Origin of the sequence: Halomonas sp. 3H, assembly GCF_024206005.1 — a bacterium.
GTDB lineage: Bacteria > Pseudomonadota > Gammaproteobacteria > Pseudomonadales > Halomonadaceae > Halomonas > Halomonas campaniensis.
In genome coordinates, this window is the sequence record NZ_CP100360.1 from 2,808,539 (window position 1) to 3,265,382 (window position 456,844).

Annotated in this window: 389 protein-coding genes, 2 tRNA genes and 2 riboswitches (2 of these 393 cut by a window edge); of the genes, 163 read left to right on the top strand and 228 right to left on the bottom strand. The window is 68.9% G+C overall.

Annotated features, from left to right (window positions below; all coding sequences use genetic code 11):
• A protein-coding gene (locus NFC98_RS13075; RefSeq protein WP_254275369.1) for an NAD(P)H-hydrate dehydratase crosses the window boundary here: on the bottom strand, positions 1–161 show its 5' portion. It extends 1,369 nt beyond the left edge of the window; only the first 161 of its 1,530 coding nucleotides appear in the window; its start codon is at positions 159–161; its stop codon lies off the left edge, out of view.
• A gap of 112 nt (positions 162–273) precedes the next feature.
• Between NFC98_RS13075 and queG the strand changes: the two genes are divergently transcribed.
• Complete coding sequence (queG, locus tag NFC98_RS13080) at positions 274–1,377, top strand: tRNA epoxyqueuosine(34) reductase QueG (RefSeq protein ID WP_254275370.1); 1,104 nt, start codon at positions 274–276, stop codon at positions 1,375–1,377.
• A gap of 180 nt (positions 1,378–1,557) precedes the next feature.
• Here queG and orn read toward each other — a convergent pair whose 3' ends face one another.
• Entirely contained in the window at positions 1,558–2,151 is a 594-nt protein-coding gene (orn, locus tag NFC98_RS13085; protein WP_254275371.1) for an oligoribonuclease, read from the bottom strand.
• 90 nt (positions 2,152–2,241) lie between these two features.
• Here orn and rsgA point away from each other — a divergent pair, with 90 nt between their 5' ends.
• The 3 genes from rsgA to asd are packed head-to-tail and all read left to right on the top strand — an operon-like array spanning position 2,242 to position 4,975.
• Positions 2,242–3,273, top strand: a complete 1,032-nt coding sequence (gene rsgA, locus NFC98_RS13090; RefSeq protein WP_254275372.1) for a small ribosomal subunit biogenesis GTPase RsgA — start codon at positions 2,242–2,244, stop codon at positions 3,271–3,273.
• 10 nt (positions 3,274–3,283) lie between these two features.
• Complete coding sequence (locus tag NFC98_RS13095; protein WP_254275373.1) at positions 3,284–4,114, top strand: sulfurtransferase; 831 nt, start codon at positions 3,284–3,286, stop codon at positions 4,112–4,114.
• Positions 4,115–4,141: 27 nt separating this feature from the next.
• A complete protein-coding gene (gene asd, locus NFC98_RS13100) occupies positions 4,142–4,975 on the top strand; it encodes an archaetidylserine decarboxylase (protein WP_254275374.1) in 834 nt (277 codons plus the stop codon).
• On the opposite strand, the gene epmA is transcribed toward asd, so the two are convergent.
• Both epmA and efp read right to left on the bottom strand, forming a co-directional pair.
• Complete coding sequence (gene epmA, locus NFC98_RS13105; RefSeq protein ID WP_254275375.1) at positions 4,972–5,961, bottom strand: EF-P lysine aminoacylase EpmA; 990 nt, start codon at positions 5,959–5,961, stop codon at positions 4,972–4,974. The genes asd and epmA overlap by 4 nt on opposite strands.
• Positions 5,962–6,138: 177 nt before the next feature.
• A complete protein-coding gene (efp, locus tag NFC98_RS13110) occupies positions 6,139–6,705 on the bottom strand; it encodes an elongation factor P (protein ID WP_183331641.1) in 567 nt (188 codons plus the stop codon).
• Positions 6,706–6,825: 120 nt separating this feature from the next.
• On the opposite strand from efp, the gene epmB reads away from it, so the two are divergent.
• Positions 6,826–7,860, top strand: a complete 1,035-nt coding sequence (gene epmB, locus NFC98_RS13115; protein WP_254275376.1) for an EF-P beta-lysylation protein EpmB — start codon at positions 6,826–6,828, stop codon at positions 7,858–7,860.
• 225 nt (positions 7,861–8,085) lie between these two features.
• Here the strand turns inward: epmB and leuA are convergent, their stop codons facing one another.
• The 7 genes from leuA to pgi (NFC98_RS13150) all read right to left on the bottom strand — a co-directional run bounded on the left by leuA (position 8,086) and on the right by pgi (NFC98_RS13150) (position 18,983).
• Positions 8,086–9,792 carry a 2-isopropylmalate synthase gene (leuA, locus tag NFC98_RS13120; RefSeq protein WP_254275377.1) on the bottom strand — a complete coding sequence of 569 codons (1,707 nt, stop codon included), beginning with the start codon at positions 9,790–9,792 and terminating at the stop codon, positions 8,086–8,088.
• 348 nt (positions 9,793–10,140) lie between these two features.
• Positions 10,141–10,971: an ion transporter gene (locus tag NFC98_RS13125; protein ID WP_254275378.1), complete on the bottom strand. Its 831-nt coding sequence runs from the start codon at positions 10,969–10,971 to the stop codon at positions 10,141–10,143.
• Positions 10,968–12,197, bottom strand: a complete 1,230-nt coding sequence (serB, locus tag NFC98_RS13130; protein WP_254275379.1) for a phosphoserine phosphatase SerB — start codon at positions 12,195–12,197, stop codon at positions 10,968–10,970. The genes NFC98_RS13125 and serB overlap by 4 nt, the downstream gene beginning before the upstream one ends.
• A complete protein-coding gene (gene parC / locus NFC98_RS13135; protein WP_254275380.1) occupies positions 12,194–14,449 on the bottom strand; it encodes a DNA topoisomerase IV subunit A in 2,256 nt (751 codons plus the stop codon). The genes serB and parC overlap by 4 nt, the downstream gene beginning before the upstream one ends.
• Before the next feature lie 273 nt (positions 14,450–14,722).
• Positions 14,723–16,603, bottom strand: a complete 1,881-nt coding sequence (gene parE / locus NFC98_RS13140) for a DNA topoisomerase IV subunit B (protein WP_254275381.1) — start codon at positions 16,601–16,603, stop codon at positions 14,723–14,725.
• A gap of 42 nt (positions 16,604–16,645) precedes the next feature.
• Positions 16,646–17,281 (bottom strand): YqiA/YcfP family alpha/beta fold hydrolase, encoded by a 636-nt coding sequence (locus NFC98_RS13145; RefSeq protein WP_254275382.1) that lies wholly within the window; start codon positions 17,279–17,281, stop codon positions 16,646–16,648.
• A 31-nt stretch (positions 17,282–17,312) separates the two neighbouring features.
• On the bottom strand, positions 17,313–18,983 hold the full coding sequence (gene pgi, locus NFC98_RS13150; RefSeq protein ID WP_254275383.1) for a glucose-6-phosphate isomerase: 1,671 nt from the start codon (positions 18,981–18,983) through the stop codon (positions 17,313–17,315).
• An 85-nt stretch (positions 18,984–19,068) separates the two neighbouring features.
• On the opposite strand from pgi (NFC98_RS13150), the gene cmoA reads away from it, so the two are divergent.
• Both cmoA and cmoB read left to right on the top strand, forming a co-directional pair.
• Positions 19,069–19,839 carry a carboxy-S-adenosyl-L-methionine synthase CmoA gene (cmoA, locus tag NFC98_RS13155; protein WP_254275384.1) on the top strand — a complete coding sequence of 257 codons (771 nt, stop codon included), beginning with the start codon at positions 19,069–19,071 and terminating at the stop codon, positions 19,837–19,839.
• 1 nt (position 19,840) lies between these two features.
• On the top strand, positions 19,841–20,833 hold the full coding sequence (cmoB, locus tag NFC98_RS13160) for a tRNA 5-methoxyuridine(34)/uridine 5-oxyacetic acid(34) synthase CmoB (protein WP_254275385.1): 993 nt from the start codon (positions 19,841–19,843) through the stop codon (positions 20,831–20,833).
• On the opposite strand, the gene NFC98_RS13165 is transcribed toward cmoB, so the two are convergent.
• The 7 genes from NFC98_RS13165 to NFC98_RS13195 all read right to left on the bottom strand — a co-directional run bounded on the left by NFC98_RS13165 (position 20,830) and on the right by NFC98_RS13195 (position 26,943).
• A complete protein-coding gene (locus NFC98_RS13165; protein WP_254275386.1) occupies positions 20,830–21,504 on the bottom strand; it encodes a zinc metallopeptidase in 675 nt (224 codons plus the stop codon). The genes cmoB and NFC98_RS13165 overlap by 4 nt on opposite strands.
• A 244-nt stretch (positions 21,505–21,748) precedes the next feature.
• Positions 21,749–23,200, bottom strand: a complete 1,452-nt coding sequence (cysN, locus tag NFC98_RS13170) for a sulfate adenylyltransferase subunit CysN (protein WP_254275387.1) — start codon at positions 23,198–23,200, stop codon at positions 21,749–21,751.
• The gene (gene cysD, locus NFC98_RS13175; protein WP_254275388.1) at positions 23,200–24,171 is read right to left on the bottom strand and encodes a sulfate adenylyltransferase subunit CysD; all 972 of its coding nucleotides are present in this window, start codon (positions 24,169–24,171) and stop codon (positions 23,200–23,202) included. The genes cysN and cysD overlap by 1 nt, the downstream gene beginning before the upstream one ends.
• Positions 24,172–24,304: 133 nt before the next feature.
• Positions 24,305–25,042 carry a phosphodiesterase gene (locus NFC98_RS13180; RefSeq protein WP_254275389.1) on the bottom strand — a complete coding sequence of 246 codons (738 nt, stop codon included), beginning with the start codon at positions 25,040–25,042 and terminating at the stop codon, positions 24,305–24,307.
• 93 nt (positions 25,043–25,135) lie between these two features.
• Entirely contained in the window at positions 25,136–25,582 is a 447-nt protein-coding gene (locus tag NFC98_RS13185; protein ID WP_254275390.1) for a DUF1249 domain-containing protein, read from the bottom strand.
• Between the two features lies 1 nt (position 25,583).
• A complete protein-coding gene (locus NFC98_RS13190) occupies positions 25,584–26,225 on the bottom strand; it encodes an NUDIX domain-containing protein (RefSeq protein WP_254275391.1) in 642 nt (213 codons plus the stop codon).
• 70 nt (positions 26,226–26,295) lie between these two features.
• On the bottom strand, positions 26,296–26,943 hold the full coding sequence (locus NFC98_RS13195; protein WP_254275392.1) for a hypothetical protein: 648 nt from the start codon (positions 26,941–26,943) through the stop codon (positions 26,296–26,298).
• 159 nt (positions 26,944–27,102) lie between these two features.
• On the opposite strand from NFC98_RS13195, the gene greB reads away from it, so the two are divergent.
• Positions 27,103–27,642 carry a transcription elongation factor GreB gene (greB, locus tag NFC98_RS13200; RefSeq protein ID WP_254275393.1) on the top strand — a complete coding sequence of 180 codons (540 nt, stop codon included), beginning with the start codon at positions 27,103–27,105 and terminating at the stop codon, positions 27,640–27,642.
• Positions 27,643–27,655: 13 nt separating this feature from the next.
• Here greB and NFC98_RS13205 read toward each other — a convergent pair whose 3' ends face one another.
• From NFC98_RS13205 to NFC98_RS13225, 5 genes are read right to left on the bottom strand one after another with little or no spacing between them, the layout of a single operon-like run.
• Positions 27,656–28,660, bottom strand: a complete 1,005-nt coding sequence (locus NFC98_RS13205; protein WP_254275394.1) for a class I SAM-dependent methyltransferase — start codon at positions 28,658–28,660, stop codon at positions 27,656–27,658.
• Positions 28,657–29,499: a methyltransferase domain-containing protein gene (locus NFC98_RS13210; protein ID WP_254275395.1), complete on the bottom strand. Its 843-nt coding sequence runs from the start codon at positions 29,497–29,499 to the stop codon at positions 28,657–28,659. The genes NFC98_RS13205 and NFC98_RS13210 overlap by 4 nt, the downstream gene beginning before the upstream one ends.
• Before the next feature lie 30 nt (positions 29,500–29,529).
• The gene (locus NFC98_RS13215; protein WP_254275396.1) at positions 29,530–31,032 is read right to left on the bottom strand and encodes an amidase; all 1,503 of its coding nucleotides are present in this window, start codon (positions 31,030–31,032) and stop codon (positions 29,530–29,532) included.
• 48 nt (positions 31,033–31,080) lie between these two features.
• Positions 31,081–34,218, bottom strand: coding sequence for an efflux RND transporter permease subunit (locus NFC98_RS13220; protein WP_254275397.1), 3,138 nt, complete (start codon positions 34,216–34,218; stop codon positions 31,081–31,083).
• Positions 34,215–35,468: an efflux RND transporter periplasmic adaptor subunit gene (locus NFC98_RS13225; protein ID WP_254275398.1), complete on the bottom strand. Its 1,254-nt coding sequence runs from the start codon at positions 35,466–35,468 to the stop codon at positions 34,215–34,217. The genes NFC98_RS13220 and NFC98_RS13225 overlap by 4 nt, the downstream gene beginning before the upstream one ends.
• Positions 35,469–35,627: 159 nt before the next feature.
• Here NFC98_RS13225 and NFC98_RS13230 point away from each other — a divergent pair.
• A tRNA-Arg gene (locus tag NFC98_RS13230) sits at positions 35,628–35,704 on the top strand.
• 534 nt (positions 35,705–36,238) lie between these two features.
• Here NFC98_RS13230 and NFC98_RS13235 read toward each other — a convergent pair.
• The 5 genes from NFC98_RS13235 to istA form a co-directional block, all read right to left on the bottom strand.
• Entirely contained in the window at positions 36,239–36,403 is a 165-nt protein-coding gene (locus NFC98_RS13235; protein WP_254275399.1) for a hypothetical protein, read from the bottom strand.
• 279 nt (positions 36,404–36,682) lie between these two features.
• Positions 36,683–38,323: a reverse transcriptase domain-containing protein gene (locus NFC98_RS13240; protein WP_254275400.1), complete on the bottom strand. Its 1,641-nt coding sequence runs from the start codon at positions 38,321–38,323 to the stop codon at positions 36,683–36,685.
• 643 nt (positions 38,324–38,966) lie between these two features.
• Positions 38,967–39,356, bottom strand: a complete 390-nt coding sequence (locus NFC98_RS13245) for a helix-turn-helix transcriptional regulator (RefSeq protein WP_254275401.1) — start codon at positions 39,354–39,356, stop codon at positions 38,967–38,969.
• 1,292 nt (positions 39,357–40,648) lie between these two features.
• Positions 40,649–41,455: an IS21-like element helper ATPase IstB gene (gene istB, locus NFC98_RS13250; protein ID WP_254275402.1), complete on the bottom strand. Its 807-nt coding sequence runs from the start codon at positions 41,453–41,455 to the stop codon at positions 40,649–40,651.
• On the bottom strand, positions 41,452–42,633 hold the full coding sequence (gene istA, locus NFC98_RS13255) for an IS21 family transposase (protein WP_254275403.1): 1,182 nt from the start codon (positions 42,631–42,633) through the stop codon (positions 41,452–41,454). The genes istB and istA overlap by 4 nt, the downstream gene beginning before the upstream one ends.
• A gap of 558 nt (positions 42,634–43,191) precedes the next feature.
• On the opposite strand from istA, the gene NFC98_RS13260 reads away from it, so the two are divergent.
• The 5 genes from NFC98_RS13260 to NFC98_RS13280 all read left to right on the top strand — a co-directional run bounded on the left by NFC98_RS13260 (position 43,192) and on the right by NFC98_RS13280 (position 47,552).
• Complete coding sequence (locus NFC98_RS13260) at positions 43,192–43,443, top strand: type II toxin-antitoxin system Phd/YefM family antitoxin (RefSeq protein WP_254275404.1); 252 nt, start codon at positions 43,192–43,194, stop codon at positions 43,441–43,443.
• A 1,134-nt stretch (positions 43,444–44,577) separates the two neighbouring features.
• Entirely contained in the window at positions 44,578–44,946 is a 369-nt protein-coding gene (locus NFC98_RS13265; RefSeq protein ID WP_254275405.1) for a transposase, read from the top strand.
• Positions 44,943–45,278 (top strand): IS66 family insertion sequence element accessory protein TnpB, encoded by a 336-nt coding sequence (tnpB, locus tag NFC98_RS13270; protein ID WP_254275406.1) that lies wholly within the window; start codon positions 44,943–44,945, stop codon positions 45,276–45,278. Before NFC98_RS13265 ends, tnpB begins: the two co-directional genes overlap by 4 nt.
• An 80-nt stretch (positions 45,279–45,358) precedes the next feature.
• The gene (locus NFC98_RS13275; protein ID WP_254275407.1) at positions 45,359–46,888 is read left to right on the top strand and encodes an IS66 family transposase; all 1,530 of its coding nucleotides are present in this window, start codon (positions 45,359–45,361) and stop codon (positions 46,886–46,888) included.
• A gap of 523 nt (positions 46,889–47,411) precedes the next feature.
• A complete protein-coding gene (locus NFC98_RS13280; RefSeq protein ID WP_254275408.1) occupies positions 47,412–47,552 on the top strand; it encodes a hypothetical protein in 141 nt (46 codons plus the stop codon).
• Between the two features lie 18 nt (positions 47,553–47,570).
• On the opposite strand, the gene NFC98_RS13285 is transcribed toward NFC98_RS13280, so the two are convergent.
• A complete protein-coding gene (locus tag NFC98_RS13285) occupies positions 47,571–48,173 on the bottom strand; it encodes a recombinase family protein (RefSeq protein ID WP_254275409.1) in 603 nt (200 codons plus the stop codon).
• Between the two features lie 287 nt (positions 48,174–48,460).
• Between NFC98_RS13285 and NFC98_RS13290 the strand changes: the two genes are divergently transcribed.
• The 3 genes from NFC98_RS13290 (at position 48,461) to NFC98_RS13300 (ending at position 53,218) form a co-directional block, all read left to right on the top strand.
• Complete coding sequence (locus tag NFC98_RS13290; protein ID WP_254275410.1) at positions 48,461–50,560, top strand: hypothetical protein; 2,100 nt, start codon at positions 48,461–48,463, stop codon at positions 50,558–50,560.
• 637 nt (positions 50,561–51,197) lie between these two features.
• Entirely contained in the window at positions 51,198–52,067 is an 870-nt protein-coding gene (locus NFC98_RS13295) for a hypothetical protein (protein WP_254275411.1), read from the top strand.
• Between the two features lie 413 nt (positions 52,068–52,480).
• Positions 52,481–53,218 carry a hypothetical protein gene (locus tag NFC98_RS13300; RefSeq protein WP_254275412.1) on the top strand — a complete coding sequence of 246 codons (738 nt, stop codon included), beginning with the start codon at positions 52,481–52,483 and terminating at the stop codon, positions 53,216–53,218.
• 71 nt (positions 53,219–53,289) lie between these two features.
• On the opposite strand, the gene NFC98_RS13305 is transcribed toward NFC98_RS13300, so the two are convergent.
• The 4 genes from NFC98_RS13305 to NFC98_RS13320 all read right to left on the bottom strand — a co-directional run bounded on the left by NFC98_RS13305 (position 53,290) and on the right by NFC98_RS13320 (position 57,274).
• Positions 53,290–54,142, bottom strand: a protein-coding gene (locus NFC98_RS13305) for an IS5 family transposase (protein WP_254275413.1) whose coding sequence is annotated in 2 segments (ribosomal slippage) — positions 53,290–53,785 and positions 53,784–54,142 — 855 coding nt in all. Because the reading frame shifts where the segments join, the coding sequence is not laid out codon by codon here.
• A 203-nt stretch (positions 54,143–54,345) separates the two neighbouring features.
• On the bottom strand, positions 54,346–54,990 hold the full coding sequence (locus tag NFC98_RS13310; RefSeq protein ID WP_254275414.1) for a hypothetical protein: 645 nt from the start codon (positions 54,988–54,990) through the stop codon (positions 54,346–54,348).
• A 154-nt stretch (positions 54,991–55,144) separates the two neighbouring features.
• A complete protein-coding gene (locus tag NFC98_RS13315; RefSeq protein ID WP_254275415.1) occupies positions 55,145–55,846 on the bottom strand; it encodes a type IIL restriction-modification enzyme MmeI in 702 nt (233 codons plus the stop codon).
• Positions 55,847–55,933: 87 nt separating this feature from the next.
• The gene (locus NFC98_RS13320; RefSeq protein WP_302055064.1) at positions 55,934–57,274 is read right to left on the bottom strand and encodes a site-specific integrase; all 1,341 of its coding nucleotides are present in this window, start codon (positions 57,272–57,274) and stop codon (positions 55,934–55,936) included.
• Positions 57,275–57,395: 121 nt separating this feature from the next.
• Between NFC98_RS13320 and NFC98_RS13325 the strand changes: the two genes are divergently transcribed.
• Positions 57,396–57,472 (top strand) — tRNA-Arg (locus tag NFC98_RS13325).
• Between the two features lie 553 nt (positions 57,473–58,025).
• A complete protein-coding gene (locus tag NFC98_RS13330; RefSeq protein ID WP_254275417.1) occupies positions 58,026–66,755 on the top strand; it encodes a glucoamylase family protein in 8,730 nt (2,909 codons plus the stop codon).
• A gap of 32 nt (positions 66,756–66,787) precedes the next feature.
• Here the strand turns inward: NFC98_RS13330 and NFC98_RS13335 are convergent, their stop codons facing one another.
• The 8 genes from NFC98_RS13335 to NFC98_RS13370 form a co-directional block, all read right to left on the bottom strand.
• Positions 66,788–68,770 carry a diguanylate cyclase gene (locus NFC98_RS13335; RefSeq protein WP_254275418.1) on the bottom strand — a complete coding sequence of 661 codons (1,983 nt, stop codon included), beginning with the start codon at positions 68,768–68,770 and terminating at the stop codon, positions 66,788–66,790.
• A gap of 90 nt (positions 68,771–68,860) precedes the next feature.
• On the bottom strand, positions 68,861–69,595 hold the full coding sequence (locus NFC98_RS13340; protein WP_254275419.1) for a helix-turn-helix domain-containing protein: 735 nt from the start codon (positions 69,593–69,595) through the stop codon (positions 68,861–68,863).
• A 240-nt stretch (positions 69,596–69,835) separates the two neighbouring features.
• Positions 69,836–70,891: a porin gene (locus tag NFC98_RS13345; protein WP_254275420.1), complete on the bottom strand. Its 1,056-nt coding sequence runs from the start codon at positions 70,889–70,891 to the stop codon at positions 69,836–69,838.
• Positions 70,892–71,309: 418 nt separating this feature from the next.
• Positions 71,310–72,488 carry a ProQ/FINO family protein gene (locus tag NFC98_RS13350; protein WP_254275421.1) on the bottom strand — a complete coding sequence of 393 codons (1,179 nt, stop codon included), beginning with the start codon at positions 72,486–72,488 and terminating at the stop codon, positions 71,310–71,312.
• A 78-nt stretch (positions 72,489–72,566) separates the two neighbouring features.
• Complete coding sequence (locus tag NFC98_RS13355; protein ID WP_254275422.1) at positions 72,567–73,133, bottom strand: dihydrofolate reductase; 567 nt, start codon at positions 73,131–73,133, stop codon at positions 72,567–72,569.
• Between the two features lie 13 nt (positions 73,134–73,146).
• The gene (locus tag NFC98_RS13360) at positions 73,147–73,920 is read right to left on the bottom strand and encodes a thymidylate synthase (RefSeq protein WP_254277846.1); all 774 of its coding nucleotides are present in this window, start codon (positions 73,918–73,920) and stop codon (positions 73,147–73,149) included.
• A 104-nt stretch (positions 73,921–74,024) separates the two neighbouring features.
• On the bottom strand, positions 74,025–74,813 hold the full coding sequence (gene lgt / locus NFC98_RS13365; protein ID WP_254275423.1) for a prolipoprotein diacylglyceryl transferase: 789 nt from the start codon (positions 74,811–74,813) through the stop codon (positions 74,025–74,027).
• Positions 74,814–74,862: 49 nt separating this feature from the next.
• On the bottom strand, positions 74,863–75,903 hold the full coding sequence (locus NFC98_RS13370) for a response regulator (protein WP_254275424.1): 1,041 nt from the start codon (positions 75,901–75,903) through the stop codon (positions 74,863–74,865).
• Positions 75,904–76,005: 102 nt separating this feature from the next.
• On the opposite strand from NFC98_RS13370, the gene NFC98_RS13375 reads away from it, so the two are divergent.
• On the top strand, positions 76,006–76,788 hold the full coding sequence (locus tag NFC98_RS13375) for an NRDE family protein (RefSeq protein ID WP_254275425.1): 783 nt from the start codon (positions 76,006–76,008) through the stop codon (positions 76,786–76,788).
• 141 nt (positions 76,789–76,929) lie between these two features.
• On the opposite strand, the gene ptsP (NFC98_RS13380) is transcribed toward NFC98_RS13375, so the two are convergent.
• Positions 76,930–79,188 carry a phosphoenolpyruvate--protein phosphotransferase gene (gene ptsP / locus NFC98_RS13380; RefSeq protein WP_254275426.1) on the bottom strand — a complete coding sequence of 753 codons (2,259 nt, stop codon included), beginning with the start codon at positions 79,186–79,188 and terminating at the stop codon, positions 76,930–76,932.
• 124 nt (positions 79,189–79,312) lie between these two features.
• Positions 79,313–79,804: an RNA pyrophosphohydrolase gene (locus NFC98_RS13385; RefSeq protein ID WP_183333950.1), complete on the bottom strand. Its 492-nt coding sequence runs from the start codon at positions 79,802–79,804 to the stop codon at positions 79,313–79,315.
• 205 nt (positions 79,805–80,009) lie between these two features.
• Between NFC98_RS13385 and NFC98_RS13390 the strand changes: the two genes are divergently transcribed.
• A complete protein-coding gene (locus tag NFC98_RS13390; protein WP_254275427.1) occupies positions 80,010–80,666 on the top strand; it encodes an HAD family phosphatase in 657 nt (218 codons plus the stop codon).
• A 222-nt stretch (positions 80,667–80,888) separates the two neighbouring features.
• Here NFC98_RS13390 and NFC98_RS13395 read toward each other — a convergent pair whose 3' ends face one another.
• Positions 80,889–81,866: a malate dehydrogenase gene (locus NFC98_RS13395; RefSeq protein ID WP_254275428.1), complete on the bottom strand. Its 978-nt coding sequence runs from the start codon at positions 81,864–81,866 to the stop codon at positions 80,889–80,891.
• Positions 81,867–82,055: 189 nt separating this feature from the next.
• Here NFC98_RS13395 and NFC98_RS13400 point away from each other — a divergent pair, with 189 nt between their 5' ends.
• Both NFC98_RS13400 and NFC98_RS13405 read left to right on the top strand, forming a co-directional pair.
• Positions 82,056–83,207, top strand: coding sequence for an efflux RND transporter periplasmic adaptor subunit (locus tag NFC98_RS13400; RefSeq protein WP_254275429.1), 1,152 nt, complete (start codon positions 82,056–82,058; stop codon positions 83,205–83,207).
• Between the two features lies 1 nt (position 83,208).
• Entirely contained in the window at positions 83,209–86,283 is a 3,075-nt protein-coding gene (locus tag NFC98_RS13405) for an efflux RND transporter permease subunit (RefSeq protein WP_254275430.1), read from the top strand.
• A 135-nt stretch (positions 86,284–86,418) separates the two neighbouring features.
• Here NFC98_RS13405 and rsd read toward each other — a convergent pair whose 3' ends face one another.
• The 9 genes from rsd to yrfG form a co-directional block, all read right to left on the bottom strand.
• On the bottom strand, positions 86,419–86,925 hold the full coding sequence (gene rsd, locus NFC98_RS13410; RefSeq protein WP_183333939.1) for a sigma D regulator: 507 nt from the start codon (positions 86,923–86,925) through the stop codon (positions 86,419–86,421).
• 107 nt (positions 86,926–87,032) lie between these two features.
• Positions 87,033–87,551 (bottom strand): disulfide bond formation protein B, encoded by a 519-nt coding sequence (locus NFC98_RS13415; protein ID WP_302055066.1) that lies wholly within the window; start codon positions 87,549–87,551, stop codon positions 87,033–87,035.
• On the bottom strand, positions 87,548–89,158 hold the full coding sequence (gene gshA / locus NFC98_RS13420; protein WP_254275431.1) for a glutamate--cysteine ligase: 1,611 nt from the start codon (positions 89,156–89,158) through the stop codon (positions 87,548–87,550). Before gshA ends, NFC98_RS13415 begins: the two co-directional genes overlap by 4 nt.
• Positions 89,159–89,288: 130 nt before the next feature.
• Entirely contained in the window at positions 89,289–91,691 is a 2,403-nt protein-coding gene (locus NFC98_RS13425; RefSeq protein ID WP_254275432.1) for a Tex family protein, read from the bottom strand.
• A 102-nt stretch (positions 91,692–91,793) separates the two neighbouring features.
• Positions 91,794–92,291 (bottom strand): peptide-methionine (R)-S-oxide reductase MsrB, encoded by a 498-nt coding sequence (msrB, locus tag NFC98_RS13430; RefSeq protein WP_254275433.1) that lies wholly within the window; start codon positions 92,289–92,291, stop codon positions 91,794–91,796.
• A gap of 101 nt (positions 92,292–92,392) precedes the next feature.
• Positions 92,393–93,949: a phosphoenolpyruvate carboxykinase gene (locus NFC98_RS13435; protein ID WP_254275434.1), complete on the bottom strand. Its 1,557-nt coding sequence runs from the start codon at positions 93,947–93,949 to the stop codon at positions 92,393–92,395.
• Between the two features lie 282 nt (positions 93,950–94,231).
• The gene (hslO, locus tag NFC98_RS13440; protein WP_254275435.1) at positions 94,232–95,107 is read right to left on the bottom strand and encodes an Hsp33 family molecular chaperone HslO; all 876 of its coding nucleotides are present in this window, start codon (positions 95,105–95,107) and stop codon (positions 94,232–94,234) included.
• Positions 95,108–95,119: 12 nt separating this feature from the next.
• Positions 95,120–95,506: a ribosome-associated heat shock protein Hsp15 gene (hslR, locus tag NFC98_RS13445; protein ID WP_254275436.1), complete on the bottom strand. Its 387-nt coding sequence runs from the start codon at positions 95,504–95,506 to the stop codon at positions 95,120–95,122.
• Positions 95,499–96,203 carry a GMP/IMP nucleotidase gene (gene yrfG, locus NFC98_RS13450; protein WP_183333924.1) on the bottom strand — a complete coding sequence of 235 codons (705 nt, stop codon included), beginning with the start codon at positions 96,201–96,203 and terminating at the stop codon, positions 95,499–95,501. Before yrfG ends, hslR begins: the two co-directional genes overlap by 8 nt.
• Before the next feature lie 101 nt (positions 96,204–96,304).
• Here yrfG and nudE point away from each other — a divergent pair, with 101 nt between their 5' ends.
• Positions 96,305–96,886: an ADP compounds hydrolase NudE gene (gene nudE, locus NFC98_RS13455; RefSeq protein WP_254275437.1), complete on the top strand. Its 582-nt coding sequence runs from the start codon at positions 96,305–96,307 to the stop codon at positions 96,884–96,886.
• A 3-nt stretch (positions 96,887–96,889) separates the two neighbouring features.
• Here nudE and NFC98_RS13460 read toward each other — a convergent pair whose 3' ends face one another.
• From NFC98_RS13460 to NFC98_RS13515, 12 genes are all read right to left on the bottom strand, one after another.
• Positions 96,890–97,969 carry an oxidoreductase gene (locus NFC98_RS13460; protein ID WP_254275438.1) on the bottom strand — a complete coding sequence of 360 codons (1,080 nt, stop codon included), beginning with the start codon at positions 97,967–97,969 and terminating at the stop codon, positions 96,890–96,892.
• Between the two features lie 57 nt (positions 97,970–98,026).
• A complete protein-coding gene (gene ilvD, locus NFC98_RS13465; protein ID WP_254275439.1) occupies positions 98,027–99,871 on the bottom strand; it encodes a dihydroxy-acid dehydratase in 1,845 nt (614 codons plus the stop codon).
• Between the two features lie 366 nt (positions 99,872–100,237).
• A complete protein-coding gene (lon, locus tag NFC98_RS13470; protein ID WP_254275440.1) occupies positions 100,238–102,697 on the bottom strand; it encodes an endopeptidase La in 2,460 nt (819 codons plus the stop codon).
• A gap of 139 nt (positions 102,698–102,836) precedes the next feature.
• Complete coding sequence (locus NFC98_RS13475) at positions 102,837–104,072, bottom strand: DUF945 family protein (RefSeq protein WP_254275441.1); 1,236 nt, start codon at positions 104,070–104,072, stop codon at positions 102,837–102,839.
• Positions 104,073–104,130: 58 nt separating this feature from the next.
• On the bottom strand, positions 104,131–104,604 hold the full coding sequence (locus tag NFC98_RS13480; protein ID WP_254275442.1) for a phosphatidylglycerophosphatase A: 474 nt from the start codon (positions 104,602–104,604) through the stop codon (positions 104,131–104,133).
• Positions 104,601–105,575: a thiamine-phosphate kinase gene (thiL, locus tag NFC98_RS13485; protein ID WP_254275443.1), complete on the bottom strand. Its 975-nt coding sequence runs from the start codon at positions 105,573–105,575 to the stop codon at positions 104,601–104,603. The genes NFC98_RS13480 and thiL overlap by 4 nt, the downstream gene beginning before the upstream one ends.
• Before the next feature lie 13 nt (positions 105,576–105,588).
• Positions 105,589–106,092, bottom strand: a complete 504-nt coding sequence (gene nusB / locus NFC98_RS13490; protein ID WP_183333908.1) for a transcription antitermination factor NusB — start codon at positions 106,090–106,092, stop codon at positions 105,589–105,591.
• Positions 106,089–106,583 carry a 6,7-dimethyl-8-ribityllumazine synthase gene (ribE, locus tag NFC98_RS13495; protein WP_254275444.1) on the bottom strand — a complete coding sequence of 165 codons (495 nt, stop codon included), beginning with the start codon at positions 106,581–106,583 and terminating at the stop codon, positions 106,089–106,091. Before ribE ends, nusB begins: the two co-directional genes overlap by 4 nt.
• A 67-nt stretch (positions 106,584–106,650) precedes the next feature.
• Complete coding sequence (ribBA, locus tag NFC98_RS13500; RefSeq protein WP_183333904.1) at positions 106,651–107,829, bottom strand: bifunctional 3,4-dihydroxy-2-butanone-4-phosphate synthase/GTP cyclohydrolase II; 1,179 nt, start codon at positions 107,827–107,829, stop codon at positions 106,651–106,653.
• 246 nt (positions 107,830–108,075) lie between these two features.
• On the bottom strand, positions 108,076–109,272 hold the full coding sequence (gene ribD, locus NFC98_RS13505) for a bifunctional diaminohydroxyphosphoribosylaminopyrimidine deaminase/5-amino-6-(5-phosphoribosylamino)uracil reductase RibD (protein ID WP_254275445.1): 1,197 nt from the start codon (positions 109,270–109,272) through the stop codon (positions 108,076–108,078).
• Between the two features lie 25 nt (positions 109,273–109,297).
• A complete protein-coding gene (nrdR, locus tag NFC98_RS13510) occupies positions 109,298–109,780 on the bottom strand; it encodes a transcriptional regulator NrdR (protein WP_183333900.1) in 483 nt (160 codons plus the stop codon).
• Positions 109,781–109,853: 73 nt separating this feature from the next.
• Positions 109,854–110,360: a copper chaperone PCu(A)C gene (locus NFC98_RS13515; protein WP_254275446.1), complete on the bottom strand. Its 507-nt coding sequence runs from the start codon at positions 110,358–110,360 to the stop codon at positions 109,854–109,856.
• Between the two features lie 216 nt (positions 110,361–110,576).
• Here NFC98_RS13515 and NFC98_RS13520 point away from each other — a divergent pair, with 216 nt between their 5' ends.
• Together NFC98_RS13520 and dsbG are read left to right on the top strand one after the other, a co-directional pair.
• Positions 110,577–111,398 carry a TlpA disulfide reductase family protein gene (locus tag NFC98_RS13520; protein WP_254275447.1) on the top strand — a complete coding sequence of 274 codons (822 nt, stop codon included), beginning with the start codon at positions 110,577–110,579 and terminating at the stop codon, positions 111,396–111,398.
• Positions 111,399–111,502: 104 nt separating this feature from the next.
• Complete coding sequence (gene dsbG / locus NFC98_RS13525; protein ID WP_254277848.1) at positions 111,503–112,216, top strand: thiol:disulfide interchange protein DsbG; 714 nt, start codon at positions 111,503–111,505, stop codon at positions 112,214–112,216.
• 229 nt (positions 112,217–112,445) lie between these two features.
• Here dsbG and NFC98_RS13530 read toward each other — a convergent pair whose 3' ends face one another.
• The 15 genes from NFC98_RS13530 to NFC98_RS13600 all read right to left on the bottom strand — a co-directional run bounded on the left by NFC98_RS13530 (position 112,446) and on the right by NFC98_RS13600 (position 125,729).
• On the bottom strand, positions 112,446–113,492 hold the full coding sequence (locus NFC98_RS13530) for a c-type cytochrome (RefSeq protein ID WP_254275448.1): 1,047 nt from the start codon (positions 113,490–113,492) through the stop codon (positions 112,446–112,448).
• A gap of 13 nt (positions 113,493–113,505) precedes the next feature.
• Positions 113,506–114,177, bottom strand: a complete 672-nt coding sequence (locus NFC98_RS13535; RefSeq protein WP_254275449.1) for a cytochrome c — start codon at positions 114,175–114,177, stop codon at positions 113,506–113,508.
• A gap of 57 nt (positions 114,178–114,234) precedes the next feature.
• Positions 114,235–115,554 carry an ATP-binding protein gene (locus NFC98_RS13540; protein ID WP_254275450.1) on the bottom strand — a complete coding sequence of 440 codons (1,320 nt, stop codon included), beginning with the start codon at positions 115,552–115,554 and terminating at the stop codon, positions 114,235–114,237.
• Complete coding sequence (locus tag NFC98_RS13545) at positions 115,551–116,249, bottom strand: response regulator transcription factor (protein WP_254275451.1); 699 nt, start codon at positions 116,247–116,249, stop codon at positions 115,551–115,553. Before NFC98_RS13545 ends, NFC98_RS13540 begins: the two co-directional genes overlap by 4 nt.
• Before the next feature lie 178 nt (positions 116,250–116,427).
• The gene (locus tag NFC98_RS13550) at positions 116,428–116,856 is read right to left on the bottom strand and encodes a DUF6691 family protein (RefSeq protein ID WP_254275452.1); all 429 of its coding nucleotides are present in this window, start codon (positions 116,854–116,856) and stop codon (positions 116,428–116,430) included.
• The gene (locus NFC98_RS13555) at positions 116,853–117,326 is read right to left on the bottom strand and encodes a YeeE/YedE family protein (protein WP_254275453.1); all 474 of its coding nucleotides are present in this window, start codon (positions 117,324–117,326) and stop codon (positions 116,853–116,855) included. Before NFC98_RS13555 ends, NFC98_RS13550 begins: the two co-directional genes overlap by 4 nt.
• A 56-nt stretch (positions 117,327–117,382) precedes the next feature.
• Positions 117,383–119,152: a SulP family inorganic anion transporter gene (locus NFC98_RS13560; protein ID WP_254275454.1), complete on the bottom strand. Its 1,770-nt coding sequence runs from the start codon at positions 119,150–119,152 to the stop codon at positions 117,383–117,385.
• A 3-nt stretch (positions 119,153–119,155) separates the two neighbouring features.
• Entirely contained in the window at positions 119,156–119,590 is a 435-nt protein-coding gene (locus NFC98_RS13565) for a TIGR01244 family sulfur transferase (RefSeq protein WP_254275455.1), read from the bottom strand.
• Between the two features lie 24 nt (positions 119,591–119,614).
• Complete coding sequence (locus tag NFC98_RS13570) at positions 119,615–120,496, bottom strand: MBL fold metallo-hydrolase (protein WP_254275456.1); 882 nt, start codon at positions 120,494–120,496, stop codon at positions 119,615–119,617.
• Between the two features lie 155 nt (positions 120,497–120,651).
• Positions 120,652–121,563 (bottom strand): MBL fold metallo-hydrolase, encoded by a 912-nt coding sequence (locus tag NFC98_RS13575; protein ID WP_254275457.1) that lies wholly within the window; start codon positions 121,561–121,563, stop codon positions 120,652–120,654.
• A gap of 197 nt (positions 121,564–121,760) precedes the next feature.
• On the bottom strand, positions 121,761–121,952 hold the full coding sequence (locus NFC98_RS13580) for a DUF2892 domain-containing protein (protein ID WP_183329637.1): 192 nt from the start codon (positions 121,950–121,952) through the stop codon (positions 121,761–121,763).
• A gap of 26 nt (positions 121,953–121,978) precedes the next feature.
• Positions 121,979–122,440, bottom strand: coding sequence for a hypothetical protein (locus tag NFC98_RS13585; protein ID WP_254275458.1), 462 nt, complete (start codon positions 122,438–122,440; stop codon positions 121,979–121,981).
• A gap of 67 nt (positions 122,441–122,507) precedes the next feature.
• Positions 122,508–123,098: a rhodanese-like domain-containing protein gene (locus NFC98_RS13590; RefSeq protein WP_254275459.1), complete on the bottom strand. Its 591-nt coding sequence runs from the start codon at positions 123,096–123,098 to the stop codon at positions 122,508–122,510.
• Between the two features lie 154 nt (positions 123,099–123,252).
• Complete coding sequence (locus NFC98_RS13595) at positions 123,253–124,227, bottom strand: arsenic resistance protein (RefSeq protein ID WP_254275460.1); 975 nt, start codon at positions 124,225–124,227, stop codon at positions 123,253–123,255.
• A gap of 89 nt (positions 124,228–124,316) precedes the next feature.
• Complete coding sequence (locus NFC98_RS13600) at positions 124,317–125,729, bottom strand: MBL fold metallo-hydrolase RNA specificity domain-containing protein (protein ID WP_254275461.1); 1,413 nt, start codon at positions 125,727–125,729, stop codon at positions 124,317–124,319.
• 271 nt (positions 125,730–126,000) lie between these two features.
• Positions 126,001–126,083: riboswitch (cyclic di-GMP riboswitch) on the top strand.
• A gap of 111 nt (positions 126,084–126,194) precedes the next feature.
• Here NFC98_RS13600 and NFC98_RS13605 point away from each other — a divergent pair.
• A complete protein-coding gene (locus NFC98_RS13605; RefSeq protein WP_254275462.1) occupies positions 126,195–127,133 on the top strand; it encodes a hypothetical protein in 939 nt (312 codons plus the stop codon).
• 318 nt (positions 127,134–127,451) lie between these two features.
• A complete protein-coding gene (locus NFC98_RS13610) occupies positions 127,452–131,885 on the top strand; it encodes an Ig-like domain-containing protein (protein WP_254275463.1) in 4,434 nt (1,477 codons plus the stop codon).
• 27 nt (positions 131,886–131,912) lie between these two features.
• On the opposite strand, the gene NFC98_RS13615 is transcribed toward NFC98_RS13610, so the two are convergent.
• From NFC98_RS13615 to NFC98_RS13645, 7 genes are all read right to left on the bottom strand, one after another.
• Positions 131,913–133,310, bottom strand: a complete 1,398-nt coding sequence (locus tag NFC98_RS13615; RefSeq protein WP_254275464.1) for an HlyD family type I secretion periplasmic adaptor subunit — start codon at positions 133,308–133,310, stop codon at positions 131,913–131,915.
• Positions 133,307–135,091 (bottom strand): type I secretion system permease/ATPase, encoded by a 1,785-nt coding sequence (locus NFC98_RS13620; RefSeq protein ID WP_254275465.1) that lies wholly within the window; start codon positions 135,089–135,091, stop codon positions 133,307–133,309. Before NFC98_RS13620 ends, NFC98_RS13615 begins: the two co-directional genes overlap by 4 nt.
• A gap of 196 nt (positions 135,092–135,287) precedes the next feature.
• Positions 135,288–136,553, bottom strand: coding sequence for a serine hydroxymethyltransferase (gene glyA, locus NFC98_RS13625; RefSeq protein WP_254275466.1), 1,266 nt, complete (start codon positions 136,551–136,553; stop codon positions 135,288–135,290).
• 128 nt (positions 136,554–136,681) lie between these two features.
• A complete protein-coding gene (locus NFC98_RS13630; RefSeq protein WP_254275467.1) occupies positions 136,682–138,082 on the bottom strand; it encodes a hypothetical protein in 1,401 nt (466 codons plus the stop codon).
• A gap of 54 nt (positions 138,083–138,136) precedes the next feature.
• The gene (locus NFC98_RS13635; RefSeq protein ID WP_254275468.1) at positions 138,137–139,564 is read right to left on the bottom strand and encodes a polyphosphate kinase; all 1,428 of its coding nucleotides are present in this window, start codon (positions 139,562–139,564) and stop codon (positions 138,137–138,139) included.
• A gap of 9 nt (positions 139,565–139,573) precedes the next feature.
• Entirely contained in the window at positions 139,574–142,156 is a 2,583-nt protein-coding gene (locus NFC98_RS13640) for an ABC transporter permease (protein ID WP_254275469.1), read from the bottom strand.
• Entirely contained in the window at positions 142,153–142,869 is a 717-nt protein-coding gene (locus tag NFC98_RS13645) for an ABC transporter ATP-binding protein (protein WP_254275470.1), read from the bottom strand. Before NFC98_RS13645 ends, NFC98_RS13640 begins: the two co-directional genes overlap by 4 nt.
• A 1-nt stretch (position 142,870) precedes the next feature.
• Here NFC98_RS13645 and NFC98_RS13650 point away from each other — a divergent pair, with 1 nt between their 5' ends.
• A complete protein-coding gene (locus NFC98_RS13650) occupies positions 142,871–143,554 on the top strand; it encodes an arylesterase (protein ID WP_254277849.1) in 684 nt (227 codons plus the stop codon).
• Positions 143,555–143,584: 30 nt separating this feature from the next.
• Here NFC98_RS13650 and NFC98_RS13655 read toward each other — a convergent pair whose 3' ends face one another.
• Positions 143,585–144,469, bottom strand: coding sequence for a DMT family transporter (locus NFC98_RS13655; protein ID WP_254275471.1), 885 nt, complete (start codon positions 144,467–144,469; stop codon positions 143,585–143,587).
• A 106-nt stretch (positions 144,470–144,575) separates the two neighbouring features.
• Here NFC98_RS13655 and NFC98_RS13660 point away from each other — a divergent pair, with 106 nt between their 5' ends.
• The 5 genes from NFC98_RS13660 (at position 144,576) to NFC98_RS13680 (ending at position 150,175) form a co-directional block, all read left to right on the top strand.
• Positions 144,576–145,889, top strand: coding sequence for an MFS transporter (locus NFC98_RS13660; protein WP_254275472.1), 1,314 nt, complete (start codon positions 144,576–144,578; stop codon positions 145,887–145,889).
• A 130-nt stretch (positions 145,890–146,019) separates the two neighbouring features.
• Positions 146,020–146,454, top strand: coding sequence for a PAS domain S-box protein (locus NFC98_RS13665; RefSeq protein WP_254275473.1), 435 nt, complete (start codon positions 146,020–146,022; stop codon positions 146,452–146,454).
• A gap of 211 nt (positions 146,455–146,665) precedes the next feature.
• Positions 146,666–146,869 (top strand): PA3496 family putative envelope integrity protein, encoded by a 204-nt coding sequence (locus NFC98_RS13670; RefSeq protein ID WP_254275474.1) that lies wholly within the window; start codon positions 146,666–146,668, stop codon positions 146,867–146,869.
• 170 nt (positions 146,870–147,039) lie between these two features.
• Positions 147,040–148,701, top strand: coding sequence for an energy-dependent translational throttle protein EttA (ettA, locus tag NFC98_RS13675; RefSeq protein ID WP_254275475.1), 1,662 nt, complete (start codon positions 147,040–147,042; stop codon positions 148,699–148,701).
• A gap of 118 nt (positions 148,702–148,819) precedes the next feature.
• On the top strand, positions 148,820–150,175 hold the full coding sequence (locus NFC98_RS13680) for a DUF2254 domain-containing protein (protein WP_254275476.1): 1,356 nt from the start codon (positions 148,820–148,822) through the stop codon (positions 150,173–150,175).
• A 13-nt stretch (positions 150,176–150,188) separates the two neighbouring features.
• On the opposite strand, the gene NFC98_RS13685 is transcribed toward NFC98_RS13680, so the two are convergent.
• From NFC98_RS13685 to NFC98_RS13750, 14 genes are all read right to left on the bottom strand, one after another.
• Positions 150,189–150,344, bottom strand: a complete 156-nt coding sequence (locus NFC98_RS13685) for a DUF1328 domain-containing protein (protein WP_183329618.1) — start codon at positions 150,342–150,344, stop codon at positions 150,189–150,191.
• Positions 150,345–150,487: 143 nt separating this feature from the next.
• Positions 150,488–151,405 (bottom strand): LpxL/LpxP family Kdo(2)-lipid IV(A) lauroyl/palmitoleoyl acyltransferase, encoded by a 918-nt coding sequence (gene lpxL, locus NFC98_RS13690; RefSeq protein ID WP_254275477.1) that lies wholly within the window; start codon positions 151,403–151,405, stop codon positions 150,488–150,490.
• Positions 151,406–151,425: 20 nt separating this feature from the next.
• On the bottom strand, positions 151,426–152,529 hold the full coding sequence (alr, locus tag NFC98_RS13695) for an alanine racemase (RefSeq protein WP_254275478.1): 1,104 nt from the start codon (positions 152,527–152,529) through the stop codon (positions 151,426–151,428).
• 133 nt (positions 152,530–152,662) lie between these two features.
• A complete protein-coding gene (locus NFC98_RS13700) occupies positions 152,663–154,096 on the bottom strand; it encodes a TolC family outer membrane protein (protein ID WP_254275479.1) in 1,434 nt (477 codons plus the stop codon).
• Positions 154,097–154,177: 81 nt separating this feature from the next.
• Positions 154,178–155,179 (bottom strand): RNA polymerase sigma factor RpoS, encoded by a 1,002-nt coding sequence (rpoS, locus tag NFC98_RS13705; RefSeq protein WP_254275480.1) that lies wholly within the window; start codon positions 155,177–155,179, stop codon positions 154,178–154,180.
• Positions 155,180–155,305: 126 nt separating this feature from the next.
• Positions 155,306–156,484: a peptidoglycan DD-metalloendopeptidase family protein gene (locus NFC98_RS13710; protein ID WP_254275481.1), complete on the bottom strand. Its 1,179-nt coding sequence runs from the start codon at positions 156,482–156,484 to the stop codon at positions 155,306–155,308.
• Entirely contained in the window at positions 156,477–157,481 is a 1,005-nt protein-coding gene (locus NFC98_RS13715) for a DUF368 domain-containing protein (RefSeq protein WP_254277850.1), read from the bottom strand. Before NFC98_RS13715 ends, NFC98_RS13710 begins: the two co-directional genes overlap by 8 nt.
• A 10-nt stretch (positions 157,482–157,491) precedes the next feature.
• Entirely contained in the window at positions 157,492–158,172 is a 681-nt protein-coding gene (locus NFC98_RS13720; protein ID WP_254275482.1) for a protein-L-isoaspartate(D-aspartate) O-methyltransferase, read from the bottom strand.
• Positions 158,159–158,905: a 5'/3'-nucleotidase SurE gene (gene surE, locus NFC98_RS13725; RefSeq protein WP_254275483.1), complete on the bottom strand. Its 747-nt coding sequence runs from the start codon at positions 158,903–158,905 to the stop codon at positions 158,159–158,161. The genes NFC98_RS13720 and surE overlap by 14 nt, the downstream gene beginning before the upstream one ends.
• A gap of 28 nt (positions 158,906–158,933) precedes the next feature.
• A complete protein-coding gene (gene truD / locus NFC98_RS13730) occupies positions 158,934–159,998 on the bottom strand; it encodes a tRNA pseudouridine(13) synthase TruD (RefSeq protein WP_254275484.1) in 1,065 nt (354 codons plus the stop codon).
• Positions 159,991–160,482, bottom strand: a complete 492-nt coding sequence (ispF, locus tag NFC98_RS13735; RefSeq protein ID WP_302055067.1) for a 2-C-methyl-D-erythritol 2,4-cyclodiphosphate synthase — start codon at positions 160,480–160,482, stop codon at positions 159,991–159,993. The genes truD and ispF overlap by 8 nt, the downstream gene beginning before the upstream one ends.
• Positions 160,482–161,231 (bottom strand): 2-C-methyl-D-erythritol 4-phosphate cytidylyltransferase, encoded by a 750-nt coding sequence (gene ispD, locus NFC98_RS13740; protein WP_254275486.1) that lies wholly within the window; start codon positions 161,229–161,231, stop codon positions 160,482–160,484. Before ispD ends, ispF begins: the two co-directional genes overlap by 1 nt.
• A complete protein-coding gene (gene ftsB / locus NFC98_RS13745; protein ID WP_254275487.1) occupies positions 161,228–161,566 on the bottom strand; it encodes a cell division protein FtsB in 339 nt (112 codons plus the stop codon). Before ftsB ends, ispD begins: the two co-directional genes overlap by 4 nt.
• 84 nt (positions 161,567–161,650) lie before the next feature.
• The gene (locus NFC98_RS13750; protein WP_254275488.1) at positions 161,651–162,790 is read right to left on the bottom strand and encodes a GNAT family N-acetyltransferase; all 1,140 of its coding nucleotides are present in this window, start codon (positions 162,788–162,790) and stop codon (positions 161,651–161,653) included.
• 329 nt (positions 162,791–163,119) lie between these two features.
• Between NFC98_RS13750 and NFC98_RS13755 the strand changes: the two genes are divergently transcribed.
• The 6 genes from NFC98_RS13755 (at position 163,120) to NFC98_RS13780 (ending at position 170,543) form a co-directional block, all read left to right on the top strand.
• Complete coding sequence (locus NFC98_RS13755) at positions 163,120–164,517, top strand: coniferyl aldehyde dehydrogenase (RefSeq protein ID WP_254275489.1); 1,398 nt, start codon at positions 163,120–163,122, stop codon at positions 164,515–164,517.
• A gap of 133 nt (positions 164,518–164,650) precedes the next feature.
• Positions 164,651–166,537, top strand: a complete 1,887-nt coding sequence (gene edd, locus NFC98_RS13760; RefSeq protein ID WP_254275490.1) for a phosphogluconate dehydratase — start codon at positions 164,651–164,653, stop codon at positions 166,535–166,537.
• A 232-nt stretch (positions 166,538–166,769) separates the two neighbouring features.
• Positions 166,770–167,735: a glucokinase gene (glk, locus tag NFC98_RS13765; RefSeq protein ID WP_254275491.1), complete on the top strand. Its 966-nt coding sequence runs from the start codon at positions 166,770–166,772 to the stop codon at positions 167,733–167,735.
• Between the two features lie 21 nt (positions 167,736–167,756).
• Positions 167,757–168,644, top strand: coding sequence for a D-hexose-6-phosphate mutarotase (locus NFC98_RS13770; protein WP_254277851.1), 888 nt, complete (start codon positions 167,757–167,759; stop codon positions 168,642–168,644).
• Entirely contained in the window at positions 168,641–169,531 is an 891-nt protein-coding gene (locus NFC98_RS13775) for an aldo/keto reductase (RefSeq protein WP_254275492.1), read from the top strand. Before NFC98_RS13770 ends, NFC98_RS13775 begins: the two co-directional genes overlap by 4 nt.
• Positions 169,532–169,574: 43 nt before the next feature.
• Complete coding sequence (locus NFC98_RS13780) at positions 169,575–170,543, top strand: carbohydrate kinase (protein ID WP_254275493.1); 969 nt, start codon at positions 169,575–169,577, stop codon at positions 170,541–170,543.
• Positions 170,544–170,550: 7 nt separating this feature from the next.
• Here the strand turns inward: NFC98_RS13780 and cra are convergent, their stop codons facing one another.
• Positions 170,551–171,552, bottom strand: a complete 1,002-nt coding sequence (gene cra / locus NFC98_RS13785; protein WP_254275494.1) for a catabolite repressor/activator — start codon at positions 171,550–171,552, stop codon at positions 170,551–170,553.
• A gap of 190 nt (positions 171,553–171,742) precedes the next feature.
• Between cra and ptsP (NFC98_RS13790) the strand changes: the two genes are divergently transcribed.
• From ptsP (NFC98_RS13790) to pgi (NFC98_RS13805), 4 genes are all read left to right on the top strand, one after another.
• On the top strand, positions 171,743–174,655 hold the full coding sequence (gene ptsP, locus NFC98_RS13790; protein ID WP_254275495.1) for a phosphoenolpyruvate--protein phosphotransferase: 2,913 nt from the start codon (positions 171,743–171,745) through the stop codon (positions 174,653–174,655).
• Positions 174,655–175,629 (top strand): 1-phosphofructokinase, encoded by a 975-nt coding sequence (gene pfkB / locus NFC98_RS13795; RefSeq protein ID WP_254275496.1) that lies wholly within the window; start codon positions 174,655–174,657, stop codon positions 175,627–175,629. Before ptsP (NFC98_RS13790) ends, pfkB begins: the two co-directional genes overlap by 1 nt.
• Positions 175,626–177,377, top strand: coding sequence for a PTS fructose-like transporter subunit IIB (locus NFC98_RS13800; protein ID WP_254275497.1), 1,752 nt, complete (start codon positions 175,626–175,628; stop codon positions 177,375–177,377). The genes pfkB and NFC98_RS13800 overlap by 4 nt, the downstream gene beginning before the upstream one ends.
• A 156-nt stretch (positions 177,378–177,533) precedes the next feature.
• Positions 177,534–179,198 (top strand): glucose-6-phosphate isomerase, encoded by a 1,665-nt coding sequence (gene pgi, locus NFC98_RS13805; protein ID WP_254275498.1) that lies wholly within the window; start codon positions 177,534–177,536, stop codon positions 179,196–179,198.
• Between the two features lie 153 nt (positions 179,199–179,351).
• Here pgi (NFC98_RS13805) and NFC98_RS13810 read toward each other — a convergent pair whose 3' ends face one another.
• The 3 genes from NFC98_RS13810 to zwf are packed head-to-tail and all read right to left on the bottom strand — an operon-like array spanning position 179,352 to position 182,209.
• On the bottom strand, positions 179,352–180,014 hold the full coding sequence (locus NFC98_RS13810; protein ID WP_254275499.1) for a bifunctional 4-hydroxy-2-oxoglutarate aldolase/2-dehydro-3-deoxy-phosphogluconate aldolase: 663 nt from the start codon (positions 180,012–180,014) through the stop codon (positions 179,352–179,354).
• 18 nt (positions 180,015–180,032) lie between these two features.
• Positions 180,033–180,701 (bottom strand): 6-phosphogluconolactonase, encoded by a 669-nt coding sequence (pgl, locus tag NFC98_RS13815; RefSeq protein WP_254275500.1) that lies wholly within the window; start codon positions 180,699–180,701, stop codon positions 180,033–180,035.
• Positions 180,702–180,712: 11 nt separating this feature from the next.
• The gene (gene zwf / locus NFC98_RS13820; RefSeq protein WP_254275501.1) at positions 180,713–182,209 is read right to left on the bottom strand and encodes a glucose-6-phosphate dehydrogenase; all 1,497 of its coding nucleotides are present in this window, start codon (positions 182,207–182,209) and stop codon (positions 180,713–180,715) included.
• A gap of 228 nt (positions 182,210–182,437) precedes the next feature.
• On the opposite strand from zwf, the gene NFC98_RS13825 reads away from it, so the two are divergent.
• The 4 genes from NFC98_RS13825 (at position 182,438) to NFC98_RS13840 (ending at position 186,550) form a co-directional block, all read left to right on the top strand.
• Positions 182,438–183,307, top strand: coding sequence for a MurR/RpiR family transcriptional regulator (locus NFC98_RS13825; protein ID WP_254275502.1), 870 nt, complete (start codon positions 182,438–182,440; stop codon positions 183,305–183,307).
• 70 nt (positions 183,308–183,377) lie between these two features.
• Complete coding sequence (locus NFC98_RS13830; RefSeq protein ID WP_254275503.1) at positions 183,378–184,232, top strand: putative selenate ABC transporter substrate-binding protein; 855 nt, start codon at positions 183,378–183,380, stop codon at positions 184,230–184,232.
• A gap of 12 nt (positions 184,233–184,244) precedes the next feature.
• Positions 184,245–185,027 (top strand): ATP-binding cassette domain-containing protein, encoded by a 783-nt coding sequence (locus NFC98_RS13835; RefSeq protein ID WP_254275504.1) that lies wholly within the window; start codon positions 184,245–184,247, stop codon positions 185,025–185,027.
• Positions 185,024–186,550, top strand: a complete 1,527-nt coding sequence (locus tag NFC98_RS13840) for an ABC transporter permease (protein ID WP_254275505.1) — start codon at positions 185,024–185,026, stop codon at positions 186,548–186,550. The genes NFC98_RS13835 and NFC98_RS13840 overlap by 4 nt, the downstream gene beginning before the upstream one ends.
• Positions 186,551–186,557: 7 nt before the next feature.
• Here NFC98_RS13840 and NFC98_RS13845 read toward each other — a convergent pair whose 3' ends face one another.
• Positions 186,558–186,929 (bottom strand): RidA family protein, encoded by a 372-nt coding sequence (locus NFC98_RS13845; protein ID WP_183329586.1) that lies wholly within the window; start codon positions 186,927–186,929, stop codon positions 186,558–186,560.
• A gap of 88 nt (positions 186,930–187,017) precedes the next feature.
• On the opposite strand from NFC98_RS13845, the gene NFC98_RS13850 reads away from it, so the two are divergent.
• Positions 187,018–187,458, top strand: a complete 441-nt coding sequence (locus NFC98_RS13850) for a hypothetical protein (RefSeq protein WP_254275506.1) — start codon at positions 187,018–187,020, stop codon at positions 187,456–187,458.
• Between the two features lie 13 nt (positions 187,459–187,471).
• On the opposite strand, the gene ugpC is transcribed toward NFC98_RS13850, so the two are convergent.
• The 4 genes from ugpC to NFC98_RS13870 form a co-directional block, all read right to left on the bottom strand.
• Positions 187,472–188,587, bottom strand: coding sequence for a sn-glycerol-3-phosphate ABC transporter ATP-binding protein UgpC (gene ugpC, locus NFC98_RS13855; protein ID WP_254275507.1), 1,116 nt, complete (start codon positions 188,585–188,587; stop codon positions 187,472–187,474).
• On the bottom strand, positions 188,575–190,245 hold the full coding sequence (locus tag NFC98_RS13860) for an alpha-amylase family glycosyl hydrolase (protein ID WP_254275508.1): 1,671 nt from the start codon (positions 190,243–190,245) through the stop codon (positions 188,575–188,577). The genes ugpC and NFC98_RS13860 overlap by 13 nt, the downstream gene beginning before the upstream one ends.
• Before the next feature lie 135 nt (positions 190,246–190,380).
• Positions 190,381–193,068: an HTH-type transcriptional regulator MalT gene (gene malT, locus NFC98_RS13865; protein WP_254275509.1), complete on the bottom strand. Its 2,688-nt coding sequence runs from the start codon at positions 193,066–193,068 to the stop codon at positions 190,381–190,383.
• A 104-nt stretch (positions 193,069–193,172) separates the two neighbouring features.
• Positions 193,173–194,657, bottom strand: a complete 1,485-nt coding sequence (locus NFC98_RS13870; RefSeq protein WP_254275510.1) for a carbohydrate porin — start codon at positions 194,655–194,657, stop codon at positions 193,173–193,175.
• Between the two features lie 414 nt (positions 194,658–195,071).
• Here NFC98_RS13870 and NFC98_RS13875 point away from each other — a divergent pair, with 414 nt between their 5' ends.
• The 9 genes from NFC98_RS13875 to malG all read left to right on the top strand — a co-directional run bounded on the left by NFC98_RS13875 (position 195,072) and on the right by malG (position 206,116).
• Positions 195,072–196,373 carry an ABC transporter substrate-binding protein gene (locus NFC98_RS13875; protein ID WP_254275511.1) on the top strand — a complete coding sequence of 434 codons (1,302 nt, stop codon included), beginning with the start codon at positions 195,072–195,074 and terminating at the stop codon, positions 196,371–196,373.
• 14 nt (positions 196,374–196,387) lie between these two features.
• On the top strand, positions 196,388–197,368 hold the full coding sequence (locus NFC98_RS13880; protein WP_254275512.1) for a carbohydrate ABC transporter permease: 981 nt from the start codon (positions 196,388–196,390) through the stop codon (positions 197,366–197,368).
• On the top strand, positions 197,365–198,207 hold the full coding sequence (locus NFC98_RS13885) for a carbohydrate ABC transporter permease (RefSeq protein ID WP_254275513.1): 843 nt from the start codon (positions 197,365–197,367) through the stop codon (positions 198,205–198,207). The genes NFC98_RS13880 and NFC98_RS13885 overlap by 4 nt, the downstream gene beginning before the upstream one ends.
• A 27-nt stretch (positions 198,208–198,234) precedes the next feature.
• Positions 198,235–199,857, top strand: a complete 1,623-nt coding sequence (locus tag NFC98_RS13890) for an alpha-glucosidase family protein (RefSeq protein ID WP_254275514.1) — start codon at positions 198,235–198,237, stop codon at positions 199,855–199,857.
• A 77-nt stretch (positions 199,858–199,934) separates the two neighbouring features.
• Complete coding sequence (locus tag NFC98_RS13895; RefSeq protein ID WP_254275515.1) at positions 199,935–201,041, top strand: ABC transporter ATP-binding protein; 1,107 nt, start codon at positions 199,935–199,937, stop codon at positions 201,039–201,041.
• Positions 201,042–201,128: 87 nt separating this feature from the next.
• A complete protein-coding gene (locus NFC98_RS13900; RefSeq protein WP_254275516.1) occupies positions 201,129–202,181 on the top strand; it encodes a LacI family DNA-binding transcriptional regulator in 1,053 nt (350 codons plus the stop codon).
• A 183-nt stretch (positions 202,182–202,364) separates the two neighbouring features.
• Positions 202,365–203,555, top strand: a complete 1,191-nt coding sequence (malE, locus tag NFC98_RS13905; protein ID WP_254275517.1) for a maltose/maltodextrin ABC transporter substrate-binding protein MalE — start codon at positions 202,365–202,367, stop codon at positions 203,553–203,555.
• A gap of 59 nt (positions 203,556–203,614) precedes the next feature.
• Positions 203,615–205,210, top strand: coding sequence for a maltose ABC transporter permease MalF (gene malF / locus NFC98_RS13910; protein ID WP_254275518.1), 1,596 nt, complete (start codon positions 203,615–203,617; stop codon positions 205,208–205,210).
• A 15-nt stretch (positions 205,211–205,225) separates the two neighbouring features.
• Positions 205,226–206,116, top strand: a complete 891-nt coding sequence (malG, locus tag NFC98_RS13915) for a maltose ABC transporter permease MalG (protein WP_023006208.1) — start codon at positions 205,226–205,228, stop codon at positions 206,114–206,116.
• Between the two features lie 136 nt (positions 206,117–206,252).
• On the opposite strand, the gene NFC98_RS13920 is transcribed toward malG, so the two are convergent.
• From NFC98_RS13920 to NFC98_RS13950, 7 genes are all read right to left on the bottom strand, one after another.
• The gene (locus NFC98_RS13920) at positions 206,253–207,107 is read right to left on the bottom strand and encodes a universal stress protein (RefSeq protein ID WP_254275519.1); all 855 of its coding nucleotides are present in this window, start codon (positions 207,105–207,107) and stop codon (positions 206,253–206,255) included.
• A 145-nt stretch (positions 207,108–207,252) separates the two neighbouring features.
• Positions 207,253–207,600, bottom strand: coding sequence for a putative quinol monooxygenase (locus tag NFC98_RS13925; protein ID WP_254275520.1), 348 nt, complete (start codon positions 207,598–207,600; stop codon positions 207,253–207,255).
• Between the two features lie 107 nt (positions 207,601–207,707).
• Entirely contained in the window at positions 207,708–208,562 is an 855-nt protein-coding gene (locus NFC98_RS13930) for a universal stress protein (protein WP_254275521.1), read from the bottom strand.
• Between the two features lies 1 nt (position 208,563).
• Positions 208,564–210,054 carry a SulP family inorganic anion transporter gene (locus tag NFC98_RS13935; protein ID WP_254275522.1) on the bottom strand — a complete coding sequence of 497 codons (1,491 nt, stop codon included), beginning with the start codon at positions 210,052–210,054 and terminating at the stop codon, positions 208,564–208,566.
• 435 nt (positions 210,055–210,489) lie between these two features.
• Positions 210,490–211,296 carry a slipin family protein gene (locus tag NFC98_RS13940; RefSeq protein ID WP_254275523.1) on the bottom strand — a complete coding sequence of 269 codons (807 nt, stop codon included), beginning with the start codon at positions 211,294–211,296 and terminating at the stop codon, positions 210,490–210,492.
• A gap of 77 nt (positions 211,297–211,373) precedes the next feature.
• Entirely contained in the window at positions 211,374–212,924 is a 1,551-nt protein-coding gene (locus NFC98_RS13945; RefSeq protein ID WP_254275524.1) for a nodulation protein NfeD, read from the bottom strand.
• Between the two features lie 230 nt (positions 212,925–213,154).
• A complete protein-coding gene (locus tag NFC98_RS13950; protein ID WP_254275525.1) occupies positions 213,155–213,808 on the bottom strand; it encodes a cytochrome-c peroxidase in 654 nt (217 codons plus the stop codon).
• 250 nt (positions 213,809–214,058) lie between these two features.
• Between NFC98_RS13950 and NFC98_RS13955 the strand changes: the two genes are divergently transcribed.
• The 8 genes from NFC98_RS13955 to NFC98_RS13990 all read left to right on the top strand — a co-directional run bounded on the left by NFC98_RS13955 (position 214,059) and on the right by NFC98_RS13990 (position 221,026).
• Positions 214,059–215,138 carry an aminoglycoside phosphotransferase family protein gene (locus NFC98_RS13955; RefSeq protein WP_254275526.1) on the top strand — a complete coding sequence of 360 codons (1,080 nt, stop codon included), beginning with the start codon at positions 214,059–214,061 and terminating at the stop codon, positions 215,136–215,138.
• Positions 215,139–215,164: 26 nt separating this feature from the next.
• The gene (locus tag NFC98_RS13960; protein WP_254275527.1) at positions 215,165–216,433 is read left to right on the top strand and encodes an ABC transporter substrate-binding protein; all 1,269 of its coding nucleotides are present in this window, start codon (positions 215,165–215,167) and stop codon (positions 216,431–216,433) included.
• 15 nt (positions 216,434–216,448) lie between these two features.
• On the top strand, positions 216,449–218,143 hold the full coding sequence (locus NFC98_RS13965) for an ABC transporter permease (RefSeq protein WP_254275528.1): 1,695 nt from the start codon (positions 216,449–216,451) through the stop codon (positions 218,141–218,143).
• Positions 218,140–218,769, top strand: a complete 630-nt coding sequence (locus NFC98_RS13970) for an ATP-binding cassette domain-containing protein (protein WP_254275529.1) — start codon at positions 218,140–218,142, stop codon at positions 218,767–218,769. The genes NFC98_RS13965 and NFC98_RS13970 overlap by 4 nt, the downstream gene beginning before the upstream one ends.
• Positions 218,766–219,479 carry a TIGR04283 family arsenosugar biosynthesis glycosyltransferase gene (locus NFC98_RS13975; RefSeq protein WP_254275530.1) on the top strand — a complete coding sequence of 238 codons (714 nt, stop codon included), beginning with the start codon at positions 218,766–218,768 and terminating at the stop codon, positions 219,477–219,479. The genes NFC98_RS13970 and NFC98_RS13975 overlap by 4 nt, the downstream gene beginning before the upstream one ends.
• Complete coding sequence (locus tag NFC98_RS13980; protein WP_254275531.1) at positions 219,469–220,089, top strand: TIGR04282 family arsenosugar biosynthesis glycosyltransferase; 621 nt, start codon at positions 219,469–219,471, stop codon at positions 220,087–220,089. Before NFC98_RS13975 ends, NFC98_RS13980 begins: the two co-directional genes overlap by 11 nt.
• Positions 220,090–220,184: 95 nt before the next feature.
• A complete protein-coding gene (locus tag NFC98_RS13985) occupies positions 220,185–220,799 on the top strand; it encodes a sigma-70 family RNA polymerase sigma factor (RefSeq protein ID WP_254275532.1) in 615 nt (204 codons plus the stop codon).
• Positions 220,796–221,026 carry a zf-HC2 domain-containing protein gene (locus NFC98_RS13990; RefSeq protein ID WP_254275533.1) on the top strand — a complete coding sequence of 77 codons (231 nt, stop codon included), beginning with the start codon at positions 220,796–220,798 and terminating at the stop codon, positions 221,024–221,026. The genes NFC98_RS13985 and NFC98_RS13990 overlap by 4 nt, the downstream gene beginning before the upstream one ends.
• Before the next feature lie 11 nt (positions 221,027–221,037).
• Here the strand turns inward: NFC98_RS13990 and NFC98_RS13995 are convergent, their stop codons facing one another.
• The 4 genes from NFC98_RS13995 to NFC98_RS14010 form a co-directional block, all read right to left on the bottom strand.
• Positions 221,038–221,493 carry a DUF302 domain-containing protein gene (locus NFC98_RS13995; protein ID WP_254275534.1) on the bottom strand — a complete coding sequence of 152 codons (456 nt, stop codon included), beginning with the start codon at positions 221,491–221,493 and terminating at the stop codon, positions 221,038–221,040.
• A 41-nt stretch (positions 221,494–221,534) separates the two neighbouring features.
• On the bottom strand, positions 221,535–222,041 hold the full coding sequence (locus tag NFC98_RS14000) for a DinB family protein (protein WP_254275535.1): 507 nt from the start codon (positions 222,039–222,041) through the stop codon (positions 221,535–221,537).
• Between the two features lie 166 nt (positions 222,042–222,207).
• Positions 222,208–222,525, bottom strand: a complete 318-nt coding sequence (locus NFC98_RS14005; RefSeq protein WP_254275536.1) for a hypothetical protein — start codon at positions 222,523–222,525, stop codon at positions 222,208–222,210.
• A 177-nt stretch (positions 222,526–222,702) separates the two neighbouring features.
• Entirely contained in the window at positions 222,703–225,069 is a 2,367-nt protein-coding gene (locus tag NFC98_RS14010; protein WP_254275537.1) for a hypothetical protein, read from the bottom strand.
• A gap of 155 nt (positions 225,070–225,224) precedes the next feature.
• On the opposite strand from NFC98_RS14010, the gene NFC98_RS14015 reads away from it, so the two are divergent.
• The 3 genes from NFC98_RS14015 (at position 225,225) to NFC98_RS14025 (ending at position 227,592) form a co-directional block, all read left to right on the top strand.
• Positions 225,225–225,815: a TetR/AcrR family transcriptional regulator gene (locus NFC98_RS14015; RefSeq protein ID WP_254275538.1), complete on the top strand. Its 591-nt coding sequence runs from the start codon at positions 225,225–225,227 to the stop codon at positions 225,813–225,815.
• Between the two features lie 103 nt (positions 225,816–225,918).
• Positions 225,919–226,488 carry a carboxymuconolactone decarboxylase family protein gene (locus NFC98_RS14020; protein ID WP_254275539.1) on the top strand — a complete coding sequence of 190 codons (570 nt, stop codon included), beginning with the start codon at positions 225,919–225,921 and terminating at the stop codon, positions 226,486–226,488.
• A 147-nt stretch (positions 226,489–226,635) separates the two neighbouring features.
• Entirely contained in the window at positions 226,636–227,592 is a 957-nt protein-coding gene (locus NFC98_RS14025; RefSeq protein WP_254275540.1) for a sulfurtransferase, read from the top strand.
• 81 nt (positions 227,593–227,673) lie between these two features.
• On the opposite strand, the gene NFC98_RS14030 is transcribed toward NFC98_RS14025, so the two are convergent.
• From NFC98_RS14030 to doeA, 10 genes are all read right to left on the bottom strand, one after another.
• Positions 227,674–228,357 (bottom strand): haloacid dehalogenase type II, encoded by a 684-nt coding sequence (locus NFC98_RS14030; protein ID WP_254275541.1) that lies wholly within the window; start codon positions 228,355–228,357, stop codon positions 227,674–227,676.
• A gap of 188 nt (positions 228,358–228,545) precedes the next feature.
• A complete protein-coding gene (locus NFC98_RS14035; protein WP_254275542.1) occupies positions 228,546–229,964 on the bottom strand; it encodes an aminotransferase in 1,419 nt (472 codons plus the stop codon).
• Positions 229,965–230,034: 70 nt separating this feature from the next.
• A complete protein-coding gene (locus NFC98_RS14040) occupies positions 230,035–231,534 on the bottom strand; it encodes an NAD-dependent succinate-semialdehyde dehydrogenase (RefSeq protein ID WP_254275543.1) in 1,500 nt (499 codons plus the stop codon).
• Positions 231,535–231,768: 234 nt separating this feature from the next.
• A complete protein-coding gene (locus NFC98_RS14045) occupies positions 231,769–234,552 on the bottom strand; it encodes an aminotransferase class I/II-fold pyridoxal phosphate-dependent enzyme (protein ID WP_254275544.1) in 2,784 nt (927 codons plus the stop codon).
• A 58-nt stretch (positions 234,553–234,610) separates the two neighbouring features.
• Complete coding sequence (locus NFC98_RS14050) at positions 234,611–235,612, bottom strand: C45 family autoproteolytic acyltransferase/hydolase (RefSeq protein WP_254275545.1); 1,002 nt, start codon at positions 235,610–235,612, stop codon at positions 234,611–234,613.
• Between the two features lie 47 nt (positions 235,613–235,659).
• On the bottom strand, positions 235,660–237,132 hold the full coding sequence (locus NFC98_RS14055; RefSeq protein WP_254275546.1) for a biotin carboxylase: 1,473 nt from the start codon (positions 237,130–237,132) through the stop codon (positions 235,660–235,662).
• A gap of 185 nt (positions 237,133–237,317) precedes the next feature.
• A complete protein-coding gene (locus NFC98_RS14060) occupies positions 237,318–238,187 on the bottom strand; it encodes a carbon-nitrogen hydrolase family protein (RefSeq protein ID WP_254275547.1) in 870 nt (289 codons plus the stop codon).
• 199 nt (positions 238,188–238,386) lie between these two features.
• Positions 238,387–238,863 carry an Lrp/AsnC family transcriptional regulator gene (locus tag NFC98_RS14065; protein ID WP_254277852.1) on the bottom strand — a complete coding sequence of 159 codons (477 nt, stop codon included), beginning with the start codon at positions 238,861–238,863 and terminating at the stop codon, positions 238,387–238,389.
• Positions 238,864–238,879: 16 nt separating this feature from the next.
• Positions 238,880–239,893, bottom strand: coding sequence for a N(2)-acetyl-L-2,4-diaminobutanoate deacetylase DoeB (doeB, locus tag NFC98_RS14070; protein ID WP_254275548.1), 1,014 nt, complete (start codon positions 239,891–239,893; stop codon positions 238,880–238,882).
• Positions 239,894–240,093: 200 nt separating this feature from the next.
• Positions 240,094–241,293: an ectoine hydrolase DoeA gene (gene doeA / locus NFC98_RS14075; protein WP_254275549.1), complete on the bottom strand. Its 1,200-nt coding sequence runs from the start codon at positions 241,291–241,293 to the stop codon at positions 240,094–240,096.
• A gap of 260 nt (positions 241,294–241,553) precedes the next feature.
• Here doeA and NFC98_RS14080 point away from each other — a divergent pair, with 260 nt between their 5' ends.
• The 10 genes from NFC98_RS14080 to NFC98_RS14125 all read left to right on the top strand — a co-directional run bounded on the left by NFC98_RS14080 (position 241,554) and on the right by NFC98_RS14125 (position 253,798).
• Entirely contained in the window at positions 241,554–242,489 is a 936-nt protein-coding gene (locus tag NFC98_RS14080) for a glyoxylate/hydroxypyruvate reductase A (protein WP_254275550.1), read from the top strand.
• Positions 242,490–242,567: 78 nt separating this feature from the next.
• Positions 242,568–243,134: an isochorismatase family protein gene (locus NFC98_RS14085; RefSeq protein WP_254275551.1), complete on the top strand. Its 567-nt coding sequence runs from the start codon at positions 242,568–242,570 to the stop codon at positions 243,132–243,134.
• A complete protein-coding gene (locus tag NFC98_RS14090) occupies positions 243,131–244,477 on the top strand; it encodes a nicotinate phosphoribosyltransferase (RefSeq protein ID WP_254275552.1) in 1,347 nt (448 codons plus the stop codon). Before NFC98_RS14085 ends, NFC98_RS14090 begins: the two co-directional genes overlap by 4 nt.
• 166 nt (positions 244,478–244,643) lie before the next feature.
• Positions 244,644–245,354, top strand: coding sequence for a hypothetical protein (locus NFC98_RS14095; protein ID WP_254275553.1), 711 nt, complete (start codon positions 244,644–244,646; stop codon positions 245,352–245,354).
• Positions 245,355–245,473: 119 nt separating this feature from the next.
• On the top strand, positions 245,474–246,400 hold the full coding sequence (locus NFC98_RS14100) for a lysine exporter LysO family protein (protein WP_254275554.1): 927 nt from the start codon (positions 245,474–245,476) through the stop codon (positions 246,398–246,400).
• Positions 246,401–246,505: 105 nt separating this feature from the next.
• Complete coding sequence (locus NFC98_RS14105; protein ID WP_254275555.1) at positions 246,506–247,768, top strand: efflux RND transporter periplasmic adaptor subunit; 1,263 nt, start codon at positions 246,506–246,508, stop codon at positions 247,766–247,768.
• Positions 247,765–250,866, top strand: a complete 3,102-nt coding sequence (locus tag NFC98_RS14110) for an efflux RND transporter permease subunit (RefSeq protein ID WP_254275556.1) — start codon at positions 247,765–247,767, stop codon at positions 250,864–250,866. Before NFC98_RS14105 ends, NFC98_RS14110 begins: the two co-directional genes overlap by 4 nt.
• Complete coding sequence (locus NFC98_RS14115; protein WP_254275557.1) at positions 250,863–252,299, top strand: ATP-binding protein; 1,437 nt, start codon at positions 250,863–250,865, stop codon at positions 252,297–252,299. The genes NFC98_RS14110 and NFC98_RS14115 overlap by 4 nt, the downstream gene beginning before the upstream one ends.
• Complete coding sequence (locus tag NFC98_RS14120; protein ID WP_254275558.1) at positions 252,296–253,015, top strand: response regulator; 720 nt, start codon at positions 252,296–252,298, stop codon at positions 253,013–253,015. Before NFC98_RS14115 ends, NFC98_RS14120 begins: the two co-directional genes overlap by 4 nt.
• A 90-nt stretch (positions 253,016–253,105) precedes the next feature.
• Positions 253,106–253,798: a hypothetical protein gene (locus tag NFC98_RS14125; protein WP_254275559.1), complete on the top strand. Its 693-nt coding sequence runs from the start codon at positions 253,106–253,108 to the stop codon at positions 253,796–253,798.
• Positions 253,799–253,905: 107 nt separating this feature from the next.
• On the opposite strand, the gene NFC98_RS14130 is transcribed toward NFC98_RS14125, so the two are convergent.
• From NFC98_RS14130 to NFC98_RS14140, 3 genes are all read right to left on the bottom strand, one after another.
• Positions 253,906–255,225 carry a TRAP transporter large permease subunit gene (locus NFC98_RS14130; protein WP_254275560.1) on the bottom strand — a complete coding sequence of 440 codons (1,320 nt, stop codon included), beginning with the start codon at positions 255,223–255,225 and terminating at the stop codon, positions 253,906–253,908.
• Positions 255,222–255,818: a TRAP transporter small permease subunit gene (locus NFC98_RS14135; protein WP_254275561.1), complete on the bottom strand. Its 597-nt coding sequence runs from the start codon at positions 255,816–255,818 to the stop codon at positions 255,222–255,224. The genes NFC98_RS14130 and NFC98_RS14135 overlap by 4 nt, the downstream gene beginning before the upstream one ends.
• Before the next feature lie 110 nt (positions 255,819–255,928).
• Positions 255,929–257,131: a TRAP transporter substrate-binding protein gene (locus NFC98_RS14140; protein WP_254275562.1), complete on the bottom strand. Its 1,203-nt coding sequence runs from the start codon at positions 257,129–257,131 to the stop codon at positions 255,929–255,931.
• 393 nt (positions 257,132–257,524) lie between these two features.
• On the opposite strand from NFC98_RS14140, the gene betT reads away from it, so the two are divergent.
• Positions 257,525–259,573, top strand: coding sequence for a choline BCCT transporter BetT (gene betT, locus NFC98_RS14145; RefSeq protein ID WP_254275563.1), 2,049 nt, complete (start codon positions 257,525–257,527; stop codon positions 259,571–259,573).
• A gap of 100 nt (positions 259,574–259,673) precedes the next feature.
• Here betT and NFC98_RS14150 read toward each other — a convergent pair whose 3' ends face one another.
• Together NFC98_RS14150 and NFC98_RS14155 are read right to left on the bottom strand one after the other, a co-directional pair.
• Positions 259,674–260,153 (bottom strand): cupin domain-containing protein, encoded by a 480-nt coding sequence (locus tag NFC98_RS14150; protein WP_254275564.1) that lies wholly within the window; start codon positions 260,151–260,153, stop codon positions 259,674–259,676.
• A 47-nt stretch (positions 260,154–260,200) separates the two neighbouring features.
• A complete protein-coding gene (locus NFC98_RS14155; RefSeq protein ID WP_254275565.1) occupies positions 260,201–260,995 on the bottom strand; it encodes a methyltransferase domain-containing protein in 795 nt (264 codons plus the stop codon).
• Between the two features lie 200 nt (positions 260,996–261,195).
• On the opposite strand from NFC98_RS14155, the gene NFC98_RS14160 reads away from it, so the two are divergent.
• The 3 genes from NFC98_RS14160 to NFC98_RS14170 are packed head-to-tail and all read left to right on the top strand — an operon-like array spanning position 261,196 to position 263,403.
• Positions 261,196–261,897: an RNA polymerase sigma factor gene (locus tag NFC98_RS14160; RefSeq protein ID WP_254275566.1), complete on the top strand. Its 702-nt coding sequence runs from the start codon at positions 261,196–261,198 to the stop codon at positions 261,895–261,897.
• Entirely contained in the window at positions 261,894–262,157 is a 264-nt protein-coding gene (locus NFC98_RS14165) for an anti-sigma factor (RefSeq protein WP_254275567.1), read from the top strand. The genes NFC98_RS14160 and NFC98_RS14165 overlap by 4 nt, the downstream gene beginning before the upstream one ends.
• Positions 262,158–262,176: 19 nt before the next feature.
• Complete coding sequence (locus NFC98_RS14170; protein WP_254275568.1) at positions 262,177–263,403, top strand: MerC family mercury resistance protein; 1,227 nt, start codon at positions 262,177–262,179, stop codon at positions 263,401–263,403.
• A 31-nt stretch (positions 263,404–263,434) separates the two neighbouring features.
• Here the strand turns inward: NFC98_RS14170 and NFC98_RS14175 are convergent, their stop codons facing one another.
• Together NFC98_RS14175 and NFC98_RS14180 are read right to left on the bottom strand one after the other, a co-directional pair.
• On the bottom strand, positions 263,435–264,058 hold the full coding sequence (locus NFC98_RS14175) for a bifunctional 2-polyprenyl-6-hydroxyphenol methylase/3-demethylubiquinol 3-O-methyltransferase UbiG (RefSeq protein ID WP_254275569.1): 624 nt from the start codon (positions 264,056–264,058) through the stop codon (positions 263,435–263,437).
• 122 nt (positions 264,059–264,180) lie between these two features.
• Entirely contained in the window at positions 264,181–265,701 is a 1,521-nt protein-coding gene (locus NFC98_RS14180) for an aldehyde dehydrogenase family protein (protein WP_254275570.1), read from the bottom strand.
• Positions 265,702–265,839: 138 nt separating this feature from the next.
• Here NFC98_RS14180 and NFC98_RS14185 point away from each other — a divergent pair, with 138 nt between their 5' ends.
• The gene (locus tag NFC98_RS14185; protein ID WP_254275571.1) at positions 265,840–266,505 is read left to right on the top strand and encodes a response regulator transcription factor; all 666 of its coding nucleotides are present in this window, start codon (positions 265,840–265,842) and stop codon (positions 266,503–266,505) included.
• Here the strand turns inward: NFC98_RS14185 and NFC98_RS14190 are convergent.
• The 11 genes from NFC98_RS14190 to NFC98_RS14240 form a co-directional block, all read right to left on the bottom strand.
• On the bottom strand, positions 266,496–267,860 hold the full coding sequence (locus NFC98_RS14190; protein ID WP_254275572.1) for a hybrid sensor histidine kinase/response regulator: 1,365 nt from the start codon (positions 267,858–267,860) through the stop codon (positions 266,496–266,498). The two genes, NFC98_RS14185 and NFC98_RS14190, sit on opposite strands and share 10 nt — an antisense overlap.
• Positions 267,838–269,028, bottom strand: coding sequence for a nitric oxide-sensing protein NosP (nosP, locus tag NFC98_RS14195; RefSeq protein WP_254275573.1), 1,191 nt, complete (start codon positions 269,026–269,028; stop codon positions 267,838–267,840). The genes NFC98_RS14190 and nosP overlap by 23 nt, the downstream gene beginning before the upstream one ends.
• A gap of 85 nt (positions 269,029–269,113) precedes the next feature.
• On the bottom strand, positions 269,114–271,297 hold the full coding sequence (locus NFC98_RS14200; protein ID WP_254275574.1) for an ATP-binding protein: 2,184 nt from the start codon (positions 271,295–271,297) through the stop codon (positions 269,114–269,116).
• Between the two features lie 25 nt (positions 271,298–271,322).
• A complete protein-coding gene (locus tag NFC98_RS14205) occupies positions 271,323–271,832 on the bottom strand; it encodes a molybdopterin-dependent oxidoreductase (RefSeq protein ID WP_254275575.1) in 510 nt (169 codons plus the stop codon).
• 90 nt (positions 271,833–271,922) lie between these two features.
• Complete coding sequence (locus NFC98_RS14210) at positions 271,923–272,405, bottom strand: hypothetical protein (RefSeq protein WP_254275576.1); 483 nt, start codon at positions 272,403–272,405, stop codon at positions 271,923–271,925.
• Between the two features lie 144 nt (positions 272,406–272,549).
• A complete protein-coding gene (locus tag NFC98_RS14215; RefSeq protein ID WP_254275577.1) occupies positions 272,550–273,377 on the bottom strand; it encodes a DUF2189 domain-containing protein in 828 nt (275 codons plus the stop codon).
• 274 nt (positions 273,378–273,651) lie between these two features.
• Positions 273,652–274,080 (bottom strand): universal stress protein, encoded by a 429-nt coding sequence (locus NFC98_RS14220; RefSeq protein WP_183329506.1) that lies wholly within the window; start codon positions 274,078–274,080, stop codon positions 273,652–273,654.
• A 13-nt stretch (positions 274,081–274,093) separates the two neighbouring features.
• Positions 274,094–276,691, bottom strand: coding sequence for a TRAP transporter permease (locus NFC98_RS14225; RefSeq protein ID WP_254275578.1), 2,598 nt, complete (start codon positions 276,689–276,691; stop codon positions 274,094–274,096).
• A 145-nt stretch (positions 276,692–276,836) separates the two neighbouring features.
• On the bottom strand, positions 276,837–277,817 hold the full coding sequence (locus NFC98_RS14230) for a TAXI family TRAP transporter solute-binding subunit (protein WP_254275579.1): 981 nt from the start codon (positions 277,815–277,817) through the stop codon (positions 276,837–276,839).
• 281 nt (positions 277,818–278,098) lie between these two features.
• Positions 278,099–279,487: a KamA family radical SAM protein gene (locus NFC98_RS14235; protein WP_254275580.1), complete on the bottom strand. Its 1,389-nt coding sequence runs from the start codon at positions 279,485–279,487 to the stop codon at positions 278,099–278,101.
• Positions 279,488–279,661: 174 nt separating this feature from the next.
• Entirely contained in the window at positions 279,662–279,898 is a 237-nt protein-coding gene (locus tag NFC98_RS14240; protein ID WP_254275581.1) for a DUF2798 domain-containing protein, read from the bottom strand.
• 156 nt (positions 279,899–280,054) lie between these two features.
• On the opposite strand from NFC98_RS14240, the gene NFC98_RS14245 reads away from it, so the two are divergent.
• On the top strand, positions 280,055–280,591 hold the full coding sequence (locus NFC98_RS14245; RefSeq protein WP_254275582.1) for a macro domain-containing protein: 537 nt from the start codon (positions 280,055–280,057) through the stop codon (positions 280,589–280,591).
• Between the two features lie 100 nt (positions 280,592–280,691).
• Here the strand turns inward: NFC98_RS14245 and NFC98_RS14250 are convergent, their stop codons facing one another.
• The 17 genes from NFC98_RS14250 to puuE form a co-directional block, all read right to left on the bottom strand.
• Positions 280,692–281,999, bottom strand: coding sequence for a TRAP transporter large permease (locus tag NFC98_RS14250; RefSeq protein WP_254275583.1), 1,308 nt, complete (start codon positions 281,997–281,999; stop codon positions 280,692–280,694).
• Positions 281,989–282,468, bottom strand: coding sequence for a TRAP transporter small permease (locus tag NFC98_RS14255; RefSeq protein ID WP_254275584.1), 480 nt, complete (start codon positions 282,466–282,468; stop codon positions 281,989–281,991). Before NFC98_RS14255 ends, NFC98_RS14250 begins: the two co-directional genes overlap by 11 nt.
• A gap of 64 nt (positions 282,469–282,532) precedes the next feature.
• Positions 282,533–283,543 (bottom strand): DctP family TRAP transporter solute-binding subunit, encoded by a 1,011-nt coding sequence (locus NFC98_RS14260; RefSeq protein WP_254275585.1) that lies wholly within the window; start codon positions 283,541–283,543, stop codon positions 282,533–282,535.
• Between the two features lie 121 nt (positions 283,544–283,664).
• Complete coding sequence (locus NFC98_RS14265; RefSeq protein WP_254275586.1) at positions 283,665–284,237, bottom strand: DUF192 domain-containing protein; 573 nt, start codon at positions 284,235–284,237, stop codon at positions 283,665–283,667.
• Positions 284,234–285,379 (bottom strand): ABC transporter ATP-binding protein, encoded by a 1,146-nt coding sequence (locus NFC98_RS17985; protein ID WP_302055071.1) that lies wholly within the window; start codon positions 285,377–285,379, stop codon positions 284,234–284,236. Before NFC98_RS17985 ends, NFC98_RS14265 begins: the two co-directional genes overlap by 4 nt.
• Positions 285,372–286,040 carry a molybdate ABC transporter permease subunit gene (modB, locus tag NFC98_RS14275; RefSeq protein WP_254275587.1) on the bottom strand — a complete coding sequence of 223 codons (669 nt, stop codon included), beginning with the start codon at positions 286,038–286,040 and terminating at the stop codon, positions 285,372–285,374. Before modB ends, NFC98_RS17985 begins: the two co-directional genes overlap by 8 nt.
• A complete protein-coding gene (gene modA / locus NFC98_RS14280) occupies positions 286,040–286,867 on the bottom strand; it encodes a molybdate ABC transporter substrate-binding protein (protein ID WP_254275588.1) in 828 nt (275 codons plus the stop codon). Before modA ends, modB begins: the two co-directional genes overlap by 1 nt.
• A gap of 107 nt (positions 286,868–286,974) precedes the next feature.
• Positions 286,975–287,709, bottom strand: coding sequence for a GntR family transcriptional regulator (locus NFC98_RS14285; protein WP_254275589.1), 735 nt, complete (start codon positions 287,707–287,709; stop codon positions 286,975–286,977).
• A gap of 82 nt (positions 287,710–287,791) precedes the next feature.
• Positions 287,792–289,048: an amino acid deaminase gene (locus tag NFC98_RS14290; protein WP_254275590.1), complete on the bottom strand. Its 1,257-nt coding sequence runs from the start codon at positions 289,046–289,048 to the stop codon at positions 287,792–287,794.
• 9 nt (positions 289,049–289,057) lie between these two features.
• On the bottom strand, positions 289,058–290,542 hold the full coding sequence (gene pyk, locus NFC98_RS14295; RefSeq protein WP_254275591.1) for a pyruvate kinase: 1,485 nt from the start codon (positions 290,540–290,542) through the stop codon (positions 289,058–289,060).
• Positions 290,539–291,879 (bottom strand): glycerate kinase, encoded by a 1,341-nt coding sequence (locus NFC98_RS14300; RefSeq protein WP_254275592.1) that lies wholly within the window; start codon positions 291,877–291,879, stop codon positions 290,539–290,541. The genes pyk and NFC98_RS14300 overlap by 4 nt, the downstream gene beginning before the upstream one ends.
• 208 nt (positions 291,880–292,087) lie before the next feature.
• Complete coding sequence (locus NFC98_RS14305; protein WP_254275593.1) at positions 292,088–292,975, bottom strand: 2-hydroxy-3-oxopropionate reductase; 888 nt, start codon at positions 292,973–292,975, stop codon at positions 292,088–292,090.
• A 48-nt stretch (positions 292,976–293,023) separates the two neighbouring features.
• Complete coding sequence (hyi, locus tag NFC98_RS14310) at positions 293,024–293,803, bottom strand: hydroxypyruvate isomerase (protein ID WP_254275594.1); 780 nt, start codon at positions 293,801–293,803, stop codon at positions 293,024–293,026.
• 159 nt (positions 293,804–293,962) lie between these two features.
• Complete coding sequence (gcl, locus tag NFC98_RS14315; protein ID WP_254275595.1) at positions 293,963–295,738, bottom strand: glyoxylate carboligase; 1,776 nt, start codon at positions 295,736–295,738, stop codon at positions 293,963–293,965.
• 179 nt (positions 295,739–295,917) lie between these two features.
• Positions 295,918–296,403, bottom strand: a complete 486-nt coding sequence (locus tag NFC98_RS14320) for an ureidoglycolate lyase (protein ID WP_254275596.1) — start codon at positions 296,401–296,403, stop codon at positions 295,918–295,920.
• Positions 296,404–296,561: 158 nt separating this feature from the next.
• Positions 296,562–297,395, bottom strand: coding sequence for a bifunctional allantoicase/(S)-ureidoglycine aminohydrolase (locus tag NFC98_RS14325; RefSeq protein ID WP_254275597.1), 834 nt, complete (start codon positions 297,393–297,395; stop codon positions 296,562–296,564).
• A gap of 170 nt (positions 297,396–297,565) precedes the next feature.
• On the bottom strand, positions 297,566–298,504 hold the full coding sequence (gene puuE / locus NFC98_RS14330) for an allantoinase PuuE (RefSeq protein WP_254275598.1): 939 nt from the start codon (positions 298,502–298,504) through the stop codon (positions 297,566–297,568).
• Positions 298,505–298,872: 368 nt separating this feature from the next.
• Between puuE and NFC98_RS14335 the strand changes: the two genes are divergently transcribed.
• The 3 genes from NFC98_RS14335 to NFC98_RS14345 all read left to right on the top strand — a co-directional run bounded on the left by NFC98_RS14335 (position 298,873) and on the right by NFC98_RS14345 (position 302,635).
• On the top strand, positions 298,873–299,619 hold the full coding sequence (locus NFC98_RS14335; RefSeq protein WP_254275599.1) for an aspartate/glutamate racemase family protein: 747 nt from the start codon (positions 298,873–298,875) through the stop codon (positions 299,617–299,619).
• Between the two features lie 111 nt (positions 299,620–299,730).
• Positions 299,731–301,107: an NCS1 family transporter gene (locus NFC98_RS14340; RefSeq protein ID WP_254275600.1), complete on the top strand. Its 1,377-nt coding sequence runs from the start codon at positions 299,731–299,733 to the stop codon at positions 301,105–301,107.
• A gap of 70 nt (positions 301,108–301,177) precedes the next feature.
• A complete protein-coding gene (locus NFC98_RS14345) occupies positions 301,178–302,635 on the top strand; it encodes an NCS1 family nucleobase:cation symporter-1 (protein WP_254275601.1) in 1,458 nt (485 codons plus the stop codon).
• A 79-nt stretch (positions 302,636–302,714) separates the two neighbouring features.
• On the opposite strand, the gene NFC98_RS14350 is transcribed toward NFC98_RS14345, so the two are convergent.
• The 3 genes from NFC98_RS14350 to uraH all read right to left on the bottom strand — a co-directional run bounded on the left by NFC98_RS14350 (position 302,715) and on the right by uraH (position 305,231).
• The gene (locus tag NFC98_RS14350) at positions 302,715–303,449 is read right to left on the bottom strand and encodes a GntR family transcriptional regulator (protein ID WP_254275602.1); all 735 of its coding nucleotides are present in this window, start codon (positions 303,447–303,449) and stop codon (positions 302,715–302,717) included.
• A 134-nt stretch (positions 303,450–303,583) separates the two neighbouring features.
• Positions 303,584–304,783 carry a urate hydroxylase PuuD gene (locus tag NFC98_RS14355; RefSeq protein ID WP_254275603.1) on the bottom strand — a complete coding sequence of 400 codons (1,200 nt, stop codon included), beginning with the start codon at positions 304,781–304,783 and terminating at the stop codon, positions 303,584–303,586.
• A gap of 94 nt (positions 304,784–304,877) precedes the next feature.
• On the bottom strand, positions 304,878–305,231 hold the full coding sequence (uraH, locus tag NFC98_RS14360; protein ID WP_254275604.1) for a hydroxyisourate hydrolase: 354 nt from the start codon (positions 305,229–305,231) through the stop codon (positions 304,878–304,880).
• Between the two features lie 153 nt (positions 305,232–305,384).
• Here uraH and uraD point away from each other — a divergent pair, with 153 nt between their 5' ends.
• The 3 genes from uraD to NFC98_RS14375 all read left to right on the top strand — a co-directional run bounded on the left by uraD (position 305,385) and on the right by NFC98_RS14375 (position 308,314).
• Positions 305,385–305,912, top strand: coding sequence for a 2-oxo-4-hydroxy-4-carboxy-5-ureidoimidazoline decarboxylase (gene uraD / locus NFC98_RS14365; protein WP_254275605.1), 528 nt, complete (start codon positions 305,385–305,387; stop codon positions 305,910–305,912).
• 266 nt (positions 305,913–306,178) lie between these two features.
• A complete protein-coding gene (locus tag NFC98_RS14370) occupies positions 306,179–307,567 on the top strand; it encodes a uracil-xanthine permease family protein (protein ID WP_254275606.1) in 1,389 nt (462 codons plus the stop codon).
• Between the two features lie 126 nt (positions 307,568–307,693).
• Positions 307,694–308,314, top strand: a complete 621-nt coding sequence (locus NFC98_RS14375) for a phosphoribosyltransferase (protein ID WP_254275607.1) — start codon at positions 307,694–307,696, stop codon at positions 308,312–308,314.
• A gap of 94 nt (positions 308,315–308,408) precedes the next feature.
• On the opposite strand, the gene NFC98_RS14380 is transcribed toward NFC98_RS14375, so the two are convergent.
• Positions 308,409–308,768, bottom strand: a complete 360-nt coding sequence (locus NFC98_RS14380) for a phasin family protein (protein ID WP_254275608.1) — start codon at positions 308,766–308,768, stop codon at positions 308,409–308,411.
• A gap of 204 nt (positions 308,769–308,972) precedes the next feature.
• On the bottom strand, positions 308,973–309,680 hold the full coding sequence (locus NFC98_RS14385; protein WP_254275609.1) for a glutathione S-transferase family protein: 708 nt from the start codon (positions 309,678–309,680) through the stop codon (positions 308,973–308,975).
• Between the two features lie 366 nt (positions 309,681–310,046).
• Here NFC98_RS14385 and NFC98_RS14390 point away from each other — a divergent pair, with 366 nt between their 5' ends.
• From NFC98_RS14390 to NFC98_RS14410, 5 genes are all read left to right on the top strand, one after another.
• Positions 310,047–311,747, top strand: a complete 1,701-nt coding sequence (locus tag NFC98_RS14390; RefSeq protein ID WP_254275610.1) for an L-lactate permease — start codon at positions 310,047–310,049, stop codon at positions 311,745–311,747.
• Between the two features lie 176 nt (positions 311,748–311,923).
• Positions 311,924–313,429, top strand: coding sequence for a glycolate oxidase subunit GlcD (gene glcD / locus NFC98_RS14395; RefSeq protein WP_254275611.1), 1,506 nt, complete (start codon positions 311,924–311,926; stop codon positions 313,427–313,429).
• Between the two features lie 14 nt (positions 313,430–313,443).
• On the top strand, positions 313,444–314,559 hold the full coding sequence (gene glcE / locus NFC98_RS14400; protein ID WP_254275612.1) for a glycolate oxidase subunit GlcE: 1,116 nt from the start codon (positions 313,444–313,446) through the stop codon (positions 314,557–314,559).
• A gap of 19 nt (positions 314,560–314,578) precedes the next feature.
• On the top strand, positions 314,579–315,811 hold the full coding sequence (gene glcF, locus NFC98_RS14405) for a glycolate oxidase subunit GlcF (protein WP_254275613.1): 1,233 nt from the start codon (positions 314,579–314,581) through the stop codon (positions 315,809–315,811).
• 290 nt (positions 315,812–316,101) lie between these two features.
• Positions 316,102–316,503: a heme-binding protein gene (locus tag NFC98_RS14410; RefSeq protein ID WP_254275614.1), complete on the top strand. Its 402-nt coding sequence runs from the start codon at positions 316,102–316,104 to the stop codon at positions 316,501–316,503.
• A gap of 99 nt (positions 316,504–316,602) precedes the next feature.
• Here NFC98_RS14410 and NFC98_RS14415 read toward each other — a convergent pair whose 3' ends face one another.
• From NFC98_RS14415 to NFC98_RS14455, 9 genes are all read right to left on the bottom strand, one after another.
• Positions 316,603–317,127: a gamma carbonic anhydrase family protein gene (locus NFC98_RS14415; protein ID WP_254275615.1), complete on the bottom strand. Its 525-nt coding sequence runs from the start codon at positions 317,125–317,127 to the stop codon at positions 316,603–316,605.
• 90 nt (positions 317,128–317,217) lie between these two features.
• Complete coding sequence (locus NFC98_RS14420) at positions 317,218–320,214, bottom strand: FAD-binding and (Fe-S)-binding domain-containing protein (protein WP_254275616.1); 2,997 nt, start codon at positions 320,212–320,214, stop codon at positions 317,218–317,220.
• Positions 320,215–320,250: 36 nt separating this feature from the next.
• Positions 320,251–321,456, bottom strand: coding sequence for an alanine--glyoxylate aminotransferase family protein (locus NFC98_RS14425; RefSeq protein ID WP_254275617.1), 1,206 nt, complete (start codon positions 321,454–321,456; stop codon positions 320,251–320,253).
• A gap of 40 nt (positions 321,457–321,496) precedes the next feature.
• Positions 321,497–322,684 carry a CaiB/BaiF CoA-transferase family protein gene (locus tag NFC98_RS14430; protein WP_254275618.1) on the bottom strand — a complete coding sequence of 396 codons (1,188 nt, stop codon included), beginning with the start codon at positions 322,682–322,684 and terminating at the stop codon, positions 321,497–321,499.
• Positions 322,685–322,734: 50 nt separating this feature from the next.
• Positions 322,735–323,520, bottom strand: coding sequence for an enoyl-CoA hydratase/isomerase family protein (locus NFC98_RS14435; protein WP_254275619.1), 786 nt, complete (start codon positions 323,518–323,520; stop codon positions 322,735–322,737).
• Positions 323,521–323,641: 121 nt separating this feature from the next.
• Positions 323,642–324,925, bottom strand: a complete 1,284-nt coding sequence (locus NFC98_RS14440; RefSeq protein ID WP_254275620.1) for a TRAP transporter large permease — start codon at positions 324,923–324,925, stop codon at positions 323,642–323,644.
• On the bottom strand, positions 324,922–325,509 hold the full coding sequence (locus tag NFC98_RS14445) for a TRAP transporter small permease (protein ID WP_183332161.1): 588 nt from the start codon (positions 325,507–325,509) through the stop codon (positions 324,922–324,924). Before NFC98_RS14445 ends, NFC98_RS14440 begins: the two co-directional genes overlap by 4 nt.
• Before the next feature lie 87 nt (positions 325,510–325,596).
• A complete protein-coding gene (locus NFC98_RS14450; protein WP_254275621.1) occupies positions 325,597–326,571 on the bottom strand; it encodes a TRAP transporter substrate-binding protein in 975 nt (324 codons plus the stop codon).
• Between the two features lie 220 nt (positions 326,572–326,791).
• Positions 326,792–327,253: a heme-binding protein gene (locus NFC98_RS14455; protein ID WP_254275622.1), complete on the bottom strand. Its 462-nt coding sequence runs from the start codon at positions 327,251–327,253 to the stop codon at positions 326,792–326,794.
• Positions 327,254–327,428: 175 nt separating this feature from the next.
• Between NFC98_RS14455 and NFC98_RS14460 the strand changes: the two genes are divergently transcribed.
• Positions 327,429–328,097, top strand: coding sequence for a GntR family transcriptional regulator (locus tag NFC98_RS14460; protein WP_254275623.1), 669 nt, complete (start codon positions 327,429–327,431; stop codon positions 328,095–328,097).
• A 93-nt stretch (positions 328,098–328,190) separates the two neighbouring features.
• A complete protein-coding gene (locus NFC98_RS14465; RefSeq protein ID WP_254275624.1) occupies positions 328,191–329,108 on the top strand; it encodes a DMT family transporter in 918 nt (305 codons plus the stop codon).
• On the opposite strand, the gene NFC98_RS14470 is transcribed toward NFC98_RS14465, so the two are convergent.
• Positions 329,090–330,319 carry a nucleoside recognition domain-containing protein gene (locus NFC98_RS14470; protein ID WP_254275625.1) on the bottom strand — a complete coding sequence of 410 codons (1,230 nt, stop codon included), beginning with the start codon at positions 330,317–330,319 and terminating at the stop codon, positions 329,090–329,092. The genes NFC98_RS14465 and NFC98_RS14470 overlap by 19 nt on opposite strands.
• Positions 330,320–330,447: 128 nt before the next feature.
• Between NFC98_RS14470 and NFC98_RS14475 the strand changes: the two genes are divergently transcribed.
• From NFC98_RS14475 to ltaE, 3 genes are read left to right on the top strand one after another with little or no spacing between them, the layout of a single operon-like run.
• On the top strand, positions 330,448–332,019 hold the full coding sequence (locus tag NFC98_RS14475) for a bifunctional GNAT family N-acetyltransferase/carbon-nitrogen hydrolase family protein (RefSeq protein ID WP_254275626.1): 1,572 nt from the start codon (positions 330,448–330,450) through the stop codon (positions 332,017–332,019).
• Positions 332,020–332,038: 19 nt separating this feature from the next.
• Positions 332,039–332,878, top strand: coding sequence for a zinc-dependent peptidase (locus NFC98_RS14480; protein WP_254275627.1), 840 nt, complete (start codon positions 332,039–332,041; stop codon positions 332,876–332,878).
• 33 nt (positions 332,879–332,911) lie between these two features.
• Complete coding sequence (gene ltaE / locus NFC98_RS14485) at positions 332,912–333,919, top strand: low-specificity L-threonine aldolase (RefSeq protein WP_254275628.1); 1,008 nt, start codon at positions 332,912–332,914, stop codon at positions 333,917–333,919.
• Here the strand turns inward: ltaE and NFC98_RS14490 are convergent.
• Positions 333,909–334,826 carry a LysR family transcriptional regulator gene (locus tag NFC98_RS14490; RefSeq protein WP_254275629.1) on the bottom strand — a complete coding sequence of 306 codons (918 nt, stop codon included), beginning with the start codon at positions 334,824–334,826 and terminating at the stop codon, positions 333,909–333,911. The genes ltaE and NFC98_RS14490 overlap by 11 nt on opposite strands.
• A 116-nt stretch (positions 334,827–334,942) precedes the next feature.
• Between NFC98_RS14490 and NFC98_RS14495 the strand changes: the two genes are divergently transcribed.
• Complete coding sequence (locus NFC98_RS14495; protein ID WP_254275630.1) at positions 334,943–336,016, top strand: tartrate dehydrogenase; 1,074 nt, start codon at positions 334,943–334,945, stop codon at positions 336,014–336,016.
• An 81-nt stretch (positions 336,017–336,097) separates the two neighbouring features.
• On the opposite strand, the gene NFC98_RS14500 is transcribed toward NFC98_RS14495, so the two are convergent.
• Positions 336,098–336,730 (bottom strand): cytochrome b/b6 domain-containing protein, encoded by a 633-nt coding sequence (locus NFC98_RS14500; RefSeq protein ID WP_254275631.1) that lies wholly within the window; start codon positions 336,728–336,730, stop codon positions 336,098–336,100.
• Between the two features lies 1 nt (position 336,731).
• On the bottom strand, positions 336,732–338,285 hold the full coding sequence (locus tag NFC98_RS14505) for a tetrathionate reductase family octaheme c-type cytochrome (protein ID WP_254275632.1): 1,554 nt from the start codon (positions 338,283–338,285) through the stop codon (positions 336,732–336,734).
• A 280-nt stretch (positions 338,286–338,565) separates the two neighbouring features.
• On the opposite strand from NFC98_RS14505, the gene NFC98_RS14510 reads away from it, so the two are divergent.
• Positions 338,566–339,960, top strand: a complete 1,395-nt coding sequence (locus tag NFC98_RS14510; RefSeq protein WP_254275633.1) for an NAD(P)/FAD-dependent oxidoreductase — start codon at positions 338,566–338,568, stop codon at positions 339,958–339,960.
• A gap of 12 nt (positions 339,961–339,972) precedes the next feature.
• Complete coding sequence (locus tag NFC98_RS14515; protein WP_254275634.1) at positions 339,973–340,332, top strand: hypothetical protein; 360 nt, start codon at positions 339,973–339,975, stop codon at positions 340,330–340,332.
• 45 nt (positions 340,333–340,377) lie between these two features.
• On the opposite strand, the gene NFC98_RS14520 is transcribed toward NFC98_RS14515, so the two are convergent.
• Positions 340,378–341,235, bottom strand: a complete 858-nt coding sequence (locus NFC98_RS14520) for a class I SAM-dependent methyltransferase (protein ID WP_254275635.1) — start codon at positions 341,233–341,235, stop codon at positions 340,378–340,380.
• Positions 341,236–341,376: 141 nt separating this feature from the next.
• Between NFC98_RS14520 and NFC98_RS14525 the strand changes: the two genes are divergently transcribed.
• The 11 genes from NFC98_RS14525 (at position 341,377) to NFC98_RS14575 (ending at position 352,866) form a co-directional block, all read left to right on the top strand.
• On the top strand, positions 341,377–341,925 hold the full coding sequence (locus tag NFC98_RS14525) for a lipocalin family protein (protein WP_254277853.1): 549 nt from the start codon (positions 341,377–341,379) through the stop codon (positions 341,923–341,925).
• Positions 341,926–342,093: 168 nt separating this feature from the next.
• Positions 342,094–342,903, top strand: coding sequence for a DUF1338 domain-containing protein (locus tag NFC98_RS14530; protein ID WP_254275636.1), 810 nt, complete (start codon positions 342,094–342,096; stop codon positions 342,901–342,903).
• A gap of 8 nt (positions 342,904–342,911) precedes the next feature.
• Entirely contained in the window at positions 342,912–343,910 is a 999-nt protein-coding gene (locus tag NFC98_RS14535; protein ID WP_254275637.1) for a succinylglutamate desuccinylase, read from the top strand.
• A 216-nt stretch (positions 343,911–344,126) separates the two neighbouring features.
• Complete coding sequence (locus tag NFC98_RS14540; RefSeq protein WP_183332201.1) at positions 344,127–344,897, top strand: ABC transporter ATP-binding protein; 771 nt, start codon at positions 344,127–344,129, stop codon at positions 344,895–344,897.
• Between the two features lie 52 nt (positions 344,898–344,949).
• The gene (locus NFC98_RS14545) at positions 344,950–345,651 is read left to right on the top strand and encodes an ABC transporter permease (protein ID WP_254275638.1); all 702 of its coding nucleotides are present in this window, start codon (positions 344,950–344,952) and stop codon (positions 345,649–345,651) included.
• Between the two features lies 1 nt (position 345,652).
• Complete coding sequence (locus NFC98_RS14550) at positions 345,653–346,378, top strand: ABC transporter permease (protein ID WP_254275639.1); 726 nt, start codon at positions 345,653–345,655, stop codon at positions 346,376–346,378.
• A 134-nt stretch (positions 346,379–346,512) separates the two neighbouring features.
• Positions 346,513–347,280, top strand: coding sequence for a transporter substrate-binding domain-containing protein (locus NFC98_RS14555; RefSeq protein ID WP_254275640.1), 768 nt, complete (start codon positions 346,513–346,515; stop codon positions 347,278–347,280).
• Positions 347,281–347,648: 368 nt separating this feature from the next.
• The gene (locus NFC98_RS14560; protein ID WP_254275641.1) at positions 347,649–348,434 is read left to right on the top strand and encodes a transporter substrate-binding domain-containing protein; all 786 of its coding nucleotides are present in this window, start codon (positions 347,649–347,651) and stop codon (positions 348,432–348,434) included.
• 77 nt (positions 348,435–348,511) lie between these two features.
• Positions 348,512–349,660, top strand: coding sequence for a beta-aspartyl-peptidase (gene iadA, locus NFC98_RS14565; protein ID WP_254275642.1), 1,149 nt, complete (start codon positions 348,512–348,514; stop codon positions 349,658–349,660).
• Between the two features lie 80 nt (positions 349,661–349,740).
• Positions 349,741–351,957 carry a cation-translocating P-type ATPase gene (locus tag NFC98_RS14570; RefSeq protein WP_254275643.1) on the top strand — a complete coding sequence of 739 codons (2,217 nt, stop codon included), beginning with the start codon at positions 349,741–349,743 and terminating at the stop codon, positions 351,955–351,957.
• A 102-nt stretch (positions 351,958–352,059) separates the two neighbouring features.
• Positions 352,060–352,866, top strand: coding sequence for a TraX family protein (locus NFC98_RS14575; RefSeq protein WP_254275644.1), 807 nt, complete (start codon positions 352,060–352,062; stop codon positions 352,864–352,866).
• A gap of 7 nt (positions 352,867–352,873) precedes the next feature.
• On the opposite strand, the gene NFC98_RS14580 is transcribed toward NFC98_RS14575, so the two are convergent.
• Together NFC98_RS14580 and NFC98_RS14585 are read right to left on the bottom strand one after the other, a co-directional pair.
• A complete protein-coding gene (locus NFC98_RS14580; RefSeq protein ID WP_254275645.1) occupies positions 352,874–353,710 on the bottom strand; it encodes a cytochrome b5-like heme/steroid binding domain-containing protein in 837 nt (278 codons plus the stop codon).
• On the bottom strand, positions 353,707–354,999 hold the full coding sequence (locus NFC98_RS14585) for a ferric reductase-like transmembrane domain-containing protein (protein ID WP_254275646.1): 1,293 nt from the start codon (positions 354,997–354,999) through the stop codon (positions 353,707–353,709). Before NFC98_RS14585 ends, NFC98_RS14580 begins: the two co-directional genes overlap by 4 nt.
• Before the next feature lie 170 nt (positions 355,000–355,169).
• On the opposite strand from NFC98_RS14585, the gene NFC98_RS14590 reads away from it, so the two are divergent.
• Positions 355,170–356,564 (top strand): ethylbenzene dehydrogenase-related protein, encoded by a 1,395-nt coding sequence (locus NFC98_RS14590; protein ID WP_254275647.1) that lies wholly within the window; start codon positions 355,170–355,172, stop codon positions 356,562–356,564.
• Positions 356,561–357,112 (top strand): DUF2231 domain-containing protein, encoded by a 552-nt coding sequence (locus NFC98_RS14595; RefSeq protein ID WP_254275648.1) that lies wholly within the window; start codon positions 356,561–356,563, stop codon positions 357,110–357,112. The genes NFC98_RS14590 and NFC98_RS14595 overlap by 4 nt, the downstream gene beginning before the upstream one ends.
• An 81-nt stretch (positions 357,113–357,193) precedes the next feature.
• On the opposite strand, the gene NFC98_RS14600 is transcribed toward NFC98_RS14595, so the two are convergent.
• The 8 genes from NFC98_RS14600 to NFC98_RS14635 all read right to left on the bottom strand — a co-directional run bounded on the left by NFC98_RS14600 (position 357,194) and on the right by NFC98_RS14635 (position 366,532).
• Positions 357,194–358,318, bottom strand: coding sequence for a 5-(carboxyamino)imidazole ribonucleotide synthase (locus NFC98_RS14600; RefSeq protein ID WP_254275649.1), 1,125 nt, complete (start codon positions 358,316–358,318; stop codon positions 357,194–357,196).
• A gap of 22 nt (positions 358,319–358,340) precedes the next feature.
• The gene (gene purE, locus NFC98_RS14605) at positions 358,341–358,847 is read right to left on the bottom strand and encodes a 5-(carboxyamino)imidazole ribonucleotide mutase (protein ID WP_254275650.1); all 507 of its coding nucleotides are present in this window, start codon (positions 358,845–358,847) and stop codon (positions 358,341–358,343) included.
• Between the two features lie 137 nt (positions 358,848–358,984).
• Positions 358,985–361,009 (bottom strand): TRAP transporter permease, encoded by a 2,025-nt coding sequence (locus NFC98_RS14610; protein ID WP_254275651.1) that lies wholly within the window; start codon positions 361,007–361,009, stop codon positions 358,985–358,987.
• Between the two features lie 10 nt (positions 361,010–361,019).
• The gene (locus NFC98_RS14615; protein ID WP_254275652.1) at positions 361,020–361,577 is read right to left on the bottom strand and encodes a DUF1850 domain-containing protein; all 558 of its coding nucleotides are present in this window, start codon (positions 361,575–361,577) and stop codon (positions 361,020–361,022) included.
• On the bottom strand, positions 361,546–362,505 hold the full coding sequence (locus NFC98_RS14620) for a TAXI family TRAP transporter solute-binding subunit (RefSeq protein ID WP_254275653.1): 960 nt from the start codon (positions 362,503–362,505) through the stop codon (positions 361,546–361,548). The genes NFC98_RS14615 and NFC98_RS14620 overlap by 32 nt, the downstream gene beginning before the upstream one ends.
• A 163-nt stretch (positions 362,506–362,668) precedes the next feature.
• A complete protein-coding gene (gene lhgO / locus NFC98_RS14625; RefSeq protein WP_254275654.1) occupies positions 362,669–363,865 on the bottom strand; it encodes an L-2-hydroxyglutarate oxidase in 1,197 nt (398 codons plus the stop codon).
• A gap of 85 nt (positions 363,866–363,950) precedes the next feature.
• Entirely contained in the window at positions 363,951–364,931 is a 981-nt protein-coding gene (glaH, locus tag NFC98_RS14630; protein ID WP_254275655.1) for a glutarate dioxygenase GlaH, read from the bottom strand.
• A gap of 161 nt (positions 364,932–365,092) precedes the next feature.
• Entirely contained in the window at positions 365,093–366,532 is a 1,440-nt protein-coding gene (locus tag NFC98_RS14635) for an APC family permease (protein ID WP_254275656.1), read from the bottom strand.
• Between the two features lie 406 nt (positions 366,533–366,938).
• Between NFC98_RS14635 and NFC98_RS17990 the strand changes: the two genes are divergently transcribed.
• The 4 genes from NFC98_RS17990 (at position 366,939) to NFC98_RS14655 (ending at position 372,596) form a co-directional block, all read left to right on the top strand.
• On the top strand, positions 366,939–367,217 hold the full coding sequence (locus tag NFC98_RS17990; protein WP_086508322.1) for an XRE family transcriptional regulator: 279 nt from the start codon (positions 366,939–366,941) through the stop codon (positions 367,215–367,217).
• A gap of 319 nt (positions 367,218–367,536) precedes the next feature.
• Positions 367,537–368,316 carry a sulfate reduction electron transfer complex DsrMKJOP subunit DsrO gene (gene dsrO, locus NFC98_RS14645; protein WP_254275657.1) on the top strand — a complete coding sequence of 260 codons (780 nt, stop codon included), beginning with the start codon at positions 367,537–367,539 and terminating at the stop codon, positions 368,314–368,316.
• The gene (gene nrfD / locus NFC98_RS14650) at positions 368,297–369,493 is read left to right on the top strand and encodes an NrfD/PsrC family molybdoenzyme membrane anchor subunit (RefSeq protein WP_254275658.1); all 1,197 of its coding nucleotides are present in this window, start codon (positions 368,297–368,299) and stop codon (positions 369,491–369,493) included. Before dsrO ends, nrfD begins: the two co-directional genes overlap by 20 nt.
• Positions 369,486–372,596, top strand: a complete 3,111-nt coding sequence (locus NFC98_RS14655; RefSeq protein WP_254275659.1) for a molybdopterin dinucleotide binding domain-containing protein — start codon at positions 369,486–369,488, stop codon at positions 372,594–372,596. Before nrfD ends, NFC98_RS14655 begins: the two co-directional genes overlap by 8 nt.
• A gap of 98 nt (positions 372,597–372,694) precedes the next feature.
• Here NFC98_RS14655 and ilvD (NFC98_RS14660) read toward each other — a convergent pair whose 3' ends face one another.
• On the bottom strand, positions 372,695–374,383 hold the full coding sequence (gene ilvD, locus NFC98_RS14660; RefSeq protein WP_254275660.1) for a dihydroxy-acid dehydratase: 1,689 nt from the start codon (positions 374,381–374,383) through the stop codon (positions 372,695–372,697).
• A 181-nt stretch (positions 374,384–374,564) separates the two neighbouring features.
• Between ilvD (NFC98_RS14660) and NFC98_RS14665 the strand changes: the two genes are divergently transcribed.
• The 3 genes from NFC98_RS14665 to NFC98_RS14675 all read left to right on the top strand — a co-directional run bounded on the left by NFC98_RS14665 (position 374,565) and on the right by NFC98_RS14675 (position 375,737).
• A complete protein-coding gene (locus NFC98_RS14665) occupies positions 374,565–374,927 on the top strand; it encodes a DUF5362 family protein (RefSeq protein ID WP_169959183.1) in 363 nt (120 codons plus the stop codon).
• 115 nt (positions 374,928–375,042) lie between these two features.
• Positions 375,043–375,330 carry a type II toxin-antitoxin system HigB family toxin gene (locus tag NFC98_RS14670; protein WP_253445154.1) on the top strand — a complete coding sequence of 96 codons (288 nt, stop codon included), beginning with the start codon at positions 375,043–375,045 and terminating at the stop codon, positions 375,328–375,330.
• 2 nt (positions 375,331–375,332) lie between these two features.
• The gene (locus tag NFC98_RS14675; protein ID WP_169959185.1) at positions 375,333–375,737 is read left to right on the top strand and encodes a type II toxin-antitoxin system HigA family antitoxin; all 405 of its coding nucleotides are present in this window, start codon (positions 375,333–375,335) and stop codon (positions 375,735–375,737) included.
• Positions 375,738–375,806: 69 nt separating this feature from the next.
• Here the strand turns inward: NFC98_RS14675 and NFC98_RS14680 are convergent, their stop codons facing one another.
• The gene (locus NFC98_RS14680) at positions 375,807–376,502 is read right to left on the bottom strand and encodes a TenA family protein (RefSeq protein WP_254275661.1); all 696 of its coding nucleotides are present in this window, start codon (positions 376,500–376,502) and stop codon (positions 375,807–375,809) included.
• Complete coding sequence (locus tag NFC98_RS14685; protein ID WP_254275662.1) at positions 376,499–377,905, bottom strand: sodium:solute symporter; 1,407 nt, start codon at positions 377,903–377,905, stop codon at positions 376,499–376,501. The genes NFC98_RS14680 and NFC98_RS14685 overlap by 4 nt, the downstream gene beginning before the upstream one ends.
• A riboswitch (TPP riboswitch) is annotated at positions 377,895–378,005 on the bottom strand. It overlaps the preceding gene by 11 nt.
• Positions 378,006–378,123: 118 nt before the next feature.
• Here NFC98_RS14685 and NFC98_RS14690 point away from each other — a divergent pair.
• Positions 378,124–378,801 (top strand): hypothetical protein, encoded by a 678-nt coding sequence (locus tag NFC98_RS14690; protein ID WP_254275663.1) that lies wholly within the window; start codon positions 378,124–378,126, stop codon positions 378,799–378,801.
• Positions 378,802–378,810: 9 nt separating this feature from the next.
• Here NFC98_RS14690 and NFC98_RS14695 read toward each other — a convergent pair whose 3' ends face one another.
• From NFC98_RS14695 to NFC98_RS14710, 4 genes are all read right to left on the bottom strand, one after another.
• Entirely contained in the window at positions 378,811–379,401 is a 591-nt protein-coding gene (locus NFC98_RS14695; protein WP_254275664.1) for a peroxidase-related enzyme, read from the bottom strand.
• 100 nt (positions 379,402–379,501) lie between these two features.
• Positions 379,502–382,618 (bottom strand): DUF3427 domain-containing protein, encoded by a 3,117-nt coding sequence (locus NFC98_RS14700; protein WP_254275665.1) that lies wholly within the window; start codon positions 382,616–382,618, stop codon positions 379,502–379,504.
• Positions 382,619–382,731: 113 nt separating this feature from the next.
• Positions 382,732–384,579 carry a diguanylate cyclase gene (locus NFC98_RS14705; protein ID WP_254275666.1) on the bottom strand — a complete coding sequence of 616 codons (1,848 nt, stop codon included), beginning with the start codon at positions 384,577–384,579 and terminating at the stop codon, positions 382,732–382,734.
• A 132-nt stretch (positions 384,580–384,711) separates the two neighbouring features.
• Entirely contained in the window at positions 384,712–386,211 is a 1,500-nt protein-coding gene (locus NFC98_RS14710) for a CoA-acylating methylmalonate-semialdehyde dehydrogenase (RefSeq protein WP_254275667.1), read from the bottom strand.
• A 221-nt stretch (positions 386,212–386,432) separates the two neighbouring features.
• Between NFC98_RS14710 and NFC98_RS14715 the strand changes: the two genes are divergently transcribed.
• Positions 386,433–387,374: a LysR family transcriptional regulator gene (locus NFC98_RS14715; protein ID WP_254275668.1), complete on the top strand. Its 942-nt coding sequence runs from the start codon at positions 386,433–386,435 to the stop codon at positions 387,372–387,374.
• Between the two features lie 11 nt (positions 387,375–387,385).
• Here the strand turns inward: NFC98_RS14715 and NFC98_RS14720 are convergent, their stop codons facing one another.
• From NFC98_RS14720 to NFC98_RS14745, 6 genes are read right to left on the bottom strand one after another with little or no spacing between them, the layout of a single operon-like run.
• Positions 387,386–388,789 (bottom strand): FAD-dependent oxidoreductase, encoded by a 1,404-nt coding sequence (locus NFC98_RS14720; protein WP_254275669.1) that lies wholly within the window; start codon positions 388,787–388,789, stop codon positions 387,386–387,388.
• Positions 388,789–389,739 (bottom strand): polysaccharide deacetylase family protein, encoded by a 951-nt coding sequence (locus tag NFC98_RS14725; RefSeq protein ID WP_254275670.1) that lies wholly within the window; start codon positions 389,737–389,739, stop codon positions 388,789–388,791. Before NFC98_RS14725 ends, NFC98_RS14720 begins: the two co-directional genes overlap by 1 nt.
• Before the next feature lie 3 nt (positions 389,740–389,742).
• Positions 389,743–390,693 carry a polysaccharide deacetylase family protein gene (locus NFC98_RS14730; protein WP_254275671.1) on the bottom strand — a complete coding sequence of 317 codons (951 nt, stop codon included), beginning with the start codon at positions 390,691–390,693 and terminating at the stop codon, positions 389,743–389,745.
• A 52-nt stretch (positions 390,694–390,745) separates the two neighbouring features.
• Complete coding sequence (locus NFC98_RS14735) at positions 390,746–391,420, bottom strand: isochorismatase family protein (RefSeq protein WP_254275672.1); 675 nt, start codon at positions 391,418–391,420, stop codon at positions 390,746–390,748.
• A gap of 49 nt (positions 391,421–391,469) precedes the next feature.
• Positions 391,470–392,345, bottom strand: a complete 876-nt coding sequence (locus tag NFC98_RS14740) for an oxaloacetate decarboxylase (RefSeq protein WP_254275673.1) — start codon at positions 392,343–392,345, stop codon at positions 391,470–391,472.
• A gap of 48 nt (positions 392,346–392,393) precedes the next feature.
• Positions 392,394–392,960, bottom strand: coding sequence for a tautomerase family protein (locus NFC98_RS14745; protein ID WP_254275674.1), 567 nt, complete (start codon positions 392,958–392,960; stop codon positions 392,394–392,396).
• A 139-nt stretch (positions 392,961–393,099) separates the two neighbouring features.
• On the opposite strand from NFC98_RS14745, the gene NFC98_RS14750 reads away from it, so the two are divergent.
• The 7 genes from NFC98_RS14750 (at position 393,100) to katG (ending at position 401,537) form a co-directional block, all read left to right on the top strand.
• Complete coding sequence (locus tag NFC98_RS14750) at positions 393,100–393,927, top strand: GntR family transcriptional regulator (RefSeq protein WP_254275675.1); 828 nt, start codon at positions 393,100–393,102, stop codon at positions 393,925–393,927.
• Positions 393,928–394,050: 123 nt separating this feature from the next.
• Positions 394,051–395,448, top strand: a complete 1,398-nt coding sequence (gene leuC, locus NFC98_RS14755; RefSeq protein WP_254275676.1) for a 3-isopropylmalate dehydratase large subunit — start codon at positions 394,051–394,053, stop codon at positions 395,446–395,448.
• 11 nt (positions 395,449–395,459) lie between these two features.
• Positions 395,460–396,098, top strand: coding sequence for a 3-isopropylmalate dehydratase small subunit (gene leuD / locus NFC98_RS14760; RefSeq protein WP_254275677.1), 639 nt, complete (start codon positions 395,460–395,462; stop codon positions 396,096–396,098).
• Between the two features lie 72 nt (positions 396,099–396,170).
• On the top strand, positions 396,171–397,172 hold the full coding sequence (dctP, locus tag NFC98_RS14765) for a TRAP transporter substrate-binding protein DctP (RefSeq protein WP_254275678.1): 1,002 nt from the start codon (positions 396,171–396,173) through the stop codon (positions 397,170–397,172).
• Between the two features lie 79 nt (positions 397,173–397,251).
• Positions 397,252–397,758 carry a TRAP transporter small permease gene (locus tag NFC98_RS14770; RefSeq protein WP_254275679.1) on the top strand — a complete coding sequence of 169 codons (507 nt, stop codon included), beginning with the start codon at positions 397,252–397,254 and terminating at the stop codon, positions 397,756–397,758.
• On the top strand, positions 397,758–399,071 hold the full coding sequence (locus NFC98_RS14775) for a TRAP transporter large permease (protein ID WP_254275680.1): 1,314 nt from the start codon (positions 397,758–397,760) through the stop codon (positions 399,069–399,071). Before NFC98_RS14770 ends, NFC98_RS14775 begins: the two co-directional genes overlap by 1 nt.
• 297 nt (positions 399,072–399,368) lie before the next feature.
• Positions 399,369–401,537: a catalase/peroxidase HPI gene (gene katG / locus NFC98_RS14780; RefSeq protein WP_254275681.1), complete on the top strand. Its 2,169-nt coding sequence runs from the start codon at positions 399,369–399,371 to the stop codon at positions 401,535–401,537.
• A 100-nt stretch (positions 401,538–401,637) separates the two neighbouring features.
• On the opposite strand, the gene NFC98_RS14785 is transcribed toward katG, so the two are convergent.
• A complete protein-coding gene (locus NFC98_RS14785) occupies positions 401,638–403,125 on the bottom strand; it encodes a YdiU family protein (protein WP_254275682.1) in 1,488 nt (495 codons plus the stop codon).
• A 117-nt stretch (positions 403,126–403,242) separates the two neighbouring features.
• Positions 403,243–404,112 carry a LysR substrate-binding domain-containing protein gene (locus tag NFC98_RS14790; protein WP_254275683.1) on the bottom strand — a complete coding sequence of 290 codons (870 nt, stop codon included), beginning with the start codon at positions 404,110–404,112 and terminating at the stop codon, positions 403,243–403,245.
• 113 nt (positions 404,113–404,225) lie between these two features.
• Here NFC98_RS14790 and NFC98_RS14795 point away from each other — a divergent pair, with 113 nt between their 5' ends.
• Complete coding sequence (locus tag NFC98_RS14795; RefSeq protein ID WP_254275684.1) at positions 404,226–405,110, top strand: DMT family transporter; 885 nt, start codon at positions 404,226–404,228, stop codon at positions 405,108–405,110.
• A gap of 7 nt (positions 405,111–405,117) precedes the next feature.
• Here NFC98_RS14795 and NFC98_RS14800 read toward each other — a convergent pair whose 3' ends face one another.
• The 4 genes from NFC98_RS14800 to NFC98_RS14815 all read right to left on the bottom strand — a co-directional run bounded on the left by NFC98_RS14800 (position 405,118) and on the right by NFC98_RS14815 (position 408,761).
• Positions 405,118–406,383 (bottom strand): TRAP transporter large permease, encoded by a 1,266-nt coding sequence (locus tag NFC98_RS14800; RefSeq protein ID WP_254275685.1) that lies wholly within the window; start codon positions 406,381–406,383, stop codon positions 405,118–405,120.
• Positions 406,380–406,946 (bottom strand): TRAP transporter small permease, encoded by a 567-nt coding sequence (locus NFC98_RS14805; RefSeq protein ID WP_254277854.1) that lies wholly within the window; start codon positions 406,944–406,946, stop codon positions 406,380–406,382. Before NFC98_RS14805 ends, NFC98_RS14800 begins: the two co-directional genes overlap by 4 nt.
• A gap of 15 nt (positions 406,947–406,961) precedes the next feature.
• Positions 406,962–407,945: a TRAP transporter substrate-binding protein gene (locus tag NFC98_RS14810; RefSeq protein ID WP_254275686.1), complete on the bottom strand. Its 984-nt coding sequence runs from the start codon at positions 407,943–407,945 to the stop codon at positions 406,962–406,964.
• A gap of 132 nt (positions 407,946–408,077) precedes the next feature.
• Complete coding sequence (locus NFC98_RS14815) at positions 408,078–408,761, bottom strand: GntR family transcriptional regulator (RefSeq protein WP_254275687.1); 684 nt, start codon at positions 408,759–408,761, stop codon at positions 408,078–408,080.
• Between the two features lie 159 nt (positions 408,762–408,920).
• On the opposite strand from NFC98_RS14815, the gene dctP (NFC98_RS14820) reads away from it, so the two are divergent.
• The 6 genes from dctP (NFC98_RS14820) to NFC98_RS14845 all read left to right on the top strand — a co-directional run bounded on the left by dctP (NFC98_RS14820) (position 408,921) and on the right by NFC98_RS14845 (position 415,370).
• Entirely contained in the window at positions 408,921–409,928 is a 1,008-nt protein-coding gene (dctP, locus tag NFC98_RS14820; protein ID WP_254275688.1) for a TRAP transporter substrate-binding protein DctP, read from the top strand.
• Positions 409,929–409,999: 71 nt separating this feature from the next.
• Positions 410,000–410,521 carry a TRAP transporter small permease subunit gene (locus NFC98_RS14825; RefSeq protein WP_254275689.1) on the top strand — a complete coding sequence of 174 codons (522 nt, stop codon included), beginning with the start codon at positions 410,000–410,002 and terminating at the stop codon, positions 410,519–410,521.
• 2 nt (positions 410,522–410,523) lie between these two features.
• Entirely contained in the window at positions 410,524–411,858 is a 1,335-nt protein-coding gene (locus NFC98_RS14830; protein ID WP_183332286.1) for a TRAP transporter large permease, read from the top strand.
• A gap of 13 nt (positions 411,859–411,871) precedes the next feature.
• Positions 411,872–413,239: a malonyl-CoA decarboxylase gene (locus NFC98_RS14835; RefSeq protein WP_254275690.1), complete on the top strand. Its 1,368-nt coding sequence runs from the start codon at positions 411,872–411,874 to the stop codon at positions 413,237–413,239.
• Complete coding sequence (locus tag NFC98_RS14840) at positions 413,236–414,753, top strand: malonyl-CoA synthase (protein WP_254275691.1); 1,518 nt, start codon at positions 413,236–413,238, stop codon at positions 414,751–414,753. The genes NFC98_RS14835 and NFC98_RS14840 overlap by 4 nt, the downstream gene beginning before the upstream one ends.
• Positions 414,754–414,773: 20 nt before the next feature.
• Entirely contained in the window at positions 414,774–415,370 is a 597-nt protein-coding gene (locus NFC98_RS14845) for a 2-hydroxychromene-2-carboxylate isomerase (protein ID WP_254275692.1), read from the top strand.
• 24 nt (positions 415,371–415,394) lie between these two features.
• Here NFC98_RS14845 and NFC98_RS14850 read toward each other — a convergent pair whose 3' ends face one another.
• Together NFC98_RS14850 and NFC98_RS14855 are read right to left on the bottom strand one after the other, a co-directional pair.
• The gene (locus tag NFC98_RS14850) at positions 415,395–417,377 is read right to left on the bottom strand and encodes an aconitate hydratase (RefSeq protein ID WP_254275693.1); all 1,983 of its coding nucleotides are present in this window, start codon (positions 417,375–417,377) and stop codon (positions 415,395–415,397) included.
• A gap of 61 nt (positions 417,378–417,438) precedes the next feature.
• Positions 417,439–418,128: a GntR family transcriptional regulator gene (locus NFC98_RS14855; protein ID WP_254275694.1), complete on the bottom strand. Its 690-nt coding sequence runs from the start codon at positions 418,126–418,128 to the stop codon at positions 417,439–417,441.
• A gap of 209 nt (positions 418,129–418,337) precedes the next feature.
• Between NFC98_RS14855 and NFC98_RS14860 the strand changes: the two genes are divergently transcribed.
• The 7 genes from NFC98_RS14860 to NFC98_RS14890 all read left to right on the top strand — a co-directional run bounded on the left by NFC98_RS14860 (position 418,338) and on the right by NFC98_RS14890 (position 425,747).
• A complete protein-coding gene (locus tag NFC98_RS14860; protein WP_254275695.1) occupies positions 418,338–419,093 on the top strand; it encodes a haloacid dehalogenase type II in 756 nt (251 codons plus the stop codon).
• A 15-nt stretch (positions 419,094–419,108) separates the two neighbouring features.
• Positions 419,109–420,008, top strand: a complete 900-nt coding sequence (locus NFC98_RS14865; protein WP_254275696.1) for a LysR family transcriptional regulator — start codon at positions 419,109–419,111, stop codon at positions 420,006–420,008.
• 290 nt (positions 420,009–420,298) lie between these two features.
• The gene (locus NFC98_RS14870; protein WP_254275697.1) at positions 420,299–421,291 is read left to right on the top strand and encodes a TAXI family TRAP transporter solute-binding subunit; all 993 of its coding nucleotides are present in this window, start codon (positions 420,299–420,301) and stop codon (positions 421,289–421,291) included.
• Between the two features lie 99 nt (positions 421,292–421,390).
• A complete protein-coding gene (locus NFC98_RS14875) occupies positions 421,391–423,349 on the top strand; it encodes a TRAP transporter fused permease subunit (protein ID WP_254275698.1) in 1,959 nt (652 codons plus the stop codon).
• Positions 423,346–424,293, top strand: coding sequence for a D-2-hydroxyacid dehydrogenase family protein (locus tag NFC98_RS14880; RefSeq protein ID WP_254275699.1), 948 nt, complete (start codon positions 423,346–423,348; stop codon positions 424,291–424,293). The genes NFC98_RS14875 and NFC98_RS14880 overlap by 4 nt, the downstream gene beginning before the upstream one ends.
• Before the next feature lie 29 nt (positions 424,294–424,322).
• A complete protein-coding gene (locus tag NFC98_RS14885) occupies positions 424,323–424,724 on the top strand; it encodes a carboxymuconolactone decarboxylase family protein (RefSeq protein ID WP_254275700.1) in 402 nt (133 codons plus the stop codon).
• Positions 424,725–424,769: 45 nt separating this feature from the next.
• Complete coding sequence (locus tag NFC98_RS14890; RefSeq protein WP_254275701.1) at positions 424,770–425,747, top strand: TAXI family TRAP transporter solute-binding subunit; 978 nt, start codon at positions 424,770–424,772, stop codon at positions 425,745–425,747.
• Between the two features lie 185 nt (positions 425,748–425,932).
• Here the strand turns inward: NFC98_RS14890 and NFC98_RS14895 are convergent, their stop codons facing one another.
• Positions 425,933–426,586: a flavin reductase family protein gene (locus NFC98_RS14895; RefSeq protein WP_254275702.1), complete on the bottom strand. Its 654-nt coding sequence runs from the start codon at positions 426,584–426,586 to the stop codon at positions 425,933–425,935.
• A gap of 112 nt (positions 426,587–426,698) precedes the next feature.
• Here NFC98_RS14895 and recC point away from each other — a divergent pair, with 112 nt between their 5' ends.
• From recC to NFC98_RS14915, 4 genes are all read left to right on the top strand, one after another.
• Positions 426,699–430,367, top strand: a complete 3,669-nt coding sequence (recC, locus tag NFC98_RS14900; protein WP_254275703.1) for an exodeoxyribonuclease V subunit gamma — start codon at positions 426,699–426,701, stop codon at positions 430,365–430,367.
• Positions 430,364–434,281: an exodeoxyribonuclease V subunit beta gene (gene recB / locus NFC98_RS14905; RefSeq protein ID WP_254275704.1), complete on the top strand. Its 3,918-nt coding sequence runs from the start codon at positions 430,364–430,366 to the stop codon at positions 434,279–434,281. The genes recC and recB overlap by 4 nt, the downstream gene beginning before the upstream one ends.
• A gap of 17 nt (positions 434,282–434,298) precedes the next feature.
• A complete protein-coding gene (gene recD / locus NFC98_RS14910; RefSeq protein ID WP_254275705.1) occupies positions 434,299–436,599 on the top strand; it encodes an exodeoxyribonuclease V subunit alpha in 2,301 nt (766 codons plus the stop codon).
• 143 nt (positions 436,600–436,742) lie between these two features.
• A complete protein-coding gene (locus NFC98_RS14915; RefSeq protein ID WP_254275706.1) occupies positions 436,743–437,948 on the top strand; it encodes a diguanylate cyclase in 1,206 nt (401 codons plus the stop codon).
• A gap of 246 nt (positions 437,949–438,194) precedes the next feature.
• On the opposite strand, the gene NFC98_RS14920 is transcribed toward NFC98_RS14915, so the two are convergent.
• From NFC98_RS14920 to NFC98_RS14930, 3 genes are all read right to left on the bottom strand, one after another.
• Positions 438,195–439,430 (bottom strand): hypothetical protein, encoded by a 1,236-nt coding sequence (locus NFC98_RS14920; protein WP_254275707.1) that lies wholly within the window; start codon positions 439,428–439,430, stop codon positions 438,195–438,197.
• A gap of 59 nt (positions 439,431–439,489) precedes the next feature.
• The gene (locus NFC98_RS14925) at positions 439,490–439,804 is read right to left on the bottom strand and encodes a DUF427 domain-containing protein (RefSeq protein WP_254275708.1); all 315 of its coding nucleotides are present in this window, start codon (positions 439,802–439,804) and stop codon (positions 439,490–439,492) included.
• Positions 439,805–439,931: 127 nt separating this feature from the next.
• Positions 439,932–441,221, bottom strand: coding sequence for an MFS transporter (locus tag NFC98_RS14930; protein ID WP_254275709.1), 1,290 nt, complete (start codon positions 441,219–441,221; stop codon positions 439,932–439,934).
• Between the two features lie 273 nt (positions 441,222–441,494).
• Here NFC98_RS14930 and NFC98_RS14935 point away from each other — a divergent pair, with 273 nt between their 5' ends.
• From NFC98_RS14935 to NFC98_RS14950, 4 genes are all read left to right on the top strand, one after another.
• Complete coding sequence (locus NFC98_RS14935; RefSeq protein ID WP_254275710.1) at positions 441,495–441,830, top strand: antibiotic biosynthesis monooxygenase; 336 nt, start codon at positions 441,495–441,497, stop codon at positions 441,828–441,830.
• Entirely contained in the window at positions 441,827–442,114 is a 288-nt protein-coding gene (locus NFC98_RS14940) for a coiled coil domain-containing protein (RefSeq protein WP_254275711.1), read from the top strand. Before NFC98_RS14935 ends, NFC98_RS14940 begins: the two co-directional genes overlap by 4 nt.
• 8 nt (positions 442,115–442,122) lie before the next feature.
• Positions 442,123–442,770, top strand: coding sequence for a 5'-methylthioadenosine/S-adenosylhomocysteine nucleosidase (locus tag NFC98_RS14945; RefSeq protein ID WP_254275712.1), 648 nt, complete (start codon positions 442,123–442,125; stop codon positions 442,768–442,770).
• Between the two features lie 113 nt (positions 442,771–442,883).
• Complete coding sequence (locus NFC98_RS14950; RefSeq protein WP_254275713.1) at positions 442,884–443,738, top strand: sirohydrochlorin chelatase; 855 nt, start codon at positions 442,884–442,886, stop codon at positions 443,736–443,738.
• Between the two features lie 46 nt (positions 443,739–443,784).
• Here NFC98_RS14950 and NFC98_RS14955 read toward each other — a convergent pair whose 3' ends face one another.
• Positions 443,785–444,129, bottom strand: a complete 345-nt coding sequence (locus NFC98_RS14955) for a hypothetical protein (protein WP_254275714.1) — start codon at positions 444,127–444,129, stop codon at positions 443,785–443,787.
• A gap of 145 nt (positions 444,130–444,274) precedes the next feature.
• Between NFC98_RS14955 and NFC98_RS14960 the strand changes: the two genes are divergently transcribed.
• On the top strand, positions 444,275–445,168 hold the full coding sequence (locus tag NFC98_RS14960; RefSeq protein WP_254275715.1) for a dihydrodipicolinate synthase family protein: 894 nt from the start codon (positions 444,275–444,277) through the stop codon (positions 445,166–445,168).
• A 31-nt stretch (positions 445,169–445,199) separates the two neighbouring features.
• Here NFC98_RS14960 and NFC98_RS14965 read toward each other — a convergent pair whose 3' ends face one another.
• The 5 genes from NFC98_RS14965 to NFC98_RS14985 all read right to left on the bottom strand — a co-directional run bounded on the left by NFC98_RS14965 (position 445,200) and on the right by NFC98_RS14985 (position 450,492).
• A complete protein-coding gene (locus NFC98_RS14965; protein ID WP_254275716.1) occupies positions 445,200–447,404 on the bottom strand; it encodes an OmpA family protein in 2,205 nt (734 codons plus the stop codon).
• A 389-nt stretch (positions 447,405–447,793) separates the two neighbouring features.
• Positions 447,794–448,249, bottom strand: a complete 456-nt coding sequence (locus NFC98_RS14970; protein ID WP_254277855.1) for a metallophosphoesterase — start codon at positions 448,247–448,249, stop codon at positions 447,794–447,796.
• Positions 448,250–448,295: 46 nt separating this feature from the next.
• A complete protein-coding gene (locus NFC98_RS14975; RefSeq protein WP_254275717.1) occupies positions 448,296–448,871 on the bottom strand; it encodes a nucleoside deaminase in 576 nt (191 codons plus the stop codon).
• 10 nt (positions 448,872–448,881) lie between these two features.
• Positions 448,882–449,613 (bottom strand): oxygen-insensitive NADPH nitroreductase, encoded by a 732-nt coding sequence (nfsA, locus tag NFC98_RS14980; RefSeq protein WP_254275718.1) that lies wholly within the window; start codon positions 449,611–449,613, stop codon positions 448,882–448,884.
• Between the two features lie 114 nt (positions 449,614–449,727).
• Positions 449,728–450,492 (bottom strand): trans-aconitate 2-methyltransferase, encoded by a 765-nt coding sequence (locus NFC98_RS14985; protein ID WP_254275719.1) that lies wholly within the window; start codon positions 450,490–450,492, stop codon positions 449,728–449,730.
• A gap of 122 nt (positions 450,493–450,614) precedes the next feature.
• Here NFC98_RS14985 and NFC98_RS14990 point away from each other — a divergent pair, with 122 nt between their 5' ends.
• The 6 genes from NFC98_RS14990 to NFC98_RS15015 all read left to right on the top strand — a co-directional run bounded on the left by NFC98_RS14990 (position 450,615) and on the right by NFC98_RS15015 (position 454,342).
• Positions 450,615–451,385: a DUF1499 domain-containing protein gene (locus tag NFC98_RS14990; RefSeq protein WP_254275720.1), complete on the top strand. Its 771-nt coding sequence runs from the start codon at positions 450,615–450,617 to the stop codon at positions 451,383–451,385.
• A 163-nt stretch (positions 451,386–451,548) separates the two neighbouring features.
• Positions 451,549–452,352: an EAL domain-containing protein gene (locus tag NFC98_RS14995; RefSeq protein WP_254275721.1), complete on the top strand. Its 804-nt coding sequence runs from the start codon at positions 451,549–451,551 to the stop codon at positions 452,350–452,352.
• A complete protein-coding gene (locus NFC98_RS15000) occupies positions 452,343–453,227 on the top strand; it encodes a sensor domain-containing diguanylate cyclase (RefSeq protein WP_254275722.1) in 885 nt (294 codons plus the stop codon). The genes NFC98_RS14995 and NFC98_RS15000 overlap by 10 nt, the downstream gene beginning before the upstream one ends.
• A gap of 283 nt (positions 453,228–453,510) precedes the next feature.
• Positions 453,511–453,717 (top strand): cold-shock protein, encoded by a 207-nt coding sequence (locus tag NFC98_RS15005; protein WP_183333694.1) that lies wholly within the window; start codon positions 453,511–453,513, stop codon positions 453,715–453,717.
• A 179-nt stretch (positions 453,718–453,896) separates the two neighbouring features.
• Positions 453,897–454,112 carry a DUF3820 family protein gene (locus NFC98_RS15010; protein WP_254275723.1) on the top strand — a complete coding sequence of 72 codons (216 nt, stop codon included), beginning with the start codon at positions 453,897–453,899 and terminating at the stop codon, positions 454,110–454,112.
• Positions 454,113–454,126: 14 nt separating this feature from the next.
• Positions 454,127–454,342 carry a DUF1289 domain-containing protein gene (locus NFC98_RS15015; RefSeq protein WP_254275724.1) on the top strand — a complete coding sequence of 72 codons (216 nt, stop codon included), beginning with the start codon at positions 454,127–454,129 and terminating at the stop codon, positions 454,340–454,342.
• Here the strand turns inward: NFC98_RS15015 and NFC98_RS15020 are convergent.
• Positions 454,333–455,664 carry an acyltransferase gene (locus NFC98_RS15020; protein WP_254275725.1) on the bottom strand — a complete coding sequence of 444 codons (1,332 nt, stop codon included), beginning with the start codon at positions 455,662–455,664 and terminating at the stop codon, positions 454,333–454,335. The genes NFC98_RS15015 and NFC98_RS15020 overlap by 10 nt on opposite strands.
• Before the next feature lie 197 nt (positions 455,665–455,861).
• Here NFC98_RS15020 and NFC98_RS15025 point away from each other — a divergent pair, with 197 nt between their 5' ends.
• Positions 455,862–456,844 carry the 5' portion of a radical SAM protein gene (locus tag NFC98_RS15025; protein WP_254275726.1) on the top strand. Its footprint extends 469 nt past the window's final position, so the window shows 983 of its 1,452 coding nt (coding positions 1–983); the start codon lies at positions 455,862–455,864; the stop codon falls past the right edge of the window.

Consider the following 456,844-nt stretch of genomic DNA (forward strand, 5'->3'; position numbering starts at 1 on the left):
TCGGGCCAGCGCGCACGCAGCACCTGCCAGGCGGCGGCGCTGGCGCGCTGCATCAGCGCGAACCCCTCGATACCGGCGGCGATGGTGCGCCGGTCGAGCTCGCGCACCTGGTCGGCGCGGTAGAGCGGATGCAGCGACGAGGCGGATCGAGTGTCGGCCATGCGGTGTCTCCCTGGGCCCGATGCTTTACCATGGCGGTAGTTAAAGAACAGTGTAAAGCCTCCGCGGCCGGCGCCAAGTGATGCCGGCCCCCTGCACGGTGTTTCCGCGATCATGAGCTCCTCGTCTGCCCACGACGACGCCACCGACCTGCGCCCCCTGGCCGACCGCATCAAGGCCTGGGGGCGCGAGCTCGGCTTCCAGCAGGTCGGCATCACCGACATCGACCTGGCCGAGGACGAGGCCCGCCTGGCGCGCTGGCTGGCGGCCGGCCATCACGGCGAGATGGGCTTCATGGCCAAGCACGGCACCCGGCGCACCCGCCCCGCCGAGCTGGTCCCGGGGACCCTGCGGGTGATCAGCGTGCGCCTGGACTACCTGCCCGCCGAGGTGGAGACCGCCAAGGTGCTGGGCCAGCCGGAGACCGCCTACGTCTCGCGCTATGCCACCGGCCGCGACTACCACAAGCTGATGCGCAAGCGCCTGGCCACGCTCGCCCAGCGGATCGAGGCCGAGGCGGGCCCCTTCGGCTACCGCGCCTTCGTGGACTCGGCGCCGGTGATGGAACGGGCGCTGGCGCGCAAGGCGGGGCTCGGCTGGTTCGGCAAGAACGCCATGCTGCTGAACCCGAAGGCGGGCTCGCTGTTCTTCCTGGGCGAGCTCTACACCGACCTGCCGCTGCCGGTGGACGCGCCCTTCGAGGGCGAGCACTGCGGCAGCTGCAGCGCCTGCCGCACGGCCTGCCCCACCGGCGCCATCGTCGAGGACCGGGTGGTGGACGCCCGGGCCTGCATCTCCTACCTCACCATCGAGCTTCACGGCGCCATTCCCGAGCGCTTTCGTGCGGCCATGGGCAACCGGGTGTTCGGCTGCGACGACTGCCAGCTGGTCTGCCCCTTCACGCGCTTCACCCGCGTCACCCGGGAGGCCGACTTCGCCCCCCGCCATGACCTGGACCGCGCCAGCCTGGTGACGCTCTTCGCCTGGAGCGAGGCGGAGTTCCTGGAGAAGACCGCCGGCAGCCCGCTGCGCCGCATCGGCTACGAGCGCTGGCTGCGCAACCTCGCCGTGGGGCTCGGCAACGCCCCCTGGAGCGAGGTCGTGGAGGCCGCCCTGTGGGCGCGGCTGCCCTACCCCTCCGAGCTGGTGCGCGAGCACGTGCGCTGGGCACTGGCCCGCCAGCGGGAGAAGCGCCAGGCGCTGATCGTCAGCGGCTAGCGCCGAGCGCCGAGCGCCGAGCGCCGAGCGCCGAGCAGGATGCAACCACCGCTGGTGCTGGTACCAACGCCCCCCGAAGTTTGGCTCCGGCGGTTTTTTTCGTTTTCTTCCTCGCCACCTGCCGCCCGTCAGTGAGCTGCTGGGCGCTAGGCGCTTGTAGCTGGGCGCTGCCCGAAGGGCCTACTCCTCCTCGTCGCTCTCGGCGTCAGCCAGGCGCAGGAAGGTGGTGCGGTAGTGGGCGAGCTCGGCGATGGACTCCTTGATGTCATCCATGGCCAGGTGCACGTTGCGCTTCTGGAAGCCCGCCATGGCGCCGGGGTTCCAGCGCTTCGCCAGCTCCTTGAGGGTGGAGACGTCCAGGTTGCGGTAGTGGAAGAAGGCCAGCAGCTCGGGCATCTCGCGCTCCAGGAAGCGGCGGTCCTGGTGGACGCTGTTGCCACACATGGGCGAGGTGCCAGGCGCCACGTGCTCGCGCAGGAACTCGAGGGTCTGCCGCTCGGCCTCGGCAGTATCGATGGTGCTCGCCTTCACGCGGGCCGTCAGGCCCGACTCGCCGTGGGTCTTCGTGCACCAGGCATCCATGCCGTCGAGCAGGCTGTCTGGCTGCTTCACGGCGATCATCGGGCCCTCGGCCACGACGTTGAGCTCGGCATCGGTGACCAGGGTGGCCACCTCGATGATGCGTTCACGGTCGGGGTCGAGACCGGTCATCTCCAGGTCGATCCATACCAGGCGGTGCTGGCGGGGGTCCTTGGCGTCGTTGCTGTGGCTCATGGGGAATCCTTGGGGGGCGCCGTGCGGTTCGCGACAGCGGGCGCCTTGGGTGAGTACAATGACCTCCATTGTAACGAGCTTCGGGCCTCCATGAGCAAACGCAAGCTGAGCCGCCAGCAGCGCTGGCGTATCGACAAGATCCAGGCCGAACGCGCCGCCCGCGCCGCGCGAAAGGACGAGCAGGACAGCGAGAAGCTGGCCGCCGGCGAGTATGGCCCCGAGCAGCCCGGCCGGGTGACCGCCCACTTCGGCCGCACCCTGGACGTGCGCCCCGAGGCGGGCAGCCAGGCGGTACGCTGCCACCTGCGGGCCAATCTGGAGGGGCTCGTCACCGGGGACCGGGTCATCTGGCGCGGCCGCCAGGATCCCGCGGGCCATATCGTGGAGGGCGTGGTGGTGGCCCGGGGCGAGCGTGACAGCGTGCTGGAGCGCCCCGACGCCCGCGGCCAGCTCAAGCCGGTGGCCGCCAATATCGACCAGATCCTGATCGTCTTCGCCGTGGAGCCGGCGCCCCACGCCAACCTGATCGACCGCTACCTGGTGGCCGCCGAGGCCACCGGCATCGCCCCGGTGCTGGTGCTCAACAAGATCGACCTGCTGCCCGAGACGGGCGGCGGGCTGCGCGACCTGCTGGCACGCTACGAGTCACTGGGCTACCCGGTGGTGTCGACCACCACCGAGCGCGAAGACGGCCTCTCGGCCCTGTATGCCCGCCTGGCCGGACGCACCTCGGTATTTGTCGGCCAGAGCGGCGTGGGCAAGTCCTCGCTGATCGACCGGCTGCTGCCCGACGAGGAACTTCGCATCGGTGCGCTGTCGAAGGATTCGCGCAAGGGAACCCACACCACCACCACGGCGCGCCTCTATGCCCTGCCCGCTGCGGGTGGCGAGCTGATCGACTCCCCGGGAATCCGCGAGTTCGGGCTGGTCCACCTCGACGAGCAGCAGGTCGCCGAGGGCTTCATCGAGTTTCGTGACCACCTCGGGCGCTGCCGTTTCCGCGACTGCCGCCATCGCCACGAGCCGGGCTGTGCGCTGCTCGAGGCGGTGGAGCGGGGCGAGATCCACCCCGAGCGCTTTGCCAGCTATCGCCGCATCGTCGACTCGCTAGCACAAGGATAGGAGAGCCTCCATGAGTTCCGAAGACAACCTGCTGCCCCTGATCGTCGAGCCCGACCGCCTCGCCGAGCACCTCGACGAGCCCTCGCTGCTGATCATCGACGTGCCGCTCCGGGCCGAGAGCTATGCCGAGGGGCACGTGCCCGGCGCCGTGTTCCTCGACAAGGGCCGGCTGATGCGCGGGGAAGGCGACGTGCCCTGCCGCGAGCCCACGGTGGCGCAGCTCTCGGCGCTGTTCAGCGAACTCGGCCTGACCCGGGACACCCACGTGGTGGCCTACGACGACGAGGGCGGCGGCTGGGCCGGCCGCCTGCTGTGGACCCTGGAGCTGATCGGCCATACCCGCTACTCCTACCTCAACGGCGGCATCCACGCCTGGCGCGAGGCCGGCCAGCCGGTCGCCACGGAGCCCACCGCTCCGCGACCCAGCGACTACGAGGCGGAGCTGCTCCACCCCGAGGTCCTCATCGACCGCACCGAACTCGTCGAGCGCCTGGGCGAGAAGGGCTTCGCGGTCTGGGACGCCCGCTCCCCCGCGGAGTACCGCGGCGAGAAGGGCGACAACCGGCGCCTGGGCCATATCCCCGGCGCGGTCAACATGGAGTGGACCGAGGCCATGGACCGCGAGCGCGCCCTGCGCCTGCGCGACTACGCCGAGTTGATCACCGAGCTCGAGGCGCTGGGGCTGACCCCCGACATGGAGGTCGTCACCCACTGCCAGAGCCACCACCGCAGCGGCTTCACCTGGCTGGTCGGCCGCGCGCTGGGCTTCGAGAAGATCCGTGGCTATGCCGGCTCCTGGAAGGAGTGGGGCAACCGCGATGACACCCCGATCGAGAAATAGCTCTCGAGTACAGAAACAGGAACGCCCTTGTCACTCTCCAGGCTCTTTGCCCTGATCCAGCACCCCCTGCCCCACCACCTGCTTTCGCGCCTGGTGGGGCGCCTCGCCGACTGTCGCCAGCCCTGGCTGAGGAACCGCCTGGTCGGGGCCTTCATCCGCCAGTTCAAGGTCGACATGAACGAGGCCGCCGAGCCCGACCCGACGGCCTACGCCACCTTCAACGACTTCTTCACCCGGGCGCTGAAGGACGGCGCACGCCCCATCGGCGAGGGGGTGGTGAGCCCCGCCGACGGGCGGCTGTCGCAGTTCGGTTCCATCGAGGCCGGCCAGCTGCTGCAGGCCAAGGGACACCACTTCTCGGCCATGGAGCTGCTCGGCGGCGACGGCGAGGCGGCACGGCGCTACCTGGGCGGCAGCTTCGCCACGGTCTACCTCTCCCCGAGCGACTACCATCGGGTTCACATGCCGGTGAGCGGCACCCTGACGGAGATGGTCTATGTGCCCGGCCGGCTCTTCTCGGTGAACGCCGCGACCACCGAGCATGTGCCGAACCTCTTCGCCCGCAACGAGCGCCTGGTGTGCCACTTCGACACCGAGCACGGCCCCATGGCGATGGTGCTGGTGGGGGCGATGATCGTCGCCGCCATCGAGACGGTGTGGGCCGGCCAGGTCACCCCGCTCTCCGGCGAGGTGCAGCGCACCCGCTTCGACACGCCGGTGCGGCTCGAGAAGGGCGCGGAGATGGGACGCTTCAAGCTCGGCTCCACGGTGGTGATGGCCTTCGCCGAGCCGGTGGCCTTCGCCGACGCCCTCGCGCCCGCCGCCAAGGTGCAGATGGGGCAGTCGCTGGGGGCGTTCTAACAGCGCGGGGTGGCGAAGGCCATCACCTCCGCCACGCTCGACTTGCCCAGCGCCAGCTGGATCAGCCGGTCGATGCCCAGCGCCACCCCGCTCCCCTCGGGCATGCCATGCTCAAGTGCCGCCAGCAGGCGCGAGTCCACGTCCACCTCAGGCAGTCCCGCCGCCCGCCGGGCGGCGTTGTCCTCGGCAAAGCGCGCCGCCTGCTCGGCGACATCGGTCAGCTCGTCGTAGCCGTTGGCGAGCTCAAGCCCCTCGAGATAGAGCTCGAAGCGCGACGCCACCCACGCGCCGTCCTCCGGGTCGCGATGGCGCCGGGCCAGGGCCGCCTGGCTCGCCGGGTAGTCCACCACCACGTCGATGCCCTCGCGGCCCAGCTGCGGCTCGATCACCAGACTCAGCAGCAGGTCGAGGCAGTCGTCGCGAGGGGCATCGGCCATGGCCAGCCCGCCCTGCTCCTCGGCCAGGCGGCGCAGGTCGGCCAGCGGCGCGGTGAAGGGGTCGACGGCCAGGGCCTCCCGGAACAGCTCACGGTAGCGGCGGCAGCGCAGCGGCCCGGCCTCATCCCCCAGTTCCCGGCCCAGCACCCGGCGCACCAGCGCGGTTGTCTCCTCGATCAGGCCGTCGAGGGGGAGTCCGGGGCGGTACCACTCCAGCATGGTGAACTCGAGGTTGTGGCGCCGCCCCACCTCGCCGTCGCGAAAGCAGCGCGCCAGCTGGAAGATGGGCCCGGCGCCTGCCGCCAGCAGCCGCTTCATGGCAAACTCCGGCGAGGTCTGCAGCCAGAGCCGCTCGGGGCCCGCCGGCGTGGTCGCCCGGGCCGAGAGCGACGCCAGATGCGGGTCGGTGCTGCCGCCGTGGCCCAGTACCGGGCTCTCGACCTCCAGCACCCCGCGTTCGGCGAAGAAGGCCCGCACCTCGGCGATCAGCCGCGCGCGGTCGCGCAGGGTCTCGATGGAGGCAGTGGGCTGCCAGTCGGGCACCGACATGGGAATTTCCCGGAACAGGGAGAAGGAGCCTGCTGTAGGAGGGCAACTCGTTGCGCGACTGGCGCCGTCAGCCGCCCAAGGTGTCGGCAGCCTTGGGTGGCTGCCGCAGGGAGGCCTTCGGCCTCCGTTCGCCCAGCGGAGCTGGCCTCCTACAGATTCAGGAACAAAGCGGGAAAATCAAGCGCGAGAGACGTATTCGCCGCTGCGCGTATCGACCTTGAGCACTTCGCCCTGGTTGATGAACAGCGGCACGCGAACCACGGCGCCGGAGGAGAGGGTCGCCGGCTTGGAGCCGCCCTGGGCGGTATCTCCCTTGAGGCCCGGGTCGGTCTCGACCACCTCCAGCTCGATGAAGTTGGGCGGGGTCACGCTGATGGCGTTGTCGTTCCACAGGGTCACGGTGTAGACCACCTGCTCCTTGAGCCACTTCTCGGTGTCACCCAGGGCCTTCTTCTCCACCGGATACTGCTCGAAGGAGCCGTCGGTCTTCATGAAGTACCACATCTCGCCGTCGTTGTAGAGGTACTCCATGTCCAGGTCCATCACGTCGGCGCCTTCCAGGCTTTCCCCCGACTTGAAGGTGCGCTCCCAGACGCGACCGGTCATCAGGTTACGCAGCTTGACGCGGTTGAAGGCCTGGCCCTTGCCCGGCTTCACGAACTCGTTCTCGACGATCGAGCAGGGATCGCCGTCCAGCATCACCTTCAGACCGCCCTTGAATTCGTTGGTAGAATAGTTCGCCATGATCTCTCACCCATATCGTAGCGCGCCACCGGCAACGGCCGATGGCGCACCCATGCAAACGAAGTTCGACGAGGCCCTCCTGCCGGGAGCCGGCCTCGCCCGTGTTGACTGGTGTGCCGCATGATAACCCGAAGCCCCACCCTTTTGCAGCGTCACGACGAGACCGCACCGCTGCCCGTGCCGCCCGCCTGGCAGGCGCAGCTGGCGGGGGCCATCCGCGATCCGGCCGAGCTGTGTCGGCGCCTGGGGCTCGACGCGCACTGGCACCCCGGTGCCGAGGCGGGCCATGCCCTCTTCGAGGTCCGGGTGCCAGAGGCCTTCCTGGCCCGCATGCGCCCGGGTGACCCGACCGACCCGCTGCTGCGCCAGGTGCTGCCGCTGGGCGAGGAAGCCGTGCCGGCCCCCGGTTTCGTGGCCGACCCCCTGCAGGAGGCCGCGCATACCCCGGCTCGCGGGCTGATCCAAAAGTACGCCGGCCGGGTGCTGCTGATCGCCAGCCCCGCCTGCGCGGTCAACTGCCGCTACTGCTTCCGCCGCCACTTCCCCTACGGCGACAACGCGCCGTCCCGGGCCCAGTGGGAGGCCACGCTGGACACCCTGCGCGACGACCCGACGATCCGCGAGGCGATCCTCTCCGGCGGCGACCCGCTGGCCGCCAGCGACCGGCAGCTGGCCTGGCTGGTCAATCGCCTCGAGGCGATCCCGCATCTGACCCGCCTGCGCCTGCATACCCGCCTGCCGGTGGTGATCCCGGACCGAGTCGACGATGCGCTGCTCGACTGGCTCGGCAAGACCCGCCTCCAGAAGGTGCTGGTACTGCATATCAACCACGCCAACGAGATCGACGACGCCGTGATCGACGCCTGCGCCCGGCTCAAGGCGGCAGGCGTGACCCTGCTCAACCAGAGCGTGCTGCTGCGCGGGATCAATGACTCGCGGGACGCCCTGGCCGCGCTCTCCGAACTGCTCTTCGAGGCCGGCGTGCTGCCCTACTACCTCCACGTGCTCGACCCGGTGGCCGGCGCGGCCCACTTCGACGTACCGGACGACCAGGCCCGCGAACTGGTCGCGGGCCTGCGGGACATGCTGCCGGGATTCCTGGTGCCGCGGCTGGTCAGGGAGATTCCCGGCGAGGGAAGCAAGACGCCGCTGTGACCGAAGGCCAGGCGGCGCTGTCGAGAAGCCCTCAGCAGGGGCGCTGTCGCGACCAAGCCGGGCAGCGGCGAGCGACAGGGATGTCGATCGAGGAGTGGCAAGAGGGACCTTGTAGGAGCCCGACTTGTCGGGCGATTGGCGCCGCAGGCGCCCGGCGGTGCTGCTGTCGCCGGGGAGGCCTTCGGCCTCCATCGCCCAATGAATTGGGCTCCTACAGGAGGCTTGTCACGCCAGCGACTCGGCGGTCACATTGGCCGCCGGCTCCTGAGTCGAGAGCTTGCGGTTGATGGCGCTCATCACCGCCTTCATGGAGGCGCTGGTGATGCTCTCGTCGGTGCCGACACCGAACACCGCCTCGCCGTCGATGCGCACCTCCACGTAGGCGATCGCCTCGGCATCGGAGCCCTGGCCCCGGGAGTGTTCGTGGTAGTCGATGATCTCCACGTCATGGCCGGCGGCGGCCAGCGCCTTGATGAAGGCCGCCAGCGGGCCGTTGCCCTGGCCCTTGAGGGTGCGGCGCTCGCCGCGCTCCTCGATGGTAGCCTCCAGGGTTACGGTGGGGCTGTCGGGCTCCGAGGAGAGGCGGTGGCTGACCAGGCCGAAGGGCGAGGTCTGCTCGAGGTACTCGTCGGCGAAGGCCTGGTAGATCATCTGCGAGGTGATCTCCTTGCCCGTGCGGTCGGCCACCTCCTGCACCACCTGGCTGAACTCGATGGAGAGGCGGCGCGGCAGCTCGATGCCGTGCTCCTGCTCGAGCAGGTAGGAGACCCCACCCTTGCCGGACTGGCTGTTGACGCGGATCACCGCCTCGTAGCTGCGGCCCACGTCCAGCGGGTCGATGGGCAGGTAGGGCACGTCCCACACGGCCTCCGGATGGGCGCGGCGCTCGGCCATGCCCTTCTTGATGGCATCCTGGTGGGAGCCGGAGAAGGCGGTGAACACCAGATCGCCCACGTAGGGGTGGCGCGGGTGCACCGGCAGCTGGTTGCAGTACTCCACCTCGCGCATGACCGGCGTGATGTTGGAGAAGTCGAGCCCCGGATGCACCCCCTGGGTGTACAGGTTCATCGCCAGGGTGACGAGGTCCACGTTACCGGTGCGCTCGCCGTTGCCGAACAGGGTGCCCTCGACGCGGTCGGCGCCGGCCATCAGGGTCAGCTCGGCGGCGGCCACGCCGGTGCCGCGGTCGTTGTGGGGATGCACGCTGACGATCAGCGCGTCGCGGTCCTTCACGTGGCGGCAGAACCACTCGATCTGGTCGGCGTAGTTGTTGGGGGTCGCCGCCTCCACGGTGGCCGGCAGGTTGACGATCATCTTCTTCTCGGCACTGGCGCCGAAGGTCTCCATCACCGCCTCGACGATCTCCCGGGCGAACTCCATCTCGGTGGTGGTGAAGAGCTCCGGGGAGTACTGGAAGGTCCAGTTCGTCTCCGGCGCCTCCTCCATGCGCTGCTTGATGCGCGCGGTGGCGTCCACGGCGATCTGGATGCACTCGGCCTTGTCGACCCCGAACACCACCCGGCGGAACATCGGGTCGGTGGCGTTGTAGACGTGGACGATGGCGTTCTTCGCCCCCTTGAGCGCCTCGAAGGTGCGGTCGATCAGGTGGTCGCGGGCCTGGGTCAGCACCTGGATGGTGACGTCAGCCGGGATCCTGTCGTTCTCGATCAGCGAGCGCACGAAGTCGAAGTCGGTCTGGGAGGCCGAGGGGAAGCCCACCTCGATCTCCTTGAAGCCGATCTTCACCAGCAGGTCGAAGAGGCGCTGCTTGCGCTCCTGGTCCATGGGGTCGATCAGCGACTGGTTGCCGTCACGCAGGTCGACGCTGGTCCAGATCGGCGGCTGCTCGATGCGACGGTTGGGCCACTGGCGATCGGGCAGGTCGACGGCAACGAAGGGGCGGTACTTGGCGGCGGGGTTGTCGAGCATCATGGCGGCGGTCTCCCTGGACTGGCGGTGCGGCACTCTGGCGAATACGGCTCAGAAACGGCAACGCCCCGACGGCCGGGGGCCGGTCGGGGCGTTGCGCGCGGTATCGGACACGACGAAACCACGAACACGACGGTGTTCGCTGCAGTTCGGCGCGGACTGGCATTCGATGGAACGACGGAAAGTGATGGCTGACATGGTACGACCTCGTTTCGACCGGGACCTTCTGGCGAAGGACGATGGCGATGCAGGCGGCATCGCCCACGCTCTCAGGAGCGGGCTAGTAGTCGTAGGTCGAGGTCGTACGCCGTCATGTTCATGGTCATAGAGAATCAAGGTTGGGCGGCTTTGTCAACTCCGGCGTTCGAGCATCCGCTCCATCCGCGAGAGCTGGTCGCGCAGTTCGCGCACGTCGTCGCGCAGGCCGTGCAGCTCCGCGGCCTCCCCCTCCCCGCTCTCCAGCTCGATGGCCAGGCTCTCCTTCTGCATCACGTCGAGCACGATGCCGATCATCATGTTGAGGAAGATGAAGGCGTTGAGGAAGATGAAGGTGAGGAAATAGATCCAGGCGTAGGGGTAGTGCTCCATGGTCGGGTAGAGCACCGCCGTGGCCCAGCTCTCGAAGGTCGCCACCTGGAACAGCGTCAGCATGGCCAGCGAGATATTCCCCCACAGCTTCTCGTCGACGCTGGCGAACAAGAAGCTGCCGATGGCGCCGTAGATGTAGAAGATGATGAACATCAGCAGGGCCACGTAGCCCATGCGCGGGATCGACTTGAACAGCGCGGCGATCAGCAGGCGCAGCTCAGGGATCATCGACACCAGGCGCAGCACCCGGAAGATGCGGAGCAGGCGCGCCAGCAGCACCATCTCCGAGTCGTCCATGGGGATCAGGCTGGCGGTGACGATCAGGAAGTCGAAGATGTTCCAGCCGCGGCGAAAGAAGTCCCGCAGGCGCCGCTCGGCGGCCATGCGGATCAGGATCTCCACCAGGAAGAACACCGTGACCGCCACGTCGAGCCACAGGATCCACTCCTGGAAGGGGCTCACCTCCTCCTCGTAGGTCTTGGCGCCGATCAGCAGCGCCGAGACCACGATGATGGTGATCACCGTCAGCTCGAAGGCCTTGTTGGAGCGCAGCCGCTCGAAGCGGTCGCGCCAGATCTCGAAGGTGTCGCTCACTCCCCCCGCTCCTCCAGGTCCACCTGGCGATAGCCGATCAGGTAGAGCACCGCATCGATGCCGAGCGTCGAGATGGAGTGGCTGGCCTGGGCGCGCACCAGCGGCTTGGCGCGGAAGGCGATGCCCAGCCCCGCCGCTGCCAGCATCTTGAGGTCATTGGCGCCGTCGCCCACGGCGATGGTCTGCTCCATGGCGAGTCCCTCCCGCTCGGCGATCTCGCGCAGCAGCGCCGCCTTGCGGTCGGCGTCGAGGATCGGCTCGAGCACCTCGCCGGTCACCTTGCCGTTCTCGATCACCAGCTCGTTGGCGTGGATCTCGTCGAAGCCGAGGGTCTGCTGCAGGTGGCGGGCGAAGTAGGTGAAGCCGCCGGAGAGGATGGCGGTGCGATAGCCCAGCCGCTTGAGCTGCCTCATCAGCCGCTCCACGCCGTCCATCAGCGGCAGTTCCCGGGCGATCTCGGCCAGCACCGACTCGTCGAGGCCGCGGAGCTTGGCCATGCGCTCGCGGAAGCTCTGCTGGAAGTCGAGCTCGCCGCGCATGGCCCGCTCGGTGACCTCGGCCACCTCGTCGTAGACGCCGTGGCGGCGGGCCAGCTCGTCGATCACCTCGGCCTGGATCAGGGTGGAGTCCATGTCGAAGCAGACCAGACGCCGGTGCCGGCGCCAGATGGAGTCCTCCTGGAGGGCGATGTCGACGCCGTGCATGGCCCCCAGCGCCAGGGCCTTCTCACGCAGGGCGTCGAGGTCGACCTCGTCGCCGCGCAGCCAGCACTCCACGCAGGCGCCCTGGATGCTCTGGTGGTCGCGGGGCACGCCGCCGTCCAGCGGCTCGCGGCCGGAGAGCCGGTGGATCAGCTCCACGGTCAGCCCGTGCTCGGCGGTGAGCGCCCCCACCTCGGCCAGGATACCGGCGGGCAGGTGCGGCGCCAGCAGCGTCAGGATCAGCCGCGGCCGGCTGGCCTGGCTGCTCCAGCGCTGGTAGTCCTCGGCGCTGACCTGGATCGCCTGGACGTCGAGGCCCAGCTCGTCGCCCACGGCGGCCAGCGCGGCCTCCAGGTCGCTGTCGTGGTCGAGCCCCACCAGGGCCTCGAGGGAGAGCATGTCGAAGGTCACGCTCTGGTTGATGTCCAGCAGGCGGGCACCGCTGCCGGCCAGCGCCTTGCCCAGGCCGGCCAGCTGGCCGGGTCGAGCCGCGCCGGTGGCGCGGATCAGGATGCGTCGTGTCATTCGGAAACCTCGAGTCGGTCGACCTTCTGCAGGCCGCGGGGCAGCTTGCTGCCGCGCCGGCCGCGCTCGCCACGATAATAATCCAGGTCGGCGGCCTTGAGGGTCAGGTGGCGCTTGCCGGCATGGATCACCAGGCTGGCGCCCGCCGGCAGCACCACCAGGTCGCGGACGAACTCCTCGCGCCGTGCCGCCCGGGCGCCGGGAATGTCGATCATCTTGTTGCCCTTGCCCTTGGCCATCTCGGGCAGCTGCTCGAGGGGGAAGAGCAGCAGGCGTCCCTCGTTGGAGACCGCCGCCACGCTGACGCCCTCGGGGGCGTCGGGGACCTGGCAGGGGGGCAGCACGTTGCACCCCTTGGGCACGCTGAGCACCGCCTTGCCGGACTTGTTCTTGCCGACCAGCTCCTCGAGCCGGGCGACGAAGCCGTAGCCGCCGTCGGAGGCGAGCAGGAAGCGCGACGCCGGTGGCGCCAGCATGACGCCGGCCATGTGGGCGCCAGCCACCACGTTGACGCGGCTGGTCACCGGCTCGCCCTGCCCTCGCGCGCTGGGCAGGTTGTGGGCCTGCAGGGTGTAGGCACGGCCGGTGTCGTCAAGCAGCACCAGGGGCTGGTTGGTCTTGCCCCGGGCGGCGAGATGGAACCGGTCGCCGGCCTTGTAGGAGAGCCCCGCCGGGTCGATCTCGTGCCCCTTGGCACTGCGGATCCAGCCCTTCTCGGAGAGCACCACGGTGACCGGGTCCGCCCCCACCAGCTCCACCTCGGAGAGCGCCCGGGCCTCCTCGCGCTCGACGATGGGCGAGCGGCGCGGATCGCCGTGGGCCTCGGCGGCGGCGCGCAGCTCCTCCTCGATCAGGTCGGTGAGCTTTGCCTCGTTGCCGAGCAGCTCCTGGAGCCGCTTGCGCTCGGCCTCGAGCTCCTCCTGCTCGCCGCGGATCTTCATCTCCTCGAGCCTGGCCAGGTGGCGCAGGCGCAGCTCGAGGATCGCCTCGGCCTGGCGGTCGGAGAGCCCGAAGGCCGCCATCAGGGCGGGCTTGGGCTCCTCCTCCTCGCGGATGATGCGGATCACCTCATCGATATTGAGGTAGGCGACCAGCAGGCCCTCGAGGAGATGCAGGCGGTCCTCGACCTTGCCCAGGCGGTGCTCCAGGCGCCGGCGCACGGTGCTGCGGCGGAAGCGCAGCCACTCGCCCAGCAGGTCGGGCAGCGGCATCACCCGCGGCCGGCCGTCCAGGCCGATCACGTTCATGTTGACGCGGATGTTCTTCTCGAGGTCGGTGGTAGCGAACAGGTGCGCCATCAGCGCCTCGATGTCGACGCGGTTGGAGCGCGGCTCGATCACCAGCCGGGTCGGCTCCTCGTGGGTCGACTCGTCGCGCAGGTCGGCCACCATGGGCAGCTTCTTGGCCTGCATCTGGGCGGCGATCTGCTCGAGGATCTTGGCGCCGCTGACCTGGTAGGGCAGCGCGGTGACCACGATGCTGCCCTCCTCCATCACGTAGCGGGCGCGCAGCTTCACCGAGCCGCGACCGCTCTCGTAGAGCTTCCGCAGGTCGGCGCGGGAGGTGATGATCTCGGCCTCGCTGGGAAAGTCCGGTGCCGGCAGGTGCTGGACCAGGTCGGCGGTGGTGGCCTCGGGGTGGCGCAGCAGGTGGCAGGTGGCCTCGACCACCTCGCCCACGTTGTGGGGCGGGATGTCGGTGGCCATGCCCACGGCGATGCCGGTGCCGCCGTTGAGCAGCACGTGGGGCAGCCGCGCCGGCAACACCACCGGCTCGTTCATGGTGCCGTCGAAGTTGGGGGTCCAGTCCACGGTGCCCTGGCCAAGCTCGGCGAGCAGCACCTCGGCGAACTTCGACAGTCGCGCCTCGGTGTAGCGCATGGCGGCGAAGGACTTGGGATCGTCGGGGCTGCCCCAGTTGCCCTGGCCGTCCACCAGCGGGTAGCGGTAGCTGAAGGGCTGGGCCATCAGCACCATGGCCTCGTAGCAGGCGCTGTCGCCGTGGGGGTGGAACTTGCCCAGCACGTCGCCCACGGTGCGCGCCGACTTCTTGTACTTGGCGTTGGCACCCAGCGCCAGCTCGCGCATGGCGTAGACGATGCGCCGCTGCACCGGCTTCATGCCGTCGCCGATATGGGGCAGCGCCCGGTCGAGGATGACGTACATCGAGTAGTCGAGGTACGCCTTCTCGGTGTATTCGCGCAGCGAGAGGCGCTCGACGTCGCCCTCCGCCACCTGGATATCCATGGTCATGGGGTTAGCGCCCTTCTACCATCGATGAAAGATTCGCGGGCGGTGCCCGCACGAAATGTTTTTAGCGCCGAGCGCCGAGCGCCGAGCGCCGAGCGCCGAGCGCCGAGCGCCGAGCGCCGAGCGCCGAGCGCCGAGCGCCGAGCGCCGAGCGCCGAGCGCCGAGCGCCGAGCGCCGAAGGATGATGCCGCCGGCTAAGTTGCCGTCAAGTTTCTTTCCTCGACATCCGCCGCCCGTCACTGCGCAGCTGGGCGCTTGTGGCGTGGCGCTCGGCGCTATACCTCTATATCAGCGAGGTTGCCGTAGTCCTCGAGCCAGCTCTTGCGGTCGCCGGCGCGCTTCTTGGCCAGCAGCATGTCCATCATCTCCATGGTGCCGTCGCCCACCTCGCGGGTGAGCTGCACCAGGCGGCGGGTCTCCACCGCCATGGTGGTCTCGCGCAGCTGCAGCGGGCTCATCTCGCCCAGGCCCTTGAAGCGCTGCACGTTCACGGTGCCGCGCTTGCCCTCGAGCCGGCGCAGGATCGCCGCCTTCTCGCTCTCGTCCAGGGCATAGAAGACCTCCTTGCCGAGATCGATGCGGTAGAGCGGCGGCATCGCCACGTAGACATGGCCGGCATCCACCAGCGCCGGGAAGTGGCGCACGAAGAGCGCGCAGAGCAGCGTGGCGATATGCAGGCCGTCGGAGTCGGCGTCGGCGAGGATGCAGATCTTGTGGTAACGCAGCTTGGAGAGGTCGTCGCTGCCCGGGTCCATGCCGACGGCCACGGCGATGTCGTGGACCTCCTGGGAGCCATAGATGTCGTGGGACTCCACCTCCCAGGTGTTGAGGATCTTGCCGCGCAGCGGCAGGATCGCCTGGCTCTCGCGGTTGCGCGCCTGCTTGGCGCTGCCGCCGGCGGAGTCGCCCTCCACCAGGAAGAGCTCGCTCGTCGCCGGGTCCTGGCCGGAGCAGTCGGCCAGCTTGCCGGGCAGCGCGGGGCCGGAGGTGACCTTCTTGCGGGCCACCTTCTTGGCGCTCTTCTGGCGGCGCTGGGCGGCGTTGATCACCAGTTCGGCAAGGGCCTCGGCCTGGTCCACGTGGTGGTTGAGCCACAGCGAGAAGGCGTCCTTGACCACCCCGGAGACGAAGCCCGCCACGGTGCGCGACGACAGACGCTCCTTGGTCTGGCCGGCGAACTGGGGGTCGAGCATCTTCACCGAGAGCACGTAGCTGACCCGCTCCCAGAGGTCCTCGGCGGTGAGCTTGACCCCTCGCGGCAGCAGGCTTCGGTATTCGCAGAACTCTCGCAGCGCCTCGAGCAGGCCAGCGCGCAGGCCGTTGACGTGGGTGCCGCCCTGGGGCGTGGGGATCAGGTTGACGTAGCTCTCCATTAGCGGCTCGCCGCCCTCGGGCAGCCACTGGATCGCCCAGTCACAGGCCTGCTCGTCGTCGGCGAAGTGGCCGACGAAGGGCGACGGGGGCAGCACCTCATAGCCATCGGTGGCCTGGGCCAGGTAGTCGCGCAGGCCATCCTCGTACTCCCAGGCGCTCTCGGCGCCATCGGGTTCGACCACCACCACCCTGAGGCCCGGACAGAGCACCGCCTTGGCCCGCAGCAGGTGCTTCAGCCGCGGCAGCGACAGCCGGGGGCTATCGAAGTAGCTCGCCTCGGGCCAGAAGCGCAGCACCGTGCCGGTGTTGCGCTTGCCCACGCTGCCGATCACCGAAAGCTGGGAGGCGGGCTCGCCGTGCTCGAAGGCGATGGCGTGGCGGCTGCCGTCGCGCAGCACCTCCACCTCGAGGCGCCGCGAGAGGGCATTGACCACCGAGACGCCGACGCCATGCAGCCCCCCCGAGAACTGGTAGCTGGCGTTGGAGAACTTGCCGCCGGCGTGGAGCCGGGTGAGGATCAGCTCCACCCCGGAGACGCCGTGCTCAGGATGGATGTCGATGGGCATGCCGCGGCCGTCGTCGGCCACCTCGATGCCGCCATCCTCGAACAGCCGCACGGTGATCTGGCTGGCATGGCCGGCCAGCGCCTCGTCGACGCTGTTGTCGACCACCTCCTGGACCAGGTGGTTGGGGCGGCTGGTGTCGGTGTACATGCCCGGGCGCTTGCGCACCGGCTCCAGGCCGGAAAGCACCTCGATCGAGCTGGCACTGTATTGCGTCATGTGTCGTCCGGTTCCTTGTGTTGGCTGGCCTGCCGGCGGCAGTCAGGGGCTTGCCGCCACCCCCGCGAGGCGGCCCGCGGCCAGCGCATGGCCGCCGTGGGCCAGGATCGCCGGCAGGTGGTCGGCCAGCACGTCGAAGGCGTGGTTGGCCCGCGGATGCAGGATCGTGCGCGCCCCGCGGTAGAGGGCAAAGGCATCGCCCGGGTCGAGCACCTCGTCGGCCGTCCCCAGCAGCAACAGGTAGCGCCACGGCGTCACCGTCGCCGGCGTCAGCGCCTCGAGCTCGGCCAGGTGCGCCTGCCCGACCGTGAAGCGCTCGCCGGTGTAGTCGTTGACGAAGGCCTCGTCGACCCAGTCGGTCACCAGCCGGGCCGGCGCCACTGCGGGATTGATCAGCGCCCCGCGCAGGCCGTACCTCTCGGCCAGGCAGGTGGCCAGGAAGCCGCCCATGGAGCTGCCCGTCACCAGTGGCTCGGGACCGAGCTCGGCCAGGCACGCCTCGGCCAGGGCCAGCGCTGCCCGCGGTTGGTGGGGCAGCTGTGGCGTCACGCAGGGCAGACCCAGCACCGCGCAGGCCCGACGCACCAGGGCCGCCTTGGGCGACCCCTCGCCGCTGTTGAAGCCGTGCAGATAGAGCACGCCGCTGGCCGGCCGTATCGCCGAGGCGGCGCTCAGCATACCGCAACCCCTGTATGCACAGCCAGTGACATCACAGTGCCCGTTCGGCGGACCAGACCGCCTCGATCAGCGCTCGTGTCGAGTCGTCCATGGCGTCGAGGCCCTCGTGGCTCTCGAGGATGCGCTGGGTCTCGCCGGCGATCTTCTTGCCCAGTTCCACGCCCCACTGGTCGAAGGGATTGATCTCCCAGATCGTCGCCTGGGCGAACACCTTGTGCTCGTAGAGGGCGATCAGCGCACCGAGGGTCGAGGGCGTCAGGCGGTCCAGCAGCAGGGTGCTGGAGGGCTGGTTACCCCGATAGCGCTTGTGGCCAGGCCGTGGCCCCTCGTCGTCGATGGCGTCGTCGCCGAGCATCAGCACCCGGGACTGAGCGAAGCAGTTGGCGAGCGTCAGGCGATGCTGGCCCATCAGGTGGTCGCGGGTGGCCTCGTCGGCCACGTCATCGTAGCGCACCAGGGGAGCGATGAAGTCGCACTCCACCGCCTGGGTGCCCTGGTGGAGCAGCTGGTAGAAGGCGTGCTGGGCGTTGGGACCCAGCTGGCCCCACAGCACCGGGCAGGTGGAGTAGCCCACCTCGCGGCCGTCATGGGTCACCGACTTGCCGTTAGACTCCATCTCGAGCTGCTCGAGGTAGGCGGCGAAATACTCCAGGCGGCCGTCGTAGGGCAGGATGGAGTGGGCACGGATATCCAGGAAGTTGACGTTCCAGATCCCCGCCAGCGCCAGCAGCACCGGCAGGTTGTCGGAAAGCGGCGCCTCGCGGAAGTGGCGGTCCATGGCATGGGCCCCGGCCAGCAGTGCGCGGAAGTGGTCCATGCCGACCACCAGGGCGATGGGCAGGCCGATACCGCCCCACAGCGAGTAGCGGCCGCCCACCCACTCCCAGAACTCGAGCTGGTGGGCAGGCGCGATGCCCCATTCGTCCATCTTCTCGGGGCTCGCCGAGACGCCGATGAAGTGCTGGCGCATCACCAGCTCGGCGTCGACCCCCTCCTCGCCTTCCAGGCGGGCCATCAGCCAGTCGCGGGCGGTGCGGGCGTTGGAGAGGGTGTCGATGGTGGTGAAGGACTTCGAGGAGAGCACGAACAGCGTGGTCTCGGGGTTGAGCCGCGCCAGGTAGTCGGCGAGCTGGGAGCCGTCCATGGTGGAGGCGAAGTGCACCTCGATGCGGTGCACGTCGTCCGGCCGATAGTCGGCCAGGGCATGGGTAACCATCAGCGGCCCGAGGTCCGAGCCGCCGACGCCCAGGTTGACCACGTGGCGGATCGCCCGGCCGGTGGCGCCGCGCCACTGGCCGGCATGGAAGCGTTCGACCATGGTGGCCATGTGGTCGAGGGTACGGTGAACGGCGGGCACCACGTCCTCGCCCTCCACCACCAGCGAGGCATCCGCCGGCAGGCGCAGCGCGGTATGCAGCGCCGGGCGGTCCTCGCTGCGATTGACCCGCTCGCCATCCAGCAGGGCCGTGATCGCCTCAGGCAGCCTCGCCTCCCGGGCCAGCGCCAGCAGCAGGTCCAGGGTCTCGGCGGACCAGCGCTGCTTGGAGAGGTCCAGGGTGAGCCCGGCGGCGTGGCGGGTGTAGGCGGCGTGGCGACCGGCCTCGCCGGCAAACAGCTCGCGCAGGTGGGTCTCGCGCATGTCCTGTGCATGAGACGCCAGGGCGCACCAGGCGTCGCGCTGATCGATCGGTGTGGTGGGCATGGTTTCCTCCTTGACATCCTGTCGTGCAGCCGGGGCGGTCGAAGCGTAGAATGTCGGCCTTTTCCGCATGATTCCGGCTTGGCCCATGAGTGACGCATCTTACCGTGACGCGATCTTTTCCACACCCCTCGACCGGGTCGCGCGCTTTTCGTTCGACGAGAGGGTCGTCGCCTGCTTTCCCGACATGATCCGCCGCTCGGTGCCGGGGTACGGCCAGATACTGGGCATGCTGGGGCTGATCGCCGCCCGCCACCTGCGCCATGGCGCCCGGGTCTATGACCTGGGCTGCTCGCTGGGCGCCGCCGGCCTGGCGCTGGCCGGGCAGCTCCCCCCCGCGGCCTTCCGCTACACCGGGGTGGACCTCTCCCCGGCCATGGTGGCCCGGGCCCGGGAGACCCTGGCCGCGGAGTGCCCCGACCACGCCATGGAGGTGATCGAGGGCGACATCCGCCGGCTGGACTACCGGCCCGCCGGCATGATCGTGCTCAACTTCACCCTGCAGTTCCTCGCGCCCGAGGATCGCGACGCCCTGATGGCCCGGCTCTACCAGGCCCTGGAGCCCGGCGGCGTGCTGGTGCTCTCCGAGAAGGTCGTGGCCGAGGACGAGCAGGAGAATGCCTGGCGGGTGGAGCGCTACCACGACTTCAAGCGGGCCAACGGCTACAGCGACCTGGAGATCAGCCAGAAGCGCACCGCGCTGGAGAACGTGCTGGTGCCGGACACCCTGGCGGCGCACCATGCGCGCCTCGAGCGGGCGGGGTTCTCCCGCTCCCACACCTGGTTCCAGTTCCTCAACTTCGCTTCGCTGGTCGCCTTCAAGGACGCGCCGGGGGCCCCGCGCGACGGGGAGGCGTGACATGCCGATCGTTCCCGAGCACCGCGACCTCTACCGGGCCCTGCTCGACCAGGGCCTCGACACCTGGCTGGCCCGGCTGCCCGACCAGCTGGCCCGCGGGCTGGACCGCCGGCGCCATGGCGACCTGCCCGCCTGGGAGAAGGCGGTGGCCAAGCTGCCGACGCTGCCGGAAGACCGCCAGGTGCGCCTGGACACCGACACCGTCGACGTGGCGGTCGCGCTCTCCGACAGCCAGCGCCGCCAGGCCGAGAACCTGCTGAGGAAGCTCTCCCCCTGGCGCAAGGGCCCCTACCGGCTTGGCGGCATCGCCATCGACACCGAGTGGCGCTCGGACTGGAAATGGCGGCGCGTCGCGCCCCACCTGGCGCCGCTGGCCGGAAGGAAGGTCCTCGATGTCGGCGGGGGCAGCGGCTATCACGGCTGGCGCATGGCCGGGGCCGGCGCGGCCTTCGTGCTGGTGATCGACCCCTCGCCGCGCTTCTTCTGGCAGTTCCAGGCGGTGCGCCACTTCGTGGGCGACGCCGACGGCCAGCGCACCCACTTCCTGCCGGTGGGCATCGAGGAGGTCCCCGAGGGGCTCGGCTTCTTCGACACGGTCTTCTCCATGGGCGTGCTCTACCACCGCCCCTCGCCGCTTGAGCACCTGTTGCAGCTCAAGGAGGCCCTTCGCCCCGGCGGCGAGCTGGTGCTGGAGACCCTGGTGGTGGAGGGCGACGAGACCACGGTGCTGCTGCCGGGAGAGCGCTACGCCGCCATGCCCAACGTCTACTTCCTGCCGTCGTCGGCGGCGCTGTGCCAGTGGCTGACGCGCTGCGGGTTCGAGAACGTGCGGGTGGTGGACGAGGCGGTCACGAAGACCGAGGAGCAGCGCGCCACCGAGTGGATGACCTTCCAGTCCCTGGCCGACTTCCTGGACCCCGAGGATCCGACCCGGACCCGCGAGGGCTACCCTGCCCCGCGCCGCGCGGTGGTGATGGCCAACCGGCCGCGCTAGCGTCTGAGGATCACCAGCCAGCGGCCCAGGTTGAGGATGCTGGCCAATGAGGCCGCCACATAGGTGAAGGCGCAGGCGGTGAGCACATGGCGGGCGCCGGGCATGTCGTAGGGCGGGATGTACTCCCTGAGCAGCGGCAGGGCGCGCTGGAAGCTGGCATCGAACTCCACCGGCAGGGTTACCAGGTGCACCAGCGCCGCGGTGCCGAAGCTGATCACCGCCGCGGCCACCACGATGGCCAGGCCGCCGGGCAGGCGGGTGAGCAGGAACAGCAACGGCGCGGCCATCATCAGCACCGCGCCGAGCTTCTCGGCCTTCTGAGCCACCGCCACCAGGCGGGAGCGGGCGATCAGCGGCGCATAGCCCTGGTGGTGCTGGATGGCGTGACCCACCTCGTGGGCCGCCACCGTCACCGCGGTGAGCGAGCGCCCGCCGTAGACCTCCGGCGAGAGCCGCACCCGGCGCGCCTCGGGGTCGTAGTGGTCCCCATGCTCGGTCGGCTCCACCTTGACCCCCTCGATGCCCAGCCGACGCAGCAGGTGGTCGGCCAGCTCCGCCCCGGTGCCGGGGTAGTCGTCGCGGCCGCGTGCGTGGCGCTTGAGCACCCACTGGGCCCAGAGGTTGGGCAGCAGGAAGATGGCCAGCAGCAGGGCAACGGCGAGAACGATCATCGAGGGGTGGCTCCGGGTCGGCTGTGAGGCGTTGGACACAGCCTACCAGAGCGGGTTTCATCGGGGGCCAGTGTCAAGCATCGCTCAAGGCTGTTCCGGCGACAGGTCTTCGAGGGGGCGCTGTGAACCCATCCCTGGGCGCTACCGATGCCATCCCTGGCATAGGACCCCCTTTCCGACCTGTCCCCGGCGCCTTTCGCTGGCGCGACATGGGCAACCGCGACTGCGTTGAGCCAGGGTATTGCTACTTCAGAAGCTCCCGCAGATCCTTCGCCTCCCAGTGGGGGAAATACCGGCGCACCAGGGCGTTAAGCTCCAGCTCGAAGCCGGCCCAGTCCACCTCGGTGGCGCTCGGCGACTCGCCCTCACCCTCGCTGTCCACCACGGCGCGGATCATGCCCGCCCCCACGGTGACGTTGGAGAGCCGGTCGATGACGATGAAGCTGCCGGTACCGGGGCTGGTGGCGTAGTCATCCAGCGGCACCTCGGCGGTGAGCGCCACCCGACAGCGGGCGATGGCATTGAGCTCGAGGCGCTCGGCCGGCAGGCGCTCCAGGGTGTTGACGTCCACCTGGTGGAGGATCTCCGCCACCTGCCCCGCCACCGAACGCCCGGCCAGGCGGATGTCCACCTGGCGACCCGGCGCCAGCGGCTGGTCATGCATCCACACGATGTCGGCCTCGAAGGCGCTGGACATCGCCACCTCGCCGTCCGCGGCGACGATCCAGTCGCCCCGGGAGATGTCGATCTCGTCCGCCAGGGTCACGGTGATCGCCTGGCCGGGGAAGGCCTCTTCCAGGTCGCCGTCGAAGGTGACGATGCGCTCCACCGTGGAGCGTCTGCCCGAGGGCAGCACCCTGATCGCCTGGCCCGGGCGCAGGATCCCCGCCTCCAGGGTGCCCGCATAGCCGCGGAAGTCCAGGTTGGGGCGGTTGACGACCTGAACCGGCAGGCGCAGGTCGGTCAGGTTGCGGTCGCGGCTGATCTCGACGCTCTCCAGCAGCTCCAGCAGGGTCGGCCCGGGCTTCCCGTCGACCCGATACCAGGGCATCGCCTCGCTGCGATTGACCACGTTGTCGCCCTTGAGCGCCGAGAGCGGCACGAAGCGGATGTCGCGGGCCGACAGCTGGTCGGCGATCGCGCGGTACTCGGCGACGATCTCGTCATAGCGCGCCTGGGCGTAGTCGACCAGGTCCATCTTGTTGATCGCCACCACCAGGTGCTGGATGCCCAGCAGGTCGGCGATGAAGCTGTGCCGACGGGTCTGGGTCTGCACCCCGTGGCGGGCATCGATCAGGATGATCGCCAGGCTCGCCGTGGAGGCCCCGGTGGCCATGTTGCGGGTGTACTGTTCGTGGCCCGGGGTGTCGGCGATGATGAACTTGCGCCGGTCGGTGGAGAAGAAGCGATAGGCCACGTCGATGGTGATGCCCTGCTCCCGCTCCGACTGCAGGCCGTCCACCAGCAGGGCCAGGTCGACCTCCTCGCCGGTGGTGCCACTCTTCTTCGAGTCCCGAGTGATCGCGGCGAGCTGGTCGTCGAAGATCATCTTGGAGTCGTGGAGCAGCCGGCCGATCAGCGTCGACTTGCCGTCATCCACGCTGCCGCAGGTGATGAAGCGCAGCAGGTCCTTGTTCTCGTGCTCGTGCAGGTACTGCTCGATATTGTCGGCAATCAGCGTCGATTGGTGTGCCATCAGAAGTACCCCTCGCGCTTCTTCTTCTCCATGGAGCCCGCCTGATCGTGGTCGATGGCGCGGCCGCTGCGCTCGCTGGTCCGCGTCAGCAGCATCTCCTGGATGATCTCCGGCAGGGTGGCGGCCGTGGACTCCACCGCGCCGGTAAGCGGGTAGCAGCCCAGGGTGCGGAAGCGCACCCACTTCTCCTCGGGCACCTCGCCCTCGGCCAGCGGCATCCGCTCGTCGTCGACCATGATGAGCATGCCGTCGCGCTCCACCACCGGGCGCGGGGCGCTGAAGTAGAGCGGCACGATGGGAATCTGCTCCAGGTGGATGTACTGCCAGATGTCCAGCTCGGTCCAGTTGGAGAGCGGGAAGGCACGGATCGACTCGCCCTTGTTGACCCGGGCGTTGTAGAGGTTCCACAGCTCGGGCCGCTGGTTCTTCGGGTCCCAGCGGTGGTGGCGGTCGCGGAAGGAGAAGACCCGCTCCTTGGCGCGGCTCGCCTCCTCGTCGCGGCGCGCCCCGCCGAAGGCGGCATCGAAGCCGTACTTGTCCAGGGCCTGCTTGAGCGCCGCGGTCTTCATCACGTCGGTGTAGCCGCTCGAGCCGTGGTCGAAGGGGTTGATGCCGGCGGCCCGCCCCTCCTCGTTGGTGTGCACCAGCAGTTCCATGCCCGCCTCGGCGGCCATGCGGTCGCGGAAGGCGATCATCTCGCGGAACTTCCAGGTGGTGTCCACGTGCAGCAGCGGGAACGGCGGCGGCCCGGGATAGAAGGCCTTGCGTGCCAGGTGCAGCATCACCGAGGAGTCCTTGCCGATGGAGTAGAGCATCACCGGATTGCGGAACTCCGCCGCCACCTCGCGCAGGATGTGGATCGACTCGGCCTCGAGCTGCTGCAGGTGGGTCAGCCGGCGGGGCGACAGCGCGGGAGGCGCGCCGGCGGCCCGGGGGGGCGACTCGGGGGTCGCGGCGTGAAGGGTGGTCATGGCCCGGTACCTCGCATGACGTTGGGCAGGAAAGGTCATGCGAGCAGGGTAACGCCGGGCCGTTAATAACCCAAAAGAATTAATGACTATCTTTTTATAGCCAAAAAAAACACCATCTCGAGGCGCCGCGGCCTCAGAGGTCCACCCGCTCCACCCAGGTCTCCAGGTCGTCGTCGCGCAGGTCGATGACCCGGTAGCCGGGACGCGAGGCCTCGTCGATGGCGAAGGTCTCGGCGCCGGGCAGGAACTGGTCGGTGGTGGAGGGGCAGGCATAGACCGCCACCTCGCCCGCCTCCAGGCGCTGGTGGCTGGCGAAGGCCTGGTGGACGTGGCCGCAGAGGATGGCACGCACCTGGCCGAAGGCGGCCAGGGTCTGCCAGAAGGCCTCGCGGTCCTCGAGGCCCAGGGCATCGATCCACGCCGACCCCACCGACAGCGGCGGATGGTGCATGACCAGCAGGGTCGGCCGGTCGTCCTCCTCGAGGCGCTCGGCCAGGGAGGCCAGCCCCTCGGGGCCCAGCGCGCCATGGGGCTGGCCGCTGACCCGGGTGTCGAGCATCAGGATCCGCCAGGCATCGAGGTCGAGCTCATCGAGCAGCTCGCGGCTCTCGGCCATCAGCGCGGGGTCGTCATGGTTGCCGGCCAGCCAGAACCAGGGTGCCGCGAGCCGCCCCAGGGTACCCACGGCCAGCTGGTAGGAGGCCGCCGTCTCGTCATTGCTGATGTCCCCGGTGACCAGCACCATGTCCGGGCGTTCGCGGTTGACCGCCTCGACCACGGCCTCGAGCTGGCGCAGCGGGAAGCCGGCCCGGGCGCGGGCGTCGGGGTCGGCATGCAGGTGGCAGTCGCTGATCTGGACCAGGCGTGACATCGGGACGGCATCTCCTCGGGGCGGCCGGTGGCGGGACACGGCGGCGATGGGGTCGGGCAGCGGTGGCGCGGGAACAAGGTCAGGGCATCGATTTCAGGGAAGTTCCGGCAGGTCCAGGGAGTGGCCGTGGGCCAGCCCGTGCTCCAGCCACTCGCCGAGGAAGCGGTTGAGCTGCAGCTTCTCGTCGGGCTGGTGCATGCGCGCATTGGGGTAGCGGTAGCGGCCGTGGAAATGGCGCTGGCGCTGGAAGTCGGTGACCTCGGCCATGCGCACGTCATGGTAGAGGTGCACCCGCATGCAGGGCGTGTCGATGAGCGAATCGAGCACGCCGCGCTGGGAGACGCGCACGATGCTGGTGTAGGGGGCTCGCTCGAGCACCTCGAGGCTGAGCACGCCGAGGCCGCGACCGTCATTGACCAGCTCCACCTCACGGCTCTCGCCGGCCTCCAGGTCACCCAGCAGGCGCACCAGCCGCAGGAAGTTGGCGGAACACTCCCCCTGCAGGGTCCTCAGGTCGGTCACATAGGCGCTTCTCGACACGCTACCTCCTCGCTCGCAATGATGCGCGTTCGTTCGCCAGCCAGTGGAAGGCGATCAGACACATGGCATTGTCGAGTCGCCCGGCCTGAAGGAGTTCCCAGGCCCTGACAAACGGTAGCACATGCACGCGGATGTCCTCGTGCTCCTCGTCGAGGCCGTGCACGCCGCCGAGGCCCGCGCTGTCGACCAGGCCGCAGAACAGGGTGACCCGCTCGTCGCAGGCCCCGGGACTGGGATAGTAGGCATGCAGCTCGATCAGCTCGTCGACCCGGGCGCCGGCCTCCTCCAGGGACTCGCGGCGTGCCACCTCGGCGGTGCTCTCGCCCCGCTCCACCAGTCCGGCCACCACCTCGAGCTTCCAGGGCGAGTCGGGATCCTCCAGGGCCCCGGCGCGAAACTGCTCGACCAGCACCACGGCATCGCGCTCCACGTCGTAGAGCAGCACGCCCACGGCATCGTGGCGGTGATGGACCTCGCGCACCATCGCATCGCTCCAGCCCCCCTCGAAGAGGCGGTGGCGCAGGTGCAGCGCCTCCAGGCGGAAGAAGCCCTGGTGCAGGCAGCGACGCTCCAGCAGCTCCACGTCGGCGACGGTGAAGGGCGCCGCCGCGGCGAGGTCTCGACCCTCCGGCGAATCACTCATGGCGCTCTCCGCTTACGCAAAGCGCTCATTATCATGACCGGAAGCGCCGATGCCAACCCGGCCGGGGTCCTCAGAGCCGCGCCAGCAGCGCCCGGGCCTCCTCGCGCAGCGCCTCGTCGGAGGCCTGACGCCCCTCGCGGGCCTGGCCCGCCACGGCAAGGCGGGCCTGCTCGCGGGCATCCTCGCGGCGCCCCTCCTCGGCGAGGAAGGCGGCATAGTAGAAGTTGACGTCGATGCCTTCGGGGCGGATCGACAGTGCCTGCTGGAACATCCGCTCGGCGGTGTCGCTGTCGCCGAAGCCCACCAGCCCGCCGGGCACCCGGTCATAGAGGGCACCCAGGGTCACGTAGGCGGAGCCGTCGGCGCCGCGGGGGTCGAGTTCCACGGCGCGCTCCAGGGCATCGCGGGCCGCCCGGGCGCTGGAGAGCGCCCCCAGGCCGCTGCGCTCCCGGGCGTGGGAGGCCTCGATGATGCCGTGCCAGACCCGCGGCAGCGCCTCGTCGGGATGCTCGGCCACCAGCCGCTCGGCCTGGCCGGCCAGCGACTTGAGGCCTTCGCGGCGCTCGCCCTCGGGCTGCTCGGTGATCAGGCGCTCCCAGTGATTCTTCATCCCTTCCACCCGGGCCTCCCAGGCGTGGGCGGCGGCCAGCGGCAGGGCGGCGAGGCCCAGGCTCAGACTCAAGCCCATGGCGATGTTCAGCAGGCGACGTCGAAACATGGCGAAACTCCTTTACGGGGTGTTGTGGTTGTCGGGGATCGCCCTGGCAATGTAACGAACGTTTGAATGATTCGCCAGTCGACCCGCTCTGCCTCGCCACTTGGCCGCTCCGACCCCATGGCGTATGGTCCCGCCATAGGCAAGATTGCGAGGAAGCACATGAAAGGCCGCAACATGACCCGCTGGCGCGACCCCGCCAAGGACCCGCGCCAGGAACCCAAGAGCCACCTGATCACCGCCGAGGGCGCCGAGCGTCTGCGCGGCATCCTCGACCACCTCTCGAGGGTCAAGCGTCCCGCCCTCTCGGCCAAGGTCGGCGAGGCGGCCGCGCTGGGCGACCGCTCCGAGAACGCCGATTACACCTACAACAAGAAGGAGCTCAACCGGGTGATCGCCCGGATCCGCTACCTGACCAAGCGCCTCGATGAGCTGACCGTGGTGGATCGCCTGCCGGCGGACACCGGCAAGGTCTACTTCGGGGCCTTCGTCACCCTGGAGGACGAGGAGGGCGAGGAGATGGCGATCCGCATCGTCGGCCACGACGAGATCGACCCCAGCCGGCGCTGGATCAGCGTCGACTCGCCGCTGGCCAAGGCCCTGCTCGGCAAGCCCCTGGACGAGGAGGTGACGGTGGCCGCCCCGGGGGGCGAGACCACCTACGTGATCACCGAGATCGCCTATCGCGATCCCGGCAAGTGAGCGCGTCGCCTGATCAGCCCTTGACCGCCCGGTAGACCCGGAAGCGACGGTCGTCGGCGAGGATCTCGAAGCCTCCGAAGGCGCGTTCGAGGAGATCCGGATAGGGCAGGAAGGCGTTGGCCACGAGGAGCAGCTGCCCACCGCAGCGCAGGTGCTCCGGCGCCTCATGGATCAGCCGCGCCGCCGGGCCGTAGTCGATGGCTCGCTCCTGGTGGAAGGGCGGGTTGCTGACGATGGCGTCGAAGGTGCGCCCCGCCAGCGCCGAGTAGACGTCGCTTTCCAGTGCCTCGCCGCCCAGGCCGTTGGCCGCCAGGGTCCGGCGCGTCGCCTCCACCGCGAAGGCGTTGACGTCCACCGCCGTGACCCGCGCCCCGCGACGCGCCAGCCAGGCCGCCAGGATCCCGTCTCCGCAGCCCATATCCAGGACATCGCCAGCCATATCGGGAAGCGTCTCCAGCAGCAGCCGGGTGCCGTCGTCGAGCTTGCCGTGGCCGAACACCCCGGGGTGGCTGGCAAGGGTCAGACGCTCGCTACCCACCTGGGCGTCGAAGGCGGTCCAGGCGTCGTCCGGGGCGAGCGCGACCCGTTCCAGGCGGGTCTCGTAGAGGGCGCAGCGCCGGGCGCTGTCGCGCTTGCGGCAGCCCAGCCCCAGGGCCGCCAGCACCTTGAGCACCCGCTTGATGCCCCCCTGATTCTCGCCCACCAGCTGCAGCGGCGTGCCCGGCGGCAGCACCGCGCAGAGCCACAGCAGCCACCACTCGCCCAGCGCATGGCTCTTGGGCCAGAACAGCACCGCCCCGGGCGGCGCGCCCTCACGACCTCCAGGCAGCGCCTCGAAGGGCGAGATCGCGGGCCGCCCGGCGGCCTGCCAGGCGGCGCGCACGGCAAGGTCGGCGCTGACCACCGTGCCCTGCCCCGCTTCCAGCCAGCCATCCCGGGGCGGGGCCACCCACCACCAGCCGCGGTAATCGGCGTCCTGCCGCTCCAGCAGCTGGCCGACCGGGGTCTCGGCACTCATGGTCGGGGCTCCCTGTCAGCGGATGGGGGGGACTCGGGGCGCACCAGGGTGTAGAGCAGGTAGCGCCCCAGCCGCCAGTGGGGATCGACGCGGCAGTAGCGCCGCTCGAGCGCCAGCAGCGCCTCGCGGTCGGCGTCGCTCTCGGCGGGCCGGCGCAGGTAGTCGTGGAAGATGCGGATGCCGGCCACGCCACGGACCTCCAGGCCGCACTCGGCGCTCCAGGCGGTGACCTGGGCATGGGTCAGCGGCGAGATCGGCGTCAGCCGCCGGCGCAGCCCCTTGCCCTCCAGACGGTCGGCCAGGGCCTTTTCCAGATTGCCCTTCACCACGTTGGAGAAGCGCAGCGCATCGCGGTTGAACACCATCAGCGAGAGCTGGCCCCCCGGCGCCAGCCGGCTGGCCAGGGTGGCCAGGGCCGCGCGGGGGTCGGCCAGCCACTCCAGCACCGCGTGGCAGGCGATCAGCGGCCAGGGCCCGGGCGCGACCTCGGGCAACGCCTGCAGCGGCGCCTGGAGGAAGGTCACCGGCTCGTCCGCCAGGGCGAGCCGGGCCCGGGCCAGCATCTCGGCGGAGGGCTCCACCAGCGTCACCGCATGGTCGCGGGCGGCGAACCAGGCCGCCAGCTGGCCGAGGCCGCCGCCCACGTCGAGCAGCGGCTGGCCGTGCAGGGCGAGCATCTCGGGCAGCAGCCGGTCGAGCAGCGCCAGGCGCAGCTCGCCGCGGCTGCCGCCGTAGAGGCTGGCGGCGAACTTGTCGGCCAGGCCGTCGAAGTGGCGGTCGCCCGCCGCGGAGAGGGGCGAGACGGCGTTCGGGCTGGCGGGATCGATGGGCAATGACATGGGCGGCATCCGGCGAAGTCGCCGGCCATTCTACCCGATCGGCCGCGGCAGGTGGCGACCCCAGCCGCTGTCGGCCTCGAGCTGGGCGGCCAGCGCCAGCAGTCGCCGCTCGTCCCCCATGGGGCCGACCACCTGCACGCCCACCGGCAGCCCCTCCGGGGTGACGTGCAGGGGCAGCGACATGGCCGGCTGGCCGGTGAGGTTTGCCAGCTGGGTGAAGGGGGTCATGCGCAGGGAGTCAGCGGCCAGGCGCTTGAGCAGGCCGGCCCTCATCGCCAGCCGGGAGGCGCCGGGGATGGCCAGCAGCGCCATCAGCCGCTCCCGGGCCGCCGACGGATAGAGCTCGCCGCGCCGCGGGGCCGGGGTGGCGGCCACCGGCATCAGCAGCAGGTCGTAGCGACGGTGGAAGTCGGCCATGGCCCGTGCCACGACATTCCAGTGGCGCTTGGCCAGCTCGTAGTCGCGGGCCGGCAGGCAGCGTCCCAGGCGGCCGATGGCGCGGGTGGCGGGCTCGATGTCGAGCCGCCCCACCGGCACGCCGGTCTGCTCGCCGATCCAGGCCAGGTCCGCCGCCAGGTGCCCCAGGTAGAGGGTCAGGTAGCTGTCGGCCAGGGCGCCGCCCTCCACCGGCGGGTCGGCCCACTCGACGTGGTGGCCCAGCCCCTCCAGGCGATGCGCGGCCTGCTCCACCGCCCGACGCACCTCGGGGTCCAGCCGGGTGCCCAGCGCCGCGCCCAGCGGCTCGCCCAGGGACATCGCCACCCGCAGCGGGGGTGGCGGACAGGCCAGCGCCGCCAGGAAGCCAGGCTCCCGGGGCAGCGGCCAGGGGCTGCCCGCGTCCATGCCGTTGATGGCGTCCAGCAGGGCCGCGCTGTCGCGCACGCTGCGGGTCAGGGCGTGCTCCACCACCGCGCCCTGCCACACCTCGCCGAACATGGGCCCCAGCGGCACGCGCCCACGGGAGGGCTTGAGGCCGAACAGGCCGCAGTGGCTGGCCGGGATGCGGATCGAGCCGCCGCCGTCGCCGGCCATGGCCAGGGGCACCAGGCCGGCGGCCACCGCGGCCGCGGCGCCCCCGCTGGAGCCCCCGGGGGAGCACTCGTGCCGCCAGGGGTTGACCGGGTGGGGAAAGGCGCGGGGCTCGGTGATCCCCATCAGCCCCAGCTCCGGGGTGGCGGTCTGGCCGAGGATGCCCAGGCCCGCCTGGCGCAGCCGCGTGACCAGGCTCGAGTCCTCCGGGGCCCGCCAGTCGGCCATGGCCGCGCTGCCGAAGGCCAGGGGCTCGCCGCCGATGGCCATCAGCAGGTCCTTGGTCAGGGTCGGCACCCCGGCGAAGGGGGCGGCCGGGTCGACGACACGCCCCTCGCCGCGGGCCTGCTCGAAGCGGGTCCGCACCACCGCGCCCAGCACGGGGTTGCCCACCTCGATCATCGCGCAGGCGGCGTCGAACACTTCCTCGCGGCTCACCTCACCCTCGCGGATCAGCGTCGCCAGCCCCAGGCCGTCATGGGCACGATAGTCGTGGATCTCCATGGGCGCTCTCCCTTGCCGTTGCCCTGTACTCATCGACGCGGATCAAGCCTAGCCCTCCGACTCCGCCGAGGCCAGCGCCCGCCGCCTCGCCAGTGCCTCGCGGGCGTGCTCCAGCCAGGAGAGCAGCGCCGGGGTGACCAGCAGCACCAGCAGCGTGGAGCCGCCCAGCCCGAAGGCGATGGAGGCCGCCATGGGGATCAGGAACTGGGCCTGCAGCGAGGTCTCGAAGAGCAGCGGCAAGAGCCCCCCGATGGTGGTCAGCGAGGTCAGCAGCACCGCCCTCACCCGCTGCACCACCGCCTCGTTGAGTGCCGCGTCGATGGCCAGGCCCCGGTCGCGCTGCTCGCGGTAGAAGCTGACCAGGATGATGGCGTTGTTGACCACGATGCCGGAGAGCCCGAACAGCCCGAACAGCGAGAGGATGGTCAGGTCGATGCCCAGCAGCCAGTGGCCCAGCAGCGCCCCCACCAGCGAGAAGGGGATGATCGCCATGACGATCAGCGGCAGGCTCCAGGAGGCGAACACCCAGGTCAGCACGCCATACATCAGCCCCAGCCCCACCAGCAGGCCCAGGCGCATGTCGGCCAGGGTCTCGCGCTGGTCGGCGGCGCGCCCCTCGAAGCTGTAGTGCAGGTGGTGATCCCGCGCCAGGGCCGGCAGCAGCTCCGCCGAGAGGCTCGCCAGCACCTGCTCCGCCGAGGTGGCACGGGTGTCGAGCTCGGCGGTAACCTCCACCGCCAGCTGGCCGTCGGCATGGCGCAGCGCCTCGAAGCCCTGGCGGTGGTCCAGGGCCATCACCTGGGCCAGCGGCACCTGGCGTCCGTCGGGCAGGCTCACCGCCAGGCTGGAGAGGGTTGAGAGCCGCTCGCGCTGCTCGCGGGGCAGCTGCACGCGCACCTCGATCTCGTCGGCCCCGGCCTGGTGGATCTGCACCACCTGGCCGTCGAAGGCGGTGCGCAGCTGGCTGCCCAGCTCGCCGGTGGTCAGCCCCAGCGCCTCGCCGAAGGCGTTGACCCGGTAGATCAGCTGCTCGCGTCCCCAGGGCATGTCGTCCTCGGTATCCAGCACCCCGGGCAGGCCGGCGAGCGCCTGGGAGAGGATGTCGGCCGCCCGACGCAGGTCGCCGGCGTCCTCGCCGGTCAAGCGGATGTTCACGTCCCGGCCCGGGGGCCCGGCGGCCCGCTCGTTGATGGTCAGGTTGTCGAGCCCCGCCGGCAGCACGATGCGCTCGCGCCAACCGCGGATGAACTCGGCGTTGCGCACCTCGCGATGGTCCGGGGAGACCAGCTCGATCATGATCGCCCCTACCTCGTCGGCGCTGCGCCCGGGGGAGCCACCCTCCAGGGTCGCGCCGAAGCGGGTGACGGCCACCTCCACCAGGTCGCCGCCCAGGGCCCGGTCGGTCTCCTCCAGGGTCTCGCCCAGGTGGTCGAGGAAGCGAGCCACCGTGGCGCGGTCGGTGCCCGCCACGAAGCTGGCGTTGGCATAGACCACGCTGGACTCCGGGGCGGGAAAGAAGTTGAAGCCGATCCGCCCGCCGGCCAGCAGGCCGGCGGTCACCAGGGTCACCGCCAGGGCGCCGGCCAGGGTGGCGCCGCGGTGGCGCAGGGTCAGCGCCGAGAAGCGCCGGAAGGGGCCCTGGCGAAAGGCGTCGAAGCGCGACTCGAAGCCCTGGCGCCAGCGGGCGATGCCGCGGGGCGGCCGCTGGCCGCCCGCCCCGGGCACGAAGGCGTTGCGCAGGTGGGCCGGCAGCACCACGAAGCACTCCAGCAGCGAGGCGATCAGCACGCAGATCATGATCACCGGGATGTCGCCAAGGATGTTGCCGATCACCCCGCCGACCATCAGCAGCGGCATGAAGGCGGCCACCGTGGTCAGCGAGGAGGCCACCACCGGCCACAGCATGCGCCGCGCCGCCCCCGCCGAGGCGTGCCGTGGCGCCTCGCCCATGCGGTGGTGGGCATCGGCGTCCTCGCCGACCACGATGGCGTCGTCGACGATCACCCCCAGCGCCATGATCAGCGCGAACAGCGACATCATGTTGATGGAGCCGCCGATGCCCCAGAACACGCCCAGCGCCGCCATGAAGGCGGTGGGGATGCCGATGGCCACCCACAGCGCCACCCGGGCCGGCAGGAAGAAGTAGAGCAGGATCACCACCAGCAGCAGGCCGCCCGCGCCGTTGGCGATCAGCAGGGAGATGCGGTCGTCGATCAGCTTCCAGGACTCGTCGTGGACCTCCAGCTCGACGCTGGCCGGCAGCGTCGGCCGGGTCCGGTCCAGCCAGTCGTCCAGCACCCGGGCCGCGGCCAGGGAGTTGCCGGACTCGGCGCGCTGCAGCAGCAGCTCCGCCGCCGGCCGCCCCCGGTAGGCCAGGGTGACCTGGCCCTCGCGGGGCTCCTGGCGGATCACCGCGATGTCCCCCAGGCGCAGCTGCACCCGGTCGCCGCTGAGCACGGCCAGGTCCTCGAAGGCCAGGGCATCCCGGCGCTGCTCCAGGGAGCGCAGCTCCCGGGCGCTGTCGCGCTGGCCCAGCAGGCCGGCGGGCAGGTCCCGGGACATGCCCTGCACCCGCCGGGCGATCTCCTCCAGCGACAGCGACAGGCCCTGCAGGCGCTCCGCCGGGATCTCGATGCTGATCTGCTGCTCGGGCAGGCCGTTGACCTCCACCCGGTCGATGCCGGCCAGCAGCAGCTCGTCCTCGAAGCGCTGGGCCAGCTGGCGCAGCTCCCGCTCGTCCAGCTCGCCGTGCACCAGCAGCCGCGCCACCGGTTCAAAGCGGGCCAGGCGCGAGACCTCCGGCGTCTCGGCATCCGCCGGCAGGTTGGTGAAGCCGTCGACCTGCTGGCGGACGTCGTCCAGCGCCAGCACCGGGTCGCTGCCCTCGATGAACTCCAGGGTGATGTTGGCGATCCCCTGGGCGGAGGTCGAGGTCATGCGCTTGAGCCCATCCAGGCTGCGCAGCCGCTGCTCCAGGGGGTTGGTGATGCCCTGCTCGATGTCCTCGGCAGAGGCCCCGCTCCACACCACCCGCACGCTGACCACGTCCAGCGCGAAGGTGGGAAAGAACTGGATGTTCATGCGCGCGATACCGAGCGCGCCGCCCATCAGCATCACCAGCATCACCAGGTTGGCCGCCACCTTGTGGTGGACGAAGAAGCCGATCAGCCCGCCCCGTCGACTCATGGAGAGGGCTCCTCGCCTATGGCGCCCGCGGCGTCGGCCACCTCCACGCGCAGACCCTGCATGGCGTTGGGCAGGTGGGTGGCGATCACCCGGTCGCCCGCCGCGAGCCCCTCGCCGCGGACCAGCAGCCAGCGCTGGCCGTCGGGCCCCCGGGTCTCGCCCAGGCGCTCCACCCGCGCTCGCTCGAGCCGGTCGTCGTCATCGATGCGATAGAGCAGGTCGCTGCCGTGCAGGGCGGCGAAGGGCACCGCCAGGGCATCCGCCACCGCCGGGCGCTCCAGCAGCACCGCCACCAGGGCCCCGGGACGCAGCCCGGCGGCGGGGCCGTCCAGGGCGAGGATCGCCTCGGTGCCGGCCGGGTCGCTCTCGCCGGCCAGCCGCGACAGCACGAAGCGCTGGCCGCCCTCCTCGGCCACCGCCAGCCGCGGCTCGCCACGCTCGAGGCTTTCGACCAGCTCGGCCTGGAAGCGGCTCGGCACCCGGGCCCTCAGCTCCAGCCCCTCGGCCGGATAGAGCGAGAGCAGCGGCGCCCGGGCCGCCACCTGGTCGCCCGGGGCCACCGCCACGTCGGTGACCACGCCGTCGAAAGGGGCCAGCACCCGGCCGCGCGCCGCGTCCCGCCGGGCGGTGGCCAGGGCCGCTCGGGCGCGGGCCAGGCGCGCCTCCAGGCTGGCCAGGCGCGAGGGGTGCTCGGCCACCGCGCTCTCGCGGGTGGTCACGCTGAGCCGAGCCCGGGCGACCGCGTCGCGGGCGGTGTCGAGGTCGGCCTGGGACGCCAGGTTGCGCTCCACCAGCGAGCGGTTGCGCTCCAGCTGGCGATTGGCGCTGGCCAGAAGCTCTCTCTCACGCTCGAAGGCAAGGCGATCATTCTCGTGGCGCAGGCGCTCGTTCTCCACCTGGGCCTCCAGGTCGGCCACCTCCGCCTCGGCCTGGCGCAGCGGCGGCAGCAGGTCGGCGTCGTCCAGGGCCACCAGCAGGTCGCCCTCGCTGACCCGCTGGCCGTCGCGCACCGGCCGCTCGGCGACCCGGGCGGCCAGCGACGCCACCAGGCTGACCCGCTCCGGCGCCACCACCTCGCCGAACAGCGGCAGCACCGGCACATGGTCGGCGAAGGCGACCGTGAGCGCCTCGACCCGCCAGCTGCGCTCCTGGGGCACCGCGGGCGGCGGCTCCGGCCGGGTCAGGCGCAGGGCCATGAAGCCGACGATGCCGAGGGCGAGGATCAGCAGGGGGAGCAGGCGCTTGAGCATGGAGAGGTCCGGGCCGGTGATTAGCGCGACCTACTATACGCTGGCTGCGGCCGCCGACGAACGGCCGGGACCAACGGTGCGGCAAGGTAACGCAGCGTGGCGCCTCTGTCCTCGGCGGTTTATCTCGACCCCGACTTTCCCTATAATGCGCTCCGCGTCGCCCCCTTAGCTCAGCTGGATAGAGCGTCCCCCTCCTAAGGGGAAGGTCTCAGGTTCGAATCCTGAAGGGGGCGCCAAATTTTTCAACACCTTAGTGTCGTCAGCCTGCTGCAAAAGCTCAGCAAAACCATCTTCGCCCCCTGCCCCGCCCCCTAGATTGAGTAGCGCTACCTAGCTAAGCGTTAGCTCTGCCGCATGCCCCGTTACGACCAACGTGACGACAGCACAAGCATCCCGCTACCTCGTTCCGGCCAAAATTTGCTGGCGTTGCCCAGCAGAAGAAGGTTGCCAGCAGGCGAGGCCATCCGTGACGACATCAGCTGGATACTCGGCCATGCCAATGAGCCGATGACGTCGCGGTATGGTCGAGGCCAGCACTTGGGCTTCCTACGGGATGTTGTCGAGGCAGTAGACTATCCCGAGGCCGATCTCGGATCGATCCGGTAGAAGGCATTCAGGGCAAAGTGGGGCGTCAGCTCAGTCAATACATGAGAAAGGACTTCGGCCGCCGGGGTAGTGTAGGACCGCTCCAGCGGCCGAAATAGGATGTCGTTTGCCGCAGGATGCAGCACCAAGCCCGCTCAGCGCAATTCATGCATCGGGGCAAGGGCTCAGTGGGTGTGATTTTTTCCGCGCTTCCGTTTCCCCTGCTCTCGCTCCCTCTCATGCAGCCCTTTCAGGATACCAGTTACAGCCCAAGTGGTGGCAGCGGCAACAATTAACAGAAGGGGTGCAGCGATGACCAGCATGCGCAGAATCTCTGAAATCGCGTTCATGGCTAACCTCCTTCTACCATCCTGGGATGCGCCGAGCCCTGGGGTATTTTCGTTTTTGGAGAATGGAACGTGCCAACAGCGATACCTGTGGGTAGTTGGCTTGGACTTGGCAGCAGCTCGGTAAGGTCGCCAGTTTGGGTCCCCTTTCGCTGTGGCGGCGAGACGTAGGGCTCGATGAGACTCCTGTCGTGGCCGGAAATTTTGCAGTGTTCTTTCGTGGCCTGCCAATTGCTGCTATTTCATACGTTACATCAGCAGATTCTATCTTGCGGTAAAAGCTTAAAGCTGCAAAAAATGCTTTGCACTAATGAAAGCATTCCTACCTGTTAAGCTAGATTCACGCGACACAAAGTCAACCGAAGATGTCCGCCCCTTAACAACCATACCAACTACCTGATTAAAATCGTTAACCACAGGACCGCCACTCAAGCCTGCGCCAATTTCAACATCGACCTCATAGTTATCTACAGTCGAGATATTCACATGTGATGTGACAGATGCTGTTAAGATGCTTACTGTTGTGTGACCAACCATGTGATCTGGAAAGCCCACCAAGGAAACTTGATACCCAGGAAACATTTCTTCCTTGTAGTATATGTCGAGACTTTGAAACATATCGCTGGGGCGGACAACAAAATCGAGCTCAACCACATCACGAATCCTGCATCGACCCACAACTTTCATCAAGTATTTAGTGCCAGGATCTCCGACTCTTGAGATATAGCAATTCGCGGGATCTCCAGCCTTGCTAAACGTATGAGAGCAGGTCAAAACCTTTTGACCTCTAACCATAAAAGCCGTCCCTTGAACAAACTCTTCGTTTTCACCAATATTAGGAATCCCCTCAAAATCGAGAACCCACACACATTGCTGAAGATATTTCTGCCTCGCCATTTTTTTGAACTTAATATCAGTATTCACCAAGCGATGACTTCTTGTAGGAAGCTTTCGCCCCAAGGGAAGACTGTTATATTTTTTAGCGAGCATTTGATAAACAGAAGAATCAATCCCCTTAACCATCCCTATAAAACCAACCCTACCCGCAACAACGTTCTCAAGCTTGGAAAACTGCTTGCCGGGGTTTTTTTCTAAAAAGACAACATTGGCTGCGTCAACATCAATGGAAAGAGAGTGAATCATAGCCTTTGTTGTTCTCACATAGCGGCGATCTACATTAATTTTCCGATTAACTTTCAAGCCAGTCACAACTTGTCTCGAGCGAGAGCTTTCGCCCCGAGTTTTCTTGTCATTCAGCGAGAAGCCACTTTTTTCAACAACTTCAACCAGCTCTCTTGATGGGTGATACACTCCATTGACTGAGTAACACACTCCCTCACAATTATAGTTACGGAACGAAAAACTAATATCGTCTGCATAGCGCGTATAAAATGCACGATTATTTTTAGCCAGCAATGATAACCGACGATCAAGTTGTCGACTTACCATATTTGAGATTACAGGGGAGGTAGGTGCCCCTTGGGGGATTGAGCCATGAAAACAACAAATAGTCGCAACGAGCTGAGCTGTCTTGGGGTTAAGGCTATACGGTGGTGAACACAGAAGCCCTTTAACACGACCAAAATTAATATGACCAAAGAAATCAGATAGATCGATATTAAAAACCAAAGCTTTCCCCACATGAGGGCGAGCATTGAATATAACACCTCGCCCCGTTACAAAGGCTGTTGCAGCCGAGTGCGGGACATATAAATCTTCAAGCAAAGGCTTAAGCCTGTTCTGCAAACACCTCAGCTTCTCGTCAGGTGATGAAATGGCTCGAAGGCCACCCATCTTCTTAGGAATGAAGAAAGTTTTGTATAGATTATCAGGCCTAATTCCATAGGCGGTATGGCAAAGATTGGGATAGGTAGTTCCTAGCAACTCAGCCAGCCGCCTAGGCGTAATGCTAGAATCCAACATTAAAGCCACCTTCGGGGTTTCACTTTACGCTATTCGACAAGACGCCGATAACACTGAAAGTAGCATTTTGGATTACGAGGTAGAGGCGCTGCAGGTTCGCGATCCTCATGCTAACATTGTTGTCAATCAGCGGCATTTGACTCCGCCAAGATTAACCCCCGAAGGTGGCATTCGCAAATTACCATCACAAAAAACAAAAATCAAGGCACTACTCGGAGGAAGGCAAAAACCAAATTATCGTTTAAGTAACGTTAAATTCAAAAACAACCCCTCCACTCCTTCATCATACCAGAAAGCTCCGTTCAGCCAAGGGAGCAGACCACCACAGCGTCTAAAACAAATTTGCCTTCGAAAGCAGGCGGCTTTAGGCAAAGCAGTGTGGCTAGCAGTGCTCAGCGCTCAATGCCGGCAAATACTTCGTATAAGGCGCCATAGGTCGAGAGTTATTCCGATGGGAGTTAATTTTCTGGAGCACAATCATGCATGCTGAAATATCTAACCATTAATATAAAACCCTCTTATATCCCCCTAACTCACCGGGCACAACAAGAGGGTATTCCCACTATCTCATACTGAGCATCCGTCGCGCCGAACACTATGACTAAATCAGCGCGCTGAAGCTATCTAAGGTTAAGTTCACGCATCATAAAGGCTTACCGCCTCTGCCGAATCTGACAATATACTCAAAGCCTTTTCGAATATCATCGCCGACCTCCGGATCAGCTTGATTGTTAGCATGTCGCCACACCTCAAGCATGCAGCGCTCATTGTTCGTAGTCATCGGCCCACAGCACTGCTCAATCATCCGCAGTGTCTCTGGCATATATTCACTCATGGCCAGCCGGAAAAGCCACGCTGAATCGACACGCAGGACCCTGGCAAAGGGCTCCACCTTATCCAAGGGCAGCTTCGTCTTTCCTCTGCGAATCATGGTGATGACATTCTGATTGTGATAGCCAGCTGCCTCAGCCAGATCTCTGTTCGCAACACCCAACTCCGCCTGACGCTCTACGATGAATTCTGAAACGCTCATTGCCACGACAATTCTCCTTTGTCATATCGAGACATAGGAATATTGACGCATACTCAACTGGCAGAGAATGACGGAGAGCTTCGGATTGTCACGCATCTCGCGTTCCAGATAACGAAGGTGGCAATAGTTTCGGAAAGACAGAAAACTACATGCAATAGTGTATGTAAGCGCCCTAAAGGAGCTACCTCTGGACGAGATGCGGTGCGTTGAGCCGAGGTGGAAGATGTGACGTTTCGGCTCCAGGTATAAGAACCAATTTGACGTTTCTGTAAGGGACCGTCAAACCCTCTGAAACCACCATCATACGGGGGTTTCTCTTTGATCAGCACCCCGTCAAACCCCGATTCCGAACGTCAACGTAACGTCACACTCAGAAGCGCTTTTCAAGGACGCTGGGAAGCGCTCCAGAAGCTCGTGTGAGACGTTTCCCACGCAGATGCACACACACGCTCCACTCGAACAGGGAAACGTCTCAGAGAGCGATTCTGACGTCCTCCCGACACAGCGACAACCCCAGGATCAGGAGAGCGGACAGGACGACCCCATCGACACGTCCCGAGAACGTGTCGACCAGAGGCGGTTTCCTCGACATGAGGCAGCCGGCCCGCCGCGCTCCGCTCCATCCGACCTCCTCTCCTCCAAGGCTCAAGCCCTATATCTCTGTAGTAACAAGACTATGATGTTCGGATGAGAGTGGTTATATAGAGGGAATGAGGCATTCAATACAAAAACTCTGCCTCACGCTGATCCTCGGATGAGGCACTGCCTCCGCCTGCTCAGCCACCTCCGCTACCCTGAGCCACCTCCGAGACCTCGGATACGACGGTCTATCCCCTCGCAGGCTCGGGAACGTCAGGCTCGTAGAGGCAGATCCTCTTTGAGCGAGCCCTGCCCGCTGCCATCGGCCCCTGCGATAGGTTGCTAGTGCAACGCTGCCGGAGAGCAGCCTGGTTCATGATCAGGCATGCATGCGGGATTTGCCTGACACCAGATAGCGATAAGGATTAATGGAAATAATTTCCATAAGCTAAGAGCTACGATTTCTGGATCAGGGGTTCTGAGGCTGGGCAGAAATGTGCCGATGGAACCAGCCAACACCAGCGATGCCTCGCCACCATGCACGACAGACCGACAACTATCATCACATAGCCCCTGACCAGCTGTGTGCCAGGCCATGGGCTATCGCGACACCGCACCGCCCATCCAATCAAGCCTTGAAGGTCAGTCCGCCTGATTTGTCAACGTCAGCGAAGGTTGTCCGGTTTTCATCAATTCAGATTGTCCGGTGATCATCAGTCTGCACTCATCGGAACAGGGTCAGGGGCGTGTGAGGTCTCGTCCTCCTTCGTCGTCGGTGTGGTCACCAATCCGGCTCGACGCTTGTCCTTCAGCCGGTAGCTCTCGCCTTTGATGTTCAGCGTGGTCGAGTGATGCAGCAGCCGATCCAGGATCGCCGTGGCAATGACCTGATCGCCGAAGATCTCACCCCAGTCCATGAACGACTTGTTCGAGGTGAGGATGGTGCTGGCCCGCTCGTAGCGCCGGTTGATCAAGCGGAAGAACAGGCTGGCCTCCTCGCGGGTCATCGGCAGGTAGCCCATCTCATCGAGTACCAGCACCTTGGGATAGGTCAGCTGCTGGAGTTGCCGGTCCAGACGATTCTCCTGGCGAGCGCGCATCAGCGTGCTGACCAGCCGATCCAGGGTCATGAACAGCACCCGGTGGCCGGCCTCGGCGGCTTTCACCGCCAAGGCGACGGCCAGATGTGTCTTCCCGACGCCGGGCGGGCCGAGCAGCACGACGTTTTCTCCGCGCTCGACGAAGCCCAGGCCGGCCAGCTCGCGCACGATCTTATGGTCGATGCTGGGCTGGAAGCTGAAGTCGAACTGCTCCAGGGTCTTGATCCACGGCAGCCGCGCCTGCTTCAGGCGCGACTCCAGCCCCTTCTGGTGGCGCCCGCCCCATTCCTGTAGCAGGGCCTGTTCGAGGAACTCGCGGTAGTTCAGATCCTGCTTGCTGGCGTGCTCGCAGAGGCTGTCGAGCGAGGCCTGGAGGTGGTCCATCTTCAGGCGGTTGAGTAGCTGTTCCAGGGCCATCACAGCACCTCCTCGTAGACCCGCAGGTCACGCTGCTGCACCGACAGGGTCTGCTGCCACAGGGCGGCATGGTGCTCCGGGACAGTCCGCCAGCCGGCCTGTGGCGCTTGCAGGCGGTGCTGCGCGATGGCGTCACCGGCCGGTGAATAGACGGTCAGCTCATCGTCCAGGCTCAGCCGAATCACCACCGCCTGGCCGCAGTAGCTTTCCGGAACGCTGTAGCGGTTGCCACGGACCTCGATGTAGCCGTCCCAGCCGACCTGGCGCAGGTCGTGGTAGCGAGTGTCGAAGTCCGTGGCTGGCAGTGGCCGGAGGGCCTTCGCCTCGGCGGAGAAGCGCTCGGCCGGGGCCTGGCGGAACTGCCTCAGCGGTCGCTGATCGGCCACCCGCTCCAGCCACAGCAGGAGCAGCTGGTTCAGGTGGGCAATGCTCTCGAATTGCCGATAGCGCTGGAAGAAGTGCTGCTTCACGTAGCCCACCATGCGCTCGGTCTTGCCCTTGGTGCGGGGGCGCTGCGGCCGGCAGGCCTTGGGCGCGAAGCCATAGTGGTTGGCCAGTTGCAGAAAGCCAGCATTGAAGATGACGCGGTGGTCGCGGTCATGCTTCAACACCGCCGCCTTCTGATTGTCGACCAGCACCGTGCGCGGTACGCCGCCGAAGTGGCGGAAGGCCTGCACCAGCGCCTCGTAGGTGTGCTCGGCGTCCTGGCTGGGGGCCGCCCAGGCATGGAAGCGCCGCGAATAGCCCAGCGTGTTGACGGCGATATTGACCTTGCAGCGCTGGCCGGCAACGACCGTTTCGATCTCGCCCCAGTCGTGCTGGAGCTGGAAGCCGGGCTGGGTCTCGAAGCGCACCGTCTGCTTGCTCGGCCGCAGCGCCCGCTTGGGCTGGATGTACATGCGCACGATGGTGACGCCGCCGGTGTAGCCCTGCTCGCGGATCAACTGGAAGATCACCTCGGCGTTCCAGACATTGTCGGCCAGAAGCTGATCGATGATCGGCTTGTAGGGATCCAGCTTGCTGCCGCGCGCCCTCGCCGGGCGCCCGGTGGGTGCCTCCTCGCGGGCCAGATGGCGGCGCACAGTGCGTTCGGAACAGCCGATCTGGTGTGCAATGTCCACGAGGTGGGCGCCTCGCTGGTGAAGTTGCCTTATCATGAGAAAGCCCTCTCGGCTCAGCATGGCGCGGCCCTTACAGGTTTGGTCACCAGCAAGGAAAGGTCATGCGGGTCGGGGGGACAATCTGTTTTGATGATTTACGGACTTATAGCTCCGGCGTCGACAGATTCCCATGGAATGCTGAATGAGTAGCGGCACATAGCCAAGAACAGAAGCAGTGGGAAAGGAGGCAGGGATACATCGGGCGCGGGGATTACCGCCATTGCCATTGTCGCCGATCAGCTACCGAACCTTGGTCGACCGCCAATTAGGGAAAGGCTCCGCCGGCATACCGACCCCAGGGGCCAAGGCTGTCATCAGCTGGGAGGCTCTTGCCACGACCTCAGCACAGCTCGATGCCCCAGAACTCTGCCTCAGCTCAATAGCGTCGTAGGTGTGTCTGGTGCCATGGTGTCTGACAAAGGAGTTAATCGATGCAGACGGTGATGACGACAGCCATCCCCATGATCACCACCGAAGTGCTCCTTCTACTGGATAGGCGTCCATACGAAAACCCGAAACGGGAGAGCGTAAACTTGGCTATATTGATCATGTGCCAACCAGCCGAAGCGGATCGCGCCCATGAAGATCGGAATTGAGGAAGCTGAGGTGCAGCTCGAAAAACTGATCGAGCGAGCGCACAGTGGCGAGCATATAATCATCACAGGGCACTCAGACGGGAATGTCGAGTTGATACCGGCTGGAGAATCGCCAAGGCGTGCTGTGACCAATACAGTCCTCCTGGGCTCCATGCGCGGTGAGATCGACTATGAAGAGGGCTGGGATGCTCCTTTGTCTGAGGTCGAAGCCAAGGAATTCTTCGGCAACGACTGATATCGCCAGAAAAAAGACACCCGGAGGTAGTGATCGTCAGTCCCGTCCATGACTGCCGATGCTATGCTCCGGGCGCTCCACACTGAAACGAAGGTGCTGCGGTTCGCGAGTTTCGGCCTCCCTACTAGGTTCGCTACCCTCGTCGCCAGTATAAGCAGTCTTCGGCAACTCCAGCGACGGTCAGATTTCAACCAACTGAGTCGATCCAGCACGCCGGACAAGTGCAGCCCTCCCTGGCTGCGTGACCCAGACGCATGGCGCGGACCCGTGGTCGCTTTCTGCTGGCGTCACTATCACAGTAGCCTCTGCCCTACTGTCCCCCACGGCGAGATCGCAGATCCTGCTGTAAGCGATATCCCACACGCCCTGGTCACCATCAGCCTACACCTCCATGGTGCTTGCCATGTCTGGTGTCGCTGTAGATAATCCACTGGACGTCCAGCCAGTATCGGACGACACGCAAGACCCTGCGGAGATATCGGTGCAAACTTACGTTCGGCCGCAGGGGTAAGTCGGTGAGGTTGCTGCTCAGGTCACGCGAGGGAGTGTCAGCGAAAGGCGCTCAAGCAGCCAGCAGCAACTCTGAATGTGCAGAACCAGGATCGTCAGGGAGGCCGACGAAAGGCGTCCAGTGCGACCGGCTGCATTGCCATCGACGACAGCTAGAAGAGATCCACGACAACAAGCTGTGCCTGACGAGGTTCTCCTGGTGGAACGGCCACCAGGGGTCGCTGAACGAGGCGTCGTGGTCGTAACAGGAGGTCGCCCGGATCTCACAGCCTTCTGTTACGGGGTTCAGCGCAGTGAGGAAGAGGCCCCATACGGATGGCGGTGTGAGAAACCGCGGGTAAGCATGGGTGGCTGGAGGGAGAGCCTTACCGAAGCGTCGACGTTCTCAGCGTCCCGCGACGGTAAGGAGTTTTCTACCCTCCCCACCGGATGCAGTCTCAAAAAACACCACAACCCCTTCTTGTTGAAGCAGAACAAGAAGGGGTTTCTCGTTGTAGGGAGAAGGAGACGCACTGCATTGGCTGGGATGGCGCGGGCGCGGTAACGGGCCGGTGAACACGCCTTCCGCGGAACCCTCTGGCCAGCGACATTAGGTGCCCACCTATTAATAAGTGGACACCTACCATGACTGACTTAAGCGTGCTGGAAGCCCCTCGGAAGCGTCGTCGTTTCACCGCCGCGTTCAAGGCCAGAATCGTCGAGGCCTGCCAGCAGCCCGGCGCCTCCGTGGCCGGGGTTGCCCTGGAGCACAGCCTTAATGCCAACCTGGTCCACAAGTGGATCCGCACCGCCCGTCAGCGGACTGCCGCGCCAGAAGCACCCGCGTTTGTGCCGGTGCCCATGTCCAGCACCTCATTACCGGTCGCTCGCCAGAATCAGGTGGCGGACCATATTCTCCTCACGATCCCGCACCCCAACGGCCCGCTGGTCATCGAGTGGCCTGCCTCGGAGGCCGACGCCTGCCGATCTCTGATCCGAGAGCTTCTCGCATGATCCGTATCGACGAGATCTGGCTGGCCACCGAGCCGCTGGACATGCGTGCCGGCCCGGATACCGCGCTGGCCCGAGTGGTCAAGGTGTTCGGCGCGGCACGTCCGCACTGTGCCTATCTCTTTGCCAACCGTCGCGGCAACCGTATGAAGGTGCTGGTGCACGACGGCCTGGGTGTCTGGCTATGTGCCCGGCGCTTGAACCAGGGCAAGTTCCACTGGGCCGGTAACTGGCATGGCGATCGCGTCGCGCTCTGCCCCGAGCAGGTGACGGCGCTGGTTCAAGGCCTGCCCTGGCAGCGTCTCGGCGCCGGCGGAGTGATCTCCATCGTGTGATCCGCGGCACAGACGTGGCGGCCCGGCTATTCGCGGATGCGCTAATCCCGCTGTCAGCGTCGGGCTGGCATACTTGTCGGATGACCACGTCGCCCGATCTGTCTCAGCTCTCTCCCGATCAGCTCCGCCACCTGGCGGCAACGCTGATGTCGCAGGTGGAAGAAAAAGATAAGGCGCTCCGGCACAGCGAGCAGGTCAACCAGAAGCTGACCTATGAACTGGCATTGCTCAAGCGCCACGCCTTCGGCAAGCGCAGCGAGCAGCTCAACGTCCTGCAGATCAGCCTGCTGGAGGAGGTGGTGGATGCCGACATCGCTGCCATCGAGACCGAGCTGGAAGACCTGAAGCTCGCCTCCACGCCGCCGGCGACCAAGAAGGCCCCCAAGCGCGCTCCCTTGCCCCCCGAACTGCCGCGCACCGAGATCCACCATGACCCGAAGAGCGAACATTGCGCCTGCGGCTGCCAGCTGCGGCGGATCGGCGAAGAGATCAGCGAGAAGCTCGACTACACGCCGGGCGTGTTCCACGTCGAGCGGCATATCCGTGGCAAGTGGGTCTGCGACCAGTGCGAGACGCTGACCCAGGCGCCGATGCCGGCGCAGATCATCGACAAGGGCATCCCCACCGCCGGCCTGCTGGCCCAGGTGCTGATCGCCAAATATGCCGATCACCTGCCGCTCTATCGTCAGGCACAGATCTTCGCCCGCGCCGGCGTGGCGCTTCCGCGCTCCACCCTGGCTGAATGGGTCGGCATCTGCGGCGTGCGGCTCCAGCCGCTGATCGATGCCTTGCGTGACCTGCTACTCAGTGAACCCGTGCTGCATGCCGACGAGACGCCGGTACCGATGTTGGCCCCGGGCAAGAAGAGAACCCACCGCGCCTACCTCTGGGCCTATGCCACCACGCCCTACGCCGGATTGAAGGCGGTGGTCTACGACTTCAGCGAAGGGCGCGGCGGCCAGCATGCCCGCGACTTCCTCGGCGACTGGCGGGGCAAGCTGGTGTGCGACGACTACAGTGGCTACAAGCAGAGTTTTGCCAACGGCGTCACCGAAATCGGCTGCATGGCCCACGCCCGGCGCAAGTTCGTCGATCTGCACGTGGCTGACAAGAGCCAGATCGCCGGTCAGGCCATCGAGCTGATCGGTCAGCTCTACCAAGTAGAGCGCGAGGCCCAGTCACTGAGCGCTGAAGAGCGCCAACGGCTGCGGGAGACACGAGCAAAGCCCATCGCCGACGCGCTGCACCGCTGGATGTTGGCTCACAGAGAGAAAGTGCCGAACGGTACAGCCACCGCCAAGGCGCTGGACTACAGCCTGAAGCGTTGGGCGGCGCTGACGCGCTACCTCGACGACGGCGGGTTGCCGATCGACAACAACCAAGTCGAGAACCTGATTCGCCCCTGGGCGCTCGGACGTTCCAACTGGCTGTTCGCTGGATCACTGCGCAGTGGCCAGCGTGCCGCCACCATCATGAGCCTGATCCAGTGTGCCAAGCTGAATGGCCATGAGCCCTACGCCTACCTGAAGGACGTGCTGGAACGGCTGCCGACTCAGAAGGCCAGCCAGCTCCACGAGCTCCTGCCCCATCACTGGCAACAATCCGCCTGATCATGCGCCGGCGGTGATGCCCGGTCGCTTACCGGGCGCGGGCACGGCGCAGACCATGACTCCCGAGAACACATCGTCGGAGAGCACCTGCCACACTTCGCCATTGTTGTATGCCCGGTGACCAGACAATCAGCGACAGCCTACGCCGAACACTGCTGTGAAATGCCCCAGGAAGCGCATCAGGACGTGAAGAGCCTCCTACCCCACCCAACCCCATGGACTGCTCACAAACCCCGCCACAGAGCCTTGTGGAGCGTTTACATGCCACTCAGCCCATTCGCTCAACCACCGTCAGCAGAGCTGTCGTGATACCGCTGGAATCCGCTTCCACGTCACCGTCGGGAATCGCTCCTCGCCGTGAGCATCCCACACGGGAAGCAAAGCCCTAGAAAATTGCCAGAGTGCTCTGGGCAGTGCTGCCTGTTCGGGGCATCTCCCAGAGCGTGACGCCTTATACTTACGCGATGGTGACAGGCCGCACCCGTCGATGCGACCATCCAGTTGATGAGCCAGAGGGCATTCGATGAACATCTTCTTCGGGTTTCTGCGGGTCTGCGAGGTGCTCAACTGGCTGATAGGCCGGATCGCCCTGCTCTTTCTGAAGATTCTGTTGCTCACTCCCGTCTGGATCATCGGATTTATTCTCTACCAGCTGCTCTTCTGACCGTTGATGGAGCACCAGTCACCCGGCTTGGCTGGCATCGGTCTTCAGCCACCCCTCCTCCCGCGCCCTTCGCCAAGCACGCTTCACAGATGGCACCGAGATCCTAAAATGCTGAGCGGTTCTGGTGATCGTCTCGTTGTTGGTCCAGCGCCACTCTGCGACGGCACGGTCATCGATGACCTTCTCACGCCCGAGCCGACGCCCTTCAGCCCTCGCCTTGAGGATGCCGGCCATCTGCCTGGCTTTGATGTTGCTGCGCTCCAGCTCGGCGATTGCCGCCAGCATCGTCAACATCGCCTTGCCTACCGGGGTCCCGAGTTCGAAGCCTTCCCTTATAGAAACGACGGCAACACCTTCGGCATGAAGCCGTTCGACAGTCTCAAGCACATCCACGGTGTCACGTCCCAAGCGATCAATCGCATTGACGACGAGCGTGTCACCTTCCCGGATGTAACTCATCAGACTTGAAAAGCCGCCTCGCCGGGCTGCCTTAGTTGCCCCTGATACCGCATCATCAGAGAACCAACGGTCAACCTTATACCTGGACTCGATAGCATGACGCTGAGCGCCGGTCTGCTGCTCTTCCGTGCTCACTCTGACATAACCGATGATCGCACCCATCATTACCCCCAATACTTATATGGTTCGAAACCTCGGATCGAAGTATGATCTTCGGATCAGTGACATTGTCACTCAACTGACCCTGGCGAGCAGCAGATATTCGTAGCGGATCACAGCGTGAACCCTTTGATCCGTGACACGTCACGCACTGTTATAAGCGACCAACTAACACTACTGACGCGTCACGCTACCAGCCGATTATTGACAACTCTTCGGCTTGCCAGATACAAGAATGAAAAAAGCCGGCTCGATGGAAGCCGGCAAGCACAGAGTGATGATATTTTAACATGAAAACAGCGTCCATCACGGCCTCTGGTCGCGGAAAAAATGCACCCAGCATCGTAAGTAACAGCTTACCTAAGAACCGCTCAAACGCAGAGCGCATGCGGGTTTGGCACCTTCAACACGCCCTCGGCCAACACCAGAGCCCAGTAGCTCTTTCTCTTCACTCTATACAGCTTAAGAGATGGAAGGAGAAGACACTGTGTCACCTGATCGGCGACCACTACCTCTCACCAGAACTGCGCTTCTACTATCAGGCACTGGAAGATCTGGTCAAGCAGACACCGGAGTGGGGTCTGGCATTCGTGACAGTCAACTTCTCCGACACGGTGACACAGGTTTTGGCACGGAAGGCGAAGCGCACGCCGGCGGGCGCGTATGCCGACACAGTCAACAAGCGACTCAGAAAAGCAGGAATCCGCTGTCAGTGGTTCACGGTTGTTGAAGACCAGAAGGGAAACCTGCACTCCCACAGTATCATCGGTTACCACAAGGATGACGAGCAGGCTATCCGATCCTGCTTCAGGCAGGACACGGACAACCTCACCTCTGGCATGCGCTTTCAGAAGACCTACAAGCTGCGCTCCAAGAAGAACACCAAGCGGACCGTGAAGAACCAGGGCTTCACACACCGTGACGGCCTCAGCGACTTCCGAATGGCCTTCGTCAACATCGGTGCTGCTGACTACATCTCCAAGTCATTGGAGAAAAAGAGCCCCTACATGGACAGCGGTAGCTGCCGAATCTATGTTCCCAACCAGCTTCGGACATCGGCCAAGAACCGCTACGAAGCAGCGAGAATCAAGCAGCAACACCTGTCATCCAGCAAGCGAGACCTGTCCAACCTGAGCTGCCATCAGGCCATAACGTATCTCAACTCTGGCTGGATACCACAGATCAGCTCCGAGGATGATCGCCTTCACGACCAGCAAGCCTCGGAAATCGACGAGATGCTGGGCTGGAACGACTTCCGAAATAATTCGCCTGCTTACGACTGGCAGTATGAGGAAGGTGAGACAGCGCTTGAAGCCTACCGTGAAGTGGAGCGCTTCATGACGACCAAGACATCAGAGAGAGACTACGAGCAGGCAGTGACCGCTGCCGAGGCTGCTCATGAGCAGTGCCTGAAGCCGAGTGAGCCCTCGGAAAGAGATTACGACGAGATTCTTGCAGAGGTAGCGCTGGCGGATCGGCAGCAGCGGAAGGCTCAGAACATGTGTGAACGCGACTACGACCAGCTCCTTGTGGAGGTCGCTCCCTTCCTTGATCACCAGCTCCTCTCCGAAGAGGCCAGTTCAGTTGAGCCACATGATGAGCTCGATGCGTTCATCCGCCAGGAAGGCCTGTCAGAGCTCGTTGAGCTGATCACCAAACACCGAGACACCTTCTCGGCTGATCGTCCCTACACGCCCTCCCTGGAGGCTTCTGAGGCACCAAACGATGCTGTCATGACCTCGGTGGTCACAGCTGCCGACTCAGCTCGAACAGTCGAGCCTCTCGACAAAGCGCTCGGCGACAGCGATGAACATTGGCCTTCACCCCTGACGCTGGACAGCACGCTCCAGAACGCTCTGAGACGCCCCTGTGAGCGTTTTGGAAGTCGAGGAATAGCGAGACAGTGCTCGGGCGCCAGAATGCCCCTAGGGCGCTCTCTGACGCGATATAGAGCGAGTCCTGAGCAGGTCGATACACCTCGGGATCACCGGTGTCTGGGCCCACCACAGAAGCTAAGTCAGCAGAGCTTGCCTGAGGGTAAGCCCAAATGTTGGCTTCTCACCTTTCGAAGAAACCCGGTGTGCCGTATTCGACATTCCGTATCACACGCTCAAAGCCCGTCCTTCGGACATCCAAGAATAGACGGGGGGCTTGCCCAAGTGACAATGCCGTTCGAAACTCCTGCACTACGTGTAGCGGGACGAACACATGAATACACCGGGGGCCATTGTCTCGCTTTTTATTTATATAGCCAACAGAGCTCGGTGGATCAAAGTCAGGAACCAGGTCACGACCACGGTGCAAGTATCTGGTCATGCCATGCTCATCTTTTCTCAGCACATCAGAAACGCGTTTCGACCATTTCTCATCCATCACCGAATTGGAAATGATCACCTTACACTCTTCATCTTTGAAGCGCTTAGGAGCAAGGCAATTTGCTGAAACGCTCAGCTCCATTCTTGTCTCATACAGCGGCGCATCTAGCGAAATCAGACATGCCGGGGACTCCGGCGTCACGTTGATGCCCGCTGACATTCGAACATCGAAAGACCTCACTTCCAGCACATACTCTTCCAAGACTGTCTTGAACCCGCGCTCCGCCTTACTGGTCTTTGGCATGCCAACCTCCTGCCAACTCATCTCTGAGCGCTCAGTATAAGCGTTAGCTATGCGGCAGCACCGGAAATCTGGCAGCTCGGGAAGGGTCAAATATCGTGGCCACATTGAAGGTCCACAGAGATCGACACCAAGATGATCGATTGGGCTCTCTGGTTGCGTGCGCTCTGATCGAGGCCCCCTCACCCATGCAAAAGTTGCCTGACGGGGGTTTCAAGCATTCGAGGCAAGCTGCGGGCTACCAACGCTGTTTCAGCCGCTCGAAACTGAATGTCACAAAGGTTTAGATTCACCTCAACCCCCTGGGCTAGGTTGAATTAGGCAAACCGTGTAGGATTCAGTGAGCAGGGCCAAGCAAAAACGTGGACATAACGCTGATGAACGCCCTGGGCAAAGCGCATGGGAGAGGACATGAAGGTCAATCTCAAGAAAGCCGTCGTAGGTATGTGCCTGATCGCGTCGGTGTCCATGCTGGATGGCGCTGTCGTCTCGACCAGCAGCACTGGCGTCCTCTCTCTTCAGCCCTGGCATATCGCTCATGCTTTCGATGAGGCTCGCTTCAAGGCCGAGCTGGCCAGGGTTCTCCAAAGTGAGCGGATCATAATCGATGCGCTCCAGCACTTTGATCTGCCGCCCTCTCACTATGATGTCTACCGAGACCACATGACGAAGATGTGGGGCAACGATGCGGTCGTCGATACATTCGTCAACGAGGTGACCGCCATCCTTCCAGCTCTGAACCCGGAGAACGCAGCACAGGCCCGTGAGTTCGGCATGAACTATTCCTCTGCTTGGTTCCAAGAGAAGGCCATGAAAGGCTTGAGGCGCCTGGAGAGCGACAAGATTCGCATCCACCTACGGGTCGCTCAAGGCCTATTCGAGAACAGCCCGCCGGAGCTATGCCGTGCAGCCATGTTTGACGAACTGACTGCCTCAGAGTCAAACCGTTTGGAAGTCGGCTATATGGTTACTCGCCCGCCCTCTGAGGTTCGAAGCTACCTAGGGGTGCTGCGTGAGGCGATGCTTGCCGAGCTCAATGACTACCCCACTATAAAGACGGTAGGGCTTTCTCAAAGACAGATTCTTGAACAGGTGTTTGGGCAGCGATTGGCTGATGCGTTGGACGCTCACCCCAATGGTGCAGAGTTGTGGGTGGGCTTAGATGACCTAAACGCTGTGTCAGATCAGGCTCTATGTGACCTGACAGCGATCACTATGCAAATCGCTGCTGATGAGACCGGCGAGGTGGGTGACTGGATGGTTCGCTATATGCTTCAGTAAGTTTATGCATTCAATCCATGTCAGGTCATTACCTTTCCATCTCTATTCGTTCTTTATCAACATGGGGAACACAGGCGAATTGAGTTCCTGAGCAGAGCTTAGGGGGCTGCTTGAAAGTGAACAATGGTTAAATTCACACACAATGGCCTTGCCAGCATGGACTCCATATACTCATTCTGGATGAGCTCGTCATACGCTGTCCGTTTTCTGATAACCCTGACTGAGGCAGAGGCAATCGTCCCTCCCGGGGCGTTTGACCACATTATAGGTCAAGGGTCATGATTACCGGAGCACTGCGGACACATTCGGGGCAGACATGGGCAGCAGAACCGTTGATTCTCCCTGGGCGCTTCAACGCTTCCCTAGAGCGAAAAGTAGTGCTAAGAAGAAATAAATCATAGGAGAATACGGCAATGTCAGAGAACAAACCCGGCAGCGGCTCTCAGCTTATTATTTTTTCTTCATCACTGGCAATTGGGTATGCCATATCCTTTATACCAACTTTTTTACTCATAGTATTATTGGGCAGCTTTGAAACTGCGAAATCGGCCGCATGGTATGTAAGCATCTTGCCTGCTTTAATTCTAGCAACTATTACAATTTCAATGTTTGAGGATGCTCAAAGGAAGACACAAGAAACAAATAAAAAACTGAACAGCGCGAGATTGGCCAACAACTTTTCACCTGCACATAAATTTGCATCTTACCCATGCTCCATTGAAATTGATGAAACCACAAAGAGAGTATTGCTTCAAAACAAGGAAGACATTACCATAATAGAGTTTAACAAGATAATTGATGTAGAACTTTTTGTCGACGACTCTTCAATAACATCACTGAAATCCACATCAGGCTTAAAGGGAGCAGTGGCAGGCGGATTACTGCTGGGAGGTGTTGGTGCGATTGTCGGTGCAATAGCGACAAAGAACACGAGCTCTCAAACCAATGACTACATTGAGAAGGTTTCACTTAAAGTATCAATGAAGAGCTTTTCCAAACCATTTCAGGAACTTATCTTACTTGATGGAAGACAGCTCAAGGACTCTAAGCAGGTTGAGGCCGCATTAAGCACGGCTAATGAGTGGGCTGCAGTATTAGCGCACTGCATAAGATACGAAGAAGATTTCACTGACCAGCCGATGGCAAACTAAATAGAGCACTTGTTTTTCTCAGAAAACTCAAATTATCTAATGCCACCTATGCTACGGTTGCATAGGTGACCCTAGGTTCTGTCTGGAAATTCGGCATGTAGACAGCGATCTATGCAGGCCAGGCATACCATCGCTTTGAAGCTGCTGGCCAACTTTTCATATCGCGTGCAGACCATCCGCAGCTCCTTGATCCAGCCGAAACAGCGCTCGATGATGTTTCGATCTCGATGGCGGGGCTTGTCAAAGCCCCTCGGGGCGCCCGGGCGCGGCTTTCGCTTCATCTTGCGCCGAGCAATGATCGGCTTCATGCGTTGCCGATCGCAGTAGCGGCGAAGCGGATCACGATCATAGTCCTTGTCTGCCAAGATGAAGCGGCAGCGCTTGCGGGCCCGACCCTTGGCCCCAGGCAGATGAACGTGCTCCATGGTGGAGATGAAGTGACGAGTATCCGAGTCTTGCTCGGGTGACAAGATGAACGTCAGCGACCAACCATTCCGGTCACAGACCATGTGGATCTTGGTGGTCAGACCGCCGCGGCTGCGGCCCAGGGCATGGTCTACGGGTTCTTGGTGCCCCCTTTTTGCCGCCTCCAGAGGCGGCCCGGGTGGCGCGGATCGACGCCGAATCGATCATCCAGGTGTCCAGGTCCATCAAGCCATCCTCTCTCAAGCGGAGCTGGAGACGAGCCAGGACAGCCTCGAAGGTTCCATCATCGGGCCACTGACGAAAACGATCATAAACCGTCTTCCAGGGGCCGTAGCGCGCGGGTAGATCTCGCCACTTGGCGCCCGAACAGAGAATCCAGAAGATGCCGTTCAATACCTGGCGGTCATCACGGCGGGGGCGCCCCGTCCTCTGCGGCGGAGACACGATGTCCTCGATGAGGGCCCAGCCGTTCTCGGAGATCTCATAGCGTCCTGCCATGGGTCACCTATGCTGCTGCGGCATAAGTGACATTAGCAAATTCGAGTTTTCGGAAAAAACCCAATGCAATAGCCCTGACCCTTGACACTGCTGGCACTTCATTTACTTATTCAACCAATTCCCCCTAAAATGATTATTTAACAAACCCTGGCTATCAGCCCTACACACAGGGACTCTGTTTTTATAGCTCAAGCTCCATAAAATCAACAATCATTTTTACTTGAACAGACTGCCAAGATGGCTTTTACCTTTTGATTGCCATAAGTGATGTTTCTAGACTTACATATTTGATCCCTACCATTATATACTCCTTCGCAATAATCCCAAGGCCCTTTCCATCTTGACTTTTCTGGCCTGGCTCTAAAGTGACATTCAATAACCTGGTGGTAAGGATTTAAATCCGCTTCCATAGGAGGATTCTTTACTGCAGGAAATTCCGAATTAGGAAATAGGGAAAGCGGACTATTTTCTATGAGAAACCCACTACCATGACAGTTATAACAAACACCCCCATCAACATGGCGATATTTTAATATCTCTCCCAAGCCCGCACACTTCCTACAAACACTGATAGCCCATAGCACATCTTGCTGAGAGATCCTAAAGAGCAGCCCGCTCTCTTCTTTAAAACGCTTTTCCTCCCTTTTTTCCCGGATTACACTCAAGGCAATATCTTCTATACAATCCCTTTCTTCCGATGGATGGCCGGCTGTTATTAAGTCCACCCCCTCCCAGAACTTGTTGTATGTGATTCTCTCATCTACTAATTCACCTGCTTTTTGGATAATAATAGAAGCCTCTTGGGCACTCACTCCATGCTCTTTAAATTTACTTTCGTATTCTATCAAAGCATCTATCCTCTAAAGCTTAACAAACCCCCAACTCGTCACCAGAATTACCCTGATCAAATTTTTTGCAAAAGACATTGCACCAAGCAGAAAGTAGTCGGTGATTTTCACCCCTTCCCGTAGGCTCACTATATTAATCACCTCGCAAACCACTTCATAAAAAATGCTTGGCATATAGCCACATACTACTTTTCACTAATCTTCCTGTAGTGTTGTCCATCCGATACTGCGCAATAGTCACGTCCACGATTCGACTCACAACCTCCCTCACCGTATGCAACTTGACGGCGAACCACTCGCGGGGCCAATAGGAGCCCCCATCACGGCTGTGCAGCGGCTCCGGCGTGCTGAACTCATCGACCTCTTTCAAACGGTCGAACAGCCGCCCCATTTTGGCCGCCGCCTTCAGGTCAGCAGACGCCTCCTCGAAGTGCTTGGTGCGCTCCAGGCCCGCCATCGGGGCGAAGAAAAGGTATTGGGTGGCCAGCTCACCGAACCCCACCTCCAGGTGCTCATCGGTCTTGGTGTCTAGCGCCGTAAGCTCGCGGAAATCCGTCACCACCAGGAAGCGGCACTTGTGACGGGCGGGCTCATCCTCGTCGGCCAGCACCTGAAACGCCTCGTAGATGCTCTCCCCCTGGCGCACCGGCATGAAGTAGAGCCAGTTCTTCAGCGCCACGTGCCCCTCGTCCTTGCGGCTGGCGACGTTGCGCTGCCCGCCGTTGCGGACTTGGGTGATGGTGGCCTTGGGGAAGCCGTAGGCGTCGAGAAAGGCGTAGATGAACTCACCGCTGTCGGCATCAGGCCGGGTCGCAGCGGTGAGGGTGTCCATGCAGTAGGACTGGTCGAAGGCCATGCGGTGCGTGCTCCCTGCGTGCTGGCTCTGGTGGAGCGCTGTGACTCGTTATTCTTAGAGCCTACTCAGCCGACCAGGGGATGTCACTCATGCAGACGTCGAGGGAGGGGCATTGAGACCCTCTTGGCAACCGGTAGCAACGAAGCTCCCCCAGCGGTCCCAAATGTCTACCTGTATTTTGTAGCGCTTGCCCTTGTTGTAAGTTCCTATCAGCTTAGGCGGCATATGGGCGAGCATTGCGTCGACAAGAATAGGATCAGCCAGAAAGGCCTCGGTCCACAGGGTCGCCACACTGCGTCGCAGATCATGCGTCGTGAAGTGCTCCAGGTGATGGAGCGGCGCGTCAGGGTCTTGCTCCTTACGCTCTCTGCCCTGCAAGCGAGCTACAGCCGTAGTGATACTGTCAGGATGAATAGGCCTACCTGCTTCACGGCTCGACTCGAAGATATACTCTGACGAAGACAGTTTCCGTTGTTGCTTCAGGATTTCTCGAGCCTCGTTCGAGAGGTGCACCCGGTGCGCTTGGCCGCCCTTCATACGTCCAGCAGGAATGGTCCAGGTGTCGTTGGCCACCTCTTCCCAACGCATGCCAGCCACCTCAGCACGTCGAGCACCAGTGAGGATCAGCATCTTGATCGCATTGGACACAGGTTTCGACATGGCACTTTTGGACCTTGGCAGCCCGTCAGTGGTCTCGCGTCCCCCATCAGCAACCTTCCATAGCTCTCGGAGCTCGGGCAGCGTCAGGTGGCGCTCTCGTGGGCGGCTCGGTCTTGCCCGGACTTTGGCAGGCTCGATTCCGACAACAGGGTTTTCGACAGTCTGTTCCCGACTCTCACAGTAATCGAACAGGTAACGCAGCAGAGTCAGGCACTGCCGCGCCTCCTCTCTTGCACTGAGAGCGGTTCGCTCAAGAACATCGATCAGGTCTCGACGAGTGATGTCACGAACATATGCTCCTCCCAGAGCTTCCTGGAGATGCACCCGCCAGCGACCTCTCTGCTTCGTCACTGTCCGAGGGGTCGGAACGCTGCCACGACGTCCCGATGAATTCGCGTAGAACTCGATCCAAAGCTCGAAAGCCTGGTCCATCGTCCAAGCAGAGATATTCCGGGCCTTCTCTGCCTTGCGGTGCTTGCGAGGATCAATTCCCTTCGCCACCAGCGTGGCAGCTTCGCCATGGGCATTGCGCGCAGCGCGGAGCCCCATTGCCGGGGACGAGCCCAAGGTCATCTCAAACTGCTTGCCACCGATGTTGAAGCGGTAGAGCCAGCTCTTGGTCTCTCGGTCGGCCCGCGCCTCTAGTGCCAAGCCACTGCCATGCTTCGACCGGACCAGGCACCTGGCCTTGCTCCTTCCTTCCGGAGGCCTGAACGCCGCGACCTCTGCAGGTGTGGTAATCGGTTTCGACCTCTGGCTCACAGCCATCTTTTCGCCCCCTAGTCCGCCCCCTAGATTTGGTAAGACTAGAGCAGATATCCACAACGAGCCAGATTCAGAGAAAAGTTTTTTACTCTATATTTCAATTGACTATAATGCGCTCCGCGTCGCCCCCTTAGCTCAGCTGGATAGAGCGTCCCCCTCCTAAGGGGAAGGTCTCAGGTTCGAATCCTGAAGGGGGCGCCAAAGGATTCAGCAGGTTAGCCCGGCCTCATCGTCCCGCACGTCCCCGGGACGGACCCCGCCCCCAGCAACGCCCCCATCAGGTCCCCGCGCAATCCCCGCGGTGCCTGTCCGCGCCTCGGCCCAGCCTAGGCAATCCCCGCGGTGCCTGTCCGCGCCTCGGCCCAGCCTAGACAGGCATGGTAATCGCCGCCGCCCGTCCAGCCCTCCCCGGCGAGCCGACCAGCCTCGGGTATGTCCGCTAGCGCACCGACGCCAAGCGCCTGTCCGCCTAGTATCCAATGGTCATCAGACCCACCGACATCGCTCTGGATTTCGGTCGCCGATGACGAATGGAGTTTCTATGAAAAATATCTTATGGGTCATCGGGGCCGTGGTGATCATGCTGGCCGTTCTGTCGGTCCTGGGCTGACCCAGGGCGCTCGCCTTGACTCTCTTCACCGCCTGCCGCCAGCGGCTCAATCACCTCGGACAATGGCGCCTCGCCAGACGCCCCTCGGCGTCCCACGGCGAGACCGCCGCTCCGCCCCGCGCGGAGTTGTTCAGTGCCGCCCAGATGGAAGCGCACGGCGAGTGGCTGGCCAAGAGCCATCAACTCGCCACCGGCTACGCGCCCGACCTGCTGCTGCCCCGCCTGCGCGACAACGAACAGGCCCTGGTCGGCAGCTGCAACCGGTTGACCACCGCCGTGGCCGAGGAGCAGCGCATTGCGCCAGCGGGCGAGGGGCTGCTGGACAACTTTCACCTGCTCGAGGAGCAGATGCTGACCGCCAAGCGGCACCTGCCGCCTGGCTACAGCAAGGCGCTTCCGAGGCTCCTGGCCGGCCCCTCCGCGGGGCGACCGCGGGTCTACGACATCGCCATGGAAGCCATCGCCCACAGCGACGGCCATCTGGCCTTCGACAGCCTGAGTCGCTTCGTGACCGCCTATCAGCGCCACATCACCCTGACGCTGGGCGAACTGTGGGCCATCCCCATCATGCTTCGCCTGGCGCTGATCGAGAACCTGCGCCAGGTGGCCGACCGTCTCGACGCAGTACTGAGCGAACGCCAACTGGCCGAGGCCTGGGCTGAGCGCATGGTCGCGACCGCCGAAGGCGACCCCCAGAACCTGATCCTGCAGGTCGCCGACATGGCCCGCTCGAAGCCGCTGATGAGCAGCGAATTCGTGGCCGTGCTGTCGCGACGCCTGAAGGGGCGCGGTCCTGCCCTCTCGCTGCCGCTCTCATGGGTCGAGCAGCGGCTCTCCGACTCGGGCGCCAGTATCGAGCAGCACATCCTGATCGCCAACCAGCAGCAGGCATCCGACCAGGTATCGGTGAGCAACAACATCGGCAGCCTCCGCACCATCGGCGCCATCGACTGGCAGGCGTTCGTGGAGTCGCAAAGCGCCGTCGAGCTCGCCTTGCAGGAGGACCCCGGCGGCATCTACCCGCGCATGGACTTTGCCACCCGCGACCGCTACCGCCATGTGGTGGAAGCCCTGGCCAGCCGATCACCGCTCAGCGAACGCGAGGTGGCGGTCCTCGCCGTGGAACTCGCCGGCTCGCCCCCGCGGGGACATGCCGACCCCGAGCGTGCTCGACACGTCGGCTACTACCTGATCGGCGACGGGCTGGCCGACCTGCGCCGGGAGGCCAGGGTCAGCTGCTCACCGCGGCAGCGCCTGGGCATCGTCCTGCGGCGGCGAGCCCTGCCCCTCTACCTGGGCGGTATCGCGGGCCTCACGCTGCTGATCGGCGCCACCCTGCTGATTGCCGCCGGGTCGCGACTCACTGACCCGGCGCCCCTGGGCTGGATGTTGAGCGTCGCGGTCCTGTCGCTGCTGGTCAGCAGCCAGACCGCGGTATCGCTGGTCAACCGGCTGGCGACACTCATGGTGACACCGCGCACGCTACCGCGCATGGAGGTCAAGGACGGCATCCCCGCGGCGTCTCGGACGCTGGTCGTCACGCCGACCCTGCTGACCGATCCCGCCGGCATCGACTCCCTGCTGGAATCCCTCGAGGTGCGCTTCCTGGCCAACCAGGATGCTCGCCTGCATAGTGCCCTGCTGACCGACTTCGGCGATGCCCAGCAGGCCACGCGACCCGATGACGATGCCCTGCTGGCGCGGGTGCACGACGGCATCACGCGGCTGAACGCAAGCTATGCGGAACACTGGCGCGACCTGGGCGGTGACGGCACGCCATTCTATCTCTTCCACCGTCCGCGCTGCTGGAACGCCCAGGAGCGCTGCTGGATGGGCCATGAGCGCAAGCGCGGCAAGCTCTCCGACCTCAACGCCCTGCTGCGTGGCAGGCCGGAGCCGCAGGGGCGACAGCGCTTCACGCGGGTCGTCGGGGATCTCTCGCCGCTGTCGGACGTCGTCTACGTGATCACGCTGGACAGCGACACCCAGCTCCCCCGCGATGCCGCTCGCCAGCTGGTCAGCGCCATGGCCCATCCGCTCAACCGCCCCCGCCATGCCCCCCTGACGGACCGGGTCATCGATGGCCACGGCATTCTTCAGCCCAGCGTCGCGGCCAGCCTGGAAGGCGCCAACCGCTCGCGCTATGCGCGGCTGTTCGGCGGGGAAGCGGGCATCGACCCGTACACGCGGGCCATCTCCGATCTCTATCAGGACCTGTTCGACGAGGGCTCCTATATCGGCAAGGGCATCTACGATATCGATGCCTTCGAGCGGGCGATCGGCACGCGCTTTCCCGAGAACCTCATCCTCAGCCATGACCTGCTGGAGGGCTGCCATGCCCGCTCCGGGCTGGTCAGCGATATCCTTCTCTATGAGGATCATCCCAGCCACTACCTGGACGACATCCAGCGCCGCCAGCGCTGGATACGCGGCGACTGGCAGCTCACCGGCTGGCTGGGCCGGCATCCCCCCACGGCCGACACCGCGCCGGGCAGCCGGGCCGGCAGCGCCCTGCCCCTGCTGTCCCGCTGGAAGCTGCTGGACAACCTGCGACGCAGCCTCTTCCCCGTCGCGCTGACGGCGCTGCTGCTGGTGGGATGGACCCGGCCCGAGACCGCCTGGGTCTGGACCCTCGGCGCCGTCGCGCTGCTGCTGATACCGATGGTCGGTGACGTCCTGCGCGAGCTGGCGAGCAAGCCCGACGAGCGCCCGCTGGGTCAGCACCTGGCCTGCACGTCACGCGACCTGGTCGGGCGCACGAGCCAGCTCGTCTTCCAGCTCAGCTGCCTGCCCTTCGAGGCCTACATCCATCTGGACGCCATCCTGCGCACCCTGTGGCGCCGGCATGTCAGCCACCGGCGCCTGCTGGAGTGGGTGCCGTCGAGCGCCTGCCGCACGGGCGCTCCACGCGACGACCTCGAGGGCCTGGGTGGCATGCTCGGGCAGATGTGGCCCGCCCCGGCCCTGGCCGGCGGCGTGGCCCTGGTGATGGCCCTGACCCAGCCCATGGCGCTGCTCGCGGCGGCCCCCTTGCTGGTGCTGTGGGGCGTCTCCCCGGGGCTGGCCTGGTGGCTGAGCCGTCCACAGCGGCCGCGTCCATCGCAGCTGAATGCCGAGCAGACCCGGTTTCTTCAGCGCCTGTCCCGACGCACCTGGGCGTACTTCGAAGCGACGATGACCGCAGAGGATCACTGGCTGCCCCCCGACAACGTCCAGGCGTACCGCCAGATCACCGTGGCCCATCGCACCTCGCCGACCAACATCGGGATGGCGCTGCTGGCCAACCTGGCAGCCCATGATTTCGGCTATCTCGGCGCCGCGGGCCTGATCACGCGCAGCGAACAGACCCTCGGTACGCTCGCCATCCTGCCTCGCTACCGCGGTCATTTCTTCAACTGGTACGACACCCAGACCCTGCAGCCGCTGCCCCCGCACTATGTCTCGAGTGTCGACAGCGGCAACCTGTCGGGCCACCTGCTGACCCTGAGCCGGGGCCTGCTCGAGGTGGCGGAGGCGCCGCTCCTGCCAGCGCGCTGCTGGCAAGGGCTGCGCGATACCCTGGCACTGATCGAGGAGTGTGGCGGGAGCGCCGCGAGGATGCCGCTGGAGGCATATCGGCAGGCGCTGGAGTCCCATGCCCCGACGCCTCAGGACAGCCTCGCGACCTGGCACCGGGCGCTGGCCCGGATGACCGAAGCCGGCGCCCGGCTGGTCGAGGCAACGCTGCCGCTCGCCACGGAGGCGGCACCCGGGGCCGGCACCACGCCCCAGTCGCCGCTGCTGGAGGAAGACGCCCACCAGTGGGCGCTCAGCCTGCATCGCCAGACCCAGGCCATGCTCGCCGAGCTCGAGGACCTGGTTCCCTGGCTGGGCCAGCCGGCACGACATGGCGATGCCGACCTCGGCAGGGCCCTGGAGACGCTGCCCCTGCCGACCCTTCGCGAACTCGCCTCCCTCGACAGCCTGCTCGACGAGGTCGCGGCAGCGCCAGCCCGACAGGCCATGGAGGATGACCCGGCGGCTCCGCTGAGCGAGGCGATCGAGCAGATCAAGGGGCGAGCCCAGCGGCGCATCGAGGCGCTCGAGGGACTCGCCGCCCGCTGCGTGGCGTTCGCCCGGGTCGAATATGGCTTCCTGTTCGACCCGACCAAGCACCTGCTCGCCATCGGCTACAACGTCACCGAGGAGCGCCTCGACAGCGGCTACTACGATCTGCTCGCCTCGGAGTCACGGCTCAGCAGCTTCGTGGGCATCGCCCTTGGCCAGCTGCCCAAGGAGAGCTGGTTCAGCCTCGGTCGGCTGCTGACCCGCGCCGGCGGCAAGCCGGTGCTGCTCTCCTGGAGCGGCTCGATGTTCGAATACCTGATGCCGATGCTGGTGATGCCGACCTACCCCAACACGCTGCTCGACCAGACCTGTCGCGCGGCCGTGGCCCGCCAGATCGACTATGGCAATCAGCGCGGCGTGCCCTGGGGGATTTCCGAGTCGGGCTACAACGCCGTGGATGCCCGGCTCAACTATCAGTATCGCGCCTTCGGCGCCCCGGGCCTGGGCCTGAAGCGCGGCCTGGCGGAGGACCTGGTCATCGCCCCCTACGCCTCGGCGATGGCGCTGATGGTGGCGCCGGTCGCGGCCTGCCACAACCTGCAGCGCCTGGCACGGGAGGGGGTCATGGGCAAGTTCGGGCTCTACGAGGCGGTCGACTACAGCCCCTCGCGCCAGCGCCGCGGCTCCCAAAGGACGCTGGTTCGCTCGTTCATGGCCCACCACCAGGGGATGAGCCTGCTGGCCCTGGCCTACCGGCTGCTGGAGCAGCCGATGCAGCGCCGCTTCAGCGCGGATCGGCGCTTCCAGGCCGTGCTGCTGCTGCTGCAGGAGCGAATCCCCCGGGCCAGCCCGCTGTTCACCCACGTGGCGCGCCTGGCCGAAGTGCATACGGAAAGCTACCGCAGCGACCCGCCGATCCGCCTCTTCGACAGCGCCGATACCGCCACCCCGGCGGTGCAGCTGCTCTCCAACGGCCGCTATCACGTCATGGTCACCAATGCCGGTGGCGGCTACAGCCGCTGGCGAGACCTCGCCGTGACCCGCTGGCGGGAGGACCCGACCCGCGACCACCACGGTACCTTCTGCTACCTGCGCGACCTCGAGAGCGGCCATGTCTGGTCCAACGCCCATCAGCCGATGGGCGACTCCGGCAGCCACTATCAGGCGATCTTTGCCGAGGGGCGCGCCGAATACCGTCGACGTGACCGCATCGGCAGCGGCGAGATGGAGACCTACACCGAGATCGCCGTCTCGCCCGAGGATGACATCGAGCTGCGCCGGATTCGCCTGACCAACCACACCGAGCAGCGTCGCGAGCTCGAGGTCACCAGCTATGCGGAGGTGGTCATCGCCCCCGCCGCCACGGATGCCCTGCACCCCGCCTTCAGCAACCTGTTCGTTCAGACCGAGATCCTCGCGCCCCACAGCGCGATCCTCTGCCACCGTCGCCCGCGAACCCCGGAGGAGAGTCCGGCATGGATGTTCCAGCTGCTGATCGTGCGTGACGCCGAAAGCCCGGGGGCCTCCTACGAAACGGATCGGCTGGGGTTCATCGGTCGCTGTCGGGACACCGCGGCCCCGCTGGCCATGGACCGCCCCGGGGAGCTCTCCGGCCAGGCCGGCGCGGTGCTCGACCCCATCGTTGCCATCCGCCGCGCCTTCGGCGTCGAGCCCCACCATGCCGTGACGCTGGACCTGGTGACCGGGATGGCGGCCTCGCGGGCCGACGCCGAGTGCCTGATCGCCAAGTACCAGGATCGCCACCTGGCCGACCGCGTCTTCGAGCTCACCTGGACCCACCGCCAGGTGGTCCTCGAGCAGCTCGATGCCAGCGAGGCCGACGCCCAGCTCCATGCGCGCCTGGCCAGTGCCGTCGTCTATGCGCACCCCGCCCTGCGCGCCGAACCCGCCATCATCGCCGCCAACCGCCGCGGGCAATCGGCGCTGTGGAGCTACGCCATCTCCGGGGACCTGCCCATCGTGCTGCTGCGGGTCGGCAGCAGCGCCAGCCTCGCGCTGGTCCGCCAGCTCGTCCAGGCCCATGCCCACTGGCGCCTGCAGGGCCTCGCCGTGGACCTGGTGATCTGGAACGAGGAGTACGCAGGCTACCGCCAGCAGCTCCAGGAACAGATCCTGGGGCTGATCGCCTCGGGCAGCGGCGCCAGCCATCTCGACCGACCCGGCGGCATCTTCGTGCGCCCGCTGGATCAGATCGCCGGCGAGGATCGCCTGCTGTTTCAGGCGGTGGCCCGCGCCATCATCCTCGACCGCCACGGCAGCCTGGAAGAGCAGCTCGACCAGCGCCAGCGCCAGGATGCCAGGCCGCCCCCGCTTCACGTGACGGACACCCGCCCGCCCGCGTCGAGTCGACCTCCGGTCGCCCCTGAAGGACTGATCCTGAACAACCCGCTGGGCGGATTTCGCGCCGACGGCGGGGAGTACGTCATCCGGGTCGGCCCCGGCCGCCGCACCCCCGCCCCCTGGGTCAACGTGATCGCCAACCCCGACTTCGGCTGCGTGATCTCGGAGAGCGGTGGCAGCTACACCTGGTGGCTCAACGCCCACGAGAACCGTCTGACGCCCTGGCACAACGACCCGGTCAGCGACCCCAGCGGCGAAGCGCTCTACCTGCGCGACGAGGAGAGCGGCCGGGTCTGGTCGCCCACCCCCCTCCCGGTGCGCAGCGACGCCCACTATCTGGTGCGCCACGGCTTCGGCTACAGCGTGTTCGAGTGCCAGCAGGAGGGCATCCAGTCGCAGCTGTGGGTCTACGTGGCGCTGGATGCCAGCATCAAGTTCTCGGTGCTCAAGGTGCACAACCTCTCGGGGCGGGTGCGCCAGCTCTCGGCGACCGGCTACGTCGAATGGGTGCTCGGCGACCTCCCGGCCAGGACGGCCATGCACGTGGCCACCGAGATCGCCCCCGCGAGTGGCGCCCTGCTGGCCCGCAACGTCTTCCATCGCGAACTCGGCGAACAGGTGGCCTTCTTCGATGTCGACGATCCCACGCGCACGCTGAGCGGCGACCGCCAGGAGTTCATCGGTCGCAACCGCAGCCTGCAGCAGCCCGCCGCCCTGCAGCGCAGCCATCTCTCCGGCACGGTCGGCGCCGGTCTCGACCCCTGCGCCGCGCTGCAGGTCAAGCTCACCCTGGCGCCAGACGAGCGCCGGACGGTGATCTTCCGGCTCGGGGTGGGTCGCGATCGTGCCCAGGCCGAGGCACTGATCCAGCGCTATCGGCTGGCAGGATCGGCCGACCAGGCCCTCGAGGCCGTCCAGGCCCACTGGCGGGAGACGCTTGGCGCGCTGCAGATCGAGACACCCGACCCGGCGCTGGACGTGATGGCCAACGGCTGGCTGCTCTACCAGACCCTGGCCTGCCGACTCTGGGCGCGCAGCGGCTACTACCAGTCCGGCGGCGCCTTCGGCTTTCGCGACCAGCTGCAGGACAGCATGGCCCTGGCGCATGCCGCCCCCGAGCGCCTGCGCGACCAGCTGCTGCTGTGCGCCAGTCGCCAGTTCCGCGAGGGGGACGTGCAGCACTGGTGGCACCCCCCCGAGGGTCGCGGCGTGCGGACCCGCTGCTCCGACGACTACCTGTGGCTGCCGCTGGCGCTCTGCCGCTACGTGCGCTTCACCGATGACATCGCCCTGCTCGACGCCCCCGTCCCCTTCCTCGAGGGGCGCGCCGTCGGCGAGGAGGACGAGGCCTACTACGACCTGCCGGGCCATGCCTTCGGCGACGCCAGCCTCTACCAGCATGCCCTGCTGGCGCTGCGCCACGGCCTGCGGTTCGGCGAACACGGCCTGCCACTGATGGGCTCGGGGGACTGGAACGACGGGATGAACCTGGTCGGCATCCAGGGCCGCGGCGAAAGCGTCTGGCTGGGGTTCTTCCTGTGCCGGGTCCTCGAGGAGTTCGCTCGGCTGGCCCGGCGCCACGGGGATCTCGACACGGCCGAGAGCTGCCGGACCACCCTGGGCACGCTGCGCGACAGCCTGGACCGCCACGGCTGGGACGGCGACTGGTATCGCCGCGCCTACTTCGATGATGGCACCCCGCTGGGCACGGCCACGGCCAGCGAATGCCGCATCGACTCGATCTCACAGAGCTGGGCGGTGCTCTCCGGTGCCGGCGAGCCAGCACGCGCCGAGCAGGCGATGGAGGCCGTCTTCACCCACCTGGTGCATCCCGAGCAGCGGCTGGTCCAGCTGCTCTCCCCGCCCTTCGACAAGGCGAGCCCGAGCCCCGGCTATATTCGTGGCTATGTGCCGGGCGTGCGGGAGAACGGCGGCCAGTACACCCATGCCGCGATCTGGGCGGCGATGGCCTATGCCCGCCTCGGCCAGCGCGAGCGCGCCTGGCAGCTGACGGACATGCTCAATCCCATCCAGCATTCGCGCTCGGCCTCCGGCATGGCGCGATACCGGCTGGAGCCCTACGTGATGGCGGCGGACATCTATGCCATGCCGCCCCACGTGGGGCGCGGCGGCTGGAGCTGGTACACCGGCGCGGCGGGATGGATGTATCGCCTGATCAGCGAGTCGCTGCTCGGGCTGCACCGGGCAGGCGACACCCTGACGCTGGCGCCCTGCCTGCCCGCGGACTGGCCCCATGTCCGCCTGCGGTACCGCTTCCACGGCACCACCTACGTCATCACGATCCGCCAGGCGGGTGCCGACAGGCATCACCCGCCGATCACCCGACTCGACGGGGTCCGGCTGCCCGGCCCGGTCATCACGCTATGCGACGATGTCCGGGAGCACCAGGTGGAGATTCACCTCGGCCAAGACCAGAACGCCGACGTCCACGGGCAGTGCCGCTGACACCGGGCGCCCGGCCCGCACGCTGCGGCCGTTCAGTCGCCCCCGAGGGACATCGCCTCGGGGGCCGCCCGGGCCATGACCACCCGGTTGCGGCCCTCCTGCTTGGCCCGATAGCTGGCGCGGTCGGCGCGCTCCATCAGCGCCCGGCCATCCTCGTCCGGCTCATGGAGCGCCACGCCCAGGCTCGCCGAGGTGGTGAAGGTGTGCCCGGCGTAGGCAAAACGCAGCTCGGCCAGGCGGGTGCGCAGGCGCTCGGCGACCTCCCGGACCACCGTCTCCCGGGTGGCACCCAGCAGGATCGCGAACTCGTCGCCGCCCAGGCGGGCCACTGCGTCCTCGTCGCGCACGGCCTCGCGCAGCAGGTCGCTGACCCGCTGCAGCATCTCGTCCCCCGCCGGGTGGCCGGCCGTGTCGTTGACGACCTTGAAGTGGTCGAGGTCGAGCAGGATCAGTGCCAGGGCGGCATCGTCGCGGCGCCGACCGGCCTCGCAGGCCACGGCCAGCCGGCGCTCGAAGCCGCGCCGATTCAGGCAGCCGGTGAGCGGGTCGTGCTCCGCCTCCCAGCGCTGGCGCCGCTCCCGCTCATGGCGTTCGGTGATGTCCTGCACCAGGCCGACGAAGCCCAGCGGCCGGCCGGCCAGGGTGACCCGGCTGGCGTGCACCTCGAGCCACAGCCACTCGCCCCGCGGGCCACGGAAGCGGTAGCGCTGCTTGAGTTCCGCCGCACCGGACAGCGCCCCGCGCCAGCCCTCGACGAAGTCACCGCGGTCGTCCGGATGGACCCGGCGCAGCCAGGCGGCCAGGCGATAGTCCGCCAGCGGCAGGCCCGAGAGCCGCTCCAGCGCCGGGTTGAAGTAGCTGACCTGGCCGCGGGTATCGGCCAGGAACATGCCCAGAGGCGACGACGCCAGCACCGCGCGCAGGAACGCCTCGCGCGCTTCCAGCGAGGTCAGCGCCTCCCGGCGGCGCCCCTCCAGGGTGTTGAAGGCATCGGCCACCTGCGCAAGCTCCACCATGCCGGTCTTGAGCTCGATGCGCGCCAGCTCGCCCCGGCCCACCCGGGCTATCAGCCGCTCCAGGCGATGCAGCGGGCGCAGCCCCAGCCCGAGCAGCCACCAGAGCAGCGGCAGCATCAGCGCCACGGTGCCGGCCCCCACCCAGCGCAGCTCGCGGGCATAGTGCTGAAGCGGCGCCTGGACCTGGGCGAGGGGCAGGAAGACCCCCACTACCCAGTCGGCCGACCACACCTGGCGAAAGGCCATCAAGCCGGGCTCGCCATCGAACAGGCGTCCCTCGCCGCTGCCCTCCCAGCCGAACAGCGCCAGGTCCAGCAGCGGCAGGGAGGCGGCATCGGGCGCCGGCTGCATCACCCGGGCCGGGTCGGGGTGGCTGATCACCCGGCCGTCGGCGGTGGCCAGCACCACGTGGCCCGCCTCGCCCAGGCGGCGCCCACGCAGGTTCAGGTAGGAGGCCCCGTCGCGCAGGCTGGTGTTGCCGCCGAGGATCCCTAGGAACTCGCCCTGCTCGTCCAGCAGCGGCTGGATCACCATCACCTGGTCGATGCCGGTCTCGCCGCCCCGGTAGGGCTCGCTGACGTGGGGGCGCCTAAAGGCCTGCACGTGGCGGAAGTAGTCGCGCTCTCCGATGGCGGGCCCGCCCCGGGGGAAGGGTGGCCAGTCGGCCACCGGCTGGCCCTCGGCGTCGAACACCATCAGCCGGTCGAACAGCGCCAGCAGCGGCTGCTGGGCGCGCAGCCGCGCCTCCAGGTCGGGGTCATCGATGGCCAGATCGTCGGCCAGACGTGCCAGCACCCGCTGGCGCTCGGCGATCTCCCGGGAGAGCTGGTCGGCAATCAGCTGCGCCTCGTACTCCAGGTGCAGCAGGTTCTCGCGCTTGGCGAGGCCGCCGCCGCTGAGATGGCCATAGCCCAACAGGGCCACCACCAGCACCAGCCAGCCCAGGCCGATGCCGACCAGCAGCCGCATGCGCAGCGAGAGGTTTATCCGATGGGGCAAGGGCAGGTTCCCCGTGGCGTTATCATGGCGTTCATCATGCCACGTGCAGGAAATGCCACCAATCACGAAGCATCGACGAACGGGCCCGTGCTAGCGAGGCCCGTTCTCGGCGATGGCCGTGAGTCCCTCAAGCGAGCGCAGGGTCACCTCCCTGCCGGCCATGGCCACCAGCCCCTGGCGCTGGAAGCGGCCCATCACCCGGCTGACCGTCTCCAGCGCCAGGCCAAGGTGGCTGCCGATATCCGCCCGGGACATGGCCAGGTGGAAGCGGTAGCGCGAGCAGCCGCGGGCGTGGAAGCGCTCCGAGAGGCCGAGCAGGAAGCCCGCCAGGCGCTGCTCGGCGGTGCGCCCGGAGAGCAGGCAGACCTGGCGCTGGTCGCCGCGCAGCTCGCGGCCCATGCAGCGATAGAGCGCGCCGCGCAGGGACGGCAGCCGCGTGGCCAGGCGCTCCAGGGGAGCGAAGGGCAGCTCGCAGACGAAGGTGCGCTCCAGGGCCAGCACCGTGGCCGGGCAGCGCGCCTCGCCGATGGCGTCGAGCCCCACCGTCTCGCTGGGCAGGTAGAAGTGCACCACCTGGTCGTAGCGGCCATCCACGTCGATCACCTGCTTGAGGCTGCCGGAGCGCACCACGAACAGGCTGGTGAAGGACTCTCCCTGGCGCACCAGCGCCTCGCCCCGCTTGAGCGGCCGGGGCCGGTCGATGATGGCGTCGAAGGCCTCGAGCTCCTCCAGCGGCAGGCTGCGAGTCAGGCAGGCCCCCTGGAGCGAACAGCCCTCGCACTGCAGTTCGGCCGGACCTGGCCGGCCCTGGCGTACGGTCGTCATGCTTCATCCTTGATGGCTGGCGAATGGGTCGTTGACCCAAGTCAGCTTAGCCCAGGATGCCAGGCAAGGGGGAGGACGGCGTTGGTGGCAGGCCCGCTGCTAACGGGAAACCGCAGCGAGAGCAGGAGAGGAGTCTCGGTCAATCGCCGCGGCCGTGGCCTACAAAGAAAGCCGGCCCCAGAGGGGCCGGCTTCTGTGTGCTGCTTGAACGTGTCGCTGCTTCGAAGGGCAAGATGCCGCTTAGAAGAAGTAGCGAGCGCCGGTCAGCCAGTACATGTCGTCGCCGTCGGCAGTCTCGATACCGGTGTCGCCGCCACCCAGGGTGACGTCAATGGACGGCTGATCAGCCTGCTGCAGCTCCAGGAAGACCTGGAAGGCGCTGGAGACGTTGTAGTAGCCACCCAGTGCCCAGGAGGTGCGGCTCTCGTCGTTGTCCGGGCTGACATCGTAGATGTCGGCGTTGAACGCCCACTGGTTGACGGAGTAGGAAGCACCCAGGCCCCAGATGTCGTAGCCGCCGCCTTCGACGTCGTTGTCGCTGCGAGTCTCGTAGCCCAGACGGCCGCTGAAGCCCGGGATGAACTCGTAGGAGACGGTGGCGCCGTAGAGGATCTCGTCGTTGCCGCCGCCCTCGACGACGTCGTCGACGACACCCAGCGCCAGGCGCAGGTTGTCGATCTCGTACTTCATGGCGCCCTGGGCCGCCACGGTGGAGCCTTCGCTCGGCTCGAGCTCACCGCGGGTGCTGTAGTGCTTGGCCTGCAGGCCGACCTGGAAGCCTTCCAGGTTCGGGGTCATGTAGGCCACGGAGTCGCCGCGGGACTGCTTCGGGTGACCAGCGAACTCCAGGCCGCGATCGATGTAGACATCGAACGGGATGGAGACGAACTGGTTGTAGAAGGAGTCGAAGTTACCGGCCTGAACGGTACCGAAGGTATCGCTGCGCAGGCCCAGGTAGCTCTGGCGGATCTCGGTGAAGCCGGAGTCGGTGTAACGCTCGTCACCGCGGAAACGCCACTCCAGGCGACCGAAGGCGGTCAGGTCGGAGGTGACCTGATGGCTCAGGTTCAGGCCCAGGCGAGAGTAGACGTCGACGAACTCTTCGCCGTTGTCGATCAGCTCGTCAGCATCGTTGTACTCGGGGCCGCCGCCGCGGATGCCCATGGCGATACGGCCGTAGATGTCCAGCTTGGTGCCGTCCTGATCGTAAACGGTAGCGGCCTGGGCGTTGGTGACGGCCATGCCGGAAGCGGCGATGGCACCAGCGATAGCAGTCGCTAACAGTGTCTTTTTCATTTTCAAGGTTCCTTTGACTAGCAGTCTGTTTCGATCGTGTCTGCAGGCCTGCCCGGTGGGGGCGCTGCAGCCGGCATGGCCGGGCATGCTCTTCTTTCCTGGCTGCCGGATTCCCTCGCGGGAAGAAATGGCAGCGGGTGCGGCATGACCTCGGCATCGCCTTGTTATAGTCCAATGCTCGCAAGAGGAACTCTATACCGGGAGTTGGGGGAACGCAACAAGAAAAAACACTGTTTTCCTTCGCCGTGCACCCTTCCCGTGGAACTTTCCCCTGCGTAAACGGTCGTGCGGTTCTCGCGAGCGGGCCGACCGTGCCGATCACCGGCGAACCCCGCGGGGACGCCGGCGGCCGGCGCCGAGCGGATTCATGATGCCCAGCTGATATGGCAAAGACAAGTCGCGGGTGCCAACGCGGGGATCAACGGCCGTTGTGCTTGGCCAGCAGGGCCGAGAGCTTCTCTTCCAGGGTGGCGGGTGCGGCAGGCGCCTCGGCCTGGGCGGGCTTGGCGGCCGGCGCCTTGTCGGCAACCGGCGCGGCGGGCTTGCGGCCGGCAGCGCGGGGCTTGGCTGCCTGCCCCACCCTGCCCGGCCCGGCGGCCTTGCCCCGGCGCTGCTGGCGGTCCGCCTGCAGGCGGTCGAGCTTCCTGCGGGCGTGCTCGGCGGCCTGGGCGTCCACCACGCCGGCCGGCTGGCCCGCCAGGTCGATGCGCTCGGCCCCCTCGCGCACCGCCTTGAGGTAGCGCGGCAGGTTGACGTAGCAGGCCAGGGCCCGGCGCACCAGCTTCTCGGGCCAGGGCTCGCGGGCGGCCAGCGCCTCGTGGATGCCCACCTGCAGCGGCCGGGTGTGCCCCTTGAAAAAGGCCGAGCCGTAGCGCTGGTACCACTCGGCGAGCAGCGCCTGGGGCGAGGGGGCCTCGCCGATGGGGAGGCTATCCTGGGGGGGGGAGGGGGGTGGCGCCGGTGCGTCGTGTTCCTGGGGAGTGCCGGATGTGCTTGACGGTGCCGGTGTTTCGTCCCGCCCGATAGATCGAGCGCCTGCAGGCGCCTCGGTGGATTCTGCCGTTGGCTCGGGTCGCTCTGATCGCCGAAATGTCGGACCACCGATAAATCGGGCTCCTACAAGAGAGCTCTCAGGGGGCTCCGACGTTGGCGGCGCTGCCTCTCGGGCTCCCACAGGAGGCTTTCCCGACGCATCGCGCTCCGCCGCCGGGCGGCCAATCAGCGCGGAGAGCCCCTGGGAGCGCCGGTGGGGCCGGGGGAAGCCGCCCTCGGCGGCATTGCCGGCATTGCCGGCGAGGCGTTCGTGCAGGTGGCGGTTGTGCTCCTCGAGCTCGCGGTTCTGCTCGTCGAGCTCGCGGTTTTCTTCCACCAGCTCGCGGCGCTCTTCCACCAACTCGCGGCGCTCTTCCACCAGCTCGCGGCGCTCCTCCTGCAGCTCCAGGCGGTTGGCCTCGAGCTCGGCGAGGCGCCGCTCCAGCTCGGCAAGCCGCCCGGTCAGCGCCTGGCGCTGCCGGCGCTCCTCCTGCAGCAGGCCGAGCAGGGTCTCGGTGCGCCCTTCCAGGGCGTCCAGCAGACGACTTGAGCGTTCCTCGATCACAACCGGTTTCCTCCAAGCGCTACATGACGAGGCAGTGCCGACAAGTCTGTGCCAGAACCCTCAACATGACAAATGTCGTCAGGCGCCGACAGGATCCCGGCGGCGATACTCCACGAAGTGGTAGTCGGGCTGCCCCTCGGCGGGGGTGCCGGGCATGCGCTGCACCTCCTCCCACTCGGCGGGGTCGATCTCGGGGAAGCGGGCGTCGCCCTCCACCTCGATGTCGACCTCGGTGAGGTAGAGGCGGCGGGCAAAGGGCAGCGCCTGGGCGTAGATCTGGGCACCGCCCATCACCATGATCTCCTCGGCGGCATCGATGGTCGCCTGCTGGTCGGCCAGGGCCAGGGCAGCGGCCAGGTCGTGGCAGACGCGAATGCCGTCGCGGTGGGTGCTGTCCTGGTAAAAATCAGGGTCGCGGGTCACCACGATGTTGAGCCGCCCGGGCAGCGGGCGGCCGATGGACTGGTAGGTCTTGCGACCCATCACCAGCGGCTTGGCCTGGGTCATGCGCTTGAAAAACCTGAGGTCCTCGGGCAGGTACCAGGGCAGCTGGTTGTCCACGCCGATCACCCGGTTGCGGTCCATGGCGGCGATCATCGCCACGGGGACCAGGGTCTCCTCGATCAGGGGCTCGGTGTCGCTCATGACGTCTCTCCGCTTATACCGCCACGGCGGCCTTGATATGGGGGTGGGGGTCGTAGCCCTCGATGGCGATGTGCTCGAAGCGGAAGTCGAAGAGCTCCGTGACGCCCGGGTCGAGCACCAGGCGCGGCGCCTGGCGCGGGGTGCGCGCGAGCTGCGTCTCGGCCTGCTCCAGGTGGTTCAGGTAGAGGTGGGCATCGCCCAGGGTGTGCACGAAATCCCCTGGCTCGAGGCCCGCCACCTGCGCGATCATCCGGGTCAGCAGCGCGTAGCTGGCGATATTGAAGGGCACGCCCAGGAAGATGTCGGCGCTGCGCTGGTAGAGCTGGCAGGAGAGCCGCCCTTCCGCCACGTAGAACTGGAACAGGCAGTGGCACGGCGGCAGCGCCATCTCGTCCACCAGCGCCGGGTTCCAGGCGGAGACGATCAGCCGCCGCGACTGGGGATTGGTGCGGATCTGCTTGAGCAGCTTGGCGATCTGGTCGACGTGGCCCCCGCGCGGGTCGGGCCAGCTGCGCCACTGGTAGCCGTAGACCGGGCCCAGGTCGCCGTTCTCGTCGGCCCACTCGTCCCAGATGCTGACGCCGTTCTCCTTCAGGTAGGCGATGTTGGTATCGCCGGCCAGGAACCACAGCAGCTCGTGGATGATCGAGCGCAGGTGCAGCTTCTTGGTGGTGACCAGCGGGAAGCCCCGGGAGAGGTCGAAGCGCATCTGGTGGCCGAAGAGCGAGCGGGTGCCCACCCCGGTGCGGTCGCTGCGCTCCACGCCATGGTCGAGGACCTGGCGCATCAGGTCGAGGTAGGGCTGTTCGAGGGCGGGAAGCGTCTGGTCGGTCACGGCGTCGCCTGGGCTGGGTGAATGGGCTCGATATTCTACATGCTGGGTTCGGCGCGCTACACCCTGGCGTCCACGGGCTGCTTGCGCGACCAGGCGATCAGCGCCAGGCCGGCGAGGATCATCGGCAGGGTCAGCAGCATGCCCATGGTCACCCAGTCGAAGGCGATGAAGCCGATATGGGCATCGGGCAGGCGCACGAACTCCACCGCGAAGCGGAACACGCCGTAGAGCAGCAGGAACAGGCCCGAGACCAGCCCGCGAGCGCGCGGCTTCGCGGAGACGAACCACAGCACCGCGAAGAGCACCGCCCCCTCCAGCAGCGCCTCGTAGAGCGCCGAGGGGTGGCGCGGCTCCGGCCCCATGCCGGGGAACGGCATGCCCCAGGGGAGTTCGGTGACGCGGCCCGGCAGCTCGCGGTTGATGAAGTTGCCGATGCGCCCGGCGCCCAGGCCGATCGGCACCAGGGGGGCGACGAAGTCGGTCAGGGTGAAGAAGGCCAGCCCCTTCTTCCTGGCGAACCACAGCGAGGCGAGCAGCACCCCGGCCAGGCCGCCGTGGAAGCTCATGCCGCCATCCCAGACGCGGAAGATCCACAGCGGGTCGGCCAGCCACTGCCCCATGCCGTAGAAGAGCGCATAGCCGAGCCGCCCCCCCAGCACCACACCCAGGGCGGCGTAGAACAGCAGGTCGCCGATGTCATCGTGGGTGAGGCCGATGCGTGCCGCGCGGCGGCGGCCCAGCCACCAGGCGGCGACGAAGCCGACCACGTACATCAGGCCGTACCAGTGCACCTGGAAGGGGCCCAGGGAGATCGCCACGGGGTCGATATCGGGGTAGTTCAGCATTGCGGTTCCTTGGAAAGCAGGCGTGGGCCGGAGGGAGCCGGCCCGGTGATCAGGGGGCCTCGTGGGCGCCGATGGCATCCGGCAGCCAGTGCCTGACCCGGTCGACCAGGGCCTGAGGGCGGTAGGGCTTGGCCAGGTAGTCGTCCAGGCCGGCGTCCTCGAAGCGGCGCCGATCGTCGTCACTGGCGTTGGCGGTCAGCGCCACCAGCACGCTGCGCCGGCCAGGGTAGCGGCTGGCCTCCTCCTCGCGCCAGCGGCGGCTGGTCTCCATGCCGTCCATGTCGGGCATGAAGATGTCCATCAGCACCAGGTCGAAGGGAGCCCGCGCCAGGCAGGCCAGGGCCTCGGCGCCGGAGGTGGCCGTGACGACCTCCAGGCCCTGCCGCTCCAGCACCTGGCGCGCCAGCATCAGGTTGACCGGCCCGTCGTCGACGATCAGCACCCGCGCGGGGCGCAGCCGGGGGGCGGCGGCCTCGGCCTCGCCGCCGGAGAGGCCGGCCAGCAGCACCGAGAGGTCCCCCAGCCGCTCACGCAGCTCGCGCACCAGGCTCTGGCAGGTCTCGCGGTCGGCCGGATAGCCCTGCTGCTCCGCCACCTCGTCCAGCCGGTCCATCAGCGGCTGCAGCTCGCGCCCCAGCAGGGTCAGGTAGTCGGACTTGAGGCGCGACTCCTCCCGGGCGCGCTCGCGCCCGGCCATCAGGCGGTCGAGCCGACGCTCGCGCTGGGCCAGGTCCTCCTCCAGGCCCTGCAGCCGGCGGCGGAGGGACTCGTCGCCGGCCGGCACCAGCTCGCCGATGGACTGGATCGCGGCGTCGCCCGTCGGCCGGGGCGGTTCCGTGCCGCCGTCGGCGGCGGGTGACTGGCCGGTGCCATCGGCCGCGGGATAACGACGCAGGAAGAGCACGACCACCAGCAGGTTGAGGCTCGCGGCCACCAGCAATGCCGGCAGTGCCACGGCCGACGCGCCGGGCGCGAGCAGCGCGACCAGCAGCCCGGCCGCCAGCAGTCCACCCTGGACCAGCAGCGCGGCCTGGCAGATCGGGCGGAGGCGCCAGGAAGCTGGCGCCCTCCGGGGGGATTCGACTCGCATGGTCATCCTTGGGCAGCGACGAGGTTGACGGTCGAGTGTACGACGCCGCAACGCCGCTGTCATGGAGGGGACAAGCCGGCACCCAGGCGTTAAGCTGCCCGGATGTGCCTGATTGCCTTCGATCACCGCCCCGGCAGCGACTGGCCGCTGCGCCTGGTGGCCAACCGCGACGAATTCCATGCCCGCCCGGCCGCCCCGCTGGCGACCTGGGAGGATGCCCCCGATATCGTCGGCGGCCGCGACCTGGAGGCCGGCGGCACCTGGCTGGCCGTGCATCGCCGGGGCCGCTTCGCCGCGGTGACCAACGTGCGCGACCCACGCCTCAAGGTGCCCGCCGGTGCGCCGAGCCGGGGGGCGCTGGTGCGCGAGGCCCTGGAGCGCGACGACCTGCCGGCCTGGCTGGACCGCCTGGCCGGCGGCGAGGGGCTCCGCTACGCCGGCTTCAACCTGCTGGCCGGTGATGGCGAGCGCCTGTGGCACCTGCATCGGGGCCTCGATGGCCTGTCGCTCAGGGCCGTGGCGCCCGGCCTGCACGGCCTCTCCAATGCCAGCCTGAACACCCCCTGGCCCAAGCTGATCGCCGTGCGTCAGGGGCTCACCGGCAGCCTGCGCCACGGGCGCTGGCCCGAGGATGCCCTGGCGGTGATGGCGGACCCCCACCCCGCCGACGACGACCGGCTGCCGGCGACCGGCGTGGGCCTGGAGATGGAGCGCCGGCTCTCCTCACCCTTCATCGTCGGCGAGCAGTACGGCACCCGCGCCATGACCTGGCTGGCCTGGCAGGCCAGCGGGCGGATCGAGATCGGGGAGCGGCGCTTCGGGCCGAACGGGGTGGCGCTGGGGGAGAGCGCGGAGCGCCTGATGACGGCACCAGCCTCAATGTAGGAGCCTTGCTTGCAAGGCGATGCGGCTATCCGACCCCATCGCGCTGCAAGCAGCGCTCCTACATGGCGATGCGGCTATCCGACCCCATCGCGCTGCAAGCAGGGCTCCTACGTGGCGATGCGGGTATCGTCCTGCTGCCCCTCAATCCCGCGGCGGCAGCAGGTGAGCGAGGTCCCAGCCGTCGAGGCGCTGCGCCAGGTGGCGGCGCACGTCGGCGGGGGAGTCGAGACGGAGGGTCTCCTGGACCAGCTCGCGGGCGCCCTGCAGGGGCACCCGGCGAATGGCGGCACGCACCCGCGGCAGGCTGGGCGCGTTCATGGAGAGGGCGCCGAAGCCCATGCCCATCAGCAGCAGGGCGCCGGCCGGGTCCCCGGCCAGCTCGCCGCATACCGAGATCGGCATCTCGAGGCGCTCGGCATCCACGGCCAGCTTCGCCATGGCGGAGAGCACCGCCGGGTGGCAGGCATCGTAGAGGTCGGCCACCCGCGGGTTGTTGCGATCCACCGCCAGCAGGTACTGGGTCAGGTCGTTGCTGCCCACCGAGAAGAAGTCGGCGCGCCGGGCCAGGGCATCGAGCTGGTAGAGGGTCGCCGGCACCTCCAGCATCACCCCGACCCTGGGCCTCCCCACCTTGACCCCCTCCTCGCCCAGCTCGAGGATGGCGCGGTCGAGCAGGCGCAGGGCGTCGTCGACCTCGTCGACGTTGGTCACCATGGGCAGCAGCACCTGGAGGTTGTCGAGCCCCTGGGAGGCGCGCAGCATGGCGCGCAGCTGCACCATCAGCACCTCGGGGTGGTCGAGGGTGACGCGGATGCCGCGCCAGCCGAGGAAGGGGTTGGCCTCCTCGATGGGGAAGTAGGGCAGGTCCTTGTCGCCACCGATGTCCAGGGTACGCATCACCACCGGCAGCGGCGAGAAGCTCTCGAGCTGGTCCCGGTAGAGCCGAGTCTGCTCCTGCTCGCCGGGAAAGCGCTCGGTGATCATGAAGGGGACCTCGGTGCGGTAGAGCCCCACGCCGCTGATCCGGCTCTTCAGCGAGGCCACGGCATCCACCGCCAGGCCGGTGTTGACCATCAGCGGCATGTCGTGGCCGTCCGGGGTCCGGCTCGGCAGGTCCTGCTCGTGCTCCAGCATCTCGACCAGGGCACGCTCCTCGGCGATCAGCCCCTGGTAGTGGCTCTCCAGCTCCTGGTTGGGGCGCACGAAGAGCCGCCCGCGGTGACCATCCAGGATCACCCGAGAGCCGGAGAGCCGCGGCAGCGGCAGGTCGACCATCCCCGAGACCGTGGGGATCCCCATGGCGCGGGCGATGATCGCCACGTGGGAGGTGCTGGAGCCGCGCACCGACACCAGGCCGGCGAGCTTGTCCCGGGGCACCTCGCCGAGCATCGCCACGCTGATCTCGTCGCCCACCAGGATGGTGCTGTCGGGATAGACCTCCGGGGTCTGGGGTGTCTCCTCCTGCAGGTGGGCGAGCACGCGCCGGCCCAGGTCGCGCACGTCGGCCGCCCGCTCACTCAGGTAGTCGTCGTCGACCCGCTCCAGGTACTGCACGTGGCGCCGCACCACGTCGGCCAGCGCGCCGGGCGCCCACTGGCCCTCGCGAATGCGCTTGACCACCTCCTGGGAGAGCGCCGCCTCGCCGAGCATCTGCTGGTAGACCTCGAACAGCGCCAGCTCCTGGGCCGAGATGCGGCTGGCCAGGCGCTCGCCGGCGGCACGGATCTCCTCGCGCACGCGACCGATCGCCTCCTTGAGGCGGGTGATCTCGTACTCCACGTCGGTGGGAACCAGGTCCGGCACGCTGTCGAGGTCGGCCGGCATGGCGATCACCACCGCCTCGCCGATGGCCATGCCCGGCGAGGCGGCCACGCCCTTGAACTGCACCTGGCCCTCGAGGCTCGGCCGGGTGAGGTTGCCGGTGGCCAGGGCGTGGGCCAGCACGCCGGCCAGCTGGGCGGCCATGGTGACCAGGAAGGCCTCGTCCTCCTCCCCATAGCGGCGCTTCTCCGACTGCTGCACCACCAGCACGCCGAGCATACGGCGCTGGTGGATGATCGGCACGCCGAGGAAGCTCGAATAGCGCTCCTCGCCGGTGGCCTCGAAGTAGCGGAACTGCGGATGCGCCTGGGCGTCCTCGAGGTTGAGGGGCTCCTCGCGGCTCGCCACCAGGCCGACCAGGCCCTCGCCGATGGGCAGCGAGACCTGGCCCACCGCCTGGGTGCGCAGGCCGATGGTCTCCATCAGCACCAGCTGGTCCAGCTCGGCGTCGAAGAGGTAGAAGGAACAGACGTCGGTGTGCATCGCCTTGCGGATGCGGCGCACCATGGTGGACAGGGCCGCGTCCAGGTTGCGGGCCCCGTTGACTTCCTGTGTGATGCGTCGCAAGACCTCGAGCATGGGCGTACTGTCGTCCGTTCGTTGTTATCGGTTGTCTCCAGCGGAGCCGCTTCCTGTCGGACCCGCCTCCGGTGCCGGTGTTCCGGCCCGGCCCCTGTCGACCGCCGGGGTGGCGCCCGTGGCCTCAGCCGAAGCCCAGCGCCAGGCGCTGGGCCCGCGGCGAGAGCTCCCGCAGGGCCCGACGGTAGACCTCGCGTTTGAAGGGCACCACCTGGGCCAGCGGATACCAGTAGCTGACCCAGCGCCAGCCGTCGAACTCCGGCGTCGGCGTGCCATCCATGCAGATGCGACTCTCCTGGCAGCGGATACGCAGCAGGAACCACTTCTGTTTCTGGCCGACACACACCGGCCTCGAATGGGTACGAATCATGCGTCGCGGCAGGCGGTAGCGCAGCCACCCCCGGGTGCAGGCAAGGACCTCGACATCATCGGCGGTGAGGCCGATCTCCTCGTAGAGTTCGCGAAAAAGTGCCTGTTTCGGTGTCTCGTTCGCCTTGATGCCTCCCTGGGGAAACTGCCACGCATTCTGCCCAACCCGACGCGCCCAGAGCAGCTGCCCCTGGTCGTTGGCGATGATGATGCCAACGTTGGGGCGAAAGCCGTCAGCGTCGATCACGGACTTCACCTTATGAATCCAGAATTGGGTCCATTCTTCCACAAGGCCGTGAAGCGCATCAATACGACATCTGGGCCAGGCCGCGGCCCGCGGCGGGCCCGTCGCCGGGCGACGACGGCAATCGCTCGAAGCCGGCGGCCCGTTCTGCCATAATCGCCGACTTTCGACCCTGACCGCGCCATCAGACAATCAATGGGGAGTTGCCGTGAGCCTGGCCATCTTCGACCTGGACAACACGCTGCTGTCGATCGACAGCGATCACGCCTGGGGCGAGTTCCTGCTCGAGCAGGGCGCCGTCGACCCGGTGGCCTACCGCGAGGCCAACGATCGCTTCCTGGCCGACTACGAGGCGGGCACCCTGGACATCCACGCCTTCCTGGAGGTGGCCCTGAGGCCGCTGGCGGAGAACAGCCCCGAGCAGTTGGCCGCCTGGCACCAGCAGTTCATGGCCAGCAAGATCGAGCCGCACATCCTGGCCAAGGGCGAGGAGCTGGTGGCCCGCCATCGCACCCGTGGCGACACCCTGATGATCGTCACCGCCACCAACCGCTTCATCACCGGGCCCATCGCCGAGCGCCTGGGCGTCGATCACCTGATCGCCGTGGAGCCCGAGGTCGTCGACGGCCGCTATACCGGCAGGGTGACCGGCACCCCCAGCTACCGCGAGGGCAAGGTCAAGCGCCTGGAGGCATGGCTGGCCGACAAGGATCTGACCCTGGACGACTCCTGGTTCTACAGCGACTCCCACAACGACATCCCCCTGTTGGAGATCGTCGAGCACCCGGTGGCGGTGGACCCGGACCCCTCGCTGCGCGAGGTGGCCGAGGCACGCGGCTGGCGGATCATCAGCCTGCGCGATTAGCGCCGAGCGCCGAGCGCCGAGCGCCGAGCGCCGAGCGCCGAGCGCCGAGCGCCGAGCGCCGAGCGCCGAGCGCCGCAGGATGATGTCACGACCAACGCAGACGCCAACGAAGAAACCCCGCCGGGTATCGCGCCCGACGGGGTTTCTCGTTTTCTACCTCGGCACCTGCCGCCCGTTACCGAGCAGCTGGGCGCTCGGCGCCGGGCGCTGCCCGAAGGGCGATCAGCCCAGCAGGTGCTCGACGGCGGCGCGCTCTTCACGCAGCTCGTCTTCGGTGGCCTTCATCTTCTGCTGGCTGAAGTCGTCGAGGGAAAGGCCCTGGACGATCTCGTACTTGCCGCCCTGGCAGGTCACCGGGTAGGAGTAGATGATGCCCGGCTCCACGCCGTAGCTGCCGTCGGCCGGGATCGCCATGCTGACGATCTTGCCGTCGGTGCCCAGCGCCCAGTCACGCATGTGGTCGATGGCGGAAGAGGCCGCGGAGGCCGCGGAGGAGGCACCGCGGGCCTTGATGATCGCCGCGCCGCGCTGCTGCACGTCGGGAATGAAGGTGTTCTCGTACCAGTCACGCTCGACCAGCTCGGCCGCCGGCTTGCCGGCCACCTGGCAGTGGGCGATGTCGGGATACTGGGTGGCGCTGTGGTTGCCCCAGATGATCATGCCCTCGACGTCGGTGACGTGCTTGCCGGTCTTCTGGGCCAGCTGGGTCAGGGCGCGGTTGTGGTCCAGGCGGGTCATGGCGGTGAACTGCTTGGGATCCAGGTCCGGCGCGTTGCAGGAGGCGATCAGGGCGTTGGTGTTGGCCGGGTTGCCCACCACCAGCACCTTGACGTCGCGGCTGGCGTTGTCGTTCAGGGCCTTGCCCTGGACGGAGAAGATCGCCGCGTTGGCTTCCAGCAGGTCCTTGCGCTCCATGCCCGGGCCGCGCGGACGGGCGCCGACCAGCAGGGCGAAGTCGGCATCCTTGAAGGCGACGTTGGCATCGTCGGTGGCGACGATCTCCTGCACCAGCGGGAAGGCGCAATCGTTGAGCTCCATCACCACGCCGTTCAGGGCCTCCATGGCCGGAGTGATCTCGAGCAGCTGCAGGATGACCGGCTGGTCCTTGCCCAGCATGTCGCCGGAGGCGATGCGGAAGGCGAGGGAGTAGCTGATCTGGCCGGCAGCGCCGGTGATGGCAATACGAACGGGCTCTTTCATGGTGGCTCCTTGGGTTGTCAACGCGCGGGTTGTCGCCGTGAGGATGGGCCGGGCGGACGGGTCATCTGCCCTGGCCGGGATTCGAACCGCGAGAATGGTATGCCTGCAGTGCACAAAACTCAATGCGACGTAGGACGAGGGCAGGAGGTGATATGCTGGGCTCTCATGCCTGCTGATGGACCACATCGCATGACGCGTCGCCGCCTCCCTCCCCTGCCGCCCCTGCTGGCCATCGGCCTGACCCTGCTGCTGCTGCTGTGGCTCGCCATGGGCGACCTGGACCGCTTCCGCGACGCTCCCCCGACGGCCGGCGAGGCCGAGCAGACCGTGCCGCCCCGGGTCGAGGTGGCGACGCTGACCGCCGAGGCCCACACGCCCACCCTGGTGCTGCAGGGGCAGCTGGAGGCCTTCCGGGAACTCGAGCTGCGGGCCCGCCAGGCCGGCCGGGTGGCGACGCTGCCCGTGGCCCTCGGCGGGCGGGTCGAAGCGGGGGACGTGCTCCTCGAGCTCGAGCCGGATGCCCTCCCCGAGCGACTGGCCCAGGCCGAGGCGGAGCTCACCCTGGCACAGGCGGAGCTGGCCGGTGCCGACGACCTGCGCCGCCGCGAGCTGATCTCCAACACCGACCACCTGCGCCTGCAGGGCGGCGTCGCCCGCGCCGTGGCCGAGGTGGCCAGCCTGCGCCGCCAGCGGGACGACACGCGCCCCACCGCCCCCTTCGCCGGCGTGCTCGACCGCCTCGACGCGGAGCTCGGCGAGCTGGTGCAGGTCGGCGAGGCCTGGGGACGGCTGGTCGACGACTCGCGGCTGGTCGCCACCGCCTCGGCGCCCCAGCGGGACGCCCTCGCGCTGGGCCCGGGCCTGCCCGTCGAGCTGGAGCTGCTGGACGGCACGCGGCTGCCCGGCGAGGTGAGCCACGTGGCCAGCCGGGCCGAGGACGCCACCCGCAGCTTCGCGGTGGAGGCCACCCTGGACAACCCCCAGCGTCGCCGCCTGGCCGGCGCCAGTGCCACCCTGCGCATCGCGCTGCCCGAGCGCCGGGTCCACCGCCTCTCGCCGGCCCTGCTCGAGCTGGATGCCGAGGGCCGGCTGGCGGTCAAGCACCTGGTCGAGGATGACCGGGTGGCACAGAGCCCGGTCCAGCTGGTGGACGCCGACGCCCGCGAGGCGCGGGTGGCTGGCCTCCCCGAGCGGGTCCGGCTGATCACCCTGGGCGGCGGCTTCGTCGCCCCCGGCGAACGCGTCACCGCGGTGCCGGTCGCCGCCGACGAGGGACAGGCCGAGAGCCTGCTGCCCGGTGGCCCGCCCGTGCCGGCCGCCGACGCCGCGGAGCCGCGCTGAGATGCGCGCCCTGATCGAGGCGGCGCTGGACCGCTCGCGCACCACCCTGCTGCTGCTGGTCGCGCTGCTGCTGGCGGGCCTGGCCGCCTGGCAGGCGGTGCCCAAGGAGGCCAACCCCGACGTCACCATCCCGATCATCTATGTCTCGCTGTCGCTGGAGGGGGTAAGCCCCGAGGATGGCGAGCGGCTGCTGGTGCGGCCCATGGAGCAGGAGCTGCGCAGCATCGAGGGGGTGCGCAAGATGACCTCCCAGGCCAGCGAAGGCCATGCCGCGGTGACCCTGGAGTTCGACGCCGGCTTCGACCCCGACCAGGCGCTCACCGATGTGCGCGAGAGCGTCGACATCGCCCGCGCCGAGCTGCCCCAGGAGGCCGACGAGCCGAGGGTGATGGAAGTCAACGTCGGGCTCTTCCCGGTGCTCTCCATCGGCGTGTCGGGCCAGCTGGACGAGACCCGGCGCCTGGCCGTGGTGCGGCGCCTCAAGGAGGAGATCGAGGGCATCGCCGAGGTGCTGGAGGTGGACATCGGCGGCGACCGAGAGGACCTTCTCGAGATCGTCGTCGACCCGCTGGTGCTGGACAGCTACGGCGTCGACTTCGACAGCCTGTTCACCCTGGTCAGCCGCAACAACCGCCTGGTGGCCGCCGGCAGCCTGGACACCGGGGCCGGCCGCATGGCCCTCAAGGTCCCCGGGGTGATCGAGCGCCTCGAGGACGTGATGGCCATGCCGGTGAAGGTGGACGGCGACCGGGTGGTGACCTTCGGCGACGTGGCCTGGATCCGCCCCACCTACAAGGACCCGGACGGCTTCGCCCGCATCGACGGTCAGCCGGCGCTGGTGCTGGAGATCTCCAAGCGCGCCGGGGCCAACATCATCGCCACCATCGACCAGGTGCAGGGCCTGCTCGAGGAGGCCGCGGCGCTGATGCCCGAGGGGCTCGAGATCACCACCATCATGGACCAGTCCGAGATGGTCGAGGAGATGCTCGACGAGCTGCTCAACAACGTGCTCACCGCCGTGGCGCTGGTGCTGATCGTGATCCTGGCCGCCATGGGCCCGCGCAGCGCGCTGATGGTGGGGCTGACCATTCCCGGCGCCTTCCTCTCCGGCATCCTGCTGATCTGGACGATCGGCTACACCCTCAACATCGTGGTGCTGTTCGCGCTGATCCTGGTGGCCGGCATGCTGGTCGACGGCGCCATCGTGGTCAGCGAGCTGGCCGACCGCCACCTCCGCCAGGGCCAGGCACCCCGCGAGGCCTGGGTCAACGCCGCGGCGCGCATGAGCTGGCCGGTGATCGCCTCCACCGCCACCACCCTGGCGGTGTTCATGCCGCTGCTGTTCTGGCCCGGCGTGGTCGGCGAGTTCATGAAGTACCTGCCGGCCACGGTGATCCTCTGCCTGCTGGCCTCGCTGGCCATGGCACTGGTCTTCCTGCCCACCCTGGGGGGCGTCTTCGGCGCCCGCGCGTCCCGCGCCAAGCACGACGATGAGCTGGTCACCGCCGGCGGGCGCCTCTACCGCGCCCTGCTCGCCCGCCTGCTCGCCTGGCCAGGCCTGACGCTGCTGGCCGCCCTGCTGCTGATGGCGCTGATCTACACCGGCTATGCCCGCTTCCACCACGGCGTGGACTTCTTCCCCGCGGTGGAACCGGACAGCGCCCAGGTGCTGGTGCGCGCCCGGGGCGACTTCTCCGCCGCGGAGAAGGACGCCGTGGTGCGCCGGGTGGAGGCGCGCCTGTCCGACATGAGCGAGGTGGAGGCGCTCTACGCCCGCTCCTTCGCCGTGCCCAACGAGCAGCTCGGCAGCGACGTGATCGGCGCGCTGCAGTTCCAGCTGATCGACTGGCAGCGGCGCCGCCCGGCCGAGCGGATCCTCGCCGAGATGGCCGAGCGCACCGCCGACCTGCCGGGCATCCGCCTGGAGTTCCGCGAGCAGGAGATGGGGCCCGGGGCTGGCAAGCCGATCGTGCTGGAGGTGAGCGGCCACGATGCCACGGCCACCGACCGGGCCGTGGACGCCCTGCGCGCGCTGATGGGCGAGCTGGGCGGCTTCCGCGACATCGAGGACAACCGCAGCCTGCCGGGGGTGGAGTGGCGGGTCGTGGTGGACCGCGAGGCCGCCGCGCGCTTCGGCACCGACGTGGCGAGCGTGGGCAGCGCCGTGCAGCTGATCACCACCGGCCTGCAGGTGGCCAGCTACCGCCCGGCCGGGGTCAACGACGAGGTGGATATCCGCGTGCGCCTGCCCGAGGGGTATCGCTCCCTGGACCAGCTGGGCCGCCTGACCCTCAACACCGCCCGCGGCCAGGTGCCGGTCTCGCACTTCGTGCGCCTGGAGCCGGCGCCCAAGGTGGGCACCCTGCACCGTATCGACGGGCGCCGCGCCATCACCCTGGAAGCCGACGTGGCCCCGGGCCGCAGCGCCGACGAGCGGCTGCGGGCGCTTCTGGAGGCGGCGGGCACGCCGCCGGAGGGGGTGCTGGTGAACGTGGCCGGCGAGCAGGAGGACCAGCAGGAGGCGATGCGCTTCCTGGCCGGCGCCTTCCTGGTGGCCATCGGTCTGATGACGCTGATCCTGGTCACCCAGTTCAACAGCTTCTACCAGGCGGGACTGGTGCTCTCGGCCATCGTCTTCTCCACCGCCGGGGTGCTGCTGGGGCTGCTGGTCAACGCCCAGCCGTTCGGCATCGTCATGGTGGGGATGGGCATCATCGCCCTGGCGGGGATCGTGGTGAACAACAACATCGTGCTGATCGACACCTACAACCAGCTGCGCGGCGAGGGACGCGATGCCCGGGAGGCCGCCCTGGAGGCCGGCGGGCTGCGCCTGCGCCCGGTGCTGCTGACGGCGATCACCACCGTGCTGGGCCTTGCGCCCATGGTGCTGGGGATCAACGTCAACCTGTTCGCCCCGAGCCTGGGCCTCGGTGCCCCCTCGGCCCAGTGGTGGACGCAGCTCTCCAGCGCCATCGCCGGGGGCCTGACCTTCGCCACCGGCCTGACCCTGCTGCTGACGCCCTGTATGCTGGTGATGGGCGCCCGGCTGGAGCGGCGCCTAGCGCCTAGCGCCTAGCGCCTAGCGCCTAGCGCCTAGCGCCGCAGGATGATGGCACGACCGATGTGCCCCTTAGGGGTCTCCAAAATCTGCCGCCCGTTACCGAGCGGCTGGGCGCTTGTAGCTCGGCGCTGCCCGAAGGGCGGGTCGGCGTCACACCCGTGACTGGACCTCGGCCTCCTCGCGGGCGGCGTCGGGGGCGTGGGCGGCGTGGAGCCGGGAGATCAGCTGGTCCTCGAGGCTAAAGCGCTCGGTGAGGCCGCGGGCCAGCCGCTCGAGCCAGGCCGGCAGGCGGGCGATATTCTGGCGTACCCGCCCGGGGCTCTCGTACTCGCCGTCGAAGGCCAGCACCAGCTCGGTGGACATCTCCAGGCGCTCGAGCAGCCGGTCGGCGATGACCAGCGCCTGGTCGTCGCCGAAGGCATGGGCCTCCTCGCGCAGCTGCGGGTAGACCTCGAAGTGGCCGGCGCTGATGTAGTCCATCAGCAGCTCGCTGAAGGCGTCGATGCGCTCCTTGCTGACCGCCTCGAGTTCGGCGTCACAGGCTTCCTTGAGCTCGACGAAGTTGACCAGCAGCTCGCGTCGCCCGTCCAGCCAGCGGTCGATCAGCTGGTGCACGCCACCCCAGCGTTCCAGGGCGCTCTTGCAGTCTTCCAGCATGGGGAACCTCCGTTGCTCCATGGGGGCCGGTGGCAGGCAGCACCGAACCGTCAGGCCCCAGATTCCCCCCTGCCGTGGCGAGTGTCAATCCCTGCCCGGCCGCCGGCTCAGGGACGCTCGCGGAAGGCCGTGAGCAGAAGGCCCAGCGGGGCCAGCGCCAGCACCACGAAGCCGATCAGGGTCCAGCCGGGCAGCGAGATGCCGAGCAGCAGGAAGTCGATCTCGGCGCACTCCCCGGAGCCGGAGAGCACCATGGCGACGACATCGCGCCACGGCAGCAGCTCCATCATGTAGTCGAGGCCCGGGCCGCAGCTGGGCACCTCGTCCGCCGGCAGCGACTGCAGCCAGAGGTGCCGCCAGGCCACGCCGATGCCGCCGGCCACGGCGGCCAGGCCCAGCCCCCCGTAGAGCGCGGCGCCGACCCGCCCGGCGGGATTGTGGATCGCCGCCACGGCGAACACCGCGGCGGCGGCGAGCACCGCCACCCGCTGGAAGATGCACAGCGGGCAGGGCTCGAGGCCGCCGAGGTGCTCGAGGCCCAGGGCCACGGCCATCATCAGCGCACAGAAGGCCAGGCCGGCGAGGCTCCAGTGGCGCACCGAGAGCCGCGAGAGGGTGGCGGTCACGAGGTGGCCTCCTGGCCCAGCCGGGTCTCACGGGCGCGGGCGAAGTAGCTCGCCAGGAAGTCGTCGAAGGCCTCGAGATCGCCGTCCTCGATGTCCCCCTGCTGCTGGTGGGAGGTCTCGACGAGCTGCTCGAACAGCGCCTCGCGGGCGGGGTCCATGGGCTCGGCGCGCAGCCGGTCGGCCTGCTCCCGGGCGATGGCCAGCATGGCGTCGGAGAACTCCTCGCCGGTCTCGCGAAGCCGCGCCAGCAGCTGGCCGGAGGGGGTGAGCGAGGGATCCGCCAGGCGCGGCGCCATGGCGGCCACGGCGTCGCGATGGGGCGTGCCCTCCTCGAGCAGGTCGAGCAGCTCGGCCACACGGGTCATCTCGTCGAGGATCTCGCCGCCCCAGTCGGCCACGCTGCGCGGCGTATCGCCCTGGCAGAGGCGCAGCGCCGGGTCGCGCCCGCGCTCCACCACCCGCCGGCGGTTGTCGTCGAGCCGGTCGCACTCCTCGTCGGGGATCCAGGGGCTCTCGGCGAGCAGGCACCACATCACGAAGGCATCCACGAAGCGAATCTGGGTCTCGTCCACGCCGAGGGTCAGCAGCGGGTTGAGGTCCAGGCAGCGCACCTCGATGTATTCGACGCCGCGGGCCTCCAGCGCCTGGCTGGGGGTCTCGTCGTGGCGGGCCACCCGCTTGGGGCGGATGTCGCTGTAGTACTCGTTCTCGATCTGCAGGATGTTGGCGTTGAGCTGGCGCCACTCGCCGTCCTCATGAACGCCCATGGCCTGGTAGGCGGGCCAGGGGGTGGAGATGGCATGCCGCAGCGTATTCACGTAGTTGGAGAGCGAGTTGAAGCAGATCTTCAGCTGCGCCTGCACCTTGTTCTGGTAGCCGAGGTCGGACATGCGCAGGCTGGTCGCATGCTCGGAGACCAGGGTCTCCTCGCCGTGGCGCTCGAGCTTCTCGGGCAACTCGCCGCCGGGCAGGAAGCTGCGATCCAGCGCCGGCGAGGCGCCGAAAAGGTAGAGCAACAGCCAGCTGTGGCGACGGAAATTGCGGATCAGGCCGAAGTAGCGCGACGAGCGGTAGTCGTTCATCGGCGTCGCCTCGGCGCCCTCGAGCTCGCGCAGCACCGACCAGAGGTCGTCGGGCAGCGAGACGTTGTAGTGCACCCCGGCGATGGCCTGCATGATGCGCCCGTAGCGCACGTCCAGCCCCTTCCGGTAGACCCGCTTCATGGTCCCCACGTTGGAGGGGCCGTAGTCGGCGATGGGCACGCTGTCGTTGCCGTCGAGGCGCGAGGGCATGCTGGCCGGCCAGATCAGCTCGTCGTCCAGGACACGGTAGGTGAAGCGGTGCAGGTCACCGAGGAAGGCCATGGCATCTTCGGGGCGGCAGTAGACCGGCGTGATGTACTCCAGCAGCGCCTCGGAATAGTCGGTGGTGATATGCGGATGGGTCAGCTTGGAACCCAGGGCGGCCGGGTGCGGCGTGGCGGCGATGCGGCCGGCACGGTCGACGCGCAGTCCCTCCTTCTCGAGACCGCGGCGCAACCGGCTGAAGCGTCCCGCACGCGCGGGGCCCTCCAGGCGGGCGATAAGGCTGGCGAGTGAATCGGACAAGATGAACACCCCTTGTCTGGGAAGCGGTCACGAGCGACGCACTTCATCCTTGTGAGACGGGCGCCCGAGGCGCCCGTAAAGAGCAGATTATGGTGCCTGGCGGCGGTGATTCAAAGGTCGGCCGGCGCCGTCAGCGTTTCCGCTTCGCCTCGAGCAGGGCGGCCCCCAGGGCGCCCATCTGGCCCGACTGGCTCCCGCCGCTGCCATTGCCGTTGCCATTGCCGTTGCCGCGACCGTCACCCTTGCGCGGCGGCTTGCCGCCCCGGGCCTGGCGCTCGCCGCCATTCCCTTCACGTCGGCGGCGGGGCTTGTCGCCCTCCTCGTCCGGCTGGTCATCCAGACGCATGGAGAGACCGATCCGCGCCCGCGGCAGGTCGACGCTCATCACCTTGACCCTGACGATGTCGCCGGCCTTGACCACGCTGCGCGGATCCTCGACGAACTTGTCGGAGAGCGCCGAGATATGCACCAGGCCATCCTGATGGACGCCGATGTCGACGAAGGCGCCGAAGTGGGTGACGTTGGTGACGCTGCCCTCGAGGATCATGCCGGGCTCCAGGTCCTTGAGGGTCTCGACGCCCTCGCGGAATTCGGCGGCCTTGAACTCAGGGCGCGGATCGCGCCCCGGCTTGTCCAGCTCGGCGAGGATGTCGGTCACCGTGGGCACGCCGAAGCGCTCGTCGGCGAAGTCGGCGGGCCTGAGCGACGTCAGCGTGGTGCTGTCGCCGATCAGGCTGGCCAGCCCCCGCCCGCTCCTCTCGGCGATGCGTTCCACCAGCGGGTAGGCCTCGGGGTGCACGGCGCTGGCGTCCAGGGGATTGTCGCCGTTCATGATGCGCAGGAAGCCCGCACACTGCTCGAAGGTCCTGGGCCCGAGGCGACTGACCTCGAGCAGCGCCTTGCGGCTGGTGAAGACACCCTCGGCGTTGCGCCGGGCGACGATGGCCTCGGCGAGCGCCGGCGAGAGGCCGGCCACCCGGGAGAGCAGCGCGCTCGATGCGGTGTTGAGGTCGACCCCCACGGCGTTCACGCAGTCCTCGATCACCGCCTCCAGGCTGCGCGACAGCTGCACCTGCGAGACGTCGTGCTGGTACTGGCCCACGCCGATGGACTTGGGCTCGATCTTGACCAGCTCGGCGAGCGGATCCTGCAGGCGCCGGGCGATGGAGACCGCCCCGCGGATGGTGACGTCGAGGTCCGGCAGCTCCCGGGAGGCGTACTCCGAGGCGGAGTAGACCGAGGCGCCCGCCTCGCTGACCATCACCTTGGCGAGCGTGCGCTTTCCGGCCCCGGTCCTTGTAGAAAAGGCCTTGACCAGGTCACCGGCGAGGCGGTCGGTCTCGCGGCTGGCGGTGCCGTTGCCCACGGCGATCAGCGCCACGTCGTGCTTCTCGACCAGCCTTGCCAACTCGGCGAGCGACGCGTCCCAGGCGTTGCGGGGGGCATGGGGGTAGATGGTGGCGTGGGCCAGGAACTGGCCGGTGGCGTCCACCACCGCCACCTTGCAGCCGGTGCGCAGGCCCGGGTCGATGGCCAGGGTTGCCTTCTGCCCCGCCGGCGCGGCCAGCAGCAGGTCCTTGAGATTGGCGGCGAAGACCTCGATGGCCGCCTGCTCGGCGCGTTCACGCAGCCGGCCCAGCAGCTCGGTCTCCAGGTGGGTGTAGAGCTTGACCCGCCAGGTCCAGCGCACCACGTCGCGCAGCCACCTGTCGGCGGCGCGGCCCTGGTCGCGGATGTTGAAGTGACGGGCGATGGCCACCTGGGCGGGATGGATCGGGGCCTCCTCCTCGCCGGGCAGCCGGATGGCCAGGGTCAGCACGCCCTCGTTGCGGCCGCGGAACATGGCCAGCGCCCGGTGGGAGGGGGTCCTGGCCAGCTTCTCGTCGTGCTCGAAGTAGTCGGAGAACTTGGCGCCCTCGGCCTCCTTGCCCGGAATCACCCGGGCGGAGAGCTCGCCCTCCTGCCACAGCCGCTCGCGCAGGCTGCCCACCAGCTCGGGGTCCTCGGCGAAGCGCTCCATCAGGATCTGGCGGGCGCCATCCAGGGCCGCCTTGGCGTCCTCCACGGCGCGGATGTCCCCCTCGGCGGCGCGAAGGTACTTCGCCGCCTCGGTTTCCGGGTCCCGGGTGGGGTCGGCCAGCAGGGCCTCGGCCAGGGGCTCGAGGCCCGCCTCGCGGGCGATCTGCGCCTTGGTGCGGCGCTTCTTCTTGTAGGGCAGGTAGAGGTCTTCCAGGCGCTGCTTGGTGTCGGCGGCCTGGATCTGCCCGGCGAGCTCGTCGGTCAGCTTGCCCTGCTCGTCGATGGCGGCCAGCACCGCGACGCGGCGCTCCTCCAGCTCGCGCAGGTAGCCGAGGCGTTCGTGGAGGTTGCGCAGCTGGGTGTCATCGAGCCCGCCGGTCACTTCCTTGCGGTAGCGGGCGATGAAGGGCACGGTGGCCCCGCCGTCGAGCAGCTCCACCGTGGCCGAGACCTGCTGGGGGCGAACGGAGAGCTCCTCGGCGAGGCGCGTGATGATGCGTTGGGTGGCGTCCATGTAAACCTTCGCTGATGCTCGAGAATCAATCGCGACAAGGTATCACAGGCGCCCTTCCCGCGGCAGGCTTGACGTCGGGGCCGGGGCCCGGTCCGCCACGGCTCAGGCGGGCACGAAGGTGAGCGCCAGGCCGTTGTTGCACCAGCGCAGGCCGGTGGGCTCGGGGCCGTCGCTGAACACATGGCCCTGGTGGCCGCCGCAGCGGGCGCAGTGGTACTCGACCCGCGGCCAGATCAGGCTGAAGTCGAGCTGGCTCAGCAGGTGGCCCTCCACGTGGTCGAAGAAGCTCGGCCAGCCGGTGCCGGAGTCATACTTCATGGCGCTCTCGAAGAGGCGCAGGTCGCAGCCGGCACAGCGGTACTCGCCCTCGCGCCACTCCTTGTCCAGGGGACTCGACCAGGGCTCCTCGGTACCGTGGTCACGCAGGATCCAGTACTGCTCGGGGGTAAGCCGCTCCCGCCACGCGTCGCGGGAGAGCTCCAGGCGCTCGAGCCCCGGTGCGGCCTCGAGCGACAGGCGAGGAAAGCCGAAGGCGGCGCCGGGCAGCAGGGCCACCGCGCCGGTGGCGCCCGCCAGGCCCAGGAAGTGCCGTCGTTTCATTCTTCTTCTCCATCAGGTGACAGACAGCAGAACGGGGGAGCGGCGATGCCGCTCCCCCGTTCAGACCCCCGGTCGCACCGGGGGTTCGCCATGCGGTGCCTTCAGGTCAGGCTGGGGCCCGCCTTGACGATGGCCTCGCTGACGCCGTCGAACTTCTTGAAGTTGTCGACGAACTTGGCGGCCAGGTCCTTGAGCTGACGGTCGTAGGCGGCCGGATCTTCCCAGGTCCCGCGCGGGTCGAGCAGGCGGGAGTCGACGCCGGGCACCGCGGTGGGCACCGACAGGTTGAGGCCGTCGATCTGCCGGGTCTCGACGTCACGCAGCACGCCGGACTGGATGGCGCTGATGATGGCGCGGGTGGTGGGGATGGAGAAGCGCGAGCCGCCCTCTCCGTAGGCACCGCCGGTCCAGCCGGTGTTGACCAGGTAGACCTGGGCATCCTTCTCGGCCACGCGCTTGATCAGCAGGTCGGCGTACTCGCGCGCCGGGCGCGGGAAGAAGGGGGCGCCGAAGCAGGTGGAGAAGGTGGCGGCGAGCCCCTCGGAGGAGCCCATCTCGGTGGACCCCACCTTGGCGGTGTAGCCGGAGAGGAAGTGGTAGGCGGCGGCCTCCTTGGAGAGCACGGAGACCGGCGGCAGCACGCCGGACATGTCGCAGGTCAGGAAGACGATGGCGTTGGGCTCGCCGGCGCGGTTCTCGGGCACGCGCTTCTCGACATGCTCCAGCGGGTAGGCTGCGCGGGAATTCTGGGTCAGGCTGTCGTCGGCGTAGTCCGGCTCGCGACGGTCGTCGAGGACCACGTTCTCCAGCACGGTGCCGAACTTGATGGCGTTCCAGATTACCGGCTCGTTCTTCTCGGAGAGGTCGATGCACTTGGCGTAGCAGCCGCCCTCGATGTTGAAGACGGTACCCGGGCCCCAGGCGTGCTCGTCGTCACCGATCAGGTAGCGCGCCTGGTCGGCGGAGAGGGTGGTCTTGCCGGTGCCGGAGAGGCCGAAGAACAGGCAGGTCTCGCCGTCCTCGCCGACGTTGGCGGAGCAGTGCATCGGCAGCACGTCGAAGGCCGGCAGCAGGAAGTTCTGCACCGAGAACATGGCCTTCTTCATCTCGCCGGCGTAGCGCATGCCGGCGATCAGCACCTTCTTCTGGGCGAAGTTGATGATCACGGTGCCGTCGGAGTTGGTGCCGTCGCGGGCCGGGTCGCACTCGAAGCCGGCGGCGTTGAGGATGGTCCACTCCTGCTTGGCGGAGGGGTTGTACGCCTCGGGGCGCACGAACATGGTGCGGCCGAACAGGTTCTGCCAGGCGGTCTCGGTCTGCACGCGCACCGGCAGGTAGTACTCGGGGTCGCTGCCCACGTGCAGCTCGGAGACATAGTGCTCGCGGCCCAGCAGGTAGTCCTCGACACGGGCCCAGAGCGCATCGAACTTGTCGGCCTCGAAGGGACGGTTGACGCTGCCCCAGTCGATCTGGCCGCTGGTGGACGGCTCGTCGACGATGAAGCGGTCCTTGGGCGAACGACCGGTGCGCACGCCGGTGTTCACCACCAGGGCGCCGTTGGCGGCCAGGCGGCCCTCGCCGGTGGCCACCGAACGCTCGATGAGCTCGGCGCTGGTGAGGTTGACGTGGGCGTTGGTAGCGGCTTGGGGTGTGGTCATGTCGATTCCTGGGCCTTGCGGCCGATTCTCTCTCGTGTGCCGGGCGCCGGTGATGACGCAACGGGTGCCTGCCATCGATCGCCGCGTGCGGGTTTCCCGTCTTGTGATGAGGCGATCGAGCCGAAAAAACGGCGCCATTATGGCAAAAACCGCCCCCGCGGGGAACGCCGTTTTTGGGCGAAATTCATGTAGTTTTTCTACAACATGGCGCGAGTTCACGCCACGACACCTTGTGCGCCGCAGCAATTGCTGTCGAGGCGCCTCGCGCGACGGCACAGCGCCTCAGTGGAGCACGGGGGGCGGCTCGTCGGCGCCGGCCAGCAGCGCCTCGATGTCCTGCTCGGAGAAGACGTAGCGGGAGTGGCAGAAGTGGCACTGGGTGTCGATGGTGCCGTGCTCGGCCAGCACGTCGCGCAGCTCGGCCTCGCCCAGGGTCAGCAGCGAGCCGGCGATGCGCTCCCGGGAGCAGGTGCAGCCGAAGCGCAGCGGCTTCGGCTCGAAGACCCGCACCGTCTCCTCGTGGTAGAGGCGACGCAGCACCTCCAGGGGGGCCAGCCCCAGCAGCTCCTCGGCCTTCACGGTATCGGCCAGCAGCACCGAACGCTCCCAGGCATCGCTGTCCTGGTTGCGCGACTCGTCGGGGATCCGCTGCAGCAGCAGGCCGCCGGCGCGCTGGCCATCGGCGGCCAGCCACAGCCGCGTCGGCAGCTGCTCCGACTGGGCGAAGTAGTCGGCCAGGCACTCGGCCAGGCTGTCCCGGTCCAGCGCCACGATGCCCTGGTAACGGTGCCCCTCCCGCGGGTCCAGGGTGATCATGATCTGCCCCTCGCCGAGCAGTTCGCGAAAGCCCGTCGCCTCGCCGGGCATCGGCGCGTCCTCGGCCAGCCGGGCGATGGCGCGCAGCTCGCCGCCGGGATTGGATTCGGCCATCAGCAGGGAGAGGGCGCCCTGGCCGCGCACCTCGATGCTCAGGGTGCCGTCGAGCTTGACGGTGTCGGTGAGCAGCGCAACGGCGGCGAGCAGCTCGCCGAGCAGGCGGTTGACCACGGCCGGGTAGTCGTGGCGATCGAGCACCTCGGCATAGGCCTGCTCGAGGGTGACGATCTCGCCGCGCACGTTGGTGTCGTCGAAGAGGAAACGCTGGATCTGGTCGGTCATGGGGCTCTCTGTCTAGTCATCCTGCTGGCGCTGGAAGCGGTGGATCTCCCGGCGCTGCTTCTTGTCGGGGCGCTTGAGCGGGTGCTGCATGGCCTGGCTGGTGAGGCGGCGCGCCTCGGCCTCGCGCTCGCGCCGCGCGACGCTCTCCTCGGTCTCGCGATAGAGGGCGCGGGCCTCCGGGGCGCCGCGGCGCTGGTCGGAGAGCGCCACTACCTCCACCTCCATGAGGTCCCAGCCCTGGGGCACGCGCACCCGGGCGCCCACCTCCACGGTCTTGCTGGTCTTGGCACGGGCGCCGTTGTAGTGGACCTTGCCGCCCTCGACGGCCTTCTTGGCCAGGGCGCGGGTCTTGAAGAAGCGCGCCGCCCACAGCCACTTGTCGAGCCGCACGCTATCCATGGGCGCCCGCCTCCGGCCTGCCATCGCCCCCCTGCCCCGGCGGCACGTTGCCGGGCAGGATCGAGGCGAAGCGATCCAGGGCGATGAACTCTTCGAGCTCCTTCTCGGGCCGGGTGCTGTCGGGCTGCTTGATGCCGAGCAGGTGGCGGATGCCGAACTCCCGGGCGCTCTCCAGCACCCTGGGGTTGTCGTCGATGAACAGGGTGCGGCCCGGGTCGAACGGCTCGACCTCCTGGAGGGCGAACCAGAACTCCTGGGCCTCCTTGGGCACGCCGAGGTCCGCCGAGGAGACGATGGCATCCAGGTACTCCTCGAGGCCGGTCAGCGGCAGCTTGAGCGCCAGGCTCTCGCGGTCGGCGTTGGTGGCCAGTACCACCCGGGGGTGGGCCTGCCGGAGCCACTTGAGGAAGTCCAGGGCGTCGCCTCGCAGGCCGATCAGGTGCTGGATCTCGCGCTTGAGGGCGACGATGTCCACGTCCAGCTCGCGGCTCCAGTAGGCCAGGCTGTACCAGTTGAGGGTGCCCTGCTCGTGCAGCACCTTCGAGCGCACCACCTCCTGGGTGGCCTCGTCGAGCTGGTGCAGCTCCACGTAGCGCCGCGGCAGGTGCTCCAGCCAGAAGTGGCTGTCGAAGTGCAGGTCGAGCAGGGTGCCGTCCATGTCGAGCAGGACGGTATCGATGGCGCGCCAGTCGATCATCGCGACTCCCGGGGTGATGGCAGAGGGTTGTGGCAAGGGGTGGTGGCTGGCAAGGGGTGGTATTGTATCAGGCGCCTTCCCTACCCAGAAACGGAGAGCCCATGACCGAGTCCCGCTGGCCGCAGAAACCCGAGGTGCTCGAGCGCCGCTCGGTAGCCCGCAGCCGCCTGTTCCACGTCGAATCCCTGGACCTGCGCTTCTCCAACGGCGAGGAGCGCACCTTCGAGCGGCTGACGGGGAGCGACCAGGGGGCGGTGATGATCGTCGCCATGCCCGACCCGGAGCACGTGCTGCTGATCCGCGAGTACGCGGCCGGCTTCGAGGACTACGTGCTGACCCTGCCCAAGGGGCTGGTCGACCCCGGCGAGGACATCGTCACCGCCGCCAACCGCGAACTGATGGAGGAGTGCGGCTTCGGCGCCAACCGCATCGAGCCGCTGGTGGAGCTGTCGCTGGCGCCCAACTACATGCGCCACCGCATGCAGGTGCTGCTGGCCAGCGACCTCTACCCCCGGCGCCTGCCCGGCGACGAGCCGGAGCCGCTGATCGTCGAGACCCACGCCATCGAGGAGCTGACGGCCCTGCTGGCCCGGGACGACTTCCACGAGGCGCGGGCCATCGCGGCCCTCTATATCGCCCGCGACCGGCTGCGCAGCGAGCAGGTGCCGACCCGCTTCTGGTAGCCGCTAATGCCCGTGCAGGCGGCGGATCGGGCGGCTTTCGCGAAAGCGCAGCCAGCGGCCCTGGCGATAGCTGTCCAGCCCGGTCTCGAGCAGGGTCATCACATCCATGGCCTCGTCGAGGGTCACCGGCAGGGGGGTGCCGTGCAGCAGCGCCCGGGCGACGCCGGCGTAGTAGGCCGGCCAGTCGCCGGGCAGGCCGGGATGCGTCCGGCCCTCGGGCCCCTCGCCCTCCGCCTCGGCCAGCACCAGCCGGCCGGGCTCCGGGTCCTCGCCCCAGCCCGGTGACGGCACTTCCCCGGCCTTGAGCCGCGCCTCCTGGGGGTCCAGGCCGAGCTTCACGTAGCTGCCGCGGGTGCCATGCACCCGGAAGCGCGGCGTGGGGTCGGCCACCAGGGAGCTGGCCTGCAGGGTCACCCGCAGGCCCTCGTACTCCAGCAGGCAGAGGAAGTCGTCGTCCACCTCGGCGCCATCGCGCACCGTGGCCAGCTCCAGCAGGATCGCCTTCGGCATGCCGAACAGGGCGCGCACCTGGTCGAGCAGGTGCGGGCCCAGGTCGAACCAGATGCCGCCGCCGGGCTGGTGATGGTCCCGCCAGCGGTCGGTGACCGTTGGCCGGAAGCGGTCGAAGCGCGACTCCAGCGACACCACGCGGCCCAGGGTGCCGGTCTCGAGCAGCGCCTGCAGGGTCAGGAAGTCGCTGTCCCAGCGGCGGTTGTGGAAGACGCTCACCGACCGCTCGACCTCCTCCGCCTGGTTCCTGAGCAGGCGCGCCTCGGAGAGCGAGACGGTGAACGGCTTGTCGATCACCAGATGCTTGCGGGCGTTCAGGGCGGCTTTGGCCAGCGGGAAGTGGGTCGCATTGGGGGTGGCGATCACCACCAGATCGATGTCGCGCCGGGCGAACAGCGCCGGCGGCTTGGCCAGCACCTCCACCTCGGGCAGGTCGGCGTGGACCCGGTCGGCATCGCGGCTGACCACGGCGGTCAGCTCCAGTCCGGGCGTCGCCTGGATCAGCGGGGCGTGGAAGGTCCGGCCCGCCATGCCGTAGCCGATCAGGCCGACGTTGAGGGTCTGGGTCTTCATCGCTCGGGCTTTCCTGCAGGTGGATGCCCCGGCACGAGGCCGGGGCAGGAAGGTCGCTCAGTCGAGCTTCGAGAGGTCGCGCACCGCGCCCTTGTCGGCGGAGGTGGCGAGCATGGCGTAGGCCTTGAGCGCCGCGGAGACCTTGCGGTCGCGCTGGATACTGGGCTTCCAGGCGGCAGCGCCCTTGGCCTCCTCGGCCTCGCGGCGGGTGGCCAGCTCGGCGTCGGTCAGCCTGACGTTGATCGACCGATTGGGGATATCGATCTGGATGATGTCGCCGCTCTCGATCAGGCCGATGGCGCCGCCGGCGGCGGCCTCCGGGGAGACATGGCCGATGGAGAGGCCGGAGCTGCCGCCGGAGAAGCGCCCGTCGGTCATCAGTGCGCACACCTTGCCGAGCCCCTTGGACTTGAGATAGGAGGTCGGGTAGAGCATCTCCTGCATGCCCGGGCCGCCGCGGGGGCCCTCGTAGCGCACCACCACCACCTCGCCGGGCTTCACCAGCCCGCCCAGCACGTGCTCCACCGCCTGGTCCTGGGACTCGACCACGTGGGCCGGCCCCTCGAAGACCAGGATCGACTCGTCGACCCCGGCGGTCTTCACCACGCAACCGTCCTTGGCGATGTTGCCGAACAGCACGGCCAGGCCCCCCTCGCGGGAGAAGGCGTGCTCGAGGTCGCGGATGCAGCCGTTGGCGCGGTCGCCGTCGAGGCTCGGCCAGCGCGCGGCCTGGGAGAAGGCGGTCTGGGTGGGAATGCCGCCGGGGCCGGCCTTGTAGAACTCCACCACCTCGGCGCTGGGGTTGCGCATGATGTCCCACGCGTCCAGGGCATCCTTGAGGGTATCGCCATAGACGGTGGGCACGCGGGTATCCAGCACCCCGGCGCGGTCGAGCTCGCCGAGGATCGCCATGATGCCGCCGGCACGGTGGCAGTCCTCGATATGGTACTGCTGGGTGTTGGGCGCCAGCTTGCAGAGCTGCGGCACCTCCCGGGAGAGCCGGTCGATGTCGGCCATGGTGAAGTCCACCTCGGCCTCCTGGGCGGCGGCCAGCAGGTGCAGGATGGTGTTGGTGGAGCCGCCCATGGCGATGTCCAGGGTCATGGCGTTGCGGAAGGCCGCCTTCGACCCGATGGCCCGGGGCAGCAGGTGCGCCTCGTCGCCCTCGTAGACGCGCTTGGCCAGCTCGACGATGCGGCTCCCCGCCTCCTCGAACAGCCGGCGGCGATCGGCGTGGGTGGCCAGCACGGTGCCGTTGCCGGGCAGCGCCAGGCCAAGCGCCTCCATCAGGCAGTTCATGGAGTTGGCGGTGAACATGCCGGAGCAGCTGCCGCAGGTGGGGCAGGCGCTGCGCTCGATCTCCTCGATCTGCTCGTCGCTGTACTGGTCGTCGGCGGCGTAGATCATGGCATCGATCAGGTCGATGTTGTGGTCGAGCAGCTTGGTCTTGCCGGCCTCCATGGGGCCGCCGGAGACGAAGATCACCGGGATGTTCAGGCGCATGGCGGCGTTGAGCATCCCCGGGGTGATCTTGTCGCAGTTGGAGATGCAGACCAGGGCATCGGCGCAGTGGGCGTTGACCATGTACTCGACGCTGTCGGCGATCAGGTCGCGGCTGGGCAGCGAGTAGAGCATGCCGTCGTGGCCCATGGCGATGCCGTCGTCCACGGCGATGGTGTTGAACTCCTTGGCCACGCCGCCGGCCTTCTCGATCTCGCGGGCCACCAGCTGCCCCATGTCCTTCAGGTGGACGTGGCCCGGCACGAACTGGGTGAAGGAGTTGGCCACGGCGATGATGGGCTTGTGGAAGTCCTCGTCCTTCATGCCGGTGGCGCGCCACAGGGCGCGGGCGCCGGCCATGTTGCGGCCGGCGGTGGTGGTGCGGGAACGATACTCGGGCATGGTGTCCTCTTCTTTTCTCGGCCGCCCTGTCGCGCGGGCAGTCCTGTGTCCAGTCAACCGCAGGATTCTGGCATGCGCGGCGCGGCCTGGCCAGATGCCGAGCGCCGAGCGCCGAGCGCCGAGCGCCGAGCGCCGAGCGCCGAGCGCCGAGCGCCGAGCGCCGAGCGCCGAGCGCCGAGCGCCGAGCGCCGAGCGCCGAGCGCCGAGCGCCGCAGGATGATGCCGCCAGCCATGCTGCCGTCAAGTGTCTCTACTCGGCACCAGCCGCCCGTCACTGAACGGCTGGGCGCTAGGCGCTTGCAGCTGGGCGCTGCCCGAGGGGCTGCTGGGCGCTAGGCGCTTGGAGCTGGGCGCTGCCCGAAGGGCCTAACCGAACACCACCCGGGCCACGTCCCTGTAGCGCTTGGCGAAGTGCACCGTCATGCCCTCCCTGAGGTGGTCGGGCAGTTCGTCGTAGTCGCGGCGATTGGCGTCGGGCAGGATCACCTCGAAGATATCGCTGCGCCGGGCGGCGATCACCTTCTCGCGGATGCCGCCCACCGGCAGCACGTGGCCGGTGAGGGTCAGCTCGCCGGTCATCGCCATCGGCCGGTCGACGGCCTGGTGGCGGGCCAGCGAGAGCAGCGCGGTGGTCATGGTGACCCCCGCCGAGGGGCCGTCCTTGGGCGTGGCGCCCTCCGGCACGTGCAGGTGCACGAAGGCGGAGTCGAAGAAGTCGGCGTCGGCGCCGTACTCGGCCAGGTGGCCCAGCACGTAGCTGTAGGCGATGTTGGCCGACTCCTGCATCACCTCGCCGAGCTTGCCGGTGAGCTTGAAACCGCGGGTCAGCGAGTGCACCTTGCCCGCCTCGATGGGCAGGGTGGCCCCGCCCATGGCGGTCCACGCCAGTCCGGTGACCACGCCCTCCCCCTCGAGCACCTGCTCCTTGCGGAAGATCGGTGCGCCCAGGAACTGCTCCAGGTTCTTCACCGAGACCTTCACCGACTGCTGGTCGTGCTCCAGCAGCCGGACCGCCGCCTTGCGCACGATGCGGTGGAGCTGCTTCTCGAGCTGGCGCACCCCCGCCTCCCGGGCATAGCCCTCGATCACCTGACGCAGCGCGGCCTCGGTGAGGTTGATGCGCTTCTTCGGGATGTTGTCGCGCTTGAGTAGCTTGGGCCACAGGTGGTTCCTGGCGATGGCCAGCTTCTCCTCGGCGATGTAGCCGGAGAGGCGAATCTGCTCCATGCGGTCGAGCAGCGGCCCCGGGATCGAGTCGAGGGTGTTGGCGGTGCAGACGAACAGCACCTTGGAGAGATCCAGGCGCACGTCCAGGTAGTGGTCGAGGAAGTCGACGTTCTGCTCCGGGTCGAGCACCTCGAGCAGCGCCGAGGCCGGGTCACCCTGGAAGGACTGGCCGAGCTTGTCGATCTCGTCGAGCATGATCACCGGGTTCTCGACCTCGACCTCCTTGAGCGCCTGCACCAGCTTGCCGGGCATGGCACCGATATAGGTGCGCCGGTGGCCCTTGATCTCTGCCTCGTCGCGCATGCCGCCCACCGAGAAGCGGTAGAACTCGCGACCGAGCGCCTCGGCGATGGAGCGGCCCACGGAGGTCTTGCCCACCCCGGGCGGGCCCACCAGCAGCAGGATGGAGCCGCCCACGTCGCCCTTGAAGGTGCCCTCGGCGAGAAACTCGATGATGCGCTCCTTCACGTCGGCCAGGCCGTCGTGGTCGCGGTCGAGCACCTGGCGGGCATGGGCCAGGTCGAGCTGGTCCTGGCTGCGCACGCCCCAGGGGAGGCTGGTCAGCCAGTCGAGGTAGTTGCGGGTGGTGCCATACTCCGGCGAGCCGGTCTCGAGCACCGAGAGCTTGTCGAGCTCCTCCTCGATGCGGGTCAGCACCCGGGGCGGAACGACCAGCCCCTCCAGGCGGTCGCGGAAGGTATCGACGTCGTTCTCGCGATCGTCCTTGGAGATGCCCAGCTCGCGCTGGATCACCTTGAGCTGCTCGCGCAGGAAGAACTCGCGCTGGCGCTCCTGCATCTGGGCGTTGACCTGGTCGCTGATCTCGCTCTGCAGCTGGGCGACCTCGATCTCCTTGCGCAGCAGCGGCAGCACCTTCTGCATGCGCGAGAGCACCGGCAGGGTGGCCAGCACGTCCTGCAGCTCGTGCCCCTTGGCCGAGGTGATGGCCGCGGCGAAGTCGGTGAGCGGGCCCGGCTCGTGGGGGCTGAAGCGGTTGAGGTAGTGCTTGAGTTCCTCGCCGTAGAGCGGGTTGATCGGCAGCAGCTCCTTGATGCCGTTGATCAGCGACATGGCATAGGCACGCGCCTCGTCGGCCTCGGCGTCCACCGGCTCGCGGGGGTAGCTCACCTCCACCAGGTAGGGCGGCTCCCGGGAGATCCAGCGCTGGATGCGGAAGCGCTTGAGCCCCTGGGCGATGAACTGGATCTGGCTGTCCTCGCCCTGCAGCTTGTGCACCTTGACCGCGGTGCCGATCTCGGGGAAGTCGTCGTGGGCCAGCCCCTCCACGGCGGCCTCGCCGACGAAGGCCAGGCCCACGGTGTGGTGCGGGGTCTTGCCCACCCGGCGCATGGTCTCGGCCCAGCGCTCGCGGTTGATCACCAGCGGCTGCACCTGGGCGGGGAAGAAGGGGCGATTGTGGATCGGCAGCAGGTAGATGCGCTCGGGCAGCGTGTCGCCGGCCGGCACCATGGCGTGATGCGGCTGGTCGGGGGCGTCGTCGAGGTCGAAGGCCTCGTCCTCGTCATGGGACGGGTCGCGGTCATCGTGCAGCCACTCCGGTGCGTCCGGGTCGTGGCGGCGATCCTGGTCATCGCTCATGGGGTCTCGTCCTGATCCTGTGATGGCTCATGCCGTTGGGTTCAGGAATGCGGGCGAAGGTGACCAACTTCAAGTCGCAGGGCCGGGCCGGCGCCTCCGATCACCGCCCCGGCTCATCGCCGCCGCTCATCGCTGCGGTTTATCGCCAGAGGGGCGGCAGCGGGCGGCCGTTGACGCGCACCCGGCCGCGGATCACGTCGATCTCGAGCTCCCGGGTGTCCAGCGGCAGACCCAGCCACAGCGCCACCACCGTCGGCACGTCGTGCCAGGTGAAGTCGCCGTCCAGGCGGGACAGCCAGCGGGCCTGCTGCGCCTTCTCGTCCAGGCGGGCGAGGCTCAGCTCGTCGAGGCGCCGGGGGTCGAAGAACAGCGCCCCCTCGCCGCGGGCCTTCAGGCCCAGCATGGGGCTCTCCAGGTCGACCACCGGGACGTCAAGCCGAGGGGAGTCCTGCAGGGTGGCGATCAGCTCCGGCTCCAGGCGCGCCAGCAGTTCGCGTCCCTCCAGGGGCTGTCCCTTGGCCGCCTCGTCGCGCAGCCGCGCCAGCGCCTCGCGCACGGCGTCGGCATTGATCCGCGACAGCGCCAGGGCCACCCGGCCGGTCAGCAGCACCTGCTCGGCCGCCTGGACCTCGGTCAGGGTCAGCTCGCCGTCGATGCTCAGCTCGCGGTCATCGAGCTGCATCAGGCTGCGATAGAGCAGCTCGCTGGCCTCCAGCGCCAGGTTGGGCTGCTGCCAGGTGAGCCGGTCGATGCGCAGCAGGTCATGCTGGGTGAAGTGGTGGGCTCCGGCGGTATAGGCGTAGCGGCTCTCCAGGGCGATGGGGCCCGACTCCAGGGTGGCCACGCCGTCGGTGAGGCGCCAGGGCTGCAGGCGAACCCGCAGCCGCCAGTCGCCGTACTGGCCGCCGAAGGTGAGCTGGCCGCCGCGGAAGTCGAGCTCCCGGGGCCCCTGGCTGGCGATGAAGGGGGCGAGCTGGATGCTGCCTTCCAGGGTCCCGCCGAGGGTCTGGTAGCTGGCATGCCAGCGTGGCGGGCTGGAGGGCAGCCAGTCGCCGAACAGCCGCACCTGCCGGGGGCCCGCGAGGGGCATCGCTTCCCCCGAGACGCGGGTGCTGAAGACGCCGTGGCGCGCCTCGTAGGAGAGCTCGAGCTGCCAGCCGTCGCCCAGCAGCGGCGACATGCGGATGGTCCCCGAGGAGGCCAGCCAGCCCTGCTCGACCTCGCTGCGCTCGACCACCAGCTCGCCGCGGGCCTCGAGGTCGCCCAGGGCGCGCGCCAGCTCGCGCTCGAAGAGCAGCGAGGCGACCAGCTGGGCCACCGCCCAGATCACCGCCAGTCCTACCACCACCGGGGCGATCAGACGTTCCTTGCGCATGGCGGCTCCCCTCCCTGTGACGAGCCCGGGTGACGGCGCCGGCGGAGCCGCCGGCCCCTCAGTGTAGCCAGAACCAGATGTGCATGATGCTCCAGGCGTAGATGCCCGCCATCACGTCGTCGATCATGATGCCGAAGCCCCCGGCGACGCGCCGGTCCATCCAGCGGATCGGCCAGGGCTTGATGACGTCGAACACCCGGAAGACGACGAAGCCCCACAGCGCCGCCTCCCAGGAGAAGGGCACCGCGGCCATGGTGATCCAGTAGCCGACGAACTCGTCCCAGACGATGCCCGAGTGGTCGTGCACCCCGAGGTCGCGGGAGGTCTTCTCGCAGATCCAGACCCCCCAGACGAAGGCCACCACGATCACCCCCAGGTACCAGTCCAGGGGGAGGTCGGAGAGCAGCCAGTAGAAGGGAATGGCGGCCAGGGTACCGAAGGTGCCCGGCGCCCAGGGCGCGGCGCCACTGCCCAGGCCAAAGGCCAGGAAATGGGTCGGGCGGTGCCAGATGCTGGCGGGGGCACGGTTCATGCGCCGCCCCCCTCGCCCGCCGCGGGCTCGGCCGAGAAGTGCTGCCAGCCACCCTCCCCACGGGCCTCGACGCCCCGCAGGCCGGGCTCGGCCTCGAGCCGGCCGATCACGGTGAGTGGCAGGCCGATCCTGGCCAGCCGCGCCCGGGCCTCGGCGAGATGCTCGGCCGGGAGGCTCACCAGCAGCTCGTAGTCGTCGCCGCCGGAGAGCGCCGCCCGCCGGGCCCCGGCCTCGCCCAGCGCTGCGACCAGCCCCTCGGCCAGCGGCAGCGCCTCGGGGGCGAGGGTGGCGCCGACGCCGGAGCGCTCCAGCACGTGGCCCAGGTCGGCCAACAGGCCGTCGGAGACATCGATCGCGGCGCTGGCCAGCCCCACCAGCGCCTCGCCGGCGGCCAGGCGCGGCTGGGGCCGCAGGTAGCGGGCCAGCAGCGGATGGCACGGGTCGCGCTCGCCGCGCTGCCAGAGCGCCAGGCCGCCGGCGCCACCGCCCAGCGCCCCGGTCACCGCGAGCAGGTCGCCGGGGCGCCCGCCGCCGCGGGTCAGCGCCGCCTCCGGTGCCACCTCGCCCATCACGGTCACCCCGATGGTAGTCGCACCCCGGGTCACGTCACCGCCCACCAGGGCGGTGCCGGTGGCGTCGCACAGCGCCCGGAAGCCGCGGGAGAAGCCCTCCAGCCAGTCGTCGTCCGCCGACGCCAGGGTCAGGGCCATCAGGCACCAGCGGGCTCGGGCGCCCATGGCGGCCAGGTCGGAGAGGCTCACCGCCAGGGCCCGGTGGCCGACCGCCTCGGCGGGGGCATCCGCGGGATAGTGGACGCCGGCCACCGAGGTGTCGACGCTGACCGCCAGCCGGCATCCCGGGGCGGGGGCCAGCAGCGTGCAGTCGTCCCCTACCCCCAGCGCCACGCCGGCATCGCCACCGGGCGGCGGGGGGGTGAAGTAGCGGGCAATCAGTTCGAATTCGCTGTGCATCCGGTGGCAACCTTCAGCGGCGGCGGGCGGCAACCTCGGCGCTGCGCAGCCGGCCGGCGAGCTTGTCGAGGATGCCGTTGACGTACTTGTGGCCGTCGGTGGCACCGAAGGACTTGGCGAGCTCGACCCCCTCGTTGATCACCACCCGATAGGGCACCTCCAGGCGCCGCGAGAGCTCGTAGGCCCCCAGCCGCAGGATGGAGAGCTCGATGGGGTCGAGGTCGTCGAGGCGACGGTCCAGCAGCGGCGCGATGGAGGCGTCGAGGTCGGCCTTGAAGCGCGCCACGTTGTGCAGCAGCTCATGGAAGAGCGCCAGGTCGGCGATCTCCATGACCTTGTGCCAGTTCTCGTGGTCCTCGAGGTCGTCATCGGCCAGCTGGCTGCGGAACTCCGCCTCCACCGCGGTGATCGACTTACCGGTCATCTGCCACTGGTAGAGCCCCTGCACCGCCAGCTCGCGGGCGGCACGCCGGGAAAGCTGGGCCTTCGAGGGCTCGCGGGAGCGCTCGCGGCTCATGCCTCTTCCTCCTCGTCGTCGCCGAAGCAGCGCAGCAGCGAGACCATCTCCATGGCGGCCATGGCCGCCTCGGCGCCCTTGTTGCCGGCCTTGGTGCCGGCGCGCTCGATGGCCTGCTCGATGGAGTTGACGGTCAGCACGCCGTTGGCGATGGGGGTCTCGAACTCCAGCTGCAGGTTGCCCAGGGCCGCATTGCAGCCGCCGGCCACGTACTCGAAGTGGGGCGTGCCGCCGCGGATCACCGCGCCCAGCGCGATCACCGCGTCGGGCCGCGCCGCCTTGAGCACCTTCTTGACCGCCAGCGGCAGCTCCCAGGCACCCGGCACATGGACGATGTCGATGTGCTCGGCGGCCACGCCGTGGCGCACCAGGCTGTCGACGGCGCCTTCCACCAGGCTGTCGACCACGTGGTGGTTGAAGCGGCCCACCACGATGATGTAGCGGCCGTCCACATCGACGAAGCTGCCTTCCACTTGAGAAATGGGTTCCATGTCTGTCTTCCTGATGATGCGGGGGCACGACCCGGGGGCCGCACCCGCTTGGTGATCGGGGTCGGCGTCAGTCGACGCGGTGCTCGGCCTCGGCAGCGTCTGCCGAGGCGACATCCTCGGGGCTCAGGCGCTCGACCACTTCCAGGTCGAACCCGGAGAGGGCCGAGAACTTCCAGGGGGAGCTGAGCAGGCGCATCTTGCTGACGTTGAGGTGGCGCAGGATCTGCGAACCGGTGCCGATGGTCAGGTAGTTGCCGGCCCCGTCGGAGGCGCTGTTGCGCGGCGCCCGCCGGCGCTCCAGGAAGGTATCGAGGTAGTCACGCAGGTCCTGACGGGGGCGGCCGTCGTCGAGCAGCACGAAGACGCCGCGTTCGCTGCGGGCCACCTCGGCGATGGCCCGGTGGGCGTTCCACTGGGCGCTGTCGCCCTTCTGCAGGCTGAGCAGGTCGCGCATCGCGTCGGCCAGGTGCACGCGCACCGTGGTCGGGGTCTCGGGGCTGGGGCGCCCCTTGACCAGCGCCAGGTGGTGGGCGCCCTGGATGCTGTCGCGGAACACGTGCAGGGTCAGCTCGCCGAAGGCGGTCTGGACCGGGGTGGCCTCCACGTGCTCCACGGTCTGCTCGTTGTGGATGCGGTAGTGGATCAGGTCGGCGATGGTGCCCATCTTCAGGCCGTGCTCGGCGGCGAAGCGCTCGAGCTCCGGGCGACGCGCCATGCTGCCGTCGTCGTTCATGATCTCGCAGATGACGCCGCTGGGCTCGAAACCGGCCAGCGCCGCCAGGTCACAGGAGGCCTCGGTGTGACCCGCCCGGCGCAGCACGCCGCCGGGCTCGGCCATCAGCGGGAAGATATGCCCCGGCTGGACGATGTCCTCGGCCCGGGCGTCCCGGGCCGCCGCGGCCTGCACGGTGCGGGCCCGGTCGGCGGCGGAGATGCCGGTGGTCACGCCGTCGGCGGCCTCGATGGAGACGGTGAACTTGGTGGCGAAACCCGAGCCGTTGTCGGTGACCATCAGCGGCAGGTTGAGGCGCTCGCAGCGCTCGCGGGTCATGGGCAGGCAGATCAGCCCGCGCCCGTGGCGGGCCATGAAGTTGATGTGCTCGGCCTGCACCTTCTCGGCGGCCATGATCAGGTCGCCCTCGTTCTCGCGGTCCTCATCGTCCATGAGGATCACCATCTTGCCCTGGCGGATGTCCTCGATCAGCTCCTCGATGGGGGCCAGGCCGCCGGCAGTTGCGTTCACCATGAGATCTCCAGAAATTCAGCGTGGCGGGCGTCGGCCAGCGGCGACGGTCGCGTCGTCCACAGGCGTCGCCTCGCCTCGAAACGGCGTCAGAGTACCGTGGCGCGGCGTCGGGCGCCAGTAAAGAGCCGTGGCGCGGCGTCGGGCGCCAGTAAAGAGCCGTGGCGCGGCGTCGGGCTCCAAGATGCGTTCTAGGGGCTGTTCCGGCGACAGGCCTATGAGGAGGCGCTGTGAACCCATCCATGGGCGCTACCGACGCCGTCTATGGCGTAGGACCTCCTCTTCGGCCTGTCCCCGGCGCCCCTCACTATTCAGCGTGCGGCGCTCGGGCCGGGCGGTGATGCGCCAGTCGCGGCCCACGGCGCGAATATCGAGGATCTCGAGGCCGCGCTGATGGGCCATGGTCTCGATGCCGGCGAGCTGGAACAGCGGCCGGGCCTCGCCGCCCAGCAGGGTGGGCGCCACGAACAGCTGCATCTCGTCCACCAGCCCCGCGTCGAGCATGGCCCCGGCCAGGGTGGCCCCGGTCTCCAGCAATACCTCGTTGGCCTGCTCCACGTCGGCCAGGTAGCGCAGCAGGGCGTGGAGGTCGACCCGGCCGGCGGCATCGGCGGGCAGCACGACCACCTCGGCGCCGGCGGCCTCGAGCCGGGCGCGCCGCTCGGCCTCGTGCCCCTCGACCGTGGCCACCAGGGTACGGCCGGGCTCGGTCAGGCAGGCCGCGGCCTCGGGCAGGCGCAGCCGGCTGTCCACCACCACGCGCAGCGGCTGGCGGCCGGCGATCAGCTCGACGTCCTCGAGCTCGGCCTGGTCGGCGCGCACGGTGAGGCGGGAGTTGTCGAAGATCACCGACTCCACGCCGGTCAGCACGACGCTGGAACGGGCGCGAAGACGCTGCACCTCGCGGCGCGCCTGGGGGCCGGTGATCCACTGGGACTCGCCGGAGCGCATGGCGGTGCGGCCATCGAGGCTCATGGCCATCTTCAGCCGCACGAAGGGACGACCGTGGTCCATGCGCATGATGAAGCCGGGGTTCAGCGCCCTGGCCTGATCTTCCAGCAGCCCCACCTCCACCTCGATCCCCGCCTCGCGCAGCAGGGCGATGCCCCGGCCGGCCACCGCCGGGTTGGGGTCGGCCATGGCCACCACCACTTTCGCCACCCGGGCCTCGACCAGCGCCAGGGCGCAGGGGCCGGTTCGGCCGTGATGGGAGCAGGGCTCCAGGGTCACGTAGGCGGTGGCGCCACGGGCGGCCTCGCCGGCCTGGCGCAGGGCGTGGACCTCGGCATGGGGCTCGCCGGCACGCGCGTGGAAGCCTTCGCCGACCGGCTGTGCGTCCTTGACCAGCACGCAGCCGACGCGAGGATTGGGATCGGTGGTGTAGAGGCCGCGGCGGGCCAGCACCAGGGCCCGGGCCATCCAGGCTTCGGGGGTCTGCTCGACCATGGGGCTCCTCGACGTTGGGGGAGGGTCAGTCCCGCGGCTCGTCGGGTCGAAAGCTTGGCTCCTGGGCCAGGCGGTCGATCTCGGCGCGGAACTCGTCGATGTCCTGGAAGCGGCGATAGACCGAGGCGAAGCGGATGTAGGCCACCTGGTCCAGGCGCTTGAGGGCGTGCATCACCTCCTCGCCGATGTCGCGGGCGTGGATCTCCCGCTCGCCCCGGGCCCGCAGGGTCTGGCGGATGCGCTGCACCGCCGCCTCGATGGACTCGGCGCTGACCGGCCGCTTCTCCAGCGCCCGCAGCATGCCGGCACGCAGCTTCTGCTCGTCGAAGGATTCGCGGGAGCCGTCGCCCTTGATCACCCGTGGCATCACCAGCTCGGCGGTCTCGTAGGTGGTGAAGCGTTCGCCGCAGGCCACGCACTGCCGGCGACGACGGACCTGGTCGCCCTCGGCGACCAGCCGCGAGTCGGTGACCTTGGTGTCATGGGTACCGCAGAAGGGACAGTGCATCGCTGGGTTCCGGGACGGGGGGAGGTGGCGTTGCCATATTGTAACGGCTGGGACCGCCCCCGCCCAGCGGTGGTCAGTGGCCCGAGTGGCCGCCGCCATGGCCGCCATCCTTCCCTGGCATGCCACCCCCCATCACCTCGATGCGCCGCACCGGCGCCGACAGGGTCAGGTCCTGGTCGTTGTCCAGCACCAGGGTGATCTCCACCTCCTCGCCCTCCTGCAGCGGCGCGACCAGGTCGATCAGCATCAGATGCAGGCCGCCGGGGGCCAGCTCGGTGCTGCCGCCGGCAGGCACGCCGATCTCGTCCACGCGGCGCATCTGCATGACGCCATCCACGTCGACATGGTTGTGCAGCTCGGTGACCCGGGCGGCCGGCGAGCGGGCATCGACCACCGCCAGGTCGGCCTCGCCGCCGTTGTGCAGGACCATGAAGGCGGCGCTGGTCGTCGAGACCGGCGGCACGGCGCGCACCTGGGCCTCTTCGACGCTGAGCGACTGAGCCATTACGCTCGGGGTGACGAAGCTGATGGCCAGGCCGGCCAGGGCGAGGCGCAGGGTGTGCAGCGGGGTGGCGGGCATGCGGAGACTCCTTGTTGGCTTCACTCGCGAGACGGTGACCGGTCTCGCTTCGCTATCCTACTGCGAGGCCGCCGCCACCGCGTTGCGGCATAACGCCCCAGGGCGGCGATGGCGCGCCATCGATAATACCGCGCTAATCTCCGGCTGCCACTCTCGGCGGCGACCCTTGGCGCAGCCGCGCCATCCCCTACGACCCTGCTCCGGAGCCATCTGCCCATGCATGCACTGAACCAGAGCGTTGCGGTCGGCCCGCTCGGGCTCTCGATCGGCCAGCTGCTGATCGTGCTGGCCTTCGTTGTCGCCCTGATGGCCGGTGCGCTGATCGGCCGCCGCCATCGCGTCCCGGTTGCCGACACCCTCTTCTCCCTGCTGCTGGTCGCCCTGGTGGGCGCCCGGCTGCTGTTCGTGGCCCGCTACTGGGGCAGCTACGACGGGCTGCTCTCGCTGCTGGATATCCGCGACGGCGGCTTCGACCCGCTGGGCGGCGTGGTGGCAGGCCTCGGCTACGCCGCCTGGCGGCTGTGGAAGGCCCCGCGGCAGCGAACGGCGCTCTCCGGCGCCCTGCTGGCCGGCGCCTTCACCTGGGGGCTCACCGCCGGCCCCCTGCTGCTGCTCGAGAGCCAGAGCCGGCCCCTGCCGGACACCCCGCTGGCCACCCTCGAGGGTGACTCCACCGACCTGCCGGCGCTGGCCGAACGGGAGGCCAGGCCCATGGTGGTCAACCTGTGGGCCACCTGGTGCCCGCCGTGCCGCCGCGAGATGCCGGTCTTCGAGCAGGCCCAGCGGGAGGAACAGGACATCACCTTCGTCTTCGTCAACCAGGGCGAGGACGTGGCCCTGGTGAACCGTTTCCTCGACCACGAGTCCCTCTCCCTGGAGAACGTGCTGCTGGATGCCCGCAACGCCCTGGGCGATGCCACCGGCGCCATGGCCATGCCGACCACCCTCTACTACGACGCCGAGGGGCGCCTGGTGGACACCCACTTCGGCGAGCTCTCCCGGGCCACCCTGCAGCGCGGGCTGGAGCGCCTGCGCTGAGGCCCCGGCCGAGCCCTGCCTGTTTCATTGCCCCCATCATGAGAAAGGACCTCACCATGCGACTGCCCTCTCCCCTGCTTCCCGTCGGCGCCCTGGCCCTGGCCATGGCCGCCCCCGCCCAGGCCGATGACCACTGGCCGGCTCCCGTCCAGGCCCTCACCGACCAGGGGCTCAGCATCCACGCCGAGTTCGAGGCCCCCGGGGGCCTCACCGGCTACGCCGCCAGCTACCCGAGCGGCGAGGTGGCCATCTACCTGACCCCGGACGGCGAGCACGCCATCGTCGGCACCCTGGTGGATGCCGAGGGCCGCGACCTTTCCAAGGCCGCCCTGGACGAGCACGTCCGCGCCGCCCAGAACGCCGAGCTCTGGGAGACCCTCGAGGAAAGCCACTGGATCCTCGACGGTGATCCCGACGCCGAGCGGGTGGTCTACACCTTCACCGATGCCAACTGCCCCTACTGCCGCCAGTTCTGGGAGGAGGCGCGGCCCTGGGTGGAGGCCGGCGAGGTCCAGCTGCGCCATATCATGGTCGGCATCCTGGCCTCCAACAGCCCGGCCAAGGCGGCGACCCTGCTCGCCGCCGACGACCCCGCCGCTGCCCTGCACGCCCACAGCGGCGGCGGCGAGGAGGTCGAGCCCACCGCCCAGTCCCGCGAGATCGAGGAGCAGGTCTATGCCAACAACCAGCTCTTCGAGGAGCTCGGGCTGATGGCTACCCCGACCACCCTCTACCGCGACGGCGACAGCCTGGAGCGTATCCAGGGCGTGCCGAGCCGCGAGCGCATGATCGAGGCCATGGGCGGCGAGGCACCCTGAGCGGCATGACCGGGCCATCATGACAAGCGCCCCGCCCGGACGGACCGGGCGGGGCGCTTTTTTGGTGCTTGACAGATTATCGCTACGATCAGCCGAGGTCTAACACTGACCTGTAGGAGCTGGGCTCCGCCCGGCGAAGGGAGACCGAAGGGCTCCTGGGCGGCGTTGAGTCCCGCAGGCAACCCCGCCGGGGGCGCCTGCGGCGACATTCGCGCAATAAATTGCGCTCCTACTGGGCTTTCAGCTCCTCGAAGCGCGGCTGGCCGACGTTCCAGGGCTTCACCTCGTCGCCCTTCTCGCCCCAGTTGGCATGATCGGCAAGGATATCGCCGTTCGGGCCTTCCTGGCCGTAGAGGGAGTGGCGGTGGAAGGTGGGACCGAAGCGCTCCAGGGTCTCGGCCACGTCACCGGTGTAGCGCGGGTCCTGCGGGCGCTCCTGGCTGTTCATGTAGTAGGCGATGTCCCACGCTTCCTGGTCGGAGAGCGAGAGCGGCTGGCCCAGCGGCATGTTGTTCTTGATGAACCCGGCCGCGGTGAACAGGCGCGTGATGCCCGCGCCCCAGTTGTTGGAGCCGTCACCCCAGGGTGGCGGGAAGATGTACTCGCCGTCCTGATAGAGCCCGGAGCCGTCCTCGCTGTGGCAGATCGCGCAGTTCTCGGCGTAGAGCGCCTCGCCGTTCTCGTAGCTCAGCTCCTCGGGGCGGTCCGGGTGGGGAAAGCCGCGGCCGTAGATCGGCTGGTCGGGGTACATGGGCGCCCCCTTGGCCAGCCACTGGTGATAGGCAGTCAGCGCCAGCATGTCGTCGCTGCCGTACTCCGGCGGCGTGCCGTTCATGGAGTAGGCGAAGCAGCCGGCGATGCGCTCCTCGAGGTTGTTGACGTGGTCGTTCTTGCCGCGATAGTTGGGCAGAGTGACCGCCGCCGCCCACACCGGGGCGCTGAACGGCTGGCGCCCCTCGCCCAGGTGGCAGCTGGAGCAGTTCATGTCGTTGAAGACATTCTCGCCGCGCAGCTGCTGGGTGTTGGTGAAGAGGTCATAGCCGCGGCGGATGACCTGCTTGGTCTCCGGGTGCAGGTCGGAGGCCTCGAGGTCCGCCATGGTCGGCGGGATATGGACGAGCTCGCCCTCCTGGGGGGCCGGATAGCCCATCTCCACCAGGGTCTCGACCGCCGGATGCAGGGTTTCGGCGAAGGCGGCCAGGCTGACGCCAGCCACCACGGTGGCACCGGCCACGGCCAGGGTGGTCCTGCCCAGGTTGGTCCTGAAATGGTTCATGGTCTGCTCCCCCTTATTCGGACGCCACGGACTGGCTGGCCAGCCAGGCGGAAACGGCGCGGATGTCCTCGTCGCTCATGCGCTTGGCGATGGCGCCCATGAGGTTCTGCGGGTCGTTGCTGCGCTCGTCGGCCTGCCAGGCGCGCAGCTGGTTCTCGATATAGCCGGCGTGCTGGCTGGCGAGGCCCGGGAAGGTGTCGCCGACGCCCTGGTTGCCGGGGCCGTGGCAGCTCTTGCAGGAGACGATGTAGGCGTCCCAGTCGCCGCGCAGGGCAAGCTGCTCGCCGCGGGCCAGCAGGTCGTCATCGACGTCGCCGCCCCGGGCCGCGGTCACCGGCATCTCGCTGTAGTAGGCCGCCACGTCGGCGATCTGCTGGTCGTCGAGCATGTTGGCGAACGGCATCATGGTGGCGTTCTGGCGACGCCCCTCCTTGAAGTCGTGCAGCTGCTTGGCGAGGTAGTCGGCGTCCAGGCCGGCCAGACGCGGCCAGGACTCACCGCCCGGCACGTTCATGCCGCTGCCGTCGGCCTGGTGGCAGGCCACGCAGGTCCCCGCGGCCGCCTGGCCACGCTCGGCGTCGCCTTCCAGCGCCATGGCCTGACCGGCGGCCAGGCCGACGCCCAGCAGCAGGCCGAGCCCGCCCGTGATCCTCTTGCTGGTCCCCATGATCCCCTTGTAGGACATAGCGGTTTCCCCTCGTGTTGTCATCGGCCCCGGTACGCAGTGTTCGGTACGGGGTATTCAACGGCTCGCCAGGACCGGGAAGGTCAGGCGGGCCTCCAGCCCGTCCCCGTCGGGGCGGGCAAAATCGAGACGTCCGGCGAAGCGCTCGGCGATGGCCACCACGATGGCCAGGCCCAGGCCGCTGCCGCGCTGCTTGCTGGCCCGCCAGAAGCGCTGCGCCATCTGGCCGAGGGCCTCGTCGTCGACGCCGGGCCCGTGGTCGCGCACCCGGAAGGTCAGCTCACCAGCAGTCTCGTCCAGCCGGGCGTCCACCGCCACCGGCTGGTCCTCGCCGCCGTGGCGCAGGGCGTTGTCCACCAGGTTGCGCAGCGCGGTGACGGCCAGTTCCCGGGGCAGCGCCAGTTCGACCGCCGGCCACGCCGCCGGCATCCGGAAGCGCGCCGGGTCGACCCCGGTATCGCGCAGCGCCAGCTCGACCACGTCGTCGACCCGGCTGCGCTCGCCATCCTCGAACTGCAGCCTCCCTTCGACCCGGGCCAGCATCAGCAGCTGGTCGAGGATGCGCGACAGGCGCCCCACCCCCTCCTCGGCATGGGCCAGGGCCTGGCGGGCGGCCTCGCCCTCGACCCGGCTCGCCACCTGCAGATGGGTCTTGATGGCGGTGAGCGGCGTCTTCAGCTCGTGGGCGGCATCGTTGGTGAAGCGCTGCTCGCGAACGATCGCCTGCTGGATCCGCGCCAGCAGCCCGTTGAGCGTCTCGACCAGCGGCCGCAGCTCCACCGGCACGCCGTAGGTGGCCACCGGCGCCAGGGCATCCGGGTGACGCCGCGCCAGGGAGTCGCGCAGGCGACTCAGCGGCGCCAGGCCGCGCAGCACGCCCAGCCACAGCGCCACCATGCTGCCCAGCAGCGCCACGGCGAAGGGCACCACCGCCACCTGGAAGACGTTGCGCAGCAGCATGTCGCGCTCGTCCATGCGGTCGGCGGTGGTGATGGTCAGCCCGCCGCGCTCGTAGGTGAACACCCGCCAGGTGACGCCGCCCTCCTCGCGGTAGGCGTGCCCCCGCTCGCCGGGAGCCAGGATCGACTCCAGGTCGGTGTGGGTGCGCGCCATGATCTCGCCGCGGGGCGAGTGCACCTGGCAGGCCAGCCCCTCGATGGGCGGGATCGACAGCGCCCGCTGGTCGGCCTGCAGCCACACCTCCTCGGGGAGCTGCGCCATCAGCCCGGCCACCATGCGCGCCGACTGCGCCAGGCGCTGGTCCAGGGTGGCGACGAACTGCTCTTCCAGGTCGCGCATCAGCCAGGCCGCCGCCAGGCTCCAGAGCAGCGCCAGGGTCAGGCCCAGGGTCAGCAGCAGACGCGTGCGCAGGCTCACCGGCGCCCCCCGCCGTCCGTGGTGACCGCCACCGCCGAAGGCTTGCCGAGCCGGTAGCCCAGCCCGCGCACCGTCTCGATCACCCGGCTGCCGAGCTTGCGCCGCAGGTGGTGGATATGCACGTTGAGCGCGTTGCTTTCCACCTCATCGTTCATGCCGTAGAGGCTGTCCTTGAGCTGGTCCGCGGAAAGCACGCTGCGCGGCGACTGCAGGAAGGTCTCCAGCAGCACCAGCTCGCGACGCGACAGCGCCACCGGGCGGCCGTCAACGGTGACCTCCCGGGCCACCGGGTCCAGGCACAGCGGGCCGTGCTCGATCAGGGTCCGCGAACGCCCCGCCGCCCGGCGCAGCAGGGCCTGCAGGCGGGCCACCAGCTCGTCCAGGTCGAAGGGCTTGACCAGGTAGTCATCCGCGCCGCCCTGCAGGCCCTCGACGCGATCGCGTACCGCATCGCGGGCGGTCAGCACCAGCACCGGCGTGGCGATGCCCGCCGATCGCCACTCCTCGAGCAGCGACAGGCCGTCGCCGTCGGGCAGCCCGCGGTCGAGGATCACGGCATCGCTGGAGACGGTCTCCATGGCGCTGCGCGCCTCGGCGATCGTCTCCACATGGTCGACCACGAAGTCGTGGACGGTCAGCCCGGCCTGGATGCCGGAGGCAACCAGGGCGTCATCCTCGATCAGCAGAACGTGCATGAGATGGAATCCTCGTCGTGTGCGACATCCTGTCACTCGTCAATTAAGGCGGCGTTAACCGGTTATAAGCATACAGCCGGATCGACTCGTCCATTGGTCAAAGGTCCTGCCATCAGACGCAGGCGTCCCCGCCGGCACGGCCGGCGGGGACGCAGAGGAGTCACCCGGGGGGAGTGATTCAACTTCGTGCTGGGATCGCCCTGGCCAGGAACCAGCCGGCCACCATGGCCACCAGCATGGCGACCAGCGGGCCGGTGAGCCCCGCGATGGAGGCGAAGGCCGGCCCCGGGCAGTAGCCCGAGAGCCCCCAGCCGATACCGAACAGCGCCGCCCCGCCGATCAGGCGACCATCGAGGTCCTGGCGGGTGGGCAGCTGGAAGGCCTCGCCGTATATCGGGGCCGTACGCTTGAAGGCCAGGCGATAGCCGATGAAGTTGGTCACCACGGCGCCGCCGAGCACGAACATCAGGGTCGGGTCCCAGGCGCCGAAGAGGTCGAGGAAGCCCAGCACCCGCGCCGGGTCGGTCATGCCGGAGATGCCGAGGCCCAGCCCGAACAGCAGGCCGGCGACATAGCCCATCACGGGTTTCATGGTCGACGTCTTCATGCGCCACCTCCGACCACATGCCGAACCACGTAGACGGTGATGATCGCAACGACCAGGAAGGTCAGCGTCGCGACCAGCGAACGCGGCGAGAGGCGCGCCAGGCCACAGACCCCGTGACCGCTGGTGCAGCCGCTGCCGAGCCCGGTGCCCACGCCCACCAGCAGGCCGGCGACCAGCATCATGACCACGCCGCCGGCGGGCTGGCCGATCACCTCGCCGGTCACGTCGACCCCGCCGCCGACGACATTGCCGAGGCCGCCGCCCAGCAGCATCAGCACGATGGGGCCGCTGATCAGGCCGAGCAGGAAGGTGAGCCGCCAGGCGCTGTCGCCCTGGGGGCGGGCGGTGATCAGGGTGCCGATGATGCCGCTGATGCCGGCGATGCGGCCCAGGGTGGCCATCAGCCAGGTGGCGGACAGGCCGATCAGGATGCCGCCGGCCAGTCCCTGCAGGGATGAACTCCAGTCCACTTTCTCTCTCCTTTGGGGCATCCACGCGGATGCGGGTCATGTCGAAACGTTGGGGGTCAGGGCTGACGCGGCGAGGTCATCTGCAGCTCGGCACAGCGCCGCGACAGGGTCCCGTCGCTCTCGCCGCGCAGCTCGCGCCAGGCGTCATAGGTGCTGAGGAACACGTGCCCGGTGAGCTCGTGACAGAATTCGGTGTTCTGCAGCCGGTCCATCACCGGCCCCTTGACCTCGGCCAGGTGCAGGCGCACGTCGGCATCCTTGAGTCGGGCATTGATCGCCTCCAGGCTCTCCAGCGCCGAGGCGTCGATGACGTTGACCGCCTGGCAGGCCAGCACGATATTCTGGAGGCCCGGCTGGCGGGCGGCCAGTTCCATCACGGTGTCCTCGAGGTAGCGGGCGTTGGCGAAGTAGAGGCTCTCGTCGACCCGCAGGATCGCCAGGCGGTCGTCGGTCTCCACCGCGTGGCGCTGCACGTTGCGGAAGTGCTCGCTGCCCGGCACCCGCCCCACCACGGCGCTGTGGGGACGGCTGGTGCGGTAGAGGTGCAGCGCCAGCGACAGCCCCACTCCCACGGTGATGCCGCTCTCGACCCCGTGCCCCAGGGTGACCAGGATGGTCGCCAGCATGGCCGCGAAGTCGCTGCGCGAGTAGTCCCAGGTGCGCCTGATGGCGGGGAGGTCGACCAGCGAGAGCACCGCCACGATGATGGTGGCCGCCAGGGTGGCGATGGGCAGGTAGGCGATCAGCGGGGTGAGCAGCAGCGCCGCCACGGCGATGCCCACGGCGGTGAAGGCCCCCGCCGCCGGGGTCTCGGCGCCGGCATCGAAGTTGACCACCGAGCGGGCGAAGCCGCCGGTGACCGGCATGCCGCCGGTGAACGACGCGGCGATGTTGGAGGTGCCCAGCCCAACCAGTTCCTGGTCGGGGTCGATGCGCTGGCGACGCTTGGCGGCCAGGGTCTGACCCACCGACACCGACTCGACGAAGCCGACGATGCTGATCAGCAGCGCCGCCACGAACAGCTGGCTCCACAGGCCGCTGTCGAAGCCGGGCAGGGTCAGCGGCGGCAGGCCCGCCGGCACGGCGCCCACCACGGCCACGCCGCGCTCGTCCAGGCCGAGCCCCCAGGTGGCCAGGGTGGTCACCGCCACGGCAAGGATCGGTGCGGCCTTGGTCAGCATGTCCGCCGGCCGGCCCGGCACGCCCAGGCGCAGCAGCCCCGGCTTGAGCCAGCGCCGGGCGGCGTAGAGGAACGCCAGCACCGCCAGGCCGATCGCCAGGGTCGGGCCGTTCACGCTGCCCAGGTTCCCGGCCAGGCCGACCAGCAGCTCCAGCAGGTTATGGCCGCTGGCCTCGACGCCCAGCACGTGCTTGAGCTGGCTCGCCGCGATGATCAGCCCCGAGGCGGTGATGAAGCCGGAGATCACCGGATGGCTGAGGAAGTTGGCCAGAAAGCCCAGCCGCGCCACGCCCATCAGGGTCAGCATCAGCCCGGACATCAGCGCCAGCACCAGGGCCGCGCCGAGGTACTCCGGCGAGCCCTGGGGGGCGATCTGCCCCACCGCCGCAGCGGTCATCAGCGACACCACCGCCACCGGCCCCACCGCGAGGGTGCGGCTGGTGCCGAACACCGCGTAGACCACCAGCGGGGCGATGCTGGCATAGAGCCCGACCTCCGGCGGCAGCCCGGCCAGCATGGCGTAGGCCAGCGACTGCGGGATCAGCATGATGGTGACGATCACCGCCGCCAGCAGGTCGCTTCCCAGGGTGGCGCGGCCGTAGCCGGGCAGCCACTGCAGGATCGGGAAGTAGCGCTTGGGGTTCATCGTTCAGCGCTGCCCCGCGGCGGCTTCCAGCAGCGGGCGGCGCTCCTCCAGGTCGTGGCCAGCGGCGCGGGCCGCGGCCAGCAGCGCCGGGATATCGCAGCTCTCGCCCTGGCTGCGGGCATGGGCCCAGAGATGCACCGCACGCTTGCCGGTCTTGCAGAAGGCCAGGATCGGCGTGGGCAGGCTCTCCAGCGCCTCGCCGAAGGCCGCGATGTCCGCTTCGCCATACTCGCCCGGGGTGACCGGGATGCACCGCCATACGAGGCCGAGCTCGGCCGCCCGCTCGCTCAGGGCGCGGTCGTCGGGGTGGTCCTCGGCCTCGCCGGGTCGGCGGTTGCAGACCACCGAACGGAAGCCGCGGCGGGCCACCTCGTCGAGGTCGGCGGGGGTCACGGCGTCGGTGATGGCGAAACCGGGTTCGAGCTGATGAATCTGCATGGGCGCTCTCCTGATCGATGGGCCTCAGAACTTGTTGATCGGCACCTTGAGGTAGACCTGGCCGTTGCCCTCGGCGGGCGGCATGTGGCCGGCGCGCATATTGACCTGCACCGAGGGCAGGATCAGCTTCGGCATGTCGAGGGTGGCATCGCGCTCGGTGCGCATCTTCACGAACTCGTCCTCGCTGATGCCCTCGTGGACGTGGACGTTGTGACGACGCTGCTCCTCCACGCTGGTCTCGTGCTGGTACTCCTCGCGGTCCGGCGCCTTGTAGTCGTGGCACAGGAAGATGCGTGTCTCGCCCGGCAGGGCCAGCACTTTCTGGATGGAGCGGTAGAGGGTGCGGGCATCGCCGCCGGGGAAGTCACAGCGGGCGGTGCCGTAGTCGGGCATGAACAGGGTGTCGCCGACGAAGGCGGCGTCGCCGATCACATAGGTCAGGCAGGCCGGAGTGTGACCCGGGGTGTGCAGCACCCGCCCTTCCAGGCTGCCGATGGTGAAGGTGTCGCCCTCCTCGAAGAGGCGGTCGAACTGGCTGCCGTCCCGGGCGAACTCGGTGCCGGCGTTGAAGGCCTTGCCGAAGACGTCCTGCACCACGGTGATCTTGGCGCCGATGCCGGTCTTGCCGCCCAGCGCCTCGTGGAGGTAGGGGGCCGCGGAGAGGTGGTCGGCGTGGACGTGGGTCTCGAGGATCCACTCCACATCGAGGCCGTGATCGCGCACGAAGGCGATGATCTCGTCGGCGGAGCGCACGTCGGTGCGCCCGGCGGCATAGTCGAAGTCGAGCACCGAATCGAGAATCGCGCAGGAGTTGCTGTCGGGGTCCTGCACCACATAGCTGAAGGTGTTGGTGGGCTCATCGAAGAAGTGGGTCACGATGGGTCGTGGCGCATTCGTATGGGACATGGGGCTTACCTCCGTTGGCGTCGCTGCCTCACGATATGATGACAGCATAGCCGAAATACAAGTTCTATACTTATACTGTTTTGGCCTATTCCCGACAGGGGCGAGCCTCACCCGCGCGAGGCTCGCCCCCTGTCATGGCCGCGAGGCCCGGACGCTCACTCCCAGGCGGCACCCTCAAGGGCATCCAGCGGGATCTTGAGATAGCGCTTGCCGTTGGCCTCGGGCTCCGGCAGACGGCCGCCCCGGGTATTGATCTGCAGGGAGTGCAGGATCAGCTTGGGCATCGGCAGCTCGCTGTCGCGCTCGTCGCGCATCACCGTGTAGTCGTCCTCGGTGACGCCGCCGGCCAGGTGCTTGTTGGTCTCGCGCTGCTCGCGCACCGTGCTCTCCCACGCCGGCTCGCGCCCGCCCGGCATGTAGTCGTGGCCGGTGAACAGCCGGGTCTCGTCGGGCAGCGCCAGGATCGACTGGATGGAGCGCCACAGCTGGTGGGCATCCCCGCCGGGGAAGTCCGCCCGGGCGGTACCGAAGTCAGGCTGGAAGATGGTGTCGTGAATGAAGGCGGCATCGCCGATCACGTAGGTGATGGAGGCCAGGGTGTGGCCCGGCGAGAACATCACCCGCGCCTCAAGCTCGCCGATGCGGAAGGTGTCCCCCTCGGCGAAGAGGCGATCCCACTGGGAGCCGTCGGCCTGCAGGTCCGGCCAGTGGTAGATCTTCTTCCACAGCTTCTGGACCTCCACGACCTTTTCGCCGATGGCGGTGGGCGCGCCTGTCCTCTCCTTGAGGTACCGGGCTGCCGAGAAGTGGTCGGCATGGGGATGGGTATCGAGCACCCACTCCACCTCGAGCCCCTTCTCCGCCACGTAGGCGAGCAGTTCGTCGGCGTGGTGGGTGGCCGTGGCACCGGACTTCTCGTCGAAGTCATGCACCGGGTCGATGATGGCGCACTTGCCGGTCGCCGGGTCGCTGACCACGTACTGGACGCTGAAGGTGCGCGGATCGAAGAAGCCCGCCACGTCGGGGTTGCCAGCGCCGGTGCTGCGAGACAGGTCAAAGGTCTTCATGAGCATTCCTCCTGGTGGCGCCCGGGTCGACCGGGCGGCAACTTTCTGTATATGGAATAAGCTTAGCTCATTTTGTGCTATGTGGCGATTGAGCCTGCTCATGGCGCCGATAGTCCGCCCGGCCCCCAGACGCATGACGCCCGCGACCTTAGGGTCGCGGGCGTCGAAGGGCCTGGCCGAGCCGGGCTCGGGACCGGCTACTTCTTCAGCTTGCAGGTGTTGATGCCGAACAGGCTGTAGGCCGGGCAGAAGTTGAACAGGCCGGTGGCCAGCGGCAGCACACCGATCCAGCCCCAGGCGCCGATGACGCCGGTCAGGGCCAGGCCGATCAGCAGCGCGCCGATCACGATACGGGCAATCTTGTCGATGCCGCCCACGTTGCTCTTCATGGCTTAACCTCGGGAAGTCAGTGAGTTCAGAAGCTGAAGACCGGGATCTTCGGGTCGCGCATCATCTCGGCCATGGGGCCGGGGGCGGCCACGCCCACGCCCTCGCGCAGGTCGCCTTCCTCGTAGTCGGTGTTGGGCAGGTAGATGGCACAGACATCCACGCCGGCCCCCTCGCCCATCATCATCTGCATCAGGCCTTCGGGCTTGACGCCGCGCGGGCCCAGCTCGGTTTCGCTCTCGTAACCGTCGATGGCCAGCTCACCGGCGGCATCGCAGAGCAGGATGTGCGGCGTGGTGCCCTGCTCGCGCATGGCGTTGGCCAGGATCATGGCCATGCCCTGGGTCTGCAGGGAGTCGCTGGTCACGATGAACAGCGCCTTGTCAGCATACTCACCGTGGTCTTCACCGTGGCTGTCCGCCATGGCAGCGCCGGAGAGGGAAATGGCGGTGGCCGCGGCGGCCAGGGTCAGGGTCGTCTTGAAGCTCATGCGCTCACCTCTGTGGTTGTCGATCCGATCTTGCGGGATTCGGTGCGGGGTTCGGTGTCTGGCTGAGTCACTCGGAGGGACGCCAGGCCACCTCGGGGTCGATCTCGTAGCTCCAGGGCAGCCCGGAGTTGCGCCAGCCGTTCATGGCGCGCACGCCCTTCGAGTCACCCTCCTTCAGGGTGGAGCCCTCGAAGCCGTCATTCACGGAGTAGACCTGGCGGTAGCCCATGTCGGTGATCACGTCGGCGCCCGGCGCGCTGCGGGTGGCGCCGGAGCGGCACATGACGATGATGGGATCGTCCTCGGCCACGCCCAGGGCGTCGAGGCGGGCCTTCACCTGGGCCTCGAAGTCGGCGTTGCGCACCACGGGCCAGGTCTTCGCCTCCTCGTCGAAATTGTCGCGATCGGCCAGCACCCAGGGCACGTGGATATCGGTGGGCTCGGCGAAGCCGGTGAACTTGATCTCGATGGGATCGCGCACGTCGATCAGGATGGCGCGTTCGTTCTCCTGCATCAGTTCCCAGGCCTCGGCCGCCGTGACGTAGAGCCCCAGCTGGGTCTCGCGGTAGGCGTCGGCCTCCTGGGCCATGGAGGGGCCGGCGGCCAGGGCCGCCGCCATGACGGAACTCGCCAGCAGGCGCTTCATTGCCACTTTCATCTGACACTCCCAATAACCAATGGATCTATGCTAATTACATAACGTGCAATTAACGTGAGGATAGACTAGGGATCGCCGGATGACATGGGGCAAGTCGTCGCAGCTTGATGCAGATCAAGATATCGGGCATGTCGGCTTTCGGCCGACCACAGCCTCAGGATGCCTCGTCGGGCGGGCCGAAGAGCCGGTCGGTGAGGCGCACGTACCAGGCCGCCGACTGCACCTGGATCACATAGGCCAGGGCGATCAGCAGCGACGCCTCCGCTCCCGCCTCGCCGAAGGCATTCATGGCCAGCGCCAGGGCGATGGAGAGGTTGCGCATCACCGTGCCGTAGACCAGGGCGATACCGTCTCCGCGGGAGAGCCAGACCCTTGCCACCAGGGTGCTGAGCAGGTAGTTGATGGCATAGAGGAGCAGCAGCGGCACGGCGATATGGAGCAACAGCCTTGGACTGGCCAGCAGGTCATCGGCCTTGAGCGCCATGGCCACGAAGACGATGCCCAGCACCCCCAGGGTGGAGAACGGCGGGAAGCGCGGCGCCCACGCCTTCTGGAAGCCCGGCAGGCCGTGGCGCTTGATGAGGTAGTGGCGGGTGAGCTGGCCGGCCAGCATCGGCAGCCCCACCACCAGGAGGATCTGGCGAAAGACCCCGAACAGGTCCACCGGGATGGAGGCCCCCATCAGCCACTTCACGTAGAAGGGCGTGGCCAGGGATCCCAGGATCAACCCGACCACCGTCATCTTGACCGCCGCCGGCAGGTTGCCCCTGGCGAAGCCGGTCCAGGAGATGGTCATGCCGCTGGTGGGCAGCAGGGCCGCCAGCAGCAGCCCCAGCGCCAGATAGGGCTGGTCGCCGAACCACCAGAGCCCCAGGCCGAAGGCGACGAAGGGAATGATCGCAAAGTTGATCAGCTGGGCCAGCCCCAACGCCCGATTGTCGCCCCCCTCCACCAGCTGGCGCAGCTTCAGGTTGACCATCATCGGATAGATCATCAGCAGGGTGAGCGGGATGACCAGGGCCCCGAGCCAGGTCACCGGCGCCAGGGCGCCAAAGAGCAGCCCCAGCAGCATGGTCACCGGAATCGCCACCACCAGATTGCGCGTCAGCGCCTGGATCACGCCCATCATGCGGCCCCCTCCTGCGGCTTGGCTGTGCCACCACGGTGCGCCGGTGCCACCGACCGGGCAAGACGACAGGTTGTCGCGGCCCCGCCCGCTCAGAGCTCGATGCGATCGCCGTAGGCAGGAATCTCGGCCTCGATGCCGCTCTCGGCCAGGGCGGCCTTGAAGGCCTCCTGGGTGCCGGGCTCGCCGTGCACCAGATAGAAGCGGGGAGCGTTGCGGAAGGCACCGGCCCAGCCGATCATGTCGGTCTGGCCGGCGTGGGCCGAGAAACCGCCGATGGTGTGCACCCTGGCCTTGACCGCCAGATCCTTGCCCAGCACGCGGATCCGCTCGGCGCCGTCGACGATCTGGCGCCCGACCGTGCCCGCGGCCTGGAAGCCGACGATCACCAGGCGGGTGCTGGGCTTCTCCAGGTTGTAGCGGAAGTGGTGGATGATGCGCCCGCCGTTGCACATCCCGGCCCCGGCGATGATGATGGCCCCGCCATGGATGCGGTTGATGGCCATGGACTCGTCCACCGTGCGGGTCATGCGCAGGATCGGCAGGTACTGGCTGGTGTCGCCGCTGGCGGCGATATTGAGCACCTTGAGATCCTCGGCATCCAGCGCCTTGCGCGCCCGGTGGTAGAGCTCGGTGACCTTGATCGCCATGGGGCTGTCGAGGAACACCATCTGCTGGCGCAGGCGCCCCTCGTGGTAGAGCACGCTCAGGTGGTAGAGGATCTCCTGGGTGCGCCCCACCGCAAAGGCGGGGATCAGCACGTTGCCGCCCGCCTCGTGGGCCTCCTCCAGCACCCGGGCGAACTCCTCCAGGGTCTCGTCCAGGGGGCGGTGGTCACGATCGCCGTAGGTGCTCTCCATCAGCACCACGTCGGCTTCAAAGAGCTTCTCGGGATCCTTCATCAGCACCGAACTGGGGTTGCCCAGATCGCCGGAGAACACCAGCCGCTTTTCCTGGCCGCCGGAGGGGATCGTCAGCTCGACGATGGAGGAGCCGAGGATATGGCCAGCGTCGCGAAACACCAGGCGGGCGCCGCCGGGCAGGTCCACGGGCTGGCCGTAGGGGTGGGACTCGCAGAGCGCCAGGGTCCGCTCCACGTCCTCCAGGTCGTAGAGCGGCTCGACCAGCGGCTTGTCGTTGCGCTTGCGCCACTTGTTCTCCCACTCCACGTCCTTGGCCATGATGAAGGCGGCGTCCTGGAGCATGATCTCCAGCAGGTCGCGGGTGCCGCGGGTGCAGTGGATCGGGCCGCTGAAGCCCTCGCGCACCAGCTTGGGCAGCAGGCCCGAGTGGTCCAGGTGGCCGTGGGAGAGCACCACCGCGTCCAGTTCACGGGCCAGCCTGCCGAAGGGCTTGGCGTTGGTCTCGTCGGCATCGCTGCCGCCCTGGTGCAGCCCGCACTCCAGCAGCAGCTTCTTCGACCCACCGCCGTCGTCGTCCACCTCGATCAGGTAGCGAGAGCCGGTGACTTCCTTTACCGCGCCCTGGAAAGTGAGTGTCGACATGGGGTTGCGCTCCTTTGCTGCGAACTTGGCCTGCTCTTGTGACTCATGCTTGCAGCATACTGGATCGACGGCCCGGGCGCCTGCACGGGCTGCCCCGCTCCCGGCGCGTCCGGGCGGCATGGGCCGCCTCACCCCTCGGGCATGAGGCCACTGAATTTTCTTGTTGCAAAAGTTCACATTTCGGCAAGAATTGATACCTGACGCCCTGCAGAGAGCGTACCGCCTCTGCCCTGCCCCGGCGGAACGCGACCATGGCCAGGGGTCTGCGCCACGCAGCAAACGCCAAACCGGCAGCGATGCCGGGACGGAAAGCCACGGGTCTCGCCCTCGTACCGAGACAGCCGGGTTGCCTGAGGAAGGCGCCTTGAGAAAGAGAAGAACAGACAAGGCAGCGAACGGGTAACCGCGCACCGACAGGTGCTGCCCGTTTCTCCAAGGAAACAGCAGGCAAGCGAGGGTATAGCAATGGCAACTTATGACCAGACTATAAATGTTACTGAAGATCTGGAATCTTATCCGGACTTCAGTGCCCCAACGGGGGGCGGTGGCGGCTCCACCCCTACAACCTATGCCATTATCGGCGACGAACAAGACAACACTCTTTCTGGTGGGCGTGGTGATGACCTGCTTATCGGGGGAGCAGGCGATGACACCCTGTCAGGCGGACCCGGCAATGGAAATGACACCTTCCAGTTCGACTTCTTCTTCGAGGGAAGCGGCGAAGGCGGTGAAGCCCCCTTGTCATTCATCAACTGGCTCGACGATGGCTATGACATCGACAATATGAGCCAAGGGGACTTCTCAAGCCAGTATACCAACTGGATCAAGTACCTGGTGGATGGCTGGCTGCGCGATCTCTACGAGGACATCCCGGACGACTATATCGTTGACATCAACCAGAACGATGCCAATGGCAACCCCTATATCGAGGGGGTGACAGAAGCACAGCTGGCGGAAGTATTCGGCGACGCGACTAAAATAATTGTCACCGCTGGAAGAAATGACAAGGAGCGTTACTATTCTGACCTCAACAACGACTTCGACTGGGGCGGAGAGACTGTCCTGACTAGTAATGACGGCGATGACACCATCACTGACTTCAAGAACAACCCTAACAGTGACAACCAGACGGATATGCTGCGCTTTGTCGTAGAAAATCCTGACGACTGGAATCAAGATGGTCAGGATGCACTGGAATACGTGAAATCCTTCTTCGAAATTGAGTACATTGATCATAATGATGACGGACAGGATGACCTAATCACGATTAGCCTCAAGGATGAAAGCTGGTCGGCAACCCTTGAGTACAGTGAACATCTCCAAGAGGAGAGAATCTGGGACGCCATCGAAATCGGGTATTACGAAGAGCCAGGTGATTACAGTAGCTTTGTCGAGATTGCTTGATCACAGCACCTTTCAAGAGCATAAGGGGCTGCCATCCGGCAGCCCTTTCTTGTTGTCCCCTCCTGAAGCATCAGCCAGCCTCCTGATACTTCGGCCTGTCTCACCCCGCTCGCAGCAACTTTCCCATATCCGACACCCTGCCCCTCAGGAGATCCCCTGAGCCCAGCCGCATGGCAATTTTGGGCCGACGGTTCATCACTTCTCGGGATGGCGCCGCCCTCCCGGAAACCTAACATTACATAAAGCAACGCAGACAGCGTCCCGGCTGACGCCTGCCAGCAAGGAAGCAACTCAAACGCACCGTTACAGGGGGCTGCCATGTCCACCTCACCCCAGTCGGACGATCTCGATACCGACCTGGTCGAGACCCGCTTCGAGTCGAGCCGGTCGCTGCCTCGCGAGCGGGCCGTGGAAAGCGAAGAGAGACGCGGCCTGGCCCAGGCGCCGCCAGACCTGGACGACGCCGAGGAACCGGAAGCCGAGACTGCGACGCCGCCGGCCGATGTCGACGACGCGACTCCTGCCGAGGAGGCCGACAATCTAGCGGGGGATGAGGGGAATAATGAGGAGTCCCCAACTGGCAGTACCGACACCCTGGGCGACGAGCCCGCCACCGAGACATCGGCCACGCCGACTGAGGACGCTCCCGCCGGCGACGAAGGCCACCAGCCTGACGAAGCCCCTCAAGCAGATCCCGACGACACCTCTGGCGCTCCCGCCGAAGGGAGCAATGATCCTGAGGTAACAGCAACGGCACTGCCGGAGGAAGAGACGGCCGCTGACGCGACGACCAAGCCCGAGCCGAAGGCGGAAGAGACCTCGGCCACTACGGAGCATACGCAGGATCAGGCGCTGCTCGACGACGACGATCTCGTCAGCTTCCAGTCCCTGGAGGAGGATTCCGAGGATTCACCGACATTCCTGGCCATGACCACGAGCACGGCGGACGAGCCGGAGCCCATCACCGCGACGAGCCAGTTTCAGCAGGGCCAGGATGGCTATGCAGGCGTGGTGGACACCTTCCTCTACGAGGGCCAGTCCCGCGCCAACCGGAGCAGCCAGAAGACGCTGACCGTCGACAGCGAGGAACGCCGGGGCGAGATGCAGGCCCTCGTCCGCTTCAACGACATCTTCGGTGACACCACCGGGCAGATCCCGCTGGGCGCCACTATCCTCTCCGCCACGCTGGAGCTGCAGACCACTACCTCGGGGGACGGTGCCAGGCTGCACCGGATGCTGCAGTCCTGGAGCGACGGCGACACCTGGGACAGCCTGCAGAACGGCATCCAGGCCGATGACGTCGAAGCCCTGGCACAGGCCGACCTCGAGACGGGCGCCATCAGCGCCGGCACCACCCGGCTCGACGTCACCACCAGCCTGCAGGCCTGGGCCGATGGACAGGAAAACCTGGGCTGGGCCTTCCTGCCGCTTGGCCCGAACGGCTGGAGCTTCGACTCGGCCGAGGGGAGCACGCCGCCCAGGCTGGTCGTCGATTACAGCTATACCCCGGTCACACCGGCCAACAATCCCCCTCTGACCCAGGATGATACCGCCTCGACCGTGGAGGGAAGCGCCGTTCAGATCGCGGTGCTGGAGAACGACAGCGACCCCGACGGCGATCCGCTGACGGTGGGTGCCGTGACCCAGCCGAGCCACGGCAGCGTCACGATCAACGCCGACGGCACCCTCTCCTATACCCCCGACGAGGGGTTCGTCGGCACCGACAGCTTCACCTACCAGGCCTCGGATGGCGACCTGCTCAGCGACTCCGCCACGGTCCAGGTCACCGTCGAGCAGGCGGAGCCGGTCAACGCCCCGCCGCTGGCCCAGGACGACACCGCCTCGACCGTGGAGGGAAGCGTCGTTCAGATCGCGGTGCTGGAGAACGACAGCGACCCGGATGGCGATCCCCTGACGGTGGGTGCCGTGACCCAGCCGAGCCACGGCAGCGTCACGATCAACTCCGACGGCACCCTCACCTATACCCCCGACGAGGGGTTCGTCGGCACCGACAGCTTCACCTACCAGGCCTCGGATGGCGACCTGCTCAGCGACCCCGCCACGGTCCAGGTCACCGTCGAGCAGGCGGAGCCGGTCAACGCCCCGCCCCTGGCCCAGGACGACACCGCCTCGACCGTGGAGGGAAGCGTCGTTCAGATCGCGGTGCTGGAGAACGACAGCGACCCCGACGGCGATCCCCTGACGGTGGGTGCCGTGACCCAGCCGAGCCACGGCAGCGTCACGATCAACGCCGACGGCACCCTCACCTATACCCCCAACGAGGGGTTCGTCGGCACCGACAGCTTCACCTACCAGGCCTCGGATGGCGACCTGCTCAGCGACCCCGCCACGGTCCAGGTCACCGTCGAGCAGGCGGAGCCGGTCAACGCCCCGCCCCTGGCCCAGGACGACACCGCCTCGACCGTGGAGGGAAGCGTCGTTCAGATCGCGGTGCTGGAGAACGACAGCGACCCGGATGGCGATCCCCTGACGGTGGGTGCCGTGACCCAGCCGAGCCACGGCAGCGTCACGATCAACCCCGACGGCACCCTCACCTATACCCCCGACGAGGGGTTCGTCGGCACCGACAGCTTCACCTACCAGGCCTCGGATGGCGACCTGCTCAGCGACCCCGCCACGGTCCAGGTCACCGTCGAGCAGGCGGAGGAGCCGCCCCCCGGCACCACGACCGTCCAGTTCCAGCACGGCAGTGACGGCTATTTCGGCGTGGTCGACACCTACCTGCATCAAGCGCAGCCGGACGCCAGCCGGGCCTCCTCGTCCACGCTGGTGGTGGACAGCGTCGACAGCGGCGGCGAGGTGCAGACGCTGCTGCGCTTCGACGACCTCTTCGGCAGCGCCAGCGGGAAGATCCCGCTGGGTGCCACCATCCTCTCCGCCACCCTGGTCGTCCAGACCACCAGCAAGGGGGACGGCGCCACCCTGCACCGCATGCTTCAGCCATGGAGCGACGGCGCGACCTGGAACAGCCTGGAGAACGGCATCCAGGCCGACGGTATCGAGGCGATGATCCCCATCGACCTGGACACCGGTTTCATCCCGGCCGGCACCACCCAGCTCGACGTCACCACCAGCCTGCAGGCCTGGGCCGACGGTCAGGCCAACCACGGCTGGGCCTTCCTGCCGCAGGGCCCGGACGGCTGGGACTTCCACTCGGCGGAGGGCTCGACGCCGCCGACCCTGATCGTCGAGTACAGCACCGCGGACCAAGGCCCGGCCAACAACGCGCCGCTGGCCAATGACGACACCGCCTCGACCGATCAGGGGCTGGCCGTGCAGATCGCCGTGCTGGAAAACGACAGCGACCCGGATGGCGATCCCCTGACGGTGGGCGCCGTCACTCGCCCGAACAACGGCAGCGTCACCGTCAATGCCGACGGCACCCTCACCTATACCCCCGACTTCGGCTTCATCGGCAGCGACAGTTTCACCTACCGCGCCTATGATGGCCGCCTGTTAAGCGACCCTGCGACGGTGAACGTTGCCGTCATGGAAGGGGACGGCCCGCCGCCCCTACCGCTGGAGACCTCCTACATCGCCACGGCCTTCGGCACCAATGATCGGCGCAACTTCGAGCACACCAACGCCACCAAGAGCTTCTTCCACGACGGCGAATGGTGGGCCGTGCTGCCGGAGCAGACGGGCTGGCATGTCTACCGCTTCGATGGCTCGCTGCCTGATCCCGGCACCCTGGGGGGGTGGGTGAAGTCGAGCCCCACCATGCTGACCAGCGGGCGTCGTGCCGACATCGCCTGGGACGATGCCACCGACACCCTCTATGTGCTCAACTTCGGGCCGACCGAGTCGAGCCCGCGCCTGTTCCAGCTCGGCTACAGCGCCCAGACCGGCACCTTCGAGATCGAGATCGACGTGCAGCTGGCAGGCTCCGGCGGCAAGCTGACGGGCGCCGAGTGGCAGCGCAACACCGAGATGTCGCTGGGCCTGGACCAGGACGGCAGCCCGGTCGTCGCCCTGATCGGCCCCTCGGCCGCCGGGGGAGAGAAAGGGCTCAAGCTGGCCTATCCCACCTCCGACAGCCTCGCCACCTGGAGCACCACCACCGTCGACCCCGGCCCCTCGACCACCTCGGGCAGCAACGGCGACAACAAGGTCGACTTCGTGGCCTTCGACCTCGATGGCGTCGCACACGTCGGCCTCGTCTATGGCGACGACGCCACCGGGCTCTGGAAGTTCGCCTACCAGCCGACGCCCTCGTCGCCCTCCGGCTACGGCAGCGGCTGGACGATCGATACCATCACCGACCAGGTCGTGCTGGACAACCATCTCGCCGCGCTATGGGACGGCAGCGCCATCCTGATGACCATGAAGGACGACCAGAACGCCCTCTGGGCGATCCGGGGCATGCCGGGAAGCTGGGAAACGCCCGTGCTGGTGCATTCGGCGACGCACAGCGGGAGCCGGCCGACCCTGGCCTATGACGAGGACAACGAGACGCTGTTCGTCTTCTACCAGGAGAACACCAATCGCCCCTACGGAGACATCTACTTCAAGGCCTCCAATGCCGGCGAGCTCTCCTTCGACCCCAGCGACCCGGGCACCCTCTTCGTCACCAGTCCGCGAGACGGCGATTACATGAGCGACCCGCAGATGCCGACCCATGCAGTGGGAGAGGCGACCGACGGCATGTTCTTCGTCTTCGCCCGCAATTCCGAGGCCAAGGAGATCTGGTACAACGACTTCCAGCTCGCCGACGACTGGCTGATCGCCTGAAACGGACGCGACACCGCGCCGCCGCGGTCACTCCTCACGGATCGCCCGGGCCAGCATGTCGGTGATGGGCTTGGTGATGTAGCTGGCGAAGGTGCGCTCGCCGGTGCGGATCATCACCTCGGCGGGCATGCCGGCGAGCAGCTGCATGGACTCCGCCATCGTCTCGCGGCCCGGCTCGGTGACCCGCAGCCGCACCCGGTAGAAGCGCGCGCCGGTGGCCTCGTCCACCTGGCTGTCGGCGCTGACGAAGATCACTTCGGCGGGAATCACGTTGGTCAACCGCTGGTTGAACGCGGAGAAGCGGATCTCCGCCGGCTGGCCGGGGTAGAGCTGGTTGACATCGCGGTCCGGCACCCGCGCCTCCACCACGAAGCGGTCGTTGCCCGGCACGATGTCGAGCAGCGGGTCGCCACTGCGCACCACGTCGCCGATGGAGTGCACGCGGCGCTCCACCACGGTGCCGGCCACCGGCGCTGTGACGGTGCTGCGGCCCACCTGATCCATCAGCGTGGTGATGCGCTCCTCGGCCTCGGTGACCCGGGCCTGGACCTCGCGCAGCTGCTCGCCCAGCTCCTTGTGGAACTCCTGGTCTCGGATCTCTCGCTGCATGCGGTTCTCGCTCACCTGGGAGGCGAGGCGGGCGATCTCGGCCCGGCGGCTGGCGATATCGCCCTCCAGCTCCAGCCGGTCGCGCTCCACCTCGCGCAGGCGCTGGTTGTTGACCATGCCCTTCTCGAAGAGGCCGCGCAGGTCGCGCTCCTCCTCGCGCAGCGAGGCTGCATGGCGCTCGTTGATGCGCACCACCTCCTCCAGCCCCTCGATCTGGCGGCGCAGCTGCTCGGCCTGCTCGTCCAGCGCCTCGAGAGTGGCGCGGTGGGAGTGGCCCCGGGCGGCAAACAGCGCCTGCTGCACCGCCAGCACCTCCTGCACCCGCGGCAGGTCGCTGGCGGTCAGCTCCTCGGGGAGCGCCAGTGCCTCGGCGCCACGCTGCTCCGCCAGCAGGCGCAGCTCGGTGGCACGGCCGACCAGGTACTGGGTGCGCACGATCTGCAGCTCGCTGCGGGCCTGGATGTCGTCGATCACCACCAGCGGCTGGCCGGCCTCGACCCGGTCGCCATCGGCCACCAGGATCTCGCGCACGATGCCCCCCTCCAGGTGCTGGACGGTGCGCCGGAAGGACTCCACCGCCACGTGACCCGGCGCCACGACTGCCACGGCGAGGGAAGCGGTGGTCGACCAGGCCAGGAAGCCCCCCAGCCCCAGGCCGAGGACCAGCATGCCCAGGCGGCGATAGCCGCGGTCGCTGACCGGCACTTTCTCACTGTACTCGCCCTCCAGGGAGGCGGGCGTGACGTCGATCTCGGGGCGACCCGGCACCCCGCCGCGATGCCCAGCAGGCAGGCTGCGGCTCTCCTGCTGGCTCATGGTGTCTGTCCCCCGCGAGGCTCATCGCCGCCCTGGTGGTCCTCGCTCCCGGCCGCGGCCACCGCCGCTCGCCCGGCGCGGGCGACCCGCGCCTGGGGCGCCGGCTTGCCCTGCATGCGCTCCATCACCTGGGCGGCGGGGCCATAAAGGTGGACCTGCCCCTCGCGCAGCACCAGCAGGCGGTCCATGCCGCGCAGCAGGCTGACCCGGTGGCTGATCACGAACAGGGTGACGCCCTCGGCCTTGAGGCGCTGGATCGCCTCGGCCAGGGCCCGCTCGCCGACGTCGTCAAGGCTGGCATTGGGCTCATCGAGCACCACCAGTACCGGGCTGCCGTAGAGCGCCCGGGCCAGGGCGATGCGCTGGCGCTGGCCGCCGGAGAGGGCTCCCCCGCCGACCGAAATCACGGTGTCGTAACCCTCCGGCAGGGCCAGGATCATCTCGTGGACGCCGGCCTTGCGGGCCGCGACCACCACCTGCTCCGGGTCCACCGCGCCGAAGCGGGCGATGTTCTCGGCCAGGGTGCCGTCGAACAGCTCGATGTCCTGGGGCAGGTAGCCCACGTGGGGGCCCAGCGCCTCGCGGTTCCAGTGCTCGATGTCGGCGCCATCCAGGCGCACGGTGCCCGCCAGGGTGGGCCAGACGCCGAGCAGCACCCGTGCCAGGGTCGACTTGCCCGCCGCGCTGGGGCCGATGATGCCGACGTGGACGCCCGCCGGCACGGTGAACTGGATGCCGCGCAGGGTCGGGGTGCGCAGGCCGGGCGGCGCGGCGGCCACGCCCTCCAGCACCACCTCGCCCTTCGGTGCCGGCAGCGACATCCGGGGCGGCTCCCCCGGGGTGCGGGCCAGCAGCTCCTGGAGACGGCCATGGGCCCCCCGGGCGGCCACGAAGCCCTTCCAGGTGCCGATCATGCGGTCGATGGGCGCGAGGGCGCGCCCCATGATGATGGAGCCGGCGATCATCATCCCCGGGGTCAGCTCGGCGCGCAGCACCAGCCAGGCCCCCAGCCCCAGGATCAGGGACTGGGCCAGCAGCCGCAGGGTCTTGGAGGTGTTGCTCAGGGTGTCGGAGCGGTCCGCGGCGCGGGAGTGGCCGGCCAGGTAGTCGCGGTGACGGCGCGCCCAGCGCCCCATGATGGCGGGCAGCATGCCCATGGCGTGCAGCACCTCGGCATTGCGCAGGTTGGAGCCGGCCAGCTCCTGGGCCTTGATGTGCTCGGCGTTGGCCGCGGCCTGGAGCGGCTGGGTCAGCTTCTCGTTAAGCAGGGCCAGCAGCACCAGCACCACCGCGGCGCCGGTGGCGAAGAGCCCCAGCCAGGGGTGCAGCAGGAAGAGCACCGCCAGGTAGACCGGCACCCAGGGGGCATCGAAGAAGGCCAGCAGGCCGCTGCCGGCGAAGAACTGCCGCAGGGTGCCGAGGTCGCTCAGCGGCTGGGCCGACTGGCGCCCCTCGGTCATCAGGCTGCGACGGAACATCGCCTGGTAGAGGTGGGCGCTGAGCAGGGTATCGAGGCGGTTGCCGATGCGTACCAGCATGCGCGAGCGTACCAGCTCGAGCAGGCCCATCACCGCGAACAGGAAGACCACCACCAGGGTCAGCATCAGCAGGGTCTCGCCGCTCTGGGTCGCGAGCACCCGGTCGTAGACCTGCAGCATGTAGATGGCCGGCACCAGCATGAGCAGGTTCACGAACAGGCTGAAGAAGCCTACCGACAGGAAGGAGCCGCGGCACGCCTTCAAGGCCTGCTGCAGCGCCGTCACGCCCTGCTGTTCCGCCATGCTGCCCTTCCCCCGCCGTCACTGCTGCCCACGGGTTCATGACCCGCGGACTTGTTTACGAAAAATAACAGACTGGACGGCAAAGCGACAGATTTCCGTGCCCCTCGACGAGTGCGCCCCGCACCGTTGTCAGGCGCGGGGCGCGGGCAGCGAGGCACCAGGCGACGGGGGTCGATCACCCCGCCGCCCGGCCGGTTCAGCGGTAGACGGGGAAGTTGGCGCAGACGGCCTCGACCTTGCCCTTCACCGCGGCCTCGATGGCGGCGGAGTCCTCGCCCTTCGCCATCACGTCGAGGATGTCGCAGATCCAGCCGGCGAGGTCCTTGCACTCGCCCTCGCCGAAGCCGCGGGTGGTCACGGCCGGGGTGCCGATGCGCAGGCCGGAGGTGACGAACGGGCTCTGGGGGTCGCCCGGCACGGCGTTCTTGTTGACGGTGATGTGGGCGCGGCCCAGGGCGGCGTCCGCGTCCTTGCCGGTCAGCCCCTGCTTGATCAGCGAGAGCAGGAAGAGGTGGTCCTCGGTGCCGCCGGAGACCACCTCGTAGCCGCGCTCGATGAACACGCCGGCCATGGTCTGGGCGTTCTTCACCACCTGCTGCTGGTAGGTCTTGAACGCGGGGTCCATGGCCTCCTTGAAGCAGATCGCCTTGGCGGCGATGACGTGCTCCAGCGGGCCGCCCTGGCCACCCGGGAAGACCGCGGACTGCAGCTTCTTCTCGATGTCGGCGTCCCCCTCCGCGGAGAGGATCAGGCCGCCACGGGGGCCGCGCAGGGTCTTGTGGGTGGTGGTGGTGACCACGTGGGCGTGGGGCAGCGGGGTCGGGTAGACACCGGCGGCCACCAGGCCGGCCACGTGGGCCATGTCCACCAGCAGGTAGGCGCCTACCTCGTCGGCGATCTCGCGGAACTTCGCCCAGTCGATGACCTGGGAGTAGGCGGAGAAGCCGGCGATGATCATCTTCGGCTTGTGCTCGCGGGCCAGGGCCGCCACCTCGTCATAGTCGATCAGGCCGCCCTCGCCCAGGCCGTACTGCACGGCGTGATAGTGCTTGCCGGAGAAGTTGGGCTTGGCACCGTGGGTCAGGTGGCCGCCGGCATCGAGGCTCATGCCCAGGATGGTGTCGCCCGGCTTGACCAGCGCCTGGAAGACGGCACCGTTGGCCTGGGAGCCCGAGTGGGGCTGGACGTTGGCGTAGCTGGCACCGAACAGCTCCTTGGCGTAGTCGATGGCCAGCTGCTCGACGATGTCGACGTATTCGCAGCCGCCGTAGTAGCGCTTGCCGGGATAGCCTTCCGCGTACTTGTTGGTGAGCTGGCTGCCCTGGGCTTCCATCACCCGGGGACTGGCGTAGTTCTCGGAGGCGATCAGCTCGATGTGCGCTTCCTGGCGCGCGACTTCCTTCTGCATCGCGTCGAACAGCACGTCATCGAAACCGGCAATCGTCATGTCGCGGCTGAACATGGGCGGGGGACCTCGCATCAAGGGGGAAATCTGAGGGCGACATGATACCCCAGCCCCGGGGCGCTTTCACATGAAACGCCATCATCCCGAGCTGCAGGGGATTCATGACGTCCGCCTCTCGCTCCCGGTCAGCGCGTCTCCACGCGCAGCGAGAGCCGGTCGGGCAGCGCCAGGGGATCGCCGGTGAAGGTCTCCAGGTTGCTCTCCGCCGGCAGGCTGATCGCCAGTTCGAGCTCGCTGGCGCTGCCCTCCATCAGCTCGACCAGGCCGATGAGGAAGGCCTGCACCTGGGGGCCGAACATCATGCCGAAGCCCTGGGCCTGGGTCCTTGCCTGCTCCAGGTACTGGGTCTCGCTGATGCCCTCCAGGGCCGCGCCCAGGGTGGCCAGGCGGCCGAACAGCCCGCGGTCGGAGAGGATGAGCGTCACCTCGCCGCCCAGCAGGGTGGCGGCCTCCAGCAGTTCGCTGTCGGCGAACAGCTCGGCGGGCTCGGCGTCCTCGGGCAGCACCAGCGGCAGCTCGATGTCGAGGACCAGGCGCAGGGCGTCGTGGAGGGTGAGTTCGCTGTCGCTGCGCAGAACGCCATGGGCCTCGCCCGGTTGCCAGTCACCGCGGAAGGCGGCGTCCAGGTGCAGCGCACCGCTGCCGTCGGTGAGCACGTTGTTGGCCATGCGCAGCCGGGTGCGCTCCTCCTCCGGCGCCAGCTCGATCATCCGCGCCAGGTCGAGGCGCAGCTCGTCGACCCGGACACCGCCCTCGCCGTCCGCGAAGTCGCCGTCGATATGCAGCCGCGCCAGCGAGCCGACCATGCGTTCGGCCTCCACCGCCAGGTCGTCCAGCTCGAGCAGGGAGAGTTCCTCGGCATCCTCCTCGTCCAGGCCGCTGAGCCCCTCGAGGCGCAGGCGGCCCAGGGTGAAGGCGCCGGAGCCGAGCTCGTCCAGGTCCTGGCCGGTGCCGGCCACGTCGGTGATCTCCAGCCAGTCGATGGCCTCCCGGGAGATCCCCTCGCCGCGGATCCGCGCGACGCTGAGCCGGCCCTCGCCCATGGGCTCGCCCGAGAGCTCGGCGACCATCTCGGAGGCCAGCTCGACGACCAGTCCGTCCACCGCTACGCTGCCGAGACGCATCGACGCCATCGCCTCCTCATCGTCGAGGGGCAGCACCGCCCGGGAGGGCGCGCCTAGCACGATTCGCTCGATCCCGATCAGCAGCATCTCGGTGAGGGCATCCTCCAGGCGGACCCCCTCCACCAGGACCTCGTCGGGGCGATCGTAGTCGCCGCTGACGCGGTAGCGGTCGATCAGCAGCCGCTCCCCCTCGTCGCTGTCGAAGCGCAGCGCCTCGGCGGTGACCCGCTCGCGCAGGAGCGCACCGGAGACGTCGCCGATCTCCAGGTGCCCATGGCCGGCGAACAGGGCGCGCAGGTCGGACTCGAGGCGCTCCTCGTCGGCCAGGGCCGGCGGGGCCGCGACCAGGGCGAGGCTCATGGGCAGGGCAAGGAGCGCCGAAGCGCGGTTGGAGCGAGACATGGATCACCTCCTGTGTGATCGATGGAAACAGGGCCGGAACAGAGACAGCCTAGCTCAGACGGCCGAGGCGAGGCGCGCCTCCAGCCGCTCGTTGACCCGCTCCAGCACCGCCAGCCGGGCGCGACGCTTGTCGTCGCAGGCGATCAGCGACCACTCGGCGCCGGGAAGGTGGGTGCGGGCGAACATCTCGTCGATGGCGAGCTGGTAGTCGTCCCAGCGCTCGCGGTTGCGCCAGTCCTCGTCGGTCAGCTTGTGGCGCTTGTGGGGCGTGGCGGCGCGGGCCTCGAAGCGACGGAGCTGCTCGTCCTTGTCAATGGCGAGGAACAGCTTGATCAGCACCCCGCCATGAGCCAGCAGCTGCTGCTCGAAGTGGTGGATCTCGCCATAGGCGCGCCGCCACTGGGCCTCGCTGGCCAGCCCCTCGACCCGCTCCACCAGCACTCGCCCATACCAGCTGCGATCGAAGATGGCGATGCGCCCGTCGGCGGGCAGGCGGCGCCAGAAGCGCCAGCCCCAGGGCAGCGCCAGCTCCTCGTCGCTGGGCGCGCCGATGCGGTGGACCCGGTACTGGCGGGCATCCAGCGCCGCGGTGACCCGGTGGATGCTGCCGCCCTTGCCCGCCGCGTCATGGCCCTCGAAGGCGATCACCGCCGGGATCCGCCGCCGGGCGATCTCCCGGGCGTTGGCAGCCAGCCGGGCCTGCCCGTGGGCCAGGCGCTCGCGGTAATCGGCCTTGTCCAGGCGCACCTCCACCGCGGCGCTGGCGCGACCCAGCGAGGGGACGCCGGGCGCCTCGTCGGGCAGCGTCGCAAGCGTCGCCGCCGGCGGCTCGGGCGGATGCTCCATGGCCGCCAGCAGCAGTCGGGCCGCCCGGGCGAGCTGCTCCCCCGGCTCGCGGAACGGAAGCCGCTCCCAGGGAGCATGGGGAGCCTGGGTATCATCGCGCAGCTTCCGCCCGATGGCCTCGATGACGGCATGCTGGCCATGGCGCTGCCACTCGTTCACGCCGACCTGCCAGGCACGGGCCGGGTCCTGCTGCAGCTCGGCCAGGTGGCGACGCTGCTCGCGGCGGCCGATGTCGGTCCACAGCTTGAGCAGCACCACACCCTCGGCGGCCAGCTCCGCCTCGAAGGCGCGGATCTCCGCCAGGCGGTCCTGAAAGGCGCCGGGAGAGAGGCGGCGCTCCGCCCGGGCGAACAGCGCATCGCCATACCAGCCATGGATGAAGATGCCGATGCGGCCGCGGTCGGGCACCCGCCGCCAGTAGCGCCACCAGTAGGGGCGCGACTGCTCCTCGCTGCTGGGCCCCAGGGCATGGACCTCGGTGTGGCGGTTCTCCAGCCAGTGGTTGAGGCGGTTGACCACCTGCCCCTTGTGGGTCACCGCATGGCCGGTCAGCAGCAGGATCACCGCGCGCCGCTTCTCCCGGGCCAGGGAGAGCTGGGCATCCAGCAGCCGGTAGCGCAGGGTGTCGCTGTTCATGCCATCTCCTCAGGTCTCGCCCAGCAGGCCGAGGCTCGCCGCCGGCGCCTGGCGGCGCAGGTCCCGGGAGAGCAGGTGGCCGATGGCACCGATCAGCAGCGCCCCGCCCAGCGGCAGCGCCAGCCACAGCCAGCCGTGCAGGCGCGGCGCCAGGTCGAACCACGCCAGGTAGATGGCCGCGGTGGCCAGCTCCGCCAGCAGCGCCCCCATGAGGCCACTGGCCAGGCCGAGGATCGCGAACTCCGCCCCCTGCACCCGGGAGAGCATGCGGTTGCCGGCGCCGAACACCCGCAGCAGGCCGCTCTCGTGGGCCCGCACGGGGCGGCTGGCGGTCAGCGCCGCGTAGAGCACGCTGACGCCGGCCAGCAGCACGAAGCCCAGCACCAGCTCCACCGCGCGGGTCACCTGGGTCAGCAGCTCGCGCACCTGCCCGAGGATGGCATCCACGTTGAGCAGCGTTACCCCGGGAAAGGCCCGCACCAGCTCGCGCAGGGTGGTGGTCTCCCCGGCGTCCAGATGGAAGGCGGTGATGTAGCTGTGACCGAAGCGCTCCAGCACCCCGGGCGGGAAGATCACGAAGAAGTTGGGCCGGAAGCTGTCCCAGTCCAGGTTGCGCAGGCTGGCCAGCTCGCCGACGATCTCCTGGCCGCCGATGGTGAAGGTCAGGGTATCGCCGAGGCTGAGCCCGAAGCGCTCGGCCAGGCCATCCTCCACGGAGATCGGCACCCGGGTCACCGCGGGCTCGGCGGCGACCTGGCCCAGCCAGTCGCCGGGCTCGGCGCCCTCCAGGGCATCGAACCACTGACCCGCCACCAGGCGGTTGCCCTCCGGCAGGGTCTCCCGCCAGGTGAGGTTGAGCTCCCGGCGCAGGGTGTTGTCGCCGCGGGCATCCGCCGGCACCGCCTCCCGGGGCGGCAGGTCATTGATGGCGGTGATGCGCCCGCGCACCATGGGGTAGAGGGCACTGCGGGCATCGGCGGCGCTGCCCAGGGTCGCCTCGAAGTCCTCGCGCTCGTGGGGCTGGATATTGATGGCGAAATAGTTGGGGGTGTCCTCGGGGAGCTGGGCCTCCCACGTGGTCAGCAGGTCACCGCGCACCAGGGCGATCATCGCCATGGCGAAGAAGGTGACCGAGAAGGCCAGCAGCTGGCCGAGGCTCGCGGTGCGCCGCCGCGCCAGCTGGGCCCCGCCCAGGCGCAGCGCCTGGACGAGGTCATCCTGGCCGCCGCGACGGGGCAGGCGGGCGGCCAGGCGCAGCACCCCGCCGAGCAGCAGCGAACCGAGCCCCCACAGCACCACCAGCATGACGAGCCCGCCCAGCAGCAGGCCCACGGAGAGTCCGAGGTCGCCGGAATAGAGCCACAGCAGCCCCCCGAACACGGCGCTGGCCATCGCCACCACCAGCCAGGCCGAGGCGGGCAGCGGGTCGAGCTCGCGACGCAGCACCTTGAGCGCGCTGACCTTCTTGAGCCGCAGCAGGGTCGGCCCGGCGAAGCCCACCAGCACCGCCAGCGCGGTGAGCACGCCTAGCCACAGCGGCAGCGCCCCGGGAGGCGGCAGCTCCATGGGGAGGAAGGCGGTGAGCAGAGCCAGCAGCCCCGCCTGGCCGGCCAGCCCCAGCACCGCGCCCACCGCCGAGGCCGCCAGCGCCAGCCACAGCAGCTGCAGGCTGAACACCCGGATCAGCTCCCGCTGGGTGGCGCCGAAGCAGCGCATCAGCGCCGCGGTGTCCAGGTGGCGATCCACGTAGCGGCGGGTGGCCATGGCCACCGCCACGCCTGCCAGCAGCACGGCGGCGAGCCCCGCCAGGCTCAGGTAGCGCTCGGCGCGCTCCAGGGCATTGCCGAGCTGGGGGCGGTCGCGGTGCACGTCGCGCACCTCGACCCCGTCGCGCCGCAGCTGGGCCAGCAGCGGCGCCAGGTCGTCGATGATGTCCGGCGGCCCGGCGGCCAGCAGCTCGAACTCCACGCGGGAGCCGTCCTGCACCAGCTCGGTAGCCGCCAGGTCATCCATGTGCATCATCAGCCGAGGGTTGAAATTGCCGAAACCGGCCGACTGGTCGGGCTCGCGCTCGACCAGTCCCGCCACGGTCAGCTCGGTCTCGCCGACACGCACCCGGTCGCCGATCTCGGCCTCGAGCAGCAGCGCCAGGCGCGGCGCCAGCCACGCCTCGCCGGGCGCGGGGCCCCGGGCCACCACCTCGGTGCCCTCGCCCAGGTCCACGTGAACGCCGCCATAGAGCGGATAGCGCCGGTCCACCACCTTGACGCTGGCCGGCTGGAAGGCGTCTCCGAGGCTGGCCATTGAGACCATGTCCACCTGGTCACTGAGCACCAGTCCGGCCTCCTCCAGGGTCAGGCGCAGCTCGCTCTTGAAGGGGCGGCCCTGCTCCAGCACCAGGTCGCCGCCCAGCAGCTGGCTGGCCTGGCGCTCCAGGCCGCGGTCGAGGCGGTCGAGGAAGAAGCCGATCATGGTGGAGGCGGCCACCGCCAGGGCCAGGGCCACGAACAGGGCGCGCACGTCGGCCGCGCGCAGGTCCCGGGCCAGGCCGCGGGCGGAGAAGCGCGCCAGGCGCAGGGCGGTCAGGCTCATGCGCTCACCTTATCGAGTTCGAGGGTCTCGAGGCGGCCGTGGTCCAGGCGCAGGCAGCGGTCGCAGCGCCGCGCCAGGGCGTGGTCGTGGGTGACCAGCACCAGGGTGGTGCCGGCCTCGCGGTTGAGCGAGAAGAGGGTCTCGATGATGCGCTCGCCGGTGTCGGGGTCGAGGTTGCCGGTGGGCTCATCGGCAAACACCAGCTCGGCGCCGGTGACGAAGGCCCGGGCCAGGGCGACCCGCTGCTGTTCGCCGCCGGAGAGCTGCTTGGGCAGGTGGTCCAGGCGCTCGCCCAGACCCACCCGGGTGAGCCACTCGCGGGCACGCGCCTCGGTCCCGGCCCGGGGCGAGAGCTCCAGCGGCAGCATCACGTTCTCCAGCGCAGTCAGGGTGGGCAGCAGCTGGAAGTTCTGGAACACGAATCCCACCCGGCCGGCCCGCAGCCGGGCCCGGCCATCCTCGTCCAGCGCGGCGAGGGACTGCCCGAACATCGAGAGCTCGCCGCCGGTGGGCAGGTCGAGCCCGGCCAGCAGCCCCAGCAGGGTCGACTTGCCCGCGCCGCTCTGGCCGAGGATCGCCACCGTCTCGCCGGGGAACACCGAGAGGGCCAGGTCACTCAGAATGGTGAGCTGCCGGTCGCCGCTCCTCACCTGCTTGGCCAGGTGCTCGGCGTGTAGAATCGGTGCCATGTCCATGCGAGAGGTATCGTTCATGATGAAGGGATTCCCTGGTTGTGCGTATCGTCGATTGACCGCCTGGCTGCTGGCCCTGCCCGTGACGATCACCCTGACGCTGGCCGCCGGCGCGGCGCTGGCCGAGGCCCGCCCCACCCTGCTGGTGATGGGCGACAGCCTGAGCGCGGCCTACGGCATCGAGGCCGACGAGGGCTGGGTCAGTCTGCTGGAAGCGCGCCTCGACGGAAAGGCGCGGGTGGTCAACGCCAGCATCAGCGGCGAGACCAGTGCCGGCGGTGCCAGCCGACTTCCCGAGCTTCTCGGACAGCATGCCCCCGACATTGTTCTGCTCGAGCTGGGCGGCAACGACGGCCTGCGCGGCCTGCCGCCGGGGCAGTTCGAGGCCAACATGACCCGCATGGTCGAGGCGAGCCTCGACGCCGGCGCCGAGGTGCTGCTGCTCGGCATCGACATCCCGCCCAACTACGGGCAGGCCTATCGTGACGCCTTCACCGGGGTCTACCACCGCCTGGCCGACGACTTCGACCTGCCGCTGGTGCCCTTCCTGCTGGAGGGGGTGGCACTGGACGGGACGCTGATGCAGGGCGACGGCATCCACCCCACCGCCGAGGCCCAGCCGCTCATCCTCGACAACGTCTGGCCCGAACTCTCGCCGCTCCTGAAGGCGAATGGCGCCCTGGCGGCGAAGACCGATCGCCCATGACCGCGACTCGGAACTGACGCAGGCTCAGGGCTAAGGGGCAGGCGCCGGTGTCTTCTGCCACTGCTGGAGCCCCAGGCCGCCGAGGATCAGGACCAGGCCGATCAGCGTGGAGGCGAGGATCGGCTCCCCCACCACCAGGTAGAGCAGCAGCAGCGATACCGGCGGCGAGAGGAAGATCAGGTTGGAGACCTTCGCCGTGCGCGACACCCGGTGCACGGCGAGTTGCCAGAGCACGAAGGCGATGCCCATCTCGAAGAGCCCCACGTAGACCCCGGCCCCGAGCCCCGCCCAGCCGTGCCAGGCGAGCCCCGGCCCGGCCAGCAGCAGCAGCGTCAGCACCGGCAGCCCGACGCTGAAATTCTGCCATTGTGCGACCAGCGGCGGGCGGGGGTCCCGGGCATTGAGCAGCCAGTAGAGCGCCCAGATCAGCGTCGAGGCCAGCGCCATGGCCACCCCCAGCGGGTCGGCGAAGGCCACGTCGAGCACCGCCCCGCGGGTGGCGATCACCCAGACGCCACCGTAGGCGATCAGCCCCGCCAGCACGTCGATGCGGGTCAGCCGCTGGCCGAGCAGCGGCACCGCCAGGAAGGCCATGGCCAGCGCCCAGGTGTAGTTGAGGGCCATGGCCTCCTGGCCGGGCAGGCGGTCGTAGGCGCCGAACAGCACGAGATAGTAGGCCACCGGATTCATCAGCCCCGCCCAGGCGGCGGTGCGCCAGCCGCGGCGAAGCGCCTGGCCCGCCAGCCCCTGGCGCACCACCAGCACGCCGATCAGCGCCCAGGAGACCAGCGAGGCGAGCCACATCAGCGCCAGCGGCGACATGTAGGTCAGCGCCACCTTGAAGGCGGTGGCCACGGTGGACCACAGCGCCACCGCCCCCAGCCCGTAGAGCATCGCCTGGCCGTCGCGGGTCATGGGGATGCCCTCGAGCTACGGCGGCGGCCGTGGATTCGAATGGGTGACACGTCGCCCTCCCTGTCGCGACAATGTGAGCCGAATATCCTACCAGCGAGGAGCCCCCATGGCCGCACCCGAGATCAGCCAGTCCCGCCTCTACGAATGGCTGACCGGCGACGAGGACAGCCGGATGTGCAGGGACATTCCGGACAAGGCCTGTGACGAGCAGCCGCGCAACTTCTTCCTCCACCTGGTGGCCTCGCTGGGCAACAAGCTGGCCGATGAGCTCTCCAGCGCGCGACTGGTGCTGCCCTGGCTGATGGGGGTGATCGGCGCGCCGCTGTGGATGGTGGGCCTGCTGGTGCCGATCCGCGAGGCCGGCGCCCTGCTGCCCCAGCTGTTCGTGGCCGGCTTCATTCGCCTCAGGCCCGAGCGCAAGTGGGTCTGGGTGGTGGGCGGGCTGCTCCAGGCGGCCGCCGCCGCCCTGCTCGCGCTGCTGGCGCTGCTCGGCACAGGCGGCGTCGGCGGCGGCCTGGTGCTGGCGGTGCTGGTGGCGCTGTCGCTGGCCCGGGGGCTCTCCTCCATCGCCACCAAGGACGTGCTGGGCAAGACCATCAGCAAGCAGCGACGCGGCACCCTGATGGGCTGGAGCGGCAGCGGGGCCGGGGCCGTGACCCTGCTGGCCGGCGCCGTGCTGATGCTCTTCGAGGAGCGCCCCGGCGAGTTGGCCCTGGCGGTGCTGCTGGGGGTGGCCGCGCTAGGCTGGGCGCTCAACGCCCTGTGCGCGGCGCGCATCACGGAGACCCCGGGCGCCGTGGAGGGGGGCGAGAACGCCTGGGACAGCATCCGACTGGGCCTGCGACTGCTGCGCGAGGACCGTGCCTTCCTGCACTTCAATGTCTCCCGTGCCCTGCTGCTGGCCAGCGCCCTGGCGCTGCCCTACGTGGCGCTGCTCGGCCAGCAGCAGAGCGGCACGCAGCTCGGCGGCCTCGGCGTGCTGATCGTGGTCTCCGGCATCGCCGGCATGGTGGCAAGCCCGGTCTGGGGCAAGCGCGCCGACGCCTCCAGCCGGCGGGTGATGCGCGACGCCGGGGCAGGCGCCGCCGCCTGCTGCCTGCTGGGCGCCGCCTTCGTCTGGCTGCCGGGCGCCTGGAGCCAGACCGTGTGGCCCTATGCGCTGGTCTATGCCCTGCTGGTGATCGTCCATGCCGGAGTGCGTCTGGGCCGCAAGACCTACGTGGTCGACATGGCCGGCAGCGACAGGCGCGCGCTCTACGTGGCGCTCTCCAACACCGTGACCGGGGTGCTGATGCTGCTGGTGGGCGGGGCGGTGGGCGCCCTGGCCCAGTGGCTCGGCACCCCCGCCCTGCTGGTGGTGCTGGCGCTGATGGCGCTGGCCGCATCGGCCAGCGCCAGCCGCCTGCCGGAGGTCGAATAGGCCCACCGCGTTGAAATCCCGTGCCCGTCTGGCCATGATGTAACCAGCTGTGAAGTGCCCGCCGCCGTCGCCCTACCCGGGCGGCCAGGACAGGATTCGCGACAGGAACGCCCAGAATGGAACGTCCAGAATGAAACGATCTCCCCTGATCAGCCCGGAACTGCTGGAACGCATTGTCGATGCCTCCGAGGATGGCATCGTGGTCGCCGAGCAGGAGGGCGACGAGAACATCCTGATCTACGTGAACAAGGGCTTCGAGCGCCTGACCGGCTACAGCGCCGACGAAATCCTCTACCAGGACTGCCGCTTCCTGCAGAACGAGGATCGCGACCAGGAGGGCCTCGTGGCCATCCGCAAGGCCCTGGCCGAAGGACGTCCCTGCCGCACGGTGCTACGCAACTACCGCAAGGACGGCACCCTGTTCTGGAACGAGCTCTCCATCACCCCCGTCCATGACGAGGACGACAACCTGACCTACTACATCGGGGTGCAGAAGGACGTGACCGAGCGGGTGGAGGCCCAGATGGAACTCGAGCGCCTCAAGGCCGAGCACGGCCTCACCTGATCCCCTTTTCCTCCTGCCCCCGGCCCCGCCGAAAAAAAAGTCGCCCAGGGGGTTGCCCTGCCCTCCTCGGGGATATATATAGCGCTCAGGCAACGCCCGTTGCCTGCTGGCGCTTCGGGTTCCGCACCCAGAGATCGAAGAGAGCGGACGAGAAGCGATCGTGTGATGCGTCGACGCGGGGCGTCGACACCAGGCCATGGGAGGACGTCGCATGGGCCGTGAACACCTTCTCGATCCGGGGCTCGATGACGAGCAGGATTTCTCCGAAGCGGTGAACGACGACGACTACGGTCGCTCGCGCCCCGCCAGTCGCGCCGACACCCTGCGCGCCCGCCGTCGCGTGGAAGCCCTGCTCGAGGAGCGCCGCCTGCGGCGGGCCATCGAAGACGACTGGGCCATCGACGAGGAAGAATAGCGCCGAGCGCCGAGCGCCGAGCGCCGAGCGCCGAGCGCCGAGCGCCGAGCGCCGAGCGCCGAGCGCCAGGCAGGTTAGACCCGAGACCCGGGCAGGCCCATGGCTGGCCTTCCCGGGTCTCGGGCTCTATCATCTTGGGTCAGCCAAATTCTCCAACCAAGTGGAACTCCATGGCGCAATACGTCTACACGATGAACCGGGTGGGCAAGGTCGTGCCCCCCAAGAAGCACATCCTCAAGGACATCTCGCTCTCCTTCTTCCCTGGCGCCAAGATCGGCGTGCTGGGCCTCAATGGCGCCGGCAAGTCGACCCTGCTGCGCATCATGGCCGGCGTCGACACCGAGTACGAGGGCGAGGCGCGGCCGATGCCGGGCATCAACGTCGGCTACCTGCCCCAGGAGCCGGAGCTCGATGACGACAAGAACGTCCGCGAGACCGTCGAGGAGGCGCTGGGCGCGATCAAGGAGGCCCAGGAGAAGCTCGACGGCGTCTACGCCGCCTACGCCGAGCCGGACGCCGACTTCGACGCCCTGGCCGCCGAGCAGGCGCGCCTGGAGAACATCATCGAGGCCGCCGACGCCCACAACCTCGAGCGCAAGCTCGAGGTGGCCGCCGAGGCCCTGCGCCTGCCGCCCTGGGAGGCCCGCGTCGGCCATCTCTCCGGCGGCGAGCGACGCCGCGTGGCGCTCTGCCGCCTGCTGCTCTCCAGCCCCGACATGCTGCTGCTCGACGAGCCCACCAACCACCTGGACGCCGAGTCCGTGGCCTGGCTGGAGCGCTTCCTGCACGACTACAGCGGCACCGTGGTGGCAATCACCCACGACCGCTACTTCCTCGACAACGTGGCGGGCTGGATCCTCGAGCTGGATCGCGGCCAGGGCATCCCCTTCGAGGGCAACTACTCCGGCTGGCTCGAGGCCAAGGAGCAGCGCCTGGCCCGGGAGGCCAAGCAGGAAGCCTCGAAGAACAAGGCCATCAAGCAGGAGCTGGAGTGGGTGCGCTCCAACGCCAAGGGCCGCCAGGCCAAGAGCAAGGCGCGCCTCAACCGCTTCGAGGAGATGCAGTCCGGCGACTTCCAGAAGCGCAACGAGACCAACGAGATCTACATTCCGCCCGGCCCGCGGCTGGGTGACAAGGTCATCGAGTTCCACGGCGTGGCCAAGGCGTTCGATGACAAGCTGCTCTACGAGGACCTGACCTTCACCGTGCCCAAGGGCGCCATCGTCGGCATCGTCGGCGGCAACGGCGCGGGCAAGTCGACGCTGTTCAAGCTGATCACAGGCCAGGAGCAGCCCGACCGCGGCGAGGTCGTGATCGGCGACACCGTCGACGTTGCCTACGTCGAGCAGCTGCGCGACGGCCTGGACGACAAGCAGACGGTGTGGGAGGCGGTCTCCGACGGCCAGGACATGCTCAATATCAACGGCTACGAGGTCTCCTCGCGGGCCTACGTGGGCCGCTTCAACTTCAAGGGCAACGACCAGCAGAAGCGCTTGAGCGAACTCTCCGGCGGGGAGCGCGGCCGCCTGCAGCTGGCCCAGACCCTGAAGCAGGGCGCCAACGTGCTGCTGCTCGACGAGCCCTCCAACGACCTGGACATCGAGACCCTGCGGGCGCTGGAGGAGGCGCTGCTGGCCTTCCCCGGCTGCGCCCTGGTGATCTCCCACGACCGCTGGTTCCTCGACCGCATCGCCACGCACATCCTGGCCTTCGAGGGCGACTCCCACGTGGAGTTCTTCGAGGGCAACTACGCCGAGTACGAGGCGGACCACAGGAAGCGCGTGGGCGACGACACCCCGCACCGCATGAAGTACAAGCGCATCGACGCCTGAGTCGACGCCCGCCCCTCATGCACGAAGGCCCCTCGATGGAGGGGCCTTTTTTCTTGCCAGTCGGCACGTCCTGGCTCACTGTGCAAGCAAGCTCTTCACCTCATGCGTATCCCACATCATGATGATCGGCCTGCTTCGCTACCCCCTGCAAGTGACCAAGGCCTTCCGCCAGAGCATCGCCTATCTTCCCAGCATGCTGGCGCTGGGTTACTTCCTGCTCGGGTTGCTGGCAGTCCTGCCCTGGGAGGAGGGCTTCACGCTTCCGGCCTACCTCGACTATCTGGGCTTCGAGGACAGCGACACACCGCGCACCCTGCTCTCGACTTTGATCGCCGGGATGATATCGCTGGTGGTCTTCAGCTTCTCGATGGTGATGTCGGTGCTTTCCCAGGCCGGCGGCAACTTCTCTCACAAGCTGGTCTTCGGCCTGGTCACCGAGCGCCATCACCAGTGGGTACTGGGCAACTACCTCGGCACCATTCTGTATATCCTGATGCTGCTGGTGGTACCGATAGGCGACGAGCCGGACTTGGGTCGTTCCTTGTGGACCTATCTGGGCGCGGGAATGGTCATCCACTGCCTGGGGCTGTTCGTCTATTTCATTCACAAGGCGTCTCAGACCGTACAGATCAACTCGGTGGTCACGGGGCTTCACCAGGCCACGAACGCCTCCCTGCGGCACCTGGAGGACAAGCAGGAAAGTGACCATTATCGCCGACTGGAGAGGCCAGCGACCCTTGCCGATGGGGCCTTCGTGGTGCGTTCGCGAAGGACCGGCTTCATCCAGCGAGTCGATATCAACGGCCTTGCCGAACTGGCGGAAGCGCTCGACGGGTGCATCCACCTGAACTTCTCGCCGGGCGACTTCACGCTCTCGAACTTCCCGCTGTTCTACGTCCAGAGCCAGGACGCTCCTGACGATGAATGGGAGGCGTCGCTGCGCGGGCAGCTTGTCTACGGCGACGGGGAATCGGTGGAGGACATCCACGTGCACGGCATGACGCAGCTCATGGAAGTGGCCGTCAAGGCGCTGTCACCCGGCATCAACGATCCCGGCACCGCGCGACTGTGCATCAACCAGCTGACCGACCTGCTGAGGCAGCGGCTCGATTGCCTGCCAGACAGTGCCTGGGTGGATAGCCGGAATACGCTTCGTGTCACCTGGCCCGTCGAAGGCTTCGACAGCCTGCTGTACCGGGTCTTCGCCCCCATACTGCACTACGGCCGGGACGATATCTCCATCGGCCTCAGCCTGCTCAAGGCCCTGAAGTCACTCTCTCTCTACGCGACGGACCGGGATGTCGACCTGCTGCAGGCCCATGCCAACCGCGTGATAGCCGTACTGGCCCGAGCCGCCGGGCATGAGCTGGATCGTGAGTTCGTGAACCAGAGGCTGGACAGGGGCGAGCATCGACTCACCCTGCCCGCGACCCTGCCCGCGACCCTGCCCGGCGCTGGCCGGCACTCCCCTTGAGTGCCCCTCCGGACTATCGTCGGCCGAAGATCAGCGATACCACGAACAGGATCAGGAACAGCACGAAGAGGATCTGGGCAATCGAGGTGGCGACACCGGCGATGCCCGTGAAACCGAGTACCCCGGCGATGATCGCGATGATCAGGAACAGCAGGGCGTTACCAAGCATGGGGAACCTCCTTTTTCCGGTGGATCCGGTAGACGTTTCCGTTACCGAGCGGGGTCAGCCTTCGCCCCGCGCTCCCCTAAGCCTTGTCACCCACCTGCCGAATGGCAAGTTACGCTTGGTATCGCCCTGTAAGCCGCCAGGGGTCAGTAGAACCCCGGCTCCCCCTCAGGCCGGGTCTTGAAGCGGCGATGCAGCCACAGGTACTGCTCGGGATGCTTGCGGATCGCCTCCTCGATGAAGGCGTTGACGCGCGCGGCGTCGGCCACCTCGTCGCCGCTGGGGAAGTCCGAAAGCGGTGGCAGGTACTCCAGGGTATAGGTGTGATCGTCCGGGTTGCGGTGGAAGATCAGCGGCATGACCGGCGCCCCGGTCATGCGGGCGATGCGGGCGGTCATCTTGACCGTGGCGGCCGGGATACCGAAGAAGGGGGCGAAGACGCTGGCATCGCGGCCGAAGTCCTGGTCCGGCGAGTACCAGACGGCATGGCCCTCTCGGATCCGGCGCACCACCCCGCGCAGGTCGTGGCGGTCGATGGTGCGGTTGAACCGCTGCTTGCGCGCCCGGGTCATGAAGCGCTCGAAGAGGGGGTTGTCGTGGGGCCGATAGACGGCATCCGTGCGGAAGAACAGGGAATGCAGCGCCCCGCCCAGGTCCAGGGTGGAGAAGTGCACGCCGATGATCAGTGCCCCCCTGCCCTCCGCCAGCACCTTCGCCATGTGCTCCTGGCCCTTGAAGGTGACCCGGTGGCGCAGGTGTTCGGGGTCGCGGCACCAGCCGGTGGCGGTCTCCATGATGCCGATGCCGTTGGCGATAAAGGTCTCTCGTACCAGACGCGCATGGGCAGCGTCATCCAGTTCCGGAAAGCAGAGCCGCAGGTTGGTCTCGGTGATATGGCGCCGGCGCCTCGCAAGACGCCAGGCGGCCAGGCCGATCCCCTTGCCGATCCAGAGTTTCAACCGCCAGGGCAGCCAGGCCGCCACGTACATGGCACCGATGGCCAGCCAGACGGGCCAGTAGCGGGGATGGGCGAAGGTGGGCCGGGGGGCATCGTCCCTGGACATGCGCGGTTCCTGTCGGGCTTTCAAGAGTGCCCATGATAGCGTCTCGGCACCCTGGGCAGCACCCCGGTGAGCAGCGTGTAGCTGATGGTGTCGCAGTGGCGGGCCACCTCGTCCACCGAGAGCACCTCGCCGTTGGCCGCCCGGCCCCACAGCACCACCTCGCTGCTGATATCGGCCTCGGGGATGTCGGTGAGATCCACGGTGAGCATGTCCATGGAGACCTTGCCGGCGATGGCGGTGCGCCGCCCCGCCACCAGCACCGGGGTGCCGTCCACGGCGTGGCGGTCGTAGCCGTCTCCATAGCCCGCCGCCACCACCCCGATCCGCGAGGGGCGCGGCGTGGTCCAGCGGCCGCCGTAGCCCACCGGCTCACCGGCGGGCAGGTCGCGCACGGCGATGATCGCCGAGCGCAGCGTCATCACCGGCAGGAGGCGGCGGCTCGCCGCGTTGGCGGCCTCCAGCGGGTCGCTGCCGTAGAGCATCACCCCGGGGCGGTTCCAGGCCCCGTGGGCCTCCGGACAGGCCAGGGTGGCCGGTGAGTTGGCCAGGCAGAGCGGCGCGCCGAGGCGCTCGGCCAGGCTCGCCAGCCGCTCCATCTGGCGCTCGAGGTAGTGGCGTTCCACCAGGTCGGCGGTGGCGAAGTGGCTCATCAGGTGCAGGTCGCAGGCATGGTCCGGCGCCGCCGCCAGGCGCTGCCAGGCCGCCTCGGCCCGTTCGGGGGCAAAGCCCAGGCGGTGCATGCCGGAGTCCACCTTGAGCCACACCGGGATCGGCCGCGCCGGCCGATAGGCCAGCAGCGCCTCCAGCTGCCAGTCGCTGTGCACCGCCATCCACAGGCCCAGCGCCTCGACCCGCTCGAGCTCACTGGCCTCGAAGATGCCCTCGAGCAGCACCACGGGAGCGGTGATGCCGGCCTCGCGCAGGGCAACGGCCTCCTCGAGGCAGGCCACCGCGAAGGCCGGGGCGAGGCCCGTCAGGGCGCGGGCACAGGCGACGAGGCCATGGCCGTAGGCATCGGCCTTGAGCACGGCGACGGCCTGGCTTTCGGGAGCCAGCGAGCGAGCGAGACGGTAGTTGTGACGCAGGGCATCGAGGTCGATATCGGCGATCAGCGGCCGGGCCATGGCGGAATCCTGAAAGGCGGGAGAGAAACGAGCATTATCTACGGGCGAGGAGCGCAATTCATGGAAAAAGCCACCAAATAACTGGTGGCTTGCAAGGAAATCACCTGACGAAACGGTCTCGATCAGCCGATCATCAGGATGGTGCCTGCGGACGCTCGCCGATGTTCATCACCGGGTCGTCGTTGCCGGGGGCCGGCAGTTCCAGGGAGACGGCACTGTCGGCCTGCAGCCAGGCATTGACCGCCTGGATCGAGGCGGCATCGAGCAGCCCCGCCTGCTGCTGCAGGCGCAGCAGCCCCAGCACGTAGTCGTAGCGCGCCTCGGCGTGGTCGGCGATGGCGTTGAACAGGTTGCGCTCGGCATTGAGCACATCGACGATGTTGCGGGTGCCCACCTCGTAGCCGGAGCGGGTCGCCTCCAGGGCACTCTGGTTGGAGACGATGGCCTGGGCGCGGGCCTCCACGGTCTCCACGTCATTGCTGACCCGGGTGAAGAGCGAGCGAACCTGCTGAACGGTGTCGCGGCGCTGGGCCTCGAAGTCGTACTGGGAGACCTCCAGGGCGAAGCCGCTCTGGCGTATCTGCGCCTGGGTGCTGCCGCCGGTATAGAGCGGCATGCTGGCGCGCAGGCCGAGCTGGCTGCCGGAATTGTAGCCGGAGACCCCGCTGCGGTCGTCGTCCGAGACGTCATAGCTGGCGAACGCCTCGACCCGGGGCAGCTGGCCGGCCCGGGAAACCTCGAGCTCGCTGCGCGCCACCTCGATGCCCGCCTCGGCCATCTGCAGCATGGGGCTGTTGTCCATGGCCAGCGCCACCCAGTCGGCACGGCCGACGGGCTCCGGCGGCACGATGGGGATCTCCTCGGCCAGGCCGTCGATGCTCTGGTAGCGCTGTCCGGTGAGGCGCTCGAGGGCCTCGAAGCTCACCTGCATGGCGCTCTCGGCGGCGATGCGCTGGGCCCGGGCCAGGTCGTAGGAGGCCTGGGCCTCGTGCACCTCGGTGATGGCGATCAGGCCCACCTCGAAGCGCTCGCGGGCCTGCTCCAGCTGGCGCTCGATGGCGGTCTCCTGGGAGCGCCGGGCCGAGAGGATGTCGTGGGCGCGCAGGATCTCGAAATAGGCCTCGGCCACCTCCAGCAGCAGCTGCTGCTCGGTTACCGCGAGAGAGAGCGCCTCACGGTCGATCTGACGCTCGGCCCGCGCCAGCTGGGCCGAGCGGGTGGCGTCGAAGAGGGCCTGGCTCGCCTCCAGGCTGAGGCCCAGGCGGTTGACGTCGTCATCGCCGCCCTGCTCTTCCGGCCGGACCAGGCTACCGGTCTGGGTCTCGTAGGTGCGGCTGTGGGTCAGGTTGCCGGAGGCAGAAAGCTGGGGCAGCAGCGTGCCGCGCTGGATGTCGCGGCCCGCCTCGACCGCCGAGAAGCCCGATCGGGCCGAGGCGAGGCTGGCATCGTTGTCCAGAGCGTCGCGGGCGACGGTCCAGAGGTCGGCGGCCTGGGCCGAGCCGGCAAGGGCGAGGCCAGCCAGCAGGACCAGGCCGCGGCCCCGTCGAGGTGAAGTTGAGCGGGCCATGTGACGTGAGTTCCTTCTTGAGGGCCGATTTCCCGCCATGCTGCTCGGGCAGCGTGCAGGAAATCGGCAAGGGCCTGCGGCTTACTCGAAGATGGCGTCCAGGGAGAGCCCCTGCTTGTCGAGCACCCGGCGGAGTTTCTTGAGCGCCTCGACCTGGATCTGGCGAACCCGTTCACGGGTCAGGCCGATCTCCTCGCCCACCTGTTCGAGGGTTGCCGCCTCGTGGCCGCGCAGCCCGAAGCGGCGCACCACCACCTCCATCTGCTTCTCGGTGAGCTCGGAGAGCCACTCATCGACGTGCTGCTTGACGTCGCCGTCGACCAGCGAGGACTCGGGGCCCAGGTCGTTGTCGTCGGCCAGGGTCTCGATGAGCGGCTTGTCGCTGTCGCCGCCCACCGGGTAGTCCACCGAGGAGACCCGCTCGTTGAGCCCCATCATCTTCTTGACGGTCTCCACGGGCTTGTCCAGGTAGTCGGCGATCTCCTCGGCGGTGGCCTCGTGATCGAGCTTCTGGGTCAGCTCCCGGGCGGCCCGAAGGTAGATGTTGAGTTCCTTGACCACGTGGATCGGCAGACGGATGGTGCGCGTCTGGTTCATCAGCGCCCGCTCGATGGTCTGGCGGATCCACCAGGTGGCGTAGGTGGAGAAGCGGAAACCGCGCTCGGGGTCGAACTTCTCCACGGCGCGGATCAGGCCCAGGTTGCCCTCCTCGATGAGGTCGAGCAGCGAGAGGCCGCGGTTGAGGTAGCGCCGGGCGATCTTGACCACCAGGCGCAGGTTGGACTCGATCATCCGCGAGCGACCGGCGGGGTCGCCCTTGCGTGCCAGGCGGCCGTAGAAGACCTCCTCCTCCGGCGTCAGCAGCGGCGAGAAGCCGATCTCGTTGAGGTAGATCTGGGTGGCATCGAGGCTGTGATGGTTGTGCCGATCCTCGCGACTCAGGGCCTTCTCGAAGGCCTCATCGTCGTTGGGGGTGGCCTCCTCCCCCTCGGCCTCGTCATCCAGCTCCTCGATGGTGTCCTCGTCCTTGTCCTCGAGCGAATCGAGATTCACATCCTGAAGGTCCCGTTCAAGCATGCTCATCGGTGTGGCTACCCTGTGGTTGCGTCCAGACGCCGTTGCCCGTCATCACGAGGATCGGCGCACATGATTGTTATTGTGTGACATCCCGTCGGCAGTCCTTCGACCCTGCCCGGGCCGGCCCGGTGCTCAGCGAGACGGCAGGTAGTCCAGGGGATCCTGAGGCTGGCCGTCCTTGCGCACCTCGAAGTGCAGCCTGACGTCCTCGGCATCGCTGTCGCCCATGGTGGCAATCACCTCCCCCGCCTCGACCACGTCGTTCTCGCGGACGCGCAGGGTGTCGTTGTGGGCGTAGGCACTCAGGAACTGATCGTTGTGCTTGAGCAGGATCAGGTTGCCGTAGCCCCTGACGCCGCTGCCCGCATAGACCACGATTCCCGGCCCGGCTGCCTTGACAGGTTGCCCCTTTTGACCGGCGATATCAATGCCGGCGGTGATGCTCGAACCCTCGCCGAAACGGCCGACGATCTCGCCGTCCACGGGCCATTGCCAGTCCACCTCGGCGACCGGGGTATAGCTGCGTGAGCCACGGTCGCTGGCCTGGCTCCCCCCCGCCACCGCGGTGCCCGCATCGGCCTGGGAGGTGGCCGCCGGCTCCTCGCGGGGCGCAGGCTCCGGGTCGGGCTGCGACGCCGGCTCGGCGGCGGCGACCTCGCGGCTGGGCGCCTCTTTCACCGTGGGGGCCTCGGCGTCCTGCTGCTCGGCGGCCTGCTGCTCGGCGGCACGCCGCTCCGCCAGGTCACGCTCGCTCAGGCGACCATCGGCGCCGGGGCTGTCGTAGTCGAAGACCGGCCCCGGGCCCGCCTCGCTGCCACTCACCTCGGCGACGCTCTCCATGGCCTGCTGGCTGGGCCCCTCGACCTCCTCGCCCAGAGGCTGGGCGGTCAGGCGCCGATTGCGCTCGATCGCACTCTCGTCGGGCAGCAGCCATTCCATGCCACCTTCGCCGCCGGCGGCCTGCTGGCCGCCCCCCAGCGGGGTGGCCACCACGCCGGTCCCCCCGGCCACCGCACTGGCCTCATCCTGCGCCGGCGCCTGGCCGTCACCGCCCAGCGCCAGCCGCTGGCCGGGCTGGATCTGGTAGGGGGGGGCGATGTGGTTGAGTCGCGCCAGGTCGCGGTAGTCCATGTTGTGGCGCCAGGCGATCCCGTACAGGGTATCGCCCGCCTCCACCGTGTAGTGGGAGGCCGAGGCCTGTTCGCGACTGGTGGAGAGGTCGCGCACCTGCACCTGGGGGGCCTCGCCCTGCTGGGCGGCACAGCCCGCCACGGCCAGGGCCAGGCCGGAAATCATCAATACCTTACGCATCGGAGCCTTCCTCCTTGTTTGACTCTCTGGCCGCGCCGGTCGCGGGTGCCGCGCCGGCCTGCCGGGTCGAGTGGGCACGGCGCCCACCGCGGTCGAGCAACAGCACCAGGGCGGCCCCGGCCAGCATCAGCGCGCCCACCGCCACGAGCTGCGCCGCCTCGCCGGTCAGCAGCGCATAGTCGCCAGGGGTGAGATAGCGGTAGTCGAGGGGAATCATCTGCCCTTCCGGGCCCAGCTGGTAGCGTACCAGTTCCCGCCAGGGCCAGAGTACCGGCAGCGAACCGATGATGAAGCCCACCAGCAGCTGCAGGGTGGCGGTATGGTAGTGACGCAGCAGCCACGAGAGCAGCCGCGAGAAGACGAACAGGCCGATCAGGCACCCCACCCCAAAGATCGCGATCAGGCCCAGGTCGAAGCTGCGGATGCCCTGCATCACGGTGCCGTAGAGTCCCATGGTCAGCAGCAGGAAGCTGCCCGACACCCCCGGCAGCAGCAGCGCGCTGATGGCAATGGCGCCCCCCACCACCAGGATCAGGTTGGGGCTGCCGATCTGCATGACCAGCGGCATCAGCGTGGGCAGGAAGTGGGCCAGCACCAGGCCGAGGACCAGCGGCAGCAGGTGCCACCACTTCCAGTCGGCGGGATGGCGGCTGACCACCAGCGCCGAGGCCGCCACCAGCCCGAAGAAGAAGCCGTTGAGCAGCAGCGGATGGTCGTCCATCAGCCACACCACCAGGTGGGCCACGCTGATCAGGCTGGCGGCGATCCCCACCAGCAGGGGCACCACGAAGGCGAGGTTGAGGTGGACCACCAGCATCGGCAAGCCGCCGCGGCGCCAGGCGACGAAGGCGCTGGGCCCGAACTGCTTGATGGTGTGGATCAGCTCCTCGTAGATGCCGGTGACGAAGGCGATGGTGCCACCGGACACGCCGGGCACGGCGTCCGCTGCCCCCATGCCCGCGCCCCTGAGGAAGATACCAAGATGACGCTTCAACAGCCGACTCCTTTCAACGTATGACGCCTTCCAGCAGCGGCACGAAGCGTACCGGTTCAAGACGCTGTTTTTCGAATGTATCGCCCCGACGCTGCACCCGGGTGAGCCACTGGCTTCCCGAGGCAGTGCTCAGCGGCGTGATCAGCACCCCGCCGTCGGCGAGCTGGGCGAGCAGGGGCTCGGGAAGCTCGCCGGCGCAGGCGGTGAGCAGGATGACATCGAAGGGGGCCTCCTCCGGCCAGCCGTGGCCGCCATCGGCCAGCCGCAGCCGGACGTTGTGGGCCTCCAGCAGCCGCAGGCGCGGGCCGGCCCGGCGATGCAGGGCATTGATCCTTTCGATGGACCAGAGTTCCGGGACCAGCCGCGACAGGATCAGCGTCTGGTAGCCCGAGCCGGTGCCGATCTCAAGAACCCGGGCGGGCGCCTCCTGGATCACCAGCTCGGTCATCCGGGCCACCATCCAGGGCTGGGAGAGCGTCTGGCCGTGGCCGATCGGCAGCGAGGTGTCCTCGTAGGCGCGATGGGCGAGCGCCTCGTCGAGGAACAGGTGGCGCGGCTCGGCGGCCATCACCTGCAGGACCCGGGTGTCGCGGATTCCCTGCCCGGCCAGACGGCCCACCATGCGGTCGCGGGTCCGCTGGGAGGTCATCCCCACGCCGCGGAGCAGGTCGGGCCGTCGATCAGGTGAGTGCATCCAGCCAGCCCTGCACGTCGTCGAGCGCCGCATGCCGGGTCAGATCGGTCTGCAGCGGGGTGATGGAGACGAAGCCGGCCTCCACCGCGGCGAAGTCGGTATCGGGGCCGTCGTCGGCGTTCTCCCCGGCGGCGGCGATCCACCAGCGCAGGCGTCCCCGGGGATCGCGCACCTCGAGGGGCCGCGAGGCCGGGCCGCGGTAGCCCAGGCGGGTGACCCGGAACCCTTGGATCTCGTCCCAGGGCAGGTCCGGCACGTTGACGTTGAGCAGGCTGCGCGGCGGCAGCGAGAGCTGGTCGGCCGCCCCCACCAGGCTCGCCGCCACCCGTCCGGCGGTATCGAAGTGACGGGAGCCGACCAGCGACATGGCGATGGCCGCCATGCCCAGGTTGCGCCCCTCCATGGCGGCGGCCACGGTGCCCGAATAGAGCACGTCGTCGCCCAGGTTGCCGCCGTGGTTGATGCCCGAGATCACCAGGTCCGGCTTCTCGTCCCAGACGCCGTTGACCCCCAGGTAGACGCAGTCCGCCGGAGTGCCGTCGACGCTGTAGAAGCCGTTCTCCATGTCGGTCAGGGAGAGCGGCCGGCTCAGCGTCAGGGAGTTGCTGGCCCCGCTCTTGTCGCGGTCCGGGGCCACCACGCGCAGGCGGGCGTGGGGCACCAGAGCGTCATGCAGGGCACGCAGCCCCGGCGCATGCACGCCGTCGTCGTTGGAAAGCAGTAGTCGGCGCATGGTCACTCCTCGATAGCGGTGCACCCGCTCACAGCGTCGGGTGCGCGATCAGTTCTCTCAGCACGCCGGTGGCGAAGGCGCCGCGCGGCAGGGTGAAGGAGAGCCAGAGCTCGTCCTCCCCGGGGGCCAGCTCCGGCTCGGCGAGGCGCAGCCGCAGGGCCCGTCGCGCCAGGCGCACCCCGGCACGCTCGAGCCCGTCACAGAGTCCCGGATAGCGCTCGGGAAGGTGCGTCTCCCGGGCCCGCGCCTCGCCGACGGCCACGGAGTCGCCGAGGCCCCACAGCACCCCGCTCGGGTGCAGGTCGAGCCGGGCGGCACGCGCCTCGAGCTCGGCATCCGGCAGCTCCACGGTGAACTGGCTCGCCGTGCCGTCGAGGATCGCCACCTCGCCGGGCAGCAGGCGATGCCAGCTGCCGTCGCGGATGCGCTCGGCCAGCCCCTCGTTGAACAGGAAGCTGCGCGCCGCCGAGAGCAGCATGCCGTCGCGGTCGTCGCGCTTGCGCCAGCCGCGGGCCAGCAGCGCGCGAGCGCGCAGCAGGTTGCGGCCGCCGAGGCCGAAGCGCTGGGGGCCGAAGACGTTGGCCACGCCCTGCTCCACCAGCCGCGCCCAGCGCGCCTCGAGGGCGGGGTCGCCCACCGCGGCCCCGGTGATCCGCAGGCGGAAGCGGTTGGCGCGATGCACGCCGCGCTTGAGCTTGCGCGGGTGGCGCCCCTGGTCGAGCACCCGGATGCCGCGCTCGCCGAGCGCCTCGGCCAGCCCCTCGGGCGCCTCGCGGCCGGGCAGCTGCACCGAGAGCCACTGGCGGGTCACGGCGACGCGGTCCTTCATGCCGGCGTAGCCGACCTCCCGGGGCGAAGCGCCACACAGCCGCGCCAGCTCCCGGGCGGCCATGGCGGTGGTCTGGTCGCGCTTCTCGATGAACAGCCAGAGGTGCTCGCCCTCCCCCTCGGGGACGAAGTCCAGGACCTCGTCGACCCGGAAATCCTCGGGGCTGGCCCGGTAGTCGCCGGGCGTCGGCGGCCCGAACTCCGCGTCCAGCACCCGCGGCCAGGCCGGCGGCCAGTCGATGGCATCCAGGGCCGCGTCACTCACCCGTCGACTCCCGGTCGGCCAGCAGCAGCACCACCGCCTCGGCGGCGATGCCCTCGCCGCGGCCGGTGAAGCCGAGCCGCTCGGTGGTGGTCGCCTTGACGTTGACGGCCGAGACGGCGACGCCGAGGTCCTCGGCAATGCGCGCCGCCATGGCGCCGATATGCGGCGCCATCTTCGGCGCCTGGGCGATCACCGTGGCATCCAGGTTGCCCACCCGGTAGCCGGCCTGGCGCACCAGCCCCACCACGTGGCGCAGCAGCGCCCGGCTGTCGGCACCGGCCCAGGCCGGGTCGGTATCGGGGAAGTGCCGACCGATGTCGCCCAGGGCACAGGCGCCGAGCAGGGCATCGCTGATGGCGTGGAGCAGCACGTCGCCGTCGGAGTGGGCGACGAAGCCGTGCTCGAAGGGCAAGGCGACCCCGCCGATCATCAGGTGGTCGCCCTCGCCGAAGCGGTGGACGTCGAAGCCGTGGCCGATTCGCATCATCTCTCCCGGGGGCCGGCCGACGCCGGCGCTTTGTCGACCGAGGCAGGCGCCTGACGCGCCTGGGCGGCCAGGATCAGCTCGGCCAGGGCCAGGTCCTCGGGGTGGGTGATCTTGAGGTTGTCGCGCCGCCCGGTCACCAGCCGCGGCGAGGCGCCCAGGGCCTCGACGGCCGAGGCCTCGTCGGTGACCGTGACGCCGGCCTCCAGGGCAGCCGCCAGGGCCCGGCGCAGCAGGCCGTAGCGGAACCCCTGGGGGGTCAGGGCATGCCAGAGGCCGGCGCGCGGTTCGGTGGTGGCCACCCGGCCGGCACCGTCGTCGCGCTTCATGGTGTCCGCCACCGGGGTGGCGAGCAGCCCGCCCACCGGATCCCCCGAGAGCACCTCGTGGAGCCGCCGGAGGTCCGCCGTGGTGACGCAGGGGCGTGCCACGTCGTGGACCAGCACCAGGTCGTCGTCCCCGGCCTCGGCGCGGATGGCGGCCAGGGCGTTGACTACCGAGTCGACCCGCTCGGCGCCGCCGTCGACCCGCCTCCAGTGGGCGAAGGGCACCCAGGCCGGGTCGAAGCGGGCATCCTGCGGGTCGAGGCAGAGGCACAGGCGCGCCCCGGGAAACGCCTCATGGAGCCGCGTCAGGGTCCTGGCCAGCACCGGCCGGCCGTCCAGCGCCAGGTACTGCTTGGGTCGGTCGGCACCCATGCGCCGCCCCTGCCCGGCCGCCGGCACCACCAGCCACAGCGGCACGCTCACCGGGACACCTCCGCGGCCGCGGGCAGCTCGGGCGGGGTGACCGGGCGCGTGGCCTCCACCACCACCCCCGGCACCCAGAAGAACTGCTCGTCGGTGCGCACCATGCCGATGTCGCTGCGCCCGCGCTCCTCGATGGCATCCAGCCCGGTCTTGAGGTCGACCACCTCGGCGGCCAGGCGGGCGTTGCGGTCGCGCAGCGGCTTGTTGGCCTCCTCGAGCAGCGCGACCCGCTCGCGCACCATGCCGAGGTCACGGATGCCCCCCTCGCCGAGCCACAGCCGATACTGCAGCAGGGCAAGCAGGACCACGAGCACCACGGCCAACCACTTGAGCATTCGACACTTCCGTCACGACGTTGCGATGGCGGGCATTATGCCATCTTCACCGTCCGGAGGCAGGGGCAATCTCGGGGCGCTCATTCACCGACTGCTGCGAAACGGCAGCGCCTGTTCAGCGGCGGCGCAGTAGGCCCTGACATGGGCCCGCTCCTCGGCGCAGAAGCGCGCCACCGCGTCGCGCAGGCGAGGGTCGGCGATGTGGTGAAGCGACGTCAGCAGGCGCGGGCCGAAGCCCCGGGACAGCTTGTGCTCGCCCTGGGTGCCCGGGTCGAAGGTGCTCAGCCCCCGTGCCAGGCAGTGCTCGACGCCCTGGTAGTAGCAGGCCTCGAAGTGCAGGCAGTCGGCCACTACCTCGCTGCCCCAGTAGCGGCCGTAGAGGGTACGCGACCCCTGCAGGCAGAGGGCGGCGGCCACCGGGGTGTCGTCCAGCCTGGCCTGTACCAGCAGCAGGCTGTCGGGCATCGAGGCGCGCAGGCGTCGGAAGAAGTCGAGGTTGAGGTAGCCGTGGCGGCCGCGCTCCCGATAGGTGAGCCCGTAGCAGTGAAAGAAGTGCTCGAGCGCCGCGGCATCGATCGCCGCCCCCTCGAGGCGATGCAGGGTCAGCCCCTGGTCGGCGACGAGGCGCCGCTCGCGGCGGATCGCCTTGCGCCGCTTCGAGGTCATGGCGGCCAGGAAGCCGTCGAAGTCGCCGTAGCCGGCGTCCCGCCACTGGAACTGGACCCCGTGGCGGGCCAGCAGGCCGGGGCGCGCCGCCTGCCAGGCGGCCACCTCCTCGTCGGGGGCGAACAGCAGGTGCCAGCTGGAGAGCTCGCCCGCCTCCCAGGCCGTGGCCAGCAGTTCCCGGGCCGCCAGGGGGTCGACCCCTTCCGCCAGCGCCAGGCGAGGCCCGGGTGCCGGCGTATAGGGAATCGCCGTGAGCCCCTTGGGGTAGTAGCGGCCGCCGGCCCGCTCCCAGGCGTCGGCCCAGCTCCAGTCGAAGACGTACTCCCCGAAGGAGTGATACTTGTGGTAATGGGGCATCACCCCCACCAGCGCCTCGCCCCGCCACAGCGTCAGGTGGCGCGGCACCCAGCCGGTGGCCCGGCTCACCGAGCCGCTGGCCTCCAGGGCGTGCAGGAACTCGTGGCGCAGGAAGGGGTGGTCATCGCCGACCAGGGCGTTCCAGGCCGCGGCCGGCACCGCCTCGATGGCGGGGAGTTCTTGCAGCACCAGCTGAGTCATAGAGGCTCCTGGGCAATTACAGCTATCTAGGCGAGGAGCGCCGGGGGCAGGCCGAAGAGGAGGTCCTACGCCAGGGGTGAGAAGCACTGCTTCGAACGGGCTGGCCATGGATGGCCAGCACTGGTCCTGCAAGCGGAGCAGGACGCGAGAGCGAAGCAGGGCGTCGGTAGCGCCCAGGGAGGGGTTCACAGCGCCTCCTCGCAGGCCTGCCCTCGGATAAGCTCCGAGCGATGCCTCCTCACCAGCTGCTGACAAGCCGTTGGCAGAAGGCCTACATTGTGCCCAGTGTCCGAGCCCCCTTCCATCCTCATCGACACACGGAGACGTGCATGACCGATGTCCGCGAGCTGCAGGCGCAGTTCGACGCCCAGCGTCGCGCCTTCGCGGCCGAGCCCTACCCCGGCCTGGCCATCCGCCGCGACAGGCTGACCCGGCTGGCGACCCTGACCCGCCGCCACCGCGACGAGATCGCCCGTGCCATCGGCCGCGACTTCGGCCACCGCGCCGAGGCCGAGACCCGCCTGGCGGAGGTCGCCACGGTGCTCCAGGCGGTGCGCCATGCCCGCCGCCACCTCAGGCGCTGGATGCGACCGAGGCGCACGCCGGTGCCCTGGCGGCTGAAGCCCGGCCGGGCCAGGATCCATCGTCAGCCGCTGGGCGTGGTGGGCATCATCGCTCCCTCCAACTATCCCTGGAACCTGGCCCTGCTGCCGGCGGTGGATGCCATGGCAGCCGGCAACCGGGTGATGATCAAGCCCAGCGAGCACACCCCCGCCACCAGCGAACTGCTGGCCCGCCTGGTCGCCCGCTACTTCGGCGCCGAGGAGCTCTGCGTGGTGCTGGGCGGGGTGGAGACGGCCCGCGACTTCGCGGCGCTGCCGCTGGACCACCTGCTGTTTACCGGACACGCCCGCACCGGGCGGGAGGTGGCCCGGGCGGCCGCCGCCAACCTGACACCCATCACCCTGGAGCTGGGCGGCAAGACCCCGGCGATCGTCTGCCGGGACGTCGACCTCGCCAAGGCCGCCGAGCGCATCGCCTTCGGCAAGTGGCTCAACGCCGGCCAGACCTGCATCGCCCCCGACCACGTGCTGATCGAGGCCTCGCGGCTGGGCGCCTTCATCGAGGCAATGCGCCGGACGGTGGCCGACTTCTACCCCCGGGGCACCGCCAGCGAGGACTACAGCGCCGTGCTCGGGGCCCGCCAGCGAGCGCGGCTCGAGGGGATGCTGGAGGAGGCCCGCGACCACGGCTGCCGGGTGATCGCCCTCGGCGAGCGCGTCGAGCTGCCGGGCGGCGGGGCCAAGCTGCCGCCGACCCTGGTGATCGACCCCCACGAGGGCCTGTCGCTGATGCGCGAGGAGATCTTCGGCCCCTGGCTACCGATCGTCGGCGTGCGCGACCTCGACGCCGCCATTGGCCATGTCAACGCCGGTCCCCGTCCGCTGGCGCTCTACGCCTTCACCGACGACCCCGAGCAACGGCAGCGGCTGCTGGAGACGACCCATTCCGGCGGCGTGGTGTTCAACGACACCCTGTGGCACAACGCCGTGCCGGCGCTGCCCTTCGGCGGCGTGGGCGAGAGCGGCATGGGGGCCTACCAGGGCGAGGCCGGCTTCCTGCGCTTCAGCCTGGAGCGCAGCATCTTCCTCCAGGCGCGGCGCAATGCCGTGGGGCTGCTGAATCCCCCCTACCGCCGCTGGCTGCTCAGGCTGCTGGGGCTCTAGCCGGAGGCGTCGCCAGCCAAGAACCCAAGGTAATAAAACTACAAATATCCCAAGACTCCGGCTAGGATGGCGAGGAATTCGGATATAATTTTGGTAAACTTACCAAACAAGCCACAAGAGACCGAGGTGCCCCATGGCCACGCCGACCCCCGAACTGAACGCCACCGTCGCCGATGTTACCCGACGCATCCGCGAGCGCTCCGCCGAGCGCCGCGCCCTCTACGAGGCGCGCATGGCCGACCAGCACCGGCGCGGCGTGCATCGCGGCGAACTTTCCTGCGGCAACCTGGCCCACGGCTTCGCCGCCTGCGGCGCGGAGGACAAGGGCCGCCTGAAGCTGATGAACAGCGCCAACCTGGGGGTCGTCTCCTCCTACAACGACATGCTCTCGGCCCACCAGCCGCTTGAGGACTACCCGGCGATCCTCAAGGAGGCCGCCCGGGCCATGGGCTCCACCGCCCAGTTCGCCGGCGGCGTGCCGGCCATGTGCGACGGGGTGACCCAGGGCCAGCCCGGGATGGAGCTGTCGCTCTTCTCCCGGGAGGTGATCGCCATGGCCACTGCCGTGGCGCTCTCCCACAACATGTTCGATGCCGCCCTCTACCTGGGCGTCTGCGACAAGATCGTTCCGGGCCTGTTCATCGGAGCGGCGCGCTTCGGCCACCTGCCGGCGCTGTTCGTGCCCGCCGGCCCCATGGAGAGCGGCCTGCCCAACAAGGAGAAGGCGCGCATCCGCCAGCTCTATGCCGAGGGCAAGGTAGGCCGCGACGAACTGCTCGAGGCGGAGTCTGCCTCCTACCACAGCCCGGGCACCTGCACCTTCTACGGCACCGCCAACTCCAACCAGCTGATGATGGAGATCATGGGCCTGCACCTGCCCGGCGCCTCCTTCGTCAACCCGGGCACGCCGCTGCGCGAGGCGCTGACCCGCTACGCCGCCGAGCAGGCGATCCGCAACACCGAGGTCGGCGGCGACTACCGCCCCTTCTACCGGCAGATCGACGAGCGCGCCATCGTCAACGCCATGGTCGGCCTGCTGGCTTCCGGCGGCTCCACCAACCACACCCTGCACCTGGTGGCCATGGCCGCCGCGGCGGGCCTCACCATCACCTGGGACGACTTCACCGCCCTCTCCGCGGTGACCCCCAGCCTGACCCGCATCTACCCCAACGGCCAGGCCGACGTGAACCACTTCCAGGCCGCCGGCGGCATGAGCCTGCTGATCCGCGAGCTGCTCGGCGCCGGGCTGATCCACGGCGACATCCCCACGGTGTTCGGCAGCGACCTGAACGCCTATACCCGCGAGCCCTTCCTCGAGGAAGGCAAGCTGACCTGGCGCGAGGGCCCCACCGAGAGTCTCGACCGGGACGTGCTGCGCGGCGTGGCCGACCCCTTCGCCCCCACCGGCGGGCTCACCGTGCTGGACGGCAACCTCGGCCGCGGGGTGATCAAGGTCTCGGCGGTGGCCGAAGCGCACCGGGTCGTCGAGGCCCCGGCACGGATCTTCGAGGACCAGAACGAGCTCAAGGCGGCCTTCGAGGCCGGCGAGCTGGATCGCGACGTGGTGGTGGTGGTGCGCTACCAGGGCCCCAAGGCCAACGGCATGCCGGAGCTGCACAAGCTCACCCCCTATCTCGGCGTGCTCCAGGACCGCGGCTTCCAGGTGGCGCTGGTCACCGATGGACGCATGTCCGGCGCCTCCGGCAAGGTGCCGGCGGCCATCCACATGACCCCCGAGGCCCTGGACGGCGGCCCCCTGGCGAAACTGCGCGACGGCGATATCGTCCGCCTGGACGCCAATGCCGGCAGCCTCGAGGTCGGGGTCGGCGCCGATGCCTGGGCCGAACGCGAGGTCGGCGAGCTGCATCTCGACCACTACCATGTGGGGCTGGGCCGCGAGCTGTTCGCCGGCTTCCGCCACCTGGCCAGCGGCTCCGAGCAGGGCGCCTCGGTGTTCGGCGGCTTCGAGGCCGACGACCTGGCGCGCCAGGCCGGCCAGATCCACGACGAGGACGCCTGAACCACTGCCACAACAGCGCCATCGCAGTTTCCTGCAGCGTGGGGCGCCGGGGACAAGCCGAAGAGGAGGTCCTACGCCAGGGATGGCGTCGGTAGCGCCCAGGGAGGGGTTCACAGCGCCTCCGGAAGGCCGGCCCCGCTCGCAGGCTTGTCGCCGGATCAGCCCCGTGGGATGGAAACTTTGCATGAGACCCTGCCCTGCTTGCGCGGCTGCTTGAAGAGACGAGTTGACCATGACACGACCCGCACTGATCGGGGACATCGGCGGCACCAACGCGCGCTTCGCCCTGGTGACCCCGGGCGGCTTCGCGCCCCACGACATCCTGAGCCTGCCCTGCGCCGACTACCCCGGCCTGGTGGAGGCGGTACGCGACTACCTGGCTCGGGTCGGCGCCACCGGCGAAGGGGCCCCGCGCGAGGCCTGCCTGGCCTTCGCCTGCCCGATCCGCGGCGACCGGGTCACCATGACCAACAACCCCTGGTCCTTCTCCCGGGCCGAGGTCCAGGCCGCGCTGGATCTCTCGCTCCTCAAGGTGATCAACGACTTCACCGCCCAGGCGCTGGGCGTGCCCCACCTGGCCGAGGACGACCTGGTCGAGGTGCAGCCCGGCGAGGCGATCCCCCATGCGGCCCGGCTGGTGATCGGCCCCGGCACCGGCCTCGGCGTGGCCGGGCTCTTCCCCGGCCGCCACGCCTGGATCCCGCTGCCCACCGAGGGGGGGCATGTCACCTTCGCCCCCACCGACGAGCGCGAGCAGAACCTGCTGCGCCACTTCCGCAACCGCTACGGCCGCGTCTCGGTGGAGCGCCTGCTGTGCGGCCAGGGGCTGCTGGACCTCTACCTGGCCCACTGCTCGCTGAAGGGGGCCAACCCCGTGCACACCACCCCCGCCGAGGTCACCGCCGCGGCCGACGGCGACCCGGTGGCCCGTGATACCCTGCTGCGGTTCCTGAAGATCCTCGGCGACGTCTGCGGCGACGCGGCCCTGACGATGGGCGCACGCGGCGGCGTCACCCTGTGCGGCGGCATCCTCCCCCGGCTGCGGGAGTGGCTGCCCCGGAGCCGCTTTTGCGAGGCCTTCGCCGCCAAGGGGCGCATGGGCGCCTACACGGCGGCGATCCCCGTGCACCTGGTCACCGCGCCCTGGCCGGGGCTGCTGGGCGCCGCCGAGGCCCTGCACAACGAAGAAGTCGAATAACGCGACGGAAGAGGTCGAATGATGATTCCACGAAGCCTGCGAACCCTGCTCGACGAGACCCACGGCCGGCGCCGCGCCGAATGGGCCGGCCGCGAGGTGTGGCTGGCCAACGAGGCCTGGGGGGAGCTGGCCGTCTCGCTCCAGGGGGCGCAAGTCCTGCACTTTCTTCCGGCCGGTGACGGCAGCGACGGCTGGCTCTGGGTAACGCCCACCCCCCAGGCCCTGCCCGGGGGGATCCGCGGCGGCATCCCGCTCTGCTGGCCCTGGTTCGCCGACGACCGCTATGCCGACGAGTCGCCGGATCGCTCGGGCCCCTTCCATGGCCCGGCGCGCAAGGCCGACTGGCGGCTGGACGCGGTGGATGACCACGAGGAGGGCGTGGAGCTGCACCTCTCGCCCGAGGGGCGCCTGCATACCCAGCTGGCGCCGCGGCTGGTGGTCCAGGCCAATGCCCGCCGCCTCCACCTGGAGCTGATCACCGAGCACATCGGCGAGACGCCGGTGAAGATCAGCGGCGCCCTGCACAGCTACCTGGCCGTGCGCGACGTCTTCGCCTGCCGCGTCGAGGGGCTGGCCGGTGCCCGCTACCTGGACAAGCTGGCCGGCTTCGCCGAACGCGATCAGCAGGGCGAGCTGGGGGTACGCGGCGGGCTCGACCGCATCTACCACAGCAACGCCGAGCTGGTTCTGGACGACGGCTCGCGCCGCCTGCGCATCGCCCGCCAGGGCAGCGACTCGGCGGTGATCTGGCACCCCGGCGAGACATTGCCCGACGACACCCCCGAGGAGGCCGCCCGCCACTTCCTGTGCGTGGAGTCGGCCAACACCCGGCTCGACCCGGTGTGGCTGGTCCCGGGCGCCCAGCACCTGCTCGGCACCACGCTCTCGGTGGCGGATGCGGCCTCATGAGCGCCGCGCCCCGCATCGATGCCCCCTTCCTGCTCGGCATGATGCGCCTGCACGAGGTGCCGGCACTGCATGACCGCGGGCGCCTGGCCGACTGGATCGAGGCACGGCTCGACGAGGGCCTCGCCTGGTTCGACCACGCCGACATCTACGGCGACGGCCAGGGCGAGGCCCTGTTCGGCGCCGCCCTGCGCGCTCGCCCGTCCCTGGCGGGGCGAGTAAAGGTGGTGACCAAGGCGGGCATCGTCACCCCCGAGCGCGACGCCTCGCGGATCGGCCAGCGGGATACCGGGATCAAGCACTACGACAGCTCGCCGGCCGCCCTGACGCGCGCCATCGATGCGGCCCTCTCGCGCCTCGGGGTGGAGCGCCTCGACCACTTCCTGATCCACCGCCCCGACCCGCTGATGGAGGCCGCGGCCACCGGTCGCGCCCTGGACGATGCCATCGCCGCCGGCAAGATCGGTGCTGCCGGGGTCTCGAACTTCCTGCCCGAGCAGTGGCGACGCCTCCAGGCCGCCATGCATCACCGGCTGGAGGCCCACCAGCTGCAGCTCTCCCTGGACCACGCCACGCCGCTGTTCGACGGCCGCTACGATGCGCTGGTGGCCGACGGCCTGGCGCCGCTGGTCTGGTCGCCGCTGGGCGGCGGCCGGGTCTTCCAGGGCCCGGCCGTGGGCCTGCTGGACCACCTGACCGGGGTCCACGGCGCCACGCCGGCCGGCGTGGCGCTGGCCTGGCTGCGCGCCCTGCCGGGGCGGCCGGTGCCGGTGATCGGCAGCCTGCGCGCCGAACGCATCGCCGACCTGGCGCGGGATGCCGACCTCGCCCTAGCTCGTCCCGAGTGGTACGCCCTGCTCGAGGCCGCCCGCGGCCACCCGGTCGCCTGACGGGCGCTCGCCCCCCCACCCGCCCCTTTTGAGGAGACCCCCGATGATACCCGTGATTGCCTTCGGTGAGGCCCTGGTCGACATGCTCTCCAGCCGCCTCGGCGATGCCGGGCAGGGCCCCGAGACGTTTACCCCCTATGCCGGCGGCGCCCCCGCCAACGTGGCCGTGGCCTGCGCCCGGCTGGGCGTGCCCAGCCGCTTCCTGGGCATGCTCGGCGACGACCATTTCGGCGACTTCCTCGCCGCGGAGCTCGCCGCCCACGGCGTCGACACCTCGGGGGTGGTACGCACCCGCGAAGCGCGCACGGCGCTGGCCTTTGTCTCCCGGGACGCAGCGGGGGAGCGCACCTTCGACTTCTACCGGCCACCGGCCGCCGATCTGCTCTACCGGCTCGAGCACCTGCCCCAGGGCGTGTTCGCCGAGCCCGCCATCCTGCATCTGTGCAGCAACAGCCTGACCGAGCCGACGATCGCCGAGACCACCCTGGCCATGGCCGAGATGGCCCGCCGCGCCGGCTGCCTGGTCAGCGTGGACGCCAACCTGCGCCACAACCTGTGGGCGACCGGCCAGGCCGACATCAGCCTGGTGACCCGCCTGCTCGACGCCGCCGACCTGCTCAAGCTCTCCACCGACGAGCTCGACTACCTGCGCGCCGACCACCCGGAGGACGCCTGGCTGGCCGAGCGGCTGGCCGCTGGGGTCAAGGCCGTCGTGATCACCGACGGGCCGGGTGAGGTGCGGCTCCTGGGGGTGGGCCTCGAGCGGCAGGTGACGCCGCCCGCCGTCGAGGCGGTGGACACCACCGCCGGCGGGGACGCCTTCATCGGGGGGCTGCTGGCCGAACTCGCCGAGCACCTCGGCACCGCGGGCCCGGAGGGCTGGCAGCGCGACGAGGCGCTCCTGGCCCGCGCCGTGGAGACGGCCTGCCGCTGCGGCGCCCACGCCGTGACTCGCCCCGGCGCCTACGTCGCCCTGCCGACCCGCGAGGACCTGGCCGGGCTGCGCCGCTGACCCGCCCTTACGAGACGGGCCGGCGCTCCGGCAGGCGCCAGCGCAGCTGGCGGGCGATCACCGTGGCCCCGGGCCGGTAGCTTCCTCGCGCCGCAGCCAGGGCGGCCTGCAGGGCGGCCGCGGCGATGCGGTCGTGATCCTGCACCGCCGAATTGACCGGCAGCGGCAGAAAGTCCAGCAGGCGGCTGTCACCGAAGGTGGCCAGGCGCAGCGATGGCGGCAGCCCGCCCTCCTCCAGCAGCACGTCGAAGACGCCATCCAGCAGGGTGTAGGAGGCGGTGATCAGGGCGTCGGGCAGGCCATGGCCGTCGAGCAGTTCGCGCATCAGCCGTGCGCCATGCTCCCGGTCGTAGCGCTCGGCGCAGCACATGAGCGGACGCGCCTCGCTCTCCGTCAGCGCCTGCCGGAAGCCGGCCCGCCGCTCGGCGGTGATCGAGAGCCCCGGCACCGCATCCAGCCAGGCCACGCTGCCCACCCTCTCGCCCAGCACCGAGCGGCTCAGCCGCTCGGCCGCCTCGCGGTCGTTGCTCACCACGCTGGCGAAGCGCCCGGGATCGAGGCCGCGGTCCACGGCGATCACCGGCAGGCCGTCGGCCAGGAGCTCGCCGTAGAAGGGGTCGCCCTCGGGCAGGCAGCTGGCGACGATCAGGACCTCGCAGCGCTGGGCACGCAGCGCCAGGGCCAGGTCGCGCTCGGCATCGGGCCGGTCATCGGAGCCGACGATCAGCAGCTGGTAGCCCTGCTCCCGGGCCCCGCGCTCGAACCGTTTGGCCAGGCGCGCATAGCTGACGTTCTCCAGGTCGGGAATGATCAGCCCCAGGGTCCGGCTCGTGCCGCGACGCAGGGCGGCGGCCTGGGCATCCACCCGGTAGCGGTGTTCACGCACCACGGCCATCACCCGCTCCACGGTCCGGGCGCTGATGCGCTTCTCCTCGGCCTTGCCGTTGATGACGTAGCTGGCCGTGGTGCGCGAGACGCCGGCCAGCCGGGCGATTTCGGCGAGTGTCATGGGCTACCTCCCGTGGCGTTCGCGCCATTGTATGTCAGGGCGTGGCGACCTCCCCCTACCAATGTCGTAGATGCGGCCACTTGCCAACGCAGGTGAATCGATCCAGCCTTGAGTATAGACAGGTGACACGATTCAGCCAAAGCCGGACAACGCTATCCGACACGGCCCGCCACCCTTACAGGAGCCCCCCATGCTGACCCTGAGTCCCGACGATATCCTGCTGGACTGCCATGCCGACGACTGGCGGGCCGCGCTGGACAGCGCCGCCGAGACGCTGCAGCGGTCAGGCCTCGTCACGGCCGGCTACCGCGACGGCCTGCACGCCCGCGAGGCCCAGTCCTCCACCTACCTGGGCAACGCCATCGCCATCCCCCACGGCACTCCGGAGAGCCGCGAGCATGTAAGGGCTACCGGGGTGCGGGTGCTGCAGTTCCCCCGCGGCATCGACTGGCACGACGGCCACCGCGTGCATGCCCTGGTGACCATCGCCGCCCAGAGCGACGAGCACCTGGACATCCTGCGCCAGCTCACCCATGTGCTGGACGACGACAGCGTCGCCGGCCGCCTCGCGCAGGCCACCTCGGCGGGGGAGATCGCCTCGCTGCTGTCGAAGGCCGTGGTGGAGGCGCGCCTCGATGCCGACACCCTCTGCCTGGGCTTCCCCGCCCGCGACGTCCGCGAGCTGGCCCTGGCCGGGGCCGCCCGCCTGCGCCAGCTCGACTGCGTGGCCGGCGGCTTCGTCGCGGCGGTGGCCGAAGGCGCCCCGCTGCGACTCGGCCAGGGGCTGTGGCTGGCCACCAGCGACCGTGGCGTGGAGACGCCCGCCCTGTCCCTGGCGACCCCCGACCGAGCCCTGGCGGAGAACGACGAACCGGTCACCGGGGTCTTCTGCCTGGCGGCGCGGGGCGATGCCCATCGCGGCCTGCTGGAGCGGATCCTGGCCCTGCTGGAGAGCGGCCAGGCAGGGGAGCTCAAGGGGGCCGACGCCGCCACCGTGCTGGGCCGGCTCTCCGGGGAATCGGCCGGCGCCCATACCCGCCTGGCCCGGATCCTCAACGCCCATGGGCTGCACGCCCGCCCGGCCAAGCAGCTGGTGCAGGTGGCCCGCGCCCAGGGCATTGCGATTCGCGTGCGCCTCGCCGAGGGCGGCGGGGAAGCCGTGCCGGCCACCAGCCTGACCAAGGTGATCGGCCTGGGGGCCCGCCGCGGCCAGCAGCTCGCCTTCTCCGCCGAGGGCGAGGGCGCCGAGGCGGCCCTCGAGGCGCTCGACCACGCCGTCGCCGAAGGGCTGGGCGAGCAGGTCCTGCCCTTCGACGAGAGCCGCGAGCGACTCGTCCCCGGGAGAGCGGCCGCGCCCCTGACGCCCCTGCCCGCCGACCTGCCCCACCCCGGCGTCGCGGCCTCACCCGGGCTGGCCATCGCCCCGGCCTTCGTGCTGCGCACGCCCCGCTTCGACTACCCCGACCGGGCCGCCGACCCCGCAGCCGAGCGCCGCCGCCTGGAACAGGCGATCCACGAGGGGGCCGCGCAGCTGGAGGCCTTGGTGCAGCAGGCCCGCGGCGGCGAGGTCGCCCAGATCCTCTCCATGCACGAGGAGATGCTGAACGACCCCGAACTCCTCGAGGCCGCCGGCGAGGGCATCCGGGACGGCCGCTCCGCCGAGGCGGCCTGGTGGGACGCCATCGAGACCGCGGCCCACGCCCAGGAGATGCTCGCCGACCGGCTGCTCGCCGAACGCGCTGCCGACCTGCGCGACGTCGGTCGCCGGGTGCTGGGGGTGCTCTGCCGGGTCGAACTGCCATCGCCGCCGGACCACCCCTATATCCTGATCACCGACGACATCGGCCCCTCCGATGTGGCGCGCCTCGACACCGCCCGGGTCCGCGGCCTGCTCACCGCCCGCGGCGGCGCCACCGCCCACAGCGCCATCCTGGCCCGCGCCCTGGGCATCCCGGCGGTGGTGGGGGCCGGCGAGCGGGTGCTCACCCTGGAGAACGGGAGCGAGCTGATCCTCGACGGCGAGCGGGGCCGGGTGGTTCCCGCCCCCTCCGCCGAACGCCGCGCCGCCGCCGAGCAGCGCCTGGTGGAGCGCGAGCGCCGCGCGGCCGAGGCCTGGGAGGCCCGCTTCGGCGAGGCACGCACCCGCTGCGGCCACCGCGTCGAGGTGGCCGCCAACCTGGGCAACACCGCCCACGCCGCCGATGCCGTGGCGCGCGGCGCCGAGGGCATCGGCCTGCTGCGCACCGAGTTCCTGTTCATGGCCCACGCCCGCGAACCGGACCTCGACACCCAGGTCGGCGAATACCGCGAGGCCCTGGACGCCCTGGACGGCCGGCCGCTGGTGGCCCGCACCCTCGACGTGGGGGGCGACAAGCCGCTCCCCTACTGGCCGATGCCGAAGGAGGACAACCCCTTCCTCGGCCTGCGCGGCATCCGCCTGGCCCTGACCCGGCCCGAGGTTCTCGAGACCCAGCTGCGCGCCCTGCTGATGGCCGCGGCGCCCGCGGATGAATCGGGAACAGCGCCTGCGGCTGGGGTTAATAAAAAAACCCGGCCGCTGCGCATCATGCTGCCCATGGTCAAGGACGTCGGCGAGTTCCGCGCCGCCCGGGCGATCGTCGACCGCCTGCTGGCGGAGATCCCCGAGGCCGAACGCGCCACCGACCTGCAGCTCGGGGTGATGGTCGAGGTGCCGTCCAGCGCCCTGCTGGCCGCCAGCCTCGCCGACGAGGTGGACTTCTTCTCGGTGGGGACCAACGACCTGACCCAGTACACCCTGGCCATCGACCGCGACCATCCCGAACTCTCCGCCCAGGCCGACGGCCTGCACCCGGCGGTGCTGCGGCTGATCGAGATGACCGTGGCCGCCGCCCATGCCCGCGGCAAGTGGGTCGGCGTGTGCGGCGAGCTGGCCTCGGACGCCACCGCCGTGCCGGTGCTGGTGGGGCTCGGCGTCGACGAGCTGTCGGTGAGCGCCCGCCAGGTGCCGCTGGTCAAGGCGCGCCTGCGCGAGTTCGACCTTGCGGAGGCCCGCGACCAGGCCGCCCTGGCGCTGGCCCAGGCCACCAGCGAGGCCGTCCGCGACGCCCTGGAGGTGCGCTGATGGCCCGCGTGCTCACCCTGACCCTGAACCCGGCCCTGGACCTCTCGGTGACCCTCGAGCGACTGGAGCCCGGGGCCGTCAACCGCACCCGTGCCACTCACCTCGCCGCCGCCGGCAAGGGCGTCAACGTGGCCCGGGTACTCGCCGAACTGGGCCACGACGTCACGGTGTCGGGGTTCCTCGGCGAGGAGAATGACGGCCCCTTCCTGCGCGCCTTCGAGGCCTTGGGCGTGGAGGATGCCTTCCTGCGGGTGCCGGGGGAGACCCGAATCAACGCCAAGCTCGCCGAGGCCGACGGCCGGGTCACCGACATCAACGGGCCGGGCGCGGGCATCGACGCCGCCAGCTGGCAACGCCTGCTCGACTGGCTGGACGCCCGCCTGGCCAACGCCGAGCGCCGCCCCGCCGGGGTAGTGATCGCCGGCAGCCTGCCGCCCGGCGTCGCCGCCGAGGACCTGGCAGGCCTGGTGGCCCGGCTGCGCGACGCCGGCCTCGCGGTATGGGTCGACACCAGCGGCGAGGCCCTGGCACGGGCCATCGACGCCCGCCCCACCGCGGTCAAGCCCAACGAGCAGGAGCTGGCGGCCTGGGCCGGCACTCCCCTCGACACCGCCGAGACTCGTCTCCGGGCGGCGCTTCGCCTCTACGCCGCCGGCGTCGAGGAAGCGCTGATCTCCGCCGGGCCGGCCGGGGTGCTGTGGGTCAGCCGCCGTGGCGCCTGGCAGGCGGTGCCCCCGCGCCTGGACGTGGCCAGCACCGTCGGCGCCGGCGACACCCTGCTGGCTGCCATGCTGCACGGCATCCTCTCCGGCCATACGCCGGAACAGGTGCTGCGCTTCGCCACCGCGCTCTCCGCCGAGTCCGTCCGCCATGTCGGCGTGGGCCATGTCCGCGCCGATGACTTCCCGCAACTCCAGCAACAGACCCGCGTGCGTCGCCTCAACGACGTCGACGCGGGGGGAGCCCTCGCATGAACGCCATCATCGTCACCGCCTGCCCCAGTGGCCTGGCCACCACCTTCCTCGCCGCCCGCCGCCTGGAGCAGGCCGCCCAGCGTCTCGGCTGGCGGGTCGATGTCGAGATGCACGGCGAACTCGAGCCCGTCACGCCGCTGTCGGCGACCGCCCTGCAGGCGGCCGACCTGGTCATCGTGGCCGCCGACCATGTGCCCGACCCGCAGCGCTTCGCCGGCAAGCGGCTCTTCCAGGGCCCCATCGACCAGGCGCTGCCCGACCCCGCCGCCTTCCTGGCGCGGGCCGAGCGCGAGGCCGAGGCCTTCACCCCGGCCGACGACCCCGCCCCGGCGCTGGCCACCGGCACGGCCCCCGGCTCCGGCGCGCGGATCGTGGCGGTGACGGCCTGCCCCACCGGGGTGGCCCACACCTTCATGGCCGCCGAGGCCCTGAGCGAGGCCGGGAAATCCCTGGGGCACGAGATCCGCGTGGAGACCCAGGGGTCGGTGGGCGCCCAGGACCGGCTCACCGAGGAGGAGATCGCCGCGGCGGACCTGGTGGTCCTGGCCTGCGACATCGAGGTGGACCCCACCCGCTTCGCCGGCAAGCGGGTCTACCGCACCTCCACCGGGGCGGCGCTCAAGAAGCCCCGGGCGACCCTCGAGGCCGCCTTCGAGCAGGCCGAGACGGAACACGCCAACGCACCGGCCGCCGGCGGCGAGGGAAGGAAGAGCGCCAAGGAGAAGGGGGTCTACAAGCACCTGCTCACCGGGGTCTCCTTCATGCTGCCCATGGTGGTGGCCGGGGGGCTGCTGATCGCGCTCTCCTTCGTGTTCGGCATCGAGGCCTTCGAGCAGGAGGGCACCCTGGCCGCGGCGCTGATGCAGATCGGCGGCGGCACCGCCTTCGCCCTGATGATCCCGGTGCTGGCCGGGTACATCGCCTACTCCATCGCCGACCGTCCCGGCATCGCCCCGGGCATGATCGGCGGCATGCTGGCGGCCAACATCGAGGCCGGCTTCATCGGCGGCATCCTCGCCGGCTTCCTCGCCGGCTACGTGGCGCTGGCCGTGACCCGTCATGTCAGGCTGCCGTCCAGCGTCGAGTCCCTCAAGCCGATCCTGATCATCCCGCTGGTGGCCAGCCTGGTCACCGGCCTGACCATGATCTACGTGATCGGCGAGCCGGTGGCGGCGATACTTGCCACCCTGACCGACTTCCTCGCCGGCATGAGTTCGGCCAACGCCGTACTGCTGGGCGTGCTGCTGGGTGCCATGATGTGCTTCGACCTGGGCGGGCCAGTCAACAAGGCCGCCTACACCTTCGGCGTGGGCCTGCTGGCCTCCCAGACCTATGCCCCCATGGCGGCGATCATGGCCGCCGGCATGGTGCCGGCCATCGGCATGGGCATCGCCAGCTTCGTGGCACGCCAAAAGTTCTCCGAGCCCGAGCGCGAGGCGGGCAAGGCATCCTTCGTCCTCGGGCTCTGCTTCATCAGCGAGGGGGCCATTCCCTTCGCCGCCAAGGACCCGCTGCGGGTCATCCCGGCCTGCATTGCCGGCGGCGCGGTGACCGGCGCACTCTCCATGTTGGTGGGCGCCCAGCTGATGGCCCCCCACGGCGGCATCTTCGTGCTGCTGATCCCCAACGCCATCACCCCGGCCCTGCTCTACCTGGCCGCCATCGTCATCGGCTCGCTGATCACCGGCCTGGGCTATGCGGCGATCAAGCGCGGCGCCGCGCCGGTGGCGGTGGGCGCCAGCACCTGAGCGTGGCCGTGGCAGGCCACGGGGCAGCGCATTGTTGTTTTATTACAAGATAACGTCGATCAATGCGCATAGATTGGCCAAAAGCCCGCCCATTGGGTAGTATTTTTACATAACAAGCCCTCGGCACCCCACCGACCCACAACAACGGAGCGCCCCATGTTCCAGCTTACCCGCAGCGTCACCTGGCAGGCCCTCAAGCAGCTGCACGCGCAGACCGCGGAGGACCGCATCCGCGACTACTTCACCGCCGACCCCCAGCGCTTCGAGAAGATGAGCCTGCGGGTGGGCGGCCTGTTCCTCGACTACTCCAAGCATCAGGTCTCCGACGCGGTGCTCGACAAGCTGATCGAGCTCGCCGAACACTCGGCGCTGGTGCAGCGCCGCGCCCAGATGTTCTCCGGCGACATCATCAACGTCACCGAGGACCGTCCGGTGCTGCACACCGCCCTGCGCAACCTCGGCGAGGGGCCGCTGATGGTCGATGGCCAGGACGTGATGCCGGAGATCCAGCGCACCCGCGAGCAGATCCGGGCGTTCTCCGAGGCGGTGCGCAATGGCGAATGGAAGGGCTACAGCGGCGAGCGCATCCGCGACGTGGTCAACATCGGCATCGGCGGCTCGGACCTGGGGCCCAACATGGCCTGCCGGGCGCTGCTCAAGCACCGCCACCCGGAGCTGAACTTCCACTTCGTCTCCAACGTCGACGGCGCTCACATCCAGAAGGTGCTCAGCCGCCTCGACCCGGCCACCACCCTGTTCATCGTCTCCACCAAGACCTTCTCCACCCAGGAGACCCTGCTCAACGCCCATACCGCCCGGCGCTGGTTCCTGGAGAATGCCGGCCCGGATGCCGACGTGGGGGCGCACTTCATCGCCGCTTCCACCAACAAGAAGGCGGCCATGGCCTTCGGCATCCGCGAGGAGAACGTCTTCGAGTTCTGGGCCTGGGTGGGCGGGCGCTACTCCATGTGGTCCTCCATCGGGCTGCCCATCGCCCTCTCCATCGGCTTCGAGGGGTTCATGGAGCTGCTGGAGGGCGCCTACGCCATGGACCAGCACTTCCTCACCGCCCCCTTCCGCGAGAACATGCCGGTACTGATGGCGCTGATCGGCATCTGGTACATCAACTTCGTCGGCGCCGAGACCCAGGCCATCGTGCCCTACGACCAGGCCCTGCATCAGCTGCCGGCCTTCCTGCAGCAGCTCGACATGGAGTCCAACGGCAAGTCGGTGGACATCTTCGGCCACCCGGTGGACTACAAGACCGGGCCCATCGTCTGGGGCCAGACCGGCTCCAACGGCCAGCACGCCTTCTTCCAGCTGCTCCACCAGGGCACCCGCTACGTGCCCATCGACTTCATCGCCTCGCTGAAGCCCGAGCCCGGCGTCGAGGAGCACCACTTCGCCCTGCTCACCAACATGCTGGCCCAGGCCAACGCCTTCATGGAGGGCAGCCAGAGCGGCAGCCGGCTGGATCCCTACAGCTGCCCCGGCAACCGCCCCTCCAGCGTGCTGCTGCTCGATGAGCTGACGCCGAGGAACCTCGGCGCGCTGATCGCACTGTACGAGCACAAGGTGTTCGTCCAGGGGGTGATCTGGAACATCAACTCCTTCGACCAGTGGGGGGTGCAGCTCGGCAAGCGCATCGCCGGCGAGATCAGCGAGCGCATCGACGAGCAGAGCCAGGACTTCGACGCCTCCACCCAGGGGCTGCTGGCGCTGGTGCGTGGCCACTTCGCGGCCGACGGCGCTCCCCGGGCGAGCGACGACGAGCCCGCGGCGAAACCCGCCGGCAAGGGCAGCAAGCGAACCCGGCGCTGAGGCACGCTGACTCAGCGGGGCCGGCAACTGCCGGCCCCGCTGCGTTTCACGCTGGCCAGCGACAACAAAAAAACCCGGCCGCGGGGGCCGGGGAAAAGGACAGCGACTGGCTGTCGAGAGAGCACAGGGGTGCGCCCTGCCGGGCGCGGGGATTCAGTGGTGGAAGCGCTGGGCCGCCTCGCGCGCCAGCTGGCGGATGCCGTTCCAGTCCTCGGCCTCCACCAGCGAGTTCGGCGTCAGCCAGGAGCCGCCCACGCACATCACATTCCTGAGCGCCAGGTAATCCTCGGCGTTGTCGAGGTTGATGCCGCCGGTGGGGCAGAAGCGCGCCTCGGGAATCGGCCCGGCGAAGGCCTTGAGCGCCTTGACGCCGCCGCTGGCCTCGGCGGGAAAGAACTTGAAGCGGCGATAGCCGTACTGCCAGCCGGTCATCAGCTCGGAGACGGTGGCAACGCCCGGCAGCATCGGCACCGGGCTCGAGACGCCATAGCGATAGAGCGCCTCGGTGGTGCCCGGGGTGACCACGAAGTCGGCGCCGGCCTGCTCGGCCTGGCGGTACTGGGCCGGCGTCAGCACGGTGCCCACCCCGATGCTGGCCTGGGGCAGCGCGGCCTTGATGCGGCGGATCGCCTCCAGGGCACAGTCGGTGCGCAGGGTCACCTCGAGCACGGTCAGGCCGCCCTCGACCAGGGCGGTGGCCAGGGGCACGGCGTCCTCCACGCGCTGGATGGCGAGCACCGGGATCACCTCGGCCTTGAGGCAGATGCTGTCGAGTTCGGTGGTCCGGGTGGAGGGCAGCTGCTTGTCGATGGTCATTGATGTCTCTCCATGAGATCAGGGGGCCCAGTAGGTGGCCAGCGGGCAGGCCAGGAAGGCGCGGATCGGCAGTTCGCGGACGTCGTCGCCGGACAGTGCCCTGGCCAGCACGGCGCGCTTGTCGCCGCCGGTGATGTGCAGCACGTGACGGCGGGCCTGGTGCAGGCGGTCGGCGCTGAGGGTGATGCGCGGCTGGGGCTGGCTCGGGGTGCGCACCGCCACCGCCGCGGCGTCGGTGGTCAGCGCCAGGTCGAGCTCACGGCTGTCGGGGAACAGCGAGGCGGTATGGCCGTCGCCGCCCATGCCCAGCACCACCACGCTGGCCGGCCAGGCGAGCGGCGCCAGGCGGTCGGCCACCGCCTCGGCGCCCTGCTCCGGGGTGGGATCTTGGGTGGTCAGCGGCACGAAGGTCGCCTCGGCGGCGGCCCCCTGCAGCAGGTTTTCGCGCACCAGGCGGGCATTGCTGTCGTCGGCGGACTCGGGCACCCAGCGCTCGTCGGCCAGGGTCACGTCGATACGCGACCAGGGCAGCGCCATGGCGGCCAGCGCCCGGAAGAAGGGCACCGGCGTGGAGCCGCCGGAGACCACCAGCAGGGCGCGCTCCTGGCGGGCCAGGTCGGTGCGCAGCGCCTCGGCCACCGCCTCGGCCAGCTGGGTGGCCAGGCGTTCTCGGCAAAGCTCACTCATCTTGGAGTTCCTCAGTAGTCTTCATACCAGCTTCGTCCGTCCTGGGTGATCATGGCGATGGAGGCAACGGGGCCCCAGGAGCCGGCGGGATAGCGGCGCGGCGGCTCGTCGCGATCGGCCCAGGCGGCGATCAGGTTGTCGCACCACTGCCAGGCATGCTCGACCTCGTCGCGGCGCACGAAGAGGTACTGCTGCCCCTTCATCACCTCGAGCAGCAGGCGCTCGTAGGCGTCGGGAATCCGTGACTTGGGGAAGGCGCTGTTGAAGTCCAGGTGCAGCGGGCCGCGGCGCAGGCGCATGCCCTTGTCGAGGCCGCTGTCCTTGGTCAGCACCTCCAGGGCGATGCCCTCCTCCGGCTGCAGGCGGATCACCAGCTTGTTGGCAGCGAGGCCGCGCTGGTCCGGGTCGAAGATGTAGTGGGGCTGCTGGCGGAAGTGGATGATGATCTGGGAGAGCTTCTCGGGCATCCGCTTGCCGGTGCGCAGGTAGAAGGGCACGCCGGCCCAGCGCCAGTTCTCGACGCCGGTCTTCATCGCCACGAAGGACTCGGTGTGGCTCTCGGTATTCGCCCCCTCCTCCTCGAGGTAGCCAGGCACCGACTTGCCGTTAATGGTGCCCGCGGTGTACTGGCCGCGCACCACGTCACGCCCCAGCATGTCGTCGGTGAAGGGCTTGAGCGCCTTGAGCACCTTGACCTTCTCGTCGCGGATGGCATCGGCGTCGAGGTTGGCCGGCGGGTCCATGGCGATCAGGCAGACCAGCTGCAGCAGGTGGTTCTGCACCATGTCGCGCAGCTGGCCGGCGTCGTCGAAGTAGCCCCAGCGCCCCTCGATGCCGACCTGCTCGGCCACGGTGATCTCCACATGGGAGATGTGATTCTGGTTCCACTGGGTGCCGAACAGCGGGTTGGCGAAGCGCAGCGCGATCAGGTTCTGCACCGTCTCCTTGCCCAGGTAGTGATCGATGCGGTAGATGCGCGACTCGGGAAAGACCGCGCCGATGGCGTCGTTGACCTCGGCGGAGGACGCGAGGTCGTAGCCGATCGGCTTCTCCACCACCACCCGGCTCTGGTCGTCCAGGCTGCCGCTGGCCTCGAGGTGGCGGCAGATATCGCCGTAGATCCTCGCCGCCACCGAGAGGTAGACCACCATGGGGCGCTCCTGCCCCGCCTGGCGCCAGTCGCGGATGACGGTGTAGCCCTCGGGCTGCGTGAAGTCGAGCTGGCGATAGTCGAGTCGCGAAAGGAAGCGCGCCAGCGCCTGGCGATCGAGCTCCTCGGCCTTGACGTGGGTCTTGAGCGCCTTCTCGACGCGTCCCTTGAAGCCGTCCAGGTCGAGCTCCTGGCGCGCCAGCCCCAGCAGTCGCGTGCCCGGGTCGAGCAGCCCCTCGCGGTCGAGCTGGAACAGCGCCGGAAAGAGCTTGCGCTGCGCCAGGTCGCCGAGGGCGCCGAACAGCGCCAGGTCGATATCGGTCCTGGCCGCCTGGCCGGATCGGCTGGAGTGACTCATGTGCGCCTCGCTTTTCGTTGGATTACCAAAAAAATACCCACCGAGCGGTCAAAAGGCAAGTTTTTGTTGTAAACTTACAAAACAAACAGCCAGCCGACGGGGACGGTTGGCCGCGCCCCACCTCCTCGGGCTAGGATAGCCAGCATAATGTAGTTAAATCACTACATCATCTATCCCGGCTAAATCCGCGGCCCCTCGCCGCCGCTGTCATGGAGACCCCCGCCCATCATGGCCAGTCACGACCTGCTCGATCGCATTCGCCAACGCCTCGAGGAACTCAACCGCTCCGAGCGCAAGGTCGCCGACGTCATCCTCGCCGACCCCGGCGCCGCCACCAGCATGAGCATCGCCACCCTCGCCCAGGCGGCCTCGGTGAGCGAGCCCACGGTCAACCGCTTCTGCCGCAGCTTCGATGCCAAGGGCTATCCGGACTTCAAGATCAAGCTGGCCCAGAGCCTGGCCGGCGGCACCCCCTACGTGAGCCGCGCCGTGGAGCCGGACGACAGCGCCGCCGACTATACCCAGAAGATCTTCGGTGCCACCATCGCCGCCCTGGACGAGGCACGCCGCCAGGCCGACCCCCAGCGCATCGAGCGGGTGGTGGACTACCTGATCCAGGCCAAGCAGGTGCACTTCTTCGGCCTGGGCGCCTCGGGGGCGGTGGCCCAGGACGCCCAGCACAAGTTCTTCCGCTTCAACCTGCCGGTCACCGCCTACGTGGACGTGCTGATGCAGCGCATGGTGGCCTCGAGCTGCCATACCGGCGACGTGGTGGTGGTGATCTCCTGGACCGGCCGCACCCGGGAGCTGGTCGACATCGCCCGGCTGGCCCGGGAGAACGGTGCCGTGGTGCTGGGCATCACCGCGCCGGGGTCGCCGCTGGCCGCCGAGTGCACCGAGACGCTGGAAGTCGCCATCGCCACCCCCGAGGACACCGACCACTACATGCCGATGACCTCGCGGATGATCCAGCTGGCGCTGATCGACGTGCTGGCCACCGGGGTGACCCTGCGCCGCGGCGAGGACTTCCTGGGCCACCTCAAGAAGATCAAGGACAGCCTGCTCGAGACCCGCTACCCGGCCGGCCGGCAGGACTGACCGCCCGGACTTGCCAGGCCCGGGCCCAGCGACAACAATAGCGGCCCGATTCCCCTACCGGAGCCGCCCCATGCGCCACATCACCCTTGCCGCCGCCCTCGCCCTGTTCGCCCAGGGGGCGGCCGCCGAGACGTTCCGCTTCACCGCCATCCCCGACGAGGACCAGGCCCGCCTGGTGGAGCGCTTCGGCAAGGTGGCGGACTACCTGGAGGAGCGCCTCGGCGTGGAGGTGGAGTACGTGCCGGTGAAGTCCTACAGCGCCGCGGTGACCGCCTTTCGCAACGACCAGGTCCAGCTGGCCTGGTTCGGCGGCCTATCCGGCGTGCAGGCCCGCCGCCTGGTGCCGGGCTCGGTGGCCCTGGCCCAGGGCAGCGAGGATGACGCCTTCATGAGCTACTTCATCGCCCACCACTCCACGGGCCTGGAGCGGGCCGACGCGCTGCCCGACGAGATCGAGGGCATGAGCCTCACCTTCGGCTCGCGCACCTCCACCTCCGGGCGCCTGATGCCGGAGCACTTCTTCCGCCAGCGCTTCGATGACGCCGACCCCGAGGCGTTCTTCTCCCGGGTGGGCTACTCCGGCGACCACTCGCGCACCATCGCCCTGGTGGAAGCCGGCACCTGGGACCTGGGTGCGGTGAACTACACCGTATGGGAGGCCGCGGTGGCCGATGGCCGCGTCGATACCGACCGGGTCGAGGTGATCTGGGCCACCCCGCCCTACCCCGACTACAACTGGACCCTGCGGGGCGACGCCGATGAGCGCTTCGGCGAGGGCTTCACCGACCGGGTGCAGGCCGCCTTACTGGAGATGGACGACCCCGAGCTGCTGGCGAGCTTCCCCCGCGAGGCCTTCATCCCCGCCGACAACGCCCTCTATGCCCCCATCGAAGAGGTGGCCGAGGAGCTCGGCCTGCTGCGCTGAGGGCCTGACACCATGGAGAGCGAGCAACGCCGCCCGCTGGTCGCCTTCGCGGCCGAGGACCTCGGCCATGGCCGCGACCGTCACGGACGGCTCGACAGCGTGGTGCTGCCCCGCCTGACGCTGGCCCTGCACGAGGGCGAGCGCGTCGCCCTGCTCGGCCAGAGCGGCTCGGGCAAGTCGACCCTGCTCGCCGAGCTGCGCGAGCGGCTCGGCCGGCGCGCCGCCTGGTGCCCCCAGCACCATGGCCTGGTGCCGGCCCTGGCCGTCTACCACAACGTCTACATGGGGCGGCTGCCCGAGCACTCGGCGCTGGCCAACCTGTGGAACCTGGTGCGACCCCTGCGCCAACCCTGGCGGGAGGTGGAGGCGCTGTGCGAGCAGCTGGGGCTCGCGGGCCTGCTGCGTCGCCCGGTGGGCCGGCTCTCCGGCGGCCAGCGCCAGCGGGTGGCCATCGCCCGCGCCCTCTACCAGGGCCGCGCGCTGTTCCTCGGCGACGAGCCGGTGGCCAGCGTCGACCCCCACCAGGCGCTGCGCCTGCTGGCGCTGATCGATGCCCGCCACACCACCCAGGTGGTGGCGCTGCACCAGCGCGAGCTGGCCCTCACCCACTTCGACCGGGTCTGGGGCCTGCGCGACGGCCACCTGGTGATCGATGCCCCGTCCCGGGACCTTCGCCTGGCCGATCTCGACGCCCTCTACCCCGATGCCGACGCCCCCGCCGGTTCGCCCCGTGAGGCGGCCACACCGGCCATGCCCGGACCGGAGGCGCTGCCCTGCGCGCGGGGCCGGCCATGAGCGAGGCCTCCCCCCGTCATCCCCATCCGGGCCATGGCCGCCACTGGTGGCGGGGTGACAGCACCGGGCTGAAGCTGGCCCGCCACACCCTGGCGCTGGTCGCCCTGGCGGTGCTGCTGGTGCCCTTCGCCGACCTCGCCATCCATACCCGCGAACCCTGGACCGAGCTGGGCCGCATGGCCCTGGGCATGGCCTGGCCGGCCTGGGGCTCGCTGGAATCGCCGCTCACCGCCATCGGCCTCACCGTGGCGGTGGCGATCTGGGGCACCCTGGCCGGCGTGGTGCTGGGCTTCCCGCTGGCGCTGCTGTTCGCCCGCTCGCGGCTGGTGCGCGCCGGCTGCGCCTTCGTCCGTGCCATCCACGAGCTGTTCTGGGCGCTGCTCTTCCTGCAGGTCTTCGGGCTGTCGGCGCTCACCGCCCTGGCGGCCCTGGCGATCCCCTACGCGGGGATCTTCGCCAAGGTCTATGCGGAGATCCTCGAGCAGACGCCCCGCGCGCCGCGCGATGCCCTGCCCCCCGGCAGCGGGCGGCTGTCGCGCTTCGTCTACGCCGAGTTGCCACTGGCCTGGGCGCAGCTGGTCGCCTATACCCGCTACCGCTTCGAGTGCGCCCTGCGTGCCAGCGTGCTGCTGGGCTTCGTTGGGCTGCCGACGCTAGGCTTCCACCTGGAGACCGCCTTCCGCGAGGGGCGCTACCACGAGGCCGGCGCCCTGCTCTGGCTCTTCTACCTGCTGATCGCCAGCCTGCCGTGGTGGGGGCATCGGCGGCTGGTCCCGGTGCTGCTGGTGGGCGGGGCCTGGCTGCTCGGCCCCTGGCCCAGCGTGGATGGCGCCCTGCTGTGGCGCTTCGTCTCCGAGGACATCTGGCCGCCGGCGCTGCTGGCCGGGGACTGGGCGGGGCTCACCGCCTGGCTGTCGCGGATTCCCGCCCTGGGGCCGGCCATCGGCAATACCCTGCTGCTGGGGCTGCTGGGCACGGTGGGGGCGCTGGCGGTGGCGCTGCTGCTCTGGCCGCTGGCCAGTCGCCACTTCGGCAACCGCGCCAGCCGGCTGGCCGGCCGGGGCCTGCTGGTGGCGCTGCGCTCCACCCCTGAGCTGATGCTGGCCTTCCTCTTCCTGCTGCTGCTCGGCCCCTCGCTGCTGCCGGCCTGGCTGGCGCTGGCCCTGCACAACGGGGCGCTGATCGCCTTCCTGGTGGCGCGCCACGCCGATGCCCTGGCCCCCGGCATGCCCGGGCTGCCGGTCTCAGGCCGCTATGCCTACGAGCTGCTGCCGCGGCTCTACCCGGGAATGCTGGCGCTGCTCTACTACCGCGCCGAGGTGATCCTGCGCGAGACGGCGATCCTGGGGATGCTGGGGGTGGCGACGCTCGGCTTCTACATCGAGGAGGGATTCGACTACCTGCTGTTCGACGTGGCCTTATTCCTGCTGCTGGTCACCGCGGCGCTGAATATCGCGGTGGACGCCCTCTCGCGGCGGCTGCGGCCGCGAGAGGCGCCCATCGAGGATCCCTGCTCGCGCTAGGCCGGGCTCAGTAGCTGTAGTCGCCGACCACCAGGGCAGTAACGGTGATCTCGACCTTCAGCTCGTCGGCGGGCATCGGAGCACAGACGCAGGTGCGTGCCGGCGCGTGGCCGGTGGGCACCCAGGCATCCCATACCGCGTTCATGGCGGCGAAGTCGTGGCCCTCCTTCAGGTAGATCGTGGCCGAGAGCAGGTGCTCGCGGTCGGAGCCGATCTCCTTGAGGAGGTCATCGAGGCGGCCCAGCATGCTCTCGGTCTGGGCGGTGATGTCGCCATGGCGCGCCTCGGGGCCGGCCACCTGGCCGCACAGGTAGGCGACGCCGTTGTGGATCACGGCGCGGCTCATGCGCGCCTTGGTGTCGTGACGGATGATGGTCATGGGAACTCCTCATGCAGTGGCGGCCAGCTGGTAACATGGCCCCGATGGATTCGACCGTCACATCATGCCAGCGCCAGAGGAGGGCGTCATGGGCTACCGCCTGCTGCTGCGGGATCATCGCGGCCTGATCGGCATCGCCTTCCTGGCGATGTTCACCTCGAGCCTCGGCCAGAGCTTCTTCATCGGGCTCTTCCAGGCCCCGATCAGCGCGCGCCTCGGCCTCACCGCCGGCCAGTTCGGCACCACCTATGCGCTGGTCACCTTGATCGCCGGCTTCGCCGTGCTGCGCCTGGGGCCCGCCATCGACTGGATACCGCCGCGGCGCTTCGCCCTCATGGTGCTGGGCGGCCTGCTGGCGGGGGCACTGTTCGGCGGCCGCTTCGTCGACCGCCTGGGGCCGGCGGTGCTGGGCATCGCCCTGGACCTCGGCGCTCCCTTCGGCGCCATCCTCGGCGGCATGCTGGCCTTTCTCATCCTCGGCTGGTGGCTGGCCCAGGGCGTACTGACGACCCTGAAGGCGGCACGCTGACCCCGCCCGCGACTCAGCGACTGACCCCGGGAATCTCCACCTGGCGCGGACAGGCCGTGCTGTCCGGGCCGAACAGGTGGCAACGCTCGCCGGCAAGCCCCAGGGGGACCGCCTGGCCATCCTCGAGGGCGGTCAGGCCATCCAGCCGCCGGGTCAGGGTTCCCTCGACGCCCGCCACCCTCAGGTGGGCCAGGGTCTCGTAGCCCAGCTTCTCGGCCACCATCAGCCGGGCCGACAGGGTCGCCTCGGCCTGCTCCGGGGCCACGAAGTCCTCGGCACGCACCCCCAGGGTCACCCGCTCGCCAGCGGTGAGCCCCCGGCCATCCACCGCCACCCGCAGCGGCTCGCCGCCGGGCAGGCGCACGGTCGTGCGCTGCCGGCCCGGCTCGACGACCTCGACCTCCAGGGTGTTGATGCGCGGCGAGCCGATGAACTCGGCCACCTCCAGGGTCCGGGGGAAGTGGTAGAGCGACAGCGGCGGACCGACCTGGGCGATGCGCCCCCGGGAGAGCAGCACGATGCGGTCGGCCAAGGTCATCGCCTCCACCTGGTCGTGGGTGACGTAGATCATGGTGGCCTCGAGCCGCTTGTGCAGCTCGGCGATCTGCACCCGCATGTCCACCCGCAGGGCCGCATCCAGATTGGAGAGCGGCTCGTCGAACAGGAACACCGCCGGCTCCTTGACCAGGGTCCGGCCGATGGCCACCCGCTGTCGCTGGCCGCCGGAGAGGTCCCTGGGCTTGCGGTCGAGCAGCTCGGTGAGGTGCAGCATCCCGGCGGCATGGTCCACCCGGCGCCGGATCTCCGCCTTGTCGGTGCGCGCCAGCTTGAGCCCGAAGGCCATGTTCTCGGCCACGCTCAGGTGCGGGTAGAGGGCGTAGGACTGGAACACCATGCCGATGTCGCGCTCCTGGGGCGGGATCTCGTTGATCCGCTCGCCGTCCAGGCACATCTCCCCCCGGGTGATCTCCTCGAGCCCCGCGATCATGCGCAGCAGGGTCGACTTGCCGCAGCCGGAGGGGCCGACGAAGACCACGAACTCCCCGTCTTCGATGGTCAGGTCGATATCGCGCGAGATCTCGATGCCGTCGAAGGCCTTGCCGATGCCTTCCAGCGTCAGACGTCCCATGTGGCGTCCTCCTCGTCGGGACAGCGCGCGATGGCGATGCCGTGTGGGGGTAGCGTGACGCGGCCCTCGGCCCAGTGGCCGTTGACCAGGGCCGGCGCCCCGGGCAGCGCCTCGGCGGCGCCAGGGGCCGGAAGGATGCGCGCCTCGCCGGTGAAGTTGAGTGCCACCAGCAGGCGGCTGCCCGGGTCGCTGGCCGGGTGGCGGCGCTCCAGGCAGAGCACGCCCTCGCGCACCGGGTGGTAGCGGATGTCGCCCCTGACCAGCGCCGGCTGCTGGCGACGGAAGGCCAGCAGGGCCCGACAGGCGTTGAGCAGCGAATCGGGATCCCGCTCCTGCTGGTCCACGGCCAGGCCGAGATGCGCCTCGGGCACCGGCAGCCAGGGCGTGGCCGAGGAGAAGCCGCCGTGGCGGGCATCGGCGACCCAGGGCTGGGGCGTGCGGCAGCCGTCGCGGCCCTTGTAGGCTGGCCAGAAGGTGATGCCGGCCGGGTCCACCAGCTGGTCGAAGCGCAGTTCGGCCTCGGTGAGGCCCAGCTCCTCGCCCTGGTAGAGGCAGACGCTGCCGCGCTGGGTGAGCAGGAAGGCCAGGTAGAGGCGCAGCCTGGCCTGACCGCCCTCGGCGCCCCAGCGGGTCGCCAGGCGGGTCACGTCATGGTTGCCCAGCGCCCAGCAGGGCCAGCCATCCGCGATGCGCGCCTCCATCCCGGTGAGGGTCGCATGCAGGAACTCGGGGTCGTGGCGCTCTCCGAGCAGGTCGAAGGAGTAGGCCATGTGCAGGCGGTTGCCGCCGCGGGTGTACTCGGCCATCACGCCGAGCGAGTCGTCGTCGCCCACCTCGCCGACGCTGGTGGTGCCGGGGTACTCGTCTAGCAGCGCCCGCAGCCGCTCCAGGAAGGCCAGGTTCTCGGGCTGGGTCTTGTCGTACAGGTGCTGCTGGAAACCGTAGGGGTTGTCCGGACGCACCCCGATGAACCCCTCGACCAGCTCCTCGCGGGGCGGGTTGTCGCGGATCTCGCCATGGGTGCAGAAGTTGACGGCATCCAGGCGGAAGCCATCGACCCCGCGCTCCAGCCAGAAACGCACCTCGCCGAGGATCGCCTCGACCACCTCGGGGTTGCGGAAGTTGAGGTCCGGCTGCTCGACGAGGAAGTTGTGCAGGTAGTACTGGCAGCGACGGGTGTCCCACTGCCAGGCGCTGCCGCCGAAGATCGACTGCCAGTTGGTCGGGGGGGCGCCATCCGGCCTGGGGTCGGCCCATACGTACCAGTCGGCGCGTGGGTTGTCCCGGCTCGCCCGGCTCTCGGCAAACCAGGGGTGCTGGTCGGAGGTGTGGGAGAGCACCTGGTCGATGGTCACGCGCAGGCCCCGGGCATGGGCCGCCTCCACCAGTCGGTCGAAGTCCTCGAGGCTGCCGAACATCGGGTCCACGCCGCGGTAGTCGCTGATGTCGTAACCGAAGTCCTTCATCGGCGAGGTGAAGAAGGGCGACAGCCAGATGGCGTCGACATTCAGGGAGGCGATGTAGTCGAGGCGCTCGATGACGCCCTCGAGGTCGCCGATGCCGTCGCCGTTGGCATCCATGAAGCTGCGCGGGTAGATCTGGTAGATCACCGCGCCGCGCCACCAGTCGGCGCCCTGCCGACCCAGAATCCGTGTCATGCGTCCTGTCCTCCATCATACGTGGGCCACGCGCCGGAACCCGGCCATGGCAAGGGTCAGGCTCATGGTGCCCAGCAGAGGCCGGGAGGACATCCTCCCGGGGACGGAGGGGGCGGCGTAGTCGGGGGGCGGAGGTTACTCCCCCTGAATGCGCGAGAGCAGGTCGGCGGCCAGTGCCACGGCCTCCTCGCGGCGACGGATGCCCTGCTTCTGGTAGAGGCTGCGGATATGCGTCTTGACCGTGGTGGGCGCCACCGACAGCTGGTCGGCGATCTGTTCGTTGGAGAGGCCGGCATGGATCAGGCCGAGGATCTGCCACTCGCGCCGGGTCAACGGTGAGACGCGGATCAGCTCGGGCACGTCGGGGCGCGCGACGATATCGGCGATCACCGACTCGTCGAGCATCAGCCGTACCGCGCTGGTGAAGTCGCGCTGGCGCCGGGCCAGCTCGAGCAGCCGCTCGGCATGGCGGCGAGCCAGCGGCTCCAGCCCGCCCCCGGCGAGCAGCTCGGTGAGCATCTCGGGCAGGGCCGATCCCAGCCTCAGGAAGCTCCCCGTCAGCCCCGTGCGGGTAGCCAGGACCAGGGCCTCGCGCAGGTGCTCGAGGCCCTCCTCACGCTGCCCGCGCTGCCAGGCCAGGGCCGCCTGGCAGAGCCGGTTGCGATTGGTGTCGGTGACCAGCCCCAGCGACTCGGCCCGGCGCTGCAGCGCCTCGAGCAACCCGGCGGCCTCGTCGTGGCGGCCGAGCAGGGTCAGCGCCCGGGCATGGTTGCGCAGGTTGCACTGGGCGAAGTGGTTGGTGGCCGCCTCGGGATCGCCGGGGGGCGCCTCCTGCCACCAGCGTGCCACGGCGTCCAGGTCACCGTTGGCCTGCCACCAGGCCAGCAGGGTGGCATGGGCATTGGCCTGCCAGTCGGCATGGTAGTCGCCCTCGGCCAGGATCTGGCGCAGGCGCCGCACGTGGTCGGCGCACTGGGCCTGGTCGCCGCGGGAGAGCGCGAGCTTGGCGAGGCTGACGTGGCACTGCAGGGTCCAGCGCTTGCCCTGCCGGTCGAGTACCGCGATCCCGGCCAGCGCCGCCTGCTCCGACTCGTCCAGGCGCTGCCACTCCCACAGCAGCTGACTGCGGATGCGGTAGAGGAACTCCGCCACCGGCAGCCGATCCAGGCCGCTGCGCTCGATATGGGCCAGGGCGCGCTCCTGGACGTCATGGGCGGCCTGCAGCCGGCCTTGGGCGACCAGGGTCTCCGACTGGTGACAGAGCGACCAGAGCAGCAGCCGGTCGTCGCCGATGCGGGTGGCCTCGCGCTCCACCTCGGCCACCTCCCCGAGCGAGGCCTCGAGGTGGCCCTGGACGAATCGCGCCTCGGCGCGTATCGCCGCCGCCGAGGCGGGCGTGGCCGCCAGGTAGCGCGCCGGCAGCGCCAGCGCCTGCTCGGCCAGCGGGGCAGCGCGCTCGGCGTTCCCCTCGTTGATGGCCAGCTGGGCGCGCAGGGTCGCGAACTCGGCGGCCAGCGCCTGCCACTCGGGCGCCTCGAGCTGGGCCTCGATCCAGTCGATGGCTCGCCGGGTACGCCCGAACTGGTACTGGGCATGGGAGACCCAGCCCTGCAGCAGGGCCAGTTTCGGCGCGGCGGCCAGGCGCGTATCGCCCAGCCGGTCCAGGGCACGCGCCAGCAGCGAGAAGTGCCCCCCAGCCAGCAGGGAGGGCCCCTGCGCCTCGACCTGGGCGGCCAGGGCCTCCGGGTCGTCGGCCTCGATGAGCTGGGCCAGGGCCAGCGCCGGCTCGCCCAGCGACAGCCACGCCTCACCGGCGCGCCGGTGGAGCGCCCGCTGGCGCGACAGGCTCAGCTCATGGCGACGAAAGCACAGGTAGCGGGCGAACAGCGGATGCAGGCGCAGCCAGTGATCATCGGGGTCGGGACGCTCCAGGAACAGGCCGGCCTGCTCCAGGGCCTCGAGCCGCTGGGAGAGGCCATCCCCCTCCAGCAGCCTCGCCACCAGGGGTGGCGAGAAGCGCTCCAGCACGCCCAGCTGCAGCAGCAGCTCGCGGTCGCCGACATCGATCAGGTCATCGAACCAGGCGACGAAGTCGGGATGCGGGCCGTCGAGCCGGTCCACCAGGCGGTCGAATCCCGCCCGGGTGGTGGTCCGCTGGATCAGCCAGTCGAGTGCCATGGCCCAGCCGCCGGTGCGGCGCAGGGCCCGCTCCAGGCTGACCCGGGTCGGCGGGAAGCTAAGCTGTTCGGCACACAGGGTCTGGGCTTCCTCCAGGTCGAAGGCCAGCTCGGCCATGCCGATCTCCTCCAGTTCGCCGCGCAGCCGCAGCGCCGGCAGTCCCAGGGCCGGGCGGCGGCGGGAGATCACGGTGAGGGTCAGCCAGGGGGGCTGGTGGCGCAGCCAGGTCACCAGGGCGGCGAGGATCGCGGGCTCGGTGAGGTGCTCGAAGCCATCGAGCACCAGCCGTGCCGGCGGCGCCACGGCGGGCAGCGCGGCAAGCCAGGCCTCCATGGCATCGTCTAGGCCGGCGCACTCCTCGAGCGGCGCGAGAGGGGCGTCACAGAGCTCGCCGAGCATGGCCCGGAAGCCCTCGGCGAAACGCCGGGGGGCGTCATCGCGGCCGTCCAGCCTCAGCCAGGCGGCACGCTGCTCCAGGGCAGGCAGGCGCTCGGCCACCAGGGTGCTCTTGCCATAGCCGGGAGGCGCCTCGACCACCAGCAGGCGGACCCGCTCGTCGAGCACGAAGTGATCGTTGAGGCGCGAACGCGCCACCAGCGACAGGGGCAGCGCCGGGGGCGCCAGCTTGTTCGGGATCAGCGTCATGACGGCTCCCTGGCATCGGATGGGCCTGCGAAAAGCCCGCGGCCAGGGCCGCGGGCAAGGATCGAAACAGCCGACAGGGCCCGGCCGGCGCCGGGCCCCTGCCATCAGAACCAGACTTCGGTCTGGACGCCGAAGCTCCACTGGCCCCCGGTGAAGCCGTCCTCGCCGAAGCTGCCGCCGTACTCGTTCAGCTCCTCGCTCCAGTCAGTGTAGGAGGCAAAGAGACGGACCTCCGGGCGCTGCCAGAAGCCACCCACCTGGGGCTTGAAGGTCGGGGCAAGGGTGAACTTGCCGAAGTCTCCCTTCACGGCGTTGCCGCCGGCGCCCTGGTCGAGGTCCATGACCTGGTAGCTGGCCTCGTACTGCATCTCGAAGTTCTCGGTCAGCTCGTTGGCCAGGCGCACGTTGAGGCCCGCCCAGTTGTACTCGTCGCCCTGCACGTAGCGATCCCGGCTGGTCTCGGCGAGGATCGAGGGGGCCACACGCCAGCGCGGCGCCAGGTAGGTGGTGCCGTAGAGGCCGAGGCGGGTCGCCTGGGCGTCATCGGTGAGGCTGCCATCGGCGCCCAGCACCTTGGCCTCGGCGCCCAGGCCCTGGCCATGGATCAGCGCCGCCTTGAAGTTGCCCTCGGCAAGGCCGAAGAAGCTGTCGCCGTGGTACGCCACCATGGTATGGAAGCCGTTGTCGGCGGCCGTCTGGCCCGCCTCGATGTCGCGCTCGTCGTTGTCGGCGGCGGAGAGGCCGCTGACCATGAACTGCCAGTTGCCCACGTAGTTGTTGGAGGTGAGGATCAGGCTGTCGGTGCTGCCCGGGTCCTCGCTGCCGATGATATCGAAATCGCTGAAGCTGCGACCGTAGAGCGACAGGTTGGAGGTCCAGTTCTCGGCCAGCTGCATGTCGTAGATACCCGCGCCGGTGCCGGCCAGGAAGATGAAGTCGCTGTCGATCCAGTGGATGTCGAAGTTGTCGCGATCGAAGCGCTTGCCGGCCCAGATCGAAGCGTTCTCGAAGACGCCGGTGAAGCTCGGCAGGTCGCTGAACTCGGCATAGACCTGGCGCACGTTGAGGTTCGATTCGTCGGCGGTCCAGTCGTTGCTGGTGCTGACGGAGTCGGCGAGCATCATGCGGTAGTGGGCCCGGGCGCCGTTGTCGTAGCGCATCCGGTAGTTGAAGATGCCCTCGACATAGGTATCCCCCTCGTTGCCCAGCCGCCCCACGGCGCCGCCCAGCGGGCCGGCGGGCGTCACGTAGGGCCCGCCCGGCAGGCTCTTGCCATCCTCGCCCAGCAGCAGCCCGGAGCGGGCATAGGCGTTGAAGGAGAAGCCCTCCTCGCCGCTGGCCTGGCGCTCGACCCTGGCCAGGCGTGCCTCGACCTCGTCGGCGGAGAGCCGCCCCTCGGCCTCGGCTTCGGCGATCTCGGCGCGCTGCTCGGCGACATCGGCTCGCTGCTCCGCGGCGGCGATACGCGCCTCGAGCTCGGCCAGGCGCTGCTCCAGCCCGTGGTTGTCGGCGCTGGCGGCGCCGCTCAGCGCCACGCCGGCGGCGGTGATGGCAATGGCGAGGGGGGTCTTGAACATGACGGCGTTCATGGTGGTGTCATCCCTTGTTGTTGTGGACTGTCGCCCATGCCGGCCCCGGTTCTGTATCGATTCAGTCCCGTGACGTGCCCGTAGCGGCGGGAGCCGGGGGAAGCGGCTGGACAAGCCAATCGAAACTTAATCGTTTAAGCCAAGCCCCTCAACGCCATGAGCGAAGAACGCGACCAATGTCTAATGCAGCGCCCCTCTGCCGAAGCCCTCTTAGCCAGACCCTCCCCCCCCTTCGCCGGCGAGGTAAGCAGGCGCTCACGCCCGGCCGCCGGGCCGCGCGGCCAGGCTTCGACAAAAGTCTAGGTTGATGGAGCCAGGGCCATGGTCTTAACTGTCGCCACGAACTTAATCGTTTAAGACACGCCATTCACCGCTCGCAAGCCCCCACAACAACAAGCCGACGAGGATTATCCCATGCTCAAGACGCCTCTCATCACCGCCATCGCCCTGGGATCCGCCGCGCTGGCCGGCACCGGCCACGCCCAGGCGGCGGACCTGACCATCTCCTGCGGCGCCGTCGGCGCCGAGCTGACCCTCTGCGAGGAGGGCGTGCGCGCCTGGGAGGAGCAGACCGGACACGAGGTCGATATCGTCTCCACCCCCAACTCCTCCACCGAGCGCCTGTCGCTCTACCAGCAGATCCTCTCCGCCAACTCCAGCGACATCGACGTGATGCAGATCGACGTGGTGTGGCCGGGCCTGCTCGCCAACCACCTGCTCGACCTGCGCGAGGCGCTGGGTGACGAGGCCGGCGAGGGACACTTCCCCGCGATCGTCGAGAACAACACCGTCGATGGCCGCCTGGTGGCGATGCCCTGGTTCACCGATGCCGGGGTGCTCTACTACCGCAAGGACCTGCTCGAGAAGTACGGTTTCGAGGCACCCGCGACCTGGGCCGAGCTCACCGAGATCGCCCGCGAGATCAAGGCGGCAGAGCGCGAGGCCGGCAACGAGCGCATGCACGGCTTCGTGTTCCAGGGCCGGGCCTATGAGGGCCTGACCGTCAACGCCCTGGAGTGGGTGGCGAGCCACGGTGGCGGCGCCCTGGTGGAGCCCGAAGGCGAGATCAGCATCAACAACCCCCGCGCCGCGGCCGCCCTGGACCTGGCGGCCAGCTGGGTCGGCGACATCGCTCCCGACGGGGTCCTCAACTACACCGAGGAGGAGGCCCGCGGGGTCTTCCAGGGCGGCAATGCCGTGTTCATGCGCAACTGGCCCTATGCCTGGTCCCTGGCCCAGAGCGAGGGCAGCGAGGTGCGCGACAAGGTCGGCGTGACCCAGCTGCCGGCGGGCGGCGATGGCCAGGGCGACGCGGCTTCGGGCGGCGAGAACAGAAGCGCGGCGGGGCTGGGCGGCTGGAACCTGGCGGTCTCCCGCTACAGCGAGAATCCCGAGCTTGCCGTGGACCTGGTTGCCTTCCTGACCGGGCATGACGAGCAGAAGCGTCGCGCCATCGCCGGCGCCTACAACCCGACCCTCGAGGCCCTCTACCAGGACGAGGAGGTGCTGGAGGCCGTGCCCTTCTTCGGCGAGCTCTACGACACCTTCGTCAACGCCGTGGCCCGCCCGTCGGCGGTGACCGGTGACGCCTACGGCCGGGTCAGCAACGCCTTCTTCAGCGCCAGCCATGACGTGCTCTCCGGCAGCCGCAGCGGCGAGCAGGCCGTGGCCGACCTCGAGCGCGAGCTCTCGCGCGTCAAGCGCCGCAACTGGTAACCGGGAGCCTTCCCATGACCTCTACCGTCAACGACAGCGCGCCCGCCGCGGCGCGCCCCGTCTCCGGTCAGTACCGCAGCACCAAGGTACGCCGCCAGCGGGTGCGCGCCGCCTGGACCTTCCTGGCGCCGATGCTGGTGACCCTGGCCCTGGTGGCCGGCTGGCCGCTGGTGCGCACCTTCTACTTCAGCTTCACCGATGCCTCGCTGTCGGATCTCGGCAACGTCTTCTTCATCGGGCTGGAGAACTACCTGATCCTCGACGATGGCCGCTGGTACGGCGTGCTGGCCGACCCCGTCTGGTGGCGCTCGGTGTGGAACACCTTCTTCTTCGCCATCGTCTCGGTGTCGCTGGAGGTGGTGTTCGGGGTCATCGTCGCGCTGATCCTCAACGCCGAGTTCAAGGGCCGCACCCTGGTGCGCGCCGCGGTGCTGATCCCCTGGGCGATCCCCACCATCGTCTCGGCGCAGATGTGGGCCTGGATGCTCAACGACCAGTTCGGGATCATCAACGAGCTGCTGATGACGCTGGGCCTCATCGCCGACCCCATCGCCTGGACGGCGGATGCCAGCTACTCCATGTGGGCGGTGATCATGGTCGACGTGTGGAAGACCACGCCCTTCGTCGCCCTGCTGGCGCTGGCCGCCATGCAGATGCTCCCCAAGGACTGCTACGAGGCCGCCGAGGTGGACGGCATCCACCCGGTCCGGGTGTTCTTCAGGGTGACCCTGCCGCTGATCACCCCCGCGCTGATGGTGGCGGTGATCTTCCGTCTGCTCGACGCCCTGCGGGTGTTCGACGTCATCTACGTGCTGACCTCCAACTCCACCAGCACCATGTCGATGTCGATCTACGCCCGCCAGCAGCTCGTCGAGTTCCAGGACGTGGGCTACGGCAGCGCCGCCTCGACCCTGCTGTTCCTGATCATCGCCCTGGCGACCATCGCCTATCTCTACCTGGGCCGCAAGCAACTCAACCTGGGAGGTGACGCATGACCTCGCGCCAGTTCAACAAGCTCGCCACGCGTGTCGGCTTCTGGGTCCTGGTGGCCCTGGTGGTGGTCGTTGCGGTGTTCCCCTTCTATTACGCCGTGATCACCTCCTTCAAGCCCTCCGGCGACCTCTTCCGGGTCGAGCTGTGGCCCAGCACCTGGAGCCTGGCCAACTACGTGCAGGTGTTCACCCAGAAGAGCTTCCTGCAGGCGATCTTCAACTCGATCCTGGTCGCCACCAGCGTGGTGTTCATCGCCCTGCTGCTGGGCATCACCGCCTCCTACGCCCTGGGACGGGTGCGCTTCCGCGGCCGCTCCACGGTACTGCTGGTAATCCTCGGCGTCTCCATGTTCCCGCAGGTGGCGGTGCTCTCCGGGCTGTTCGAGGTGATCCGCGCGCTCAACCTCTACAACAATCCGGGTGGCCTGATCCTCAGCTACACCATCTTCACCCTGCCCTTCACCGTCTGGGTGCTGACCACCTTCATGAAGCAACTGCCCATGGAGTTGGAGGAGGCGGCGATCATGGACGGGGCCACCCCCTGGATCACCATCACCAGGGTGTTCCTGCCACTGATGTGGCCGGCCATGGCCACCACCGGCCTGCTGGCCTTCATCGCCGCCTGGAACGAGTTCCTCTTCGCCCTGACCTTCACCCTGACCGACAGCCAACGCACCGTGCCGGTGGCCATCGCCCTGCTCTCCGGCGGCAGCGCCTACGAGCTGCCCTGGGGCCCGATCATGGCCGCCTCGGTGGTGGTCACCGTGCCCCTGGTGGTGCTGGTGATCATCTTCCAGCGGCGCATCGTCTCCGGCCTGACCGCCGGCGCGGTCAAGGGCTGACTCTCCATGTTTCACAAGGAAACCTCCATGCAGGACAACACCTTCTGGTGGCGCGGTGGCGTCATCTACCAGATCTACCCACGCAGCTTCATGGACGCCAACGGCGACGGCATCGGCGACCTGGCGGGCATCACCGAGAAGCTCGACTACGTGGCCTCGCTCAACGTGGACGGGATCTGGCTGTCGCCCTTCTTCACCTCGCCGATGCGCGACTTCGGCTACGACGTCAGCGACTATCGCGACGTGGACCCGATGTTCGGCACTCTGGCGGACTTCAAGGCGTTGCTGGCCCGGGCCCATGCGCTGGGCCTGAAGGTGATCATCGACCAGGTGATCAGCCACACCGCGGAGATGCACCCCTGGTTCCAGGAGAGCCGGCAGGATCGCACCAATGCCAGGGCCGACTGGTACGTGTGGGCCGACCCGAAGTCGGACGGCACGCCGCCCAACAACTGGCTGTCGATCTTCGGCGGCCCGGCCTGGACCTTCGACCCGCGCCGGCGCCAGTACTACCTGCATAACTTCCTGAGCAGCCAGCCGGACCTCAACTTCCACCACCCGGAGGTGAGGGCCGCCCAGCTGGACAACATGCGCTTCTGGCTGGAGCTGGGGGTGGACGGCTTCCGCCTGGACACCGTCAACTTCTACTTCCACGACGCCGAGCTGCGCGACAACCCGCCGGTGCCCGAGGGCGAGGCCAAGACCCTGGGCGCCCCGGAGGCCAATCCCTACACCTGGCAGCGCCATGTCTATGACCTGAGCCGCCCAGAGAACCTCGACTTCCTGCGTGAGCTGCGCGCGCTGATGGACGAGTACCCCGGCACCACCACGGTCGGCGAGATCGGCGACGACAACCCCCTCGAGCGCATGGCCGAGTACACCGCCGGCGGCGACAAGCTGCACATGGCCTACACCTTCGACCTGCTCAACAAGCCCCACTCGGCGGCCTATCTCCGCGAGGTGATCGAGCGCTTCCAGCGCCTGGCCGGCGATGCCTGGCCCTGCTGGGCGATCTCCAACCACGACGTGGAGCGCAGCGCCAGCCGCTGGGGCGCCGGTCAGGACCCGACGGCCTACCCCGCCGTGATGCTGGCGATGCTCTTCTCGCTGCGCGGCAGCGTCTGCCTCTACCAAGGCGAGGAGCTGGGCCTGCCCGAGGCCGAGGTGCCCTTCGAGCGCATCCAGGACCCCTACGGCAAGGTGCTGTGGCCGGAGTTCAAGGGCCGCGACGGCTGCCGGACCCCGATGCCCTGGACCGATGCCGAGAGCGGTGGCTTCACCGCCCCGGGCGTCGAGCCCTGGCTGCCCGTGGAGGCGCACCACCTGGCCCTCTCGGTGGCGCGTCAGGAGGACGACAGCGCGTCGGTGCTCAACGCCACCCGCCGCCTGCTGGCGTTCCGCGCCAGGCACCCGGCGCTGTTCGACGGCGAGCTGCGCCTGGTCGACGTGGGGGACGCGCTGCTTGGCTTCGTCCGCGAAGGGGCGGACGAGCGGATCCTCTGCCTCTTCAACCTGACCGCCGAGCCCCGGGAGACCCGGCTGCCGCTGGCGGTCGACCACGCCCTGGAGGGCCACGGCTTCACGGCCTCCCTCGACGGCGACACCCTGCGGCTGCCGGCCTACCAGGCCGCCTGGTTCGCGGTATCCTGAACGATCGCAGCTCACCATAACAACAGGCCGGCCCCGACGAGGACGCCAGGGGCGCGGGGCCGGCAAGGAGTCATCAGATGGCAAGCGTCACTCTCGACAAGGTCAACAAGGTCTTCGGCAGCACCCACATCATCAAGGACGTGGACCTGGATATCGGCGACGGCGAGTTCGTGGTCTTCGTCGGCCCCTCGGGCTGCGGCAAGTCGACCCTGCTGCGGCTGATCGCAGGGCTGGAGTCGATCAGCGACGGCACGCTCAGCATCGGCGAGACGGTGGTCAACGAGCTGCCGCCCCGGGAGCGCGGCGTGGGCATGGTCTTCCAGTCATACGCCCTCTACCCGCACATGACCGTCTACGAGAACATGGCCTTCGGCCTCAAGCTGGCCAAGGCCAGCAAGGAGACGGTGGATGATCGCGTGATGGCCACGGCGCGCATCCTGCAGCTCGAGGAGCTGCTCGACCGCAAGCCCAAGGCGCTCTCCGGCGGCCAGCGCCAGCGCGTCGCCATGGGGCGCGCCATGGCCCGCGAGCCGCGCATCCTGCTGTTCGACGAGCCGCTCTCCAACCTGGACGCCTCGCTGCGCGTGCAGATGCGCAACGAGATCGCCCGGCTGCACAACCGCCTGGGCTCGACCATGATCTATGTCACCCACGACCAGGTGGAGGCCATGACCCTGGCCGACAAGATCGTGGTGCTCAACGGCGGACGCGTCGAGCAGGTGGGCAGCCCCCACGAGCTCTACCAGCGACCGGCAACGAAGTTCGTGGCGGGGTTCATCGGCTCGCCGACCATGAACTTCATGCCGGCGAGCCTGGCCGGTCAGGCCGAGGCGGGCTGCCGGGTGCAGGTCGAGGGCATCGGCGAGCTGAGCCTGCCCCAGGCGGCGGGCGAGCATGCCGCCGGCGCGGCGCTGACCCTGGGCGTGCGCCCCGAGCACCTGCGCCTGGAGGCGGCCAGCGGCGACAACGCCTTCGAGATCGTCAACGTCGAGTACCTGGGCAACGAGGTCTACGTCTACCTGGAACCGATGGCCGGCGAGACCCTGCTGATCCATCGCAGCGAGGCGCCCAGCCGCTGGCAGGAGGGGCAGCGGGTGGCGCTGGTGCCGGACCCGCAACACGTGCACCTGTTCGATGCGGACAATCGCGCCCTGAAGGCCAGCCGGGCACGCGCCGTGGCCTGAAGCGGCGCATGAGCACGCACCGACCCTGTCCCCCGCGGGCCAGGGTCGGTATCCTTGTCAGCGGGTCGCCAACGACCAGGGAAGGCCATGACCGCACCAACGCGCCGCATCACCTTGAAGGACCTAGCCCGGGAGCTCGGGGTCTCCACCGCCACCGTCTCCAACGCCTTCAACCGGCCGGACCAGCTCTCGCCCGCCCTGCGCGAGCGCATCCTCGGCGAGGCCAGCCGGCTGGGCTATCACGGCCCCGACGCCAAGGCGCGCAGCCTGCGCACCGGGCGCTCGCGAATCATCGCGGTGATCCTCGCCGAGAGCCTCACCTACAGCCTCAACGACGCCGTGGCGAGCGAGTTCCTCTCCGGGGTGGCCGAGGTGCTCGACGGCCAGGGCCACACCCTGCTGCTGCTCTCCTCGCGCCAGACCCAGGCCCAGATCCCGGGCTCGGCAAGCATGGCCGACGGCTTCATCGTCTACGGCCTGATGCCGAGCCCCTCGCTGCTCGGCAGGCTGCCTGCCCAGGCATCGCTGGTCTCGGTGGACTTCGACATCGCCGGCCGCCCCACCGTCCACGTCGACAACGAGGCCGCCTGCCTCGCCATCGCCCGTCACGCCCTGCAGACGCCCCCGCGGCGGCCGGCCATCGTCAACCTGCGCCTCACCGCCGAGCCCTGCAACGGCCGCATCACCCCGGCCCATGCCCTGCTGGGAGCCGATCAGACCATCACCCGCTCGCGCCTGACCGGCTTCCACCGCGCCCTGGCGGAGCACGGGATCGACCCGGCCGGGGTGCCGATGTGGAACATCGAGGAGAACACCTTCGAGGTGTGCGCCCCGGTGATCGAGGCAATCCTCGACTCACCCGACGACGAGCGCCCCGACCTGCTGCTGTGCATGTCCGACCGCATCGCCCTGACCGCCGTGACCCTGGCCGAGCAGCGCGGCCTGCGCATCCCCGAGGACCTGCGGATCACCGGCTTCGACGGCATCGCCGAGGGGCAGTACCGGGCCCCGCGCCTCACCACGGTCCGCCAGGACAGTACCGAGAAGGGCCGCACCGCCGCCCGCATCATCCTCGGCCTCGCCCCAGCCGAGCCCAGCCTGCTGCCCACCGAACTGGTGATCGGCGCCAGCTGCCCCTGAGCCGACGGGGCCTGCCGCCCCCGCCCCGCGTCTTTCTCCTTCTCCCTACGCCCCACCCGTACGCCACCCCTGCGCCCACCGGGGAGGAGGACGTCGAACGGTGGATTGGCGACGCTGGACGCCTTCGTCATGGCGCTCCACCCGGGCGCCACCGCACAACAACAACCTGGAGGATCCAGACCCATGACGCCATCATGCCGTGGTTTCCTGTTCCCGCTGCTGGCCGCCGCCCTGGGGAGCGGCCTCGCCCTGCCCGCCGTGGCCTTCGACGCCGACAAGCTGACCATCTGGATGGGCGACAACAAGGGGCCGGAGGGCATCCGCGAGGTCGGCCGCCGGTTCACCGCCGATACCGGGGTCGAGGTGGAGGTCGTCCATCCCGACAACCTCACCGACCGCTTCCAGCAGGCCGCCGGCAGCGGACAGGGCCCCGACATCGTGATCTGGGCCCATGACCGCCTGGGCGAATGGGCCCAGAGCGGGCTGCTGACACCGCTCTCCCCGAGCGACGACTTCCGTGGCCGCTACTTCGACTTCACCTGGGACGCCACCCTGTGGAACGGCGAGACCTACGGCTACCCGATCTCCGTGGAGTCGCTGGGGCTGATCTACAACAAGGCGCTCGTCGACGAGGCCCCGGAGAGCTTCGCCGAACTGATGGCGTTGGATGCCGAGCTGGCCGAGCAGGGCAGGAAGGCGATCCTCTTCGACTACAGCGAGCCCTACTACGGCTGGATCCTGCTGGCGGCCAACGGCGGCTACCCCTTCCGCCAGACCGAGACGGGCTTCGACGTCAGCGACATCGGGGTCAACAACGCGGGGGCCCTGCAGGGCGCCGAGCTGCTGCGCGAGCTGATCGAACGGGACGTGGTGCCCCGCGGCACCGACTACAGCGTGATGGATACCCGCTTCAATCGCGGCGAGGTGGCCACCATGATCAGCGGGCCCTGGGCCTGGGGCAACCTGGAGCGCAGCGGGATCGACTACGGCGTGGCCCTGCTGCCCAGGGTGGGCGACGAGCGCGCCAGGCCGATGTTCGGCGTCATGACGGCGATGATCAACGCCGCCACGCCCAACGACTTCCTGGCCGTGGAGTTCCTCGAGAACTACCTGCTCGACGAGGCGGGGCTGCGTACCTTCAACGGCGACGGCACCCTGGGCGCGGTGGCCCATGTGGCCTACCAGCGGGAGCTGGCGGAGGACCCCGCGATCGCCGCCACCCTGGCCAACGCCGAGATCGGCATGCCGATGCCCAACATCCCCGAGATGGGCGCCTTCTGGGCCGCCATGGAGCCGGCGCTGCAGAACATCGGCAGCGGCCGCCAGACCCCGCAGGAGGCGCTGGACGCCGCCGCCCGCCGCATGCGCCAGTAAGCCGACTCACCACCCCGGCCGGCGGCCCTGCCGTCGGCCGCTCCCGCAGGACACTCGCTATGTACACCACCAACGCCTCTCGGGGGCTGCCGCGACACCGGTCGCGCCATCCCGGGGAACGCTACGCCCGCTGGGCGGCCCGCGCCCTGGTCGCCGTCCTGGTCGTGGGCCTGATGTGGCTGGTCGTCGCCTTCCACCTCAACGGCCAATGGATGTTCGCGCTGCTCTTCCTGGTGCTGGGCGCCGCCCTGGCGGTGGTCTTCACTCGGCGCAGCCTGATGAGCCATCGCTACATCTTTCCCGCCGTGGCAGGCCTCGGCGTCTTCGTGATCTTCCCGCTGGTCTACACCTTCGGCATCAGCTTCAGCAACTACAGCTCGAGCAACCTGCTCAGCGAGGAGCGGGTCCGCGCGCAGCTCCTCTCGCGCACCTACCAGGAGGAGGGCGCCGCCTTCAGCTTCTCGCTGCACCGCGAGGGCGAGCTCGTCAGACTCTACCTGGAAGCCGAGGGCGACCTGGCCGACCTCTCGGACGAGGCCGGGAGCGGGGCCGAGCGCTACGCGAGTCCGCCGCTCAACCTGGCCAACCGGGAGGAGCGCCGGATCGGCGTTCAGCCCGCCGACCGGACCCCCGCCGCCGAACCGCTGGCGATGCGCGAGGTGATCGCCGCCCGCGGCGCCCTGCAGGGACTGCGCCTGGTCACCCCCGAGGGCCTGGAGCTGCGCATGTCGGGGCTGCGCCATTTCGCCCCGATGCTCGACCGCTACGAGGCCCGCGACGACGGCAGCCTGTTCGACCGCCGCGACGACCGGGTGCTGACGCCGGACCAGCAGATCGGCTTCTTCGTCACCGACGACGGCGAAACCATCACCCCGGGCTGGCCGGTGGCGGTCGGCCTGGACAACTACACCCGGATCTTCGCCGACCCCGACATCCGCGGCCCCTTCCTGCAGATCTTCGTCTGGACCTTCGCCTTCGCCGGGCTGACCGTGCTCTTCACCCTGGCGGTGGGCTTCGTGCTGGCCGCGCTGCTGCAGTGGGACCAGCTGCGCGGCAAGGCGATCTACCGCACGCTGCTGATCCTGCCTTACGCGGTACCGGCCTTCATCTCGATCCTGATCTTCAAGGGGATGTTCAACCAGCACTTCGGCGAGGTGAACATGATCCTCGACAGCCTGTTCGGCATTCGCCCGGAGTGGTTCACCGATCCCTGGCTGGCCCGCTCCATGCTGCTGGTGGTCAACACCTGGCTCGGCTACCCCTACATGCTGCTGCTGTGCATGGGGCTGATCCAGTCGATCCCGCGGGACCTCTTCGAGGCCTCGGCGGTGGACGGCGGCGGGCCGATCACCAACCTGTTCCGGATCACCCTGCCGCTGATCATCCGGCCACTGACGCCCCTGCTGATCGCCGCATTCGCCTTCAACTTCAACAACTTTGTCCTGATCGCCCTGCTCACCGGCGGCAACCCCGACATCCTCGGCGCCAGCACGCCGGCGGGCACCACCGACCTGCTGGTCAGCTACACCTACCGCATCGCCTTCCAGGATGCCGGCCAGAACTTCGGCCTGGCCGCCGCCATCGCCACCCTGATCTTCCTGCTGGTGGCCGGCCTGTCGCTGCTCAACCTGCGGCTGTCCAGGGTCAAGGTCTGATAAGGAGATACCGTCATGGCCATGGTTCAACCCCGCTCGATTCGCGCCCGGCGGCTTGCCGCCCACCTGGCGCTGCTCGGCTTCGTCTCGCTGATCGTCTTCCCGCTGCTGCTGGTGATCTCGATCTCCTTCCGTGAGGGCAACTTCGCCAGCGGCAGCCTGATTCCCGAACGCTTCTCGCTGGAGCATTGGGCCCTGGCCTTCGGCATCCCCTGGGAGCGGGCCGACGGCAGCGTGGTCCAGCCCCCCTTTCCGGTGCTGCTGTGGCTGTGGAACTCGGTGAAGGTCGCGCTGGTGTCGTCGCTGCTGATCCTGGCGCTCGCCACCACCAGCGCCTACGCCTTCGCGCGCATGCGCTTCCGCGGCAAGGCGCCGATCCTCAAGGGCATGCTGATCTTCCAGATGTTCCCGGCGGTTCTCTCGCTGGTGGCGCTCTATGCACTGTTCGATCGCCTGGGCCAGCTGGTGCCCTGGCTCGGCATCAACACCCACGGGGCGCTGATCGTCGCCTCGCTGGGCGCGGTGGCCCTGCATATCTGGACCATCAAGGGCTACTTCGAATCCATCGACGGCTCCCTGGAGGAGGCCGCCATGGTCGATGGCGCCAGCACCTGGCAGGCCTTCCGCTACATCCTGCTGCCGCTGTCGGTGCCGATCCTGATGGTGGTCTTCATCCTCGCCTTCGTGATGAGCATCATGGAGTATCCCATGGCCTCGGTGCTGCTGGTCGACGAGCACAAACTGACCCTCGCCGTGGGCGCCCAGCAGTACCTGGCCGACCACAACCAGCGCTGGGGCAACTTCGCCGCCGCCGCGGTACTCTCGGGCCTGCCCATCACCGTGGCCTTCCTGGTCTGCCAGCGCTGGATCATCGGCGGGCTCACCGCCGGCGGCGTGAAAGGCTAGTTTCCTCGTCCTGAGCGAAGCGCTGCTCGCCCCCGGCCAGCTGGCCGGGGCTTTCTCGTGCCGAGGCGTGGAAGGCGACGACGCCCCGTGCGCTCTCGCGCCCGGGGCGTCGGGTCGTGCCTGGGAGGGAGTCGCCTCAGCGCAGCAGCAGCAACGGCACCTTCGCACGGCGCAGCATGCCGGTGGTGGTGCTGCCCACCAGCAGGTGGCGGATGCGCGAGTGGCCATAGGCCCCCATCACCAGCAGGTCGATGCCATGCTCTTCCTGATAGGCACGCAGGGTCGCCTCCACCTCGCCGGCGCGGATCGCCCCCTCGGCCTCGTGGCCGGCCTCGCGCAGCATGGCCAGGGCCCAGTCGAGCTGGGAGCGATTGTCTCCGGTTTCGGCGCCGACGATCACCACGTGCACCGGAATGCCTGCGAACAACGGGCTCTTCGCCAGCATCTCCACGCCCTTGCGGGTGGTCTTGCTGCCGTCGAAGGCGAGCATCACCTTCTCGGGGGCCTGGAAGGTGTCCGGCACCATCAGGATCGGCCGGTGCAGGGTGCGCACCACCCGCTCCAGATTGGAGCCCAGGTGGCCGCTGTCCTGATGGGCCGTCTCGCCGCGCTTGCCCACCACCAGCAGGCGGATCTCCTCCTGCAGCTCCTCGAGGGTCTCCACCAGGGTACCGTTGCGCTGGCGGGTGGCCGGCTCGGCCACGCCGTCCTCGACGGCCCGCTCCCTGGCGGCCTTGAGCATCAGCCGCCCTTGCTCCTGAGCGACCTTGGCACGCTGCTCGTCGAGCTGGGAGAGCTCCTCCAGCAGGTGCTCCCGCGACCCCAGGCCGATATTGCCGGAGAGGTCGGCCTCGGCGGTCTGGGGGTGGTTGTCCACCACGTGCAGGAAGGTCAGCGGCGCCCCCAGGGCCAGGCTTGCCCAGGCGGCGAAGTCGCACACCCCTTCCGAGAACTTCGAGCCGTCGATGGCGGCCATCACCTGTTCGGTCATCGTGTCGTTTCCTGGCTGGCGTATGTCGTTATTCCTCACCCCGTTTCTACCCGATGGGAGCTGGCCTGCCTAGGACACAGGTCAACGAGTCACCGGCCCGGGCAACCAACATATCGCCATCGCTGCGCGGTGTGTAGTGACGCGCCTACACCCGGGGCGCGTCGTAGTCGAACGGCTCATCGGTGTAGACGCAGACATTGGCGTCCTCGATATCACCGTCCGGCGACTCGACATGGGTCGCGAAGAACGCCTGGATCTCACGCCGGTTGCAGTGGGCCTCGAAGAGCTCGCGGCTGGCCCAGACCTCGTGAAAGACGATGGGGTAGCTGGTGCCCGGCGCATTGGGATGGTCGATATGGCGGGTCACGGTGTAGTGCAGGCAGCCATCCTCGCGATGGGTGTTCGGCTCCAGGGCCTGCAGGGCCCTGAACACGGCCTCTTCACGGCCGGGCCTGGGCTTGAAACTGGCGATACAGTAGAGCTTGCGGGACATGGGTCACTCCAGAACGACGGTGCTGCTCGGCCCCGGGTGGGACCTGGGAGCCTCGTGAGCAAGACAAGCCGGCGCACCGTGCAAGAGGTGGCCGGCTCGGGAAAGGATCAGCGCAGCAGCAGGATCGGTACGCTGGCGCGGCGCAGCATCTCGGTGGTGGTGCTGCCCACCAGCAGGTGGCGGATGCGCGAGTGGCCGTAGGCGCCCATCACCAGCAGGTCGATGCCCTGCTCCTCCTGGTAGGCGCGCAGGGTCGCCTCCACCTCGCCGGCGCGAATAGCGCCCTCGGCCTCATGACCCGCGTCGCGCAGCGTCTTGAGTGCCCAGTCGAGCTGGGAGCGGTTGTCGCCGGTCTCGGCGCCGACGATCACCACGTGCACCGGGATGCCCGCAAACAGCGGGCTCTTCGCCAGCATCTCCACGCCCTTGCGGGTGGTCGGGCTGCCGTCGAAGGCGAGCATCACCTTCTTCGGGGCCTCGAAGGGCGCCGGCACCATCAGGATCGGCCGATGCAGGGTGCGCACCACCCGCTCCAGGTTGGAGCCCAGGTGGCCGCTGGCCTGCTCGGCGCCCTCGCCGCGCTTGCCGATCACCAGCAGGCGCATGTCGCCCTGCAGTTCTTCCAGGGTCTCCACCAGGGTACCGTTGCGCTGGCGGGTGCCGGGCTCCGCCACGCCATCCTGGATGGCTCTCTCCCTGGCGGCCTTCAGCATCAGCCGGCCCTGCTCCTGGGCCACCCTGGCGCGCTGCTCGTCGAGCCGGGCGAGCTCCTCGAGCAGGCGCTCGCGCCCACCGGCCAGCAGGTTGCCGGAGAGGTTGCGCTCCTCGGGTGGCGCGTGGTTATCGTTCACGTGCAGGAAGGTCAGCGGCGCCTCCAGGGCGAGGCTTGCCCAGGCGGCGGCGTCGCAGACGCCTTCGGAGAACGTCGAGCCGTCAATGGCGGCCATCACCTGTTCGGTCATCTCAGTGTCCTCCCATCAGTTTCTCGACGGCGGCCGGGTCGTCATGCACCGCATAGCGGTCGACGATGGTGGCGCTCGCCTCGTTGAGGCCTACCAGCTCCACCTCGGTGCCCTCGCGGCGGAACTTGATCACCACGCGATCCAGGGTCTGCACGGCGGTGATGTCCCAGAAGTGGGCGCGGGAGAGGTCGATGGTGACCTTCTCGACGGTCTCCTTGAAGTCGAAGGCGTTGCCGAAGCGCTCGGAGGAGGCGAAGAACACCTGGCCCACCACCCTGTAGATGCGGCGGCTGCCCTCGTCGGCTTCCTCGGTACCGATATAGAGGATGTTGCCCACCTTGTTGGCGAAGTTCATGGCGGCGATCAGCACGCCGACGAAGACGCCGATGGCCAGGTTGTGGGTCGCCACGGTGACGATGACGGTGGCCACCATCACCACGTTGGTGCTCATCGGGTGCTGCCTGAGGTCGCGGATCGAGGACCAGCTGAAGGTGCCGATGGAGACCATGATCATCACCGCGACGAGCGCGGCCATGGGAATCTGCGAGACCCACTCGGAGAGGAAGACCACCATCAGCAGCAGCACCACGCCGGCGATCAGGGTGGAAAGGCGCCCACGGCCGCCGGACTTCACGTTGATCACCGACTGGCCGATCATCGCGCAGCCCGCCATGCCCCCCAGCAGGCCGGAGCCGATGTTGGCGATACCCTGGCCCTTGCACTCGCGGTTCTTGTCGCTCGGGGTATCGGTCAGGTCGTCAACGATGGTGGCGGTCATCATCGACTCCAGCAGGCCCACCACGGTGAGCATTAGCGCCGTGGGGAAGATGATCATCAGGGTCTCGAGGTTCAGCGGCACGTCCGGCCACAGGAAGACCGGCAGGGTATCGGGCAGCTCGCCCATGTCGCCGACGCTTCTGATCTCCATGCCGGAGATCATGTAGACCGCGGTGAGCACCACGATGCAGACCAGCGGAGAGGGGATCGACTTGCCGATTTTCGGCAGGTAGGGGAAGCCGTAGATGATCGCCAGGCCGGCGATGGTCATGGCATACACATGCCATGTCACGCCCGTTAATTCAGGAAGCTGCGCCATGAAGATCAGGATCGCCAGGGCGTTGACGAAGCCCGTCACCACCGAGCGCGAGACGAAGCGCATCAGCTCGGCGAGCCTGAGATACCCCGCGATGATCTGCAGCACCCCGGTGAGCAGGGTGGCGGCGAGCAGGTACTCGAGGCCGTGATCGCGTACCAGAGTGACCATCAGCAGCGCCATGGCGCCGGTGGCCGCCGAGATCATGCCCGGGCGACCGCCGGTGAAGGCGATGATCACCGCGATGCAGAAGGAGGCGTAGAGCCCCACCTTGGGGTCCACGCCGGCGATGATGGAGAAGGCGATGGCCTCGGGTATCAGGGCGAGGGCCACCACGATACCGGCGAGGGTGTCGCCCTTCACGTTGGAGAACCAGGTCTGTCGTATCGATTCGAACATGCTGCGTTCCAGTCAGGGTGGGTGTCATGCCGTCAGGCGTCAGGGCTGTCGGGCAACGCCGGGTCGCCGACCGCACCGCTGGCGGTGCGGTCCAGTCACGGACCATCGGGTATTGCCGCTATGGGGGCGGGCACGGGCGTGCCCCGGCGGCCACAGGGTGGCGCCATGCGGTGACGCCTCGATGACGAGGCGCGCGACCGAAGGAGAAGGAGGGGTGCGCTAGGGCGGCGTGGCCAGCCCTGCCGGGGGAGTCGTCACGTGCTGTCGGTTCCCTTGCTGTGCATCACATCGACGGGAACGAATTGAACGAAAGTCTGATTACCGCTCCCGGAAAGAGCGCAGATTCTAGCAGAACGGAGGGTGAGCTGCACCCCCGGGCCGGGAGCGCAGCAACCGCCACGGCCCGGCGGCCGTGGGGCCATGGGTGGGAAAGGCTCAGCTGGCGCCACCCTCGTCGGGCGCCTTGGCACCCCCCGTGCGGGCCTGGGCGGCCGGCGAGGCCTTCATGTGCTTGAAGGCCTCCATGATATCCATGGGCAGCGGGAATACGATGGTGGAGGCGTTCTTGTTGCTCATGTCGCTCATGGTCTGCAGGTAACGCAGCTGCAGGGCCGCCGAGTTCTCGGCCATGACGTTGGCCGCCTCGACCAGCTTCTTGGAGGCCTGCAGCTCGCCCTCGGCATGGATCACCTTGGCGCGGCGCTCGCGCTCGGCCTCGGCCTGGCGGGCGATGGCGCGGATCATGCTCTCGTCGAGGTCGACGTGCTTGATCTCCACGTTGGAGACCTTGATGCCCCAGCTCTCGGCCGAGCTGTCGATGATCTCCTGGATGTCGTCATTGAGCTTGTCCCTCTCGGAGAGCATCTCGTCCAGGTCGTGCTTGCCGAGCACCGAACGCAGGGTGGTCTGGGCCAGCTGGCTGGTCGCCATGGTGAAGTTCTCCACCTGGATGATCGCCCTTTCCGGGTCGACCACCCGGAAGTAGATCACCGCGTTGACCTTCACCGTGACGTTGTCCTGGGAGATCACGTCCTGCTCGGGCACGTCCATGGTGATCACCCGCAGGTCGACCACCTCCATCTTCTGGATACCGGGGATGATGATGATCAGGCCCGGCCCCTTGACCCCCTGGAAGCGCCCCAGGAAGAACACCACGCCCCGCTTGTACTCCGGCAGGATGCGTATCGAGGCCGCGATCAGCATGAACAGCAGCACTACCGGTACGAGATAGGAAATCAACATGGTCTGTCTCCATGGTTGGCGTGAAAAGGTTGGCGTGAAGGGTTCTCGTGAAGTCCTGCGGCGTAGAAGGCGACGCCTCAGCGATCTTCCTCCAGGGGCTCGACCTCGACGGTCAGGCCGTCGACGCGCGCCACCCGCACCCTCTGGCCCTGGACCAGCGGCCGGTCACTGCGAGCGTTCCAGCGCTCGCCCATCAGCCGGACGTGCCCCTTGCCCTCGAAGTTCTCGAGGACCCGGGCCTCGCTGCCGACCAGCTCCTCCTGCCCTCCCTTGGCCGGGCGCCGACGCAGGCCCACGAAGCGGGTCATGACCCACAGCATCAGCACCGCCGCCAGCAGGGCGATGCCGCCGATCATCGGCAGCGAGATACTCAGGTTGTCTGCATCCATCAGAATCACCGATCCGAACACGAAGGCGACGATGCCGCCGATTCCCAATATGCCGAAACTGGGCATCAAGGCCTCGCCCACGATCAGCGCCAGGCCGACCAGGATCAGCGCCAGGCCGGCGAAGTTGACCGGCAGCACCTGGAAGGCGAACAGGGCCAGCAGCAGGCAGATGATGCCGATGGTGCCCGGTACCAGGCTGCCCGGATTGGAGAGCTCGAAGATCAACCCGTAGAAGCCGATGATCATCAGGAAATAGGCGACGTTGGGGTTGGTGATCACCGACAGCAGCTCGGTGCGCCAGTCGGGGTCGAAGCGCTCGATCACCAGGTCCGCGGTCGCAAGGGTCAGCTCGCCGCGCTCCATCACCACCGTGCGGCCGTCGATCTGCTCGAGCAGGTCCTCGATGTCGCTGGCCACCACGTCGATGACGTTCTTCTCCAGCGCCTCCCGGGAGGTGAGGTTGACCGCCTCGCGTACCGCCTCCTCGGCCCAGTCGGCGTTGCGGCCGTGGCGTTCGGCCAGACCGCGGATATAGTAGACGGCGTCCTCCAGCACCTTGCGCTCCATGGCCGTCTCGCCGCGACGTGGGCCGTCGCCGGAGGCCTCCTGCGCCTCATCCTCGACGGCGGCCGTCGGCTCCTCAGCCGATGCCTCCGCGTCGCCCTCGGCCGCTGTGTCATCGTCCTCGGCCGTCGCCTCGGCGTTCGCGCCGGCGCTGTCGGCGTCCTCGGGCTCTTCCGCCCTGGCTCCGCCGCCGCTGTCTTCGTCATCATCGTCGCCACCCAGGCCCGGCAGGCCGCCGCCGCCCATCTGCACCGGCGTGGCCGACCCCAGGTGGGTGGAGGGAGCCATGGCCGCCACGTGGCTGCCGTAGAGCAGGTAGGTGCCGGCGCTGGCCGCCCGGGCGCCGCTTGGCGACACGTAGATGGCCACCGGCACCGGCGAGGTGAGCATGGTGCGGATCATGTCGCGCATGGAGGCGTCGAGGCCGCCGGGGGTGTCCATCTGCACCACCACGATCTCGGCATTGCCCTCGGCGGCCCGGCGCAGGCCGCGCTGGAAGTAGTCGCTGGTGGCGGGGCCGATGGCCCCCTCCACGGTCATCACCAGCGCCGTGCGTTCGTTCTGCTGGGCCTGGACCACCGACTGGAAGAGCGCCAGGAACGCGCCCAGCGCCAGGCAGAAGAGGCTGAACAGGAGGAAGCGGCGCCCGATCAGGGCGGCATGAACTCGGCTCATGGTGATCTTCCCTGCGCGACCCGTACAGTGGGTGTGAGTGTCGGCGTAGCGGTTGGTTCAGCCGATGCCGATATCAGCGTAGGTGCTGGCAGGCACCGGCCGCAACCGCCCGGTCCCGTCGGGGAGACCGTCACGTCATCGGTCAGGAGGGCGTACCAGGGGAAGCGTGAGAAAGGCAAACGGACACCGGGTCGAGGCGACGCCGGTGTCCGCAAGGTCCCGCGGGGACGTCAGAGGTCGTGGGGCTGGCCGGACACGCGGCGCTGGACCTCCACCATGTAGGCCGAGAGCGACGGCAGCGCCTCGCCCCCCCAGTCCAGGGGACTCCCCTGCATCGGCGCCACCATGCAGATCTGCACCATCTCGTCGGCGTGCACCTCGGACAGGCCGAACTGGTTCTCGGCCATGGCGACCCGATGGGGGAAGGCCTCTTCGAAGGTCGGGTTGTAGCCCATGTCCTGGCCATCGCTGCCGTGGCAGGTGGCACAGGAGAGCCCGTTGGTGCTCAGCGAGGTGTCGTAGTAGAGCTCCTCGCCCCGGGCCAGCAGCTCGGCAGGGTTCTCGCCGCTCTCGCGGTAGGCCGGTTCATAGCCCGCCGGGCGCTGCACGGCATCGGCAGACCCCGCCTCGGCCTCGGCTTCACCCTCTGCTTCGGCCTCACCCTGCGCCTCGGCGCCTCCCTCCGCATGGGCCTCGGCATGGGCGTTGGCGAAAAGCAGCGAGGTGGCAGAGAACGGCGACAGGCCTGGCGCGGTCTCATCTTCTCCGACGGTGGCATGAAGGGTCACACCGCCCGCCACCAGGGCGAGCACCGGCGCCGAGTAGGCCAGCTGTCGCCCCAGGCGTCCTAGCAGCCTGCGGCGTTTATCGTCATGCTGTGACATGGTAGCTACCTCCGTGATGGCAAGTCGTGACGACGCCGGAGCGCCGTTCGGCCAGGCACACGCCTCTTCGCCCGGACCACCGCATGTCGTTGCGGTCAGGTTCTGTCGGCAGATGGCCGCCTGGCTTACAGGTCGCCGGCTGGCCACGGCCCCCACGCCGCCAGAAACGCCCTATGCCACCGGAGCTGTAAGGATGGCCGGCCTCGCCCGACCATGATGGGACGCCGAACTCCCGACACCGAGGAACGACATGCCGGATTCCGTCTCCTGCGCGGACACCCGACTCGACGCACACGATGCCCTGGCCAGGGCCCTGGCTCGCGCCGGTCACACGGCCGATATCCGCGCGATGCGCCCGATGGCCGATACCGGCCTGGCCCATACCCATGTGTGGCTTTCCCGCGACACCATCGACTGGGTGGCCCGTCTGCCCAAGCAGAGCCAGATGGGCCTGCCGGCCGACGAGAACCTGGCGTACCAGGCGGCCTGCTTCGCCCACGCCAGCCGCAGCGGCCATACGCCGGCGCTGCATGGCGTGCTGCCGCCCGGGCCGGACCTGCCCCGGGGCGGACTGCTGGTGAGCGCGGTCCGAGGCCGGCCGGCCCGCCTGCCCGAGGACCTGCCAGCCATCGCCGAGGCGCTGGCGGCCATCCACGGGCTGGACGTGCCCCTCGAGGCGGACCGCCCGCCCCTCCACGCCCCCGCCGATCCCTGGCGTGCCATGCGCGAAGAGGTCGCCCGACAGGCGGAGTGGCTGGGGCATGCCGGCCTCTCCCGGGAGGCACGGGCGCGGATCGAGTCCGAGCTCGCCGCCCTGCCGGAGCAGCTGCCGCAGGTGCCCGGCGCAGGGCCGCGGCTGATCAGCTTCGATGCCCACCCCGGCAACTTCCTGGTCACCGGCTCGGGGCGGGCGGTGCTGGTGGACCTGGAGAAGTGCCGCTACGGCCTGCCGGGGTTCGACCTGGCCCACGCCACGCTCTATACCTCCACCACCTGGGACCTGAACAGCCGCGCCGTGCTGACCCCCGCGGAGGTCACCGACTTCTATCGCCACTGGCGTCGCGCCGGGGGGGCCACCGGCGACACTTCCAGCCTGCTGGCCTGCCGCCGGGCCATGTGGCTCTGGTCCCTGACCTGGTGCGCCAAGTGGCAGGCACAGCACGGCCGGGACCGCGATGCCGATGCCGCCGGCGAAGACTGGTCGGCCGAGCTCAGCGACGATGCCCTGGTGGCCCATGTCCGCGAGCGGGTCGACCACTACCTCTCCCCGGCGGTGATCGACCGTGTGCGACATGAACTGGATGACCTGCGCCTCGCCCTCGGCGACTGATCCCCCACCCGACAAGGACTGACCGAATGCCGCTCCGCCCGCTTGCCCTGCTTCCTGCCCTGGCCCTGATGCTCACCGGTCCTCTCCAGGCCGCCCCGGACCCCGCCGACTGGGAGGCGGTGCTCGAGGAGGCCCGCGGCCAGACCGTCTACTGGAATGCCTGGGCCGGTGACAGCCGCACCAACCGCTATCTCGAATGGGTAGCCCGCCAGCTGGCCGAACGCCATGGGCTGGAGATGGTGCATGTGAAGCTCGACGACACCGGCACCGCGGTCTCGCGAGTGCTGGCCGAGAAGGCCGCCGGCAACCGGGATGACGGCAGCATCGACCTGATCTGGATCAACGGCGAGAACTTCGCCGCCATGCGCGAGGCCGACCTGCTGTTCGGCCCCTTTGCCGAACAGCTGCCGAACTTTGCGCTGACTCACCCCGAGCACAACCCCGAGGTGGTCACCGACTTCACACTGCCCACCGAAGGGTTCGAATCGCCCTGGGGCAAGGCCCAGATCACCTTCTACTATGACAGTGAAGAAATTGGGGACAGTGAAGAAATTGGGGACAGCCATGAGCTGGGGCGCGACGGCGCCACGGTCGAGGAACCGCCGCGCAGCATCGAGGCCCTGCTGGCCTGGGCCGAGACCAACCCGGGGCGCTTCACCTATCCGCGCATCCCCGACTTCACCGGCAGCACCTTTCTCAAGCAGGTGCTGATCGCCCTGGCCGACGACCCGGCCGCCCTCTACGCCCCGGTAGCGGAGAGCGACTTCGCCGCGGTCACCGCACCGCTGTGGGAGTACCTGGACGCCCTGCACCCCCACCTGTGGCGCAGCGGCCGACAGTTTCCCGCCACCGGGCCGGAACTGCGCCGGCTGATGGGCGACGGCGAGCTGTCGCTGGCCTTCACCTTCTATCCCTCGGAGCCCGCCGCTGCGGTCGCCGACCTGGAGCTTCCCGAGAGTGTGCGCAGCTATGTGCTTGACGAGGGCACGCTGGGCAACCTGCATTTCGTCGCCATTCCCTTCAATTCGCCACGCAAGGCGGGCGCGCTGGTGGTAGCCAACTTCCTGCTCTCCCCGGAGGCCCAGGCCCACAAGCAGGACCTGGCGGTGTGGGGCGATCGCACCGTGCTCGACGTCGCCCGCCTGCCCGAGGCGGACCGGGAGCGCTTCGTGCTGGACGATGAGAATCCGGCCATGCTGCCTGCCGATGCCCTGGAGAAGACCCTCCCCGAGCCCCATCCCAGCTGGATGACGGCGCTGCAGGACGCCTGGCGCGAGCGCTACGTCGGCCGCTGACCCGGAGGCCGGACCATGCTCAGACTCGCCCCCTGGCTGATCGGCACGCTGCTGGTCGGCCCCATCCTGGCCGGACTGGCCATGGCGGCACTGCCCGCCTTCGGCTACCTGCCGGCGCTGGGGGGCGACCGTTTCAGCCTCGCACCGTGGCGGGAGCTGTTCGCCCAGCCGGGCCTGGCGCGGTCGGTGGCGATCAGCCTGGCCAGCGGCCTGGTGACCACCGCGGTGTCGCTGGCCGTGGTGCTGCTGTTCCTCGCCGGGGCCTCCGGCAGCCGCCTGGACGACGGGATCCGCCGCCTGGTCTCGCCGCTGCTGTCGATCCCCCATGCGGCGGCGGCCTTCGGGCTGGCCTTCCTGATCGCCCCCTCGGGGCTGCTGGCCCGCCTGGTCTCGCCGACACTGACCGGCTGGGAGCGCCCCCCGGATGCGCTCATCGTCCAGGACCCCTGGGGGCTGTCGCTGATGGCGGGGCTGGTGATCAAGGAGATTCCCTTCCTGCTGCTGATGAGCCTGGCGGCCCTGCCCCAGCTCGACCCCCAGCGCCGCGTGGCCATGGCGCGCTCGCTGGGCTACCGGCCGACGCTGGCCTGGCTGAAGGTGGTCGCCCCGGCGCTCTACCCGCTGATCCGGCTGCCGGTCTATGCGGTGATCGCCTATGCCTCCTCGGTGGTCGACGTGGCCATGATCCTCGGCCCCACCCTGCCGCCGACGCTGGCCGTCTCCCTCCTCGGCTGGTTCAACGACCCGGACCTGTCGCGGCGCTTCATGGCCTCGGCGGGCGCGCTGCTGCAGCTGGGCTTGACTCTCTCGGCGCTGGCCAGCTGGTGGTGTCTGGAGCGCCTGGTGCGCCGCCTGGGGCGGGGCTGGGTCGAGGGCGGACAGCGCCGCCGCGGCGATCTGGTGCTGCGCGCCGCCGGCAAGGGGCTGATCCTGCTCGCCGGTACCACCGCCCTGGTGGGGATCGCCGGGCTGGCGCTCAACTCCCTGGCCGGTTTCTGGCGCTTTCCCGACGCCCTGCCCCAGGCCGTCACCCTGCAGCACTGGCAGCGTGCCCTGCCCTCGCTGGCCGGCCCGGTCACTTCGACGCTGGTGATCGCCGCGATCTCGACGCTGCTCGCCCTGGGCCTGACCCTGGCGGCCCTGGAGAACGAACAGCGTTCCGGTCGCCATCCCGCCCAGGGCCGCGTGCTGTCGGCCATGGGCCTGCTCTACCTGCCGTTGATCGTGCCGCAGATCGCCTTCCTGTTCGGGCTGGTCGTGGTCATGGAATCCCTGGGCACACCGCCGACCCATGGCCTGGTGATCTTCGGCCACCTGCTGTTCGTGCTGCCCTATGTGTTCCTGTCCCTCTCGGAAGCCTATCGGCGTCTCGACCCACGCTGGGCACGGCTGGCCCTCACCCTGGGCGCCTCGCATAATGGTCTCTTCTGGCGGGTGCGGCTGCCGATGCTGCTGGCGCCGCTGCTCACCGCCATGGCGGTGGGCCTGGCAGTGAGCATCGGCCAGTATCTGCCGACCCAGCTGCTAGGCGCCGGCCGCCTTCCCACCGTGACCACCGAGGCCGTCTCCCTGGCCAGCGGCGGCAACCGGCGACTGATCGGGGTCTGGGCCCTGGTCCAGGCCAGCCTGCCGCTGGTGGGCTTCGTCATCGCCGTGGGCCTGCCCCGGCTGCTCTGGTCCAATCGCCGCGGCATGCAAGGAGCCCCATGACCGACCACCAGACCCTGACCCTGCAGGAGATCCGCATCGCCCTGGCGGGCAAGACGCTGGTCGAGGTGGATGCCCGCATCGCGCCCGGCGAGGTGCTGACCGTGATGGGGCCCTCGGGCTCCGGCAAGTCGACGCTGCTGGCCCTGGTGGCCGGCTTCCTGGCGCCGGCGTTTCACGCCTCGGGGCGGGTGCTGCTGAACGGCCTCGACCTCACCGGGCTGCCGGCGGAACAGCGCGGCATCGGCCTGCTGTTCCAGGACCCGCTGCTCTTCCCGCACCTCTCGGTGGCGGGCAACCTGCGCTTCGGACTGCCCCGCGCCACCCGGGACAGGACGGCCCGGATCGAGCAGGCGCTGGTCCAGATCGGCCTGACGGGCTTCGGTGACCGCGACCCCTCGACCCTCTCGGGCGGCCAGCAGTCGCGGGTAGCCCTGATGCGCCTGCTGCTGTCGGCGCCCCGGGCCGTGCTCCTCGACGAGCCCTTCTCGAAGCTCGACACCCACCTGCGGCGCGAGATGCGCCGGCTGGTGCTCGACCAACTGCGCGAGGCCGGCCTGCCCAGCCTGCTGGTGACCCATGACCGCGACGACGCCGAAGCCGCCGGCGGGCGGGTGATCGAGCTATGAGCCTAGACGCCTCACCGAAGCGCCGTGCCGGGCGGCTCAGCATCATCATCCCGGTGCTCGACGAGGCCGACACCCTCGAGGCCCTGCTGGACGAGCTACAGGGACTCCGCCACCAGGGTGTCGAGCTGATCGTGGTCGACGGCGGAAGTTGCGACGGCTCCGGGGAGCGCGCCGCCCCCCTGGCGGACCGGGTGCTGGCCGGGCCAAGGGGGCGGGCCTTGCAGATGAACGCCGGCGCCCGGGTGGCACGGGGCGAGCGGCTGCTGTTCCTGCATGCCGACACCCACCTGCCGCCCGGCGCCGAACGCCTAGTCGACGGCGCACTGGCAGGGCGACACTGCTGGGGACGCTTCGATATCCGCCTGGCGGGGCGCCACCCGCTGCTGCCGGTCATCGCCACGGCCATGAACCTGCGCTCGCGGCTGACCGGCATCGCCACCGGCGACCAGGCGCTGTTCATGACCCGCGAGGCGTTCGAATCCGTCGAGGGCTTCCCCGAGCAGCCCCTGATGGAGGACATCGAGATGTCACGCCGGCTGAAGCGTCGCTCTTCCCCCGCCTGCCTGCGCCAGCGCGTGGTGAGCAGCGGCCGACGCTGGGAGCGGCAGGGAGCCTGGGCGACCGTCCGGCTGATGTGGCGGCTGCGCTGGCGCTACTGGCGGGGCGAGTCGCCGGAGCGCCTGGCCAGGGAGTATCGCCATGTGCGCTGATGCCGCGGTATCGCTCGCCATCCTCGCCAAGGCGCCGATCCCGGGCAGGGCCAAGACCCGCCTGATCCCGGCGCTGGGCCCCGTGGGAGCCGCGCGACTCCATGCGCGACTGCTGCGCCGAACCCTGGCGGTGGCCTGCCACGCCCTGCCCCCCGCGCGGATCACGCTGTGGACGGCGCTGGACCCAGACCACCCGCTGTTCCTCGAGCTGGCCGAACAGCACGGCATCATGCTGCGCCCCCAGCCCGAGGGTGACCTGGGGGAGCGGATGCATCGCGCCCTGTCGCAGTCGGGCGGCCCCGCCATGGTCATCGGCAGCGACTGTCCGGCGCTCTCTCCCGCGCTGCTGGCGGCCTGCGCCGGGCGACTGAAGAACCACGACGCCGTCTGCCTGCCCGCCGAGGACGGGGGCTATGGCCTGATCGGCGTTCGCCATCCCGACCCACGGCTGTTCGACGACATCGCCTGGGGTAGCGGCAGCGTCATGGCCGAGACGCGCGAACGGATCGCGGCGCTAGGCTGGCGCCTGGCCTGCCCCGCCACCGTCTGGGACGTTGACCGGCCCGAGGACCTGGCCCGACTGTCGGCGGCCTGTCCGGCATTGCTGTAAAACGACCGGCATCGACATGGCGCCCGATCCTGGCCGACCCTATGAGGAGCGGCGCCCCCTCTGTGCTCACTGCCTTGACCCGGAGCCTGCAGCCCATGACCGACGAGCCCCTTCCCGAGAACGATGCCGCCCTGGCAGCCTCCACCACCCGCATGGAACGACTGGCGGCGGTCAGGCCCCGCCTGCTCTCCTTCGCCCGGCTTCACCTCAGGGACAACGCCCTGGCCGAGGACGCCGTTCAGGAGGCGTTGATGGCCGCCATCGAGAAGGATGCCAGCTTCGCCGGACGCTCAGGCTACGAGACCTGGGTCTTCGGTATCCTCAAGTACAAGATCCTCGATGTGATGCGCCTCCAGAAACGTCAGGGGCGCCTGCAGCCCCTGGATGACGAGAGCGACGACGATGCCATCGACCGGCAGTTCCAGGAGAACGGGCGCTGGCAGGACCATGCCCGGCCGGCCAGCTGGGGGGATCCGGACCAGGTCTTCGAGAACGAGCACTTCTGGCAGGTATTCGATGCCTGCATGATCACGCTGCCGGACAACACGGCCCGGGTCTTCTCGCTGCGGGAACTGATGGGGCTCTCCACCGAGGAGATTTGCAGGGAACTCGGTATCAGGGAAAACAACTGCTGGGTCATTCTGCATCGCGCCCGGCTGAAGCTGCGAGCCTGCCTGCAGCAGGGCTGGCTGAAGGAGGAAACGGCATGATGATGTGCAAGGCGGCGACCCGCCTGATGTCACTCAAGCAGGATCGCCGCTTGACGTTCCAGGAAAGCCTGTCGCTGCGCTTTCACCTGACGATGTGCGGTGCCTGCCGGCAGTGCGACCGTCAGTTCTCTCTGCTGCATCGGGTGGGGAAGCGCTTCGAGGCCGAGTTCGAAGAGATGCCCGGTGATGACGGCGCCGGCACTGGCGGACCCGGACGCCGGGAGTAGGACATGGCGGTTCAGTCTCCCGCCGCTTCTGCGGCGATGCCTTCCAGAACTTCCGCCACCCTGTCCAGCGGGAGTTCGCAGTCGCTCAGCGCATGGCGCTCGGCCAGGTAGTGGGGAGAGTTCCACTCGACCAGCGTCCGTTCCTCGTCGACTCGGATCACCATCTTCTGGGGCAGATCCAGGGCCAGACTCCCCTGGCATTGCATCATGGGCGTACCGACCTCGGGGTTGCCGAAGATGAAGGTGCGGGTCGGCGGCAGCGACAGCTCGACGCTCTCGGCATTGCCGGCATGATCCACCACCGTCACCAGTCGCATGCCGCGCGCCTCAAGTGCCGCCCGCAACCGCTCGTCCACCTGCTCGATGCCATCATGGCTGGTCAGGCGCTCGACGCCGTCATCGGCAGCATGGGCGGCACCGCCCCAGGACAACATCAGCACGACCAGCAGAATGGGGGTCTTGAACATGGGTATGTCTCCGGAAGAGTGTTGAGTGAGCGTCGTGCCCCTCATGCCCCCTCCGCCATCACCGGCTGGGCTTCCCGACGCCAGTGCCGCAGGGTCGAGGGGTGAACGCCAAACGACTCGGGGAGTGCCAGGCCGAGCGGCTCGGCCAGCAGGCCGAGGATCGCCATGTGGTGGATGGTGTGGCTGGTCAGGAAGGCCAGCTCACGGTCGAGGCTGGTGGAAAGGGCCAGCGGCTCCTCGCCCACGGGATAGGCCAGGGCCAGGGACGCCGGGGGCGTCTGGTCGGCCAGCGCCAGCAGGGCGGCCTCGATATCGGTGACCCGCTGGGCGGCTCGGGCGGGCCACTGCTCGAGCACCTCGTCACGGCGACGATGCTCGTAGTCGAGGGACGTTCCGCCGGCCTCGAGGCCGCCGAGCAGGGCATCGTAGTGGTCGATGATGTGTCGAACGTGCTTGCCCAGGGTATGGCGGCCGGCCGCACCGAAGGGCTGTCGGTAGGCGGCAGGCGTCAGGTCATCCAGCAGGCCCTTGAGCTGGGACAGCGCCATGAGGTTCTCCTCGATGAGACCCTCCAGCGGGCGGGGTCGTCCTGATGCAGGCTGTGTCATGGCCGGGTTCTCCAGGTTGCCGATGGGGTGTCATGAGCGCTTCGGGGAAGGCCGGGCCGGCGCCCATGGCGCGCGGACCGGCCCTCGGCCAGTCACTGGCGAGGCGTCAGTTCCCGGCTTCGCCCTCGGCCTCACCTTCTGCCTCTCCTTCCGCCTCGCCCTCGGCTTCGCCTTCCGCTTCAGCCTCGCCCTGGGCTTCACCGGCGCCTTCGGCACCGCCTTCCGCGCCGCCCTCGGCATGGGCCTCGGCCAGCATCAGCGGGGCTTCCTGGCCGCTGGTGTAGGTCGCCTCGGTGGCCGTGTCGCTGGCCACTGCCTGGAAGGCCGCACCGCTGGCGACCAGCAGCAGCGCCGGAGTCGTGTAGCCCAGCTGGCGACCCAGGCGCCCCAGCAGGCTGCGGCGTTTCTCGTCTTGCAATGTCATGGTCATGACCTCCTCGGTGATGCATCTCGCGATGCGATGGACGGCATGCCGCAGCACGCCGCTTTGCAGTGACGCCAGCCTCCTCATCGAGGCTGGCCTCCCTTCGGCGACGCCCACCCATGGACGCCACCCTCTGCTCGGTACCATCTTGTCCTGCCAACCCGACTATCCAGCCAGTCACTCCCTTGCCATGGCCGGATCGGCCGGCCGGCGGGCGGCCGTATCTCGTTCGGCCAGCCAGTCGACCAGCGGATCGGCCGTGGCCGAATGATCGACGTCGCCCACGGCAAGGCGTTCCAGCCGGGAGACCCAGTCGCCGAGGGCGGTCACCCCGTCGGGCATCAGGGGCTCGTCCGGCGACGTGATGCAGCGCGGCAGCAATGCCCCCATGACGTCAAGCACCCCGGCGGGGGCCATCGCCTCCCCCGCTTCGGCGGGCACCAGCACGGCCCGGATTGCCACCCTGCCGGGCGCCGTCGCCGGCGACTCACCGGCGGGCGTCGCCAGCGGCAGGCCCAGCGGCTCGGCCGCGTCGGGCGCCATCAGGGGCAGCCGCAGGCCGCGGGTCAGGGTCGCCCCCGTGGCCGTCAGCCGCTGCAGCCGCTCCCGGCAGGCCACCTCGTCGGGCAGCAGGCAGAGCACCCCCTCCCCTTCCGGGGTGACCAGCAGGCCGGCATCGACCACCGGGCGACCGGGTCGCGCGGCCTGGCCGACCAGATGGGCCAGCAGCGCCGGGGCGAGCTGGGGCAGCGTCAGCCGCGACCTTGTCACCGCGTGGTCAGCCACCAGGGCGTAGCCGGTCGTCGCGGGCAGCAGGGCCAGGCGCGGAAGCCCGATCGCTGCCACCTCGTCCAGCGGGGAGAGCCGCGCGCCGAACAGCGGCGTCAGCCTTGCCAGGGCAGCGGGGGTGCCAACCTCCAGCGCCCAGCGCCGGCCGTCGTGGTCCAGCTGCAGCAGATGTGGCCGGGCACGGGCCGCCGGCACCGCCTCCGTCGCCGGGGCGTCGTCCAGGGCCGGGCCACGCTGACAGAGCAGGCCATCGCGGCACCACTCGCCCAGGGTATGCCAGACGTCGCGACGCAGGGCCGCCAGGTCCGGGGAGCCCTCCCCCTGGGCGGCCAGGGCCAGCTGATCGACGATGGCATCGGGGTCAAGCCCCTCCGTGGCCAGCAGCCAGATCATCGCCGCGGTGTCGTTGGGCCGATAGGTGTGGCCGCTGCGGGCGTCATGGAGCGCCAGCTGGTCATCGTACAGCAGCTCCGCCACCCGACGGCGTTGCAGCACCGGCCGCGGCAGGGGCTGGCCCGCCAGGCCCTCGGCCAGCTGCAGGTCGGCGAGGGTCGGCAAGGAGAAGAACGGCAGGTAGCGCTCGGGGTCGCCGGCCGGCAGCAGGCGCAGGAAGTCACCCGCTCGCACCTGCTCCGCCTCGGCCTCGGCCACCAGGCGGGCCATGGCGTCATCGTCGTCTCCCCCGGTCGCCGCGGGCGCGCTGCCGGGGATGTCCAGCAGCGTGATCATGTCTCTCACCAGCCCACCCTTGACGGCCTCCTCGATCCGCCCGCCGTGCTCCGGGGCGGCGCAGATGCCCAGCGACGGGCTGAGGTTGCACTCCAGGATCCAGGGCGTGAGGGCGTCATCCACCAGGCAGTCGAGCCCCAGCAGCTCGTAGCAGCCGCGCGGGTCCGCCCCCACCTCAGCGGTGCGGCGACGCATGGCATCCACCGCCGAGATGACCGTCAGGGCCACCAGGTCGTGGATCCGGGCGAAGAGGCGATCGTCGTCATGCCCCTGGTCACGCAGCCAGGTCCGGTAGCGGTCGAGGTCAATGAACTCCACCGGCACCTCGGCGCGGTCGTTGAGGGCGTTGATGTCCGGGTTGGTCAGCTGGCTGTAGGGGTTGTCGGCATCCTCCGGGTCCCAGGGCTCCGAGGCCAGCTTGGCAAACCCCTGACGGTAGAGGTAGACGCGCAGCGGCTCCAGCGAGCTGATCAGCACGTAGAGGCGCAGCACATACTTGTGACCGCGGATGGTGTGCGGGTTGGCCAGGTACTCCTGCACCATCCAGTCCTGCGCCAGCGGCGCCTCGCCCGCATCGCGCAACACTCGCACGCCCTTCCCCTTGGAGGCATTGGTGGGCTTGAGGATCCAGCGCTGCTCGGGATTGGCCAGGGCGGCCTGCTGCAGGGCGTGGTAGTCGTGGGGCATCACCCAGGCGTGCGGGAAGAACGCCAGCCGCGAGGCCGCGTCGCTGTCCGCCCCGTGGCTCGCCACGATGCGCTCGCGGAGCGTGGAAAGGCTCGCGTGGAGCCGGCTCTTGACGGTCAGCGCCGCATTGCCGGGGAAGTGGTTGAGCCGGCGCGCCGGCGAGACCCGCCGGAACTGGGCGGGGTCGGGCATGCCGGTGATCCAGCCGGCGTCCCACTCCTGGTCGTCCCCGGCCTCCCAGCCCAGCGGTTCCAGGGCCTCGCGGAAGAACCGGTCCTGCTCGGCGGCCCGTCGGCCACCCAGCCAAAAGCGTCGGGTCGGCGAATGCGGCTCGGTCATGCGGCTGCTCTCCTCTCGGCCATGGCGACCCTGTCCGGTTGGGGGCGCCTCAGTGGTTGAGTCGTTGTCAGTACAGGGTCCTTACAGCGATAGCAACTTCCGGACGATATGTCGCGGCCTTGATTTATGGATCGATCGGTACTAAATTCCAGGGCATGACACGAGGACGCCCCATCGCCTTCAGCCCGGACGAGGCTGCCAGCGCCGCCATGCAGGTCTTCTGGGCCCGAGGCTACGATGCCGCCTCGACCCGGGACCTGCTCGAGGCCATGCATATCTCGCGCAGCAGCCTCTACCAGGCCTTCGGCAACAAGGAGCAGCTGTTCCTGGAGGCCCTGCGTCGCTATCGCGAAGCGCTGATCGGCCGACTCGGTCGACGCCTGGCGGCCGCTCCCTCGGCCATGGACTTCCTCGAGGCGCTGTTCCGCGAAACGGCCGATGAGGCCGGCAGCGAGCGCGCCGCCCTGGGCTGCCTGATCTTCAACTCCGCCACCGAGCTTGGCCAGCGCGGCGACCTGCCCTCGCACCATGCGCGGCAGAGCCTAGCCGCCATCACGGGGCTCTTCCACCGGGCGGTGGTTCAGGCGCAGCGCGAGGGCGACATCGCGCCGGAGCGTGACGCCGAGGCACTGGCCACCTACCTGACCCTGGGCATGGCCGGGCTCAGGACGCTGCTGAAGAGCGGCGCGGACCCTGATCAGGCCCGACAGGCCGTTGCCCTGCTGCTCGAGGCGCTGCGCAGGTGACGAAGCTCGCGGCACTTTTTTCGCCATATATGGACCGATCGTTCCATATATAAAATAGCCGCAACACCCACGATCCCCCTCACGACACAGAAGGAGATACCCCATGGCAGCCGACTATCAGATGCAGCTGGCCCCGCAGGCCCTCGACACGGCGGACGCCAAGGCAAGGCCGCTGCTCGAGCAGGCCAACGCCAAGCTGGGTTTCGTGCCCAACATGTACGAGGGCATGGCCAAGGCGCCGGGCGTGCTGGACACCTACCTGCACGGCTATGAGCTGTTCCGCAACGATTCGGGATTCGCGCCCCCCGAGCAGGAGGTGGTCTTCCTGACCATCAGCCGGCTCAACGGCTGCGCCTACTGCATGTCCGCCCACAGCATGCTGGCCGACAAGATGTCCCAGGTCCCGGCCGATGTGCTCGAGGCGATCCGCGGTGGCCAGCCGATCCCCGACGAGCGCCTCGCGGCGCTGGCCGAGTTCACCCGGGTGATGTTCGAGACCCGCGGCATGCCGAGCCAGGCCGACGTCAAGGCATTCCTGGATGCCGGCTTCGAGGAACAACAGGTGCTGCAGGTCGTGCTGGCCCTGGCCGTGAAGACGCTCTCCAACTACGCGAACCACGTCAACCACCCGGAAGTGGATGACGCCTTCGCCGGCCACGCCTGGCAGGGCTGAAGACGTCGCCGGAAGGTAAAACGGAGATAATAGAAAATCCTCTTATAACCTAATGTGCTAGATGTGTCAGGAAGCATTCTTGGCGAGGGAGCGCCACCCCGTTGCAGCATGGAGGCCATGCCCCATTCCTGACGAGGAGGATCGCCCATGAGATCCCGACTGCTCATCGCCGCCGGCGCCCTGGCCATCGCCGGCCCGGCCCATGCCCTTCACCCCGCGCCGCTGGTCGAGGCCGAGTGGCTCGACCAGCAGCTGGGCAGTGACGGCCTGGTGGTGCTGGACGTGCGCTCGGCCATCGACGACGGCGGCGACCGGGCCGCCTTCGAGGCCGCCCGCATCCCCGGCAGCCGCTACAGCAGCTATACCGATGCCGGCTGGCGCGAGACCCGCGACGACGTGGCCGGCCTGATGCCGGACGTCGCCGACCTGGAGGCGGTGATCGGCGGCCTGGGCATCGGCAACGACGACACCGTGGTGGTGGTCGCCGGCGGCACCGGCCCCACCGACTTCGGCAGCGCCGCGCGCATCTACTGGACCTTCAAGGCGCTGGGCCACGACGAGGTGACGATCCTCAACGGGGGCTTCGCCGGCTGGGAGGCCCAGGGCTTCGATGTCGCCTCGGGCTCGCCCGACACGCCCGAGGCCACGGACTTCTCAGGCTCCCTGCAGGCGCACCTGCTCGCCACCACCGAGGAGGTGGAATCGGCCCGGGAGGCCGACGAGCCGCTGGTGGACGCCCGCCCGCCGGGCTTCTTCACCGGCGAGACCCAGTCCCCCGCCACCCGCGCCCCCGGCACCATCCCCGGCTCGGCCAACCTGCCCCATGACGGCGCTCTGGTCGAGCGCGACGGTGCCTACTACCTGGAGCCGGAGCGGCTGAACGCCAATCTCGAGGCCCTGGGGCTGGATCCTCAGGCGCCCACCGTGGCGTTCTGCAATACCGGCCACTGGGCCGCCAGCGGCTGGTTCCAGCTCAGCGAGATCGGTGGCCTGGAGAATGTCAGCATGTATGACGGCTCCATGGCCGAGTGGACTCGCGACGACGCACGCGCTCTGCAGCTGGCCGACCGCGGCATCGTCACCGTGGGCGAGCTGGCCGACTGACGCCAGCCGGCTACTCCCGCCACTCCGAACACAGCGCCCCACGGCTCATCGCCGCGGGGCGCTGTGGTGTCTGCCCACCCGCTACCCCAGCCGCTCGGCCAGGGCGTCGAGGTCGGCAACGGTCATGTCCGGCTCGACGCCCCAGGGGTCGAAGGGCGCCTCGGGGCTGCGGCGCACCCAGGCGGCATGCAGGCCGGCGTGGCGTGCGCCGATCACGTCGAAGGGGTTGCTGGAGATCAGCCAGGTGTCGCCCGGCGCCACCTCGAGCCGCTGGCGCAGGTGGGCATAGACCGCGGGGTCGGGCTTGAAGCGCTTGACCTCGTCGACGCTGACCACCTCGTCGAAGTGCTCCCGGAGGCCGGCCTGCTCGAGGAGCCCCTCCACCGCCTCCCGGGTGCCGTTGGAGAACGCCACGCAGCGCACCCCGGCCCGGGCCAGGCGTTCGAGGGCACCGGACGCCTCGGCAAAGGCCGGCAGGCGGGCATAGACCGCCATCAGGTGTTCCTTGTCGACGTCTGCCAGGCGGGTCTGCAGGGCGCGGTCGGTGAACTCCAGCGCCTCCCGGGTACACTGGCCGAAGGGCACATAGGCCCCCATCAGCCCGCGCCGGAAGCTGTACTCCAGCTGCTTGTCACGCCAGCGGCGCGAGAACTCGGCGGCCAGCTCTCCCCTGCCGGTGGCGCCGAGTCGCGCCTCAAGTTCGGTGACCACCCCATGGGTGTCGATCAGGGTGCCGTAGACATCGAAGGCCAGAACCGTTGCCATCGTCTTGCTCCTCGCTTGGATATCGAAAACAGAGCATGGGGCTCATGCCCCCGAGGCTCAAGCCCCGCAGAAACTGCCCCGAACAGCTGTCCCATGAACATGAAAGCGCCGCGGGGTCTCCCCCGCGGCGTTCTTGTTGTCAGCAACCGTGATTGTCAGCTGCCGCTATTGGCGGCTGCCGTGTTCCGTCAGGCGCGCACGGCCTGGATGGCACCCTCGCGCACCAGCGCATCGGCGACCTTGTCCACCGCCCGGCGCGCGCGGGCGACGATCTCGTCGACCTCGTCGCGGGTGGCGATCAGCGGCGGCGCGAAGCCCAGGATGTCGCCCTGGGGCATGGCCCGGGCGATCAGGTTCTCTTCCAGCACCGCGGCGGCGATGCGCGGACCGACCTTGAGGGCCGGGTCGAAGTGCTCGCGCTTCTCGGGCCGGGGAGAGAACTCCAGGGCCGCCAGCATGCCCACGCCGCGCACGTTGCCGACGATGGGATGGTCGCCGAAGGCATCTGCCATGGCCTGCTGCAGGTAGGCGCCGGTGTCGCGGGCGTTCTCGGTCAGGCCCTCGCGCTCGATGATCGCCAGGTTGGCCAGCGCCGCCGCACAGCCCAGGGCGTGGCCGGAGTAGGTCCAGCCGTGGCCGATGGGGCCGTACTGGCCGGTGCCCTGCTCGAGCACCTGCCACACGCGGTCGCCGACGATGACGCCGGAGAGCGGCTGGTAGGCGCTGGTGAGACCCTTGGCGACGGTGATCAGGTCGGGCTTGATACCGTAGAGGTGGCTGCCGAAGTCGGCGCCGATGCGCCCGAAGCCGCACACCACCTCGTCGGCGATCAGCAGCACGTCGTACTTCGCCAGCACCGCCTGGATCGCCTCCCAGTAGCCCTCCGGCGGCGGCACGATGCCGCCGGTGCCGAGTACCGGCTCGCCGATGAAGGCAGCCACGGTCTCCGGCCCCTCGGCCAGGATCATCTCCTCGAGCTTCGCCGCGCAGTGCTGGGAGAACTCCCGCTCGGTCATGCCCTCCTGCTCGGCGGCGCGATGGTAGTAGTACGGCGCCTCGGTGTGCAGGATGCCCTCGAAGGGCAGGTCGAACTGGTCGTGGAACGCCTTGAGGCCGGTCAGCGAGCCGGTGGCCAGGCCCGAGCCGTGGTAGCCGCGCATGCGCGAGATCACCTTCTTCTTCCGGGGCAGGCCGCGCACGTTGTTGTAGTAGCGGACGATCTTGAGCTGGGTCTCGTTGGCGTCACTGCCGCCCAGGCCATAGTAGACCTTGGACATGCCGGGGCCGGCGAGCTCGAGGATCCTCTCGGAGAGGGCGATCTGCGGCTCGTTGGAGTGGCCCACATAGGTGTGGTAGTACGAGAGCTCCAGGGCCTGCTGGTAGATGGCCTCGGCCACCTCGGTGCGACCGTAGCCGATGTTGACGCAGTAGAGGCCGGCGAAGCCGTCGATGAACTCGCGGCCGTCCTTGTCACGGATATGGATGCCCTTGCCACCGGTGATCACGCGGCCCGGCGCATCGCCATTGGCGAAGTCGCGCAGGTGGGTGGAGGCATGGAAGGTCACCTTGCGGTCGCGGTCGATCAGGTCCTGGTGCTGCTGGCTCATGTCGTTCTCTCTGTTTTCAAGGCTCCCCGGCGTCCCGCCGGGGAGAAGGTTCATCAATGGGGTCGGTCAATCAGCTCCCGGATACGGAGCCCAGGGCGCCCAGGCAGTAGTACTTCGTCTCGAGATACTCGTCGATGCCGGTGATGCCACCCTCGCGGCCGAGGCCGGAGTGCTTGACGCCGCCGAAGGGCACGGGCGGGCCGGTCATCTTCACCGAGTTCACCGACACCATGCCGAACTCCAGGGCGCGCATGATCTTCCAGATGCGGCGGATATCGTGGGTGTAGATGTAGGCCGCCAGGCCATACTCGGTGTCGTTGGCCATCTCGATGACCTGGTCGTCGTCGGCGTAGGCGGTGATGCCGGCCACCGGGGCGAAGCTCTCCTCGTGCCAGATCTTCATGTCGTGGGTCACCCCGGTCAGCAGGGTGGGCATGAAGAAGTTCTCGCCCGGCGCCAGGGTCTGGTCGCCGGCCACCAGGGTGGCCCCCTTGGCCAGGGCGTCATCGACGATGGCCGCGGCCTTCTCCACCGCCTGGCGGTGGATCAGCGGACCCAGGTCGACCTCGCTCTCCAGGCCGTTGCCCACGGTCAGCGCCGCCATGCGCTCGGCGAAGTGCTCGACGAATTCGTCGTGGATCGACTCGTGGACCAGGATGCGGTCGGCGGCCAGGCAGTCCTGGCCGGCGGTCTGGAACTTGGCCGCCACCGCGGCGAAGGCCGCCTCCTTCGGGTCCATGTCCGGCCCGACGATGAAGGGCGCATTGCCGCCCAGCTCCAGCGACACCCGCTTGACGGTGTTGGCGCTCTGCTCGAGCAGCAGGCGACCCACCCGGGTGGAGCCGGTGAAGGAGAGCGCCTTGACGCGGTCCTCGGCGCACAGGATCTTCGACACCTCGACGGGCTCGCCCAGCACCACGTTGAATACCCCGGCCGGGATGCCGGCACGCTCGGCCAGCTCGGCCAGCGCCAGCGCCGAGAAGGGGGTCTCGCCGGCGGGCTTGACGATCACCGGGCAGCCGGCGGCCATGGCGGCGGCGGCCTTGCGGGTGATCATCGCCAGCGGGAAGTTCCACGGCGTGATCAGCGCGGCGATGCCCACCGGCTCCTTGATGGTACCCAGGGCCGCGTTGGGGATGTGGCTGGGGATCGTCTCGCCGAAGGTGCGCTTGCCCTCCTCGGCGAACCAGCGCACGAAGCTGGCCCCGTACTCGACCTCGCCACGGGCGTCCGGCAGCGGCTTGCCCTGCTCCAGGGTCATGATGGTGGCCAGGTCCTCGCGGTTGGCCTGCAGCAGGTCGTACCAGGCCAGCAGGCGCTCGCAGCGCTCGTCGGCACGCAGCGCGCGCCAGTGCACGAAGGCGGCCTCGGCGGCGTCCACCGCGGCGCGGATCTGGTGCGCCTCCAGCCAGGGGATGTGACCGATCACCTCGCCGGTGGCGGGGTCCTGGACGGCCTCCTCGCGGCCGCCCTCGCCGTGGGTCCACTTGCCGTCGACATAGGCGTGCTGACGGAACAGACGCGGATCGTCGAGCATGGTGGACAGCGTCCTGGACAGTTTCATGTTCATGCGGCACCTCCCCTGACGCACCGGCCGGATTGACGTTGTGTGGCCGGTGATGTTCCGGCGCGGCTGGGCGCCGAAAGAAAAAAGAAAAAACGGGCGAGCCGCCCGGTTGCGTCCGGTGCGGCTCGATGGGGTCATGATAGGGGAAGGGGGGCGGGGGGACTTTTCGTTGGCCGGCGAGGCGAATGGGCTTTTTTTCGTCCTCGCCGGCCTGACGCGAAGTTTTTCTGCGGGCCCTCAGCCCGCCGCCGGGTCGACCAGCGCAGCCTCGGTGAATACCAGCAGGCCCAGCTCCGGCCGATAGCCGTGGATCTCGGTGACGTCCAGGGCCTGCAGGAAGTGGAGGATCTCCTCGCTGACCACCTGCCCCGGCACCAGCACCGGGAAGCCCGGCGGATAGGGGATCACGAAGCTCGCCGAGACCACGTCGCGGCCGGCGCGCATTGCCGCCTGCAGCTCGCCGTTGTCGAAGCGCAGGTACTCGGTGTTCTCCTCGTCGTAGCTGAGGAAGTAGGCGCGGCGGATGTCCCCCTCCGGGGTGTGCCCGCCGGGGTCCGGGCGGAAGGCATCGTGGAAGCGGCTGAAGTCGGGCAGCGGCGGCAGTTCCTCGGTCAGCGAGCGCACCCGGTGCTCGATGATCTTGCGCTCGGGCCGGCTGCTCTCCTCCCAGCGGGCCTCGAACTCCTTGGCCAGCTTGATCAGCACGTCGAGCAGGTAGGCGATGGAGCCCCGGGTAGTGCCGATGTTGGTCATGAACAGCACGGTATTGCGCGAGGTCTTGTTGATCTGGATGCCGTACTTGTTCATCAGGTATTCGTTCTTGAAGGTGTCGCCGTCGATGCCGGTGGCGCCGATGGCGATGGTGATGCGGCTCGGGTCGACCACGAACTCGTCGTTGGCCCAGGCCTCCTCCATCTTGTTCCAGCCGGTGACCGGGTCATAGAAGGTATCGACCCCGGACTGCCGGTACTCCAGCGGCACCATGTCCTTGTTGATCAGCACCCGGAAGTACTTCTGCAGCAGCGGGTGGGTATAGAGCTGCTCGCGCAGGGAGAGCGCCGCCTCCACCTGGGCGTGCACCAGCTCGAAGCCCTCCATCTCGGCCTGCATGCGGCCCACGTCCAGCGAGGCGATGATCTGGTAGTTGGGCGAGGTGGAGGTGTGGGTCATGTAGGCCTCGTGGAACGGCGCCTCGACCTTCTGGCGGTAGTCCTGGTCCCAGACATGGATCATCGAGCCCTGGCGCAGCGAGGTCAGGGTCTTGTGGGTGGAGTGGGTGGCGTAGGTGCGGATGCGCACCGCGTCGGGGTCGGGCAGCAGCCGACGCTCCAGCCAGGTGGCGTCGTCGTCGGGGTCGAGCTGGTCGAACTCGGCCTTCCAGGCCGCATACTCCTCGCGGTAGGCCTCGCTGCGGTAGCGGTCGCGCAGGGTGCGGGCGGCATGCATGGCGGTGCGCGGCCGGTAGGTGGGGTTGAAGCCGGCGAAGGCGAACCACGCCTCATCCCACAGGAACACCAGGTCGGGCTTGATCGCCAGGCACTCCTCCATCACCCGGCGCACGTTGTAGACCACCCCGTCGAAGGTGCAGTTGGTCAGCAGCAGCATCTTGACCTTGTCCAGGTTGCCGGCGCGCTTGTACTCGAGCAGCGTCTTCTTGATCTCCCTGAGGGGTACCGCGCCGTACATGGAGTAGTCATGCAGCGGATAGGAGTCCAGGTAGCTGACGTGGGCTCCGGCCAGCACCATGCCGTAGTGGTGGGACTTGTGGCAGTCGCGGTCGATCAGCACGATGTCGCGGGGCTTGACCAGCGCCTGCACCACGATCTTGTTGGCGGTGGAGGTGCCGTTGGTGACGAAGAAGCTCTGTCGGGAGCCGAAGGCGCGGGCGGCGTACTCCTGGGCCTTCTTGATCGGGCCGTAGGGCTGCAGCAGCGAATCCAGCCCCCCGGAGGTGGCCGAGGTCTCGGCGAGGAAGATGTTGATGCCGTAGAAGTCGATCATGTGGCCCGCCCAGTGGGAGCGGGTCACCGACTTGCCACGCGAGATGGGCATGGCGTGGAAGACCCCGGTGGGCTTCTTGCTGTACTCGCGCAGGGCATCGAAGAAGGGCGTGCGGTAGCGGTTGTCGATGGCGCGCAGGATGGTGTGGTGCTGCTCGATGTAGTCCGTCTCGCGGTAGAAGATGCGGTTGAAGTGGCGGATGTCGCGGCTGGCCGTGGCCTCCACGTCGCCGCTGGTGACCAGGAACTGGTCGATCTCCGGGCGCAGCTCGTGGATCATCGAGCTCAGCAGGATGCTGCGCTCGGCCTCGGACTGGTTCTCCAACGCCTGCTCGGAGAGCCCCTCGAGGTAGTTGCGCAGGGCGCTGAGGTTGTACTTGGACTTGTAGGGAAACTCGTAGCGGATCAGGCAGGCCTGGATGTTGGGGTTGACCAGCACCGCGATCAGCGCGTCCTCGAAGCTCCTCACCGTGACCACGTCGTAGACGAAGCGATCCTCGGGGCGGCGCATGTTGCGGAACGCCTCGCGGACCACCTCCTCCTCCTGGGCCGAGAGGTTGTCGACGATCAGCAGCTCGAAGTAGGGCTGGGCGGAGCTATTGGAGGCCGGGTGGCCGCGGCGCAGCTGGGCCAGGGCATCCAGGGTCTCCATGTCCTCGGCATCGGCGTCGGTCTCCGAGAGATCGACGTGGCGGCGCCGGTAGGACTCGCTGATCAGTGCCCGCACCAGGCGCTTGACCACCTTCTCCAGCAGCACGTACTCCTCGCGGTCGAACAGCGACCAGAGGTGGCGGAAGTCCTCCTTGGAGGGGAAGGCGTGGTAATCCTCGATGATCTCGAGCCGCGTCAGCTTGACGTCGATCGCCTTCACCAGGTTCCTCGCCCGGCTATCGTCGGTCAGTCGCACCAGCTGGCCCAGGTCGCGCTTCAGCGCATTCCAGGTATCGGCACGCAGCTGGGAGATCTTGTGATAGAAGCCCAGCGCGGTATAGGGCGTTTCGGTCTGGCTGGTCTCTTGCATGGCGACACCCATCCTTGCTTGTTGTTGACGAGGGGCATCGGCCGCCCGGCGCAACCGGTCATCCGGTCTGCAGCCCGCGCCGGCCATAGCGAACGGTGATCCGCTCCTCGGGAAATTCATCGAAACTCAGGTCAAGATTCATGCCGGGCCAGTGGAAGCAGGCCCGGCCCTCGCGGGGGCGATAGAAGGCGGTATAGACGGTGCCGAGCCCTCGCCGGTAGTCGTGGCGGAACAGCGGCGGCGCCGAGAAGGCAGCGACCAGCCGCTCCTCGGTGGTGGCCTCGTCGTCCACCAGGATGGAGAGCTGGCGCTCGCGGATCAGCGTCTCCGAGGCCAGGGCATGGGCATACCACTCGATCCGCTTCTGGTGGTTGGTGGCTACCGGCACGCGGCGGATGCTGGCCCGGCGATCGGGGGCGATCATCGCCGTCACGTAGCGCCCGGAAGCGTCGGCCACGGTGATGTTGTAGGCCATGTGGGTCGGGACCCGGGAGAGCACCTCCGCCGCCTCGGGCACCGTGTCGCAGAACTCCAGCAGGTAGCGCAGGATGACCGGCGCGCCGAAGCCCTCGCCCACCACCTGGCGCCCCCCGAAGGCCAGCGACACGGCGAGCCCGCGGTCGTTCATGCCGTCGAGCACGCCCCACAGGCAGTCCGACATGGCGATCACCCGGCGCGCGTTCCAGTGGGTGTAGAGGATGGTGCCCTCGCACAGCTCCGGGGGGTAGTCGTAGTTTCGCGCCAGCAGGGTGGCACCGGGTCGCGCCAGTACCGCCTGGGAGCAGCCGGTGATGTAGGGCGGCGGCTGGTAGAGGCTGAGGAAGCGCGAGGCCAGGTCGCCGCCACCCACCAGCTCGCAGAGCGCCCGATAGGTATCGAGCAGCTCCGGCATGTGCCGACGCAGGGCGTTGTAGCAGGCGAGATACCCGGGGCGCTCGCGCTCCCCCTCGGCGAGGTACCAGGACTCGTAGGCCGGCCAGTGGTAGTCGAACAGCGACCGCCACTTGGCACCCGGTGCCGCCTCGAGCACGGTACGGAAAACCAGCGTCTTGTCGTCCATTTCGGCCGGCGGCGGCACCCGCCAGGGGATGCCGCCGCCCTCCCCGCTCAAAGGATCTTGAAGTTGCCGCCACCGACGGCATGATTGACGGCCACTTCCTCCACCACCGGGTCCTGCAGCGACTGGCCGCCGTACTGGCCGCGGATGCCGTCGATCCAGGCCTTTGCCCGCTCGTTGAGCTGGAAGTCGTCGTCCATCAGCCGGCCGCGGGTGATCAGGATGCCCAGGTCCGCCCCCTCGTAGCGGAAGTCCCCGGCGCCGCTGATGCGCAGAAAGAAGCCCTCCTGGTCGTTCTCGGCGGCGTGGGGATGGTAGCTGTAGTGGTCGTAACCGACGCTGCCGTCGCCGGCCATCTTCCAGACCCCGGTGCGCGGCGCGGCGGTGAGCAGGTCGACGCTCTCGTCGGTGTGCTTGATCACCAGCTGGCTCCAGCTGTCGACGCTCTCGGGATGCGACCAGCGCTCGTTGATCTCCTCGATGTCCAGGTCGAAGTCGACGTCGGAGAACTCCAGCAGGTGGAAGAGGAACAGCGGGATGTCGGAGTGGGCAAAGGCGGCCACGTTGGTCAGCGAGCTGGCGCCGGTGACCCGGGGGTTGAGCTCGCCCAGGTAGACCTCGCCGTTGTCCATGTCGATCAGGAAGTCGAGCTCGAAGTAGCCGCGGTAGCCCTCCTCGCGCAGTGCCTCACCGAACTTGAAGGTGTACTCCCGGGCCTTGTCACGGATCTCCTGGGTGAAGGCGCCGGCGAACATCTCGTTGCCGCACCAGCCGCCCTTGTAGGGGGTCAGCGACTTGAAGCCGACCAGCTCGGTCATCAGCGGCCCCACCACGGTGCCGCAGCGGGTGGCGCAGGCCTCGATGGCCGAGCCGCGGCAGTTGATCCGCTTCATGATCTTGACCTCGGCCTCGGCCTCGATCTCCTCGGCGTGCTTGTAGTAGTCGTCCTCGCTGGCGATGAAGAAGGTGGTGTGGCCGGAGTCGCCGAAGGCGGTCTGCACCACCAGGTCTGAGCCGAGCTCCTCGCTGACCTCCAGCAGCTCCTGGTAGCTGCCCACCCGGGCCAGCACGTTGGGCACGCTGGGCACGCCGGCCTTGTTGCCGATGCGCACCGTCTCGATCTTGTTGTCCATGCGCTGCCGGAGGGCCGCCGGCGGGAACGCCACCCGCAGCCCGAGCTGCTGGCAGACCTCCTCGGTGTGCTCGTCGAACATCAGGAAGGCCGCCACGCCGGCGTTGTCGCCGTCTGCCCGGGACTGGATGAAGTCGATCACCTCCTTGTGCTCGAGGAGGTAGTTGTTGATGTCCTCGATGCTCTCGAAGTCCCGCGGGAACTTCTCCTTGGGCACGAAGACATTGCGCTGCTGGCCGTCGAAGCAGTCGATGTAGTTGATGTGGCGGAAGTTGCCCACCCAGTCGCCGATGCCCAGCAGATTGAAGTTGGTGGCCGAGATGAAGTAGATCGGCTCCTTGTTGTTGAGGAAGTGGCGGCGGACGTCGGCAATGGTTGTTATTTTGCTCATCGTTGTCGCTCCAGGTGTGGCGGGAGGGGTCTCGGGGGCCTCCCCCCCGGCGGCGGGCCGGGCGGGGGGCGGTGATGAAGCGGAGTCCCCTTCGGGGGCCCCGCCGAAGAGGCGACGCAGGGCACGCAGCAGCGACTCCAGCACGGCGATCTCCTTCACGGACGCTGCCGGGCGGGCAGCGGGGGTCAGTACTCCTCGACGTCGGCGCGCAGCGGCTTCTGCAGCGGCCCCAGGGTGTCGAGGAAGGGCGACGAACCGGTCTCGCTGCGGTAGAGCGTGAAGTCGGCGCGCCGGTCGCGGAAGCTCTTCAACGGCTGGCCGAGGCCGCGCAGCCCGGTCTCGCGCTCGCGACGCACCCGGTTGAGATCCACCTCGATGGGCATGACCTCCTCGCCGGTGCCGGCCTGGTGGATGACATCCCCGGAGGGACCGACGACGATGGAGCGGCCGTTGCCGATGGCGCCGGCGCCATTGATGTCGAAGAAGTAGCACTGGTTGACCGCGGCGTTGGTGCGGGCGATGGAGAGCTCGATGTCGCGGTCGATGGTATCCGTCATGGTCGGGTGCAGGATCACCTCGGCGCCCATGGCCGCCAGGGTGCGGGTGGTCTCGGGGAACCACATGTCGTAGCAGATCGAGACGCCGAAGCGCGCCACGTTGGGCACGTCGAAGACCACGAACTCGGTGCCGCTCTCCACGCCCGCCTCGTAGGGGAGGAAGGGGAACATCTTGCGGTAGCGGGCCACGACCTGGCCGCGGGGGTTGATCACCGACAGGGTGTTGTAGATTCCCTGGTCGGTCTGTTCGAACATCGAGCCGGGAATCAGCCAGATGCGGTGGCGTTCGGCGAGTTCGCAGAAGAACTGCTCGGCGTGGCTGGGCATCGGCTGGGCATGGTGGGGCGAAGCCCCCATGGGCATCAGTTCGCTGAACAGGACCATCTGCACCTGGGGGAAGCGGCTCATCAGCACGTCGACCCGGTGGCGCATGGCCTCGGTGTTGTCGCCATGGTGCAGGGCATGCATCTGCACCCCGGCAATCGTGAAGTAGGACATCTTGGTCTCTCTGCGTCAGGCGATCTCGAAAACTTCCAGGGCGCTGTCGGGGATACATCCCGCATGTCCGGCACCTGAGGAGCGTGCCGGCAAGATCGCCCGGCTGGCGAGCCCGTGCTCGCCTTTCGGTACCAGCTTAAGCCACATCGCACTCACAGGGAATCAACGCTGATATTTCGTTGACCCCCGTCGGCCGAAGTCAGGAAGTGAAGTCGTCGCGGGAGAAGCCCGGCTCGGGGCGCTTGACCGTCTTGGTGACGATATAGGTGAAGTAGCGTTCGATGCCAGCTTCGCCGGTGAGCCAGGTGTCGATCAGGCGCTGGTAGGCATCGACGGTGTCCGCCTCGACCTTGATCAGATAGTCGACGCCGCCGCCCACCGCCACGCACTCGGTGACCTCCGGGGTGGCGTGCACCAGCGCCTCGAAGCGGGCGAAGCTCTCGGCATTGTGCTGCTTGAGCTCGATCTGCACCCACACCGGCGTGCGGCGCACCAGCGCCGCGCCATTGATGCGGGCACTGTAGCCCTCGATGATCCCGGCCTTCTCGAGCCGACGCACCCGCTCCCAGCAGGGGCTGACCGAGAGGTTGATCGCCTCGGCCAGCTTCGATTTGGTGATGCGGCCGTCCCGGGAGAGGATCTCGAGGATCTTCAGGTCATAGCGGTCCAGTTTCATCGTGATGCCGGCCGCCTCATCCCAGGGAGTCGACGACATCGGCGATCACCGCGATGGTGTCGCCCATGTTGACCAGCGCCGGATGGCGCCGTGCCGCCAGCACCCCGCTGCGCCCGGCGTGGTACGCCACCGGGGGAGTGCCGCTGCGGGTCATGTCGTAGACCCGGGCCACCACCTCGCCCTTCTCGACCCGCTCGCCCAGCGCGAAGGCCAGCTCCAGCACGCCGGAGTGCTCGCTCTGCACGTAGCAGCTGGCGTCGGGCATGTCGAGGTAGACCTGAGGCTCGGCCGGCATCTCCACCTCGCCCTCGAGCAGGCCGTAGTGGATCAGGAAGTTGCGCACGCCACGCTCGGTGATCGCCATGCTTTCGGGGGTGGAGGTGCCGCCGCCGCCGAGCTCGGTGGCGACGAAGACCTTGCCCTGGCTCTCCACCGCGGTGTCGAACAACGCCGCGGCATCGAGCTCGAACATCATCATGGCATAGGGGGCGCCGAAGGCCTTGGCACCGGCCAGGGCCTGGCGCTGCTGCTCGGCGTCCTCGAGCACGTGGGAGGCGCCGAAGGGGATGATGTCCAGGGTGCGCCCGCCGGAGTGCAGGTCGAGCACCACGTCGCACATGGGCACCATCACCCGGGTGAAGTAGTCGGCGATCTTCTCGGTCACCGTGCCGTCGGGGTCGCCGGGGAAGCTGCGGTTGAGGTTGCCGCCGTCGAGGCCCGAGGTGCGCTTGCCGGCCATCACCGCGGGGGTGTTCATGCAGGGCACGATGATCACCCGGCCGGTCACCTCCTCGGCCTTGAGCTGGCTCGACAGCTTGAGCAGCGAGGTGATGCCCTCGTACTCGTCGCCGTGGTTGCCGCCGGTGAGCAGCGCCGTGGGGCCCTCGCCGTTCCTGACCACGGTGACCGGGATCATCACCGCCCCCCAGGCGGAGTCGTCCACCGAGATGGGCAGCTTGAGGAAGCCGTGCTGGACGCCGTCGGCGTCGAAGTCGACGGTGGCGCTGATGGGGCTGGGACGCTTGGTCATTGGCTGGTCTCCATGTTCTTGTACAGGTCTTTCGAGACTCCATTCTCGCGACGAATGGCGGCCCGACACGGGGCTGTTCCGGCGACAAGCCTGCGAGGAGGCGCTGTGAATACTTCCCTGTAAGCTACTTTTGCCTTCCCTGGCAAAAGACCTCCTCTTCGGTTCGTCCCCGGCGCCCCTCCTTGGGTGGTGTATCGAGGTCAGCGCACGAAGAGCTGGCGCGGGAAGTTGGCCAGGGTCTCGCAGCCGGTCTCGGTGATCAGGATGCTTTCGGTGATCTCCAGGCCCCAGTCGTCCTCCCACAGGCCGGGCATGAAGTGGAAGGTCATGCCGGGCTGCAGGATGGTCTCGTCGGAGGGGCGCAGGCTCATGGTGCGCTCGCCCCAGTCCGGCGGGTAGCTGATGCCGATGGGATAGCCGCAGCGGGCGCCGCCGCGGTCGAAGCCGTACTTGTCCATGGCCGCGCCCAGCGCCATGGCGATGTCCGCGGTGCGGTTGCCGGGCTTGGCCACGGCCAGGCCGTTCTCGATGCCCTCGAGCAGCGCCGACTCGGCGCGCACGAACTCCGCCGGCGGCTTGCCCAGGAACACCGTGCGCGACATCGGCGCATGGTAGCGCTTGTAGACCCCGGCGATCTCGAAGAAGGTGCCCTCGCCCTCGCGGAACGGGGTGTCGTCCCAGGTCAGGTGGGGCGCGGCGGCATCCTTGCCGGTGGGCAGCATCGGCACGATGGCCGGGTAATCGCCGCCGAAGACCTTGCCGCTGGCATCCGTCCAGCCCTCGATGCCCACCCGGTAGATCTCGGAGACCAGCTTGCTCTTGGGCAGGCCGGGCTCGATCACCTCGAGGATCCGCGAGTGCATGCCCTCGACGATCTTCGCCGCGACCCGCATGTACTCGACCTCCTGGGGCGACTTGATCGCCCGGCACCAGTTGACCAGCGAGTTGGCGTCCATGAAGCGGGCGTGGGGCAGTTCGCGCAGCAGGCTCTGGTAGGCCTTGGCGGAGAAGTAGTAGTTGTCCATCTCCATGCCCACCACGCCCTCGTGCCAGCCGCGATCGGGCATGATCGACTGGGCGAGGTAGTCCATGGGGTGCATGTCCGGATTCTGGACGTAGTAGTCCGGGTAGTAGGTGATGTTGTCCGGATCGATCCAGCAGGTGCGTAGCGCCCCGTTGGCATCCATCCGCCGGCCATACCAGACCGGTTCGCCCTCCAGGCCAAGCAGCACGCACTGGTGCACGTAGAAGGACCAGCCGTCATAGCCGGTCAGCCAGGCCATGTTGGAAGGGTCGCTGATGATCAGCACGTCGATGCCTCGACTGGCCATCTCGGCGCGCACCTTCCACAGGCGGCTGGCATATTCCTCACGAGTGAAGGGCAGGTTTACCTGGGTCATTGGGCCACTCGCCATCGCAACATCAAGAAAATCGGCCCTCTCTGATGGGGAGAAGGCCGGGCCAGGGTGACGGGTCACTGACGAGATGCCTGATCGGGGCGCAAGCCGGTCAGTCGCACCAGGCAGTGGGGAGGGTCCCCATGGGTGGAGGTTACTGCCAACCCACGGTAGGCGGTCAAGCATTTCCTTATCATCCGACACCCTTGTTCACAGCCTCGCCCGCTCCCATGATGAAGGGCACGACGACCCCGGGAGGCGACATGAAGGTACTGGTACATATCGACGATGCCGAGCAGTGGCGCGACGCCCTGGCCGAACGACTGCCACAGGCCGAGGTGATCACCGCCGCGGCACCGCCCGAGCAGCGGCGCGAGGCCGACTACCTGGCGGTCTGGAAGCCGCCGGGGGACCTGCTGCGCGAGCCCGTGGCCCTCAAGGGCATCGTCAACCTGGGCGCCGGGGTAGATGCCCTGCTGGGCAACCCCGGGCTGCCCGCGGGGGTGCCCATCGTCAAGCTGCGCGACGCCGGCATGGCGGAGCTGATCGGCGACTACGTGCGCTACGGCATCCTCCACTTCCAGCGCGACTTCGACCGCTACCGCCGTCAGCAGGCTCGCCGAGAGTGGCGCGAACACGCCGTGATGGACAAGGCCGACTGGCCGGTGGGGGTGCTGGGGCTGGGCGCCATCGGCGCGAAGGTGGCGGCCATGGTGGCCGCCGACGGCTTCCCGGTGCACGGCTGGAGCCGCACGCCGAAATCCCTCGACGGCATCACCTGCCACCACGGCGATGACGGCCTCGAGGCGCTGCTCGGCCAGGTGAGGAGCCTGGTGCTGCTGCTGCCGGATACCCGTGCGACCCGCCAGATCATCGACGCCGCTGCCCTGGCGCGGCTGCCCGAGGGGGCCAGCCTGATCAATCCCGGCCGCGGCACCCTGATCGATGAGGCCGCGCTGCTCGAGGCACTCGGCAATGGCGAGGGCGAGGGGCGGCTGCGCGGCGCACTGCTCGATGCCTTCCCCGAGGAGCCGCTGCCCGCCGACAGTCCGCTGTGGTCCCACCCGCGCGTCTGGGTCACCCCGCACATGGCCGGGCCCACGCCCCTCGGGGCGGCCCTCGACCAGGTGGCCGAGGCGCTGCGCGCCTTCGAGGCGGGCGAGGCGCAGGACACCGTCGACCCCGACGCCGGCTACTGAGCCCTGCCGCTACAACAAGCACCGGGAAGGCCTTACGCTGAAGGCAGGTGAACCCGACAACCTCCGAGGAGGTGCGCGATGAGCATGAACGTGGACTACGGCCCCGGCGACGCGCTGCTCGTCGTCGACATGCAGAACGACTTCTGCGAGGGCGGCGCGCTGGCCGTGACGGGCGGGGCGGCCCTGGTGCCGGGCATCAACGCCGAGATCGCCGCCGCCCGGGCGGCCGGTGCCCTGGTGGTGGCCTCCCGCGACTGGCACCCCGTCGACCATGTGAGCTTCGCCCATCGCGGCGGCCCCTGGCCGGTGCACTGCGTCCAGGACACCGAAGGGGCCGCCTTCCATCCCGATCTGGCGCTGGAGGCCGACACCATACGCGTCAGCAAGGCCACCGCCTTCGACGCCGACGCCTACTCGGCCTTCGACGGCACGGGGCTCGGCGGCTACCTGAGGGAGAAGGGCATCGCGCGGGTGATCGTCTGCGGCCTGGCCCTGGACGTCTGCGTCCGCGCCACGGTGCTGGAGGCCCGCCGGGAGGGCTTTGCCACCCTGCTGCTGGAGGGCCTCTCCGCCGCGGTGGACCCGGACGCCGCGAGCGAGTGCCGGCGCGAACTCACCGAGGCCGGTGCCGAGGTACGCCCATGAAGGCACCGATCTCCCCGCGGGTGGGCGATGACGAGCTGCTCCTGCTCACCGACCTCTACCAGCTGACCATGACCCAGGCCTACTGGAAGGAGGCGATGCTGGAGCGGGCCACCTTCAGCCTGTTCTTCCGCCAGATGCCGCCGACCCGGCGCTTCATGCTGGCCTGCGGGCAGCAGCATGCCGCGGCGCTGCTGAGCCAACTGCGCTTCGGCGACACGGCCCTCGAGCGCCTGGCCGGCACCGGCCTGTTCGACGCGGGCTTCCTCGACTGGCTGGCCGACTGGTGCTTCGAGGGCGACATCTGGACGCTGCCCGAGGGGACCCCGGTGTTCGAGAACGAGCCGCTCATGGAGGTGGAGGCCCCCATCGCCCAGGCCCAGCTGCTCGAAAGCCTGGTGATGAACCTGGTGCAGCTGGAAACGGTGCTCGCCTCCAAGGCGGTGCGCCTGGTGATCGCCGCCCGGGGCCGGCCGGTGGTGGACTTCGGCATGCGCCGCATGCACGGCGTGGACGCCGCGGTGCGCGGCGTGCGGGCCTACCGCAGCGCGGGGCTGGCCGGCACCAGCAACGTGCTGGGTGGCCTGCGCCACGACCTGGCGCTCAGCGGCACCATGGCCCACAGCTATATCCTCGCCCACGACGACGAGCGTGAGGCCTTCCGGGCCTTCGCCCGCCACTATCCCGGCACCACCCTGCTGGTGGATACCCATGACACCCTGGAGGGGGTGCGCAAGGTGATCGAGATCATGCGCGAGGAGCCCGAGGTCGGCGTCAGGGCCATCCGCCTCGACTCCGGCGACCTGGGCGAGCTGGCCAGGAGCGCCCGCGAGCTGCTCGACGCGGCCGGGCACGACGACATCACCATCGTCGCCAGCAGCGGGCTCGACGAGTACCAGATCGAGACGCTGCTCGAGGACGGCGCCCCCATCGATGCCTTCGGCGTCGGCACCCAGATGGGCGTGTCGGCGGACGCCCCGGTGATCGACCTCTCCTACAAGCTGGTGGAGTACGCCGGCACTCCGCGGGTCAAGCACTCTCCCGGCAAGATCAACCTGCCGTGTCGCAAGCAGCTCTATCGCCGGCGGGACGCCGACGGCCGCTATGCCGGCGATGTCATCGCCCTGCGGGACGAGCCGGGCATCGACGGGGAGCCGCTGCTGCGCCCGCTGGTCCGGGCGGGACGGCTCGACGATGACGAGATGGCCAGGGCCGACGAGGCCCGGGAGCGGGTACGGGAGAGTCTCGAGCGCCTGCCGGACGCCCTGCGGCGGCTCGCCCCGGGTGACGGCGGCTATCCCGTCGACCTGAGCCCCGAGCTCCAGCGCCTGCAGGCAGGCAGCTGAGCCCCGCCGTGACACTGCCGCCGCGGCCCGCCCAGGGACGCGGCGGTGCGGTCCCGCCATGGGCCTGCCGCCCCGCGGGGTGAATATGCAAGTTCTCCCCATGCCGGAACCCGCGCCCGGCCGGCGGGTCCACCGCTCTGAACTCGCCCAGCGATACGGATGCCCCATGCCCCCCAGACGCCTGCTGACCGCCCTGCTGTTCTGCCTGCCGCTGGTCGCCGCGGCCCAGGCCCCGGCGGCGCCGGACCCCGCCTATCGCCAGGCGTGGCCGGCGGCGGAGAATACCCTCCGGGTAGCCCCCCGACCCTTCGACGCCCGCTACCGCCTGGAGGTGAGCGGCTGGCCCAGCACCCAGGTCGAACACCGCCTCTCCCGCGACGGCGGCTCCTGGCAGAGCCGGATGAGCGCCGCCATCGCCGTGGCTCGCGGCGAGGAGCAGAGCCGCTTCCTGGTCAAGGAGGGGGGCGTTCGTTCGCTGCAGTACGCCAGCGGCTACTCGCTGCTGGGCTTCGGCGGTGACTACCGCCTCGCCCCCGGAGAGCTGGAAGGGCTTCCCGACCGCCAGGCGGCGCTCTTCGAGCTCTCCCGCCGGGCGCTGAGCGGCGACTGCACGGCCACCTGCACCCTGCGCTATCAGGACCACCGCGGCCGCGAGGAGCGGATGGAGTACCGGGTGACGGGGCCCGAGGCCGTATCGCTGCCCGCCGGCGAGTTCGACGCCGTGGCGGTGGAGGTCACCGAGCCCGGCAAGCCGGAGCGTCGTCTGGTGTTCCGCTTCCACCCCGAACTCCCCGGGCTGCTGCTGGCCGTGGACTACCACCGCGACGGCGAGCGCCGTAGCCGCCTCTCCCTGACCCACCTCTCCCTCGGCGAGTGATCCCCGCGACGCATCAATGCGCCCTCCTCGACCGAGGCCCTGCCTTCCGGCCGCCGGGCTGCTAGAGTAGCGGGCTTTCGACCGCCGGCGGCGGTCATCGTGAAGGGAAGGGAATCTCGATGCTGAGCGGACTCGTGATCGTCCTGCTGCCCCTGGTGCTGGGCTACCTGGTGCCGGTTCGCCATGTCGGGGCCATGGCACTGATCAACCGCGGCGTGAACGCCTCGGTCTACGTCATCCTGCTGCTGATGGGCATCGGCCTGGCCGGGCTGGACGACCTGGCCAGCCAGCTGTCACGCATGGGCGGGCAGGCGCTGGCCCTGTTCCTGGTGATCACGGCCTGCAACCTGGCCGGCCTGTGGTGGCTGTCGAGCCGCCTCGCCCTGCGCGCCGACCCCAGCCGGGTGGTGCCCGGCGCGCCGGTGAGCAAGCTCGCCGCCATGGGCGGCTCCCTGGCCCTGGTCGGGGTGGTGGTACTGGGCGTGCTGCTCGGCCTGGCCGGCGGGCGGCTGGTCGGCGAGGCGCTGCACGGGCATGCCGAGACCCTGGCCGAGTGGGTGCTCTATGCCCTGCTGGCGCTGATCGGCTGTCAGCTGCGCAACTCCGGCATGCCGCTGCGCCAGATCCTGCTCAACCGCCATGGCCTGGCCATCGCCCTGACCCTCGCCGCCACCTCGCTGGTCGGCGGGCTGATCGCCGCCCCACTGCTGGCGCTGCGCGCCACCGAGGGACTGGCCCTGGCCGCCGGCTTCGGCTGGTACTCGCTCTCGGGCATCCTGGTGGGCGACCAGCTCGGCCCCCTGCTGGGCGGCGTGGCCTTCTTCAACGACCTGGCCCGGGAACTGCTGGCCTTCGTGCTGATCCCGCTGGTGATCCGCCGCCGGGCGGCCCTGGCCATCGGCTACGGCGGCGCCACCTCCATGGACTTCACGCTGCCGGTGATCCAGCAGCACGGCGGGGTGACCTGCGTGCCGGTGGCGGTGGTCTCGGGCTTCCTCCTCTCGCTGCTCTCGCCGCCGCTGATCCTCTTCTTCCTGTCGCTGTGACCGCGGACCGACGCCCGGGCTTGCACGGGGCTTGCACATTTCATGACCATTGACTGCATCGCCAGCGGCGATGCTAAGGACTCCGTCCTCCTGCCCGAGTCGCCCATGCGTCGCCCCCTCTTCCCTACCGCGCCCTGCCCGAACCGCCAGCGCGGGCGACTTCGCCTCGGCCCCCTGCTGGCCCTGCTGGTGCTGGCGGCCGGCCTCGCCCTGGCCGGCTGGCTAATGACCCAGCCGCCGGGCGTGGAGCGCCGCCCCCGGGTGGAGGCGCCGCCTCCCCTGGTGGAGACCCTGGTCGTGGCACCCGGCCCCGTTGCCCCCGAGCTGCACGGCTTCGGCCGGGTGGTGGCCGAGCGCGAGGCACGCCTGGCCAGCCGGGTGGCCGGCCGGCTGGAGGCCTTCGCCCCCGGAGCGCTTCCCGGCAGGGTGGTGGAGGCCGGGGCCCCGCTGGCACGGCTCGACGATGACGACCTGGCCCTGGCCCTGCGCGAGGCCGAGGCGACGCTGGCCCAGGCCGAGGCGGCGCTCGCCATGGAGCGCGGCGAGCAGCAGCGCGCCCAGGCCGAGTACCAGAGCTTCGGCCGCGAGCTGCCGGCCGAGCGGCGCGCCCTGGTGCTGCGCGAGCCCCAGCTGAGGAGCGCCGAGGCCGAGGTGGCCCGGGCCCGGGCCGCCCGCGACCGCGCCCGCCTGGATCTCGAGCGGGCCACCCTGCGGGCGCCGTGGCGCGGCATGCTCCAGGAGCGCCTGCTCGGCGAGGGCAGCGAGGTCGGCAGCGGCACCGAGCTCGTCCACCTGGTGGATGTGTCGCGCTTCTGGGTGCGCGCCTCCCTGCCCGGCGAGGCGCTGGCCTGGCTGACACCGGCCACCGAGGCGGCCCCGGGCAGCCCCGTGACCCTGACCAGCCGCAGCTGGCCCGCCGACAGCCGGCGGCGGGGCGAGCTGCTCTCGGTGCTACCGGCGCTGGAGGAGAACGGCCTGCAGGCCCAGCTGCTGGTCGCCGTGGAGGACCCCCTGGCGATGGCCGAGGAGAACCGGGGCGCCCCGGCGCTGCGCCTGGGCGACGTGGTGCGGCTGACCTTCGCGACCCGCGAACGCGACGATCTGATCGCCCTGCCGGCCGCCGCCCTGCGGCCCGGTGACGAGGCATGGCTGCTGGATGACCGGGACCGGCTGGAGCGCCGGCCGGTCAGGGTGGTGCACCGCGATGACCGCCAGGTGCTGGTGGCCGAGGGCCTGGCCGCCGGCGAGCGGGTGATCACCTCGCCGCTGGGCCAGCCCCGCACCGGCATGGCGCTGCGCGCCCGCCCCCCGGTCGACGAACGCCCGGCCGGGGCAGCCAGCCTCTCGCCCGGGGAGGAGCGCCGATGATGCGCCGCGGCCCCATCGCCTGGATGGTCCATCACGGGGTGGCCCCCAACCTGCTGATGATCCTGCTGATCGTGGGCGGCCTGCTGGCCTCCACCACCATCAAGAAGGAGGTCTTTCCCGACTTCGAGCTGGAGATCATCACCGTCGCCATCGGCTATCCCGGCGCCACCCCCGAGGAGGTCGAGCGCAGCCTGCTGCTCCCCCTGGAGGCGGCCCTGGCCGATGTGGACGGCATCGACGAACTCACCGCCACCGCCAACGAGGGGGCCGGCCGCGTCTCCGCCACCCTGATCGACGGCGTGGAGGTGATGCGTGTCTATCAGGAGATCCAGCAGGCGGTGGGCGCCATCACCACGCTGCCGGCGGCCGCCGACCCGGCTCGCTTCGGCCTGGCCGGGCGCTCGCGCAGCGTGATGAGCCTGCAGCTCCACGGCGCGGTGGACGACCCGCTGCTCCACGACCTGGCCGAGGAGGTGCGCGCCGAGCTCCAGGCGGCCCCGGGCATCTCCCGGGTGGAGCTCTCCGGCAACCGCGAGCGCGAGATCCAGGTGCTGCTGGACGAGGAGGCGATGCAGCGCCACGGCCTCGACCACCGCCAGCTGGCGGGCCGCATCGGCGACGAGGCCCTGGACCTGGCCGGCGGCCGCCTGACCACCGACGAGGGGGAGTGGCTGATCCGCTACCAGGGGCGCCGCGACGAGGCCCGGGAGTTCGCGGCGCTGCCGATCCTCGGCACCCCCGACGGCGGCCAGCTGCGCCTGGGCGACATCGCCCGGGTCGAGCGCGGCTTCGCCGAGACCGACCGTGAGGTGCTCTACAACGGCGAGCCGAGCCTCTCCCTGGAGGTCTACCAGCTCGGCGACCAGACGCCCATCGGCATCTCCGATGCCGTCCACGCCCAGCTGGAGCGACTGGGGGCCGGCCTGCCCGAGGGAGTGAGCCTCAGCGTCTCCCGGGACAGCTCCGAGGTCTATCGCGACCGCCTGGACCTGCTGCTCAAGAACGCCTTCCTGGGCCTGGCCCTGGTGCTGGTGCTGATGGGCCTGTTCCTCGAGGCGCGGCTGGCCTTCTGGGTGACCCTGGGCATCCCCACCGCCTTCCTCGGCGCGATGCTCTTCCTGCCCTGGTTCGGCGTCTCGATCAACATGATGTCGATGTTCGCCTTCATCATCGCGCTGGGCATCGTGGTGGACGACGCCATCATGGTCGGCGAGAACATCCACAGCTACCGGGAGCAGGGCCACTCCCTGCGCGAGGCCGCGGTGCGCGGCGCCCGGGAGATGGCGGTGCCGATCAGCTTCGCCATCCTCTCCAACATCGTGGCCTTCCTGCCGTTGCTCTTCCTGCCGGGCTTCCTGGGCATGATCTTCGCCGTGGTGCCGCTGGTGGTGGTCACGGTGTTCCTGGCCTCCTGGCTGGAGGCGCTGTTCATCCTGCCCGCCCACCTGGCCCACCGCGCCGGGGGACGCGAGGCCCCCGCCTGGCGCCGACCGCTGGACCGCCTGCGCCAGGGGCTGCAGGGATGGCTGGCGCGGGTCACCCGGCAGCACTTCGCCCCCTTCCTGGAGCGCTGCCTGGACCAGCGGCTGCTGACCGTCAGCCTCGCCGTGGCGGTGCTGGCGGTCGCCCTGGCCTGGGCCATGAGCGGGCGGCTGGGCTTCTCGCTGATGCCCCGGGTGGAGTCGGACCGGGTCCAGGCCACGGTGACCCTGCCGGTGGGCAGCCCCATCGCCGACGACCGCGCCATCCGCGACCGCCTGCTGGACGCCGCCGAGGCGCTGGCGGCCCGCGACGACGGCCCGGCGTTCACCGCCAGCCGCGCGCAGATCGACGGCGACCGGCTCACGGTGCAGCTTACCCTGGCCGGCGAGAGCCTCGACGCCTGGCCGCCCTCCCGGGTGGCCCGCGAGTGGCGAGGCCTGGCCGGCGAGTTCGGCGGCGCCCAGGCGGTACGCTTCGAGTCCGACGTCGGCGGTCCCGGCGCCGGGGCCGCCCTGACCCTGCGCCTCTCCCACCCGGACAGCCGCGCCCTGGAGGGGGCAGCCACCCGCCTGGCCGAGGCGCTGGGTGAGTTCGAGGGGATCACCGACATCGACAGCGGCCTGGCCGACGGCAAGCCCCAGCTGGAGCTGCGCCTGTCGCCGGAGGGGCGCGCGCTGGGGCTCACCGGCGCCGACCTGGCCGGCCAGCTGCGCGCCCCCCTGCAGGGCATCACCGCCCTGGAGCAGTTCGTCGGCCGCCAGGAGATCAGCGTCGAGGTGCGCCTGCCCGCCGAGGCGCGCCGCAGCCTCGCCGACCTTCACCGGCTGCCGGTCCGCACCCCCGAGGGTAGCCAGGTACCCCTGGCGCGGGTCGCCGAGATCGAGCTGGGCCAGGCCGCCACGACCCTGCAGCGCATCGACGGCCGACGCATCATCGCCGTCACCGCCGACGCCAGCCAGGAGGCCGCCCTCAACCAGGTGATGGCCACCCTGGAGCGGGACGTCTTCCCCGCCCTGCAGGCCGGCTGGCCAGGGCTCGAGATCACCCCCGGCGGGCGCCAGCAGGAGGCCTCGGACAACGTCTCGGCGCTCACCCGCGCCGCCTGGCTGACCCTGGTCGCCCTCTACGCCCTGCTGGCGATCCCCTTCCGCAGCTACCTGCAGCCGCTGCTGGTGCTGGCCGCCATCCCCTTCGGCCTCATCGGCGCGGTGGCCGGCCACCTGATCATGGGCTTCGGGCTCTCGGTGATCAGCCTGATGGGCATGCTGGCGCTCTCCGGGGTGGTGATCAACGACGCCCTGGTGCTGATCGACCATGCCAACCGCCGTCGCCGCGAGGGCATGGCCGCCCGGGAGGCGATCGTCGCCGCCGCGGTCCGGCGCCTGCGCCCGATCATGATGACGACCCTGACCACCTTCCTGGGGCTCGCCCCGATGATCTTCGAGACCTCGCGCCAGGCCCGCTTCATCATTCCCATGGCGATCTCGCTGGGCTTCGGCATGCTCTTCGCCACCCTGATCCTGCTGCTGCTGGTACCCTGTCTCTACCTGATGCTGGAGGGGCTCCGCGAGCGCCTCGGCGGCCGCAGCGTCACCCCACAGGAGGCCCGTTCATGAGCCTGCGCCTGCCCCGCCCCGCCGTGTCACGGCTGGGCATCAAGCTCTTCGTGGTGATCCTGGTGGTCAACGTGGCCATCTCGGGCCTGGTCTTCCTGGCGGTCTCGCGCAGCCTCGACCGCGGCTTCCTAGAGTACCTGGACACCACCCAGGCCAACCGCGCCGAGACCCTGGCCGAGGGGCTCGGCGAGGAGTGGGCGCGCCGCGGCGACTGGCAGTGGCTGCGCGTCTCGCCCTCGGCCTGGCAGCGCCTGGTCCGCCAGCAGCTGTGGCCCGGGGCGGGACCGCCGCCCCACGGCATCGAACGCCGCCTGGGCGACCCCAAGGACTTCGTGCTCCACGACGCCGCGGGCCTGCCGGTGATCGGCCTGCCGCCGGACGACGAGGAGGAGGCCGCCACCCTGCGCTGGCTGCCTATCCTCCACGAGGGGGAGCGGGTCGGCACCCTGGGCTATCGGCCGCCGGAGCAGCTGATGGCGCGCATGGACCGCATCTTCCTCTCCCGCCAGCAGCGCAACCTGGCGATCATCGTCGCGTCGCTGGGGGTCGCCTCGCTGCTGCTGGCCGGCGGCCTCTCCTGGTGGCTGGGTCGACGCACCCGCAGCATGGCCCTGGCCACCCGCCGCCTCACCGAGGGCGACTACAGCACCCGGCTCCCCGAGCAGGGGCGCGACGAGCTCTCCCGGCTCTCCCGGGACTTCAACGTGCTGGCCGCCACCCTGGAGGCGAGCCGCGAGGCGCGCAGCCGTTGGGTCTCGGATATCGCCCACGAGCTGCGCACCCCGCTGGCGGTGCTGCGCGGCGAGATAGAGGCGATGCAGGACGGGATCCGCCGTCTGGATCAGGACAGCCTGCACTCCCTGGCCCAGGAGGTGGGCCAGCTCGAGCGCCTGGTGGCCGACCTGCGCCTGCTCTCCCAGAGCGACGCCGGGGCCCTGGAGGTCCAGCTCGCCCCGCTGGACCTGGCCGAGAGCCTCGCCGAGCGGCTCGACGAGGCGGGGGGGTGGCTCGCCGACAGCGGCATCGCACTGGACGCCGACATCCCGGGCGAGGCCTGGGTTCGCGGCGACGTCCAGCGCCTGCGCCAGCTGTGGAACAACCTGCTCGACAACACCTGCGCCTATACCCGGGCCCCGGGGCAGCTGCGGGTGCGCCTTGCCGGCTCGCCGGCGGAGGTCCGCATCACCTGGGAGGACAGCGCCCCCGGGGTGGGTGAGCCCGACCTGCCGCGGCTCACCGAGCGGCTCTACCGCGTCGAGGGGTCGCGCAACCGGGCCAGCGGCGGCAGCGGCCTGGGACTCTCCATCGCTGCGGCCCTGGTCAAGGCCCACGGCGGCCGGATGGAGGCGTCGCGCTCCGCGCTGGGTGGGTTATGCTGGTCGCTGGCGTTTCCACGACTCGATGACGACCGCTTCAAGGAGGAGAAGGCATGAGCCCGCAGGACACCGTCACCCAACGCATCCTGATCGTCGAGGACGAACCCAAGATCGCCCGGCTGGTGGCCGACTACCTGGAGGGCAGCGGCTTCACCACCCACCCCCTGGAGCATGGCGACGCCGTGCTGCCCTGGCTCGAGCGCGCCAGGCAGGAGGGCGAGGCCCCCGACCTGGTGCTGCTCGACCTGATGCTGCCCGGCACCGACGGCCTGACCCTGTGCCGCGAGATCCGCCAGCGCTGGCCGGCCATCGCGGTGGTGATGCTCACCGCCCGGGTCGAGGAGGTGGACCGCCTGCTGGGCCTGGAGCTGGGCGCCGATGACTACATCTGCAAGCCGTTCAGCCCCCGCGAGGTGGTGGCCCGGGTCAAGGCGGTGCTGCGGCGCAGCCAGGCGGCCCGCGACCCGGCGACAGCCGGCGGTAGCAACCTGGTCCTCGACGAGGAGGGCTGGCGGGCCCTGGCCGATGGCCAGGACCTCGGGCTGACCGCCGTGGAGTTCCAGCTGCTCAAGGTGATGATGCACGCCCCGGGGCGGATCTTCTCCCGCGACCAGCTGATGGATCACATGTATCGCGACCACCGCATCGTCTCGGAGCGCACCGTGGACAGCCACGTCAAGAAGCTGCGGCGCAAGATCAGCGAGGTGTGGCCGGAACGCGAGGTGATCCGCTCGGTCTACGGGGTGGGCTACAAGTACCAGCCCGAGGAGTGACCTGCACGAGCTTTGCACCGTCGGTGCACCCCCCTTGCACCCGGTGCGGGGAGACTGAAACCGTCAACCCCAGGCCTGAAGGAGTGCCCCATGAAGATGACCGTTTCCCGCAAGCTGCTGGCCCCCGCCCTGCTGGCCCTCGCCATCGCCCCGCTGGCGCTCTCCGCCACCGCCGCCCACCATGGCAAGGGGACGGCGGAACAGCGCGAGCAGTGGCAGGAGGCCCGCGCCGAGTATCGGGCCGAGCAGCGCCAGGCGCTCTTCGAGCGCGCCGGCATCGACGAGGCGACCCGCGAGGCGTTGGACGAGGCCCGCAGCGAGCACCGCGAGGCGATGCGCCAGCTACACGAGCAGCATCAGGAGCGCCTCGCCGAGATCCTCGACGAGGAGCAGCGCGCCGCCCTGGAGGAAGCCCGCCGGGAGATGCGCGAGGAGCGTCGCACCGAGATGAGGGAGCAGCGCCGCGCCAGCATGCAGGAGCGCCTCGAGGCGCTGGTCGATGAGTGGGGCCTCTCCGACGAGGAGCGCGAGGCCCTGCGCGAGACCCGCGAGGCGATCTACGCCGACATGGCCGAGCTGCGCGACCGCGACTTCGACTCCCGCCGCGAGCGCCGCGACGCCATGCGCGAGATGCGCGACGAGCACCGGGCCGCCCTGGCCGAGCTGCTCACCGACGAGCAGCTCGAGGAGCTGCGCGAGACCATGATGCAGCGCGGCGATCGCGGCTATGGCCATGGTCACGGCAAGCCCTACCACGGCTATGGCGAGAAGCGCGGCGATTGAAGCACGGCCACTGAAACGCAATGCCGCCGGCCCAGGCCGGCGGCGGATGTCGAGAAGCCACTTCCCCGGACCCGGCGCCATGCGCCGGGTCCGGTCGTTTCCGGGCCTCAGCCGTAGAGCACGCCCGGCAGCCAGAAGACGATGCCCGGCACCATGTAGAGGATGAACATGGCCACGAACACCATCAGCAGGAAGGGAGCGATGCCGATGAAGATGTCGCCGAGCTGGATCCCCTTGGGCGCGATGCCCTTGAGGTAGAAGGCCGACATCGCCATGGGCGGCGTCAGGAACGAGGTCTGGATGTTCAACGCCACCAGCACGCCGAAGAACAGCGGGTCGATGCCGAACATGTGCAGCAGCGGCAGGAAGATCGGCACGAAGATGATGATGATCTCGGTCCACTCCAGCGGCCAGCCGAGGATGAAGATCATCAGCTGGGCCAGCAGCAGGAACTGCAGCGGGGTCAGCGAGAGCCCGCTGATCCAGTGCTCGATCAGCGAGTGGCCATCGAGCAGCGAGAACACCGACGAGAAGATCCAGGAGCCGACGAACAGCCAGCAGACCATGGCGCTGGTGCGCGCGGTGAGGAATACCGCCTCGCGCAGCCGGGCGAAGGTCAGCTGCCGGTAGATGGCCGCCAGGAGAATCGCGCCGAGGGCCCCGATGCCCGCCGCCTCGTGGGGGGTGGCCAGGCCGAAAAGGATCGCCCCCAGCACCGACATGATCAGCACGAAGAGCGGCACGAAGGAGGTGAGAAGCCCCCAGTAGACCTGCCCCAGCGGAACGTCGAGCTTCTCGGCGGACAGCTTGGGCGCCACCTTCGGGTTGATCATCGCCCGGCCCATCACGTAGGCGATGTAGAGCCCCGCCAGCAGCAGCCCCGGGATCAGCGCCGCCGCGTAGAGCCGCACCACCGAGACCCCGGCCATGGCGCCGTAGAGGATCAGCATGATGCTCGGCGGAATCAGGATGCCGAGGCAGCCGCCGGCGCAGATCACCCCGCTGGACATCCGCTTGTCGTAGCCCGCATTGAGCATGGCCGGCAGCGCCAGCAGGCCCATCAGGGTCACCACCGCCCCGACGATGCCCGTCGCCGTGGCGAACAGGGCGCAGGTGATCAGGCTGGCCACCGCCAGGGAGGCGGGCATGCCGCGGGCCGCCAGCTGCAGGCTGGAGAACAGCCGGTCGAGGATGTTGGCCCGTTCCACCATGTAGCCCATGAAGAGGAACAGCGGCACGGCGATCAGCACGTCGTTGGACATCACGCCGTAGGCGCGCTGCACCAGCAGCGGGAAGATGATGTCGCCGATGGCGAAGTAGCCGAAACCGATGCCCATGGCGATCAGCGTGAAGGCGATGGGGAAGCCGAGCATGATCAGGATGACGAGCATGCCCAGCATCAGGATGCCGATTTCCGGTTCACTCATTGACGCGTCTCCCCTGAATCCTGCTGGGCGGCCTTGATCTCGGCCTCCTTGTTGACCGGAATGGCGATCTCCTCCACGTCACCCAGGCGACGCGGCCACTGGCCGTGCTTCAGACAGAGCACGCAGCGCGCGACCTCGGCGACGCCCTGCAGCGCCAGGAAGGCGGCGCAGGCGGGGATCACGAACTTGTAGGGCCAGATCGGCGGTCCCCCGGGAGTGAAGGAGCTGTGCTCGTTCTGGCGGAAGGAGATGGCGAAGAAGTCCCAGCCGCTCCACATCAGGGCGAGGATCCCCGGATAGAAGAACAGCAGGTAGAGCGCCAGCTCGAACCCCGCCTGTACCCGGGGGGCGAAGTAGCGCGAGACCACGTCGGCCCGCACGTGGGCGTTGTGGGCCAGGGCATAGGCCCCGCTCATCATGAACAGGGTGCCGTAGAGCATGTAGCTGGTGTCGTAGGCCCAGGTGGTGGGGGCCCCCAGGGCGTAACGCATGAAGACCTCGTAGCTCACCACGAAGGTCAGGATCAGGATCGCCCAGGCAAAGGTCTTGCCCACCCAGGTGCTGAGGTGATCGATCATGAAGATGAAGCGCATGACAGCCTCTCACCGGCCGCCGCCCCTCCTCCGGAGGAACGGCGGCAACGAGGACCCGGCGCCCTCCTGGCACCGGGAGGAACGGGACCGGCGGCAACCGCCGGCCTCCGCTACAGGAGGGTGGAGGTGTCGGTGGGCGACTTGCCGTAGAAGTGCTGGTAGGCGGGTTCCTTGGGCGTGTTGCCCTCCAGGTGGAAGCCCACCACCCGCTCGCAGTACTCGCGCTGGTGGTCCACCACCTTCTTGAAGAACTCGTTGCTGGACTCGCGCTCGATGACCGCGTCCCAGGCCTCCAGCTGCGCCTGCAGCACCGAGTCGGGGGTGATGTAGGTCCGCACCCCCTGCTCCTCGCGCATGCCGTTGAGGTCGCGGGGGTAGCGCTCCATGGCCTTCCAGTACATCTCCGACGAGGCCGCCTTGGCAGCGTACTCGAGGATCGCCTGGAACTCCTCGGGGAGGCTGTCGTGCTTGTTCTTGTTGAACATGATCTCGAAGGCCTCGCAGTCCTGATGATAGCTGCGCAGCATCCAGGTCTTGCTGACATCGGGGAAGCCGAGCAGGCGATCCGAGGAGGGGTTGTTGAACTCGGCGCCGTCGAGCAGGCCGCGGTCCATGGCCGGCACGATGTCGCCGCCGCCCATGATGGTGACCGCCGCGCCGAACTCGTTCATCAGGTCGGCACCCAGCCCCACGGTGCGGTACTTGAGACCACGAAGGTCATCGGCGCTGGTGATCGGCTCCTTGAACCAGCCCAGCGCCTGGGTGGGCATGGGGCCGGTCTGGAAGCCCACCAGCGGCAGCTCCAGCATCTCCAGCAGCTCGGCATAGAGCTCCTTGCCGCCGCCGGTCCAGTACCAGGCGAGGAACTGGTGGGCGTCCCAGCCGAAGGGCGGCGGCGTGCCGAACAGCGAGAAGGCCTTGTGCTTGCCGTACCAGTAGGCGGTCACCCCGTGGCCGCCATCGAGCGCGCCGGAGATCACCGCGTCCTGCAGCTGCAGGGCCCCCACCACCGCCCCGGCCGGGAGCAGGTTGAGGCGCAGCCGGCCGCCGGACATCTCGTTGACGATGCGCACATAGTCCGAGGCGAACTCGTGGAAGATGTCCTGGTTGGGCCAGGTGCTCTGGAAGCGCAGCGTGGTGGTCTGAGCCACCGCGATGCTGGGGAAGCCGACTGCCGCGGCGGCACCGGCCCCGACCGCGGCGGCGGAGCCGGTAAGGAAGCGGCGCCGCGAGGTGCTGGCCGGCGTCGGGGTCTCGGGGGTGGTTGCCTGAGTGGCCACCTCCGGGGTGGCGGGCGTCTTGTCGTGAGCCATCGGTTACTCCAGAAATCTTGTCGTTGTATTCGCCCCGCCGTGGTTTCCCGCCCGGCGGGGTCGTTCCAGTCCCGAGGCATCCTGCGGTGATCACGCCATCCCGGGCGTCACTCCTGTCACCATTCGGTTATTTAGGTATAGCGATTTCAGCGGGCAGGGCAACTCGCGCGTCCGACGTTCGGTCCACGCAACCCCGCCGCCATTCAACGCAGGGTTGCAGCCCGACGGCGATCCGCGTATTTTATTTGAACGTTCATTCAAAAACCTGCCCGCCCGGGTCGTCCGCCGCGGTGCGTGCTCTCGATTGTGTGAAACAATCCACAGCGCGTCCCGCGAGCCACAGCGCGTCCCGCGAGGGCGGCAGGCGAGGTTCACCCGACAGGAGTTGCCCGCATGGCGCATGACACCTCACCTCCCGAGCGGCGAGACCGGCTCAATCCCGTGGTCTTCCACGGCAGCGTGGCCGGGATCCTCGTCTTCCTGGTCCTCACCATGACCTTCACCGAGCAGGCCGGCGCCTTCTTCGATACCGGCCTGGCCTGGGTCAGCCAGACCTTCGGCTGGTACTACATGCTGGCCGTGGTCGCCTACCTGGTCTTCGTGGTGCTGATCGGCTGCTCGCGCTTCGGCAGCATCCGCCTCGGCCCCGACCACTCCCGCCCGGAGTTCTCGCTGCTCTCCTGGTCGGCGATGCTGTTCGCCGCCGGCATCGGCATCGACCTGCTCTTCTTCAGCGTCGCCGAGCCGGTGGCCCACTACCTGGCACCGCCCGACCTGACGCCGGAAAGCCAGGAGGCCATGCGCAACGCCGTGGTGCAGACCTACCTGCACTGGGGCCTCTCCGGCTGGGGCCTCTACGTGCTGATGGGCATGGCCCTGGCCTACTTCAGCTACCGCCACCGCCTGCCGCTGGCGATCCGCAGCGCCCTCTACCCGCTGCTGGGCAAGCGCATCCACGGCCCCATCGGCAGCGCCGTGGACATCACCGCGGTGGTCTCCACGGTATTCGGCATCGCCACCAGCCTGGGCATCGGCGTGATGCAGCTCAACTACGGGCTCGCCTACATGTTCGACGTGCCCGAGAGCCTCTCGGTGCAGGTGATCCTGATCGGCCTGGTGGTGGTGCTGGCCACCATCTCGGTGGTCAGTGGCGTGGAGAAGGGCATCCGCCGCCTGTCGGAGTTCAACATGCTGCTGGCACTGGCCCTGCTGCTGTTCGTGCTGTTCCAGGGCCACACCCTCAAGCTGCTCGACATGATGGTGAACAACGCCGGCGACTATCTCTCCGGCTTCGTCGCCAAGAGCTTCGATACCTACGCCTTCGCCGGCGACGAGGCCAATGAGTGGAAGATGTGGTGGACCATCTTCTTCTGGGGCTGGTGGATCGCCTGGACGCCCTTCGTGGGACTGTTCCTGGCGCGCATCTCCCGCGGGCGTACCATCCGCGAGTTCGTCGCCGGCGCGCTGTTCATTCCCCTGGCCTTCATGATGGTGTGGATGTCGGTGATGGGTAACAGCGGCATCGAGCTGGTGGCCAACCAGGGGGTGGCCGAACTGGGCGAGCAGGCCCTGAGCACGCCCCAGACCACCCTCTACACCCTGCTCGAGCACTACCCCTGGATCGGCGTGACCGCCGCGGTGGTCACCGTGCTGGGCATCGTCTTCTTCATCACCTCGGCGGACTCCGGTGCCCTGGTGCTGGCCAACTTCACCTCGATCCTCAGCGACGTGAACCACGACGCCCCGGTGGCCCTGCGCATCTTCTGGTCGGTGGTGATCGGGCTGGTCACGGTGGCCCTGCTGATGGCCGGGGGCCTGGCCGCCCTGCAGAGCGCGGTGGTGATCACCGCCCTGCCCTTCTCGCTGGTGATCTTCGCCATCATGGTCGGCATGGTGAAGGCACTGAAGCTCGAGGGTAGCAAGGCCGACGCGCGCCGCCAGGTCTCCGGCACCGCGCCGGGCGGCGACTGGCGCGAACGCCTCGACCGGGCGCTGGACACCTCCAGCCGTGCCGGTGCCGAGGCGACCATCGAGCACGCCATCCGGCCGGCCTTGACCCAGTTCGCCCAGGAGCTTTCGAGCCGCGGGCAGGAGGCCACGGTGACCGAGGAGCCGCTGGAGGGTGAGCCGCTCCCCCGCCTGACCCTGCAGGTGACGCTGGAGAACGCGGCCGGCTTCGTCTACCAGGTCTGTCCCCATCGCATGCGCACCCCGAGCTTCCTGCCGGTGGATGACGACTACTATGTGCGCCTCGACGTCTTCCTCGCCGAGGGCGGCACCGGCCAGGACCTCAACGGCTACACCCGGGGGCAGGTGATCGGCGACGTGCTCTCCGAGTACGAGCGCCACCTGCACTTCCTGGCGCTGGCCGGTGAGGACGGCAGCGTCCAGGCGATGCCGGGGGCCGTGGGCGAGCCGCCCGAGGGGGCCACCCAGGGCTGAGGCGCCGGCCCGCCGTCCCCTCGGGGAACGGCCGGTGCCCATGACAGGGCCCCGCCTCGTGGAGGCGGGGCCCTGTCGTCTCCGGTCGGGCAACGGCGGCTCACTGGCGGGGGTCGTCGGCGGGGTCGAGGTACTCGATTCCCCAGGGACCCATGCCGTGCAGTTGGATCACGGTCTCGCCCTCGGCATAGCCGAACATGGCGTCGCCCGGCGACATGATCGCATAGCCGCCCACCGGCAGCCGCGTGGTCGCCCCGGGGTCGAAGGTCTCCCCGTGGGCGAAGTGCAGGGTGCCGGAGAGCACGGTGACGCGCTCGTAGGCCGGGTGCACATGGGGCTTGATCTCGTAGCCGTCCGCCAGCCGCAGGCGGAAGGTGAAGGGGGCCTCCTCGCCGAGGTTGCCCTCGATGATGGCGATCTCGGCCCCCTCCCCCATGGAGCCCACCGGCCCCCAGGAGAGTTCTTCCGGCGTGCCGAGCAGGTGGCCGTCGCCCTGGTAGGGAGAGGCCTGGAGGGCGCCCGCCGGCAGGGTCAGGGCCAGCAGCAGCGACGCGGTGGTCAGGGTGGCGTGCAGGTTCATGGTCGTGTCCTCTCGTTGTGGTGATCAGGCGGGGCCTCGGCCCTCGCTCAGGCCTTGATGGCCAGCAGCGAGATGCTCTTGACGCCCCACTTCTCGCAGGCGCCCCGCGCCGATTCGGTCAGGAAGCGGTACTCGGGATGCTCGCGGAAGGTGCGGACGACCAGGCCGGCGGCCTCGATGGCCGAACGGTAGTCGTCCTGCTGGCTGGCGCCGCCGATGCAGGCGGCCCACAGGGTGGCATTGCAGCTCACGCTCTCCGGCAGCGGCGACTCGGTGACGATATCCGCCAGCGCCAGGCGCCCGCCGGGCTTCAGCAGCCGGGCCGCCTCGGCGAAGACCCGCGGCTTGTCCGCGGAGAGATTGATCACCCCGTTGCTGATCACCACGTCCACGCTCTCATCCGGAAAGGGCGGTGCCTCGATGTAGCCGGGGTGGAACTCGAGGTTCTCGATGCCCGCCTCGCGGGCCAGGCGGCTGGCCTTCTCGCGCTGGGCCTCGGTCATGTCGACCCCCAGCACCCGGCCGGCGGGCCCCGTCGCCAGGGCGGCCAGCAGGCTGTCCATGCCGGAGCCGCTGCCCAGGTCGAGGACCGTCTCGCCGGGCCGGATGGCCGCCAGGTCCAGGAAGTGGCCGACTCCGGCGAAGGAGTCGATGGCTGCGGCAGGAATCCGGTCGAGGGCCTCGGGGTCGTAGCCCAGGCGCTCGGCCAGGGCGCGCCCCATCTCGAAGTGGAAGTCGGCCTCCGGGGTCTCGGCGACCTCCCGGTACATCGACTTGACCCGCGCCTCCAGTTCCTGGCGATCCACCCCGGAGAGGGTGGAAGCGGTTGCCGTGTTGGTCATGGTGGTTCTCCTCAGTGGCTGTGCGGCGACGACATCGGCGAAGGCCGGTGTGTCGTGTCCGCGAGGACGCAGCGCCGCCGACTTTTGTTCCCGACCCGATCATGACCGGCGGCGGGAACCCTTCCGGCCACCGCCGCGTCCCTGCGGACAAGGCGACTTGCCGGTCGCCGCCCCACCCGCCATCCTCGAGGTAATGGCCCATGATCCTGGCCAACCCGCCCACCACAGCCCCGGCACGGCAGCCCTGCCTGCCGCGTTGGGGCGACCCGGGGGCCGCCATGCGAGAGCGAGGCAGCGCTTATCGGCGGCAGTGGTTCGAGGCGCGCCTGGAGCCCCTCATGGATCGGCTCTACGGCACGGCCCTGCGGCTGACCCGCCACCCCGATGACGCCGAGGACATCGTCGCCGAGGCGGTGGGCCAGGCGTGGCGGCGCCTCGACACCCTGCGCGACCCGCAGCGCTTCGAGGCCTGGCTGTTCCATATCCTCACCAACGCCTTTATCAGCGAGTGGCGGCGGCGCCGCAGTCATCCCCAGGAGAGTTCCGAGGGGCCGGACACCGAGGAGCTGGCGGCGGAGCAGTTCACCCTCTTCCAGCAGCTGCATCAGCCCTTCCTGCTGTGGTGGGGCAGCCTGGAGGAGCAGTTCTTCAACAGCGTCCTGCAGGAGGAGCTGCAGGCGGCGCTGGATGCCCTGCCAGACCCCTTCCGCCTGGTGATTGTGCTGGTGGAGGTGCAGGGCTATACGTATGAGGAGGTATCCCGCCTGCTGGGGATTCCGCTGGGCACCGTGAGATCTCGCCTCAGCCGTGCCCGGGGCCTGCTGCAGAAGTCGCTGTGGCGGCAGGCCAGAGACGCCGGCGTCGCCTCCGGCCACCAGGGAGAGGGAGGTCAGTCACCATGAGCACCAGGGAACTGGGCTGCGAGGAGGTCATCGAGCGGCTCTTCGACTATCTCGACCGGGAGCTCGGCGCACAGCAGGCCGAGGATATCGAGCGACACCTGGCCAGGTGCCGCGACTGCTTCTCACGTGCCGAATTCGAACGACGACTACGGGCCATGGTGGAAGCATCCGGCACGGTGAAGGCCCCGCCACGGCTGCACCGACGAATCCGCCACCTGCTCGACCAGTTCGACAGCGACGAGACGGATGCCCTGCCCTGACCCGTGAGGAGAGACCCTCATGGTGGCGATTCTCGGCTATTCCCGGCCCCAGATCCTTGCCGCGGTCCAGCAGATGTACAGCACCGTGGCCGCGACCCCCGACGTTCCCTTCCACTTCCCGGTCGGCGCCAAGGCCTGCCGACGCCTGGGCTACCCGCCGGAACAGACCGACGCCCTGCCCGCGGAGACACTGGCCCGCTTCGCCGGCGTCGGCTACCCGTTTCGCGCCGACGCCGTCCGGCCCGGTGACCGGGTGCTCGACATCGGCGCCGGCGCCGGTAACGACGCCCTGATCGCCCGCCGGCGGGTCGGCCCCGAGGGCCGGGTGATCGCCCTGGACCTCACCGCCGGCATGACCCGCCGGCTGGCCACGGCGGCGCGCCGGGCCGGCGTCGACGCCCTCGACGTCGTGCAGGGCTCCGCCGAACAGCTGCCGCTGCCCGAGGCCAGCGTCGACAGCATCACCAGCAACGGCGCCCTCAACCTGGTGCCGGACAAGCGCCGCGCCGTGGCGGAGATGTTCCGGGTACTCAGGCCGGGCGGGCGCCTGCAGCTCGCCGACGTGGTGATCCATCGTCCGGTGTCGGTGGACTGCCACGAGGACCCGCGGCTGTGGGTGGAGTGCGTGGTGGGCGCCACGGTCAAGGAGGAGCTGCTGGCCCTCTTCGCGGAGGCGGGCTTCGAGGAGATCCGGGTGGTGGGCGAGCACGACTACTTCGCCCTGAGCCCCAGTGACCAGACCCGCGAGGTGGCGGCCAGCTTCGGCGCCCACGCCATCGAGGTGGGCATGCGCCGCGGCGAGACGGCGCCCTCCCGGGCCCGGCGCTGGCGACACCGCCTCGACCCCCGCCGTGCCTGGCGCCGGGTCCAGCGTCGCGGGCTCGCGGGCCTCGCCGCCCTCGGACTGGCGCTGCTGAGCTGCTACGGCACCCTGGCGCTGGTCGCCCTGCTGCCGCTGCTGGGCCTGGGCCTCGCCCTGGACGAGGGGCTCTGGGCCGGCACCATCGCCCTGTTCGTGCTGCTCACCCTGGCGGCGCTGGCCGCGGGCATCCGCCGCCACCGGGCGTCGCTTCCGACGCTGCTCGGTGCGGCGGGCGGCGGCCTGGTGCTCCATGCCCTCTTCGTCGACTACCGCGCCCTGGTGGAGCTGTCCGGCTTCGTGCTGCTGGCCAGCGCCGTGGCCTGGGACCTGCGCCGACGACGGCGACGCGAGGCGCAGGTGCTGGGGCTCGAGGAAACCCCGTAGCGCGTCGGCGGCCGGGAGGAGGCCGGAACGCTCAGGCCTCGCCCCCGGGCAGGGAGAAGCGGGCCAGCTGGCTCGGCTGGCCGAGTTCGGGATGCCATTCGCCGATGCCGGAGCATTGCACCCGATAGCCATTGCGGCGCGCCACCCCCTGGGCCCAGTCCCGGAAGCGGGCGCGGGTCCACTCGAACTTGTGGTCGGGGTCGCGGAACTCGCCCGGCGCCAGCCCGTAGAGCGGGTTGTAGTCGTGGTTGGGCGTGGTCAGCAGCAGCAGGACCGGGCGCAGCTGGCCGAACACGGCCCGCTCGACCCGGGAGAGGCTGGCCGGCGGCACATGCTCGAGGGTCTCCACCATGGCGGCGGCATCGAACCCCGCCAGGCGCGGCTGGGGGTCGGCGTAGGAACCGCACACCAGCGTCAACCGCCCGGACTGCGCCTCGGGCCGGCCGCCCAGCCGCAGCTGGGCCTGGGCCAGCAGCTCGCCGGACTGCTCGAGCCCCACCAGCGTCTCGAACTGCGGCGCCTGCAGCAGGTACTGCAGCAGGGTGCCGGTGCCGCACCCCAGGTCGAGCACGCGCCGCGCCCCGCTGACGCGCAGCTGCTCGGCCACGTGCTGCAGGCGCTGCTGGTGAAGGTCGAAGGGGTCGCCGTCGGTCATGGGGGGCTCCGCGGGTGGCCGAAGCCACCATGATGCCGCAATCGCCTGCCGGGTGCGCAATGCGACGGGGGCGCGACTCGCGTCGCGCCCCCGTCAGTCAGTACCAGAGGAAACGGCTCTCCTTAAAAGAAGCCCAGCGGGTTGGTGTCGTAGCTCACCAGCAGGTTCTTGGTCTGCTGGTAGTGCTCCAGGGCCACCTTGTGCGTCTCGCGGCCGACGCCGGACTTCTTGTAGCCGCCGAAGGCGGCGTGGGCCGGGTACTGGTGGTAGCAGTTGGTCCACACCCTGCCGGCCTGGATGCCGCGGCCCATGCGGAAGGCGACGTTCATGTCGCGGCTCCAGACGCCCGCGCCCAGGCCGAACTCGGTGTCGTTGGCGATGGCGAGCGCCTCCGCCTCATCCTTGAAGGTGGTCACCGCCACCACCGGGCCGAAGATCTCCTCCTGGAAGACCCGCATCTTGTTGTTGCCCTTGAGCAGGGTCGGCTGGATATAGAAGCCGTTGTTGATGCTCGGATCCAGGCTCTCCTTGTCGCCGCCGGTGAGGAACTCGGCGCCCTCCTCGCGGGCGATGTCCATGTAGGACATGATCTTGTCGAACTGCTCCTGGGAAGCCTGGGCGCCCACCTGGACATCGGTGTCCAGAGGGTTGCCGCGGGTGATCTTGCCCACCTTCTCCATGACCCTGGCCATGAAGGCATCGTACATCGACTCCTGGATCAGCGCCCGGGAGGGACAGGTGCATACCTCGCCCTGGTTGAAGAAGGCCAGCACCAGGCCCTCCGCTGCCTTGTCGATGAACTCCGGCTCGGCGTTCATGATGTCGGCGAAGTAGATGTTGGGCGACTTGCCGCCCAGCTCCACGGTGGAGGGGATGATGTTGTCGGCGGCGCACTTGAGGATGTGCGCGCCCACCGGGGTGGAGCCGGTGAAGGCGATCTTGGCGATGCGCTTGCTGGTGGCCAGCGCCTGGCCCGCCTCGGCGCCGTAGCCGTTGACGATGTTGATCACGCCCGGCGGCAGCAGATCGCCGACCAGCTTCATCAGCTCGAGGATCGAGGCGGGGGTCTGCTCGGCGGGCTTGAGCACCACGCAGTTGCCGGCGGCCAGCGCCGGGGCCAGCTTCCACACGGCCATCAGCAGCGGGAAGTTCCAGGGGATGATCTGACCCACCACGCCCAGCGGCTCATGGAAGTGGTAGGCCACGGTGTTGGCGTCGATATCGGCGGCGGTGCCCTCCTGGGCGCGGATGCAGCCGGCGAAGTAGCGGAAGTGGTCGACGGCCAGGGGCAGGTCGGCGTTCAGCGTCTCGCGCACCGCCTTGCCGTTGTCCCAGGTCTCGGCCACGGCCAGCATCTCGAGGTTCTGCTCCATGCGGTCGGCGATCTTCAGCAGGAGGTTGCTGCGCTCGGCGGCGGAGGTCTTGCCCCAGGCCGGCGCAGCGGCGTGGGCGGCATCCAGCGCCTTGTCGATGTCCTCGGCGGTGGAGCGCGGGATCTGGCAGAACACCTCGCCATTGACCGGGCTGACGTTGTCGAAGTACTGGCCCTTCACCGGCGGGACGAACTCGCCACCGATGTAGTTGCCGTAGCGCTCGTCGAAGGTGATGACGGAACCGGACTGGCCGGGGTTGGCATAGATCATGGCGTGACTCCAGGGTGTTGTGGTTATGTCGGGTCACGTCACAGTCTTGGTCACTCCGCGCTTCTGCGACATACTCCGGAGGCATGAGATCCCCTCCTCCATCGGTAGGAGGCGGTCGACGACACCGAGGAAACGCCCATGCATACCCTGATGGTCGCCGACGACCATCCGCTGTTTCGCGACGCCATCGCGTCGGTCATCGAGGCCGGCCTGCCCGGCAGCCGGCTGCTGGAGGCGGAGAGCCTCGCCGGCGCCCTGGTCCAGGCCCGGGCATGCGGTGAGCTCGACCTGCTGCTGCTCGACCTCAACCTCCCCGATGCCGAGGGGCTCTCGGGCCTGCGGGCCCTGCGCCAGGCGCTTCCCGAGCTGCCGGTGGCCGTGATCTCCGCCGACCAGGAGCGGCGCACGGTGCTCGATGCTCTCGACCTCGGTGCCGTGGGCTACATTCCCAAGTCGACGCCGCGCCAGGCGCTGATCTCGGCCCTCCGGCACATCCTGTCGGGTCAGGTCTACCTGCCGCCGGACATCATGCGCCGACCGCCCGCCGAGCCCCCGGCGGCGCCCCCGCCACCGCCGCCCGGGCTCTCGCGTCTCACCGACAAGCAGCTCGAGGTGCTCGCCCGCCTGGCCCGCGGCGACTCCAACAAGGCCATCGCCCGGGAGCTGGGCATCGCCGAGACCACGGTGAAGACCCATGTCTCGGCGATCCTGCGACGGCTGGGCGTCGGCAGCCGGGTCCAGGCGATCCTCGTCGCCGGCGAGGTGGAACTGGGCGAGCGGGACGTCGTCCGCCGTCAGCGCTGATCCCCGGGCGGGACCAATGCCGGCCCCAGCAGGGTGGTGAGCATCATGCGCAGCCTCAGCGGCTTGAGCGGCTTGAGCAGGCAGCCATAGCCCAGCGCGCGGGCGCGGCTGGTCAGCACGGCATCATGGTTGGCGGTGATCACCACCACCGGCAGGTCCGGCCACTCCTCGCGCAGGCGCGCCGCCACCTCCAGGCCATCGAGGCCGGCCTGGAGGTGGTAGTCCACCAGCAGGACATCGGGAGGCCCCTCCCCCGCCAGGCGCGCCGGCGTGGCGGCGGCATGGGCCCGGCAGCCCCACCCCTCCAGCAGCGCCACCATCCCCTCGCAGATCCCCGGGTCGTCGTCGATCACCCAGACCCGCCGCCCCGCCAGCACGCGATCCTCCACGGACCGGTTCACCGTGGCGGCCGGCCGGGAGGTGGCCAGCCGACCGTAGGGCACCCGCAGGGAGAACAGTGAGCCGTGTCCCGGCCGCGAGGCCAGGCGAACCGGGTGGCCCAGCATGCCGGCGATGCGATCGACGATGGCGAGCCCCAGCCCCAGGCCGCGGTCCGGCGAGTCACGCCTCGCGCCGGCGCGTCGGAACTCGAGGAAGATCTCCTCGCGCTGCGCCTCGGGAATCCCCGGCCCGGTATCCCCCACCAGGATCTCCAGCCCCTCGGGGTGACGCCGGCAGCCCAGCAGCACCCGCCCCGACTCGGTGTAGCGGATCGCATTGGTGAGGAAGTTGCGTACCACCCGGGCGAGCAGCGCCAGGTCCGACTCGACCACCGCTCCGCTGGGCACGTAGCGCAGCTCGAGCCCCCGAGCGGCGGCCATCTGGCGGTACTCCTCCGCCAGGGTATCGAGCAGGGTCGCCACCGGGAAGGGCGCGATATCCGGTTCGAGGACCCCGGCATCCAGGCGCGAGATGTCCACCAGGGTACCCAGCAGACTCTCCACGTCCTTGAGCGAGCGGCCGATGTTGCCCACCAGCCGCTGCGAGGCCTCGGGCAGGGGATGCGTGTCCAGGGCGCTGGCGAAGAGTCGGGCGGCGTTCAGTGGCTGCAGCAGGTCGTGGCTCACCGCCGCCAGGAAGCGGGTCTTGGAGTGGTTGGCGGCCTCCGCCTCGGCCTTGGCCCGGCGCAGCGCCTCGAGGGTGCGCTGCAGGGTCTCGGTGCGCTCGCGCACCTGTTCGGCGAGCAGCACCGAGTGCTCGAAGGCCCCGTACGGCGCCCCCCCGGCCATGCCGCCCGACTCGACGCGCTCCATGAGCGCCGCGCAGATCCGCCTCAGCCTGGCGTTCTCCTCGGCCAGGGCACGCTCCTGCTCGCTGGCGTCGGCGGGAAGCTCAGGGGGCCGGGCGAGGTCCAATGGCAACGCCGGTGAAGGTCTGGTTGATGTGCATGCCATGGTGCTGTTCCCCGTAGGTGTTGAAGCCGACGACCCTGGCGCGGGAGAGCAGCCGCGAGGCCTCCTCGACCCGCGCCAGGCTCTCCAGCTCCAGGCGGCGCAGGAAGCAGTCGCAGCCAATGACCAGCGACGGCTCGCCGAGGCGCTGCGTCAGCCCGCCGAGCACCCCCGCCAGGTCGTCGAGCAGCGGCGCCGGCTCCATGGCGGTCAGCACGATGCCGTTCTCCACCGCACAGTAGAAGTCGAGGCTGCCGTCATCGTTGACCCGCTGGATGGAACGCACGAAGTGCTGCTCGCCGATGCGCACGGCCAGGGGGTGGCGGGCGAAGACGGCGGCCTCCAGGGCCGCCACCGGCAATCCCACCAGGCGGGCGTACTCCTCCGCGGCGGGCACGGCATTGAGCTCCAGTACCCGGCGCCGCTCGCGGTCGGCGCGAGTGACCACCAGCTTCTCGGTCCGCGGGCGCAGGTGGTGGGTAGTGAAGACCTCGAAGGGCAGGCGGGTGTTGATCATCACCACCACGGCGGCCTGGTCGTGGAACCGGCGGCCGGCATGGACGTGGGTATGGGCCAGGCGGTTGTCGTCACCGGCGGAGCCGCCGAAGCTGGGAATCCGCCCCAGGGCCGCATCCAGGGTGGCCAGGACCTGCTCCTCGCAGCTGGAGAGGCCGTCGAGCAGGGTCAGGGCGAAACTGTGCTCCCCCAGCGGGGCCACCGCGCGACGGCGGCACTCCTCGAGCAGCCCCTCGACCAGCCCCTGGGCGCGCAGCAGGTCGAACCCCTCCAGGTCCTCCACCAGGGCGCAGGAGACCGCAAAGTCGCGGCGATCGAGGCCGATGGCCACGATGCAGCCGCGCTCGTAGCCTTGCGGCGAGATCTCGCCCGCGGTGGTACAGCCGGCCACCGGCACGCCGTCAAAGGCCTCGTCAAGAGCCGCCGAGAGCGCCGCCAGGGGGTACTCGGCGCTGCAGAAGAACAGCACGAAGCCGAGGGACTCGTGGCGCAACGCATCGGCCAGTTCGGTGGCTGCCAGGCGGGGATCCCCCTGCCGGCTCACCGCCGTGAGCAGGGGTGGGGCAGAGCCGGACGGCGCGACCACCGGGGCCCTGGGGAGAGGAGCATCGAGCATGGTGGACTCCGACGGGGAAAGGCAGGGAGGCTCCAGCCAGTCTAGCAGCCTGCCGGGGCGTCACAACGCCGGCCCGCCCGGTGCCTCATCCCGATGTCGGCGCCATCCGCCACGCCTCGAGGGCCGGCAGGGTGGCCGCCAGGCAGCCTCGCAGCTCCCCCAGCACCGCCGGCACCTCGGCCAGGCGGCCCTCCGAGGCCAGGCGCTCCAGCCGCGAGGCCAGCCCGGCCGCCTTCACCGCCCCCAGGCTGGAGGACTCCCCCTTCAACTGGTGGGCCAGGTGGCCGACACGTTCGGCCGAGGCCGCGCCCGCGGCGGCCTGCTCGAGCTGGTCGAGGCGCTCGTCGACCTGGCGGCGGTAGAGCGCCACCAGCGCCGTCAGCCCCGCGTCGCCCAGGCTCTCCCGCAGCGCGGCCAGGGCAGCGGTGTCGAGCAGGGCCCCGGCCTCCACCCGGGGCGGCGCCCCGGCGGCCGACCCGGAGCCCGGCGCGCCGTCGGGCAAGTGGCGGCGCAACACCTCGAGCAGGGCCTCCTGGCGCAGCGGCTTGGTCTGGTAGCCGTTCATCCCCGCGGCCAGGCAGCGCGCCTGCTCCCCGCCGGGCCCCCCGGCCGTCATCGCCACGACCGGCACCTCGGCCAGCCAGCCGCCCCGAGCCCGCAGCCGACGCGTCACCTCCAGGCCATCCATGTCGGGCATCTGGACATCCATGAAGATCAGGTCGAAACGCTCGGCGGCGGCCAGGCGCAGCCCCTCGCCTCCCGACCCGGCGATGGTCACCCGGCAGCCGAGCCGCTCCAGCATGGCCCGGGCCACCTGCTGGTTGACCCGGTTGTCCTCCACCACCAGCAGGCGCGCCTGGTCGAGACGTACCTGCCGCGCCGGAGCCCCTCCCGCGGCACTCGGCAGGTCCTGCCCCGGCGCCGGCAGCAGCGGCAGGGTGAACCAGAACCGGCTGCCGACCCCCGGCTCGCTGGCCACGTCGATGCGGCCGCCCATGGCCTCCACCAGGCGTCGGCAGATCGCCAGGCCCAGGCCGGTGCCGCCGTATCGTCGCGCGATGGAGGCATCCCCCTGGCGGAACGGCTCGAAGACGCGGGCCTGCTGCTCCGGCTCGATGCCGCAGCCGGTGTCGATCACCTCGATGCGCAGGGTGTCGCGCCCCTGGGGCACCACCTCGATGCGCACCTCACCGCGCTCGGTGAACTTGATGGCGTTGGAGACCAGGTTGAGCAGCACCTGGCGCAGCCGCCCGGGGTCGCCCACCACCCGGGTGGGCAGCGCCGGGTCCACCCGGGTGATCAGGCGCAAGCCGCGGGCGTCGGCGCGTGGAGCGACCATCGCCACCGTGCCCTCGACCACCTCGGCCAATGCGACCGGGCGACTCTCGAGCTCCAGCCGCCCGGCCTCGATCTTGGAGAAGTCCAGCAGGTCGTTGATCAGCTCGAGCAGCAGGCCCGCGCTGTCATGGATGGTGACGGCATACTGACGCGCCTGTGCTTCCAGGCGGTGGGCGAGCAGCAGGTCGCTCATGCCGATCACGCCATTGAGCGGCGTGCGGATCTCGTGGCTGACCGTGGCCAGGAACTCCGACTTCGCCTGGCTGGCCGACTCGGCCTGCCTGGCGGTGACCTCCAGCTCGCGACTGAGCGTCTCCAGATTGCGCCGGGCCGCCGCGTTGTCCCGCGCCTCCCGGAACAGCATGATGGCCACCAGCATGGCCGCGAAGCTCATCGCCAGGATCAGCAACAGCAGCAGGGCATAGAGCCGCTGCAGGCGCTCGCGCTCCCGGGTGGCGCTTTCGGCCAGGTGGCCGTTGATGGCGATGATCAGCCGCTCGGTGCGGTTGCCCAGGGTCTCGAGCTGGCGGTCCAGGGCCTGGCGACTGGTGGCCTCGAGGCCGTCGAGGCCGTCGATCTCGCGATCCAGGGCCTCGATGCGCCGCTCGATCTCGTCCATCAGCTCCCGCGCGGCGGGGATGGAGGCGATCAGCTCGTTGATATCCCCGTCCCTCAGCAGATTGAGGCGGCTGTAGAAGAGCTCGAAGCGCAGCGACAGGCCGGCCAGGTCGACATCCGGCTGCGCCAGGTAGTTGCGCATCTGCACGTTGTCGCGGTCGAGCTTGTAGGCGTGCCAGGTGGCGTCCCCGCCAACGCTCTGGGCCAGGCTGTCCTGTCGCCAGGAGACCAGCCCCACCACCACCAGGGCCGCGGCCAGCAGCAGCAGGGCACTGACCGCACCGAGCTTGAGACGCAGGGGAAGGCGTAGCATGGGGAGCCTCCGTGGCCCGGGAACGTCAGGGGACGTGGATCTGGACGACCTGCCACACCGACCGGAAGCGCACCGCCTCGGTATGCAGCTCCGGATGGTCGTCGAAGGGATAGAGAACGAACAGCGGACCGAACTCGCGGATCTGCATCGGCGAGCCGTTGCGGCTCATCGCCAGGATGACGTCGTAGTCCTGCAGGTCGGCCACGGGGATCTCGGCCTCGTAGTCATTGAGCGCCCGAACGCGGATACGGTCGCTGCCGGCACCGACCGCCGCCAGCACCTCGCGGAGCAGCGGTCCCCGGTAGCGGCCCCGGTCGGCGTGCCAGGGGGTGCGGGTCTCGATCACCGTGGGCGCGATGCCCATCAGCATCTCGCGGTCGAACAGCGCGCGTTCGCCGACGTTGGGGCGGGCGATATCCCCGCTGATGGTCAGCAGCACCTCCCCCGACGGCGACGGCAAGGCCTCCGCCAGCGCGGTTGGCAGCCAGGTCAGCAGGGCGAGGGCAAGCAGCAGGCAGGAGGCGCGTGGGCGCATGGGGCGGTCCTGTCGAAGGGGCACTGGCGCCAAGGTTACAGGGTTCATGAGTCAAGTTCACTTCGACGAAGGCGGCGACGGCTTTCGGTGTCAGGGAGTCGACGGCACCTCGTCGGGAACTTCCAGGACCTCCAGGCCGTCCAGGAAGCGCCGCAGGCGAAGCGCGCGCTCCTCCAGCACGGCGTTGCGATGGAGCTGGCGAGAGAGCGGCAACAGTGCCGGGTCGCCGAGCTCGGCATCGACCAGCTGGGCGTGGTACGCATCGATCAGTGCCAGGTCGGCATCGAGGGCGCGCTGCCAGGCGGCGTCGGAGGTCTCCAGCGCCTCTCGCGCCTCACGGCCGAGCACCCGGTCGAGCCTGGCCGTGAGCTGTGCCACCTCTTCCTGCCAGCGGGACTCGGCGGCGGTGGCACACTCGTGCATCGCCGACGGCTGCCACTCGGCCTGCTCCATGCACTCATCGAGGGCGTAGTCGATGGGGTGTCCGCCCGAGGAGGGAAGCGGCTGGGCGGTCAGCGACCCCAGGGGAAGCGCGGCGAGCAGCGGCCAGAGGAGATGACGCAGACTTGGCATGGAGGCCCCGCGGTGTTGGTTCTAAGGGTGCCGGTTCGAAGGGTGGCGGCGAGCGCGGCGGTCGGCCACGAGAAAGGGGGACGATGAACGTCCCCCCAGCATAGTGGTTGATCGAGGCGAGTGCGACTACCCGCACCCGGTGCCTCAGCCGTGCAGCTGCTCGCCCTCCTCGACCGGCTTGATGCGCACCAGATCCTCGTAGGCGTGCCAGCTGGCGTGCCCCAGCACCGGCAGGATCAGCGCCAGGCCGATATAGAAGGTCATCACGCCGACCAGCACGCAGCCGGTGAGGATGGCCGCCCACAGCAGCATGGGACGGAAGTTGCGGGCCACGGAACGCACGCTGGCCTCGATCCCCTCCATGAAGGTGAGGTCCTGGTCCATCAGGGTGGGAATCGCCACGACGCTGATGGCGAAGGCCCCGAAGGCCAGGATGCCGCCCAGCACCGTGCCCACGGCGATCATGCCCAGCCCCTCCGGGGTGGTCAGCAGCGCCGAGTAGAGGGTCGCGGGGCTCGGCACCTCGAAACCGAAGAAGAGCGCAAACAGCAGGGTCGCCAGCCGGATCCAGGCGAGGAAGAAGATCATCATCATGACGCCCATCATGGCCAGCTGCCCGGCATGGGGCCGCCAGGCGCCGAAGGCGTCGCCCAGATTAGGTGCCCGGTTGGCCTCGAGGGCCCGGCTGACGCCGTAGGAGCCCACCGCCACCAGCGGCCCGATGAACATGAAGCCTGCCACCATGGGCAGCAGCCAGTGCCAGAGGCCCAGGGTAACCGCCCCCGCCGTGATGGCAAGGCTCAGGCCGACCCAGAACATCCCGTAGGCCAGGCTGACCGCCGTGGCCTGCCGGAAGTCCTCGAAGCCCGCCGCCAGCCATGCCCGCGGCCTGTCCATGCCCACCGGGTTGATGGTGATCCTGACCCCGGGCGCTGCAGCCTTGTCGTGCGCTCTTGTTGTTGCCGCATTCATGGTGTCACCCCTGTTTCTGCCATAACGGCCCGAGCCGAGCGTATCCGCGCGAATCGGGCCTTCCTGTGGCGACACCGGCGCAGGGCCTTAATGCCGCCGTCATCCTTTAACTCACACTTAATGTAGTTGACCCGTGTCAATCCTGCAGGCCCCTCGAGACGAAAGGATGTCACGCCGATCCAACGTGACCTGGCCACGGGTGGGGGCCCTGAACGCAGGACGCCCGCCTCGGCAGGGGCCGGGGCGGGCGTCGCGCAGCGGGTGAGTGACGGATTCAGCGCACGATCATCACCGACACCTTGGAGTGGTGCACCACGTGCTCGGCGTTGGGGCCGAGCACGTAGTCGGCGAACTTGCGCTTGTTGTGGGAGGCCATGATGATCAGGTCGACCTCGAGCTTCTTGGCCGCCTTGATGATCGCCTCCCAGGGCGAGCCGTCGACGATCACCGTCTGGGTCTGGATATCCTCGGGCACATGCTCACGGATGAACGTGTGCTGGGCCTCGGTGATCGCCTCGTGGGCCTTCCTGGCGAAGTCCTTGGGGAAGTAGGAACCCACCAGCGGCATGCGGTAGTCGGGCAGTACCGTCACCACGTGCAGCGAGGCACCGAAGGTCCGGCACAGGGTCACCGCCGTGGGCAGGGCCTTCTTCCAGGAACTCTCCTCGTTGAGGTCCACCGGCAGCATGATCTTGCTGTACATGTCATCGTCTCCTTCAAGCGGTGGCGGCCTGGCCGGCACCGGGTTCACGACGGCGACGCTGCAGCATCACCACCAGGCCGAACACCAGGAAGCCCGGAATCCACATCCACTCCTTGGCCCAGCGATCCACCGGCGCCATCACCTCGACGATCTCCTGGTCGAAGTCGAAGCCCAGGTCCTGGGCCATGCCGCCGAACTCGACGAAGTCCACCAGGGTCTGGTCGCCGTCGACCCACAGCTCCATGCCGAGCCGCTCCATGCGCTCCTCGCCATCCTCGCCGCGCGGCACCGGCACCAGGATGTAGGTGGTCATGGGGTCGCCGAAGTCGTCCTCGCCGGCGATCTGCACCCGCAGGTTGCTGCCCTCGTCGACCTCGCCCAGTGCCTGCACGAACTCGCTGGGCGGCACCGACTGGTAGGGGTCGTGGATCTGGTCCATCCAGAAGCCCGGCCGGAACAGCGTGAAGGCCACCAGCAGCAGCAGGATCGACTCATACCAGCGATTGCGGGTGATCATGAAGCCCTGTGTGCCCGCCGCGAAGATCAGCATGGCGATGGTCGAGATGATGAAGATCACGATCCCCTGCAGGAAGGTCACGTCGATCAGCAGCAGGTCGGTGTTGAAGATGAACAGGAACGGCAGCGCCGCGGTGCGCAGGCTGTAGTAGAAAGCCTGGAAACCGGTGCGCAGCGGGTCGCCCCCCGAGACCGCCGCCGCCGCGAAGGAGGCCAGGCCCACCGGCGGCGTCACGTCGGCCATGATGCCGAAATAGAAGACGAACAGATGCACCGCGATCAGCGGCACGATCAGGCCGTTCTGCTGGCCAAGCATCACGATCACCGGCGCCAGCAGCGCCGAGACCACGATGTAGTTGGCGGTGGTGGGCAGGCCCATCCCGAGGATCAGGCTGAGCACCGCGGTGAGCAGCAGGATCAGCATCAGGTTGCCCATGGAGAGGATCTCCACCACGTCGGCCAGCACCAGGCCGACGCCGGTCTGGGAGACCGCGCCAACGATGATGCCCGCCGCCGCGGTGGCGATGCCGATGCCGATCATGTTGCGCGCACCCGCTACCAGCCCGTCCCACAGGTCCTTGAAGCCCTCCTTGATGTCGGCGGCCATTCGGCTGCGGCCACGGAACAGGGCGATGATCGGACGCTGGGTGATCATGATGAAGATCATGAACACCGTCGCCCAGAAGGCCGACAGGCCGGGCGAGAGCCGCTCCACCATCAGGCACCACACCAGCACGATCACCGGCAGGATGTAGTGCAGGCCGACCATCACCGTGGGCCGGGTCTGGGGCAGCGTGACCACCTGGGAGGTGGGGTCGTCGAGTTCCAGTTCCGGGTACTTGGCCCCGACCTTGAGCAGCGCCACGTAGATCACCGCCAGGGCCACGGCCACCACCCAGGGGGTGGCATCCCCCAGCACCGGCTTCAGCCAGCCGAGGCCGTAGTAGACCCCGAACGACAGTGCCATCAGCAGGATCAGTCCGGTCAGGAAGCCGATCACCTTGTTGAGGAAGGGACGCGCCGGGTTGCTCGACGGCAGCCCCTGCATGTTGGCCTTGAGTGCCTCGAGGTGGACGATGTAGATCAGCGCGATATAGGAGATCAAGGCCGGCAGGAAGGCGTGCTTGATCACCTCCACGTAGGGGATGCCGACGTACTCCACCATCAGGAAGGCCGCGGCCCCCATGACCGGCGGCATGATCTGCCCGTTCACCGAGGAGGAGACCTCCACGGCACCGGCCTTCTCCGACGAGAAGCCGACGCGTTTCATCATCGGGATGGTGAAGGTGCCGGTGGTCACGGTGTTGGCGATGGAGGAGCCGGAGATCAGACCGGTCATGCCCGAGGCGACCACCGCCGCCTTGGCCGGGCCGCCCCGGTAGTGGCCCAGCAGCGAGAAGGCCACCTTGATGAAGTAGTTGCCGGCCCCGGCCTTGTCGAGCAGCGCGCCGAAGAGCACGAACAGGAACACGAAGCTGGTCGAGACCCCCAGGGCGATGCCGAACACCCCCTGGGTGGTCAGCCACTGGTGGTTGACCAGGCCGTTGAAGCTGACCCCACGGTGGGCCAGGATGCCCGGCATGTAGGGGCCGAACAGGGAATAGAGGATGAACACCGAGGCGACGATCATCAGCGGCGGCCCAAGGGCCCGCCGGGTCGCCTCCAGCAGCATCACGATACCGACGATGCCGACGATCACGTCCTGGGTGATCGGCGCCCCCGGCCGGGTCGAGAGCTGGTCGTAGAAGAGGAACATGTAGGCGCCGCAGAAGGCCGCCACCGCCGCGAAGACCCAGTCCTGGATCGGGATGCGGTCGCGGGGCGAGCGCTTGAGCGCCGGATAGGCCATGAAGGCCAGGAAGAGGGCAAACGCCAGGTGGATCGAGCGCGCCTCGGTGGCATTGAAGACCCCGAAGCGGAACAGGAAGGGGAGCGGCGAGGCGATCCACAGCTGGAAGAGCGACCAGGCGGCCGCGATCCCTACCAGCAGCTTGCCGGGCGCTCCCAGCGGCTTGCGCGCCCCGGAGTCGCTGGAGGCGACCATATCCTCCAGGTCGACGTCCGACGCGCGGGGTTTAGTGTTCTCGTCAGTCATGTGCTGGCCCTGCCCACTGTCTTTGACTTATGTTCATTCCCTTCCCGCGGCGACGGCAGTAAGCCGACTCACCAACGAGATGCGCGGACGCCCCGAGGGGGTCCGCGCATCGATCACCACGGGTGATTGGCTGACACTGCCGGGATCACTCGATCCAGCCACGCTCCCGGTAGTAGCGGGCCGCGCCGTCATGCAGCGGTGCGGTCAGGCCGTCGGAGATCATGTCCTCTTCATTGAGATTCTCGAAGGCCGGGTGCAGGCGCTTGAAGCGGTCGAAGTTCTCGAACACCGCCTTGACGGTCTCGTAGACGATCTCCTCGTCCAGCTCCGTGGAGGTGACGAAGGTGGCCGCTACGCCGAAGGTCTCGACGTCCTCGTCGTTGCCGCGGTAGAGGCCGCCGGGAATCACCGAGCGGGTGTAGAAGGGATTGGCCTCGATGATCTCGTCGATCTCGGGGCCGGTCACCGGCACCAGGCGGGCATCGATGGTGGTGGTGGCCTCCTGAATGGAGCCGTTGGGGTGGCCCACCACGTAGACCATGGCATCGATGTTGTTGTCGGACAGGGCCGCAGCCTGCTCGGCGGCATCCAGCTGGGAGGCCAGCGAGAAGGTGTCGGTATCCCAGCCCATGGCGTCCATCACGACGTTCATGGTGTTGCGCTGGCCGGAGCCCGGGTTGCCGATATTGACGCGCTTGCCCGGGAAGTCGCTGATGTGCTCGATGCCGGAGTCGGCACGGGCGACCACGGTCAGCGGCTCGCCGTGCATGGTGAAGACGGCGCGCATGTCCTCCCAGGCACCGTCCTCGGCGAAGTTGTCTTCGCCGTGGTAGGCGCGGTACTGGACGTCGGACTGCACCACGCCCATGTCCAGCTCGCCGCTCTTCATGCCGTTGACGTTGGCCACGGAGCCGCCGGTGGAGGGGGCGTTGCAGCGGATGTTGTGCTCGTCGCTGCCGCGGTTGACCATGCGGCAGACCGACTGGCCGACCACATAGTACACACCGGTCTGGCCGCCGGTGCCGATGGTGATGAAGCGTTCCTGCGCCACGGCCGGGGCGGAGAACATGGCGGCACCCAGAAGCGCACCGGAGAAGGCAGCAGCCGAGAATGCATGGCGTTTCATGAACATACCTCTTGACGTTGTAGGCATTCGTTACCGGGCAGTTCGCGGCCCGGGGCCTGCGAATCTACCACTCTCTCCTACTTTAGCGGAAAAAATTACGCCAGAGAAAATACCTGACCATGACATCGCTCAGGTCAGGCAAATTTCCGGTGTCCATGTCGAGAGTCTAGCGCCTGCCCGCGTTTATGAAACGTTAACTTATTGCTGCGTAGCAACAAGAAAACCGCGCCGTGGCGCGGTTCTCGAGGAGTGACACGGGGGGCCGTGGAGCCGAGGGTGGCTCAGGAGGCCTTCATGATCAGCGCCTGCTTCTCGTCCTTCATGGCCGCGAACTCGGCCTCGAAGAAGAACTCGCTCTCCCCCAGCGCCGGTTCCAGATGGTTGAGCCAGGTAGCGGCCTCGTCGTACCTGGCGAAGAAGGGGCGCTGCACCCAGTCGCTGTCGCGCCCCTGGATGAAACGCAGCACAAAGACCTTCTCGCCCTTGATCTCGGTGACCCCCTGGATCTCCACCTTGCCGGGATCGGCGGACATCGACGGCCCACGGGCGGTGCGCGCCAGCCCCGGCACCTGCTTCATCGCCTCGCGGTAGATCTCCCAGGCGCGCACCAGGGGCACCTCGAAGTAGTGGCGGGCGCCGGTGTCGCGCTCCACGAACATGTAATACGGGATCATGCCCAGGCGCACCTGGGTGGTCCACATGCGCGCCCACTGGCCGGCATCGTCGTTGATGTGCTTGAGCAGCGGCGCCTGGGTGCGGATCTCGGCACCGGTGGCGCGAATGCGACGGATCGCCTCGCGGCAGATGGGGGTGTCCATCTCCTTCCAGTGGTTGAAGTGCGCCATGAAGGCGACATGCTTGCCGGCCGCCGTCAGCTCTCGGAAGAGCGCGAGGATATCCTCGGCATCCGGGTCGGTGACGAAGCGGTAGGGCCAGAAGGTCAGGCTCTTGGTGCCGATGCGGATGTCCTGGACGTGGTCCAGTTCGGGCGCCATCAGCCCCTCCAGGTACTGGCGCAGGTGCTTGGCCTTCATCACCATGGGGTCGCCGCCGGTCATCAGGAGGTCGGTCACCTCGGTATGCTCGGCCAGGTAGCGGTGGAGTGAATCCGCCTCGCTGGAGGCGAACTTCAGGTCCTTGTCACCGACGAACTGCGCCCAGCGGAAGCAGAAGGTGCAGTAGCTGTGACACACCTGCCCCTGGCTGGGGAAGAACAGCACAGTCTCGCGGTACTTGTGCTGCATGCCCGGCAACGGCTCACCGTCGAGCAGCGGCAGGTTGAGGTCCATCTGCCCCGCCGGATGAGGGTTGAGTTCGCTTCGCACCCGCTCGATCACCGGCTTCATCTCGGCCGCATCGGCGCCGCGGCGGACCAGCTCGGCCACCTCGTCGTAGTGCTCGGGGCGCAGCATGCCGCGCTGGGGGAAGGTGAGCTGGAAGACCGGATCCGCGGGGATGTTGTTCCAGTCGATCAGCTCCTCGATCACATACTCGTTGACCCGGAACGGCAGCACCTGGCTGACGACCCGCATATCGAAGCGCAGGTCGTCAGGCAGGTTCTGGATCGCCTCGATCTTGTCGAGCTGGCGGTGGGTATAGACCTTGAACTGTCGAGCCTCGAAGGCCTCCGCTTCGGGGCTGCCGAGCTCGACATTGACGCGCTGGTTCATCTCGCCTCCTCTTCGTTGTCCGGGGCCCAGCCTTGCCGGCAAGGGCCACCGTCTTCTCATCGGGGGAGGCTATTGGTACAGACCGGGACGAGAAAGTGCAACTTCCTGCATCGATTTGCAACGAATGTCACGCGAAAGCGCAGATCATGCAACACTTGATTCGAGGCGGCCGGCTCACTTCTCCGGCTTGCGGATGAGCTTCGCCGTGAGGCGCTGCAGGCGAGGCGCCCCGAGCAGGATCAGCGCGAAGGCGATCGGCCAGGCGATATAGAAGGCGCGCCACCAGCGTGCCGTGAATTCCTCGCCCAGCCCGGTATTGACCCAGGTGATCACGAAGGTCATCAGGGTCACCATGTAGATCGACATCAGCACGGAGAAGACCAGCGGGGCAAGGCGAGGGGGGAAGATCATGGCGACTCCAGGTAAGCAGAAAGGGAATAAGCTTAGGACGCTATCATATACGATCACCTCACCGGGCGAGAGGCGTCCAGGCGTCGCACTTCGGTTGCCCGGCCCCCCGGGGAACGACCAGACTGGGAGGTGCCAGCCCCAGCCAGGAGGAGACCCATGACCGCCACCCTCGAGTGCCTCCAGGGCGATATCGCCCACCAGCCCGACATCGATGCCGTGGTCAATGCCGCCAACGCCGAACTTCGTCCGGGCGGCGGCGTGGCCGGCGCCCTGCACCGCGCCGCGGGCCCCGAGCTCGATCGCGCCTGCCGTCCGCTGGCCCCGATCCGACCGGGCGAGACGGTGATCACGGCGGCCTTCGACCTGCCCAACCGCCACGTCATCCACTGCCTGGGCCCGGTCTACGGGATGGACGAGCCTGCCGACGCGCTGCTTGCCGCCTGCTACCGCAACGCCCTGATCCTGGCCGAGGCGCACGGTATCACCTCGGTCGCCTTTCCGGCGATCTCCGCCGGCGCCTTCGGCTACCCGCCGGCGGAGGCGGCACGGGTGGCGCTGGCCACGGTGCTCACCACCCTGCCCGACTGCCCCGGGATCGAACGGGTGCGCTTCGTGCTCTTCGATGCCGAGAGCGCCGAGCTCTACCGGCGCACCCTGGCGACCCTGCAGCAATCTGAACCTGAAAAGCGCTGATTCACGCCGCGACCGACCAGGGCCCTACCCGACGTTGTAGCCAGAGTCCTCGGCAGCCACAGGGCGATCTCCGGGCAGCATGAAAAGCGCGACATGCGCCCTACCCGACGTTGTAGCCCAGCGTCCTCGGCAGCCACAGGGCGATCTCCGGGAAAATGGCGACAAGCGCCAGGGCGCCGGCCATGGCTACCACGAAGAGCAGCGCCCAGCCCACGGTCTGCTCCAGGCGGATCTTCGCCACCTCGGTGGTCACCATCAGGTTCACCGCCACCGGGGGGGTGAACTGGCCGATGGCGATGTTCATCGCCAGCAGGATGCCGAACCACACCGGGTTCCACTCGAAGTGCTGCATCACCGGGATCAGGATCGGCATCAGGATCAGGTAGATGGAGATGGCGTCGAGCAGCATGCCGGCGGCCAGCACCGCCAGCATGATCAGGATCAGCAGCAGCACCCCGTTGTCAGTCAGCGCGATGATCCACTGGGCCATGTCGCGGAAGGTGCCCAGCATGGTGCCGGCCCAGGCGAAGATGCCGGCGAGCGCGATGATCAGCATCACCACGCCCGAGATCACTGCCGCCTCGCCAAACAGCGACCAGAGGTCCCGGAGGCCGATCTCGCGGGTCACGAAGAGCCCGATCACCACCCCGTAGGCCACCGCCACCACCGCCGCCTCGGTGGGGGTGAAGAGCCCGGAGCGCAGCCCGCCGAGAATCAGCACCGGGGCGAAGAGCGCCGGCAGCGCCTGCTTGAAGGTCTCGCCCACCTTCAGGCGCTCGGCGCCCCCTTCCCAGCCCCGACCTTCCCAACCATAGCGCTTCGAGACCAGCAGCGCCGGCACCAGCAGCGCCAGGCCGGCCAGGATGCCGGGGAAGAGCCCGGCGGCGAAGAGCGCGCGCAGGTCGACCCCCGGCACCACGATGGAGTAGAGGATCAGCGCCACCGAGGGTGGAATCAGGATCGCCGTGGAGGCCGAGGCGGCGATCAGGGTCGCCGAGAAGGGCTTCGGGTAGCCCGCCTTCGTCATGCTCGGCAGCATCACCATGGCCACCGCGGCGGCGTCCGCCGGGCCGGAGCCGCTCATGCCGCCCATGATCATGCACACCAGCACCGCCACCAGGGCCAGGCCGCCGTGGCGCGGGCCGATCAGCGCCTGGGCGAAGCGCACCAGGCGCAGCGCCACCCCCGAACGCTCGAAGATCAGCCCGGTGAGGATGAACAGCGGAATGGCGATCAGCGGGTACTTGGCGATGCTGTTGTAGGTGTTGGTGCCCAGCGTGGCCAGCATCGCCGGCGGCAGCCCGGCCAGGATGCCCACGGCGCCGGCCAGGCCCAGGGAGAAGGCCACCGGCACCCCGGCAATCAGCAGGCCGGCGAAGGCCAGCAGCATCCACAGGTCAGGGCTCATCGGCGAGCCCCCCGCGCAGGCGGTCCCGGGTCTGCTGGGTCTGGCGAATCAGCATCGCCGCCGAGAGCAGCGGCAGCCAGGCGATGTACCACCACTGGGGCAGCCCCAGCCCCGGCGAGAGCGACTGCCACTGGTACTCCTGCCAGGCCAGCCTGGCCCCGAACCAGGTGATCAGGCCCAGCACCGCCATGCCGCAGGCCCACTGGAAGAGGATCAGTGCCCGGCGTGGCGCCGACGGCAGTGCGCGCTCCAGCAGGCCCACGCGGATATGGCCGTTGCGGCGCAGGGCCACCGCGGCCCCGGCGAAGGTGAGCACCACCAGCAGGAACACCGAGAACTCCTCGGTGAAGGCCAGCGAGCCGCCGGTGATGTAGCGGGTGACCACGTTGCCGAGGCTGATCAGCGCGATGATCACCAGCGCCAGGGAGGCGAGCCAGCGCTCCGGGCGGGCATCGGGAGTGAGTTTCATGTCGACCTCATGAAATGACGTCGCCCCCGGATGCGGGGGCGACGGGCGTGACATGCTTCGGGACTCAGCGCGCCTCGACGGCCTCGCGAGCCGCCTCGACCAGCGCCTCGCCGATGCGCGGCACCCACTTGTCATGGACCTCGGCGGTGGCCTCGACGAAGGCCTCGTACTGCTCGTCGGTCAGCTCGGTGACGTTGACGCCGCGCTCCTGGATGGCGGCCAGGCGCTCGCCCTCCTCTTCGCGGGTCATGGCGATCTCCCACTGGCCGGCCTCCACGGCCGCCTCGCGCAGGATCTCGCGGTCACCCTCGTCGAGGGAGTCCCACACCTGGCGATTCACGGCGAAGATCAGCGGGTCGTTCATGTAGTTCCACAGGGTCAGGTGCTGCTGGCCCACCTGGTCGATGCGCGCCACGTCGAACACCGAGAGCGGGTTCTCCTGGCCGTCCACCGCGCCGGTGGTCAGCGCCGGCTGGGCGTCGGTCCAGCTCATCTGGGTGGGGTCGGCGCCCAGGGCGTTGAAGGTGTCCTGGAACAGCGGCGAGCCCACCACGCGGATCTTCAGGCCGTCGAGGTCGCCGGGCTCGCTGATCGGGCCGCGGGAGTTGGAGAGCTGGCGGAAGCCGTTCTCGCCCCAGGCGAGCGGGATCACGTCGCGGGACTCGATGGCCTCGAAGATCATCTCGCCGGCCGCCCCGCCGGTCACCGCGTCCACCGCCGCCTCGTCGGGCAGGAAGAAGGGCAGCGAGAAGAGGTTGAGCTCCGGCACCTGGGGCGACCAGTTGATGGTGGAGCCCACGGCGGCGTCGATCAGCCCTGAGCGCATGGCGGAGAACTCGCGGGTCTGGTCGCCGGCCACCAGCTGGGAATTGGGATAGACGCGCAGGGTGAGGCGCCCCTCGGTGCGCTCCTCGACCAGTTCGGCCCACTTCTCGGCCGCCTGGCCCCAGGGGAAGGCGTCGGAGAGCACGGTGGAGACGGAGAGTTCGCGGGCCTGGGCGGAGAGCGAGGCGCTGAGCAAAGCGGCGCCGGCCAGGGCGGCGGCCAGCTTGGCGAGATGGCGTGTGGTGGTCATGGCGTGTCCTTGCGGTGGCCGCCCGGCAGGATGCCGGACGGCACGATTGTTGTCGGAAGGAAATATTCTACGAGGCGCTGCGTTGAATGATAGCCCGTCCGCCCTCCCCTGCTCGTCGAGGCTAGTCGTCGGGGGCCGACGACGCCCCCGGGTCGGCGCCTTCGCCGCCATCCGGCGCCGACTGGCAGTGCCCCGCGCTGCCGGGCCAGCTGACGCAGTCGCCCTCGGCGATGCCCAGCCGCTCGAAGGTGCCGGCGTTGACCTCCAGCGCCGCCCGATAGGGCACCCCGGGATAGGTGACCGGGCACTCCGAAGGCTGGTCGGCGTCACAGGGCAGCATGGTGCGGATCGCCGCGATGCGCTCGTCCTCGCCGATGAAGGCGATATCCAGCGGGATACGGGTGCGATACATCCAGAAGCCGTTGCGGGGCGACTGAGCGTCCCGATAGAGGAACAGCATGCCGGCCTCATCGTCGAGGTGGTCGCGATCCATGAGGCCTCGGCTGCGCTCGGGGATGGTGCGCGCCACCTCGACCGTGAAGGGGTGCCGCCGCGCCTGGCCATGGATCACCAGCGGCAGTGTCTCCAGGGCCGGCGACTCCCCCTCGGTGGCCAGCAGCGAGGCCGGCGACAGGGCGAGAACCAGCGGCAGGGCCGCCAGGCCGGTCAGGATCAGGCGTCGTATCGGGGTCATGTCGGGTTCCTCAGGGTGGCAATCGGCCCATCGTCGGGCATCAGGTGGATGCCCTCGGCCAGCAGCGAGACCTGCACCGTCTCGCCGTGGGCCAGCCCGTTGCGGCGCGCCGCATGGGTGGCGATCTCGAAGCTCAGGGTCTGAGGCGCATGGTCGAAGGCCAGCGACACCGAGGTCATGCCGCCCAGCACCACCAGCTCGTCGACCCGTGCCGTCACCGGGTTCTCCCGCTCGCCCAGGGAGGGTCGCCCACGCCGATGCAGCACCACATCGGAGGGCGGCAGGTACCAGCTCACCCGGGCGCCGGGAGGCAAGACCTCAAGCCCCTCGGCCACCTCGAGCCGCCAGGGTCCCCAGCGCAGCTGCCGGCTGCCGCCCTGCGCCACCACCTCGCCCTCGAAGACATTGTGGCGGTCCAGCAGCCGGGCCACCTCGGGCGAGGCCGGCCGTCGAAACAGCGACTCCGGCGGTCCCGCCTGCAGGGTGCGGCCGGCGTGCAGCACGCAGAGCCGGTCGGCCAGCGCCGCCGCCTCGTCCAGGTCATGGGTGACCAGCACGATGGGGATGCGGATCTGTTCGCGAAGCATCGCCAGCTCGCGCTGCAGGCGGCGCCGGGTGACCTGATCCACCGCCGAGAAGGGCTCGTCGAGCAACAGCACCCGCGGCTGGCGCGCCAGGGCACGGGCCAGCGCCACCCGCTGGCGCTGGCCGCCGGAGAGCTCGGCGGGGTGCCGGTCGGCCAGCCCCTCGAGCCGCACCCGGCCGAGCCAGGCCATGGCCTGCTCGCGTCGCGCCGCAGGCGGCAGCGGGTCCAGGGCCACCATGATGTTGCCCAGCGCCGTCAGGTGGGGAAAGAGCGCGTAGTCCTGGAACACCAGGCCGACGCGGCGGCGCTGGGGGGAGAGGCAGGTTCCCGCCTCTGCGTCGAACCAGGTCTCCCCGCCGACGCTGACCCGGCCCGCACCGGGGCGTGCCAGGCCGGCGATGGCCCGCAGCAGGGTGGTCTTGCCGCTGCCAGAGGGCCCCACCAGGGCCAGCAGCTCGCCGGCCTCGCAGTGGAAGTCCGCCGCCAGGGGAATCGGGCCCGGCTGATGCAGGCTCACCGCCAGACGCGCCGCGTTGCGGGGGTCCGTCTCAGGCACGGCGCCACCTCCGCCGGCCCGCCAGGCCGTAGACCACGCCGATGGTCACGAAGGAGACGAGCAGCAGCATCGCCGACATGATGCCTGCCCCCGACTCGTCGAAGGCCTGCACCCGGTCGTAGATGGCGATGGCCAGGGTGCGGGTCTCGCCGTCGATGGCGCCCCCCACCATCAGGATCACGCCGAACTCGCCCAGGGTGTGGGCGAAGGTGAGCGCCAGGGCGGAGATGATCCCCGGCCACACCAGCGGCAGCTCGATGCGCAGGAAGGTCTGCCAGGGCGAGAGCCCGCTGCACCAGGCCGCCTCGCGCAGGTTGGCCGGCACCGTCTCGAAGGCCCGCTGGATCGGCTGCACGGCGAAGGGCAGGTTCGCCACCAGCGAGGCGATCAGGATGCCGGTGAAGGTGAAGTTGAGCCCCGCGCCGAACAGGTGCGACCAGAGCCCGCCGAAGGGGGCCTCGGCGCCGAAGGCCTGCATCAGGTAGAAGCCCAGCACCGTGGGCGGCATCACCAGCGGCAGCGCCACCAGCGCCTCGCACAGCGGCCTGCCGCGAAAGCGGGTAGTGGCCAGGGTGCGCCCCAGCCAGAGCCCCACCGGCAGCAGCAGCAGGCAGGTAAAGGCGGCCAGGCGCAGCGAGACCGAAAGGGCCGTCCAGTCCATCAGGGCGTGACAACTCCCGCATCGGGGGATGGATCATCATGGCCCGGCAGGCGAAAGCCGTACTCGGCCAGGATCTCCCTGGCCGGCTCCTCCTGCAGCCAGGCGTAGAAGGCCCGCGCGGTCTCGCCGGCCCCCTGCACCAGCGCCATGCGCTGCACCAGGGGCGCATGCCAGGCCTCGGGGATCAGTACGTGGTCGCTGCGATCCGCAAGAGAGGGTGCCAGCGCCAGGGACCAGGCCACCAGCCCGCCGCGAGCATCGCTGGAGAGCGCGAACTGGGCGGCCTGGGACACGTTCTCGCCCATCACGCGCAGCGGCAGCGTCTCTTCCCAAAGGCCGGCGTGTTCCAGGGCCTGCTTCGCCGCCACCCCGTAGGGAGCGTGTTCCGGGTTGGCCAGGGCGAGGCGCGGCCTGCCCTCCCCCGCAGCATGAGCCGCCAGCGCCTCGCGCACCCCGGCCAGGGGCTCGTCCTCGCCCGGCAGGTCATCGCGGCCGGGCCGCTGCAGCCAAGCCAGCCGGCCGATGGCATAGACCACCCCTTCGCCCTCGGTGCGCCCCTCCTCGTGAAGCGCCAGCACATAGGCCTCGTCGGCGGAGAGGTAGAGCTCGAAGGGCGCTCCCTGACTGATCTGGCGGCGGAAGTTGCCCGACGAGCCGAAGTTGAGGCGCAGCTCGCGGTCGGTCTCGGCGCGGAAGCGCTCGGCGGCCTCGGTGAGGGCGAACTGCAGGTCCGAGGCCGCCGCCACCGTGGGGATGTCGGCCTTGGCCAGGGTCGCGGGTAATAACAGTACCAGGCCGAGCAGCCAGGCCACGCATCGTGAGCGCACGGGAGACTCCGGATCTTTGGGGATGCCCGCATTGTCGGCCAGGGCCCGGCATCGCCACAAGGCATGCGTGCCAACGCAGCACCGCCGGGTGACGGGGATCAAGGCCCTCAGGAGCGGTCGGCGACCAGGCCCCCGAAGATTGCCCTGAGGTCGGTCTCGGTCTCGCGGGGCCCGAGGTCGAGCAGCGCCTGGAGGGCCTCCAGGTGGGCCTCGATGACCCCGCGTGCCCCCTCGGCATCGCCCTCGCGCAGCCGCGCGAGCAGCTGCGGATGGTCTCCCTCGAGAAAGCAGGAGGCCAGCGAGGGGCGCTTGTAGAGGGCGATGACGATGGAGGTGCGCAGGATCAGGTCGGTGAGCATGGCGCCGAGCACCCGGTTCGGCGACAGCTCGGCCAGCCGGTGATGGAGCGCCAGGGAGTGCGCGATGCGCGCCGGCTCGTCGCCGCGGGCGTGGGCCTCGGCCTCCTGCTCCACCTCTCGGACCAGCCCCTCCAGCGCCTCGGTATCCAGCTGGCCGGCCAGCAGCGCGACGACCTCGCCCTCCACCAGGCGGCGGGCCGCGAAGGTCTCGCGGGTCTCGGCGATGCTCGGCGCGCGGATCCGCGCCACCTGGTTGGGGCGCTGGTCGATGACATGATCGGCGGCCAGGCGGGTCAAGGCCTTGCGCACCACCGAGCGGCTCACCCCGAAGATCTCGCCCAGCGACACCTCCGGTAGCCGCGTGCCCGGAGGCAGCCGCTGGGTCAGCACCGCGTGACGCACCCGATCGACGATATGCCGGTCGCTGATCCGCTCGCCCGCCAGGACGGCGGCCTCCACCTCTTCCTTCCAGCTCCTGCTCATACGACGCCCTCGAGTCACCTGGTAGCACCTTCGCACGTTTGGCGAAGAATGACACCATCCTGACGTCTGATTGTATACAGGATCAGAAGCAGGTGGCCATCGCCTCGCGGACCACCAGGCGTTCGTCGACTCGCAGGACCGTCCGCCACTTGTCGAAGGTGAGGCAGGGGTGGGAGACCCCGAAGGCGACGATATCGCCGACGCGCACGTCGCCTACGCGCATGTCACCCTCGGTTTCCTCATCCGCCGCCTCGGGCAGGCGCACGAAGGCGTGCTGGTCCATCAGCTTGACCACCTCCCAGCCCGCCACGCCCCGGGGTCGCGCCGGATCACCGCCCTCGCGATAGCGGCGCAGCGGGATCGGCAGGCGGTCGCCGCCGACGTCGCGGCGGCCCATGGCGACGATGGCCAGGCCCGGCTCGGGCAACGATTGCACCTGGGCGAACACCTCCAGCGCCGGCTCCAGACCCCGGTCCAGTTCGGGGCGGCGCGCCAGCACGCCCCCCTGGGCCTCGTGGTAGAGCCCGTGGTCATGGACCACATAGCAGCCGGGACGCAGTACCGGCACGAAGCGAGGCCCGAGCCTCGCCGCCTGGAAGACCTCGGCGACCAGGTCGTACCAGGCCGAGCCCGAGGCGGTGATGACCGGGGTGGTCGCCTCGATCAGGCCGTCGCGGTCCAGCGCCTGGGCGGCCTCCACCAGCCGCCAGGCATAGGAGCGCACCTCGACCTCGGGCTGTGCACCATGGATCACGCCCTCGTACCCCTCGAGCCCGGCGAGCACCAGGGCCGGCTCCATCGCGACCCGCTCGCCGAGCGCCATCACCTGGTCATGGTCGCGGCAGCCGCAGCGACCGCCCGGGATGCCGAGCTCGATCAGCACCTTCAGGCGCAGCCCGCGGGCCGCGAAGTAGCGGCCGAGCTGGCGGACATTCTCCTCCCCGTCGACCACGCAGGTGATATCGGCCCCGGCCTCGACCAGCTCGGCGATGATCGCCATGTTGGCCTCGCCGACCAGCTGGTTGGCCAGCAGCAGGCGAGTGATCCCATGGGCGAAGGCCGAGCGACACTGGGGGGCGGTGGCCAGGGTGATGGCCCAGGCCCCCGCCTCCCGCTGGCGATGGAAGAGCGCCGGCGCCATGGTGGTCTTGCCGTGGGGCGCCAGGCGCGCCCCACGCGCCTCGGCGAAGCGATGCATCCAGGCCAGGTTATGAGCCAGCGGGGCCTCGTGCACCACGGCGGCCGGCAGGCTGACACCGGAGAGCAGCTCCCGGCCGGTCTCCACACTCCCCTTGCTGCCGCCGGGCGCGGAATCGAGGGTCGACATCGTGTCCCGCATGGTGCCTCCTCAGCTTTCGTGACTCTCGTTCACGTCGAGGATCTTCAGGGTGTTGGTGCCGCCATGGGCGTTCATGTGGTCGCCCCGGGTCAGGATGACATGGTCGCCGGGTTCGGCGATGCCCTTCTCCACCAGCAGGGCCAAGGCTCGGTCGTTGAGCTCGGTGGGCGCCATGTCGCGGGTGTCGAAGGGCAGCGAGACCACCCCGCGGTAGAGCGCCATGCGCCGCTGGGCCACCGGGCTGTGGGCCAGGCCGACGATAGGTAACCCCGAGCGGATGCGCGAGGCGATCAAGGGCGTGTAGCCGGTCGAGGTCATGCAGGCGATGGCGGCCACGCCTTCCAGGTGGTTGGCGGCGTACATCGCCGACAGCGCGATGGTCTCGTCGATCCGCGAGAAGCCCTCGTGGATGCGGTGGCCGGAGGCCTGGGCGATCTTCTCGCGCTCGGCGCCCAGGCAGACCCGGTCCATGGCCTCGATGGTCTCCACCGGGAAGTCGCCGGCGGCGGTCTCGGCGGAGAGCATCACCGCGTCGGTGCCGTCGAGCACCGCGTTGGCCACGTCGAACACCTCGGCCCGGGTGGGCAGCGGCGACTCGATCATCGACTCCATCATCTGGGTGGCGGTGATCACCGCGCGATTCAGCGTGCGCGCGCGCTTGATGATGCGCTTCTGCATGCCGATCAATTGGGCGTCGCCGATCTCCACGCCGAGATCGCCGCGGGCCACCATCACCGCCTCGGAGGCCTCGATGATGCCGTCCAGGGTGGCCGCGTCGGCCACCGCCTCGGCGCGCTCCAGCTTGGCCACCAGGCCGATCTCGGCGCCGGCCTCGCCTAGCAGCGCCCGGGCCTCGGCCATGTCGGCGGCCGTGCGCGGGAAGGAAACGGCGAGGTAGTCGACGCCGATCTCGACCGCGGTGGCGAGGTCGGCGCGGTCCTTGTCGGTGAGCGCCGGCGCCGAGAGGCCGCCGCCCTGCTTGTTGATGCCCTTGTTGTTGGAGAGCCGGCCGCCGACCACCACGGTGGTGTGGATCTCGCGGCCGCGAACGGCGGTGACGTCGAGCACCACCCGGCCGTCGTCGAGCAGCAGGCGGTCGCCCGGGGCGACGTCATCGATCAGCTGCCGGTAGTCGCAGCCGACCCGTTCCCGAGTGCCGGCAGTGCCGTCCAGGGCCATGTCGAGGATGAAGGGAGCGCCCTCGGCGAGTTCCACGGCGCCATCGGCGAAGCGGGCGATGCGGATCTTGGGGCCCTGGAGGTCGCCCAGGGCGGCCACACTCCTGCCCAGGCGGGCGGCGATCTCGCGGACCCGCACCAGGCGCTGGCGGTGGTCGTCGGCCGAGCCGTGGGAGAAGTTGAGGCGCACCACGTCGACGCCGGCCGCGATCATCGCCTCCAGCACCCCCTCGCGGTCGCTGGCCGGGCCCAGGGTGGCGACGATCTTGGTGCGGCGGATGGGGTCATGGATGGGGGCGTGGGGGGGAAGCGTCATGGTGTCCTCGGCAAGACCAGAATGGCACGGAAATCGTTGACGTTGGTGCGCGTCGGCCCGGTGACGATCAGCCGGTCGAGCGCCTCGAAGAAAGTATACGCGTCATTGCGTGACAGGTAATCGACGGGGTCGAGGCCGAGCCGGCCGGCGCGCGTCCAGTCGTCGGGGCCGAACAGGGCGCCGGCGTTGTCCTCGGAGCCGTCGATGCCGTCGGTGTCGATGGCCAGGGCATGGATGCCATCGGCGCCCCGCAGGGCCTCGAAGAGCCCGAGGAGATACTCGACGTTGCGCCCGCCGCGGCCGTCGCCGTGCACGGTGACGCTGGTCTCGCCACCGGAGAGCAGCAGCAGCGGCCTGCCCCGAGGCGCGTCGCGCAACGAGAGTGCCAGGCGCCCCTGGGCACGCCCCAGCTCGCGGGCCTCGCCCTCCAGGTCATCGCCGAGCAGGCGCACCTCGACGCCCTCCGCCTCGGCCACCGCTCGCGCCGCCGCCAGGGCATCGCCGGCCCGCGCCAGCACCGCCACCTCGTCACGGGCGAAACCGGCATCGGTGGCATGCGGGGCATCGTCGGCTCCCGCCAGGTGCCCACGCACGCCGGCCGGGATCTCGATACCGTAGCGTTCGAGGATCGCCAGGGCGTCACTCGGCGTGGAGGCATCCGGCCGGGTCGGTCCCGAGGCGACCAGCGCCGGATCGTCGCCCGGCACGTCGGAGATCACCCAGGTCAGCACCGGCGCCGGGTGGGCCGCGGCGGCCAGGCGCCCCCCCTTGATGGCCGAGAGGTGGCGCCGCACGGTGTTGATCTCGCGGATCGGCGCGCCGCAGCGCAGCAGGGCGCGATTGATCGCCTGCTTCTCGGCGAGGGTGATGCCCGGCGCCGGCAGGCTCATCAGCGCCGAGCCGCCGCCGGAGACCAGGGCGATCACCCGGTCGTTCTCGCCGAGGTCGGAGACGGCCTCGAGCATGCGCCGGGCGGCCCGCTCGCTCAGCCCGTCGGGCATGGGATGGGACGCCTCCAGCACCTCGATACGCTGGCAAGCGGCGCCCTGCTCGGGCCCGTGGCCGTAGCGCGTCACCACCAGGCCGGCCAGGGGGGCCTCGGGATGGTTCGCCTGCCAGGCCTGCTCCAGGCTGGCGGCCATGGCCGCCGCGGCCTTGCCGGCGCCGACCACCAGGGTGCGCCCGGCGGGCGGCTCGGGCAGCCGACCCGGGAGCAGGGAGCGCGGGTGCACGGCGGCGACGGCGATGTCGGCCAGGCGGCGCAGCCAGCCCGCGGCATCGTCGCTCGACGGGGACAGCGGCCCGGCCGCCGGGGACAGGGTTTGCGGGGAAGGCATCGCGACCATCGGACACTCCTCCAGGTCAGGCCTGGTCAGCCAGGAAAGGGAAATCGGGGGTCGTGGAAAAGGACCCGGCGACGGGACGGACCCGCCGCCGGGCAAGGCCACCCGCGGGTGGCCGGGACAGACGACGACCCGACGCCTGTCCCGGGGAGCAGTCACCTCCCCGTCGTCCGCCGGCCAGGCACCTGGCCGGCGGACAGACTCATGCCTGGCCGACCTGGTGGTCGGCCAGCGCTTCAAGGGCGCGCAGGATGCCGGCGTGGTCCCAGTCGGCGCCGCCGTGGGCGGCACAGGCCTGGAACAGCTGCTGGGCGTTGGCGGTGCCGGGCAGCGCCAGGTTAAGGCTGCGGGCACCCTCCAGGGCGAGGTTGAGGTCCTTCTGGTGCAGCTTGATCTTGAAGCCGGGGGCGAAGGTGCGCTCGATCATGCGCGCGCCGTGGACGTCGAGGATCTTCGACTGGGCGAGGCCGCCGAGCAGCGACTCGCGCACCTTGGCCACGTCGGCGCCGGCCTTCGAGGCGAACAGCAGGCCTTCGGCCACCGCCTCGATGGTCAGGGCGACGACGATCTGGTTGGCCACCTTGCAGGTCTGCCCGGCGCCGTGGCCACCGATACGGGTGATGGTCTTGCCCATCACCTCAAGGATCGGGCGAGCGCGCTCGAAGCCCTCTTCCGTGGCCCCGACCATGATCGTCAGGGCCGCGTTGATGGCGCCGCCCTCGCCGCCGGAGACCGGGGCATCGACGTACTCGCCGCCGGCCTCATGGATACGCCTGGCGAAGCCTTGCGTCGCGATGGGTGCGATGGAACTCATGTCGATCACCAGGGTGCCGGGCTTGAGGCACTCGATGACCCCACCCTCGCCGAACAGCACCTCCTCCACGTCCGGGGTGTCCGGTACCATGGTGATGATCACCTCGGCCTCGCCGGCCACCGCCGCGGGGCTGTCGAGCTCGCGCATGCCCTTCTCGGCCAGGGTAGCGTCCAGGGTGCCGCGCCGGACGGTAATCAGCTCGTGGTCGGCGTCCAGCAGGTGGCCCGCCATGGGGCGGCCCATGATGCCGAGGCCGATGAATCCTATCTTGCTCATGATCTCTCTCCTCTTGTCTCTCTTGTCGTCTTGTTATCGGACGGCGATTCAGCCCCGCGCCAGGTCCAGCCAGCCCAGCCCTTCCTCGGTGGTCGCTGCCGGCTTGTACTCGGCGCCGACCCAGCCCCGGTAACCCAGGCGATCCAGGTGGGCGAACAGGAAGGGGTAGTGGATCTCGCCGCTGCCGGGCTCGTGACGGCCGGGGTTGTCGGCGATCTGCACATGGGCGATGCGCGCGAGGTGCTTCTCGATCGTCGGCGCCAGGTCCCCCTCCATGATCTGCATGTGGTAGATGTCGTACTGCAGTTTGAGGTTGTCGCTGCCCACCTCGTCGAAGATCGCCAGCGCCTGCTCGGTGCGGTTGAGGAAGAAGCCCGGGATGTCGCGGGTGTTGATCGGCTCGGCGATCAGCAGGATGCCGGCGTCCGCGAGCTTCCCGGCGGCGAAGCGCAGGTTCTCGATCAGGGTCTGGCGCGCCTCGTCGTCGCTGACGCCCTGGGGCTGGATGCCGGCCAGGCAGTTGACCTGGGTATTGCCCAACACCCGGGCGTAGGCGATGGCGCGCTCGACGCCCTCGCGGAACTCCTCGACGCGCTCCGGGTGGCAGGCGATGCCGCGCTCCCCGGCGGCCCAGTCGCCGGCCGGCAGGTTGAAGAGCACCTGGGTCAGGCCGTTGTCGTCCAGCCTGGCCTTCAGGGTCTCGGCCGGATAGTCATAGGGAAAGAGGTACTCCACTCCCTGGAAGCCGGCCCGGGCGGCGGCCGCGAAGCGGTCGAGGAACTCCACCTCGGTGAACAGCATGCTGAGGTTGGCGGCGAACTTGGGCATCTTGGTCTCCTTGCTCAATTGGTCAGGGTGTGGGGCGCCGGGGACAAGCCGAAGAGGAGGTCCTATGCCAGGGATGGCATCGGTAGCGCCCAGGGAGGGGTTCACAGCGCCTCCTCGTAGGCTTGTCGACGGTTCAGCCCCACGCGCTCCTTATGAAACTCAGGTCAGGGCGGCGATGGAGGTGGGCGCATCCTCGACGTTCTCGGCCAGGGCCTCGAACTCGGTGACGCCGTCCAGGTCGGTGCCCATGGCGATGTTGGTCACCCGCTCGAGGATCACCTCCACCACCACCGGCACGCGGTACTCGGCGATCATGCGGCGGGCCTCCCGCAGCGCCGGGGCGATCTCCTCGGGCCGCGTCACCCGCAGCGCCTTGCAGCCCAGCCCCTCCACCACCGCCACGTGGTCCACGCCATAGCCGTCGATCTCGGGGCAGTTGATGTTCTCGAAGGCGAGCTGCACGCAGTAGTCCATGTCGAAGCCGCGCTGGGCCTGGCGAATCAGCCCCAGGTAGGAGTTGTTCACCAGCACGTGGATCCAGGGCAGGTTGAACTGCGCGCCGGCGGCCAGCTCCTCGACCATGAACTGGAAATCATAGTCGCCGGAGAGCGCGACGATGTCCGCCTCCGGGTCGGCGCGCCGCACCCCCAGGGCCGCCGGGATGGTCCAGCCCAGCGGTCCCGCCTGGCCGCAGTTGATCCAGTGGCGGGGCTTGTACACGTGCAGGAACTGGGCCCCGGCGATCTGGGAGAGGCCGATGGTGCTGACGTAGCGGGTCTCCTTGCCGAAGACGCGGTTCATCTCTTCATAGACCCGCTGCGGCTTGACCGGCACGTTGTCGAAATGGGTCTTGCGCAGCAGGGTCCGCTTGCGCGCCTGGCACTCCTCGGCCCAGCGGCCGCGATCCTTCAGGGTGCCGGCCTGGTGCATCTCGCGGGCCACCTCGACGAAGCGCGCAAGCGCCGCCCGGGCATCGGAGACGATGCCCAGGTCCGGCCCGAAGATACGGCCGATCTGGGTCGGCTCGATATCCACGTGGACAAACTTGCGTCCCCGGGTGTAGGTCTCGACGTTACCGGTGTGGCGGTTGGCCCAGCGGTTGCCGATGCCCAGCACGAAGTCCGCGGCGAGCAGCGTGGCGTTGCCGTAGCGGTGGGAGGTCTGCAGCCCCACCATGCCCGCCATCAGCGGGTGGTCGTCGGGGATGGTGCCCCAGCCCATCAGGGTCGGGATCACCGGCACCCCGGTGAGCTCGGCGAACTCGAGGAGCAGGTCGCTGGCATCGGCATTGACGATGCCACCGCCGGCCACGATCAGCGGGCGCTCGGCCTCCTGGAGCATGGCGATCGCCCTCTCGACCTGGGCCCGGCTGGCCGCCGGCTTGTAGACGGGCAGCGGCTCGTAGGTGTCCGGGTCGAACTCGATCTCGCTCATCTGCACGTCGATGGGCAGGTCGATCAGCACCGGCCCAGGGCGCGCGGAGCGCATCAGGTGGAAGGCCTGCTGGAAGGCGCGCGGCACCTGGGCCGGCTCCAGCACGGTGACCGCCCACTTGGTGACCGGGCCGGCGATCGCCTGGATGTCCACCGCCTGGAAGTCCTCCTTGTGCATCCGGGCACGCGGGGCCTGGCCGGTGATGCAGAGGATCGGGATGGAGTCGGCGCTGGCGGAATAAAGGCCGGTGATCATGTCGGTGCCGGCGGGGCCGGAGGTGCCGATACACACGCCGATGTTGCCGGCCTTCGTGCGGGTGTAGCCCTCGGCCATGTGCGAGGCGCCCTCGACGTGGCGGGCCAGCACATGGTCGATGCCACCCACCTGGCGCATCGCGGCATAGAAGGGGTTGATGGCGGCGCCGGGCACCCCGAAGGCGACATCGATGCCTTCCTTCCTGAGCACGTGAACGGCGGCTTCTGCAGCGGTCATGCGGGCCATGACGGGATCCTCCAGTGAGGTGTCTTGTTTTTGGAAAATCATTTTGTATACCGAGATTAGGCCGCCGCCCCAACCCCGTCAAGGCTATGTGGAAAATATTTTCAAAATAACTATATGCATGAAAATACCCAAGTGGCGTCAACCACTTGGGTATAGAATTCAGTCCAGATGCGTGGCGATCAGAGGGTGATGCGCAGTGCCAGCGGATGCTCGTCGCAGTTGTTTCCCTCGCCGCCCCGATCCACCACCAGGAACTCCCCTTCCCGCTCCAGCACCGACTGGATGGCGTGCCAGGTGCCGGCACGGTAGTTGACCCCTTGGCGGCCGTCGGTGATGAAGGCGCGCACCTCGGCGGGATCGATTTCATCACCCGGCGGGGCCACGACCACCAGGAAGCGCTCCTCGTGCAGCGGCATGAAGGCCTGGCTGCCCAGCGGGTGGCGCTCCAGGAAGTCGAGTTCCAGGGGGACCGTCACCGGCTGGCTGACGAAGATGCTGACCAGCGTCCGCGCGCCCTCCCCCAGGGTCTCGACCGTCGCCAGGTCGTGGTGGCGCCGGGTGCGCCCGGCGTTGATGGGAAACCACGCCGACGTCCGGGCGTCGATGACGTCGCCGAAGGGGGCGAAGACCTCGGCGGTCAGCGGTTCGGCTTTCAGTTCCAGCATGTCGTTCTCCTGAACACTTCTGGCTCTCCTGTCGGAGCTTACCCGGCGACAGGCCTGCTCGGGGGCGCTGTGAACCCCTCCCTGGGCGCTACCGATGCCATCCCTGGCATAGGACCCCCTCCAGACCTGTCCCCGGCGCTCCTCAGGTTGGCGCCGTATCAGCGACTACCCAGGCGCAGCTTCGGGTGGCGGTTGACGTCCTTGTAGAGCAGGTAGCGGAAGGGCCCCGGGCCGCCGGCATAGCAGGCCTGGGGGCAGAAGGCGCGCAGCCACATGAAGTCGCCGGCCTCCACCTCCACCCAGTCCTGGTTGAGGTGGTAGACCGCCTTGCCCTCCAGCACGTAGAGGCCATGCTCCATGACGTGGGTCTCGTCGAAGGGGATCACCGCGCCGGGCTGGAAGGTGACGATATTGACGTGCATGTCATGGCGCACGTCGTCGGGATCCACGAAGCGGGTGGTGGCCCAGCGCCCCTCGGTGCCCGGCATGGGGTTGGGTTCGAGGTCATTCTCGTTGACCACGAAGGCCTCGGGCGCATCGATACCCTCGACCTTCTCATAGGCCTTGCGCACCCAGTGGAAACGCACCGGGGCATCGGCCTCGTTCTTCACCTGCCAGTCGCTACCGGGCGGAATGAACGCATAGCCGCCAGGGACCAGGCGGTGGCGCTTGCCGGCGAGGGACAGGGAGAGTTCCCCCTCCACCACGAACAACACGCCCTCGGCCTCCGGGTCGAGCTCGGGGCGTTCGCTGCCGCCGCCTGGCGAGACCTCCATGATGTACTGGGAGAAGGTCTCGGCGAAGCCGGAGAGCGGGCGCGCCAGCACCCACAGCCGGGTGTTCTCCCAGAACGGCAGGTTGCTGGTGACGATATCGCCGAAGACGCCCTTGGGAATGACGGCGTAGGCCTCGGTGAACACCGCCCGGTCGGAGAGCAGCTGGGTCTGGGGCGGATGACCGCCGGCGGGGGCGTAGTAGGTGCGTGGTTTCATGGTTTGTCCTGGTCAGAGAGAACTCGTCTCCAGCGAGAGGCGCCGGGGACAGGTCTGGAGGGGGTCCGAGGCCCAGGGAAGGCCGAGGTAGCGTACAGGGACGTATTCACAGCGCCCCCGTACAGGCCTGTCGCCGGATCAGCCTCGAGCCACTCCGAGCGACGGGGGGTTCACCGCCCCGGTGCCGGATGATGCTCCATCCAGTGGCGGGCGATATCCACCCGGCGCGCCACCCAGACCCGGTCATGGGCCTCGATATGGTCGAGGAAGCGCTGCAGGGCGCGGAAGCGGCCCGGGCGCCCCAGCAGGCGGCAGTGCATGCCGATGGAGAGCATCTTCGGCGACTCCTCGCCCTCTGCATAGAGCACGTCGAAGGCGTCGCGCAGGTAGGTGAAGAAGTGGTCGGCGGTATTGAAGCCCTGGGGCGCGGCGAAGCGCATGTCGTTGGTGTCCAGGGTGTAGGGCACGATCAGGTGGTCGTGCTCGACGCCCCGGCTGTCGCGCTCGCGGGTCCAGAACGGCAGGTCATCGCCGTAGTAGTCGCTGTCATAGAGGAAGCCCCCCTCGTCGAGCACCAGCCGGCGGGTGTTGGGGCTGTCGCGGCCGGTGTACCAGCCTTGGGGCTTCTCCCCGTAGAGGCGCTGGAAGATCGCCATGGCCTGCTTGAGGTGCTCGCGCTCCTGCGCCTCCGGCATCTCCTGGTAGTGGATCCAGCGGTAGCCGTGGCAGGCGACTTCGTGGCCCAGCTCCCTGAAGGCGTGGGCCGCCTCCGGGTGGCGCTCGAGTGCCATGGCCACCCCAAAGACGGTAAGCGGCAGGCCACGGCGCTCGAACTCGCGCAGGATGCGCCATACCCCCGCCCGGGAGCCGTACTCGTAGATCGACTCCATGCTCAGGTGGCGGTCCGGGTAGCTGGCCGCGCCGATGATCTCGGAGAGGAACTGCTCGGAGCCGGCATCGCCGTGCAGCACGCAATTCTCGCCCCCCTCCTCGTAGTTGAGCACGAACTGCACGGCGATCTTCGCCCGGCCCGGCCAGTTGGCGTAGGGCGGCGTGCGGCCATAGCCGATCAGGTCACGAGGGTAGTCGGATGAGGGAACGTGCGTCATGGCGAAGCTTCCTGGTTGTTATCGGCTGTCGCGGCGGCCCGGGAGCCGGAACGGGAACGAACATTTATTATGTATACAAAGAAAAGATAGGCTGTGTCCACTTGATCTGCAAGCCCTCGCGAAGGGCACACACTGTATACAGTTTAATATCAAAATAGCCGACATTACGACCCGCAACTCCCGCAATAGACCAAGGTCTATCGCCGAAGATCATTCCGGCGCCTCCTCGTAAAAACGACAATACACTGATTTACTTTGGAATATTCTGACCATCGCTGCCCTGGCAGCCGAGGGTTGCGGCTTGAACAAAAGGCCGCTATTTTGTGTACAAAGAAATCATTTCACGTCCACAGGACAGGGCCCGCGCCATGCATATTCGCGTCATCAACCCCAATACCACTGCCGGCATGACGGCAACGATCGGCGACGCCGCCAGCCGCATCGCCGCACCCGGCACCCGGATCACTGCCACCCAGCCCGCCAGCGGGCCGGTCTCCATCGAGAGCCACTTCGACGAGGCGATCAGCGCCGTGGGCGTGCTGGACGAGGTGCTGGCGGGCGAGCAGGCGGAGGTCGACGCCTACGTGGTCGCCTGCTTCGGGGACCCGGGGCTGCTGGCCGCGCGGGAGCTGACGCGCGCCCCGGTGATCGGCATCGCAGAGGCCGCCTTCCACATGGCGACGCTGGTCAGCACCCGCTTCTCCATCGTCACCACCCTGGGCCGCACCGGCATCATCGCCGAGCACCTGCTGGAGCAGTACGGCTTCCGCCACCACTGCCGCCGGGTGCGCGCCGCAGAGATCCCGGTGCTGGACCTGGAGGAGAGCGGCGATGCGGCCCTGGCACGCATCATTGACGAGTGCCGGCGCGCCCGCGACGAGGACGGCATCGGCGCCATCGTGCTGGGCTGCGGCGGCATGGCCGACCTGACCGACACCATCAGCCGCGAGGTGGGCCTGCCGGTGGTGGAAGGCGTCACCGCTGCCGTAAAGCTGGCCGAGGCGCTGGTGGGGCTGGGGCTCGGCACCAGCAAGCACGGCGACCTGGCGTTCCCGCGGCCCAAGCCCATGACCGGCCAGTTCGAGCGGTTCTCCCACCTGACCCCGAACCGCTGACCGACCGCCCCGACACGACAACAACAGCGCTGCCGGCAGCACGCCAGACCGCAAGACACCCGGCTCGACCGGACAATCCAATACCAACAAGCGACTTGCGAGGACCTCGACATGACAACGCCCACTTCACAGGCAACCACCGCCCAGGCGGCCTCAGCCCCTCCCGATGCCATCAGCGGCCACAAGGCCCCTGGCCAGGAGTCGCTGGCCCCGCAGCAGACGCGGATCATGGGGCGCACCTCCTACTTCCTGGCCTGGTTCGGCGGATGCGTGTCCATCGGCACCTTCGCCATGGGCTCCAGCGTGGTCGGCACCCTCAACCTGATCCAGGCCACCCTGGCGATCGCCATCGGCTGCTTCGTCATCGGCATTGCCCTGGCCCTCAATGGCGCCGCCGGCTACAAGTACGGCATCCCCTTCATGGTCCAGGCGCGCAGCGCCTTCGGTTTCGCCGGCACCCGGCTACCCGGCCTGGTGCGGGCCGTGCCCGCGGTGGTGTGGTACGGCTTCCAGAGCTGGATCGGCGCCGGCGCGCTGAACATGGTCTCGGCCACCCTGTTCGGCTTCGACAACCTGATCTTCTACTTCATCACCTTCCAGTTCCTGCAGATCGGCCTGTCGGTGATGGGGTTCCAGGGCATCAAGTGGCTGGAGAATATCGGCAGCGTCTTCATCCTCGCCTCGCTGATGTACATGTTCTACGCCACGGTGCAGCGCTACGGCGACGAGCTTTCCGCCAGCCTGCTGACCATGGAAGGCTCCTGGGGCCTGCCGTTCTGGGGCGCCACCATGCTGTTCCTGGGCATCTACAGCACCATGATGCTCAACGTCAGCGACTACGCCCGCGAGCACAAGCAGGGCACCGCCCAGAGCCTGCTCACCACCATCTACGCCATGTCGATCCTGCCCTGCACCCTGTTCATGGGCCTGATCGGCTACATGGTCTCCGAGGCCACCGGCACCGCCGACCCGATCCAGGTGTTCGCCAACGCCGTGGACAACACCCCGCTGCTGATGACCACCCTGCTGTTCATCGCCTTCGCCCAGGTCACCACCAACGTGCTCAACAACGTGGTGCCGCCCACCTACGTTCTGATGGACGTCTTCAAGCTCAAGTTCACCACCTCCACGGTGATCGTCGGCCTGCTGGCCTTCGCCACCTTCCCCTGGAAGCTGGTACAGCCCGACTCCGCCGCCGGCCTGCAGCTCTTCGTGCAGACTTACTCCGCCTTCCTCGGCCCGATCTTCGCCATCCTGGTGGTGGACTACTACATCATCCGTCGCCGTACCCTGGACCTCGGCAAGCTCTATGACGAGACCGGTCCCTACCAAGGAGTCAACGTCGCCGCACTGATCGCGACCGCCGTCGGCATCGCCGCCGCCCTGACCTTCTCCGCGGTCTCCTGGTACGCCAGCCTGATCCCGGCCGGCGTCACCTACTACCTGCTGATGAACCACTGGGCCCCCTGCCAGCGCTTCCGCCAGTAGGCGTCTCCCTCGACTCCCGCCCGGCCAGCGCCGGGCGGCACCTCCGCCAATAACGACAATGGTGACATCGATGAAACAGAGTGATCTGGATATCCAGCGCATCGATCCAACGCTGTACAACGAAGACTTGGCTCCCTTGAAGCACAAGGACCGTAACTGGGGGGCCTTCGAGATCTTCAATGTCTGGTCCAACGACATCCAGAGCCTGTTCGGCTATACCCTGGCGGCGTCGCTTTTCCTGGCCTACGGCCTCAATGGATGGGCGGTCATGGCTGCCATCATCCTGGCAGGGGTGATCGTGATGTACCTGGTCAACCTGACAGGCAAGCCCAGCGTCAAGTACGGTATTCCTTTCCCGGTGATGGTGCGGGCCAGCATGGGCGTACGCGGCGCCAATCTGCCGGCCATGCTGCGCGCCATCATCGGCATCTTCTGGTACGGGGTGCAGACCTATTTCGCCTCCACCGCCATCGCGCTACTGCTGGTCGCGCTCTTCGGTGCCGGCAACGGCAGCACCTTCCTGGGCCTCTCCGGGATCGCCTGGGTCTCTTTCGTGATCGTCTGGCTGTTCCAAATCGCGATCTTCTGGCAGGGCATAGAGCGCATCAAGCACTTCCTCAACTGGGCAGGCCCGATGGTCTACGTTGTGATGGTGGTGCTGATGATCATTGTCTGGTTCCAGGCCGGCAGCGACCTGCTACCCGCGGTCAGTACCATTTTTAGTGCTGACGGCGACCGCTCCGGCAGCGCCCTGGCGGCCTTCATGGCCATCGTCGGCACCATGGTGGCCTACTTCGCCGCGGTGGTGATCAACTTCGGCGACTTCACACGCTTCGTGAAGACCGAGCGCCAGATGAAGCTGGGCAACTTGCTGGGCCTGCCGCTCAACGTGGCATTCTTCTCCTTTATCGCCCTGATCATCACCGCCGGCACCCTGGTGCTTTTCGGTGACGCCTTGACCAACCCGGCAGACATCGTTGAGCGCGTCGACTCCCTGCCGCTGACCATCGTCGCTGCCCTGACCTTCTTCGCCGCTACTGTGGGCATCAACCTGGTGGCAAATTTCATCCCGCCAGCCTACGACCTGGCCAACCTCTTCCCCAGCAAGATCAGCTTCAAAGTCGGCGGCCTGATCACTGCCATCGTCGCCTTCTTCGTAGGGGCGCTGTGGGTCTCGGTGATCAGCCAGGTCGGCGTGCCAGGTTTCGTGAATGCCTTGGGCGCTATCGTCGCCCCCTTCTACGGCATCATCGTGGTGGACTACTACCTGATCAAACGCCAGCATCTCGACATGGAAGAGCTCTTCTCCTCCGAGCCGGGTAGCGCCTATTACTACGTGAAGGGGTGGAACACCCGAGCACTGGCCGCCTTCGGCTGTGCGGCGTTATTCTCGATCTCCACCGTGGTCGTACCCGCGTTATCCGGACTTGACGGTTACGGCTGGATGATGGGCGCTGCCCTGGGCGGGCTCTTCTACTACGGCCTGATGCGCAGCCACCGTCCGGCCGTGGTTCCCGCCAGCGCCTGATCACTCCCTGACACAAGGCAGAGACAATGACCCCCGGGCCTTGGCCCGGGGGTCATTGCATGAGCCCGCTCACTGCCAGTCAGCCGCCGAAGATCTCGTGGAGGTCCGGGGCCTCGCCCTCCTCCTCGACGATGGAGAGCGAGGCCTCGATGGCCTTGAGGTGGCGGCTCATGAAGGCCGCGGCGCGTTCGCCGTTGCCGGCCTCCAGGTAGCCGATCAGGTCGTCGTGGTCGTGGGACTCGCAGCCCAGGTGGCCGGCGTTGCCGTAGACGGCGAGGATCAGCGAGGAGCGCGAGCAGAGCCGGCCGACGAAGTCGGCCAGGGTGGCGTTGCCGGAGATCCCGGCCAGTCGCGCATGGAAGGCCGCGGAGAGCTTGATGGCCGTGCTCTGCTCGCCACCCTTGAGCGCCTCCCGCTCGCGGCGGGCCATCTCGCGCAGTTCACTCACATCGGCCTCGGTGATGCGCCGCGCCACCTCGGGCATCAGGCCGCACTCCACCATCTGGCGGGCGTCGAAGACATCCTTGGCCTCGTCGGCGGTGGGGCGGGTCACGCTGGCCCCGCGGCGTGGCGTCAGGGTGACCAGCTGCTCCAGGGCCAGGCGCTGCAGGATCTTACGGATGCCGGTGCGGCTGACGCCGAACACCTCGGCAAGGGCATCCTCGCGCAGGCGGGCGCCGGGCTTGAGACGATGCTCGATGATCGCATCGCTGATCGAGCGGTAGATGGCCTCGTGTCGCTCGGCACCGTCGCCGTTCTTGCCCAGGCGGGGGCCAGGCGCCTTGCGCTCGGCCACGGTCTGACGCTGGTTCATGAAGGCTCGTCTCCTGCATTGCCTGATGCGACGTATTGTATACGCATACTCGGCCCCCGACGACGCCCTGCCCGTAAGCGACGACGACCCGCCGGCCGGGCGGGTCGTCGAGAGGTGACAGGCAGCCGTCCGGCTCACTCCGTCCAGGCGGCGATGGCCGCGCGCTCCTCGTCGGTCATGCCGGTCATGTTGCCCAGCGGCATGTACCCGCTGGCCACCACCTGCCGAATCTGCTCCCGCTGGCGGGCGGTCTGCTCCGGGGTGTCGTAGGCCATGCCGGCCGGCGGCGCGTTGAAGCCGGGCTGGGTCGGCTGGCTGGCGTGGCAGGCCGCGCAGCGGGTCTCGACGATGGCATGGACCTCCTCGAGGCTCACCGCGGCGCGCCCCGGATCGGCGGCGGGGGACGGCGCAGGCGCGGCGATCCAGAACGCCACTGCGATCAGCGCCACCCCGGCCGCCGGGTAGGCGGGCTTGATGCTGCCCGCGTGCATCAGCACGAAGAACTGGCGGATCAGCGCGCCGGCGAAGATGAACAGCGACATGATCACCCAGGCCTGCTCGTGGGAGTAGGCGAAGGAGTAGTGGTTGCTGATCATCAGCAGCACCACCGGCAGGGTGAAATAGGTGTTGTGCACCGAGCGCTGCTTGCCGCGCTTGCCGTCCAGCGGGTTGGGCGCCTCGCCGGCCTTCATCGCCTTCACCATGCGCCGCTGCCCGGGGATGATCCAGAAGAAGACGTTGGCCGACATGGCCGTGGCCATCACCGCCCCGGTCAGCAGGAAGGCCGCCCGTCCCGAGAACAGCTGGGTGCTGAGGTAGGCCACCACCACCATCATCACCGCCACGGCGATGCTCAGCAGGCCGTCGCGGGTCATGTCGGGGCTGATGCGCTTGCACAGCTCGTTGTAGACCACCCAGCCGCCGACCAGGAACAGCAGCGCCAGCACGTTGGCCTGCCAGCCGCTCATGCTCGCCGCCCACGCCCAGCTGCTATCGGGATTGACCAGGTAGAAGCTCGGGTTGGCCATGTAGAGCAGCACGAACAGGGCGAAGCCCGACAGCCAGGTGGTGTAGGCCTTCCAGAACGACCAGTGCAGGTCCTCCGGCAGCTTGGCAGGGGCCGTGGCGTACTTCTGGTTGTGGTAGAAGCCGCCGCCGTGCACCGCCCACATCTCGCCGAATACCCCCTTGTCGCGGTCCTCGGCGGCCTTGGGCCTGCGCAGGCCATTGTCCAGCATCACGAAGTAGATCGACTCGCCGATCCAGGCGATGGCCGCGATGACGTGAAGCCAGCGCAGCATGAAGTTGGCAAAGTCCAGCAGATAGGCTTGCATCAGGGGATGCCTCGACTCATTGCATTGTTGTTGGTGACCGGCGGCCAGGCCTCGTCAGACATGCCGGAGGGGGCCGCCATGTTACGGGCCGAGGCTAGCTGCCGCGGTAGGTGGAGTAGCCATAGGGCGACAGCAGCAGCGGCACGTGGTAGTGCGCCTCGGCATCGGCCACGCCGAAGCGCAGCGGGATCACGTCGAGGAAGCGCGGCTCGTCGGCCTCGATGCCCTGCCGGCGCAGGTAGTCGCCGGCGTGGAAGACCAGCTCGTACTCGCCGGCGGCGAACGCGCCATCCTCGAGGATCGGGGCATCGCAGCGGCCATCATCGTTGGTGACGACCTCCTTGAGGCGCTCTCGTCCCTCGCCCGCGAGGCGGTACACCTCGATGCGGATGCCCTGGCCGGGGCGGCCCTGGGCGGTATCAAGCACATGGGTAGTCAGGCGTCCCATCTTCACTCTCCTGTTGTTCTCTGTGGATGGTTCCCGGAAGGTTGCGGATAGCAGTGAGGACATTTTTAGACGTTTATGGAGTACATTTCAAAATATTTTTTGTATACATTAGGAAGGAAAACCCCTTCGACCACCGCCATCGGGAGACCGACCATGACTGACAGCACCCTGACACCGCGTCCCAGCCAGCTTGACAAGGCCGCCTTCGTGGCCGCCTACGGCGAGATCTACGAGCACTCCCCCTGGGTCGCCGAACTGGCCTGGGAACGCGGGCTGGACCCGCGCCACGACACTCCCACGGGCCTGGCCGAGGCGATGGGCCGGATCCTCGTCGAGGCCGATCCCGAACGCCAGCTCGCCGTGATCAGCGCCCACCCCGATCTGGCCGGCAAGGCGGCCCTCGCCGGTACCCTGACCGACGACTCCACCCGCGAGCAGGCCGGTGCCGGCCTCGACCAGTGCAGCCCCGAGGAGCTGGCCCGTTTCGAGCGCCTCAACGGGGCCTACAAGGCGAAGTTCGGCTTCCCCTTCGTGATGGCGGTGAAGGGCAGCGACCGCTTCGTCATCCTCGACGCCTTCGAGGCGCGCCTGGAGAACACGCCGGAGCAGGAGCGCCGTACCGCCATCGAGCAGATCAATCGCATCGCCCTGTTCCGCCTGCAGGCGCGCCTGGCGGGCTGATCGCCGCCCCCGCGGCCCGGCCGCGGGGACCCAGCCCCCTCATGAGCCACCCAACAGGCTGACCGATTGGTCAACAACTGGCCCGCAAGACATTGATATGAATGACTTCGTCAAAAATGAACACAGTAATTTAGACACAGTGTCTTTCATGATCTTCGGTATTGTGTACATTTAGAGCAGAGGATTGGCCTCAATACCCATAACAATGGGCCGACTCCACGACCCGCACGCCAGCACCGACAACAATCCCAGCTGCGAGCCCGACCATGACCAGATCCCGTTCCGCCCCCCATCCCGAGACGAACCCCACCCGCACCATCAACCGCGACCCGGACGCGATGCCGCCGCTCTCCAAGGCGATCCCGCTGGGCCTTCAGCACATCATGGCGATGTTCGCCGGCAACGTGACGCCGCCGATCATCATCGCCGGCGTGATCGGCGCCGCCACCGGCGAGACGATCTTCCTGATCCAGGTGGCACTCTTCGTGGCCGGGGTCTCGACCCTGATCCAGACCATCGGCATGGGCCCCATCGGTGCCCGCCTGCCCATCGTCCAGGGCACCAGCTTCGGCTTCCTGCCGGTGGCGCTGCCCCTGGCCAACGCCTTCGGGCTGGCCGCAGTGCTCGGCGCCTCCTTCATCGCCGGCCTGCTGCAGATCGTGCTGGGGGCCTTCCTCAAGAAGATCCGCCACTGGTTCTCGCCGGTGGTCACCGGCATCGTGGTGCTGCTGATCGGCATCACGCTCATGCCGGTCGGCCTCAACTACGCCGCCGGCGGCGTGGGCTCGCCCGACTTCGCCTCGCCCACCAACCTGCTGCTGGCGCTCTTCGTGCTGGTGGTGTGCATCGCCGTGCACCAGCTGGGCCGCGGCTTCGTCAAGGCCTCCTCGATCCTCTTCGGCCTGTTGGCCGGCTACCTGGTGGCCATCGCACTGGGCATGGTGGACTTCACCAACCTGCGCGAGGCGGCCTGGTTCGCCGTGCCGAGGCCGCTGCAGTACGGCATGGAGTTCCACCTCACCGCCATCGTGGGCATGGTGCTGATCATGTTCGTGGTGGGCCTGGAGACCATCGGCAACATCTCCGCCATCACCACCGGCGGCGCCGGCCGGCCGGCGAAGGACCGCGAACTCTCCGGCGGCGTGATGGCCGACGGCGTGGCCACCTCCTTCGCCGCGGTCTTCAACACCCTGCCCAACACCGCCTATGCCCAGAACGTGGGCCTGATCACCCTGACCGGCGTGGTCAGCCGCCACGTGGTGACCATCGGCGGCATCCTGCTGATCTGCATGGGGCTCTTCCCCAAGCTGGGCGGCCTGGTGGCGGCCATGCCCCATGCGGTGCTGGGCGGCGCCGGCGTGGTGATGTTCGGCATGATCGCCTCGGCGGGCCTCAAGATCATCCAGGAGTGCGAGCTCGACCAGCGCGCCATGCTGATCATCGCGGTCTCCCTGAGCCTGGGCATCGGCCTGCCGGCGGTGGAGGCGATCTCCGAGACCATGCCCGGCCAGGCGGGGCTGCTGCTCAAGTCCGGCCTGGTGCCGGCGGCCCTGGCCGCCCTGCTGCTGGATGCCATCCTGCCTGGCAAGCCCCGCCGCCAGCGCGGGGGCGAGGACGTCGAGGCCGAGGCCAGCAAGGCCGAGTCCAACGCCTGACACCTCCCTCGCGCCCCCTGTCACTCCCCAGGCGCCGCCGGTTACCCCGGTGGCGCACCCCGTTTCACGGCCGCCATAGCTCGCCTTGGCTAGACTGTCGTTGACGGCCACGCAGGGAGTATCACCATGTATCGGGATCGAATCGATGCGGCACGACGGCTCGCCGAGGCCCTGGCCCACCTCAGGGGAGCGCACCCCCTGGTGCTGGCCATTCCCCGCGGCGGGGTCCCCATGGGCCGGATCATCGCCGACGCCCTGGAGGGCGAGCTGGACGTGGTGCTGGTGCGCAAGCTCGGCGCCCCGGGCAACCCCGAGTTTGCCATCGGAGCGGTCAGCGAGGACGGCAGCGTGCACCTGCAGGAGGAGGCCGCGCTCTGCCGCGACGACTGGCTGGCCCGCGAGGTGGCTCGCCAGCGCGAGCTGATCGACGAGCGCCGCCGCCGCTACACGCCGGTGCGCTCGCCCATCGACCCGACCGGGCGGGTGGTGGTGGTGGTGGACGACGGCAGCGCCACCGGGGCGACCATGGCCGCGGCGCTCGCCACCCTGCGCCAGCGTGACCCGGCCCGGCTCATCGCCGCCATCGGCGTGGCCCCGCCCGACACCCTGGCCCGGCTCGGCGCCCTGGCCGACGAGGTAATCTGCCCCGAGGCCCCCCACCACTTCCGCGCCGTGGGCCAGTTCTTCGCCACCTTCGACCAGGTCGAGGATGACGAGGTCGTCCGGCTCCTCGGCGGAGCCTCCTGAGCCGAAGGCCGCAGCACAGGCCCAAAACGGCACGGGCCGCCCCGATGGGGCGGCCCGTGTGATTCCCGCGGCCGGCGAGACGCCGGCGCCGGCCTTATTTGGCGGCGGCGGTCGCGGACTTCATGCTCTCCTCGACGAGCTTCTGGCTCTTCTGCAGGAAGTCCTGGCCGAGGGCGCTGACCTTCTCGGCATCGCTCTTCATGCGCTCGCCCAGGTCCTGAGCCGCCTTCTGCTGGCCTTCCACGACCTTCTTGAGGCCATCGGCATCGCGCACGTCGATCCAGGCGCGCGCCTGGGCCAGGCCGAGGTCGGAGTAGCTGCGGGCGGCATCCAGCTGGGCGCCGAGCAGCTTCTCGTAGTATTCGAGGGTCAGCGAGCCATAGGCGCGTGCCGGCTCGACGAAGAGGCCCTCGAACTGTTCGGTCGTCTTCTGGGTGGTTGCCTTGGTGGACATGGAACACCTCCGTCTCTGGTGGTCGAACAGGGGCGATATGCCCTGTGTTGCATTGCAACATAGCAGGCGCTTTTGTGCGTTGCAACATGGCGGCGACCGATTTTCCTCATCCCCCGCCGAGCGCGCCCGCGCTGCCATCGAAGACGCCCGGCCGGGGCCGGGCGTCGTGGGCGACTCGCCATCGAGACGGCTTAGGTGGCCCGGTCAGCGATAGGCCCCCTCGATGTCGGTGATCCGCATGGCGCTGCGCCCCAGGCCGCCGTGAAGGTCGAGCATGCGCTCCAGCCAGGCGTGCACCGGGTCGGCATTGGAGACCAGGTCGGCACTGGAGACGGTGCGCGCCCACATGAAGCTGCCGAACACCAGGTAGTCGCCCGCCGCCGGTGCCGCGCCGTCGATGTAGTCGGCCTCCTTGAGGCGCCCGCGCAGCGGCTCCAGGGCCGCATCCAGCTGCGACAGCCCCTTCGCCGGGGAGTGGAACTCCTCGAGGGTGCGCCCGAAGCGCTTCTCGCGGCTCTCGCGGAAGTAGTCGCGGTCGTCGGGATGGATGGCGTTGAGCAGGTCCATGATGATGGTGCGCATCATCGCCGGCTGCAGGGCGCGCTCGGCATAGTGCTTGAGGAAGCGGGCCCGACCCTCGGCGACGGCATCGCCGAGCAGGGGGGCGTCGGGGTAGGCGCGATCCAGGTAGCGCAGGATCTCGTAGCTGTCGGTGATGACCTCGTCGCCGTCGACCAGTACGGGCACCTTGTCGTGGTCGGCGAAGGCCAGCGCCTGCTTGTCGGTGAAGCGCCAGGGACGCGCCTCCACCTCCAGCCCCTTGTGGGCCAGGGCATAGCGGACCCGCCAGCAATAGGGCGAGAAGCGCAGCCCCTCGTCGATGCCGCAGAGATCGTAAAGCACCCGTGTCATGGCAACTCCTCGGTGTCGGGGGTGGTCTCGTCCGAGTGTGCCAGGCTTTGCCGACCCCCGCCATGGGGCCTGACCAGGCGGGCAGGTCGGCACGCCGGACTGTCCTTTAGTCTATGCCGCCCCGCCCTGCCAGGCGGCGGCGCTCGCCGATGCGGGCCCAGAATGCCTTTCCTTACAGACGCTTGCGGCATGATCGGCGGAGATAGACCAGAGACATGATTGGTCAGACCAATTTTCCAGCGCTGGCCAGCCACCCGGCGATGCGATTATCTTTCGCCCGTTCGCCCCGCCCTGCCGGCAGGCGTGCCTACACTTAACCTTCGTTCACGAGCCTGTCTGACAATAACCGAGAGGGAAACCTGCCTCATGAATGACACCACTCTTGCACTACTGGCCTTCGTGCCCCTGGTGCTGGCCGGCGTGTTGCTGATCGGCTTCCGGATGGCGGCCAGGACCGCCATGCCGGTGGTCTTCGTGGTCACCGCCCTCATCGCCCTGTTCGCCTGGGAAATGAGCTTCAACCGGGTGCTGGCCTCGACCTTCCAGGGCCTGATCCTCACCGTGTCGATCCTCTGGATCATCTTCGGTGCCATCCTGCTGCTCAACACCCTGAAGCACTCCGGCGGCATCACCGCGATCCGCAACGGCTTCTCGGGCATCAGTCCGGACCGCCGCGTCCAGGCCATCATCGTCGCCTGGCTGTTCGGCTGCTTCATCGAGGGCGCCTCCGGTTTCGGCACCCCGGCCGCCGTGGCCGCCCCGCTGATGGTCGCCCTGGGCTTCCCGGCGCTGGCCGCCGTGGTCGTGGGCATGATGATCCAGTCCACGCCGGTCTCCTTCGGTGCCGTGGGCACGCCGATCGTGGTGGGCGTCACCGGTGGCATCAACCGTGACGGCATCAGCGAGGCGCTGGAATCCGGCGGCTACACCTGGATGGAGTACTTCCGCCTGATCGCCGGTGAAGTGGCGGTGATCCACGGCATCGTCGGCATCCTGATGCCGCTGATCATGGTGGTGATCATGGTCAAGTTCTTCGGTGCCAACAAGTCGTGGAAGGAAGGGCTCTCCATCGCCCCCTTCGCCATCTTCGCCGGCGTCTGTTTCGTGGTGCCCTACATGCTGGCCGGCGTGCTGCTCGGCCCGGAGTTCCCGTCGATGATCGGCGCCATGGTCGGCCTGGCCATCGTCGTCCCGGCGGCCCGCAAGGGCTTCCTGATTCCCAAGGACGTCTGGGATTTCCCGGAGAGCAAGTCCTGGCCGGACGAGTGGATCGGCAAGCTGGAAATCAAGCTGGACGACATCGCCGGCAAGGCACCGATCTCCACCCTGATGGGCTGGGTGCCCTACGTGCTGCTGGCCGTGATCCTGGTCGCCTCACGCACCATCGATCCGTTCCGCGAAGCGCTGCAGTCCCTCTCCTTCGGATGGAGCAACATCCTGGGTGAGGCCGGCGTCTCCGGAGCCATCCAGCCGCTCTACCTGCCGGGTGGCATCCTGCTGATGGTGGTGCTGATCACCGCCGTGCTGCACCGCATGCGCGCCGGCGAGCTCCAGGCCGCCTTCAGTGAATCCTCGAAGACCATCTTCGGCGCCGGCTTCGTGCTGATCTTCACCATTCCCATGGTGCGGATCCTGATCAACTCCGGCGTCAACGCGGCGGACCTGGTCTCCATGCCGGTGGCCATGGCGCAGTTCGTGGCCGACAGCGTGGGCGGTGTCTACCCGTTCTTCGCCCCGGCCGTGGGTGCCCTGGGGGCCTTCATCGCCGGCTCCAACACCGTGTCCAACCTGATGCTGGCCGAGTTCCAGTTCAACGTGGCGCAGCAGCTGGGACTTTCCACCGCCTTCATGGTGGCGCTGCAGGCCGTGGGTGCGGCCGCCGGCAACATGATCGCCATCCACAACGTGGTCGCGGCATCCGCCACCGTGGGCCTGCTCGGCCGCGAGGGCATCACCATCCGCAAGACCATCCTGCCGACCATCTACTACCTGGTCTTCACCGGCCTCATCGCCCTGATCGCCTTCTATGTGATCGGCGTGACGGATCCGCTGATGCGGGTCAGTTGATGGCACGAGCATGATGCTCACCGGGCCCCGCCGACCGTCGGCGGGGCCCGGTCATTTCCCCTGCCCGGGGCGCTGCGGACCACCTTGATGAAAAAAATTTCCATGGAATTATGGAAATTCTTTTCATAAAATTGGTCACTACACTGAAGTGATGTCCCTCCCGCTCAGGAGTCACCATGAACACCCACTTCGATGAACGACTCGATGGCGGTCAACCCGGGCATGATCAGTCCGAGGTGCTGGCCGACCTCCAGCAGGCACTGCCCGGCATGACCCTGCTGCACCGCGAGGAGGACCTGCGCCCCTTCGAGTGCGACGGTCTCTCCGCCTATCGTGCCCTGCCCATGCTGGTCGCCCTGCCCGAGACCCTCGAGCAGGTCGAGATCCTGCTCAAGCGCTGCCGGGCCCTGGGCGTGCCGGTGGTGACACGCGGCGCCGGCACCGGCCTCTCCGGCGGCGCCATGCCGCTGGAGCACGGCGTGCTGCTGGTGCTGTCGCGCTTCAGCCGCATCCTCGAGATCGACCCCGATGCGCGCACTGCGCGGGTGCAGCCCGGGGTGCGCAACCTGGCCATCTCCGAGGCAGCGGCGCCCTACGGGCTCTACTACGCCCCTGACCCCTCGTCGCAGATCGCCTGCTCCATCGGCGGCAACGTGGCCGAGAACGCCGGTGGTGTGCACTGTCTGAAGTACGGCCTCACCGTGCATAACGTCATCAAGGTCGAGGTGCTGACCATCGAGGGGGAGCACATGACCCTGGGGTCGGACGCCCTGGATGCTCCCGGCTTCGACCTGCTGGCGCTGTTCACCGGCTCCGAGGGGATGCTCGGGGTGGTCACCGAGATCACCGTCAAGCTGCTGCCCAAGCCCGAGACCGCCAAGGTGCTGATGGCGAGCTTTGACGACATCGAGAAGGCCGGCAACGCCGTGGGGGCCATCATCGCCGCGGGCATCATCCCCGGGGGCCTTGAGATGATGGACAACCTGGCGATCCGCGCCGCCGAGGACTTCATCGGCGCCGGCTACCCGGTGGAGGCCGAGGCGATCCTGCTCTGCGAGCTGGACGGCGTGGAGGCGGACGTGGACGACGACTGCCAGACCGTGCGTCGCGTGCTGGAGCAAGCCGGCGCCACCGATATCCAGCAGGCCCGGGACGAGGCCGAGCGGGCGCTGTTCTGGGCCGGGCGCAAGAACGCCTTCCCGGCGGTGGGCCGCATGTCGCCGGACTACTACTGCATGGACGGCACCATCCCCCGCCGCGAGCTGGCGCGGGTGCTCAAGGGCATCGGCGATCTGGGCGAGGAGTACGGCCTGCGGGTGGCCAACGTCTTCCACGCCGGCGACGGCAACATGCACCCGCTGATCCTCTTCGATGCCAACCAGCCGGGTGAATTCGAGCGCGCCGAGGAGCTGGGCGGCCGCATCCTCGAGCTGTGCGTCGAGGTGGGCGGCACCATCACCGGCGAGCACGGCGTGGGCCGCGAGAAGATCCACCAGATGTGCGTGCAGTTCAGCCCCGGCGAACTTGCGACCTTCCGTGCCGCCAAGCGCGCCTTCGACCCCGACGAGCTGCTCAACCCCGGCAAGAACATCCCCACGCCGGCGCGCTGTTCCGAGTTCCGCCTGACCAAGAGCGCCGGTGACGCCCCCGCCCCGACCCGGGCCCGAGAGAGCCAAGGCTGAGAGAGTTCGACGACATGGTGACCACTCACGATACCCCCCAGCACGACATCCCCAGCCAGGACGCCAGCGAGGCGCTGGCGGAGCGCGTCCGTCGCGCCGAGGCCGAGGGCACGCCCCTGCGCATCGTCGGCGGCGACACCAAGGCCTTCTATGGTCGCCGGGTCGAGGGCGAGGCGCTCTCCACTCGCGAGCACCGCGGCATCACCGAGTACGACCCGGTGGAGCTGATCGTCTCGGTGCGCAGCGGCACCCCGCTGCGCGAGCTGGAGGCCGCCCTGGCCGCCAACGGGCAGATGCTGCCCTGTGAGCCGCCCCACTTCGGCGACGACGCCACGGTGGGCGGCATGATCGCCACCGGCCTCTCCGGCCCGCGCCGCCCCTGGGCCGGCAGCGTGCGCGACTTCGTGCTGGGCACGCGGATCATCACCCGCCAGGGCAGCGAGCAGCGCTTCGGGGGCCAGGTGATGAAGAACGTGGCCGGCTACGACCTCTCGAGGCTGATGGTGGGCGCCCAGGGTACCCTGGGGCTGATCACCGAGGTCTCCATGAAGGTGCTGCCGCTGCCCGGTGCCTCGCGCAGCCTGCATCTGGACATGCCGCTGGCCCGGGCGCTGGAGAAGCTCTCCGAGTGGGGCCGTCAGCCGCTGCCGATCACCGCGGCCGCCTGGCTCGACGGCGCCCTGCACCTGCGCCTGGAGGGCGGCCCGAGCTCCGTGGCCGCCACCGCCGAAAGGCTCGGCGGCGACGAGCTCAAGCCGGACTTCTGGGAGGCCCTGCGCGAGCAGCGCCTGGCCTTCTTCGCGAAGGACGACAGCCGGGCCCTGTGGCGCCTCTCGCTGCCCCACCACACTCCGGTGATCGAGCTGCCCGGCGTCAATGATCCCGACGTGCTCTACGACTGGGCGGGCTGCCAGCGCTGGCTGAGGAGCGACCTCGACGCCGAGGCGATCCGCCAGGCGGCGGCCCGCGCCGGCGGCCATGCCACCTGCCTGCGTGGCGCCGGCGGCACACCGGTGGACGAGCCCTTCACCCCGCTCCCCCCGGTGCTGGCCAAGTACCATCGCAACCTCAAGGCCGAGCTGGACCCGCAGGGCATCTTCAACCCGGGCCGGCTCTACGCGGCATTCTGAGACAGGGGAAAACGCCGAGATGCAGACGCACTTTACCGAGGAAGACCTCAAGAAGCCGCATATCCGCGAGGCCGACCGGGTGCTGCGCACCTGCGTGCACTGCGGCTTCTGCAACGCCACCTGCCCCACCTACCAGCTGCTGGGCGACGAGCGCGACGGCCCCCGCGGGCGTATCTACCTGATGAAGGAGATGCTCGAGGCCCCCGAGGGCAGCGACAAGGTGACCGAGGAGACCCGGCTGCACCTGGACCGCTGCCTGACCTGCCGCAACTGCGAGACCACCTGCCCCTCCGGGGTCGAATACCACAAGCTGCTCGACATCGGCCGCGCCGAGATCGAGCGCCGGGTGCCGCGCAAGCCGGCCGAGCGGGCCCAGCGCTATGCGCTGCGCAAGATGCTGGTGGAACCGAAGCGCTTCCAGGCGCTGCTGAAGCTGGGCCAGACCTTCCGTCCGCTGGTGCCCGGTGCCCTCCGGGACAAGATGCCGCCGGCCCCCGTGGATGCCGGCAAGCGCCCCGACGGCAGGCAACACGCCCGGCAGATGCTGATCCTGGAGGGCTGCGTGCAGCCGGGGCTCTCGCCCAACACCAACGCCGCCACGGCCCGGGTGCTGGATCGCCTCGGCATCGGGCTGACCCCGGTGGCGGAGGCCGGCTGCTGCGGCGCCATCGACTTCCACCTCAACGCCCATGATGACGGCCGCACCCGGGCGCGGGCCAACATCGACGCCTGGTGGCCGCACATCGAGGCCGGGGCGGAAGCCATCGTGCAGACCGCCAGCGGCTGTGGCGCCTTCGTCAAGGAGTACGTCGACATCCTCAAGGACGACCCGGCCTACGCCGAGAAGGCCGCCCGGGTGAGCGAGCTGGCAAAGGACCTGGTCGAGGTGCTGCGCGACGAGGCCCTCGACGACCTGAGCGTGAAGCAGGGCCGCCGGCTCGCCTTCCACTGCCCCTGCACCCTGCAGCACGCCCAGAAGCTCGGCGGCGCCGTGGAGGGCGTGCTGACCCGGCTCGGCTTCGCGCTGACCCCGGTCGCCGATGCCCACCTCTGCTGCGGCTCGGCGGGCACCTACTCCATCACCCAGCCCGAGCTCTCGAAGCAGCTGCGCGACAACAAGCTCGACAACCTGGAGGCCGGCAACCCCGAGGTGATCGTCACCGCCAATATCGGCTGCCAGACCCACCTGGCCGGCGCCAACCGCACCCCGGTCAGACACTGGATCGAAATCGTCGATGAGGCACTGACATGAATGATCGTCACGGCGCTCAATCATTCAGCTGCCAGACCCACCTGGCCGGCGCCAACCGCACCGAAGTGCGCCACTGGATCGAGATCGTGGACGAGGCACTCGCGTAACACTCGCCTCGCATCCGAGCGAGGGGCGTCGAGGGCAAGCCGGAGGGGAGGTCCTACGCCAGGGAAGGCGTCGGTAGCGTACAGGGAAGTATTCACAGCGCCTCCCCGAGGGTTTGCCGCCGAGTCAGCCCCGAGCCTGCCACCCCCTGCAACAGCGTTCCATCACGAAGAGGAAGTCCGCTCATGAAGACCAAGCCCGTACTGACCCTGACCGACGTCAACGCCATCCTCGATGCCGCCCAGAAGGAGGCCGAGGCCAACGGCTGGGGCGTCACCATCGCCGTGGCCGACGACGGCGGCCACCTGCTCGGCCTGCGCCGCATGGACACCGCCCCGCCCTTCAGCGCCGACGTGGCCACCCAGAAGGCCCGCAACGCCGCCATCGGCCGCCGCGAGACCCAGGCCTTCGAGGAGATGATCAACGGTGGCCGCACCGCCTTCGTCACCGCGCCCATGCAGTCGCTGCTGGCCGGCGGCGTGCCGGTGCTGGTGGACGGCGAGGTGGCCGGCACCGTCGGCATCTCCGGCGTCAAGCCCGACCAGGACGTGCAGATCGCCCGTGCCGGCGTCGCCGCCATCGGCTGAGCCCGCCGCCGACACGACAGGGCCCCGCTCCATCCGGAGCGGGGCCCTGTGCGTTCTGGCCAATGCGGCTGAAACCGGGAGCGGGCTCAGCGAACGGTATCAGTCGATGCGTTTCAGCTGGCTCGCGTGGAGGCGGCCGCGCTCCACGTAGCCCGCCGCGTTCCTCCTCAGCCCCTCGACGGCCTCCTCGGAGAGCTCACGGACCACCCGGGCCGGCGCGCCGACGATGAGCGAGCGGGGCGGGAACTCGGCGCCCTCCTTGACCACGGCCCCGGCCGCCACCAGGCAGTTCTCGCCGATCACCGCGCCGTTGAGGATCACCGCCTGGATGCCCACCAGGCTACCGTCGCCGATGGTGCAGCCGTGCAGCATCGCCTGGTGGCCCACGGTCACGCCCTTCCCCACCCGGAGGGGAAAGCCGGGGTCGGCGTGCAGCACCGCGCCGTCCTGGATGTTGCTCTCCTCACCCACCTCGAGGTGGTCGGTATCGCCGCGCAGCACCGCCTGGTACCAGACGCTGGCGCCACGCCCGAGGGTGACCTGGCCGATCACGTCGGCGGTCTCGGCCACATAGACATCGTCCTGGAGCTCCGGGCGGTGCTCCCCGTACTGGTAGATCGCCATGGGATTCCTCCTGCTGACAAGGGATGGAAAGAGGATGCCACGCAGGGGCCAGCGGCGCGAGCCGGCGTCGGCCCGCCCCGGCGCCCCCGGTCAGGCCAGCGCCTGTTCCAGCAGCCGCGCCACGTGGACCGCCTCCCGGCCGCTGCCGTCCTGGATCTGGTGGCGACAGCTGGTGCCGTCGGCCACCAGCACGGCATCGTCGCCCGCCTCGCGGATCGCCGGCAGCAGCGACAGCTCGGCCATGGCCAGCGAGGCATCATAGTGCTCCACCTCGTAGCCGAAGCTGCCCGCCATGCCGCAGCAGGAGGACTCGATGGTCTCGACCTCGAGGTCGGGGATCCACGACAGCACCGTCTCGACCGGGCGCAGGGCATCGAAGGCCTTCTGGTGACAGTGGCCATGGAGCATGGCGCGCCGCTGGGGAAGCGCCTTGAGCTCGAGGGGCAGCTCGCCGGCATCCCGCGCCTGGACCAGGAACTCCTCGAACAGGAAGGCCGAGCGGGAGAGCGCCTCGGCCTCCTTGCCGAACCCGTACTGCAGGAACTCGTCGCGCAGGGTCAGCAGGCAGGAGGGCTCGAGCCCGACGATGGCCACGCCCCGCTTCACATGGGGCATCAGGTGGTCGAGGGTTCGTCGCGCCTCCAGCCGGGCCTTGTCGAACTGCCCGGACGAGAGATAGGTGCGCCCGCAGCAGAGCGGCCGCTGGCCCGGCCTGGCGTTCAGGTGCACCCGGTAGCCGGCGGCTTCCAGCACCCGCCGGGCGGCCCGGGCGTTGTCGCCCTCCTGGTAGTTGTTGAAGGTGTCCACGAACAGCAGCACCTCCCGCGAGGCGAGGGCCGGGCTCTCGTGGGGCTCGGCCAGGAAGTTGCCGCGGAAGGCCGGCAGCGAGCGCTGCGGCGCCAGGCCGAGGGTGCGCTTGATGGCGCGGGCCAGGATGGGCACGCGCTCGACCCCGTTGACCAGCCCGGCGAAGCGGCTGGCCCAGGGGGCATAGCGCGGCATCTCGCCGACCAGGCGGTCGCGCAGCGACAGTCCCCGGGCCCGGGCCCGGGCGGTGCGCGCCTCGATCTTGAACTTCGCCATGTCCACGCCGGTGGGACAGTCACGCTTGCAGCCCTTGCAGGAGACGCAGAGGTCCAGCGCCTCCTTGACCTCGTCGCTGGCCAGGCCCGCCTCGCCCAGCTGGCCCGAGAGCACCAGCCGCAGGGTGTTGGCGCGCCCCCGGGTCAGGTGCTGCTCGTCGCGGGTGATGCGGTAGCTGGGGCACATGGTGCCGGCGTCGAACTTGCGGCAGTGGCCGTTGTTGTTGCACATCTCCACCGCCATGGCCAGGCCATGGGTGGGGTCGCCGGCGCTGCCGGGCTCGCCCTGCTCGCCGGTCAGCGGGTCGCGGGTGACGTTCCAGCCCGACCAGTCGAACACCGGGGCCAGCGGAATCCGGCGATAGGCCTTCGGGAAGCGGAAGTAGCGGTCGTCGTCCATCCGCGGGGTGTCGACGATCTTGCCCGGGTTGAGCCGGTTCTCCGGGTCGAAGGTGCCCTTGACCGCCCGGAAGGCGTCGTTGAGGGTCTCGCCGAACTGCCAGGCCACCCACTCGCCGCGGCACAGGCCGTCGCCGTGCTCGCCGGAGTAGGCCCCCTTGTACTCGCGCACCAGCGCGGACGCCTGCTCGGCGATCTCGCGCATCTTCTCGGCGCCGTCGCGGCGCATGTCGAGGATCGGCCGCACGTGGAGGGTCCCCACGCTGGCGTGGGCATACCAGGTGCCCTCGGTGCCGTAGCGGTGGAACACCTCGGTCAGCCGGTCGGTGTACTCCGCCAGGTGCTCCAGGGGCACCGCACAGTCCTCGATGAAGGAGACCGGCTTCCCGTCCCCCTTCATGCTCATCATGATGTTGAGGCCGGCCTTGCGCACGTTCCACAGCGCCTTCTGCTCGGCGGGCGCCGGCATCTCCACCACGCTGTCGGGCAGGCCCAGGTCGGCCATCAGCTCGGAGAGGCGCGCAAGCGAGGCGAGCTGGGAATCGCGGTCCTGGCCGGCGAACTCCACCAGCAGCACCGCCTGGGGCCGGCCGATCAGCGCCTTCTCGATCACCGGCCGGAACGCCGGGTTCTCGAGCGAGAGGTCGATCATGGTGCGATCCACCAGCTCCACCGCCGAGGGATCCAGGGTGACGATGTGCTGGGTGAGATCCATCGCCTGGTAGAAGGTAGGGAAGTTCACCACCCCGAGCACCTTGTGCTCGGGCAGCGGCGAAAGCCGCAGGGTGATGCGCCGGCTCACCCCCAGGGTACCCTCGGAGCCCACCAGCAGGTGGGCCAGGTTGGCCCGCCCCTCAGGGTCGTAGGGCCGGGGGTTCTGGCACTCGAAGAGGTCGAGGTTGTAGCCCCCGACGCGCCTGAGCACCTTGGGGAAGTGCTCGCGGATCTCCGGGGCGACGCCGTCGGCGATGGCCTTCACCCGGTCGGCCAGTTCGCGCACCGGGCCGCGTTCCGGCAGGGCATCGACGAAGCCGAAGTGCCCCTCGCTGCCGTCGGCCAGCCAGGCGTCCACGCCCAGCACGTTGTGGACCATGTTGCCGTAGCGGATCGAGCGCGAGCCGCAGGAGTTGTTGCCGGTCATGCCGCCGAGGGTGCACTGGGCGCTGGTGGAGACATCCACCGGGTACCAGAGCCCGTGGGGCTTGAGCCAGGCGTTGAGGTGGTCGAGCACGATGCCGGGCTCCACCACCACGGTGCGCGCCTCGGGATCGAACTCGACGATCTCCTTGAGCCAGCGGGTGGTGTCGATCACCAGCGCCTCACCCACCGTCTGGCCGCACTGGCTGGTCCCGGCGCCCCGGGCCAGGATCGGCACCCGGGCATCCCGGGCAATCTCCAGCGCCGCGGTCAGGTCCTGCTGGTGGCGGGGGATCACCACCCCCACCGGGGTCACCTGGTAGATCGAGGCGTCCGTCGAATAGCGGCCCCGCGAGGCATGGTCGAACAGCACCTCGCCCTCCAGCTCCCGGGCGAGGCGCGCCGCCAGTTCGGTCACCGGCTTTACCCGCGCATCCGGTGAGGTGGTCTTGTCCGTGAGAGACGTCATCCTGCCTTCCTCAGCCATGGGGAATGTGCGGTGGGTTCACTTGCCGTCGAGGGGGTGCTGGGCAAAGTAGTCCAGCGCCGCCGTCACGCCGCTGCCCGCCAGGGGCACCCCGGCGAGCTTCATGCCCGCCTCGCAGCCGCCCAGGGTGGCGATCAGGGTCAGGTCGTTGCAGTCGCCCAGGTGGCCGATGCGGAACATCTTCCCCTTGGCCTTGCCGAGCCCCATGCCCAGCGACAGGTCGAAGCGCTCGTAGATGATCTTGCGCACCGCATCCGCGTCGACCCCCTCCGGCATCACCACCCCGGTGAGCACCGGCGAGTAGACTTCCGGATCCTGGCACTGGATCTCCAGGCCCCAGGCCTGCACGGCCGTGCGCACGCCGGCGGCCCAGCGCTGATGGCGGGCGAAGACGTGGTCCAGCCCCTCATCGAGCAGCATGTCCAGCGCCTCGTTGAGGCCGTAGAGCAGGTTGGTGCTGGGTGTGTAGGGCCAGTAGCCGTTGCGGTTGGCCTCGAGAATCTCGTCCCAGGCCCAGAAGCTCTTGGGCATGCGGTTGTGGCGGCTCGCCTCGATGGCCTTGTCGGAAATGGCGTTGAAGCTGATCCCCGGGGGCAGCATGAGGCCCTTCTGGGAGCCGGAGATGGTGACGTCGACGCCCCACTCGTCGTGGCGATAGTCGGCACTGGCCAGGCCCGAGATGGTGTCGACCAGCAGCAGTGCCGGGTGGCCGGCGGCATCGATGGCGCGGCGCACCGCGGCGATGTTGCTGGTCACCCCGGTGGAGGTCTCGTTGTGCACCACGCAGACCGCCTTGATCTCCTGGGCGCTGTCCTCGCGCAGGCGCGCCTCGATCATGTCGGCCTGGACGCCGTGGCGCCAGCCTTCGTAGCCGGGCAGGCCGAGAAACTCGGGCTCGACCCCCAGCCGCCGCGCCATCTTGTGCCACAGGGTGGCGAAGTGGCCGGTCTCGAACATCAGCACCCGGTCGCCCGGCGAGAGGGTGTTGGCCAGCGCGGCCTCCCAGGCCCCGGTCCCGGAGGCCGGGTAGATCATCACCGGGTTCTCGGTCTTGAAGACCCGCTGGATCTTGGCGAGCAGGTCGAGGCCCAGGGCGCCGAACTCCGGGCCGCGGTGGTCGATGGTCGGCAGGCTCATCGCCCGCAGGATGCGATCCGGCACCGGCGACGGGCCAGGGATCTGCAGGAAGTGGCGGCCGGACGGATGGAAATCGAGCTTCAGCATGGGAGCGATCCTTCTTGTTCGTGAAATCGGGGGCGCCGGGTTACTTGATGCAGCCGGCGTCGCGCAAAGTGGCGAGTTCGTCGGGGGGCAGCCCCAGGTCGCCGAGCACCTCGTCGGTGTGCTGGCCGAACAGCGGGGCCGGGGAGCGGATCTGCGAGGGCGTGGCCGAGAACTTGCTCGGGAAGCCGATGGTCTTCATGCGGCCGATCACCGGGTGTTCCATCTCCTGCACCATGCCCCGGGCCAGGTAGTGCTCATCACTCATGGCCTGGGCGAAGTCGTTGATCGGCCCGGCCGGGACCCCGGCCCGGTCGCAGCGCGCCAGCCAGTCGTCGACGTCACGGTCGGCCATGATCGTCTCCAGCAGCGCCTCGAGCTCCTCCACATGCTGGCCGCGATCGAAGTTGGTGAGGAAGCGCGGCTCCTCCATCAGCTCGGGGCGCTCCAGCACGTCGCCGCAGAAGCGCTCCCAGGTGCGCTGGTTGGCGCAGCCCAGCATCAGGTAGCCGTCGCGGGCCTTGACCGCCTGGTAGGGCGCCGAGACACGATGGCGCCAGCCGGTGGGCTCGGGCACCTTGCCCTCGGAGAAGTAGGCGGCGGCCTCCCAGGTGAACCAGGGCAGGCCACACTCGGTGATGGCGATGTCGATGTGCTGCCCCTCGCCGGTGGCCATCCGATGGATATAGGCGGCCAGGATCGAGTAGACCGCGGTGATGCCGCCGCCGATGTCGTAGACGGCCACCCCGGTCTTGAGCGGCCGGCGCCCCTTCTCGCCGGTCATCGACATCAGGCCGGTCATGCCCTGGGCGACCAGGTCGAAGCCGCCACGGTGGCTGTAGGGGCCGGTCTGGCCGTAGCCGGAGATCGAGCAGTAGATGATCCCGGGGTTGATCGCCCTGATGCTGTCGTAGTCGATCTTGAGCGATGTGGTCACGCCGGGACGATAGTTCTCGACGATCACGTCCGCCTCCCGCGCCAGCCGGTAGAAGATTTCCCGGGCCCGCTCGTCCTTGAGGTTGAGCGAGATGCTCTTCTTGTTGCGGTTGATCTGCGAGAAGCAGGTCGATTCGTCGTTGACGTAGGGTCCCATCTGGCGGCTGTCATCGCCACCGTTGATCTTCTCGACCTTGATCACCTCGGCCCCCATGTCCCCCAGCACCATGGTGCAGTAGGGGCCGGCCATGATCTGCGAGACGTCCAGGACCTTGAGTCTTTCCAGGGGAAGCATCGGCTTCACCTCGCTTGTGTGGTTCGCGTGGCGACCGTGACGCCAGGGGGTCAGCGGCCGGTCCACTCGAAGGGTGTCTTGTGCAGGAACTTGTTCACTGCCGCCTTGAAGTCGTCGCTCATGTAGCAGGCGGTGATCCAGTCGTCGCTGGCCTCCCGCTCGAGGCGGCGATGCGCCAGCACGCGGCCCACCAGCGCCTTGCTGGCCTTGAGGGTCAGCGGCGCCCGCCGCCCCAGCTGGTCGGCCACCACCGCCACCTCGTCATGGATGCGCTCGGGCGGGAAGACGGCGTTGACCAGCCCGGCCGCGCTCGCCTGCTCGGCACCGAACAGGGTGCCCAGCATCAGCGCCTCCTTGGTGCGGGCCACGCCCAGCATGTCGATCAGCCGCGAGACGTTGGTGATCGAGAGGGTGTTGCCCAGGGTGCGGGCGATCGGCACGCCGAACTTCAGGCTCGGCGTGGCGTAGCGGAAGTCGCAGGCCAGGGCCAGCGCCGCGCCGCCGCCCACGCAGGCCCCCTCCAGCAGGGCGATGGTGGGCTTGTCCAGCGCCTCCAGCTTGCCGACCACCGCATCGATGCGCCGCTCGTAGCCGAGGGCGTCCTCGGGCTCGCCGAACTGCTCGAACTGGCCGATGTCGGTGCCGGCGACGAAGGCCTCGCCGCCGACCCCGTGGAGCACCACTGCGTGGATGGAATCATCCGCCTGGAGGCGGTCGCAGTGGGCGGAGAGCGCGTCGTACATCTCCCAGGTCATGGCGTTGCGGCTCTCGGGGCGGTTGAAGCCGAGCCAGGCCACGCCGTCGCGCACCTCATGCAGCAGGGTGTTCGCCGTCATCACGCCTCTCCCTTCTGGTGACCGGGCACCCGACGATGAATAATGAATTCATTTGTTCTGGCTATCATATTGCTTCCCTCGGTGATGAACCCGGCGGACGCGCGCCCGCCGGGCCAAGGCGCTAGCGGTAGAAGAGCTCCACCAGGGCCATCGGGATCGCGGGGATGTAGGTGACCAGCAGCAGCACGAAGAGCAGCACCCCGATGAAGCCGAGGTTGGAGCGGGTCACCGACCAGACATCCGACTTGGCGATCGAACAGGCCGTGATCAGCACGCTGGCCACCGGCGGCGTCTGCTGGCCGATCGCCAGGTTGAGGCAGACCACCAGGCCGAAGTGGACCGGATCGATGCCGGCCGCCCCGACCAGCGGCATGACGATGGGCACCACCAGGATGATCGCCGCCGCGGAGTGCAGGAAGAGCCCGATCAGCAGGAAGAAGATGTTCAGCATCATCAGGATGGCGTACTTGTTGTCCGTCATGCCGAGCACCGCCTGGGCCAGCTGCTGGGGCAGGCGCATCTCGGTCAGGAACACCCCGATCAGGGCCGAGGCCGCCACCAGCAGCATCACCACGGCGGTCTGCTGTCCCCCGTCGATGATCGCCTTGTAGAGGGTGCGCATGTCCAGCTCGCGGTAGATGACGGCGCTGATGAAGATGGCCGCCGCCACCGCCAGGCCCGCGCCTTCGGTGGCGGTGACGAAGCCGCCGAAGATGGAGCCGAGGATGATGATTGGCAGGGTCAGGGCCCAGCCGGCTTCCCTGGCGGTCTGCTTGACGCGCTTGAACTGGAAGACCTCCTCCACCGGCCAGTCGTACTTGCGGGCATAGTAGTAGCTCAGTGCCGCAAGACCCGCGGCCCCGAGCAGCCCAGGCACGATGCCGGCCACGAACAGCTGGACGATGGAGGCCCCCGACATCACCCCGTAGAGGATCATCGGGATGGAGGGCGGAATGATGATCGCCAGGGACGCCGACGAGGAGGTGACGGCCGCGGCGAAGGGCGCCGGATAGCCGCGCTTCTTCATGGCCGGGATCAGCACCGAGCCGGTGGCGGCCACGTCGGCCACGGCGGAGCCGGAGATCTCGGCGAAGAACAGCGAGACGCCGATATTGATCATTGCCAGCCCGCCCCGGATGAAGCCGAACAGCGCCGAGGCGAAGGCGATCAGTCGCTTGGAGATGCCACCGGTGTTCATGATGGCGCCGGCCAGCACAAACATCGGGATGGCCAGCAGCGGGAAGCTGCTGGCCCCCTCGAACATGGTCAGCCCGATATTGGGCAGCATGTCCACACCCTGGTGGACCACGATGGCCACCGTGGCCACGATGGCCAGCGCCACCGCGATGGGCAGCCCCATCAGGATCAGCCCCAGCAGGCCGATGATCATGAAGGGAAGTGTCATGGCTGATCCCTCTTCGTCAGTGCATCGGCGGTAAAGCCGGCCCGGGCGTTGTCGCGCTCGGCCTCGGCGATGGCGTGGCGGATCTCCTCCTCCTCCTGGGTCAGGCCGGAACGTACTTTGGCCAGGTGAGCAGGCATGCTGAGCAGCTGGGCGATGATGAACAGCGCCGCGCCGATGGGAATGACCGACTGGGTGAAGGTGAGCGGCACCCAGCGCAGGGTGATGAGCGCCATGCCCTGCATGACATCGAGGACCACCAGGCCGGCCCAGCCCAGCACCAGGAAGAAGCCGATGAACAGCGCCTCGGTGAGGTAGGTGATCGGCATGCGGATGTGCACCGGAAGGGCGGCCACGACGCCATCGACGCCGATATGGCCACGCTTGAGCGCCGCCAGGGCGCCGGCGTAGTAGGTCAGCCAGACCAGCATGATGGCGGCCACCTCGTCATACCAGGAGGGGGTGCGCCAGGCATAGCGGGTCACCACCGCATAGAGCACCACCAGCGTCAGCGTGACCATCAGCACCACCGTGATGATCTCGAGCAGGCGCTCCAGGATGCGGGAAATCTGATTCACAGTACCCATGACTCTCGACTCGAACAGGAAAGGGGCAGGAGCCCCACGCCGCCATGGCGGCGTGGGGAATGGGGACAGATACCTCGAGCGGAGAGGTCAGGAGCCGTTGCCGAGCTCCAGTACCCTGTCGATCAGCTCCTGCGAGCCGGGGACTTCCTCGGCGAAGGCCTCGTAGATCGGGCCGGACGCCTCGATGAACACCGAGGTGTCGACCTCGTTGATCTCGGTGCCCGCCTCGCGGATCACATCGAGGAGGTCCTGGTCGAGCTGGGCGGCGTGCTCGTAGACGAAGTCCTGGGTCTCCTGGGCGACCTCGATGAGGATCTCCTGGATCTCCTCGGGGAGGTTGTTGAAGCGGCGGCCGGCGGTGAGGTAGGCCGGCGTGTAGACGTGGCCGGTCAGCGACAGGTAGTCCTGCACCTCCTGGAAGCGCTGCCCGGCGATCTGCGCCAGGGGGTTCTCCTGGCCATCCATGACGCCCGTCTGCAGGGCCATGAACACCTCGGAAAGCGCCATGGGCGAGGGCTCGGCGCCGTACTCCTCGAACATCCTCACGCGCCAGGCGCCGCGCGGGGTACGCAGCTTCACGCCGCTCAGGTCCTCGGGCGTATTGATCGGACGCACGTTGTTGGTGATATGGCGGAAGCCGTTCTCCCACACGGCGATGATGCGGTAGCCGTTCTGCTCGGCCAGGGGTGCCAGGGTCGGCCAGACGATCTCCTCCTCTACCCGCTTCATGTGCTCACGGTCCTGGATCAGGTAGGGCAGCTCGAAGAGGCCGAACTCGTCGGCGACGGATGACATGATGGTGGAGGGCAGGGCGAAGTCGACCGTGCCGAGACGCAGCTTCTGCAGCAGCTCGGAATCATTGCCCAGCTGGCTGGAACCGAACGTCACCACCTCATAGGGGTCGGGAAGGCGCTCGTTGGCCAGTTCGGCGAAATGGTTGGCGGAGTCGGTGAACAGCGAGTCGGGGCCACCGACGTGGCCGAAGGTGATCTCGCGGGCCTGGAGCGGGGCCGACACGAGGGCGACGGCGGCGGCCACCGCCGTGAGACGTAGCAGGTGCATGGCGCTTTTCCTCTTGTTGTAGTCCTGGCTCGAGCGGGGCTGCCGCCCGGGTTCCGCTTCTGTTGTCACTTGTTGTCATTGTGGCGATCAGTGAAGCCGAATAGACGCCGCACAAATTGAATTCTTTATGCGAAATGCGTCTGCCACTCAAGCTAGCCCCGACCGAGAAGAGGTGTCAAGGCGAGCGTTTCGACGCAACGCCCCGCCCCGGCCGGCAGGCTCACTCGGGCTCCAGGCCCCAGACCAGGCCGGCTGCCTCGATACCGGCGATGGCCGCCCGCTCGTCCTCGGCCGAGGAGGCACCGCTGACGCCCACCGCGCCGATCACGCACTGGTCGTCGTCCAGGATCAGCACGCCGCCGGCCACCGGCACGGAGCGCCCGCCCGAGGCCGCCGCCACGCTGGCCAGGAAGGCCGGTCGCTCGCTGTTGCGCTCGCCGATGACCCCGCTGGCTGCGCCGTTGCCCAGGGCCGCATAGGCCTTGCCGCTGGCCACCGGAAAACGCAGCGGGGCGCAGCCATCTTCCCGCTCGACGGCCACCGGGTGGCCACCGCCGTCCAGCACCACCACCGTGAGCGGCGGCATCGCCTGCCTCCGCGCCAGCGCGAAGGCGCCGTCGAGGATCTCTCGCGCCTGGTGGCGCCCCAGCAGTACCCGACTGTGATAGACCTTGCCTGCCATCCGCTTTCCCCCTCTGCTGTACCCGCTGGAATTTTGAATTCATAATAACTTTGCACACTCTCGCTGCCCTCGCCACCATGGAGAAGGCGGCCCGGGCAGAAGTCACCCGGCAGCGGGGTCAACCGGACGGGCGGCGACGACAGCGCCGGCCGGCATCACGCACAAGGAAGCGAGCATGAGCAAGATTCAGCACCGAAACCTCTACCGGGAGGTCGCCGACCGCGTCCTCGACCTCATCGAGCAGGGCGAGCTGGCATCCGGCGACCGCATTCCCGAACGGGAGCTGTGCGAGCGCTTCGGTGTCTCCCGCACCCCACTGCGCGAGGCCCTCAAGGTCCTCGCCTCGGAGGGGGTGGTGGAACTGCTGCCCAACCGCGGGGCTCGGGTGAGGCAGCTGACCCTCAAGATGGTCAAGGACACCTACGACCTGATGGGGGCCCTGGAGGGGCTGGCGGGGGAGCTGGCCTGCCAGCAGATCAGCGACGAGGGGATCGCCGAGATCCGCGAGCTGCACGGCAGGATGCTCGACCACTACCGCAACCGGGAGCTGGCGGAGTACTTCCGGGTCAACCGGCAGATCCACGAGGGCATCCTCGCCGCCTCGCAGAACGAGGCGCTGCAGGAGATGTACAGCAACCTCAGCCAGCGGGTGAAGCGGGTGCGCTACTCCAAGCAGATGACCGACGACTTCTGGCGGCGGGCGGTGGAAGACCACGAGGCGATGATCGAGGCCCTGGAGCGGCGAGACGGCCGCTGGCTCGGGCAGATCCTGCGCGAGCACCTCTGCAACAAGCTGGAGGTCGCCGCCATGGACGAGGTCATCGACGACCGCCAGCGCGCCTGATCGAACACCAGCGAGATCGCTCGACCGGTCAACATGGCTTACCCTGTGCCCCTCCCGCCCTGGCGGGGTTACTGTGCCGGTCACGAGGACACCATGCCGCTGCTCTACTTCCTGCCCCCGCTCGGCGCCGTGCTGATCTGGTCGGGCAACATGACCATCAACCAGCTCACCGTGGGCGCCATCGCGCCAAGCAGCATCGCCTTCCTGCGCTGGGTGCTGGCGCTGGTGGTGCTCACCCCCTTCCTGGCCCCGGCGGCCTGGAAGCATCGCGCCACGATCCGCCGCGAATGGCCGAAGCTCGCCGTGCTGGGCCTGCTGGGCATGGGCCTGTGGCAGGGGCTGGCCTACGTGGCCGCCGAGACCACCTCGGCCACCAACATGGGCATCCTGGCCGCCATGGTGCCGCTGCTCACCGTGCTGCTCAGCGCGCTGATCCTGCGCGAGCCGCCCAGCCTGGGCGGCACCCTGGGGGGCGTCGTGGCGCTGCTGGGGGTACTGGTGCTGCTGGGGCGCGGCAACCCGCTGTCGCTGCTGGAGCTCTCCGTGGCCACGGGCGACCTGCTGATGGTGGTGGCGGCCACCTGCTACGCGCTCTACGGGGTGATGCTCAAGCGCTGGCCCATGGACCTGCCCCCCTGGATCCTGCTCTACGCCCAGGTGATCTTCGCCGTGCTCTTCCTGCTGCCGCCGTACCTGATGGGCCCCATGACCCCGGTGGATTCAAGCAACATCGGCCTGATCCTCTATGCCGGCATCCCCGCCTCGATCATCACCACCTTCCTGTGGATGCGGGCGATCCGCCAGATCGGCGCCAGCCAGGCGAGCATCTTCATCAACCTGATGCCGCTGTTCAGCGCGCTGATCGCCATGGCCCTGCTGGGCGAGCGGATCGCCCTCTTCCACTTCCTCGGCGGCGCCCTGGTGCTGACCGGGGTGATCATGGCCCAGACGCTGACCCGGCCGCTGGTGCAGCCGGCTCCCGGGGCCGTCGATCAGCCGAAGAACCAGTAGCAGACGCCGATCGCCGTGACGATCCCCGCCAGGTCCGCCAGCAGGGCGCAGCCCAGCCCGTGGCGGATCCGCCGGATGCCCACCGCGCCGAAGTAGACCGCCAGCACGTAGAAGGTGGTCTCGGTGCTGCCCTGCATGGTGGCCGCCAGCAGGCCCGGGAAGCTGTCGACGCCGAAGGTGTCCATGGTCTCGATCATCATCGCCCGGGCGCCGCTGCCGGAAAGCGGCTTGATGAAGGCCGTGGGCAGCGCCTCGACGAAGCGGGTGTCCCAGCCCAGGCCGGCGGCCAGCCAGCGGATCCCCTCCAGGCCCGCATCCAGCACGCCGCTGGCCCGCAGCACCCCCACGGCCACCAGCATGGCGATCAGGTAGGGCAGCAGGGTCACCGAAAAGCGCACGCCCTCCTTCGCCCCCTCGATGAAGGCGTCGTAGACGTTGACCCGGCGCAGCGCGCCGACGAGCAGGAAGCCGACCACGATGCCGAACAGCACCAGGTTGCCCACCAGGGTCGAGGTGGCGGCCAGCGCCTGGGCCGACATGCCCGCCAGGGTGGTCAGCAGCAGCCCCAGGGCCACCGCCGCCCCGGCCAGGTAGGCCAGCACCACCGGCTGCCAGAGCTTCAGCCGCTGCATCAGCGCCACGCTGAAAAGCCCCACCAGGCTCGAGGCGGTGGTCGCCAGCAGGATCGGCAGGAACACCGCGGTGGGCTCCGCCGCCCCCTGCTGGGCGCGGTACATGAAGATGGTCACCGGCAGCAGGGTCAGCGACGAGGTATTGAGCACCAGGAAGAGGATCTGGGCATTGCTGGCGCTCTCCTTGCTGGGGTTGAGCTCCTGCAGGGAGTGCATCGCCTTGATGCCGATGGGCGTGGCGGCGTTGTCCAGGCCGAGGATGTTGGCTGCGAAGTTCATACTGATCAGCCCCATGGCCGGGTGGCCGCTGGGCACCTCGGGCATCAGGCGGCGGAACAGCGGGTCAAGCAGCCGAGCCATCAGCCGGATCAGGCCGGCCCGCTCGGCGATGGCCAGGAAGCCCAGCCAGAGGGTCATGGTGCCGGCCAGCACGATCACGATATCCACGCTGAGCCGGGCCATGTCGAACAGCGCCTGGACCAGGCGGGCGAAGACCTCCGCATCGCCGACGCCCAGCCACTGCCAGAGACCGGCGGCGAAGGCCGCGAGGAAGAAGCTCAGCCAGATTCCATTCAGCATGTCACGGGCATCCTGTGCGGGGGCGAGAGTCGGAGGTTACCCAATCCCCTTCCCCCTGCCCATGGCCGCGGGCCGGCCGATCATCGTGCTAGACTTTTCGCTCTGCCCCCGACCGACAAGGATGCACCATGTCCCTCGACGACCTGCACCTGACGCTGCGCAACCTGACGCCCGAGGACTATCCCCAGCTCGAGGCGCTGATGGATGCCGTCTACCACGACATCGGCGGCGCCTGGTCGCAGCACACCATCGATACGCTGATCGCCTCCTTCCCGGACGGCCAGATCGTCATCGAGGACGACGGCCGGCTGGTGGGCATGGCGCTGACCGCGCGGGTCGACTATGACGAGTTCACCAATCCCCACCGGTACGACGACCTGATCGGCAAGCGCGAGGTAATCCTCGACGACCCGGACGGCGATGCCATGTATGGCCTCGACGTGCTGATCCACCCGGAGTACCGCGGCTACCGCCTGGGTCGGCGCCTGTATGACGCCCGCAAGGAGCTGTGCCGCTCCCTGAACCTGCGGGCGATACTGGCCGGCGGGCGCATTCCCCAGTACCACCGGCACGCCGAGGAGCTCTCCCCCACCCAGTACATCGACCGGGTGGCCCGCAAGGAGATCCACGACCCCATCCTCTCCTTCCAGCTGGCCAACGACTTCCAGGTCAAGCGCCTGCTGCGCGACTACCTGCCCGAGGACGAGAAGTCCCAGGGCTTCGCCACCCTGCTGGAGTGGAACAACTTCCTCTTCGAGCCCGCCGAGCTGGTGCTCGATACCCGCAAGACCCAGGTGCGGATCGGCGCGGTGCAGTGGCAGATGCGCGAGTTCGACTCGGTGGAGGCGGTGCTGCAGCAGGTGGAGTACTTCGTCGATGCCCTCTCGGGCTACAAGAGCGACTTCGCGGTCTTCCCGGAGCTGTTCAACGCCCCGCTGATGGGCCTCCAGGACCGCGCCGCTCAGCAGGACCAGGTCGCCGCCATCCGCTTCCTGGCCAGCTTCACCGAGCAGTTCAAGGCCGAGCTGTCGCGCATGGCGGTCTCCTACAACATCAACATCGTGGCCGGTTCCATGATCGAGGTGGGCGAGGACGACCGCCTCTACAACGTCAGCTACCTCTGCCACCGGGACGGCGAGATCGAGTGCCAGGCCAAGCTGCACATCACCCCCCAGGAGCGGCGCGACTGGGTGATCGAGGGCGGCCACGACCTGCAGGTCTTCGATACCGACGCCGGCCGCGTCGGCATCCTGATCTGCTACGACGTGGAGTTCCCGGAGCTGCCGCGGCTGCTGGCCGAGCAGGACATGGACATCCTCTTCGTGCCCTTCTGGACCGACACCAAGAACGGCTACCTGCGGGTACGCCACTGCGCCCAGGCCCGGGCCATCGAGAACGAGTGCTACGTGGTGCTGTGCGGCAGCGTGGGCAACGTGCCCTCCATCGAGAACCTCGATATCCAGTACGCCCAGTCGTCGGTCTTCTCGCCCTCGGACTTCGCCTTCCCCCACGACGCCGTGCTCAACGAGACGACCCCCAACACCGAGATGATCTTCTTCTCGGACCTGGACCTGACGCGGCTGACCATGGTGCGCAACGAGGGCTCGGTGACCAACCTCAAGGACCGCCGCAAGGACCTCTTCGACCTGCGCTGGCGCGACTGGTCATGGAAGTCAGGGGCGGATCTGGAAGAGGGCTGAGGAGCGCGGAGGAGAGCCGATGCTGGGGCGCCTGAAACGCTGGCGAGCCGAGCGCTTCGCCGCCCGCCACCCCTTCCCCGACGCGGCCTGGGCCGAGGCCCGCGGGCGGCTGCCGCTGCTCGCCGCCCTGGATGACGCCGAGGCGGCGGCGCTGGGGGAGCGCGCCTGGCAGTTCCTCCACGCCAAGCGGCTGAGCCTGCACCCGGAACTCGCCGAGTCCACCCCCTTCGACCTGCCCGCCCAGCTGGCGCTGGCCGCCCAGGCCTGTCTGCTGACCCTGGGCTGGAGCGACGACGACCACGCCGAGGCCTTCGCCAACGTCCACGAGGTGCTGATCCTGCCCGACGCCTTCCAGCGCCGGGTGGAGGAGATGGACGAGTTCGGGGTGATGCACGAGTACGATGACGAGCGCGCCGGCGAGACCTCCTACCAGGGCCCGGTGGTGGTGGCCTTCCCCGACCTGATGGAGAGCGGCGACTTCTCGGGCTTCAACGTGCTGATCCACGAGTTCGCCCACAAGCTCGACATGGGCAACTCCCTGGACGTGGACGGCTTCCCGCCGCTGCCGCGGGAGATCGACCCGCGGGAGTGGCATCGGGTCTTCATGGCCGTCTGGGAGGACCTCCAGGCGCATCTCGAGCGCGGCGAGCCCACGCCCATCGACGACTACGCCGCCACCCATCCGGGGGAGTGCTTCGCGGTGTGCTGCGAGGCCTTCTTCACCGCCCCGGACCTGTTGCATGATGCCTATCCGGCGCTCCATGACCTGCTGGCCCGCTACTTCCGCCAGGACCCGCTGGCCCGGCTGCCCGAACGCGACCTCGAGGAGATCGAGGCCACCCACCACGACCGCCACTGACCCGCCGGTCACCGTTAGCACGAGGAGGCGCCCATGATCGACCTGCGCAGCGATACCGTCACCCGCCCCACCCCGGCCATGCGCGCCGCCATGGCCGAGGCCCCGGTGGGCGACGACGTCTGGGGCGACGATCCCAGCGTCAAGCGCTTCGAGGCCGCCGTGGCCGAGCGCACCGGCAAGGCCGCCGCCCTGCTCTTCCCCAGCGGCACCCAGAGCAACCTGGCCGCCCTGCTGGCCCACTGCCAGCGCGGCGACGAGTACATCGCCGGCCAGCAGGCCCACACCTACAAGTACGAGGGGGGCGGCGCCGCCGTGCTGGGCGGCATCCAGCCCCAGCCGGTGGAGCATGACGACGACGGCTCGCTGCCCCTGGAGCGCATCCGAGCGGCGATCAAGCCCGACGACTTCCACTTCGCCCGCACCCGCCTGCTGGCGCTGGAGAACACCATCGGCGGCAAGGTGCTGGAGGCCGGCTACGTGGCGGCGGCCACCGACCTGGCCCGCGAGCACGGCCTGGCCACCCATCTGGACGGCGCCCGGCTGTTCAACGCCGCGGTGGCCACCGGCACCCCGCTGGCCGCGCTCTGCGCCCCCTTCGACAGCGTCTCGCTGTGCTTCTCCAAGGGGCTCGGCGCCCCGGTGGGCTCGGTGCTGGTGGGCACGCCGGCGCTGATCGGCGAGGCGCGGCGCTGGCGCAAGGTGCTCGGCGGCGGCATGCGCCAGGCCGGCGTGCTGGCCGCCGCCTGCCACCACGCTCTGGACCATCACGTCGCCGAGCTGGCCGAGGATCACCGCAAGGCCGAGCGCCTCGCCGAGGGGCTGGCCGGCATCGACGGGGTCGAGGTGGTCTCCCGGGCGACCAACATGGTCTTCGCCCGTTTCCCGGAGGCCGACCGGGAGCCCCTCAGGGCCTGGCTGGAGGCACGCGGCATCCTGGTCGAGCTGCTCTACTCCACCCGCTTCGTCGCCCATCGCGACGTCAGCCATGCCGACATCGAGACAGTGATCCAGGCGATCGCCGACTACCGCCTCAGTCGCTGAGCGGCGGCACCCGGCCGACCATCCCCTCGGCCAGGTGGTCGAGGAAGGCGCGCAGGCGCGCCGGCACATGGCGGCGCTGGGGGTAGACCGCATGGAAGTCGGCGCGCACCCCCCGCCAGCGAGGCAGCAGCTCGACGAGCCGGCCGGCGGCCAGGTGCTCGTGGACGTCCCACCAGGAGCGCAGTGCAATGCCGTGGCCGTCCAGCGCCAGCCCCACGATCACCTCGCCATCGTTGCTGGCCAGCGGCCCCGACACCTTGATCGCCTGCTCCCCGCCCTCCCCGTCGCGGCGCTCCAGTCGCCACAGGGCGAAGTCGCTGTCGTTCTCGCGCAGCACCAGGCAGGGGTGGGCCGCCAGGTCCGCCGGCGTGGCCAGCGGCGGCATGCGCGCCACGTAGCCAGGCGAGGCGCACAACACCCGGCGGTTGGCGAGGATGCGACGGGCCACCAGGCGCGAGTCGGGGGGCTCCCCCACCCGGATGCCGATATCAACCCCCTGCTCCCCCGGGGTCAGCGGGAAGTTGGTCAGCTCAAGCGTGCTCTCCACCCCGGGGTGGCGGGCACGGAAGCTCGACAGCAGCGGCGCCACGTGGCGCCGCCCGAAACCGAAGGTGGCGTTGATCTTGAGCGGGCCGGAGAGCTCGGCGCGCTGCGCCCCCAGCGCCTCCTCCAGCTCGACCAGCTCCTCGAGGATCGCCGCCCCGCGCACGAGATAGCGCTCGCCCTCCGGGGTCAGGGCCAGGCGACGGGTGGTACGGCTGGCCAGGGTCGCGCCCAGGCGGGCCTCGAGCTGCTTGAGCCGCTTGCTTACCGCCGACAGCGACAGGCCAAGCTCCCTGGCGGTGGCCGTGAGGCTGCCGGCCTGGGCCAGGCGCTGGAAGAAGGCCAGGTCATCGAGCTGGGCCACCGGATTCTCCACTTCTTCTCAACAATACATTGCATTCTAGCCCGATTATCGATGGAACTGGGAGGGCTAGACTGCCGGGAGTCCATCCCCCATCCCGGATAGCGAGGAAGCCCGACATGACCCACAGAATCGCCGTGATCCCCGGTGACGGCATCGGCAAGGAAGTCATGCCCGAGGGGCTGCGCGCCCTCGAGGCCGCCGCCGCCCGCTTCGGCATCGACCTGGCACTGGAGCACTTCGACTTCGCCAGCTGCGACTACTACGCCGAGCACGGCCAGATGCTGCCCGACGACTGGTTCGAGACCCTGAAGGACTTCGATGCCATCTTCTATGGCGCCGTGGGCTGGCCGGCCACGGTGCCGGATCACATCTCGCTGTGGGGCTCGCTGCTGCAGTTCCGCCGCCGCTTCGACCAGTACATCAACCTGCGCCCCTGCCGGCTGCTGCCGGGCATCAAGAGCCCCCTGGCGGACCGCAAGCCCGGCGACATCGACTTCTACGTGGTGCGCGAGAACACTGAGGGGGAGTACTCCAGCGTCGGCGGCAAGATGTTCGAGGGCACCGACCGCGAGGTGGTGATCCAGGAGACGGTGATGACCCGCCACGGCACCGACCGGGTGCTGAAGTTCGCCTATGAGCTCGCCGCCTCGCGCCCCCGCAAGAAGCTCACCTCGGCCACCAAGTCCAACGGCATCGCCATCACCATGCCCTGGTGGGACGAGCGCGTGGCCGCCATGGGGGCGAACTACCCCGACGTCGCCGTGGACCAGTTCCATATCGACATCCTCACCGCCAACTTCGTGATGCACCCCGACTGGTTCGACGTGGTGGTGGCCAGCAACCTGTTCGGCGACATCCTCTCCGATCTGGGCCCGGCCTGTACCGGCACCATCGGCGTGGCCCCCTCGGCCAACATCAACCCCGAGGGCACCTTCCCCAGCCTCTTCGAGCCGGTGCACGGCAGCGCCCCGGACATCGCGGGCAAGGGCATCGCCAACCCCATCGGCCAGGTCTGGTCCGGCGCCATGATGCTCGAGCACCTGGGCCACCAGGAAGCCGGCGACGCCATCGTCGCCGCCTTCGAGGCGGTGCTGGCCGAGGGCGACAGGGCCGTGCTCACCCCCGATGTGGGCGGTACCGGCACCACCGAGAGCCTGGGCCGGGCAATCGCGGCACGCCTCGGGGGGTGAGTCGCGCCCCCGGTTACCTCCGGAAAGCGAAGCGGCCCCCGCCATGGCGGGGGCCGCTTCGTGGTGCAGGGCGCCGGCGGCTCAGGGCGCCCGCGGGGGATGCTTCACCTGGCCCTCGTCGTGGACCTCCTCCCAGCCGGTGACCATCGCCTTGATGTGGGCCAGGGGCGTATGGCCGGCGGTGGCCAGGTAGACGTGGATGATCAGGAAGGCCAGCATCAGGAAGGCCCCCAGGGCGTGCAGCCCGGCCACCTGCTCCAGGCCGAGGAAAGCCGGCACGCTGTCGCGCACGCTGCCCCAGAACAGGTAGAGCAGCCCCGAGACCCAGATCAGCGGGTTGATCACCAGCTTGACGCCCAGGTAGGCCAGGCGCTGCAGCGGGTTGTGCTTGCGCTCCACGGTCACCCTGTAGGGATGGGGAGCGCCGGTGAAGATGCCGAAGGCGTAGTAGCGCACCATGGCATCGATGTTGGTCAGGGTCGGGATATAGTGCCGCCACTGCCCGGTGGTGAAGTGCCAGAAGATAGCGAACACCCACAGGCCGATCAGCAGCCAGGCCGCCGTCTCGTGGAGCCGCACCGCCGGACCGAAGGGGATCAGCGAATGGACCCCGCGGATGGCGAAGCCGCTGACCAGCAGGGTGATCACCAGGAGCGCCTGGGCCCAGTGCCAGAAACGCTCGAAGCGGGTGAAGAGGTAGATGCGCTGGCTCATCTCAGGGCTCCTTGCGACGGTTGCGGTTGGCGATGCGCAGGGCACCGTGGCCGACGACACCCAGCAGCATCAGGCCGGCCAGGCCGAAGCCGAAGCGGTCGAGCAGCTGGTGGCGGTCCCGCCCCGGCAGCCAGACCCCCTCCACGCCGGCCAGCCGGCCGTCGTCGGCGTGGCAGGCGGCGCAGCCCAGCGCCTGGTCGCCGGGCGCCACCATGTGCGTGATGGGCCAGAGCATCGCCGTATCGACGAAGTCGTACTCGCCGCTGAAGGGCTGGCTCGAGGTCCCGGTGCCCACCGCCAGCGCCTTGTCCCAGTCGAAGTTGTACCAGAAGGCGGTGTCGTTCGGGATCGCCACCTGGGGACGCAGCAGGGTCCGGTGGACGGTGTCATAGGGCTGCCTGCCCAGCGCCCGCTTGACCGGCCAGATGCGGGCATCCTCGGCGCCGGGGGTGCCGTGATAGGTGTTGACCAGCACGCGTTCGCTCGGGTCGATCACCGTCTCGGCGGTGACGAAGGTGGTCGTCCCGTCCCACCACAGGTACTCGGGTACCACGTTCTCGCCCAGCACGAAGTCGCCCTTCTTGCTGTCGTAGACCACGTGGCCGTTGTCGTCCTTGCGCTGGATCGGGTTCCCCGCCTCGTCGAGCTCGCCGGCGGTGGACCAGTCCCAGGCCATCTTGGTGGGTATCCCGCCGCGGGCAAACTCGGGAATATGGCAGGTCTGGCAGGCCAGGGCGCGGGTGTGGGCATTCAGCCGCTCGGCCATGGCGCCCGACTCATGGGGCGTGTCGCCATGGCAGGCCTGGCAGGTGGCGGGGTTGCGCGCCTCCTGGCTGCCGCGAATCACTGCCGCCTGGGCGTCCACGGCGGTGCCCTGGATGCGGCTGCCGGGCACCACGTGGCTCTCGGTCTGGTGGCAGCTGCTGCAGCTGAAGTCCAGCCCGTCGACGGCCATGTGAACGTCGAGCTCGCGGTGCGCGTTCACCAGCGAGGAGTCGAGGTCGCCGTGCTTCACGCCGTCTCCGCCGCCGCCGTAGAAGTGGCAGCTGCCGCAGGTCTCACGGGAGGTGGCGCCCACGTTCCGGGCCGCCCGGGTCAGGTCGGTCAGCGCCTCGTTGGGCCAGCCGGCCCAGCCGCCCTTCTTCACGTAGTCCCCGGTGTTGTGGCAGGCCAGGCAGTCGACACGGCTCTGATCGCCGAAGTCGAAGGTGTCATCCTCCCAGCCGTAGCCCACGTGGCAGGACTGGCAGAAGCCCTCGTTGGACTGGTCGGCGATGCAGAAGGTGTTGAGCATGGTGCGCTTGCCGAGCCGCTCGCCGCCGTGGGGATTCTCGTAATCCCAGGTCCAGTGCCGCGTCGCCATCACCTGCTGAGCGGCCTCGGTGTGGCACCCCAGGCAGGCCTGGGTCACCTGATCGGCACTCGTGAAAGGCCCCTGCAGCTCCTCGAACTGTGTGTGGTCCGCAGTACTGGCGTGGGCCGCGGGCAGCAGCATCAGCCACCCCAGGATCACCCAAAGGGCCCACCAATCGGCCCGCTGCTTGCGCTGGATCATTCTCCTCTCCCCCGATCACGAGGCCGACCATGGCGACCGCCTCCCCCCTGCCTGACAGCATGGCAGGGGGGAACGGTTCGGGGATGACCCGGGTCAACAAATCATCGAGAAGGAGTCAAGAAAAAGCCTCGCCATGCGCCCCACACCGGCCAAAGGGCTGACTTGCGTCAAGTTGTCGCATACCAAGAGGGGATGGGCGACAGGATTAAGACTAGATTATAAAATAACAGTTATAAGGATATAACAACGAAAGCCTGACCCATCACGCAGGAGTCCCGACATGTCCCGCTCTCCCCTTGCCCCTGTCCGCCTGGACCGGCGCCAGCTCCTCAAGCTGGGGCTGGGTGCCGGCGCGGCTGGCCTGCTGCCCCTGGGCAGCCTGCAGGCCAGCACGCTTTCCACCCGCGCGCGCATCGTCATCCTCGGCGGCGGTGCCGCCGGCATGGCCATGGCCAATCGCCTCTCCCGTCGCCTGGACGGCGCCCGCATCTCGCTCGTCGAACCGCGCGAGATCCACCATTACCAGCCGGGCTGGACCCTGGTGGCTTCGGGCGTGTGGCTGCCCGACAAGACCATGCGCCCCAACGCCGACTTCGTGCCCGCGGGCGTGGACTGGGTGCGCCAACCCGCCGTGGGCATCGATGCCGAGCAGCGCCGCGTCTCCCTGGCCGATGCCAGCGTGCTGGAGTACGACTATCTGGTGGTGGCCACCGGCCTGCAGCTCAACTACCACCTGATCGACGGCATGTCGCCCGACCTGGTCGGCACCCACGGCATCGGCAGCGTCTATGCCAGCATCGAGGGCGCCACCCGTACCCGCGATGCCATCGACACCTGGCTGGCCAAGGGCAGCGGCAAGGGCATCTTCACCGCGGCGCCCACCCCGGTGAAGTGCGCCGGTGCACCGCTCAAGATGACCTTCACCACCCTCTCGCGGCTGGAGGAAACCGGCCATCGCGACGATTTCCAGGTGGAGTTCATGGCCCCGGGGGCGTCGCTGTTCAGCCAGCCCTGGGTCAACGACTTCGTCAAGCAGCGCTTCGACGAGCAGGGGGTCACCCGCCGCCACCATTACCGGCTCTCCGCCATCGACCCCGGCGCCCGCCAGGCCGAGTTCACCTTCGTCGGCCCGGCCAGCGAGTTCACCTCCCACCACGAGCTGCGCCAGGCGGAATTCGGCCGCGAGGGGGAGATGACCGAGGTGGTCGACTACGACTTCATCCACGTGGTCCCGCCCATGAGCGCCCCGGATTTCGTCCGCGAGAGCGACCTGATCGCCCATGCAGGCCCCTTCCGCGGCGAGTGGCTGGATGTGGACATCCACACCATGCAGCACAACCGCTACCCGGAGGTGTTCGGCATCGGCGACGTGATCGGCGCGCCGATCAACAAGACCGCCGCCAGCGTCAAGGCCCAGGCCCCGGTGGTCGAGGCCAACCTGCTGGCCCAGATGCAGGAGCAGCCGCTGCCGGCCCGCCACAACGGCTACACCTCCTGCCCGATGATCACCGGTATCGGCAAGGCGATGCTGGTGGAGTTCGGCTACGACAACGACATGGACTTCCTGCCCTCCTTCCCCTTCATTGACCCCCGCGACGAGTCATGGGCGGCCTGGGTGATGAAGGATCGCATGCTGCAGCCGGCCTACTACGCCGTGCTGGAAGGCCAGGCCTGAGGAGAGACGATCATGACGATTCAAGGTGCACTGACCATCCTGATGTATGCCCTGGCTCCCTTCCTGTGGGTGATCGTGGGCGCCCTGGCGGTGCTGGTGCTGGTCCAGCTGGTGGCCCGCCTGCGCGGCTACCGCGCGCTCCACTACCGCTGCCTGGGCGCCAACCTGGCCTCCCTGGCGGTGGGCCTCTCGGGGCTGTGGTGGATTCCCGCCTTTACCAACTCGAAGCTGGGCTATGTGGCCACCGCCTTCGACTGGGTGGCGATGATCGGCGCCGTGATCGGCCTGACCATCGCCGCCTGGCTGGTGCTGCACCCGCTCAGCTACCTGGTGCGCGCGCCCCGCTACGTAAGCCTGGGCGACGCCCACTGACCCCTGGTGCGACGGGGCCCCTGCCGCCACGGTGACGCGCCCGGCTCATGCCAGGCGCCATACCCCTTCCAGGATCCGGACCCTGCCGCCAGCCAGGTTGTCGCGCAGGTTGCGACCCATATCGGCGAACTCGGGCCCGAAGATCAGCGCCGGCCCTGGCAAAGGCGGGGCCGGCGCGTCCCCCGCCTCCCGGCGAGCGTGCTTCTGCCGCCAGGCCAGCGCCGCCTCGGTCACGTCGCGCACGCACACCGGCACGAAACCCGCCGTCTCGAGGCTCGCCTCCAGCGCCTCGCGCCGCTGCAGGTGGCTGGTCGCCGCCGTGCGCGCCCAGGGCACCGGCAGCGCCAGCGGCTCGGGATTGTCGCCGGCCACCACCTCGTGGAGCAGCACCCGGCCACCGGGCACCAGCAGGCGCCGCCACTCGGCCAGCACGGCGGGCACGTCCGGCATGTTCATCAGCGCATGCTGGCACCAGACGAGATCGAAGCCGGCACCGGCGAGCGGGGTACGCGCGGCATCGGCGCACAGGAAGCGGGTTCGCCCGGCAAGCCCCGTGGCCGCGCTCAGCCACTCCGCCGCCGCGACGAAGGCGGCGGTGATATCGACGCCGACCACCTCGCAGCCGAACTCGTCGCCCAGCAGCCTGGCGGCCCCGCCAGTGCCACAGCCCACGTCCAGCACCCGCGCACCGGGCTCGAGCTCGCCCAGCGCGGCCAGGGAGCGGCTGGCGGCACGCCCGCCCAGGTGCAGCTGGTCGATGCCGGCCACCGCGTCCAGGGTCAGGTGGTCAGGGTCGCACCCGGCGGCCCGGAAGGCCGCCTGCAGCCGGGCCACCAGGCTTCCCCCGCCCCCGGCGGCAAGGGCATCATAGTGGGCATCGAGACGGCGGGTGTGGTCGGTCATGGTGGCCTCCTGGCGAACGGCGGGGGGTCAGTCTAGCCTGCCGGCACGCCCTCCCCCATCCTGCAAAAGGTCGCAGTTACCCCGCGGCGCCGGCTATCCCCAGCACCCCACGGAAAGGAGCTCCCCATGCCTCGCCTCCCCATGCCTCACCTCCCCCTGCTCGCCTCCCTCGCCGCCGGCAGCCTGCTGCTGGCCGGCTGCACCGGCATCCCCAAGGGCACCGAGCCGGTCACCGGCTTCGAGCTCGACCGCTACCTGGGCGAGTGGTACGAGATCGCCCGGCTCGACCACTCCTTCGAGCGCGGCCTGGACTGCGTCACCGCCGACTACTCCCTGCGCGACGATGGCGGGGTGCGGGTGATCAACCGCGGCGTGAACCTCGCCGACGGCGAGGCCGACGAGGCCGAGGGGCGCGCCTACTTCATCGGCGACGAGGCGGTGGGCCGGCTCAAGGTGAGCTTCTTCGGCCCCTTCTATGGCGGCTACAACGTGCTCGCCCTGGACGACGACTACCGGTGGTCGCTGGTGGCCGGGCCGGATCGCCGCTACCTGTGGATCCTGGCCCGCACACCGACCCTGGACGAGGCGACCTACCGCGACCTGGTCGAGCGCGCCCGTCGCATGGCCTTCCCGGTGGAGGAGCTGATCGAGGTGGAGCAGGGCGAGGCCTGCGCCCCCTGGCGGCGCTGAGGTCGCGACGCCCCTCCCCGCGTGGAGTTTCACGATGGCACCGGCTCTTTCACCAGGCCGACGCCCCCTCTTGCCGCCCGGCGGCAGGCTGGGGAATGGTGGGCGAACCACGGGGCGCGCCATGTGCCCTCTTTCCCCACCGACACCGGGCACCACAACAACATGACCATGGACATCACCCGATTCTTCTCCCGCCTCTGGGACGACTACATCGCCATGACGCCCCAGGCCAGCCGCATCCATGACGCCTTCGTGGCCGAGGGCGAGCACATCGTCAACGACCATGTCGCCTTCCGCACCTTCGACCGCGGCCCCCTCTCGCTGGCCCGGCTGGAGCCGCACCTGCTGGCGCTGGGCTACACGCCCCTGGAACCCTACGAGTTCCGCGAGAAGAAGCTGCGCGCCTGGGGCTACCTGCCGCCTGCCAGCGACCAGCCGCGGGTCTTCCTCTCCGAGCTGAAGTGCGACGAACTCTCCGACGAGGCCCAGGCCATCATCGACGGCCTGGTGGCCCAGGTCGACCCGGCCCGGGTGGCCCACCCGGAGGTGATGTGGGCCGGCCGGCTCTGGGAGGCGCCCAGCTTCGAGGCCTACCGCACCCTGATGGCGGAGAGCGAATACGCCGCCTGGCTCTCGATCATCGGCCTGCGGGCCAACCACTTCACCATCAGCGTCAACGGCCTGACGCGCTACCCCGGCGTCGAGCAGGTCCTGGACCGGGTGGAGGCCCTGGGGATCGGCATCAACGCCGCCGGCGGCCGGGTCAAGGGCTCCCCCGAGGTGCTGCTGGAGCAGGGCTCCACCCTGGCGGATCGCATGCCCTTCACCTTCGCCGGCGGACGCGTGGAGGAGATCCCCACCTGCTACTACGAGTTCGCCCGGCGCTACCTCGACGCCGAGGGCCGCCTCTACCAGGGCTTCGTGGCGGCCAGCGCCGACCGGATCTTCGAGTCCACCGACATCCGGCGGCAAGGGTGAGGTCCACCATGCTGGCCGACTGGATCGACCGCAGCCTGGCGGACCAGGCCCTCCCCGCCGAGGGCCGCCTGCCCTTCGGCCGCTGGCGCCTGCACGGGCCGGGCATCCTCGAGCTGGCCCCCGAGGCACCCCGGGCCCAGGCCCGGGCCTGCGTGCTGTCGGTGGGCGTGCACGGCAACGAGACCGCGCCGATCGAGCTGCTCGGCGAGGTGCTGGCCGGCCTCGACAGCGGCCGGGGCCGGCTCGGCGCCCCGCTGCTGCTGATCCTCGGCAACCTGCCGGCGATCCGCCGCGCCGAGCGCTTCCTGGAGACCAACCTCAACCGCCTGTTCCAGCGCGGCCAGGACCAGACCGGCGACGAGCCGGCCCGGGCCCGCGAGCTGATGGCCTCAGTGGACGCCTTCTTCGCCCGCCACGCCGGCTTCGCGCCCCTGCACTACGACCTGCACACGGCGATCCGCGAGAGCCGCTACCCGCGCTTCGCGGTGAGCCCCTTCGCGGACACTCCGGTCGCCCCCGAGCAGTGGCGCTGGCTGGCGGCTGCGGGGATCCAGGCGGTGCTCCACCAGCACCGTCACAGCTGGACCTTCTCCCACTACTCGCGGCACTACCACGGCGCCCAGGGCTTCACCCTGGAGCTCGGCCGTGTGGCCCCCTTCGGCGGCAACGACCTGGCCCCGCTGCGCCCCATGCGCGCCCTGCTGGAGGCCCTGGCGGAAGGTCGCGAGCCCCCCGGGAAGGTCCCCGAGGCCATGGCCTTCTTCCGGGTCGAGCACGAGCTGATGCGCCAGGCCGAGGCGTTCCGGCTGACCTTCCCCGACGATACCCCCAATTTCACCGAGTTCGCCCCGGGCACCCGCCTGGCCCGGGATGCCGAGGCCGGGGACTTCCACGTCGGCGAGGCGCCCCTGGCGGTGGTCTTCCCCAATGCCGGGGTGGAGATCGGCGCCCGCGCCGCCCTGCTGGCACGCCCCTGCCCGCCGCCGGAAAACGGCAATCCACGCTAGGCAAACGCCCCCAGGCAGACGATCAACCTGACCAATAACAACAAGTTGGAGGATGACACCCGATGACCCCCGAGACACCATCAGACAAAAGTCGTACATTTGCGGCCCTGCCCCGCTCTGCCAGCGGGTGCTCGTGCTGGTAGAATCGCCAGCCTTTCGCATCCGCCATGCCGATTTCGCCATCTCCGGATGGCCGTCCCGATCTGGAGCCGAGTTATGGCCGCAACGCCTCTACCGCTGGAAGTGCGCAACATCAAGAAGCGCTTCGGCGACACCGAAGTCCTCAAGGGCCTCTCCCTGAAGGCCCACAAGGGTGACGTCATCACCCTGATCGGAGCCTCCGGCTCCGGCAAGAGCACCTTCCTGCGCTGCATGAACCTGCTCGAGCAGCCCGACGAGGGCGACCTGATCGTCCACGGCGAGGAGATCCGCTTCAAGCAGACTCGCCACGGCCGGGAGCCCGCCGACTGGAAGCAGGTGGTCCGCATGCGTGCGCGCCTCTCCATGGTCTTCCAGGGCTTCAACCTGTGGTCGCACATGACCCTGCTGGAGAACATCATCGAGGCCCCGGTGCATGTGCTCGGCAAGCCGAAGAAGGAAGCCATCGAGCAGGCCCGCGCCCTGCTCGAGCGCGTCGGCCTCTCCGAGCGCGCCGATGCCTACCCGGCCCAGATGTCCGGCGGGCAGCAGCAGCGCGGCGCCATCGCCCGGGCGCTGGCCATGGACCCGGAGGTGATGCTGTTCGACGAGCCCACCTCGGCGCTGGACCCGGAACTGGTCGGCGACGTGCTCAAGGTGATGCGCGACCTGGCCGCCGAGGGCCGCACCATGGTGGTGGTGACCCACGAGATGGGCTTCGCCCGGGATGTCTCCAGTCAGGTGATCTACCTCCACCAGGGGCTGGTGGAGGAAGCCGGGCCGCCCGACCAGGTGCTGGGCAACCCGCAGTCGCCGCGCCTCAAGCAGTTCCTGGCGCCCAAATACTGAGGCGTCGGCACGCCACCCGCGTACCGACGTCCACGCACGGAAGGGAACGGAGATGCTCGATCTTCACGGCTACGGCCCGCGGCTGCTCGAGGGCGCCGGGGTCACCATCCAGCTGGCGGTGCTCTCGCTGGCCCTGGCCATCGTGCTGGGGCTGCTCACCGCCAGCGCCAAGATGTCCCGCAGCTGGCTGCTGCACCGGGTCGCCACCCTCTACACCACGCTGATCCGCGGGGTGCCGGACCTGGTGCTGATGATGCTGCTGTTCTTCGGCGGCCAGATGGCGCTCAACCTGGTCACGGACGCCCTCTACGACCGCTTCGGCGTCGACTGGTACGTCAACCTCAACGCCTTCGCCGCCGGGGTGCTGACCATCGGCTTCATCTTCGGCGCCTACATGGGCGAGACCTTCCGCGGCGCCTTCATGGCCGTGGATCACGGCCAGATCGAGGCCGGCAAGGCCTACGGCATGAGCCCCTGGCTGGTGTTCCGGCGCATCCGCTTCCCGCTGATGATGCGCCACGCCCTGCCCGGGCTCTCCAACAACTGGATGGTGCTGCTCAAGACCACCGCCCTGGTCTCGGTGATCGGCCTGTCGGATATGGTACGCATCGCCGCCGAGGCCTCCCGGGCCACCCACGAGCCCTTCACCTTCCTGATCCCGGTGGCGCTGATCTACCTGCTGATCGCCTCGGTGTCGGAGTGGATCTTCCTGCGGCTCCAGAAACGCTACAGCGTCGGCTTCGGAGGGCACTGACATGCAGGACATCACCCTCTGGTTCCAGGACCTGCTGGCCGGCAACCTGATCTTCACGCCCCAGACCCTGGGCTACTACTGGGAAGGCCTGGTGACCACCACCCAGCTGGTCTTCCTGTCGCTGGTGATCGGCCTGGTGATGGCCGTGCCGCTGGCCATCGGGCGCAGCTCGGGCCGCCGCTGGATCAGCCTGCCGATCTACGCCTACACCTACGTGTTCCGCGGCACGCCGCTGCTGATCCAGCTCTACATCATCTACTACGGCGTGGTGTTCTTCGACGGCATCCAGGAGACCTTCCTCTGGCCGATCCTGCGCGAGGCCTTCTACCCGGCGCTGATCGCCTTCACCCTCAACACCGCCGCCTACACCACCGAGATCTTCCGCGGCGCCATCAAGGCGACCGCGAAGGGCGAGATCGAGGCGGCACGCGCCTACGGCATGTCCCAGGGGCTCATGATGCGTCGCATCATCCTGCCCAGCGCCTTCCGCCGGGCGCTGCCGGCCTACGGCAACGAGGTGATCTTCATGCTGCATGCCAGCGCCATCGCCAGCGTGGTCACGCTGATGGACCTCACCGGGGCGGCACGCTTCGTCTACGCGCGCTTCTACGCCCCCTTCGAGGCCTTCCTCTTCGTGGCAGCGATCTACCTCTGCCTGACCTTCGCGATCCTCTACCTGTTCCGCTGGCTGGAGAGGCGCCTGCTGGCCCACCTGAAACCGGCCTGAGGGCGAGGCGTCAAACGAGCGTTGGCCAACGCATCGCCGCCCCCGTTCACCACCGGCGGCGACTGCGCTAGAGTCGACGATGATGTCCACAAGACACCCTGAACAGTGACCTGGAAACAACAAGGAAACGACCCATGAAGAAACTGCTGACCGTCTCGCTCCTGGGCCTGGCCATGGCCGCCGGCACCGCCCAGGCGCGCGACTACGACCACGTTCGCATCGGCGTCGACGTGCCCTACGAGCCCATGGAGTACCGCACCCCCGAGGGCGAGCTCACCGGCTTCGACATCGACCTGGGCAACGCCCTGTGCGCGGAGATCGGCGTCACCTGCGAATGGATCGAGCAGGAGTGGGACGGCATCATCCCCGGCCTGATGTCCCGCAACTACGATGCCATCATGTCGTCGATGACCATCAACGACGAGCGTCGCCAGACCGTGCTCTTCTCCGACCCCTACTTCACCCCGCCCTCCGCCTGGTTCGCCCCGGCCGAGAGCCAGCTGCCGGAGGCCACCCGGGAGACCCTCGAGGGGCTGACCATCGGCGTGCAGCGCGGCACCCTGCAGGACAACTACGTCACCGACATGTTCGGCGACGTGGCCAGCGTCAGCCGCTACTCCACCGCCGACGACATGGTCCTCGACATGCAGGCCGAGCGCCTGGACATCGTCTTCCTGGACTACCCGGTGGGCAAGGCGACCCTGCTCGACAGCGAGCGCCGCGACTACCAGGTGGTCGGCGAGATGATCACCGAGCCCAAGGAGTACTTCGGTGACGGCTTCGGCATCGCCTTCCGCCAGCGCGACGAGGCCCTGGCCGAGCGCTTCAACGAGGCCCTCGCCACGCTGAAGGCAGACGGCACCTACGACGAGATCCACGAGAGGTATTTCGGCGAGGAGTGAGTGACCGCGCCTCTCCCGGCCCCCGGGAGAGGCGTTGACACCCCGCCGACCATGAAGGAATGTAAAGGCTCACCATCGCATCGGGACAGCGTCCATGATCGATAGCACCCTCACCCATCGCCAGTCGCTCGAGGCCTACGGCTGTTACTTCGACAGCTTCGCCCTCAGCGAATGGTTCGACGAATAGCCTTCCCCGGCAGCCGCTCCGGCCGCCACGGCACGCCCGTGCCCCGTCTCCATGACGCCGCCTGACCGGCGGTGATCCTGCGCGACTCCGGTCGCACCCTCGCCACCCTGGCAAGCCCGTTCCCGCGCCACCCTGGCCGGAACACCCGCGTCACGACACCACCTTCCCGGGAGGAAGACTCATGCGTCACGTCAATCTGCTGCTGGCCGCCACCCTCGTGGCCGGCCTCTCCGCCGGCACCGCCCAGGCCAGCGACGATGCCGAGATTCGGCTGGGCATCGACCTGCCCTACGAGCCCTTCATGTACCGCCAGGCCGACGGCGAGCTCGCCGGCTTCGAGATCGAGCTCGGCGAAGCCGTCTGCGACTACCTCGACGCAACCTGCGTCTGGGTGGAGCAGGACTGGGACGGCATCATTCCCGGCCTGCTGGCCCGCAACTACGACGGCATCATGTCCTCCATGGCAATCACCGAGGAGCGCGCCCGCCAGGTGCTGTTCTCCGATCCCTACTACACCACCCCCAGCGCCTGGTTCAGCCTGCGCGATCGCGAGATCGACATCGAGGACCGCGACAGCCTCGAGGGCCTGGTGGTGGGCGTGCAGCGTGCCACCCTCCAGGACAACTACGTCTCCGAGCTCTACGGCGACCTGGTGGAGATCCGCCGCTACACCAGCGGCGACGACGTGCTCGCCGACCTGCGCGCCGAGCGCCTGGACCTGACCTTCCTGGACGCCCCGGTGGCCGAGTCGAGCATGGACCTGGACGCCGAGGACACGCGATTCCAGCGCGTCAGGGACTTCATCAAGGAGCCCGAGCACATCTTCGGCCAGGGCGTAGGCGTGGCCTTCCGCAAGCGCGACAGGGAGCTCGCCGAGCGCTTCAACGAGGCGCTGGCCGCCCTCAAGGAGGATGGCACCTACGACGCGATCATGGCGCGCTACTTCAACTACGACATCAAGCTCTGAGCGGCGCCCACCGCTCCCCCGGCACGTCGGCCCGGCGCCGGCGTGCCGCCACGCCCCCTTCACCACCAGGAGCCGCCATGCTCACCCTGCTGAAGAACGCCCGCCTCTTCGCCCCCGAGCCGCAGGGCCTCTGCCACCTGCTGATCGCCGACCGGCGCATCGCCGCCGTGGTGCCGGCCGGCGAGCCGCTGCCCGTCACCGGTCCCGCCGTCGAGGTGATCGACCTGGCCGGCCGCCGGGTGATCCCCGGCCTGGTCGACCCGCTGGTGCACTTCACCGGCGGCGGCGGCGAGGGCGGCTTCGGCACCCGCACCCCGGAACTGGCTCTGGAAGAGGCCGTCGCCTCCGGCGTCACCACCCTGGTCGGGGCCCTGGGCACCGATGCCCTGACCCGCACCCCGGCCGGCCTGCTGGGCAAGGCGAGGGAACTGGCCGCCGGCGGCCTGACCACTCTCGCCTACACCGGCTCCTACCAGCTGCCCCCGGTGACCCTTACCGGCTCGGTGGGCAACGACATGCTCTTCATTCCCGAATTCATCGGCGTGGGCGAGGTGGCGATCAGCGACCACCGCGGCTCGCAGCCCTCGACCCACGAGCTCGCCCGCCTGGCCGCCGAGGCACGCACCGCCGGCATGCTGGCCGGCAAGGCGGGCATCGTCTTCGTGCATACCGGCGATGCACCCTCGCACCTGGAGCCGCTGCGCGAGGTGGCTCGCACCACGGCCATCCCGCTGAGCCAGTTCCTGCCGACCCACGTGAACCGCACCCAGGCGCTGTTCGAGGACGGCGTGCGCTTCGCCCGCGAGGGCGGGCGCATCGACCTGACCACCAGCACCACCGCGGCGCTGCTGGCCGACGGCGAGATCGCCGCCGCCGAGGCGGTGGCTCGTGCCCTGCATGCCCGGGTCGATCCCTGGCGCGTAACGCTCTCCTCGGACGCCAACGCCTCGCTGCCCCGCTTCGATGCCGGGGGGCGCTTCGTCGGCCTCGAGCCCGGGCGCCTCTCGAGCCTGTTCGCGGTGCTCGGCCAGTGCGTCAACGACCACGGCATCCCCCTGGAGCGGGCCATCGGCATGGCCAGCACCCATGCCGCCGATGCCCTGGGGCTGCCGCACAAGGGCCGCCTCGCGGCCGGCCACGACGCCGACCTGCTGGTGCTGGCCGACGAGGGCTGGGCCATCGATGAGGTCTGGGCGCTGGGCCGCCGCCTCCACCGGCGCGACTGAGCCTCATCGCCCGCGGCGCCGCTTCATCCCGGCCGGCCGGGCGGCGTAAGATGGGGCCTCCCCCGCCGCCGAGGTCAGACATGAGCGAACCGACGCCCTGCACCCGCTGCTGCGGCAGCGCCAGCGAGCCCTCCGCCACCGGTCCCCGGGTGCCACCGCCGGGCACCCGCGCCTTGCGCCTGCGCATCGCGGCCATGGACTGCCCCACCGAGGAGGCCCTGCTGCGCCGCGCCCTGGCGGGCACCCCCGGGGTCGAGGCGCTGCAGTTCGACCTCATGGGACGCGTGCTGACGGTGCACCACCGCGATGCCGACGAGGAGCAGGTTCGCCGGCGCATCGCCGCCACCGGCATGACTCCGGAGCCGCTGGACACGGCCCGGCGCAGCGAGGCGCCCAGCAGGGGCGAGAACTGGTGGAAGCTTGGCGGCGCTGCGGTAATCGCCCTGGTCGCGGAGGGCAGCGACTGGTTCGGCCTGGGCACCCCCTGGCTGCCCGCCCTGCTGGCCCTCGCGGCCATCGCCATGGTCGGCCTGCCCACCTGGCGCAAGGGCTTCATCGCGCTGCGCCACCGCACCCTCAACATCAACGCCCTGATGAGCGTGGCGGTGACCGGGGCCCTGCTGATCGGCCAGTGGGCCGAGGCCGCCATGGTAATCGTGCTGTTCACCCTGGCCGAGCGCATCGAGGCGCGCTCCCTGGGCCGGGCACGGAATGCCATCCGCGAACTGCTCGCCCTGGCCCCGGAGACCGCCGGTGTGCTCCAGGCGGATGGCCGCGTCGTGGCGCAGGCGGCCGGCGAGGTGGCCCCGGGCAGCCTGCTGCGGGTGCGTCCCGGCGAGCGGCTGGCGCTGGATGCCGAGGTGGTCGACGGCCACCCGACCCTCGACGAGTCGCCGATCACCGGCGAGAGCCTTCCGGTGGACAAGGCGCCCGGCGACAGCGTGTTCGCCGGCAGCGTCAACCAGGGCCGCGAGTTCACCTGCCGCGCCACCCGCCCGGCCTCCGACACCACCCTGGCGCGCATCATCCACGCCGTGGAGGCGGCCCAGGGGCAGCGTGCCCCGACCCAGCGCTTCATCGACCGCTTCGCGGCCATCTACACCCCGGTGGTGTTCGCCATCGCCCTGCTGGTGGGCCTCGCCTGGCCCTGGCTGTTCGGGGTCGGCTGGCTCGAGGGCATCTACCGCGCCCTGGTGCTGCTGGTGATCGCCTGCCCCTGCGCGCTGGTGATCTCCACCCCGGTGACCATCGTCAGCGGGCTCTCCGCCGCGGCCCGCGCCGGCATCCTGATCAAGGGCGGCACCTTCCTCGAGCAGGGCCACCGCCTGCGCACCCTGGCCTTCGACAAGACCGGCACCCTCACCCGGGGCGAGCCGGCCCAACACCACTGGCAGCCCCTCGACGAGACCCTGGACGCTGCCGGACGCCATGCGCTGCGCGCCCTGGCCGCCGGGCTGGCAACACGCTCCGGCCACCCGGTCTCCGCGGCGCTGGCTCGCGCGGCCGAGGCCGAGGGCATCGCCCCGCTGAAGGTCACCGAGGTGGACGAGCGTCCCGGGCGCGGCGTCACCGCCACCCGTGAGGGGCACCGGGCCTGGCTGGGCAACCTGCGCCTGGCCGAGGAATTCGGCGCCGCCAGCCCGGCCCTGCGGGACCGGCTGGAGGCGGCCCGGGAACAGGGAGCGACCCTGGTGATCCTCGGCGAGGAGGCGCGCGCCCTGGCCCTGTTCGCCGTGGCCGACCCGCTCCGGGAGGAGAGCCGCGAGGCCATCGAAGCGCTGCACCGGCGCGGCATCCGCACCCTGGTACTGAGCGGCGATCACCCCCGAAGCGTCTCCGCCGTGGCCCGCCAGGCCGGCATCGACGAGGCCCATGGCGCCCTGCTGCCGGAGGAGAAACTGGCGATCATCGAGGCCCGCGTCGCCGAGGGCCCCACCGGCATGGTCGGCGACGGCATCAACGACGCCCCGGCCCTGGCCCGCGCCGACATCGGCTTCGCCATGGGCGCCCTGGGCAGCGACGCCGCCATCGAGACCGCCGACGTGGCACTGATGGACGACGACCCGCGACGCCTGGTGACCTTCCTGGACCTCTCCCGCGCCACGCGCTCGGTGCTGGTACAGAACATCGTGCTGGCCCTGGGCATCAAGGCGGTGTTCATGGTCCTGGCCTTCACCGGCCATGCCACCCTGTGGATGGCGGTCTTCGCCGACATGGGCGCCAGCCTGATGGTGGTCGCCAACGGCCTGCGGCTGCTGCGCGCGGCGCCAGCAGCGGCGCCTCGCCCGAAGGTGTGATGATTCCTGGCCGCTTCCGGGGCCTCGGGACTGCCTGCCGGCAGGGAACCCGAGGACCCGGGGCGGGTCCATGGCTACTGTCATCACCACAGGGAGTCCACGATGACCCTTCAGGCCGCCATGCCGGCTGCCCGCCACCCCTCCTCCGCCTGGACCGGCTGGGGACAGTGGCTGGCGCTGGCCACCATGACCCTCGACCACCTCACCCGCTACGTGCTGCCCGACGCCTGGGACCTCGGCTGGGCCGGCTCATCGCTGGGGCGAATCGCCTTCCCGCTGTTCGCCGCCATGGTCGCCTGGCACGGGCTGTTCAACACCCGCAACCCGCTGCGCTACGCCCGGCGCATCCTGGTGATCGGCCTGGTCGCCCAGCTGCCCTACATGCTGATGCCCCGCGCCTCGGATGCCTTCATCCTCAACGTCTGCTTCACCCTCGCGGCAGGGCTCGCCTGGGGGGCCTGGCTCCGCGACCAGGCCGACCGCTATCGCCGGGGGGAGCGGCAGGGCCACTGGCTGGCCCTGGGGGCCGCGGCGTCCCTGGCGATCTGGGCCCTGCTCGGTGACTGGGTCGAGTATGGCCATGAGGGCCTGCTGCTGGTCCCGCTGTTCATGGTCGCCATGCACCACCTGAACCGGGCCGGCGACACGCTCGGCGAACGGCTGCTGGCGACGGCCGCCGCCGTGCCTCTGCTGCTGGTGGCCGGCCAGATGAACGCCTCGGACATGGCCAAGTCATTCACCGTGGCAACCTGCCTCGCCGTGCTGCTGCTGGCCGCCGGGGCCGATCGCCTCACCCCGCGGGTGCCGACCGCCATGCCGCGCCGGCTGTGGCTGACCTGGTACCCCGGCCACTTCGCGCTGATGGCCCTCTGGCTCTGGTGGGCCGGGGGGCTCGGCGGGATTGGCTAAATCGGCCTCAGGGCCAGCTGTAGACCCCGCGGTTGAGGGCGTCGCGGAAGGCCGAGTGGACCTTGTTGCCGCGCAGGGTGGCGCCGCTGTAGCCGTCGATGTCCTCGGCCAGCCGCTCGGGCTCGTAGAGGGCAAAGATGGCGGTCAGCGGCTCGCCCTCGAGGCCCTCGGCGAGTTGCTGGTGCTGGACCCACACCGGGTAGAGATCGTCCTCCTCGTCCAGCGCGCGGTAGTCGACGCCGCGATAGGCCAGGTGGCGGTAGCTGACGTTGGAGAGCCGGCCATCGCGCAGGTCGAACTGGACGTTGACCTGCATCTCGCCCCCGTCGCCGAACACGCCGCGGTAGCGACCTTCCAGCGGAAGGCCCAGCAGCGCCCGATGCAGGCGCTCATCCTCGGCGGGCGACAGACGCGCCGACGCGCCAGCGGCCTCTCCATTACCCGCCTCGTCGCTCCGGGCGGCGGCCTCGGGCGAGCCCGCCTCGTCCACCAGGCGTCCGACCAGATACTCCTCGAGCATTCCCTCGGCCCGCGGGCTGTGCGGCACCCCGGGGCGCTTGTTGTGCCAGGTCTCGCTGGCTTCCTTGCCGCACCACTCCAGGATCACCGCCTCGGGCGTCGGGTGATGGGGCAGGTAGTCGGTGATGTCGTAGACCCGTCCGTCGATGGCCTTCCAGCAGCTCTCGGCGCCGTCATGCGCGGCCAGCTCCTCCAGGGTGACGGGGTCCAGATCGTCGTCGGCGGCGTCGTGGTCGCTGCTCGAGAGCGCCTGGATCGAGACCAGGGTCGCCAGGCTCGCCACGAAGGCGATGAACACGGAGTAGGCGATCTTGTTCATGCTCATAGGAAGTCGAAGACCTCGCTGTGGATACGTGAGGCGGGCACCCCCTGTTCGGCCAGCAGCCGCTGCAGGTGGGCGTTCATGGCCGGCGGGCCGCAGAGGTGGATCTCCCGCGCGGTGAAGTCCGGGCAGTGCTCGCGCAGGAAGGCCTCGGTCAGCGGCCCAAGATCCCGGTAGAAGTGGGCGGTGAAGGTGAAGCCGGCATGCCGCTCGGCGATCGCCTCCAGCTCCTCCCGGTAGTAGGCCCGCGTCTCGTCGTTGGCGAGATAGAACAGGTGAACGTGCCCTCCGGGCCCCGCCCCCGTCGCCAGGTCACGGGCGCCGCCGACGAAGGGGGTGATGCCGATGCCGCCGCCCAGCCACAGCATGTCGCGCTCGGGGAAGCGGCGCCCGAAGAAGTCGCCATAGGGTCCCTCGACCAGCACCCGGGTCTCCGGCGTCACCGCCTGCAGGGCATGGCTGGCGTCGCCCAGGTCCTTGATACCGATGCGCAGGCGCGAGTCCGAGGGCGCCGAGGCGATGGTGTAGGGATGCTCCTCGCCGCGCCCGGCGGCCAGCGACTCGTCCAGCGGCGAAAGGTAGACGAACTGCCCCGCCTCGTGGCGGATGCCGCCCCCCTCGGGGCGCAGCACGAGCTCCACCACACCCCGGGCCAGGGGCTCCACCGCCTCGATGCGATAGGCGTGCCGCTGCCGTGGCGCCACCCCCTTGCGCCAGGCAATGGCGCCGAGCCCGGCGATGCCGAGCAGCCACCAGGGCCAGGCCTCGCCGGCCAGCAGCAGGGCGTGCCACAGGCCCAGCAGCAGCGCCGCCGCCGAGACCAGGTGCAGGCGTTTCCAGCGCTGGTAGTGGGGCTGGCCGAAGAAGTCGAAGGTGGGCGCCAGGAACACCACCAGCGCCACCCAGGCCAGCCAGCCGAGCCAGATCGACCCCACGGAGAGCGGAGGGAAGAGGGTCGCCACCGCGGCGTCCAGGGAGGCCGGCACCGCCGCGAGCCCCAGCGCCAGGGCGTGGACCATCACCAGGATGAAGGCGGCAAAGCCCAGCCAGTGGTGGAGCCGCCAGAGCCGTGCCAGCCCGCCGAAGGGGCGATCGAAACCCGGCACCCGGCAGCTCACCGCCCCGGCCAGCAGCATCATGGCGAGCCCCAGGATACCGGTCACCTTTCCCACCCAGGTCAGCCACAGCTCGGGCGGGCCGGCGCCCCCCCCCAGCCGCGGCAGCGCCACCGCGAGCGGCAGCAGCAGCAGGATGACCAGGGCGGTATCGCCCGGCCTCGGCCATCGTCGCATCGCCCCTCCCCCTGCCGAGAACTGCCTATCAGTGTCGCCGATCGACGCCAGCCTTCAAGGACTGCGACGCGTTGTCACACTACCTTTGACCTGCATCAGGGAATATCGAAGGAACGGGTCCATACTCAACCGGACAACAACATTAATTTACCTGAAGCAGGAGTACGCACATGGCGAGTCACGACAAGGGCGCGGGGCCCTGGCTGGTCCTCGGGCTGCCGATCGCCTTCGGACTGGCCTGGATCACCCAGGGCACCGGGGTGGTCGAGAACGATCCCGAACGCAACATCTCGATTCCCGAGGAGTTGACCATGCCGCTGCAGGTGCAGGCCGCCTACAGCGATGACGAGGTCTTCTTCCGCTATCGCTGGCCGGCCGAGCGCCCCGGCATCCACCACGACGTGCTGGTCAACGAGGGGGGCGAGTGGGTACGCAAGGGCCGCGCCGTGCCGGGCTCCGAGCCCGACGGCCTCCACGAGGACCGCGTCACGATGCTGATGGATGACGGCAGCGTGCCCCAGTTCGGCCGCTACGGCGGCTACCTCACCGTGGGCGCCGGCGCCGCCGGCTTCACCGACGAGGCCCCCGAGGAGGTCACCAAGTCGCTGCCGGCGACCCGCATGGACCTGGGCGACTGGGCCAGCCGCCAGGACGCTGCAGTCATCGACGCCCAGCGCGAGGCGGGCTACTTCCTCGACCTTTGGCACTGGCGTGCCCACCGCTCCAACCCGCTGGAGGTCTCGGATGACCAGTGGGTCGGTCAGGCGCGCAGCGGCGACGAGGGGCGCAGCCCCTACTCCACCAACTGGGACGGCGATGCCGGCGAGCCGCTGTGGATGTTCTCACCGGAGCTCACCGACCGGGTTGCCATGCGCTGGGACGAGATTGCGTCCGGCACCCTGGACTTCGACGGCGACTACTACCTGGCCGAGGCCTTCGCGGTGCCCTTCGACCCGGAGCATGACTGGCAGGAGGGCGACGCCATCCCCTACCGCCTGCTGCGCGAGCCGGCCGGCTCCCGGGGCGACATCCGGGTGCAGGGCGAGGGGCGCTGGGTCGACGGCTACTGGGACGTGACCCTGGCCCGGGCGCTGGACACCGGCAGTCCCCTGGACGACAAGATCCTGCGCGACCAGGGACTCTACTCGGTGGCCTTCGCGGTACACCGCGACGCCACCGGTGGCCGCTGGCACAAGGTCTCCCACCCCTACTCACTGGGCCTGGGGCGCGACGATGCCGACCTCACCGCCACCCGGGTCCAGGGCGGCTCGCCGGACTGGTCCGACGACTGGATGGAGGTGACGCTCTTCTATCCCGGACAGGTCAACTGGCCGCTGCTGATCAGCCGCGCCCATGCCGGCGCCGAGAATATCGCCGAGGGCACGCCGGTGCGGGCCCGCCACAGCGAGCGCCAGCTCGCCCTCTACGGGGTGGAGATGGAGTTCAACGACGCCATCACCACGCGCTGGCTGATGACGCTGATCGCGGGCCTGATCGCCATGCTCGGCGTCACCCTCGCCCTGCTGCCCGCCTTCCGCCCGACTCACCAAGGAGACCGCTCATGACTGGCCTTCACCATATGCTCGTCCACTTCCCGCTGGGGTTCTGGGCACTCGCCACCCTGATGATCCTGGTCGGCGCCCTGCTGCCCGGTCGGCTGGCCGAGCTCAGCCGCGCCGCCCTGCTGCCGGTGCTGGTGCTCGGTCTACTGGGGGCCCTGGCGGCCATCATCGCCGGCTTCCTGGTCTGGCCGCTGGAGGCCAATCTCTCGAGCCCCCTGGCGCGCAACCATATCCTGATGGCGTTCTGGTCGCTGGGCATCTTCACCATGCTCACCGTGCTGGTGTGGAAGGCCGGCGAGGCCGCCTTCGACGGCGCCCGCCGCTGGGCACTGGTGATCCTTGCCCTGCTCGGCGGGCTGTTCTTCGCCACCACCGGCACCCTGGGCGGCCACCTGGTGGGGGCACCCACCCACTTCTCGACGCTGCTGGGCCTGACCGGCTGGGAGGTCTACACCACCTTCTACAGCCCGCTGTGGGTCGCTGCCGTGATGGCGATCATCGGCATCGCGGCGGGGGTGCTCGGCCTGAAGGGCCAGCGGAGCAGCGGCTGACGTCCCCTCCATCCACGACCCGCAACGCAAGCGGCCCCGCCAGATTGGCGGGGCCGCTTGCGTTGCGGGAAGGTGCGTCGGTCAGGCGGGCTGCTCGAAGCTGAAGCGAGGCTCGGGGGCCTCGGGCAGCAGCGCGGCGCAGGCGCGTACCCGCTCCATCAGCGCCTCGTGGGTCGGCGCCACCAGGTTGATGTGCGCCAGCTTGCGCCCGGGGCGCTCGCTCTTGTCGTAGCGGTGCAGGTGGGCATCCGGCAGGGCGAGGATCGCCGCCGGGTCGCCCTCGCGGCCGATCACGTTGACCATGCAGGTGGGCATCCGCGCCGCGGTGTCGCCCAGCGGCAGCCCCTGGATGGCCCGCAGGTGGTTCTCGAACTGGCTGGTCACCGCCCCGTCCAGGGTCCAGTGGCCGGAGTTGTGCACCCGGGGCGCCATCTCGTTGGCCAGCAGGCTGCCGTCGGCGCACTGGAAGAGCTCCAGGGTCAGCACCCCCACATAGTCGAGCTCGTCGAGCAGCGCGCGGATATAGCCATCGGCGATCTGCTGCACGCTGTCGTCCAGGTCCGGCATGGGGGCCACGGAGTAGCGCAGGATCCCATCCACGTGCTGGTTCTCGGCCATGGGGTAGAAGACCACCTCGCCGTCGCGGCCGCGCACGGCGATGATCGACACCTCGCGCACGAAGTCCACGAAGGACTCCACGATCAGCTTCGGGTGGTTGATCGAGCGCCACGCCGCCGCGGCCTCGGCGGGGTCGCGGATCACCGCCTGGCCCTTGCCGTCATACCCCTCGGTGACCGATTTGGCCACCACCGGGCAGCCGAGCTCCCGGGCCGCGGCCTCGAGCTCGTCGGCGTGCTCCACCAGGCGATAGGCCGGGGTGGGAATGCCCAGGCGGTCGAACAGCGCCTTCTCCTCGGCGCGGTTCTGGCAGACGCGAATCGCTTCACTGGAGGGGTAGACCGGCTTCACCTCCTCGATGGCCTGGACCAGCGAGACCGGCAGGTGCTCGAACTCGTAGGTGACGAGGTCGACCCTGGAGAGGAAGTCGTCGAGCAGGTGGTGCTGGTCCGTGTGGATCATCACCTCGCCGATGCCGGCGCTGGGATGCCCGGTGGTATCCAGGAAGGTAAAGCGGTTGGCCAGCGGGTAACCGGCCAGGGCCAGCATGCGGCCGAGCTGGCCGGCACCCAGGACGCCGATATTCATGGCTGTTTCCATAACCTACTCCTCACTCGTCGGGCCGGGGGTCAGGGTGGTCGAGCACCGTCTGCGTCTGCTCGGCACGGAACGCCTCCACCGCGGCGCGCACCTCCTCGTCCTGCAGGCCGACGATCTGGGCGGCCAGCAGGCCCGCGTTGGTCGCGCCGGCCTTGCCGATGGCCAGGGTGCCCACGGCGATGCCGCCGGGCATCTGCACGATGGAGAGCAGCGAATCCAGGCCCTTGAGCGCCTTGGACTCCACCGGCACGCCGAGCACCGGCAGCGCGGTCTGGGAGGCCACCATGCCCGGCAGGTGGGCCGCCCCGCCAGCGCCGGCGACGATCACCTGAAGCCCCCGCTCGGCGGCGGACTTGGCGTAGTCGAACAGCAGGTCCGGGGTGCGGTGGGCGGAAACGACGCGGGCCTCGCAGGGCACGCCCAGGCGCTCGAGCATCGCCACGGCGTGTTCCATCACCGGCCAGTCGGACTTCGACCCCATGATCACGCCGACCTTCGGCGACTGTTCGGACTGCATGGACTGCTCCTCGGCAACTGCCTGTGTGCGGAAAGGGTGCGGAAAGGAAAGCCGCACATTCTAGCCGTGCGGCCCTCCCCCGTCATCTTGACCATCCGGGCAGGCCGGAGAGCCTGCCGTCGTCACCGCCTCACGCGCTACCGCACGGCTGCCGCCTCGCGCCGGCTGGCCAGCCAGTTGCCGCCGATGGCCACCGCCATCACCGCCGCGCCGATGATCTCGATCCGCAGATCGGGCCAGAACACCGCCACGATGGCGCCGGCGATGGCGATGCGCGGCAGCCACGACATCCGCGTGAACAGATAGCCCTCCAGCGCCGCGGCGAAGGCCCCCAGCGCCAGGATGGCGATCACCCCGTTCCAGATCAGCACCGGCCAGGGCCCGCCCATGATGATCTCCGGGTTGAAGACCATGAACATCGGGATCAGGTAGAGCCCCTTGGCGAACTTCCAGGCCTGGAAACCGGTCTCCATGGGCTTGCTGCCGGCGATGGCCGCCCCGGCGAAGCCGGCCAGGGCAATCGGCGGCGTGACGTTGGAGTCCTGGGAGTACCAGAACACCACCAGGTGGGCGATCAGCAGCGGGATGCCGAACTCGGCGGTCAGCGCCGGCCCCACCAGCACGATCAGCACGATGTAGCTCGCGGTGACCGGCAGGCCCATGCCCAGCACCAGGCTGGCCAGCAGCACCATCACCAGCGCCAGCACGATGTTGCCGCCGGAGAAGGCCATCATCATGGCCGAGAACTTCAGCCCCAGGCCGGTCAGGCCCACCACCCCGACGATGATGCCGGCCACGGCACAGGCCATGGAGACCGCCACGGCATTGCGAGCGCCGAGCTCCAGCCCCTGCACCAACTTCGTCCAGCCGGCCCACAGCGCCGTGCCGATGCCGGCCAGGGTCACCGTCTGGCCCTGCCGCGGGGCGATGAACAGGAACCACACCGCGTAGCGCAGCACCGCCACCGCGATCATGGTGACGATGGCGTAGTAGCCCACCCGCATCGGCGACATGTTCATCACCAGCAGCCACACCAGTACCGCCAGCGGCAGCAGGAAGTGCCAGCCGGCCGCCATCACGTCGCGCACCTGGGGCAGCTCGCTCCTGGCCATGCCCTGCATGCCCTGCTTGAGGGCGATGATGTGCACGAACAGGTAGACGGTGGAGAAGTACATGATCGCCGGCAGGATGCTCACCTTGACCACCTCGAGGTAGGGCACCCGGGTGTACTCGGCGATCAGGAAGGCCCCGGCGCCCATCAGCGGCGGCATGATCTGCCCACCGGTGGAGGCCGCCGCCTCAATGCCCCCGGCCTGCTTGGGCTTGTAGCCCAGCCGCTTCATCAGCGGGATGGTGAAGGCGCCGGTGGTCACCACGTTGGCGATGGCGCTGCCGGAGATCGACCCCATGCCCGCCGAGGCGATGACCGCCGCCTTGGCCGGGCCGCCCCGCTGGCGCCCGGTGGCGGCATAGGCCAGATCGATGAAGAACTTGCCGGCGCCGGTGATCTCCAGGAAGGCGCCGAACAGCACGAAGACGAAGATATAGGTGGCCGCCACCCCCAGCGGCAGGCCGAAGATGCCCTCCTGCCCCAGGTAGAGCTGGCCCACCACGCGGTCGATGTTGTAGCCGCGGTGCTCGAGGATGCCGGGCAGCCACTGCCCCAGCCAGGGCAACTCGCCACGGGGACCGGCGAAGGCGTAGGCGATGGCGATGGCCCCGATGATGGTCATCCCCAGGCCCACCGCGCGGCGGCTCGCCTCCAGCACGGTCACCGTGGCGATGCAGCCGACCACGATGTCGGTCTGACTCCAGAAGCCGGCCCGGCCGATGATCTCGTCGAGGTAGAGCACCAGGTAGCCCCCGGTGAGCAGGGCCCCGGCGAAGAAGACCAGGTCGATGGCCCAACCCAGCAGGCCGCGCTTCCGGTGGGGGCCGAAGACCGGGAACATCAGGAAGGCGAGCAGCATGATCAGCATCAGGTGGATGCTGCGCTGGTAGAACAGCCCCAGCGGCTGGATGCCGGCGGAGTAGAGCTGGAACAGGGAGAGCCCCACCGCCACCAGGGTGATCAGCCAGAGAACGGGCCGTGGCTGGATGGCATTGCCACCGGGCACGGTGACCTCGGGCGCGGTGACGGTGGACTTGGCAGAATCGCTCATGGGCGTCTCGTCAGGGTGTGGTCGCCGAGGTCTGCAGGTGGATCGTCACCCGCTCGCCGGCGGCCTGGTCGCTCAGGCTCAGCCGACGCCCCTCGTGCAGCAGTCGATGGTTGACCTCCGGGGATCCGACCCGGAGGCGATAGCGGTTGCCGGGCACCGGCTCGTCGAGCTCCTCGATCCAGTACCCGCCCTCCCCGTCCGAGACCTGGCGGCCGCGGCCGGGGATATGGTCGAGGCCGGCGGCGAAATCCGGCAGGTGGCTGCGTTCCAGCACCATGCGCCCGTCGCGGTGACGATAGCAGTCGAGCACCGGGAAGCCGGCCACGGAGTGGTTCCACTCCAGGCACCAGGCCTCCCCCTCGGGCATCGGCAGCGCGGCGATCAGGCGGCCATCGTCGGCATGCACCTCCAGCCAGCCCTCGGCCGCGGCCAGTCCCGACACGGGCAGCAGGCACAGCAGCAAAGCCGCCGGCCCGAGGGCACGGCGGCTTGCGGTCAGGATCGCGGTACGCATCGCGGCGCCCGGCTCGATCGGGTTACGGGCGCTGGTGGTCCTGGACCTCGGCACCGATCTCCTCGTAGTAGCGCAGTGCGCCGTCGTGGAAGGGGACCGGGGTGGAATCGATGCTGAACTCCACGGTGGTGTCGTTGGCCGCCGGGTGCACCGCGATCAGCTCGTCGGTGTACTCGAAGAGGATGCGGGTGATCTCGTAGGCCAGGTCGTCATCCATCTCGCTGCTCACCGCCAGCACGTTGGGGATGCCGATGGTCTGGACCGCCTCGTCCATGCCCTCGTAGAGGTCGGCGCGCAGGCGGTACGGCGCGAATACCGGCTCCGCCTCGCGGGCGTTGGCGACCTCCTCGTCGGAGAGGCCGATCAGACGGATGTCGCGGGTGGTGGCCAGGTTGAGGATGGAGCTGGTGGGCGGCCCCACGCTCCAGAAGCCGGCGTCGATATCGCCGTCGCGGATGGCGTCGGCGGTCTCGTTGAAGTTCAGGCGCTGGGGCGTGAAGTCGTCGTAGCTGATGCCGTTGGCCTCCAGCAGGGCCCGGGCGTTGAGCTCTGTGCCGCTGCCCGGCGCCCCCACGGAGACGCGCTTGCCGCGCAGGTCCTCGAGGGACTCCACGCCGGAATCGGCCAGAGTGACCAGCTGCACGGCGTTGGGATAGACGGAGGCCAGGGCACGGATGTTGTCGAGCTGGCGGCCCTCGAAATCACCGGTGCCGTTGTGCGCCTGGTAGACGGTGTCGGCCAGCGCCAGCGCCAGGTCGGAATCGCCGCGCCACACCAGGCCCATGTTCTCCACCGAGGCGCCGGTGACCTCGGCCACCGCGCTGGCGCCCTCGATATGGTTGTTGATCAGCTCGGCAAGGCCGCCGCCGAGGGGATAGTAGGTGCCGCCGGTACCGCCGGTGGCAATGGAGAGCTGCTGAGCGGCAGCCAACGGGGCCGTCGCGATCAGCGAGGCGGCGACGGCGTACTTCATGGCTTTCATGGCAATCCTCCGGGCTGGAACCCGATTGTTGTCTGCTTGTGAGCGGCGCGTGCGGGTCAACGCCTGCAGGGAAACCTAGCATGGCCCCAGCGTGAGAGGCCAACGCTTATATTTCTACGTTCCTGGTTTCTTTCGGCAATTCCACCAGGGTCGTCCCGGCCGCTCAGCCCTCCACCAGGGATTTCACCTGTTCGACGATATGGGCGCCGATGGGCAGGGCCGAGGTGGCGGCCGGCGACGGCGCATTGCCCACGTTGACGGTGCGCCGCGTGTTGACGAACAGGAAGTCATCCACCAGCCGGCCGTCCCGGGAGACCGCCTGGGCGCGCACCCCCGCCGGCCAGGGCTCCAGGTCCTCGAGGGTCAGGCTCGGGCAGTACTTGCGCACCAGCTCGAGATAGCCGCGCCTGTGCAGCGAGTTCTTCATCTCCGCCAGGCCCGGGCGCAGGTTCCTGCCCAGCACCCGGAGGATGCCCGGGTCGGTGACCATCTGGGCCAGGTCGGTGAGCGAGACGTCTCGCCGGCGGTAGCCCTCGCGCTTGAAGGCCAGCACCGCGTTGGGCCCCACGGTGACGCCGCCGTCGATCATCCGGGTCAGGTGCACGCCGAGGAACGGCATGGAGGGGTCGGGAATCGGGTAGATCAAGTGGTTGACGATGCGGTTGTGCGTCTCCGGCAGCCGGTAGTACTCGCCGCGGAAGGGGCAGATGGTGAAGCCCGGGTCCCGGCCCAGCAGGCGGATCACCCGGTCGGCCATGAGCCCCGAGCAGGTCACCAGATAGCGGCCGGTGAACTCGTCCTGGCGGCTCTTTACCACCACTTCTTGGCGCCGCTCCTCGAGGCCGGCGACCTCGACACCGTAGCGGACCTCGCCGCCCATCCGCTCGAACTCGGCGGCCATGGCGCGGGTCACCTCGGCATAGTCGACGATGCCGCTGGAGGGCACGAAGATCCCCCCCACCCCGGTGATGTTGGGCTCGCGCTCGGCCAGCGCCTCGGGCCCCAGCCACTCCCGCTCCAGGCCGTTGGCCTCGGTGCGCTCCCACAGCGCCTTCATGCGCTGCATCTCCAGGTCGTTGGTGGCGACCAGCAGCTTGCCGCAGGTGTCATAGGGAATGTCGTGGGCCTGACAGAACGCCACGGTGGCCCGGTTGCCGGCCAGGCAGAAGCGCGCCTTGAGGCTGCCCGGGGTGTAGTAGACCCCGGCATGGATCACGCCGCTGTTGTGGCCGGTCTGGTGCTGCGCCGGCCCCCTCTCCTTCTCCAGCAGCAGCATCCGGCGATCCGGATAGGCCCGCTGCAGCTGCATGGCGGTGGACATCCCCAGGATGCCGCCGCCGACGATGATGAAATCGTGCATGCCGTCCTCGCTCCTTCGGTCAGAGGGCCACGCCGGGCGCAGGGCGTGGCCTCGTCGGGGTCACTCGCTGCTCGCGGCGACGCCCTCAGGCCTGGCGCGGGTCGCGCAGGGTCTTGGCATGGGTGAAGTAGCCGCGCTGGCGCATCAGCTCGCGGCGCAGCTCCGGGTGCGGCGTGAAGCGGTCGCGGCCGTGCAGCCAGAAGTGGTTGTTGATCAGCAGGAAGCTGCCCACCGGATTGGGCAGCGAGACGATGGCCGGGCTGGTCTCCAGCGACTCGGAGAGGTCGGTCAGCCAGTTGCCCTCCTCGAAGTCCCTGGGCTGCACGAACTGGTCGATGTAGGCCATCACCGGCCGCCCCTCGCGGTCCACGTCGAACACCGGATGGAAGACGTCCCTGGCGACGTTCTTGCTGGGCGGCGCGGTCCAGCGCATGGGCCGGTGGGCCAGCGGGTGGGCGAAGAAGCGCTCCAGGTCCTCCCAGTCGTCCAGGTGCAGCAGCAGGGAGTTGCCGCCTTCCATGTGCTGCTCGTCGATCTTCATCATCAGCACGTAGTCGGTGTCCTGCTCGACGAAGGTGCCGTCGTTGTGCAGTTCCATGACCCGGTGCGGCTGACGCAGGTAGCTGTCCGAGCTGTCGACGTTCTTCACCACGAAGCGCGCATAGTACTGCCCGCTCATGGCATCGAAGTTGGAGCGCCCCATCAGGTGGGCCACGGCGGTGGCGAACTTGACCATCTCATCGGCCTGCGCCACGGAGCCGAGCCCCTCGGGGGTCACCTGCAGGCCACCGGTGGCGCGGTCCACCAGGGTGTTCACCAGCACCGGCTGGAGGGTGTTGTCGCACAGGTCATCGAGGATCTTCGCCACGCGGAAGCGCAGCATCGACTTGTACTCCAGCGCCTGCACCGGCCACTCGGCGACGGCCGCCAGGAAGGCCTCGACCACCTCCCGGCCCACGGTCAGCTGCAGCAGCCGCGGCGACTGGGCCGAGGGAGCCAGGGTGAAGCCGCGGATGTCGGCAGGCAGGGGCATGGCAACGGCGGGAAGCTGGGTCAGTGCGGTCATGTCAGGGTCTCCGGCATTGATTGTAGATACAATCTAAAAATATCTACATTAATGATCTTTGTCAAAAATAATCCCCGGCTGTCGGGTATCCTTGACGACGCAGCCCCGGCACGGGGCCGGGGCTGCGGTTCGAGGGCTGGAGCCCGAGGGAGGGGCTGGGGTCAACGTCCCGGGTAGGGATCCGCGCCGGCCAGCTCGCGGTTCATCATGGTGTCGCTGTAGGCGGTGCCGTAGCGCGCCCGCGACCAGGCGTAGAGCGCCAGGCCGATCAGCATCCAGCCGGCGAACATGACCCACTCCACCGAAGAGAGCGCCGCCGGGCTGCCCGGCAGGTACATGCCGATCAGGCAGAGCGAGAGGATCACCGAGAGCGCCCCCACCAGCTTGCCGTGGCGAACCCGGAAGGGGCGTTCCATCTCCGGCTCGCGTCTACGCAGCACCACGAAGGAGATCGCCACGAAGAGGTAGGCGGTCACGATGCCGAGCCCGCCGGCCACCACCAGCCAGACCAGGGCCGGGCGACCGAAGAGGGGCGCGATGCAGGAGAGCAGGCCCATCACCAGGATGGCGTTGGTGGGCGTACGATGCTTCGGGTGCAGCCTGCCCAGCCAGGCCGGCAGCATGCCGGAGTGGGCCAGGGCATAGATGGCCCGCGAGCCGCCCACGTAGAAGGCATTCCAGCTGGTGACGATGCCGGCGATCCCGGCCAGGATCATCAGGGTGCCCGCCCAGGGGGCCTGGAAGGCCGCCTGCATGGCGTCCGGCACGGCCAGCGAGCTGGCGGCCAGGGCCTCCGGGTCCAGCATCAGCGAGGTGCCCAGGATGATGAAGGAGTACCAGAACACCGCCAGGATCACCGAGATCATCAGCACCCGGCCGATCTCGCGGAACGGCAGATTGATCTCCTCGGCCGCCTGGGGAATCACGTCGAAGCCTACGAACATGAAGGGCACCATGATGATCACCATCATCACCCCGCCGATGACGCCCTCGCGGACGTTGAACAGCGGCTCCATGGTGGCCCGCTCGCCCTCGAACAGCGCCCCGGTGATGAACATGATGCCGACCACCAGGATGAGCAGCGTCACCACCTTCTGCAGCAGCGCCGCGGTGCGGATGCCCACGTAGTTCACCCACATCATGGCCACCGAGCCGGCCACGCCGACCGCCACCCAGGTCGCCTTGACCTCCCAGCCGGCGATGGTCCAGAGGTGGCCCACCGCGTAGTTCGGGAAGAGGTGCTCCACCACGGTGGGCAGCGCCACGGCCTCGAAGGCCACCACGCTCACGTAGCCCAGGGTGATGGCCCAGGTGCAGAGGAAGGAGGCGAAGTGGCCCATGGCCCGGTAGCTGTAGACATGCTCGCCCCCCACCTGGGGCATCGCCGAGGCCAGCTCGGCATAGGTCAGGCCGACCAGCACGATGACCAGGCCGCCCAGCAGGAAGGCCGTGATGGCGCCGAGGCTGCCGGCCGACTGGATCCAGCTGCCGGTCAGCACGATCCAGCCCCAGCCGATCATCGCGCCGAAGGCCAGGGCCAGCACATCCTTGCGGGCCAGCACGCGCGTCAGCTGGCCTTGCGTCGAATCGTCGTTGCTCATGTCATCCTCTCGTTGTAGCCGTCTTGTCGGAATGAATATTTTTCGCGGAAACGTCGACAAAAATAGTTAACGCGGTGCTAACGAGCAAGCCGATGTTCAAGATATCCGTACTAGACATTCGTCCGAGGAACGCGATCGAGGCGGATCCCCGCGCCCTGGAGAACAGAGATAAGACAATAAAATCATTGCTATACAAAAGAAACCGCCAGCGTTGAATCCGCTGCCGGCGACGGGGAAGCGCCGTTGACTGCCGCGGTGCAGCAGTTCGATATTCTGCACATCGACATGCCGGACGCCCCCGGCCGGAAACGGGGCGCGATGCCACGAAAGGATCATCGAAACGACACTGGCAAAATCGCCAAAGAGCCCCCATAGTGTGCTTGTCGCAATCGCCCACTGGAGCATCATGAGTACTGCACGTCATACCCAAAGCGCGGACCTTCTCGACCCCCCGCGAAGAAGCCCTGACCTCGACGTCAGGGACCTGGAAAAACGTACACGCCTCATGCGCATCGTGACTCGGCTGATCGCCGTGTCGGATCTGGGATGCCGAGAGATCGCCCGCCGCGCCGGCCTGCCGGCACAGAAGGTCAGCGACCTGCTCGCTGGCCGCCTGGAGCACCTCTCGGTCGACGAGCTGCAGATTCTGCATCGCACCATCGATCCACACCCCACGGCGCACTGACGCCGCCGACGCGGCAAGCCGTCTGAAGCCTTTCTTGCATCATGCCCCGCCGGACCACCGGTGGGGCGTGATGGTTTTCGGGCCATACTCCGCCCTCTTCCCTCGCGGATCCGCCCTTGTTTTTTTCTTCGCCTCGAATAGCTTTTCCCTTTCTTACCAGTCAGTTATGCCTACATTAAGGGAGTATTAAGAGCTTGCTAACCTTCCCTTGACGCATATCAAGACCCTCGACCTTGGTCGCAGCTAATCTCTCCGGTGTCACCCCCTTTCTTCCTGTCGCAGGGCGATCCCCCGCGACACCCAGGCCACCGGAGGCGCCATGGACCACCTTCGCCGCTCCCTTCTCGGCCAGCTGGCCCGCCTCAGCGCGGGTGCCGCCCTGATTCCGCTCTCGAGCGTTGCCAGCGCCGGCATCAACAGCCAGCCGCCACGCCGAGAAGGCGACCCCACCAAACGCTACGGCATGCTCATCGACCTGCGCCAGTGCATCGGCTGCCAGGCCTGTACCGTGTCGTGCCATATCGAGAACGACGCCCCCATGGGCAAGTTCCGCACCACCGTCTCCCAGTATGAGGTCGAGCATCAGGAGACCGGCGAGCTCGCTACCTTCATGCTGCCGCGTCTGTGCAACCACTGCGAGAACCCGCCCTGCGTGCCGGTCTGCCCGGTGGAGGCGACCTTCCAGCGCCAGGACGGCATCGTGGTGGTGGACAGCGACCGCTGCGTGGGCTGCGCCTACTGCGTCAACGCCTGTCCCTACGACGCCCGCTTCATCAACGACAAGACCCAGACCGCCGACAAGTGCACCTTCTGCGCCCACCGCCTGGAAGCCGGCCTGCTGCCGGCCTGCGTGGAGAGCTGCGTGGGTGGCGCGCGGATCATCGGCGACATGCGCGACCCCGAGAGCCAGATCAGCCGCATGATCGCCGAGCACCGGGACGAGCTGATGGTGCTGCAGCCCGAAAAGAACACCCTGCCCCAGGTCTTCTACCTCGGCATGGACGAGCGCTTCATCACGCGCCCGCTCGCCGAGCCGGTGGCCCTGGAAGTCCTCGACCCCCACGGCAAGGAGATGGGTTATGAATTCCATGGCCATTGAGCTGCTCGCTCCCCGCTACGCCATCGCCTGGTACCCCTGGGCGGTGCAGTACTTCTTCCTGATCGCCCTCTCCTACGCCACCCTGTGGCTGGCGGCCCCGGCGCTGGTGTTCGGCAAGAAGCGCTGGCTGCCCACCGCTCGCCTGGCCATGCTGGCCTGCCTGACCACCACCCTGGTGGCACCGGTGGCGCTGCTCGCCGACCTGCACCAGCCGCTGCGCTTCTGGCACTTCTACGCCTACGCCACCTCCAGCTCCTGGATGTCCATCGGCAGCCTGCTGCTGCCGCTCTACGTGGTGGGCGTGCTGCTGCTCGCCTGGCTGGCCTGGCGCCCCGCGCTGCAGGCCAACCGCCAGGCCCCTGGCCTCGCGGGCGTGGTCGCCCGCCTGCTGTCGTTCGGTGACGCCCCCACCCCGCGCGCCCTGCTGGTGCTGGTGGGCCTGGGCACCCTGGCCCTCTCCACCGGCATCATGCTCTACACCGGCGCCGAGCTGGCCATCGTCAAGGCGCGCCCGCTGTGGAACACCGTCTGGCTGCCGCCGATGCTGGTCGCCACCGGCTTTATCGCCGCGGCGGGTCTGGTGCTGGTATTGAACCGCATCAGTGGCATGCGGGATCTCGCCAGCAGCAGCCAGATGCTCAAGGTGCTGCTGGGCGCCTGCGTGGTGGCCGGGATCGTCGCCGGCAGCTGGTTCCTGGACGGCATCAACGCCAACGTCGGCTCGGTGGCCGCGGCGCTCGATTCCGTGCGCGCAAGCCCCTCCTGGCGCAGCACCGCCCTCTGGGGCGGCCTGACCGGGGTAGCCCTGTTCGGCGCCGTGCTCTACCTGCTCACCCGCCCCGCCGCCCGCCGGCCGGCCCTCTTCGCCTGGGCCTGGGTGCTGGGCCTGGTGGCCATCCACATGGGCTGGATGTTCCGCTGGGTGGTGCTGATGGACGTGCAGCACGTGGCCCGCAACAGCGCCGGCTTCCACCACTACGGCATTCCCGCCGGCTCCTCCGGCCTCCTCGGCATCGTCGGCACCTTCGGCCTGTGGCTCGCCGCGGCCCTGGTGATCGACCTGCTGATCCCGTGGCGCCAGGCGCGCCAGGGCGGCAGCGCCGCCGACGTTTCCCCCTCCGACAGCAACGCACAATCCGACGCCAAGTCCGTCGAAGGAGCGCCCAGCCATGGCTAAGTCACCCGTCGATACCTCACGCCGCCGCCTGCTCAAGGGCGCCGTCGCCGCCGGCGGTGCCGCCACCTTCGTCGCCGGCTACTCCGACCCCCTGGCCAAGATGGCCAAGGGCGTCACCGGCAGCGCCGGCGAGAAGCCGAAGGATCGCATCCACGGCAACTCCCTGGCGCCGGAGTACCGGGTCGATCTCGACACCGGCGAGCTGACCCTCAACCCGGACCAGCGCACCGCCTTCACCATCTGCTACGGCTGCACCACCCAGTGCGGCGTGCGGGTGCGCGTCGACAACGAGAGCGACCGGGTGCTGCGCGTCTCCGGCAACCCCTACCACCCGCTCTCCGCCGACGACCACCTGCCCATGCGCACCCCGGTGGCCGAGGCGCTGCGCCACGTCAGCGCCTTCGGCGGCCAGGGCCAGGTCAACCGCTCCACCGCCTGCGCCCGTGGCAACGCCATGATGAGCCAGCTGGAGAGCCCCTTCCGCATCGACCACTGCCTCAAGCGCGTGGGCGGGCGCGGCGAGCGCCAGTGGCAGAAGATCTCCTTCGAGCAGCTGATCGAGGAGATCTGCGAGGGCGGCGACCTGTTCGGCGAGGGCCACGTGGACGGCCTGCGCGCCATCCACGACCACGACACCCCGATCGACCCGGAGAACCCGGAGTACGGCCCCAGGGCCAACCAGCTGATGGTGATGGAGGCCACCGACTACGGCCGCTCCGACCTGCTCAAGCGCTTCACGCTGAACGCCTTCGCCACCCGCAACTACGGCCACCACGGCGCCTACTGTGGCCTGGCCTTCCGCATGGGCTCCGGCGCGGTGATGAATGATCTGGGCGCCAACGCCCACGTCAAGCCGGACATCCAGAACGCCCGCTTCATCATGTACATCGGCTGCGCGCCGAGCCAGGCCGGCAACCCCTTCAAGCGCCAGGGCCGACTGATCGCCCAGGCCCGAGCCGCCGGCACCCTGGAGTACGTGGTGGTGGACCCGGCACTGAACGCCTCCACCTCCCACGCCGCCGAACACAACCGCTGGGTGCCGATCCGCCCCGGCACCGACAGCGCCTTCGCCATGGCCATCATCCGCTGGCTGCTCGACAACCAGGGCTACGCCAGGGCGTTCCTGGAGCTGCCGGGCAAGGCCGCCGCGGACGCCGCCGGCGAGGCCACCCACTCCAACGCCACCCACCTGGTGATCGACACCGAGGACCACCCGCGCCGCGGCCACTTCCTGCGCGCCAGCGACCTGGGCCTGGTGGAGGCCGACAGCGACGACGACGCCCCCATGGTGGTGGTCGACGGCGAGCTCGTTCACGGCGAGGAGGCGATGGCCGCCGAGCTCTTCGTCGACCGCGAGGTCGAACTCGCCGGTACGTCGGAAGGGCCTGGCGCCACCGTACGGGTGAAGAGCAGCATGACCCTGCTGCGGGAGTCAGCCCACGAGTTTGAGCTGGCCGAGTACGCCGAGCACTGCGGCATCCCCGAGGCCACCATCATCGAGCTGGCCAGCCGCTACGCCAGCCATGGCCGCCGCGCCGTGGTCAACTGCCACGGCGGCATGATGTCCGGCAACGGCTTCTATTCCGCCTTCGCCGTGCAGATGCTCAACCTGCTGGCCGGCAACTACAACATGAAGGGCGGCAGCGCCGTGGGCGGTGGCACCTTCAGCGGTACCGGCGCCGGCCCGCGCTACGACCTGGCCAACTTCCCCGGCAAGCGCGGCCCCCAGGGGGTCTTCCTCTCCCGCTCGCGCTTCCCCTACGAGAAGTCCTCGGAGTACCGCCGCAAGGTGGAGGCCGGCGAGAACCCCTACCCGGCCCGGGCGCCGTGGCGCTCCTTCGCCCCGCCCACCCTCACCGAGCACCTGCCCTCGGCGCTGGATGGCTACCCCTACCCGATCAAGGCGGTGATCGGCTGCATGGCCAACCCCATCTACGGCCAGGCCGGGCTCGAGGCGATGATCGCCGACAAGCTCAAGGACCCGAAGCGCCTGGGGCTCTTCGTGGCGGTGGACGGCTTCATCAACGAGACCAACCGCTACGCCGACTACATCGTGCCCGACTCGGTGATGTACGAGGTGTGGGGCTTCACCGGCGCCTGGAAGGGCGCGCTGGGCAAGCTGACCACCGCCTGCTGGCCGGTGGTGGAGCCGCGCCAGCAGAAGACCGACGAAGGCGAGCCGGTCTCCATGGACAGCTTCTTCATCGCCGTGGCCCGGCGCCTGGGCCTTTCCGGCTTCGGCGACGAGGCAATCCCCGACGCCGACGGCAAGCTGCACCCGCTCAACCGCGCCGAGGACTACTACCTGCGCGCCGCGGCCAACATCGCCTTCCAGGACGAGCCGCTGCCCGAGGCCGACGAGAGCGACATCGCCCACGGCGGCATCGCCCCGCTGCTGCCGCGCCTCGAGCGCACCCTCAAGGCCGATGAGCGCGGCCGGGTGGCCTACCTCTACGCCCGGGGCGGGCGCTTCCAGGACGCCAGCGACCACTTCCGGGGCGAGCGGCTGACCAACGCCTGGCGGCGCACGCTGTGCGTCTACAACGAGGTGGTGGGCACCAGCATCGACACCATGACCGGCGAGCCCAACCGCGGCGTGCCCGGCCACAGCCTGCCGCTGCTGGCCAACAAGCAGACCATGCGCGAGGTGTTCCCCGAGGAGGCGTGGCCACTGCTGGCCTTCTCCTTCAAGTCCAACCTGATGAACTCCTATGCCATCGGCAACGAGCGGCTGCGCATGATCAAGCCCTACAACCCGGTGCAGATGCATCGCCAGGATGCCGAGCGCTTCGGCATAGCCCACGGCGACACCATCCGCATCGAGAGCCCCGGCGGCAGCGTGGTGGGCCTGGCGCTGGTCAGCGAGAGCGTGATGCCCGGCTCGCTGGGCATCGAGCACGGCTACGGCCACCGGGACCTGGGCGCCACGCCCCATGTGATCGACGGCGAGTCCCAGCCGGACATGCCCTGGCTGCGTGCCGGCATCAACATCAACGACCTGGGCTTCCGGGACCCGACCCGCAACGTGGACGGCACCTGGCTCGAGCCCATCAGCGGCGCCAGCGTGCGCCAGGGCCTGCCGGTGAAGGTCAGCCGCGCCTGAGCCAGCCGCGCCCGAGTCAGCCACTGCAACGCAGAGCGCCCCCGCCGGGAAACCGGCGGGGGCGCTGTCGTCTGGCAACCCTGTCAGCCGCAGGGGGCTCAGTCCGGCAGGTCGGTGACCGCCCCCGTCGAGGCGGAACTCACCGTCCGGGCGTACTTGGCCAGCACCCCGCGGGTATAGCGCGGTGCCGGCTGCTGCCAGGCGGCGCGGCGGCGCATCAGCTCCTCGTCGGAGAGGTCGACGTCGATGGTGTCGGCCTCGGCGTCGATGGTGATCATATCGCCATCCTCCACCAGCGCCAGGGGGCCGCCGTCGAAGGCCTCCGGTGTGACGTGGCCCACCACGAAGCCGTGGCTGCCGCCGGAGAAGCGCCCGTCGGTGATCAGCGCCACCTCGCTGCCAAGCCCCCGGCCCATGATCGCCGAGGTCGGCGTGAGCATCTCGCGCATGCCGGGCCCGCCCCGGGGCCCCTCGTAGCGGATCACCACCACGTCGCCGGCCGCTACGGTGCCGTCGTTGATGCGCGCCTGGGCCTCCTCCTCGGAGCCGAACACCCGGGCGGTGCCGGAGAAGCGCGTGCCCTCCTTGCCGGTGATCTTGGCCACCGCCCCCTCCGGGGCCAGGTTGCCGTGCAGGATGCGCAGGTGGCTCTCGGCCTTCACCGGGCGATCCAGCGCCGCGATGATCTGCTGGTCGTCGGGATAGGGGGCGACACTCGCCAGGTTCTCGGCCAGGGTCCTGCCGGTCACCGTCAGGCAGTCGCCGTGCAGCAGGCCGGCATCGAGCAGCGTCTTCATCAGCGGCTGGATGCCGCCGATGGCCACCAGCTCGCTCATCATGTAGTGGCCGCTGGGACGCAGGTCGGCCACCACCGGCACGCGCTTGCCGATGCGGGTGAAGTCCTCGAGGGTCAGGTCCACGCCGATGGTGCGGGCCATGCCGATCAGGTGCAGCACCGCGTTGGTGGAACCGCCCAGGGCGATCACCACGGTGATGGCGTTCTCGAAGGCCTCCCGGGTCATGATGTCGGAGGGCTTGAGGTCGCGTTCTAGCAGGTCGAGCACCGCCGCGCCCGCCGCCTCACAGTCCTCGCGCTTGTCGTTGGAAACGGCGTTCTGCGCCGAGCTGCCCGGCAGGCTCATGCCCAGCGCCTCGATGGCCGAGGCCATGGTGTTGGCGGTGTACATGCCGCCGCAGGAGCCCGGCCCGGGGATCGCCGTCTCCTCGATCTGCTTGAGCTCGATCAGGTCGATGTCGCCGCGGCTGTGGGCGCCCATGGCCTCGAACACCGAGACGATGTCGGTGTGGCCCTTGCCGGGCAGTATCGTGCCGCCGTAGACGAAGACGCTCGGCCGGTCGAGCCGCGCCAGCCCCATCAGGCAGCCCGGCATGTTCTTGTCGCAGCCGCCGATGGCCACCAGGCCGTCGAAGCCCTCGCAGGCGGCCACCGTCTCGATGGAGTCGGCGATCACCTCCCGCGACACCAGCGAGTACTTCATGCCCTCGGTGCCGTTGGCGATGCCGTCGGAGATGGTGATGGTGTTGAAGATCACCCCCTTGCCACCGGCGGCATCCGCCCCGTCGCTGGCATGGCGCGCCAGCTCGTCGATATGGCTGTTGCAGGGGGTGAGGTTGCTCCAGGTGGAGGCAATGCCCACCTGGGGCTTCCTGAAGTCCTCGTCGGTGAAGCCGACCGCGCGCAGCATGGCGCGGCTGGCCGCCTTGCCGGGGCCATCCACCACCGGGGCGGAGTGGCGGCGGCGGGGATCCTTCGGGGTATCGCTCATGGCAGGGCTCCTGTGACGATGGCGTGACCCTCAGAGGGTGGCCCTCCAGGCCCGGCATGACAAGCAATGGTGCCCATGCATCGAAACGGGGCAAGGCCCCTGACGGGCTGCTAGAGTGTCTCGCAGCTCATCGCTACCCCTTGGAATCGATTCGCTCATCAACCACGACAAGGAACGTGACATGGACCCACACTCCCAGGAACTGCTGCGCGACATGGTCGAACCGCTCTATCGCGGCAAGTTCTGGATGCAGCTTACCGGCGTGATGCTGATCCTCTCCGGTATCCTCACCGCCCTCTCCATCGTCGGCCTGGTCGTGGCCTGGATTCCGATCTGGGCGGGCTGGGTGCTGATGCAGGCGGCGGGTGCGGCCGGCCGGGTCTTCGAGAGCGGCGACGCCCGGGACATGAAGTTCGCCCTGGGCAAGCTCAAGACCTACTTCACCATCTTCGGCGTGCTGATCCTCATCTACCTGGCCATCGCCGTGGGCGGAATGCTGTTCGGCGCCGTCGGCATGATGGGCATGATGGGCGGCCACATGTAGTCACCGGAACGACCCCGTCACGAGAGCGCCCCTGCCGGTAAACCGGCGGGGGCGCCATTGCCGTATCCGAAGGCAGAACCTATACTTTATCGCAAAATGCGATAGAGCAGCCGCCATGCATGTCATCACCCAGAAGCGCATCTGGGAAGCCAAGCAGAAATGGCCGCAGGCCGCCTCTGCCCTGGATGCCTGGTATCGGCTCATGAAGTCGAGCGAGCCCGGCAGCTTTGCCGAGATGAAGGCGCTGTTTCCCGCCACCGACAAGGTCGGCCGGCAGCATGTCTTCGATATCGGCGGCAACAAGATTCGTCTCATCGCCGTGGTGCACTATCGCTTCAGGAAGGTCTATATCCAGTACGTCCTCGATCATGCCGAATACGACAGGGGCACCTGGAAGGAGTGAACATGAACAGCATCGTCCAACAGGCGGCCGCCCACTGGCGCTTCGTGGCCCCCCTGCTCAATGCCCCAGAATCGGAAGACGACTACGATGCCCTGGTCGCAGCGCTCGATGAGCTGCTGGAGCTGGTCGGAGACGACGAGGAGCACCCCCTGGCGAGCCTCGCCTCTCACATGGGTGACCTCATCGAGGAGTACGACGACGCCCACCGCCCGATGCCTGAAGTGAGGGGGGCCGACATGCTCCGCCACCTGATGCAGTGGCACGGCCTCGACCAGTCGAGCCTGCCGGAAGTCGGCACCCAGTCGGTGATCTCGGAGATCCTGAACGGCAAGCGACGCCTGAACGTTCGCCAGATCAAGGCCCTGACCCAGCGCTTTGGGCTGCCCGCCGACCTCTTCCTCGACTGAGGGGCGCCTGCTCTCTTCCCCTGAGCAACGCCCACCGCAACGGCTACCCGCCCTGCCCGCACAACCCGCTCAGCGCGGCACCACGGCGTCGTGGAAGGCACGCTCCTTCGCCACCGTCTCGCGGAAGCAATCGGCCATGCGGGTGAAGGCGGCATCATCGAGCGCTTCGGCCTCCTCGTCCAGGCGGCGCCGCAGCCAGGCGACGAAGTCCTGGAAGGCGGGGTTGTCGTGCAGGTCGATCCACTCCCCCACCAGCGGGTGCAGCCCCTCGGCGCGGGTGACGCGCAGCGCCCATTCGAGATAGATCCACTCGGTGACCACCAGGGCGGCGAGGATCTCCGCGTAGCCGCCGGCGCGGCCGGTCTCGCGCAGCAGCGCCTGGAAGGCCCGGGTCTCGGGCAGGTAGTCCGGCGCCTCGCGCTGGGCGGCGGGCACCGCGAAGGCCTCGAAGGTGCGCTGGAAGGTGCTGTCCTCGTCGCTGGTCAGCATGCCCATGAACTGCCCCAGCACCACCCGGTCTTCCATGCTCGGCGCCCGGCCGATGGCGAAGCCGATCAGCGCGGTGAAGGGGTCCACGAAGCCGTAGTCCTGCACCATGTAGGCGGCGAAGTCGGCACCGGAAATCCGCCCCTCGGCCATGGCGTCGAACAGCGGGTGGTTCACGGTGGCGGACCAGTCGGGCTCGCTGATCTCGCGCAGCCAGTCGGTGAGGCGCGGTGCGTCCTGCTGCGCGGCCCAGGCGAGCCAGTCGGCGCGGGTGGTCATCGGGCGTCTCCTTCGAATATCGGTTGGAACCTCGCCCCCGGGCGGCGCCAGGCGATCAGCAGGCTCGCCAGGGTGGAGGCGACCAGCGCCCCCAGGAAGGGCGGAAGCGTCGGGATGCTGTCGGGGAAGGTGGCCGCCAGCACGCCGGCGGAGAGGCTGCCCAGGGTGACCCAGCCCGGCAGCACCGCGCCGAGCAGCCCCGCCACGCCGCCGGCCACGGCGGCGAGCGGCGACATGCGCCGCCACAGGCCCAGCAGCACCGGCACCACGATGGCGGCACACAGCAGGTCGGCGATCAGGAACAGCCGCAGCACCGAGAAGCCTTGCAGGGCCACCCACACCACCGGCACCATCAGCGCCACCGTGACCAGGCGCGCCGCCCGTACCGAGAGGCCGCTCCGGCCGGAACTGGCCACCGCCATGGAGGCGATGGCGTTCTGTAGCGTATCCACGCTGGAGGCCACCAGGGTCACCGCCAGCACCAGGGCCGGCAGGCCCAGCCAGGCCGGCGCCGCGGAGAGCAGCGCGAAGAAGGGAATCGGTGGCTCGCCCAGGGGCAGCGCGTGCATCGCCGCCAGCATGCCGAGCCCGCCGATGGCCATCACCACCAGCAGGCTGCTGGTAGCGCCCAGCAGCGCTCCGCGGCCCAGGGCGCGGTCGTCCTCGGCGGCCCAGATGCGCTGCCAGTAGCCCTGGTGGAAGAGGTTGGCCGCGGTGACGGCGATCACCAGGGTCAGCGCCACGGAGAGTGCGCTGCCGGTGGGAATGCTTGGGATCATCGCCCCGGCCGGCATCGGCGGCAGCCACCACCAGGCCACGCCGCCCACCAGCAGCAGCAGAGCCAGCAGCAGCCAGGCCTGCCAGCGGTCGGTGGCGAGGCTCGCCCGCAGCCCGCCCAGGGTGGTGTAGACCAGGGTGACCACCGCCACGCCGAGGATCACCAGCGCCGGCGGCACGTCGGAGAGCAGCGCGGCGATGGCGCCGATGGCGGTGAGTTCGGCGGCCAGGAAGATCGCCATGTAGGCCACCGAGACGAAGGAGACCCAGCGCCGCACCCCGGCGCCGTAGCAGGCCTCGGCGAACTCGCCGATGCTGCGCCCCTCCGGCAGGTGGCGGCGGATCGCCGGGCCGTAGAGCCCCAGCACGATGAAGGGCAGCGACGAGCCGATGGCGTAGCCGGCCAGTGCCACCGGCCCCACGAAGGCGCCGATCTCCGGCGGCGCGAAGAGGATCCAGGCGCCCATGCTGGAGGCCAGGAAGGACAGGCCGATGGCCTGGGCGCCTTGAGAGTTGCGGGCGGTCACATAGTCATCAAGCAGGCCGTCGGCCCGGCGGGCCCGCAGGCCCAGGAAAGCAAAGCAGAGCAGCGCCGCGCCGAGCACGGCAGACGTCAGGTAGGGCATGTCGCACTTCCTCCGCCGGTGTGAACCGGATCAGGTTCCAGGGTCGGCGCGTGGCCCTCTCAGCCCCCGCGGATGCGGCGGGACTCCCCTGGCGACAAGTGAATGAATTGTGGGATCCCCGGCTCAAGTCGCCGATTCGGCGGCCGATAATCCGAGGATCGAGGGGCATCATAGCGTCGCCCCGTTCCGTCGACCACCCCCGAGCCGGACACCAGCCCATGCCGTTCAACGAAGCCAAGGAACACGCCCCGGGTCGCCTCCACGCGATCTTCGCCGAGCCCTATACCGCCTTCGACAACCTGGTGACGGAGCGCCTGCTCCACCTGCGGGTGGCCGTCCAGGCCCTCATCGGCGCTCCCCTGGCAGAGGGCAGGCTGGTGCTGCGGGTGATCCACGGCTGGGAGAACGGCGGCTTCGAGCCCGCGGACCTGAAGCACAGCGACCATCGGCTGGGCTCGCTTTCGGATCTGCGGCGAGTCGCCGAGGCCTATCGCCACGCCTTCGAACGGCAGCGGCCCCTGCCCCGCGACGACGCCTCGCTGCTCGCCGAACCGCTGGCCCGGGCCATCGCCGCCGCCGAGGCGAGCGGCCAGGCGCTGAACGAAGAGACCCGCACCATCCCGGCTCGCTGGCCCGCCTTCACCCGGGGCCTGACCCTCTATACCTTCTTCAAGGTCTACCACCGCCTCACCTACGGCGAGGACGACCCCTACCGCGCCATCCACTGCCAGACGCCGGAAGGCCCCCGCGAGATCCACGAGTTCCACCTGGAGGAAGGGGAGTTCGCCGTCGTCTCTCCCGCCGAGGGCGAGGCCGATGACAGCGTGCTGCTGCTGCACGAGAGCCAGCTGATGCCGGTGCTGACATTGATGGAGGGGGCTCTCGCCCAGGCCTGATTCCGGCGTTTACTTCTTCTCCCGCGGCAACCTGCCCATCAGGTAGAACTCCTCATTGGGCGGCGTGCCGGCCAGGGTGACCAGACGGTTGGACATGCCGAAGAAGGCCGCGATGGCGCCGATGTCCCAGATGTCGTTCTGGGTTAAGCCGACCTCCAGCAGGCGGGTCTGCCATGCGTCGGTGAGTTCGCCCACCTCCAGGCCACAGTGCATGGCGAAGTCGATCATCGTAGTGTGGCGCTCGCTCAGGCCGGCGACGCGGTGGTTGACGGCGACCTGGTCCGCCAGCAGCGGGTCCTTGCTGTAGATGCGCACCAGGGCGCCGTGGGCCACCACGCAGTAGAGGCAGCGGTTGCGGGCGCTGGTGGCTACCACGATCATCTCCTTCTCCGCCTTGGTCAGGGTGTCGGACTCCCGCTCCATCAGGGCGTCGTGGTAGGCGAAGAAGGCGCGGAACTCGTCCGGGCGGTGGGCCAGCATTAGGAAGACGTTGGGGATGAAGCCGGCCTTCTCCTGCACTGCCAGCATGGCATCGCGGATGTCCTCGGGCAGGTCCTGGATCGACTCGGGGATGGGAAAACGGCTGATCGGGGTGGTCATGGTGGCTCCTGGCGTTGTGGTTGTTGTCGCCGAACCAAAATAGCAGCTTACGTCAACGTCAACATGCCTGCCAAAGTCGTATACCCCGAAGACAGAGCCGCTACGCTGGCCGCGCCTCCTCGAAGAGTTCGGCGGGCATGGGATGGGCCAGCTCCCAGGTCATGGCGATAGGCCGATCTCCCTGGTAGCTCTTGAGGGCCTTGGCCTGTCCCAAGAAGATAAATGGCGCTGTTTCCCCTTCGATCCGCTTCGTCAGGCGGGCGAAGAAAAGGATGGTGTAGCCGCGCTCCTCAAAATGCAGATAGTTCTGTCCCGTTGCGCTGGCCTGACTGGTGTTTGACTGACTTTCCCAGTGCAGCAGCGTGCGGCTGATGGGGTAGTCGCGATAGCGCGTGGTGGGCGAGAAGTCACTTTCATCCTTCTGGAAGGTCACCAGGTGGATATAGGCGCGAATCTCCTTAGCATGGATCACCCCCACGCCGGTGGCGCCCGGCTTCTCCAGACTGGCCAAGCCTAAGGCCGCCTTAATCTCGGCGTTCCCATAGGTGCCGTGCAGCAGCAGGTCGCTTTCGAACGGTAGATCAATGAGAGGATGTAGCGGCACCTGCTGGTGAGCCCTCCGCCAGGCGGCAATCTCGGCGGCATCGGCCGCGATACTTGGGTTGGCACACCACTTCCGCAACGACTGCTCGAGACTATCGACACCAACCCGGCCGCCCTTCTGGCCCCACAGCAGATAGTGCAGCGCCGTTTGTCGCGAGGTGTCATAGCGCCCCAGGGCCTCTTCGACGCCTTCCGATTGGCCCAGGGTCTCGATGGCGGAGAGCAGTTCGGGATCGCTGCGCAGCGCGATACGCGAAAGGGCCTTGCGCGCCTGGTCGATATCGGGATCAACGGGCATCGCTTGGCGGTCGGCCAAGGCTTTCCACTCGGACCAGCTGCGGCGCGAGAGCACCTGCACCGGTGTCAGTCCAGTCACCTCCAGGAAACGGCCAAAGGTGAGCGGTTTCCCGACCTCTTCCGACCAGGTGCGCAGTGTCTCGGGGATAAACTGATTCAGCTCGGCCAGCACCGAACGGATCTTGCCGAGCACTCGCTCTCGTGCGACCCGCTCAAGCTGAATGCTGCAACCGGGTGGAAGACTGGGGAAGTCGGCTTCCACCTCGCGATCCAGCCGCTGGCGCCGTCCAGACAACAGCGCCGTGAACTTGGTGTCTAGCCGATAGCGACGGTGGGTCTGCCCCACGAAATCCAGCACGGTGAGACACTCCTTCCCCGGCGCGTGGCGCAACCCACGCCCTAACTGCTGGAGGAAGACCGTCAGGCTCTCGGTAGGTCTCAGGAACATCACCAGGTTGATATCGGGAACATCGACACCTTCGCTGAGCACGTCCACGGTGAACAGAAAGGGCAACGCCCCTTCGCGGAATTCACGTAGCCGCTCGTCACGAATCTCAGTCGGCGTGTCACCAACAATCACAGCGGCCCGGTACGCTTCGCCCAGCCGATTGAAACACTCGGCCATATACTCGGCATGGCGAACTCCGGCGCAGAACCCCACCGCGCGCACGCCATGCAGATCGGGCTGATAGCGCTGCAATGCCTGCAGGATGGTGTCTACCCGCTGCTTGGCACGCAAGTCATCGCCGGTTAGCAGATTCTCCAGCTGCCGGGCGTCATAGCGGCCATTGCGCCAAAGCGCATCGTCACTGAGATCGACGCTGTCGCTGACCCCAAAATAGTGGAAGGGACACAGCAGCTTCTCTTCCAGCGCCTCGGGAAGGCGAATCTCAGCGGCGAAATCGCCATCGAAGTCCGGCAGGATACTGCTGCCGTCCATTCGCTCGGGCGTGGCCGTCAGCCCCAGCAACACGGCAGGCTTAAGCTCCTCGAGCAGAACCCGATAGCTGCTGGCGGTCTCATGATGGGCCTCATCGATCACCACATATTGGAAATGCTTGCTCCCTGACATTTCCCAAGGCCGGTGACGGTTCAGCGTTTGCACCGAGGCAAATAGGTGGCGGTGTTCTGTCGGCACATGCCCACCCACCCAGAGCTCGCCGAAGTTCTGATCACGCAGCACGGTGCGGTAGCAGGCCTGAGCCTGTTCCAGAATCTCCTTACGATGCGCGACGAACAGCAGCGGCACCTGCCGCCCTTCACGTTCGCATACCCGTCGATAATCCAGCGCCGAGATCACGGTCTTGCCAGTACCGGTGGCCGCTACCACCAGATTACGACACGAGCCGCGCTGGCGTGCGGCGCCCAGGGCTTCCAGTATTCGAAGCTGGAAAGGCCGAGGCGTGATCTCGGCGAAGAAGGTCGCCCCACCTTGAGCGCGATCCTTATGCGCGGCGATGGCCCGACGAAAGCGCGGAAAATCCTCTGAGGTATAGGGCTCGAACTCATCGCTTTCCCAGTAGGCCGCAAACTCCGCCTCGAAGCGTTCGAGGATATGTCTCATATCCTGAGCGGTGACCTTGACGGTCCACTCCAGTCCCTGGGTCATCGCCGAGTGGGACATATTCGCCGAGCCGATATAGGCCGTGGAGTACCCGCTCTCTCGGCGAAAGTGGTAGGCCTTGGCATGTAGCCGAGTGCCGCCGGTGTCGTAGGAGACGCGCACGGTGACATTGGGCTGCAGGGTCAGCCACTCCAATGCGGTAGGATCGCTGGCCCCCATATAGCTGGTGGAGATCAGGCGTACCGGAATATTTCGGTCAGCCAGGCGCTCGAAGGCGGGCATCAGCAGCCTAAGCCCTGACCATTTGATAAACGACACCAGAATGTCGACGCCGTCGGCCGTGGCCATCTCGGCCCGCAGCTCATGCTCGAGGGGCGGATCATGCCCGAGCCCCGTCAACAGGGCGCTGGTCGCCAATGGCGTCGCCGGTCGAGGTAACCGATGGCTACCCTTTCCCAATTCGCTGAGTATCGGCTTATCGGTATCCAGCAGCTTCTTACGAGCCAGGTAGTCGAGACCATCGGTTGCCGAAATCAGCTCGATAAGACGGTTAAGCAGCGGCAGCCGGCTCTTCTCATCGACAATTCGCAAGGCCTGATGTAGCAGCTGACCGAGAAACTGAGCATAGGCATGGGGCGCTGTCTCATCGTCGAGCTTACGCATCACTGGCTTGAGTTCAGGGTGGGCATCCAGTAGCGCGCTGAGCTCGTCATCGAGCAGTCGTTCGTAGAGCCCTTCCGGTAACCGTTCCATGGTGTCTCCTGGCTTGTGCTTGTTAACTAAGCCCTTCACATGTCGACTTCGTCAATCTGGAGTCCATGCAGACCAACGTCTGAGGCCGCTCCAATCGCACCGTCTCTGGCCACTCAGGACGACAGGAGGAGCCTGCGCGTCACCACGCGGTTGCGGCTTTGCGCCTTGGCCTCGTACATCGCCGCGTCGGCCTCCGCGAAGAGGCGGTCGGCGGTGGACACCCGGCCATAGTCGTTGGAGCAGACCAGGCCGAAGGAGGCGGTGACCACGCGGGCCTCGGCTTTCTCGTTGGGAATGGCCAGTCCCTTCAGCGCCCGGCGGAAGGCCTCCATGGCCCGCTGCCCCTCCTCCGGGCTGTCGGCCTCGAGCAGCAGCCCGAACTCTTCCCCGCCCAGGCGGAAGAGATGATCGCCCGCGCGCCGGAAGTGCGCCTCGAGCAGGCTTGCCACGCGAACGAGCACCTCGTCGCCGGCCTGGTGGCCATAGGTGTCGTTGTAGGGCTTGAAGTCGTCGATATCCATCACCGCAAAGAGGATCGGCCGAGCGTGGCGCCGCCGGCGCTGCATCTCCTCGTCGACCAGCTCACGGAACTGGCGGCGGTTGAGCAGCCCGGTCATTGGGTCGGTGCGGGCCATTGACTCCAGCCTGCGATTGGCGGCCTCCAGTTCGCGGGTACGCTGGTCCACCTCGGTCTCCAGCCGCTGGTTCAGTGAGCGCTGCAGCTCGTGGGTGTCGCGCTCGGCGGCGAGCTTCTCGTTCTTCAGCAGGTTGATCTTGTAGGCCAGCCCGAAGGCCAGCAGCAGGAACTCCAGCCCGGAGCCGATCTGCAGGGCGTTCTCGGTGAGAGAGTTGTAGGGCAGCACCCCGGCCACGCGCAGGTAGTAGAGTCCGGCCCCCACCAGCAGCACGCTCCAGGCCAGCAGGAATATCTGAGCCAGGCGGTCACGCCGCAGACTCAGCCAGGCGGCGATCCCCAGCAGCAGCGCGAAGTAGACGATGCCCGCGGGGATCATCATCCGGAATACCAGCGCATAGTGGCCAAGCAGCGCCGGCAGTGCCGAGAGCAGGAGCAGCCCGGTCATGCCGATCAGCGCATGCCCCAGCCGAGGGGCACGCCGGCGCAGGTCGAGGAAGTCGAGGCTGAACAGCGTCAGGGTCAGGTAGAGCAGCCCGCTGGTGAGCGCCACCATCTGGTTGTTGAAGGTCGGCCAGCTCGGCCACCAGTACTGGAAGGCGAAGCCGCGAAAGGTGAAGTTGAAGACAAAGAAGGCCCCCAGGTAGGCCACGTAGAGCAGGAAGGCGCGCTCCCGGGTGGCCGAGTAGACCAGCAGGTTGTAGATCAGCAGCGCCAGCAGGGCGCCGTAGTAGAGGCTGTAGGCCATCAGCTCCTGCTGGGCCTTCTGGAGAAAGCTGGCGTCGCTGAGCAGGTAGAAGGGCGTGGCGTCGAAGAGGCCATCATGGGTGTCCAGCCGGAGCACCAGACGGCGCGACTCGCCGGGCGGCAGCTGCACCGGCAAAACGAAGGTGCGGTGGGCCACGGGGCGCGTGTCGAAGGCCCGGCGGTTGCCGGTCTGCCACTCGGCCACTACCTCCCCCGCCTCGTCGACCACCCAGGCGTCCAGGTAGTCGTGGAGTGGCATGGCGAGTTCCACCAGCCGGCGCAGCGAGCCCTCGCTTGCGTTGCTGAGCTCCACCTGGAGCCACCAGGCCGAGTCGGAGAAGCTGAAGTTGAGCGTCTCCTCCGCCGAGGGGCGCCAGGGCAACGGCGCCTGGGGATAGAGCAGCGCCTCGATGTCCAGGGCGCGATCGGCGTCCTCGAGCAGCTGCAGGTGCGGCCCCAGGTTGATCTCGCCGGGCGAGGTGCTCACCTCAAGGGCGGCACGGACCGGCGACGACAGCAGGCAGGCAAGCAGCAGCCAGACGGCAAGGGCCGACGGCAGGCGAAGGAAAGGGCAGGTCACTAGAGCTCCGGTATCGTATCCATACGATGCCTGCACTCTAGCAGCTTTGTCTGACCGCTCGGTCGAAGGCCATCAACGCACACGGCCCCGCCTCTCTCGAGGCGGGGCCGTGTTGCTACCGAGCGGGTGGGATCAGCTCAGCGAGATGGTGCTGTTGATGCCGCTGGAGACGTTCTCCGGCTCGAACCAGCGGGCGGTGACGGTCTTGGTCTGGGTCCAGAAGGCGATGGCCTGCTTGCCGTTGGGGCCCAGGTCGCCCAGCTTGGAGCCGCGGGAGCCGGTGAAGCTGAAGTAGGCCACCGGCACCGGGATCGGCACGTTGATGCCCACCTGGCCGACGTCGATGTCGCTCTCGAAGCGGCGCGCCACCCAGCCGGAGTTGGTGAAGATGGAGGTGCCGTTGCCGTTGGGGTTGGCGTTGATGAACGCGATCGCCTCGTCCAGGGTGTCGACGGTCACCACGCAGAGCACCGGGCCGAAGATCTCCTCGCGGTAGATGGTCATCTCGGCGGTGACGTCGGTGAACAGGGTCGGGCCGACGAAGTTGCCGTCCGGGTAGCCCTCCACCTGGTAGCCGCGGCCGTCCACCAGCAGCGTGGCGCCCTCCTTCTCGCCGGCAGTGATCAGCCGCTCGACGCGCTCCTTGGCCTGGGGGGAGACCAGCGGGCCGAGGTCGGCATCACGCTGGGTGCCGGGGCCCACCTTCATGCTGCGGGTGCCCTCGACGATGTCCTCCAGCCACTCACGGGCCTCGCCCACCAGCACCACCACGGAGTTGGCCATGCAGCGCTGGCCGGCGGCACCGTAGGCGGAACCGAGCAGGTTGTTGATCGCCTGGCTGCGGTTGGCGTCGGGCATGATCACGCAGTGGTTCTTGGCGCCCATCATCGACTGCATGCGCTTGCCGGCCGCGGCGGCGCGGTTGTAGAGCAGCGAGCCCACATGGGTGGAGCCGATGAAGGAGAGCGCCTTGATGTCGGTATGGTCGGCGATCTGGTTGGCCACGTCCGGGCCGCCGTGGACCACGTTGAGCACCCCGGCCGGAATGCCCGCCTCGTGGGCCAGCTCGACCAGCCGCATGGTGGAGCTCGGGTCCTGCTCGGAGGGCTTGAGCACGAAGGTGTTGCCGGTGGCGATGGCCAGCGGGAACATGAAGCAGGGCAGCATGATGGGGAAGTTGAAGGCGGTGATGCCGGCCCCCACGCCCAGCGGCTGGTTCAGGGTGTAGACGTCCACCTCGCTGGCGGCGTTCTCGGCCAGCTCGCCCAGCTGCAGGCTGGTGATCGAACAGGCGTGCTCCACCACCTCCAGGCCGCGGCCCACCTCGCCGGCGGCGTCGGGCAGGGTCTTGCCGTGCTCCTCGGTGATCAGCGCGGCCAGCTCGTCGGTGTTGTCGCGGATCAGCGCCTGGAGCTTGAGCATGATGCGCATGCGCTTGGCCAGCGGCACCTTGCGCCAGGTCTTGAAGGCCTCCTTGGCGCTGGCCACGGCGCGCTCGACCTCTTCGGCGGTGCAGAACGGCACCCGCGCGACCACCTCCTGGGTGGCCGGGTTGACCACGTCGCGCCACTCCTGGCTCTGGGACTGGATGGGCTGGCCGTCGATGTACATGGGGATTTCGCGGACTGACATGGGCGTGCTCCTCTCTGTGCGGTCGCTGCCCGGGGGATCGGCTTGTTGTTGGACGTTGCCGTGGATCGCCCTGGCATTAGACTTTGTGTGTATAAAAACACGGAAGGTGATGACGTCGAGTCTATCCAGACGTCGGATGGCATGACAACGGGCAGTCGGGCACATTGTTTGTGCGCCTATGCACAACAAGCGGCCTGAACAGGCAACGGCGGGAGGGCCTCATGCTCGACTGGCAGGATATCCAGATCTTTCTCGAGGTGGCGCGCAGCCAGCGGCTCACCGATGCCGCCCGCCGGCTGGGGCTGGACCACTCCACCCTCTCCCGGCGCACGCGGCGCTTCGAGCAGAAGCTCAACACCCAGCTCTTCGAGCGCAGCACCCACGGCTACCACCTCACCGAGGCGGGCCAGCAGCTGCTCGCCCACGCCGAGGAGATGGCCCGCCACGCCTTCGAGGCCGGCGAGAGCCTCACCGACAAGAACCACCAGATCAGCGGCCAGATCCGCCTGGGGGTGACCGAGGGCTTCGGGACCTGGGTGATCGCCCCGCTGCTCTCGGCCTTCTGCGAGCGCCACCCGGGGGTCACCCTGGACCTGCTCGCCCTGCCCCGGGTGGTCAACCTGAGCCGCCACGAGGCGGACCTGGCCATCACCGTGGAGCGCCCGGTGAGCCCGGGGCTGGTGATCTCGCGGCTGTGCGACTACCGGCTGCGGCTCTACGGCAGCGAGGCGTACCTCGCCCGCCACGGCCGGCCGGCGCGGCTCGCCGAGCTGGGCGCCCACCGCCTGGTGGGCTACGTGGACGACCTGATCTTCAGCGAGCAGCTCAGCTACCTGGAGCCGCTGCTCGACCCGGCGGTGGTCGGCCACCCCGGGCCGCACTTCGCCATGCGCAGCACCAGCGTGACCACCCAGCACGCCGCCTGCCTGCACGGGGCGGGGCTGGCCGTGCTGCCCTGCTTCATGGCCAGCGCCGCGGAGACACTCGTGAACGTGCTGGAAGAAGAAGTGGCGATCGACCGCCAGTTCTGGATCACCGCCCGCCAGGAGCAGCGCCGCCTGGCCCGAGTGCGGCTGCTGTGGGACTTCCTGCGCGAGGCGCTGGAGGTCAACCGCGCCTTCCTGATGGGCGAGAGCCGCGAGCTGTACCTGCCCGAGGGGTGACGCGGCCCGCGTCAGCCGCGCAGCAGCTGGCGGGACGCCTCGCGGCCGGCGATGGCGCCCATCACCACGGCGCTGAGCAGGCCATTGCCGGAGAGGTAGCCGCTGTCGTTCGACCCGGACACCCCGCGAGCCGCGCCGCCGGCGGCAAACAGGTTGGGAAGCACCGCCCCGTCGCCCTTGAGGACCCGGGCCCGGGTGTCCACCTCGAGGCCGCCCTGGGTGTGGAACAGGGCGCCGGTGACCCTGATCGCGTGATAGGGCGGTTCCAGCAGGGTCTCGGGCGAGAAGGTGCGCCCGAAGCCGTCGGGCTCGCCGCTCTCGGCCAGCGCCCGCATCTCGGCGAAGGTCGCCTGCAGGGCCGCCGGCGGCATCTCGAGCCCCTCGGCCATGGCCGGAAGGCTGTCGAAGGTGCGCACGGCGCCGGCCTCATGGGCATTGCGGTAGTCCTCGAACTCCAGCGCCGCCTGGTGGATGCGGGCATCGAAGAGGTTCCAGGCGATGCCACCGGGTTGGGCCAGCACCCGGGCGGCCTGCTCGGAGTAGCCGCCATGCTCGCTGGAGAAGCGCCGCCCCTCGCGGTTGACCTGCACGCCCCCGCGCATCATCAGCGCCCAGGAGATCAGCGTCTGGTGGGGCGTGGCCAGGGAGCCGTGTCCCTGGCAGGCGCCCAGGTCCTTGAGGCTGGCACCCATGGCCTCCCCCCACAGCAGGGCATCGCCCTGGTTGCCCTCGTGGCCATAGTAGAGGGCGTCCTTCAGCGAGGGGATATGCCGCGCCACCAGCTCGGGGTTCCCGCCGTAGCCGTTGCAGGCCAGCAGCAGGGCGTCGCAGCCGATGGACTCGCGGCTGCCGTCGGGGCGCTCCAGGGTCACCCCGCGCACGCGGGCCTCGTCATCCACATGCAGGTCGACCACCCGTGCCTGGGTGAGAATATCGATGCCGGCCGCCTCGGCGGCATTGAGCAGGCAGCCCATCAGCTCCTCGCCGGTGCGTCGCGGCGTGGCATGCATACGCATGCGGCTGTGCCCCGGGTAGAGGAAGCCCTCGACCAGGTCGAAGGGGATGCCGTGGGTGTCCGCCAGCCACTCCACCACCCGGCCGGAATAGTCGGCCAGGGCCTGGACGATGGCCGGGTCCGCCTCGTGGCCGTTCTTGGCCTGGATGTCGGCGGCCATCAGCTCGCCGCTGTCTTCCACGCCCTTCTCGGCCTGGAAGCGGGTGCCCGCGGCGGGGATGAAGCCGGACGACATGAAGGTGCTGCCCCGCGGCAGGGCATCTCGCTCCAGCACCACCAGCTCGATGCCGCACTCGTGGGCGGCCAGCGCCGCCACCAGGCCGCAGGCGCCACCGCCGATGATCACCAGCGGCAGGTGGGCCTCGAAGGCCGCTTCTTCGCGGAAGGCCACGATGCCCATCAGCGCGCCTCCTGCCGGCTGGACCGGAAGGCGTCGAGGATCTCGCCGGCCGGGGCCTGCCAGACCGCCTCGTGGTCGGTGATGTGGGCCAGCACCTCCTCCAGGCAGCCGATGCGATGGGGCTGGCCCACCAGCCAGGGATGCAGGTTGAGCGCCAGCAGCCGCCCTCCCTCCCGCCGGGACTCCTCCACCAGGAAGTCGAACGCGTCCTTGACCTGCTCGACCCAGGAGTCCTCGGAGTGCAGGTTCTGGGCCATCACGAACTGGTCCTCGATCTCGGTGGTCAGCGGCATCATGGCGAGCTCGCCCGCCTCGGTGGCGAAAGCGTAGGGCAGCTCGTCGTTGACCCAGTCGGCGCAGTACTCGATGCCGTTCTCGGCGAGCAGGGCGGGGGTGTTCCAGCTCTGGTGCTTGGCCGGGCTCAGCCAGCCGCGGACCGGCTGGCCGGTGAGCGCGCGCAGGGTCGCCACCGAGCGGCGCACGATCTCGGCCTCCTCGTCGCGATCCTGGCCGCCGGTGTGCAGGTGGTCCATGTTCCAGCCGTGGCAGAGGAACTCGCCGCCGAAGGCCTTCAGGCGCTCCAGCAGGTAGGGGGTCTGCTCGGCCAGCTGGGCGTTGATCGCCCAGGTGGGGCGCACGCCGAAGCGCTCGAAGGCCTGCAGCAGGCGATAGATCCCCACCCGGTTGCCGTAGTCACGCAGCGAGTAGTGGCGCAGGTCCGGGTAGGGCATGGTCATGCCGTTGGGCACCTTGAAGGGCACGCCGCGCTGGTTGAGCGGGTAGAACTGCAGCGAGACGTTGATCCATACCGCCAGCGTCCTGCCCTGCGGCCACTGCACGGGCGCGCGATCGGCCAGCATCGACCAGGCGTAGCGGTCATGGTCGTAGCCGTGGCGACGCCAGGGGTAGGTCAGGTAGTCCGGTGCGAGGGACGAGTCTTTCGAGGACATGGCTCAGTGCCTCCCGGCCGCGGCGGCCTTGGCAGCGATGTCGTCCAGGGCGGCATCGTGGTGGTTCTCGAGGTAGTGCCGGGCGATCTCGCGGCCGGTGGCCACCCAGACGTCGCTGTGCCCGGTGATGTACTCCAGCGCCTCCTCGAAGGCCTTGATGCGATGCGGGCAGCTGATCTGGTAGTTGTGGGTCGGGATGCACATCACCGTGCCCGACTCGGCCCCCTCGGCGTAGAGCCGGTCGAAGTGACGCTTGAGCATCGTCAGATAGTGGCGAGGCTCCACCTTGTTCACCGCATAGACGATGGTGTCGTTCATCTCCAGCGAATAGGGCACCGAGACGAAGCGGCGGCCGGAGCGCAGCCGGATCGGGGTCGGCTGGTCGTCGTGGAAGAGGTCGCAGGTGTAGATGCCGCCCTCCTCGCCGAACAGCTCCTGGCCCACCTCGGCGAAGAGGTCCAGGGTGCGCTCCGAATGGGAGAGCGCCGGGGCCAGGTAGCCGGCACACTTCTGGCCGGTATGGCGGTGGATGGTCTCGATGCCGTCACGGATCATCTCCCGCTCCTGGGCCTCGCTCATGCCGTAGGTGTAGCGGGTGTTGTAGATGCCGTGGCTGAAGAACTCCCAGTCGCGCTCGCGGCACATCTCGATGATCTCGGGGTGATGCTCGCAGAGCGCCACCGACAGCGACACCGAGCCGCGAATGCCGTACTTGTCGAGCAGCGCCATCTGGCGCCGGTGGCCCACCCGGTTGCCGTAGTCGCGGATGCTGTAGCCGGGCACCGAGGGATGCGGTGTCGGCCATGGCTTGCGCTGCGGGTTCGGCGGCGGGTCGAGCTCGTAGTACTCGATGTTGGGGGCCACCCAGAAGGCGACCCGTGCCCCGCCCGGCCAGGTGATCCTGGGCCGATTCTCCCAGGGCCAGTAGTCGTACGCGCCCAGTGTTTCCTTCATGCTCGCTCTCCTCCTCCGCTCTCGCCGCTTGCCGCTTTCGCCGACGGCCGGCTCAGGGCTGCTCGGCAGTGCGTGACTCAAGCCAGCTCAGCACGTCCGCCACCGGCATGACGTCGGCGTACTTGAGGTGCAGGTCGGTCAGGTTGGCGTAGTGGTAGCTCTCGTGCTTGTCGGCCACGCACTCCATGGGGACGATGGTGCGATAGCCCCGCGACAGGCTCTCCACCGCGGTGGCGCGGATGCAGCCGGAGGTGGAGCCGCCGGTGACGATCACGGTGTCGACCTGGTGCCACACCAGCAGCGACTGCAGCGGGGTCTCGAAGAACGCCGAGGGCATGCGCTTGGTGTAGACGACGTCGCTCGGCTCGATCTCCACCCGCTCGTCGAAGGCGGCGCGGTCGGAACCGTACTTGATGTTCTGCAGCGAGTCGGGGGTATCGGTGCGGGTGCCCCAGACGCCGGCATCCTCGGCGGAATCGAGGAAGGCCACGTGGGTCCAGACCACCGGCCAGCCGAGTGCCCGGAAGGCGCGGGCCAGCTGGTTCACGTGGTCGAGCTGGCGGGGGTCGGTCTCGTAGGCGGTCTTGTAGAGGTCGGTGCGGGTGTAGGCCTTCTGCGGGTCGACGTTGACCAGCACCGCCTTGTTGCCGAACCCGAAGGGCACGCGCTGGGGGTTGGCCATGACCTCGTGGAAGAGCTCCTTGGCGGTCTTGTCGGTCGTGATCATCGGGGTCCTCCCGGAGTGTGGTGGGCCGGGCGCCTGGAGGCGCCCGGCGTCAGCGCTTTTCGTATTTCTGGCCCAGCTCCAGCATGGTCTGGGTGCCGAGATAGTCATTGAGCTGGGTGAAGTCGAGCATCCGGTCGCGGAAGGCGTCCGTGGTGCCGTCCCGGCGCAGGGTCTCGAAGAACCGGCTGGCCATGTGGGTGACCGCGCGGACCAGGGCACCGGGGAAGATTACCAGCGAGAAGCCCAGCGCCTGCAGCGCCTCGGCGTTCTGCAGCGGAGTGTCGCCGCCCTCCACCATGTTCGCCATGATCGGCACCCGGCCGCGGAACTCGGCCATGATCCGGGCGATGTCCTCGTCGCTGCGGATGCCCTCGATGAACAGCATGTCGACCCCCGCCTCGCGATAGGCCCGGGCCCGCTCGATGGCAGCGTCGGTGCCCTCCACGGCCAGGGCATCGGTGCGGCCGATGATCAGCGTCTCGTCGCTCTGGCGGGCATCCAGTGCCGCCTTCAGCTTGCCGACCATCTCGCCGGTGGGCACCAGGGTCTTGCCGCGCAGGTGGCCGCAGCGCTTGGGATAGGTCTGGTCCTCGAGCTGGATGGCACTGGCGCCGGAGCGCTCCAGCATGCGCACGCTGCGCATCACGTTCATGGCGTTGCCGAAGCCGGTGTCGCAGTCCACCACGATGGAGGCCTCGGTGCGTTCGCGGATGTGCGCCAGGGCGTCGTTGACCTCGGAGAGGCTGAGCAGCCCGATATCCGGGCGCCCCAACTGGGTGTAGGCCAGGCTGGCGCCGGAGAGGTAGACGGTATCGAAGCCGGCCTGCTCGGCGAGCGACGCCCCCAGGGCATCATAGACACCGGGGGCGACGACGATCTCGGGAGCGAGCAGCCGTGCCTTGAGACCGTTGGCGGATGGGGTCATGGCAGTGGAGTTCCTCGTGTGCAGGGGGAGTCGGGGGGATGGCAGGCCTCAGGTGCGTGCCAGCGCCAGGTCGTTCCAGACACGCTGCCGGGAGAGCTTGCCGTCTCGCACCTCGAAACGGTCGATGAAGCGGACGCCGTCGAACGCCGTGCCATCCGGCCACTCGCCGTAAAGCTCGCCGTGGCAGACCACCACCGCGTGGTCCCCCTTGTCGCAGCAGTCGACGTCGATGAAGCGCTTCTTCACGAAGCGGTAGCGACCGCGCGCCCAGGCCACCAGCTCGTCCAACCGGGACATCACGCCGCTGCCGGGAAACTCCATCGTGAAGTCGTCGGCGAGCAGGCTCGACGCAAGCGCCAGGTCGCGGGCCTCCATGGCGTCCAGGAAGGTGCGCACCAGCGCCTCGGGGCCGGGCGGCGCCGCGGCTTCGGCGCCGGGCACGCGGGAGCGCCCGCCGCGCATGTAGCCGTCGGGCTCGACCTCGTGGAGGAAGATGGTGATGGCATCCGGATCCGCATCGATCGTCTGGCGAACGGCATCGGTCAATCGCGAGCAGAGCCGCTGCCTGAGCTCGCTGGAGTAGCCGCTGATCAGACTGACCTGTACGACGGGCATGGTCGCCTCCCCGGGGTTGTTATCCTTGTTGTCTACCGTTGTCACTCTCGCATGGCACAGCAACCTGTACTATGCATAATACATTTCTATGTCCACTTGACTGCCGCCGTCAAGTGCCGGAAACGATCGGGGTATGGCCATGAACGACGCGCACGTGACCTCCGTGGGAGGCACCAAGTCCCACCGCATCTTCCTGCTGCTCAAGGACGCGATCCTCAGCGGACGCCTGCCGCCGGGGCGCAAGCTGCCCGGGGAGATCAAGCTCGCCGAGCAGCACGGGGTGTCGCGGGTCACCGTCCGGCGCGCCATGGAGGCACTGCGCGAGGCGGGGATGGTGGACCGCCGGCCGGGGCTCGGCACCGTGGTGCTCGAGCAGCCGCTGGATGCCACGGTGATGACGGCCAGCGTCTCCAACCTGCTGCCCAACATGGTCAAGATGAGCCAGGCCTCGCGGGTGCGGCTGCTGGAGTTCAGCTACGTGAAGCCCCCGGAGGCGGTGCGCGACAGCCTGGGGCTCGACGGCGGCGAGCGGGTGCAGCGCTCCATCCGGGTACGCATGGCCGACGACAAGCCGTTCTCCTACCTGGTGACCCACGTGCCGGAGTACATCGCCCTGCACTACAACGAGGCGGACCTCTCCAGCATGCCGCTGTTCGCCCTGCTGGAGCGCAGCGGCGTGAGGGTCGACCACGCCTCCCAGACGATCTCGGCAATCCTGGCCACCCACGAGGTCGCCGAGGCGCTGGACGTGTCCGTGGGCTCGCCGCTCATCTCCCTGACCCGCGTGGTCTACGACGAGGAGGGACGGGGCGTGGAGCATCTGGATGCGCTCTACCGACCGGATCGCTACCGCATCCAGATCGACCTCAACCGCACGGGCGACGAGGAGTCGCGCTACTGGGAACCCATGGCACCGGAGACGGAACCGGCCGGCCGTGCGCGGGCCGACGCCGCCGGCAACCGATGACCTGTCCTATTTTTAATACAGCTAGAAAACGATAAAAAATACATTTGACCTGTGCCATGTAGCTGCGCTAGTTGTATCTGACACGCCAGCCATCACGATTCCGACAGGCCGAGCCAAGCGATCATGACGACACCCACCACGCTGTTCGACAAGGTATGGGACGCCCACGAGATCCACCGCACCGACGGTGGCGAGAGCCTGCTGTGGATCGACAGGCACTTCGTGCACGAGGGTTCGTTCCACGCCTTCAACAAGCTGCGCGAGCGTGGGCTGCCCGTGGCGCGACCGGACCTGACCTTCGGCATCGCCGATCACTACGTGCCGACACTGACGCGCCGACTCGGCGACATCGCCGATGCCAAGGTCCGCGGCATGATCGAACAGCTCTCCGACAATACCCGGGAGCACGGCATCACCCTGTTCGGCCTGGACGACCCCCGCCAGGGCATCGTCCACGTGCTCGGCCCCGAGCAGGGCCTGACACAGCCGGGCCTGCTGATGGTGTGCGGCGACAGCCACACCTCCACCCATGGCGCCTTCGGCAGCATCGCCTTCGGCATCGGCGCCTCGGAAGTGGCCCACGTGCTGGCCACCCAGACCCTGTGGCAGACGCGGCCGAAGCAGATGCGCCTGACCATCGAGGGCACCCTGCCCCCCGGCATCACCGCCAAGGACATCGCCCTGACCTGGATCGCCCGACTGGGCGCTGACGGCGCCCGCGGCCACGCCATCGAGTACGCCGGCAGCGCCATCCGCGCGCTCTCCATGGAGGCGCGGCTGACCCTGTGCAACCTCTCCATCGAGGGCGGCGCCCGCTGCGGCATGATCGCGCCCGACGCCACCACCTTCGACTACCTGCGCGGCCGACCCTTCGCCCCCCGCGGGGAGGCGTGGGACCAGGCCGTCGCCAGCTGGAAGGCCCTGGCGAGCGACGCCGATGCCCGCTTCGACCGCGAGGTGTCGCTGGACGCCAGCGAGATCGCCCCCACCGTGACCTGGGGCGTCTCCCCGGAGGAGGCCCTGCCCATCGACCGCTGCGTCCCCGACCCCGCCGACCAGCCCGATGCCGGCAAGGCGCGCCAGGTGCGCGACAGCCTCGAGTACATGGGCCTCGAGCCGGGCCAGAAGCTGACCGATATCCGCATCGACCGGGTGTTCATCGGCTCCTGCACCAACGCCCGCATCGAGGACCTCCGGGCGGCGGCCGACGTGCTGCGGGGCCGGCGCAGCCGGGTCCCGGGCATCGTGGCGCCCGGCTCCACCCAGGTGAAGCACCAGGCGGAGGCCGAGGGCCTCGACCGCGTCTTCGTGGAGGCCGGCCTCGAGTGGCGGGAATCCGGCTGCTCGATGTGCGTGGGCATGAACGGCGACCTGGTGCCCAGCGGGGAGCGCTGCGCCTCCACCACCAACCGCAACTTCAAGGGCCGCCAGGGGCCGGGCGCCAGGACCCACCTGATGTCCCCGGCCATGGTGGCCGCCGCCGCCGTGGCCGGCCACCTGGCCGACATCCGCGAACTCTGAGGGGAGCCCCGATGGAACCCATCAAGACCCTGGAGGCCCTGGCCTGCCCGCTGGCGCTGGCCAATGTCGATACCGACCAGCTGATCCCGGCGCGCTTCATGAAGGAGCCGCGCAGCGTCGGCTACGGGCAGTTCCTGCTCCACGACCTGCGTCACGACGAGGCCGGCACGCCGCGCGAGGGCTTCATCCTCAACCATCCCGAGGCCGGCGAGGCGAGGATCCTGGTGGCCCGCCGCAACTTCGGGGCCGGCTCCTCCCGGGAGGCCGCGGTCTATGCCCTGGTGGACTTCGGCTTCCGCTGCGTGATCGCCCCGAGCTTCGGCGACATCTTTTCCTCCAATGCGGTCAACAACGGCCTGCTGCCGGCTACGCTTCCTGAAGCGGATATCGAACGCCTGCTCGAACACCTGGGCAACGCGCCCGGGCCGCTTCGGGTGGATCTGGAGGCGTGCCGCATCCAGGCCGGGGACCTGGTGCTGGCATTCACGATCGCGCCGGGCTGGCGCACCAAGCTGCTCAACGGCTGGGACGATATCGACCTGACTCGACAGCATGCCGACGAGATCGCGCGGTTTGCCGCCGACTACGCCAGGCAGCGTCCCTGGCTCGACACGACGGCCCCCGGGGAGAACGTCATCACCCGAGGGTAGCGCTGACGCCCGCCCCGCAGGGGCAACGACAACCGGCAAGACCAAGACCCGCTGTTCACAAGGAGAACAACCATGAACAAGGCACTCATCGCCCCCCTGGGCCTCGCCGTCCTGATGGCCTCCGGCCATGCCCTGGCCGAGGACCGCATCAGCGCGGTCCATGCCTTCCCGCCCTCGCTGATCTACACCCAGAGCTTCCTCGAGTTCGTCGACAAGGTGAACGAGCGCGGCGAAGGGGTGGTGCAGATCGACGTGCGCGGCGGCCCGGAGGTGATCGGCCTCTCCGAGCAGCCGGATGCCGTGCGCAACGGCGTGGTGGACATGGCCTACACCGCGGCCAGCTTCTACGCCGGCACCGTGCCGGAGCGCGACGCCATGGTCGCCTCCAACACCAACGCCATCTTTGCCCGGGAGAACGGCGGCATCGACCTGCTCAACCGGATCCATCAGGAGAAGATGGGCACCTACTACCTGGGCTGGTTCGACAGCGGCGTCAGCTACAACCTCTACACCATCAACGAGCCGCGCCTGGACGACGATGGCAATCTCAGCGTCTCCGGCCTGACCCTGCGCAGCAACCCGGTCTATGACGCCTTCTTCCAGGACTACCTGGGCGCCCAGCCGATCAGCCTGCCCACCACCGACGTCTACTCCGCCCTGGAGCGCAACGTGGTCAACGCCACCGGCTGGACCCAGATCGGCCTGAAGGACCTCAACTGGGACCGCTTCCTGAACTACCGCATCGATCCCGCGTTCTTCTCCACCGACATGGGCGTGATCGTCAACCTGGACAGCTGGAACCGGCTCAGCGACGAGTCCCGGGAGCTTCTCCAGGCCGTCGCCATCGAGCACGAGCGGGAGAGCGCCGAGCGCTTCGAGGTGCTGGCCCAGGAGCAGCAGGCCGAGCTGGAAGCCGACGGCATGCAGGTCTTCCGCCTGGAGGGCGAGGCCGGCGCCACCTTCTCGGAAGCCGCCCGCGAGGCCACCTGGGAGCGCATGCGTCGCCAGATGGAGCGTCACCCCATGGGCCTCGAGCACTACGACGAGCTGATCGAGAAGTTCAACGACCTCTGAGCCGCCGGGGCCGGTCGCCACGCGGCCGGCCCCCGCCCTGCGGCCGCTCATCCCCTCCCCTCGCGCCCGGTAACCCCCTATGCGTTACGCCAGTCGTGCATACCTGCTGCTGCTCAACGGCATGGCCCTGGTCGCCGCCATCATGCTGGTCTGGCTGATGGTGGCCATCGTGCTCTCCGTGGTGATCAGAAACCTCGGCCTGCAGCCCTCGGCCTGGTTCTTCCTCTCCACCGAGTACGCCATGTTCTACCTCACCCTGCTGGGCGCGCCCTGGCTGGTCAGGCACAAGGGACACGTGCATATCGAGCTGCTCACCTCGGTGCTGCCGCCGGCGGCCCTTCAGGTGCTCAGCCGCCTGGTGGCGCTGCTGTGCGTCATGGTCTGCGTGGTGCTGGCCTGGAAGGGGTATGACCTGGTGTCGATGAACCTGGCGCGCAACGACTACGACGTGCGCGCCTTCTTCGTGCCCAAGTGGATCCTCACCGTTGCCTACCCGGTGTGCTTCTCCATGATGGCCATCGAGTTCGCCCGCTTCGTGGTCGGGCGGGACATCCTTCACAGCGGCGAAGCGGGGATCAAGGAATAATGGAATGGTATCTGGCCCTGGCCTTTCTCCTGGCCCTGATTCTCGGCTTCATGGCCATCGGCACGCCGATCGCCCTGGCCTTCCTGGCCGCCAACGTCATCGGCGCCTGGCACTTCATGGGCGGCCAGAACGGCATCATCCAGATGCTCAACAACGGCTTCGGCGCCCTTTCCAGCTTCAACCTGGTGCCGATCCCGCTGTTCCTGCTGATGGGTGAGCTGTTCTTCCGCACCGGCCTGGGCATGCGGATGTTCAACGCCATCGACCAGCTGATGGGCAAGGTCCCGGGGCGGCTCTCCTACGTCACCGTGGTGGGCGGCACGGGCTTCTCGACCCTGAGCGGCTCGTCGATGGGCTCGACCGCCCTGATGGGCTCGCTGCTGGTGCCAGAGATGGAGCGCCGCGGCTACAAGAAGCGCATGGCCATCGGTCCGATCCTGGGCACCGGCGGGCTGGCCATCATCATCCCGCCCTCGGCGCTGGCGGTGCTGCTGGCGACCCTGGCCAAGGTCGATATCGGTGCCCTGCTGATCGCCGGCATCATGCCCGGCCTGGTGCTGGCCGGGCTCTACATCGCCACCATATGGATCCAGACGCGGCTCGACCCCGAGGCGGCGCCCAACTACGAGCTCGAGCCGGTCCCGCTCAAGCAGAAGCTGCTGCTGGTAGTCACCGACATCCTGCCGATGATCAGCGTCATGGTGTTCATCGTCGCGCTGATGCTGCTGGGCTTCGCCACCCCATCCGAGGCGGCGGCCTTCGGCGCCCTGGGCGCCATCGTGCTGGCGACGATCTTCCGCTGCATGACCTGGGAGGCCTTCAAGCTGTCGGTGATCGGGGCGCTCAAGGTCACCCTGATGGCCTACCTGATCGTCTTCGGCTCCGCTACCTTCAGCCAGCTGCTGGCCTTCTCGGGCGCCTCCAGCGGCCTGATCCAGTGGGCCACCAGCTTCGACCTGGCGCCGATCCTGATGCTGCTCGCCATGTTCGCCGTGCTGCTGGTGCTGGGCACCTTCATGGAGCAGATCTCCATCATGATGCTGACGGTGCCGTTCTTCTTCCCGCTGGCCCAGGCGCTCGGCTTCGATCCCGTCTGGTTCGGCATCATCATGCTGCTGGCGCTGGAGATCAGCTTCTCCACCCCGCCGCTGGGTCTGCTGCTGTTCGTGATGAAGGGGGTGGCCCCCAAGGGCACCACCATGCGCGAGATCTATGCCGCGGCGATCCCCTACATCCTCTGCTCGATGCTGCTGGTGGCCCTGTTGATCCTCTTCCCGGGGATCGCGACCTGGCTCCCCGGCATGCTGAACTGACCGCCCCTGGCCGGCGACACCGGTGCCCTCCAACGGCAGGCATGCCTCTCGGCAGTGCCTGCCCGTGCGCGTGGCACTTCGTCGCTCCCTCTCCGATAAAGATTGGCTATCGAGGCGGTCGGCAATCTCGCATTGTGCTAATGGATACTTCGGGCGTAGCTTGAGGGTATAAGGACGCGGAGCCGCGGCCATGGCCACCGGGTGGCCGAGGGTTGACGCGGCTCATTGTCCCTCCGAGCGGCCATCGTCTATACAGAGGTGGCGGTTCCACCAACGCAGCCAAGATTGGAGAGCGATATGGGTGATCAGCAGAACACTGGCAAGTGTCCGGTGATGCACGGTTCCAACACGCAGGAGAAGGCGGATGTGGTCGCCTGGTGGCCGGAGTCCCTGAACCTCGACATCCTCCATCAGCACGATCGCAAGACCAATCCGATGGGCGAGGACTTCGACTATCGCGAGGAGGTCAGGAAGCTCGACTTCGACGCGCTCAAGAAGGACATGCATGCCCTGATGACCGACAGCCAGGAGTGGTGGCCGGCCGACTGGGGGCACTATGGCGGCCTGATGATCCGCATGGCCTGGCACGCCGCGGGCACCTATCGCCTCGCCGACGGCCGTGGTGGCGGCGGCACCGGCAACCAGCGCTTCGCCCCGCTCAACTCCTGGCCGGACAACGGCAACCTGGACAAGGCCCGTCGCCTGCTGTGGCCGCTCAAGAAGAAGTACGGCAACAAGATCAGCTGGGCCGACCTCTTCATCCTGGCCGGCAACGTGGCCTACGAATCCATGGGCTTCAAGACCTTCGGCTTCTCCTTCGGCCGCGAGGACATCTGGCACCCCGAGAAGGACATCTACTGGGGCGCCGAGAAGGAGTGGCTGGCACCTTCGGATAGCCGCTACGAGAACGTCGACAAGCCCGACACCATGGAGAACCCGCTGGCCGCCGTCCAGATGGGCCTGATCTACGTGAACCCGGAAGGGGTCAACGGCCAGCCCGATCCGCTCAAGACCGCCGAGCAGGTCCGCGTCACCTTCGCCCGTATGGCGATGAACGATGAGGAGACCGCAGCGCTGACCGCCGGCGGTCACACCGTCGGCAAGACCCACGGCAACGGCGATGCCGAGGCGCTGGGCCCGGAGCCGGAAGGCGCCGACATCGAGGCCCAAGGCTTCGGCTGGCTCAACCCCAACATGGACGGCAAGGCGACCAACGCGGTCACCTCGGGCATCGAGGGCGCCTGGACCACCAACCCCACCGTGTTCGACATGGGCTACTTCGAGCTGCTGTTCGGCTACGAGTGGGAGCTGAAGAAGAGCCCCGCCGGCGCCTGGCAGTGGGAGCCCATCGACATCAAGGAGGAGCACAAGCCGGTCGATACCACCGATCCGTCCAAGCGCCACAACCCGATCATGACCGATGCGGACATGGCGATGAAGATGGATCCCAAGTACCGGGCCATCTGCGAGAAGTTCATGGCGGACCCGGAGTACTTCAAGGACTGCTTCGCCCGCGCCTGGTTCAAGCTGACCCACCGCGACATGGGACCGAAGTCCCGCTACATCGGCCCGGAAGTCCCGGCCGAGGACCTGATCTGGCAGGACCCGGTGCCGGCCGGCAAGTCCGACTACGACGTTGACGCGGTCAAGGCGAAGATCGCCGATGCCGGCCTCTCCCTCAACGAGCTGGTCAGCACCGCCTGGGACAGCGCCCGCACCTACCGCGGCTCCGACATGCGCGGCGGCGCCAACGGTGCTCGGATCCGCCTGGCACCGCAGAAGGACTGGGAAGGCAATGAGCCGCAGCGCCTGGCCAAGGTGCTGAAGGTCTACGAGCAGATCTCCGCCGAGACCGGCACCAGCATCGCCGACGTGATCGTGCTCGGCGGCAACCTGGGCATCGAGCAGGCCGCCAGGGCCGCGGGCCATGATGTCCAAGTGCCCTTCCTCAAGGGCCGCGGCGACGCCACCGACGAGATGACCGACGCCGAGTCCTTCGAGCCGCTGGAGCCGCTGGCCGATGGCTTCCGCAACTGGCAGAAGAAGGACTACGTGGTCAAGCCGGAGGAGATGCTGCTCGACCGCGCCCAGCTGATGGGCCTGAGTGCACCGGAAATGACCGTGCTGCTGGGCGGCATGCGGGTGCTGGGCACCAACCATGGCGGCACCCACCACGGCGTGTTCACCGACCGCGTGGGTCAGCTGACCAACGACTTCTTCGTCAACCTGACCGACATGGCGAACCGCTGGGAGCCCACCGGCAAGAACGCCTACAACATCGTGGATCGCAAGAGCGGAAGCACGAAGTTTACCGCGACCCGCGTCGACCTGGTGTTCGGCTCCAACTCCATCCTGCGCGCCTACGCCGAGCTCTACGCCCAAGATGACAACCAGGAGAAGTTCGTGAAGGACTTCGTCGCCGCCTGGACCAAGGTGATGAACGCCGACCGCTTCGACGTCGCGTAACGCCGCTGGAAGGACCGGGGAGACCCGGCCACGCCTGCCGATACAGAGACGCCCGGGAAAACCCGGGCGTCTTTTTGGGTGCAGGGGTTTCCGCGGTGGCTCAGGTACCGCAGAAGGTGCGGAAGACCCGCTCGGTGGGCGGCGCCGGCTGCGCATATTCCTCTCGACCCGGCTGTTCGGTGAAGGGCTCGGCCAGCACCTCCGCCAGGGCCTCGAAGGGGCCGAAGTCGTCGTGCTCCGCCGCCGCAGCGATCGCCCGCTCCACCTGGTGGTTGCGCGGGATGTAGAGCGGATTGACCGCCTCCATGCGCGCGGCGATCGCCAGCGGCGACGCCTCCTCCCGGGCCAGGCGCTCGCGCCAGCGCGGCAGCCACGCCCGCAGCGTCCCGTCGGTCTCGAACAGCGCGAGCAGCGCGGGGGCGTCCTCCTCCACCGCCTGGGCGAGGCGGCGGAAGGCCAGGGTGAAGTCGGCACGGCCGGCATGCATCGCCTCGAGGAAGGTCTCGGCCAGCTCGCGGTCCCCCGCCTCTTCCCTGGCGAGCCCGAGCTTCTCGCGCATCACCGCCAGCCATTCGGCCTCATAGCGCGGCTCATAGCGCTTGATCACCTCGGTGGCCTGCTCGATCGCCCGCTGCGGGTCGTCGTCGATCAGCGGAATCAGCGTCTCGGCCAGCCGCGCCAGGTTCCACTGAGCAAGCCACGGCTGGTTGCGGTAGGCGTAGCGCCCCTGCTCGTCGATGGAGCTGAACACCATCGCCGGGTCATGGGCCTCCATGAAGGCGCAGGGGCCGTAGTCGATGGTCTCGCCGGAGATGGTGCAGTTGTCGGTGTTCATCACCCCGTGGATGAAGCCGAGCCCCATCCACTTCGCCACCAGCGCCGCCTGCCGTCCGGCCACGGCCTCCAGCAGGGCCAGATAGCGCTCCCCCTGATCCACCTCGGCGAGTTCGGGCCCCGGAAGATGTGGATAGTGGCGCTCGATGGCCAGGTCGGCGAGCGTCCTGATCGCCTCAAGGTCGTCCCGGGCCGCGAAGTACTGGAAGGTGCCCACCCGCAGGTGGCTCGACGCCACCCGGGTCAGCACCGCGCCGGGCTCCGGCACCCGGCGGAACACCCGCTCGCCGGTGATCACCGCGGCCAGCGCCCGGGTGGTGGGCACGCCGAGGCGGTACATCGCCTCGCTGACCAGGTACTCGCGCAGCACGGGTCCCAGCGGTGCCCGACCGTCCGCGCCCCGGGAGAAGGGCGTCATCCCGGCCCCCTTGAGCTGGATATCGCGCAGCCGCCCGTCGCGGTCGGTCACCTCGCCCAGCAGCACCGCCCGGCCGTCGCCGAGACGCGGGTTGAAGTGGCCGAACTGGTGGCCGGCATAGGCCTGGGCCAGCGGCTCGGCGCCGGCCGGCACGACGTTGCCGGCGAACCATTCGGCGGCCCGCGCCTCATCGAAATCGGCGAGGTCGAATCCCAGCTGCTCGGCCAGCGCCCGGTTGAAGGCGACCAGCCGCGGCGCAGGGACCGGCACGGGGTCGAAACGCTCGTAGAAACGCCCGGGCAGGCGGGCATAGCGAAGGGTGAACTCGGGAAACATGGCGGCTCCAGTCGCGGGCCAGGGTGGCCGGGGAATCAATACCCGAGTATAACGCTCGGGATTGATCCTTTCGACCTATCGCCGCCATAGCGCGGCGAGGCGTCGCCGCGGGCCGATTCAGGGCCTTGCCGCCGGCGCCAGCGCCTCGCGGATCAGCTCGGCCAGGCGTCGGGCGGGTTCGGTGGGGCGTCGGGCGGCGCGGTGCAGGGCCAGCTCCACGGCGGGAAGCCCCGGCAGGCCGCTGGATTCATCCAGGGCGCGCAGCTGGGGGCCGAGCATGCTGCGGGTGACCACCACGATGGCCAGCCCCGCCTGTACCACCGGCGAGAGGCCGGCCATGGACTGGCTGGTGTAGGCCACCCGCCAGTCGCGCCCCGCCGCGGCCAGGGCCTCCTCGGCCACCTCGCGGAACAGGTCCGCCCCCGGGGAGTAGAGCGCCAGCGGCAGCGGGTCGGTCAGCGGCGGCTGGCGCTCCAGCCCCACCGCCCAGGCCAGCGGCTCGCGGCGGATCACCTCGCCGCCAGGCGAACGGCGCTGGCGCGTCACCAGCGCCAGGTCCAGCTCGTCGGCACGCACCCGCTCCACCAGGTCGGCGCTGGTGCCGCAGGTCACCTGCAGGCCCACGTCCGGATAGAGCTGGTGGAACCAGGAGAACACCGCGGTAAGCAGGCTGGCGTAGTCCTCGGGGATTCCCAGGTTGAGCTCCCCGGTGATGCGCCGGGCGCGCATGTCGGCCAGTGCCTCGTCGTTGAGGGCCAGCAGCCGGCGGGCGTGCCCCAGCAGCCGCTCCCCCTCGGCGGTGAAGCGCAGCCGGCGGCCTTCCCGCTCGTGCAGCGCCACGCCCAGCGCGCGCTCCAGGCGCGAGAGCTGCATGCTCACCGTGGACTGGGTATAGGCCAGGCGTCGCGCCGCGGCGGTGACACTGCCGGTATCGGCGATGGCCACCAGGGTCCGCAGCAGGGCGAGGTCGAGGGTCGGGGCGCGCATGAAGCATCAAGTTCCTTGATGAATGACTTCAATAAAGATCGTTATCCTGATGAGTATGCAGTGGCTAGCATGGCGGCGTCACCCACAAGCCCCATGCGCAGGAGGCCACGACCATGCAGCTCGACAGCTCACGCCGGATCGGCTCCCCCTGGCTCGGCGCCGCTGCCGCCGCCCTGGCGGTGGTGCTCTGGGCGCTGGTGCCGCTGCTGGCCGCCCAGGCCGGCGAGCTGCCGCCGCTGCGCCTGGCGGCCCTGGCGCTGCTGGCCGGGGCCCTGGGCACCCTGCCCATGGCACGCCGCCGGCGCCATCGCGATGCATTGCTCTCTCGCTTGCAGGGAGGGCTGATCTACCTGGGGGTGCCGCTGCTGGTCGCCGGTGCGGTGGGGGCCTGCGTCGCCGCCTTCCGCCTGGCGCCCGCGGAGGAGGCAGCGCTGATCCTCTACACCTGGCCGGTGCTCTTCCTGCTTGCCAGCCGGCGGTTGGCAACGGGCCGGCTGTCGGCCAGCATCCTCACCGGTGCCGGCCTGGCCTTCTCCGGGGCGGCGCTGCTGGTCGCGCCCCAGGCCCTGGCGGGCGGGGTGTCCGGCGCCTGGGCTGGCCACGGCCTGGCCCTGCTGGGTGCCGCGTGCTGGGCGCTCTACTCGCTGGCCTGCCAGGTGCCTGCCTGGCGACTGGGCGAGCGCATGCCCCACCTGCTGCTGACCGCCAGCGTCATGGTCGGCGGGCTGAGCCTGGTACTGGAGGGCGTGCACGCCCTGCCCTCCCGTGAGTCCCTGCTGGCGACCGCCGCCCTGGGGCTCGGGCCCTACGGCCTGGCCATGCTGGCCTGGGACCGCGCCCTGCGCGACCCGCAGGCCCACCGGGTCGGCCAGCTTGCCCACGCGGTGCCGGTACTGGCCACGCTGTTCCTAGTGCTGGCGGGTGTCGCCACGCCGGACTGGCGGCTGCCCCTGGCCGCGGTGCTGGTGGTGGCGGGTAGCATGACCGCGAGCCGGTGAAGGCCCCTCAGCGTCCGATCAGCGCTGTGGTGAGCCAGGGCTGCCAGGCCAGCAGCACCAGGGTGGCGAGGCTCGCCAGCAGGAAGGGCAGCAGCGAGCGGAAGATGCGCAGCGGCGGCGCCCCGGTCATCGACGAGGCGATATAGAGCCCCGCCCCCACCGGCGGTGTCAGCAGGCCCAGCACCAGGGTCAGGCAGACCACCACCCCGAACTGGTAGGGGCTGATGCCGAACTGCTGGGTGGCGATGGGCAGCAGGATCGGCACCACCAGGATCAGCGCGGCGATGCCGTCGATGATCATGCCCACCAGCAGCAGCACGCCGATCATCAGCAGCAGGAACAGGAAGGGGTCGGTGGTCAGCGCGGCGATCCAGGCCGCGGCCATCTGCGGCAGCCGCTCGTAGACGATCACCCAGCCGAACACCCCGGCGGCGGCGATCAGCATGATGACGAGCCCGGCGTTGACCGCGGTGCGACGCAGCACCGCCGGCAGCATGGCGAACTTCAGGTCGCCGTAGAGGAAGCGCCCCAGCAGCAGCGCGGCCAGCGACGCCAGGGCCGCCGACTCCGTGGGGGTGGCCAGGCCCAGCAGGATGCCGCCGATGATGATCAACGGGATCGCCAGCGCCGGCAGCCCCATGGCCAGCGCGCGGCGCGCCTCGGCGCGGGTCGGCCACCGCCCCCTGGGGTACTGCTGGACCAGACCCACCACGGCGATGGCCAGGAAGAAGCTGAAGCCAAGCAGCAGCCCCGGCAGGATGCCGGCGATGAACATCTCGGCGATGGGCACCTGGGCCATCACGCCGAACAGCACGAAGAGCATCGAGGGCGGGATGATCGGCGAGAGCAGCCCGCCAGCGGCGGTGATCGCCGCGCTGTAGGGCCGGTCGTAGCCCTCCTGCTCCATGGCAGGGACCATGGCCCGGGACATGATGGCGATCTGCGAGGCGGCCGAGCCGATGATCGCCGCCATCATCATGTTGGCGACCAGGTTGATATAGGCCAGCCCGCCGCGGAAGCCGCCCACCAGCAGCCGCGCCAGGTCGATCAGCCGACGGGTCACCCCGCCCTCGTTCATCAGTTCGCCGGCCAGCATGAACAGCGGGATCGCCAGCAGCCCGTAGCTCTCGATGGCGCCGAAGAGCTGCTGGGGGTAAGACTCGAACAGCACGCCGTTGCCCGACACCTGGATGTAGAACATCGCGGTCAGCGCCAGCACCAGGGCGATGGGTACCGCACCGAGCAGCAGCAGGGTGAAGATCGCCACCGTCATCGGCTGGCCTCCGGCGGCGGGGGTGCCTGCCCCGGGTCACGCAGCCCGCGCAGGGCGCCGCCCAGGTTGACCAGGCCGTGGAGGGTCAGCGACAGCGCGAACCAGGGCAGGATCAGCCACACCCAGAACTTCCTGATGCCCAGGGTGGAGGTGTTCTCGGCGTAGATGAAGTTGAAGGTCTCGCCCTGGAAGGCCTGGACGTCGAAGCCCAGGCGCGCCAGGGTGAGCGGCTGGTACCAGCGCCAGCAGAGCCACAGCAGCAGCGCCGCGAACACCACTACCGCCAGGTCGACCAGCGCCATCAGCAGGCGGTGGCCGAAGCCCGGCAGGGCATCGGCCACCAGGGTGACGGCGATGCCCTGGCGGCGCTTGAGCACCGCGCCGGCGATCAGGAAGGTCATCCAGATCATGGCGTAGATGGAGAGCTCGCTGATCCAGTAGAGCGGGCTGCCCGCGGCGCGGAAGGCCACGTTGACGAGGATCAGCAGGGTGACCGCCGCCGCCAGGGCGGCGGCGGCGATCTCCTCCAGGCGCGCCAGGCGATCGGAGAGGCGGGACAGCATCGGCACCGCGGCCCCTTACTGGCGCAGCCGCTCGGCTTCCTCGCGCAGCGCCTCGAGCATCGGCGCCTTCTCGGCCCAGGTGGCCTCCCACTCGGCGATGGCCTCGCTGAAGAACTCGGCGTCGGCCTCGACGATGTTGAGGTCCAGGCCGCGGATCTCCTCTTCCTGGGCGGCGTCCATGGCCTGGAAGCCGGAGAGCACGTTCTCCAGGTGCTCGGCCATGGTGGACTCGATCAGCGCCTGGTCCTCGGCGGAGAGCTCGCGCCATACCCGCCCGGAGACCACGCCCACCATCGGGAACATCATATGGTTGGAAATCAGCAGGTTGTCGGCCTGTTCGTAAAACTTGAGGATCAGGATCGAGTCGAAATCCATGTCGATGGCATCCACCTGGCCATTGGCCAGCGCATCGTAGACCTCGAGCAGCGGCAGCGGCGCCGGGGCCGCGCCGGTGGCGGTATAGAAGTCGCGGATCGGTTCGAAGGGGGTGATGCGCAGGCGCTGGCCGCGCATGTCGTCCATGCTCTCGATCGGGTCGCGGCTGAGCACCTGGCGCATGCCCACCATGCCGTAGCCCATGCCCACCAGGCCCACCCCGGCGGGCATCAGGTCGAGCAGCTCGCCGGCGGTATCGGAGCGCAGCAGGCGCGCGGCGTGGTCCACGTCGTCCACCAGGTAGGGGGCGTAGAGGGCACCGAAGTCGGGGATGCGGTTGGAGATCTCGGCGATGGTCAGGAAGGCCATGTCCAGGGCGCCGGTCTGCAGCTGCTGGACCATCTGCGCCTCGTTGCCCAGCTGCTGCGCCGGGAAGACGCTGACGCTGTGCTCGCCGCCGGAACGCTCGTGCAGGGTCTCGGCGAAGGCCTCGGCCTCGGTGCTCCACATATGCTGCGGCGGGGTGATCAGCCCCAGGCGGAAGTCCCGCGCCTGGGCGGTCAGGGAGGAGGCGGCCAGGGCGGTGGCGGCCACGGCCAGGGTCAGCGTCTTGAGTCGATTCATGGGAGCCTCGTGTCGGTCCAGCGCCCCCGCCCTCGGGTGAAGTTCATGGCGGCGGGGCCTTGTTGTCATAGGCAGACGAGATTACCTCAGACGGGGCGTTGATGGCAGCCACGGCCCGACGACGAAGGGCACTCAGCCGGCCCCGCTGAGCGGCTTCTCGAACTCCCTGACGCTGGCCACGAAGTCGCTGAAGCGCTCGCCCTGGATCAGCACGTGCTGGCGCAGGGCCTCCTCGGCGGCCGAGGCGTCGCCCCGTTCGATGGCGGCGATGATCTCGCGATGCTCGGCCAGCGATCCCCCGATCCGCTGACGCACCTGCAGCTGCAGGCGCCGGTAGGGCTTGAGCCGCTGCTTGAGCTGGCGCGCCTCGCCGGCCAAGAAGGTGTTATGGCTGGCGGCATAGATGCGGTGGTGGAACTCCTCGTTCTCGTAGTAGTACTCGTCGGGGTCCCCCGCCTCGGCCGCCGCCTCGCAGCGCGCCAGGGCCTCGCGCAGGCCGACCAGCTCCTCCACGCTGATGCGCCGCGCCGCCAGGCGCCCGCACATGCCCTCCAGCTCGGCCATCACCTCGAACATCTCGATCAGCTGGTCGATCCCCACCCGGGCCACGAAGGTGCCCTTCTTGGGCGACACCGTGACCAGGCCGCTGGCCACCAGCTGCTGGATCGCCTCGCGCACCGGCGTGCGCGAGACGTTGAACTCGCGCCCCAGCGCCTCGGGGTCCAGGCGCTCCCCCGGGGTGCGCCGCCCGTTGATGATGTCGTCTTCCAGCGAGTCCTTGAGTCGCTGCGCATTGGATCGTTTCTCGCCGCCCATGGGGCCTCTCCCTGGTGGTGGGCATCGACCTGCCCCGCCGGTCCGGGCCGGCTTGTTGTAATGCAACAAATTTGACATGGGTATACACAGGAGCTATTGAAGTATACATCAGCTTAGCTGATGGACATCACAACACAACAACAAGCGCCTGGAGATCCCATGAAACGCCAACTCACCCCCGCCTTGGCCGCCCTCGGCCTGGCCATCGCCGCCGCCTCCGTCACCACCGCCGCCTCCGCCGAGACCGTGCTGCGCGCCTCCCACCAGTTCCCCGGCGGCCAGGGCGACGTGCGCGACGAGATGGTCCAGATGATGGCCCGCCACGTCGAGGAGGCCGACGTCGGCCTCAAGATCGAGGTCTACCCCGGCCAGTCGCTGTTCAAGGCCCGCGAGCAGTGGGGCGCCCTGACCCGCGGCCGCCTGGACATCACCTCGCTGCCGCTCGACTACGCCAGCGGCCGCCACCCGGAGTTCTCCGCCACCCTGATGCCAGGCCTGGTGCGCAACCATGACCATGCCCGCCGCCTGAACGACTCCGAGTACATGGAGATGATCAAGGCGGTGATCCTCGACGGCGGCGCCCGCGTGCTGGCCGATGCCTGGCTCTCCGGCGGCTTCGCCTCCAGCGAGCGCTGCGTCACCTCCCCCGACACCGTCGACGGACAGAACTTCCGTGCCGCCGGCCCGGCCTTCGAGCAGATGCTGGAAGCCGCCGGCGCCTCCATCGCCTCCATGCCGTCGTCGGAGGTCTACACCGCCATGCAGACCGGCGTGCTGGACGCCGCCAACACCTCGTCGATGTCGTTCATCTCCTTCCGCCTCTACGAGCAGGTGGACTGCCTGACCGAGCCGGGCGACTTCGCCCTGTGGTTCATGTACGAGCCGATCCTGATCTCCGAGCAGGTCTGGCAGGGCCTCGACGAGACACAGCAGGCCGCCCTGATGGAGGCCGGCCAGGCCGCCGAGGACTTCTTCGCCGCCGAGGCGGCGGCCATCGACCAGCAGATGGTCGAGGTCTACGAGGAGAACGGCGTCGAGGTGGTGCGCATGAGCGAGGAGGACTACAACGCCTGGCTGGAGATCGCCCGCGAGACCTCCTACAAGAACTTCGCCGAGAACGTTCCCAACGGACAGGCCATCATCGACGCCGCCCTGGCCGTCGAGTAGGCCACCGAGTGACACCCGACTGACCGGCCACCCCGCGGGGTGGCCGCCTTCACCTCACTCCCGAGAGAACCATGGCAACTTCCTCCTCACACCAGATCGCCGCGCGCCGTGGCCCGATCGGCGGCTACATCCGCCTGATGGACAGGGTGTCGCGGGTGACGGCCTACCTGGCCGGCCTGCTGTTCGTCGCCGGCGTCCTCGTCATCTGCCAGATGGTCTTCATCCGCTACGTGCTGGGCATGAGCACCAGCTGGCAGACCGAGTTCACCGTCTTCTCCGTCACCGGCGCCATGCTGCTGGGCAGCCCCTACGTGCTGATGACCGGCGGCCACGTCGCCATCACTCTGCTCCCCGATGCCCTGGGCGGCATCGCCCGCAAGGCCATGCGCCTGGTGGCCTCGCTGGTCGGGCTGGCCTTCTGCACCGCCCTGGCCTATGCCGCCTGGATCTACGTCTGGGAGGCCTGGGAGGGCGGCTGGACCACCGGTACGGTATGGAACCCTCCCCTCTGGCCGGGCCTGATGCCCATGGCCGTCGGGGCGACGCTGCTCAGCCTGCAGTACGTCGCCGAAATCCTTCGCGGGGAGCACTGAGCATGGATCCGATCACCCTGGGCATCATCGTCGCCATCGCCCTGATCGTGCTGATGGCCATCGGCACCCCCATCGCCTTCGCCCTGGGCGGCGTCTCGCTGGTCGCGCTGATCTACGATCGCGGCCTGCCGGAGCTGACCTACTTTGGCGAGACCTTCTTCGACCGCATCGCCGAGTTCGGCTTCGTGGCCATCCCGATGTTCATCCTGATGGGCGCCGCGGTGGCCTCGTCTCCCACCGGACGCGACCTCTACCGCTCGCTGGACCTGTGGATGGGCCGGCTGCCGGGGGGCCTGGCCGTCTCCAACATCGGCGCCTGTACCATCTTCTCCGCCCTCTCCGGCTCCTCGCCCGCCACCTGCGCGGCGATCGGCAAGATGGGCATCCCCGAGATGCGCACCCGCGGCTACCCCGACGGCGTCGCCGCCGGCTGCATCGCCGCCGGCGGCACCCTGGGCATCCTCATCCCGCCCTCGGTGACCATGATCATCTACGGGATCTCCACCGAGACCTCCATCGGCCGGCTGTTCATCGCCGGCGTGATGCCGGGGCTGATGCTGGCCGGCCTGTTCATGGCCTGGACGATGATCGCCTGCCGCCTGGCCGGGGGCTACAACAACCCCATGGCGCAGAGCGCCGAGCGCCTGAAGCAGACGGTCAAGGAGAACGTCGACGCCAACCTCAAGGCGCTGGTGCGGGTGCTGCCCTTCCTGGCCGTGGTGGCGGGCATCCTGTTCGCCCTCTACGGCGGCGTGGCCACCCCCTCCGAGGCCGCCGGCGTCGGCGCCTTCCTGTGCCTGGCCCTGGCGATCCTCATCTACCGCATGTGGCGGGTGGGCCCGATCAAGCTGATCATGCGCGACTCGCTGCGCGAGAGCGTGATGATCATGCTGGTGATCGCCTGCGCCGAGGTGTTCGCCTACGCCCTGTCGTCGATGTTCATCACCCAGACCGTGGCCGGCGCCATCGCCGACCTGGAGGTCAACCGCTGGGTGCTGATGGGCATCATCAACGTCTTCCTGCTGGTGGCCGGCTTCTTCCTGCCGCCGGTGGCGGTGATCGTGATGACCGCGCCGATCCTGCTGCCGATCATCCTGGCGGCGGACTTCGACCCCTACTGGTTCGCGGTGATCCTGACCATCAACCTGGAGATCGGCCTGATCACGCCGCCGGTGGGGTTGAACCTGTTCATCATCAAGGGCATCGCCCCGGACATCTCGCTGCGTAACATCCTGATGGGCAGCCTGCCCTACGCGCTGTGCATGGTGCTGGGGATCCTGCTGCTGTGCCTCTTCCCGGGCATCGCGCTATGGCTGCCCAACCTGATCATGGGCTGAACGGAGTCGCGTCATGAACATGAGCTTCCTGCAGGAGCTGTTCAACAGCATCACCCAGCGCGACGCCCTGCTGCGGCGGCGCAGCGGGGAGTCCACCACCCCCGACCACGGGCAGCTGGTGGCGGCCTGCCAGGCGCTGCTGGAGAGCGACGGCGAGGCCTCCAGCATCGCCCTGGCCAGCCGGGCGCTGGCCATGTACCGCCGGCTGGACCCCGCAGAGCGCGAGCGCTTCTTCGCCCGCCTGGCGGCGGAGTTCGCCGCCGAGCCGGCGCGCATCGACGATGCCTACGCGGCCTATCGGGAGGCCCGCGACAACGCCAGCCTGCAGGCGCTGTTCGAGGCCTGCGAACCACGCCGCCAGGAGCTGTTCCGGCGGCTCAACCTGGCCAGCGACGGCACCGTGGAGCTGGTAAGGATGCGCGAGGACCTGCTGGCCCTGCTGCGCGACCACCCCGAACTGGACGCCATCGACGCCGACTTCGCCCACCTGTTCGGCTCCTGGTTCAACCGCGGCTTCCTGGTGCTCAAGCGCATCGACTGGAACACCCCGGCCTCGATCCTCGAGAAGATCATCCGCTACGAGGCGGTGCACGAGATCCAGGACTGGGACGACCTGCGCCGCCGCCTGGACGCCCGGGACCGCCGCTGCTTCGGCTTCTTCCACCCGGCCATCGGCGACGAGCCGCTGATCTTCGTGGAGGTGGCGCTGTGCAAGGGGCTGCCGAACCGCATCCAGCCGATCCTCTCCGGGGAGGGCGCCGGCGGGGAGAGCGGGGTCGAGGAGCCCGACGAGGCCGACACCGCCGCCTTCTTCGGCATCAGCAACTGCCAGACCGGCCTGCGCGGCATCTCCTTCGGCAACTTCCTGATCAAGCAGGTGGTCCAGGAACTCAAGCAGGAATTGCCGCAGCTCAGGCACTTCGTCACCCTGTCGCCGGTCCCCGGCTTCCGCCAGTGGCTGGAGGAGCGCCGCGGCGACGAGGCCCTGCCCGAGGCGCTGCGCGAGACCCTCGGCGAGCTCGACGCAGCCGAGTGGCATCGGGACGCCGAGCGGGCGGCGCGGCTCGAGGCGGTGGTCCGGCCGCTGGCCGCCCGCTACCTGGCCGAGGAGAAGAACGCCCGCGGCCTGCCGCAGAACGCGGTGGCCCGCTTCCACCTGGGCAACGGCGCCGAGCTGCATCGGGTCAACTGGCTGGGGGACACCTCGGCCAAGGGGCTCAAGCAGGCCGCCGGCCTGATGGTCAACTACCTCTACGTGCTCGAGGAGATCGAGCGCAACCACGAGAACTACAGCGCCAACGCCACCGTGGCCTGTTCGAGCGAGGTCCGCGACCTCGCCCGCAAGGCCCGGAAGCTGGCCAAGGGAGAGCACAGCAAATGAACCACAACCTCTTCGCGACCTTCGCCGAGCGCATGCGCGAGCGCGGCGACGCCGACTTCATCACCACCCGCGAGGGGCGCGGCTACACCTACGCCGAGGCGCTGGCCGCCAGCGCCCGCCTGGCCGGCGCCCTGACCGCACTCGGCGTGCAGCAGGGGGACCGGGTCGCGGTGCAGGTCGACAAGAGCCCCGAGGCGATCCTGCTCTACCTGGCCTGCCTGCGCATCGGCGGCGTCTACCTGCCGCTCAATACCGGCTACACCGGCGACGAGATCCGCTACTTCCTCTCCGACGCGGAGCCGGCGCTGTTCGTCTGCCGCCCGGCCAGCCTGGAGGAGGCCCGCGGCCTGGCCGCCGAGACCAGCTGCCCGGCGGTGGCGACCCTGGGCACCACCGCCGACGGCAGCCTGATGGAGCAGGCCGCACAGGCCACGCCGCGGGAGGCCATCGTCGAGCTCGGCGAGCGCGACCTGGCGGCGATCCTCTACACCTCAGGGACCACCGGGCGCTCCAAGGGCGCCATGCTGACCCACCGCAACCTCGGCTCCAACGCCGAGACCCTGCGCCAGGCCTGGCACTTCACCCCCGAGGACCGGCTGATCCACGCCCTGCCGATCTTCCACACCCACGGCCTGTTCGTGGCCTGCAACGTCACCCTGATGACCGGCTCGAGCATGCTCTTCCTGCCAAAGTTCGACGCCGACGTGATCTTCGAGGAGATGCCCCGCGGCAGCGTGCTGATGGGGGTGCCCACCTTCTACACCCGGCTGGTGGCCGACGAACGCCTGACGCCGGAGGTCACCGCCCAGATGCGCCTGTTCGTCTCCGGCTCGGCGCCGCTGACCGCCGAGACCCACCGCGAGTTCGAGCAGAAGACCGGCCATGCCATCCTCGAGCGCTACGGCATGACCGAGACCAACATGAACATCTCCAACCCCTACGACGGCGAGCGCCGTGCCGGCACCGTGGGCATGCCGCTGCCCGGGGTGGAGTACCGCATCACCGACCGCGAGACCCACGAGCCGGTGCCCGCCGGCGAGATCGGCATGCTCGAGATCCGCGGCCCCAACGTGTTCATCGGCTACTGGCGGATGCCCGAGAAGACCCGCGAGGAGCTGCTGGACGACGGTTTCTTCATCACCGGCGACCTGGCCATGGTCGACGAGCGCGGCTACGTGCATATCGTCGGTCGCGACAAGGACCTGGTGATCTCGGGGGGCTACAACGTCTACCCGAAGGAGGTCGAGCAGCTGATCGATGAGCTCGAGGCGGTCCACGAGTCGGCGGTGATCGGCCTGCCCCACCCGGACTTCGGCGAGGGCGTCACCGCCGTGGTGGTACGCCGGCCGGGCGCGACGCTCGACGAGGCCGGCGTGCTCGCCCACCTGGACGGCCGACTGGCGAAGTACAAGCAGCCCAAGCGCGTGTTCTTCGTCGACACCCTGCCCCGCAACACCATGGGCAAGGTGCAGAAGAACGAGCTGCGCCGGCAGTTCCAGGACACCTACCGCTGACCCGACGAGGAACCGCGACCATGGCCCACCGGATCACCTACTACTACACCCATGTCTCCCCCTGGAGCTATCTGGGCCATGCGCGGCTCGGCGAGATCGCCGCCCGCCACGGCGCCACGATCGACTACGTGCCGATCACCCTGGGGGCGATCTTCCCGCGCACCGGGGGGCTGCCGCTGGCCAAGCGCGCCCCGGCCCGCCAGGCCTACCGGATGGTGGAGCTCAGGCGCTGGCCAAAGCGTCTGGGCCTCCCGCTCAACGTGGAGCCCAAGCACTTCCCCACCGACGACCGCCCCGCCGCCCGGCTGGCCCTGGCGGCCAAGGCACAGGGGCACGACATCGCCGAGCTCTCGCTTTCGCTGATGAGGGCCTGCTGGGTGGAGGAGCGAGACATCGCCGAGGCGAGCACCCTGCGCGAGGTCGCCGACGCGGTCGGCCTCGACGGCCGGGCCCTGCTGGCCGAGTCCGAGGGCCCCGAGGCCCAGGCGCGCCTCGACGAGGCCTGCCGGCTCGCGCTGGTGGAGGGCTGCTTCGGCGCCCCCTGGTACAGCGTCGACGGCGAGCCCTTCTGGGGCCAGGACCGCCTCGAGCTGGTCGAGGAAGCCCTGGCCCGCTGACGGCTGACCCGTCAGCGGCAAGGCTCAGCGGGCCGCCGACGCCTCGCCCTGGCGCGCCCGCAGCAGGTTGATCACCCCGCCCGCCGCCAGCAGCTCCCGCTGGCGGCTGCTCAGCCCGTGGTGCAGGCGGAACGTGCCCTTGCCGACCACCTCGGCGGCGAGGTCGGGGCCGGCGGCCAGCTGGGCATGCAGGTCGCGGATCACCAGGCTGTCGCCCCGCTCCAGCCGCTTGGCATCCCGCGGTGACACGAAGGTGAGCGGCAGGGCGCCGAAGCACACCAGGTTCTGCCAGTGGATGCGCGCGAAGCTCTCCGCCACGACCACCTGCAGCCCCAGGTAGCGCGGCACCAGGGCGGCGTTCTCGCGACTCGATCCCTGGCCGTAGTTGTGGCCGCCGACGATGGCATGGCCGCCCAGTTCGCGGCTCGCCTCGGCGCGCCGGGCATAGTCGGGGTCGACCGCCTCGAAGGTGAAGGGGGCCGAGGCGTAGACGCTGCTCCAGTAGGGCATCACCCGCTGGCCCGCCGGCATGATGTCGTCGGTGGAGACGTTATCGCCGGTGACCAGCAGCACCGGCACCTCCAGGAGGTCGGGCAGCGGCGACAGCTCCGGCAGCGCCGGGGTGTTGTCGGTCTTCTGCAGCGGCTTCAGGCGTGCCTGGGCCGGCGGCAGCGGCGCCGTGAACAGCTCGCGGTTGACCACCATCCGCTCGGGCTCGACGATCCGCGGGCAGGCCATGTCGAGGGTGCGCGGGTCGGTGATCACCCCCGCCAGCGCCGAGGCGGCAGCGGTCTCGGGACTGCACAGGAAGACGCTGTCCTCGCGGGTGCCGGAGCGGCCAGGGAAGTTGCGCGGCACGGTGCGCAGGCTGTTGAGCCCCGCGGCCGGGGCCTGGCCCATGCCGATGCAGCCGTTGCAGCCGGTCTGGTGGAGCCGTGCCCCGCTGGCGACCAGGTCGGCGAGGTACCCTTCTCGAATCAGCGTGGTCAGCACCTGGCGCGACGAGGGGTTGATGTCCAGCGAGACGCCCTCGGCCACGGTGCGCCCGCGCACCATCTCCGCCACCACCGCGAAGTCCCGGTAGCCCGGATTGCCCGAGGAGCCGATGTAGGCCTGGTGCAGCGGTTCGCCGGCCACCTCGCTTACCGGCACCACCCTGTCGGGGCTGGAGGGCAGCGCGATCAGCGGCACCAGACCCGAGAGGTCCAGGGTCTCCTCCCGGTCGTAGGTACAGCCCGGCTCGGCCGCCAGCGGCTGCCAGTCCCCCTCGCGGCCGCGGGCCGCCAGGAAGCGGCGGGTCTCCTCGTCGCTGGGGAAGACCGTGGCGGTGGCGCCCATCTCGGTGCCCATGTTGGCCAGCACGTGGCGGTCCATGGCGGAGAGGTGCGCGAGGCCCGGGCCATGGTACTCGATGATGGTGTCCTTGCCGCCGGCCACGCCGTGGCGCCGCAGCAGCTCGAGCACCGCATCCTTGGCCGAGACCCAGTCGGGCAGGCGGCCCTCCAGGCGGATGCCCCACACCTCCGGCATGGTCAGGTAGAGCGGCTCGCCGGCCATGGCCGTGGCCACCTCGATGCCGCCGGCGCCGATGGCCAGCATGCCCAGCGAGCCGGCGGCGGTGGTGTGGCTGTCGCAGCCGACGATGGACTGGCCCGGCACACCGAACTGCTCCATGTGGACGGGATGGCTGATGCCGTTGCCGGGGCCGGAGTACCAGACCCCGAAACGCTCGCAGGCGCTCTTGAGGAACAGATAGGTCTCGGCATTGAGGTGGTCGGCCTGCACCAGGCCGTGGTCGATGTACTGCACGCTGGGGTCGGTGTGCACGCGATCGAGGCCCATGGCCTCGAGCTCCAGCATCACCAGGGTGCCCAGCACATCCTGCAGCAGGGCCTGGTCCATGCGCAGGGCGATCTCGCTGCCGGGGATCATCGCGCCCTCCACCAGGTGGTCACGGATCAGCTGCTGGGCCAGGTTGAGGGGTTTACGGGTGTCGTGGGAGTTCATGGGAGCGGTCCTGAAGGTGTTGTTGTAGGGACTCGTGGGTCGGGGCTGGCGCCGAGGGACGTCAGGCGCGATGCAGTCGCCGGCGGAAGGCCGGCTCCTCGGCCTCCTCGTCGCGTGCTACCGGGCGAAGCTGGGCGGCCCGGGCGGCCAGGATGTGTGCGCGCATCACCGAGGCCGCCCATTCGCCGTCGCCCAGCGAGAGGGCCCGGATCAGCTCGCGGTGGTGCTGCATGCTGCCGTGCAGCTCGTCGCGGGTGTAGCGGTGGAAGCTGCGCCGCGAGACGGGGATCTGCACGATGGTCTCGAGCAGCCGCTGCAGCCGGGGGCTGTCGGCCGCCGCCACCAGCTCGGCATGGAAGCGGTTGTTGAGCTGGGCAATCTCGTCCACGGAAGCGTCGTCACCGCGCTCGCAGAGCGCCTCCATGCGTTCGGCCAGGCCGTCGAGGGTCGCCAGGCGCTCGGCATCGATCCGCGGCGCGGCGCGCCTGACCACCTGGGGCTCAAGCAGCACGCGCAGCTCGAACACCTCCTCCACGTCCCGTTGGGTCCAGGCCACCACCCGGGCGCCATGGTGGGGAATCGCCTCCACCCAGCCATCGGAGACCAGCCGCCGCAGCGCCTCACGAATCGGCGTGCGGCTGAGCGCCAGCTCCTGGCCGATGGTGGCCTCCCGCACGTAGCTGCCGGCGGGATACTGGCCGTCGAGGATGCGCTTCTTGATGATCTGGTAGACCCGATCGGCGGCTGTCATGGCGGTCTCCCTTCGACCAAGGTAGGAGGCAATGTTGTGTACGATTGATTGCGCCGAAGGCCAATATAGGCCTACATTTGGCCAAAATCGAGCCTGATTGCATACAACTCTCCCTTGGACGCTCTTCCAACGCTACTCCCAGCCCGGGATGTCCGTGGGGACGCCGGCCAATCGGCGGCGACAACCGACAACAATCACAGGAAGCGACCATGTCCCACGCCACGCCCCCGCCCGGCCAGGGCCGAGACTCCCTGGCCGAGGTCAAGGCCCTCACCTTCGACGTCTTCGGCACCGTGGTGGACTGGCGCAGCAGCGTCATCCGCGAGGGCCAGGCGCTGGGTCAGGCACGTGACCTGGACGTGGACTGGGCGGCCTTCGCCGACGCCTGGCGGGGCGGCTACGCCCCGGCCATGGATCGAGTGCGCCGCGGCGAGCTGCCCTGGACGCGGCTCGACGACCTGCACCGCATGACCCTGGATCGGCTGATCGACGCGTTCGGCCTCGCCGACGCCCTGGGCGAGGAAGACCGGCAGCACCTCAACCGCGCCTGGCACCGCCTCGATCCCTGGCCGGACAGCGTGGCGGGGATGGAGCGCCTCAGGCCGCGCTTCATCCTCGCCCCCCTCTCCAACGGCAACGTCTCGCTGCTGGTCAACATGGCCCGGCATGCGGGGCTGCCCTGGGACTGCGTGCTATCGGCGGAACTGGCCGGGCACTACAAGCGCGACCCGGAGGTCTACCACAAGGCCTGTGAGCTGCTCGACCTGGCGCCCCACCAGGTGATGATGGTGGCGGCCCACCAGGACGACCTCCAGGCGGCCCACCGCGAGGGGCTGCGTACCGCCTTCGTCAGGCGCCCCCTGGAGCATGGGCCGGACGCCGTCCCCGACCTGACGGTGGATCCGGTCTTCGACCTGGTGGCCGACGACTTCCACGACCTGGCCGACCAGCTGCTCGCCCCCTGACCCGGGATCGCCGCCATGAGACTCGACCCCACCTCGCTCAGGCTGTTCGTCCGGGTTGCCGAGACGGGCACCATCACCGGCGCCGCCGAGGCGGAGTACATCGCCACCTCCGCGGTGAGCAAACGGCTCAGCGAGCTGGAGGCCCACTTCAGCACCCCGCTGCTGAAGCGCAACAACCGCGGGGTGGAGCTGACGCCGGCCGGCAACGCCCTGCTCAACCTGTCGCGTGGCGTGCTGCACAACCTGGAGGATCTCGAGCTGCAGATGCGCGAGTACTCCAGCGGCAATCGTGGCATCGTCAGGGTCTTCGCCAACATGTCGGCGATCACCCAGTACCTGCCCACCGAGACCCAGGATTTCTTCGAGAAACATCCCGATATCGGCGTCCAGCTGGAGGAGAAAGTCAGCCCGATCATCACCCGGGAGGTGATGAGCAACAACGCCGATATCGGCGTCTGTGCGCGGCTGCCCCACGGCTATGACCTGGTGGAATTTCCCTACCATGTCGACGACCTGGTGCTGGTCACGCCCCTTGACCACCCGCTGGCCGACCGCGAGACGATCGACTTTCGCGAATGCCTGGACTATCCCCACGTGGGGCTGCACACCTCCAGCGCCATCAACCTGGAACTGCTGCGCGCCGCCAGCCTGGCCAACCGGCCGCTTCGGCTGCGTATCCAGGTCACCAGCTACGACGCCCTGTGCATGATGGTCCAGGCCGGCCTGGGCGTCGGCGTGGTGCCCCGCGGGGCGATCCGCCAGTACGTGGGGGGCCTGAACGTGAGGGTCCTGTCGATCCGCGACGCCTGGGCCAGGCGAAGATTGAGCATCTACGTTCACGACCCGGAGCGGCTCTCCATGGCCGCCAGAATGTTCGTCGACCACCTGATCGAATCCGCCGCATCGAGCGGGTGACCGCGGCCATCATCGCGCCGAACCCGCCGGCATTTCTTCGCTGCAATGCGGCAAAAAGCGGGGCGATTCCTGCCTTCGTATCTGGAGAAGGCGGGTTCATGAATCACCAATGTACAGGCTGACAGCAGGAGGGTATCAATGAAACCTGGCTCGCTGCCTCCCGTCCCGAGTCACACGGCGAGCCACCGGACGATTGCCGGCCACCACCGGCGCCAGCGTCCCGAACGACAACCGCATCCCGCGAGACAACAACAGTGCAACCGGCTCTCCGGAGCCAGGAGAACACGACAATGACATCGCTGACCCGCAAGGCACGCCTGATCATCCCCGCTTCGCTCATCGCCATCGGCAGCCTCGGCGCCGCCAATGTCCAGGCCCAGTCCGAGACCGCGCTGAACATCGGCGCCGTTCCCACCGGCACCGGCTGGTTCTTCGGCATCTCCGAGGGTGCCCGGGTGATCAGCGCCAACACCCCCTACGAGATCACCGTGCGGGAGACCGGCGGCACCCGCGAGAACGCCATCCGCCTCTCCCGCGGCGAGCTCGACCTGGCCTTCACCGAGGCGCTGGTAGGCTACGAGATGTTCAACGGCATCGGCCGCTTCGAGGACACCCCCAACCCCGACGCCCGCCTGATCTACTGGATCGCCCCCTCCACCATGCACTGGGCGGTACGCCAGGACAGCGGCATCGAGACCTTCGAGGACCTCAACGGGGCGCGCTTCAACCCCAGCAGCATCGGCGGCGGCGGCGAGTACATCACCGAGCTGGTGTTCGGCATCCTGGGCGTGGAGCCCGACTTCCAGCGCATGCGCATCAACGACGCCGCCGAGGGCGTGACCGACGGCCGCCTGGTGGGCTTCAGCTACAACGGCGTGCCGCCCATTCCGGCCTTCACCGAGGTGCATGCCTCGCGCCCCCTGCAGCTGCTGTCGCTCTCCGACGAGCAGGTCGAGGCGGTCACCGCGGAGCTGCCCTTCCTCACCCCGACCCTGATTCCCGCCGACACCTACACCGGCATGAGCGAGGCGCAGTCGCTGGGGATCTACATGGGCGTGGCGGCCAACGCCAGCCTGGATGACGACGCCGTCTACGAGATCACCAAGGCCTACTGGGAGAACCACGAGCAGGTGGCCAACTCCTTCAAGCCGGCCGACGGGGTGACCCCGCAGGACGTGATCGACAACGCCACCTTCCCGCTGCACGCCGGCGCCCTGCGCTACTATCGTGACGACCTGGGCCTCGAGATTCCCGAGGATGTGATACCCCCCGAAGCCCAGTAACCCCCTCTCCCCGCGGGCCCCGCGCCCGCGGGGGGTTCCCCGATGCCCTTATCCTGACGCACCGCCCTGTCCCTCTTGCCGCGGTGCGGGAGTCATCCGATGGACACCCCTGCAAACCCCAACGTCGTCGAGAAGTACTCGGAGGACTCGGGCAAGCGCCAGCTGACCGGTTTCTGGTTCCTGGTGACGCGCCTCGCCGCCGTCTCCATGGCGCTGTTCCACCTCTACACGGCCGTCACCGGTCCGGTGAACACCCAGAACGCCATCCACCTGCTGTTCGCGCTGCCGCTGATCTTCCTCGCCTACAGCTGTCGCCGCCGCGACGCCGACCGCATTCCCTGGTATGACCTGGTGCCGATCGTCCTCGGCGTGGTGGTCAGTGCCTACTACGTGATCCACTTCGACCGCATCATCTACCAGCTCGGCTACCTGATGCCCACCACCCTGGACATCGTCTTCGGCATCTCGGCCATCCTGCTGCTGCTCGAGTCGTGCCGCCGCGCCATCGGCCTGGCCTTCCCGGTGCTGGTGCTGATCGCTCTGGCCTATGCCGCCTTCGGCCAGCACCTGCCCGGCGTCTGGGGCCACGGCGGCTTCCGCTGGGACGACCTGGTGGCCACCTTCTACCTGAGCCCCACCGGCGTCTACGGCAGCCTGATGCGCACCTCCTCCACGGTGATCGTCATCTTCATCATGTTCGGCGCCCTGCTGGTCACCACCGGCGGCGGCGACACCTTCATGCGCCTCTCCAACGCCGCCACCGGGCGCATGGCGGGCGGGCCGGCCAAGGCCGCCACCCTGTGCAGCGCCATGTTCGGCAGCATCAGCGGCAGCACCGCCGCCAACGTCGCCACCACCGGGGTCTTCACCATCCCGATGATGAAGAAGAACGGCTACAGCCCGCGCTTCGCCGCCGCCACCGAGGCCTCCGCCTCCACCGGCGGGCAGATCCTGCCGCCGATCATGGGCGCCGCGGCCTTCGTCATGGCCGACGTCATCTCGACGAGCTACCTGGAGATCATCGGTGCCGCGCTGATCCCGGCCCTGCTCTTCTACCTGGCCATCTGGATGAGCGTGCACTTCGAGGCCAAGCGCCTGGGCCTCAACCCGATCCCCAAGTCGGAGCGGCCCAGCCTGCGCGAGGGGCTGTTCAACATCGAGACCCTGGTGATCCCGCTGGCGGTGCTGATCACCCTGCTGGTGATGCGCTACACCCCGACCACCGCGGCCGTGGCCGCCTACTTCACCGCCATGGCGCTCTACCTCTTCTCCTGGCGCAGCCCGGGGAGCTTCGTCGACCGCCTCAAATCGCTGCCCGCGGCGCTGGAGGCCGGCGCCATGACCGCCGCCATGATCGCGGTGATCATCGGCAGCGTGGCGATCATCGCCTCGGTCATCAGCCTCACCGGCCTCGGCCTCAAGGTCTCCTCGGTGATCCTCGTGGTCAGCGGCGGCGACGTGCTGATCACCCTGCTGCTGGCCATGGTGGTGGCGATCATCCTCGGCATGGGGCTGCCCACCGTGGCCGCCTACATGCTGGCCGCCTCGGTGGTGGCGGGGGCCTTCATCGAGGCCGGCCTGCCGAACCTCTCGGCCCACCTGTTCATCCTCTACTTCGCGATCCTCTCCGGGGTCACCCCGCCGGTGGCGCTGGCCGCCTACATCGGCGGCGCCATCGCCGGTTCGCACTGGTTCCGCACCGCGCTGACCGCCACCAAGATCTCCCTGGGCGGCTTCCTGATCCCCTTCATGTTCATCTACCACCCGCCGCTGCTCGGCGACGGCACCGCCCTGCAGATCGCCATGGCGGTGGGCTCCGGGGTGCTCGGCATCATCGCCCTGGCCGCCTCCACCATCGGCTACTTCCTGCGGCCCTGCTCCTGGCTGGAGCGCGGCCTGCTGCTGGCCGCGGCCCTGATGCTGATCAGCGGACAGGCGATCACCGACGTGGCCGGCATCGCCCTGATCGGCGGCCTGTTCGCCTGGCAGCTGCTGAGACACCGCGACGCCGTGGGTGCCCCGGCGCGCCCCTCCCCCGACAAGGAGCCTGCACGATGAGGATCGTGATACCCGACGACTACCAGGACTGCGTGCGCACCCTGGACGCCTTCGCCAAGCTGGAGGGCCACGAGGTCACGGTGTTCAACGACACCGTCACCGACCTCGACACCCTGGCGGCGCGCTTCCAGGACGCCGAGGCCCTGGTGCTGATCCGCGAGCGCACGCCGATCACCGCCGAGCTGCTCGACCGCCTGCCGCGCCTCAGGGCGATCAGCCAGACCGGCGGCGGGGCCGCCCACGTCGACCTGGGCGCCTGCAAGGCGCGAGGCGTCACGGTGATGGCCGGCACCGGCTCGCCCTACGCCGCCGCCGAGCTCACCTGGGGCCTGGTGCTGGCCGCCATGCGCCATATCCCCGAGGAGGCCGCCAACCTCAAGGCCGGCCGCTGGCAGCGCACCCTGGGCACCGGTCTCAAGGGGCGCACCCTGGGCATCTTCGGCTACGGCAAGATCGGCCAGCTGATGGCCCGCTACGCCCGGGCCTTCGAGATGGAGGTGCTGGTGTGGGGCCGCGAGGGCACCCGCCAGCGGGCCATCGAGGCGGGCCTCGAGGTGGCCGCCAGCCAGGCGGAGCTGTTCGAACTCAGCGACGTGCTGAGCCTGCACCTGCGCCTCAACGACGAGACCCGCGGCATCGTCACCGCCGAGGACCTGGCGCGCATGAAGCCCACGGCGCTGCTGGTCAACACCGCCCGGGCACCGCTGCTCGCCCCCGGCGCCCTGGAGGCCGCGCTGCGCGCCGGCCGCCCGGGCATGGCCGCCGCGGACGTCTTCGACGACGAGCCGGTGGTCAGCCACCCGCTGCTGGAACTGCCCAACTTCCTCGGCGTGCCCCACCTGGGCTACGTGGAGAAGGACAGCTACGAGCTCTACTTCGGTGACGCCTTCGACAACCTGCTGGCCTTCGCCGCCGGCGAGCCCGTCACTGATCTGGCCCAGTAGCCGCCCCGTGAACGAGAAGGAGCCGTGACATGAGCAAACGACAGGACGATCTTGATCCCAGGGGACTCGCCACCCGCCGCGAGGTGCTCGGCGACGCCTACGTGGACGCCGCCCTCTCCCAGGTGGATGACTTCAGCTGGCCCATGCAGGAGCTGGTGACCCGCAACTGCTGGAACGACATCTGGAACCGCCCGGGCCTGGCGCGCCCCACCCGCAGCCTGATCAACATCGGCATGCTGGTGGCGCTGAACCGCCCCCATGAGCTCAAGGTGCACCTGCGCGGTGCCCTCAACAACGGCTGCAGCGAGGAGGAGATCCGCGAGGTGCTGCTGCAGTGCGTGCCCTACTGCGGCTTCCCGGCCGCCATCGACGGGCTGCGGGTGGCCCGCGAGGTAATCGCCGCCTGGCGAGAGGAGCAGGCCGGCCGATGAGGCCGGCCTGCTGCCGACAACAACAACCGTGCAAGGAGAACTGCCATGAGATCGATGTCCCATCGCCTGCTTACCCCGCTGGCCGCCGCCGTGCTCACCGCGGGCCTGGCGGCCCCCGTGCTCGCCGACGAGGCCGTCAGCATCGGGGTCGCCCCGACCGCCTCCGGCTGGTACTTCGGCTTCTCGGAGCTCTCGCGGCTGGTCAGCGGCGACGCCCCGCTGGAGGTCTCGGTCCGCGAGACCGGCGGCTCCCGCGAGAACGCCATCCGCCTGGGCCGCGGCGAGATCGACATGGGGCTGATCGACGCCCCCGGCGCCTATGAGGCCTACAACGGCGAGGGGCGCTACGAGAACGACGCCATCGAGCAGATGCGCATGGTGCTGTGGGTCGCGCCCTCCACCATGCACTGGGCGGTGCGCCAGGACAGCGGCATCGAGACCTTCGAGGACCTGGAGGGAGCCCGCTTCAACCCCAGCAGCATCGGCGGCGGCGGCGAGTACATCACCGACCTGGTCTTCACCGCCCTGGGCATCTCGCCGGACTTCCAGCGCATGAGCATGTCGGACGCCGCCGACGCCGTGGTGGACGGCCGCATCGTCGGTTTCAGCTACAACGGCATCCCGCCGATCCCGGCCTTCACCGAGGTGCACTCCTCGCGCCCGCTGCGGGTGCTGTCGATGACCGACGAGCAGGTGGCCACCGCTACCGAGGCGCTGCCCTTCCTGTCGCGCACCGAGATCCCCGAGGGCACCTACCGCGACATGCCGGCGGCCACCACCCTGGGCACCTACATCGGCATCGCCGCCACCAGCGACCTCTCCGAGGAGGCCGGCTACGAATTCACCCGGGCCTACTGGGAGAACATCGAGCGCCTGGGCGAGACCTTCGCCCCGGCCAAGGGCATGACGGCCGAGATCTCGGTGGAGAACACCACCACCCCGCTGCACGCCGGGGCGGTGCGCTACTACCGCGAGATCGGCATCGAGGTGCCGGAGGCGCTCGTTCCGCCGGAAGCTCAGTAAGCCAAAACGCCCCGACGGGTCCGAGGCTATTGCATATAGCTTCCGCCGCTCGGGGCTGATCTGGCGGCAAGCCTGCGAGGAGGCGCTGTGAATACCTCCCTGTACGCTACCGATGCCATCCCTGGCATAGGACCTCCTCTTCGGCTTGACCCCAGCGCCCCTTACTTCATTCCCTTCACCAAGCCTTAACGGCCGCCGCGCTGCTGAGCGCTCATGGCGCTGCCCGAGGCCGGACGCTCCACCTCGAAGAGGTCGGTGCAGCGGGCGTAGTCGTTGCCCGCCATGCGCCCGATGGGCTTGAGCCCCTCGGCATCGACGTGGCGCCCGTCCCACAGGGTGTCGTCGACATGGATCGAGACCACCTCGGCCAGCACCAGATTGCCGGCCAGGGGCTGGTCGCCGAAGCGGATGATCTCGCGCAGGCGGCAGCCGAAGGCCACCGGGGCGCCGGCCACCCGCGGCACCGAGACACCGGCCATCGCCACCTTCTCCAGCCCGGCGTGGACGAACTCGTCGGCGCCGTGCTCCAACCCCGCGCTGGTGGCGTTCATCTCCTTCACCAGCCCCTCGCCGCTGATATGCACCACGCACTCCCCCACCTCGCCGAGGTTGCGGATGGTGTCCTTGGGGTTGCCGTCGCCGTCGAGCAGCGGCGAGAAGCCCAGCACCGGCGGGTTGACGCTCACCACGTTGAAGAACGAGAAAGGCGCCAGGTTGGCGTTGCCCGCGGCGTCCAGGGTCGAGACCCAGGCGATGGGGCGCGGGCAGATGCTGCCCGACAGCAGGCGGTAGATCTTGCCCGGGCTCAGGGGGTGTTCTTCGAGCAGGTAGTCGCTCATGACAGGGGCTCCGTGAGAATCGCGATCCCCCGATGGTAGCCCATCCGGCACCGCGCTGTGGCACCATGAGAGGCCTGTCATAGCCCTCGGCACCCAGCGAAGGAACCGCGCCATGCCTCTCTCTACCCTCCATGGCCCCGAGCTCGAACCCGGCTTCATGGTGATCCACGGCAACCGCCTGGAGGCCCTGCGCGGCCTGGCGGTGGAGTGGATGCGCCGCCATCCGCTCGGGCCGCTGGAGAACGAGACGATCCTGGTGCAGAGCAACGGCATCAGCCAGTGGCTCAAGCTCGCCCTGGCCGCCGACGAGTCCCGGGGCGGCGCCGGCATCGCCGCGGCCCTCGACGTCACCCTGCCGGCGCGCTTCCTGTGGCAGGCCTACCGGTCCGTGCTCGGGGAAGAGCAGGTGCCACCGGTCTCCCCCTTCGACAAGCCGCGGCTGGTGTGGCGGCTGATGCGCCTGTTGCCCGCCCTGCTGGACGCCCCCGTTTTTGCCCCCCTGGCGCGCTTCCTGGAGGGCGACGACGACCTGCGCAAGCGCCACCAGCTGGCCGAGCGCCTGGCCGATCTCTTCGACCAGTACCAGGTCTACCGCGCCGACTGGCTCACCGCCTGGGCGGCGGGCGAGGACGTGCTGATCACCGCCCGGGGCGAGGCCCGGCCGCTGGCCGAGGAGCAGCGCTGGCAGGCGGAGCTGTGGCGGGCGCTGCGCGACGACATCGCCCGTGCCCATGGCGAGGCGGGGCTGGCCTCCAGCCGCGCGGCGGTCCACGAGCGCTTCCTCGCGGCCTGCCGGGAGCTGGGCGAGCGCCCGCCCGGCCTGCCGCGCCGGGTGATCGTCTTCGGCATCTCCTCGCTGCCCGCCCAGACCCTGGAGGCGCTGGCCGCCATGGCGCGGGTCAGCCAGGTGCTGCTCTGCGTGCACAACCCCTGCCGCCACTACTGGGCGGACATCATCGAGCACAAGGACCTGCTACGCGCCGAGAGGAAGCGCCAGCGGCGGCGCCCCGGCATGCCGGCGGACCTCGCCGAGACCGAGCTGCACCTCCACGCCCAGCCGCTGCTGGCCGCCTGGGGCAAGCAGGGCCGCGACTACCTGCGCCTGCTGGACGAGTTCGACGAGCAGCAGGCCTACCGCGGCCTCTTCGAGGGGGAGGAGCTGCGCATCGACCTCTTCGACTCGCCGCTGGCCGGCGCGGAAGAGCCGGGGCAGGAGGCGAGCCTGCTGCGCCAGCTCCAGGACGATATCCTCGAGCTGCGCCCCCTGGCCGAGAGCCGGGAGCGCTGGCCCGCCGTGGACCCGGCCCGCGACCGCTCGCTGCGTTTCCAGGTGGCCCACAGCGCCCTGCGCGAGGTGGAGATCCTCCACGACCAGCTGCTGGCCGCCTTCAGCGAGGACCCGACCCTCCGGCCCCGCGACATCCTGGTGATGGTGCCCGACGTGGACCAGTACGCCGCCGCGGTGCAGGCGGTTTTCGGGCGCCTCGATGCCGACGACCCGCGCTATATCCCCTTCACCCTCTCCGACCAGGCCAGCCGCCACCGCCTGCCGCTGCTGATCGCGCTGGAGTCGCTGCTGCGCCTGCCGGAGCTGCGCCTCTCGGTAAGCGATCTGCTCGACCTGCTGGAGGTGCCGGCCATCCGCGCACGCTTCGGCATCCCCGAGGGCGGCCTGCCCACCCTGCGCCGCTGGATCGAGGGCGCCGGCATCCGCTGGGGGCTCGACGCCCGCCAGCGCCAGAGCCTCGACCTGCCGGAAGGGCTCACCGCCAACACCTGGGTCTTCGGCCTGCGCCGGCTGCTGCTGGGCTATGCGGTAGGCGACGCCGCCGACGGCCCCTGGCTGGGGGTGGAGCCCTATGACGACATCGGCGGGCTGGAGGCGGCGCTGGCCGGCCCGCTGGTCAGCCTGATCGACACCCTGGAGGCCCAGTGGCAGACGCTCGCCGAGCCCTGCGACGTGGCGGGCTGGGGCGAGCGCCTGCGCGAGCTGCTGGCGGCCTGTTTCCTGGCCGACTCCGACCAGGACCTGATGGCGCTGACCCGGCTCGAGCAGGCGTTGGACGCCTGGCAGGAGAGCGCCGAGGAAGCCGGGCTCACCGAGCCGCTGCCGCTCTCGGTGGTACGCGACCACTGGCTCGCCCAGGTGGACGAGGCGAGCCTCTCCCAGCGCTTCCTGGCCGGGGCGGTGAACATCGCCACCCTGATGCCGATGCGCGCCATCCCCTTCCGCCACGTCTGCCTGCTGGGCATGAACGACGCCGACTACCCGCGAGTGCAGCGCCCGCTGGACATCGACCTGATGGCCCAGGACTACCGCCCCGGCGACCGCTCCCGCCGCGAGGATGACCGCTACCTCTTCCTCGAGGCGCTGCTCTCGGCCCGCGACCGGCTGAGCATCAGCTGGGTGGGGCGCAGCATCGTCGACAACAGCGAGCAGCCCCCCTCGGTGCTGCTCGGCCAGCTGCGCGACCACCTGGCCCGGGGCTGGCGGCTGTCATCCAGCGCGTCACCCGGGCAGGACGACGACGGCGGCAAGGCGCTGCTGGCGGCCCTGACCACCGAGCACCCGCTGCAGCCCTTCAGCATCGCGTATTTCAAGGAAGGCTCTCCGCTGAGTACCTATGCCCACGAGTGGCGCGAGCTGCACCTGCCCGGCGCCGAGAGCGCGCCGGCCGAGCCGGTGCCGCTTGTCCCCTTCCGCCAGGAGGCCCCGCTGACCCTGGCCCAGCTGGGCAACTTCCTCAAGGCGCCGGTGCAGGCCTTCACCACCACCCGGCTCAAGGTCTTTCTCGCAACGGAGGCCATGGAGCGCCTCGACCACGAGCCCTTCACCCTCGGCGGCCTCGACCACTGGCAGCTGCAGCATGCGCTGATCGAGGCGAGCCGCGCGGCGGTGGAGGCCGGCGAGCCGCATGAGCCCGCCATGCTGGCCACCCTGGAGCGCCTCGAGCGCCAGGGGCGCCTGGCCATGGGCGGCTTCGCCGAGCGCATGCGCGACAGCCTCGTCGAGCCCATGGACACCCTCTTCGCCGACTACCGCCAGGTGCTCGCCGAGTGGCCCCACGCCATGGAGGAGCCCCTCACCGTCTCACTGAACCTTCGCGAGGCGCTGGGCGAAGGGGCCGATGAGACAGCCGGCGGCGGGCTGGCCCTGGAGGACTGGCTGGGCGAGCTGCGCGTCAACGACGCCATGGAGCGCTGCCGGGTGCTGCTCACCACCAGCAGCCTGGTCAACAAGGGCAAGTACCACTGGAAGCACTGGTTGGGCCCCTGGGTGGCCCACCTGGCCGGCCAGCTGGAGGGCCCCATGACCACCCGGCTGCTCTCCCGCGCCGGCGGCGGCACCCTGGCCCCGCTGCCCGCCGAGGAGGCCCGCGCACGGCTGGCCGATATCGCCGCGGCCTGGCAGCACGGCATGGCCACCCCCCTGCCCCTGGCCCGAGACACCGCCTTCGCCTGGCTGGAGAAGGGCGGAAGCCCTGCGGCCATGGCCCGCTGCCTCGCCGGCACGGCAAGCGAAGAGGACGACAAGGCCTGGAAGGCCGCCAGCACCGTCTTCTACGGCAGCGGCTTCAACAACGACCATGGCGAGCGCGGCCGCGATCCCTACCTGCTGCGCCAGTGGCCGGAGCTGGATGCGCTGCTCCAGTCGCCGGAGGGCGGCGGTTTCGCCGAGCTCGCCGAGCGGCTCTACACCCCGCTGCTCCGGGCGGTGAAGAAACCGAAGGAAAAGAAAAGCAGCGGAAGTGACGGCAAGGGCAAGGGAGGCCAGGCATGAGCATTCAGGAGCAGAAGACGCCCCCTACCCTGGACCCTATCCGCCTGCCGCTCACCGGCAGCCGGCTGATCGAGGCCAGCGCCGGCACCGGCAAGACCTTCACCATCGCCCTGCTCTACGTGCGCCTGGTGCTGGGCCCCCGGGACGAGGCCGACGCCGAGAGCTTCCCCCGCGCCCTCACCCCGCCGGAGATCCTGGTGGTGACCTTCACCAACGCCGCCACCCGGGAGCTGCGCGACCGCATCCGCGCCCGGCTGGTGGAGGCCGCCGAGGCGTTTCAGGATGCGGCCAACACGGAAGACGAAGCGCCGGGGAAAGCCTCGTCCATGACAGGGGATCTCTTCGACGAACCGCCGGTGGATAACTTGGAGGCGGTGGACAAGTCGGGCGGCGATCCGCCGGGCGGCGACCCCCTGCTCGCCCTGCGCGACAGCTACCCCCGCGAGCGCTGGCCCGCCTGCGCCCGCCGCCTGCAGCTGGCCGCCGAGTGGATGGACGAGGCCGCGGTCTCCACCATCCACTCCTGGTGCCACCGCATGCTGCGCGAGCACGCCTTCGAGAGCGGCAGCCTCTTCTCGCTCGAGATGAACCTCGACCAGTCGGAGCTGGAGCTGGAGGTCGCCCGGGACTACTGGCGCAGCTTCTACTACGCCCTGGACGCCGAGGCCCTGGCGGTGGTCACCCGCTACTGGGAGACCCCGGACGCCCTGGCCGAGGACGTCCGCCGGCTGCAGGGCGACGCCGAGCTGCTGCCCGACGCCCCGCCCCCCGCCGGGGCGCTGGCCACCCTGCAGGCCGAGCGCACCCGGGTGCTAGCCGAACTCAAGGCGCCCTGGCCCGCCTGGCTCGACGAGCTCGCCGAACAACTGGAGAGCGCCGCCGCCGCCAAGGCCTTCGACCAGCGCAAGCTCAACAGCAGGAGCCGCGTCGACTGGCTGGCGAAGCTGCGCGACTGGGCCCTTGATCCCGAGCTCGCCACCCCCGCGCTCACCGACGCCGCCTGGAAGCGCCTGACGCCGGAGGGGATCGCCGAGATCTGGAAACAAGGCGAGCCCCTGGACCACCCCGCCCTGCACGCCCTGGCCGCGCTGCCCGAGCAACTCGAGGCCCTGCCCAGCGCCCATGCCGACCTGCTGGCCCACGCCGTGCGCTGGATGGCGGAGCGCCGCGAGCGCATGCAGCAGCGCCGCGCCGAGCTCGGCCCCGACGACCTGCTCGAGCGCCTCGACCGCGCCTTCGCCGGCCCCGCCGGCGGGGCGCTGGCCGAGCACGTGCGCCGCCAGTTCCCGGTGGCCCTGGTGGACGAGTTCCAGGACACCGACCCGGTGCAGTACCGGCTCTTCGACCACGTCTACCGTCTGGCCGAGGCCCCCGACCCCGACAACCCCGGGGCCGTCCTGCTGATCGGCGACCCCAAGCAGGCGATCTACGCCTTCCGCGGCGCGGATATCCACACCTACCTGCAGGCGCGGCGCGACACCGCCGGGCGCCACGTCACGCTCGGCACCAACTTCCGCTCCTCCACCGCCATGGTGGAGGCGGTCAACCGCGTCTTCCGCTTCGCCGAGGCCCACCCCGCCGGCCGCGGCGCCTTCCTGTTCCGCTCCCCCCAGGGCGACAACCCGGTGCCCTTCCTGCCCGTGGCGGCGAAGGGCCGCAAGGACGCCCTGACCCGCGACGGCGAGCCGCTGCCGGCCATGACGCTTTGGCATTTGAAGGGCGGGCATCTAGCGGGCGAACAGGCCGAGGGGCCCAGCAACGGAATGACCAAGGGCGCCTACTTCAAGGAGATGGCCGCGCGCTGCGCCACCGAGATGGCCACTCTCCTGCGCGAGGGCCAGGCCGGGCGCACCGGCTTCGGTGGACCGGACGAGCCCTTCCGCCCCCTCAAGCCATCGGATCTCGCCGTGCTGGTCAACAACGGTAACGAGGCGAAGGCGATCCGCGGCGCGCTGCTCGACCGCGGCATCAAGAGCGTCTACCTCTCCGACAAGGAGGGGGTGTTCGAGACCCCCGCGGCCCTGGAGCTGGAAGTGTGGCTGGCCGCCTGCACCGAGCCCGACAGCGAGCGGCGCCTGCACGCCGCGCTGGCCATGCCCAGCCTGGGCATGGGCAATCACGACCTCGATGCCCTGCAGCACGACGAGCTGGCCTGGGAGGAGCGCGTGCTGCAGTTCCGCGGCTACCACCGGCAGTGGCAGCGCCAGGGCGTGCTGCCCATGCTGCACCGGCTGCTGGCCGACTTCGCCGTGCCAACCCGGCTGCTAAGGAGCGCCAGCGGAGAAAGGAACCTTACCGACCTGCTGCACCTGGGCGAGCTCTTGCAGGAGGCCAGCGCCGAGCTCGACGGCGAGCACGCCCTGCTGCGCCACCTGAGCGAGGCCCGGGCCCACCCGCCCCAGCAGGCCGACACCCACCGCCTGCGCCTGGAGAGCGATGCCGATCTGGTACAGGTGATCACCATCCACAAGTCCAAGGGGCTGGAGTATCCGCTGGTCTTCCTGCCCTTCATCTGCGCCTTCCGCGAGAAGAAGGACACCGACCTGCCGCTCACCTGGCACGACGAGGCGGGCCGCCGCCACCTCTCGCTGGAGCCCGACGCGACCGTGCTGGCCCGCGCCGACGACGAGCGCCTGGGCGAGGACCTGCGCAAGCTCTACGTGGCCCTGACCCGCGCCCGCCACGCCACCTGGCTGGGCATCGCGCCGCTCAAGGGGTTCGAGCGCAGCGCCATCGGCCAGGTGCTCACCGCCGGGGCACCGCTCTCGTCGCCCTCGACGGACGGCCTGCTCGAGGCCCTCTTCCCCCTCGCCCAGGGCGTGGCGGAGACGGAGCTCCGGGTCGAGCCGGCGCCGGAACCCAGCGACCTCATGGTGCCCATGGAGGCGAACGGCGAGGCGCTGAGCGAGGCACTCACCCCGGCCCGCCGCGCCCGGGAGCACTGGTGGATCGCCAGCTACTCGGCGCTGCGCCCGGGTGCTGAGAGAATTGGCGGCGAGCGAATCGGCGGCAGGGAGGAAGCGCCCGTTCTTCTGGAAGAACCCCCTCTTCTGGAAGAACCCGAGACGGCTCTGGAGGCCACCGCCCGGGAGATGCGCGACGAGCCCAGCGACCCGGCCAGCGTGCCGCTGCCGGTGAGTGATGCCTCGCTTCACCGCTTCCCCCGCGGCCCGGCGGCTGGCACCTTCCTGCACGGCCTGCTGGAGTGGGCCGGCGCCGAGGGCTTCGCCCGGCTGGCCGCGGAGCCCGAGCGCCTGAACGACACCCTGGCGCGGCGCGCCAACCTGCGCGGCTGGCGCGAGCGCATCCCGGCGCTGCAGGCCTGGCTGCGTGGGCTGCTGGCCTGCGAGCTGCCGGTGCCGAACGCCCCCGAGGGGCCGGTTTCGCCGCTGCGCCTGGACCGGTTGGAGAGCGCCCACTATCAGGTGGAGCTGGAGTTCTGGTTTTCTGCCCACAAGGTCGACACCACCCGCCTGGACGCCCTTGTGAGCGCTCACACACTGGGTGGCACTTCCCGCCCGGCGCTCGAGCGCGACCGGCTCAACGGCATGCTCAAGGGCTTCATCGACCTGGTGGTGGAGCACGAGGGGCGCTTCTACGTGCTGGACTGGAAGTCCAACCACCTGGGCCGTGACGATGAGGCCTACAGCGAGGCGGCCATGGCGGAGGCGGTGCGCGAGAAGCGCTACGACCTGCAGTACTGCCTCTACCTGCTGGCCCTGCACCGCCTGCTGAAGGCGCGGCTGCCCGGCTACGACATCGACCGCCACCTGGGCGGCGCGCTCTACGTCTTCCTGCGCGGCCAGCACGCCCCCTCCCGCGGCGTGCACCGCGAGCGCCCGCCCCGCGAGCTGATCGAGGCGCTCGACGCCCTGTTTCGCAATGCCGATGCCTCCCCGGAGGAGCAGCCATGAGCGCTGGAGACAACAGCATGAGTGACCCCTCACCCACCGCCGAGACCACCCCCAACGAGGCCGGCGCCGCCGAGGCTCTACGGGACACCGCAGCGCTCTTCGCCCTGCTCGATCGCTGGGTGGCCCGCGGCTGGCTGCGCGCCCTGGACCGCGCCTTCGCCGCCTTCCTGGCCCGGGAGGTGCCCGACGCCCCCGCCCCGCTGCTGCTAGCCGCGGCGCTGGCCAGCCACCAGCTCGGCCGCGGCCACGTCTGCCTGGACCTGGAGCGCACCCTCGCCGAGCCGGACCTCGCGCTCTCGCTGCCGCCGGAGGGCGACAGCCTGGAGGACCCGCCCCCGCTGCCCAGCGCCCTGCTGGGTGAGCTCACTCTCGCCGACTGGCAGGCCAACCTCGATCACCCGCTGATCGTCGGCCACGGCCCCGGCAGCACCCCGCTGGTGCTCGACGCCACCCGCCTCTACCTGCGCCGCTACTGGCACCACGAGCGGGAAATACGCCACCACATTGCGACGAGACTGGGCAAAGGCGACGACGCCTGTAGGAGCACGGCTCCGCCGCGCGATGGCGCCGACAGGCGCCCGGATCAGGCCATAAACCTCGAAGCCCTCTCCCCGGCTCTCGACGCCCTCTTCCCCCCCAGCACCACCCTGGACTGGCAGAAGGCCGCCTGCGCCCTGGCTGCCCGCTCCCCCTTTGCGGTGATCACCGGCGGCCCCGGCACCGGCAAGACCACCACCGTGGTCAAGCTGCTCGCCCTGCTGCAGACCCTGGCCCTCGGCGCAGGGCAGCGCCCGCTGCGCATCCGTCTCGCCGCCCCCACCGGCAAGGCCGCCGCGCGCCTCAACGAATCCATCGCCGGGCAGGTCAGCTCGCTTCAGCTGGAGGGTCTGGCCCCACTGCTGGCTGCCCCCGAGAAGCCTGAGGGCAGCAACCCATTGTGGGAGCCCAATTTATTGGGCGATAAAGCGGTAGACCACCTTCGTCGAGCAATACCCACCGAGGTCACCACCCTGCACCGGCTGCTGGGCTCGCGCCCCGATACCCGCCACTTCCGCCATAACGCCCGCCACCCGCTGCCGCTGGACGTGCTGGTGGTGGACGAGGCCTCCATGGTCGACGTGGAGATGATGGCCGCCCTGCTCGACGCTCTGCCGCCCCGGGCCCGCCTGGTGCTGCTGGGCGACAAGGACCAGCTCGCCTCCGTGGAGGCGGGCTCGGTGCTGGGCGACCTCTGCGCCCGGGCCGAGGGCGGCCACTACACGCACGAGACCGCCGACTGGCTCGCCGCGGCCACCGGCCAGGCGCTGCCCACCGAGATGATCGACCCCGCGGCCACCCCGCTGGACCAGGCCATCGCCATGCTCAGGGTCAGCCACCGCTTCGATGCGGCCAGCGGCATCGGCAGGCTCGCCGGGGCGGTGAACCGCGACGCCCCGGGCCGCGAGAAGCGTGCCGCCATCCGCGAGGTGCTCGGTCACGGCTACGCCGACCTCTCGCACCTCAAGCTGGAGACGGACGGCGACCTCGGCCTGGAGCGGCTGGTGGTCTCGGGCCACGCCGCGGGCTTCCCTGATCGAGGAAAGAGCGCCGGCGAGGGCCGCATGGTGAACGGCAGGACGCTGCCGCCGCCGGTGGGCTATCGCCACTATTTAGAGGTAATGCAGAACCTGGAAGTGATGAAAACCGCCGCGCCACAGGCGGATGCGAATGGCGAGATCGACCGCGAGGCCCTGGACGACTGGGCCCGACAGGTGCTGGCCGCCCACGGCCAGTTCCAGCTGCTCTGCGCCCTGCGCCGCGGCCCCTGGGGCGTGGAGGGGCTGAACGAGCGCATCCGCGCCGCGCTGGAGAAGGAGGGCCTGATCGACAGCGGCGACGGCCGCCGGCTCTGGTATCCCGGCCGCCCGGTGCTGGTCACCCGCAACGACTACGGCCTGGGGCTGATGAATGGCGATATCGGCATCACCCTGGCGCTGCCCCGCCACTCGGACGAGGGCGCCGATCATCGCGGCCCCGCGCTGCGCGTCGCCTTCCCCGCCGGAGACGGCAGCGGGCGTATCAAGTGGGTGCTGCCCAGCCGCCTGCAGGCGGTGGAGACGGTCTTCGCCATGACGGTGCACAAGTCCCAGGGCTCGGAGTTCACCCACACCGCCCTGCTGCTCCCCGACGCCCCCAACCCGATCCTCACCCGGGAGCTGGTCTATACCGGCATCACCCGCGCCCGCCACTGGCTCACCCTGGTCGAGACCGGGCGCGGCCAGCTGCTGGACGCGGTGGAGCGGCGCGTGATGCGGGTAAGCGGACTGGGAACGGGGTGAGCCGTGGAATCCGCCGGTTTTCCCGCCACCTTGATGCGCTTATAGTGCACCGGGCCGGCAGCACCGCGACGCCGCCTCGATCACCCCTTCGATCACCCCTTCGATCACCCCTTCGATCACCACAGGACCGGGAGAGTCGGCCTTTGTCGTCACCCATCACAAGAGACCGGCTGAACCGGCTGACCGGCCAGTTTCGCGACCCCGGCAGGGAAGCGATGTATCGCCGGGAGGTCGCCCCTCGGGTTCGACGCGAATCCTGCGTGACGCTGATCGTGGCGGCCCTGATCTTCGGCATGTTCGCCATCTCCGACTACCACTACATCGGCGCGAGCACCGAGCTCACGCTGCTGCTCGCCATGCGCCTGGTAGTGGTGGTCGCCTGCCTGACGCTGGCCTTGGTGATCGGACGCGTCGGTGACTACAACCGCCGGATGTGGCTGCACGCCCTGCCCCTGTGGATACTGGCCACGGCCATCATCCTGATCGTTCCCCTGCGCCCCGAGAGCCTTGCCACCCAGGTCACCGCGGTGGTGGTGGCTACCATGGCGTTCTACCTGCTGATCCCCAACCTGCTGCCCGTGGTGGCCATCGCCAGCCTCTACCTGACCCTGGGCTTCCTGGCCGCGGCGGTGACGGTGGCCGACACTCCCGCCGTGGTCGTGCTGCGCATCTCGCTGCTGCTGATCATGACCAACGCCGTGGGGTTCTTCGCCCTGCTGCGCCTGGAAACGCTGCAGCGCAGGCAGTTCGCGCTGCTGGAGGAGGAGCGGGTGCAGAATCGCCAGCTGGTCGAGGAGATCGCTCACCGCAAGTCGCTGGAGGCCCAGCTGAGAAAGGTCGCCGAGCGGGATGTGTTGACCGGCCTGGACTCTCGCGGCCACTTCATGGAGCGGGCCCGGGAGCTGCTGCAGCGCGCGAAATTCGACGGGTCACCGTTCAGCCTGTTCATGATCGACGTGGATCACTTCAAGGCCATCAACGACACCTGGGGGCACGGCCAGGGCGACTCGGTGCTCCAGGCGATCGCGGAGACCTGCAAAAACTCACTCCGGCCCCAGGATGTGATCGGGCGCTTCGGCGGCGAGGAGTTCATCGTCGCCCTGCCGGATACCCACCCGAAGGACGCCCAGATGGTGGCCGAACGCCTGCAGCAGAAGGTCAGCGAGCTGACGGTGATGGAGGCCATACCCGACCACCGCCTGACCGTGACCATCGGCATCGCCGGGGTTCTCGACGAGGCAACCGACCTGGACGCCCTGATCCACCAGGCCGACCAGGCCCTGTACGCCGGCAAGCACGGCGGCAGGAATCGAGTAGTGATAAGTAAAGAGGTGGAAGACAAGGTTTGATGGAAAAGGCTGCTCCCGGAGACTTCAACCCAACCCTGGTTCGGGATCGCCCAAACCGGCATCATAATCGCCCGCCACTAACCCACTGCAGTAAAACGAGCAAAGCCAGTGGCTGGGTGCGCTGGAGAGAAGACTTATGAGACGGACTGAGGGGAAGTGTAAAAAATGTAAATTTATGTTTTTAAACAAACGACCTTCGACAAACTTTAAACTATCAACTACAAATCCAGCACCCCCGCTATAACTTTAGAAATTCAACTTCCTGAACCTCATAGCCTTATCCAAAAGTTTTTTACGGCTTAAAAGCCTAGAGGCCTCTACTGGAAGATCCAAGAACTCATTTAACTCATCCAGAGAGGAAAACTCACCAACACCATGAAGATGAAAAATAAATACCTGGCGGAAATAGAACTGCATCTGATAGCAAAAAGTTTTCGCCATATCACTCTGATATCCGGAGTGAACGCTTCGATTCCTGAACCCCTTTAAATGCTCCAGTATTTGGCGATGATATTCAGCCTCTTCAAATAAAAAAGAGCATCTTTTCGTTATATTTTCGTACCGAGCCTCGCCAGGTGAAGCCAGAGTCTCAAGTGCACCCCACAGCCGAACTGCCGCAGAGTTATGATCCTTTTCATCCAAAGCTCTAACATACTTTAAAAGTGCATCTTCTAGCACATCCCTATATTTGCAACGGCCAATCTTATCAACACTCCATTTGAAGTTTTTATGCAGTATTTCCGGCGCTTTATGGTTATACACCTCAGCTTCCACGAAATTTGGTTCGTACCAAATCATAGAGGTTGCTAACTGCCCGCTATCAGCATGAAGGGTATGCACCTGACCATTTCGAACTTTATTTATTGGCGAAGTAGAACTCCCCATGAGCTCCATGCTTGAATTCGAAAATAAAGATATCAGCGCCCTAACTGAATCTAGAGAATCTAGAGCCTTAGATGCAGCACCATGGATAGACTTGGACTTAGAAGACACTATTATTTTTGAATAGCCGTCATGAACTAACGACAAATCTAACAACTTTCCCTCAACAGCACGATTCCTTGAACTATATTTTTTAGGGTAATCGCCATCAATGACTCTTATTCTCTCTCCTCCATACTCTATTCGACGAAACGGTAAGCTACCGTTAATGGATAATGATGTAAGAAGGTGGTAAGAGCTCTCTCTGACTGAAAGCATGTTATTAGCCACTGCATTCAGGTGGAAGATCGCGCTATCTTTAGTAATAATTCCCGCCCTGGCAGCGCTCGCCAACCCATTAGAAACCAACTCGTCGACATCAAGCTCCTTTGATACTGCCTTGGGTATATCAAGGAGTGAAAAGACTGCTGCAAAAGCCTCATGGTAATCAAAAGCCGAATAAGAAACTCTGCCATCTCTCGACACCGACTTTGAGCTTTCAATCCTATCAAGAACCACCTGCGGATTCAGCCTAGCACCCGATTTCCATTTTATAGCCACTCGCACCTCACTAAATTTCTCAACATATAACAAGCACGGAACCGCCCTCTAAAAAATTATCAAAAAAACACCATATTAAGCGCAATATCTTCCATCCCTTCCTTCGGCTTCTCATAACTCCACGCCACATCTTGGTGCTCACCAAACGAGAAATACACGGCGTCGCCCTTGAAGGGGCAATGGGTCACGGTCTCGGAGAGGGTCAGCAGGTCCATGCGCACGTCGTCGCGGGGGAGGTACTGCCGCGGCGGGTAGCCGCGTTCGCGCAGCTCGATGGCGCAGGTGGAGTCGGCCAGGACGGTGCCGTCGATGACGACCCGCACCCGGCGGGAGTGCGGGTGCAGCGTGATGCGCGGCTCGGTGGCATCGTCCATGATCGTTCCCTGTGTGTCTTTTCTAATATGCTTTTTACGTAGCGTAACAGTCCTGGCAGCCGCCGCCGACGGCAGATCTCCTACGACCAAAGCCTTGCCGGCCACGGCGTGACCGGCAAGGCGCCGCTCACGAGCTGGCGGCGGCCTGCTCTTCTTCCTCTTCGAGGGGGTCCTCCAGGGGCTCGCCCTCCTCGTCCAGGAGCTGGCTGTCGTAGGCCGCTTGGAGGCCGCTCTCCTCCTCGGCGGCCTCTTCTTCCTCCGCCTGGGCGATGGCGCCCGGGTAGAAGGGCGAGAGGATGGCCACCAGGATGCCGAGCGCGGCGAACATGGCGAACGCATCGGCATAGCCGAAGCCCTCCACCAGGCGGCCGACCACCGGCGAGCCGGTCGCCTGTCCAAGCGATACCGCCATGAAGGGCAGCACCGGCCCCACGGAGAGGCGACCGGGCAGCAGGCGGATGCCGGTCATCAGGTATAGCCCCGTCAGGCTCATGTAGGCCAGGCCGAAGACCAGCGCCGAGAAGGCCGTCAGCAGCGGCTGGTCGGGGCTGGCCGCGAGCAGGGCGAGGCTCGCCGAGAGCATCATCAGCATCAGCGCCTGGGTGATGGGCGGGTTGTTGCGATCGGCCAGGTCGGCCACCACCGCCCCGCCGAGACCGGCGACGCCCACCGCGAGCCACAGCCAGGCGGTGGCGCTGGTGGGCAGGCCGCCGAGGGTCACGATCAGGTCGGGCGCGAAGATCCAGTAGGCGGCGGAGACGAAGCCCATCAGGAAGGCGAACAGCGTGAGCCGGATCAGGCGCGACCAGGGAAGCTCGTTGAGAGGCGGCGGGTCCGCCGCATTCGACGGCACGATCCGCGAGACCGAGGGCAGGAAGAGCCAGGCGGCGATCACCCCGAGGCCGGCGAAGATGGCAAAGGAGAGGTAGGCGAGGCGCCAGGCGCCGACCAGGAACAGCACCGTGGGCACGGCCACGATCACGCCGATGCTGGTGCCCGCATTCATCACCGAGCTGACGCGGCCGTGCAGCGAGCGTTTGACGACGGCCTGCATGGCCGCGGTGAGCGCGGGCATCATCAGCCCGGTGCAGATCCCGCAGGCGAACACCCCGGCGCCCAGCATCAGCGGACCGGTGGCCCGGCTGATCAGCGAAAGCCCGGCGACGCCGAAGCCCCCGGAGAGCACCGCCGTGTAGCGGGCCCCGAGGTAGCGGGTGACGAGCGGCGCGACCGCAGTGGCCAGCAGGAAGCTGATCAGTGGCAGCGAGCCGATGATGCCGATCACGTAGGAGGAGAGGCCCAGCTCCTCGCGGATCGGGGGCACGAAGAGCCCGAAGGCGAAGCGGGCGAGCCCGTAGCTGATCGCGATCAGCGCGGCCCCCAGGACCGCGAACCCCGTGCTGGAAAGCCTCATCATGCGTCCTCCGCGTGACTGCCACGAAGTGGTGGACCGCTTCCGGCGCCCGGTCGCCGCCCCTGGGTGCGCGATGGCGTGTCGGCACTCCCCCAGCGTGGAGCAGCATGGCGATAGGAACAACCGTCGCACTGTCACACACGGTAATCTCACGCCGGCAACACCGGGGCGCCGCCATGACCACCTGCCCCCATGCCTGAGGCCGGGCCGCGGCTTGTCGCGCCGGGGGCGAGCTGTCATCGTCGAGGGTCCTTGCCCCCTCAACAGGAGATGCCCGTGTACATCGCCATGAACCGATTCCGGGTCAACCCCGAGCGCACGGAAGAGTTCGAGCAAATCTGGCTGGAGCGGGAGACCCACCTGCAGGGGCTGCCCGGCTTCGAGGCCTTCCATATGCTGCGCGGAACGGAACGGGAGGACCATGTGCTCTATGCTTCCCATACCGTGTGGCGCTCGCGTGAGGACTTCGAGGCCTGGACCCATTCCGAGGCGTTCCGCAAGGCCCACGCCAGCGCCGGCCAGAGCAAGCGCGAGGGGCTCTACCTGGGCCCGCCGAGCTTCGAGGGATTCGAGGTCATCCAGACCGTCGACAACGAGGAGAAGGACCCATGAGCAACCGGGACGCCTACGAGCAGAAGCTGCAGGCCAAGCTGGACGAGTGGCAGGCCGAGATCGACAAGCTCAGGGCCAGGGCCCGCGGCGCCGAGGCCGATGCCCGCATCGAGCGGGAGAGGGAGGCCGAGCGCCTGGAGGCAAAGCGCGACGAGGTGCGCGAGAAGCTCAAGGAGATGCGCGAGGCCGGCGACGACGCCTGGGACGACCTGCGCGATGGCGCGGAGCGCGCCTGGAAGTCCTTCAGCGATGCCTTCGAGAAGGCCCGAGACCGCTTCAAGTAGCCGCGCCCATGCAGAAAGGCACGGCCAGGCCGACGACCCTGGGCGGCCGCGACATCCTCTTCGTGATGGCGGCCGAGGCCGAGTACGGCCCCCATCTCGAGGCGCGCTTCTCGCCCTTCATGACCGGCGTCGGCCCCGTGGAGGCGGCCGTCGAGCTCACGGCGGCGCTTTCCACCCTCGCCCGGGACCGGCGGCTGCCGCACCTGGTGGTGTCGCTGGGCTCGGCCGGCAGCCGGCTCCTCGAGCAGACCGAGGTCTACCAGGCGACCTCCGTCACCTACCGTGACATGGACGCCTCACCGCTGGGCTTCGCCCGGGGCACCACGCCCTTCCTCGACCTGCCGGCGACCGTGCCGCTGCCGCTGCGCATTTCCGGCATCCGCGAGGCCTCGCTCTCGACCGGGGCCAATGTCGTCTCGGGGGCGGCCTACGACGCCATCGCCGCCGACATGGTGGACATGGAGAGCTACGCCTGCCTGCGCGCCTGCATGCGCTTCGCGGTGCCGCTGGTGGTGCTGCGCGGCATCTCGGACGGCAAGGCGGAGCTGCGCCACGTCGGTGACTGGACGGAGACGCTGCCCATCATCGACGAGAAGCTGGCCGCCGCCGTCGACCGCCTCGGCGAGGCGCTCGACGCGGGCCATCTGGGGCTCTGATGGCGCACCATGCCGCTTGACCGCTGTGCCCCCCGGTAGTGTCATGGCCCCTGGCGCCGTGGGCGCCACCGCCCGTTCCGTATCAGCCCATCCATGCCCGCCAAGAGGCCTCCATGCGAAAGATCCTGCTCGTCGACAACGGCTCCCTGCGGGCCCAGGCCACGCTCAACCTGCGCCGCCTGGCCCGGGCCCTCGGCCAGGCCTCCGGCCAGGAGGTCGAGGCCGCCTCCCTGCTGCACTCCTACAAGATCCCGGCCGAGGAGCTAGGCGGGGAGAAGGCCGTGTCGCTGGGGCCGCGGGCCGAGCAGCTGGCGGAAGAGGGCGCGACGGAACTGGTGATCCTGCCCTTCTTCTTCGGGCCCAGCCAGGCGCTGACCCGCTACCTGCCGGAGCGCCTGGCCGAGGTGCAGGCCCGCCACCCGCGGCTCGCCGTGAAGGTGGCGCTGCCGCTGGTGGAGAGCCAGGCCCCGGTGGACCTGCGCCTGGCACGGCTGCTGGCCGACAACGTGCGCGAGCGGATGACAGGCCCGTCGCGGCCGAAGGTAGTGCTGGTCGACCACGGCAGCCCGATCCCCGAGGTCACGGCGGTGCGCAACTACCTGGCCGGCCAGCTCAGTGTGCTGCTGAGCGACGAGGCCGAGTGCGTCACCTTCGCCTCCATGGAGCGGCGCGACGGCGACGCCTACCGCTTCAACGAGCCGCTGCTGGAGGACCTGCTGGCCTCAAGGGCCATGGCCGGCAGCGAGGTGATACTGGCCATGCTGTTCCTCTCCCCGGGGCGCCATGCCGGCGAGGGCGGCGACATCGCGGAGATCTGCGCCCAGGCCATGGCGCACTCCCCCGGCCTGCGCGTCACCCCCACCCGGCTGGCGGGGGAGCATGACGGCATCCTGGCGATCCTCGCCACCCGCCTGGAGCAGGGCCTGGCCGGCACGCCGCTGCTGCTGTCGCTGCCGGCCGGCGGCTGAGACGATGCCACTGCGAACGCCAATGCCGGCAAGCCCACATCCCGCCTCAGCGGTTTTCCATGACCCGCGCCAGCTCCTGGCGATAGGCCGCCTCATGGCGTGACGGATCGTCGGGAAATCGCCCGAGCTCGACCGCCAGCGCGAAGAAGCCCTCTCGGGGCAGGTCGCCGCGGCGGCTGACCACCAGGGCGGCGATCAGCGGGCGGTCGGCGGCGACGTCCTCGCGCATCAGCGTCTCCAGCGCCAGGGCAACGCGCTGGATGGTGCGCGGCGGCGTCAGGCCCAGCGCCTCGGCGGCCTGCTGGTAGGTGATCGGCACGGCATCGTCGGGCAGCTGCTCGAGCAGCGTTCGCAGGCGCGGGGCCAGGTCGGTCGCGGCCGGGTCCGCCATTCTCTTTCTCCCTTCATGTGACTTCCAGGCTGGCGGTCATCCTCCCGCACTCGGCACGGCGATGCTATGCCGAGGCTTCGCCGTGGCCTATTCTCGAGTGCTCGAGCCAGTGCCGCACCCGGCTGCCCAGACAGGAGAATTCGCCATGCTGACCGGCCTCAGCGCCTTTCCGCTGACTCCCATGAACGAGAGCGCCATCGACGAGGCGGCCTTTAGCCGGCTGGTCGAACGGCTGGTCGCCGCGGACGTCGACTCCATCGGCGCCCTCGGCTCGACGGGGAACTACGCCTACCTGAGCCCCGCCGAGCGGGGACGCATCGCCCGGCTGGCCGTGGCCCACGCCGGCGACGTGCCGGTGATCGTCGGCATCAGCGCGCTGCGCACCCGCGATGTGCTGGCCCTGGCCGAGGACGCCCAGGCGGCGGGGGCCAGCGCGGTGCTGCTGGCCCCGATGTCCTACCAGCCGCTGGCCGACGAGGAGGTCTTCGGCCTATTCGAGGCGGTAACCGCCCGGCTCTCGGTGCCGCTGTGCGTCTACGACAACCCCGGCACCACTCGCTTCCAGTTCAGCGACGAGCTGCATGGGCGCATCGCGGCGCTGCCCGGGGTGGCCTCCATCAAGATCCCCGGCGTGCCCGACGAGCCGGCGGCCGCCCGGGAGCGTGTCGCGCGGCTGCGCGCCCTGATCCCACCGGAGGTGACGATCGGAGTGAGCGGCGATGCCTTCGCCGCCACCGGGCTCAATGCCGGCTGCGACGCCTGGTACTCGGTGATCGGCGGCCTCTTTCCCGAGACCGCCCTGGCCATCACCCGCGCGGCCCGGGCCGGCAGGCAGGAGGAGGCCACGGCCCTGAGCCAGCGGCTCGAGCCGCTGTGGGCGCTGTTCCGCCGGCACGGAGGCAGCCTGCGCGTGGTGGCCACCGCGGCAGAGCTGCTGGGGCTTGCCGAGACCCCTAGCCTGCCGCTGCCCCTGAGGACGCTGGAGGGTCAGGACCGCCAGCAGCTTGCCGCGGTGCTGGAGACGCTGGCGCTTCGCTGAACGAACGTGATGCCGCGCGGGGTTCGGCTGGTCAGAGGCTGACCTGCCCGGCATCGATCAACGGGGTGATTCGCCTGACGCTGGCCCGTCGATTTTCCTGGCTGGGCCCCTGGGTATCCACTTTCAGATAGCGCTCACCATAGCCCTGAACGATCAGGTTTTCCGGGGGAATGGCGAAGTATTCGGTCAGTGCCAGGGCGACGGCTTCTGCGCGCCGGTCGGACAGCCCGAGGTTCATCACGTCCGAACCCACGGCATCGGTATGGCCTTCGACCAGGAAAATCTCGTTCGGGTGCTGCTCGATGATCTCGGCCATGGTGTTACCGATCAGGCCCAGGGCGTCGGCCTCGGAGGGCTGGATGGCCGACGAGCCGGTGGCGAACTGGATAACGTCGAGGTCGATACGCGGCATCATGTCTCTCACGCGAGAGCTTTCGCGTACCTGGCGAAGGGTGAAGACGCGATCGAACTCCTGGACCGGGGGGGCCAGCAGCGCCTCGCGCAGGATGTCCTGGTCGGCCCGGCGGTAATCGACCACGTAGCGATCTTCCGGCAGGTCGTAGCGCAGGGGCGGGAGGGAGTCTTCAATGTCGATCGATGACATCCAGCTATCGGCCTTGCGTGTCTCGTCGATGAGCACGATGGCGGTGTCATCGGGAAGATAGCGAGTGCGCTGGAGGACGAAGCCACCGGAGTCACGAATGGTCACGATCCGGCTGCCATCCTCGCGGATAACGGTGGAGCGGGTGATGCCATCGGCGAAGGACTCGGTCGTCTCGGTGACCCCGGGGCGACGCAGCAGCAGATTCTCGTCCTTGCGTACGTGCAGTTCGCCGTCGCGCTCGACGATCATGCGGTCACCTTGATCATCGACGACCCGGCCACCGAGCTGGGGAATCAAGGCGCCGACGACGGCACCCGCCGCCGCGGCTCCCAGGTATTTCCAGACCTGGTTGTCGTCGTCATCATCGTCTGATGCCGGCACGGCCTTGGCTTCCTCGTCGCTGGTACGCGTGGTCTCCGAGGTGACGACCGTCTCGGATATCGTGCTGGCTTCCTGGGTTTCAAGGGCGGCGACAGCGGCCAGGGCGTCCGTCTCGGCCTTGGCCAGGGCCTCGGCATCCGCCTTGTCGCTGGCCTCCTGCTCGGCGAGGGCGTCCGCCTCGGCCTTGTCGATGGCTTCCTGTTCGGCGACGGTACTTGCCGCGGCCCGGTCGATCGCTTCCTGCTCGGCCTGTGCCTCTGCTGCGGCTTGCTCGATGGCCTCCCGCTCGGCCAGGGCATCGGCTTCTGCCTGTTCGATGGCCTCCCGTTCGGCGAGGGCGGCGTCTGCCTCGGCCTGCTCGATGGCTTCCTGCTCGGCGAGGGCGGCGTCGGCTTCTGCCTGCTCGGCGGCTTCCTGCTCGGCCAGGGCAGCGTCGGCTTCTGCCTGCTCGGTGGCTGCCTGCTCGGCGAGGGCGGCGTCGGCTTCCGCCTGCTCGGTGGCTGCCTGCTCGGCGAGGGCGGCGTCGGCTTCCGCCTGCTCGGTGGCTTCCTGCTCGGCCAGGGCGGCGTCGGCTTCTGCCTGCTCGGCGGCTTCCTGCTCGGCCAGGGCGGCGTCGGCTTCTGCCTGCTCGGTGGCTTCCTGCTCGGCCATGGCAGCGTCGGCTTCGGCCTGCTCGGCGGCTTCCTGCTCGGCCAGGGCGGCGTCGGCTTCTGCCTGCTCGGTGGCTTCCTGCTCGGCCAGGGCGGCGTCGGCTTCTGCCTGCTCGGTGGCTGCCTGCTCGGCCAGGGCGGCGTCGGCTTCTGCCTGCTCGGTGGCTTCCTGCTCGGCCAGGGCGGCGTCGGCTTCTGCCTGCTCGGTAGCTTCCTGCTCGGCCAGGGCGGCGTCTGCCTCGGCCTGCTCGGTAGCTTCCTGCTCGGCCAGGGCAGCGTCGGCTTCCGCCTGCTCGACCAGGGCGGCATCTGCCTCGGCCTGCTCGGTGGCTTCCTGCTCGACGACGGCGGCGTCGGCTTCTGCCTGCTCGATGGCTTCCTGAGCGACCAGGGCGGCGTCTGCCTCGGCCTGTTCGGTGGCCGCCTGCTCGGCCAGGAGCTCTTCCTCAGTTTTCTCGACGGGCTCGGCCTGTTGACTGGGTGGAGTGATCTCTGTGTCGGTAGCCGGTGACGGGGCCACCTGGGCGAAGCCCGGGCTCATCAACGACAGCGAGGCCAGAATCACCGCGGGCTTCCTGAAAAGTCGCATGCGATGTTTCATGTCGGTTCTCCTGAATCATTGCTGCCCGGGCATGATGAGGGTCGTCTGGCCTCAACGGTGCCCGCGCGATGTGCTTCACGATATGGGTGGCCGAGCTTGCCCGGCGGTCCAGCCTGCGCCAGCGGTGATCGGGAAGGGTTCTGGCCACGGAGGGGCGCGCCCCGTGTTGAGCACCCCTGATCAAAGGCAGGAAAGGCGCCACGGCATGGAGGGCTCTGCCTTCTTGTCAGGTGTATTCATTGTAGGGACTCGCTTACCGACCATCGGTATGACAGCACACATACGGAGGTCCGATTTTTACGCGCTGCTTTCCCGGGAGCCCGGCTGGCATCCCGGGCAAGGTGGGACACCAGCCATCCGTGGAGGCCGCGTCGTCGACATCGCTCAATTCAGAGCGGCAGGTGAAGGATGGCACCGCGCAGGCCGCGGTCGTCGGCCCACAGCCTGCCCAGGGTGATGGGCAGCCGAAAGCGGCGCTTGCCCGCCGCACCGGTGTTGAACAGCAGTCGGCCCTCCCGCCATTCGTTGCGCGGCTTGTGGGAGTGGCCGTGGAGCACGGCGTCGCAGGGGGTAGCCGGGTCGACGTCGGCCAGGATGTGCACCAGGTGCAGGCGCCAGCCGTTGACGGTGAGATCGAGGGTCATCGGCAGCGCCTCGGCCCAGGGCGCGGTATCGATATTGCCGCGCACCGCCGCCAGCGGGGCCAGCTCGCCCAGCCGCTCGAGGATGGCGGCGTCCTCGTCGCGGTGGCCCACGTCGCCCAGGTGCAGGATCAGCCCGCAGCCGGCCAGCATCGTCAGCGCCTCGGGCCGCAGCAGCCCGTGGGTGTCGCTGATCACGCCGATGGGCCGCTCGGCGGTGACCTCCGCAGCGGCGCCGCCCGGCGTGAGGTCACGGCCGGTGGGTCGCACTCAGCCCCTTCCAGTCTTCCAGGTCCAGCTCGGGGTTGCCGGCGCGGAAGCGGGCGTAGAGCTCGATACCCTGCGAGTCCTCGAGGATCTCCACCCGTACGCCCTTCGCGCGCAACAGGGCCTCGGTGCCCGAGGCGTTGGTGACGTCACCCACCACCACCCGCGAGACGCCGCGCATGTGCAGCAGGGTGGCGCAGACCTCGCAGGGGCTCAGCGAGGTGAAGAGCGTCGTCCGGCCGAAATCGAGGCGGCCGGCATCGCGCATGGCGGAAGTCTCGCCGTGGTTGTAGGGGTGGTTCTCCTGCACCAGGGTGTTGTGTCCCTTGCCGACGATGCGACGCGTGGCGTTGTCGATGATCACCGCGCCGATGGGGCAGCCGCCCTCGTCGTGGCTCTTCCGGGCCAGCAGCACCGCGATGCGCATCAGGTCCGCATCGGAGAGGCGCCGGGCGAAATCGTCATCCATCAGCACCGGCAGGCTGGCCGTGGGCATGTGGGCGATGGCGGCCAGCCCCGCCTCGGTCACCGGCGCGCCGGCGTTCAACAGCGTCTCCATGGCGGCTCCCTCACTTCATCTCGAAACCGCGCCTGACCAGGAAGTCGCGCATGTGGGGGCGCAGCTTGGTGTCGAACAGCGGGGTGAGGTTCTGCGACCAGGTGGTGTCCTTAGGGCCGCCTTTCCGCGCCTGGTAGTAGGCATGCATGGCGTCATCGTAGGCCGCCACCGCCTCGCTGTCGTCGGTGTAGGTGTCCTCCTTGAGAATCGCCTCCACCGGCAGGCGAGGCTTGACGTCGGGGTCATGGGCCGGATAGCCCAGGCACATGCCGAACACCGGATAGACGTGGTCGGGGAGCCCCAGCAGGTCGCTGATCTCCTGGGGGTTGTTGCGGATGCCGCCGATGTAGCAGATGCCGAGCCCCTCGGACTCCGCGGCCACGGCCACGTTCTGAGCCATCAGCGCGGTGTCCACGGTGGCCACCAGCAGTTGCTCGGTCATGCCGCGCACCACCCGGGCGCCGGTGCGCTCGGCCGCCTCGGTGGGGCGCTTCATGTCGGCGCAGAACAGCAGGAAGGCGCCGCAGCTGGCCACGTAGGCCTGGCCGCCGGCCAGCTCGGCGATCGCCTCGCGGTTCCCGGGATTCTTCACGTGGATGACCGTGTAGGCCTGGACGTGGCTGGAGGTGGCCGCGGCCTGGCCGGCACCGATCAGCGCCTCCAGCAGCTCACGGGAGACCGGCTGGTCGGTGAACTTGCGGATGGAGCGGTGGGACTTCAGCAGCTCGATGGTGGGGTTCATGGGACCTCGTTCGCGGGTGGGCCAAGAGTGTCGCCCAGCATAACGCAGCCGGGCAGGCGCGGCACGACGGGGAGCGGGGCACGCCTGCCGGGCCTCCCGCCGCGGGCGGGCGGCTCAGCTCTCGGGCGCCTGTCCGCCCGGCGCCACGCCGATGAACACCCGCATGGGGTACTCTCCCTCGGCGATCATGAAGGGCTCGTAGATACCCTCCAGGTCCTGCTGGTGCAGGTCGAGCCGCTGGTCGCGGAAGGCCTGCTCCCAGGTCGCCTGGGTGAAGAGCCCCAGCCGGTGGTGGTCCACCTGGACGTCGAGCTCGCCGCCCTGGCGGATCAGGTAGACCAGGGTGGCCTCGTACTGCTCGTCCCCCGGGGGCAGCACGTAGTTGTTCTCCAGCACCGTGATGTGGATGCCGTCGCGCTCGCCGACATAGGCGAAGTTGTTGTCGTGGAAGAGCTCGCGGGGCTTGGCGACCACCAGCAGCGCGCCCCCGGGGTGGAGGTGGTGACGGGCGGTCTCGAAGGCCAGCGTGAGCTCCTCGCGGCTGGCCATGTAGTCGATGCTGTCGGGGATCACCACGGCGTCGAACCGCCGCCCCAGCCGCACGCTGCGCATGTCGCCCTGGTGGTACGCCACCTCGGGGTTGGTGCGCCGCGCCAGGGTGAGCATGGCGGCGTTGAGGTCTACCCCGGTCATGCGGAAGTGGCGCTTGAGGGCGCGGTCGTGGGCGCCGGCCCCGCAGCCCAGGTGCAGGACCTCCCGGACCGGGCGGCCGGCGTGCTCCTTCAGCAGGCGATGGTAGCTGGCCACCTCCTCCTCGACCCCGGCCGGGTCCTCGAGCCACGCCTCGGTCCAGGCCAGTTCGTCATAGGCTTTCCACATGGCATCTCGCTCCCTGGTGTCGACTCATGCACGGATGCTTCCAAGCTAGCGTGGAAAGCGCCCCGCCGCAGCCCCGGGCCCGAGCCGTTATGCTGTGGCGGAGACCCGAACAAGGAGCCGAGATGTCGACGTTTCGCCTGAGGAGCCGCCCGCGCGGAGGCCGCTGGCCGGTGGTGCCGGCCTGGCTCGGCGTGTTGCTGCTGGTGGCCGCGGCCGCGCTGATGGGAGGCGCGGGGCCGAGCCACCGGATGGGACTGGTGCCGCTGGGCACCGCCTTCGACCTGCTGCGCCTGGGCGCCTACCTGGCCGTGGCCGCCGCCGCCCTGGGCCTGCTGGCGCTGGTCATCGCCACGCTCTGCCGGCGGCTGCGCCCGGCGCTCGCCGGCCTGCTGGTGATCCTGGCGGTGGCGGGCATGATGGCCGTGCCCTGGCAGATGATGCAGCGCGCCCAGCGCGTGCCGCCGATCCATGACATCACCACCGATACCCGCAACCCGCCCGAGTTCGTGACCCTGGCCCCGGCCCGCGAGGCGGCGCCCAATGCGGTGGGCTACACGCCCTCCTTCGCCAGCCAGCAGCGCCGGGCCTACCCCTCGCTCCAGCCGCTGGTGGTGGATCGCCCGGCCGAGGAGGTCATGGCCGCCGCCGAGGCCGCCGCGCGGGAGCTGGGCTGGGAGATCGCCGCGGTCACCGACACCACCCTGGAGGCCACCGCCACCACCCGCTGGTTCGGCTTCAAGGACGACGTGGTCATCCGCCTGACCGAGACGGAGGCCGGCGTGACGCTGGACGTGCGCTCCGCATCGCGCATCGGCCGCAGCGACCTGGGAACCAACGCGGCGCGCATCCAGGCCTTCCTGGAGGCGCTCGATGCGCACCTCGCGAGACGCTAGGTCGATGGCGGCCTCGTCGAACATGATGATGGAAATACTTGTACAAGATCGATACACGACTAGTATGATGTAAACCATTGTGACAAGCCGCCCTTCCCCCGAGCCGCCCAGGCGGGAGCCGCAAGGGCCGAACCCGCCGACCGACGCCGATCCGGAGGTGCCCATGGGGCGTTGTGCTCACGTCAACGGCCGCTGCAACCGCTGCGAGGGGGAGCTTCCCTTCCGCTTCACCATGGCCTTCCAGCCCATCGTCGACCTGCGGGAGCGGCGGGTACACGCCTACGAGGCCCTGGTGCGAGGGCCCGGCGGGGAGCCGGCGAGCCAGGTCCTTGGCCAGGTCACCGAGGACCTGCTCTACCGCTTCGACCAGGCCTGCCGGGTCAAGGCCATCGAACAGGCCAGCGCCCTGGGCATGCAGGAGGCCCTGTCGATCAACTTCCTGCCCAACGCCGTCTACGAGCCCGAGGCATGCATCCAGGCCACCCTGGAGGTGTCGCGGCGGGTGGGCTGGCCGCTGGACCGGCTGATCTTCGAGGTCGTCGAGTCGGAGCGGATCCAGGACCGCCAGCACCTGCACGACATCATCACCGCCTACCGCCGCATGGGGTTCCGCGTCGCGCTGGACGACTTCGGCACCGGCTACGCCAACCTGGACCTGCTCACCGAACTCACCCCGGACAAGCTCAAGCTGGATCGCCAGCTGGTGATGGACTGCGACCGTGACCCGCGCCGCCAGGCCCTGCTGCGCGCGCTGGTGGGCATGGCCCGACCGCTGGGGATCACCCTGATCGCCGAGGGGGTCGAGACACCCGACGAGGCCCGCTGGCTGTTCAGGGCCGGCATTCCCCTGCAGCAGGGCTACGTCTTTGCCCGGCCGGCACTGGACGCCCTGGCGCATCACCTCGACGAGCGGCTTTCCGCCGTGCTCGATGCCCCCGTGATGGCCGGAGTTGCCGCATGTCGCTGACCCTCGACCAGCTCGACAACACCGCCAGGGTGATCCAGGCCGCTCCCATCGGCATCTGCGTCACCGATGCCGAGGGCCGCTTCGAGATGGTCAACCCGGCCTACTGCGCACTCTACGGCTACCGTGCCGAGGAGCTGCTGGGCCAGCCCTTCACGCTGGTGGTTCCCGAGGCCAACCGGCCCCTGCTGGCCAACCTGCACGACCGCTTCATCGCCGGTGACAGCGACCAGGAGGCCACCCAGGAGTGGGAGGTTAAGGGCCGTGATGGGCGGCCCCGCAACATCCTGGCCAAGGCCGCGCGAATCATGGGCGAGGACGGCAAGCCGAAGAAGGTCACCTTCGTGGTGGATATCACCGAGCGCAAGGCGATGGAGCGGCGGCTGGAATTCCTGGCCCGCCACGACGAGCTCACCGGCCTGCTCAACCGCCGTGCCGGTCTGAGCCTGCTGGACGAGGAGATCCTGCGCAGCCGCCGCTACGGCACCCCGCTGTGCGTGTCGACCTGCGACCTGGATCACTTCAAGCGGGTCAACGATGCCCATGGCCATGCGGTGGGCGACACGGTGCTGCGCGAGGCCGCCGACCTGATGAAGGAGGCGCTGCGCCAGCATGACCACGTCATCCGCCTCGGCGGCGAGGAATTCCTGGTCCTGCTGCCCGGCGTGGACGGGAAGGAGGCGCAGCGTGCCCTGGGCCGCCTGCGCCAACGCCTCGAGACCACGCCGCTCGCCGATGTCGGGCTGCGCCTGACCCTCTCGGCCGGCGTGGCGGAACTGCAGGGTGACGAGGCGGCCGACGCGCTGATGGAGCGAGCCGACCGGGCGCTCTACGCGGCCAAGCACGAGGGTCGCAATCGGGTGAAGCTGGCGCGATAACAGCGTGGCTTCATGGCAACCGCATGAATCCATGGGCTTTGGCCTTTCGACCGAATATCGAGCGCTGCCCGACGAGCGCGACGAGGGAAAAAGAATTCCCGAAAGGCTTTGACCCGACGCCGGATAGGTGACACCGTGGGTGCCAGTTGGTTAGCAAGTGGCACGGTTTCAGAAGCATTCGAATTCTTTCGACAGCCTGACATTACCCTCCTTGTTCTACCCGCTACTCCTCTGGGTAACACCAGGAAAATGGCAAGGCGCTAAGCGCGAAAGGATTATTATCATGACGACCGGCACCGTAAAGTGGTTCAACGATTCCAAGGGTTTTGGCTTCATTTCTCCTGCCGATGGCAGCGATGACGTGTTCGCCCACTTCTCCGAAATTCAGGCCGAAGGCTTCAAGTCCCTGCAGGAAGGTCAGAGCGTCTCCTTCGACGTGACCCAGGGCAAGAAAGGCCTTCAGGCGTCGAACATCAAGGCAATTGCCTGACCCTTACGGTCATGTGATTTCTCGAACCTTCCAGGTTCGACAACGGGGCCCGCTCATGCGGGCCCCGTTGCGTTACAGGCCTGCCCGGTTCACCCCCCCTGGCAGTCAACGACCTCCCGCTCTAGAGTAGGCGCCCGACGCCCGTGGGCGAGTCCCACCACCGCATGGGAGGATGGCGAGTGAACCCCGAGGACCTGCAGACGCTGGTCACGCTGCGCATGCCCTACGGCAAGTACGCGGGCCGGCTGATCGCCGACCTGCCCGGCCCCTATCTGGCCTGGTTCGCGCGGGAGGGCTTTCCCGACGGCCAGCTCGGCCGGCTGCTGCAGCTGATGCACGAGATCGACCACAACGGCCTGAACGACCTGCTCGACCCGCTTCGCCAGGAGCGCTGACACGGAGGAACTCGATGACAACGGACACCCGCCCACCCCGCGCCGGCGAGACCGGAACGCCCCCCGCCTCGCCCTGCATCCAGGTCTGCCGCCTGGAGGAGGATACCTGCCTGGGCTGCCGCCGCACCCTGGACGAGATCGCCCGCTGGAGCCGGATGAGCGAGGCCGAGAAAGGGCGGGTCTGGCAGCGGCTGGAGCGAGAGGGCGAGGCCGCGCCGGCTCAGGGCTGACCGGACGCGAGCCGCGGCTGCGGGTGGGCCCGCAACAGCCAGGAGGCCGCCGCCAGGCCGCCGAGGCCGATGATCGCCCCGGGCATCGCCCCCAGCGCCATGCTGACCAGGACGCCGGCGAACAGCGCGGCCCCGCCGGCGAGGATCGACCGGGTGCCGGTGGCCGAGATCACGTCCTGCCGGCGACGCATCTCGAAGGCCACCACCCCCGCCATCACCGGGGTGACCATCAGCGCGCAGAGCAGCAGCCACACCAGCCGTCCCCACCAGAAGCCCGCCTCGCCGGGCAGCCCCGCATCGATGGGCGCCCCCAGCTTCTCGCCCAGCCAGGCCGCCGGCAGCTCGGCGAACTTGTGCCACAGGTAGAGCGGCATGCCCAGCGCGCCGAGGAGCGTCACCAGGCGGCTGACCGGGCGCCTGGCCAGCAGCCGCCGGGCCGGTGACTCGAAGGCCAGCACCGTGCCGACCTGCAGCCACATCACCCCCACCAGCGCCAGGGTCGGCGGCAGCAGGTTGCTGCGCCCGCCCACCTCGCCGTCCACCATGGCGAGCGGATAGCCCGAGCTGACCGTGGCCCCCAGCCACACCAGGCCCAGCGCGATCAGCACGAGCCCGGTGCCGGTACCGGAGAAACGCCCCTGGCGCCAGGCGATCCCCAGCTGCTGGGGGAGCAGCCAGATCACCAGCAGGTTGAGCCAGCCGAGCACGGTGGCATGATCGGTGGCCAGCTCGCCGAGCCGCAGCAGGTCTTCCGGCGAGCCGGGCCGCGCCCGCAGCAGATCCACCAGGGCGGCGATGGCCACCAGCCCCGCCACGGCCCCCAACCCCAAGCGGCGATCGGCACGCACGCTGAGCGGCAGCAGCGCCTGCACGCCCAGCAGCATCAGCAGGAACCACAGGTGGATGGTCAGCGAGTGGTTGAGTGGCTCGAGGAAGCGGCCGCCGGTCACGCGCGAGAGCAGCACCACCCCGCCCAGTACCGCCAGGTAGGTGACCGTGGGCCGCGCCAGGGCCAGCGCCCGGCTGGCCCACCAGTGCAGCTGGCGATGGCCGTCCGACAGGCGGCGGCGCACGCCGTCGGCGCTCACCGCCGCCGAGACGAACACGAACAGCGGCACCACCTGGACGACCCAGGTCAGCACACCGGCCCCCTCCCACACCACCAGCAGGTGGTCGGTCGCCACCATCAGCCCCTCGTCGAGGCGCGGCAGGGTCGCGAGCCAGTGGCCGAACACCACCACCAGCAGCGCCATGGCGCGCAGCGCATCGGGGTAGCGATCCCGGGGCGCCGGCGCCGGGTGCCTCTCGTTCGCTTGCTGCATGCCTCCTCCTGATGATTGCGCGGGTCCAGCTCGGCCGGGGCGCCTCGCGGGCCGCTTGCAATGTCCGACGTCTCGACTAGGCTAGTTTAAGAACAGTGTTTCCGAACAGCGTTCTTTTTCGTGCCCAGCCAGCCTGACTATGCTGACAGGGAGCCCCGGCCCGCACCAGGCCCCATTGCCCCTCGGGAGGCAGACGGATGTCCCATGAACGCCCCGACAGCGCCCCGCCCCGGGGCGACGTCACCGCCGAGCCGACCCGGCGACTGCGCATCGCCCTGATCTCGCCCAAGGGGCCGCTCTACCGCCACCGCGGCGGCATCTTCGGGCAGTCGCTGCGTTACATGCCGCTCACCCTGCCGACCCTGGCTGCGCTGGTGCCCGACGAGCTCGACATCGAGCTGACCTGCCTCGACGAGGGGATCCAGGACGTGGACACCGACCTGGACGTGGACCTGGTCGGCATGACGGTGATCACCGGCACCGCGCCCCGGGCCTACGCCCTGGCGGCGACGTTTCGCGCCCGCGGCGTGGCGGTGGTGCTGGGTGGCCCCCACGTCACCCTGGCCCCGGAGGACGCCGCGCCCCACGCCGATGCCATCGTGGTGGGCTATGCCGAGCGCAGCTGGCCCCGGCTGCTGCGCGACGTCGCCGCCGGCCGACTGGCGCCGCGCTACGACCAGGCCCCGGACCTGGACCTGTCCGAGTCGCCGCTGCCGGACCGCACGGTGCTGCCGCGCTGGCGCTACCTGACGCCCCATGTCTTCGAGGCCACCCGCGGCTGCATTCACACCTGCGACTTCTGCGTGGTGCCCAGCGCCTGGGGGCGCCGGCCGTTGCAGAAGCCCCCGGAGGCGATCGTCGAGGACCTGAAGCGCATGCGGACCCGCAAGGCGATCTTCGTCGATCTCAACCTGATCGCCGACCGCCTCTACGCCCGCCGACTGTTCACGGCGCTCAAGCCGCTGGGCATCCAGTGGTATGGCCTGGCGACGACCCTGCTCGCCGACGACCTGCCGCTGCTCGACCTGGCCGCCGAGAGCGGCTGCCGCGGCCTGCTGATGGGACTGGAGTCGATCTCGCCGGTGAGCTTGAAGGCATCGCGCAAGGGCTTCAACCGGCCCGAGGATTACGCCACCGTGGTGGAACGGCTGCACGAGCGGCGCATCGCCCTGCAGGGCTG

Excerpts from the sequence above, each read along its gene's own strand:
- NFC98_RS14390 (WP_254275610.1), top strand. The coding sequence starts at position 310,047 with ATGAATGACACCACTCTTGCACTACTGGCCTTCGTGCCCCTGGTGCTG.
- NFC98_RS13975 (WP_254275530.1), top strand. The coding sequence starts at position 218,766 with ATGAGCCTAGACGCCTCACCGAAGCGCCGTGCCGGGCGGCTCAGCATC.
- NFC98_RS14580 (WP_254275645.1), bottom strand. The coding sequence starts at position 353,710 with ATGAGCATGAACAAGATCGCCTACTCCGTGTTCATCGCCTTCGTGGCG.
- NFC98_RS14515 (WP_254275634.1), top strand. The coding sequence starts at position 339,973 with ATGACGATTCAAGGTGCACTGACCATCCTGATGTATGCCCTGGCTCCC.
- NFC98_RS14710 (WP_254275667.1), bottom strand. The coding sequence starts at position 386,211 with ATGTCAGTCCGCGAAATCCCCATGTACATCGACGGCCAGCCCATCCAG.
- NFC98_RS14945 (WP_254275712.1), top strand. The coding sequence starts at position 442,123 with ATGCAGAAAGGCACGGCCAGGCCGACGACCCTGGGCGGCCGCGACATC.
- NFC98_RS14890 (WP_254275701.1), top strand. The coding sequence starts at position 424,770 with ATGAGATCGATGTCCCATCGCCTGCTTACCCCGCTGGCCGCCGCCGTG.
- NFC98_RS13870 (WP_254275510.1), bottom strand. The coding sequence starts at position 194,657 with ATGAACGCCGTCATGTTCAAGACCCCCCTCGCCATTGCCATCACCGCC.
- ribBA (WP_183333904.1), bottom strand. The coding sequence starts at position 107,829 with ATGGTGAACGCAACTGCCGGCGGCCTGGCCCCCATCGAGGAGCTGATC.
- alr (WP_254275478.1), bottom strand. The coding sequence starts at position 152,529 with ATGGCCCGGCCGCTGATCGCCGATATCGACCTCGATGCCCTGCGTCAC.
- NFC98_RS14415 (WP_254275615.1), bottom strand. The coding sequence starts at position 317,127 with ATGGCGATCTACCAGTACGGGGAGCACCGCCCGGAGCTCCAGGACGAT.
- NFC98_RS13880 (WP_254275512.1), top strand. The coding sequence starts at position 196,388 with ATGACCTCTACCGTCAACGACAGCGCGCCCGCCGCGGCGCGCCCCGTC.
- NFC98_RS14770 (WP_254275679.1), top strand. The coding sequence starts at position 397,252 with ATGCGTTACGCCAGTCGTGCATACCTGCTGCTGCTCAACGGCATGGCC.
- NFC98_RS14950 (WP_254275713.1), top strand. The coding sequence starts at position 442,884 with ATGCGAAAGATCCTGCTCGTCGACAACGGCTCCCTGCGGGCCCAGGCC.
- leuC (WP_254275676.1), top strand. The coding sequence starts at position 394,051 with ATGACGACACCCACCACGCTGTTCGACAAGGTATGGGACGCCCACGAG.
- NFC98_RS14925 (WP_254275708.1), bottom strand. The coding sequence starts at position 439,804 with ATGGACGATGCCACCGAGCCGCGCATCACGCTGCACCCGCACTCCCGC.
- NFC98_RS14785 (WP_254275682.1), bottom strand. The coding sequence starts at position 403,125 with ATGTTTCCCGAGTTCACCCTTCGCTATGCCCGCCTGCCCGGGCGTTTC.
- NFC98_RS14835 (WP_254275690.1), top strand. The coding sequence starts at position 411,872 with ATGAACATGAGCTTCCTGCAGGAGCTGTTCAACAGCATCACCCAGCGC.
- NFC98_RS14885 (WP_254275700.1), top strand. The coding sequence starts at position 424,323 with ATGAGCAAACGACAGGACGATCTTGATCCCAGGGGACTCGCCACCCGC.
- dctP (WP_254275678.1), top strand. The coding sequence starts at position 396,171 with ATGAACAAGGCACTCATCGCCCCCCTGGGCCTCGCCGTCCTGATGGCC.
- NFC98_RS14675 (WP_169959185.1), top strand. The coding sequence starts at position 375,333 with ATGAACAGCATCGTCCAACAGGCGGCCGCCCACTGGCGCTTCGTGGCC.
- NFC98_RS14495 (WP_254275630.1), top strand. The coding sequence starts at position 334,943 with ATGACCCACAGAATCGCCGTGATCCCCGGTGACGGCATCGGCAAGGAA.
- NFC98_RS13875 (WP_254275511.1), top strand. The coding sequence starts at position 195,072 with ATGCTCAAGACGCCTCTCATCACCGCCATCGCCCTGGGATCCGCCGCG.
- NFC98_RS14855 (WP_254275694.1), bottom strand. The coding sequence starts at position 418,128 with ATGACAGCCGCCGATCGGGTCTACCAGATCATCAAGAAGCGCATCCTC.
- NFC98_RS13685 (WP_183329618.1), bottom strand. The coding sequence starts at position 150,344 with ATGCTTGGTAACGCCCTGCTGTTCCTGATCATCGCGATCATCGCCGGG.
- NFC98_RS13610 (WP_254275463.1), top strand. The coding sequence starts at position 127,452 with ATGTCCACCTCACCCCAGTCGGACGATCTCGATACCGACCTGGTCGAG.
- NFC98_RS14040 (WP_254275543.1), bottom strand. The coding sequence starts at position 231,534 with ATGAACATGAAACTGTCCAGGACGCTGTCCACCATGCTCGACGATCCG.
- NFC98_RS14670 (WP_253445154.1), top strand. The coding sequence starts at position 375,043 with ATGCATGTCATCACCCAGAAGCGCATCTGGGAAGCCAAGCAGAAATGG.
- NFC98_RS14240 (WP_254275581.1), bottom strand. The coding sequence starts at position 279,898 with ATGATCTTCCCCCCTCGCCTTGCCCCGCTGGTCTTCTCCGTGCTGATG.
- NFC98_RS14120 (WP_254275558.1), top strand. The coding sequence starts at position 252,296 with ATGAGCCCGCAGGACACCGTCACCCAACGCATCCTGATCGTCGAGGAC.
- NFC98_RS13995 (WP_254275534.1), bottom strand. The coding sequence starts at position 221,493 with ATGTTCAAGACCCCCATTCTGCTGGTCGTGCTGATGTTGTCCTGGGGC.
- NFC98_RS14430 (WP_254275618.1), bottom strand. The coding sequence starts at position 322,684 with ATGCTTCCCCTGGAAAGACTCAAGGTCCTGGACGTCTCGCAGATCATG.
- NFC98_RS14685 (WP_254275662.1), bottom strand. The coding sequence starts at position 377,905 with ATGCCCTACCTGACGTCTGCCGTGCTCGGCGCGGCGCTGCTCTGCTTT.
- NFC98_RS13895 (WP_254275515.1), top strand. The coding sequence starts at position 199,935 with ATGGCAAGCGTCACTCTCGACAAGGTCAACAAGGTCTTCGGCAGCACC.
- NFC98_RS14210 (WP_254275576.1), bottom strand. The coding sequence starts at position 272,405 with ATGCCAAGTCTGCGTCATCTCCTCTGGCCGCTGCTCGCCGCGCTTCCC.
- NFC98_RS13265 (WP_254275405.1), top strand. The coding sequence starts at position 44,578 with ATGACTGACTTAAGCGTGCTGGAAGCCCCTCGGAAGCGTCGTCGTTTC.
- NFC98_RS14800 (WP_254275685.1), bottom strand. The coding sequence starts at position 406,383 with ATGACGGTGGCGATCTTCACCCTGCTGCTGCTCGGTGCGGTACCCATC.
- malE (WP_254275517.1), top strand. The coding sequence starts at position 202,365 with ATGACGCCATCATGCCGTGGTTTCCTGTTCCCGCTGCTGGCCGCCGCC.
- NFC98_RS14995 (WP_254275721.1), top strand. The coding sequence starts at position 451,549 with ATGGGGCGTTGTGCTCACGTCAACGGCCGCTGCAACCGCTGCGAGGGG.
- surE (WP_254275483.1), bottom strand. The coding sequence starts at position 158,905 with ATGCGCCGACTACTGCTTTCCAACGACGACGGCGTGCATGCGCCGGGG.
- NFC98_RS13435 (WP_254275434.1), bottom strand. The coding sequence starts at position 93,949 with ATGACCACACCCCAAGCCGCTACCAACGCCCACGTCAACCTCACCAGC.
- NFC98_RS14085 (WP_254275551.1), top strand. The coding sequence starts at position 242,568 with ATGAGCATGAACGTGGACTACGGCCCCGGCGACGCGCTGCTCGTCGTC.
- NFC98_RS14380 (WP_254275608.1), bottom strand. The coding sequence starts at position 308,768 with ATGTCCACCAAGGCAACCACCCAGAAGACGACCGAACAGTTCGAGGGC.
- NFC98_RS13345 (WP_254275420.1), bottom strand. The coding sequence starts at position 70,891 with ATGAAAAAGACACTGTTAGCGACTGCTATCGCTGGTGCCATCGCCGCT.
- ispF (WP_302055067.1), bottom strand. The coding sequence starts at position 160,482 with ATGCGAATCGGCCACGGCTTCGACGTCCACCGCTTCGGCGAGGGCGAC.
- NFC98_RS14795 (WP_254275684.1), top strand. The coding sequence starts at position 404,226 with ATGCAGCTCGACAGCTCACGCCGGATCGGCTCCCCCTGGCTCGGCGCC.
- NFC98_RS13590 (WP_254275459.1), bottom strand. The coding sequence starts at position 123,098 with ATGAAAGTGGCAATGAAGCGCCTGCTGGCGAGTTCCGTCATGGCGGCG.
- NFC98_RS14560 (WP_254275641.1), top strand. The coding sequence starts at position 347,649 with ATGCGTCACGTCAATCTGCTGCTGGCCGCCACCCTCGTGGCCGGCCTC.
- NFC98_RS14455 (WP_254275622.1), bottom strand. The coding sequence starts at position 327,253 with ATGGCAGGCAAGGTCTATCACAGTCGGGTACTGCTGGGGCGCCACCAG.
- NFC98_RS13850 (WP_254275506.1), top strand. The coding sequence starts at position 187,018 with ATGGGCTACCGCCTGCTGCTGCGGGATCATCGCGGCCTGATCGGCATC.
- NFC98_RS14175 (WP_254275569.1), bottom strand. The coding sequence starts at position 264,058 with ATGACCGACGGCGACCCCTTCGACCTTCACCAGCAGCGCCTGCAGCAC.
- NFC98_RS14880 (WP_254275699.1), top strand. The coding sequence starts at position 423,346 with ATGAGGATCGTGATACCCGACGACTACCAGGACTGCGTGCGCACCCTG.
- NFC98_RS14725 (WP_254275670.1), bottom strand. The coding sequence starts at position 389,739 with ATGTCCTCGAAAGACTCGTCCCTCGCACCGGACTACCTGACCTACCCC.
- NFC98_RS14340 (WP_254275600.1), top strand. The coding sequence starts at position 299,731 with ATGACAACGCCCACTTCACAGGCAACCACCGCCCAGGCGGCCTCAGCC.
- NFC98_RS13920 (WP_254275519.1), bottom strand. The coding sequence starts at position 207,107 with ATGACCGAACAGGTGATGGCCGCCATCGACGGCTCGAAGTTCTCGGAA.
- NFC98_RS13275 (WP_254275407.1), top strand. The coding sequence starts at position 45,359 with ATGACCACGTCGCCCGATCTGTCTCAGCTCTCTCCCGATCAGCTCCGC.
- NFC98_RS17990 (WP_086508322.1), top strand. The coding sequence starts at position 366,939 with ATGAGTACTGCACGTCATACCCAAAGCGCGGACCTTCTCGACCCCCCG.
- NFC98_RS13665 (WP_254275473.1), top strand. The coding sequence starts at position 146,020 with ATGAAACGATCTCCCCTGATCAGCCCGGAACTGCTGGAACGCATTGTC.
- NFC98_RS13945 (WP_254275524.1), bottom strand. The coding sequence starts at position 212,924 with ATGAGCCGAGTTCATGCCGCCCTGATCGGGCGCCGCTTCCTCCTGTTC.
- cmoA (WP_254275384.1), top strand. The coding sequence starts at position 19,069 with ATGAGTGACGCATCTTACCGTGACGCGATCTTTTCCACACCCCTCGAC.
- NFC98_RS13655 (WP_254275471.1), bottom strand. The coding sequence starts at position 144,469 with ATGACCCGCGACGGCCAGGCGATGCTCTACGGGCTGGGGGCGGTGGCG.
- purE (WP_254275650.1), bottom strand. The coding sequence starts at position 358,847 with ATGCAGTCCGAACAGTCGCCGAAGGTCGGCGTGATCATGGGGTCGAAG.
- NFC98_RS14575 (WP_254275644.1), top strand. The coding sequence starts at position 352,060 with ATGACCCTTCAGGCCGCCATGCCGGCTGCCCGCCACCCCTCCTCCGCC.
- NFC98_RS14005 (WP_254275536.1), bottom strand. The coding sequence starts at position 222,525 with ATGACATTGCAAGACGAGAAACGCCGCAGCCTGCTGGGGCGCCTGGGT.
- NFC98_RS13570 (WP_254275456.1), bottom strand. The coding sequence starts at position 120,496 with ATGTCCCATACGAATGCGCCACGACCCATCGTGACCCACTTCTTCGAT.
- NFC98_RS14570 (WP_254275643.1), top strand. The coding sequence starts at position 349,741 with ATGAGCGAACCGACGCCCTGCACCCGCTGCTGCGGCAGCGCCAGCGAG.
- NFC98_RS14815 (WP_254275687.1), bottom strand. The coding sequence starts at position 408,761 with ATGGGCGGCGAGAAACGATCCAATGCGCAGCGACTCAAGGACTCGCTG.
- NFC98_RS14595 (WP_254275648.1), top strand. The coding sequence starts at position 356,561 with ATGACTGGCCTTCACCATATGCTCGTCCACTTCCCGCTGGGGTTCTGG.
- NFC98_RS13750 (WP_254275488.1), bottom strand. The coding sequence starts at position 162,790 with ATGACTCAGCTGGTGCTGCAAGAACTCCCCGCCATCGAGGCGGTGCCG.
- NFC98_RS13635 (WP_254275468.1), bottom strand. The coding sequence starts at position 139,564 with ATGAACAGCGACACCCTGCGCTACCGGCTGCTGGATGCCCAGCTCTCC.
- NFC98_RS14750 (WP_254275675.1), top strand. The coding sequence starts at position 393,100 with ATGAACGACGCGCACGTGACCTCCGTGGGAGGCACCAAGTCCCACCGC.
- NFC98_RS13775 (WP_254275492.1), top strand. The coding sequence starts at position 168,641 with ATGAGCGCCGCGCCCCGCATCGATGCCCCCTTCCTGCTCGGCATGATG.
- NFC98_RS14860 (WP_254275695.1), top strand. The coding sequence starts at position 418,338 with ATGTCCCACGCCACGCCCCCGCCCGGCCAGGGCCGAGACTCCCTGGCC.
- NFC98_RS13095 (WP_254275373.1), top strand. The coding sequence starts at position 3,284 with ATGAGTTCCGAAGACAACCTGCTGCCCCTGATCGTCGAGCCCGACCGC.
- epmA (WP_254275375.1), bottom strand. The coding sequence starts at position 5,961 with ATGTCGGTGCCCGACTGGCAGCCCACTGCCTCCATCGAGACCCTGCGC.
- NFC98_RS14525 (WP_254277853.1), top strand. The coding sequence starts at position 341,377 with ATGCCTCACCTCCCCCTGCTCGCCTCCCTCGCCGCCGGCAGCCTGCTG.
- recB (WP_254275704.1), top strand. The coding sequence starts at position 430,364 with ATGAGCATTCAGGAGCAGAAGACGCCCCCTACCCTGGACCCTATCCGC.
- NFC98_RS13965 (WP_254275528.1), top strand. The coding sequence starts at position 216,449 with ATGCTCAGACTCGCCCCCTGGCTGATCGGCACGCTGCTGGTCGGCCCC.
- puuE (WP_254275598.1), bottom strand. The coding sequence starts at position 298,504 with ATGACGCACGTTCCCTCATCCGACTACCCTCGTGACCTGATCGGCTAT.
- NFC98_RS14985 (WP_254275719.1), bottom strand. The coding sequence starts at position 450,492 with ATGTGGAAAGCCTATGACGAACTGGCCTGGACCGAGGCGTGGCTCGAG.
- NFC98_RS13800 (WP_254275497.1), top strand. The coding sequence starts at position 175,626 with ATGAACGCCATCATCGTCACCGCCTGCCCCAGTGGCCTGGCCACCACC.
- uraH (WP_254275604.1), bottom strand. The coding sequence starts at position 305,231 with ATGGGACGCCTGACTACCCATGTGCTTGATACCGCCCAGGGCCGCCCC.
- NFC98_RS14420 (WP_254275616.1), bottom strand. The coding sequence starts at position 320,214 with ATGACGTCTCTCACGGACAAGACCACCTCACCGGATGCGCGGGTAAAG.
- NFC98_RS13225 (WP_254275398.1), bottom strand. The coding sequence starts at position 35,468 with ATGCTCAAGCGCCTGCTCCCCCTGCTGATCCTCGCCCTCGGCATCGTC.
- NFC98_RS14255 (WP_254275584.1), bottom strand. The coding sequence starts at position 282,468 with ATGAAACTCACTCCCGATGCCCGCCCGGAGCGCTGGCTCGCCTCCCTG.
- NFC98_RS13370 (WP_254275424.1), bottom strand. The coding sequence starts at position 75,903 with ATGCGAGTCGAATCCCCCCGGAGGGCGCCAGCTTCCTGGCGCCTCCGC.
- NFC98_RS14850 (WP_254275693.1), bottom strand. The coding sequence starts at position 417,377 with ATGAACTCCCACGACACCCGTAAACCCCTCAACCTGGCCCAGCAGCTG.
- NFC98_RS14230 (WP_254275579.1), bottom strand. The coding sequence starts at position 277,817 with ATGAAACGCCATGCATTCTCGGCTGCTGCCTTCTCCGGTGCGCTTCTG.
- NFC98_RS14320 (WP_254275596.1), bottom strand. The coding sequence starts at position 296,403 with ATGCTGGAACTGAAAGCCGAACCGCTGACCGCCGAGGTCTTCGCCCCC.
- epmB (WP_254275376.1), top strand. The coding sequence starts at position 6,826 with ATGATAACCCGAAGCCCCACCCTTTTGCAGCGTCACGACGAGACCGCA.
- ribE (WP_254275444.1), bottom strand. The coding sequence starts at position 106,583 with ATGGAACCCATTTCTCAAGTGGAAGGCAGCTTCGTCGATGTGGACGGC.
- NFC98_RS14110 (WP_254275556.1), top strand. The coding sequence starts at position 247,765 with ATGATGCGCCGCGGCCCCATCGCCTGGATGGTCCATCACGGGGTGGCC.
- NFC98_RS13400 (WP_254275429.1), top strand. The coding sequence starts at position 82,056 with ATGACGCGTCGCCGCCTCCCTCCCCTGCCGCCCCTGCTGGCCATCGGC.
- NFC98_RS13605 (WP_254275462.1), top strand. The coding sequence starts at position 126,195 with ATGGCAACTTATGACCAGACTATAAATGTTACTGAAGATCTGGAATCT.
- NFC98_RS14535 (WP_254275637.1), top strand. The coding sequence starts at position 342,912 with ATGCTGGCCGACTGGATCGACCGCAGCCTGGCGGACCAGGCCCTCCCC.
- NFC98_RS14805 (WP_254277854.1), bottom strand. The coding sequence starts at position 406,946 with ATGCTGTCCCGCCTCTCCGATCGCCTGGCGCGCCTGGAGGAGATCGCC.
- recC (WP_254275703.1), top strand. The coding sequence starts at position 426,699 with ATGCCTCTCTCTACCCTCCATGGCCCCGAGCTCGAACCCGGCTTCATG.
- NFC98_RS13180 (WP_254275389.1), bottom strand. The coding sequence starts at position 25,042 with ATGTCACGCCTGGTCCAGATCAGCGACTGCCACCTGCATGCCGACCCC.
- NFC98_RS14290 (WP_254275590.1), bottom strand. The coding sequence starts at position 289,048 with ATGCGGGACACGATGTCGACCCTCGATTCCGCGCCCGGCGGCAGCAAG.
- lpxL (WP_254275477.1), bottom strand. The coding sequence starts at position 151,405 with ATGTCCAGGGACGATGCCCCCCGGCCCACCTTCGCCCATCCCCGCTAC.
- NFC98_RS14375 (WP_254275607.1), top strand. The coding sequence starts at position 307,694 with ATGTATCGGGATCGAATCGATGCGGCACGACGGCTCGCCGAGGCCCTG.
- ugpC (WP_254275507.1), bottom strand. The coding sequence starts at position 188,587 with ATGGGACGTCTGACGCTGGAAGGCATCGGCAAGGCCTTCGACGGCATC.
- ptsP (WP_254275495.1), top strand. The coding sequence starts at position 171,743 with ATGCTGACCCTGAGTCCCGACGATATCCTGCTGGACTGCCATGCCGAC.
- NFC98_RS13545 (WP_254275451.1), bottom strand. The coding sequence starts at position 116,249 with ATGCACGTTCTGCTGATCGAGGATGACGCCCTGGTTGCCTCCGGCATC.
- NFC98_RS13990 (WP_254275533.1), top strand. The coding sequence starts at position 220,796 with ATGATGATGTGCAAGGCGGCGACCCGCCTGATGTCACTCAAGCAGGAT.
- NFC98_RS14895 (WP_254275702.1), bottom strand. The coding sequence starts at position 426,586 with ATGAGCGACTACCTGCTCGAAGAACACCCCCTGAGCCCGGGCAAGATC.
- NFC98_RS14305 (WP_254275593.1), bottom strand. The coding sequence starts at position 292,975 with ATGAGCAAGATAGGATTCATCGGCCTCGGCATCATGGGCCGCCCCATG.
- NFC98_RS13925 (WP_254275520.1), bottom strand. The coding sequence starts at position 207,600 with ATGTCCCGCAAGCTCTACTGTATCGCCAGTTTCAAGCCCAGGCCCGGC.
- NFC98_RS14100 (WP_254275554.1), top strand. The coding sequence starts at position 245,474 with ATGCTGAGCGGACTCGTGATCGTCCTGCTGCCCCTGGTGCTGGGCTAC.
- NFC98_RS14540 (WP_183332201.1), top strand. The coding sequence starts at position 344,127 with ATGGCCGCAACGCCTCTACCGCTGGAAGTGCGCAACATCAAGAAGCGC.
- NFC98_RS14635 (WP_254275656.1), bottom strand. The coding sequence starts at position 366,532 with ATGAGCAACGACGATTCGACGCAAGGCCAGCTGACGCGCGTGCTGGCC.
- NFC98_RS14170 (WP_254275568.1), top strand. The coding sequence starts at position 262,177 with ATGGTGGCGATTCTCGGCTATTCCCGGCCCCAGATCCTTGCCGCGGTC.
- NFC98_RS13940 (WP_254275523.1), bottom strand. The coding sequence starts at position 211,296 with ATGTTGATTTCCTATCTCGTACCGGTAGTGCTGCTGTTCATGCTGATC.
- pgi (WP_254275498.1), top strand. The coding sequence starts at position 177,534 with ATGTTCCAGCTTACCCGCAGCGTCACCTGGCAGGCCCTCAAGCAGCTG.
- cysN (WP_254275387.1), bottom strand. The coding sequence starts at position 23,200 with ATGGCACACCAATCGACGCTGATTGCCGACAATATCGAGCAGTACCTG.
- nusB (WP_183333908.1), bottom strand. The coding sequence starts at position 106,092 with ATGAGCCGCGAGCGCTCCCGCGAGCCCTCGAAGGCCCAGCTTTCCCGG.
- NFC98_RS13295 (WP_254275411.1), top strand. The coding sequence starts at position 51,198 with ATGAAGGTCAATCTCAAGAAAGCCGTCGTAGGTATGTGCCTGATCGCG.
- NFC98_RS14410 (WP_254275614.1), top strand. The coding sequence starts at position 316,102 with ATGAAGACCAAGCCCGTACTGACCCTGACCGACGTCAACGCCATCCTC.
- malT (WP_254275509.1), bottom strand. The coding sequence starts at position 193,068 with ATGACGCTGATCCCGAACAAGCTGGCGCCCCCGGCGCTGCCCCTGTCG.
- lgt (WP_254275423.1), bottom strand. The coding sequence starts at position 74,813 with ATGCTGAACTACCCCGATATCGACCCCGTGGCGATCTCCCTGGGCCCC.
- NFC98_RS13620 (WP_254275465.1), bottom strand. The coding sequence starts at position 135,091 with ATGGCGGAACAGCAGGGCGTGACGGCGCTGCAGCAGGCCTTGAAGGCG.
- glcE (WP_254275612.1), top strand. The coding sequence starts at position 313,444 with ATGGTGACCACTCACGATACCCCCCAGCACGACATCCCCAGCCAGGAC.
- NFC98_RS15020 (WP_254275725.1), bottom strand. The coding sequence starts at position 455,664 with ATGCAGCAAGCGAACGAGAGGCACCCGGCGCCGGCGCCCCGGGATCGC.
- NFC98_RS14665 (WP_169959183.1), top strand. The coding sequence starts at position 374,565 with ATGGACCCACACTCCCAGGAACTGCTGCGCGACATGGTCGAACCGCTC.
- NFC98_RS14370 (WP_254275606.1), top strand. The coding sequence starts at position 306,179 with ATGACCAGATCCCGTTCCGCCCCCCATCCCGAGACGAACCCCACCCGC.
- NFC98_RS13290 (WP_254275410.1), top strand. The coding sequence starts at position 48,461 with ATGAAAACAGCGTCCATCACGGCCTCTGGTCGCGGAAAAAATGCACCC.
- NFC98_RS14300 (WP_254275592.1), bottom strand. The coding sequence starts at position 291,879 with ATGCCTTCCCCGCAAACCCTGTCCCCGGCGGCCGGGCCGCTGTCCCCG.
- nudE (WP_254275437.1), top strand. The coding sequence starts at position 96,305 with ATGACCGAGTCCCGCTGGCCGCAGAAACCCGAGGTGCTCGAGCGCCGC.
- pyk (WP_254275591.1), bottom strand. The coding sequence starts at position 290,542 with ATGACGCTTCCCCCCCACGCCCCCATCCATGACCCCATCCGCCGCACC.
- NFC98_RS13235 (WP_254275399.1), bottom strand. The coding sequence starts at position 36,403 with ATGAACGCGATTTCAGAGATTCTGCGCATGCTGGTCATCGCTGCACCC.
- NFC98_RS14545 (WP_254275638.1), top strand. The coding sequence starts at position 344,950 with ATGCTCGATCTTCACGGCTACGGCCCGCGGCTGCTCGAGGGCGCCGGG.
- doeA (WP_254275549.1), bottom strand. The coding sequence starts at position 241,293 with ATGACCCAGGTAAACCTGCCCTTCACTCGTGAGGAATATGCCAGCCGC.
- NFC98_RS14520 (WP_254275635.1), bottom strand. The coding sequence starts at position 341,235 with ATGACCGACCACACCCGCCGTCTCGATGCCCACTATGATGCCCTTGCC.
- NFC98_RS14690 (WP_254275663.1), top strand. The coding sequence starts at position 378,124 with ATGCCGTTCAACGAAGCCAAGGAACACGCCCCGGGTCGCCTCCACGCG.
- nrfD (WP_254275658.1), top strand. The coding sequence starts at position 368,297 with ATGAATTCCATGGCCATTGAGCTGCTCGCTCCCCGCTACGCCATCGCC.
- NFC98_RS13190 (WP_254275391.1), bottom strand. The coding sequence starts at position 26,225 with ATGAGTGATTCGCCGGAGGGTCGAGACCTCGCCGCGGCGGCGCCCTTC.
- NFC98_RS13985 (WP_254275532.1), top strand. The coding sequence starts at position 220,185 with ATGACCGACGAGCCCCTTCCCGAGAACGATGCCGCCCTGGCAGCCTCC.
- NFC98_RS13340 (WP_254275419.1), bottom strand. The coding sequence starts at position 69,595 with ATGACGACCGTACGCCAGGGCCGGCCAGGTCCGGCCGAACTGCAGTGC.
- NFC98_RS13845 (WP_183329586.1), bottom strand. The coding sequence starts at position 186,929 with ATGACCATCATCCGTCACGACACCAAGGCGCGCATGAGCCGCGCCGTG.
- modB (WP_254275587.1), bottom strand. The coding sequence starts at position 286,040 with ATGGACTGGACGGCCCTTTCGGTCTCGCTGCGCCTGGCCGCCTTTACC.
- NFC98_RS13205 (WP_254275394.1), bottom strand. The coding sequence starts at position 28,660 with ATGAGTGCCGAGACCCCGGTCGGCCAGCTGCTGGAGCGGCAGGACGCC.
- NFC98_RS14810 (WP_254275686.1), bottom strand. The coding sequence starts at position 407,945 with ATGAATCGACTCAAGACGCTGACCCTGGCCGTGGCCGCCACCGCCCTG.
- NFC98_RS13145 (WP_254275382.1), bottom strand. The coding sequence starts at position 17,281 with ATGCTGAGCGCCGCCTCGGCGATACGGCCGGCCAGCGGCGTGCTCTAT.
- NFC98_RS13650 (WP_254277849.1), top strand. The coding sequence starts at position 142,871 with ATGAAGGGATTCCCTGGTTGTGCGTATCGTCGATTGACCGCCTGGCTG.
- NFC98_RS14435 (WP_254275619.1), bottom strand. The coding sequence starts at position 323,520 with ATGACGGCGAACACCCTGCTGCATGAGGTGCGCGACGGCGTGGCCTGG.
- NFC98_RS13550 (WP_254275452.1), bottom strand. The coding sequence starts at position 116,856 with ATGAAGACGTCGACCATGAAACCCGTGATGGGCTATGTCGCCGGCCTG.
- lhgO (WP_254275654.1), bottom strand. The coding sequence starts at position 363,865 with ATGCACGATTTCATCATCGTCGGCGGCGGCATCCTGGGGATGTCCACC.
- ftsB (WP_254275487.1), bottom strand. The coding sequence starts at position 161,566 with ATGCTCAAGTGGTTGGCCGTGGTGCTCGTGGTCCTGCTTGCCCTGCTG.
- NFC98_RS13595 (WP_254275460.1), bottom strand. The coding sequence starts at position 124,227 with ATGATGGGCGTGATCCAGGCGCTGACGCGCAATCTGGTGGTGGCGATT.
- rsgA (WP_254275372.1), top strand. The coding sequence starts at position 2,242 with ATGAGCAAACGCAAGCTGAGCCGCCAGCAGCGCTGGCGTATCGACAAG.
- NFC98_RS14825 (WP_254275689.1), top strand. The coding sequence starts at position 410,000 with ATGGCAACTTCCTCCTCACACCAGATCGCCGCGCGCCGTGGCCCGATC.
- NFC98_RS14845 (WP_254275692.1), top strand. The coding sequence starts at position 414,774 with ATGGCCCACCGGATCACCTACTACTACACCCATGTCTCCCCCTGGAGC.
- NFC98_RS13580 (WP_183329637.1), bottom strand. The coding sequence starts at position 121,952 with ATGAAGAGCAACGTGGGCGGCATCGACAAGATTGCCCGTATCGTGATC.
- NFC98_RS14840 (WP_254275691.1), top strand. The coding sequence starts at position 413,236 with ATGAACCACAACCTCTTCGCGACCTTCGCCGAGCGCATGCGCGAGCGC.
- glk (WP_254275491.1), top strand. The coding sequence starts at position 166,770 with ATGACACGACCCGCACTGATCGGGGACATCGGCGGCACCAACGCGCGC.
- NFC98_RS14955 (WP_254275714.1), bottom strand. The coding sequence starts at position 444,129 with ATGGCGGACCCGGCCGCGACCGACCTGGCCCCGCGCCTGCGAACGCTG.
- NFC98_RS13970 (WP_254275529.1), top strand. The coding sequence starts at position 218,140 with ATGACCGACCACCAGACCCTGACCCTGCAGGAGATCCGCATCGCCCTG.
- NFC98_RS14510 (WP_254275633.1), top strand. The coding sequence starts at position 338,566 with ATGTCCCGCTCTCCCCTTGCCCCTGTCCGCCTGGACCGGCGCCAGCTC.
- doeB (WP_254275548.1), bottom strand. The coding sequence starts at position 239,893 with ATGACCAAGCGTCCCAGCCCCATCAGCGCCACCGTCGACTTCGACGCC.
- malG (WP_023006208.1), top strand. The coding sequence starts at position 205,226 with ATGGCCATGGTTCAACCCCGCTCGATTCGCGCCCGGCGGCTTGCCGCC.
- thiL (WP_254275443.1), bottom strand. The coding sequence starts at position 105,575 with ATGCACAGCGAATTCGAACTGATTGCCCGCTACTTCACCCCCCCGCCG.
- NFC98_RS14600 (WP_254275649.1), bottom strand. The coding sequence starts at position 358,318 with ATGAATATCGGCGTCCTGGGTGCCGGCCAGCTCGGCCGCATGCTGGCC.
- NFC98_RS13395 (WP_254275428.1), bottom strand. The coding sequence starts at position 81,866 with ATGAAAGAGCCCGTTCGTATTGCCATCACCGGCGCTGCCGGCCAGATC.
- NFC98_RS13475 (WP_254275441.1), bottom strand. The coding sequence starts at position 104,072 with ATGCGCAAGGAACGTCTGATCGCCCCGGTGGTGGTAGGACTGGCGGTG.
- NFC98_RS14425 (WP_254275617.1), bottom strand. The coding sequence starts at position 321,456 with ATGCTGAAGCTCGATTTCCATCCGTCCGGCCGCCACTTCCTGCAGATC.
- NFC98_RS14500 (WP_254275631.1), bottom strand. The coding sequence starts at position 336,730 with ATGAGCCAGCGCATCTACCTCTTCACCCGCTTCGAGCGTTTCTGGCAC.
- NFC98_RS13900 (WP_254275516.1), top strand. The coding sequence starts at position 201,129 with ATGACCGCACCAACGCGCCGCATCACCTTGAAGGACCTAGCCCGGGAG.
- NFC98_RS14465 (WP_254275624.1), top strand. The coding sequence starts at position 328,191 with ATGCCGCTGCTCTACTTCCTGCCCCCGCTCGGCGCCGTGCTGATCTGG.
- NFC98_RS14830 (WP_183332286.1), top strand. The coding sequence starts at position 410,524 with ATGGATCCGATCACCCTGGGCATCATCGTCGCCATCGCCCTGATCGTG.
- NFC98_RS13300 (WP_254275412.1), top strand. The coding sequence starts at position 52,481 with ATGTCAGAGAACAAACCCGGCAGCGGCTCTCAGCTTATTATTTTTTCT.
- NFC98_RS13825 (WP_254275502.1), top strand. The coding sequence starts at position 182,438 with ATGGCCAGTCACGACCTGCTCGATCGCATTCGCCAACGCCTCGAGGAA.
- NFC98_RS14205 (WP_254275575.1), bottom strand. The coding sequence starts at position 271,832 with ATGCGCCCACGCGCCTCCTGCCTGCTGCTTGCCCTCGCCCTGCTGACC.
- NFC98_RS13615 (WP_254275464.1), bottom strand. The coding sequence starts at position 133,310 with ATGAGCCAGCAGGAGAGCCGCAGCCTGCCTGCTGGGCATCGCGGCGGG.
- hyi (WP_254275594.1), bottom strand. The coding sequence starts at position 293,803 with ATGCCCAAGTTCGCCGCCAACCTCAGCATGCTGTTCACCGAGGTGGAG.
- NFC98_RS14335 (WP_254275599.1), top strand. The coding sequence starts at position 298,873 with ATGCATATTCGCGTCATCAACCCCAATACCACTGCCGGCATGACGGCA.
- NFC98_RS14220 (WP_183329506.1), bottom strand. The coding sequence starts at position 274,080 with ATGTACAGCAAGATCATGCTGCCGGTGGACCTCAACGAGGAGAGTTCC.
- NFC98_RS13680 (WP_254275476.1), top strand. The coding sequence starts at position 148,820 with ATGATGATCGGCCTGCTTCGCTACCCCCTGCAAGTGACCAAGGCCTTC.
- NFC98_RS14930 (WP_254275709.1), bottom strand. The coding sequence starts at position 441,221 with ATGATGAGGCTTTCCAGCACGGGGTTCGCGGTCCTGGGGGCCGCGCTG.
- NFC98_RS14960 (WP_254275715.1), top strand. The coding sequence starts at position 444,275 with ATGCTGACCGGCCTCAGCGCCTTTCCGCTGACTCCCATGAACGAGAGC.
- rsd (WP_183333939.1), bottom strand. The coding sequence starts at position 86,925 with ATGCTGGAAGACTGCAAGAGCGCCCTGGAACGCTGGGGTGGCGTGCAC.
- cysD (WP_254275388.1), bottom strand. The coding sequence starts at position 24,171 with ATGACCACCCTTCACGCCGCGACCCCCGAGTCGCCCCCCCGGGCCGCC.
- ilvD (WP_254275660.1), bottom strand. The coding sequence starts at position 374,383 with ATGAGCGATACCCCGAAGGATCCCCGCCGCCGCCACTCCGCCCCGGTG.
- NFC98_RS14865 (WP_254275696.1), top strand. The coding sequence starts at position 419,109 with ATGAGACTCGACCCCACCTCGCTCAGGCTGTTCGTCCGGGTTGCCGAG.
- NFC98_RS14555 (WP_254275640.1), top strand. The coding sequence starts at position 346,513 with ATGAAGAAACTGCTGACCGTCTCGCTCCTGGGCCTGGCCATGGCCGCC.
- NFC98_RS13810 (WP_254275499.1), bottom strand. The coding sequence starts at position 180,014 with ATGACCATCGACAAGCAGCTGCCCTCCACCCGGACCACCGAACTCGAC.
- rpoS (WP_254275480.1), bottom strand. The coding sequence starts at position 155,179 with ATGAGCATGCTTGAACGGGACCTTCAGGATGTGAATCTCGATTCGCTC.
- NFC98_RS14150 (WP_254275564.1), bottom strand. The coding sequence starts at position 260,153 with ATGAACCTGCACGCCACCCTGACCACCGCGTCGCTGCTGCTGGCCCTG.
- NFC98_RS13600 (WP_254275461.1), bottom strand. The coding sequence starts at position 125,729 with ATGTCGACACTCACTTTCCAGGGCGCGGTAAAGGAAGTCACCGGCTCT.
- NFC98_RS14020 (WP_254275539.1), top strand. The coding sequence starts at position 225,919 with ATGGCAGCCGACTATCAGATGCAGCTGGCCCCGCAGGCCCTCGACACG.
- dctP (WP_254275688.1), top strand. The coding sequence starts at position 408,921 with ATGAAACGCCAACTCACCCCCGCCTTGGCCGCCCTCGGCCTGGCCATC.
- ptsP (WP_254275426.1), bottom strand. The coding sequence starts at position 79,188 with ATGCTCGAGGTCTTGCGACGCATCACACAGGAAGTCAACGGGGCCCGC.
- NFC98_RS13840 (WP_254275505.1), top strand. The coding sequence starts at position 185,024 with ATGAGCGAGGCCTCCCCCCGTCATCCCCATCCGGGCCATGGCCGCCAC.
- NFC98_RS14140 (WP_254275562.1), bottom strand. The coding sequence starts at position 257,131 with ATGGCTCACGACAAGACGCCCGCCACCCCGGAGGTGGCCACTCAGGCA.
- NFC98_RS13830 (WP_254275503.1), top strand. The coding sequence starts at position 183,378 with ATGCGCCACATCACCCTTGCCGCCGCCCTCGCCCTGTTCGCCCAGGGG.
- NFC98_RS13280 (WP_254275408.1), top strand. The coding sequence starts at position 47,412 with ATGAACATCTTCTTCGGGTTTCTGCGGGTCTGCGAGGTGCTCAACTGG.
- NFC98_RS14155 (WP_254275565.1), bottom strand. The coding sequence starts at position 260,995 with ATGACCAACACGGCAACCGCTTCCACCCTCTCCGGGGTGGATCGCCAG.
- NFC98_RS14355 (WP_254275603.1), bottom strand. The coding sequence starts at position 304,783 with ATGCAAGCCTATCTGCTGGACTTTGCCAACTTCATGCTGCGCTGGCTT.
- leuD (WP_254275677.1), top strand. The coding sequence starts at position 395,460 with ATGGAACCCATCAAGACCCTGGAGGCCCTGGCCTGCCCGCTGGCGCTG.
- NFC98_RS13770 (WP_254277851.1), top strand. The coding sequence starts at position 167,757 with ATGATTCCACGAAGCCTGCGAACCCTGCTCGACGAGACCCACGGCCGG.
- NFC98_RS13575 (WP_254275457.1), bottom strand. The coding sequence starts at position 121,563 with ATGAAGACCTTTGACCTGTCTCGCAGCACCGGCGCTGGCAACCCCGAC.
- NFC98_RS13195 (WP_254275392.1), bottom strand. The coding sequence starts at position 26,943 with ATGTTTCGACGTCGCCTGCTGAACATCGCCATGGGCTTGAGTCTGAGC.
- NFC98_RS13630 (WP_254275467.1), bottom strand. The coding sequence starts at position 138,082 with ATGTCTCGCTCCAACCGCGCTTCGGCGCTCCTTGCCCTGCCCATGAGC.
- NFC98_RS13165 (WP_254275386.1), bottom strand. The coding sequence starts at position 21,504 with ATGATCGTTCTCGCCGTTGCCCTGCTGCTGGCCATCTTCCTGCTGCCC.
- NFC98_RS13375 (WP_254275425.1), top strand. The coding sequence starts at position 76,006 with ATGTGCCTGATTGCCTTCGATCACCGCCCCGGCAGCGACTGGCCGCTG.
- NFC98_RS14125 (WP_254275559.1), top strand. The coding sequence starts at position 253,106 with ATGAAGATGACCGTTTCCCGCAAGCTGCTGGCCCCCGCCCTGCTGGCC.
- NFC98_RS13670 (WP_254275474.1), top strand. The coding sequence starts at position 146,666 with ATGGGCCGTGAACACCTTCTCGATCCGGGGCTCGATGACGAGCAGGAT.
- NFC98_RS13700 (WP_254275479.1), bottom strand. The coding sequence starts at position 154,096 with ATGGCCCGCTCAACTTCACCTCGACGGGGCCGCGGCCTGGTCCTGCTG.
- NFC98_RS14480 (WP_254275627.1), top strand. The coding sequence starts at position 332,039 with ATGCTGGGGCGCCTGAAACGCTGGCGAGCCGAGCGCTTCGCCGCCCGC.
- ilvD (WP_254275439.1), bottom strand. The coding sequence starts at position 99,871 with ATGCCCGAGTATCGTTCCCGCACCACCACCGCCGGCCGCAACATGGCC.
- NFC98_RS14730 (WP_254275671.1), bottom strand. The coding sequence starts at position 390,693 with ATGAAGGAAACACTGGGCGCGTACGACTACTGGCCCTGGGAGAATCGG.
- NFC98_RS14740 (WP_254275673.1), bottom strand. The coding sequence starts at position 392,345 with ATGACCCCATCCGCCAACGGTCTCAAGGCACGGCTGCTCGCTCCCGAG.
- NFC98_RS13560 (WP_254275454.1), bottom strand. The coding sequence starts at position 119,152 with ATGAACCCCAAGCGCTACTTCCCGATCCTGCAGTGGCTGCCCGGCTAC.
- NFC98_RS14350 (WP_254275602.1), bottom strand. The coding sequence starts at position 303,449 with ATGAACCAGCGTCAGACCGTGGCCGAGCGCAAGGCGCCTGGCCCCCGC.
- NFC98_RS13360 (WP_254277846.1), bottom strand. The coding sequence starts at position 73,920 with ATGCGCCAGGTCCTCGACCATGGCGTGGAGCGCAGCGACCGCACCGGG.
- ltaE (WP_254275628.1), top strand. The coding sequence starts at position 332,912 with ATGATCGACCTGCGCAGCGATACCGTCACCCGCCCCACCCCGGCCATG.
- NFC98_RS14505 (WP_254275632.1), bottom strand. The coding sequence starts at position 338,285 with ATGATCCAGCGCAAGCAGCGGGCCGATTGGTGGGCCCTTTGGGTGATC.
- tnpB (WP_254275406.1), top strand. The coding sequence starts at position 44,943 with ATGATCCGTATCGACGAGATCTGGCTGGCCACCGAGCCGCTGGACATG.
- NFC98_RS14090 (WP_254275552.1), top strand. The coding sequence starts at position 243,131 with ATGAAGGCACCGATCTCCCCGCGGGTGGGCGATGACGAGCTGCTCCTG.
- NFC98_RS14030 (WP_254275541.1), bottom strand. The coding sequence starts at position 228,357 with ATGGCAACGGTTCTGGCCTTCGATGTCTACGGCACCCTGATCGACACC.
- NFC98_RS14160 (WP_254275566.1), top strand. The coding sequence starts at position 261,196 with ATGATCCTGGCCAACCCGCCCACCACAGCCCCGGCACGGCAGCCCTGC.
- NFC98_RS15015 (WP_254275724.1), top strand. The coding sequence starts at position 454,127 with ATGACAACGGACACCCGCCCACCCCGCGCCGGCGAGACCGGAACGCCC.
- NFC98_RS13220 (WP_254275397.1), bottom strand. The coding sequence starts at position 34,218 with ATGAGTCGACGGGGCGGGCTGATCGGCTTCTTCGTCCACCACAAGGTG.
- nfsA (WP_254275718.1), bottom strand. The coding sequence starts at position 449,613 with ATGAACCCCACCATCGAGCTGCTGAAGTCCCACCGCTCCATCCGCAAG.
- glaH (WP_254275655.1), bottom strand. The coding sequence starts at position 364,931 with ATGACCGCACTGACCCAGCTTCCCGCCGTTGCCATGCCCCTGCCTGCC.
- NFC98_RS14620 (WP_254275653.1), bottom strand. The coding sequence starts at position 362,505 with ATGAAAGCCATGAAGTACGCCGTCGCCGCCTCGCTGATCGCGACGGCC.
- NFC98_RS14700 (WP_254275665.1), bottom strand. The coding sequence starts at position 382,618 with ATGGAACGGTTACCGGAAGGGCTCTACGAACGACTGCTCGATGACGAG.
- hslO (WP_254275435.1), bottom strand. The coding sequence starts at position 95,107 with ATGACCGACCAGATCCAGCGTTTCCTCTTCGACGACACCAACGTGCGC.
- NFC98_RS14695 (WP_254275664.1), bottom strand. The coding sequence starts at position 379,401 with ATGACCACCCCGATCAGCCGTTTTCCCATCCCCGAGTCGATCCAGGAC.
- NFC98_RS14015 (WP_254275538.1), top strand. The coding sequence starts at position 225,225 with ATGACACGAGGACGCCCCATCGCCTTCAGCCCGGACGAGGCTGCCAGC.
- NFC98_RS14990 (WP_254275720.1), top strand. The coding sequence starts at position 450,615 with ATGTCGACGTTTCGCCTGAGGAGCCGCCCGCGCGGAGGCCGCTGGCCG.
- gcl (WP_254275595.1), bottom strand. The coding sequence starts at position 295,738 with ATGGCCCGCATGACCGCTGCAGAAGCCGCCGTTCACGTGCTCAGGAAG.
- NFC98_RS13480 (WP_254275442.1), bottom strand. The coding sequence starts at position 104,604 with ATGAACCGTGCCCCCGCCAGCATCTGGCACCGCCCGACCCATTTCCTG.
- NFC98_RS13640 (WP_254275469.1), bottom strand. The coding sequence starts at position 142,156 with ATGAGCCTGACCGCCCTGCGCCTGGCGCGCTTCTCCGCCCGCGGCCTG.
- NFC98_RS14050 (WP_254275545.1), bottom strand. The coding sequence starts at position 235,612 with ATGGACGACAAGACGCTGGTTTTCCGTACCGTGCTCGAGGCGGCACCG.
- pgl (WP_254275500.1), bottom strand. The coding sequence starts at position 180,701 with ATGAGTGAGCTTTGCCGAGAACGCCTGGCCACCCAGCTGGCCGAGGCG.
- lon (WP_254275440.1), bottom strand. The coding sequence starts at position 102,697 with ATGAGCGATGACCAGGATCGCCGCCACGACCCGGACGCACCGGAGTGG.
- NFC98_RS13930 (WP_254275521.1), bottom strand. The coding sequence starts at position 208,562 with ATGACCGAACAGGTGATGGCCGCCATTGACGGCTCGACGTTCTCCGAA.
- NFC98_RS14590 (WP_254275647.1), top strand. The coding sequence starts at position 355,170 with ATGGCGAGTCACGACAAGGGCGCGGGGCCCTGGCTGGTCCTCGGGCTG.
- NFC98_RS13240 (WP_254275400.1), bottom strand. The coding sequence starts at position 38,323 with ATGTTGGATTCTAGCATTACGCCTAGGCGGCTGGCTGAGTTGCTAGGA.
- NFC98_RS13660 (WP_254275472.1), top strand. The coding sequence starts at position 144,576 with ATGGCCGCACCCGAGATCAGCCAGTCCCGCCTCTACGAATGGCTGACC.
- NFC98_RS14440 (WP_254275620.1), bottom strand. The coding sequence starts at position 324,925 with ATGACACTTCCCTTCATGATCATCGGCCTGCTGGGGCTGATCCTGATG.
- NFC98_RS14585 (WP_254275646.1), bottom strand. The coding sequence starts at position 354,999 with ATGCGACGATGGCCGAGGCCGGGCGATACCGCCCTGGTCATCCTGCTG.
- istA (WP_254275403.1), bottom strand. The coding sequence starts at position 42,633 with ATGCTGAGCCGAGAGGGCTTTCTCATGATAAGGCAACTTCACCAGCGA.
- NFC98_RS14975 (WP_254275717.1), bottom strand. The coding sequence starts at position 448,871 with ATGGAGACGCTGTTGAACGCCGGCGCGCCGGTGACCGAGGCGGGGCTG.
- NFC98_RS14080 (WP_254275550.1), top strand. The coding sequence starts at position 241,554 with ATGAAGGTACTGGTACATATCGACGATGCCGAGCAGTGGCGCGACGCC.
- NFC98_RS14060 (WP_254275547.1), bottom strand. The coding sequence starts at position 238,187 with ATGTCCTACTTCACGATTGCCGGGGTGCAGATGCATGCCCTGCACCAT.
- NFC98_RS14215 (WP_254275577.1), bottom strand. The coding sequence starts at position 273,377 with ATGAATGCGGCAACAACAAGAGCGCACGACAAGGCTGCAGCGCCCGGG.
- hslR (WP_254275436.1), bottom strand. The coding sequence starts at position 95,506 with ATGGATAGCGTGCGGCTCGACAAGTGGCTGTGGGCGGCGCGCTTCTTC.
- betT (WP_254275563.1), top strand. The coding sequence starts at position 257,525 with ATGGCGCATGACACCTCACCTCCCGAGCGGCGAGACCGGCTCAATCCC.
- NFC98_RS14130 (WP_254275560.1), bottom strand. The coding sequence starts at position 255,225 with ATGAGTGAACCGGAAATCGGCATCCTGATGCTGGGCATGCTCGTCATC.
- NFC98_RS14655 (WP_254275659.1), top strand. The coding sequence starts at position 369,486 with ATGGCTAAGTCACCCGTCGATACCTCACGCCGCCGCCTGCTCAAGGGC.
- NFC98_RS13260 (WP_254275404.1), top strand. The coding sequence starts at position 43,192 with ATGAAGATCGGAATTGAGGAAGCTGAGGTGCAGCTCGAAAAACTGATC.
- NFC98_RS14450 (WP_254275621.1), bottom strand. The coding sequence starts at position 326,571 with ATGCACCTGCTACGTCTCACGGCGGTGGCCGCCGCCGTCGCCCTCGTG.
- nosP (WP_254275573.1), bottom strand. The coding sequence starts at position 269,028 with ATGCTCGATGCTCCTCTCCCCAGGGCCCCGGTGGTCGCGCCGTCCGGC.
- NFC98_RS14105 (WP_254275555.1), top strand. The coding sequence starts at position 246,506 with ATGCGTCGCCCCCTCTTCCCTACCGCGCCCTGCCCGAACCGCCAGCGC.
- NFC98_RS14000 (WP_254275535.1), bottom strand. The coding sequence starts at position 222,041 with ATGGCGCTGTCCCAGCTCAAGGGCCTGCTGGATGACCTGACGCCTGCC.
- zwf (WP_254275501.1), bottom strand. The coding sequence starts at position 182,209 with ATGAGTCACTCCAGCCGATCCGGCCAGGCGGCCAGGACCGATATCGAC.
- NFC98_RS13885 (WP_254275513.1), top strand. The coding sequence starts at position 197,365 with ATGACCTCGCGCCAGTTCAACAAGCTCGCCACGCGTGTCGGCTTCTGG.
- NFC98_RS14475 (WP_254275626.1), top strand. The coding sequence starts at position 330,448 with ATGTCCCTCGACGACCTGCACCTGACGCTGCGCAACCTGACGCCCGAG.
- queG (WP_254275370.1), top strand. The coding sequence starts at position 274 with ATGAGCTCCTCGTCTGCCCACGACGACGCCACCGACCTGCGCCCCCTG.
- NFC98_RS14745 (WP_254275674.1), bottom strand. The coding sequence starts at position 392,960 with ATGCCCGTCGTACAGGTCAGTCTGATCAGCGGCTACTCCAGCGAGCTC.
- iadA (WP_254275642.1), top strand. The coding sequence starts at position 348,512 with ATGCTCACCCTGCTGAAGAACGCCCGCCTCTTCGCCCCCGAGCCGCAG.
- malF (WP_254275518.1), top strand. The coding sequence starts at position 203,615 with ATGTACACCACCAACGCCTCTCGGGGGCTGCCGCGACACCGGTCGCGC.
- parC (WP_254275380.1), bottom strand. The coding sequence starts at position 14,449 with ATGACCATGGATATCCAGGTGGCGGAGGGCGACGTCGAGCGCCTCTCG.
- NFC98_RS14965 (WP_254275716.1), bottom strand. The coding sequence starts at position 447,404 with ATGAAACATCGCATGCGACTTTTCAGGAAGCCCGCGGTGATTCTGGCC.
- NFC98_RS14135 (WP_254275561.1), bottom strand. The coding sequence starts at position 255,818 with ATGCGCTTCATCTTCATGATCGATCACCTCAGCACCTGGGTGGGCAAG.
- NFC98_RS14185 (WP_254275571.1), top strand. The coding sequence starts at position 265,840 with ATGCATACCCTGATGGTCGCCGACGACCATCCGCTGTTTCGCGACGCC.
- NFC98_RS14045 (WP_254275544.1), bottom strand. The coding sequence starts at position 234,552 with ATGCAAGAGACCAGCCAGACCGAAACGCCCTATACCGCGCTGGGCTTC.
- leuA (WP_254275377.1), bottom strand. The coding sequence starts at position 9,792 with ATGATGCTCGACAACCCCGCCGCCAAGTACCGCCCCTTCGTTGCCGTC.
- NFC98_RS14385 (WP_254275609.1), bottom strand. The coding sequence starts at position 309,680 with ATGACACGGGTGCTTTACGATCTCTGCGGCATCGACGAGGGGCTGCGC.
- NFC98_RS13720 (WP_254275482.1), bottom strand. The coding sequence starts at position 158,172 with ATGCACTCACCTGATCGACGGCCCGACCTGCTCCGCGGCGTGGGGATG.
- NFC98_RS13515 (WP_254275446.1), bottom strand. The coding sequence starts at position 110,360 with ATGCCCGCCACCCCGCTGCACACCCTGCGCCTCGCCCTGGCCGGCCTG.
- NFC98_RS13330 (WP_254275417.1), top strand. The coding sequence starts at position 58,026 with ATGGAAGCGCACGGCGAGTGGCTGGCCAAGAGCCATCAACTCGCCACC.
- NFC98_RS14265 (WP_254275586.1), bottom strand. The coding sequence starts at position 284,237 with ATGACCCCGATACGACGCCTGATCCTGACCGGCCTGGCGGCCCTGCCG.
- NFC98_RS14875 (WP_254275698.1), top strand. The coding sequence starts at position 421,391 with ATGGACACCCCTGCAAACCCCAACGTCGTCGAGAAGTACTCGGAGGAC.
- NFC98_RS14225 (WP_254275578.1), bottom strand. The coding sequence starts at position 276,691 with ATGACTGACGAGAACACTAAACCCCGCGCGTCGGACGTCGACCTGGAG.
- NFC98_RS13835 (WP_254275504.1), top strand. The coding sequence starts at position 184,245 with ATGGAGAGCGAGCAACGCCGCCCGCTGGTCGCCTTCGCGGCCGAGGAC.
- edd (WP_254275490.1), top strand. The coding sequence starts at position 164,651 with ATGGCCACGCCGACCCCCGAACTGAACGCCACCGTCGCCGATGTTACC.
- NFC98_RS14470 (WP_254275625.1), bottom strand. The coding sequence starts at position 330,319 with ATGCTGAATGGAATCTGGCTGAGCTTCTTCCTCGCGGCCTTCGCCGCC.
- NFC98_RS13980 (WP_254275531.1), top strand. The coding sequence starts at position 219,469 with ATGTGCGCTGATGCCGCGGTATCGCTCGCCATCCTCGCCAAGGCGCCG.
- NFC98_RS13285 (WP_254275409.1), bottom strand. The coding sequence starts at position 48,173 with ATGGGTGCGATCATCGGTTATGTCAGAGTGAGCACGGAAGAGCAGCAG.
- NFC98_RS14165 (WP_254275567.1), top strand. The coding sequence starts at position 261,894 with ATGAGCACCAGGGAACTGGGCTGCGAGGAGGTCATCGAGCGGCTCTTC.
- NFC98_RS14680 (WP_254275661.1), bottom strand. The coding sequence starts at position 376,502 with ATGACCACCCGCGCCGACTGGCTCGCCTGGGCCGCGCAGCAGGACGCA.
- yrfG (WP_183333924.1), bottom strand. The coding sequence starts at position 96,203 with ATGATCGACTGGCGCGCCATCGATACCGTCCTGCTCGACATGGACGGC.
- NFC98_RS13520 (WP_254275447.1), top strand. The coding sequence starts at position 110,577 with ATGCATGCACTGAACCAGAGCGTTGCGGTCGGCCCGCTCGGGCTCTCG.
- NFC98_RS14530 (WP_254275636.1), top strand. The coding sequence starts at position 342,094 with ATGGACATCACCCGATTCTTCTCCCGCCTCTGGGACGACTACATCGCC.
- pgi (WP_254275383.1), bottom strand. The coding sequence starts at position 18,983 with ATGCCCACCACACCGATCGATCAGCGCGACGCCTGGTGCGCCCTGGCG.
- serB (WP_254275379.1), bottom strand. The coding sequence starts at position 12,197 with ATGACACGACGCATCCTGATCCGCGCCACCGGCGCGGCTCGACCCGGC.
- NFC98_RS14235 (WP_254275580.1), bottom strand. The coding sequence starts at position 279,487 with ATGAACCAGCGCGTCAATGTCGAGCTCGGCAGCCCCGAAGCGGAGGCC.
- NFC98_RS13320 (WP_302055064.1), bottom strand. The coding sequence starts at position 57,274 with ATGGCTGTGAGCCAGAGGTCGAAACCGATTACCACACCTGCAGAGGTC.
- glcF (WP_254275613.1), top strand. The coding sequence starts at position 314,579 with ATGCAGACGCACTTTACCGAGGAAGACCTCAAGAAGCCGCATATCCGC.
- katG (WP_254275681.1), top strand. The coding sequence starts at position 399,369 with ATGGGTGATCAGCAGAACACTGGCAAGTGTCCGGTGATGCACGGTTCC.
- NFC98_RS13890 (WP_254275514.1), top strand. The coding sequence starts at position 198,235 with ATGCAGGACAACACCTTCTGGTGGCGCGGTGGCGTCATCTACCAGATC.
- cmoB (WP_254275385.1), top strand. The coding sequence starts at position 19,841 with ATGCCGATCGTTCCCGAGCACCGCGACCTCTACCGGGCCCTGCTCGAC.
- NFC98_RS13780 (WP_254275493.1), top strand. The coding sequence starts at position 169,575 with ATGATACCCGTGATTGCCTTCGGTGAGGCCCTGGTCGACATGCTCTCC.
- ribD (WP_254275445.1), bottom strand. The coding sequence starts at position 109,272 with ATGGTCGAGCAGACCCCCGAAGCCTGGATGGCCCGGGCCCTGGTGCTG.
- nrdR (WP_183333900.1), bottom strand. The coding sequence starts at position 109,780 with ATGCACTGTCCCTTCTGCGGTACCCATGACACCAAGGTCACCGACTCG.
- NFC98_RS13355 (WP_254275422.1), bottom strand. The coding sequence starts at position 73,133 with ATGAGCGACACCGAGCCCCTGATCGAGGAGACCCTGGTCCCCGTGGCG.
- NFC98_RS13460 (WP_254275438.1), bottom strand. The coding sequence starts at position 97,969 with ATGAAGACCCAGACCCTCAACGTCGGCCTGATCGGCTACGGCATGGCG.
- NFC98_RS14025 (WP_254275540.1), top strand. The coding sequence starts at position 226,636 with ATGAGATCCCGACTGCTCATCGCCGCCGGCGCCCTGGCCATCGCCGGC.
- ettA (WP_254275475.1), top strand. The coding sequence starts at position 147,040 with ATGGCGCAATACGTCTACACGATGAACCGGGTGGGCAAGGTCGTGCCC.
- uraD (WP_254275605.1), top strand. The coding sequence starts at position 305,385 with ATGACTGACAGCACCCTGACACCGCGTCCCAGCCAGCTTGACAAGGCC.
- NFC98_RS13215 (WP_254275396.1), bottom strand. The coding sequence starts at position 31,032 with ATGGAGATCCACGACTATCGTGCCCATGACGGCCTGGGGCTGGCGACG.
- NFC98_RS14200 (WP_254275574.1), bottom strand. The coding sequence starts at position 271,297 with ATGCTACGCCTTCCCCTGCGTCTCAAGCTCGGTGCGGTCAGTGCCCTG.
- NFC98_RS14345 (WP_254275601.1), top strand. The coding sequence starts at position 301,178 with ATGAAACAGAGTGATCTGGATATCCAGCGCATCGATCCAACGCTGTAC.
- NFC98_RS13405 (WP_254275430.1), top strand. The coding sequence starts at position 83,209 with ATGCGCGCCCTGATCGAGGCGGCGCTGGACCGCTCGCGCACCACCCTG.
- NFC98_RS14250 (WP_254275583.1), bottom strand. The coding sequence starts at position 281,999 with ATGAGCCCTGACCTGTGGATGCTGCTGGCCTTCGCCGGCCTGCTGATT.
- glyA (WP_254275466.1), bottom strand. The coding sequence starts at position 136,553 with ATGTTCAGCCGCGACATGACGATTGCCGGTTTCGATGACGTGCTGTTC.
- NFC98_RS13860 (WP_254275508.1), bottom strand. The coding sequence starts at position 190,245 with ATGACACGGATTCTGGGTCGGCAGGGCGCCGACTGGTGGCGCGGCGCG.
- glcD (WP_254275611.1), top strand. The coding sequence starts at position 311,924 with ATGAACACCCACTTCGATGAACGACTCGATGGCGGTCAACCCGGGCAT.
- NFC98_RS13645 (WP_254275470.1), bottom strand. The coding sequence starts at position 142,869 with ATGAACGATACCTCTCGCATGGACATGGCACCGATTCTACACGCCGAG.
- NFC98_RS13315 (WP_254275415.1), bottom strand. The coding sequence starts at position 55,846 with ATGGCCTTCGACCAGTCCTACTGCATGGACACCCTCACCGCTGCGACC.
- NFC98_RS14715 (WP_254275668.1), top strand. The coding sequence starts at position 386,433 with ATGCTCGACTGGCAGGATATCCAGATCTTTCTCGAGGTGGCGCGCAGC.
- greB (WP_254275393.1), top strand. The coding sequence starts at position 27,103 with ATGAAAGGCCGCAACATGACCCGCTGGCGCGACCCCGCCAAGGACCCG.
- parE (WP_254275381.1), bottom strand. The coding sequence starts at position 16,603 with ATGACGCAATACAGTGCCAGCTCGATCGAGGTGCTTTCCGGCCTGGAG.
- dsbG (WP_254277848.1), top strand. The coding sequence starts at position 111,503 with ATGGCCGCCCCCGCCCAGGCCGATGACCACTGGCCGGCTCCCGTCCAG.
- NFC98_RS14180 (WP_254275570.1), bottom strand. The coding sequence starts at position 265,701 with ATGATCTATGCCAACCCCGGCCAGTCCGGTTCCGTCATCACCTTCGAC.
- NFC98_RS14065 (WP_254277852.1), bottom strand. The coding sequence starts at position 238,863 with ATGAAACTGGACCGCTATGACCTGAAGATCCTCGAGATCCTCTCCCGG.
- NFC98_RS13210 (WP_254275395.1), bottom strand. The coding sequence starts at position 29,499 with ATGTCATTGCCCATCGATCCCGCCAGCCCGAACGCCGTCTCGCCCCTC.
- NFC98_RS14010 (WP_254275537.1), bottom strand. The coding sequence starts at position 225,069 with ATGACCGAGCCGCATTCGCCGACCCGACGCTTTTGGCTGGGTGGCCGA.
- efp (WP_183331641.1), bottom strand. The coding sequence starts at position 6,705 with ATGGCGAACTATTCTACCAACGAATTCAAGGGCGGTCTGAAGGTGATG.
- NFC98_RS14245 (WP_254275582.1), top strand. The coding sequence starts at position 280,055 with ATGACCGCCACCCTCGAGTGCCTCCAGGGCGATATCGCCCACCAGCCC.
- NFC98_RS13755 (WP_254275489.1), top strand. The coding sequence starts at position 163,120 with ATGACCGATGTCCGCGAGCTGCAGGCGCAGTTCGACGCCCAGCGTCGC.
- NFC98_RS13710 (WP_254275481.1), bottom strand. The coding sequence starts at position 156,484 with ATGCGTAAGGTATTGATGATTTCCGGCCTGGCCCTGGCCGTGGCGGGC.
- NFC98_RS13535 (WP_254275449.1), bottom strand. The coding sequence starts at position 114,177 with ATGTCCTACAAGGGGATCATGGGGACCAGCAAGAGGATCACGGGCGGG.
- NFC98_RS13425 (WP_254275432.1), bottom strand. The coding sequence starts at position 91,691 with ATGGACGCCACCCAACGCATCATCACGCGCCTCGCCGAGGAGCTCTCC.
- NFC98_RS15005 (WP_183333694.1), top strand. The coding sequence starts at position 453,511 with ATGACGACCGGCACCGTAAAGTGGTTCAACGATTCCAAGGGTTTTGGC.
- cra (WP_254275494.1), bottom strand. The coding sequence starts at position 171,552 with ATGACACTCGCCGAAATCGCCCGGCTGGCCGGCGTCTCGCGCACCACG.
- NFC98_RS14445 (WP_183332161.1), bottom strand. The coding sequence starts at position 325,509 with ATGGGTACTGTGAATCAGATTTCCCGCATCCTGGAGCGCCTGCTCGAG.
- NFC98_RS14095 (WP_254275553.1), top strand. The coding sequence starts at position 244,644 with ATGCCCCCCAGACGCCTGCTGACCGCCCTGCTGTTCTGCCTGCCGCTG.
- NFC98_RS14775 (WP_254275680.1), top strand. The coding sequence starts at position 397,758 with ATGGAATGGTATCTGGCCCTGGCCTTTCTCCTGGCCCTGATTCTCGGC.
- NFC98_RS14610 (WP_254275651.1), bottom strand. The coding sequence starts at position 361,009 with ATGAGCGATTCTGCCAAGTCCACCGTCACCGCGCCCGAGGTCACCGTG.
- NFC98_RS13565 (WP_254275455.1), bottom strand. The coding sequence starts at position 119,590 with ATGCAGATTCATCAGCTCGAACCCGGTTTCGCCATCACCGACGCCGTG.
- NFC98_RS14550 (WP_254275639.1), top strand. The coding sequence starts at position 345,653 with ATGCAGGACATCACCCTCTGGTTCCAGGACCTGCTGGCCGGCAACCTG.
- NFC98_RS14055 (WP_254275546.1), bottom strand. The coding sequence starts at position 237,132 with ATGAGCAAAATAACAACCATTGCCGACGTCCGCCGCCACTTCCTCAAC.
- NFC98_RS13585 (WP_254275458.1), bottom strand. The coding sequence starts at position 122,440 with ATGAGCTTCAAGACGACCCTGACCCTGGCCGCCGCGGCCACCGCCATT.
- NFC98_RS15000 (WP_254275722.1), top strand. The coding sequence starts at position 452,343 with ATGTCGCTGACCCTCGACCAGCTCGACAACACCGCCAGGGTGATCCAG.
- recD (WP_254275705.1), top strand. The coding sequence starts at position 434,299 with ATGAGTGACCCCTCACCCACCGCCGAGACCACCCCCAACGAGGCCGGC.
- NFC98_RS14115 (WP_254275557.1), top strand. The coding sequence starts at position 250,863 with ATGAGCCTGCGCCTGCCCCGCCCCGCCGTGTCACGGCTGGGCATCAAG.
- NFC98_RS14460 (WP_254275623.1), top strand. The coding sequence starts at position 327,429 with ATGAGCAAGATTCAGCACCGAAACCTCTACCGGGAGGTCGCCGACCGC.
- pfkB (WP_254275496.1), top strand. The coding sequence starts at position 174,655 with ATGGCCCGCGTGCTCACCCTGACCCTGAACCCGGCCCTGGACCTCTCG.
- NFC98_RS14260 (WP_254275585.1), bottom strand. The coding sequence starts at position 283,543 with ATGACCACCACACGCCATCTCGCCAAGCTGGCCGCCGCCCTGGCCGGC.
- msrB (WP_254275433.1), bottom strand. The coding sequence starts at position 92,291 with ATGAAACGACGGCACTTCCTGGGCCTGGCGGGCGCCACCGGCGCGGTG.
- NFC98_RS13955 (WP_254275526.1), top strand. The coding sequence starts at position 214,059 with ATGCCGGATTCCGTCTCCTGCGCGGACACCCGACTCGACGCACACGAT.
- NFC98_RS13935 (WP_254275522.1), bottom strand. The coding sequence starts at position 210,054 with ATGTTCGAATCGATACGACAGACCTGGTTCTCCAACGTGAAGGGCGAC.
- NFC98_RS14870 (WP_254275697.1), top strand. The coding sequence starts at position 420,299 with ATGACATCGCTGACCCGCAAGGCACGCCTGATCATCCCCGCTTCGCTC.
- NFC98_RS14285 (WP_254275589.1), bottom strand. The coding sequence starts at position 287,709 with ATGAGCAGGAGCTGGAAGGAAGAGGTGGAGGCCGCCGTCCTGGCGGGC.
- NFC98_RS13950 (WP_254275525.1), bottom strand. The coding sequence starts at position 213,808 with ATGTCACAGCATGACGATAAACGCCGCAGGCTGCTAGGACGCCTGGGG.
- NFC98_RS14325 (WP_254275597.1), bottom strand. The coding sequence starts at position 297,395 with ATGAAACCACGCACCTACTACGCCCCCGCCGGCGGTCATCCGCCCCAG.
- NFC98_RS14035 (WP_254275542.1), bottom strand. The coding sequence starts at position 229,964 with ATGAGCCAGCAGCACCAGGACCTGATCGACCGCGACCGCAAGGTGACC.
- NFC98_RS14940 (WP_254275711.1), top strand. The coding sequence starts at position 441,827 with ATGAGCAACCGGGACGCCTACGAGCAGAAGCTGCAGGCCAAGCTGGAC.
- NFC98_RS14735 (WP_254275672.1), bottom strand. The coding sequence starts at position 391,420 with ATGATCACGACCGACAAGACCGCCAAGGAGCTCTTCCACGAGGTCATG.
- NFC98_RS13530 (WP_254275448.1), bottom strand. The coding sequence starts at position 113,492 with ATGAACCATTTCAGGACCAACCTGGGCAGGACCACCCTGGCCGTGGCC.
- dsrO (WP_254275657.1), top strand. The coding sequence starts at position 367,537 with ATGGACCACCTTCGCCGCTCCCTTCTCGGCCAGCTGGCCCGCCTCAGC.
- NFC98_RS13960 (WP_254275527.1), top strand. The coding sequence starts at position 215,165 with ATGCCGCTCCGCCCGCTTGCCCTGCTTCCTGCCCTGGCCCTGATGCTC.
- NFC98_RS13245 (WP_254275401.1), bottom strand. The coding sequence starts at position 39,356 with ATGAGCGTTTCAGAATTCATCGTAGAGCGTCAGGCGGAGTTGGGTGTT.
- NFC98_RS14720 (WP_254275669.1), bottom strand. The coding sequence starts at position 388,789 with ATGGGCATCGTGGCCTTCCGCGAAGAAGCGGCCTTCGAGGCCCACCTG.
- NFC98_RS14790 (WP_254275683.1), bottom strand. The coding sequence starts at position 404,112 with ATGCGCGCCCCGACCCTCGACCTCGCCCTGCTGCGGACCCTGGTGGCC.
- orn (WP_254275371.1), bottom strand. The coding sequence starts at position 2,151 with ATGAGCCACAGCAACGACGCCAAGGACCCCCGCCAGCACCGCCTGGTA.